This is a genomic window from Streptomyces sp. NPDC048516 (genome assembly GCF_043199875.1).
Taxonomy (GTDB): Bacteria; Actinomycetota; Actinomycetes; order Streptomycetales; family Streptomycetaceae; genus Streptomyces.
The window spans coordinates 115,344-570,367 of the sequence record NZ_JBICWS010000002.1; the positions used below are offsets into that span (position 1 = coordinate 115,344).

The 455,024-nt window shown below is 71.4% G+C and carries 400 protein-coding genes, 2 tRNA genes, 5 pseudogenes and 1 riboswitch (2 of these 408 cut by a window edge); of the genes and pseudogenes, 242 read left to right on the top strand and 165 right to left on the bottom strand.

The features are described 5' to 3' along the window. The 6 genes from ACGFR7_RS04380 to ACGFR7_RS04405 all read left to right on the top strand — a co-directional run. Positions 1–299: the final stretch of a bifunctional methylenetetrahydrofolate dehydrogenase/methenyltetrahydrofolate cyclohydrolase gene (locus ACGFR7_RS04380; RefSeq protein WP_393312816.1), read on the top strand. Its footprint begins 556 nt before the window's first position; only the last 299 of its 855 coding nucleotides appear in the window; its start codon lies off the left edge, out of view; the stop codon is at positions 297–299. A gap of 87 nt (positions 300–386) precedes the next feature. After that, positions 387–833: a DUF3017 domain-containing protein gene (locus ACGFR7_RS04385; RefSeq protein ID WP_393312818.1), complete on the top strand. Its 447-nt coding sequence runs from the start codon at positions 387–389 to the stop codon at positions 831–833. 472 nt (positions 834–1,305) lie between these two features. Then, on the top strand, positions 1,306–2,154 hold the full coding sequence (locus ACGFR7_RS04390) for a peptidoglycan-binding protein (protein WP_393312820.1): 849 nt from the start codon (positions 1,306–1,308) through the stop codon (positions 2,152–2,154). A 29-nt stretch (positions 2,155–2,183) separates the two neighbouring features. Further along, positions 2,184–3,158: a helix-turn-helix domain-containing protein gene (locus ACGFR7_RS04395; RefSeq protein ID WP_393314153.1), complete on the top strand. Its 975-nt coding sequence runs from the start codon at positions 2,184–2,186 to the stop codon at positions 3,156–3,158. 240 nt (positions 3,159–3,398) lie between these two features. Continuing rightward, positions 3,399–4,571 (top strand): helix-turn-helix domain-containing protein, encoded by a 1,173-nt coding sequence (locus ACGFR7_RS04400; protein WP_393312822.1) that lies wholly within the window; start codon positions 3,399–3,401, stop codon positions 4,569–4,571. A 577-nt stretch (positions 4,572–5,148) separates the two neighbouring features. Next, a complete protein-coding gene (locus ACGFR7_RS04405; protein WP_393312824.1) occupies positions 5,149–6,141 on the top strand; it encodes a malate dehydrogenase in 993 nt (330 codons plus the stop codon). A gap of 122 nt (positions 6,142–6,263) precedes the next feature. Here the strand turns inward: ACGFR7_RS04405 and ACGFR7_RS04410 are convergent, their stop codons facing one another. After that, positions 6,264–6,617, bottom strand: coding sequence for a hypothetical protein (locus ACGFR7_RS04410; RefSeq protein WP_393312826.1), 354 nt, complete (start codon positions 6,615–6,617; stop codon positions 6,264–6,266). A gap of 216 nt (positions 6,618–6,833) precedes the next feature. On the opposite strand from ACGFR7_RS04410, the pseudogene ACGFR7_RS04415 reads away from it, so the two are divergent. The 5 genes and pseudogenes from ACGFR7_RS04415 to ACGFR7_RS04435 all read left to right on the top strand — a co-directional run. Beyond that, positions 6,834–7,511, top strand: a pseudogene (locus ACGFR7_RS04415) (Scr1 family TA system antitoxin-like transcriptional regulator); the annotation flags it as partial. 88 nt (positions 7,512–7,599) lie between these two features. Continuing rightward, positions 7,600–7,875, top strand: a complete 276-nt coding sequence (locus ACGFR7_RS04420) for a DUF397 domain-containing protein (protein ID WP_393312828.1) — start codon at positions 7,600–7,602, stop codon at positions 7,873–7,875. 147 nt (positions 7,876–8,022) lie between these two features. Beyond that, positions 8,023–9,879: a hypothetical protein gene (locus ACGFR7_RS04425; RefSeq protein WP_393312830.1), complete on the top strand. Its 1,857-nt coding sequence runs from the start codon at positions 8,023–8,025 to the stop codon at positions 9,877–9,879. Then, positions 9,866–10,240, top strand: a complete 375-nt coding sequence (locus ACGFR7_RS04430) for a hypothetical protein (RefSeq protein WP_393312832.1) — start codon at positions 9,866–9,868, stop codon at positions 10,238–10,240. The genes ACGFR7_RS04425 and ACGFR7_RS04430 overlap by 14 nt, the downstream gene beginning before the upstream one ends. Positions 10,241–10,242: 2 nt before the next feature. Then, the gene (locus ACGFR7_RS04435) at positions 10,243–11,319 is read left to right on the top strand and encodes a hypothetical protein (protein ID WP_393312834.1); all 1,077 of its coding nucleotides are present in this window, start codon (positions 10,243–10,245) and stop codon (positions 11,317–11,319) included. A gap of 27 nt (positions 11,320–11,346) precedes the next feature. On the opposite strand, the gene ACGFR7_RS04440 is transcribed toward ACGFR7_RS04435, so the two are convergent. The 3 genes from ACGFR7_RS04440 to ACGFR7_RS04450 form a co-directional block, all read right to left on the bottom strand. Next, positions 11,347–11,556 (bottom strand): DUF5988 family protein, encoded by a 210-nt coding sequence (locus ACGFR7_RS04440; RefSeq protein WP_167538033.1) that lies wholly within the window; start codon positions 11,554–11,556, stop codon positions 11,347–11,349. 85 nt (positions 11,557–11,641) lie between these two features. After that, entirely contained in the window at positions 11,642–12,196 is a 555-nt protein-coding gene (locus tag ACGFR7_RS04445; protein WP_393314156.1) for a Uma2 family endonuclease, read from the bottom strand. A gap of 173 nt (positions 12,197–12,369) precedes the next feature. Continuing rightward, complete coding sequence (locus ACGFR7_RS04450) at positions 12,370–13,188, bottom strand: hypothetical protein (protein WP_393312836.1); 819 nt, start codon at positions 13,186–13,188, stop codon at positions 12,370–12,372. A 215-nt stretch (positions 13,189–13,403) separates the two neighbouring features. On the opposite strand from ACGFR7_RS04450, the gene ACGFR7_RS04455 reads away from it, so the two are divergent. The 8 genes from ACGFR7_RS04455 to ACGFR7_RS04490 all read left to right on the top strand — a co-directional run bounded on the left by ACGFR7_RS04455 (position 13,404) and on the right by ACGFR7_RS04490 (position 21,897). Then, the gene (locus ACGFR7_RS04455) at positions 13,404–14,912 is read left to right on the top strand and encodes an aldehyde dehydrogenase family protein (protein WP_393312838.1); all 1,509 of its coding nucleotides are present in this window, start codon (positions 13,404–13,406) and stop codon (positions 14,910–14,912) included. A 58-nt stretch (positions 14,913–14,970) separates the two neighbouring features. Next, positions 14,971–16,512: a GMC family oxidoreductase gene (locus ACGFR7_RS04460; protein ID WP_393312840.1), complete on the top strand. Its 1,542-nt coding sequence runs from the start codon at positions 14,971–14,973 to the stop codon at positions 16,510–16,512. Further along, a complete protein-coding gene (locus ACGFR7_RS04465) occupies positions 16,512–17,636 on the top strand; it encodes a glycine betaine/L-proline ABC transporter ATP-binding protein (RefSeq protein ID WP_393312842.1) in 1,125 nt (374 codons plus the stop codon). Before ACGFR7_RS04460 ends, ACGFR7_RS04465 begins: the two co-directional genes overlap by 1 nt. Next, entirely contained in the window at positions 17,636–17,806 is a 171-nt protein-coding gene (locus tag ACGFR7_RS04470) for a hypothetical protein (RefSeq protein ID WP_176956415.1), read from the top strand. The genes ACGFR7_RS04465 and ACGFR7_RS04470 overlap by 1 nt, the downstream gene beginning before the upstream one ends. Continuing rightward, entirely contained in the window at positions 17,803–19,800 is a 1,998-nt protein-coding gene (locus tag ACGFR7_RS04475) for an ABC transporter permease (protein ID WP_393312844.1), read from the top strand. The genes ACGFR7_RS04470 and ACGFR7_RS04475 overlap by 4 nt, the downstream gene beginning before the upstream one ends. A gap of 2 nt (positions 19,801–19,802) precedes the next feature. After that, a complete protein-coding gene (locus ACGFR7_RS04480; protein WP_393312846.1) occupies positions 19,803–20,795 on the top strand; it encodes an ABC transporter substrate-binding protein in 993 nt (330 codons plus the stop codon). Between the two features lie 261 nt (positions 20,796–21,056). Continuing rightward, on the top strand, positions 21,057–21,278 hold the full coding sequence (locus ACGFR7_RS04485; protein ID WP_393312848.1) for a hypothetical protein: 222 nt from the start codon (positions 21,057–21,059) through the stop codon (positions 21,276–21,278). 241 nt (positions 21,279–21,519) lie between these two features. Further along, on the top strand, positions 21,520–21,897 hold the full coding sequence (locus ACGFR7_RS04490; RefSeq protein WP_393312850.1) for a VOC family protein: 378 nt from the start codon (positions 21,520–21,522) through the stop codon (positions 21,895–21,897). A gap of 31 nt (positions 21,898–21,928) precedes the next feature. Here ACGFR7_RS04490 and ACGFR7_RS04495 read toward each other — a convergent pair whose 3' ends face one another. Further along, positions 21,929–22,582 carry a TetR/AcrR family transcriptional regulator gene (locus ACGFR7_RS04495; protein ID WP_393312852.1) on the bottom strand — a complete coding sequence of 218 codons (654 nt, stop codon included), beginning with the start codon at positions 22,580–22,582 and terminating at the stop codon, positions 21,929–21,931. Between the two features lie 225 nt (positions 22,583–22,807). Here ACGFR7_RS04495 and ACGFR7_RS04500 point away from each other — a divergent pair, with 225 nt between their 5' ends. Further along, a complete protein-coding gene (locus ACGFR7_RS04500) occupies positions 22,808–23,542 on the top strand; it encodes an SRPBCC family protein (protein ID WP_393312854.1) in 735 nt (244 codons plus the stop codon). 122 nt (positions 23,543–23,664) lie between these two features. Here ACGFR7_RS04500 and ACGFR7_RS04505 read toward each other — a convergent pair whose 3' ends face one another. Further along, a complete protein-coding gene (locus ACGFR7_RS04505; RefSeq protein WP_393312856.1) occupies positions 23,665–24,912 on the bottom strand; it encodes an MFS transporter in 1,248 nt (415 codons plus the stop codon). A gap of 544 nt (positions 24,913–25,456) precedes the next feature. Between ACGFR7_RS04505 and ACGFR7_RS04510 the strand changes: the two genes are divergently transcribed. Continuing rightward, positions 25,457–26,617 carry a trypsin-like serine peptidase gene (locus tag ACGFR7_RS04510; RefSeq protein WP_393312858.1) on the top strand — a complete coding sequence of 387 codons (1,161 nt, stop codon included), beginning with the start codon at positions 25,457–25,459 and terminating at the stop codon, positions 26,615–26,617. 316 nt (positions 26,618–26,933) lie between these two features. Here the strand turns inward: ACGFR7_RS04510 and ACGFR7_RS04515 are convergent, their stop codons facing one another. Beyond that, entirely contained in the window at positions 26,934–28,391 is a 1,458-nt protein-coding gene (locus tag ACGFR7_RS04515; RefSeq protein ID WP_393312860.1) for a PLP-dependent aminotransferase family protein, read from the bottom strand. Between the two features lie 46 nt (positions 28,392–28,437). Between ACGFR7_RS04515 and ACGFR7_RS04520 the strand changes: the two genes are divergently transcribed. Beyond that, the gene (locus tag ACGFR7_RS04520) at positions 28,438–29,016 is read left to right on the top strand and encodes a carboxymuconolactone decarboxylase family protein (protein WP_393312862.1); all 579 of its coding nucleotides are present in this window, start codon (positions 28,438–28,440) and stop codon (positions 29,014–29,016) included. A 34-nt stretch (positions 29,017–29,050) separates the two neighbouring features. Here ACGFR7_RS04520 and ACGFR7_RS04525 read toward each other — a convergent pair whose 3' ends face one another. After that, positions 29,051–29,782 carry an isocitrate lyase/phosphoenolpyruvate mutase family protein gene (locus tag ACGFR7_RS04525; protein WP_393314159.1) on the bottom strand — a complete coding sequence of 244 codons (732 nt, stop codon included), beginning with the start codon at positions 29,780–29,782 and terminating at the stop codon, positions 29,051–29,053. 62 nt (positions 29,783–29,844) lie between these two features. Further along, positions 29,845–30,387: a carboxymuconolactone decarboxylase family protein gene (locus tag ACGFR7_RS04530; RefSeq protein ID WP_393312864.1), complete on the bottom strand. Its 543-nt coding sequence runs from the start codon at positions 30,385–30,387 to the stop codon at positions 29,845–29,847. 47 nt (positions 30,388–30,434) lie between these two features. Here ACGFR7_RS04530 and ACGFR7_RS04535 point away from each other — a divergent pair, with 47 nt between their 5' ends. Then, positions 30,435–31,916, top strand: coding sequence for a PLP-dependent aminotransferase family protein (locus tag ACGFR7_RS04535; RefSeq protein WP_393312866.1), 1,482 nt, complete (start codon positions 30,435–30,437; stop codon positions 31,914–31,916). A 215-nt stretch (positions 31,917–32,131) separates the two neighbouring features. Here ACGFR7_RS04535 and ACGFR7_RS04540 read toward each other — a convergent pair whose 3' ends face one another. Further along, positions 32,132–32,677, bottom strand: a complete 546-nt coding sequence (locus tag ACGFR7_RS04540; protein ID WP_393312868.1) for a GNAT family N-acetyltransferase — start codon at positions 32,675–32,677, stop codon at positions 32,132–32,134. 426 nt (positions 32,678–33,103) lie between these two features. On the opposite strand from ACGFR7_RS04540, the gene ACGFR7_RS04545 reads away from it, so the two are divergent. The 3 genes from ACGFR7_RS04545 (at position 33,104) to ACGFR7_RS04555 (ending at position 40,580) form a co-directional block, all read left to right on the top strand. Continuing rightward, a complete protein-coding gene (locus ACGFR7_RS04545) occupies positions 33,104–38,695 on the top strand; it encodes an Ig-like domain repeat protein (RefSeq protein ID WP_393312870.1) in 5,592 nt (1,863 codons plus the stop codon). A 260-nt stretch (positions 38,696–38,955) separates the two neighbouring features. Then, on the top strand, positions 38,956–39,375 hold the full coding sequence (locus ACGFR7_RS04550; RefSeq protein ID WP_393312872.1) for a hypothetical protein: 420 nt from the start codon (positions 38,956–38,958) through the stop codon (positions 39,373–39,375). A 14-nt stretch (positions 39,376–39,389) separates the two neighbouring features. Beyond that, positions 39,390–40,580 (top strand): glutathionylspermidine synthase family protein, encoded by a 1,191-nt coding sequence (locus ACGFR7_RS04555; protein WP_393312874.1) that lies wholly within the window; start codon positions 39,390–39,392, stop codon positions 40,578–40,580. Positions 40,581–40,623: 43 nt separating this feature from the next. Here the strand turns inward: ACGFR7_RS04555 and ACGFR7_RS04560 are convergent, their stop codons facing one another. Next, the gene (locus ACGFR7_RS04560; RefSeq protein WP_393312876.1) at positions 40,624–41,478 is read right to left on the bottom strand and encodes an FAD-dependent oxidoreductase; all 855 of its coding nucleotides are present in this window, start codon (positions 41,476–41,478) and stop codon (positions 40,624–40,626) included. A 114-nt stretch (positions 41,479–41,592) separates the two neighbouring features. Beyond that, on the bottom strand, positions 41,593–42,798 hold the full coding sequence (gene rocD, locus ACGFR7_RS04565; RefSeq protein WP_393312878.1) for an ornithine--oxo-acid transaminase: 1,206 nt from the start codon (positions 42,796–42,798) through the stop codon (positions 41,593–41,595). Positions 42,799–42,927: 129 nt separating this feature from the next. Continuing rightward, positions 42,928–43,019: riboswitch (ZMP/ZTP riboswitch) on the top strand. Between the two features lie 41 nt (positions 43,020–43,060). Here rocD and glyA point away from each other — a divergent pair. Continuing rightward, positions 43,061–44,338, top strand: a complete 1,278-nt coding sequence (gene glyA / locus ACGFR7_RS04570; protein ID WP_393312880.1) for a serine hydroxymethyltransferase — start codon at positions 43,061–43,063, stop codon at positions 44,336–44,338. A 58-nt stretch (positions 44,339–44,396) separates the two neighbouring features. Here glyA and ACGFR7_RS04575 read toward each other — a convergent pair whose 3' ends face one another. Beyond that, positions 44,397–45,809, bottom strand: a complete 1,413-nt coding sequence (locus tag ACGFR7_RS04575; protein WP_393312882.1) for a cytochrome P450 — start codon at positions 45,807–45,809, stop codon at positions 44,397–44,399. 258 nt (positions 45,810–46,067) lie between these two features. Between ACGFR7_RS04575 and trpS the strand changes: the two genes are divergently transcribed. From trpS to ACGFR7_RS04590, 3 genes are all read left to right on the top strand, one after another. Further along, positions 46,068–47,078 (top strand): tryptophan--tRNA ligase, encoded by a 1,011-nt coding sequence (trpS, locus tag ACGFR7_RS04580; protein ID WP_393314162.1) that lies wholly within the window; start codon positions 46,068–46,070, stop codon positions 47,076–47,078. Positions 47,079–47,282: 204 nt separating this feature from the next. Further along, a complete protein-coding gene (locus ACGFR7_RS04585; protein WP_393312884.1) occupies positions 47,283–47,867 on the top strand; it encodes a 2'-5' RNA ligase family protein in 585 nt (194 codons plus the stop codon). 304 nt (positions 47,868–48,171) lie between these two features. Beyond that, the gene (locus ACGFR7_RS04590; RefSeq protein ID WP_393312886.1) at positions 48,172–49,179 is read left to right on the top strand and encodes a YihY/virulence factor BrkB family protein; all 1,008 of its coding nucleotides are present in this window, start codon (positions 48,172–48,174) and stop codon (positions 49,177–49,179) included. Positions 49,180–49,402: 223 nt separating this feature from the next. Here the strand turns inward: ACGFR7_RS04590 and ACGFR7_RS04595 are convergent, their stop codons facing one another. Continuing rightward, on the bottom strand, positions 49,403–50,935 hold the full coding sequence (locus ACGFR7_RS04595) for a D-alanyl-D-alanine carboxypeptidase family protein (protein ID WP_393312888.1): 1,533 nt from the start codon (positions 50,933–50,935) through the stop codon (positions 49,403–49,405). 10 nt (positions 50,936–50,945) lie between these two features. On the opposite strand from ACGFR7_RS04595, the gene ACGFR7_RS04600 reads away from it, so the two are divergent. The 8 genes from ACGFR7_RS04600 to ACGFR7_RS04635 all read left to right on the top strand — a co-directional run bounded on the left by ACGFR7_RS04600 (position 50,946) and on the right by ACGFR7_RS04635 (position 59,451). After that, positions 50,946–51,236 (top strand): SCO4848 family membrane protein, encoded by a 291-nt coding sequence (locus tag ACGFR7_RS04600; RefSeq protein WP_393312890.1) that lies wholly within the window; start codon positions 50,946–50,948, stop codon positions 51,234–51,236. Between the two features lie 22 nt (positions 51,237–51,258). Beyond that, positions 51,259–52,578, top strand: coding sequence for a metallophosphoesterase (locus ACGFR7_RS04605; RefSeq protein ID WP_393312892.1), 1,320 nt, complete (start codon positions 51,259–51,261; stop codon positions 52,576–52,578). Positions 52,579–52,775: 197 nt separating this feature from the next. Beyond that, positions 52,776–53,093 (top strand): hypothetical protein, encoded by a 318-nt coding sequence (locus tag ACGFR7_RS04610; RefSeq protein WP_393312894.1) that lies wholly within the window; start codon positions 52,776–52,778, stop codon positions 53,091–53,093. 44 nt (positions 53,094–53,137) lie between these two features. Then, positions 53,138–54,628, top strand: a complete 1,491-nt coding sequence (locus tag ACGFR7_RS04615; RefSeq protein WP_393312896.1) for a hypothetical protein — start codon at positions 53,138–53,140, stop codon at positions 54,626–54,628. A gap of 116 nt (positions 54,629–54,744) precedes the next feature. Then, positions 54,745–55,944 carry a S8 family serine peptidase gene (locus ACGFR7_RS04620; protein ID WP_393312898.1) on the top strand — a complete coding sequence of 400 codons (1,200 nt, stop codon included), beginning with the start codon at positions 54,745–54,747 and terminating at the stop codon, positions 55,942–55,944. A gap of 340 nt (positions 55,945–56,284) precedes the next feature. After that, positions 56,285–57,475: a S8 family serine peptidase gene (locus tag ACGFR7_RS04625; protein WP_393312900.1), complete on the top strand. Its 1,191-nt coding sequence runs from the start codon at positions 56,285–56,287 to the stop codon at positions 57,473–57,475. Positions 57,476–57,915: 440 nt separating this feature from the next. Continuing rightward, the gene (locus ACGFR7_RS04630; protein WP_393312902.1) at positions 57,916–58,422 is read left to right on the top strand and encodes an FBP domain-containing protein; all 507 of its coding nucleotides are present in this window, start codon (positions 57,916–57,918) and stop codon (positions 58,420–58,422) included. 177 nt (positions 58,423–58,599) lie between these two features. Beyond that, a complete protein-coding gene (locus tag ACGFR7_RS04635; protein WP_393312904.1) occupies positions 58,600–59,451 on the top strand; it encodes a hypothetical protein in 852 nt (283 codons plus the stop codon). 48 nt (positions 59,452–59,499) lie between these two features. On the opposite strand, the gene ACGFR7_RS04640 is transcribed toward ACGFR7_RS04635, so the two are convergent. The 5 genes from ACGFR7_RS04640 to ACGFR7_RS04660 all read right to left on the bottom strand — a co-directional run bounded on the left by ACGFR7_RS04640 (position 59,500) and on the right by ACGFR7_RS04660 (position 63,671). Beyond that, positions 59,500–60,273: a succinate dehydrogenase iron-sulfur subunit gene (locus ACGFR7_RS04640; protein WP_129294548.1), complete on the bottom strand. Its 774-nt coding sequence runs from the start codon at positions 60,271–60,273 to the stop codon at positions 59,500–59,502. Further along, on the bottom strand, positions 60,273–62,027 hold the full coding sequence (gene sdhA / locus ACGFR7_RS04645) for a succinate dehydrogenase flavoprotein subunit (protein ID WP_393312907.1): 1,755 nt from the start codon (positions 62,025–62,027) through the stop codon (positions 60,273–60,275). Before sdhA ends, ACGFR7_RS04640 begins: the two co-directional genes overlap by 1 nt. A 20-nt stretch (positions 62,028–62,047) precedes the next feature. After that, positions 62,048–62,533 carry a succinate dehydrogenase hydrophobic membrane anchor subunit gene (locus ACGFR7_RS04650; protein WP_393312909.1) on the bottom strand — a complete coding sequence of 162 codons (486 nt, stop codon included), beginning with the start codon at positions 62,531–62,533 and terminating at the stop codon, positions 62,048–62,050. Between the two features lie 6 nt (positions 62,534–62,539). Continuing rightward, the gene (gene sdhC / locus ACGFR7_RS04655) at positions 62,540–62,920 is read right to left on the bottom strand and encodes a succinate dehydrogenase, cytochrome b556 subunit (protein WP_030066793.1); all 381 of its coding nucleotides are present in this window, start codon (positions 62,918–62,920) and stop codon (positions 62,540–62,542) included. 202 nt (positions 62,921–63,122) lie between these two features. Beyond that, the gene (locus ACGFR7_RS04660; RefSeq protein WP_393312911.1) at positions 63,123–63,671 is read right to left on the bottom strand and encodes a 2-oxo-4-hydroxy-4-carboxy-5-ureidoimidazoline decarboxylase; all 549 of its coding nucleotides are present in this window, start codon (positions 63,669–63,671) and stop codon (positions 63,123–63,125) included. 379 nt (positions 63,672–64,050) lie between these two features. On the opposite strand from ACGFR7_RS04660, the gene ACGFR7_RS04665 reads away from it, so the two are divergent. The 3 genes from ACGFR7_RS04665 (at position 64,051) to ACGFR7_RS04675 (ending at position 68,394) form a co-directional block, all read left to right on the top strand. Continuing rightward, complete coding sequence (locus ACGFR7_RS04665; protein ID WP_393312913.1) at positions 64,051–65,763, top strand: glycoside hydrolase family 20 protein; 1,713 nt, start codon at positions 64,051–64,053, stop codon at positions 65,761–65,763. A gap of 751 nt (positions 65,764–66,514) precedes the next feature. After that, positions 66,515–67,342 carry an RNA polymerase sigma factor gene (locus ACGFR7_RS04670; RefSeq protein ID WP_359010017.1) on the top strand — a complete coding sequence of 276 codons (828 nt, stop codon included), beginning with the start codon at positions 66,515–66,517 and terminating at the stop codon, positions 67,340–67,342. Next, entirely contained in the window at positions 67,342–68,394 is a 1,053-nt protein-coding gene (locus ACGFR7_RS04675) for a hypothetical protein (protein ID WP_393312915.1), read from the top strand. Before ACGFR7_RS04670 ends, ACGFR7_RS04675 begins: the two co-directional genes overlap by 1 nt. 261 nt (positions 68,395–68,655) lie before the next feature. On the opposite strand, the gene ACGFR7_RS04680 is transcribed toward ACGFR7_RS04675, so the two are convergent. Then, positions 68,656–69,531 carry a L,D-transpeptidase family protein gene (locus ACGFR7_RS04680; RefSeq protein WP_359010013.1) on the bottom strand — a complete coding sequence of 292 codons (876 nt, stop codon included), beginning with the start codon at positions 69,529–69,531 and terminating at the stop codon, positions 68,656–68,658. A 134-nt stretch (positions 69,532–69,665) separates the two neighbouring features. On the opposite strand from ACGFR7_RS04680, the gene ACGFR7_RS04685 reads away from it, so the two are divergent. The 3 genes from ACGFR7_RS04685 to ACGFR7_RS04695 are packed head-to-tail and all read left to right on the top strand — an operon-like array spanning position 69,666 to position 72,620. Then, a complete protein-coding gene (locus tag ACGFR7_RS04685) occupies positions 69,666–71,264 on the top strand; it encodes a methylmalonyl-CoA mutase (protein WP_393312917.1) in 1,599 nt (532 codons plus the stop codon). A gap of 34 nt (positions 71,265–71,298) precedes the next feature. Further along, positions 71,299–72,393 (top strand): hypothetical protein, encoded by a 1,095-nt coding sequence (locus ACGFR7_RS04690; RefSeq protein ID WP_393312919.1) that lies wholly within the window; start codon positions 71,299–71,301, stop codon positions 72,391–72,393. 14 nt (positions 72,394–72,407) lie between these two features. Beyond that, positions 72,408–72,620 carry a hypothetical protein gene (locus ACGFR7_RS04695; protein WP_030981280.1) on the top strand — a complete coding sequence of 71 codons (213 nt, stop codon included), beginning with the start codon at positions 72,408–72,410 and terminating at the stop codon, positions 72,618–72,620. 26 nt (positions 72,621–72,646) lie between these two features. On the opposite strand, the gene ACGFR7_RS04700 is transcribed toward ACGFR7_RS04695, so the two are convergent. Beyond that, the gene (locus ACGFR7_RS04700; RefSeq protein ID WP_393312921.1) at positions 72,647–73,348 is read right to left on the bottom strand and encodes a FadR/GntR family transcriptional regulator; all 702 of its coding nucleotides are present in this window, start codon (positions 73,346–73,348) and stop codon (positions 72,647–72,649) included. A 132-nt stretch (positions 73,349–73,480) separates the two neighbouring features. Here ACGFR7_RS04700 and ACGFR7_RS04705 point away from each other — a divergent pair, with 132 nt between their 5' ends. Together ACGFR7_RS04705 and ACGFR7_RS04710 are read left to right on the top strand one after the other, a co-directional pair. Further along, on the top strand, positions 73,481–73,999 hold the full coding sequence (locus ACGFR7_RS04705; RefSeq protein ID WP_393312923.1) for a gluconokinase: 519 nt from the start codon (positions 73,481–73,483) through the stop codon (positions 73,997–73,999). 186 nt (positions 74,000–74,185) lie between these two features. Then, on the top strand, positions 74,186–75,634 hold the full coding sequence (locus tag ACGFR7_RS04710; RefSeq protein WP_393312926.1) for a gluconate:H+ symporter: 1,449 nt from the start codon (positions 74,186–74,188) through the stop codon (positions 75,632–75,634). Positions 75,635–75,681: 47 nt separating this feature from the next. On the opposite strand, the gene ACGFR7_RS04715 is transcribed toward ACGFR7_RS04710, so the two are convergent. Continuing rightward, complete coding sequence (locus tag ACGFR7_RS04715; RefSeq protein WP_393312929.1) at positions 75,682–76,671, bottom strand: DMT family transporter; 990 nt, start codon at positions 76,669–76,671, stop codon at positions 75,682–75,684. A gap of 70 nt (positions 76,672–76,741) precedes the next feature. Between ACGFR7_RS04715 and ACGFR7_RS04720 the strand changes: the two genes are divergently transcribed. Continuing rightward, positions 76,742–77,341: a TetR/AcrR family transcriptional regulator gene (locus tag ACGFR7_RS04720; RefSeq protein WP_393312932.1), complete on the top strand. Its 600-nt coding sequence runs from the start codon at positions 76,742–76,744 to the stop codon at positions 77,339–77,341. A gap of 34 nt (positions 77,342–77,375) precedes the next feature. Here the strand turns inward: ACGFR7_RS04720 and ACGFR7_RS04725 are convergent, their stop codons facing one another. After that, the gene (locus ACGFR7_RS04725) at positions 77,376–78,950 is read right to left on the bottom strand and encodes an FAD-dependent monooxygenase (RefSeq protein ID WP_393312935.1); all 1,575 of its coding nucleotides are present in this window, start codon (positions 78,948–78,950) and stop codon (positions 77,376–77,378) included. Positions 78,951–78,987: 37 nt separating this feature from the next. Between ACGFR7_RS04725 and ACGFR7_RS04730 the strand changes: the two genes are divergently transcribed. Then, entirely contained in the window at positions 78,988–79,683 is a 696-nt protein-coding gene (locus ACGFR7_RS04730) for a TetR/AcrR family transcriptional regulator C-terminal domain-containing protein (protein WP_393312938.1), read from the top strand. Between the two features lie 51 nt (positions 79,684–79,734). Here ACGFR7_RS04730 and ACGFR7_RS04735 read toward each other — a convergent pair whose 3' ends face one another. Genes ACGFR7_RS04735 through ACGFR7_RS04745 form a run of 3 tightly spaced genes read right to left on the bottom strand, consistent with a single transcriptional unit; the run spans position 79,735 to position 83,245 of the window. Further along, entirely contained in the window at positions 79,735–80,916 is a 1,182-nt protein-coding gene (locus ACGFR7_RS04735) for an acyltransferase family protein (RefSeq protein WP_393312941.1), read from the bottom strand. Next, positions 80,913–82,268: a polysialyltransferase family glycosyltransferase gene (locus ACGFR7_RS04740; RefSeq protein ID WP_393312944.1), complete on the bottom strand. Its 1,356-nt coding sequence runs from the start codon at positions 82,266–82,268 to the stop codon at positions 80,913–80,915. The genes ACGFR7_RS04735 and ACGFR7_RS04740 overlap by 4 nt, the downstream gene beginning before the upstream one ends. Beyond that, a complete protein-coding gene (locus ACGFR7_RS04745) occupies positions 82,268–83,245 on the bottom strand; it encodes a glycosyltransferase family 2 protein (RefSeq protein WP_393312947.1) in 978 nt (325 codons plus the stop codon). Before ACGFR7_RS04745 ends, ACGFR7_RS04740 begins: the two co-directional genes overlap by 1 nt. 187 nt (positions 83,246–83,432) lie before the next feature. Between ACGFR7_RS04745 and ACGFR7_RS04750 the strand changes: the two genes are divergently transcribed. The 5 genes from ACGFR7_RS04750 to ACGFR7_RS04770 all read left to right on the top strand — a co-directional run bounded on the left by ACGFR7_RS04750 (position 83,433) and on the right by ACGFR7_RS04770 (position 89,742). Continuing rightward, positions 83,433–84,767 carry a DUF6716 putative glycosyltransferase gene (locus tag ACGFR7_RS04750; RefSeq protein WP_393312949.1) on the top strand — a complete coding sequence of 445 codons (1,335 nt, stop codon included), beginning with the start codon at positions 83,433–83,435 and terminating at the stop codon, positions 84,765–84,767. 56 nt (positions 84,768–84,823) lie between these two features. Further along, positions 84,824–86,047 (top strand): cytidylyltransferase domain-containing protein, encoded by a 1,224-nt coding sequence (locus ACGFR7_RS04755; RefSeq protein WP_393312952.1) that lies wholly within the window; start codon positions 84,824–84,826, stop codon positions 86,045–86,047. Positions 86,048–86,149: 102 nt separating this feature from the next. Continuing rightward, a complete protein-coding gene (locus tag ACGFR7_RS04760; protein ID WP_393312955.1) occupies positions 86,150–87,079 on the top strand; it encodes an N-acetylneuraminate synthase family protein in 930 nt (309 codons plus the stop codon). A gap of 30 nt (positions 87,080–87,109) precedes the next feature. Next, positions 87,110–88,321: a hypothetical protein gene (locus ACGFR7_RS04765; protein ID WP_393312958.1), complete on the top strand. Its 1,212-nt coding sequence runs from the start codon at positions 87,110–87,112 to the stop codon at positions 88,319–88,321. Positions 88,322–88,470: 149 nt separating this feature from the next. Then, positions 88,471–89,742 carry an amidohydrolase gene (locus ACGFR7_RS04770; protein ID WP_393312961.1) on the top strand — a complete coding sequence of 424 codons (1,272 nt, stop codon included), beginning with the start codon at positions 88,471–88,473 and terminating at the stop codon, positions 89,740–89,742. Positions 89,743–89,763: 21 nt separating this feature from the next. Here ACGFR7_RS04770 and ACGFR7_RS04775 read toward each other — a convergent pair whose 3' ends face one another. Both ACGFR7_RS04775 and ACGFR7_RS04780 read right to left on the bottom strand, forming a co-directional pair. Then, a complete protein-coding gene (locus ACGFR7_RS04775; RefSeq protein WP_393312964.1) occupies positions 89,764–90,306 on the bottom strand; it encodes an NUDIX domain-containing protein in 543 nt (180 codons plus the stop codon). 1 nt (position 90,307) lies between these two features. After that, positions 90,308–91,180, bottom strand: a pseudogene (locus ACGFR7_RS04780) (tetratricopeptide repeat protein); the annotation flags it as partial. Between ACGFR7_RS04780 and ACGFR7_RS04785 the strand changes: the two are divergent. From ACGFR7_RS04785 to ACGFR7_RS04820, 8 genes and pseudogenes are all read left to right on the top strand, one after another. Beyond that, positions 91,181–91,681: pseudogene (locus tag ACGFR7_RS04785) on the top strand (aminoglycoside phosphotransferase family protein); the annotation flags it as partial. Then, positions 91,681–92,382 carry a class I SAM-dependent methyltransferase gene (locus ACGFR7_RS04790; RefSeq protein ID WP_393312967.1) on the top strand — a complete coding sequence of 234 codons (702 nt, stop codon included), beginning with the start codon at positions 91,681–91,683 and terminating at the stop codon, positions 92,380–92,382. The pseudogene ACGFR7_RS04785 and the gene ACGFR7_RS04790, both read left to right, overlap by 1 nt. A 26-nt stretch (positions 92,383–92,408) precedes the next feature. Continuing rightward, the gene (locus ACGFR7_RS04795) at positions 92,409–93,038 is read left to right on the top strand and encodes a hypothetical protein (protein ID WP_393314165.1); all 630 of its coding nucleotides are present in this window, start codon (positions 92,409–92,411) and stop codon (positions 93,036–93,038) included. A 197-nt stretch (positions 93,039–93,235) separates the two neighbouring features. Continuing rightward, positions 93,236–94,267 carry a BMP family protein gene (locus ACGFR7_RS04800; protein ID WP_393312970.1) on the top strand — a complete coding sequence of 344 codons (1,032 nt, stop codon included), beginning with the start codon at positions 93,236–93,238 and terminating at the stop codon, positions 94,265–94,267. A 160-nt stretch (positions 94,268–94,427) separates the two neighbouring features. Beyond that, entirely contained in the window at positions 94,428–96,119 is a 1,692-nt protein-coding gene (locus ACGFR7_RS04805) for an ABC transporter ATP-binding protein (RefSeq protein ID WP_393314168.1), read from the top strand. Continuing rightward, on the top strand, positions 96,116–97,282 hold the full coding sequence (locus ACGFR7_RS04810) for an ABC transporter permease (protein ID WP_393312973.1): 1,167 nt from the start codon (positions 96,116–96,118) through the stop codon (positions 97,280–97,282). Before ACGFR7_RS04805 ends, ACGFR7_RS04810 begins: the two co-directional genes overlap by 4 nt. Beyond that, complete coding sequence (locus tag ACGFR7_RS04815; protein ID WP_393312976.1) at positions 97,279–98,559, top strand: ABC transporter permease; 1,281 nt, start codon at positions 97,279–97,281, stop codon at positions 98,557–98,559. Before ACGFR7_RS04810 ends, ACGFR7_RS04815 begins: the two co-directional genes overlap by 4 nt. Beyond that, complete coding sequence (locus ACGFR7_RS04820) at positions 98,556–98,975, top strand: cytidine deaminase (RefSeq protein ID WP_393312979.1); 420 nt, start codon at positions 98,556–98,558, stop codon at positions 98,973–98,975. Before ACGFR7_RS04815 ends, ACGFR7_RS04820 begins: the two co-directional genes overlap by 4 nt. A gap of 326 nt (positions 98,976–99,301) precedes the next feature. Here the strand turns inward: ACGFR7_RS04820 and ACGFR7_RS04825 are convergent, their stop codons facing one another. Further along, positions 99,302–100,483: a 4-hydroxybenzoate 3-monooxygenase gene (locus ACGFR7_RS04825; protein WP_393312982.1), complete on the bottom strand. Its 1,182-nt coding sequence runs from the start codon at positions 100,481–100,483 to the stop codon at positions 99,302–99,304. A 258-nt stretch (positions 100,484–100,741) separates the two neighbouring features. On the opposite strand from ACGFR7_RS04825, the gene ACGFR7_RS04830 reads away from it, so the two are divergent. Then, the gene (locus ACGFR7_RS04830) at positions 100,742–101,293 is read left to right on the top strand and encodes a TetR/AcrR family transcriptional regulator (RefSeq protein ID WP_393312985.1); all 552 of its coding nucleotides are present in this window, start codon (positions 100,742–100,744) and stop codon (positions 101,291–101,293) included. A gap of 55 nt (positions 101,294–101,348) precedes the next feature. On the opposite strand, the gene ACGFR7_RS04835 is transcribed toward ACGFR7_RS04830, so the two are convergent. From ACGFR7_RS04835 to ACGFR7_RS04845, 3 genes are all read right to left on the bottom strand, one after another. Continuing rightward, positions 101,349–101,783: a hypothetical protein gene (locus ACGFR7_RS04835; RefSeq protein ID WP_393312988.1), complete on the bottom strand. Its 435-nt coding sequence runs from the start codon at positions 101,781–101,783 to the stop codon at positions 101,349–101,351. 137 nt (positions 101,784–101,920) lie between these two features. After that, entirely contained in the window at positions 101,921–102,967 is a 1,047-nt protein-coding gene (locus tag ACGFR7_RS04840) for a cytochrome P450 (protein ID WP_393312992.1), read from the bottom strand. Between the two features lie 77 nt (positions 102,968–103,044). After that, positions 103,045–103,257, bottom strand: coding sequence for a tryptorubin family RiPP precursor (locus ACGFR7_RS04845; protein ID WP_393312995.1), 213 nt, complete (start codon positions 103,255–103,257; stop codon positions 103,045–103,047). A 470-nt stretch (positions 103,258–103,727) separates the two neighbouring features. Between ACGFR7_RS04845 and ACGFR7_RS04850 the strand changes: the two genes are divergently transcribed. Then, entirely contained in the window at positions 103,728–105,005 is a 1,278-nt protein-coding gene (locus tag ACGFR7_RS04850) for a thymidine phosphorylase (protein ID WP_393312998.1), read from the top strand. A 203-nt stretch (positions 105,006–105,208) separates the two neighbouring features. Here ACGFR7_RS04850 and ACGFR7_RS04855 read toward each other — a convergent pair whose 3' ends face one another. Continuing rightward, positions 105,209–105,775, bottom strand: coding sequence for a TetR/AcrR family transcriptional regulator (locus tag ACGFR7_RS04855; protein ID WP_393313001.1), 567 nt, complete (start codon positions 105,773–105,775; stop codon positions 105,209–105,211). Positions 105,776–105,951: 176 nt separating this feature from the next. Then, the gene (locus tag ACGFR7_RS04860) at positions 105,952–107,271 is read right to left on the bottom strand and encodes an MFS transporter (protein ID WP_393313004.1); all 1,320 of its coding nucleotides are present in this window, start codon (positions 107,269–107,271) and stop codon (positions 105,952–105,954) included. A gap of 62 nt (positions 107,272–107,333) precedes the next feature. Here ACGFR7_RS04860 and ACGFR7_RS04865 point away from each other — a divergent pair, with 62 nt between their 5' ends. Beyond that, complete coding sequence (locus ACGFR7_RS04865; RefSeq protein WP_393313007.1) at positions 107,334–108,350, top strand: LysR substrate-binding domain-containing protein; 1,017 nt, start codon at positions 107,334–107,336, stop codon at positions 108,348–108,350. A 214-nt stretch (positions 108,351–108,564) separates the two neighbouring features. On the opposite strand, the gene ACGFR7_RS04870 is transcribed toward ACGFR7_RS04865, so the two are convergent. From ACGFR7_RS04870 to ACGFR7_RS04880, 3 genes are all read right to left on the bottom strand, one after another. Beyond that, on the bottom strand, positions 108,565–108,849 hold the full coding sequence (locus ACGFR7_RS04870; protein ID WP_393313010.1) for a hypothetical protein: 285 nt from the start codon (positions 108,847–108,849) through the stop codon (positions 108,565–108,567). Then, positions 108,840–109,046, bottom strand: coding sequence for a hypothetical protein (locus ACGFR7_RS04875; protein ID WP_393313013.1), 207 nt, complete (start codon positions 109,044–109,046; stop codon positions 108,840–108,842). Before ACGFR7_RS04875 ends, ACGFR7_RS04870 begins: the two co-directional genes overlap by 10 nt. 271 nt (positions 109,047–109,317) lie before the next feature. After that, entirely contained in the window at positions 109,318–110,136 is an 819-nt protein-coding gene (locus tag ACGFR7_RS04880; protein ID WP_393313016.1) for an alpha/beta hydrolase, read from the bottom strand. A gap of 103 nt (positions 110,137–110,239) precedes the next feature. Between ACGFR7_RS04880 and ACGFR7_RS04885 the strand changes: the two genes are divergently transcribed. Continuing rightward, on the top strand, positions 110,240–111,400 hold the full coding sequence (locus ACGFR7_RS04885; protein ID WP_393313019.1) for an adenosine deaminase: 1,161 nt from the start codon (positions 110,240–110,242) through the stop codon (positions 111,398–111,400). A 142-nt stretch (positions 111,401–111,542) separates the two neighbouring features. Next, positions 111,543–111,821, top strand: a complete 279-nt coding sequence (locus ACGFR7_RS04890; RefSeq protein ID WP_393313022.1) for a hypothetical protein — start codon at positions 111,543–111,545, stop codon at positions 111,819–111,821. A 270-nt stretch (positions 111,822–112,091) separates the two neighbouring features. Here ACGFR7_RS04890 and ACGFR7_RS04895 read toward each other — a convergent pair whose 3' ends face one another. The 5 genes from ACGFR7_RS04895 to afsQ1 all read right to left on the bottom strand — a co-directional run bounded on the left by ACGFR7_RS04895 (position 112,092) and on the right by afsQ1 (position 116,318). Continuing rightward, positions 112,092–112,301, bottom strand: coding sequence for a PspC domain-containing protein (locus ACGFR7_RS04895; RefSeq protein ID WP_030087060.1), 210 nt, complete (start codon positions 112,299–112,301; stop codon positions 112,092–112,094). A gap of 45 nt (positions 112,302–112,346) precedes the next feature. Next, a complete protein-coding gene (locus ACGFR7_RS04900; protein ID WP_393313025.1) occupies positions 112,347–112,901 on the bottom strand; it encodes a VanZ family protein in 555 nt (184 codons plus the stop codon). Positions 112,902–113,164: 263 nt separating this feature from the next. Next, positions 113,165–113,815, bottom strand: coding sequence for a hypothetical protein (locus tag ACGFR7_RS04905; RefSeq protein WP_393313027.1), 651 nt, complete (start codon positions 113,813–113,815; stop codon positions 113,165–113,167). Further along, on the bottom strand, positions 113,812–115,743 hold the full coding sequence (locus ACGFR7_RS04910) for an ATP-binding protein (protein WP_393313030.1): 1,932 nt from the start codon (positions 115,741–115,743) through the stop codon (positions 113,812–113,814). The genes ACGFR7_RS04905 and ACGFR7_RS04910 overlap by 4 nt, the downstream gene beginning before the upstream one ends. After that, positions 115,641–116,318, bottom strand: a complete 678-nt coding sequence (afsQ1, locus tag ACGFR7_RS04915) for a two-component system response regulator AfsQ1 (RefSeq protein ID WP_026169550.1) — start codon at positions 116,316–116,318, stop codon at positions 115,641–115,643. The genes ACGFR7_RS04910 and afsQ1 overlap by 103 nt, the downstream gene beginning before the upstream one ends. Positions 116,319–116,552: 234 nt before the next feature. Between afsQ1 and ACGFR7_RS04920 the strand changes: the two genes are divergently transcribed. Next, positions 116,553–117,356: a SigE family RNA polymerase sigma factor gene (locus ACGFR7_RS04920; RefSeq protein WP_393313033.1), complete on the top strand. Its 804-nt coding sequence runs from the start codon at positions 116,553–116,555 to the stop codon at positions 117,354–117,356. Between the two features lie 319 nt (positions 117,357–117,675). On the opposite strand, the gene ACGFR7_RS04925 is transcribed toward ACGFR7_RS04920, so the two are convergent. Further along, positions 117,676–118,266: an ATP-binding protein gene (locus ACGFR7_RS04925; protein WP_393314171.1), complete on the bottom strand. Its 591-nt coding sequence runs from the start codon at positions 118,264–118,266 to the stop codon at positions 117,676–117,678. A 276-nt stretch (positions 118,267–118,542) separates the two neighbouring features. Between ACGFR7_RS04925 and ACGFR7_RS04930 the strand changes: the two genes are divergently transcribed. Continuing rightward, the gene (locus ACGFR7_RS04930) at positions 118,543–118,944 is read left to right on the top strand and encodes a hypothetical protein (RefSeq protein WP_393313036.1); all 402 of its coding nucleotides are present in this window, start codon (positions 118,543–118,545) and stop codon (positions 118,942–118,944) included. Positions 118,945–119,054: 110 nt separating this feature from the next. On the opposite strand, the gene ACGFR7_RS04935 is transcribed toward ACGFR7_RS04930, so the two are convergent. The 5 genes from ACGFR7_RS04935 to deoC all read right to left on the bottom strand — a co-directional run bounded on the left by ACGFR7_RS04935 (position 119,055) and on the right by deoC (position 124,129). Continuing rightward, positions 119,055–119,756, bottom strand: a complete 702-nt coding sequence (locus ACGFR7_RS04935) for a hypothetical protein (RefSeq protein ID WP_393313038.1) — start codon at positions 119,754–119,756, stop codon at positions 119,055–119,057. Between the two features lie 26 nt (positions 119,757–119,782). Further along, positions 119,783–120,553 (bottom strand): hypothetical protein, encoded by a 771-nt coding sequence (locus ACGFR7_RS04940; RefSeq protein ID WP_393313041.1) that lies wholly within the window; start codon positions 120,551–120,553, stop codon positions 119,783–119,785. A gap of 228 nt (positions 120,554–120,781) precedes the next feature. Beyond that, positions 120,782–121,648, bottom strand: coding sequence for an aldehyde dehydrogenase family protein (locus tag ACGFR7_RS04945; protein WP_393313044.1), 867 nt, complete (start codon positions 121,646–121,648; stop codon positions 120,782–120,784). Next, complete coding sequence (locus ACGFR7_RS04950) at positions 121,648–123,099, bottom strand: aldehyde dehydrogenase family protein (protein WP_393313047.1); 1,452 nt, start codon at positions 123,097–123,099, stop codon at positions 121,648–121,650. Before ACGFR7_RS04950 ends, ACGFR7_RS04945 begins: the two co-directional genes overlap by 1 nt. A 7-nt stretch (positions 123,100–123,106) precedes the next feature. Beyond that, entirely contained in the window at positions 123,107–124,129 is a 1,023-nt protein-coding gene (gene deoC, locus ACGFR7_RS04955) for a deoxyribose-phosphate aldolase (protein ID WP_393314173.1), read from the bottom strand. Positions 124,130–124,377: 248 nt separating this feature from the next. On the opposite strand from deoC, the gene ACGFR7_RS04960 reads away from it, so the two are divergent. Beyond that, positions 124,378–125,013, top strand: coding sequence for a PH domain-containing protein (locus ACGFR7_RS04960; RefSeq protein ID WP_393313050.1), 636 nt, complete (start codon positions 124,378–124,380; stop codon positions 125,011–125,013). A gap of 126 nt (positions 125,014–125,139) precedes the next feature. Here the strand turns inward: ACGFR7_RS04960 and ACGFR7_RS04965 are convergent, their stop codons facing one another. From ACGFR7_RS04965 to ACGFR7_RS04975, 3 genes are all read right to left on the bottom strand, one after another. Continuing rightward, positions 125,140–126,834, bottom strand: coding sequence for a phospho-sugar mutase (locus ACGFR7_RS04965; protein ID WP_393313053.1), 1,695 nt, complete (start codon positions 126,832–126,834; stop codon positions 125,140–125,142). 301 nt (positions 126,835–127,135) lie between these two features. Next, positions 127,136–127,957 (bottom strand): purine-nucleoside phosphorylase, encoded by an 822-nt coding sequence (locus tag ACGFR7_RS04970; protein WP_393313056.1) that lies wholly within the window; start codon positions 127,955–127,957, stop codon positions 127,136–127,138. Between the two features lie 203 nt (positions 127,958–128,160). Next, positions 128,161–128,598 (bottom strand): gamma-glutamylcyclotransferase, encoded by a 438-nt coding sequence (locus ACGFR7_RS04975; protein ID WP_393313059.1) that lies wholly within the window; start codon positions 128,596–128,598, stop codon positions 128,161–128,163. A 108-nt stretch (positions 128,599–128,706) separates the two neighbouring features. On the opposite strand from ACGFR7_RS04975, the gene ACGFR7_RS04980 reads away from it, so the two are divergent. Together ACGFR7_RS04980 and ACGFR7_RS04985 are read left to right on the top strand one after the other, a co-directional pair. Next, positions 128,707–130,152, top strand: a complete 1,446-nt coding sequence (locus tag ACGFR7_RS04980) for an NAD(P)H-quinone dehydrogenase (protein ID WP_393313062.1) — start codon at positions 128,707–128,709, stop codon at positions 130,150–130,152. Between the two features lie 348 nt (positions 130,153–130,500). Further along, on the top strand, positions 130,501–131,487 hold the full coding sequence (locus ACGFR7_RS04985) for a DeoR/GlpR family DNA-binding transcription regulator (RefSeq protein ID WP_350253420.1): 987 nt from the start codon (positions 130,501–130,503) through the stop codon (positions 131,485–131,487). 63 nt (positions 131,488–131,550) lie between these two features. On the opposite strand, the gene ACGFR7_RS04990 is transcribed toward ACGFR7_RS04985, so the two are convergent. The 3 genes from ACGFR7_RS04990 to ACGFR7_RS05000 form a co-directional block, all read right to left on the bottom strand. Beyond that, positions 131,551–132,111, bottom strand: a complete 561-nt coding sequence (locus tag ACGFR7_RS04990; protein ID WP_393314176.1) for a TetR/AcrR family transcriptional regulator — start codon at positions 132,109–132,111, stop codon at positions 131,551–131,553. Positions 132,112–132,414: 303 nt separating this feature from the next. Continuing rightward, positions 132,415–132,846, bottom strand: a complete 432-nt coding sequence (locus ACGFR7_RS04995) for an inositol monophosphatase family protein (RefSeq protein WP_393313065.1) — start codon at positions 132,844–132,846, stop codon at positions 132,415–132,417. 42 nt (positions 132,847–132,888) lie between these two features. Next, on the bottom strand, positions 132,889–134,154 hold the full coding sequence (locus tag ACGFR7_RS05000) for a hypothetical protein (RefSeq protein WP_393314179.1): 1,266 nt from the start codon (positions 134,152–134,154) through the stop codon (positions 132,889–132,891). Between the two features lie 545 nt (positions 134,155–134,699). Here ACGFR7_RS05000 and ACGFR7_RS05005 point away from each other — a divergent pair. Further along, on the top strand, positions 134,700–135,884 hold the full coding sequence (locus tag ACGFR7_RS05005) for an alpha/beta hydrolase (protein WP_393313068.1): 1,185 nt from the start codon (positions 134,700–134,702) through the stop codon (positions 135,882–135,884). 73 nt (positions 135,885–135,957) lie between these two features. On the opposite strand, the gene ACGFR7_RS05010 is transcribed toward ACGFR7_RS05005, so the two are convergent. Beyond that, a complete protein-coding gene (locus tag ACGFR7_RS05010; RefSeq protein ID WP_393313071.1) occupies positions 135,958–137,727 on the bottom strand; it encodes an acetyl/propionyl/methylcrotonyl-CoA carboxylase subunit alpha in 1,770 nt (589 codons plus the stop codon). A gap of 467 nt (positions 137,728–138,194) precedes the next feature. On the opposite strand from ACGFR7_RS05010, the gene ACGFR7_RS05015 reads away from it, so the two are divergent. Next, positions 138,195–138,752, top strand: a complete 558-nt coding sequence (locus ACGFR7_RS05015; RefSeq protein WP_393313074.1) for a hypothetical protein — start codon at positions 138,195–138,197, stop codon at positions 138,750–138,752. Between the two features lie 713 nt (positions 138,753–139,465). Here the strand turns inward: ACGFR7_RS05015 and ACGFR7_RS05020 are convergent. Next, positions 139,466–139,684, bottom strand: coding sequence for a hypothetical protein (locus ACGFR7_RS05020; protein ID WP_393313077.1), 219 nt, complete (start codon positions 139,682–139,684; stop codon positions 139,466–139,468). Between the two features lie 10 nt (positions 139,685–139,694). On the opposite strand from ACGFR7_RS05020, the gene ACGFR7_RS05025 reads away from it, so the two are divergent. Further along, positions 139,695–140,501, top strand: coding sequence for a hypothetical protein (locus ACGFR7_RS05025; protein ID WP_393314182.1), 807 nt, complete (start codon positions 139,695–139,697; stop codon positions 140,499–140,501). A gap of 100 nt (positions 140,502–140,601) precedes the next feature. Here the strand turns inward: ACGFR7_RS05025 and ACGFR7_RS05030 are convergent, their stop codons facing one another. The 6 genes from ACGFR7_RS05030 to ACGFR7_RS05055 all read right to left on the bottom strand — a co-directional run bounded on the left by ACGFR7_RS05030 (position 140,602) and on the right by ACGFR7_RS05055 (position 145,762). Further along, positions 140,602–141,168 carry a DJ-1/PfpI family protein gene (locus tag ACGFR7_RS05030; RefSeq protein ID WP_393313080.1) on the bottom strand — a complete coding sequence of 189 codons (567 nt, stop codon included), beginning with the start codon at positions 141,166–141,168 and terminating at the stop codon, positions 140,602–140,604. Between the two features lie 212 nt (positions 141,169–141,380). Beyond that, positions 141,381–141,995, bottom strand: coding sequence for a nucleoside triphosphate pyrophosphatase (locus ACGFR7_RS05035; RefSeq protein WP_393313082.1), 615 nt, complete (start codon positions 141,993–141,995; stop codon positions 141,381–141,383). 44 nt (positions 141,996–142,039) lie between these two features. Continuing rightward, positions 142,040–143,524, bottom strand: a complete 1,485-nt coding sequence (locus tag ACGFR7_RS05040; RefSeq protein ID WP_393313085.1) for a peptidoglycan D,D-transpeptidase FtsI family protein — start codon at positions 143,522–143,524, stop codon at positions 142,040–142,042. A gap of 139 nt (positions 143,525–143,663) precedes the next feature. Beyond that, positions 143,664–143,792: a morphogenic membrane protein MmpB gene (gene mmpB / locus ACGFR7_RS05045; protein WP_393313088.1), complete on the bottom strand. Its 129-nt coding sequence runs from the start codon at positions 143,790–143,792 to the stop codon at positions 143,664–143,666. Between the two features lie 130 nt (positions 143,793–143,922). Continuing rightward, positions 143,923–144,135, bottom strand: a complete 213-nt coding sequence (locus ACGFR7_RS05050; RefSeq protein ID WP_393313091.1) for an acyl-CoA carboxylase epsilon subunit — start codon at positions 144,133–144,135, stop codon at positions 143,923–143,925. Positions 144,136–144,172: 37 nt separating this feature from the next. Next, on the bottom strand, positions 144,173–145,762 hold the full coding sequence (locus tag ACGFR7_RS05055) for an acyl-CoA carboxylase subunit beta (protein WP_393313093.1): 1,590 nt from the start codon (positions 145,760–145,762) through the stop codon (positions 144,173–144,175). Between the two features lie 132 nt (positions 145,763–145,894). On the opposite strand from ACGFR7_RS05055, the gene ACGFR7_RS05060 reads away from it, so the two are divergent. The 5 genes from ACGFR7_RS05060 to hutH all read left to right on the top strand — a co-directional run bounded on the left by ACGFR7_RS05060 (position 145,895) and on the right by hutH (position 152,536). Continuing rightward, a complete protein-coding gene (locus ACGFR7_RS05060; protein ID WP_393313096.1) occupies positions 145,895–146,797 on the top strand; it encodes a biotin--[acetyl-CoA-carboxylase] ligase in 903 nt (300 codons plus the stop codon). A gap of 441 nt (positions 146,798–147,238) precedes the next feature. Further along, a complete protein-coding gene (locus ACGFR7_RS05065) occupies positions 147,239–148,444 on the top strand; it encodes an adenylate/guanylate cyclase domain-containing protein (protein ID WP_393313099.1) in 1,206 nt (401 codons plus the stop codon). A 262-nt stretch (positions 148,445–148,706) separates the two neighbouring features. Next, positions 148,707–149,528, top strand: coding sequence for an enoyl-CoA hydratase/isomerase family protein (locus ACGFR7_RS05070; RefSeq protein WP_393313101.1), 822 nt, complete (start codon positions 148,707–148,709; stop codon positions 149,526–149,528). A gap of 193 nt (positions 149,529–149,721) precedes the next feature. After that, on the top strand, positions 149,722–150,885 hold the full coding sequence (locus ACGFR7_RS05075; RefSeq protein ID WP_393314185.1) for a diguanylate cyclase domain-containing protein: 1,164 nt from the start codon (positions 149,722–149,724) through the stop codon (positions 150,883–150,885). A 106-nt stretch (positions 150,886–150,991) separates the two neighbouring features. After that, positions 150,992–152,536, top strand: a complete 1,545-nt coding sequence (hutH, locus tag ACGFR7_RS05080; protein ID WP_393313104.1) for a histidine ammonia-lyase — start codon at positions 150,992–150,994, stop codon at positions 152,534–152,536. A gap of 198 nt (positions 152,537–152,734) precedes the next feature. Here the strand turns inward: hutH and ACGFR7_RS05085 are convergent, their stop codons facing one another. Continuing rightward, positions 152,735–153,163, bottom strand: coding sequence for a hypothetical protein (locus ACGFR7_RS05085; RefSeq protein WP_393313106.1), 429 nt, complete (start codon positions 153,161–153,163; stop codon positions 152,735–152,737). Between the two features lie 109 nt (positions 153,164–153,272). Between ACGFR7_RS05085 and ACGFR7_RS05090 the strand changes: the two genes are divergently transcribed. The 3 genes from ACGFR7_RS05090 (at position 153,273) to ACGFR7_RS05100 (ending at position 157,232) form a co-directional block, all read left to right on the top strand. Then, positions 153,273–153,611: a hypothetical protein gene (locus ACGFR7_RS05090; protein ID WP_393313109.1), complete on the top strand. Its 339-nt coding sequence runs from the start codon at positions 153,273–153,275 to the stop codon at positions 153,609–153,611. 482 nt (positions 153,612–154,093) lie between these two features. After that, entirely contained in the window at positions 154,094–155,365 is a 1,272-nt protein-coding gene (locus tag ACGFR7_RS05095) for an Ig-like domain-containing protein (RefSeq protein ID WP_393313112.1), read from the top strand. A gap of 583 nt (positions 155,366–155,948) precedes the next feature. Further along, entirely contained in the window at positions 155,949–157,232 is a 1,284-nt protein-coding gene (locus ACGFR7_RS05100) for a DUF2786 domain-containing protein (RefSeq protein ID WP_393314188.1), read from the top strand. A gap of 135 nt (positions 157,233–157,367) precedes the next feature. Here the strand turns inward: ACGFR7_RS05100 and ACGFR7_RS05105 are convergent, their stop codons facing one another. Both ACGFR7_RS05105 and ACGFR7_RS05110 read right to left on the bottom strand, forming a co-directional pair. Next, positions 157,368–158,009 (bottom strand): response regulator, encoded by a 642-nt coding sequence (locus ACGFR7_RS05105; RefSeq protein ID WP_393313115.1) that lies wholly within the window; start codon positions 158,007–158,009, stop codon positions 157,368–157,370. After that, a complete protein-coding gene (locus ACGFR7_RS05110; protein WP_393313118.1) occupies positions 157,996–159,435 on the bottom strand; it encodes a sensor histidine kinase in 1,440 nt (479 codons plus the stop codon). The genes ACGFR7_RS05105 and ACGFR7_RS05110 overlap by 14 nt, the downstream gene beginning before the upstream one ends. A 120-nt stretch (positions 159,436–159,555) precedes the next feature. Here ACGFR7_RS05110 and ACGFR7_RS05115 point away from each other — a divergent pair, with 120 nt between their 5' ends. Both ACGFR7_RS05115 and ACGFR7_RS05120 read left to right on the top strand, forming a co-directional pair. Further along, positions 159,556–160,431: a hypothetical protein gene (locus ACGFR7_RS05115; RefSeq protein ID WP_393313121.1), complete on the top strand. Its 876-nt coding sequence runs from the start codon at positions 159,556–159,558 to the stop codon at positions 160,429–160,431. Between the two features lie 433 nt (positions 160,432–160,864). Next, positions 160,865–162,868: a sulfatase gene (locus ACGFR7_RS05120; RefSeq protein WP_393313124.1), complete on the top strand. Its 2,004-nt coding sequence runs from the start codon at positions 160,865–160,867 to the stop codon at positions 162,866–162,868. Between the two features lie 26 nt (positions 162,869–162,894). Here the strand turns inward: ACGFR7_RS05120 and ACGFR7_RS05125 are convergent, their stop codons facing one another. The 11 genes from ACGFR7_RS05125 to ACGFR7_RS05175 form a co-directional block, all read right to left on the bottom strand. Beyond that, on the bottom strand, positions 162,895–163,797 hold the full coding sequence (locus ACGFR7_RS05125) for a phosphorothioated DNA-binding restriction endonuclease (RefSeq protein WP_393313127.1): 903 nt from the start codon (positions 163,795–163,797) through the stop codon (positions 162,895–162,897). Between the two features lie 65 nt (positions 163,798–163,862). Continuing rightward, the gene (locus ACGFR7_RS05130) at positions 163,863–164,918 is read right to left on the bottom strand and encodes an alpha/beta fold hydrolase (protein WP_393313130.1); all 1,056 of its coding nucleotides are present in this window, start codon (positions 164,916–164,918) and stop codon (positions 163,863–163,865) included. A 423-nt stretch (positions 164,919–165,341) separates the two neighbouring features. After that, positions 165,342–166,007 carry a nitroreductase gene (locus tag ACGFR7_RS05135; RefSeq protein WP_393313133.1) on the bottom strand — a complete coding sequence of 222 codons (666 nt, stop codon included), beginning with the start codon at positions 166,005–166,007 and terminating at the stop codon, positions 165,342–165,344. A gap of 154 nt (positions 166,008–166,161) precedes the next feature. Further along, positions 166,162–166,602: a winged helix-turn-helix domain-containing protein gene (locus ACGFR7_RS05140; protein WP_393313136.1), complete on the bottom strand. Its 441-nt coding sequence runs from the start codon at positions 166,600–166,602 to the stop codon at positions 166,162–166,164. A gap of 3 nt (positions 166,603–166,605) precedes the next feature. Beyond that, positions 166,606–167,442: a hypothetical protein gene (locus ACGFR7_RS05145; RefSeq protein WP_393313139.1), complete on the bottom strand. Its 837-nt coding sequence runs from the start codon at positions 167,440–167,442 to the stop codon at positions 166,606–166,608. A 138-nt stretch (positions 167,443–167,580) separates the two neighbouring features. Continuing rightward, positions 167,581–168,792 carry a macrolide-inactivating glycosyltransferase gene (mgt, locus tag ACGFR7_RS05150; protein WP_393313142.1) on the bottom strand — a complete coding sequence of 404 codons (1,212 nt, stop codon included), beginning with the start codon at positions 168,790–168,792 and terminating at the stop codon, positions 167,581–167,583. Positions 168,793–169,046: 254 nt separating this feature from the next. After that, positions 169,047–169,250 carry a hypothetical protein gene (locus tag ACGFR7_RS05155; protein WP_393313145.1) on the bottom strand — a complete coding sequence of 68 codons (204 nt, stop codon included), beginning with the start codon at positions 169,248–169,250 and terminating at the stop codon, positions 169,047–169,049. 58 nt (positions 169,251–169,308) lie between these two features. Beyond that, positions 169,309–169,677, bottom strand: a complete 369-nt coding sequence (locus tag ACGFR7_RS05160; protein ID WP_393313148.1) for a DUF6247 family protein — start codon at positions 169,675–169,677, stop codon at positions 169,309–169,311. Positions 169,678–169,795: 118 nt separating this feature from the next. Beyond that, the gene (gene msrA / locus ACGFR7_RS05165) at positions 169,796–170,512 is read right to left on the bottom strand and encodes a peptide-methionine (S)-S-oxide reductase MsrA (RefSeq protein ID WP_393313151.1); all 717 of its coding nucleotides are present in this window, start codon (positions 170,510–170,512) and stop codon (positions 169,796–169,798) included. A gap of 344 nt (positions 170,513–170,856) precedes the next feature. Next, on the bottom strand, positions 170,857–171,711 hold the full coding sequence (locus ACGFR7_RS05170; RefSeq protein ID WP_393313154.1) for a YwqG family protein: 855 nt from the start codon (positions 171,709–171,711) through the stop codon (positions 170,857–170,859). 181 nt (positions 171,712–171,892) lie between these two features. Beyond that, positions 171,893–173,053: a hypothetical protein gene (locus ACGFR7_RS05175; RefSeq protein ID WP_393313157.1), complete on the bottom strand. Its 1,161-nt coding sequence runs from the start codon at positions 173,051–173,053 to the stop codon at positions 171,893–171,895. A 360-nt stretch (positions 173,054–173,413) separates the two neighbouring features. Here ACGFR7_RS05175 and ACGFR7_RS05180 point away from each other — a divergent pair, with 360 nt between their 5' ends. Further along, a complete protein-coding gene (locus tag ACGFR7_RS05180; protein ID WP_393313160.1) occupies positions 173,414–174,574 on the top strand; it encodes a cystathionine gamma-synthase in 1,161 nt (386 codons plus the stop codon). A gap of 43 nt (positions 174,575–174,617) precedes the next feature. Here ACGFR7_RS05180 and ACGFR7_RS05185 read toward each other — a convergent pair whose 3' ends face one another. From ACGFR7_RS05185 to ACGFR7_RS05195, 3 genes are all read right to left on the bottom strand, one after another. Continuing rightward, the gene (locus ACGFR7_RS05185) at positions 174,618–174,872 is read right to left on the bottom strand and encodes a hypothetical protein (protein ID WP_393313162.1); all 255 of its coding nucleotides are present in this window, start codon (positions 174,870–174,872) and stop codon (positions 174,618–174,620) included. Then, positions 174,869–175,333: a sigma factor-like helix-turn-helix DNA-binding protein gene (locus ACGFR7_RS05190; RefSeq protein ID WP_393313165.1), complete on the bottom strand. Its 465-nt coding sequence runs from the start codon at positions 175,331–175,333 to the stop codon at positions 174,869–174,871. Before ACGFR7_RS05190 ends, ACGFR7_RS05185 begins: the two co-directional genes overlap by 4 nt. Before the next feature lie 350 nt (positions 175,334–175,683). Next, on the bottom strand, positions 175,684–176,184 hold the full coding sequence (locus ACGFR7_RS05195) for a MarR family winged helix-turn-helix transcriptional regulator (protein WP_393313168.1): 501 nt from the start codon (positions 176,182–176,184) through the stop codon (positions 175,684–175,686). Between the two features lie 207 nt (positions 176,185–176,391). Here ACGFR7_RS05195 and ilvA point away from each other — a divergent pair, with 207 nt between their 5' ends. From ilvA to ACGFR7_RS05210, 3 genes are all read left to right on the top strand, one after another. Beyond that, positions 176,392–177,684 (top strand): threonine ammonia-lyase, encoded by a 1,293-nt coding sequence (gene ilvA, locus ACGFR7_RS05200; protein WP_393313170.1) that lies wholly within the window; start codon positions 176,392–176,394, stop codon positions 177,682–177,684. A gap of 432 nt (positions 177,685–178,116) precedes the next feature. Then, on the top strand, positions 178,117–179,247 hold the full coding sequence (locus ACGFR7_RS05205) for an ATP-binding cassette domain-containing protein (protein ID WP_393313172.1): 1,131 nt from the start codon (positions 178,117–178,119) through the stop codon (positions 179,245–179,247). Continuing rightward, entirely contained in the window at positions 179,244–180,122 is an 879-nt protein-coding gene (locus tag ACGFR7_RS05210) for an ABC transporter permease (RefSeq protein WP_393313175.1), read from the top strand. The genes ACGFR7_RS05205 and ACGFR7_RS05210 overlap by 4 nt, the downstream gene beginning before the upstream one ends. A 200-nt stretch (positions 180,123–180,322) precedes the next feature. On the opposite strand, the gene greA is transcribed toward ACGFR7_RS05210, so the two are convergent. After that, a complete protein-coding gene (gene greA / locus ACGFR7_RS05215) occupies positions 180,323–180,820 on the bottom strand; it encodes a transcription elongation factor GreA (RefSeq protein WP_159470667.1) in 498 nt (165 codons plus the stop codon). Positions 180,821–181,108: 288 nt separating this feature from the next. After that, positions 181,109–181,519, bottom strand: a complete 411-nt coding sequence (locus ACGFR7_RS05220) for a DUF4307 domain-containing protein (RefSeq protein WP_393313178.1) — start codon at positions 181,517–181,519, stop codon at positions 181,109–181,111. A gap of 130 nt (positions 181,520–181,649) precedes the next feature. Between ACGFR7_RS05220 and mca the strand changes: the two genes are divergently transcribed. Next, on the top strand, positions 181,650–182,522 hold the full coding sequence (gene mca / locus ACGFR7_RS05225) for a mycothiol conjugate amidase Mca (RefSeq protein WP_393313181.1): 873 nt from the start codon (positions 181,650–181,652) through the stop codon (positions 182,520–182,522). Positions 182,523–182,526: 4 nt separating this feature from the next. Then, a complete protein-coding gene (locus ACGFR7_RS05230; RefSeq protein WP_393313184.1) occupies positions 182,527–182,778 on the top strand; it encodes a hypothetical protein in 252 nt (83 codons plus the stop codon). Positions 182,779–183,088: 310 nt separating this feature from the next. Here the strand turns inward: ACGFR7_RS05230 and ACGFR7_RS05235 are convergent, their stop codons facing one another. Continuing rightward, entirely contained in the window at positions 183,089–186,364 is a 3,276-nt protein-coding gene (locus tag ACGFR7_RS05235; RefSeq protein WP_393313187.1) for a tetratricopeptide repeat protein, read from the bottom strand. 197 nt (positions 186,365–186,561) lie between these two features. Here ACGFR7_RS05235 and ACGFR7_RS05240 point away from each other — a divergent pair, with 197 nt between their 5' ends. The 4 genes from ACGFR7_RS05240 to ACGFR7_RS05255 all read left to right on the top strand — a co-directional run bounded on the left by ACGFR7_RS05240 (position 186,562) and on the right by ACGFR7_RS05255 (position 191,785). Beyond that, the gene (locus tag ACGFR7_RS05240) at positions 186,562–188,604 is read left to right on the top strand and encodes a thioredoxin domain-containing protein (protein WP_393313190.1); all 2,043 of its coding nucleotides are present in this window, start codon (positions 186,562–186,564) and stop codon (positions 188,602–188,604) included. Between the two features lie 85 nt (positions 188,605–188,689). Further along, on the top strand, positions 188,690–189,697 hold the full coding sequence (locus ACGFR7_RS05245; RefSeq protein ID WP_393313193.1) for a zinc-binding dehydrogenase: 1,008 nt from the start codon (positions 188,690–188,692) through the stop codon (positions 189,695–189,697). A gap of 119 nt (positions 189,698–189,816) precedes the next feature. After that, entirely contained in the window at positions 189,817–191,178 is a 1,362-nt protein-coding gene (locus ACGFR7_RS05250) for an amidase (RefSeq protein WP_393313196.1), read from the top strand. A 76-nt stretch (positions 191,179–191,254) separates the two neighbouring features. Then, positions 191,255–191,785 (top strand): MerR family transcriptional regulator, encoded by a 531-nt coding sequence (locus ACGFR7_RS05255; protein WP_393313199.1) that lies wholly within the window; start codon positions 191,255–191,257, stop codon positions 191,783–191,785. Here the strand turns inward: ACGFR7_RS05255 and ACGFR7_RS05260 are convergent. After that, complete coding sequence (locus tag ACGFR7_RS05260; RefSeq protein WP_393313202.1) at positions 191,775–192,407, bottom strand: TetR/AcrR family transcriptional regulator; 633 nt, start codon at positions 192,405–192,407, stop codon at positions 191,775–191,777. The two genes, ACGFR7_RS05255 and ACGFR7_RS05260, sit on opposite strands and share 11 nt — an antisense overlap. A gap of 269 nt (positions 192,408–192,676) precedes the next feature. Further along, positions 192,677–193,393, bottom strand: coding sequence for a hemolysin III family protein (locus ACGFR7_RS05265; protein ID WP_393313204.1), 717 nt, complete (start codon positions 193,391–193,393; stop codon positions 192,677–192,679). 238 nt (positions 193,394–193,631) lie between these two features. Between ACGFR7_RS05265 and ACGFR7_RS05270 the strand changes: the two genes are divergently transcribed. Beyond that, the gene (locus ACGFR7_RS05270) at positions 193,632–195,476 is read left to right on the top strand and encodes a phosphoenolpyruvate carboxykinase (GTP) (protein WP_393313207.1); all 1,845 of its coding nucleotides are present in this window, start codon (positions 193,632–193,634) and stop codon (positions 195,474–195,476) included. A 198-nt stretch (positions 195,477–195,674) separates the two neighbouring features. Here the strand turns inward: ACGFR7_RS05270 and ACGFR7_RS05275 are convergent, their stop codons facing one another. The 3 genes from ACGFR7_RS05275 to ACGFR7_RS05285 form a co-directional block, all read right to left on the bottom strand. Beyond that, the gene (locus ACGFR7_RS05275; RefSeq protein ID WP_393313210.1) at positions 195,675–196,130 is read right to left on the bottom strand and encodes a hypothetical protein; all 456 of its coding nucleotides are present in this window, start codon (positions 196,128–196,130) and stop codon (positions 195,675–195,677) included. 95 nt (positions 196,131–196,225) lie between these two features. Further along, complete coding sequence (locus tag ACGFR7_RS05280; protein WP_393313213.1) at positions 196,226–197,437, bottom strand: pyridoxal phosphate-dependent aminotransferase; 1,212 nt, start codon at positions 197,435–197,437, stop codon at positions 196,226–196,228. A 178-nt stretch (positions 197,438–197,615) separates the two neighbouring features. Further along, positions 197,616–198,059 carry a MarR family winged helix-turn-helix transcriptional regulator gene (locus ACGFR7_RS05285; protein ID WP_393314191.1) on the bottom strand — a complete coding sequence of 148 codons (444 nt, stop codon included), beginning with the start codon at positions 198,057–198,059 and terminating at the stop codon, positions 197,616–197,618. A gap of 106 nt (positions 198,060–198,165) precedes the next feature. On the opposite strand from ACGFR7_RS05285, the gene ACGFR7_RS05290 reads away from it, so the two are divergent. Beyond that, positions 198,166–198,573 carry a nuclear transport factor 2 family protein gene (locus tag ACGFR7_RS05290; protein WP_393313216.1) on the top strand — a complete coding sequence of 136 codons (408 nt, stop codon included), beginning with the start codon at positions 198,166–198,168 and terminating at the stop codon, positions 198,571–198,573. A 217-nt stretch (positions 198,574–198,790) separates the two neighbouring features. Further along, entirely contained in the window at positions 198,791–200,236 is a 1,446-nt protein-coding gene (locus tag ACGFR7_RS05295) for a glyceraldehyde-3-phosphate dehydrogenase (RefSeq protein WP_393313219.1), read from the top strand. 163 nt (positions 200,237–200,399) lie between these two features. Here ACGFR7_RS05295 and ACGFR7_RS05300 read toward each other — a convergent pair whose 3' ends face one another. Together ACGFR7_RS05300 and ACGFR7_RS05305 are read right to left on the bottom strand one after the other, a co-directional pair. Then, the gene (locus ACGFR7_RS05300) at positions 200,400–202,034 is read right to left on the bottom strand and encodes an amidohydrolase family protein (protein WP_393313222.1); all 1,635 of its coding nucleotides are present in this window, start codon (positions 202,032–202,034) and stop codon (positions 200,400–200,402) included. Positions 202,035–202,152: 118 nt separating this feature from the next. Beyond that, positions 202,153–203,442, bottom strand: a complete 1,290-nt coding sequence (locus ACGFR7_RS05305) for an amino acid deaminase (RefSeq protein WP_393313225.1) — start codon at positions 203,440–203,442, stop codon at positions 202,153–202,155. Between the two features lie 406 nt (positions 203,443–203,848). Here ACGFR7_RS05305 and ACGFR7_RS05310 point away from each other — a divergent pair, with 406 nt between their 5' ends. The 4 genes from ACGFR7_RS05310 (at position 203,849) to ACGFR7_RS05325 (ending at position 207,974) form a co-directional block, all read left to right on the top strand. Then, a complete protein-coding gene (locus ACGFR7_RS05310; RefSeq protein WP_393314193.1) occupies positions 203,849–204,970 on the top strand; it encodes a sugar kinase in 1,122 nt (373 codons plus the stop codon). Between the two features lie 76 nt (positions 204,971–205,046). Further along, positions 205,047–205,799, top strand: coding sequence for an IclR family transcriptional regulator (locus tag ACGFR7_RS05315; RefSeq protein WP_393313228.1), 753 nt, complete (start codon positions 205,047–205,049; stop codon positions 205,797–205,799). 109 nt (positions 205,800–205,908) lie between these two features. Further along, entirely contained in the window at positions 205,909–206,319 is a 411-nt protein-coding gene (locus ACGFR7_RS05320) for a RidA family protein (RefSeq protein WP_129294426.1), read from the top strand. Between the two features lie 179 nt (positions 206,320–206,498). After that, the gene (locus ACGFR7_RS05325) at positions 206,499–207,974 is read left to right on the top strand and encodes a GntP family permease (protein WP_393313231.1); all 1,476 of its coding nucleotides are present in this window, start codon (positions 206,499–206,501) and stop codon (positions 207,972–207,974) included. 66 nt (positions 207,975–208,040) lie between these two features. Here ACGFR7_RS05325 and ACGFR7_RS05330 read toward each other — a convergent pair whose 3' ends face one another. Beyond that, positions 208,041–208,529: an ATP-binding protein gene (locus ACGFR7_RS05330; RefSeq protein WP_393313234.1), complete on the bottom strand. Its 489-nt coding sequence runs from the start codon at positions 208,527–208,529 to the stop codon at positions 208,041–208,043. Between the two features lie 273 nt (positions 208,530–208,802). On the opposite strand from ACGFR7_RS05330, the gene ACGFR7_RS05335 reads away from it, so the two are divergent. From ACGFR7_RS05335 to ACGFR7_RS05345, 3 genes are all read left to right on the top strand, one after another. Further along, on the top strand, positions 208,803–209,654 hold the full coding sequence (locus tag ACGFR7_RS05335) for a helix-turn-helix domain-containing protein (RefSeq protein ID WP_393313237.1): 852 nt from the start codon (positions 208,803–208,805) through the stop codon (positions 209,652–209,654). A 10-nt stretch (positions 209,655–209,664) separates the two neighbouring features. After that, positions 209,665–209,856: a hypothetical protein gene (locus ACGFR7_RS05340; RefSeq protein WP_393313240.1), complete on the top strand. Its 192-nt coding sequence runs from the start codon at positions 209,665–209,667 to the stop codon at positions 209,854–209,856. Positions 209,857–210,200: 344 nt separating this feature from the next. Continuing rightward, complete coding sequence (locus ACGFR7_RS05345) at positions 210,201–210,482, top strand: peptidylprolyl isomerase (RefSeq protein WP_393313243.1); 282 nt, start codon at positions 210,201–210,203, stop codon at positions 210,480–210,482. A 94-nt stretch (positions 210,483–210,576) separates the two neighbouring features. On the opposite strand, the gene ACGFR7_RS05350 is transcribed toward ACGFR7_RS05345, so the two are convergent. Continuing rightward, complete coding sequence (locus ACGFR7_RS05350) at positions 210,577–211,926, bottom strand: M14 family metallopeptidase (RefSeq protein ID WP_393313246.1); 1,350 nt, start codon at positions 211,924–211,926, stop codon at positions 210,577–210,579. Between the two features lie 247 nt (positions 211,927–212,173). Between ACGFR7_RS05350 and ACGFR7_RS05355 the strand changes: the two genes are divergently transcribed. The 15 genes from ACGFR7_RS05355 (at position 212,174) to ACGFR7_RS05425 (ending at position 226,788) form a co-directional block, all read left to right on the top strand. Then, positions 212,174–213,073, top strand: a complete 900-nt coding sequence (locus tag ACGFR7_RS05355; protein WP_393313249.1) for a serine protease — start codon at positions 212,174–212,176, stop codon at positions 213,071–213,073. A gap of 422 nt (positions 213,074–213,495) precedes the next feature. After that, positions 213,496–215,094: a hypothetical protein gene (locus ACGFR7_RS05360; protein ID WP_393313252.1), complete on the top strand. Its 1,599-nt coding sequence runs from the start codon at positions 213,496–213,498 to the stop codon at positions 215,092–215,094. A gap of 190 nt (positions 215,095–215,284) precedes the next feature. Further along, entirely contained in the window at positions 215,285–216,007 is a 723-nt protein-coding gene (gene cpaB, locus ACGFR7_RS05365; protein WP_393313255.1) for a Flp pilus assembly protein CpaB, read from the top strand. A 13-nt stretch (positions 216,008–216,020) separates the two neighbouring features. Then, positions 216,021–217,484, top strand: coding sequence for a CpaE family protein (locus ACGFR7_RS05370; RefSeq protein WP_393313258.1), 1,464 nt, complete (start codon positions 216,021–216,023; stop codon positions 217,482–217,484). A 3-nt stretch (positions 217,485–217,487) separates the two neighbouring features. Beyond that, entirely contained in the window at positions 217,488–217,871 is a 384-nt protein-coding gene (locus ACGFR7_RS05375; protein ID WP_393313261.1) for a TadE/TadG family type IV pilus assembly protein, read from the top strand. Continuing rightward, positions 217,868–218,419, top strand: coding sequence for a TadE/TadG family type IV pilus assembly protein (locus ACGFR7_RS05380; protein WP_393313264.1), 552 nt, complete (start codon positions 217,868–217,870; stop codon positions 218,417–218,419). Before ACGFR7_RS05375 ends, ACGFR7_RS05380 begins: the two co-directional genes overlap by 4 nt. Then, the gene (locus ACGFR7_RS05385; protein WP_393313267.1) at positions 218,416–219,756 is read left to right on the top strand and encodes a CpaF family protein; all 1,341 of its coding nucleotides are present in this window, start codon (positions 218,416–218,418) and stop codon (positions 219,754–219,756) included. Before ACGFR7_RS05380 ends, ACGFR7_RS05385 begins: the two co-directional genes overlap by 4 nt. Beyond that, positions 219,753–220,700 (top strand): type II secretion system F family protein, encoded by a 948-nt coding sequence (locus tag ACGFR7_RS05390; protein WP_393313270.1) that lies wholly within the window; start codon positions 219,753–219,755, stop codon positions 220,698–220,700. The genes ACGFR7_RS05385 and ACGFR7_RS05390 overlap by 4 nt, the downstream gene beginning before the upstream one ends. Before the next feature lie 60 nt (positions 220,701–220,760). Further along, positions 220,761–221,654, top strand: a complete 894-nt coding sequence (locus ACGFR7_RS05395) for a DUF5936 domain-containing protein (RefSeq protein ID WP_393313273.1) — start codon at positions 220,761–220,763, stop codon at positions 221,652–221,654. A gap of 636 nt (positions 221,655–222,290) precedes the next feature. Further along, positions 222,291–222,455, top strand: a complete 165-nt coding sequence (locus ACGFR7_RS05400) for a membrane protein (RefSeq protein ID WP_018089307.1) — start codon at positions 222,291–222,293, stop codon at positions 222,453–222,455. A 23-nt stretch (positions 222,456–222,478) separates the two neighbouring features. Further along, positions 222,479–223,267: a pilus assembly protein TadG-related protein gene (locus tag ACGFR7_RS05405; RefSeq protein ID WP_393313277.1), complete on the top strand. Its 789-nt coding sequence runs from the start codon at positions 222,479–222,481 to the stop codon at positions 223,265–223,267. A gap of 85 nt (positions 223,268–223,352) precedes the next feature. Then, positions 223,353–223,937: a hypothetical protein gene (locus tag ACGFR7_RS05410; RefSeq protein ID WP_393313280.1), complete on the top strand. Its 585-nt coding sequence runs from the start codon at positions 223,353–223,355 to the stop codon at positions 223,935–223,937. 70 nt (positions 223,938–224,007) lie between these two features. Then, positions 224,008–224,640, top strand: coding sequence for an OmpA family protein (locus ACGFR7_RS05415; RefSeq protein ID WP_393314196.1), 633 nt, complete (start codon positions 224,008–224,010; stop codon positions 224,638–224,640). A gap of 100 nt (positions 224,641–224,740) precedes the next feature. Next, complete coding sequence (locus ACGFR7_RS05420; protein WP_393313283.1) at positions 224,741–225,322, top strand: TetR/AcrR family transcriptional regulator; 582 nt, start codon at positions 224,741–224,743, stop codon at positions 225,320–225,322. Between the two features lie 266 nt (positions 225,323–225,588). Beyond that, positions 225,589–226,788, top strand: coding sequence for a Cmx/CmrA family chloramphenicol efflux MFS transporter (locus ACGFR7_RS05425; RefSeq protein ID WP_393313286.1), 1,200 nt, complete (start codon positions 225,589–225,591; stop codon positions 226,786–226,788). Between the two features lie 37 nt (positions 226,789–226,825). On the opposite strand, the gene ACGFR7_RS05430 is transcribed toward ACGFR7_RS05425, so the two are convergent. After that, entirely contained in the window at positions 226,826–227,191 is a 366-nt protein-coding gene (locus ACGFR7_RS05430; protein ID WP_393313289.1) for a DUF192 domain-containing protein, read from the bottom strand. An 80-nt stretch (positions 227,192–227,271) separates the two neighbouring features. On the opposite strand from ACGFR7_RS05430, the gene ACGFR7_RS05435 reads away from it, so the two are divergent. Next, complete coding sequence (locus ACGFR7_RS05435; protein WP_393313292.1) at positions 227,272–228,009, top strand: prepilin peptidase; 738 nt, start codon at positions 227,272–227,274, stop codon at positions 228,007–228,009. Between the two features lie 401 nt (positions 228,010–228,410). Here ACGFR7_RS05435 and mgrA read toward each other — a convergent pair whose 3' ends face one another. Continuing rightward, positions 228,411–229,442, bottom strand: coding sequence for an L-glyceraldehyde 3-phosphate reductase (gene mgrA / locus ACGFR7_RS05440; RefSeq protein ID WP_393313295.1), 1,032 nt, complete (start codon positions 229,440–229,442; stop codon positions 228,411–228,413). A 140-nt stretch (positions 229,443–229,582) separates the two neighbouring features. On the opposite strand from mgrA, the gene ACGFR7_RS05445 reads away from it, so the two are divergent. From ACGFR7_RS05445 to ACGFR7_RS05460, 4 genes are all read left to right on the top strand, one after another. Then, on the top strand, positions 229,583–230,362 hold the full coding sequence (locus ACGFR7_RS05445) for an isoprenyl transferase (protein ID WP_393314199.1): 780 nt from the start codon (positions 229,583–229,585) through the stop codon (positions 230,360–230,362). Between the two features lie 574 nt (positions 230,363–230,936). Further along, positions 230,937–232,259, top strand: a complete 1,323-nt coding sequence (locus tag ACGFR7_RS05450) for a PhoH family protein (RefSeq protein WP_393313298.1) — start codon at positions 230,937–230,939, stop codon at positions 232,257–232,259. A gap of 406 nt (positions 232,260–232,665) precedes the next feature. After that, a complete protein-coding gene (locus ACGFR7_RS05455; protein ID WP_393313301.1) occupies positions 232,666–233,367 on the top strand; it encodes a transglycosylase SLT domain-containing protein in 702 nt (233 codons plus the stop codon). Between the two features lie 126 nt (positions 233,368–233,493). Continuing rightward, on the top strand, positions 233,494–235,062 hold the full coding sequence (locus ACGFR7_RS05460) for an AI-2E family transporter (protein WP_393313304.1): 1,569 nt from the start codon (positions 233,494–233,496) through the stop codon (positions 235,060–235,062). A gap of 183 nt (positions 235,063–235,245) precedes the next feature. Here ACGFR7_RS05460 and ACGFR7_RS05465 read toward each other — a convergent pair whose 3' ends face one another. Both ACGFR7_RS05465 and ACGFR7_RS05470 read right to left on the bottom strand, forming a co-directional pair. Then, positions 235,246–235,779 carry an alkyl hydroperoxide reductase gene (locus ACGFR7_RS05465; protein ID WP_088799700.1) on the bottom strand — a complete coding sequence of 178 codons (534 nt, stop codon included), beginning with the start codon at positions 235,777–235,779 and terminating at the stop codon, positions 235,246–235,248. Positions 235,780–235,811: 32 nt separating this feature from the next. Continuing rightward, complete coding sequence (locus ACGFR7_RS05470; protein ID WP_006603399.1) at positions 235,812–236,366, bottom strand: peroxiredoxin; 555 nt, start codon at positions 236,364–236,366, stop codon at positions 235,812–235,814. Between the two features lie 132 nt (positions 236,367–236,498). Here ACGFR7_RS05470 and ACGFR7_RS05475 point away from each other — a divergent pair, with 132 nt between their 5' ends. Then, complete coding sequence (locus ACGFR7_RS05475) at positions 236,499–237,470, top strand: LysR substrate-binding domain-containing protein (protein ID WP_393313308.1); 972 nt, start codon at positions 236,499–236,501, stop codon at positions 237,468–237,470. Here ACGFR7_RS05475 and ACGFR7_RS05480 read toward each other — a convergent pair. From ACGFR7_RS05480 to ACGFR7_RS05505, 6 genes are all read right to left on the bottom strand, one after another. Then, on the bottom strand, positions 237,467–237,637 hold the full coding sequence (locus ACGFR7_RS05480; RefSeq protein WP_393313311.1) for a hypothetical protein: 171 nt from the start codon (positions 237,635–237,637) through the stop codon (positions 237,467–237,469). The genes ACGFR7_RS05475 and ACGFR7_RS05480 overlap by 4 nt on opposite strands. A gap of 10 nt (positions 237,638–237,647) precedes the next feature. Continuing rightward, complete coding sequence (locus ACGFR7_RS05485) at positions 237,648–240,116, bottom strand: FtsX-like permease family protein (protein ID WP_393313314.1); 2,469 nt, start codon at positions 240,114–240,116, stop codon at positions 237,648–237,650. Then, positions 240,113–240,829 (bottom strand): ABC transporter ATP-binding protein, encoded by a 717-nt coding sequence (locus tag ACGFR7_RS05490; protein ID WP_393313316.1) that lies wholly within the window; start codon positions 240,827–240,829, stop codon positions 240,113–240,115. The genes ACGFR7_RS05485 and ACGFR7_RS05490 overlap by 4 nt, the downstream gene beginning before the upstream one ends. After that, complete coding sequence (locus ACGFR7_RS05495) at positions 240,826–241,350, bottom strand: PadR family transcriptional regulator (protein ID WP_393313319.1); 525 nt, start codon at positions 241,348–241,350, stop codon at positions 240,826–240,828. The genes ACGFR7_RS05490 and ACGFR7_RS05495 overlap by 4 nt, the downstream gene beginning before the upstream one ends. A 142-nt stretch (positions 241,351–241,492) precedes the next feature. Beyond that, positions 241,493–241,822: a hypothetical protein gene (locus ACGFR7_RS05500; RefSeq protein WP_393313322.1), complete on the bottom strand. Its 330-nt coding sequence runs from the start codon at positions 241,820–241,822 to the stop codon at positions 241,493–241,495. A gap of 73 nt (positions 241,823–241,895) precedes the next feature. Next, a complete protein-coding gene (locus tag ACGFR7_RS05505) occupies positions 241,896–242,867 on the bottom strand; it encodes an SPFH domain-containing protein (RefSeq protein WP_393313325.1) in 972 nt (323 codons plus the stop codon). A 309-nt stretch (positions 242,868–243,176) separates the two neighbouring features. On the opposite strand from ACGFR7_RS05505, the gene ACGFR7_RS05510 reads away from it, so the two are divergent. Next, a complete protein-coding gene (locus ACGFR7_RS05510) occupies positions 243,177–245,450 on the top strand; it encodes a transglycosylase domain-containing protein (RefSeq protein WP_393313328.1) in 2,274 nt (757 codons plus the stop codon). A gap of 78 nt (positions 245,451–245,528) precedes the next feature. Here the strand turns inward: ACGFR7_RS05510 and ACGFR7_RS05515 are convergent, their stop codons facing one another. From ACGFR7_RS05515 to ACGFR7_RS05535, 5 genes are all read right to left on the bottom strand, one after another. Beyond that, a complete protein-coding gene (locus ACGFR7_RS05515) occupies positions 245,529–246,992 on the bottom strand; it encodes a catalase (RefSeq protein ID WP_393313331.1) in 1,464 nt (487 codons plus the stop codon). 183 nt (positions 246,993–247,175) lie between these two features. Then, positions 247,176–249,773: a SpoIIE family protein phosphatase gene (locus ACGFR7_RS05520; RefSeq protein WP_393313334.1), complete on the bottom strand. Its 2,598-nt coding sequence runs from the start codon at positions 249,771–249,773 to the stop codon at positions 247,176–247,178. 90 nt (positions 249,774–249,863) lie between these two features. Then, a complete protein-coding gene (locus tag ACGFR7_RS05525; protein WP_393313337.1) occupies positions 249,864–250,547 on the bottom strand; it encodes a class I SAM-dependent DNA methyltransferase in 684 nt (227 codons plus the stop codon). A 211-nt stretch (positions 250,548–250,758) separates the two neighbouring features. Further along, positions 250,759–251,502, bottom strand: a complete 744-nt coding sequence (locus ACGFR7_RS05530; RefSeq protein ID WP_393313339.1) for a DUF402 domain-containing protein — start codon at positions 251,500–251,502, stop codon at positions 250,759–250,761. 222 nt (positions 251,503–251,724) lie between these two features. Then, a complete protein-coding gene (locus tag ACGFR7_RS05535; RefSeq protein WP_393313342.1) occupies positions 251,725–253,137 on the bottom strand; it encodes a class II fumarate hydratase in 1,413 nt (470 codons plus the stop codon). A 177-nt stretch (positions 253,138–253,314) separates the two neighbouring features. Here ACGFR7_RS05535 and ACGFR7_RS05540 point away from each other — a divergent pair, with 177 nt between their 5' ends. The 5 genes from ACGFR7_RS05540 (at position 253,315) to ACGFR7_RS05560 (ending at position 257,406) form a co-directional block, all read left to right on the top strand. After that, complete coding sequence (locus ACGFR7_RS05540) at positions 253,315–253,788, top strand: nuclear transport factor 2 family protein (protein ID WP_393313345.1); 474 nt, start codon at positions 253,315–253,317, stop codon at positions 253,786–253,788. A 243-nt stretch (positions 253,789–254,031) separates the two neighbouring features. Next, entirely contained in the window at positions 254,032–254,529 is a 498-nt protein-coding gene (locus tag ACGFR7_RS05545; protein WP_393314202.1) for a hypothetical protein, read from the top strand. 818 nt (positions 254,530–255,347) lie between these two features. Continuing rightward, positions 255,348–256,094, top strand: coding sequence for a hypothetical protein (locus ACGFR7_RS05550; RefSeq protein ID WP_393313347.1), 747 nt, complete (start codon positions 255,348–255,350; stop codon positions 256,092–256,094). Next, on the top strand, positions 256,091–256,771 hold the full coding sequence (locus tag ACGFR7_RS05555) for a DUF4166 domain-containing protein (protein WP_393313350.1): 681 nt from the start codon (positions 256,091–256,093) through the stop codon (positions 256,769–256,771). Before ACGFR7_RS05550 ends, ACGFR7_RS05555 begins: the two co-directional genes overlap by 4 nt. Beyond that, positions 256,768–257,406: a TetR/AcrR family transcriptional regulator gene (locus ACGFR7_RS05560; protein WP_393313352.1), complete on the top strand. Its 639-nt coding sequence runs from the start codon at positions 256,768–256,770 to the stop codon at positions 257,404–257,406. Before ACGFR7_RS05555 ends, ACGFR7_RS05560 begins: the two co-directional genes overlap by 4 nt. Positions 257,407–257,758: 352 nt before the next feature. On the opposite strand, the gene ACGFR7_RS05565 is transcribed toward ACGFR7_RS05560, so the two are convergent. Next, entirely contained in the window at positions 257,759–259,432 is a 1,674-nt protein-coding gene (locus tag ACGFR7_RS05565) for a fumarate hydratase (protein WP_393313354.1), read from the bottom strand. A 167-nt stretch (positions 259,433–259,599) separates the two neighbouring features. On the opposite strand from ACGFR7_RS05565, the gene ACGFR7_RS05570 reads away from it, so the two are divergent. Continuing rightward, entirely contained in the window at positions 259,600–260,475 is an 876-nt protein-coding gene (locus ACGFR7_RS05570) for a DUF1707 domain-containing protein (protein WP_393313356.1), read from the top strand. A 351-nt stretch (positions 260,476–260,826) separates the two neighbouring features. Further along, a complete protein-coding gene (locus tag ACGFR7_RS05575) occupies positions 260,827–261,186 on the top strand; it encodes a WhiB family transcriptional regulator (protein ID WP_088799725.1) in 360 nt (119 codons plus the stop codon). A 133-nt stretch (positions 261,187–261,319) separates the two neighbouring features. Here the strand turns inward: ACGFR7_RS05575 and glpX are convergent, their stop codons facing one another. Then, a complete protein-coding gene (glpX, locus tag ACGFR7_RS05580) occupies positions 261,320–262,351 on the bottom strand; it encodes a class II fructose-bisphosphatase (RefSeq protein ID WP_340487027.1) in 1,032 nt (343 codons plus the stop codon). Between the two features lie 235 nt (positions 262,352–262,586). Here glpX and ACGFR7_RS05585 point away from each other — a divergent pair, with 235 nt between their 5' ends. Next, entirely contained in the window at positions 262,587–263,123 is a 537-nt protein-coding gene (locus ACGFR7_RS05585; protein WP_393314205.1) for a DUF4245 domain-containing protein, read from the top strand. A 148-nt stretch (positions 263,124–263,271) separates the two neighbouring features. Here ACGFR7_RS05585 and ACGFR7_RS05590 read toward each other — a convergent pair whose 3' ends face one another. The 4 genes from ACGFR7_RS05590 to ACGFR7_RS05605 all read right to left on the bottom strand — a co-directional run bounded on the left by ACGFR7_RS05590 (position 263,272) and on the right by ACGFR7_RS05605 (position 267,377). Then, positions 263,272–263,865, bottom strand: a complete 594-nt coding sequence (locus ACGFR7_RS05590; RefSeq protein WP_393313360.1) for a malonic semialdehyde reductase — start codon at positions 263,863–263,865, stop codon at positions 263,272–263,274. A gap of 241 nt (positions 263,866–264,106) precedes the next feature. Next, on the bottom strand, positions 264,107–264,439 hold the full coding sequence (locus tag ACGFR7_RS05595) for an exodeoxyribonuclease VII small subunit (RefSeq protein WP_393313362.1): 333 nt from the start codon (positions 264,437–264,439) through the stop codon (positions 264,107–264,109). Positions 264,440–264,468: 29 nt separating this feature from the next. Then, positions 264,469–265,704, bottom strand: a complete 1,236-nt coding sequence (gene xseA, locus ACGFR7_RS05600; RefSeq protein WP_393313365.1) for an exodeoxyribonuclease VII large subunit — start codon at positions 265,702–265,704, stop codon at positions 264,469–264,471. A 143-nt stretch (positions 265,705–265,847) separates the two neighbouring features. Next, positions 265,848–267,377 carry an APC family permease gene (locus tag ACGFR7_RS05605; protein ID WP_393313368.1) on the bottom strand — a complete coding sequence of 510 codons (1,530 nt, stop codon included), beginning with the start codon at positions 267,375–267,377 and terminating at the stop codon, positions 265,848–265,850. 82 nt (positions 267,378–267,459) lie between these two features. Here ACGFR7_RS05605 and ACGFR7_RS05610 point away from each other — a divergent pair, with 82 nt between their 5' ends. After that, the gene (locus ACGFR7_RS05610) at positions 267,460–268,491 is read left to right on the top strand and encodes a 4-hydroxy-3-methylbut-2-enyl diphosphate reductase (RefSeq protein ID WP_393313371.1); all 1,032 of its coding nucleotides are present in this window, start codon (positions 267,460–267,462) and stop codon (positions 268,489–268,491) included. Positions 268,492–268,566: 75 nt separating this feature from the next. Beyond that, a complete protein-coding gene (gene ppgK / locus ACGFR7_RS05615) occupies positions 268,567–269,460 on the top strand; it encodes a polyphosphate--glucose phosphotransferase (RefSeq protein ID WP_393313374.1) in 894 nt (297 codons plus the stop codon). Positions 269,461–269,473: 13 nt separating this feature from the next. Here ppgK and ACGFR7_RS05620 read toward each other — a convergent pair. Then, positions 269,474–270,040, bottom strand: a pseudogene (locus ACGFR7_RS05620) (DUF6542 domain-containing protein); the annotation flags it as partial. Positions 270,041–270,390: 350 nt separating this feature from the next. Between ACGFR7_RS05620 and ychF the strand changes: the two are divergent. Continuing rightward, on the top strand, positions 270,391–271,479 hold the full coding sequence (gene ychF, locus ACGFR7_RS05625; protein WP_393313377.1) for a redox-regulated ATPase YchF: 1,089 nt from the start codon (positions 270,391–270,393) through the stop codon (positions 271,477–271,479). A gap of 108 nt (positions 271,480–271,587) precedes the next feature. On the opposite strand, the gene ACGFR7_RS05630 is transcribed toward ychF, so the two are convergent. Beyond that, positions 271,588–271,872, bottom strand: coding sequence for a tyrosine-type recombinase/integrase (locus ACGFR7_RS05630; protein ID WP_393313380.1), 285 nt, complete (start codon positions 271,870–271,872; stop codon positions 271,588–271,590). A gap of 247 nt (positions 271,873–272,119) precedes the next feature. Between ACGFR7_RS05630 and ACGFR7_RS05635 the strand changes: the two genes are divergently transcribed. The 24 genes from ACGFR7_RS05635 to ACGFR7_RS05750 all read left to right on the top strand — a co-directional run bounded on the left by ACGFR7_RS05635 (position 272,120) and on the right by ACGFR7_RS05750 (position 305,604). Then, entirely contained in the window at positions 272,120–272,329 is a 210-nt protein-coding gene (locus ACGFR7_RS05635) for an MbtH family protein (RefSeq protein ID WP_393313383.1), read from the top strand. Next, entirely contained in the window at positions 272,326–275,991 is a 3,666-nt protein-coding gene (locus ACGFR7_RS05640) for an amino acid adenylation domain-containing protein (RefSeq protein WP_393313386.1), read from the top strand. The genes ACGFR7_RS05635 and ACGFR7_RS05640 overlap by 4 nt, the downstream gene beginning before the upstream one ends. After that, positions 275,988–277,646 (top strand): OPT/YSL family transporter, encoded by a 1,659-nt coding sequence (locus tag ACGFR7_RS05645; RefSeq protein WP_393313389.1) that lies wholly within the window; start codon positions 275,988–275,990, stop codon positions 277,644–277,646. The genes ACGFR7_RS05640 and ACGFR7_RS05645 overlap by 4 nt, the downstream gene beginning before the upstream one ends. A 67-nt stretch (positions 277,647–277,713) precedes the next feature. After that, positions 277,714–280,986 carry an amino acid adenylation domain-containing protein gene (locus ACGFR7_RS05650; protein WP_393313392.1) on the top strand — a complete coding sequence of 1,091 codons (3,273 nt, stop codon included), beginning with the start codon at positions 277,714–277,716 and terminating at the stop codon, positions 280,984–280,986. A 101-nt stretch (positions 280,987–281,087) separates the two neighbouring features. Further along, positions 281,088–283,778, top strand: coding sequence for an aconitate hydratase AcnA (acnA, locus tag ACGFR7_RS05655; protein ID WP_393313395.1), 2,691 nt, complete (start codon positions 281,088–281,090; stop codon positions 283,776–283,778). Between the two features lie 106 nt (positions 283,779–283,884). After that, positions 283,885–285,090 carry an iron-containing alcohol dehydrogenase gene (locus ACGFR7_RS05660; protein ID WP_393313397.1) on the top strand — a complete coding sequence of 402 codons (1,206 nt, stop codon included), beginning with the start codon at positions 283,885–283,887 and terminating at the stop codon, positions 285,088–285,090. Beyond that, complete coding sequence (gene hepD, locus ACGFR7_RS05665) at positions 285,081–286,412, top strand: 2-hydroxyethylphosphonate dioxygenase (RefSeq protein WP_393313400.1); 1,332 nt, start codon at positions 285,081–285,083, stop codon at positions 286,410–286,412. The genes ACGFR7_RS05660 and hepD overlap by 10 nt, the downstream gene beginning before the upstream one ends. 10 nt (positions 286,413–286,422) lie before the next feature. Beyond that, positions 286,423–287,433, top strand: coding sequence for a C-terminal binding protein (locus ACGFR7_RS05670; protein ID WP_393313403.1), 1,011 nt, complete (start codon positions 286,423–286,425; stop codon positions 287,431–287,433). A gap of 43 nt (positions 287,434–287,476) precedes the next feature. After that, positions 287,477–288,418, top strand: a complete 942-nt coding sequence (aepX, locus tag ACGFR7_RS05675) for a phosphoenolpyruvate mutase (protein WP_393313405.1) — start codon at positions 287,477–287,479, stop codon at positions 288,416–288,418. Further along, positions 288,415–289,620, top strand: a complete 1,206-nt coding sequence (gene aepY / locus ACGFR7_RS05680; RefSeq protein ID WP_393313408.1) for a phosphonopyruvate decarboxylase — start codon at positions 288,415–288,417, stop codon at positions 289,618–289,620. Before aepX ends, aepY begins: the two co-directional genes overlap by 4 nt. After that, positions 289,617–290,174 (top strand): adenylyltransferase/cytidyltransferase family protein, encoded by a 558-nt coding sequence (locus ACGFR7_RS05685; RefSeq protein WP_393313410.1) that lies wholly within the window; start codon positions 289,617–289,619, stop codon positions 290,172–290,174. Before aepY ends, ACGFR7_RS05685 begins: the two co-directional genes overlap by 4 nt. Further along, positions 290,155–291,489, top strand: coding sequence for a CMP-5'-phosphonoformate--3-phosphoglycerate phosphonoformyl transferase (locus tag ACGFR7_RS05690; protein ID WP_393313413.1), 1,335 nt, complete (start codon positions 290,155–290,157; stop codon positions 291,487–291,489). Before ACGFR7_RS05685 ends, ACGFR7_RS05690 begins: the two co-directional genes overlap by 20 nt. Continuing rightward, the gene (locus ACGFR7_RS05695) at positions 291,486–292,673 is read left to right on the top strand and encodes a hypothetical protein (protein ID WP_393313416.1); all 1,188 of its coding nucleotides are present in this window, start codon (positions 291,486–291,488) and stop codon (positions 292,671–292,673) included. Before ACGFR7_RS05690 ends, ACGFR7_RS05695 begins: the two co-directional genes overlap by 4 nt. Positions 292,674–292,747: 74 nt before the next feature. Continuing rightward, on the top strand, positions 292,748–293,635 hold the full coding sequence (gene bcpA, locus ACGFR7_RS05700) for a carboxyvinyl-carboxyphosphonate phosphorylmutase (protein WP_311624217.1): 888 nt from the start codon (positions 292,748–292,750) through the stop codon (positions 293,633–293,635). Positions 293,636–293,707: 72 nt separating this feature from the next. Further along, on the top strand, positions 293,708–295,108 hold the full coding sequence (locus tag ACGFR7_RS05705) for an aldehyde dehydrogenase family protein (RefSeq protein ID WP_393313418.1): 1,401 nt from the start codon (positions 293,708–293,710) through the stop codon (positions 295,106–295,108). A gap of 50 nt (positions 295,109–295,158) precedes the next feature. Next, positions 295,159–296,811 carry a PhpK family radical SAM P-methyltransferase gene (locus ACGFR7_RS05710; RefSeq protein WP_393313421.1) on the top strand — a complete coding sequence of 551 codons (1,653 nt, stop codon included), beginning with the start codon at positions 295,159–295,161 and terminating at the stop codon, positions 296,809–296,811. Further along, positions 296,808–298,130 carry a pyruvate carboxyltransferase gene (locus ACGFR7_RS05715; protein ID WP_393313424.1) on the top strand — a complete coding sequence of 441 codons (1,323 nt, stop codon included), beginning with the start codon at positions 296,808–296,810 and terminating at the stop codon, positions 298,128–298,130. Before ACGFR7_RS05710 ends, ACGFR7_RS05715 begins: the two co-directional genes overlap by 4 nt. 33 nt (positions 298,131–298,163) lie before the next feature. Next, positions 298,164–300,068, top strand: coding sequence for an AMP-binding protein (locus ACGFR7_RS05720; protein WP_393313427.1), 1,905 nt, complete (start codon positions 298,164–298,166; stop codon positions 300,066–300,068). Between the two features lie 82 nt (positions 300,069–300,150). Continuing rightward, positions 300,151–300,702 (top strand): phosphinothricin N-acetyltransferase, encoded by a 552-nt coding sequence (pat, locus tag ACGFR7_RS05725; protein WP_393313430.1) that lies wholly within the window; start codon positions 300,151–300,153, stop codon positions 300,700–300,702. A gap of 11 nt (positions 300,703–300,713) precedes the next feature. Continuing rightward, positions 300,714–301,613 carry an alpha/beta hydrolase gene (locus ACGFR7_RS05730; protein ID WP_393313433.1) on the top strand — a complete coding sequence of 300 codons (900 nt, stop codon included), beginning with the start codon at positions 300,714–300,716 and terminating at the stop codon, positions 301,611–301,613. After that, positions 301,610–302,371: a thioesterase II family protein gene (locus ACGFR7_RS05735; RefSeq protein WP_393313436.1), complete on the top strand. Its 762-nt coding sequence runs from the start codon at positions 301,610–301,612 to the stop codon at positions 302,369–302,371. Before ACGFR7_RS05730 ends, ACGFR7_RS05735 begins: the two co-directional genes overlap by 4 nt. Next, a complete protein-coding gene (locus ACGFR7_RS05740; RefSeq protein WP_393313439.1) occupies positions 302,368–303,147 on the top strand; it encodes a thioesterase II family protein in 780 nt (259 codons plus the stop codon). The genes ACGFR7_RS05735 and ACGFR7_RS05740 overlap by 4 nt, the downstream gene beginning before the upstream one ends. After that, complete coding sequence (locus ACGFR7_RS05745; RefSeq protein WP_393313442.1) at positions 303,144–304,487, top strand: MHS family MFS transporter; 1,344 nt, start codon at positions 303,144–303,146, stop codon at positions 304,485–304,487. Before ACGFR7_RS05740 ends, ACGFR7_RS05745 begins: the two co-directional genes overlap by 4 nt. A gap of 199 nt (positions 304,488–304,686) precedes the next feature. Continuing rightward, positions 304,687–305,604, top strand: a complete 918-nt coding sequence (locus ACGFR7_RS05750) for a LuxR C-terminal-related transcriptional regulator (protein WP_393313445.1) — start codon at positions 304,687–304,689, stop codon at positions 305,602–305,604. Here ACGFR7_RS05750 and ACGFR7_RS05755 read toward each other — a convergent pair. Beyond that, on the bottom strand, positions 305,581–306,819 hold the full coding sequence (locus tag ACGFR7_RS05755; protein WP_393313448.1) for an MFS transporter: 1,239 nt from the start codon (positions 306,817–306,819) through the stop codon (positions 305,581–305,583). The two genes, ACGFR7_RS05750 and ACGFR7_RS05755, sit on opposite strands and share 24 nt — an antisense overlap. Positions 306,820–306,837: 18 nt before the next feature. On the opposite strand from ACGFR7_RS05755, the gene ACGFR7_RS05760 reads away from it, so the two are divergent. After that, positions 306,838–307,449, top strand: a complete 612-nt coding sequence (locus ACGFR7_RS05760; protein ID WP_393313451.1) for a helix-turn-helix domain-containing protein — start codon at positions 306,838–306,840, stop codon at positions 307,447–307,449. A gap of 112 nt (positions 307,450–307,561) precedes the next feature. Here the strand turns inward: ACGFR7_RS05760 and ACGFR7_RS05765 are convergent, their stop codons facing one another. Then, positions 307,562–308,296 (bottom strand): carbonic anhydrase, encoded by a 735-nt coding sequence (locus tag ACGFR7_RS05765; protein WP_393313454.1) that lies wholly within the window; start codon positions 308,294–308,296, stop codon positions 307,562–307,564. A 325-nt stretch (positions 308,297–308,621) separates the two neighbouring features. On the opposite strand from ACGFR7_RS05765, the gene ACGFR7_RS05770 reads away from it, so the two are divergent. After that, a complete protein-coding gene (locus ACGFR7_RS05770) occupies positions 308,622–309,689 on the top strand; it encodes a class I SAM-dependent methyltransferase (protein ID WP_393313457.1) in 1,068 nt (355 codons plus the stop codon). Between the two features lie 102 nt (positions 309,690–309,791). Here ACGFR7_RS05770 and ACGFR7_RS05775 read toward each other — a convergent pair whose 3' ends face one another. Further along, on the bottom strand, positions 309,792–310,541 hold the full coding sequence (locus tag ACGFR7_RS05775) for a PIG-L deacetylase family protein (RefSeq protein ID WP_393313460.1): 750 nt from the start codon (positions 310,539–310,541) through the stop codon (positions 309,792–309,794). A 357-nt stretch (positions 310,542–310,898) separates the two neighbouring features. Here ACGFR7_RS05775 and ACGFR7_RS05780 point away from each other — a divergent pair, with 357 nt between their 5' ends. From ACGFR7_RS05780 to ACGFR7_RS05805, 6 genes are all read left to right on the top strand, one after another. Next, positions 310,899–311,651 carry a GntR family transcriptional regulator gene (locus ACGFR7_RS05780; RefSeq protein ID WP_328384806.1) on the top strand — a complete coding sequence of 251 codons (753 nt, stop codon included), beginning with the start codon at positions 310,899–310,901 and terminating at the stop codon, positions 311,649–311,651. A gap of 400 nt (positions 311,652–312,051) precedes the next feature. Continuing rightward, complete coding sequence (locus ACGFR7_RS05785) at positions 312,052–313,806, top strand: APC family permease (RefSeq protein ID WP_393313463.1); 1,755 nt, start codon at positions 312,052–312,054, stop codon at positions 313,804–313,806. 250 nt (positions 313,807–314,056) lie between these two features. Then, positions 314,057–314,236, top strand: coding sequence for an SPOR domain-containing protein (locus ACGFR7_RS05790; protein WP_350253627.1), 180 nt, complete (start codon positions 314,057–314,059; stop codon positions 314,234–314,236). 51 nt (positions 314,237–314,287) lie between these two features. After that, positions 314,288–314,710 (top strand): (deoxy)nucleoside triphosphate pyrophosphohydrolase, encoded by a 423-nt coding sequence (locus tag ACGFR7_RS05795; protein WP_311624234.1) that lies wholly within the window; start codon positions 314,288–314,290, stop codon positions 314,708–314,710. 393 nt (positions 314,711–315,103) lie between these two features. Next, entirely contained in the window at positions 315,104–315,565 is a 462-nt protein-coding gene (locus tag ACGFR7_RS05800) for an ATP-binding protein (RefSeq protein ID WP_392373978.1), read from the top strand. 170 nt (positions 315,566–315,735) lie between these two features. Then, complete coding sequence (locus tag ACGFR7_RS05805) at positions 315,736–318,405, top strand: SpoIIE family protein phosphatase (RefSeq protein ID WP_393314209.1); 2,670 nt, start codon at positions 315,736–315,738, stop codon at positions 318,403–318,405. A 166-nt stretch (positions 318,406–318,571) separates the two neighbouring features. On the opposite strand, the gene ACGFR7_RS05810 is transcribed toward ACGFR7_RS05805, so the two are convergent. The 4 genes from ACGFR7_RS05810 to ACGFR7_RS05825 form a co-directional block, all read right to left on the bottom strand. Beyond that, positions 318,572–319,372, bottom strand: a complete 801-nt coding sequence (locus ACGFR7_RS05810) for a succinate dehydrogenase/fumarate reductase iron-sulfur subunit (protein WP_393313468.1) — start codon at positions 319,370–319,372, stop codon at positions 318,572–318,574. Continuing rightward, positions 319,369–321,336, bottom strand: a complete 1,968-nt coding sequence (locus ACGFR7_RS05815; protein WP_393313471.1) for a fumarate reductase/succinate dehydrogenase flavoprotein subunit — start codon at positions 321,334–321,336, stop codon at positions 319,369–319,371. Before ACGFR7_RS05815 ends, ACGFR7_RS05810 begins: the two co-directional genes overlap by 4 nt. Before the next feature lie 35 nt (positions 321,337–321,371). Then, positions 321,372–322,199, bottom strand: a complete 828-nt coding sequence (locus ACGFR7_RS05820; protein ID WP_393313473.1) for a hypothetical protein — start codon at positions 322,197–322,199, stop codon at positions 321,372–321,374. Between the two features lie 106 nt (positions 322,200–322,305). Continuing rightward, positions 322,306–322,605: a hypothetical protein gene (locus tag ACGFR7_RS05825; protein ID WP_393313476.1), complete on the bottom strand. Its 300-nt coding sequence runs from the start codon at positions 322,603–322,605 to the stop codon at positions 322,306–322,308. Between the two features lie 405 nt (positions 322,606–323,010). On the opposite strand from ACGFR7_RS05825, the gene ACGFR7_RS05830 reads away from it, so the two are divergent. The 8 genes from ACGFR7_RS05830 to ACGFR7_RS05865 all read left to right on the top strand — a co-directional run bounded on the left by ACGFR7_RS05830 (position 323,011) and on the right by ACGFR7_RS05865 (position 333,985). After that, positions 323,011–325,422, top strand: a complete 2,412-nt coding sequence (locus tag ACGFR7_RS05830) for an ABC transporter family substrate-binding protein (RefSeq protein WP_393313479.1) — start codon at positions 323,011–323,013, stop codon at positions 325,420–325,422. Positions 325,423–325,609: 187 nt separating this feature from the next. Next, positions 325,610–327,481 (top strand): translational GTPase TypA, encoded by a 1,872-nt coding sequence (gene typA / locus ACGFR7_RS05835; protein ID WP_393313482.1) that lies wholly within the window; start codon positions 325,610–325,612, stop codon positions 327,479–327,481. 186 nt (positions 327,482–327,667) lie between these two features. Then, positions 327,668–328,000: an antibiotic biosynthesis monooxygenase family protein gene (locus ACGFR7_RS05840; RefSeq protein WP_393313485.1), complete on the top strand. Its 333-nt coding sequence runs from the start codon at positions 327,668–327,670 to the stop codon at positions 327,998–328,000. Between the two features lie 329 nt (positions 328,001–328,329). Next, the gene (locus tag ACGFR7_RS05845; RefSeq protein ID WP_393313488.1) at positions 328,330–329,949 is read left to right on the top strand and encodes an ABC transporter substrate-binding protein; all 1,620 of its coding nucleotides are present in this window, start codon (positions 328,330–328,332) and stop codon (positions 329,947–329,949) included. Between the two features lie 27 nt (positions 329,950–329,976). Then, positions 329,977–330,900, top strand: coding sequence for an ABC transporter permease (locus ACGFR7_RS05850; protein WP_393313491.1), 924 nt, complete (start codon positions 329,977–329,979; stop codon positions 330,898–330,900). Then, a complete protein-coding gene (locus ACGFR7_RS05855) occupies positions 330,893–331,882 on the top strand; it encodes an ABC transporter permease (protein ID WP_392373578.1) in 990 nt (329 codons plus the stop codon). The genes ACGFR7_RS05850 and ACGFR7_RS05855 overlap by 8 nt, the downstream gene beginning before the upstream one ends. Positions 331,883–331,893: 11 nt before the next feature. Next, the gene (locus ACGFR7_RS05860; RefSeq protein ID WP_393313494.1) at positions 331,894–332,934 is read left to right on the top strand and encodes an ABC transporter ATP-binding protein; all 1,041 of its coding nucleotides are present in this window, start codon (positions 331,894–331,896) and stop codon (positions 332,932–332,934) included. Further along, positions 332,921–333,985, top strand: a complete 1,065-nt coding sequence (locus ACGFR7_RS05865) for an ABC transporter ATP-binding protein (protein ID WP_393313497.1) — start codon at positions 332,921–332,923, stop codon at positions 333,983–333,985. Before ACGFR7_RS05860 ends, ACGFR7_RS05865 begins: the two co-directional genes overlap by 14 nt. 64 nt (positions 333,986–334,049) lie before the next feature. On the opposite strand, the gene ACGFR7_RS05870 is transcribed toward ACGFR7_RS05865, so the two are convergent. The 5 genes from ACGFR7_RS05870 to ACGFR7_RS05890 form a co-directional block, all read right to left on the bottom strand. After that, a complete protein-coding gene (locus ACGFR7_RS05870) occupies positions 334,050–335,189 on the bottom strand; it encodes an ABC transporter ATP-binding protein (protein ID WP_393313500.1) in 1,140 nt (379 codons plus the stop codon). A 12-nt stretch (positions 335,190–335,201) separates the two neighbouring features. Next, positions 335,202–336,263, bottom strand: a complete 1,062-nt coding sequence (locus ACGFR7_RS05875) for an ABC transporter ATP-binding protein (RefSeq protein ID WP_393313503.1) — start codon at positions 336,261–336,263, stop codon at positions 335,202–335,204. An 11-nt stretch (positions 336,264–336,274) separates the two neighbouring features. Continuing rightward, positions 336,275–337,246 (bottom strand): ABC transporter permease, encoded by a 972-nt coding sequence (locus ACGFR7_RS05880; protein ID WP_393313506.1) that lies wholly within the window; start codon positions 337,244–337,246, stop codon positions 336,275–336,277. 124 nt (positions 337,247–337,370) lie between these two features. Then, complete coding sequence (locus ACGFR7_RS05885; RefSeq protein ID WP_393313509.1) at positions 337,371–339,170, bottom strand: ABC transporter substrate-binding protein; 1,800 nt, start codon at positions 339,168–339,170, stop codon at positions 337,371–337,373. Between the two features lie 105 nt (positions 339,171–339,275). Then, positions 339,276–340,310: an ABC transporter permease gene (locus tag ACGFR7_RS05890; protein WP_393313512.1), complete on the bottom strand. Its 1,035-nt coding sequence runs from the start codon at positions 340,308–340,310 to the stop codon at positions 339,276–339,278. Positions 340,311–340,792: 482 nt separating this feature from the next. On the opposite strand from ACGFR7_RS05890, the gene ACGFR7_RS05895 reads away from it, so the two are divergent. After that, entirely contained in the window at positions 340,793–341,917 is a 1,125-nt protein-coding gene (locus tag ACGFR7_RS05895) for a hypothetical protein (RefSeq protein ID WP_393313515.1), read from the top strand. An 82-nt stretch (positions 341,918–341,999) separates the two neighbouring features. Here ACGFR7_RS05895 and ACGFR7_RS05900 read toward each other — a convergent pair whose 3' ends face one another. Next, entirely contained in the window at positions 342,000–344,189 is a 2,190-nt protein-coding gene (locus tag ACGFR7_RS05900; protein WP_393313518.1) for a prolyl oligopeptidase family serine peptidase, read from the bottom strand. Positions 344,190–344,425: 236 nt separating this feature from the next. Here ACGFR7_RS05900 and ACGFR7_RS05905 point away from each other — a divergent pair, with 236 nt between their 5' ends. The 9 genes from ACGFR7_RS05905 (at position 344,426) to ACGFR7_RS05945 (ending at position 354,140) form a co-directional block, all read left to right on the top strand. Then, positions 344,426–344,620, top strand: coding sequence for a hypothetical protein (locus ACGFR7_RS05905; protein ID WP_328384777.1), 195 nt, complete (start codon positions 344,426–344,428; stop codon positions 344,618–344,620). 111 nt (positions 344,621–344,731) lie between these two features. Then, the gene (gene mshB, locus ACGFR7_RS05910) at positions 344,732–345,718 is read left to right on the top strand and encodes an N-acetyl-1-D-myo-inositol-2-amino-2-deoxy-alpha-D-glucopyranoside deacetylase (protein ID WP_393313521.1); all 987 of its coding nucleotides are present in this window, start codon (positions 344,732–344,734) and stop codon (positions 345,716–345,718) included. After that, positions 345,715–346,308, top strand: a complete 594-nt coding sequence (locus tag ACGFR7_RS05915; protein ID WP_393313524.1) for a DUF6113 family protein — start codon at positions 345,715–345,717, stop codon at positions 346,306–346,308. Before mshB ends, ACGFR7_RS05915 begins: the two co-directional genes overlap by 4 nt. Before the next feature lie 215 nt (positions 346,309–346,523). After that, positions 346,524–348,719 (top strand): hypothetical protein, encoded by a 2,196-nt coding sequence (locus ACGFR7_RS05920; protein WP_393313527.1) that lies wholly within the window; start codon positions 346,524–346,526, stop codon positions 348,717–348,719. A 209-nt stretch (positions 348,720–348,928) separates the two neighbouring features. After that, the gene (locus ACGFR7_RS05925; protein ID WP_393313529.1) at positions 348,929–349,900 is read left to right on the top strand and encodes an ABC transporter ATP-binding protein; all 972 of its coding nucleotides are present in this window, start codon (positions 348,929–348,931) and stop codon (positions 349,898–349,900) included. Next, the gene (locus ACGFR7_RS05930; RefSeq protein WP_393313532.1) at positions 349,897–350,634 is read left to right on the top strand and encodes an ABC transporter permease; all 738 of its coding nucleotides are present in this window, start codon (positions 349,897–349,899) and stop codon (positions 350,632–350,634) included. The genes ACGFR7_RS05925 and ACGFR7_RS05930 overlap by 4 nt, the downstream gene beginning before the upstream one ends. Positions 350,635–350,644: 10 nt before the next feature. Next, on the top strand, positions 350,645–351,889 hold the full coding sequence (locus ACGFR7_RS05935) for a sensor histidine kinase (RefSeq protein ID WP_393313535.1): 1,245 nt from the start codon (positions 350,645–350,647) through the stop codon (positions 351,887–351,889). A gap of 295 nt (positions 351,890–352,184) precedes the next feature. After that, a complete protein-coding gene (locus tag ACGFR7_RS05940; RefSeq protein WP_393313538.1) occupies positions 352,185–352,790 on the top strand; it encodes a response regulator in 606 nt (201 codons plus the stop codon). A gap of 222 nt (positions 352,791–353,012) precedes the next feature. Further along, positions 353,013–354,140, top strand: a complete 1,128-nt coding sequence (locus tag ACGFR7_RS05945; RefSeq protein WP_393313541.1) for a PP2C family protein-serine/threonine phosphatase — start codon at positions 353,013–353,015, stop codon at positions 354,138–354,140. Here ACGFR7_RS05945 and ACGFR7_RS05950 read toward each other — a convergent pair. Beyond that, positions 354,107–355,009, bottom strand: coding sequence for a tetratricopeptide repeat protein (locus ACGFR7_RS05950; protein WP_393313544.1), 903 nt, complete (start codon positions 355,007–355,009; stop codon positions 354,107–354,109). The two genes, ACGFR7_RS05945 and ACGFR7_RS05950, sit on opposite strands and share 34 nt — an antisense overlap. Positions 355,010–355,026: 17 nt before the next feature. Then, positions 355,027–356,172, bottom strand: coding sequence for a GNAT family N-acetyltransferase (locus tag ACGFR7_RS05955; protein ID WP_393313547.1), 1,146 nt, complete (start codon positions 356,170–356,172; stop codon positions 355,027–355,029). A 140-nt stretch (positions 356,173–356,312) separates the two neighbouring features. Here ACGFR7_RS05955 and fdxA point away from each other — a divergent pair, with 140 nt between their 5' ends. Both fdxA and dapC read left to right on the top strand, forming a co-directional pair. Continuing rightward, positions 356,313–356,633: a ferredoxin gene (gene fdxA / locus ACGFR7_RS05960; RefSeq protein WP_030020287.1), complete on the top strand. Its 321-nt coding sequence runs from the start codon at positions 356,313–356,315 to the stop codon at positions 356,631–356,633. Between the two features lie 183 nt (positions 356,634–356,816). Then, a complete protein-coding gene (gene dapC, locus ACGFR7_RS05965) occupies positions 356,817–357,950 on the top strand; it encodes a succinyldiaminopimelate transaminase (RefSeq protein WP_393313550.1) in 1,134 nt (377 codons plus the stop codon). A 78-nt stretch (positions 357,951–358,028) separates the two neighbouring features. On the opposite strand, the gene ACGFR7_RS05970 is transcribed toward dapC, so the two are convergent. Together ACGFR7_RS05970 and ACGFR7_RS05975 are read right to left on the bottom strand one after the other, a co-directional pair. Further along, positions 358,029–358,487: an ATP-binding protein gene (locus ACGFR7_RS05970; RefSeq protein WP_393313553.1), complete on the bottom strand. Its 459-nt coding sequence runs from the start codon at positions 358,485–358,487 to the stop codon at positions 358,029–358,031. A 301-nt stretch (positions 358,488–358,788) separates the two neighbouring features. Further along, positions 358,789–359,715, bottom strand: coding sequence for a heavy metal transporter (locus tag ACGFR7_RS05975; protein WP_393313556.1), 927 nt, complete (start codon positions 359,713–359,715; stop codon positions 358,789–358,791). A gap of 40 nt (positions 359,716–359,755) precedes the next feature. On the opposite strand from ACGFR7_RS05975, the gene dapE reads away from it, so the two are divergent. Together dapE and ACGFR7_RS05985 are read left to right on the top strand one after the other, a co-directional pair. Continuing rightward, complete coding sequence (gene dapE / locus ACGFR7_RS05980) at positions 359,756–360,847, top strand: succinyl-diaminopimelate desuccinylase (protein WP_393313559.1); 1,092 nt, start codon at positions 359,756–359,758, stop codon at positions 360,845–360,847. Between the two features lie 137 nt (positions 360,848–360,984). Continuing rightward, the gene (locus tag ACGFR7_RS05985) at positions 360,985–361,734 is read left to right on the top strand and encodes a TIGR00730 family Rossman fold protein (protein WP_393313562.1); all 750 of its coding nucleotides are present in this window, start codon (positions 360,985–360,987) and stop codon (positions 361,732–361,734) included. Positions 361,735–361,769: 35 nt separating this feature from the next. Here the strand turns inward: ACGFR7_RS05985 and folP are convergent, their stop codons facing one another. Next, positions 361,770–362,669: a dihydropteroate synthase gene (folP, locus tag ACGFR7_RS05990; protein ID WP_393313565.1), complete on the bottom strand. Its 900-nt coding sequence runs from the start codon at positions 362,667–362,669 to the stop codon at positions 361,770–361,772. Between the two features lie 92 nt (positions 362,670–362,761). Here folP and ACGFR7_RS05995 point away from each other — a divergent pair, with 92 nt between their 5' ends. Then, a complete protein-coding gene (locus ACGFR7_RS05995; RefSeq protein WP_393313568.1) occupies positions 362,762–363,199 on the top strand; it encodes a DivIVA domain-containing protein in 438 nt (145 codons plus the stop codon). Continuing rightward, complete coding sequence (locus ACGFR7_RS06000; protein ID WP_393313570.1) at positions 363,196–363,801, top strand: DNA-3-methyladenine glycosylase I; 606 nt, start codon at positions 363,196–363,198, stop codon at positions 363,799–363,801. Before ACGFR7_RS05995 ends, ACGFR7_RS06000 begins: the two co-directional genes overlap by 4 nt. A gap of 112 nt (positions 363,802–363,913) precedes the next feature. Here the strand turns inward: ACGFR7_RS06000 and ACGFR7_RS06005 are convergent, their stop codons facing one another. Continuing rightward, positions 363,914–364,714 carry an enoyl-CoA hydratase/isomerase family protein gene (locus tag ACGFR7_RS06005; protein WP_393313573.1) on the bottom strand — a complete coding sequence of 267 codons (801 nt, stop codon included), beginning with the start codon at positions 364,712–364,714 and terminating at the stop codon, positions 363,914–363,916. A gap of 333 nt (positions 364,715–365,047) precedes the next feature. Between ACGFR7_RS06005 and ACGFR7_RS06010 the strand changes: the two genes are divergently transcribed. Beyond that, complete coding sequence (locus ACGFR7_RS06010) at positions 365,048–365,215, top strand: DUF3117 domain-containing protein (protein ID WP_006603288.1); 168 nt, start codon at positions 365,048–365,050, stop codon at positions 365,213–365,215. A 202-nt stretch (positions 365,216–365,417) separates the two neighbouring features. Here the strand turns inward: ACGFR7_RS06010 and ACGFR7_RS06015 are convergent, their stop codons facing one another. Then, entirely contained in the window at positions 365,418–366,014 is a 597-nt protein-coding gene (locus ACGFR7_RS06015) for an O-methyltransferase (RefSeq protein WP_393314212.1), read from the bottom strand. A gap of 372 nt (positions 366,015–366,386) precedes the next feature. Here ACGFR7_RS06015 and sigE point away from each other — a divergent pair, with 372 nt between their 5' ends. From sigE to ACGFR7_RS06040, 5 genes are all read left to right on the top strand, one after another. Next, positions 366,387–367,079 carry an RNA polymerase sigma factor SigE gene (gene sigE, locus ACGFR7_RS06020; RefSeq protein ID WP_311624277.1) on the top strand — a complete coding sequence of 231 codons (693 nt, stop codon included), beginning with the start codon at positions 366,387–366,389 and terminating at the stop codon, positions 367,077–367,079. After that, the gene (locus ACGFR7_RS06025) at positions 367,076–368,116 is read left to right on the top strand and encodes a zf-HC2 domain-containing protein (RefSeq protein ID WP_393313577.1); all 1,041 of its coding nucleotides are present in this window, start codon (positions 367,076–367,078) and stop codon (positions 368,114–368,116) included. The genes sigE and ACGFR7_RS06025 overlap by 4 nt, the downstream gene beginning before the upstream one ends. Positions 368,117–369,199: 1,083 nt before the next feature. Then, positions 369,200–370,990, top strand: coding sequence for a trypsin-like peptidase domain-containing protein (locus tag ACGFR7_RS06030; protein WP_393314215.1), 1,791 nt, complete (start codon positions 369,200–369,202; stop codon positions 370,988–370,990). A gap of 116 nt (positions 370,991–371,106) precedes the next feature. Further along, on the top strand, positions 371,107–371,592 hold the full coding sequence (locus ACGFR7_RS06035) for a sec-independent translocase (RefSeq protein ID WP_393313580.1): 486 nt from the start codon (positions 371,107–371,109) through the stop codon (positions 371,590–371,592). 119 nt (positions 371,593–371,711) lie between these two features. Further along, complete coding sequence (locus tag ACGFR7_RS06040; protein WP_393313583.1) at positions 371,712–372,374, top strand: hypothetical protein; 663 nt, start codon at positions 371,712–371,714, stop codon at positions 372,372–372,374. A gap of 180 nt (positions 372,375–372,554) precedes the next feature. On the opposite strand, the gene ACGFR7_RS06045 is transcribed toward ACGFR7_RS06040, so the two are convergent. The 3 genes from ACGFR7_RS06045 to ACGFR7_RS06055 are packed head-to-tail and all read right to left on the bottom strand — an operon-like array spanning position 372,555 to position 375,636. Beyond that, positions 372,555–373,715: an Mrp/NBP35 family ATP-binding protein gene (locus ACGFR7_RS06045; protein WP_393313586.1), complete on the bottom strand. Its 1,161-nt coding sequence runs from the start codon at positions 373,713–373,715 to the stop codon at positions 372,555–372,557. Between the two features lie 42 nt (positions 373,716–373,757). Further along, a complete protein-coding gene (locus ACGFR7_RS06050; RefSeq protein ID WP_393313589.1) occupies positions 373,758–374,339 on the bottom strand; it encodes a DUF1003 domain-containing protein in 582 nt (193 codons plus the stop codon). Next, positions 374,329–375,636 (bottom strand): magnesium transporter MgtE N-terminal domain-containing protein, encoded by a 1,308-nt coding sequence (locus ACGFR7_RS06055; protein ID WP_393313592.1) that lies wholly within the window; start codon positions 375,634–375,636, stop codon positions 374,329–374,331. The genes ACGFR7_RS06050 and ACGFR7_RS06055 overlap by 11 nt, the downstream gene beginning before the upstream one ends. Before the next feature lie 197 nt (positions 375,637–375,833). Between ACGFR7_RS06055 and ACGFR7_RS06060 the strand changes: the two genes are divergently transcribed. Next, positions 375,834–376,613 (top strand): hypothetical protein, encoded by a 780-nt coding sequence (locus tag ACGFR7_RS06060; RefSeq protein WP_393313595.1) that lies wholly within the window; start codon positions 375,834–375,836, stop codon positions 376,611–376,613. A 41-nt stretch (positions 376,614–376,654) separates the two neighbouring features. Here ACGFR7_RS06060 and ACGFR7_RS06065 read toward each other — a convergent pair whose 3' ends face one another. Both ACGFR7_RS06065 and ACGFR7_RS06070 read right to left on the bottom strand, forming a co-directional pair. Beyond that, the gene (locus ACGFR7_RS06065) at positions 376,655–377,194 is read right to left on the bottom strand and encodes a hypothetical protein (protein ID WP_393313598.1); all 540 of its coding nucleotides are present in this window, start codon (positions 377,192–377,194) and stop codon (positions 376,655–376,657) included. A 197-nt stretch (positions 377,195–377,391) separates the two neighbouring features. Continuing rightward, positions 377,392–378,519 (bottom strand): magnesium and cobalt transport protein CorA, encoded by a 1,128-nt coding sequence (locus ACGFR7_RS06070; RefSeq protein WP_393313601.1) that lies wholly within the window; start codon positions 378,517–378,519, stop codon positions 377,392–377,394. 525 nt (positions 378,520–379,044) lie between these two features. On the opposite strand from ACGFR7_RS06070, the gene ACGFR7_RS06075 reads away from it, so the two are divergent. Next, on the top strand, positions 379,045–379,629 hold the full coding sequence (locus ACGFR7_RS06075) for a suppressor of fused domain protein (protein ID WP_088799787.1): 585 nt from the start codon (positions 379,045–379,047) through the stop codon (positions 379,627–379,629). Between the two features lie 114 nt (positions 379,630–379,743). Here ACGFR7_RS06075 and ACGFR7_RS06080 read toward each other — a convergent pair. Beyond that, a pseudogene (locus ACGFR7_RS06080) lies at positions 379,744–381,007 on the bottom strand (MFS transporter). Between the two features lie 251 nt (positions 381,008–381,258). Between ACGFR7_RS06080 and ACGFR7_RS06085 the strand changes: the two are divergent. From ACGFR7_RS06085 to ACGFR7_RS06095, 3 genes are all read left to right on the top strand, one after another. After that, positions 381,259–381,897 (top strand): DUF6758 family protein, encoded by a 639-nt coding sequence (locus ACGFR7_RS06085; RefSeq protein ID WP_393313604.1) that lies wholly within the window; start codon positions 381,259–381,261, stop codon positions 381,895–381,897. A gap of 263 nt (positions 381,898–382,160) precedes the next feature. Beyond that, positions 382,161–383,015: a PHP domain-containing protein gene (locus ACGFR7_RS06090; RefSeq protein WP_393313607.1), complete on the top strand. Its 855-nt coding sequence runs from the start codon at positions 382,161–382,163 to the stop codon at positions 383,013–383,015. 210 nt (positions 383,016–383,225) lie between these two features. After that, entirely contained in the window at positions 383,226–383,831 is a 606-nt protein-coding gene (locus ACGFR7_RS06095) for a MarC family protein (RefSeq protein ID WP_129294305.1), read from the top strand. Positions 383,832–383,987: 156 nt separating this feature from the next. Here ACGFR7_RS06095 and ACGFR7_RS06100 read toward each other — a convergent pair whose 3' ends face one another. After that, positions 383,988–384,140 carry a hypothetical protein gene (locus ACGFR7_RS06100; protein WP_393313610.1) on the bottom strand — a complete coding sequence of 51 codons (153 nt, stop codon included), beginning with the start codon at positions 384,138–384,140 and terminating at the stop codon, positions 383,988–383,990. Positions 384,141–384,343: 203 nt separating this feature from the next. Between ACGFR7_RS06100 and ACGFR7_RS06105 the strand changes: the two genes are divergently transcribed. Next, positions 384,344–385,270, top strand: coding sequence for an NYN domain-containing protein (locus ACGFR7_RS06105; RefSeq protein ID WP_393313613.1), 927 nt, complete (start codon positions 384,344–384,346; stop codon positions 385,268–385,270). An 87-nt stretch (positions 385,271–385,357) separates the two neighbouring features. On the opposite strand, the gene ACGFR7_RS06110 is transcribed toward ACGFR7_RS06105, so the two are convergent. The 3 genes from ACGFR7_RS06110 to ACGFR7_RS06120 form a co-directional block, all read right to left on the bottom strand. Continuing rightward, on the bottom strand, positions 385,358–385,837 hold the full coding sequence (locus tag ACGFR7_RS06110) for an SRPBCC domain-containing protein (protein WP_393313616.1): 480 nt from the start codon (positions 385,835–385,837) through the stop codon (positions 385,358–385,360). Positions 385,838–385,985: 148 nt separating this feature from the next. After that, on the bottom strand, positions 385,986–386,852 hold the full coding sequence (locus tag ACGFR7_RS06115; RefSeq protein WP_393313619.1) for an alpha/beta fold hydrolase: 867 nt from the start codon (positions 386,850–386,852) through the stop codon (positions 385,986–385,988). Positions 386,853–386,971: 119 nt separating this feature from the next. After that, complete coding sequence (locus tag ACGFR7_RS06120) at positions 386,972–389,155, bottom strand: DEAD/DEAH box helicase (protein WP_393313622.1); 2,184 nt, start codon at positions 389,153–389,155, stop codon at positions 386,972–386,974. A 564-nt stretch (positions 389,156–389,719) separates the two neighbouring features. Between ACGFR7_RS06120 and ACGFR7_RS06125 the strand changes: the two genes are divergently transcribed. After that, complete coding sequence (locus ACGFR7_RS06125; RefSeq protein ID WP_129294300.1) at positions 389,720–390,457, top strand: ferritin-like fold-containing protein; 738 nt, start codon at positions 389,720–389,722, stop codon at positions 390,455–390,457. Between the two features lie 24 nt (positions 390,458–390,481). Here the strand turns inward: ACGFR7_RS06125 and ACGFR7_RS06130 are convergent, their stop codons facing one another. From ACGFR7_RS06130 to ACGFR7_RS06145, 4 genes are all read right to left on the bottom strand, one after another. Continuing rightward, the gene (locus ACGFR7_RS06130; RefSeq protein ID WP_393313625.1) at positions 390,482–390,772 is read right to left on the bottom strand and encodes a hypothetical protein; all 291 of its coding nucleotides are present in this window, start codon (positions 390,770–390,772) and stop codon (positions 390,482–390,484) included. Positions 390,773–391,164: 392 nt separating this feature from the next. After that, a complete protein-coding gene (locus ACGFR7_RS06135; RefSeq protein ID WP_129294298.1) occupies positions 391,165–391,392 on the bottom strand; it encodes a DUF3107 domain-containing protein in 228 nt (75 codons plus the stop codon). Positions 391,393–391,531: 139 nt separating this feature from the next. Continuing rightward, entirely contained in the window at positions 391,532–392,173 is a 642-nt protein-coding gene (locus ACGFR7_RS06140) for a TetR/AcrR family transcriptional regulator (RefSeq protein ID WP_393313628.1), read from the bottom strand. Positions 392,174–392,321: 148 nt separating this feature from the next. Beyond that, complete coding sequence (locus tag ACGFR7_RS06145) at positions 392,322–392,540, bottom strand: hypothetical protein (RefSeq protein WP_393313631.1); 219 nt, start codon at positions 392,538–392,540, stop codon at positions 392,322–392,324. A 170-nt stretch (positions 392,541–392,710) separates the two neighbouring features. Here ACGFR7_RS06145 and ACGFR7_RS06150 point away from each other — a divergent pair, with 170 nt between their 5' ends. The 7 genes from ACGFR7_RS06150 (at position 392,711) to moeZ (ending at position 401,802) form a co-directional block, all read left to right on the top strand. Then, a complete protein-coding gene (locus tag ACGFR7_RS06150) occupies positions 392,711–393,745 on the top strand; it encodes an alpha/beta fold hydrolase (protein WP_393313634.1) in 1,035 nt (344 codons plus the stop codon). 161 nt (positions 393,746–393,906) lie between these two features. Continuing rightward, positions 393,907–395,202, top strand: a complete 1,296-nt coding sequence (locus ACGFR7_RS06155; RefSeq protein WP_393314218.1) for a DUF3152 domain-containing protein — start codon at positions 393,907–393,909, stop codon at positions 395,200–395,202. Between the two features lie 432 nt (positions 395,203–395,634). Next, positions 395,635–397,683: a DUF3492 domain-containing protein gene (locus ACGFR7_RS06160; protein WP_393313637.1), complete on the top strand. Its 2,049-nt coding sequence runs from the start codon at positions 395,635–395,637 to the stop codon at positions 397,681–397,683. Beyond that, on the top strand, positions 397,683–397,949 hold the full coding sequence (locus ACGFR7_RS06165; RefSeq protein WP_393314221.1) for a hypothetical protein: 267 nt from the start codon (positions 397,683–397,685) through the stop codon (positions 397,947–397,949). Before ACGFR7_RS06160 ends, ACGFR7_RS06165 begins: the two co-directional genes overlap by 1 nt. Next, positions 397,946–399,181, top strand: a complete 1,236-nt coding sequence (locus tag ACGFR7_RS06170; protein ID WP_393313640.1) for a hypothetical protein — start codon at positions 397,946–397,948, stop codon at positions 399,179–399,181. The genes ACGFR7_RS06165 and ACGFR7_RS06170 overlap by 4 nt, the downstream gene beginning before the upstream one ends. 283 nt (positions 399,182–399,464) lie before the next feature. Beyond that, positions 399,465–400,421, top strand: a complete 957-nt coding sequence (locus ACGFR7_RS06175; protein ID WP_328384736.1) for an NAD-dependent epimerase/dehydratase family protein — start codon at positions 399,465–399,467, stop codon at positions 400,419–400,421. Between the two features lie 202 nt (positions 400,422–400,623). Beyond that, a complete protein-coding gene (gene moeZ, locus ACGFR7_RS06180; protein ID WP_393313643.1) occupies positions 400,624–401,802 on the top strand; it encodes an adenylyltransferase/sulfurtransferase MoeZ in 1,179 nt (392 codons plus the stop codon). A 145-nt stretch (positions 401,803–401,947) separates the two neighbouring features. On the opposite strand, the gene ACGFR7_RS06185 is transcribed toward moeZ, so the two are convergent. Beyond that, entirely contained in the window at positions 401,948–405,022 is a 3,075-nt protein-coding gene (locus ACGFR7_RS06185) for a lysylphosphatidylglycerol synthase domain-containing protein (protein WP_393313646.1), read from the bottom strand. 186 nt (positions 405,023–405,208) lie between these two features. Here ACGFR7_RS06185 and ACGFR7_RS06190 point away from each other — a divergent pair, with 186 nt between their 5' ends. The 5 genes from ACGFR7_RS06190 to nudC all read left to right on the top strand — a co-directional run bounded on the left by ACGFR7_RS06190 (position 405,209) and on the right by nudC (position 415,988). Beyond that, positions 405,209–405,691, top strand: coding sequence for an MGMT family protein (locus ACGFR7_RS06190; protein WP_393313649.1), 483 nt, complete (start codon positions 405,209–405,211; stop codon positions 405,689–405,691). A gap of 247 nt (positions 405,692–405,938) precedes the next feature. Continuing rightward, positions 405,939–409,547 (top strand): ATP-dependent helicase, encoded by a 3,609-nt coding sequence (locus ACGFR7_RS06195; RefSeq protein WP_393314224.1) that lies wholly within the window; start codon positions 405,939–405,941, stop codon positions 409,545–409,547. Between the two features lie 281 nt (positions 409,548–409,828). Continuing rightward, entirely contained in the window at positions 409,829–413,569 is a 3,741-nt protein-coding gene (locus ACGFR7_RS06200) for a UvrD-helicase domain-containing protein (RefSeq protein WP_393313652.1), read from the top strand. Between the two features lie 10 nt (positions 413,570–413,579). After that, a complete protein-coding gene (locus tag ACGFR7_RS06205; RefSeq protein WP_393313655.1) occupies positions 413,580–414,980 on the top strand; it encodes a dipeptidase in 1,401 nt (466 codons plus the stop codon). Positions 414,981–415,052: 72 nt separating this feature from the next. After that, a complete protein-coding gene (gene nudC, locus ACGFR7_RS06210) occupies positions 415,053–415,988 on the top strand; it encodes an NAD(+) diphosphatase (RefSeq protein ID WP_336051200.1) in 936 nt (311 codons plus the stop codon). 267 nt (positions 415,989–416,255) lie between these two features. Here nudC and ACGFR7_RS06215 read toward each other — a convergent pair whose 3' ends face one another. Continuing rightward, positions 416,256–416,498, bottom strand: coding sequence for a mycoredoxin (locus ACGFR7_RS06215; RefSeq protein WP_088799819.1), 243 nt, complete (start codon positions 416,496–416,498; stop codon positions 416,256–416,258). A 408-nt stretch (positions 416,499–416,906) separates the two neighbouring features. Here ACGFR7_RS06215 and ACGFR7_RS06220 point away from each other — a divergent pair, with 408 nt between their 5' ends. The 5 genes from ACGFR7_RS06220 (at position 416,907) to ACGFR7_RS06240 (ending at position 420,757) form a co-directional block, all read left to right on the top strand. Further along, positions 416,907–419,207, top strand: coding sequence for an ATP-dependent DNA helicase UvrD2 (locus ACGFR7_RS06220; protein WP_393313659.1), 2,301 nt, complete (start codon positions 416,907–416,909; stop codon positions 419,205–419,207). Between the two features lie 145 nt (positions 419,208–419,352). Continuing rightward, positions 419,353–419,676, top strand: a complete 324-nt coding sequence (locus ACGFR7_RS06225; protein WP_393313662.1) for a hypothetical protein — start codon at positions 419,353–419,355, stop codon at positions 419,674–419,676. A 118-nt stretch (positions 419,677–419,794) separates the two neighbouring features. Next, positions 419,795–420,148: a WhiB family transcriptional regulator gene (locus tag ACGFR7_RS06230; protein WP_026169602.1), complete on the top strand. Its 354-nt coding sequence runs from the start codon at positions 419,795–419,797 to the stop codon at positions 420,146–420,148. Further along, positions 420,145–420,462: a hypothetical protein gene (locus ACGFR7_RS06235; protein ID WP_393313665.1), complete on the top strand. Its 318-nt coding sequence runs from the start codon at positions 420,145–420,147 to the stop codon at positions 420,460–420,462. The genes ACGFR7_RS06230 and ACGFR7_RS06235 overlap by 4 nt, the downstream gene beginning before the upstream one ends. Before the next feature lie 97 nt (positions 420,463–420,559). Next, positions 420,560–420,757: a hypothetical protein gene (locus tag ACGFR7_RS06240; protein ID WP_393313668.1), complete on the top strand. Its 198-nt coding sequence runs from the start codon at positions 420,560–420,562 to the stop codon at positions 420,755–420,757. 128 nt (positions 420,758–420,885) lie between these two features. On the opposite strand, the gene ACGFR7_RS06245 is transcribed toward ACGFR7_RS06240, so the two are convergent. Both ACGFR7_RS06245 and ACGFR7_RS06250 read right to left on the bottom strand, forming a co-directional pair. Continuing rightward, positions 420,886–422,325 (bottom strand): ABC1 kinase family protein, encoded by a 1,440-nt coding sequence (locus ACGFR7_RS06245; RefSeq protein WP_393313670.1) that lies wholly within the window; start codon positions 422,323–422,325, stop codon positions 420,886–420,888. Between the two features lie 56 nt (positions 422,326–422,381). Next, a complete protein-coding gene (locus ACGFR7_RS06250) occupies positions 422,382–423,509 on the bottom strand; it encodes a ThiF family adenylyltransferase (protein WP_393313673.1) in 1,128 nt (375 codons plus the stop codon). Between the two features lie 178 nt (positions 423,510–423,687). Between ACGFR7_RS06250 and ACGFR7_RS06255 the strand changes: the two genes are divergently transcribed. From ACGFR7_RS06255 to ACGFR7_RS06270, 4 genes are all read left to right on the top strand, one after another. Beyond that, positions 423,688–424,311 carry a M48 family metallopeptidase gene (locus ACGFR7_RS06255; RefSeq protein ID WP_393313676.1) on the top strand — a complete coding sequence of 208 codons (624 nt, stop codon included), beginning with the start codon at positions 423,688–423,690 and terminating at the stop codon, positions 424,309–424,311. Positions 424,312–424,421: 110 nt separating this feature from the next. Further along, a complete protein-coding gene (locus tag ACGFR7_RS06260) occupies positions 424,422–426,098 on the top strand; it encodes a TerD family protein (RefSeq protein ID WP_393313679.1) in 1,677 nt (558 codons plus the stop codon). Between the two features lie 15 nt (positions 426,099–426,113). Next, positions 426,114–426,797, top strand: coding sequence for an AIM24 family protein (locus ACGFR7_RS06265; protein ID WP_393313682.1), 684 nt, complete (start codon positions 426,114–426,116; stop codon positions 426,795–426,797). A 20-nt stretch (positions 426,798–426,817) separates the two neighbouring features. Then, positions 426,818–427,576: an AIM24 family protein gene (locus ACGFR7_RS06270; protein ID WP_393313684.1), complete on the top strand. Its 759-nt coding sequence runs from the start codon at positions 426,818–426,820 to the stop codon at positions 427,574–427,576. 174 nt (positions 427,577–427,750) lie between these two features. On the opposite strand, the gene ACGFR7_RS06275 is transcribed toward ACGFR7_RS06270, so the two are convergent. Beyond that, complete coding sequence (locus ACGFR7_RS06275) at positions 427,751–428,281, bottom strand: NUDIX hydrolase (RefSeq protein ID WP_393313686.1); 531 nt, start codon at positions 428,279–428,281, stop codon at positions 427,751–427,753. Beyond that, positions 428,278–429,756, bottom strand: a complete 1,479-nt coding sequence (locus tag ACGFR7_RS06280; RefSeq protein ID WP_393313687.1) for a zinc-dependent metalloprotease — start codon at positions 429,754–429,756, stop codon at positions 428,278–428,280. Before ACGFR7_RS06280 ends, ACGFR7_RS06275 begins: the two co-directional genes overlap by 4 nt. Positions 429,757–429,948: 192 nt before the next feature. Here ACGFR7_RS06280 and ACGFR7_RS06285 point away from each other — a divergent pair, with 192 nt between their 5' ends. The 4 genes from ACGFR7_RS06285 to ACGFR7_RS06300 all read left to right on the top strand — a co-directional run bounded on the left by ACGFR7_RS06285 (position 429,949) and on the right by ACGFR7_RS06300 (position 433,485). Then, positions 429,949–431,100 (top strand): SDR family oxidoreductase, encoded by a 1,152-nt coding sequence (locus tag ACGFR7_RS06285; RefSeq protein WP_393313688.1) that lies wholly within the window; start codon positions 429,949–429,951, stop codon positions 431,098–431,100. A 117-nt stretch (positions 431,101–431,217) separates the two neighbouring features. Continuing rightward, positions 431,218–431,697 carry a molybdenum cofactor biosynthesis protein MoaE gene (locus ACGFR7_RS06290; protein WP_393313691.1) on the top strand — a complete coding sequence of 160 codons (480 nt, stop codon included), beginning with the start codon at positions 431,218–431,220 and terminating at the stop codon, positions 431,695–431,697. Positions 431,698–432,063: 366 nt separating this feature from the next. After that, complete coding sequence (locus ACGFR7_RS06295; protein WP_393313694.1) at positions 432,064–432,246, top strand: hypothetical protein; 183 nt, start codon at positions 432,064–432,066, stop codon at positions 432,244–432,246. 141 nt (positions 432,247–432,387) lie between these two features. Next, the gene (locus ACGFR7_RS06300) at positions 432,388–433,485 is read left to right on the top strand and encodes a PDZ domain-containing protein (RefSeq protein WP_393313697.1); all 1,098 of its coding nucleotides are present in this window, start codon (positions 432,388–432,390) and stop codon (positions 433,483–433,485) included. A 116-nt stretch (positions 433,486–433,601) separates the two neighbouring features. Here the strand turns inward: ACGFR7_RS06300 and ACGFR7_RS06305 are convergent, their stop codons facing one another. Next, a complete protein-coding gene (locus ACGFR7_RS06305; RefSeq protein ID WP_393313700.1) occupies positions 433,602–434,156 on the bottom strand; it encodes a PPA1309 family protein in 555 nt (184 codons plus the stop codon). Positions 434,157–434,370: 214 nt separating this feature from the next. Between ACGFR7_RS06305 and ACGFR7_RS06310 the strand changes: the two genes are divergently transcribed. The 4 genes from ACGFR7_RS06310 to ACGFR7_RS06325 all read left to right on the top strand — a co-directional run bounded on the left by ACGFR7_RS06310 (position 434,371) and on the right by ACGFR7_RS06325 (position 439,642). Then, a complete protein-coding gene (locus tag ACGFR7_RS06310; protein WP_393313703.1) occupies positions 434,371–437,187 on the top strand; it encodes a UPF0182 family protein in 2,817 nt (938 codons plus the stop codon). Between the two features lie 108 nt (positions 437,188–437,295). Then, a tRNA-Met gene (locus ACGFR7_RS06315) sits at positions 437,296–437,369 on the top strand. A 231-nt stretch (positions 437,370–437,600) separates the two neighbouring features. Then, positions 437,601–439,451, top strand: a complete 1,851-nt coding sequence (locus ACGFR7_RS06320; protein WP_393313705.1) for a sel1 repeat family protein — start codon at positions 437,601–437,603, stop codon at positions 439,449–439,451. A gap of 117 nt (positions 439,452–439,568) precedes the next feature. Further along, positions 439,569–439,642 (top strand) — tRNA-Met (locus ACGFR7_RS06325). Positions 439,643–439,713: 71 nt separating this feature from the next. On the opposite strand, the gene ACGFR7_RS06330 is transcribed toward ACGFR7_RS06325, so the two are convergent. The 4 genes from ACGFR7_RS06330 to ACGFR7_RS06345 form a co-directional block, all read right to left on the bottom strand. Further along, a complete protein-coding gene (locus tag ACGFR7_RS06330) occupies positions 439,714–440,847 on the bottom strand; it encodes an ABC transporter substrate-binding protein (protein WP_393313708.1) in 1,134 nt (377 codons plus the stop codon). Positions 440,848–440,914: 67 nt separating this feature from the next. Continuing rightward, positions 440,915–441,811: an ABC transporter permease gene (locus ACGFR7_RS06335; RefSeq protein WP_393313711.1), complete on the bottom strand. Its 897-nt coding sequence runs from the start codon at positions 441,809–441,811 to the stop codon at positions 440,915–440,917. Continuing rightward, the gene (locus ACGFR7_RS06340) at positions 441,808–442,662 is read right to left on the bottom strand and encodes an ABC transporter ATP-binding protein (protein ID WP_393313714.1); all 855 of its coding nucleotides are present in this window, start codon (positions 442,660–442,662) and stop codon (positions 441,808–441,810) included. Before ACGFR7_RS06340 ends, ACGFR7_RS06335 begins: the two co-directional genes overlap by 4 nt. A 329-nt stretch (positions 442,663–442,991) precedes the next feature. Next, positions 442,992–443,411, bottom strand: a complete 420-nt coding sequence (locus ACGFR7_RS06345) for a Fur family transcriptional regulator (protein ID WP_088799853.1) — start codon at positions 443,409–443,411, stop codon at positions 442,992–442,994. A gap of 139 nt (positions 443,412–443,550) precedes the next feature. Here ACGFR7_RS06345 and ACGFR7_RS06350 point away from each other — a divergent pair, with 139 nt between their 5' ends. Further along, entirely contained in the window at positions 443,551–445,038 is a 1,488-nt protein-coding gene (locus ACGFR7_RS06350) for a catalase (protein WP_393313717.1), read from the top strand. A 170-nt stretch (positions 445,039–445,208) separates the two neighbouring features. Here the strand turns inward: ACGFR7_RS06350 and ACGFR7_RS06355 are convergent, their stop codons facing one another. Continuing rightward, positions 445,209–445,610: a CBS domain-containing protein gene (locus tag ACGFR7_RS06355; RefSeq protein ID WP_350256978.1), complete on the bottom strand. Its 402-nt coding sequence runs from the start codon at positions 445,608–445,610 to the stop codon at positions 445,209–445,211. A gap of 151 nt (positions 445,611–445,761) precedes the next feature. After that, positions 445,762–446,565 (bottom strand): histidinol-phosphatase, encoded by an 804-nt coding sequence (gene hisN / locus ACGFR7_RS06360; RefSeq protein ID WP_393313720.1) that lies wholly within the window; start codon positions 446,563–446,565, stop codon positions 445,762–445,764. A 175-nt stretch (positions 446,566–446,740) separates the two neighbouring features. On the opposite strand from hisN, the gene ACGFR7_RS06365 reads away from it, so the two are divergent. Then, positions 446,741–447,475, top strand: a complete 735-nt coding sequence (locus ACGFR7_RS06365; RefSeq protein WP_393313723.1) for a TetR/AcrR family transcriptional regulator — start codon at positions 446,741–446,743, stop codon at positions 447,473–447,475. A 192-nt stretch (positions 447,476–447,667) separates the two neighbouring features. Here the strand turns inward: ACGFR7_RS06365 and ACGFR7_RS06370 are convergent, their stop codons facing one another. From ACGFR7_RS06370 to ACGFR7_RS06385, 4 genes are all read right to left on the bottom strand, one after another. Further along, complete coding sequence (locus tag ACGFR7_RS06370; RefSeq protein ID WP_393313726.1) at positions 447,668–447,991, bottom strand: DMT family transporter; 324 nt, start codon at positions 447,989–447,991, stop codon at positions 447,668–447,670. Between the two features lie 166 nt (positions 447,992–448,157). After that, positions 448,158–449,165, bottom strand: coding sequence for a ribosome small subunit-dependent GTPase A (gene rsgA, locus ACGFR7_RS06375; RefSeq protein WP_350253805.1), 1,008 nt, complete (start codon positions 449,163–449,165; stop codon positions 448,158–448,160). Positions 449,166–449,178: 13 nt separating this feature from the next. Then, positions 449,179–450,543 carry a 3-phosphoshikimate 1-carboxyvinyltransferase gene (gene aroA / locus ACGFR7_RS06380; RefSeq protein WP_393313729.1) on the bottom strand — a complete coding sequence of 455 codons (1,365 nt, stop codon included), beginning with the start codon at positions 450,541–450,543 and terminating at the stop codon, positions 449,179–449,181. Between the two features lie 204 nt (positions 450,544–450,747). Beyond that, positions 450,748–451,461, bottom strand: coding sequence for a M50 family metallopeptidase (locus tag ACGFR7_RS06385; RefSeq protein WP_393313732.1), 714 nt, complete (start codon positions 451,459–451,461; stop codon positions 450,748–450,750). 35 nt (positions 451,462–451,496) lie between these two features. Between ACGFR7_RS06385 and ACGFR7_RS06390 the strand changes: the two genes are divergently transcribed. The 5 genes from ACGFR7_RS06390 to ACGFR7_RS06410 all read left to right on the top strand — a co-directional run. After that, complete coding sequence (locus ACGFR7_RS06390) at positions 451,497–452,330, top strand: SOS response-associated peptidase (RefSeq protein ID WP_393313735.1); 834 nt, start codon at positions 451,497–451,499, stop codon at positions 452,328–452,330. A 168-nt stretch (positions 452,331–452,498) separates the two neighbouring features. Beyond that, entirely contained in the window at positions 452,499–453,146 is a 648-nt protein-coding gene (locus ACGFR7_RS06395) for an alpha/beta family hydrolase (protein WP_393313737.1), read from the top strand. 394 nt (positions 453,147–453,540) lie between these two features. Continuing rightward, positions 453,541–454,236, top strand: a complete 696-nt coding sequence (locus ACGFR7_RS06400) for a sigma-70 family RNA polymerase sigma factor (protein ID WP_393314228.1) — start codon at positions 453,541–453,543, stop codon at positions 454,234–454,236. Beyond that, a complete protein-coding gene (rsrA, locus tag ACGFR7_RS06405) occupies positions 454,233–454,634 on the top strand; it encodes a mycothiol system anti-sigma-R factor (protein ID WP_393313740.1) in 402 nt (133 codons plus the stop codon). Before ACGFR7_RS06400 ends, rsrA begins: the two co-directional genes overlap by 4 nt. A 185-nt stretch (positions 454,635–454,819) precedes the next feature. After that, positions 454,820–455,024 carry the 5' end (the start) of an HD-GYP domain-containing protein gene (locus ACGFR7_RS06410; RefSeq protein WP_393313743.1) on the top strand. Its footprint extends 1,367 nt past the window's final position, so 205 of the gene's 1,572 nt are visible here — the first part of the coding sequence; it begins with the start codon at positions 454,820–454,822; its stop codon lies beyond the right edge, outside the window.

A 455,024-nucleotide genomic window follows, 5' to 3' on the forward strand; every position in this document is an offset into this window, starting at 1 on the left:
CGGTGACCCAGTGCCACACCGGCACCCGTGATCTGTCCGCGCACCTCAAGCAGGCCGACATCATCGTCGCCGCGGCCGGTGTGCCGCACATCATCAAGCCCGAGGACATCAAGCCCGGTGCGGCCGTCCTGGACGTCGGCGTCAGCCGCGACGAGGCCGGCAAGATCGTCGGCGATGTGCACCCGGGCGTCGCCGAGGTGGCCGGCTGGGTCGCCCCCAACCCCGGCGGCGTCGGCCCGATGACCCGCGCCCAGCTGCTGGTCAACGTCGTCGAGGCCGCCGAGCGCGCGGCCGGCTGACCCACACGATCTGAGACCCTGTCCCTGAGACATCTGAGACGCTGTCCCTGGGACAGACGGATCCGGACACCGAAGGGACTGCCAGTCATGGGTGCCGAAGCGCATGCGGACGGGGCCAGTGAGCCACAGCGCTCCTCTGAGCCACAGCGCTCCTCGCGCCGCTTTCCGACGCTGACCCGCGACACCGCCCGGCCGGAAGGCGGCGGGCGGGCCGCCTCGGGCGGCTTCCCCGCGCCCGCCCGGCAGTGGCCGCTGCTCAGCGTCATGGGCGGTGTCGCGCTCGGGCTGCTGCTCGTGGCGCTCGACGCCTTCCGTATCGGGTCGATCGTGATCGGGCTCTCCCTGCTGGCCGGCGCGGTGCTGCGGTGGGCGCTGCCGTCGGTGGGGATGCTGGCCGTGCGCTCCCGCTTCACCGATATGGCGACGTACGGGGGGCTCGGCTTCGTGATCGTGATGCTGGCGCTGATGGTGCAGCCCAAGCCGTGGATCCACATCCCGTTCCTGGACGACATCGTTCACTTCACCGTGCGGTAGGGATCTCCCTGGCCGTACCGGTAGCCGTACCGGCCGGCTCGACGCGATGACGGCGGCCCGTCCTCTCCTCCGGGAGAAGGCGGGCCGCCGCTGTGCTGTGCGGAGGCGGGTGCCGTACGAGGCCGTGCGCGGTCGTGCGGGGGCGTACGAGGGGGCAGGGGCGCACGGACAACGGCGGAGGCGTCGCGGGACGGGCCGTGCGGCCCCGGGGAGTGCCACCTGCCGTGCTTCCGCCCGCCGGTGTGCGGCGCACGGTGGCTGCCGCCTGCGGACGCCGTGGGATGTCCCGGCTGTGACCTGCGGGGACGTCGTCGGAGTGGATGCTGCGGTGGGACGTTGCAGGAGGCGGCGGGGCGGTCCGGACAGCGCGTGGAAAGAGGGAAAAGCGGGAACGGAGCTGGTGCCGGCGTCATCATCGGCGGCGCAGGGGGCTCATGGCCTCGGGGGAGAACGAACGCGTATGGGGTGGAACATGTCGCGTTGGAAAGGGCTGCCCGAATCGCTGGATCACCGGGTGCGGTATCTGATCGTCCAGTTACGGAGACTCAAGGACCACAGCGGGCTGAGTCTGGCCGCGCTCGGCGCCAGGACCTCGTACAGCAAGTCGTCCTGGGAGCGCTATCTCAACGGCAAGAAGCTGCCGCCGCGCGATGCGGTGGAGGCGCTGGCGCGTATCTGCGAGGCCGATGCCACCCGGCTGCTGGCACTGCACGAGGTAGCCGCCCAGGCCTGGCACGCACAGCGGCCGCAGCCGGTGCCGCAGCCGGAGCGGGAGCCGGTGCCGGCGGATCAGCAGTCGACGGATCCGCGGTCGGTCGCCGTGCCCGCCGTGCCCGCCGTGCCCGCCGCGGCCGCCGCGGCCCCGGCCGGTCGCCAAGTGCTGCTCCGGCCGCTGGTGCTGGGGGCCCTGACCGTGCTCGTCATGGCCGGTGCGGTGCTGCTGGTCGGCCGCCTCTGGGAGGACGCCTCAGGTATAGGCAGTAGCGGGGAGAACGCCGTGCCGGTCGTCAGCGGGCCCGGTGCCGCACCGACGTTCACCCACCGGCCGGGGGAGGTCTTCGCCTGCTCCGTGCAGCGCCGCGCAGGCGCCCTGTACGCCGGGCACAGCCGCACCGACACGGCCATTCTGGCCCGCGGCGCGACGGGCTGGGACGTCGTCGAGGCGCAGTGTCTGCTGCACCGCCAGGGCTACGACCCGGGCATGGTGGACGGCATCGTCGGCGGGAAGACCCTGCGTGCCGTCAAGCGTCTGCAGGCCCGGTCCGGGCTGCCCACGGACGGGATCGTGGGGCCCGACACCTGGAAGGCGCTGCGCCGGTGAGCGGGCCCGGCAGCGCACCGGGGGACAGTGTGGAGAGCTCCCGACTAGCAGTGCGTATGCGGGAGTTGAGGGAGCGTACGGGGCTCACGCTGGCCGGTCTCGCCGAGCGGACGCCCTACAGCAAGTCGTCCTGGGAGCGCTATCTCAACGCGAAGAAGCTGCCGCCGCGGGGTGCCGTCGAGGCGCTGTGCCTGCTGGCGGGGGAGCCGCCCGGAGGCCTTCTGGCGCTGTGGGAACTGGCGGACGCGGCCTGGAGCGGACGCGGTCGGCCGGACGGGTCCGGGAGCGGGCTGGACGGGTCCGGGAGCGGGCCGGACGGGTCCGGGAGCAGGCTGGATGGGTCCGGGAGCGGGAGCACCGGGAGCAAGACGCGGCGCCGGGGGACGGTGCCGGGCTGCGACGCGGCGCCGGACCCGGGCGGGGCGCAGCGGCGGGGCCCGGGGCCGGGCCCGGGCTCGGGCCCGGGAAGTGCTGCGGCCGGTGCGCCGTCACCACGGTTGCCGCAGCGCGTCGTGGCCGTTGTGGCCGGTGCGGGTGTCGGTCTGGCGGTGATCGGGGTGGCCGTCGGGGCAGGGGTGCTGACCTTCGGCGTGGGTGAGCGGGGTGTGGGGAGCGGCCCGGGGAAAGGCGCCGCGCCCGTGCCCTCCGAGGTGATCGGGTGCCGGGCGGGGGCGTGCGACGGCAAGGATCCGGAGTCGATGTACTGCGAGCTCCCTGACCTGGTGGTGACGCCCGTGGAGCGCACTGCCGCCCGCGGGGAGCATGTGCAGATCCGCTACGGCGAGGCCTGCGGCGCGGCCTGGGGCCGGCTCCGCAACGGCCGGGTCGGGGACCGTCTGGAGGTGTCGGTGCCGGGGGCGCGGCCGCGGTCGGTACGGGTGGTGGACCGGTTCGACGCCGAGGGATATCTCGTCACGCCGATGGCGGTGGCCCGCGGACCCGAGGGCATCCGTCTGTGTCTCTATCCGGCGGGCGGCGGGGCAGGGGAGTGCTTCGCACCGTAGGCCCCTGAGGGGGTTGCGCGGGCTGTTCTTGTCAGTAAACGTGCGGAACTCGTGCAGAGTCCGGTCGAAATGCGACACTGCGGGGGCCACGGGGTGTACGGGTGGGTGACCTGTGCCCGGACGCTTCCGTGCGCCCGTGCACGTGAACCGCCCTCCTGACCGGGGGCATCCGTGCGGGGAGCAAGGAGGGCGGGCCGGGGGAGCCGCTGTCGCACGTAAGCGGGGGGATAGGGGGAGGCAATGCCTCGCTGGAAGGCGCTTCCGGAAGAACTCGATCCGCAGGTAGGGGAGTTCACCGGTCAGCTGCGCAGGCTCGTGGACCGCAGCGGGCTGAGTGTGGCCGCCGTCGCGGACCGTACGGGCTACAGCAAGACGTCCTGGGAGCGGTATCTCAACGGGCGGCTGCTACCGCCGCTGCGCGCGGTGGTCGCGCTCGCCGAGGTGACCGGCGCGCAACCGGCGCATCTCACCACGCTGTGGGAGCTGGCCGAACGGGCCTGGAGCCGGGCCGAGATGCGGCAGGACGTCACCATGGAAGCGATCAGCGTGGCCCAGGCGCGCGCCGCCCTGGGGGAGTTCGGCACGGAGCCGGCCCAGGCCACGCCGACGACGAAGTCCGCAAAGGCCACCAAGTCCGCAAAGGCGGCGAAGGAAGCCAAGGCGGCGAAGGAAGCCGGCGCGGCACAGGCCAAGGGCGCGAAGCCGTCGCAGGCTCCGGGGCCGCTGACGGAGCCGCTGACGGTGCAGTGGCCGCAACAGCCGCGCCTGGACCTCCCGTCGAGTGCCGACTTTCCCGCCGAGCAGATGGCGGCGGCAGCGGACCACTCCCCGGCGCCGGCCGCCGCATCTGCCGCGCCCGCAGGCCGGCGCGCCCGCCGCGGCCGGACAGCCGTGTTCGTCGCCGGCGTGGTCGGCGCGCTGCTGGTGGCCGGCGCCGCCGTACTCCTGCTGAAACCGGCCGGCGAACCGGCCACGAAGCCGGCGGCGGCCCCCGCGCCCGCGCCGAGCGCAAAGCCGGACCTGCCGGCCGGAGTGCACTGCACCGGCGAGGGGTGCGTGGGCAAGGACCCGGAGAAAATGGGCTGCGGCGGGACGCATGCGACCACTTCGTCCCGCGGTCTGGCGGGGCGCTCGGTGATCGAGGTCCGTTACAGCTCGGTCTGCCATACCGCCTGGGCGCGGATCAGCCGTGCGGCCAAGGGTGACCAGGCCACCATCAGTGCGGGCGGCCACAGCGCCACGGCGCAGGCCGAGCGGGGCGGCGACGCCTACACCCCGATGGTCGCGGTGTCCGGGGACCCGGCGAAGGTCGCGGCCTGCCAGACGACCATGGCGGGTGCCAAGAGCTGCGCCCGTCCGGTTTCGGCCACGCCCCCCGGGCAGGCCACCGGGGCCACCCGGGCGGTCCGCTAGGCAACCGCCGGGTAACCGCTGGGCGGTACGCCGGCGATACCCGCTGGGAAGCGGGCGCCGGCAGGCAAGACGCCGGCCCGCCCGGCCCGCTTTCCCGCCCCTCTCCCTGCCCGGGATCACCTCCCCGGAAGCTGTCCGAAATTCAGGGGGCATGCCCTCCGGGATCTCGGGCAGACGACGGTTACCCCCCCCACGGGTGTGGCACAACCTGGCGGCCGCCCGCACTCCCCCCTCCTTGAGCGGGCGGCCGCCGCCCCCTTCCTGCGGGACCGGCGCGGAGCACTCCCCGCGCCGGGTGAGCGAGCCCTAGGGGCAGACGTACGGATAGCTGTACGGGCAGCCATGCGGCAGCCGTACGGGCAGCCGTACCGCAGCCATGCGGCAGCCGTACGGGCGTCCCGGAAGCACCCGGTGAGGTGTTCCACACCGGCCCGTCGCTTGCGCCGGGCGGGGGTCCGATAGCCTGACGGCCGGGTCTCTCGATACCAAGAGACCCGGATAGCTGGGCAGGGACACCCACCGCCACCCATGGTGGACCAGGGGCTTGCCCCCGGAAAACACCGCGCAGGAGATCGCCATGACCCGCACTCCCGTCAATGTGACCGTGACCGGCGCCGCCGGCCAGATCGGTTACGCACTCCTCTTCCGCATCGCTTCCGGTCATCTGCTCGGCGCGGACGTGCCGGTCAAGCTGCGCCTCCTGGAGATCCCCCAGGGTCTGAAGGCCGCCGAGGGCACCGCCATGGAGCTGGACGACTGCGCCTTCCCGCTGCTGCAGGGCATCGACATCTCGGACGACCCGAACGTGGCCTTCGACGGCGCGAACGTCGCCCTGCTCGTCGGCGCCCGCCCCCGCACCAAGGGCATGGAGCGCGGTGACCTCCTGGAGGCCAACGGCGGCATCTTCAAGCCGCAGGGCAAGGCCATCAACGACCACGCCGCGGACGACATCAAGGTCCTGGTCGTCGGCAACCCCGCCAACACCAACGCCCTGATCGCCCAGGCCGCCGCGCCGGACGTACCGCGCGAGCGCTTCACCGCGATGACCCGCCTGGACCACAACCGCGCGCTGTCGCAGCTCTCGAAGAAGACCGGCACCCCGGTGTCCGAGATCCAGAAGCTGACGATCTGGGGCAACCACTCCGCCACCCAGTACCCCGACATCTTCCACGCCACGGTCGCCGGCAAGAACGCCGCCGAGACCGTCAACGACGAGAAGTGGCTGGCCGAGGACTTCATCCCGACCGTCGCCAAGCGCGGTGCGGCGATCATCGAGGCCCGTGGCGCGTCCTCCGCCGCCTCCGCCGCCAACGCCGCCATCGACCACGTCCACACCTGGGTCAACGGCACCGCCGCCGGCGACTGGACCTCGATGGGTATCCCCTCGGACGGCTCCTACGGCGTCCCGGAGGGCCTGATCTCCTCCTTCCCCGTCACCACCAAGGACGGCAAGTACGAGATCGTCCAGGGCCTGGAGATCAACGACTTCTCCCGCGAGCGCATCGACGCGTCCGTGCAGGAGCTGGTGGAAGAGCGCGAGGCCGTCCGCGGTCTCGGCCTCCTCGGCTGACCCACGCCGCGGCCGCCCCGACGCGGGCGGCACCGCAGCACCGACGAGCCCGCACGGTCTACAACGGCCGTGCGGGCTCGGTCGTTCGGGCCCGGCGCGCAGTCGGTCCGCCCGGCGGCCCGTCACCCCCGGCGTAAGTCCGCCTCGTGCGTGCCGTCCGTCACCGGCAGGCGCGCGCCCCGGCTGTCGGCGACCCGCAGCACATTGCCGAAGGCCTGCGTCGTCGCCCGCAGCGCCAGCCGCAGCGCATGCTCCCCGGCCGTGCCGTCGTCCAGTACGGCCACCGCGCCCTTGAGGACCACGGCACCGTCGCACAACTGCTCCGCCTCGATCTCATCGGCCAGCCGCGACAGTACGCCTCCGGTCCCGTTTGCCCCGTCCGCCGACAAGAAGCAGGGCTTCCCGCCTTCGCCCTCCCACGGCAGCAGGCGCAGCCCCGGCAGGTTCGCGAGGACGGCATCCCGGTCGTAACTCATGCTCAATGACTCCCAGAGGTTGGTTGCGCGAGAAGGCGGCACGGTCGGCCGAACGACCCATTACGTTGGGTGTGTTCAGCGTTGCGCCCCGTAGTGCGGGTCGCAACGCCGGACGCGTGACACTCACCTTCTGGCACCAAGGGGGATGCGGTGAGCCGACGGCGACGCAATGCGGAGAGTGGACCGGCAGCCACCAATGCCGCCGTGTTCGGGGAAGTGCTGCGGCACTTCCGGGCGGCGGCAGATCTCACGCAGGAGGAGTTGGCGAACAAGATTCCGTGCGACCGCTCGCAGGTGGCCCGTGTGGAGGCGGGCACGCGCGTACCGCAGGAGTCCTTCGCCAAGCAGTGCGACGAACTGCTGCAGACGGGGGGAGTGCTGCTGCGGCTATGGGGGCGGATCGACTGGTACCCGGAGGTGCAGCATCCGGACTGGTTCGAGCGGCGGGCGGAGATGGATGCGGAGACGCTGGCTCTGCGGGAGTATCAAGAACGAGTCATTCCGGGCCTGTTGCAGGCGCCGGGCTACGCGCACGCGCTGTTCTCTCAGGTCGCGAGCGGCCCCGTGGTGGAGGAGCGCGTCCGGGCTCGACTGAGCCGCCAGCCACGCTTCCTGGCCGACGATGGCCCGCTGTACGTCGCAGTCCTGGACGAGAGCTGTCTGCGCAATGCGGTGGGGAGCCCGGAAGTCATGCGTGACCAGTGCGCGCACCTGCTGAGTGTCGGTCAGCACTCCAACATCCGCGTCCAGGTGGCACCAGCGGGCCGCTTCGGGCTCGTTCGCCCCAGGGGCTCTATGTCGCTGATCGAACTGCCCAATGGGCGGTGGGTGTACTCGGAGTCGCTGGACCGTGGCTACTTCAACAACGATCCGGCAGTCTACCTACGCCACAGCCAGACCTATGATGCGCTCAGGGCGGATGCTCTCTCAGCCCCCGAATCCGCCGCTCTGATCGGCGACTTCATGGAAGGGTACGGGGACCATGGACAAGCACCAGCTCAGTACGCCGATATGGACCAAGAGCAGCTACAGCGACAACAACGGCGGCAACTGCGTCGAAGTGGCGCTCACCTGGATGAAGAGCAGCTACAGCGACCGCGACGGCGGCAACTGCATCGAAGTAGCCCCCGGTACCCCCGACGCCGTCCCGGTTCGTGACAGCAAGGACCCCGACGGCCCCGTGCTGGTCTTCCCGAGGGGCGGCTGGTCGTCCTTCGTCGCGGCCCTCAAGGACGGGGAGTTCCCCGCGGTCGCCTGACCCATCGGCGACCTTGGGTTATCGCGCTGACACGGAGTGCTCCGTTCCCCTATGCTGCGGCTTCTGTACCGCCGCGGACGGGACCGGCAGCCTGCTGCCCAACCGGGCCGCGGCGATGGCTCGTTGATGTGGTGATGGGGGAAGCCGATGACTCGGTCAGATGTGCCTGCGCAGCCCGGTGAACCGGGCGATCCCGGCGGACCGCAGCGGTTGCGGAAGGCGGAAGGCGGCGCACCCCCGGCGCAGCTTCCCCCGACCCCGCCGGGCGCCAGCGAGGCCACCCGGTTGCTGTGCGCCGGTACGTACATGGACGACGCCTTCCGTGACGCGGTCATCGACGAGCTGTACGTCCACGAGGAGCGGTTCGCCGCGCCCTCCCTGGGCATCGACGCCGCCCGGGTCCTCGCCCATGCGCTGCGCGCCAGACGGCTCCAACTGGGCTGGGCGGCGGCGATTTTGCTGGTGTGGATCGTGGCCCTCCCGCTGACCTCCGGTCTTGCGGCGCTCTACCTCATCCCCGTCGTCCTCATGGCGCTGGGCCGCGTGGTCCGCCGGGCGCCGGTCCCGCAGTGGGCGGCCCGCTTCTTCTCCTTCGTCCTGCGCTGGTACGGCCGGCTGACGCTTGCTTTCCTCTTCCTCTCGCTGCTGGTGACGGGGTTCGGTGCCGGGATCGGCATCATCGGCGCGGGGTGGCCGTTCTCGGAGTTGCTTCCGGACGGGCTGAACTCCCTGACGAGTGACGGTCCGGGCGCAGCCGGGTCGCTCTACGACTCCGGCCTCGGCGGTGCGTACGGCAGCGCGTACGGCGGTGCCGGCTCACTGGGCGGCATCCTGTTCGCGGTGTGGGCCGCGGTGCTGCTGCCGCTGGCCGTGGCCGTGCTGGTCGCGCTGCAGCGCGGGCAGTTCGCCCGGGTGCTGGCGGGCGAGCTGTCCCGGGAGCGCTTTCCGGACGTCATGTCCGACCCCGCCGAACGGGCCGAGGGCCACCGCTTCCAGCGGCTGCGGGACCGGGTGCGGATCGAGCAGCACGGGCCGCTGGTGATGTACCGGGCCGCCGACCCGTTCTGCGGCGCCGGCTACCCGTACAAGACCTGGTCGCTGTCGGTGGAGCTGAACCCCCGGGCGGACCGGGAAGCCGAACCGCTGGACAACAGCGCCATCCTGGCCCGGATCGTGCCGCTGGTGGCGGCGCTGCGGGTGCCGTCCCCGCACGGTTCGCCCCAGGTGGCGGCCGCGGTACGCGACCGGCTGCGCGCGCTGGAGATCGACGAGTGCGTGTTCCTGCCGGCCGAGGGGCTGCCGGCCCGTGCGGCGGCGCCGTACACACCGGACGGGTTCGAGCAGCACCGCGCGCGGGCGGTGGAGGAGGGCGGCGAGACCCGCAGGCACTTCCTGCGCATCCGGGTCGGCGGCTGGAACGAGGGCGTCGTCACCACGCTGTTCGTCCGGGTGCACACCCAGGGCGGGATGCTGATGCTGGAGGTCGCGCCGCATGTGCTGTGGCCGCTGCGGCAGCTCTTCCAGGACGCCGACCGGATCGCCCACCAGTACCGTCACCATCACCACTTCGGCAAGGCGGTGTGGGCGCTTACCCGCACGCCCAGCTCCGCCGGACACGCCCTCGCCACGCTGCTGCGCGGACTGCTGTCGGTCTGGCGGCTGGCCGTCGGGGGGCACGGTGCGGCGCTGCCCGAGGGCCCCGGCGCCTCGGTGCGCGAGCTGGGCTCCTTCGGGGAGTCCTCGCTGTTCCAGGACATGGATGTGGCCCGGTATCTGAAGACCATTCAGCAGCGGGTGGCGGCCGGGGTGACCACGGCACTGCGTGAGGCCGGCTATCAGACCGACGAGTTCGAGCAGCGGATCGTGCATGTCGCCGAGGGCGGCGTCTACGTCGAGTCCGCACAGGGCGCCGTCGGCATCGGCGACCACAACACCATTACCCACCACTCCACCACCCGGCGCGGCGCCGAGACGAAGGGAAGTGCCCAGCGTGGCAACGGCTGACGAGCGCGGCAACGGCATCCACATCGGCAGCGTCCGGGGTGCCTTCGCCATCGGCGACCACAACACGGTGACCCATCACGAAGGCGCGGCCGTGCCCGCGGGGGACCCGGCGCAGGAGGAGTTGCTGCGCGCCGTCCGCGCACTGCGCGACGATCTGTCCCGGGCGGTGGAGAGCCCGCAGATCACGGCCCTGAGCGGGGAACTCGCCGAAACCGAAACGGAGATCGCGGACACCGGCGCGGCGGGCCCCGGCCGGCTGGCCCGGCTGCGTACGGCGCTTGCGGACGCCGGGGCCGTGGTGGGGCTGCTGGCCTCCGGTACCGCGGTGAGCCAGGCGGTCGCGGCCCTGGTGGGAGGCTGACGATGAAGCGCGGCGGGCAGGCCCGCTGGAACGACGAGACCCAGAGATGGGAGACCGGCACCCCGGCTCCCGCGCCCTACACGGGCCCGATGCCGCCCCGGCCCGCCTTCACACCGTCGGCGGGCGGGACGCCGGCGGGCGCCGTCCCCTCTCCTGCCACCGAACCGCCCTCCGCCCCCACCTCGGACACTGACGCGGTCTCCGCTTCCACATCTGACACCGGCACCGGCTACACCCCCACCCCGGACACCGGCGGGCCCGCCGCTCCCGACTGGCTCACTTCGCCCGGCTCGGGCGCGGCACCCGGCTCGGGCGCGGCCCCCGGCTCGCTCCATGCCCCTGAACCGCTCTTCGCCCCCGACTCGCTCTACGCCCCTGCGCCGGTCGGCGAGCCCGCCCCCGGTTTCCGGCACCGCACGGCTCTGGTCGCCGGTGCGGCGGTGGCCGTGATCGCGGCGGCCGCCGGTGGCGGCTATCTGCTCTGGGGCCACACCGGCGACGACCCGGCCACCGCCCGCCCGGCGGCCCGCACCAAGGCCTCCGCCTCGGACCACGCGGCCTCCGCCCCGCCCTCCGGTGAATCCTCCGGCGCCACGGACGGCACCAAGACCCCCACCCCCCTCTCCACCGAGCTTCCCGACGGCTACCGCCTCGTCCACGACGAGAAGGGCTTCACCCTGGCCGTACCCGAGACCTGGAAGCGCAGCGAACGCCGGACCGGGGTGTTCTACACCGCCCCGGACGACCGCGAGCTGTTGCAGATCTTCGAGGTCAGCGAACCGGACACCACCCCGTACGAGGCGTTGGAGACGGCGTCGCGGGGGCTGTCCGGCAACCCGGGCTACAAGGAAATAAGCCTCGAACCACTGGGGTACCCGGGGCCCGGCGCCGACGCCACCCAACTGGTCTACGCCTATGACAGCGAGCGTCTGGGGGAGCGGGTCAAGGTCGTCGACTGTGCCTTCACCGCCGCCGACGGCCGCCAGTTCGCCGTACTCGTCCTGGGCCCCGAGGCCGACTGGCCGGACCAGGAGTGGACGCAGCAGAACATCCTGCGGAGCTTCGTTCCCGGCGGCTGAGCGTTGCGCGCCCGCGGCCCAGGGGAGCTACCCGGGCAGCTCCGTCCGCTCCCACCACTCGTAGACGGGCAGGGCGCCCTCGGCGGTGTGCTGCTGCCTGCTGGTGGCCCGGAAGTGTTCATAGCCGTTCCGGAACGGGATCTTCAGCTCGGCCCCGGGAGGATCGACCGGCACGATCCGCTCGGGGAGCTCTTCGGGGCCGCCTTCGAGCACCGCTTTCGCCGCTGTGTCAGCCATGCCTGCATTGTCGTCCGGGCCGCCGTCCGCGGCCCTTCCGGTTCGGCAGCACGGGTGACGGCACCGCCGGGACTCTCTGCCGGGGTCAGTCGCGGGGGAACTCTTCGGTGGACAGGGAGAAGTCGGGGAGCGTGTCGGTCAGATGGATCGGCTCCCCGTACTTGAGGGTGAGGTCGTGCAGGTACTCGTCGCCTCGCGGGTGGGTGAAGACGCGGCAGCAGCCGAGGTAGGGGTCGGCGATCACATACACGGGGATCCCGGCGGCAGCGTAGACCCTCCTCTTCGGGCCGTAATCATTTGCCGCCGTGCCCTTGGAGATGACTTCGGCGACGAACTCGACGTCCTGGTAGCGCCAGCGGCCCAGCTCGTTCTTCTCCGCACCGTCGGCGAACTTGGCGACATCCGGGGCGAAGCCGTTCAACTGGCCGGGAAAATCGATCCGGACGTCCGAGGTGACCGGGGCGTCCATCCCGAACCGGTCCTCCAGCGCCCGCACGATCCTGCGGATGGTCTGCCAATGGACATCCCGCTGCGGCGCCATGAACACGTCCCCCTCGACGATCTCGACCTTGTAGCCCTCGGGGATGTGCATCTGCTCCAGGCGCTCGAACAGATCGTCCAGCTCGCCGCTCTCGGCCATCTCGGTCCTGTCGGTCAGTTCGATGGTCACCGTGCCGCTCCTCCCCGCTGCCGCGCGGGCGCGGGGAGCCGCACGGTTCAACGATACGTATGTACGAACGGTCACGTACCGCACGCGTCACGGACCGTAGGCGCGGGAGGAACGGGGGAACGGGTCACGTGGAGCCACGTGGGTCACGCGCCCTGCGAGTCCTTCAGCCGGTTCTCCAGTACGGAGATGTCGGCCGTGTCGCCGGGCGCGGGGGTCTTGGTGGAGACGGGGGTGTCGTAGTTGCTGAGCAGGATGGTGCCGGAGCGGTGGTCGAGCTCGGCGGTGAGTTTGCGGGGGTAGTGCTTGCCGTCGATGGCCACGTAGAGGGTCTGCACGGCGCCCTTGGCCTTCTTGATGACGGGCAGGACGCGGGTGCCCTCCTCGGTGGTCGGCCGGCCCTTGGTGAGGGAGACCGCGGGCGCGTGTGAGGGGGTGCCGCCGCGGCCGGACGAGGGCTTTTCGGGGGTCGAGGCCGATTTCTGGAATGCCTTGAGGTCGCAGGCGGCGGACAGGTTCCGCAGGAACGAATTCTTCGTCGTGCCGTGCAGGAATGTGTTCTCGTACTTCGCCGCGGCTTCCTCGCCCGATTTGCCGGGCAGCTGGCCTTTCCAGAAGGCCGCGTCCGGCTTCATCCAGACCTGGTTTCCGCGCTTGATGAGTTCGACGCTGCCGAACTCGCCCTTACTGATGGCGCCGGTGCAGTTACCGGCGCGGTCGAGGGTGAGGTCGAGTTTGGTGGGATCAGCACTGGTCTGTGTGCGCAACCGCAGGGATTGCGCGCCGACCAGTTGCTGGAGGGCGTCATCGGCGATCTGCTGGGCCGATTTGTTCGCGAGATCGCCTTCGCCGCCGTCCGAGGTGTCCGCCGCCGCAGCGGCCGTGGTGCAGGTGATCCCGGCAATCAGGGTCACGCCGCAGGTCAGCGCCGCGGTGACAGAGGCGGCACGCCGTCTGCTGGTCATCTCGGTACCTCCGGTCCCGAGGGGACAAGTCCGCCAGGTACATACGGCTATTCAGGGTACGTTCCGGGACATTCCGCCGCACATTCAGTGAGTCGAGTCACTTTCCATGAATGTTTGGGCATAGATGCGCGGCTTCAGGGGAGGGGTCCTCGTTGCTGGTGACGCCAGTGGTTGCACCAGTGGGAACAAGAACGGTAACTGGAAGGCAGAACGACGTGTCGTCAATCGAGACCATTCACGTAGACGGAGTGTGGCTTCCGGCCGCAGCCGGCGAAACGCGGGAGGTCCTCGACCCCGCCGACGCGACGACGCTCCAGCTGGTGTCCGAGGGAGGCGCCGAGGACGCCGACGCGGCGGTCGCGGCCGCCCGCCGGGCCTTCGACGGTGGCACGGGCGCCTGGCCCCGCACGGCCGTCGCCGAACGTTCCGCGCTGCTGCGCCGGGTCGCCGACCTGCTGCAGCGCGACCGTGAGGAGATCGCCCTCATCGAGAGCCGGGACACCGGCAAGACGCTGGAAGAGGGCCGGGTCGACGTCGACGACGTCACCAACGCCTTCCGCTACTTCGCCGACCTGGTGATGAACGAGAGCGGCGGCCGGGTCGTGGACGCCGGATCGCCCGATGTGCACAGCATCGTCGTGCACGAGCCGGTCGGTGTCTGCGCGCTCATCACGCCATGGAACTACCCCCTGCTGCAGGCAAGCTGGAAGATCGCGCCGGCCCTCGCGGCCGGCAACACTTTTGTGATCAAGCCCAGCGAGGTCACCCCGCTGTCGACCGTGCACCTGATCAAGCTGCTGGTCGAGGCCGGGCTGCCGGCCGGGGTCGCCAACCTCGTCACCGGCGCGGGCCTGCCGGTCGGCCAGCGGCTGGCCGAGCACCCGGACGTCGACCTGTTCTCCTTCACCGGTGGCCTGGTCAGCGGCACGAAGGCGGGCGCGGCCGCGGTCTCCGGCGCCAAGAAGATCGCGCTGGAGCTGGGCGGCAAGAACCCCAACGTGGTGTTCGCCGACGCCTGCGCCACCGACGAGGGCTTCGACACCGCCGTCGACCAGGCGCTGAACGCCGCCTTCATCCACAGCGGCCAGGTCTGCTCGGCCGGTGCCCGGCTGATCATCGAGGAGTCGGTGCGCGACCGCTTCGTCGCCGAGCTCGCCCGCCGCGCCGAGAAGATCAAGCTCGGCCGGGGCACCGAGGACGGCGTCGAGTGCGGCCCGGTCGTCTCCCAGCAGCAGCTCGACAAGGTCGAGGCGTACGTCGCCTCCGCGCTCGCCGAGGGTGCCCAGCTGCGCTGCGGCGGCGCCCGGCCCGAGCCGTCCGACGTCCGCCCGGCCACCGGCTACTTCTACGCGCCGACCGTGCTCGACGGCTGCCACCGCGAGATGAAGGTGATCCGCGAGGAGACCTTCGGGCCGATCCTGACGGTCGAGACCTTCACCACCGAGGACGAGGCCGTGGCGCTCGCCAACGACACCGAGTACGGCCTGGCCGGCGCGGTGTTCTCCGGCGACACCGCGCGCGCCCGCCGGGTCGCCGCGCGACTGCGGCACGGCACGATCTGGATCAACGACTACCACCCCTACCTCCCGCAGGCGGAGTGGGGCGGCTTCGGCAAGTCCGGCATAGGCAGGGAATTGGGCCCCGCAGGTCTGGACGAGTACCGCGAGAGCAAGCACATTTACGAAAACCTCCGGCCGGAGCCGGTGCGCTGGTTCGCGGGCTGACACCCCGCCCGTCACAGCACCACCCGCACCACGCACGTTGTAAGAAGGAGCACCCCCAATGCCTGTGTATGACTATGTCGTTGTCGGAGGCGGAACCGCCGGTTCCGTCATCGCCTCCCGCCTCACCGAGGACCCGGACGTCACCGTCGCCGTCATCGAGGGCGGTCCGACCGACATCGACCGCGAGGACGTCCTGACGCTGCGCAAGTGGCTCGGCCTGCTCGGTGGCGACCTGGACTACGAGTACACGACCACCGAGCAGCCGCGCGGCAACTCGCACATCCTGCACAGCCGCGCCAAGGTCCTCGGCGGGTGCTCCTCGCACAACACGCTGATCTCCTTCAAGCCGCTGCCGTCCGACTGGGACGAGTGGGAGGCCGCGGGCGCGGCCGGCTGGAACGCCGAGCAGATGGACCCCTACTTCGGCAAGCTGCGCAACAACATCGTGCGGGTGGCCAAGAAGGACCAGAACGAGATCGCCAGCGACTGGATCGAGGCCACCAAGACGGCCCTCGGTGTCCCCGAGGTCGTCGGCTTCAACGACCGGCCCTTCGAGGAGGGCGTCGGCTTCTTCGACCTCTCCTACCACCCGGAGAACAACAAGCGCTCCTCCGCGTCCGTCGCCTACCTCCACCCGCACATCGAGGCCGGCGACCGCCCGAACCTCACGCTGATGCTGGAGACCTGGGCGCACAAGCTGGAGCTGGACGGCACCACCGCCAAGGGCGTCCACGTCCGCACCAAGGACGGCGAGGAGGTCTACGTCGAGGCCGCCCGCGAGGTGCTGGTGTGCGCCGGGGCCGTCGACACCCCGCGGCTGCTGATGCACTCCGGCATCGGGCCGCGCAAGGACCTGGAAGCGCTGGGTCTGCCCTGCGTGCTCGACCTGCCGGGCGTCGGCGAGAACCTGATCGACCACCCCGAGTCGGTGATCGTCTGGGAGACGAACGGACCGATCCCGGGCAACTCCGCGATGGACTCCGACGCGGGTCTGTTCGTCAAGCGGGACCCGGAGCACAAGGGCCCCGACCTGATGTTCCACTTCTACCAAATCCCGTTCACCGACAACCCCGAGCGGCTGGGCTACGAGCGCCCCGAGCACGGCGTGTCGATGACGCCGAACATCCCCAAGTCCCGCTCCCGCGGCCGGCTCTACCTCACCTCCGCCGACCCCGAGGTCAAGCCCGCCCTGGACTTCAAGTACTTCGAGGACGAGGGCGACTACGACGGCCGGACCCTCGTCGACGGCATCAAGCTGGCCCGCAAGGTCGCCCAGGCCGAGCCGTTCAAGAAGTGGCTCAAGCGCGAGGTCTTCCCCGGCCCCGAGGTCACCGACGATGCGGAGATCAGCGAGCTGGTGCGCAAGGCGGCCCACACCGTCTACCACCCGGCCGGCACCTGCAAGATGGGCGCCGCCGACGACCGGCTGGCCGTGGTCGACCCCGAGTTGAAGATCCGCGGGCTGGCCGGCATCCGTATCGCCGACGCCTCCGTCTTCCCGACCATGCCTGCCGTCAACCCGATGCTGGGCGTGCTCATGGTGGGGGAGAAGTGCGCCGAACTGCTTCAGAAGACTCCGACCCAAGGAGGTGATGCGTGATGGCTACCGCCGCCGGCGCATCCGAGATACCCAACGCCCGCACGTCCGAGTCCGCCTCCGACGCGGACGGCCGCGAGGTCGTCTTCTCCGTCCGTCACCTCTGGAAGGTCTTCGGCCCCAAAGCCGAGCGCATACCCGAGGACGCCTCGGTCGCCAAGCTGAACGTCCAGGAGCTGCGGGACCGGACCGGCTGCGTGGCCGCCGTCCGCGACGTCTCCTTCGACGTCCACAAGGGCGAGGTCTTCGTCGTCATGGGCCTGTCCGGCTCCGGCAAGTCCACCCTCGTGCGGTGTCTGACCCGGCTGATCGAGCCGACCAGCGGTGACCTGGAGATGGACGGCGAGGACGTCCGCGCCATGGACCGCACCGCGCTGCGCGAGCTGCGCCGCCGCCGCGCCGCCATGGTCTTCCAGCACTTCGGCCTGCTGCCGCACCGCACCGTCGTCGACAACGTCGCCTACGGCCTGGAGATCCAGGGCATGGGCAAGGCGGAGCGCCGCGAGAAGGCCAACGAGATGGTCGACAAGGTCGGCCTGGCCGGGATGGAGAAGCGCCGCCCCGGCCAGCTCTCCGGCGGCCAGCAGCAGCGCGTCGGCCTGGCCCGCGCGCTCGCCGTCGACCCCGAGGTCCTGCTCTTCGACGAGCCGTTCAGCGCGCTCGACCCGCTCATCCGCCGCGACATGCAGGAAGAGGTCATCCGCCTGCACCGCGAGGAGGGCCGGACGATGGTCTTCATCACCCACGACCTGAGCGAGGCGCTGCGCCTGGGCGACCGGATCGCCCTGATGCGTGACGGCGAGATCGTCCAGCTCGGCACCCCCGAGGAGATCGTCGGCTCCCCGGCCGACGACTACGTCCGCGACTTCGTCCGCGACGTCCCGCGCGAGCAGGTGCTCACGGTGCGCCGCGCGATGCGCCCGGCCAAGGACGGCGAGGCCGACCAGGGCCCGGCGCTGGCCCCCGACACCCTGATCTCCGACGCCATCGAGGCCGTCGCCCGCTCCGGCGGCGCCGCCCGCGTCGTTGACGACGGACGCTGTCTGGGCATCGTCGACCACGCCTGCCTGCTGAACGTGGTCGCACGCCTCGACGAGGGCCCCCGGCACGATGAGGTGGCCGCCTGATGTACGCCGCCACCACCCACCGCGGCGCCGTGCGCGCCGTCGGTTCCAGAGCTCCCGCGGCCACGCCGCGGGCCCGGCTGCGCGCCACCCTGCTGCGCCACTGGCGTGAGGCCCAGCGCTGCGCCGCCCTGAACATGCCCACCGGCACCGTGAAGCGGGGGCGAGCATGAGCCTCTTCTCCACGCCTCCCATGGCGGCGAAACCGCTGAGCGACGCCGTACGGCCCGGCCCCCTGCGGGCCGTACTGCAGCTCCGCGCCCTGAGCAAGCTCCTGCTGCTCGTGCTCGCCGCGGCCGTCCTCGTCCCGCTGCTGCAGGCCAAGTACGGTGCCGCCTGGCCGTCGTCGCTGACCGTCGATGTCTCCGGCCCGCTCGGCAAGACCAGCGACTGGATCATCGACAACCGCGACAGCCACTGGCTGTTCGTCTACTTCCTCGGTCACCTCAGCAACGCCGTGGTGATCTCGGTACGCGGTGTCTACCTGCTGCTGCTCGCCCTCGGCTGGACCGGCGTCACGGCCGGTGTCACGCTGCTCGCCTGGCGGGTGGCCGGCCTGCGGATCGCCGCCACCGCCCTGATCTCCTTCCTGGTCAGCGGCCTGCTCGGCATGTGGGTCCCCACCATGCAGACGTTCGCGCTGATGGTCGTGGCGGTCGTCGTCTCGGTCGCGGTCGGCGCCCTGCTGGGCCTGGCGGCCGGCCTCTCCGAACGCCTGTTCAGGATCCTCCGCCCGGTCCTGGACACGATGCAGGTGCTGCCTGCCTTCGCCTACCTCCTCCCCGTCGTGCTGGTCTTCGGCATCGGCGTCCCCGCCGCGCTGCTGGCCACCGTCATCTACGCGGCTCCGCCGATGGCCCGGCTGACCGCGCTCGGCCTGCGCGGCGCCGACCCCGGCGTCCTGGAGGCGGTCTCCTCGCTCGGCGCCACCGGACGGCAGCGGCTGCTGACCGCCCGCCTGCCGCTGGCCCGTAAGGAACTCCTCCTCGGCGTCAACCAGACGATCATGATGGCGCTGGGCATGGTCGTGATCGCCTCGATGATCGGCGCCGCCGGTCTCGGTGACCGCGTCTACCAGGCGCTCGCCTCGGTCGACGTCGGCGCCGCGCTCTCCGCCGCCATCCCGATCGTGCTGCTGGCCATCGTCATGGACCGCACCACGGCGGCGGCCGGTGAACGCCTCGGCGCCGACACCGCGGCCACCGGCCCGCAGTGGCTGCGCGGCTGGCAGGCCTGGACGGGCGTCGCGGCGGTCACCGCCGTCCTCGCCGTCGTCGGCCGGCTGTCCGGCTCCCTGGTCTGGCCGGACGCCTGGGCCGTTGATCTGGCCCGCCCCGTCAACGACTTCAAGGAGTGGATGGTCGACCACCTCTACTCCGGTGTCCCCCTCGTCGGCGGCACCGCCGACTGGGCCGCGCACTTCACCGACTGGGTCCTCAACCCGCTGCGGGACGGCCTGACCGCGCTGCCCTGGTACGGCACGCTGCTCATCGTCGCCGCGCTGGCCTGGGTCATCGGCACCTGGCGCACCGCCCTGACCGCCGTCCTCGCGATGGCCGCCATCGGCGTGCTGGGCGTCTGGAAGCCGTCGATGAACACCCTCTCCCAGGTCATCGCCGCCCTGGCGGTCACCTTGGTGCTGGGCTTCGGCATCGGCGTCCTGGCGGCGGGCAGCAAGCGCTTCGAAGCGATCCTGCGCCCGGTCCTGGACGTCATGCAGACCATGCCGCAGTTCGTGTACCTGATCCCGGTCGTCGCGCTCTTCGCCGTGGGCCGCGCCCCGGCCGCCGCCGCTGCCGTCGTCTACGCCCTGCCGGCCGTCATCCGCATCACCACCCAGGGCCTGCGCCAGGTGGACCCCGCCGCCATGGAGTCCGCCCGCTCGCTGGGCGCCACCCGCTGGCAGATGCTCCGCCAGGTCCAGCTGCCCCTGGCCCGGCCCTCGCTGCTGCTGGCCGTCAACCAGGGCGTGGTCATGGTCCTCGCCGTCGTCATCATCGGCGGCCTGGTCGGCGGCGGTGCCCTCGGCTACGACGTCGTCACCGGCCTCGCCACCGGAGACCTGGGCCTCGGCCTGGTCGCGGGTGTGGCCATCGTGTGCCTGGGCCTGATGCTCGACCGGGTCACCCAGCCCACGGAACGCCGCACGACGGGGAAGGGAGCCTGACCATGTCCCGTAAGCGCACCATGATCATCGGGGCGGCCGCGCTGGCCGGCACGGCGGTCCTCTCCGTCTCCTTGTCCTCCTGCGGCAAGGCCGACATGACCAAGCAGACCTCGCCGTTCGCGGCGGCCAAGGGCTCCAAGTCGGTCACCCTCTCGGTGCAGACCTGGGTCGGCGCCCAGTCCAATGTCGCGGTCGCCAAGTACCTGCTCGAACACAAGATGGGCTACCACGTCGACACCGTCCAGGTGGACGAGATCCCCGCCTGGGACGCCCTCAGCCAGGGCCGGGTCGACGCGATCCTGGAGGACTGGGGCCACCCCGACCAGGAGAAGCGGTACGTCAAGGACAAGAAGACGATCACCGCGGGCGGCGGCAACGGCGTCACCGGCCACATCGGCTGGTTCGTCCCCAAGTACTGGGCCGACAAGCACCCCGAGGTCACCAACTGGAAGAACCTCAACAAGTTCGCCAAGCAGCTCCGCACGTCGGAGAGCGGCAACAAGGGCCAGCTGATGGACGGTTCGCCGTCCTATGTCACCAACGACAAGGCGCTGGTGAAGAACCTCAAGCTGAACTACGAGGTCGTCTTCGCGGGCTCCGAGGCGGCGCAGATCACCCAGATCCAGCAGTTCGCCAAGGAGAAGAAGCCCTTCCTGACGTACTGGTACGAGCCGCAGTGGCTCTTCAACCAGGTGCCGATGGAAGAGGTCAAGCTGCCCAAGTACACCGACGCCTGCGCGGCCAAGGGCGCCAAGGACCCCAAGTCCATCGACTGCGCCTATCCGACCACCCCGCTGCAGAAGTTCTTCAACACGGAGTTCGCCAAGAAGGGCGGCAGTGCCGCGGCGTTCCTGAAGAACTTCAAGTGGACCAAGGACGACCAGAACGAGGTCTCCGAGTCGATCGCCTCGGGCGGTCTGTCCGCCGACGAGGCGGCCAAGCGCTGGGTGGAGAAGCACCCGGACGTCTGGAAGAAGTGGCTGCCCAAGAAGTAGCCGCCACAAGGGAACAGCGGGATCTCGCGGGCAGTCGCACAGGATGTGCGACTGCCCGCGAGGGCGTTTCGGGCCGGTCCTCCCCAATGTTTCTGCGGGGTGCCGAAGGGCCCTTGCGTTCAGGTGCCGCGGGGTCTTGGCCCCGTTCGGGTGCGCGGGGGCCTTACCCCCTACCCGTTCGGGTGGCGAGCGGCGAACCGCCGCACGGCGCGGTGGCAGGCGCAGAAGGCTGGGCAGCCGCCACCGACGAAAGGCCCCGCCATGCCGCTGCCGCCGACCTGCCCCACGCCCGCCTGTGACGACGTGCTGTGGAAGGACACCACGCACACCGACACCGACTGGGACAACTGGCGCTGGTGGTGCTGCCGTTGCGACAAACAGTGGTACCCGACAGCGGAACAGCTCCAGGAGTACCGCTACGGAGCAGCCGGCAGACCACACCCCTCCGCATACCGGGACCCCAGACCGGCGGCGCGGCAGTAGGAGGCACGCCCGTCGAGACCGGTGGTCAGGACCGGCGGCTCAAGGCCGGCGGGCCGCGCCGGGCCGGGACCGGGGAAGCAGGACCGGCGGACCAGGACCGGCGGACCAGGACCAGCGACCGAGGACCAGAGCTGGGACCAGGACCAATGACCGTTCCCGGCTCCCTGGCCCGGGCTATAGGTTCCTCATACAACCACCCGGCGGCGCTCCGTGCATGCCGGGCGTCCCCAGAGGAGCTTCCATGCGCGTCACCGCCTTCGACCATCTCGTTCTCAACGTCGCCGACGTCGAGCGCTCGCTCGCCTTCTACTGCGGCCCGCTCGGCCTGGAGCCGGTCCGCGTCGACGCCTGGCGCGCGGGCGAGGTGTCCTTTCCCTCCGTGCGCGTGAGCCCGACGACCATCATCGACCTCGTCCAGGGGCCTCGCGAGGGCTCCAACGTCGACCACCTCTGCCTGGTCGTCGAGCCCGTCGACTGGCAGGAGGTCATCGACTCGGGCGAGTTCACGGTGGTCGACGGCCCCGGGCCGCGCTTCGGTGCCCGTGGTGAGGGCCAGTCCCTGTACGTCAGCGACCCGGACGGCAACACCGTCGAGCTGCGCTGGTATGCGCACGACTAGGGGGTCTTCTGGTGCCGCGCCGCGTGCGGCCTCAGGACCGCGGTGCCAGCAGGTCGTCGAGTTCGGCCGCGAACAGCAGGGCGGGGTCGAGGCCCATGCCGGTGAAGTGGCCGGCGAGTTCCAGTGACAGGACACCGTGCAGGCGGGTCCAGAAGGTCAGGAACCGGTGGAGGGCTTCGGGCGGGGCGGGGTGGTCGGCGGCCCAGTCCCGGTGGTCCTGCAGATAGGCGCCGAAGGGTGTCGTGGCGCTCTCCGGCGTGAGCGCCGCGCACGCGTCGACCAGGATCGTCATGATCTCGGAGGAGATGGCGGTGGTGTCCTCGGGCGCGTGGTAGCCGGGGATGGGGGTGCCGTAGACGAGGAAGTACCGCTGCGGGTCCGCCAGGGCCCAGTCGCGCAGGGCGTGTGCCAGCCCGGCCAGATCGGCACCGTCGGCGGAGGCCGTGCGGAGGGTTTCGGCGAGGCTTCGGTACGCCTCCCGGACGAGTTCGGTGATCAGGTCGTCGCGGCTGGCGAAGTAGCGGTAGAGCGCCGGTCCGCTCATGCCCATCTGCTTGGCGATCGCGTTGAGGGAGAGCGCGGACGCCCCCGCCGTGGCGATCTGCTCCCGGGCGCGTTCCGTGATCTCCGCCCGCACCTGGGCCCGGTAGCGCTCCCGCGGGGTGTTCGCGCCCGTCGTCGCCATGGCCTGTCACCGTCCCCATTCATTCAGCTACACCTTCAACGCTTGGTTAGAAGCTATCACGCAACGTATTGACCTGCTGCTCCGCGTCGCGTTATAAGTATTAACGAAGGTGTGCGGCTGTAGCTCTGATGGGCGGACGGACGGGCGGACGGGCGGACGGGCGGTGCGACCGTGCGATCTGCTCGATAGGCAGCGCTCACACCCCGACCGACAGAGGAGAACTCCATGTCCGGCATCCGCAGTACCGGGGTCCGCAGCACTGGCTTCCGCAGTACCGGCCGCAGCACCGGCCGCCGCGGCACAGGTTTCCGCGCCGCCCTGTTCGCCGTCCCGCTCACCCTCACCCTCGGCCTCCTCGGCACCGCCGCCGTACCCGCGGGGGCGGCCGGCCCCCACCCCTCCCGCACCACTCACCCCTCCCACCCGTCCCACCCCGGCACGTCCCTCACCTGCCGGGAGAAGGGCGTCGACCCCGGCGCCCTCGTCCGCCACCGGACCGAGGCAGTGATCCACGCCCCGCTGCGCACCGTCTGGAAGCTGCAGACCGACGTGGAGCGCTGGCCGGCCTGGCAGGCCCCCGTCGAGACCGTGGAACGCCTCGACCACGGCCCGTTGCGCAAGGGTTCGGCGTTCCGGTGGACGACCCCGGTACCCCCCAACCCCTCAACTCCCGCTACCGGTCTTGAGGTCACCTCGACCGTCCAGCAGGTCAAGCGCCACTCGTGCCTCCGCTGGACCGGCCCAGCGATCGGCGAAGGGCTGCGCATCGAGGGTGTCCACGTATGGAACTTCACCGCGGTCAAGGGCGGTGTCCGCGTGAGCACCGAGGAGACCCACACCGGCGCCCAGGTCGAAGCGGACGTTCCCACCGCGACCAAGATCCTGCGCGAGGGCCTGGAAGCATGGCTGCGCAACCTGAAGTCCGCCGCCGAGGCCCGTGCCCACCATCGGTCGAACTGACCCATCAGCCGGGACTTTGTCGGCCACCGGCCCGCACTGAATCACGAAGCGGCCCGCGCCCGCCGAGGGTCAGCCGGCGAGGCAGCCGGACCGAGCGTCGTGGCCCGGCGCGGCGCCGCGGGTCATGCCTGCTCCCCGACGGGCTCCCGAGGGGCGGCCTGCGGCGCGGGTGCGCGGCGGGGCAGCAGGAGGGGAGTGGCCAGGAGGAGCGCGCCGGCGAGGATGATGGCGGTGCGGGTGCCGGTGAGGCCGGCGAGCAGTCCCCAGCACGCCGTCATGGCCGCGGTGGTGGTGCTGCTCGTGATGGACCACGCCGACAGGGTCCGGGTCACGCGGTCGGTGGCGGTGTGGGCGAGCCGGTAGGTGGCGAACACCGGGGTGAAGATCCCCATGCACAGGATCAGGCCGAACTCGATCACGACGATGAGAGCGAGTCCCCAGGGGCCGGGACCGATGAACCCCAGCCCCAGGGACCAGCACGCCCGCAGGGTGCCGGCGGTGAGCAGCACCCGGTGCTGTCCGAACCTCGTGACCAAGGGCCGGGCGAGCCGCGAGCCGACGAGACCACCGATGCACGCCACACCGAAGGCCAGGCCGTACTGCCACGGCGTAAAGCGCAGGTCGTGCAGGAGGAGCACGGTCAGCAGCGGCATGGTCGCCATGATCAGCGCGTTCACCAGGCCGGTGTTGAAGAACAGCGGTCGCAGGTGGGAGTGGCCCAGGATGTAGCGCCAGCCCTCAACGACGTCGGCCAGGGTGAAGCGTTGCGCGGGGCGGTCCGGCGGCCGCGCTTCCCCGCCGCCGATCGCCCTGATCCCCAGTGCGGAGAGCAGGAAGCTGACCGCGTTCGCGACCACTGTCGTCAACGGCCCGAACACCCCGATGGCGACACCCCCCAGGGGCGGACCGAGTGCGGTCGCCGTCCAGGTCGTGGTCTCGAACCGGCCGTTGGCCACCAACAGGTCCTCGGGCCTCACCAGGGCCTTGAGGTAGGCGCCGCTCGCGGCGGTGAACACAATGTTGGCAGCCGCGACGATCACCGATACGACGACGAGCTGGGCGAAGGTCAGTCCGCCGAGCGCGTACGCGGCGGGCACGGTCAGCAACGCCGTGAACCGGAGCAGGTCCATGCCCACCATGACCGGCCGCTTACGACGGAACTCCACCCACGGCCCCAGGGGCATCGCGATCAGCGCCCCCGCCGCCAGGCCCGCCGCGGACAGCACGGATACCTGCGCCGTACCGCTGTGCAGCACCAGGACGGCGATGAGCGGGAACGCATCGAGCGAGAGCCAGGTACCGGCGGCGCTGGCGGCGTACGCGGCCCACAGCCATCCGAACTCCCGGCCCAGCGACTGCCGGTGTCTCATCCCTGGCTCCGTCCCACGCCCGATTCCCCCGCTCCGTCCCACGCCCGATTCCCCCGCTCTGTCCCGCACCCGTTTCCCCGCTCTGTCCCGCACCCGTTTCCCCGCTCCGTCCCGCCCGATTCCCTGGCTCATCCTGTCTGTCCCGCTCGTCCCGCTCGTCCCGCTCGTCCCGCTCGTCCCGCACCACCGGCTACCGGCCGGGGCGGCCACACCGTCAGGAGCAAGCCGCCATCAAACAGCATGCGGAGCCGGCCCGCGTCCTGACCGGACGCGTTCGAGGGCCGGGTCGCCGTGCAGCGCGACGCGACCAGCAACTCCGCGTCGTCCGGCCTGAACCGGTGGAGCGCGAGCCGGCCGGTCCGGGCACCCGGGGCCGACGAGGGTGGCATCGCGACCGTCCCGTCCCGTCGTCCGCCGGGGCACCGGGACCTGGCTGCCCGGCCGTTCTGGCGCCACGGCATAGTAGAGCGCAGCCCGATGAGGGACATGACAATTACGGCGCGCTGCTCGCCCGGCGCCGCCGCTTATCAGGGGGACTTGCTCCATGCCATCCATCCGCCGCTCCACCGCCGCGGCCGCGGCACTGGTCGCGCTGCTCACGGGCACCGTCACCGCCTGCGGCCCCAGTGACGACAAGGCCGCCGCTTCGGGTGCCGCCGACCAGAAGGGTCAGGGCGGTGCAGGGATCCAGATCCCCAAGGACATGCCGACCAGCCTGGACGACCTGAAGAAGTGGAAGGACGGCGGCTGGCAGAACTGGGACAAGTGGGCCCGTAAGGCCTCGGATTTCGCCAACCCGGTCATCAAGGACCACTGGAAGACGGACCGGCTGGCCAAGGCGAAGAACTCGCCCGAGATCGGGGTGAAGGCCACCGGCACGGGCAGCGAGTTCGACGCCACGGACCCCGAGCCGCGGACGGTCACCGCCGAGCAGGTCGCCCGCCCGTACCACCAGCACATGGCACCGGTCGGGAAGATCTTCTTCGACAGCCCGAAGGGCCCGATGGTCTGCTCCGGCACGATCGTCGAGGACCCCGCGCACCCCGGCAAGTCCAACCTGGTGTGGACCGCGGGCCACTGCGTGCACTCGGGCAAGCAGGGCGGCTGGATGCGCAACATCGTCTTCGTGCCGTCCTACAACGACAACGGCGCGGCGATGAACCAGGTCAACGGCGCCCCCTCCCAGCAGGTCACCCCCTACGGCCGGTTCTGGGCCGACTGGATCACCACGTCCGGTGAGTGGATCAACATGGGCAGCCAGCACTCCGGCAACGGCGGCTCCGCCTACGACTTCGCCGTGCTGCACGTGAAGCCGGAGAACGGCGGCGGCAAGTCGCTCCAGGAGACCGTGGGGGCCGCCGCCCGGGTCGCGTTCGACACCCCCTCCGCCGACCGCATCGCCTCGCTGGACGCCTTCGGCTATCCGGCAGCGCCGCCGTTCGACGGCGCGCGCATGATGAACTGCCCGGGGCGCCCCGGCCGCCTCGTCATGCAGGAGGGCACGCCCGCCATGAACCGCATCGGCTGCAACATGACCGGCGGCACCTCCGGCGGTGGCTGGTTCGTCAACCAGGGCGGCAAGCTGACGCTGGTGTCCAACACCTCGATCAGCTCCAGCACCCACACCTGGCTGGCCGGCCCGCACCTCGGCCCGGAGGCGGAGCGGGTCTTCAACGACATCAGCCGGAAGTTCGCGAACCGGTAGTCCGCGAGGAAGCCGACCCGGCCTCCGCCCCCGCCCCCCGGCTCGAAGGCGAGTCGGGGGGCGGGGGGCTTTCCGGCGCGACTCGGTCCTTCCCCTGGGCTGGGCGAACGACGGAACTCGCCCCGAAGCTGCCGCGCGCTCAGCAGTCGAACACCGACCCGGAGCGCACGCGCCTCCTGCGGAGCTGCCTCGAAGACCTGGAACGGGTCATCCCTGAGATCACCTGCTCCGCAGGAATCCGGTACCACCAGCGCTTGCGCCGGCCTGCCCTGCTCGTCTCGGCGACCCTCCCCGGCGCCGGCTGAGACAGCTACGGCTACTCAGCCCTCGGCGACAAGGCCAGGCGCAGTGCCTCCAGGGCGCCGGTGAAGGCGCTGTCGCTGGGCGTCGCATAGCCGATGACCAGGCCGTGACGGGGCGGCATGGTGGCGGCGGGGTGGCGGTAGCCGGAGAGGCCGTCGAGGGCCAGGCCCTGACGCCGGGCGGCGCGCAGGGCCGTGTGTTCGTCCGACTCGGTCGCGTCGCCGGGGAGTTGGAGGACGGCGTGCAGGCCGGCGGAGATTCCGGTGACGGTGAGGTGCGGGGCGTGGGTGGTCACCGCGTCGATCAGCCGGTCGCGGCGTCCGCGGTAGCGCTGGCGCATCCGGCGGATGTGCCGCTCGTAGGCGCCGTGGGTGAGGAATTCCGCGAGGGTGAGCTGGTCGGTGACGCCCGCCCAGGCCTCGCGCTCGCCCTTGGCCTCCAGTACGGCGTCGACGAGACGGTCGGGGAGCACCATCCAGCCCAGGCGCACCGCGGGGGACAGGCTCTTGCTGACCGAGCCGATGTGGAGGACGCGCTCCGGGTCGAGGCCCTGGAGGGCGCCGACGGGCTTGCGGTCGTAGCGGAATTCGCCGTCGTAGTCGTCCTCCAGGATGAACCCGCCGGTGGCGCGCGCCCAGTTGATGGCGGCCGCCCGGCGGTCGGGGTGGAGCGGTACGCCGGTGGGGAACTGGTGGGCGGGGGTGAGGAGGGCCGCGCCCATGCCCTCGAACCGTGCCAACTGCGCGGTGTCCGCGCCGTGTCCGTCGAGGTCGAGGGGGTGGGCGCGGAGGCCGGCGGTGGTCAGCAGATGGCGGTGGAAGGGGAGGCCGTAGGACTCGACGGCGAGGGGGCCGGGGAGGACCGCGGGCAGGAGCAGGCGCAGGGCGTGGGCGAAGCCGGAGCAGATGACGATGTGTTCGGGGTCGGTGCGTACCCCGCGGGTGCGGGCCAGGTAGTCGGCGAGCGCACGGCGCAGTTCGGGGCGGCCACGGGGGTCGCCGGGGCCGAAGGCGTCGTGCGGGGCGGCGGTCAGTGCGCGGCGGGCGGCGGCGAGCCAGGCGGTGCGCGGGAAGGACGCGGCGTCCGGCTGTCCCTGGAGGAGGTTGTGCGCGGGCCGGCCGGCCGCGGCGCGGTGGGCCGGGGCGCGGGCGGGCGTCGGCGGCTCCGCCTTCCCCCGGACTCCGTCCGCGAGATGCCCCCGGGCGACGCGGGTGCCGGAGCCCTGGCGGGCGCTCAGCCAGCCTTCCGCCACCAGTTCGGCGTAGGCGTCGGCGACGGTGTTACGGGTGATGCCGAGGTCGGCGGCGAGCGAGCGGTAGGGCGGCAGGCGGGTGCCGGGGGCCAGGCGGCCGGACCGTACGGCGTCCCGCAGCGCCCGGATGAGGACGGCGCGGCGGCTGCCGGGTCCGGTCAGCTCCAGGTGCAGATCGGCGCCCAGACTCTCGGCGGAATTGACCCATGATTCCGGCATGGAAATGCACCCTACAGCCGGTCGCCTGCCCTTCTAGATTCAAGGCATGACGAATACAGCGCAGACCAGCGAAGCGGGCACGGGGAACTCGGCGGGCACGGGGAACTCGGCGGGCACGGGGACCTCGGCGGGCACGGGGGGCCCGGCGGGCACGGGGGACCCGGCGGAGGCGATCCGCACTCCCCGGGTCAACTTCGCCCAGGCCGCCCCGAAGGCCTTCAAGGCACTGATCGGTTTCGACGCCGCGGCGCGTGAGGGCCTGGACCCCACCCTGGTCGAACTGGTCCAGATCCGCTCCTCGCAGCTCAACAAGTGTGCGTACTGCCTCCATATGCACACCTCCGACGCCCGCAAGGCCGGCGAGAGCGAGGAGCGGCTGCACATGGTCGCGGTCTGGGAGGAGGCGGCGCACTTCTTCACCGCGAAGGAGCGGGCGGCGCTGGCCCTCACCGAGGCCGTGACGCTGGTCGCCCAGGGAGGCGTGCCGGACGCGGTCTATGAGCGTGCCGCCCGCCACTTCGAGGAGGCGGAGCTGGCCCGGCTGCTGGCGCTGATCTTCACGATCAATACGTGGAACCGGATCGCCCTCAGCACGGGGAAGGTGCCGGGGACGGACGAGCGGTAGCGGTAGCGGTAGCGGCATGGCGGGCCCCGCCGCGTCAGCCCTCTGCCGCCAGTTCCTCCCGCAGCCGCTCCGCCATCCGGGCCACCGCTGCCATCGCCCGGCGCTGGAAGCCGGGGCCGAAGGTGACCCGGGCCGCGCCGAGGGCGCCGAGTTCGCGCGGGGTGGGACCGTCCGGCGTCACCACGGCATTGACGGGGAGGCCGATACTGGCGGCCAGCGTGGCCAGCTCCGTGGGCGGGGCGAGGAACGGATAGACGCAGTCGGCGCCCGCGGCCGCATACATCCGGCCGCGCCGGACCGCCTCCTCGGTGCCCTGGACGCCGTGCAGATAGGTGTCGATCCGGGCGTTGAGCACCAGCGCCTCGCCGGCCTCGGCCCGTATCAGGGCCAGCCGGTCCGCCTGTTCCTTCGGGTCCCGCAGGGCGCCGGTGGCAGGGTCGGTGTCCTCCAGGTTGCAGCCCACCGCCCCGGCATCCATGAGGCGGCCCACCAACTCCTTTGCGGACAGCCCGTATCCGGCCTCCACATCGACCGAGACCGGGATGTCCACGGACCGTACGATCCGGGCGACGGCCGCGAACATCTCGTCGGCCGGGGTCCGGCCGTCCTCGTATCCGAGGGAGGCCGCGATGCCGGCACTGGGGGTGGCGAGCGCCGGGAAGCCGGCGTCCGCGAACACCCTTGCGCTGTCGGCATCCCAGGGGCCGGGGAGGACCAGCGGCAGCCGGGGCCCGTGGTGCAGCGCGCGCAGCGCGGTGGCTGTCACGGGGCGGTCCGCGGCGGGGCGGTCCGCGGCCGGGCGGTCTGTCACGGGGCGGTTGGTGGCGGTCATGCCTGGCCCGGGGGCATGCGGGTGGACACGCCGAAGCGGTTCCAGGCGTTGATGGTGGTGATCAGCGCGATCAGGTGGGCCAGTTCGGCCCGGCCGAAGTGGCCGGCGGCGCGGTCGTAGACGGCGTCGGGAACGAAGCCCTCGGTGAGCAGGGTGATGGCTTCGGTGAGGGCGAGGGCGGCCTGCTCCTTGGGGGAGTAGAAGTCGGCGGTCTCCTCCCAGGCGTTGAGGAGGTAGATCCGCTGCTCGGTCTCGCCGGCCGCACGGGCGTCCTTGACGTGCATGTCCAGGCAGAACGCGCAGTGATTGAGCTGCGAGGCACGGATCTTCACCAGCTCGACCAGCGCCGGGTCGAGGTCCTTCTTCGCCGCCACCTCCAGCGTGATCATGGCCTTGTAGACGTCCGGCGCGAGCTTCGTCCAGGGCAGGCGGGGGCCGTGCCGGTGTTCCGGCTGCGCCACCCCAGCTGTGTGTGCGGCCTGAGCTGCCGAAGTGGTCGGTGGGGGCGGTGCTGCCTGCTGAGCTGTCAGTGTCGTCATGTTTACGACGCTACGACGGCAATGGCATAGCTGTATGGTCCATTCCCATGGAGAATTCATGGGCCACTTTCGGGCGGGATCTGCACCTGGACCTCACCGGTCCCGGCGGTCTGCGGGCCGCGCTGCTGCGGGCGCTGCGGGACGCGGTACGGTCCGGGCGACTGGCTCCCGGCACCCGGCTGCCCTCCTCCCGCTCGCTCGCCGCCGACCTCGGCATCGCCCGTAACACCGTCGCCGACGCCTACGCCGAACTGGTCGCCGAGGGCTGGCTCAGCGCCCGTCAGGGCTCCGGCACCCGCGTCGCCGAGAGGGTCCTGCCGCGGGCCACGCCGCCCGCCGCCCGGCGCTCCCCCGGCCCCGGCCCCGGCCCCGGCCCCGGCCCCGGCCCCCGCCCGGCCGACCGCGCCGACCGGCCGCGCTTCGTCCTCACCGCGGGCACCCCCGACGTCTCCGCCTTTCCCCGCACCGCCTGGCTGGCCGCCGCCCGCCGTGCGCTGACCACCGCCCCCAGCGAGGCCTTCGGCTACAACACCCCCTACGGCCGCCCCGAGCTGCGTACCGTCCTCGCCGACTACCTCGCCCGCGCCCGTGGCGTACGTGCCGACCCCGACCGCATCGTCATCTGTGCCGGTTTCATTCAGGGGCTGGCCCTGCTCAGCCGTGTCCTGGGCACCGGGCGGCTGGCCGTCGAGTCGTACGGCCTCGACTTCCACCGCGCCGTCATCACCCGCGCGGGCCTGCGCACCGTTGCGCTCCCCGTGGATGAACGCGGCGCCCGCACCGACGAGCTGGCCGCCCTCGACGACGTACGCGCGGCCCTCCTCACCCCCGCCCACCAGTTCCCCACCGGCGTACCGCTCCACCCCGACCGCCGGGCGGCCGCCATCAACTGGGCGCGCGCCACCGGCGGGTTCATCCTGGAGGACGACTACGACGGCGAATTCCGCTACGACCGCAAGCCCGTCGGCGCCCTCCAGGGCCTCGACCCCGATCACGTCGTCTACCTGGGCACCGTGAGCAAGAGCCTCGCCCCCGCGCTACGGCTCGCCTGGATGGTGCTGCCGGAACGCCTGGTCGATCCGGTGCTCGCCCTCAAGGGCACCGGCGAATGGCAGTCCGGGGCGCTGGACCAGCTCACTCTCGCCGAGTTCCTGTCCTCCGGCGCCTACGACCGCCATCTTCGCGGTATGCGGCTGCGCTACCGGCGCCGCCGCGATCAACTGGTGGCCGCCCTGGCCGACCACGCATCCCAGGTCCGTGTCTCCGGTATCGCCGCCGGCCTGCACGCCGTACTGGAACTCCCGCCCGGCACCGAACAGGCCACCCTCCGGGCCGCCCGCCGGCAGGGTCTCGCCCTGGACGGCCTGAGCCGCTTCCACGACCCGACCGCCCCACCGGCCTCCCGCGACGCACTGGTAGTGGCTTACGGCACCCCGCCCGACCACTCCTTCGCGGGAGCCGTGGACGCCTTGCTCAGGGCGCTGCCATCGGGGGAGCAGGAGCCGGGGGAGCAGGAACCGGGGGAGTAGCGGCCGGGGGGGGCAGGAGGCGAGAGGCGCGGAGAGGGCGCACGGGACACGGATACGAGAGGCAGACGCGGGATACGGGACACCCGGATACGGGACCCCCGGGGTACGGGACCCCCGGGGTACGGGACCCCCGGGGTACGGGACCCCCGGGGTACGGGACCCCCGGGGTACGGGACCCCCGGGGTACGGGACCCCCGGGGTACGGGACCCCCGGATCACACCTCCCGTACGAACGACACCCGGTCGAGCCCCGGCCCGTCGTAATCCTCGTGCACCGGTACACCGCGGTCGTCGAACCGGTCGCCCGGCTCCAGCCGGAAGCCCATACGGGTGTGGTACGCGATGGAGTCGCGGTTGTCGGGGCTGGTGATGCAGCGGACCTGGCTGCGGCCCGCCGTGCGGGCCGTGGCGAAGAAACGGTCGTAGAGGGCGCGGCCGATGCCGTCCCTCCGGCCCTGCGGGCATACCCCCACGAAGTGGATGTAGGCGGTTCTGGGGTCCGTCTGGGAGAGGAACCCGATCAGAAAGGCGTGCAGGGTCCCGTCCGGGCGCTCGACCAGGAAGCTGGTGTCGGCGAAGTGCTGCAGAAAGAGGCGCGGTACGAGCAACTGACGCTGCAGTGCGCCCGCCTCACCCCCCAGGCCACCCCACCACTCGGCCAGGGCCACCTGGAGCCGTGGGTGGTCCGCGGAGGTGGGACGGCGCAGCGTCAGCCCGCCGGGCAGCTGCCCCGGCACCAGGGCAGGTTCAGGCTCAGTCATGGTCACGTCCTCAGGTCGACGGCACGCCGTCATCGGCAACTGCGCTGTTGTGCAACAGCGTTGCAGGTGGTGCGGCACCGGCTCGCGGCGAGGTCCTGCGCCGATCGCGCGTCACCGGTACCGACGCCCGTCACCTCAGCGCCCCGCAGCGCGCGCCGCGAGGCGCCGTGCGAGCCGCTGCGCGCTGGGCCATTCAGGGCAAATGCGCGGGACGGCTATGGCGCGTCGTCATGATTCGCGCGCCTACTGGTGCTATCGACCGGCGGGTTGCCGGCCTGACGGAGCACACCGGTACCCAGATGCGAATCGCCGCCGGGAGTAAAGACCGGTCCTGCGCCCCAGGTTGATGCCCACTTCCCGCAGAGCGACATGCGCTACGGGGAGCTGAACGGCCCGCCATCATCACACCTTCCGGAGGGCCATTCCATGGCACCCACCTTCACCTTGGCATCCGCATCACCAAATCCAGCAGTCTTCGGGCAGCCGGTCACCCTGACCGCCACTGTCATCCCGCTAGGGCTCGGCACACCCACCGGCACGGTCACCTTCGTCGTCACCGGCGGGCCCACCGTGACGGGCACACTCGTGGGTGGCACCGCGACCGTCACGGTCAACGGGATCAGCGTCGGCTTCCATACCGTCACCGCGACTTACAACGGCAGCGCGCAGTTCTCGCCGTCCAGCGGCTTGGCCTCCGTAACGGTGGGCAAGGCGTCGACGACCACGACCGTCACCTCGTCCCCCGACCCGTCGACCTTCGGGCAGCCGGTGTCCATCACCGCCACCGTCGCGCCGGTCGCGCCAGGGGCGGGCACCCCGACCGGCACGGTCACCTTCGTCATCGGCGGTGGCGGGGGCGGCACCCTGACGGGCACGCTCTCGGGCGGCACCGCGACCGTCACCACCAGCAGTCTCAGCGTCGGCACACATGCCATCACCGCGACCTACAACGGCAATGCCCAATTCAATGCGTCCGCCGGTACCGACACACAAACGGTGCAGGCGACCCTGCTGCCGACGACCACCACGGTCACTTCGTCCCCCGATCCGTCGGTCTTCGGGCAGGCCGTGACCTTCACGGCGACCGTTGCCCCCGTCCCGCCCGGTTCGGGTACCCCGACCGGCACGGTGACCTTCGTGATCTCCGGCGGCCCCACGCTGACGGCACCGCTCTCGGGCGGCACGGCGAGCGTCACCACCAGCGGCCTCAGCGTCGGCTCCCATACGGTCACGGCGACCTACAGCGGCAGCGGCACCTTCGCCGGGTCGAGCGGCACGGACACCCAGACCGTCACCAAGGCCTCCACGACGACCACGGTGACCTCGGCCCCCGACCCGTCGGCAGTCGGCCAGCCGGTGACGTTCACGGCGACGGTGGCCCCGGTCTCGCCGGGCGCTGGCACTCCGACCGGCACGGTCACCTTCGTCATCAGTGGCGGCCCGACGCTGACCGGCACCCTCTCCGGGGGCACGGCGAGCGTCACCACCAGCGCCCTGTCCCCCGGTACGCACACGGTCACCGCGACCTACAGCGGCGACGGCAACTTCAACGCCTCCAGCGGCACGGACACGCAGACGGTCGGGCAGGCGGCGACCACCACCACGGTCACCTCCTCGCCGGACCCGTCGGTCGTCGGGCAGCCGGTGACGTTCACGGCGACGGTGGCCCCGGTGGCGCCGGGTGCGGGTACGCCGACGGGCACGGTCACCTTCGTCATCAGTGGCGGTCCGACGCTGACCGGCACCCTCTCCGGGGGCACGGCGAGCGTCACCACCAGCGCCCTGTCCGCCGGTACGCACACGGTCACGGCGACGTACAGCGGTGACGCCAACTTCACGGGTTCGGTCGGAACGGACACCCAGACCGTCCATCAGGCGGCGACCACCACCACGGTCACCTCCTCGCCGGACCCGTCGGTCGTCGGGCAGCCGGTGACCTTCACGGCGACGGTGGCCCCGGTGGCGCCGGGTGCGGGTACACCGACGGGCACGGTCACCTTCGTCATCAGTGGCGGTCCGACGCTGACCGGCACCCTCTCCGGGGGCACGGCGAGCGTCACCACCAGCGCCTTGTCGGCCGGTACGCACACGGTCACGGCGACGTACGGCGGTGACGCCAACTTCACCGGCTCCAGCGGTACGGACACCCAGACCGTCAACCAGGCGTCCACGGTCACCACGGTCACCTCCTTCCCCGACCCCTCCGTGACGGGGCAGACGGTCAACTTCACCGCCTTCGTCGGGCCGGTGTTCCCCGGCGGCGGGGTGCCGACCGGGACGGTCACGTTCCTCATCACCAACGGGGTCACGACGGTGACTCTCAGCGGCACCCTCGACGGCGCCGGCGTCGCCACCGTCAGCACCAACGGACTGGTCACGGCAGGCGTTTACACCGTCACCGCGACCTACAGCGGCGACGCGAACTACACCGGCTCCAGCGACACCGACACCCAGACCGTCAACCAGGCGGCGACCACCACCACGGTCACCTCCTCGCCCGATCCGTCGCTCGTCGGGCAGCCGGTGACCTTCACGGCGACGGTGGCCCCGGTCGCGCCGGGTGCGGGAACGCCGACCGGCACGGTCACCTTCGTCATCAGCGGTGGCCCGACCCTGACCGGCACCCTCTCCGGAGGCACGGCGAGCGTCACCACCAGCGCCCTGAGCGCCGGCAGCCACACGGTCACCGCGACCTACAGCGGCGACGCCGACTTCGCCGGTTCGGTCGGTACGGATACCCAGACCGTCAACCAGGCGGCGACGACCACCACGGTGACCTCGTCGCCGGACCCGTCGGTCTTCGGTGAGCCGGTGACCTTTACGGCGACGGTGGCTCCGGTGGCGCCGGGTGCGGGTACGCCGACGGGCACGGTCACCTTCGTCATCAGTGGCGGCCCGACGCTGACCGGCACGTTGTCCGGGGGCACGGCGAGCGTCACCACGAGTGCGCTGAGCGTGGGCTCACACACGGTCACGGCGACGTACAGCGGCGACGCCAACTTCACCACGTCCAGCGGTACGGACACCCAGACGGTCAATCAGGCGGCGACGACGACCACGGTGACGTCCTCCCCCGATCCGTCCGTGGTCGGTGAGCCGGTGACGTTCACGGCGACGGTGGCTCCGGTGGCGCCCGGTGCGGGTACGCCGACGGGCACGGTGACGTTCGTGGTGACGGACGGCGTGACCACGGTGACGCTGACCGGCACGCTGAGCGGCGGTACGACCAGCGTGGCCACAAGTGGGCTGGTGACCGCGGGCGTTTATGCGGTCACGGCGACGTACAGCGGTGACGCCGGCTTCACGGGCTCGGTCGGTACGGACACCCAGACGGTCGGTCAGGCCTCGACGACCACCACGGTGACGTCCTCCCCCGATCCGTCCGTGGTCGGTGAGCCGGTGACGTTCACGGCGACGGTGGCTCCGGTGGCGCCCGGTGCGGGTACGCCGACGGGCACGGTGGTGTTCGTCATCAGCGGTGGCCCGACCCTGACCGGCACCCTCTCCGGGGGCACGGCGAGCGTCACCACGAGCGCCTTGAGCGTGGGGACGCATACGGTCACGGCGACGTACAGCGGTGACGGCAACTTCTCCTCCTCCAGCGGCACCGACACGCAGACGGTCGGCCAGGCGGCGACGACCACTACGGTCACGTCCTCGCCGGACCCGTCGGTCGTGGGTGAGTCGGTGACCTTTACGGCGGCGGTGGCTCCGGTGGCGCCGGGTGCGGGTACGCCGACGGGCACGGTGGTGTTCGTCGTGACGGACGGGGTCACGACGGTGACGCTGACCGGCACGCTCAGCGGTGGCACCACCAGCGTGACCACCAATGGCCTGGTGACGGCGGGCGTTTACGCGGTCACGGCGACCTACAGCGGTGACGCCGGCTTCACGGGGTCGGTCGGCACGGACACGCAGACGGTCGGTCAGGCGGCGACGACCACTACGGTCACGTCCTCGCCCGACCCGTCGGTCGTGGGTGAGTCGGTGACCTTTACGGCGACGGTGGCTCCGGTGGCGCCCGGTGCGGGTACGCCGACCGGCACGGTGACCTTCGTGGCCACCGACGGGGTCACCACGGTGACGCTGACCGGCACGCTCAGCGGTGGCACCACCAGCGTGACCACCAATGGCCTGGTGACGGCAGGCGTTTACACGGTCACGGCGACCTACAGCGGTGACGCCAACTTCACCGGCTCCAGCGGCACGGACACGCAGACGGTCGGCCAGGCGGCGACGACGACCACGGTTACGTCCTCGCCCGACCCGTCCGTGGTCGGTGAGTCGGTGACCTTTACGGCGACGGTGGCTCCGGTGGCGCCGGGTGCGGGTACGCCGACGGGCACGGTGGTGTTCGTCGTGACGGACGGGGTCACCACGGTGACGCTGACCGGCACGCTCAGCGGTGGCACCACCAGCGTCAGCACCAGCGGCCTGGTGACCGCGGGCGTCTACACGGTCACGGCGACCTACAGCGGTGACGCCAACTTCTCCTCCTCCAGCGGCACCGACACCCAGACAGTGACCCAGGCATCGACCACCACCACGGTGACCTCGGCTCCGGACCCGTCCGTGGTCGGTGAGTCGGTGACCTTTACGGCGACGGTTGCTCCGGTCGCGCCGGGCGCGGGTACGCCGACGGGCACGGTGACCTTCGTGGCCACCGACGGGGTCACCACGGTGACGCTGACCGGCACGCTCAGCGGTGGCACCACCAGCGTGACCACCAATGGCCTGGTGACGGCGGGCGTTTACTCCGTCACGGCGACCTACAGCGGTGACGCCAACTTCAACGGCTCGGTCGGTACGGACACCCAGACGGTGACCCAGGCGGCGACGACCACCTCGGTCTCGTCGTCGCCCGACCCGTCCGTGGTGGGTGAACCGGTGACCTTTACGGCCACCGTGGCTCCGGTGGCGCCGGGTGCGGGTACGCCGACGGGCACGGTGGTGTTCGTCGCGACGAACGGGGTCACCACGGTCACGCTGACCGGGACCCTCAGTGGCGGTACCACCAGCGTGACCACCAGCGGCCTGGTGACCGCGGGCGCGTACACGGTCACGGCGACCTACAGCGGTGACGCCAACTTCACCGGCTCCAGCGGCACGGACACGCAGACGGTCGGCCAGGCGGCGACGACGACCACGGTCACGTCCTCGCCCGACCCGTCCGTGGTCGGTGAGTCGGTGACGTTCACGGCGACGGTGGCGCCGGTCGCACCGGGTGCGGGTATGCCCACGGGCACGGTCACCTTCGCCATCACCGGCGGTCCGACGCTGACCGGCACCCTCTCCGGGGGGACGGCCAGCGTCACGACCAGCGCGCTGAACGCGGGTACGTTCCCCGTCACCGCGACGTACAACGGTGACGCCAACTTCGCGGCGTCGAGCGGCACCGACACGCAGACGGTCGCTCAGGCGGCGACGACCACCACGGTCACGTCCTCGCCCGACCCGTCGGTCTTCGGGCAGACGGTGACCTTCACCGCCACGGTGGCGCCGGTCCCGCCCGGCGCCGGCACGGTGACCGGCTCGGTCGTCTTCGTCATTGACGGTGGCGGGGGCGGCACACTGACCGGCACCGTCTCCGGCGGCGTCGCCACCGTCACCACCAGCACGCTTGACGCGGGTGTCCACAACGTCACCGCGACCTACAGCGGCGACGTCAACTTCACCGGCTCCAGCGGCACGGACACCCAGACCGTCAGCCAGGCCTCCACGACCATCACGGCCACCTCGTTCCCCGACCCCTCCAACTCCGGCGACACGGTCGCGATCCTCGCGTTCGTCTCGGCGGTGGCGCCGGGCAGCGGCGTCCCGACCGGAACGGTCAACTTCACCGTCACCGACGGTGTGACCACCATCAACCTCAACGGCACGCTCGACGGCTCCGGTGTCGCCGCGGTCAGCACCCCGCTGACCACCGGCGTCTACATCATCACGGCGGTCTACGCCGGTGACACCAACTTCACCGGCTCCAGCGACACCGACACCCAGACCGTCCTCGCGGGCCCCTGACCCCCCGTCCCCTACCGCACCACCATCCACAAACCGCACCACCATCCACAGTGCCGGGCCGTCCTCCCCGAGGGCGGCCCGACGCCCGTCTTGCGTGTCCGCCGCCGCACCGGCCTCCCGCCTTGCGGCGGTCCCAAGGGGGACGTCTACGCTGGCTCCGCTCCAACGGATGTTCCAGAAATCCAGATGTTCCGGAGCTTCAGAGTCCCAGAGACTCAGATGTTCCAGATGTTCCAGATGCTCACGGGGGAAGGCAGAACATGGCAGAGAAAGCACGTCGGCGGCTGCGGTCGAGCACGGTGATACTGGGCGGGATGGGGGCCCTGGCGGCCGCACTGACGTCCTGCGGCTCCGAGCCCGACAAGCGCTGTGTGGACCGCAACAGCTACGACACCCTCAAGGGCTACCGCATCGTCGACTCCAAGAACTGCGCGGCAGGCGGCAGTTCGTCCTCCGGAAGCAGTGGCACCGGAAGCACCGCAAGCGGCGGATACGGCACGAAGGGCCGAGGCGGCACCGGGGCCAAGACGCCCGTCGACGGCCAGTGGTACTACGACCCGAACAACGCCGGCGGCAAGTACGCCGACGAGGGAACCTTCAGCAAGACCACGGCCGTCAACCGGGGCGGCTTCGGCTGCTCCGGATCGGGCGGCGGCCGGCACGGCTCCTTCGGCGGCTGAGCGGACCGAACGGCATGGAACGCCACACCATCGAACCCCGCCCCGGCTGGCAGCAGACCGTTGAGGCGCAGGGCCTGATCTACCCCCTGACCCGCTACCCGGACGACTCGCTGCGCCCGTACTGGGACGAGAGCGCCTACTACTCCTTCACCCTCCCCGAGGTCGAGGCCCTGGAGGAGGTCGTCGAGGAACTGCACGGCATGTGCCTGGCCGCGGCCGCGCACCTCGTCGAGCACGACCGCCTCGCCGACCTCGGCATCGAGGACCCGCGGCTGGCTCGCCTGGTCGCCGAGTCCTGGCGCCGGCGCGAGGAACTTCCCTCCCTCTACGGGCGGTTCGATCTGCACTACGACGGCAGCGGCCCGGCCAAGATGCTGGAGTACAACGCCGATACGCCGACCTCACTGGTCGAGGCGGCCGGCCCGCAGTGGTTCTGGATGGAGGAACGCTTCCCCGGCGCCGACCAGTGGAATTCGCTGCACGAGCGGCTGGTGGCGGCCTGGAAGCGGCAGGCCCAGCTGCTGCCGCCCGGCGCGCCGCTGCACTTCGCGCACTCGGCGGACGATGAGCTCGGCGAGGACCTGATGACCGTCGCCTACCTGGAGGAGACGGCGCAGCAGGCGGGCCTGGAGACGGTCACCATTTCGATGGAGGACATCGGCTGGGACCGGCTCTCCGGCCGCTTCGTCGACCAGCGGCTGCGCTTCATGCGGGCCTGCTTCAAGCTCTACCCGTGGGAGTGGCTGGCCACCGACGACTTCGGCCCGTTCGTCCTGGACACCCTCGACAACGGCGGCGGAACGGGCTCCACGCTCTGGATCGAGCCCGCCTGGAAGATGCTGCTCTCCAACAAGGCGCTGCTGGCAATCCTGTGGGAGCTGTACTCGGGGCATCCGAACCTGCTGCCCGCCTACCTCGACGGGCCGCGCGAGCTGGCGCACACCCGCGGCTACGTCGCCAAGCCGCTGCTCGGCCGGGAGGGCGCCGGTGTCACCCTGCACGAGCCGGGCGCCGAGCCGGTACTGCGGGGGCCCGACGACCCCTGCTGCTACCAGGAGTTGGCTCCGCTGCCGGACTTCGACGGCAATCGGGTCGTCCTCGGCGCCTGGGTCGTCGAGGACGAGTCGGCGGGCCTCGGCATCCGGGAGTCGGCGGGGCCGGTCACCGATGAATACGCCCGCTTTCTGCCGCATGTGATCCGCTGAGGCGGCGGCCCGGCGCGCGGCGGGGACGCCGGTCGGGCCGCCGCTATGCGTCGCGGTCATGGCCGCGGTACTGCTGTGCGGCGGCGGCCATCCTGCGCTTGAGCGGGGGCGAATGGTTGACCACCCGCATCCCGGTACGCATCCCGGCCGGCACCGCTCGGCCGATGACCGGCTTGTGGACCGGATCGCTTCCCCGCATCTGCGCCAGGGATTTCCTGACCGCCTCGAAGCCGTAGTCGATCATCTGCGTCTCGTAGTCGCGGACAGCCGCCATCAGCGGCACCTCGCGGTCCCGGGCCGAGACCAGCTTGGCGCACAGCAGCTCGGCATCGCGCAGCGCGGTGTTCGCTCCCACCCCGCGGCCCGGCGTCATGGTGTGGATGGCATCGCCGATCAGGGTGACGTTGCTGGTGGCCCGCCGCTCGATGGGGACCGAGGTGCGGATGTTGAGGGGGAAGCAGGTGGACGGGTCGGCCAGCTCGGACAGTTTGCGCAGCCGGGCGTCCCAGGTGCGGGTGAGCTCGACCGTGAGGTCGTGCAACTGCCGGCCGTTCATCCCAAGGACGCCGGCGGGCAGGTTCCGTGCCGCGCCGCCGAACCCCAGCATGATGTAGTCGCGGGTGTTGTCGAACTGCAGGCCGGGCCAGGTGTCGAGCAGTGCGGCGTCACTCGCGCCGATGCCCTGGCGGGGCCGGCCCCGCTCGTCCCACGGGAACTGCATGACGTGGCCGAGGGCGGTCAAGCGCCCGCCCCGGCTCTTGGTCAGCCGGCGTACATCGGTAAGGAATGCGGTGAATTCCACGGCCGGCAGGTGCAGTTCCCCGGGTGTCCATGCCCGTCCGGCAAGCATGCGGCGGGCTTCGTGGATGAGATCGTCGGCCGAGCTGAGCTGAACCACTCCGCCCGGGAACTCCACGAACGTGCCCGGCTCGTCGCCCCGGCCTCACTTCTGGCCTGAGGGCTGTCCCGTGGGAGGACGGCACACGGCGGCAGCGCGCGTCCGGCCCCGGTCTCATCCCGCCAGCACCCCCCGCAGCTGTTCCAGCCCCCAGTCCAGGTCCTCCTTGCTGATCACCAGCGGCGGGGCGAGCCGGATGGTGGCGCCATGGGTGTCCTTGACCAGCACCCCGCGCGCCAGCAGCCGTTCGGAGATCTCCCGTCCGGTGCCGCGTGACGGGTTGATGTCCACTCCGGCCCACAGTCCGCGGCCGCGCACCGCGTCCACCGCGCCGCCGCCCACCAGCAGTCCCAGCTCGCTGTGCAGATGCTCGCCGAGCTCCACGGCCTGCTGCTGGAACTCACCGGTCCGCAACATCGCCAGCACCTCCAGCGCCACCGCGCAGGCGAGCGGGTTCCCGCCGAACGTCGAGCCGTGCTCGCCGGGCGCGAAGACGCCCAGCACCTCGCGGGAGGAGACCACCGCCGAGACCGGCACCACCCCGCCGCCCAGCGCCTTGCCCAGCACATACATGTCGGGCACCACGCCCTCGTGCTCACAGGCGAAGGTCCGGCCGGTGCGGCCCAGCCCCGACTGGATCTCATCGGCGATGAACAGCACGTTCCGGCTGCGGGTGAGCTCCCGTACGCCGGCCAGATAGCCCGGCGGCGGGACCAGCACCCCCGCCTCGCCCTGGATCGGCTCCAGCAGCACCGCGACCGTGTGGTCGTCGAGGGCGGCCTCCATCGCGGTCAGGTCGCCGTACGGGACGATCTCGAAGCCGGGGGTGTACGGGCCGAAGCCTGCGCGGGCCTCTGGGTCGGTGGAGAAGGAGACGATGGTGGTCGTCCGGCCGTGGAAGTTGTGGTCCGCGACGATGATCTTCGCCTGGCCGTCCGGGACGCCCTTGACCTGGTAGCCCCACTTACGGGCCGTCTTCACCGCGGTCTCGACCGCCTCGGCGCCGGTGTTCATCGGGAGCACCAGCTCCATCCCGCACAGCGCGGCCAGCTGCGTACAGAAGTCGCCGAACCGGTCGTGATGGAAGGCGCGCGAGGTGAGGGTGACCCGTTCCAGCTGGGCCTTGGCCGCGTCGAGCAGCCGGCGGTTGCCGTGCCCGAAGTTCAGCGCGGAGTACCCGGCGAGCATGTCCAGGTAGCGCCGGCCCGTCACGTCCGTCACCCAGGCACCCTGGGCGGTGGCCACGACGACGGGCAGCGGATGGTAGTTGTGCGCGCTGTGGGCCTCGGCGGCGGCGATGCTGCGTTCCGTGGACGTCACCGGTGACTCCGTTCGGTAGACCGTGCGGGGCGCGGGCACTGCCGCGCCCCTCTCCATTGTCGCGCCGGCCAGGAGCGACGGGCCTGCGAAGATCCGCCGGACAGGGGCCGGGGGTGTCCTAGACTCTGCGGTGCGCACCGCGACTGGCGTACGGGGAAACAACCTCGAGGAAGCGGTGTGCGGCCACCACCACGAGGTGCCGCCCCGCCTGGGCACCCCGGGACCACGACCGGATCACCGATCGACCGCCCCGGAGGACGCCATGTCCCAGTCCCTTCCCCTTTCGCATCCCGCGCTGAGCGCCGCCGACCCCGAACTCGCCGCGCTGGTGGGCGCCGAGGAGCAGCTCCAGTCCGACACCCTGCGGCTGATCCCCAGCGAGAACTACGTCTCCGCCGCCGTCCTGGAAGCCACCGGCACCGTCCTGCAGAACAAGTACAGCGAGGGGTACGCGGGCCGTCGCTACTACGAAGGCCAGCAGAACATCGACCGCGTCGAGACGCTGGCCGTGGAGCGCGCCAAGGCCGTCTTCGGCGTGGAGCACGCCAACGTCCAGCCGTACTCAGGCTCGCCCGCCAACCTCGCCGCCTACCTCGCCTTCGCCGAGCCCGGCGACACCGTGCTGGGCATGGCGCTGCCGATGGGCGGTCACCTCACGCACGGCTGGGGAGTGTCGGCCACCGGCACCTGGTTCCGCGGCGTCCGGTACGGCGTACGCGCCGACACCGCGCTCATCGACTTCGACGAGGTGCGCGAGCTCGCCCGCAAGGAACGCCCGAAGATCATCTTCTGTGGCGGCACCGCCGTCCCGCGCACCATCGACTTCGCCGCGTTCGGGGAGATCGCCCGGGAGGTCGGCGCCGTCCTCGTCGCCGATATCGCCCATATCGCCGGTCTGATCGCGGGCGGCGCCCACCCCTCGCCCGTCCCGCACGCGGACGTCATCTCCACCACCACCCACAAGACCCTGCGCGGCCCGCGCGGCGCCATGCTGATGTCCCGGGCGAGCCACGCCAAGGCGGTCGACAAGGCCGTCTTCCCCGGTCTGCAGGGCGGTCCGCACAACCACACCACCGCCGCCATCGCGGTCGCCCTGCGCGAGGCGGCCGCCCCGTCCTTCCGTGACTACGCCCATGCCGTCGTCGCCAACGCCAAGGCGCTCGCCGAGGCGCTGCTGGCCCGTGGCTACGACCTGGTCTCCGGTGGCACCGACAACCACCTGGTGCTGATCGACCTCACGTCGAAGGACGTGCCGGGCAAGGTCGCCGCGAAGGCGCTGGACCGGGCCGGCATCGTCGTCAACTACAACACCGTCCCCTTCGACCCCCGCAAGCCCTTCGACCCCTCCGGCATCCGCCTCGGCACCCCGTCCCTCACCTCCCGCGGGCTGGGCACGGACCGGATGCCGCTGGTCGCCGAGTGGATCGACCGCAGCGTCCAGGCCGCGGCGAAGGGCGACGAGGAGGCGCTGGCGGTGATCCGTACGGAGGTCGCGGAACTCATGGCGGCCTACCCGGCGCCGGGGCTCGCGACGGCCTGAGGCCCGGGGTGCGGCGGCTCACCCGCTGAGCACCGGCGGCCTCACCGGCTGCCCGTGATCAGCCGGTGAGCCGGACCGGCAGGACGTGGGTGCTGTTGCCGATGAAGCTCGGGTGCGGCGGCAGCTCCGCGTCCGGGACGGCGAGGTCCAGCGCCGGATACCGGGTGAACAGCGCCTCCAGGGCGACGGTCGCCTCCAGCCGGGCCAGCGGCGCGCCCAGACAGTAGTGCGGTCCGTGGCCGAAGGAGAGGTGCCGGGCGGCGGGCCGCCGGGTGACGTCGAACCGGTCCGCGTCGAGGCCGTAGGCGTCCGGGTCCTGGCCGGCCGCGGAGTAGGAGGCCAGCATCGGTGTCCCGCGGGGGACGACCGTGCCGCCGATCTCCAGGTCCCGGACCGGGTAACGGAACGGGAAGTGGGCGACCGGGCTGTCGTAGCGCAGCGTCTCCTCGACCACGTCGTCCCAGGTGGCCCGCCCGTTGCGCACCAGCTCCAGCTGCCCGCGGCCGGTGCACAGGGCCCGCACCGCGTTGGTGATCAGGTTGAGCGTGGTCTCGTGCCCGGCAATGATCATCAGTAGCAGGGTGCCGACCAGTTCCCGGCCGCTCAGCCGGTCGCCGTCCTCCTCCTGGGCGGCGAGCAGCGCGCTGGTCAGATCGTCGCCCGGGTCCGCCCTCCGGGCCTCGGCGACCTCGGCGAGGACGGCGATGATCTCGCGGTGGGCGGCCTGTGCCTCGCCGGCCGTGCCGGTCGTGCTCACGATCAGGTTCGACAGCTCGTGCAGCCGGTCGCGCAACGCGACGTCCACGCCCAGCAGTTCACAGATCACGCTCATCGGCAGGGGGTAGGCGAAGTGCCGGCGCAGATCCACCGTGCCGTCGGCCGCGGCGGCCCCCGGCAGCGCGTCCAGCAGCCCGGCCGTCAGCTCCACCACCCGGGGCCGCAGCGCCGCCACCCGCCGCGCGGTGAACGCCTTGGTCACCAGGCCGCGCAGCCGCCGGTGTTCGGCCCCGTCGGCCGTGGTCATCCCGTCGACCGTGGCGAAGGTGGCCAGCGGCCAGCCGGGCGGCACGGTGCCGTCGTGCAGGGCGGCGAAATGGCAGGCGTTCTTGGCGACTTCGGGGTGGGCAAGGACCTCGCGCAGCACCTCGTGACGGGTGACGGCGACCGCGGGCACCTCCCCGGGCAGCAGGACGGGGACCACCGCACCGGCCGCCCGCAGCAGCGCATCGGCCGCGGCCCGGCCGGCGCCGCCGGGGGCCAGCGGATGCGGCGCCGCGTCGGTGCGCGGGGGAGGGGCGGCGCCGGCCGGTGGCACGGGAGGGCGGGTGTCGGCCGGTGGTGCGGGACGGCGGGTGTCGGCCGGTGGCACGGGAGGGCGGGTGTCGGCCGGTGGCACGGGAGGGCGGGTGTCGGCCGGTGGCACGGGAAGGGGGGCGTCGGCCGGTGGTGCGGGACGGCGGGCGTCGGTCATCGGCGGTCCTCGCAGATCGGGTCAGAGATCCGGGGGAGCACGTAGCGCGGAGCCCTGGCGCGGAGCCTGGCACGGAGCCCCGAGCCACGATGCCAGCTCCCGGCCCCCGCGAACAGGCCGCCTCTGCCCCCGGCGACGGCCCGCACCACGTTCCGCCACCTTGCGCCGGTCCCCCCTTGCGGACCTGAGACAATCGATGGCATGGCTCTCGATCGCCCGACCGTCGCTCACGACCACCCTCAGGGGAATGGCTCCGCCATGCAGAGTTCTCCGCGTGTGCTCTCCGGTATCCAGCCCACCGCCGGCTCCTTCCACCTCGGCAACTACCTCGGTGCGGTGCGCCAGTGGGTGGCGCTGCAGGAGTCCCACGACGCCTTCTACATGGTGGTCGACCTGCATGCGATCACCGTCCCCCAGGACCCGGCCGAGCTGCGCCGCAACACCCGGATCGCCGCCGCCCAGCTGCTGGCCGCCGGCCTCGACCCGGAGCGCTGCACGCTCTTCATCCAGAGCCATGTGCCCGAACACGCCCAGCTCGGCTGGGTGATGAACTGCCTCACCGGCTTCGGCGAGGCGTCGCGGATGACGCAGTTCAAGGACAAGGCCGCCAAGCAGGGCGCCGACCGCACCTCCGTCGGCCTGTTCACATACCCGATCCTGCAGATCGCCGACATCCTGCTCTACCAGGCCCACCAGGTCCCGGTAGGCGAGGACCAGCGCCAGCACATCGAGCTGACCCGCGACCTCGCCGAGCGCTTCAACGGCCGCTACGGCGAGACGTTCACGATCCCGGCGCCGTACATCCTCAAGGAGACGGCCAAGATCTACGACCTCCAGGACCCGTCGGCCAAGATGAGCAAGTCGGCCGCCAGCGCCAAGGGCCTGATCAACCTCCTCGACGAGCCGAAGGCCTCCGCGAAGAAGGTCAAGAGCGCGGTCACCGACACCGACACCGTGATCCGCTACGACGCGGAGAACAAGCCCGGTGTCTCCAATCTCCTCACCATCTACTCCACCCTCACCGGCACCACGATCCCGGAGCTGGAGCAGAAGTACGAGGGCAAGATGTACGGCGCGCTCAAGACCGATCTCGCCGAGGTGATGGTCGAATTCGTCACACCGTTCCGGGACCGTACGCAGGAATATCTGGACGACCCCGAGACGCTGGACTCGATCCTGGCCAAGGGTGCGGAGAAGGCTCGCGCGGTGGCCGCCGAGACCCTCGCCACCACCTATGACCGGCTCGGATTGCTGCCGGCCAAGCACTGACGGCACGGTCCGCGCACGGCCGGGAGCGTCCGTACGGCGGGCCGCAACCGGCCGCGCGGACCGCACAGGACCCGGGCCTCCCACCCGTGGGGGCTCCTGTGCCTGCGCACAAGACGGCTGAGGACGCTCCCCGCGAAGGGCGCGCACCCGGCACACTAAGAGGGTGCGCGAGCGCGCCGCACATACGTCAGGAGGGAGAACGCAGTGGGGACCGTAACGCTGGGCGTTTCGATCGCGGTCCCGGAGCCGTACGGCAGCTTCCTCCAGAGGAAGCGCGCGGGCTTCGGGGACCTGGCCGCACCCGGCATCCCCACGCACATCACCCTCCTCCCGCCGACGGAGGTCAGCGCCGACGCGCTGCCCGGCATCGAACGCCACCTCGCGGAGGTCGCGGCCGGCTGCCGCCCCTTCCCGCTGCGCCTGGAAGGCACCGGGACCTTCCGGCCGCTCTCCCCGGTCGTCTACGTAAAGGTCACCGAGGGCGTGACGGGCTGCACCGCCCTCCAGGCCCGGATCCGTGCCGCTTCCGGCCCCTGCGCACGCGAGCTGCAGTTCCCGTACCACCCGCATGTGACCGTCGCCCACGGCATCGACGAAGAAGCCATGGACCGCGCCCAGGCCGGGCTCAGGGACTTCTGCGCGACGTGGACGATCGGTGGCTTCGCGCTGTACGAGCAGGGTCCGGACGCGGTGTGGCGGCTGGAGCGGGAGTACCCCTTCGGCCCCCAGACGGCCGCCGTCCCGCGCCAGGCCGCCGACCTCTCCCGGCCGCCGGCGGCTTCCTGCTGACACCGCGGCCGTGCCCCGCTGGAAGGGTCGTCCCTGCCGTCCCTGCCGTCCCTGCCGTCCCTGCCGTCCCTGCCGTCCCTGCCGTCCCTGCCGTCCGGTCGCCCGTGGTGTCTGCCGCGGCGCCGTTCCTGCTCCCGTACGGGGCTTCCCGCTGCCCGGACCCGGAGGTCAGGGCGCGTCTTTCCGATCGGCCCGGGCGGTCGCCTGACATCCTGCACGGACCGGCGGGCACAAGGGCACAAGGGCACGAGGGCAACGAACGCCCGGGACGCCCGGGACGCCGGCACCGCACGAGGGGAACGCCATGGACTGGTTGAGCAAGCTGCCGGTGATCGGACCGGCCGTCACCTGGCTGATGACCACCCACCTCTGGCGTGCCTATGAGCGGATGCTCCGGGTGCACTGGACCAGGCTCGCCGCCGCGATCACCTTCACCAGCTTCGTCGCGCTCTTCCCGCTGCTCACCGTCACCGCCGCGATCGGCGCCGCACTGCTCAGTGACGACCGGCTGCACAAGCTGGAGGACAAGATCGCCGAGCAGCTGCCCGGGATCTCGGGACAGCTCGACATCGCCGCACTCGTCGACAACGCCACCACCATCGGCCTGGTCGCCGGTGCCGCGCTGCTGCTCACCGGCATCGGCTGGGTCGAGTCGCTGCGCGACTGCCTGCGGGCCGTCTGGGAGAAGGACAACGAGAAGACCAACTTCTTCCTCAGCAAGCTCCGCGACGGCGTCCTGCTGCTCGGGGTCGGCGGCGTCGCCGTGCTCTCCCTCGCCTGCTCGACCTTCGCGTCCGCCGCGGTGGGCAAGGTGGCCCATGCGATCGGCTTGCCGGAGGGCGGCATCGGCAGCGTCCTGCTCTCGATCGCCGGCTTCGTCATCGCCGTCCTCGCGGACTTCCTGCTGCTGGCCTACATACTGACCAGGCTCCCCGGCGTCCATCCGCCGCGCCGCGCCGTAGTGGTCGCCGGCCTCCTCGGCGCGATCGGCTTCGAACTGCTGAAGCTGCTGCTCAGCGGCTATCTCCAGGGCGTCGCCTCCCGGAGCATGTACGGCGCCTTCGGCACCCCGGTCGCGCTGCTGCTGTGGATCAACTTCACCGCGAAGCTGCTGGTGTACTGCGCTTCTTGGACGGCCACGGAGGGAGAGCGGCAGGCGGAGGACGAAGACCTCACGACGCCGGACGGGCCGGACGGACCGGGCGGACCGGACGGACCGGATGGGCCGGAGCGGCGGGAGGCGCCGGACGGGCCGCCGGGCCCGGGGGAGCGGGAGCGACCGGAGGGGCAGGAGCGCCCCCGGGCGGCCTGACGACCATCCGTCCTTCCCCCCGGCGGGTCACTCGGGCCCCGTGGGTCAATCGGCCCCCGTGGGTCAATCGGACCTCCGCAGGTCACGCGCCCCCGCAGGTCACGCGCACCGGCGCGGGGCACTCGCACCGGCGCAGCTCACGCGCACCACACCGGTGCAGCTCACGCGCACCACACCGGTGCAGCTCACTTGCACCCGCCCAGCTCACTTGCACCCGCCCAGGTCACTTACGGGACCGGCGGCCCCGCAGCAGCTCCGGCAGCGGCCGGCGCCGGTGCACGGCGAACGCCACGATGCCCAGCAGCGCCAGCACACCGCTGCCGATGCCCACCGCGGTCCATGCCGCGTCCATTCCGCCGGTGCCGTTCAGCGCCGCCTGCGTGCTCTCGTGCGCGCCCTTGCCCTTGCCCTTGGCGCTCACGGCGCCGGTGCCGTCGTCCTCGCTCCTGGGGCCGACGAGCCGGCCGACCGGGTCCACCTTGTCGGCCGCCGCAAAGCCCCAGTCGAACAGCTTGGCGGCCTCCTTGTAGGCCTCGTTGTGCTCCTTCTTCTCCGGGTTCATGACCGTGACGAGGAGCTTGCGGTCGCCGCGCTGGGCGACGCCGGTGAAGGTCGACCCCGCGTTGGTGGTGGAACCGTTCTTCACCCCCGCGATCCCGGGGTACGGCTTGATGTCGTAATCGCCGCTGAGCAGGCGGTTGGTGTTCTGGATGCCGAACGTCGCCCGCTTGCCGCCCTTGCCCTCCTCACCGGGGAACTGCGCACTGGCCGTCGAGCAGTACTCGCGGAAGTCGGCGTTCCGCAGCCCCTCCCGGGCGAACAGGCTCAGGTCGTACGCGCTGGAGACCTGGCCCGGCGCGTCATAGCCGTCCGGGGTCACCACATGCGTGTCGTTGGCGTTCAGTTCCTTCGCCCGCTGCTGCATCTGCGTGACGGTGGCCTTCGTCCCGCCGTTCATCGCGGAGAGCGTGTGCACCGCGTCGTTGCCGGACCGCAGGAAGACACCCAGCCACAGGTCGTGGACCGTGTAGCTCAGGTTCTCCTTTATCCCCACCAGGCTGCTGCCGGCTCCCATCCCCGCCAGGTCGGCGGGCTTGACCGTGTGCTTCTCGTTCTTGGGGAACTTCGGCAGCACCGTGTCGGCGAACAGCATCTTCAGCGTGCTGGCGGGAGCGAGCCGCCAGTGCGGGTTCTTGGCGGCCAGCACCTTGCCGGACTCGGCGTCGGAGACGATCCACGAGCGGGCCGTCAGCGTGTCCGGGCCCGGCAGCTTCGGCGCGCCGGGCTTCAGCGCCACCTGGACGCCGGGAGTGCCCAGCCGGCCCCCGCCGATCTGCGACATCGTCGACGGCGGCGCGGGAGTCTTGGGATCGGCGTGTGCGGTGCCGGCCAGCAGCGGGGAAGCCAGCAGCCCGGAGGCGGCGAGCGCGGCGGCGGTGCGCAGGGGGAAGCCGTTGCGCGCCGCGCGACCGGCATCGCCGGTCACGGCCGGGGCAGCCGCTGTGGTCGCACCAGCCGATGCGGTCGGGCCGGCTGACGCGGTCAGGGCAGCTGTCGTGGCCGGGGCAGCCGATGCGGACGGGGCGGTCGGATCGGTGGAAGCCATGGAAGGTGTGGAGGCCATGGAATCCGTGGAAGCCGTGGAGGCACAGAAGGTCGTCGGCACGTCGGTGAACGTACCCGCCTTTGCCCGGGGCGCCGACAGCACCCCACGGAAGAGTGCCCCTGCCGACCGCCGGATGGAGCCGCTGCCCATACTGGGATGTATGAAGCTCTCTCGCCCCGTGTCCTGGTTCCTGCTCGCCTTCGGGGTGTGGAGCTGGTTCATCTGGATCACTTTCGTCAAAAACCTCTGGAAGGACGGGAGCGGTCTCGCTTTCGACGCCGCGGGTGACCCGACGGCCTACTTCTGGGTCCATCTGCTGCTCGCGGTGGCTTCCTTTCTCTTGGGGACGGCGATCGGTGTGATCGGGTTCCGCGGCGTACGGGCCCTGCGCCGCGAGGCCGCACAGGGCACGTCCGATCAGCCCTCCGCCCCCTCCCCGTCCGCCTCCTGACCCACGGGCACGGGCAGCCGCCGTGATCTTCGCCCTGATCGTGGTCCCGGTCCTCGGACTGTTCTTCGGCGTGCACCGCTACTTGTGGTGCCGGCTCGTCCGCGACACCACCACACCGCACAGCAGGCTCCGCCGAGCGGGCACCACCGCCGCCTTCGCCCTCCCCCTGACCGCCCTCGCCGCCCTGCTGGCCGGCCGCGTGGGCGCCCCCTTCCTCCTGCAGCAGGCACTGGCCTGGCCCGGCTTCCTCTGGCTGGCCCTGGTGCTCTATCTCACACTCGCCCTGCTGGTGGGCGAGGCGGTCCGGGCAGCGGGACTCCGGGTACTCCGCGATGACGAGCCGGGCGGGGGGACGGCGCCGGGCGGGAGATCGCCGGACGCGGGGGCTCCGCTGGGCACCGGGACGCCGTCGGACGCGGGGACGCCGTCGGATGTCTCCCCGTCCCCCTCCCCGTCCCCCTCCTCGGCGCCCACTCTCCTGCCGCCCGGCACCCCCGCCCTGCCGCCGCTCGCCGTGCCGCCCCGCCGGCTCTTCCTCGCCCGGGCGGTCGCCGCCGGTGCCACCCTCGCCGCCACGGCCGCCGTCGGCTACGGCACCGTGACCACCCTCCGCGGCCCGGCCGTGAAGCGCGTCACCATCCCCCTGGCCAAACTGCCCCGCGCCGCCCACGGATTCCGGATCGCCGTCGTCAGCGACATCCACCTGGGCCCGATCCTCGGCCGCGCCCACACCCGGCGGGTCGTCGAGACCATCAACCGCACCGACCCCGACCTGGTGGCCATCGTCGGCGACCTGGTCGACGGCAGCGTCGCGGACCTCGCCCCGGCCGCAGAACCGCTACGCGAACTCCAGGCCCGTCATGGCGCCTTCTTCGTCACCGGAAATCACGAGTATTACTCGGGAGCGTCCCAATGGGTCGACCATGTACGTGAGTTGGGGGTGCATCCCCTTGAAAACGCGCGTAGGGAATTTCCTTGGTTCGATCTCGCAGGCGTCAACGACATCGCGGGCCAGGCCGAACATGCGGGCCCGGACTACGACTTGGCGCTGAGCGGACGGGATCCCTCCCGCGCCGTCGTCCTGATGGCCCACCAGCCGGTCACCATCCACGACACCGTGCGGTTCGGCGTGGACCTCCAGCTCTCCGGCCACACCCACGGCGGCCAGATGTGGCCCTTCACCTACGTCGCCGCCGCCACCAACCCCACCGTCGCCGGCCTGGAGCGCTACGGCGACACCCAGCTCTACGTCAGCCGCGGCGCGGGCGCCTGGGGGCCACCGGTCCGCGTGGGGGCACCACCGGATGTCACGGTCGTCGAACTCGCCTCGCTGCGGGCGTGACTGGCCCCCGGAAGGGTTGCGCTACGCAGGTAACAACCCATCGACAAACTGCGGTCGCATCGCGCACTAAATCGTACACATTCCGACATTCGATCTTGCGGCGAAGGTGGTCAACTCCCTAGTCTTGTCATTCTTTACGCTGCCCATACCGCAGGCTTCGCCGGCCTGTGAGATGGGCCAACGGGGGAGTGAAACCAGTGGGTGAGCAGTTCAGGGTCGACCTCGACGAGCTCGACAGCGTCGTGCGCAAGCTCAAGCAGCTTCGCGGCGACATGGACGAACCCAGCCAGAAGATGAAGTACAGCACGGCCATCCCGAAGTCGGCGTTCGGCTCCAGCTTCAACGAGGCCGAAGAGATTGCTGCCTCGCACGACAAGATGCAGCAGTACATGACCCAGGTGATCACTGCGCTCCACAAACTCATCACGGAGTTCGGGGACAAGACCGAGCGCAGCCGGGGCGCGTACGAGGACCAGGAGCAGGAGACCAAGGCGTCCATGCGGCAAGGCAGCTGAGTCCACAGTAAAACGAACGCCAGACTGACGATCAGGGGGAGGCCATGTCAGACACGCCCACGACTTCCGGCAACGAAGCGTACGAGAAGACGATCAAGGAAAAGAACCGAAAAGAACAGATCAAAGAAGAGTTCGGTTCGCACAAGGTTATTCCGAAGTCCAAATCCGACTTCCATCACCACGGACTCGACGCACTCCGGGCGATGGTCAAGAATTCTCACCCGGGCGCTATTGAGACCGCGGGTGATCACTGGCGCGCGTCGGCTGACCTCCTTGCAGGTGAAGACGGGCGCGGCGGAATTCGTAAGGCGTTCATGGACGCGGTCGATCACGCCTCGGCGCACTGGCATGGCGCCGCGGCGGATGCCTTCCGACGAGAATCGCAAAAGGTTCTGTCCAGGATCGACCGCACCTATGGCCATGCGCGGAACGTTGAGACTTCCCTCATCGGAAGCCGCGAGTCCGGGGCGAAGGGCAGTATTTCGCACAGCCTGCGTGAAGCCAAGACGGCCATGTCGAAGATCGAGGATGCCGGAGACGTCGAGGGATTCTTCGACACCAATGGCAAAGACGGCGATGACGCTCAGTTCCATAAGGACATGGCCAACCCGAAGATGGACGCCAAGATGGCGCTTGAGCTCAACCGGGACAGTCTCTCCCTGAGCAAAGAGCGTCAGGTCGAAGCGGTCATCGTCATGGAAGAGCTGGCGAACAATTACCGGGGTAACCAACCGAACTTTGAGGGTGGCGGCCCCCCGCCCGGATCTGGCCATGACTGGCCTACCGAGCCGAAAGCGCCTGCGCACCCGGCGCCCGTCAACATGCCGACTCCGGGTGGCCCACGCGTCAAACCGTCCAAAATCTCCCCGCACGCGCCGAACGGCCCGAGCGCGCCGTTCGATCCAGGCAAGGGGCACATCAACCCGTCGTCTCCTCCCGTGCGGACGGGCTTGGAGGGCCTGGACAACGGCACCTTGACGCCGGCCAATCCGGTTACTCCCGTCGGCCCTTCCGGCGGCGGTGGTGGGCACAGCGGCGTTGGGGGTGGCGGCGGTTCGACCGGCATGCCCGGCGGAATGATGCCCGTTATGCCTGGCAAGGGGGGCGGATCCGTGGGCCCCGGCGGCAGTGGCCGTAGCGGGGCCATCGGCGGCCGATCCGGAGCGGGCCGTGCAGGTATGCCCGGCGGAACCGGATCCGGAGCGGGGCGTTCGGGCATGCCCGGCGGCGGAATGGGCGGGGGCGCCGGCCGCGGCGGCGGTGCTGCTGCCGGGCGCGGCGGTGCGCAGGCCCGTACCCGTGGCGGCATGGCCGGAAAGCCGGGTGCGCCCACGGGGGGCACCAAGCAGGGCGGTTCCGGGCTGCACCGCAGCCGTGGGGGCACGAAGGCCGGCCAGGGCATGGCAGGCGCCCCTGGAGCCAAGGGGAACGGCAAGGAGAAGGAGCGCAGTACCAAGCAGCGCCCCGATTACCTGATCGAGGACGAAGAGACGTGGACTCCGCAACGTAATGTGGCGCCGCGAGTCATCGAGTAGGGCGGCGGACGCCGACGACGCCGTCGGCGTGAGGGGGTGCTCCGTGCGTCCTCGTAACGGAGCACCTCGTCAGGCGGTCAACATCCGCCCAGAACGGAAGCAATGAGGAGCAAGGCATGAGGGTCACACGAACTCTGCGCGCGACCATCGGTGCTGCGCTGACCGGAGCGCTGTTTCTGGCCACGGGCGGCTCGGCGGTAGCGGACCAAAACAGGGACGCTCAGTGGCCGTTGACCGCCTTCGGCGCCCAGGACATCTGGAAGAAGGCCACTGGCAAGGGTGTCACTGTGGCCGTCATCGAGAAGGCGTTCCGTACCACCCATCAGGACCTGACGGGCCAGTTCCTCCCGGGCAAGGACTTTCCCAACCCGACGAACGAAGATCACGTCGGTGGGTATCTGAAGCCGGGCGAAGACCTTCGCGACCACGGTACCTCCATGGCCGGTCTCATCGCCGGGCATGGGCATGGCCCAAGTGGCTCTGCAGGCGTGAAGGGGCTGTCACCCGGGGCGAAGATCTTGCCCTTGACGTCGGTGGGGACGGTTCCGACGGCGATTCGCTATGCGGTGGATCACGGAGCCGACGTCATCAACATGTCATTCGGGTCCAACTCGACGACGCCGGACATGTGTGAATCCATCCATTACGCGGTGGAAAAGGGTGTCGTGGTGGTGGCGGGTGTCGGCAATGATGGGTCGACGGAGAAGCACTTGCCGTCCGCCTGCCCCGGTGCGATCGGCGTCGGCGCGGTCGATGAGTACGGGGAAGTCTGGGAGAGGAGTAACTACAACTCCGCTGTCGATCTGCTTGCGCCCGGCGTGGACGTTCGGGTCCTCGGCGGAAAGAGTGATTCGCAGTACGGCACGACCGATGGTACTTCCGTTGCCACCGCCTACGTCTCCGCCGCAGTAGCCCTGCTCCGCGAAAAATACCCTGACCTCACTCCGGGGCAAATCGCCAACCGCCTTGTGAAGACGGCCAGTCTGACCCCTTCCGTGAAGAAGAAGCACCTCAAGCTTCCTGATGATCATTATGGGTATGGCTACATCGTTCCCGAGGCAGCCCTGAACGAGAACATCCCCGCAGGCCCCGCGCAGGGACCCCTGCCCATGCCGAAGGGAAAGGCGTCCAAGACGCCTGTCGCCGCCGGCGTGAAAAATGAGGCGAACCCGAACCCGAACCCGCCCATGGGCAAGGGAGAAAAGCTCCTGATCTTCAGCGGCATCGGTCTCGGTGTCCTGGTCGTCATCGGCGCCGTCGTCGCCATTGTGGTGTCCCGTCGACGCAAGAGCGCGGGCGTTCAGAGCTGGGGCTGAGGCGGCCGACGCAGCCATATGGTTCACCGCGCCGGGTCATCGGACGTGGATCAATTGGAGTACTCCGGCAACGCCCTTGAGTGCTGTGTCAAGGAGCTCAACGGGACCTGGGCGGCTGGGCAGCGCTGGCTCCTGTCCGTGCCGATCTGACCGGCAGGGACAGGCTCGACGCAGCGCGTGGCGGGCCCGTATTTCCGGGAACGCCGGAAAACGGGCCCGAACAGGCCAAGAAGATGATCGACGCCTCGGCGTGGGCGTAAAGGCCGACAAGCAACTGGGACGACACCGCGGACGGCCTGCCTGACGGCGACCGGCCGAAGGGCCCTCGAAGGAGCCAAGCATGAGGGGCACCCGAACACTGCGTGCGACGGTGGGTGCCGCGCTGTCCGGCGCGCTGCTCATCGCCGCGGGCGGTACCGCCTCCGCAGACCAAACGCGCAAGGATCTGTGGCCGTTGGAGGCGTTCGGGGCCGAGCAGCTGTGGAAGGAGGCCACCGGCAAGGGCGTCACGGTGGCCGTGCTCGACGGGGGCTTTCGAAAATCCCATCAAGACCTGAAGGGACAGTTCCTTCCCGAGCCGTATTTCGGGAAGGCGACTCAGGCGGAGGGGGCCAAACACCTCGAGCCGGGTGAGCACGTTCTCGACCACGGTACCGGCATGGCGGCGATCATCGCGGGTCACGGCCATGGTCCGGAGGGCTCTGCAGGTGTCAAGGGGCTGGCGCCTGAGGCCAAGATCCTTCCGGTGCCGGAGTACAAGAATTCCGGGATGGCCACGCGCTGGGCCGTAGACCACGGTGCTGACGTCATCAATATGTCCTACAGCGAGGGTCGTTCGGCGGACACCTGCGAATCCATCCACTACGCAATGTCAAAGGGCGCCGTGGTGGTGGCCGGTATGGGTAACGACGCTGTGTCCGAGAAGAGCTATCCGGTGGGCTGCCCAGGTGTGATCGGTGTCGGTGCGGTCGACCAATACGGCAAGTCGGCCGAGTTCAACAACTACAACTCCGACATGGACTTGCTCGCGCCCGGTGTGAAGATCCCCGCCGCGACGGGCAGGAGCGACTCGAGCTACCACACTGAGAACGGCAACTCGGGCTCCACTGCCTATGTCTCCGGCGCGGCCGCCCTCCTCAAGGAGAAGTACCCCGACCTCACTCCCGGCCAGATCGCCAACCGGCTGGTGAAGACGGCCGGCCTGCCGGAGGACCAGAAGGGCCTCAAGCTCCCGGACGCGCACTACGGCTACGGCTTCATCCAGCCCGGCCCAGCCCTGCGGAAGGACATCCCCGAGGGCCCCAAGGAGGGCCCGCTGCCGATGCCCAAGGGCAAGGCGTCCTCGCAGCTGGACGCCGGTACGCCGGACGCCGACGCGCCGATGGGCGGCAAGGCGGCGCTGAATCAGGCCCTGCTCTACGGCGGCATCGGTCTCGGTGTTCTGGTGGCAGTCGGGGCAGTCGGGGCCGTCATCGCCATCGTCGTGGCGACCCGTCGCCGCAGGAGCGCCGGCGGCCAGAGCTGGGGCTGAGGCGCCTGCCGGAGCCGCGGGGTGCGCCACATCGAGCCGCGGGACAAAGCGGTTTCACCTCCTTCGCCCTGACGATTTCCCCTGTGGCCGCTCCGTGCGTGAATGCGGCCCTGGTGCCGCGTGGTGCAAATGGCCACGTCTGCTTTGGAACCGGCCGATGAATGCCGGGATGTGCCGCCGGGACGCCGGGACGCCGGGACGCCGGGACGCCGGGACGCCGGGACGACGGGCAAACCGAGGCCTACATCGAACCGGCCCTGTTGAAAAGGAGGGCGGTGCGTGGCTTGCGGGCGTGGCGGTTCTTCCGGTCGTCGCTGCCGGTCGCCGCTGCCGGTCGTCGCTGCCAGGCGTCGATGCCGGTCGGTGCCGCTGCGGTCCCGTCCCCCTGCGGAGATAAATAGGGCGACGGTCCTCGGGGCACGCTGTTAGTTTCCCCAGTTATGGACCCCGTAGGTGAAAAAGAAATACGTGCCTCCTTCGTCAACTGCTCGAAGGGTGAGGCGAGCAGGATCCATCTGCCGGTGGGGCTGGCCGGGCTTCCCTGGGGGGACCTGGACTTCTTGGGATGGCGCGATCCGGGGGCGCCGGACCGGAGTTATCTGGTGGCGCCGCGGGGCGACGGGATCATCGGGGTGACGCTGCGGGTGCCGCAGGGTGTGCGGCGCAGCTTTACGAAGACCACGGTGTGTTCGGTCTGTGTGACCGGGCATCCGGGGTCCGGTGTCAGTCTGCTGGCCGCGCGCCGGGCCGGTCCCCTGGGGCGGCAGGGCAATACCGTCGGGACGTATCTGTGCGCCGACCTTGCCTGTTCCCTCTACGTCCGGGGACGCAAGCGGTCCCGGCTCGCAGGGCGGCATGAGGAGACGCTGCCGCTGGAGGAGCGGGTTGCCCGTACGGTGCGGAACCTGGACGCCTTCCTGGACAAGGTTCTTGAAGGCGAGCGGTAGAAACACAGCGCAAGTCCGCACGTAGGTAGCCGAGTTGGACCGACCGCGGGCCGGTGCCGGAAGCCCTCCGGCGGCCGCCCGGATGCTACCCGTGGGTTTCGGTTGCGGCAATGCACCCGTCGGACAGATCCTCGTGTCCACGCCGTGAGGGCGGCGGCGCAGAGGCAGGGGGGCGATGTGCTGCGAGTGCACTTCACCGCGCAGGATCTGGTGCGTACGCGAGTGGCTGACGGGGCCGACCCGCTCTGGGAGACGGTGCTGAGCCTGCACAGCCTGCGGGAGGACCGGACCGATCCGGCGCTGGCGGCCTGGCGGCAGCACGCCGTGCGGCACGGGCCGGGGCCGCTGCGGACGCTGTTCGCGCTGGTCCCGCCCTACGGGTACTTCCCGGACTTCCTCACGCCGGCCGCGTCCCAGTACGGGATCGAGTCCGGTCTGGAGGCCGTGATGAGCACTCCGCGGCAGCGGCTGCGGACCGAGCTGACCCGGCTGTCGGGGCATCGGGCGCTGCCGGGATGGGCGCGCGGCATAGGGGAGGGGGAGCCGGCCGCACTGCGGCAGCTCGCGCGCAGCCTGCGGACGTACCACCATCTGGCGGTGGCGCCGGCCTGGCCGCGGATCGCCGAACGGGTGGGCGCGGACCGGGAGTTGCGCAAACAGGTGCTGGCGCGGTCCGGGGCGGAGGCGATGCTGCGGACGTTCGGGGCGCCGATGCGCTGGCGGCCGCCGGTGCTGGAGGTCGGCTATCCGGTGGAGCGGGAGTTGCAGCTGCGGGGACGGGGCCTGGTCTTCGTCCCCTCGTACTTCTGCTGTGACCACCCGCTGGCGCTGGTGGACGAGGCGCTGCCGCCGGTGCTCGTCTACCCGGCACCACCACCCGCACCCGCGGCCGCACCGGCACCGGCGCGGGAGACGGCGGGCGGGCAGGCCGAAGGGCCCCGCCTCCGGGGATACGGAGGCGAGGCCCTTCGGGACGTACCGGCTCTGTTCGGCGGCCGGGCCGGAACCCGGATTGCCGCCGGGCGCTGAACGGGTGTCTCCCCCTGGGAGAGCCCCGAGACGCGCGCCCGTGGTCCGTCAGAAGCGGCGGGTGATCAGCGCGCGCTTGACTTCCTGGATGGCCTTGGTGACCTCGATACCGCGCGGGCAGGCGTCCGTGCAGTTGAAGGTCGTCCGGCAGCGCCAGACGCCGTCCTTGTCGTTGAGGATTTCGAGCCGCTGCTCGCCACCCTCGTCGCGCGAGTCGAAGATGAAGCGGTGCGCGTTGACGATCGCCGCCGGGCCGAAGTACTGGCCGTCGTTCCAGAACACCGGGCAGGAGCTGGTGCAGGCGGCGCAGAGGATGCACTTCGTCGTGTCGTCGAAGCGCTCGCGGTCCTCGGCGGACTGGCGCCGCTCACGGGTCGGCTCGTTGCCGGTCGTGATGAGGAAGGGCATCACGTCCCGGTACGCCTGGAAGAAGGGCTCCATGTCGACGACAAGGTCCTTCATCACCGTGAGGCCCTTGATGGCCTCGACCGTGATCGGCTTCTCCGGGTTGATGTCCTTGATCAGCGTCTTGCACGCGAGGCGGTTGCGGCCGTTGATGCGCATGGCGTCCGAGCCGCAGATGCCGTGGGCGCAGGAGCGGCGGAAGGTCAGCGTCCCGTCCAGCTCCCACTTGATCTTGTGGAGGGCGTCCAGGACGCGCTCCTTGGGGTCGATCTCCAGCTGGAAGTCCTCCCAGCTGGCGTCCTCCGAGACCTCCGGGTTGAACCGGCGGATCCGGAAGGTGACCGTGATCAGATGCGAAGCGCCGTCCTCGGCCGCGTCCAGTGCCGCGGAGTGCTTGTCGAGAGTCGGGGTGCTCATCAGTACTTACGCTCCATCGGCTGGTAGCGGGTCTGCACGACCGGCTTGTAGTCGAGGCGGATCGACTCTGCGCCGTCTGCGCCCACCTCGCGGTACGCCATGGTGTGCCGCATGAAGTTGACGTCGTCGCGGTTGGGGAAGTCCTCGCGGTAGTGACCGCCGCGGGACTCCTTGCGGGCCAGCGCGGACACGGCCATGACCTCGGCCAGGTCGAGCAGGTTGCCCAGCTCGATGGCCTCCAGCAGGTCGGTGTTGAACCGCTTGCCCTTGTCCTGGACGGACACGTTCAGGTAGCGCTCGCGCAGCTCGCCGATCTTCTCGACCGCGGTCTTGATCGTCTGCTCGGTGCGGAACACCATCACATTGGCGTCCATGCACTCCTGCAGCTCCTTGCGGATCTCGGTGACCCGCTCGGTGCCCTTGGAGTCGCGCAGCCGCTCGACCTGGTCGATGACCTGCCGCGCCGGGTCCTCGGGCAGCTCGACGAAGTCGGCCGTGGCCGAGTACTCCGCCGCGGCGATGCCCGCCCGGCGTCCGAAGACGTTGATGTCCAGGAGCGAGTTGGTGCCCAGGCGGTTGGCGCCGTGCACGGAGACACAGGCCACCTCGCCGGCCGCGTACAGGCCCGGCACGACGGTGGTGTTGTCCGCCAGGACCTCACCCTCGACGTTGGTCGGGATGCCGCCCATGGCGTAGTGCGCGGTCGGCTGGATCGGGATCGGGTCCGTGTAGGGCTCGATACCGAGGTAGGTCCGCGCGAACTCGGTGATGTCCGGGAGCTTGGCGTCCAGCTGCTCCGGCGGCAGGTGGGTCAGGTCCAGGTAGACGTGGTCGCCGTCGGGGCCGCAGCCGCGGCCCTCGCGGATCTCCGTGTAGATGGAGCGCGAGACGACGTCACGCGAGGCGAGGTCCTTCATGACGGGCGCGTACTTCTCCATGAAGCGCTCGCCGTCCTTGTTGCGGAGGATGCCGCCCTCACCACGGGCGCCCTCCGTCAGCAGGATGCCCATGCGCCAGATGCCCGTCGGGTGGAACTGGAAGAACTCCATGTCCTCCAGCGGCAGCCCGCGGCGGTAGGCCGCGGCCTGGCCGTCACCGGTCAGGGTGTGGGCGTTGGAGGTCACCTTGAAGAACTTGCCGGTGCCGCCGGACGCGAAGATGATCGACTTCGCCTGGAAGATGTGGATCTCGCCGGTGGCCAGCTCGTACGCCACGACGCCCGCGGACTTCTTGACGCCGTCGACGTCCTGGAGCAGCAGGTCGAGCACGTAGAACTCGTTGAAGAACTCCACGCCCTCCTTGACGCAGTTCTGGTACAGCGTCTGGAGGATCATGTGGCCGGTGCGGTCCGAGGCGTAGCAGGACCGGCGGACCGGGGCCTCACCGTGGTTACGGGAGTGACCGCCGAAGCGGCGCTGGTCGATCGTGCCGTCCGGCGTGCGGTTGAACGGCAGGCCCATCTTCTCCAGGTCGAGGACCGAGTCGATGGCCTCCTTCGCGAGGATCTCGGCGGCGTCCTGGTCGACCAGGTAGTCGCCGCCCTTGATCGTGTCGAAGGTGTGCCACTCCCAGTTGTCTTCCTCGACGTTTGCGAGGGCGGCAGCCATACCGCCCTGGGCGGCGCCGGTGTGGGAGCGGGTCGGGTAGAGCTTCGTCAGGACCGCGGTGCGGCTGCGCTTGGTCGACTCGATGGCCGCGCGCATGCCCGCGCCACCGGCGCCGACGATGACGGTGTCGTACTTGTGGATCTGCATGGTTCCAGTCAGCCCCGGCTTCAGGAGATGTTCGGGTCGAAGGTGAAGATCACCAGCGTGCCCAGAAGGACGGTGAAGACCGTCGCGGTGTACAGCAGCATCTTCAGCCAGAAGCGGGTGTTGTCCCGCTGCGAGTAGTCGTTGATGACCGTACGCAGGCCGTTGGCGCCGTGCAGCATGGCCAGCCACAGCATCAGCAGGTCCCAGACCTGCCAGAACGGCGAGGCCCAGCGGCCGGCCACGAACGCGAAGCCGATCTTGGAGACGCCGCCGTCGAGGACCAGCTGGATCAGCAGGTGACCCAGGACCAGGACGACCAGCACGATGCCGGACAGCCGCATGAAGAGCCAGGCCTGCATCTCGAAGTTGCCGCGGGAAGCACTCCCGGTCTTCTTCGTGCGCTTGCGCGGCGCCTCGATGACCGGAGCCGGGTGGTCCACGTCATAGAGCGAGGCGCCGTCGGTCGCGCCCGCCGTGGCCTCTGCGGAGGTGGTTTCAGCAGACATCTCGCGTCAGCTCCCGAACAGCGTGCGCAGGGTGTGCTGCAGCACGGGGTAGAAGGCACCGGCCATCAGTACGACCCAGACGCCGACGACTGTCCACAGCATCTGCTTCTGGTACTTCGGGCCCTTCGACCAGAAGTCCACGGCGATGACCCGCAGGCCGTTGAGCGCGTGGAAGAGGATGGCGGCCACCAGGCCGTACTCCATCACGTTGACGATCGGCGTCTTGTATGTCGCAACGACGTTGTCGTACGCCTCGGGGGAGACGCGTACGAGAGCGGTGTCGAGGACGTGTACGAACAGGAAGAAGAAGATGAGGACGCCAGTGACTCGGTGAGCCACCCAGGACCACATGCCTTCCCGGCCGCGGTACAGCGTTCCAGCCGGCACGGAAAAACCCTCCGGGAGCGGGGATTGGGGCCTGCCGGCTTCTGTGTCGGTCGGCCCGGCCGGGTACGGTCCACCGGCCCTGGCCATCGTAGCGACGTGCTGTCGGTTCCTTGCGCCGGGGTCGTCAGGTGTGATCAAACAGGCACCAACGGGCTATCACGCAGGCACGAACCGGAATTTCCCGGGCAAACGCCGCGATCCGTTACGGCTCGGAGCTCATCAGCCGGATCAGCCGGCCGCGGGCCAGCCGGCGCAGCTCGTCCGCGGCGACCGCCCGCTCCTCGTCCGGCTCATTGCCCAGCCTGGTGCGGATGCCGGACAGGACCTGGTCGAGCAGTTCCTCGTCGCGGTAGCCGTCCAGGCAGATGACGAAGACATGACGGAAGCGCCGCTCGTACTCGGCGTGGGCGGCGCGCAGCGCGGTGTGGGCGGCTAGGGTGCCGGGCCCGCGGGCGCCGACGAGCGGCTGCGGGGAAAGGGACTCCTCGGCAAGCGCCTCGTCCAGTTCCCCCGCCGTGAGGTCGTAACAGGCCTCGTCGGAGGCGGCGAGCAGCGACTCCGGATCCGGGTACGGGCGGTGCGCGGCCACCCGCTCGGCCCAGCGGCGGCTGCCGCAGCAGCTCAGGAGCGCGGCCAGGGTGTCGTCCCGGCTGAGGGCGTTGAAGCGGCCGAGCCCGACGTCCTCACGACGGGGGCGGGGCAGGGCGGAGCCCGGGGCCCGTGACGATATGCCGCACCACGGGGGCTGCACAGGACGCAGCGTCGTCGGCCGGGCGGCCGGGGTGTCACCGGACAGCGTGGGCTCCTCGGACGGATGCGAATGGATCTCTTCGACGGGTGCGGGACGGACGACTGACGGAAGCTGGGGGAAGCGGACCGAAGCCGGGACGCGAAGCGTCGGCGGATGTGACGGTGGTGCGTGTGAACACGACACTCCGGCGGTATCCGGTGGCTCCGGGAGGGCCCCGTGAAGGGGGTGACGACTGGAACCGCCACGCTAACGACGCTTGTCGTTCGCTGTCCGAAGGATGCGCGAATTTCACCCGGATGAGAGAGCTTTCGCGCGTTCGTTGGACGACCGGCTCCACGCACCTGGCAATGCCTTCGCCCCGAAAAGTGAGGATTGCACGATGTCGAACCCGATGCGGCCGCCACGCGCCCCGCGGCCCTCGGCCTTGCCGCGCCCCCTGACGAGGCCCCGGGCGTGGACGGGCCCGGCGGCCCGGCCCGCGCTGTCGGCCGCGGCCCTCACCGGTGCGCTGCTGCTCGCCGGCTGCTCCGGCACCGCCGAGACCGAGCCGCCCGGGAGCACCAGCGCCAAGGTGAACCCCTCGCCCTCCGCCACCCCGACCTGGGCGCCGCTGACCGGAAAACCGCAGGTCATCCCCGCAGTCCGCGAATTCCACCAGGCCGACGGGCGGGGCTGGCGCCCGTCCAAGGGCGCCCGTGTGGTGGTACCGGCCGGCGAGAAGAGCAATGTCGCCGACGAGGCCCAGCGGATGGCCAACGACCTCGGCCTCGGCATCGTCTACGGCGACCAGTCCGTACGGCCCGGCGACATCGAGGTGAAGCTGACGGGCAAGAACAGCGACAACAACGTGCCCGTCAAGAGCGCTGCCGACGAGGCCTATACCCTCAAGGCCGCCGGGACCAAGCTCACTCTCACGGCCCCCACCGACGCCGGAATCTTCTACGGCACCCGCACCGTCAAGCAGGCCGTACGCGCCGCCGGCGGACTTCCCGAGGGCACCATCGAGGACCGGCCCGACCGACCGCAGCGCGGAATGTCGCTGGACAACGCCCGCAAGCCGTTCTCCCAGAACTGGATCGAGGCCCGGCTGCGGGAGATCGCCGACCTCAAGCTCAACCAGTTCCAGCTGCACTTCTCCGACGACCAGGGCTTCCGCATCCAGAGCGACACCCATCCCGAGATCGTCTCCGCCGACCATCTCACCAAGGCCCAGGTCCGCCAGATCATCGCGCTCGCGCGCACCCTGCACATCTCCGTGGTCCCGGAGCTGGACTCGCCCGGTCACCTGGGCGCCGTGCTGGACCACTATCCCGCCCTGCAGCTGCGCAACGTCCAGGGCCGGGTGATCCCCGGGGCGATCGACATCTCCAACCCCAAGTCCGCCCCGCTGATCGACTCGCTGCTGAAGGAGATGAGCGAGCTCTTCACCAACCCCGAGGGCGCCCCGGCGTACTGGCATCTGGGCGGCGACGAGTACCAGGCGCTGATGTCGTCCTCTCCCGCCACCAAGTACCCGCAGCTCGCGCGGGCCGCGCGGCAGAAGTACGGGTCCCGCGGCACCATCGAGGACCTGACGACCGGCTGGCTCAATGACCGGCAGAAGACCGTGGAGGCCAAGGGCAAGAACCGCATCGAGGCCTGGAACGACGGATTCTTCGCGGGCGGCGTCGTGAGCGCGCCCAAGAGCCGGATGGTCGATTACTGGACCGGCACGGAGGCCGGCAAGCGCGACCCCGCGGAGTATTTCCACGAGGGCCGCAACGTCATGAACTTCAACGACGCGTTCCTGTACTACGTGCTCGGCGAGCCCAACCAGTTCACCTATCCGACCGGCCAGCGGATCTACCAGAGCTGGACGCCGATGGTCCTGCGCGGCACCCGGCCGGTGGCGGTGCCCGCGAGCATGACGGGCCCGGACCGCATTCCCGGGGCGCGCTTCGCGATCTGGTGCGACCGGGCCCAGGCGCAGACGGTGGAGCAGGTGGCGGCCGGGATCCGGCTGCCGCTGGCGGCACTGGCGCAGAAGACCTGGGACCCGCGGACGCCGGCCCTGTCCTGGGCGGACTTCAAGGCGCTGGCGGGCCGGGTGTGAGAGACCGGATGCGAGAGACCGGATCGAGAAAACACCCGGTAAGAAACGGGTGAGAGAAAGCGAGGACGGCCGGGGCCGCCACCCCCCACAGGAGAGGCCCCGGCCGTCGTTCGCGAAGAGCCTGTGACGGCCCTCTATCCGGTACAGCGCCAGACGGCGCGAAAGCGTCACACGGGGTACGGGGAGGGGTACGGCTAGTGGTCCGGCTATGGGCCGGCAGGGGGCCGGGCGCGGGGCCGGCGGTGGTCTGGACGCCGGGCCGGACAGGCCCGTAACGTGCGGTTCCGCGCCGGTCGCGCACGGTTCCGAGTCGTCGGGCGTGGCTGGAAAAGGACGGCCTGCCGGGAGTCCCGAGGGCTTCGTCCCAGGAGCTCTCAGGAGTGCCCGGGGGGTTCTCCGGGGCCCCGGCCCGGGAACTTTCGAGGGGTTTGCGCGCGCAGGTCGCCGGAGCGCTGGACGCTCGCTGTCCCGCTCCACCTGACTCCGTCGTAGGGTCCGGCGGACCCGTCCCGGGTTCGGATCGTTCGCCTGTACGGGATACGGTCTGCGGGTACATCCGGGTTACCGACGGTTTCCGGCCTGCTGCGGCCGGTGGCGCGCGGTGGCCCGCCCCGGCTCCGGCACCGCACGGACGGGCGCCGCCCGCTCGAACGACGCCGGAACGGGGAAGCAAGGCCGGTGGTACGGCGAGCGAAGCAGCAATGCAGCAAGGACCGGGCGGCGGACATTCCGCGTGCGACAGGATGGACCCGTGCGAGGGGACGACATTCAGCCGGACGACCGTCGGCTGACGGTGGCCGTGCAGGCGGCACAGGGCGGTGACGAGGCGGCGTTCCGTACCGTCTACCGCGCCGTACATCCTCGGTTGTTGGGATATGTACGGACCTTGGTGAGCGAACCGGACGTGGAGGACGTCACGTCCGAGGCCTGGCTCCAGATCACCCGTGACCTCTCCCGCTTCAGCGGCGACGCCGACCGGTTCCGCGGCTGGGCCGCCCGTATCGCCCGCAACCGCGCCCTCGACCACATCAGGATGCGCGGCCGGCGCCCGGCGATCGGCGGCGACGAGAGTGAGCTGGCGGACACCCCCGGGGCGTCCGACACCGAGGGCGAGGCGTTCGAAGCCCTGGGCACCGGCCGCGCCATGCGGCTGATAGCCGGGCTGCCGCAGGACCAGGCCGAGGCGGTGGTGCTCCGGGTGGTGGTCGGGCTCGATGCCAAGAACGCCGCGCAGGTGCTCGGCAAACGGCCCGGAGCAGTGCGCACCGCCGCACACCGCGGACTGCGGCGGCTCGCCGAGCTGATCGGCGACGAGCCGGACCGGAGCCGGGACGGACGTCAGGACGGACGCCGGGACGGCCCTCGGGACGGACGCCAGGGCAGTGGCCGCGGTGGTGGGGAAGACGGCGCCGACCAGGGGGAAGGAGCCCCCTCGCGGCCACCCGCACCGGGCCCGCCCGGAGGTGGCGGGACAATGAACGGAGTGCCCGTACAGGGCAGAAGACGCCGCGACGGCGTGGCGGAATCGTACGTACCGGGTGTGACGGAAACGGCCGCACGAACGCAGAAGGACATGTGATGGCCGACGACCGGTACAACTGGCTCGACAAGGACACCGCGGAGCAGTTGCTGCGCGGTGAACCGGTCAGTGCCCGGCACGGCGACGGTGCACGTGAACTCGAACAGTTCCTGGAGGCCGCCGCCGCGGTCGCCGCCAGGGCACCCGAAACCGCACAGCTGCCCGGTGAGGACGCGGCCGTCGAGGCATTCCGCCAGGCCGCCCGCCGCGGTTCCGGCGCCCGCCACCGCACCGCCGCCGACCCCTTCCCGGACGGCGTGCGCACCGCCCACACCGCAGACGTCACCGAACGCACCCGGCTCGGCCGCCCCTTCCGGCGCGGCTTCGCCGTCGCCCTCGCGGCCTGCGCCATCGGCGGCGTCGCCGTCGCGGCCGGTACCGGCGTCCTGCCCAGCCCCTTCCGGGGCGGCGACCCGGCACCCGCCTCCAGCGTCTCCGCCGCCGAAACCCCCCGGCCGTTCCGCACCGGCGAACCCGGCGCCCAGACCGACGGCACCACGGCGCAGACCCCCGACGCCACTCCCGGCCGGCCGGACACCCGGCCCTCCGGAACCCCCACGCCCGGGGCCAGCCCCGGCGCCGGCACAAGACCCGGCGGCACCCCGAGCGGCGGCACGGGACGCGACCACGGCAAGCCCGGTGGCAAAGCGACCGATCCCGGCCGCGGGAGCACGAAGAACCTCCTGCTCGCCCTCTGCAAGAACTACGAGTCCGGCAAGCGCGGCACCATGGACCGCGACACGCTGCGGCGCCTCGAAAGCAAGGCCGGCGGACCGGACAAGGTGCACGCCTTCTGCCGCGCCTACCTGGCGCGGTACCAGACCGGCGGCGGCTCGGGCGGTGACGACGGGCTCGTCGGCGGCATCGGCGGCGACACCGGCGGATCCGACGGATCCGGCCAGAGCAGCGGCGGGAAGGGCGGCGACGAGGACGACGAAGGCCACCCGGCCCGGCCCTCCGCCGGCACGTCCAGCCCGGCCCCCGGCCCCTCGGCAACCGACCCGGACCCCACAGATGCCACGCCCGGCGGAACCGCGGACGACCCGGTGTGACGTTTTTTGAACCCGTGACGCAGTAATGAGTGAGCCGACTGGTCATCGGCTGCGCGAAGAGCCGGGGTTCCCCCCGTACCTACGGCTCAGCGCATCTGGCGCGGGCGGGGCACGTTCCCCCGGCCCTGCCCGCGCCCCCTTCTTTGCGACCCTCTTTGCGCCTAAGCCGGCGCCGCTCTCGCGGAGGTGGCCGAGCCGGGTGGGGGTTGCTCAATTTTCGCGTCCGTCAAAGACGTGGGTGGGGCCGTGGCGTGTGTGCGGCTAGTGGAAGACCACCACCTTGGTGCCCTTCTTCGCTGTGTGGAAGAGGGCGGCGATCTTGGTCCTGTCGCGGACGTTGACGCAGCCGTGTGAGGCGCCGCGGTAGCCGCGGGCGGCGAAGTCCGCGGAGTAGTGGACGGCCTGGCCGCCGCTGAAGAACATCGCGTACGGCATGGCCGTGTGGAAGAGCGTCGAGACGTGATGGCGGCTCTTGAAGGTGAGCGCGAAGACGCCCTCGCGGGTGGGGGTGTACTGCGAGCCGAAGCGGACATCCATCGCCGAGACGACCCGGCCGTCGACCATCCAGGTGAGCGTGTTGCTCCGCTTGCTGATGCAGATCACCCGGCCCGTCATACAGCGCGGGTCGGGGGTGCCGACCGGCCTGGTGGTGGGTGGGTAGAGCTCGGTGTGCGACGGCGTGCGGGTGTGGGACCGCAGCGCCCTCCAGGCCGTGGGCTGCACGCTGCCCGTACGGGGCAGGCCCTGCCGCCGCTGGAAGGCGCGGACCGAGGTCGCGGTCACCACGGCGTAGTAGCCCGTCGGGGAGTGGTCGAAGAGCCCCAGCTGGGCCAGCCGCGCCTGGAGTTCGCGGACCTGCGCGCCGCGCGAGCCGGTTGCCATGAGCGGCCGGCCGGCCGGTGTCGCGTGGTGGACGGTGCGGTGGGGGCGCGGCGGGGTGGTGCGCCGGTCCGGCGCGGGAGGTGCGTGATGGCCGAGCGGCGGGGGAGCGGGGGAGGTGGGGGCGTAGCGAGCGCCCGCGCTTCGGGGCGCACCGGCCCCGGTGACCGTCACCGGGCGGCAGCCCATCGCCAGCGCCGCCACCACCAGCACCGCGGCCACCGCAGGCGCCGTACGTCTTCCACTGCTCCGCTGCATACGCAACCCCCGGATCTCGGCGGCCCGACCGGCCCTCGGTGACTCTTCCCAGCGCTGCGGGACGGCGAACCTGCGGGCATGCTGTGAGCACGGCGTATCCCCGATGCCGGTCACCCAGCGGGAGGCGTACACCCATGGCGCACGAGTCGGGCAGTGAGCGGTACAACGAGAGCGGCCTGCCGATCGAGCCGGTGTACGGGCCCGGGGCGCTGGACGGCTGGGACCCGGAGCGCAGCCTCGGCGCGCCCGGCAGCTACCCCTTCACCCGCGGGGTGTATCCGTCGATGTACACCGGACGGCCCTGGACGATGCGGCAGTACGCCGGCTTCGGCACCGCGCGTGAGTCCAACGCCCGCTACCGGCAGCTGATCGCGCACGGCACCACGGGCCTGTCGGTCGCCTTCGACCTGCCGACGCAGATGGGCCACGACTCCGACACCCCGATCGCCTCGGGCGAGGTGGGCAAGGTCGGGGTGGCCATCGACTCCGTCGAGGACATGCGGGTGCTGTTCGGCGGCATCCCGCTGGACAAGGTGTCGACGTCGATGACGATCAACGCGCCCGCCGCCCTGCTGCTGCTCCTGTACCAACTGGTGGCGGAGGAGGAAGGGGTGACGGCGGACCGGCTGAACGGGACCGTGCAGAACGATGTCCTCAAGGAGTACATCGCCCGGGGGACCTATATCTTCCCGCCGCAGCCGTCGCTGCGGCTGACCGCGGACATCTTCCAGTACTGCCGGGCCGAGATCCCCCGGTGGAACTCCATCTCCATCTCCGGCTACCACATGGCCGAGGCGGGTGCCTCGCCCGCGCAGGAGATCGCCTTCACCCTCGCCAACGGCATCGCCTATGTGCGGACCGCCGTGGCCGCCGGGATGGACGTCGACGACTTCGCGCCGCGGCTCTCCTTCTTCTTCGTCGCCCGTACGACGCTGCTGGAGGAGGTCGCCAAGTTCCGGGCCGCGCGCAGGATCTGGGCCCGGGTGATGCGGGAGGAGTTCGGCGCGAAGAACCCCAGGTCGCTGATGCTGCGGTTCCACACCCAGACGGCGGGGGTTCAGCTCACCGCCCAGCAGCCGGAGGTGAACCTCGCACGGGTCACCCTCCAGGGACTCGCCGCCGTGCTCGGCGGCACCCAGTCGCTGCACACCAATTCCTTCGACGAGGCCATCGCCCTGCCCACCGACAAGTCCGCCCGCCTCGCGCTGCGCACCCAGCAGGTGCTCGCCTACGAGACCGATGTGACCGCCACCGTCGACCCGTTCGCCGGTTCCTACGCGGTCGAGTCGATGACGGACGACGTCGAGGAAGCGGCCGTGGCCCTGATGCAGCGGGTCGAGGACATGGGCGGTGCGGTGGCCGCCATCGAGCGGGGCTTCCAGAAGGAGGAGATCGAGCGCAACGCCTACCGCCTGGCGCAGGAGACGGACGCCGGCGAGCGGGTCGTGGTCGGCGTCAACCGTTTCCAGCTGGACGAGGAGGAACCGTACGAGCCGCTGCGCGTCGACCCGGCGATCGAGGCCCGGCAGGTCGAACGGCTGGCCCTGCTCCGCGATCGCCGCAGCGCCCGCGCCGTGACCGCGGCCCTCGACGACCTCCGAAAGGCCGCCGAGGGCACGGACAACGTCCTCCCTCCGATGCGCGAGGCCCTGCGGGCGAGAACGACGCTGGGCGAGGTGTGCGAGGCGCTGCGAGAGGTGTGGGGGACTTATGTGCCGACGGATGCGTTCTGAGGGGCAATTGAGAAGCAGTTGAGGGGGGAGACGGGTGAGCGTGGGTACGGGCTATGGCTTCTGTGTCGTCGGGGAACTGAATCCGGGGGCGCTGACCGCGGCGCTCGCCGGGTGCCTGGGGGTACAGGCGGCGGACGTCGAGGTGGCGGGCGAGGAGTACGACCCGAGGACCCGGCACTGGGACGCGGCGGTCAGCTGCGGCTGTGCCGCGGCCGCCGGCGATGTGTCCTGGGTGCTGGATGTCTACGCGACGGAGCGGGTCGTGGCACCGCCCGGCAGCCGGGACCTCGCACGGGGACTGGCGGCGGCGCTGGGCCGGGTGGTGGTGTACGAGGCGCAGCCGTACCAGTCCGGTGCCTGCTGGGTTGCGGTACCGGACGGGCGGACCGTGCGCGGGCGGTTGTACGACCCGGGGGATGTGGCGGGCCGCGAAGGCTTCGTGATGGATGCGGTCGAGTCGCCACTGCCCGCCTTCCCCGGCGCCCGCACCGATTTCGTCTACGAGGCGCTGTCCTTCGGGCAGGGCCGGGACTTCGGCCAGGCGCTGCGCGCCATCGCGTCCGCGCTGCGGTCGAGGTGTCCCGAGGGGCGGCTCGAACTCCGCGGTTCGCTGGCCGGTGACGCGTATGACCGGTACAGCGATATCGACCTCTTGTGGACCGTTCCCGGTGAGCGGTTCGCGGCGGCCGTGGCGGGGGCCGGGGAGGCGCTGGCGGGGGCGCTCCCGCTGCTCACGGCACGCAGCGACCCCGAGTTCCATGACGCTGCGGACCGGCGACTGTTGACGTACTTCTTCCGCGATCTTCCCCTCTTCCGGAGGCTGGATCTGGACGTACGGGCCGCGACACCGGCGGTGGGACCGGTCCCGACGGGCGGCGGGTGGCCGTTGGCGGTCAGTGCGCTGGCCAATGCGGTGGGGGCCGTGAAGGCGGTGCGCCGGGGGCGGGATGCGGAGACGGTCCGGGGGCTGGTGGAGCGCGGAGGTGCGCGGGTCGGGGTGACGGAGCGGGCCTCGGGGAGGTGGGCGGACGACATCGCCCGGCTGGTGGACGCGGCCGAGCGGGCGGACCCGGGGGCGGGGGAGCTGGCCGGGCGGGTGCGGGAGCTTGTGACCGGCCAGCTGGGGTGAGTCACACTGTGGGCATGTCGTCACCCCGCCGCGCGTGCCCCGTCTGCACCCGAGAGATCGCCGTTGTCGGCGGGCGCTTCGCCCGCCATGACCCGCCCGGGCGGCGGACGGTGCTGGAGCTGATTTCCTGCCCGGGGTCGCGCCGGATCGCGCCGATGATGGCGCCCGCGGAGAAGCTGTTCGATCCGGAAGAGCCGCCGATTCCCGGGCAGCAGCCGCTGTTCTGACCGGTGAGCCGGCCGCTCGGGGTCAACTAAGGGGCCAGTACGTCCAGTTCGGCCATCGCGCCCGTGGTGATCTCACGGGTCAGGGCCTCCGCCCGTGCCGCGTCGCCGGTGCGTACCGCCTCGGCGACCTGGACATGGAGGGTGACCGCGGCCGGGTCGGGGTCGGTGAACATCACATGGTGCTGGGTGCGGCCGGTCAGGACGGCGGCGACCACATCGCCGAGCCGGGCGAACATCTCGTTGCCGGAGGCGGTCAGGACGACCCGGTGGAAGGCCGTGTCGTGGACGAGGTAGGCGTCGAGCTGCTGGCCGCGTGAGGTGGCGACCATGCCCATGGCCTGTTCGGTGAGTTCGGCACACTGCGCGGGGGTGGCGTGCCGGGCGGCGAGGCCCGCCGCGACCGGCTCGATCGCCGAGCGCAGCACGGTCAGCGAGCGCAACTGCCGGGGGCGGTCGCGGCCGGCCAGCCGCCAGCCGATCACCCGCGGGTCGTAGACGTTCCACTCCTCGGTGGGCCGGACGGTCACCCCCACCCGGCGCCGGGAGGCGACCAGCTGCATGGATTCCAGTACCCGGATCGCCTCACGGATGACCGTGCGGGAGACGTCGAAGCGCTGCTCCAGCTCGTCCGTGCGCAGGACCGTGCCGGGAGGGTAGTCGCCCGCGGTGATCGCGGGCCCCAGGGACTCCAGTACACGGGCGTGCAGTCCCTTCCCCTCGTTTTCCATGGGGCAAGCCTACGTTCCCGCACTCCGGCCAATTAAGTATGACGTTTGCGTCACAGGCTCTTGAATACGTCGTACCTAATGGGGTTCAGTGGGCGCCGCACGAGGTCGATGAAGACAGCGAGGTACCACGGGATGAGCACCCCCGACGTGATCGTCGTGATGGGCGTGGCCGGCACCGGCAAGACCACCATCGGCCCGCTGGTGGCCGCCCGACTGGGCGTCCCGTATGCCGAGGGTGACGACTTCCATCCGCCGGCCAACATCGCCAAGATGTCGGCCGGCATCCCGCTGGACGACGCCGACCGCGGCCCGTGGCTGGACGCCATCGGCGCCTGGGCCCATGAGCGGGCCGGGCACGGCGGCGTGGTCAGCAGCTCCGCGCTCAAGCGCGCCTACCGCGACCGGCTGCGTGCCGCCGCCCCCGGGATCGTTTTTCTGCACCTCACCGGGGACCGCGCGCTGATCGAGGAGCGGATGGCCGGGCGCCAGGGCCACTTCATGCCGGCCGCGCTGCTGGACTCCCAGTTCGCCACGCTCGAACCCCTCGGGCGCGACGAGACCGGCGTCGCCGTGGACGTGTCCGGCAGTCCGGAGCAGATCGCCGGACGGGCGGTGGCCGCACTGCGTGCGATGACCGCGCCGGCCGGATAGGTCCGACGGCCTTACGGCCCCACCGTCCTCGCAGCTTCACCGGCCGCCCAGCCCCACCGGCCGGAGACCCGCGCCGGGCCGACAGCCCCCGCACCCCCCGCACCCCCAACGCCCCCGCACCCCGCCCTCCCCACAACACCCGTACCGCAGCACCCCCTTCCCCTCCGTCCAACCAAGGGAATCGCCGTGACACATCTCAGCGTCGAGATGCTCGCAGCGGATGCGGCCGAGCCGATCACCTCGGCCGGTCACGCACAGCTGGGCATCGCCGTCCTGGCCGGCATAGCCGTCATCGTCCTGCTCATCACCAAGTTCAAGCTGCACGCCTTTCTGTCGCTGATCATCGGTTCGCTGGTGCTCGGCGCGGTGGCCGGTGCGCCCCTCGACAAGGCGATCACCAGCTTCTCGACGGGGCTGGGCACGACGGTCGCGGGCACGGGAGTGCTGATCGCGCTCGGTGCCGTCCTCGGGCGGTTGCTCGCCGATTCGGGCGGCGCGGACCAGATCGTCGACACGATCCTGGCGAAATCCGGAGGGGGCAGGGCCGCAGGCCCTTCCGGCGAAGGGCGGTGGCGGGCGACGGGCCGGCGGGCGATGCCCTGGGCGATGGTGCTGATCGCCGGGATCGTGGGGCTGCCGATCTTCTTCGAGGTCGGCATCGTGCTGCTGATCCCGGTGGTGCTGCTGGTCGCCAAGCGCGGCAACTTCTCGCTGATGCGGATCGGCATCCCCGCGCTGGCCGGACTGTCCGTCATGCACGGGCTGATACCGCCGCACCCCGGCCCGCTCGCCGCGATCGACGCCGTCAAGGCGAACCTCGGGGTCACCCTCGCGCTCGGTGTGGTCGTCGCGATCCCGACCGCGATCATCGCCGGTCCGGTCTTCTCCCGTTACGCGGCCCGCTGGGTGGACGTCCGCCCGCCGGAGAAGATGGTGCCCGAGCGCGCCTCCGACGACCTGCAAAAGCGGCCCGGGTTCGGGATCACCGTGGCCACCGTGCTGCTGCCGGTGGTGATGATGCTGACCAAGGCGCTGGTGGACATCGTCGTCGATGATCCGGAGCACACCGTCCAGAGGGTCTTCGACGTCGTCGGATCCCCGCTGATCGCGCTGCTCACCGCCGTCCTCGTGGCGATGTTCACGCTGGGCCGGGCGGCCGGGTTCACCCGCGGCCGGATCGCCACCACCGTCGAGAAGTCGCTCGGCCCGATCGCCGGGGTGGTGCTGATCGTGGGCGCGGGCGGCGGCTTCAAGCAGACGCTGGTGGACGCCGGCGTCGGCCAGATGATCCTGGACGTCTCCCAGGGCTGGAACATCTCCGCGCTGCTGCTGGCCTGGCTGGTCGCGGTCGCCATCCGGCTGGCGACCGGCTCCGCGACGGTGGCCACGATCTCCGCCGCCGGGCTGGTCGGTCCGCTCGCCGCGGACATGAGCACCACCCATGCCGCGCTGCTGGTGCTGGCCATCGGGTGCGGGTCGCTGTTCTTCAGCCACGTCAACGACGCCGGATTCTGGCTGGTCAAGGAGTACTTCGGGATGAGCGTCGGCCAGACGCTGAAGACCTGGTCGGTGATGGAGACGCTGATCTCGGTCGTGGGGATCGGGTGCGTCCTGCTGCTCTCCCTGGTCCTCTAGCCGCTCCGGTACGTCGGACCACTGTCCCCTGTTTCCTTCCGGACGGATCACCGTCCCGGGCGCCCCACCCCCCTCAGGCGCCCGTCCCCGGCACGAGGCCGTACGAGCGGATCACCGCTGGTACGGCCTCGTGCGCGTGCGGGCGGATTCCCGGCGGGGCCCGTGGCCGGGCGCCCCGCGCCGCGGCGCACGAGGACGACCGCCGCGAGGCCGACCGCCAGTCCGGCGGCGGTCCGCGGGCCGAACGGTTCGCCGAACATGGCCGCTCCCCACAGTGCCGTGACCGGCGCCATCAGGAACATCAGGGTGTTCACCTCGGTGACGCCCCGGCGCCGGAGGATCAGCCAGTACAGCCCGTACCCGCCGAAGGTGGACAGCGCCACCAGCCAGCAGACCGCGGCCCAGAACGAGAGCGACGCGGGCGGCCGCAGGGACCCGGTGCCGGCGGCGAGGGCGGTGAAGAGGACGGCGCTGGTGGCGCAGTGCACCGTCATCGACACCGACGGTGCGACCCGGGTACCCGGGCGGCCTTCCAGGAAGGTGGCCGCCACCAGCGAGGACATCCCGAGGAACGGGACGAGGTAGGCCCACCGGGGCACGTCCGCGCCGGCCGACGCGTCGGCGGTGGTGACCAGGACGACGCCGGCCAGGCCCAGGCACAGCCCGAGCCACTGCCGGCGGGAGACGTGTTGGCGCAGCAACGGCCCCGCGAGCGCCCCGGCAACCAGGGGCTGGGTGCCGTCGACCAGGGCCGTGGTGCCGCTGGAGACCCCGAGCTGGATCGCGTAATAGACGGTGAGGAGATAGCCGCTCTGCGAGAGTGCGCCGACGGCGGTCTGCCGGGCCAGGTCCCGTGCCGTCAGGCCCCGCCACGAGGCGCGGGCGGCGGTGGCGGCCACGAGGAGGAGGACGGCGGCGAGCGGCAGGAACCGCCACATCAGGAGCGTGGCCGCGGGCGCGCTGCCGGCGCCGAGCTTGGCCCCGATGAAGCCGGAGCTCCAGCAGAGGACGAAGGCGGCCGAGAGCAGGAAGTGCATGCCGTGACCCTTCAGTAGACCGATCTGTATACCTCTCTCCTTTCACTATACAGATCGGTATACTTTTGCCATGGGTACTTCGCAGCCACCACGACGGATCACCATGACGCCTGCCGCGCGTCGCGCCCTGACGGCCGCCGAGCGGCTGTTCTACGAGCGCGGCATCCATGCCGTCGGGGTGGATCTGATCGCGGCCGAGGCCGGGGTGACGAAGAAGACCCTCTACGACCGGTTCGGCTCCAAGGAGCAGATCGTCGTGGAGTACCTGGCGGACCGTGACGAGCGCTGGCGGGTCTTTCTGGCGCCCTATCTCGATGCCGCGGGACCGTCGCCCGCGGCGGGGGTGCTGGCCGTCTTCGACGCCTCGCGGGACTGGTCGGCCGAGCGCGGTGCCAAGGGGTGCAGCATGGTCAACGCCCATGCCGAGATCAGCGATCCGTCCCACCCCGCGTACACGATCATCACCGCACAGAAGCAGTGGATGCTCGCGCTGTTCACCGAGCTGGCCGGGGGCGCGGCGCCCGGCCGGGCGGAGCGGCTGGGCCGGGCGCTGATGCTCCTGCACGAAGGGGCCCTGGTCGTCCACGGCCTGGACGTCTTCCCGGACGCGATCGGCCGGGCCCGCGACGAGGCGGAGGCGCTGCTCGCCGCTGCGGGGGCGGGGTCGTGACCCGCCGGCCGGCCCCCGCACCGGCCGGTGGCGATCAGCGGGCCGCCGACACCGTGCCCGCGCCGAGGTGGGTCACCAGGGCCTCGGTCACCCGCGCCGTCGCGTCCTGGGGCGGGGCGGCGAGGGCGAGGTAGCCGTCGGGGCGGATGAGGAGGACGGCGGGGTCCGGGCCGTAGGCGTCGCGGATGTGGCCGTCGGTGTCGGTCAGGTCGGGGGCCGGGCCGCCGACGCGGACGAGGCGCAGCAGGGCCGGATCGGCGGGCAGCGCACCCTCGTCGACGCCGGTGCCGCCCAGGTCGAGCAGGGTGAAGTGCGGGCCGCGGAAGGCGTCGAAGAGCCGGGTGGGCGTGCCGTCGGCCGTGGTGCACGGGGCGTCGGGGGCTCGGTCGCCCGCGGCGGGGGTGCCCTCGGCGAGGTCCGTGCGCAGCTCCCGCGTGAGCGGGCTGCCGGGGTAGCCGATGCCGAGCTGGTGGAGGTCCCGGCCGCGCCGCAGCGTACCGGAACGGTGCAGCCGGGTGCTGGTGTCGAGGATGCTCTCGGCGATCGGGCGGCGCTCGGTCTCGTAGGTGTCGAGGAGGCTGTCATGGGCGCCGTGCCTCAGCACCTGGCCGAGCTTCCAGCCGAGGTTGTAGGCGTCCTGGACGCTGGTGTTCAGGCCCTGGCCGCCGGCCGGGGAGTGGATGTGCGCGGCATCGCCGGCCAGGAAGACCCGGCCGGTGCGGTAGCGCTCGACCAGGCCCGCCCGGGGGCGGAAGAGGGAGGACCACAGGACCTCGCCGATCTGCGAGGCGTCGAGGTGGGTGCGCGCCGCGAGCCCGGCACGGATCGTCTCGGGTGAGGGGTCCGGTGTGCCGTCGAAGGCCCCCGCGATCATGGTCTGGAAGTAGTCGGTGCCGGCCAGCGGGAGAAGGCCCGCGAACCCGCCGGCCGGCGACTCCCAGCGGTGCCAGTGGTCGCGGTCCAGGCCGTCCACCCGGACGTCCGCGAGCAGCACGGCCACCGGTTCCAGCTCCGGACCGCTCATCTTGAGGCCCAGCGCCCGGCGTACGGTGCTGCGCCCGCCGTCGGTGGCGACCAGATAGGCCCCGTGCACGGTGCGCTCCGCCCCGCCGGCGTGCCGCAGACGGGCCGTCACACCGGCGGAGTCCTGGTCGAATGCGGTGAGTTCGGTGCGGAAGAGCACCGCACCGCCGAGCTCTTGCAGCCGCTCGTACAGGAGCTCCAGGTTGCGGAACTGCGGCAGCATCAGGCCGTTGGAGTACGGCACGGCGGGTGTCGGGTCGACCCGCTCGATCATCTGGGTGGTGTCGACGATCGCGCCGTTCTCCCAGCGGGCGGTCTTCGGGTAGAGGCCGCCGGCCGCGAAGGCCGCGTCCAGCACCCCGAGGTCGTCGTAGACCTCCTGGGTGCGCGGCTGCACGCCGGTGCCGCGGGCGCCGGGCGAGAGGCGGTCCTGCCGCTCGACGAGCAGGGTGCGCACGCCGCGGCGGGTGAGGTCGATGGCCAGGGCGAGGCCGGTCGGGCCCGCGCCGGCGATCAGTACGTCGACCGTCGTGCCGTCGTGGGGCAGGGCGGCGCCAAAGGTTTCCTTAACGTTGTTAAGTGCCATGTTCCGAGGATGGATTTAACGGTGTTAAGTTGTCAACATGGTTTCGCGCATCGACCGGAAACGGGTCGTGGACACCGCACTGCGGCTGCTGAACGAGGTCGGCCTCGACGGGCTCACCCTGCGGGGCATCGCCAAGGAGCTGAACGTCCAGGCTCCCGCGCTGTACTGGCACTTCAAGAACAAGCAGGAACTGCTGGACGAGATGGCCACCGAGATGTTCCGGCGGATGTTCGGGAGCGTGGAGGGCGGCGGGTCCGGCGGGTCCGGCGGATCCGGCGCGGGCCCGCAGGGCGGCACCTGGCAGGAAATGCTTCTCGACGGCTGCCGGACGACGCGCCACGCACTGCTCGGCTACCGCGACGGCGGCAAGGTCTTCAGCGGTACGCGGATGACCGACGACAGCGCCGCCGGGCCGCTCAACTCCTTGATGTCCTGCTTCACGGAGGCGGGCTTCACCCTGAAAGAGGCGGCGCGGGCCTGGTGGACCGCCTACAACTACACCGTGGGCCAGGTGATCGAGGAGCAGTCGGTCCATCCGGTGCCCGGCCGGCGGGAAGCCCGTGACCCGGTCTACGACCAGGGTGACCGCGAGCGGCGGCTCGGACCGGACTATCCGCTCGCGGCGCTGGCCGGCGAGGAGATGTTCGGCGATCTGGAGCAGGGCTTCGAGGACGGGCTGCGGATCATCGTCGCGGGCGTCGAGGCCACTCTGGGGCCGGACGCGGCGGGCTGATCCCGCCGCGCGACGGTCGCCCGCGGTGCCGCGGAGGCCGGCCGCCCGGACTCAGCGCCGCGGGGCGATCGACCGCTTCAGAACAGGCGTCAGCGGACGCTCGACGAAGCGGTGCAGCACCCACGCGAGCAGCAGCATCAGCGCGACGGTCAGCGGCAGCGTCGCGTACGAGGGCAGCCCGATGCCGTGGTGCAGCGCCCGCACCACGACCCAGCCCAGATGCTCGTGCACGAGATAGAACGGGTAGGTCAGCGCGCCGGCCACGGTCAGCCAGCGCCAGTTCGCCCACCGCAGCTTGCCCAGCGCGACCGCCGCGACCAGGGCGAACCCGAGGGTGACCACGGCGATGACGGCCGCCGTCGAACGGTAGGAGAACGCGGTGGCCGACGGCGCGTGCCACAGCCCGGCGACCGCGTAATGCTGGCCGATCAGCCAGCTGACCAGCACGATCGCCCAGGCGATCGGATCGCGCGCGCCATAGCGGTGCAGCAGGTACAGGCCCATCCCGCCGATGAAGAACGGGGCGTACTCGGGCATGAGGACGGTGTCGAGGAAGGGCTCGTGCGCGGCCTGGGCGAGCGCGGCCGCCAGGGTCCAGCCCGCGCAGAAGAGCACCACCCGGCCGCGGGTGGCACCGGGCAGCACGACGCACAGCGCGAAGAGGGCGTAGAAGCGCATCTCCGCCCAGAGGGTCCAGCACACCCCGAGCACCCGGTCCACGCCCAACGGCTGCTGCAGCATGGTCAGATTGGTCAGCACCTCGCTGGGCGGCAGTGCCTTGTAGGCGACCCAGGGGAGCGCGAAGACCGCGGTGACCAGCAAGATCGCGGCCCAGTACGCCGGATAGAGGCGGGAGACGCGGGAGGCGATGAACGCGCGCAGCGTCCGGCCCCAGCCGCTGAGGCAGATGACGAAGCCGCTGATCACGAAGAAGATCTGGACGCCCAGACAGCCGTAGGCGAACAGGGGGGCCAGGGTGGGGAACTGATGGGCGGGCGAACCGCCCCAGGCCTGCGCTATCTCGCCGTTGCGGCCCCCGAAGTGGTACGCGGCGACCATCAGCGCGGCGAGCAGCCGCAGCCCGTCCAGGGCGCGCAGCCGCGACGGTCCTTTCCCGGCCGCACGGGCCGGGGGAACCTCCGCGCTGCGCCCCCGTATGGGGGCCTGCGGGGCGGTGGTGACGAGATCCGGCGCGCCCGACGGCGCGCCGGTCGTCAGCTGGGGGGCGCTCATCCGAACGCGGCCCGCTTCTTCAGCCGCCGCTGCACCGCACGCGCCCGGCGCGCGACCTTGCGGACGGTGGCGTTGCGCGGCAGGAACGACAGCTGGGAGGGGATCGCGCCGGGCAGCGCCAGCGCGGTCAGCCGGCGGCGCTTGAAGTAGCGCCAGGTGAGCGGGTCGAGGTGCGCGGCGAGGTAGCGCTCGGCGGCCGGCCGCAGCTGCGGATAGATCTGGTGCTGCATCGCATAGCCGACCGCGGTGACCAGGCCCTCGATGCTCTCGGCGGTGGCGAAGGCGCGCGGGCGCTCGCTGCGGTCGCCCAGGTCGGGCACCAGCGCGTCCACGATCGTGACCGGGACACGGTTGCTGTTCTGGTACGGGGTGAGCCGTTCCAGCAGCAGGCCGGTGCCGGTGCGCGCGGTCGGCAGGCCGAAGAACGCGGAGGCCGTCAGCAGCGCGGTGGAGAAGCAGCCGACGACCAGCGCGGGCCGCATCCGCTGGTAGAGCACTTCGGCCAGCACCGGGGTGTCCAGCACGGTCAGCGCGATGTCCAGTTTCTCGGCCTCCCGCTCCAGCAGTCGCGACCAGCGGGCCGGCGCGGACGGGTGCGGCTTGAAGACGATCTCGCGGTGGCCGCGCTCGGCGGCGCCGCGCACCATCCGCACATGCAGCTCCTCTTCCTCCTCGGGAGTGAGGATGCCCAGCGCGGAGAGGTACTGGCCGAGCAGCAGCGCGGCACCCTCCGGGGCCGCCACCTCGCCACTGGCGTCACAGAGTTCGGCCAGCACCTTGGTGAAGGCGTCGGCCGGCACGGTCTGCGCCGTGACGTCGAACTCGGTGAGCAGCAGCGGTGTCAGGCCCGGCACCAGGTCCAGGTGCAGCAGCCGGTTGATCCGGGTGCCGATCAGCGGGTCGAGCTTGTTGCGGGTGGGCCCGTAGCTCATCAGGCCGTCGGCGTAGACATCGATCGGCGCGTCCGGGAACAGCTGGGCGATCGCCTGTGCCGGGTTGACCTGGATGGACTCCACGATCAGCTCGATGTGGTCGTCGCCCAGGCCCCACAGCAGCCGCAGATGCCGCTCCCACAGCGGGACGTCGTCCGCGCGCGGCGACCAGCCGCCGGGGTGGAACGGGCTGATCGTCTCGTTCCACGACAGCACCCGGCCGAAGCGGCCGCGCAGCCGCTCGAAACCGGGCATGGTGTCCAGCGACGCGCTGGTCTCCGGGGTCGTGGCGTTGTTGCAGAGCAACAGCAGACGGCGGTCGGCCGGGGCGAAGCAGTCGGCGTCCAGCGCGGCGGCGAGCGTCGCCGCACCGTAGAGCGTGGAGGCCAGGAAGATCTGGGTACGCGGTCGGGTGGACATCAGGCGGCGACCTCCGCCGGGACAGGGCGACGGCGCAGTCGCCGCAGCCGGGACGCGCGCTGCACATCCATCGAATCCAGTGCTTCCTTCAATACGTCCTGCGGCATGCGTTTCATGGCCGCGGCGCTCATGGCGCGCAATTTACGGGCGACCTGCGGTTCGAAACGTTCGATCGAACCGAGATGGTGGGAAATGATCGCGCAATAGGTGCGCACCGCCTTCGGCAGCAGAAGATCCGCATCGTGGTCCTGCGCCGTTTCCTCGATCACCTGATCGAAGGCGCGAATGAAGTCCAATTGCCGCACATCCCCGATCTGGGTGAGTGAGGACGCCACTCCGCGCCGGTAGAAAACGCCGAGCAGCCCGACCACCGCCATGGACTTCGCCTCGCGGTGCAGCCGCCAGATCCACGGGCGGTCCTCCGCGGTGCGCAGCCCGTCCCGGAAATGCAGTACCCCCTCGTCCAGCAGCCGGCGGTGGTACATCCCGGCCCAGGCGAAGGCGTAGTCGACGGAGGTGGAGCGGTCGGCGGGCAGGATCACCTCGCGCGGGTCCATCACCACCCCGCGCCGGCCGTGCGGGACACGGTGGACGCTGCGGGCGCGGGCGGTGCACTGGACGTGGTCGGTACGGACGAAGTCACATCCCAACTCCTCCATGGTGGCGAGGAGGCGAGGGTAGTAGCCGGGCGCGAGCCAGTCGTCACCGTCCAGGAAGGTGACGTACTCGCCGCGGGCCTCGTCCAGGCCGGTGTTCCGGGCGGTGGCCAGGCCGCCGTTCTGTGCGTGCCGCAGCACTCTGGCGCCCGGCAGCTCGCGCTCGGCGCGCGCAAGAATCTCCGGGGTCTCGTCGCGGGAACAGTCGTCGACGAGCAGGAATTCAAAATCTTCGCGGGCGTTGGCCGCCAGGCTTTTCAGGGTGTCGGGCGCGTATGTCTGCACGTTGTAGAACGGCACGATGACGGAGAGCTTAACCACCCGGGTGACGTTAGGTGCGCGGGCGGCATTCGTCTTTACCGGGTGCGGGCCTCAAGGTGAACGAAGAATGGCGGGATGGTTAACCAGGTCGGCAATCGGGCTGGTTAGCCATTCGTCGACCCGCTGTTAACCCTTTGTTGCGACCCAGTTGGCCCGCCAAACGGAATGGCTTCCTAGCGTCTTCGACGTGCCATCACGTACCCACTCTTCGCCGCGGGTCGCCGTACTCGCCGACTCGGATACCCGATGGAAATGGGGCGCTTTGACAGCGTACCGAATCCAATCGGACATCCGGCTCGACGGCTACCTTCTCCGCGGCCGCGCCACTCCCACGGTCCGACAGCTCGACGAGGTCGGTGCCCGTGCGGACGCGCTGCGCGAAATCAGGGGCGTCGACTTCGTCCGGTCCGTCGACCGTACGCGCTACGACGTCGTCGTGCTGGCCTGTGTCGGCGGTGCGGTGCAGGCGATGCTGCACGGCCTCGCCCGCGCCTGGCGAGGAGCGCAGACCCGCCCCGTCGTCGTCACCGGCTATGTCGGTGTGGTCTACGAGAAGCTTGCCGACGGGCTGCTGCTGCGGCACGGCGCGGATGTCGTCCTCGCCAACTCCCGGCACGACGCGGACCGGTTCCGCGAGGTCTACCGCGGTGTCGGCGCGGACGACGGCGGCGTCGTCGAATGCGCCCTGCCGTTCCTCGGCGGCGACCGCTACCGCCGCGACGGCGACACCGGCGGGCAGCACCCCTATACCGTCGTGTTCGCCGCCCAGCCCTCCGTCCCGGAGAGCCGCGCGGACCGGACCTACCTGCTGCGCCGGGCCGCGGAGCACGCCCGCAAGCACCCGGACCGCGAGGTGCTGATCAAGCTCCGCAGCAAGCCCGGCGAGCACACCACCCACATCGAGGAACTGCCCTACCAGAAGCTCGCCGCCAAGGCGCCCGGCAAACTGCCCGCCAACTGCCGCCTGGTGTACGGCAACATGGGCGAGGTCCTGGACCGCACCGACCTGATGGTGACGGTCAGCTCGACCGCCGCCCTGGAGTCGCTGCACCGCGGGATCCCCACCGCCGTCCTCACCGACCTCGGCATCCGCGAGGTCCTGGGCAACCACCACTTCCTCGGCTCCGGCTGCCTCGCCTCCTGGGACGAGCTGGACGCCGGGCACCGCCCGGAGCCCGACGCGGACTGGCTCGCCCGGCAGGGCGTCGCCGCCGACGGGGACTACGAGCAGGCCTTCGACGCCGCCCGCGCCCGGGTCACCGCGCTGCGCACCGCCGACCGGCTGCCGCCGATCGCCCCGTACTACACACCGCGCACCGCCCCCGGCTACCTCCCCGGCATCCTCGCCCGGCACGGCCTGGACGCGCACGGCGAGCCGGTCGCCGGCTACACGGACGCCCCCGAGGAGGCCGGCGGACTGCGCCGGGTCGCCCGCGAGACGGTCCGCGAGGCCGCCCGCGGCGCCTACCGCCACGGCGTCCAGCGCGTCGCCCCCGCCATCCGCCGCTGGGGGCAGTTGTGACGCTCCCGCCGCCCGCCCGCCCCCGGAGCCCGCACGGCCCCCGGAAGGAGCCCGAAATGCCGCCGAACCCGCCAAGCAGCCCGCCGAACGTGGTGGCCGTCATCCCCGCCCGCGGCGGTTCCAAGGGCGTGCCCGCCAAGAACCTCGCCGCCGTCGGGGGAGTGCCCCTGGTCGCCCGCGCGGTCCGCGAGTGCCGCGCCGCCCGCCTGGTCACCGATGTCGTGGTCTCCACCGACGACGCCGGGATAGCGGCCGCGGCCCGCGGCGCCGGAGCGGTCGTCGTGCAGCGCCCCGGCGACATCGCGGGCGACACCGCCACCAGCGAGGCCGCCGTGCTGCACGCCATGGACGCCTACGAGGCCGAGCACGGCGCCCGGGTCGACACGGTGCTGCTGGTCCAGTGCACCAGCCCCTTCATCGTCCGCGAGGACATCGACTCGGTGGCCGCCGCGGTCGTCGAGGGCGGCGCCGACAGCGCGCTGACCGTGGCACCGTTCCACGGCTTCGTCTGGCGCGACGCCGAACCCGCGGTGGGCGGCGCGACGGCCACCGACGGCGGCCACGGCGTCAACCACGACAAGTCCTTCCGGCCGCGCCGCCAGGACCGCCCCCAGGACCTGCTGGAGACCGGCGCCGCCTACGCCATGGAAGCGGCCGGCTTCCGCGCCGGCGGCCACCGCTTCTTCGGCCGCACCGAGCTCGTGCGCACCGACCCCGCCCGGGTACTGGAGATCGACGACCCGCACGACCTGGCCCGCGCCCGCGCCCTCGCCCCGCTGCTGGACGCCCCCCGTCCCGGGTCCCTGCCGACCCGCGACGACATCGACGCCGTCGTCCTCGACTTCGACGGCACCCAGACCGACGACCGGGTGCTGATCGACGCCGACGGACGGGAGATCGTCGCGGTGCACCGCGGCGACGGCCTCGGCATCGCCGCCCTGCGCAAGGCCGAGCTGAAGCTGCTGATCCTGTCCACGGAGACCAACCCGGTCGTCGCCGCACGGGCCCGCAAGCTGCAGGTGCCCGTCCTGCACGGCATCGACCGCAAGGACCTCGCCCTCAAGCAGTGGTGCGAGGAAGCGGGCATCGCGCCCGAGCGCGTGCTCTACGTCGGCAACGACGTCAACGACCTGCCGTGCTTCGACCTCGTCGGCTGGCCCGTGGCGGTCGCCGGGGCGCACGACGTGGTGCGCGGCGCGGCCCGCGCGGTCACCGCGACGCCCGGAGGCAGCGGCGCGATCCGCGAGATCGCCGCCTGGCTGCTGGGCCCGTCCCTGTAACCCACCAAGACCCCCTGACACCCCCTGCACACACCCCCCGATCAACCCGCTCACCCCTGTTCGACCCGCACACCCCCTGATCAACACGAAGGAATCCTCCCCATGAGCAGCAACTCCCGCCTCCGCACCCTCGGCTCCCGCGAGGCCGGCCCCGGCCGCCCCGTCTACGTCACCGGCGAGATCGGCATCAACCACAACGGCGACCTGGAGAACGCCTTCGCGCTGATCGACGCCGCCGCCGACGCCGGCTGCGACGCCGTCAAGTTCCAGAAGCGGACCCCGGAGATCTGCACCCCGCGCGACCAGTGGGACATCGAGCGCGACACCCCCTGGGGCCGGATGACCTACATCGACTACCGCCACCGCGTGGAGTTCGACGAGGACGGCTACCGCGCCATCGACGAGTACTGCAAGAAGCGCGGCATCGCCTGGTTCGCCTCCCCGTGGGACGTCGAGTCCGTCGCCTTCCTGGAGAAGTTCGACGTGCCCTGCTACAAGGTCGCCTCCGCCTCGCTCACCGACGACGACCTGCTGCGCGCCATGCGCGCCACCGGCCGCACCGTCATCCTCTCGACGGGCATGTCCACCCCCAAGCAGATCCGGCACGCCGTCGAGGTCCTGGGCAGCGAGAACATCCTGCTCTGCCACGCCACCAGCACCTACCCGGCCAAGGCCGAGGAGCTGAACCTGCGCATGATCAACACTCTGCAGGACGAGTACCCCAACGTCCCGATCGGCTACAGCGGCCACGAGACCGGTCTGCAGACCACCCTCGCCGCGGTCGCCCTCGGCGCCACCTTCGTCGAGCGCCACATCACCCTCGACCGCGCGATGTGGGGCTCCGACCAGGCCGCCTCCGTCGAGCCCGGCGGCCTGTCCCGCCTGGTCCGTGACATCCGCACCATCGAGGAGTCCCTGGGCGACGGCGTCAAGAAGGTCTACGAGAGCGAGCTCGGCCCGATGAAGAAGCTGCGCCGCGTCCCCGGCGTGGTGGCCGAGGCCGAGGCCGGCGCCGAGCCGGCGGCGGTCTGACGGCCACCGGGCGAACCGACGGGAGCGATGGTGAGCTCACCTGAAGGGACCCGCGCCGGGTCCGTCACACCTGGCGCCGAGGTCCCGCCCCAGGAGACGACGGGTTCTCCCGCCCGTCGTCTCCTGGGGGTGCCCCGGCAGCGCCACCGGCCCGCACGTACCGGCGCCGGACCGGACGCCGCCGCCCGGGACGCCGGCACCCTCGCCTTCGTCGAGAGCCCGGTGCAGCTGCTGAACACCCTGGAATGGGCGTACACGGCACAGGCCACCGCGCTCACCGTCGTCGTGCTCTCCCCGCAGGACCCGATGACCCGCGGACAGCTGCGCCGGATGGCCGAACTCGCCCGCGACGAAGGCCATACGGTGCGCTGGGAAGAGGCCCGCGGCGGCCCGACCGCGCCGATGCGCACCATCGGAGGGCTCACCCCGCTGCTGCGCCGCGCCCGCCGTATCGTCATCGGCGACCCGTTCTCCCGCTACGTCCAACTGCTGCTCACCCTCACCAGGGCACGCGATCTGGTCGTGGTCGACGACGGCACCGCCACCATGGAGTTCATCTCCCAACTCGCCCGCGGCGAACGGCTGGTGCGCTGGCACCGCAACGGCAGCGGGCGCGGGGCGCGGGACCTGGCCTTCGCGCCGTTCTCGGCCACCGCCAGGCGCCGGCTCACCCCGGCGCCCGAGGGCGGCCGGCGCACCGTCGGCCTGTTCAGCTCGATGCCCGTCGAGGCGCCGCCGGGAGTCGAGGTCACCACCAACGAGTTCGCCTGGACCCGCGGCCGCTTCGGCCCGCCCCGGCTCACCCGCGCCGCCGACATCGTCGGCACCTCGCTGGTGGAGACCGGGGTCGTCGACGACGGCCGCTACCTGGCCGCCGTCGCCGCCCTGGCCCGAACGCACGGCGCCACCCGCTACTTCGCCCACCGCAAGGAGAGCGCCGACAAGCTACGCCGGCTGGTGGCGGAAACGGGGTTGGAGATCGTCCGTCCCGACCTGCCGCTGGAACTGATCGCCCGGCGCGGACCCATCGGACGGCTGATCGTCAGCTTCCCCTCCACCGTCGTGCACACCCTGCCGCTCGCCCTGCTGGGCACCGAGGTCAAGGTCGCGGTCTGCGACATCGACCCGGAGTGGCTGACGGCCCACGCCTCACCGCGCGCCCAGGGCTTTCTCGACGGGGTCACCGGCACCGCCCGCGACGTGCAGCGACTGCCGTACACCCGGCGGGTGGCCACCGGCTGAGGGACGGCGCCGCCGCGCGGGAAGCCCTACTGCATACCCTTCGCATAAACCGTCCATGCGCCGAGCGGCCTAGATTTTCTTCCCCTAACGGGCTGAACTTTTGTTGATCGAGGGACAGTTGCCCCGGTGCGGGCCGTACCGTTGCACGGGTGAACCACTCGATCTCCCGCGATGCCGGCACCGCCCGTACTCCCGCCGGGGACCAGCTCCCCGGCGCGCTCCCCGACGCGCTGCGCGCCGAACTCGGCCTCTTCCGGCGCGACTTGCACATGCACCCCGAGCTCGGCAACCAGGAGTTCCGGACCACCGCGGCGCTCAAGGAACGGCTGGAGCGGGCCGGTCTGCGGCCCCGCGTACTGGCCACCGGCACCGGCCTGATCTGTGACATCGGCACACCGGCCGCGACGTCCTGCGGACGGGCGCTCGCCGCCGACCCCGCCCGCCCCCTGCTGGCCCTGCGCGCGGACATCGACGCCCTGCCGATCCCGGACACCAAGACCGTCGACTACGCCTCGACGGTCCCCGGCCGCGCCCACGCCTGCGGCCACGACGTCCACACCACCGTCGTCCTCGGCGCCGGCCTGGTCCTCGCCGAACTCGCCCGCGCCGGCGCCCTGCCGCGCCCGGTCCGCCTGATCTTCCAGCCCGCCGAGGAGGTACTGCCCGGCGGCGCCCCCGACGCGATCGAGTCCGGCGTACTGGAGGGCGTCGGCCGGATCCTCGCCGTCCACTGCGACCCGCGCGTCGACGCCGGCCGGATCGGGCTGCGGGTGGGTGCGATCACCTCCGCCTGCGACCGCCTGGAGGTCGGCCTCGACGGCCCCGGCGGCCACACCGCCCGCCCGCACCTGACCACCGACATGGTCACCGCCGCCTCCCGGGTCGCCCTCGACGTCCCCGCGCTGCTCTCCCGCCGGGTCGACGCCCGCGCCGGACTCGCGGTCACCTGGGGCCGTCTGGCCTCCGGCCACGCCTGCAATGTGATCCCGCAGCACGCCGAGCTCTCCGGCACCGTCCGCTGCCTCGACCTCGAAGCCTGGCGGCAGGCCCCGGACCTGGTCCATGCCGCGATCGACGAGGTCGCCACCCTGCACGGCGCGAAGTCGCAGATCACCTACGTCCGCGGGGTCCCGCCGGTGGTCAACGAGCCGGTCACCGTCCAGCTCCTGCACTCCGCGATGGCCGCCCGCCGCGGCGAGGGCGCCATCGAGGACACCGAGCAGTCCCTCGGCGGCGAGGACTTCTCCTGGTACCTCGAACACGTCCCCGGCGCCATGGCCCGCCTCGGCGTCCACCCACCCGCCGACACCACCCGCCGCGACCTGCACCGCGGCGACTTCGACGTCGACGAACAGGCGATCAAGGTGGGCGTCGAACTCTTCACGGCTTGCGCGCTTCTTGACGGGGATCTGGCGGACTGAGCCCGGAGCGCGCGAGGAGTCTCAGGAGCGCTGTGCCCAGCCGTCCAGCGAGACCTCCGGCCCGCCGGCGAGGTAGCTGTGAAAGGCACTGGCGGTGGTGCCGACAAATGCGTCGGGGATGACGTCAGTGCTGACCCATTGCACCCGGGCGTGCTTCTCGGGCTCGCGGTTTTCGGGCTCGCCGCTCCACTCGTCGGCGACGAAGACGACGGTGAGAAAGCCGTTGGGGGCCTCGACGCCCCAGGCTCCGTGGATGACGTGAGCGACGCGAAGGGCCTCGGGCTTCACGACGAGGCCGGTCTCTTCGTACAGCTCGCGCACGGCCGTATCGGTGATCGGCTCACCGGGTTCGCTCTTGCCGACGGGGAGGTCCCACATCCCCTGGGCGAACTTGGCCTGCTCGCTGCGCTGCAGGAGCACGACCCGATGCGACGCCTTGTCGTGGACGATGACGGCCGCGACCAGGAGCGTCATCGATTCGAGTGCGGGCTTGAGTGCTCGGGGGCTGGGGTCGGTCTTGGGCTGAGCCACGAGGGTCCCTTCGTCGGCCAGGTTGGTCGGCATGCTAGATGAGCGTTTCGCTGACGCGGCGGGCGAGTTCGGCGGCGCCGGGGACTTTGCGCCGCTGGTAGACCGCGAGGGTGGGTCTGATGGCGGAGACTGCCTTGCGGGTGCGGTCCGAGGCCATGCCCGTCATGAGCTGCAACGCCCGGGTCCAGGCAGCAATGGCTTCGTCGGCACGGGCCTGGGCGGCGAGGCTGTCGCCGAGATCGGCGTGGGTCAGGGCGTGAACACGCTTGTACTTCACGGGGTCCCAGCGGGTGAGGGCGTCGCGATGCTGCTGCTCGGTGCCGACGTGGTCGGCGAGGTCGGTCAGAGTTCGGGCGGTATGGCTGGCCACGGTGCCGGCGGCGGGTCCGCTGACGAGGGAGAAGCTGGGCTGTGGGCCGTCTTCGCGGATCAGGGCGTCCTCGGCAGCGAGGAGGGCACGGGCGGCCGAGGCGTTCTCGCCGGTGGCGGCGTACGCGCGGGCGTGGGTGATGTGGAGCAGAGCTTCGGTTCGTCCGTCCACGTGGCCGCGCCCTCGTGACAACGCGTTCTCGACGAGATCGACGCAGTGGTGGGGCTGCTTGAGGCTGAGGGCCTGATGAGCGAGGGCCCGCATCATCCAGGCGGCGTGCCCGCGCGGGTCCGCTTCACAGGCGAGCTGGTAACCGACGTGGTAGTAGCGCTGGGCTGCACCTTCATGGCCGAGGTCGTGGTGCTTCCAGCCGGCGAGGTAGGCGAGTTCGGCGACCGCGCCGAAGGCAGCCCGCCGTAGGGTCTCGGACGGGAAACGTGCCCGCAGCATGGGGGCCGCGGTGTCCGCGAGGTATGCGGTGACGGTGGTCAGGCCGTGGCCACCGCCCAGGCGCTCGTCGGCCGCGCTGAACGAGGCCACCTCGATCAGCTCCGTAAGGCCGACCGCTGGCAGGACACGGACGACATCGGGCAGGCCCTCGGACGAGTCGCCGCGGCAGCAGGCTCCCGGGCTCAGGGGGCGATGCTGGAGCCGTTCGGTTGGGTGCACTCCGAGTTCCACCCCACCAGCCTCCACATCGGCCACAAGGGCTGGCGGTTGCTCGACTTCGCCCGTGCCTTCACCGGGCCAGGTCTGCTCGACCTCGCCAGCTGGCACGGCACCCTCGACGCCCCCGACCCGGTACGTCTGCGCGTTTACCTGGAGCAGTACGTCGTCGAGGGCGGAGTCGCGGACGCACTCGACGCGCGAGGCGGCCTCGCGGCGGAGGCATGGGCGCTGGGCTGGCATCGCATGTGGGCCGTCGAATGGTTCATGGCGCAGGCGATCCGCTGGGTCGATGACCCCGCCACCGACCCCGGCTACATCAAGGTCGTACGCCGCCACCTCGCCGACGTTCTCCGGCTCCTGGAGGTCTGATGCTCGCCCAAGCTTCGCCCTGGCACCTCCACGCCCTTCAGCGCACCTCGGCCGAACCGGCCGGAGCCCTGGCCGTGCCGGCCCGCATGGAGTGGGGCACCCGCCCCGGCGAAGGTCCCGATGCCGACCTGCTCGGAGCTGACCTGCGGGGTCGCCACGTACTGGAACTCGGCTGCGGCCCCGGCCACAACGTCGCTCATGTGGCGGTCCACCGCGGTGCAACCGTCACGGGCGTCGACCTCGTAGGGCTGCAGATCCGCCGGGCACGTTGCCATTACGGTCGGCTGGCCGGCGCCAGGTTCGTTGCCGGCCATGCCCTTCACCATCTCCAGGCCACCGCCGAGAAGTACAACGCGATCTACTCGGTCTTCGGTGCCATCGGCCTCGTCGCCCCCGAGCTCCTGCTCCCTGCACTCGCCGGCCGGTTGGCCCCCCGCGGCACCCTGGCGTTTTCCGTCCCCCATCCGTGCCGCGCTGGCCACCGCCCCTCGGCGGACGACCGCCCCCGCCAGGACTTCGTCACCCTGCCCGATCGCACCCGACTCCCCATCGCTCGCTGGGAGTTCGACGCCGAGCGTTGGGGTCTTCACCTGGCTCGTGCGGGCCTGGAAATCACCTCCAGCCAGGAACTGCGTGACGCCCACCCCGGCCACCGGCCGACCGCTCTGCTGATCACCGCCCGCAGGGTCAAAGCCGCATGATCCTGCCGCCTTCCACGGAGGAATCGATGCACACCCCCTACTTCTTATTGGACATCGACGGAGTCCTCATCCCCTTCCCTGCGAAGGATGGAGGCACCCCGCCGACCCATGTCCGCCACGACGTCGTCCCGACGGGCCGCACCCCCGATGACCCCGTCACCATTTGGCTCGACCCCACTCACGGACCTCTCCTCATGCAGGTGGCCCGCCGCGACCTGGTCATCCCGGTGTGGTGCACCAGCTGGCGCCAGGACGCGGCCACCATGATCGGTCCGCTGCTCGGGATCCCGGCCTTCCCGTACGTCGACCTGCCACGCCCCCGGATCACCACCAGCCACCCCCACGGCTACTTGTGGAAACGGGACCGTGTGGCGGTCTGGGCAAAGGCGACTCCCGTCGCGTGGATCGACGACGACTTCACCCACCTCGATCACGAGTGGGCCGCGCGGCGGACCGCGGCCGGTCTGCCGACCCTTCTGATTCAGCCTGATCCCCACGTCGGGCTGTTGCCGGAACACGTAGCGCGGACGCTGGAGTGGGCCTCGGGCTTGCCTTCCGGTGAGTCGGTGGGGGCGCGTCCGCAGGGCGTGGGGAAGCCTGCCGGTGCGCATGGTTTGGCGCAGCGCTCAAGATCGACCTCATATAACGGTCAATGACCGAAAAGCGTGCATATCACCCCGTTCCGGCCGCGAGCCGGGACGGGCTTCGCATATCGGCCGGCATGTTTCGCCGAGGGGCCCTACGCCTCGAATCGATAACGTCCGCGCAGTGGAGGGTTTTGCGCCAGGTCTACGCGCGTTAATCTCCGACAAGCCAGCGCCAAAGGGGGCGCTTAGAGCGAAGGGAAGGCCCCGTGCGTCGGGTCATCAGGATTGCCGCCGCGGCGACCGCCACCACCTGTCTCGCGTTCACCGCCACCGCGTGCGGACAGAGCTTCGCCGAGGCCAATCGCGCCAAGCACGCGGGCGTCGGACTGGCCTTCGACATCGGCGGCCGGGACGACCACTCGTTCAACGAGGCGGCCGCCCGCGGTACCGAGAACGCCCGCAAGAAGCTGGGCGTCAAGGTCAAGATGCTCACCGCCAAGAACGGCGAGACCGAGGCGGACCGCGAGCAGCGGCTGTCGTCCTTCGCCGAGGCCGGTTACAACCCGGTCATCGGCGTCGGCTTCGCCTACAGCCAGTCCGTGCAGAACGTCGCCAAGGACTTCCCCGACACCAGCTTCGGTGTCGTGGACGCCGTGCCGCAGGGCAAGAACGTCGATGCCATGGTCTTCGCCGAGCACGAGGGCTCCTACCTGGCCGGTGTCGCCGCGGCGCTGAAGAGCAAGACCCACAAGGTGGGCTTCATCGGTGGCGTGAACAACGCGCTGATCCAGAAGTTCCAGGCCGGCTTCGAGCAGGGCGTACGCGACACCGACCCGAAGGCCAAGGTCGTCTCGCAGTACCTCTACCCGAACAACGACAAGGGTTTCAACGACCCGGCCGCCGCCAAGGCCAAGGCCGCGGGCATGACCGACAGCGGGATCGACGTGATCTACACGGCGGCCGGACAGTCGGGCGCCGGCTCGATCGAGGAGATCAGCAAGCACAAGGGCGTCTGGGCGATCGGTGTGGACTCCGACCAGTACCAGCAGCCCGGTCTGGCGAAGTACAAGAGCCACATCCTGACCTCGGTCGTGAAGAACGTCGACGTGGCGGTGTTCGACCTGATCAAGAGCTACGAGGACCACAAGCCGCTGACCGGCATTCACGCCTACGACCTCAAGCACCAGGGCGTCTCGCTCGCCACCTCGGGCGGCTTCATCAAGGACATCCAGCCGCAGATCGACGCGGCCCGGAAGAAGATCATCGAGGGCAAGGTGAAGGTCAAGGAGACGCCGTAGTCGGACGCCGCAGCCAGGCGTCGTAGCCAGGGACGACGATCCACCCCAGGGCGCCGCAGCGCCGGCCCCGGGGAAGGTCCCCGCGTCCCCCGGTGACCTTCCGGTCCCGCCTTCTTGTTCTTCGTCCTTTCCGCACCGTCATCCCCGAGGGGAGTGCGCCATCAACGCAGCATCCACGAGCAGTGGCCGGGCCGTCCCGGACGCCCCCGCTGTAGAACTCCGCGGAATCACCAAAAGGTTCCCCGGCGTCGTGGCCAACCACGACATCCACCTCACCGTGCGCCGCGGCACCGTCCACGCCCTCTGCGGCGAGAACGGTGCCGGCAAGTCCACCCTGATGAAGATCCTCTACGGCATGCAGAAGCCGGACGAGGGCACCATCGAGCTGGACGGCGAGCAGGTCACCCTGCACACCCCGGGCGACGCCATCGCCCGCGGCATCGGCATGGTCCACCAGCACTTCATGCTGGCCGACAACCTCACCGTCCTGGAGAACACCGTCCTCGGCGCGGAGAAGCTGCACGGCATCGGCGCCGGCGCCCGCGCGAAGATCGCGGAGCTCTCCGACGCCTACGGGCTCCACATCCGGCCGGACGTGCTGGTCGAGGACCTGGGTGTCGCCGACCGCCAGCGGGTGGAGATCCTCAAGGTCCTCTACCGCGGCGCCCGCACCCTCATCCTCGACGAGCCGACCGCCGTCCTGGTCCCGCAGGAGGTCGACGCGCTCTTCGACAACCTGCGCGAGCTCAAGTCCGAGGGCCTGACCGTCATCTTCATCTCGCACAAGCTGGGCGAGGTGCTGTCGGTCGCCGACGACATCACCGTCATACGCCGCGGGACGACCGTGGCGTCGGTCGAGCCGTCCGCGACCACGCCCAAGCAGCTCGCCGAGCTGATGGTCGGCAGCGAACTGCCGTCGCCGGAGACCCGCGAGTCGACCGTCACGGACGAGGAGATGCTGCGCGTACGCGATCTCCACCTCTCCGCGACCGACTCCGACGGGGTGGTCCGCACCGTTCTGGACGGCATCTCCTTCACCATCCACAAGGGCGAGGTGCTGGGCGTCGCCGGTGTCGAGGGCAACGGCCAGGCCGAGCTCGTCGAGGCCGTCATGGGGACCCGCAGCCCCGACCACGGCACCGTCACCCTCGACGGCGCGGACCTCTCCGGGTCCTCCACCCGCGCCCGGCGTGAGGGCGGCGTCGGCTACATCCCCGAGGACCGCCACCGCCACGGCCTGCTGCTGGAAGCCCCGCTGTGGGAGAACCGCATCCTGGGCCACGTCACCGAGCGGCCCAACAGCAAGGGCAAGCTGCTCGACCTGGCCGGCGCCCGCAAGGACACCGCGCGCATCGTCGCCGAGTACGACGTGCGCACCCCCGGCATCGAGGTCACCGCGTCCTCGCTCTCCGGCGGCAACCAGCAGAAGCTGATCGTCGGCCGCGAGATGAGCCACCGGCCCAAGCTCCTGATCGCCGCCCACCCCACCCGCGGGGTCGACGTCGGCGCGCAGGCGCAGATCTGGGAACAGATCCGCGAGGCGCGGCGCGAGGGCCTGGCGGTGCTGCTGATCTCTGCCGACCTGGACGAGCTGATCGGGCTCTCCGACACCCTGCGGGTGATGTACCGGGGCCGGCTGGTCGCGGACGCGGACCCCGCCGTCATCACCCCGGAGGAGTTGGGCTCCGCCATGACCGGTGCCGCCAGCGGCCACCTCACCGCGTCGGAGGACGGCGCGTCGGAGGACGGCGCGACGGAAGACCGCGCCACGGAAGACCGCGCGTCGCAAGACACTGCGTCGCACGACGGTGCGCCGAACGGCGCCGGCGAGCAGGACGGTGAGCAGAAGTGAGCACCTCCACCACGCACCCTGCCAAGAGCCCCGCCGCGGACGCCATCGCCAAGAGCGCCACCCGCGACAAGGTGATCCTCGCGATCGCCGCGCCCGTCCTGGCCATCGTCGCCGCGATAGTGATCTCGTCCCTGGTCTTCCTCGCGTCCGGCGAGAACCCCTTCCGGGCCTACGGGATCATGGCCGACTACGGCCACTACAGCGACAGCCAGGTCTGGATCATCAACAAGGCGGTGCCGTACTACCTTTCGGCGCTGGCGGTGGCCATCGGCTTCCGGATGAACCTCTTCAACATCGGCGTCGACGGCCAGTACCGCCTGGCGGCCTTCGCGGCCGCCGCGGTGGGCGGGGCCATCGCGCTGCCCGGCGCGATCCAGATCATCCTGCTCATCGTCATCGCGATGCTGGTGGGCGCCATCTGGTCGGGCATCGCCGGTCTGCTGAAGACCACCCGCGGCGTCAGCGAAGTGATCACCACGATCATGCTGAACGCCATCGCCGCCTCGATCATCGGCTACTTCCTGCAGGACGGCCGCCTCGCCATCAAGGACGGCAACCTCCTGCACACCAAGTTCCTCCCGGAATCCAGCCACTTCTTCTCCTTCCCGACCCACCCCAAGCCGGTCTACGGCTTCGTGGTGATCGCGGTGCTGGCCGGCGCGCTGTACTGGTTCGGGATCAACCGCACCCGCTTCGGCTTCGACCTGCGCGCCGTGGGCGCCTCCGAGTCGGCCGCCGAGGCCAGCGGTGTCAGTGTCAAGCGGATGGTCGTCAGCAGCATGCTGCTGTCGGGTGCCGCGGCCGGTCTGGTCGGCATGCCCACCCTGCTCGGCGAGTCCTTCCAGTACGGCACGGACTTCCCGGCCGGCATCGGCTTCACCGGTATCGCCATCGCCCTGCTCGGCCGCAACCACCCGGTCGGGATGGCCTTCGGTGCCCTACTGTGGGCGTTCCTCGACCGCACCGGCTCCCGCCTGGAGTTCGAGGGCTACGCGCAGGAGATCGTCGGCGTCATCCAGGGCGTCATCGTGCTCTGCGTCGTCATCGCCTACGAGATCGTGCGCCGCTACGGGCTGCGCCTGCAACAGCGCAAGGTCGGCGAGGAGCTGGCCGCCCTGTCCACCGCCGACAAGTCGGACAACAAGCCGGAGGTGTCGGCGTGAGTACGGACCTCAAGACCGCGACGAAGCTCGCGGTCCCCCAGAAGAGCGGGCGGCGCAAGCTGACCTACCCCTGGATCCTGCTGATCATCGCCGGCGCGCTGGTCGCGGTCTCCGTCCTGCGGGCCGTCACCGGCACCGCGGACCTCACCTCCACCGGCCAGTTCGGCGCCGCGCTGAGCGCCGCCGTGCCGATCGGCCTGGCGGGCCTGGGCGGCCTGTGGTCCGAGCGGGCCGGCGTGGTCAACATCGGCCTCGAAGGCATGATGATGCTCGGCTCGTTCGCGGCCGGCTGGGTCGGCTGGGAGCACGGCCCCTGGGCCGCGGCGCTGGCCGGCATCGTCGGCGGCGCGCTCGGCGGCCTCATCCACGCCGTCGCCACGGTCACCTTCGGCGTCGACCACATCGTCTCCGGTGTCGCGGTCAACATCCTGGCGCTCGGCGCCACCCAGTACCTGGCCACCCTCTGGTTCGGCCAGGAGGGCAGCGCGGCCATGCTCGCCGGCGGCAACGACAAGCAGTCCCCGCCGATGCCCGACATGCCGAGCTTCACCGTCCCCGGCCTGTCGGACGCGCTGAACTCGCTGGAAGCACACCACTGGTTCCTGGTCTCCGACCTTGCCGGCATCCTCGGCGCGGCGGTCACCAACGTCTCGTGGCTGACGCTGCTGACGATCGCGCTGTTCATCGGCACCTTCTTCGTGCTGTGGCGCTCGTCCTTCGGCCTGCGGCTGCGCTCCTGCGGCGAGGCCCCGGTCTCGGCCGAGTCCCTGGGCGTCAACGTCTACTCGTACAAGTACGCGGCGGTGCTGGTCTCCGGCGCGCTGGCGGGCCTCGGCGGTGCCTTCCTCTCCATCGGGGTGCACTTCTACCAGGACGGTCAGACCGGTGGCCGCGGCTACATCGGTCTCGCCACGATGATCTTCGGCAACTGGCGTCCCGGCGGCGTCGCGATGGGCGCAGGCCTGTTCGGCTTCATGGACGCCATGCAGCTGCGCAGCGGCGGCCCCACCGTCCACGCCCTGCTGCTGGGCCTGGCAGCCCTGCTCGCGGTGATCGCGCTGCTCAAGCTGCGCGCCGCCAAGCGCACCCAGGCCGCGCTGTCGGCGGTGGCCGCGGCCGTCCTCATAGGCTGGTACTTCCTGGCCGACACCGTTCCGCTCGAACTGGTCGAGGCGAGCCCGTACATCGCCACCCTGCTCGTCCTCGCCCTCTCCGCCCAGCGACTGCGGCCACCGAAGGCGAACGGCAGGCCCTACCGCCGAGGACAAGGCACATGACACCACCGGTGCCGGTCGACTGGACCGCACTGCGCGCGCAGGCCCGGGACGCCATGTCCCGGGCCTACGCCCCGTACTCCCGCTATCCCGTCGGCGCGGCCGCCCTCGTCGACGACGGCCGCACGATCGCCGCCTGCAACGTCGAGAACGCCTCCTACGGCCTCGCCCTGTGCGCCGAATGCGGCCTGGTCTCGGAGCTGTTCGCGGGCCGCCCCGACAGCGCCGGCCCCGCACCCCGGCTGACCGCCTTCACCTGCGTCGACGGCACCGGTGCCCTCCTCGTCCCGTGCGGCCGCTGCCGCCAACTCCTGTGGGAACACGGCGGCCCCGACCTCCTGGTCGACACGGCGGCCGGCATCCGCCCCCTGTCGGAGCTGCTGCCGGACGCGTTCGGGCCAGGGCATCTGGCGGGCTGACGAGTCCCCGGTGCGCCCACGACCGGTCGTCGGGCAGCCGCCACGATCGGTCGTCGAGCGACCGCCACGCTCAGTCGTCGAGCAGCCGCCACGCCGTGAGGGCGATCCTGGCCCGCAACAGTCCGGTGGGCTCGGTGAGGTCGACGCCCAGGGTCTTTCCGATCTGTCGAGCCGCCGGGCGACACTGCTGTGGTGCAGGTGGAGAAGGCCGGCGGCCCGGCGCAGGGAGCCGGCGGCGCCGATGCCCGCGCAGTGCTGGTGGGAGAAGCTGCAGGCCTCGGCTGCGAGGATCTGCTGCCTCCGCTTACTCGGTCAGCGGGTGGGGCTCAGTTCAGGCCCGTGAGGAACTCGCCGAAGAGCCGGTTGGCGGTCTCGGAGTCGTAGAGGCGTTCGAACTCGGCGCGCGCGAGGCGGCGTCGGAACTCACCGTGGTAGGAGACGTCTCCCGCGTCGTGCATGAGGTCGGTGAACCATGCGGCGTACGCCTGGTAGTTCCACACGTGCTTCAGGCAGGTGGCTGAGTACGCCGCCAGCGGGCCCGTGTCCTGCTCCTTGACCTGCTTCAGGACGGCCGTGGCGAACACGTCGGCGTCGTGCAGGGCCAGGTTCATGCCCTTGGCGCTCATGGGCGGCACGATGTGCGCGGCGTCTCCGAGTAGATACAGGCGGCCATAGCTCATCGGGTCGTGGACCACGCTGCGCAGCGGCACCAGTGTCTTGCTGGTGACGGGGCCCTTCATGGTGACCGGTTCGCCGAAGCGTGCCTCGATCTCCTCCCAGATCCGGTCGTCCGTCCACTCCTCGACGGCAGTGTCCAGCGGGCACTGGAGGTAGAAGCGGCTGGCCTGCGGGCCACGGGCGAACTGGCCGGCGAATCCCCGGTCGTGGATCGCCATCATGGACTGGTGGTTGGCGGGGGCGTCGGCCAGCACGGTCAGCCAGGCGTACCCGTACTCGTGGGCGTGGCGGGTGAGGACGTGGTCCGGGATGCTCGCCCGGCTGACGCCGTGGTCCCCGTCGCAGCCGGCGATGAAGTCGCAGGTGATGGTCCGCGTCACACCCGTGCTGTCGCGGTAGCGCACGCGCGGCCGGGGGCCGGTAATGTCCTGCAGTTCCACGTCTTCGGCTTCGAAGCGAAGGTCGCCGCCGTCGCTGACGAAGACGTCGATGAGGTTGCGCACGAGGACCTGCTGGGGACAGAAACGTCCGTCGACGTGGTCGTCGGTCACGTACCTGAAGGGCCGCGCCTCGCCGTCGAGGCTGAAGTGCAGCACCGGCGCGAAGGGTGCGCCGTCGAGGACCCGGTCCTCCAGGCCCCACCCGCGGAACATGCGCGCGGCCCTGGGGTCGATGACGCCCGCCCGCTGACGCTGCTCGACGTACTCGCGGCTCTGCCGCTCCAGCACCACGCAGTCGATCCCGCTGCGCAGGAGGAAGTTGCCGAGAGCGAGCCCGGCAACACCCGAGCCCACGATGACGACAGTGGTGTTCTCGTCCGTTACGGACATGGTTGAAGCTCCTTCGTGCCCTTTACCGGCCTTCGGGAGGGCCGTTGCGTCGCACCGGCGCCCTGGGGGCCTGCGGTGCGACGGGTGGGCGCCTTCACCTGGGAGGGGTGTGCTCATGGGCCCGTGCTGTACACGGTGACCGCCGGACGCTGGACCTCCCCGGCCTTTGGTACCCCGGGGAGGGATCCCATACTCTTAAGCGAAGTACTCACTACGCATCATACGTAGTGCCCACTACGTTTGCAAAGGGGTCGGGTTATGCGCCGCGATGGAGCCGCCAACAGGGAGAAGGTCCTGCTGGCCGCCGAGCATGTGTTCGCCGAGAAGGGGGCCGCCGCGTCCACCGACGAGGTCGCGCAGCGGGCGGGGGTCAGCATCGCCACCGTCTTCCGGAATTTCGCCACCAAGCAGGACCTCGTCGAGGCCACGGCGTGCCGCTACCTGGAGAAACTGACCGCCGAGGCGCTGAAGCTCACCGACAGCCAGGACCCCGGCAAAGCCTTCGCCTCCTTGATGAGGACCCTCGCGGCGGCCGGGCCGGTGAAGATGACCCTGCTCGATCTGCTGCCCCCGCACGACGACGGCCAAGGCCTGTCACGGCCGGTCACCGAGGCGGCCGACGCATTCCGTGCAGCCCTGGACGACGCACTCCACCGCGCCCAGGCCGCAGGTGCCGCGCGCCCCGAGGTCACGGGCGAGGACGTCTCCCTCCTCCTGCGAGCCCTCGCCTACGCCACGGACCTCAGTCAAGGCGAGGCCCTCGACCGTGCCGTGGGCATCGTCCTCGACGGCTTCGGCGTACCACGCTGAGTGTGCGGCTCTGCCCTGTTGAAGCCATGGCGCAGTGACAAGGAGCGCCCTGCGGTCAGAGGGGTGTTCGTTCGATGGGCGTGCCGCGCGGTCCGGGGACCCCGTTGGTGTTGAGTTTGGCGAAGCCGGCGTGCGCGGCCTCGACGGCTTCGGGGTACGCCTCGCGGTTGGCGTGCTCGGCGAGCGCCCGGTAGATGCTGGCCACCGAGGGGCTGTGTCCCTTGCGCTTGCCGGTGGGGATGATCAGGTCGGGCTGGATCCCCTCGACGGACTCGCCGCCCGCGCGGCGCCGGAGCACGGTGTGGAGCATGTCGTCGGTGATGACGGGCGGCCGGCCGCCGTGCTTGCCCTTGCGGGCCGCCGTGTCGAGCCCTTCGGGCGTGGACTCACGGATGTATTCCCGCTCGGTCTCCGCCGTCGCCGCGACCCCGGTCAGGGGGCTGACTGCGCGCTGGCCACCACCCGGGGGCTCAACGGATGAGAGCGTCAACCACGTAGCGATGCACCGACGGACACTGACGCGCAGGTCCCTTCGCGATCACCGAGCTCGCCTGGCCTGGCGCGAACCGCTCCGCCGCGCAGTACCTGTGCGGACACACCGCGGATAGGCGCCAGGTTCCAGGACCGTCACGGTCGAGTCATCTGCACTTCGGACACTTCGAGCAATCCGTCGAGTTCGACCTTCCCCCTGGTCTGGTCCGGACTCACCACCAGGCCGTCCCTGCGCACGAGGTCCAGGAGCCGTTCGGCCAGGGGCAGGACCATATGCCGGCCCCAGCAGCGTTCGTTCACGTGGCCGAAGGGGAGGTATCCGGGGTGGGCGTCTCCGTCCAGTTCGTCCCAGCGGTCGGGATGAAACGCGTCGGGCTCGTCCCAGAGCTTGGGGTCGCGGTGGCTCAGCAGCGGAAGCAGCAGGACATCGTCTTTCGGGCCGATCCGTGCGTCCACGTCCGAGAATTCCGGAGAAGCCACTCGCAATATGTTCCATGAAGGGGGAAGCAGCCGGAGTGCCTCGAGGATGATGTTCCGATTCGATATGTCATCGCTGAACGGAGCCCCGAGCCACAGGGCGTTGGTGACCAGCGCGGATACGGTGAAGCACACCGGCGCTGCCACCCGCCGGTACAGATACATGGCATAGCGCCGGTCACCGTAGGTCTTGGAATCGAGGACGAGAGCGGCAAGTTTTGACAACGGCACGCCCTGCCCGGGTCTGCCCAACAAAGCGGCTCCTGAGGCGACGGCCGACCAGGTCAGTTTCGGTGTCAACTCCAGCCGGCGGTCGACCAGAACCCGGAATCGCAGTCGTTCGTTTCCGAAAACGAGATTCCGCAGGTAAACATGCGCCACATGCGGCCACCGGCCGGTCAGGTCGACCGCGTCTTCGAGGGGGCGTTGCAGCGCGTTTCGCACGTCCGAGCCCACGGCTTGCATAAAGGTGGACGCATCGGTACGGGCGACGGGCCGCCCCTGGACGGGCTTGAAGGTGGGTCTCTCCTCCGCGTTGGCCGGCCTGCTGCGGAGCAAGCTGTCCATCAGATCGGCGCCGGATATACCGATCGTGTCGGGCTCCAGACGGAAAAGTGACGCACCACGATAGCGACTTAACAGTTCGTCGATTCTCGGCGCGAACTGGATGACCCGACCGCTCCCGCTGACGCGGTGCATTGGCATGGGGGGACTCCGTGGGTAGGTAGCTCGCGCCGGCCAGAATTCCTGGCCGGCGCGAGCTCGGCAGGGAAACTACCTCATTAAATCCAGTCGTACCAGGCGTATGCCTTGAGGCTCTTTTCCGGGCGGAACTTCTTGACGATGCGAACGAGTTTCATGAGCACCTCCATCTGCGTGGTGAACGAGAACTTATTCGACGGCAGAAGGCATGGAGACCGGATGTAATTCCCGGAATTCATTTCAGCTGCCATGGAAAGTGAAGACCTATCGGGCGAATGTGTCAAGTGACTCATATCACTCCATGAATTGACCTATTCACGTTTCGGGCGTGCATGTATTTGGATCTCGGCAAATCACCCTCAATTTGTCCATCAGTGCTCAATGCGGGCGTCGGAGGGGGAGAGGTCGTGTTGAATGGGCTGGTTTAGTCATGTATGCGCGGCATGGGCGAGCCCCGCAGGGACCCCGTCGAAGGCGTCAGGCACCCGCTCTCCGTGTCGACCGGTACGGCGAGGCCGAGGCGGGCATGGTGCCGTCGTGTCAGTCATTCAGGCGCTTTGTGATGCTGGGGCCATCGGCCGCGGCGGGAACCCGGCCCTGCCCGGCCACGCTCTCCGGACGGGTGCTGAAGGGCTGTGAGGTTCTCGCTCTGCGCCCGGCTTCACGTGCCGCGCCCCCTTTCCAGGGGTGGCCGCCGGCCGACCCTGGCCACCCCGGTGTCTATGCGTGTAGAACGGACCTAACCGTTTGAAAGGAACCCTCCATGGACGTCATCTCCGTCATCCGCGCCAAGCGCGACCGTGGTGAGCTGACCCCCGATCAGATCGACTGGGTCATCGACGCCTACACCCGCGGCGAGGTCGCCCACGAGCAGATGTCGTCCCTGGCGATGGCCATCTTCCTCAACGGGATGAACCGCACGGAGATCGCCCGCTGGACGGCCGCGATGATCGCCTCCGGCGAGCGCATGGACTTCTCCTCACTGCCCCGCCCCACCGCCGACAAGCACTCCACCGGCGGTGTCGGCGACAAGATCACGCTGCCGCTCGCCCCGCTCGTCGCCGCCTGCGGAGCGGTCGTCCCGCAGCTCTCCGGCCGGGGCCTCGGCCACACCGGCGGCACCCTCGACAAGCTCGAAGCGATCCCCGGCTGGCGCGCGGCGCTCTCCAACGCCGAGATGCTGGACGTCCTGCGTGACGTCGGCTCCGTCATCTGTGCCGCCGGCGACGGTCTGGCCCCTGCCGACAAGAAGCTCTACGCGCTCCGCGATGTCACCGGCACCGTCGAGTCCATCCCCCTGATCGCCTCCTCCATCATGTCCAAGAAGATCGCCGAGGGCACCGGTTCCCTCGTCCTGGACGTCAAGGTCGGCTCAGGCGCCTTCATGAAGGACCTCGACAACGCCCGCGAACTGGCTTCCACGATGGTCGAGTTGGGTACCGATCACGGGGTGAAGACGGTCGCCCTGCTCACCGACATGGCCACCCCGCTCGGCCTGACCGCCGGCAACGCCCTCGAAGTCCGCGAGTCCGTCGAGGTACTGGCCGGCGGCGGCCCCCAGGACGTCGTCGAGCTGACCCTCGCGCTCGCCCGCGAAATGCTCGACGCGGCCGGGCTCAAGGACGCCGACCCGGCCAAGGCGCTCGCCGACGGCTCCGCCATGGACCACTGGCGCCGCATGATCAGCGCCCAGGGCGGCGACCCCGACGCGGCCCTCCCCGTGGCCCGCGAACAGCATGTCGTCACCGCCGCCTCCTCCGGCACCCTCACCACCCTCGATGCCTACGCCGTCGGCCTCGCCGCCTGGCGCCTGGGCGCCGGCCGCGCCCGCAAGGAGGACCCGGTCCAGGCAGGTGCGGGCATCGAACTGCACGCCAAGCCGGGCGACACGATCACCGCCGGCCAGCCCCTGCTGACCCTGCACACCGACACCCCGGAGAAGTTCCCCTACGCCCTGGAGGCCCTGGACGGCGGTGTGCTCGTCGGCCCCGAGGACGCGGCCTTCGCCGCCACTCCGGTGGTGCGGGAACGTATCGCCTGAGGCGGCCGGGGCGCCCCGGTGAGTCCTGCGGCGCCGGGCGCCCCGTCACTCCGCCGGGCCCTCGTGCACGGTATGCCGCACAGAGCGCTGCGGGCGCTGCGCGACTCCGGCAGGTGCCTCACCCGCGGCGAACGCTCCGACGGCACCGCCCGCCGCGGGCGAGGCGCAGGTGCGATGCCGAGGCGCGGATGTGGTGCCGGGGGTCAGGCGTGCTGCGCCCCGCGTGCCAGCAGGAGCAGGGCGTCGACGAGTTCTTCGGCCGGCGCACCGGTGGCCAGGCTGCGCAGCTGCAGCCCGAAGACCAGCGCGACGGTGGTGCTCGCCAGCCGCTCGGCGTCGGGTACGCCGAGACCGGTGAGGATCCGGGCGGCCAGCTGGTCGTATGCGGCGAAGCACTCCGCGGCCGCGGTGCGCAACCGCTCGTCGCGGCCGGCCTGGACATAGAGCTCGAAGGGTGCGATGTACCTGCTGTCGGTCCGCGCGCACCCGGCGACCTGACCGACGGTGGCGGAGGCCCGAACGATGTCCATCTGGTCGGTCTGGCACTGGTCGGCGAGCTCGGTGAAGCGCCGCGTCTCCTCCGCGACGAAGTACAGCAGGCTCTCCCGCAGCATCTCGTGCTGGGTCGTGAAGTGGTAGGTGACCGAGCCGAGGGAGACCTTGGCCTCCTTGGCGATCCGCCGGTTGGTGACCCCGGCGATGCCGTCCTCACCGATGATGCGCAGGACGGCGTCGATGATGCTCTGCCGGGTTCCGGGGGCCTTGGACATGACGGTCATTGTGTCACCGGTGGGGCGGTGGTGGGGCAGTGGTGGCGACGGCCCCCCAGGAGGAGGCGCCGGCCGGTTCCCCGCCGGCTGAGGGAGAAGGACGAGCTGAGGGAGAGGGACGAAGGGCCCGCCCCACCAGGACAGGTGGTGGGACGGGCCCTTCGGTCTGCGGGGTGTTACGCGGCCTTCTCCAGGTGGAGGAGGCGGCGTTCGGCCACGGCCTTGCGGGTGGCGTAGAGGGTGATCGAGGCGGCGCCGACCATCGCGGCCAAGCCCAGGAGGACGGTGCCCTCCCAGCCGACGGCGTGGAAGGCGGCGGCACCGAGGGCGCCGCCCAGGCTGCTGCCGACGTAGTACGCGCACTGGTACAGCGCCGACGCCTGGGCGCGCGCCGTCTTGGCGGTGCGGCTGACCGAGGACGAGGCGACCGCATGGCCCGCGAAGAAGCCCGCGGTGATCAGGACCAGGCCCGCCAGCACCGCGTAGACGGAGTCGGAAAGGGAGAGCAGCAGACCCGTGGAGGTGGTGCCGACGGCCAGGTAGAGGGCGCCGCGGCGGCCCGTGCGGGCGACCAGCTTGCCGGCCGCGGCCGAGGAGACCGTACCGACCAGGTAGATCACGAAGATCGAGCCGACGATGCCCTGCGGGAGGTTGAACGGCTCGGAGACCAGGCGGTAGCCGATGACCGTGTAGACCGCGCCGAAGACCGTCATGAACAGCCCGCCGATGGCGTAGAGGCGGCGCAGCAGCGGATCGGCCAGGTGGCCGCCGAGCGTACGGGCCAGCGCCCGCGGGCCCACCGAACGGGGCGCGAAATGCCGGGCCTTGGGGACCAGCAGCCGGAACGTCACCGCACACACCACGGCCAGCACACCCACCGCGGCCAGCGCCGCCCGCCAGCCCCATGCCTGGGCGACCCAGCCGGTCACGATCCGGCCGGACATCCCGCCGATGCTGTTGCCCGCCACGAACAGTCCGATGGCCGCCACCAGCGCCTTGGCGCGTACCTCCTCCGCCAGGAAGGCCATCGCCGACGCCGGCAGTCCGGCCAGCGCCACACCCTGGATGCCGCGCAGCGCGATCAGCGCACCGAGCGACGGGGCGAACGGCACCAGCATGGCGATCAGCGCGGCGACGGAGAGGGACACCGTCATGAGCGTGCGCCGGCCGAATCGCTCGGAGACCGCGCTCAGCGGGATCACTCCGAGCGCCAGGCCGAAGGTGGCCGCGGACACGGTCCAGCTCGCCTGGTCCGGGCTGACCCCGAGGTCGGTGGAGATCGCGGGCAGCAGCGCCTGCGTGGAGTAGAGGAGGGCGAAGGTCGCCACTCCGGCGGCGAAGAGGGCAAAGCTCATCCGGCGGTAGCCGGGGCCGCCCGGCCGCAGCTTGTCCGACTCGGGGTCGGGGGCGGCGGCGGAAGGAGAAGTGCCAGTGGACGACGAGGGAGAGGCGGCCGCACGGTCGGTGACGGACGCCCCGGTATCAGCGGAGGGCATGCTTCGAAGGTAGGCCGCCGCGTTTCATGCGTCCAATGCATAGAAACGCCATAATCGATGCTGTGACACATGATCCCAGCTCGCAAGGGCCGCTGTTGCAAGGTCGCAACAGAAAAGATGTTGCCGGAGCACCGTGGACCGGTGCGGATGCGGGGGAGGCCGCCGAGCTCGGGGGCGATTCCTGGGCAGTGGTCCTCGCCCCGCGGCTCGCCCAGTTCACCGCCGTCGCCCGGCACGAACACGTCACCCGTGCCGCGCTGGAGCTCGGCATGCCGCAGCCGACGCTCAGCCGCGCTCTCGTCCGCCTGGAGGACGACCTCGGCGTCGCTCTCTTCGCACGCCATGGCCGCACCCTCTCCCTCACACCGGCCGGCCGGGCCTTTCTCGCCTCCACCGAGCGCGCGTTGACGGATCTGGAGCGGGCCACGGAGTCCGTACGGGCCGATGTCGACCCCGCCGCCGGGAAGGTGGCCTTCGGCTTCCTGCACACCCTCGGCTCGGAGACCGTGCCCGGCCTGATCCGCAGCTTCCGTGCCGACCATCCGCGCGTCCGCTTCCAACTCGTCCAGAACTACGGCGAGGCCATGATCGAGCGGATGCGCGCCGGCGACCTCGATCTGTGCCTGACCTCGCCGGTCCCGGACTACCCGGACCTGGTCGCCCGCCGGCTCGACGAGCAGAAGCTGCGCCTGGTCGTCCCGGACGATCATGCGCTGGCCGGCCGGAAGCGGGTCCGGCTCGCCGAGACCTCCGGCGAGCTGTTCGTCACCCTCGAACCCGGCTACGGGCTGCGCCGGATCACCGACGCGCTGTGTGCCGAGGCGGGCTTCACCCCGCGGATCGCGTTCGAGGGGGAGGAGGCCGAGACGCTGCGCGGACTGGTCGCGGCAGGCCTCGGCGTGGCGCTGCTGCCGCCGCCCGCCGTACCGCGCCCCGGAGTCGCCGAGCTGACGGTGACGGCCCCGCGCGCGGTCCGCGAGATCGGCGTCGCCTGGCTGGACGGGCATCCCGACACCCCGCCGGTCGCCGCATTCAAGAAGTTCCTGCTGAGCCGGCGGGGGAAGCTGTTGCCGAGGTGAGGGGCGCGCAGGGAAGCGGCACGGGTGCGCCCCCTCCTGCCGACCTCGCAGACCCGGCTCCGGTGTCTGCACACGATGTCTGCCCGTGACGTCCCGCCCGCGACGTCTGCCCCTGACGTCTGCCCGCGACGTCTGCCCCTGACGTCTGCCCCTGACGTCCGCACCTGACGTCCGCACCTGAGGTCCGCCCGCGCCCCGATCCGTCGTTGGGATGTCAGGCCGGTGCCGGGGGGCCGCTGAAACCGATCGCCACGGAGACGTACTGCGTGCCGTAACGCTTGCGCAGAAGGCTGCCGATACTGGGCTGCGGACCATGGTGGGGCGCCGGCCCGCTGGTCACCCCGGCCGCGCAAGTGTGGGCGATCCCGTCCCAATAGACCACCCGCAGACCGGTCCGGCGCTGGTGGTCGCTGATGGCGTCCGCCCCTACCGTGGCGTCGCCCGCGAAGGTGCCCCGCCCGGCGACGCTGTGTTCATGGAAGTCCACGATCAGACGCATCCGTGCCAGGACGCCGTCGTCTTGGCCGGCCCCGGCGAGCGCTCCCCGATGCCGACGATCGTTGCCGCGGCGGCAAGCTTCCCGGCCAGCTCATCGAGCGTGGCATCGGACAGCAGGTCGACGCCGGGGTGCTGCGGACCGGACAACCCCATGGGCGAAGGGAGGGTGCCGAGAGGGGCGGTGGTGTCGCTTTCCATGCCCCCAGGCTTCTACCTGAAGTTTGGTTGAGGTGAAGGAGGCCGGCCCGGCAAAGGTCAGCGGCCGCCGTCGCGGGCCGCCTCAGTGCCAAGAGAGCGACGGGGAGCCACGGTTCCCGAGGAGGGCACCGGCCGCCCAGGTGCCCTCTGGCTCGGCTTGAAGCCAGGAGAACACCCGCATATCGCTCCATATTGCCCCGAGGTGTCTCGGAGTCGCGGCACCGAGACACCTGGGCGTCTCGGTGTCTCAGCGTCTCGGCGTCTCGGTGCCTCAGTGCCGTAGCGACGCTCCGAAGCCCGCGGCCAGTGGCATGCGCAGGCCCAGCGGGGGTGGTGCGGCCAGGGCGTCCTTCACGGGGCGGGCGTAGTCCCGGGCGAAGAGTGAGCCGAGCATGAAGTCGGCCGCCAGGGAGAGGACTTCGGCGCGGTGCTGGTGCAGGGAGTGGCCGTCGGAGTGCACCTCGAAACGGCAGGTGTCGCGGTTGACCTTCTTGGCGCGCTCGGCGTAGCGGTAGGACAGATCGGGGTCGGTGCGTTCGTCGTTGGTGCCGTGGACCAGCAGGACCTGGCGGCCGATGAGCTGCTTCACGGGATCGGGCCGCTCGTCGCTCTGGCCGGGGTCGGGCAGCCAAGGGGCCAGCGCCATCACGGAGTTGACGGCCGGGTGGCCCGCGGCGTGCAGGGCGGCGCGGGCGCCCATGCCCGTGCCGACGAGGCAGACCGGGACGTCGCCGTAGCGGCGGACCACCTCGTCCAGGGCCCAGGTGGCATCCCGTGCCGGGTGGGCGTCGGCTCCGTTCCAGCCGCTGCAGCGGTAGCGCACGACATGGGCCGTCAGACCCTCGGGTCGCCCTGCCTTCGCCAGCCGGGCAGCCAGGGGACGCACCGCCAGCGCCGGCACCGGCGACGGACGCCGCACCCCGGTCGGTCCGCCTCCGGGCAGTAAAAGAGCGACCCCGCTCACCTCCCGGCCGGTGCCCCGACCGCCGCCACCCCGCCACCGGAACGCCTCGCGCGCCCCTTCCTTGCCGGCCGTTCCCAGCGGTTTTCCCAGCCGGGCCTCGCGCACCGGCAGTGCTTGCTGAGCCATGTGCAGAACGATGGCAGAAGGTGGCGCGCCCGCCACCCCGTGGACGGGTCACTGTTACGTATCGTTCGATGAGATCTACGCGCGTAGGGGCTAGAGTGCCGAGATGACGAGCGAGACCACCACACTCCCGACCAGTGAACAGATCCTCCGCGCCCCCAAGGTGCTGCTCCACGACCATCTCGACGGCGGGCTCCGGCCGGCCACGATCGTCGACCTGGCCCGTGAGTCCGGCTACGAGGGTCTGCCCGAGACCGACCCGGAGAAGCTCGGGGTCTGGTTCCGTGAGGCCGCCGACTCCGGCTCGCTCGAGCGCTACCTGGAGACCTTCGCGCACACCTGCGCCGTCATGCAGACCCGTGACGCACTGGCCCGGGTGGCCGCCGAGTGCGCCGAGGACCTTGCCGCGGACGGTGTGGTCTATGCCGAGGTCAGGTACGCGCCCGAGCAGCACCTCGAACAGGGGCTGACCCTCGAAGAGGTCGTCGAGGCGGTCAACGAGGGCTTCCGCGAGGGCGAGCGGCGGGCCCGCGAGAAGGGCCACCGCATCCGCGTCGGCGCCCTGCTCACCGCGATGCGGCACGCCGCCCGCGCCCTGGAGATCGCCGAACTCGCCAACCGCTACCGGGACACCGGCGTCGTCGGCTTCGACATCGCGGGCGCGGAGGCCGGCTACCCGCCCACCCGCCACCTCGACGCGTTCGAGTACCTCAAGCGGGAGAACAACCACTTCACCATCCACGCCGGCGAGGCCTTCGGCCTGCCGTCCATCTGGCAGGCCCTGCAGTGGTGCGGCGCCGACCGCCTCGGCCACGGTGTCCGGATCATCGACGACATCGAGGTCGCCGACGACGGCTCGGTCAAGCTCGGCCGGCTCGCCTCGTACGTACGGGACAAGCGCATCCCGCTGGAGATGTGCCCGAGCTCCAACCTGCAGACCGGGGCCGCCCCCTCCTATGCGGAGCACCCCATCGGCCTGCTGCGCCGACTGCAGTTCCGGCTGACGGTCAACACCGACAACCGGCTGATGAGCGGCACGAACATGTCCCGGGAATTCGAGCACCTGGTCAAGACCTTCCGATACACGCTCGATGACATGCAGTGGTTTACAGTCAATGCGATGAAATCAGCGTTCATTCCTTTCGATGAACGTCTGGGCATGATCAATGACGTCATCAAGCCCGGGTACGCGGAATTGCGAGCCGAATGGCTGTTCCGTCCGCAGGAGTCAACTGCCCCTGTGAACAGTGCTTCTGGCTCTGCGTGAGTAGGTAGCGCGAGCTTATAGCGCAACGGCCGGTGGAATGTCCACCGGCCGTTTTTCCTTCCCTCGTGGCTGTTTGCGGCGCCGGTTGCCGCATCACTAGGTTGATTGGCCGGTCAAGCCCCCATCACGAGGACGTAATTCGATGAAGCAGGGAACCATCAAGACTCTCGGTACCGTCGCGCTCGGTGCCGCCTTCGCCGTCACCGCCGCGGGCGTCGCCGGCGCCGCCCCGGCGATCGGCACCTCCGACACGACCGGGGTGCTGAAGAGCCTGCCGGTGAAGGACGCCGCCAAGACCGTCTCCGGTCTCACCAAGGCCAAGCCGGCCGGCAAGAACGTCAAGAACGTCAAGACCAAGATGAACTCCCAGGGCAACAAGCTGCTGGGCGGCCTGCAGCCCGGCAGCCTCCTCGGCGGCTGACGCCGGACGCGGCCCGGCCCCTGGGGGGCGGGTGCCGCGCCGTGCCCCGGCCGTACGCCCTGTGCGTACGGCCGGGGCACCGTCATGTGCGGCCGGGGCACGTGATGTGCGGCCGGGGCACGTGATGTGCTGCCGGGACGCGTGATGTGCTGCCGGGGCACCGTGGATGTGCGGCTGGGGCACCTTGTATGTGCGGCCGGGGGACCCGGCCGCGGGGCGGCGCACCGGATCAGCGGTGCACGCCGGGCGGCCGCGGGCCGGACGGGCGCGTCACCAGGCGGCGGCGCCGGTGGCCTTCTCCTCCGAGGGCAGGAGTATCCACAGCGCGAGGTAGAGCAGGAACTGCGGGCCGGGAAGCAGACACGACACCACGAAGAGCACGCGCATCGTTGTCGGGGTCGTACCGAAGCGACGGGCCAGGCCCGCGCACACTCCGGCGATCATTCGGTTGTTGCGGGGGCGGACCAGTGCGGCGGCCATGAGGACGACTCCTTTTCGACTCTGCGGGGCGTTTGCCCCGATGTCTCAAAGGTAGGTCCGGCCGCCGGAGAGAGCATCAGCCTTCGGGGCCGGTCCGACCCTGGGGATCGTCGGGGTTGCGTCCCCGAGATGCCCGTAGCGGCGCCGCAGCCGGCAGCGCGCCCCGGGGACGACCGCCAGGTGCACCACGGCCACCCCGAGGGTGCCCAGCAGCACCGAGTCGATGTCCGGGACCCGGCCGGGCACCCCTGACTGCAGCAGCTCGATGGCCAGCGCGATCATCGCTCCGGCGAAGGCGGTACGGGTCAGGGACACCAGTGGCGAAACGTTCAGGCGGCCCGCGGAGAGGGGCAGCAGCACCCCCAGGGGCGCCAGCAGCAGCACCGAGCCGCCCAGATGCTGGACGACGTCCCACGACCAGCCGTGCGCCAGCTCGGTCCGGATCGTCGCCAGTGGTTCGAGATTCGCGGCCGGCACCCACGGCACCGTACGGGAACGCAGTGTCAGCCAGGCGACGGTCGACAAATGCGCCACGAGGAGGAGAAGTCCGGTGACGCGCATACGGGGAGCGGCGGTGGTGCCGGGGCCATGAGGCTGCACACAGGCCAGGACGCCGGGAGTGGTGGCTGCGGTTCCGCCCAGTTGCGCCCGGCTTGAGCCGCCCCGTCGGCCGTGTCAGCGGCGTCAGCCCGTCGTGGCGCCCCGTCTTTTCCCTCTTCTCTCCCGGCGAGAGGGCGCTTTACTCCCGGCGGCGGGTCACCCTCTCCCGGCGACCGGTCACCCCTCTGCCGGCGCCGGGGCATCCCTCTTCCGGCAGAGGTCATCCCTCTCCCGGAGCCGGGCCGCCGTTCCTCCCGCAGCGGTCATCCCTCTTCCGACAGGGGGTCGCCCCACCCGGCGTTCTCCGCGATGTCCGGATTGGCCAGCACGTCCGCGGAGCAGTCGTAACGGTGCGCCGTATCGTCGCCCGGCCCGCCCAGCACGGCTGCATGGGTGCGGCCCAGCGCCGGGCTCGCGCCGTAGGTGCACACCAGCTGCGCCAGCGCGAACGACGGCAGATCGTCCGGCCGCAGGCTCAGCCGCAGCGCATCCGCGGGGTCGCCCTCGCGCGGCCCCGTGACCTTGACGTCCCGGGGCAGTGCGCTGCTGAAACCGGCCTTCTCCTCGTCCGCCGACGGCTCGCGCTGCAGCTCGTGGAGCAGTGCCCGGGCGGTCGGCAGCCGCGGGTCGTCGGCCTTGGACGGAGGCACCGCACGCTCGACCTGCGCCAGCGCCGAGCCGCACACCAGATACACGATCGCCCGCGAGCCCGGACCCGCTTCCGTGCCCGCGTCCGTGCCCGCCGACGCCGAGGCCGAGTGTGCCGGGCTCGCCGGGGCCTTGCAGCTCACCCGTGAGGGCGCGCCGCCCGCGTCGACCGGTACGGACGTGCCCCGGATCCCGCAGCCCGCGACCGCGAGCGCGAGTGCCACCACGGCGGCGGTGCGCCGTCCGGTCCGCCTGCCCGGCCTCATCGCCCGTCCTCCGTGCCCTCGTCGTCGGCCGTGTCGTCGTTCCGCCGGTCGTCGTCCGCCAGAGGGGAGGCGTCCATCGGCAGTCGCAGGGTGAAGACCGCGCCGCCCTCGGGGAGGTTGGCCGCGGTGATCTCTCCGCCGTGGATATGCGCGTTCTCCAGCGCGATCGAGAGGCCCAGACCGCTGCCCTCCGACCGCGGCCGGGAGGCGCTCGCCTTGTAGAAGCGGTCGAAGACGTGCGGGAGGACTTCCTCCGGGATGCCGGGCCCGTGATCCCGGACACGGATCACCAGCTTCCCGCTCCCGGGCCGCCCCTCGCCCGACGCCTTTGCGGACCGCTCCGGCCCGCCGCCCTCTCCACCGGCCGCCCGCCCGCCGGCCGCATCCTCGGCCGCACCGCCTGAACCGCCTGAACCGCCTGGACCGCCCGCACCGCCGGAACCGCCCGCACCGCCGCCGGCGGAGACGGCCGTGCTGCCCGTCCGGCCCCCGCCGTCGCTCGCCGGGCCTTCCGTGCTGACCGAGACCCGCACCGGCGAACCACCGTGCTTGAGGGCGTTGCCGATCAGATTCGCCAGGATCACATCGAGCCGCCGCGGGTCCAGCCGGGCCACGATGCCGCGGTCCGCGTCCAGTTCGACCGCGTCCAGCCAGGCCCGGGCGTCGATACAGGCGGTCACCTGGTCCGCGACATCGACGTCGTCCAGCACGAGACGGGCCGTGCCCGCGTCGAAGCGGGTGACCTCCATCAGGTTCTCCACGAGGTCGTTGAGCCGCCGGGTCTCGCTGACCACCAGCTGCACGGCGGGCGCGATCATCGGGTCGAGGGAGTCGGCCTCCTCCTCCAGCACCTCGCTGACGGCGGTGATCGCGGTCAGCGGGGTCCGCAGCTCGTGTGACATATCGGCGACGAACCGCCGGGACGCCGCCTCGCGCCCGCTCAGCTCCTCGACCCGGTGCTCCAGACGCTCCGCCGTACGGTTGAACGTCCGGGAGAGGTCGGCGAGTTCATCCGTGCCGGTCACCCGCAGCCGGGTGTCCAGCCGCCCCTCGCCGAGCTGCCGCGCGGCATGCCCCAGCCGCTGTACGGGGCGCAGCACCGTCGTCGCCGCGGCCTGCGCCAGCAGCGCCGAGCCGACCAGCGCGAGCGCCGTGGCGATACCCAGCGACCAGGCCAGTGAGGTGAGGTCCTGCCGCTCGGCGGCCAGGGACTTCATCATGTAGCCGGTGGGCCCGCCGCCGATCACCTTCGCCCCGGCGACGAGGTAGGGCGTGTCCTCGACCTGCTTGCGCTGCCAGTAGAGATGGTGCGCGTACCGGTTGGACTCATCGACCGGACGCACCTCGTTGACCGCGTGGCGCAGCTGTACGGGCACGTTCTTGAGCGTCAGCAGGTCCTTGGCCGTGGTGGCCGCGCAGTCCTTGCCCTCGCGGTCCACGCCTATCAGCAGCACCGTGTAGTTCTGCGGCCCTGCCGCCATCTGCCGGGCGGCATCCTGCAGTTCGGCGCAGCGCGGATGGAGCGGCAGCGACCGCGTGTTGTCCTCCAGCGCCTTGCGGAAGTCCTTGAGGACGGCGTTTTGCGTGCGGTCCAGAACGGTGTTGCGGTTGAGCCAGTACGCGATGCCCGAGGCGGAGACCGCGGCGGTCAACGCCACCAGCGCAAAGACCACGACCAGCCGCAGCCGCAGGCTGGTCCAGCGCAGCAGCCCCGAGGGACGGCCGAGCATCCGCAGCACCCGCCGGCCGGCCGCGGGCGCACCGGCGCCGCCGGCCCCGTCGCCCGCACCGTCCTGCGTCGTCGCACCGCCCGTCGAACGCTTGCTCACTGCGGCGAGTCCAGCCGGTAGCCGACGCCGCGGACCGTACGGATCAGGGTCGGGGAGGACGGTACGTCTTCCACCTTCGCGCGCAGCCGCTGTACACACGCGTCCACCAGGCGCGAGTCGCCCAGGTAGTCGTGCTCCCACACCAGCCGCAACAACTGCTGCCGGGACAGCGCCTGGCCGGGCCGGCGGCTCAGCTCCAGCAGCAACCGCAGCTCGGTCGGCGTCAGTTGCAGGTCCTCGCCGTTCTTGGTCACCGTCATCGCCGACCGGTCGATCACCAGCGAGCCGAACGTCGCGGAGTCACTGGACTCGCGCTCGCCACGGCGCAGTACGGCCCGGATCCGGGCGTCCAGCACCCTTCCCTGCACCGGTTTGACGACATAGTCGTCGGCGCCGGACTCCAGGCCCACCACGACATCGATATCGTCGTTACGCGCGGTGAGCAGGATGATGGGCAGCTGGTCCGTACGCCTGATCCGCCGGCACACCTCGAAACCGTCGATGCCCGGCAGCATCACATCCAGCACGATCAGGTCCGGGCGCTGCTCGCGCAGCAGCTTCAGGCCGTCCTCGCCCGTCGCCGCGGTCACCACACGGTGACCCTGGCGCGACAGCGAGAGTTCGAGGGCCGTGCGGATGGCGTCGTCGTCCTCGATCAGCAACAGGAAAGGCACGTCAGCCATTCTGGCCCATGGGACGCCTGGAGATCGACCAGTGGCGCTCTCGTACACAAGGCCCGCACCCGTGCGGCGTCCGCGACGCGCCGCACCAGCCCCTGTGACAGGCCTGTGACAGTCGGCGGACAACGCGATGAAACTGGGTTGGCAGTCTTTGGGGCATCGGGAGAGATCAACACCCGAACAGCACGAACGAACCGAACGAGCTGGCTCTACGACGGGGGGCGCGAGATGAACACACTGCACGGCACCACTACCAGCGCAGTTATCACGCGGCTCCATGACGTCGTCAGGACCGGCGAGAAGTCCGGTGCCGGACGGGTGTGCACCCGCAGCATCGGGCGCCAGCGGCCGCCGTACATGGTGGCCATCGACGCCACGACGGTCACGCCGGTCGCGGCCGACGGGGAAAACCGGGGGCACGGGGGTAATGCCGCCCACGGGGGAAACAACGGGGGAACGGAGTACAGGGAGGACACGGGGGAACGGCGCTCCGCGTCGGAGACGGCAGAGGCCGAAGCGGCCTTCACCGCCTACGTCCAGGAGCGCCGCGCCTCCCTGTACGCCACCGCCTACCACCTGACCGGCGACCGCTACGAGGCCGAGGACCTGCTGCAGAGTGCGCTGTTCTCGACCTACCGGGCGTGGGACCGGATCAGCGACAAGGCGGCGCTCGGCGGCTATCTGCGCCGCACCATGACGAACCTGCACATCAGCGCCTGGCGCCGGCGCAAGCTCAACGAGTACCCGACCGAGGAGCTGCCGGAGACGGCGGCCGACGTGGACGCGATGCGCGGCACCGAGCTGCGCGCCGTGCTGTGGCAGGCGCTGGCCCGGCTGCCCGAGACGCAGCGCACGATGCTGGTGCTGCGCTACTACGAGGGCCGTACGGACCCGGAGATCGCGGACATTCTCGACATCAGTGTCGGCACGGTGAAGTCGAGCATCTGGCGCGCCCTGCGCCGGCTGCGCGAGGACGAGGTCCTCAGCTTCGGCCGTGACCAGGAAGAGTCCTTCGGCGAGCTGGTGGCCTGAGGGCCGGGGGAGCCCGAGGGGGATCGGGGGAACCGGGGGAATGCCCGAGGGGGCAAAGGGGATACGGGGGAAACCGGCAGGGACGGAGTAGATCCGAACAAGCCGGTCGTATCAGGGGAATGCAGGGGATACGGGGGAAAGTACGGGGGCACGGGGAAAGAGGGAGCGGGTTCGGGTGGCCGGGGGGTCTGCCCGAGCCCGCTTCTTCGCGTGTGCGGGCCGGCCCCCGGTGAGGCCCCGCCCCCGGTGAGGCCCCGCCCCCGGTGAGGCCCCGCCCCCGTTGCGGGCCCGGCAGCGACCGGCAGCGACCGGCCTTGCGCTACGCGTCCACCACGTCCGCCGACCGCGCCGCCGATATGCGGGCCAGGGCCTCCGGCTTGGCGCAGGGGTGCGCGCCCAGCGCGGTGTGCCGGGCGACGACGGACCGCTCGTTGCGCAGCAGGCGCAGTCCCCGGCGGACGAGGTAGGGGGCCGACTTGCGGCCCTCGCGCAGATCCCGCGCCAGCCGGCGGCGGAAGGTGGTGCCGGGGCGGCCGCGCAGGCACAGCGCGTCGGCCAGCAGCCCCGCCGCACGGCAGTCCGCGATGACATCGGCGGCGAAGATGCCCTCCGCGATGAACAGCGGGGCGCCGCCGAGGTCGAGCCCCGACACGCCGACCCGGGCGCTGGTCGCGATGTCGTAGACCGGAACGTCGGTGCGCCCCGAACGGCACAGCGCGTCGATGGCCGCGACCGCGGCGGGGGCGTCCCAGGACAGCGGCGCGTCCCAGTCGGCGCCGCCGCCGTCGGGCAGCTGCGGCAGCGTCGGGTCCGTCCCCTCCTTGTAGAAGTCGTCGAGACGGAGGACGGGCAGTCCGCTGCGCGCGGCCAGGGAGGTCTTGCCGGAGCCCGAGGGGCCGGTCAGCAAAATGACCCGGGCGCGGGTGCCTCCCTGCTCATGGGGGCCTTCCCGCTCGGGCGGAGCCGAGCGCGGGGGAGGGGCCGAGAGCGCGAGGGAGGGCGGCGGCTGGGTGCGGGAGTGGGAGCTCACGGGCACCCATTGTCGCGTATGGGGCCGTGTGGGGTACCCCTGGCGCGCGAGGTGGATCGGCTCCCCGGCCTCAACTACTCTACGGAGTCAATCGATTACCAGGCCACTCTCGCTCGCGCAGCGCTTCGACCCCTCCGAATCCCCAGGCAGGTGCCCATGCCCTCCCATGCACGTCTCAAGTCCAGCCGTATTCCGCGCACTCTGCTGCGGGCGGGGCTGGTGATCTCCGCGGCCGGTGCCGCGATCGCGGCGGGTGGTGCGGCCACGGCGTCCGCCGCGCCCGCGGCCGCGGAACGCCCCTCAGACACCGGTGCCGCCGCCTCGGCGCTGACCGGCGCACTGCTGAACTCCGCGGCCGGCGGCCTCGGCACGGTCAAGAACCTTCAGGTGAACCCGCTGGCCAAGACCCCCGTGGACCCACTGGCCAACGCCGTCAGCACCCAGATCGCCGACTTCAAGCCGGTGAGCACGACGTTGCTGACCGGCGCCCTCTCGAACGGCGGCGCGCTCAGGGACCTGCCGCTGGTGGGGACGTTGACGAGGGTGCTGCCGGGCTGAGGGGCGGTGCGGGCGGCGGGTGCTGCCGGTTGCGCCCGCCGCCCGTGCCGGTTGCGTCCGCCGCCGAGATGGTTGCGCCGCCGCCGGGCCGGTTGCGCCCGCCGCGGTGCTCAGCGCCCGTGGAAGGCCGTGACCATCGCCTGCATGTCCTCCTGGAACGCACAGCACAGCGCCAGCCACGAGCCGTCGACGAAGACCAGGTCGAAGCGGCCGCGGGGGAACGTCGTGCGCGGCCTGGGCCGCAGCTCCGCGATGTTCGAGAGCTGTACCTGGGCGGCGACTTCCAGCTCGGGCTCGCGCTCCCGCCACCCGGTGGCCTGGTCCGTCAGCACGAACAGCCGCCGGTCGGTGAGCGCCTGATGCCGGGGCGAGCCACCCGCGTTGGTGACCTGGACGAGGAACCGGCCGGCCATGCTGGTCCAGCTGCCCTCCATGGGCTTGCCGTACATCATCCGCTCGGTGGCGTCGTCGAGGGCGTCCTCGATGTTCTCCTGGGCCTCGTTCAGGCTCTCCGCGATAGTGCCTGCCGCGCGCGTCAGCCGGTGGTTGACCAGCCCGTTGTCGAGCAGCCGGCCGCCGGCCGGACGGCTGGGGGCGGCCGCCCCGCCGGAGGGCTGCGTCGCCTTGTCGAGGACAGTGCTCAGCGCCCCGAGGAGCCCCTTCGCGCGCGGCGCCGACCGCTTCCGTGGGGCGCGCAGGTGGGCGGGGAGGAACGGGAGGTCCGGGTACATCTGGTACTCCCGGGCCTCCCACAGCATCTCGCCGGGGTGCAGGAACCGGCGGCAGGGCGTTGCATGGTCCATCTTCGGCACGCGGTCAGCTTCCTTGGAACATGTGATCAGACGCCCTGGTGGAAGGCGGCGACAACGCCCTCCATATTCTCGCGGTGCAGACTGCCCAGAGCGATCCACGAACCGTCGACGAAGGTGACATCGAACCGCCCCTTGGTGACGGCCCTCGAACGCGCGGTGACCCGGGCGATGTTCGTACGGGGCACCGTCACCCCGAGATCACACTTCGGGGTGCCGTCCAGCCAGCTCTTGTTGCGGTTCACGAGCACGATCAGCCGGCGGTCGGTCAGCGCCTGAAATCTGGGCTCGTCGCCCGCGTTCGTCAGATCGACCAGAAAACGCCCGGCCATGCTCGACCAGCCGCCCTCCATGGGTTTGCCGTACAGCATGTGCTCGACGGCGTCGGCCACGGCGTCCTCGATCGTCTCCTGAACTTCGAACACCGCCTCGCTGAGATCGCGGTCCGGCCGCCTCCCGCCGTTGCCGCCGAAGTCTCCGGCGGCATACGTGGCGACGGTTTCGCCCTCTCCGCCGACGGGCCGCGGCGCGCTGTTGTCGGCGGACCCGCTGACGGCCCGCGTCACGGGATTGTTCGCCAGTCGGTTGTTGACCGCCGGGCCCAGCGGCTTCGTCACCTTGCCCAGAGCCTTCCCCAGCGCGCCCCGCACCCGCTGTTCGAGAGGGGACGAAGTGCGCGGGGTGCGCAGCCCGGCAGGGACGAAGGGCAGCGCCGCATTGTGGCAGTAGTCCGAGGCGATGATCAGCCTTTCCCCCGGCTGGAGGAAAGGGGGGAAACAGTCGCGGTAAAACGGCTTCATCCGGTGCCGCTCCTCTCGTGGGGGTGGGGGCTCGGCCGAACGGGGCGTCGGGATCGCGGGGTTGCCGGGCGACGGCCGGGCGGGCTGTTGTCAGCGTGCAGCACGTCAATAGTAGTTAAAGATGGGGACAGCAGTGTGGGGCCCCGCCCAAGAGCGGGGCCCCACAAGGACCTTGGTGACAGTGCGCCGTAAGGCCGCCGGAACAGGCCCGGGGCAGCCGTCGTCAGGCTAAACGCCCATCGGGTGCCACACCGTCTTCGTCTCCAGGAAGCTCAGCAGACGGCCGGTGCCGGGGTCGGCGGTCCAGTTCACCGTCCCCGGGCGGAGCACCCGCTTGAGGTTGTCGGCCGCGGCCTTCTCCAGCTCCGTCGCCAGCTCCGCGCCGGCGCCCGCGAGATCGAGGGCGTTGACGTCCTGGTGGGCGGCGAGCGGAGCGCCCAGCTCCGCCGTACGGCCCGAGAGGATGTTGACCACACCGCCCGGGAGATCGGACGTGGCGAGCACCTCGGCCAGCGAGAGGGCGGGCAGCGGGGCGTCCTCGGCGGCCGCCACGACCACCGTGTTGCCGGTGACGATCGCCGGGGCGATCACCGAGACCAGGCCGAGGAACGAGGAGTCCTGGGGGGCCAGGACCGCGACCACACCGGTCGGCTCCGGGGAGGAGAGGTTGAAGTACGGCCCGGCCACCGGGTTGGCGCCGCCGGCGATCTGGGCGACCTTGTCGGACCAGCCCGCGTACCAGACCCAGCGGTCGATGGCCGCGTCGATCTGGGCCGTGGCCTTCGCCTTCGACAGGCCCTCGGCGGCGGCCACCTCGGCGGTGAACTGGTCGCGGCGGCCCTCCAGCATCTCGGCGACGCGGTAGAGGATCTGCCCGCGGTTGTAGGCCGTGGCGCCCGACCAGCCGCCGAACGCCTTACGGGCGGCGGTCACCGCGTCCCGGGCGTCCTTGCGGGAGGCCAGCGGCGCGTTGGCGAGCCATGTGCCCTTGGAGTCGGTCACCTCGTACACCCGCCCGCTCTCGGACCGGGGGAACTTGCCCCCGACGTACAGCTTGTAGGTCTTGAGCACACTCAAGCGGTCAACAGTGTTCATCAGCGCGCGCCCTCCGGGCTCGACGGGGCGAGGTACGCCTCCAGACCGTGCCGGCCGCCCTCGCGGCCGTAGCCCGACTCCTTGTAGCCGCCGAAGGGCGAGGCCGGGTCGAACTTGTTGAACGTGTTGGACCAGACGATGCCCGCACGCAGCTTGTTCGCCATCCACAGCATCCGCGAGCCCTTCTCCGTCCAGATGCCGGCGGAGAGCCCGTACGGAGTGTTGTTGGCCTTCTCCACGGCCTCCGCGGGGGTGCGGAAGGTCAGCACGGACAGCACCGGGCCGAAGATCTCCTCGCGGGCGATGCGGTGCGCCTGGGTGACGCCCGTGAACAGCGTCGGGGCGAACCAGTAGCCGGAGGCGGGGAGTTCGCAGGACGGCGACCAGCGCTCGGCGCCCTCGGCCTCGCCCGCGTCGGCCAGCGCGGTGATCCGGGCCAGCTGCTCGGCGGAGTTGATGGCGCCGATGTCGGTGTTCTTGTCGAGCGGGTCGCCCACGCGCAGGGTCCGCATCCGGCGCTTGAGGGCGTCCAGCAGCTCGTCGGCCACCGACTCCTGGACCAGCAGGCGCGAGCCCGCGCAGCAGACGTGGCCCTGGTTGAAGAAGATGCCGTTGACGATGCCCTCGACGGCCTGGTCGAGCGGCGCGTCGTCGAAGACGATGTTCGCCGCCTTGCCGCCCAGTTCGAGGGTGACCTTCTTGTCGGTGCCGGCGACCGTACGGGCGATGGCCTTGCCGACCTCGGTGGAGCCGGTGAAGGCGACCTTGTCGATGCCGGGGTGCCCGACCAGCGAGGCGCCCGTGGAGCCGTCGCCGGTGAGGATGTTGACGACGCCCTTGGGCAGGCCCGCCTGGCGGCAGATGTCCGCGAAGAACAGAGCGGACAGCGGGGTCGTCTCGGCGGGCTTGAGGACCACGGTGTTGCCGGTCGCCAGCGCCGGGGCGATCTTCCACGCGAGCATGAGGAGGGGGAAGTTCCAGGGGATGACCTGGCCGGCGACGCCCAGGGGCCGCGGGTTGGCGCCGTACCCCGCGTGGTCGAGCTTGTCGGCCCAGCCCGCGTAGTAGAAGAAGTGCGCGGCGACCAGCGGCAGGTCGGCGTCCCGGGACTCGCGGATCGGCTTGCCGTTGTCCAGGGACTCCAGCACGGCCAGCTCGCGCGAGCGCTCCTGGATGATCCGGGCGATCCGGAAGAGGTACTTGGCCCGCTCGGCGCCGGGCAGCGCGGACCACTTCTCGAAGGCCTTGCGGGCGGCCTTCACGGCGCGGTCGACGTCCTCGGCGCTCGCCTGGGCGACCTCGGAGAGGACTTCCTCGGACGACGGGGAGACGGTCTTGAAGACCTTGCCGTCGGAGGCCGGGGCGAACTCGCCGTCGATGAACAGGCCGTAGGACGGCGCGATGTCGACGACCGCGCGGGACTCGGGTGCGGGTGCGTAATCGAAGGTCATGGGAGCCTCAGTCCACCGTGACGTAGTCGGGGCCGGAGTAGCGGCCGGTGCTGAGCTTCTGGCGCTGCATCAGCAGGTCGTTGAGGAGGCTGGAGGCGCCGAAGCGGAACCAGTCGGCGGTCAGCCAGGGCTCGCCGAGGGTTTCGTTGACCATGACCAGGTACTTGATCGCGTCCTTGGTCGTACGGATACCGCCGGCCGGCTTCACCCCGACCTGGACGCCGGTCGTGGCGTGGAAGTCGCGGACCGCCTCCAGCATGAGGAGGGTGCCCGGCGGGGTGGCGTTGACGGCGACCTTGCCGGTGGAGGTCTTGATGAAGTCGGCGCCCGCGAGCATCGCCAGCCAGGAGATCCGGCGGACGTTGTCGTACGTCTGGAGCTCGCCGGTCTCGAAGATGACCTTGAGGTGCGCTGCCGTCCCTCCCCCGGTCTCCGACTGGGAGGTGCCCCCAGGCCGGGCGCAGGCCTCCTTGACGGCCTTGATCTCCTCGAAGACGTCCATGTAGCGGCCGGAGAGGAAGGCGCCCCGGTCGATCACCATGTCGATCTCGTCGGCGCCGGCCGCGACCGCGTCACGGGTGTCGGCGAGCTTGACCGGCAGCGCGGCGCGGCCGGCCGGGAAGGCAGTGGCGACGGACGCGACGTGGACACCGGAGTCGCCGAGCGCTTCCTTGGCCGTGGCGACCATGTCCGGGTAGACGCAGATCGCCGCGACGCGGGGGGCGGTGCGGTCCGTGGGGTCCGGGTGGACGCCCTTGGCGCACAGCGCCCGGACCTTGCCCGGGGTGTCCGCGCCTTCGAGGGTCGTCAGGTCGATCATCGAGATGGCGAGGTCGATGGCGTACGCCTTCGCCGTCGTCTTGATCGAGCGGGTGCCGAGGGTGGCGGCGCGGGCTTCGAGGCCGACCGCGTCGACGCCGGGGAGGCCGTGGAGGAAGCGGCGCAGCGCACCGTCGTCGGCGGTCACGTCCGCCATTGACGCCAGACGCCCCGCGGCTTCCTTGCCGTATGCGGGAACAGTGATGGGCATGGTCACGAGGTGAGCATATCTACGCGCGTAGCGCCATGTCATCCCCTTCGGCTGTCCGAATCCGGCCGGACGGGGCCGGCGGAGAGCGGGGCCGGCGGGCCCCGCACGCCCGAAGTCACCGGCCCCACATGCCCGTCCACCGGCGCCGGACACGACCGTACCCGGGACCCAAGGAGCTCCCCGCCCCGCGCGCGAATGATGCCGTAACGCAATGTCCGGCATCCGGACGGTCAGGCAGAATCAGCGGCATGACGAGCCAGGACCGGTCCACCCCTCCCCAGCAGCAGTACGCGGAGCGCAGCTACCGCTCGCCCGCGGCCCTCGCGGGCGGCGTACTGCTCCTTCTGCTCGGCGGCTGGCTCGGCGGCGACGCGCTGCTGCGGGGCGCCGTGCACACCAAGCTGATGGCGGTCTTCGCGCTGCTCCTCGGCGTGCCGCTGGTGGTCGCCTACACCCTGCGGCCGCTGGTGCGGGCGGGCGATGACCGGCTGATGGTGCGCAATCCGTTCCGTACGGTCACGCTGCCGTGGGGCGCGGTGGAGACGCTGCGCGCGGCGTTCTCGACCGAGGCGGTCAGCAGCTCCGGCACGACGTACCAGCTGTGGGCGATCCCGGTCTCGCTGCGGCAGCGGAAGAAGGCGGGCCGGCAGGCGCGGCGGGGCGCCACGCCCGGGCCCCGGTTCGGAGCGCAGGCCGATGCCGGCGACGGTGGCCCGGTGCCCCTCGCGATGGCCGACCAGGCCCTCGCGGAGCTCCGTGAGGTCCAAGAGCGCGCCGAGGGCCGTGAGAGTGCCCAGGGCGAGCCGGTGGTGCGCTGGGCGTACGCGATCATCGCGCCGGTCGTGGTGGGCGCGGCCGGGCTGGCCGTGATGGTGGCGCTGTAAGGGCGGCGCGCCGTCACCCCGCCCCTCAGCAACGCCTGAGAAAACCCCGGAAGGGCTCCGGAAGGCTTCCGGAAACCTGGAAGCCCCTGGAAGCCGGAAGCCCCCGGAAGCCTCCCGGAAAACCCCTCAGATTCCGGCCGCCGCCGCCATGTCCCGCTTGAGGGACGCCAGCGCCGCGGCGGCCTTCGTCCGGGCCTCGGGCAGCGCCTCGGGCGAGGCCACCGGGACCACGACCTCCAGGTAGCACTTGAGCTTGGGCTCGGTGCCGCTCGGACGGACCACCACGCGGGCGGCCTCGATACCGGCCTCCGGCGAGCCGGACAGGTAGTAGCGCAGACCGTCGGTCGGCGGCAGCGTCTTCGTACCCCGGTTGAGGTCGTCGGCCCGGGTCACGGCAAGGCCCGCGAGCGTGGCAGGCGGCTGCTCGCGCAGCGTGCCCATGGCACCGGCGATCAGCGACAGGTCCTCGACGCGGACCGAGAGCTGGTCGGTGGCGTGCAGCCCGAATTCCAGCGCCAGGTCGTCGAGCAGGTCGGTGAGGGTGCGCCCGGCCTGCTTGAGCTCCGCGGCCAGCTCGGTGATCAGCAGCGCGGCGGTGATGCCGTCCTTGTCGCGCACACCCTCGGGGTCGACGCAGTAGCCGAGCGCTTCCTCGAAGGCGTACCGCAGGCCGTCCACCCGCGCCAGCCACTTGAAGCCGGTCAGCGTCTCCTCGTACGGGAGCGACGAGGCGGCCGCGATACGGGACATCAGCTGGGAGGAGACGATGGTCGTCGCGAAGGTGCCGGACGCGCGCTTGCTCACCAGATGGGCGGCGAGCAGCGCGCCGACCTCGTCGCCGCGCAGCATCCGCCAGCCGTCCGGCGCGGCGGGGTCGGGGACGGCGACGGCGCAGCGGTCCGCGTCGGGGTCGTTGGCGATCACGATGTCGGCGTCCGCGGCCCGGTCGCGGGCGGTGGCGAACGCGAGGTCCATCGCGCCCGGCTCCTCCGGGTTGGGGAAGGCGACCGTCGGGAAGTCCGGGTCCGGCTCGGCCTGTTCCGTGACGACCACCGGGGCCGGGAACCCGGCCCGGGCGAAGGCGGCGACGAGGGTGTCCCGGCCGACGCCGTGCATCGGGGTGTAGACGACCTTGGTGTCCCGGGGGGAGCCGGGCGTCAGCACCGCGTCCGTACGCGCCAGATAGGCGTTCAGGACCGCCTCGTCGAGGGTTTCCCAGCCGGCCTCGGGCCGCGGTACGCCGGTCAGCGGGCCGACCGCGGCGATCCGGTCGGCGATCTCGCCGTCCGCGGGCGGCACGATCTGTGAACCGTCGCCCAGGTAGACCTTGTAGCCGTTGTCGCGCGGCGGGTTGTGGCTGGCGGTGACCTCGACGCCCGCGACCGCACCCAGGTGCCTTATCGCGAAGGCCAGGACCGGGGTGGGCAGCGGGCGCGGCAGCACCGCGGCGCGCAGGCCCGCGCCGACCATCACGGCCGCCGTGTCGCGGGCGAAGTCGGCGCTCTTGTGGCGGGCGTCGTAGCCGATGACGACCAGCCCGGCGCCGTCGCCCTGCGCCTTGAGGTACGCGGCGAGACCGGCCGCAGCGCGGATGACCACGGAGCGGTTCATCCGCATCGGACCCGCGCCCAGCTCCCCGCGCAGCCCGGCGGTGCCGAACTGGAGGGTGCCGGCGAACCGCGCGGCCAGCTCGGCCGCGATCCGGTCGTCGCCGGCGGCGGCCTCGATGAGCTTGGACAGCTCCTCGCGGGTCTCCGGGTCGGGGTCCTCGGCCAGCCATGCCTGGGCCCGGTTGATCAGCTCCGCGGGATCGGTAGCCACGTGATGCTCCTGACGGTGAATGCGGGTGGGGGCGCGCTGGGGGCAGCTGCCGGGGGAGACCCCGCCCGGCTCGTCACGCATACCCGCCCAGCGCATGGGGGGAGCCGCAGAACCGGCCAATGCCGCTGGATGGCAGCGTGCGGGGGACGGCGGCGCCGCACGGCGGGGCGGGCCGGCCGGCGCGGTCCGGGCGGTGCGGTGCGGCGGGGACGGCGGCGGGGGCGGCCCGGCGGGTGTCGCGCACCCGCCGCGGCCGTCGCCCGTCATCGCCCTGGGGCCGGCGCCGGAGCGCCGGGGCGCCTCAGAGCTTGCCGAGCACCTGGGCGAGCAGGCTGCCCATCCGGGTCGCGGAGTCGCGGCCGGCCTGCAGCACTTCTTCGTGGTTGAGCGGTTCGCCCGTCATACCGGCGGCGAGGTTCGTCACCAGCGACAGCCCGAGCACCTCGGCGCCGGCCTCCCGCGCCGCGATGGCTTCCAGGACCGTGGACATGCCGACCAGGTCGGCGCCCAGCGTCCGGATCATCTTGATCTCGGCCGGGGTCTCGTAGTGCGGGCCGGGGAACTGGGCGTAGACGCCCTCCTCCAGGCTCGGGTCGACCTCCTTGCACAGCGCGCGCAGCCGCGGCGAGTACAGGTCCGTCAGGTCGACGAAGTTCGCGCCGGCGATCGGGGAGGTGGCGGTCAGGTTGAGGTGGTCGCTGATGAGGACAGGCTGGCCGGGGCGCATGCCTTCGCGCAGACCGCCGCACCCGTTGGTGAGCACGATGGTCTTGCAGCCGGCCGCGGCGGCGGTACGGACGCCGTGCGCGACCGCGGCGACGCCACGGCCCTCGTAGTAGTGCGTACGGCCCAGGAAGACCAGCGCCCGCTTGTCGCCGATCCGGTACGAGCGGATCGTGCCGCCGTGTCCGGCGACGGCCGGCGGCGGGAAGCCGGGCAGCTCGGTGACGGGGAATTCGTGCTCGGGCGCGCCCAGGGCCTCGGCGGCCGGCGCCCAGCCGGAGCCCATCACCAGGGCGACGTCATGGGTCTCGGCGCCGGTCAGCTGGCGCAGACGGGCGGCGGCGTCGGCGGCGGCGCCCTGCGGGTCGCGCGCGATGTCCGGGGTAACAGATGCGTTCACGCGGACGAGGGTAGCCGGTAATCCCCTACGCGCGTAGATGTCTCTGCTCACGGTACCGGGATCGTTGTCTTGTGGCTTTTGCCAAAGGTGTCGTCCCGGGCGCGTCGCGGCACCCGTACGGCGGTGTGCCCGGGGTACGCCCGGCGCGCGCCCTGTGGTGCGCCCTGTGGTGCGCCCGGCGGTGCGCCCGCTCCGGCCGCCCGTCAGCAGGGCCGCTTGCGCAGCTCCATCACATAGTCGTGCGGTGCGCCCGCCGACTCCGCGGCGTCCGCGATCTCGCCCAGATAGCGGGCGGACGGCAGACCGCCCTCGTAGCCGTTGAGGGCGTAGATCCACGCCGTCTCGTCGCCGTCGAGGGTGTGCACCCGCACCCGCATCCGGCGGTAGATGTCCATGCCCACGCCCTCCCAGCGGTCCATGGACTCCTCGTCCATGGGCGCGATGTCGTAGAGCGCGACGAAGAGCTGGGAGGCGGGGGATTCGACGACCGTCGCCAGCGCGCCCTCCCAGCCCATCTGCTCGCCGCCGAAGGTCAGCCGCCAGCCGTCCAGCCAGCCGGTGCCGCGCAGCGGCGAGTGCGGTGCGCGGCGGGACATCAGCCGCGCGTCGAGGTTGCCGGCGTACGCGGCGTAGAGCGACATGGTTCCGAGGGTACGGGAGGTTGACCGTCGGGCTCGTGGTACCGGAGGTTCGCACGTGAAGGGCACAGCCTGCCCCCGGGGGAGAGCGGCGTACGGGTGTGCGGGACAATGGAGTACGTGACTCGGATCGTGATCATCGGTGGCGGACCCGGCGGATACGAAGCGGCCCTGGTGGCCGCCTCTCTCGGCGCGGAGGTGACCGTCGTCGACTGCGACGGTCTGGGCGGGGCGTCGGTGCTGACCGACTGCGTGCCGTCGAAGACTCTTATCGCCACGGCCGAGGTGATGACCACCTTCGATTCGTCGTACGAAGAGCTCGGCATCATCGTCGAGGACGACACCCCGTACCAGGACCGGCCCGCCCGGGTCGTCGGCGTCGACCTCGGCAAGGTCAACCGACGGGTCAAGCGCCTCGCGCTCGCCCAGTCGCACGACATCACCGCGTCCGTGACCCGGGCCGGCGGCCGGGTCATGCGCGGTCGCGGCCGGCTGGAGCCGGGCCAGGCGCCGGACGGCTCCCGCAAGGTGACGGTCACCGCCGCCGACGGCACGACCGAGGGTCTGATCGCGGACGCGGTGCTGATCGCCACCGGCGCGCACCCCCGCGAGATCCCCGACGCGCTCCCCGACGGCGAGCGGATCCTGAACTGGACGCAGGTCTACGACCTCGACGAGCTGCCCGAAGAGCTGATCGTGGTCGGCTCCGGTGTCACCGGTGCCGAGTTCGCCGGCGCCTACCAGGCGCTCGGCTCCCGCGTCACCCTCGTCTCCTCCCGTGACCGTGTGCTGCCGGGCGAGGACCCGGACGCGGCCGCCGTCCTGGAGGACGTCTTCCGCCGCCGCGGCATGAACGTCATGTCGCGCTCCCGGGCCCAGTCCGCCAAACGGGTCGGCGACCGCGTCGAGGTCACCCTGGCCGACGGCCGCACGATCTCCGGTACGCACTGCCTGATGGCGGTCGGCTCCATCCCCAACACCGAGGGCATCGGCCTGGAAGCGGCCGGCGTCAAGCTCAAGGAGTCCGGCCACGTCTGGACCGACAAGGTCTCCCGCACCACCGCCCCTGGTGTGTACGCGGCCGGTGACTGCACCGGCATCTTCGCGCTGGCGTCGGTCGCCGCGATGCAGGGCCGGATCGCGATGTACCACTTCCTCGGCGACGCGGTCACGCCGCTGAACCTCAAGACCGTCTCCGCGAACGTCTTCACCGACCCGGAGATCGCCACCGTCGGCTACTCCCAGGCCGACGTCGACAGCGGCAGGATCGACGCCCGGGTCGTGAAGCTCCCGCTGCTGCGCAACCCGCGCGCCAAGATGCAGGGCATCCGCGACGGTTTCGTGAAGCTGTTCTGCCGCCCCGGGACCGGCATCGTCGTCGGCGGCGTGGTCGTCTCCCCGCGCGCCAGTGAGCTGATCCACCCCATCTCGATCGCGGTCGACAACAATCTGACCGTCGAGCAGATCGCCAACACGTTCACGGTCTACCCCTCGCTGTCCGGTTCGATCGCCGAGGTCGCCCGCCAGCTGCACATCCGCAAGACGGCCGGCGAGTAGACCGGCAACGAGTAGACGGGCAGCGAGCAGACGGGCGGGGAGCAGACCGGCAACGGGACGACTGCCGGACGACGGCGGTCGGGCGATTGAAACCTTTGTGCCACTGCTGAGCACTGCGGATGAAACGTCCCTGCGTCGGCCGGGGACCGGTCCGGCCCGCCGGACCGTCGCCGCGGGGGCCCGGCACGGCGGCTGACCAGGCGCCAAGCGGGCCCCGCCGCGCGGCCGTTCGACATCCGCACGACATATGCACACCGCATACCACGTCACGCTCCGCGGTGCGCAGAACTTCCGTTAATTGGTGCAACCTGCTGAAAACAGACGGTCGTTGGCGTTACTGTCAGTTTCGTGTTCGCTGCAGAACGTCGCCAATTGATCCTTGAAATGGTGCGCGCCAATGGAGCCGTATCGCTCCGGGAGCTCGCCCGCGTCGTCCAGACCTCCGAAGTAACCGTACGGCGGGACGTGCGGGCGCTGGAGGCAGAAGGGCTGCTCGACCGCCGCCACGGCGGTGCGGTCCTGCCGGGAGGCTTTACTCGCGAATCCGGATTCCCACAGAAATCCCATCTAGCGACCGCGGAGAAGACGGCCATTGCCGATCTCGCGGCCGGCTTCGTCGAAGAGGGCGAGGCCATCGTCGTCGGCGCCGGAACGACCACCCAGGAGCTGGCCCGCCGGCTCGCCCGGGTCCCCGGTCTGACCGTCGTCACCAATTCCCTGCTGGTCGCCCAGGCGTTGGCCCATGCCAACCGCGTCGAGGTCGTGATGACCGGCGGCACCCTGCGCGGCTCCAACTATGCGCTGGTCGGCAGCGGTGCCGAGCAGTCCCTCCAGGGCCTGCGGGTGTCCCGCGCCTTCCTGTCGGGCAGTGGCCTGACCGCCGAGCGCGGCCTGTCCACCTCCAACATGCTCTCCGCCAGCGTCGACCGGGCGCTGGTGCAGGCGGCGGGGGAGGTGGTGGTGCTCGCCGACCACACCAAGCTCGGGTCCGACACGATGTTCCAGACCGTGCCGACGGATGTGATCACGCGACTCGTCACGGACGAGCCGCCGGGCCACGACGACCGCGCCGCCACGGAGCTGCAGGCGCTGGCCGACCAGGGCGTGCAGATCGCCGTCGCCGGCGGCCCGGCCGCGGGCCGCGGTCCGGGGCAGCCCGGGATGGAGGGGGGTGCCGGGGACCGGAGAGGCCCCCGGCGGGACGTCCCGCTGCCCGGCCAGCGGCGCAGCCATGCGCCGGGCGGCGGGGGCGGCGGACCACAGCTCCGCTCGGCCACACCCCTGTCCGAGGCCTCGGGCGGCCGGGTCGCCGACCTGGCTCCGAGACGGCGCTGACCCCAGGAGCCGGAGGCGCGCCTCCCGGGCGCGCCGCCCCGGCTCGGGGCCGTCTTCACACCCCTACGGCTTCCGCTCGCCGCCCTTCAGCCCGCTCAGGGTGAGGGTCAGCAGCCGGTCGGCGAGCTGTGGGTCGTCCGGGGATTCCTCCACGGCCAGTGCGATGCCGTTGGTCAGCTGCATCAGATCGCTGATGCTCACATCGGGGCGCACCGCCCCGGCCCGCTGGGCACGGGTCAGCAGCGCGTCACCGGCCTCCCGCATCGGCACGCTGCACCGCGCCATCCCCGAACTGTCGTCCGCCGATGCCGTCATCAGCGCACGCGACAGCCCGCGGTAGATACTGGCGTGAGTGATGATCGCGCGCAGCCATTCGACCAGCGCGGCACACGGCTGCGGCGCGTCCGCGAGCTCTCTGGCGTGCGCCAGCAGGGCGTCCACCTCGCCCTGGAAGACCGCGCCCATCAGCGCGGTCCGGTTGGGGAAGTGGCGGTAGAGGGTGCCGATGCCGACGCCGGCCCGGCGCGCGATGTCCTCCAGCGAGGTGTCCGTGCCGTGCTCGGTGAAGGCCGTACGGGCCTCGGTCAGCAGCCGCTCGTAGTTGCGGCGCGCATCGGCCCGCATGGGGCGCACGTCCGGCGTCCGCGCCGCTCCGTCCACCACCGGACCCCGCGCCGACTGCCGCTGCCCTGCCGTCTCGGTCCCCATCGCCGTCCTCCCTCGACCGGGCCGGTCGCGGCCCGGTGGGTCCAGGATGCCATTGCGCGCCAGGGGGGCAGCCCATGGAGCCGGTCTGCTGCTCCGTGCGGCCACGCGATCCGGGCCCGTGGGGCACCGGAAGGCCGGTGCGCCCACCGCCGTCTCCTTTGCACCCGGCCGCTGAGCGCCGTGGCGGCGAAGGCCCGGCGCCTTCGCGGACCGCCGTCTTCACCCCTTCCCGGCGGGCCGGGATTCCCACAGCCCGAGGACCGCACGGGCCAGCGCTGTACGCCCCGCAACGAGGACCGGGGAATCGAACGCGAACTCCCGGCCGTCCGCACCCAGAACCGCCCCGCCCCGTTCCCGGACGAGTGCGGTGCCGGCAGCGACGTCCCACGGCTTGGGGCGCACGCAGACACAGGCGTCCAGCCAGCCCTCCGCCACGCCCACAAGATCCAGGCTCATGGCGCCCTGCATCCTGATCCGGTACGCGGTGCTCTGCAGCATGCCGATGCGCCGGGGATCGGCGGAACCCGTACCGGTGAGGCCGATGACCGCTTCGCCCACGGTGCGGGCCATCGGCGAGGAGGGCGTCAGCCGGCCCTCCCGCCCCGTGCGCCACCGGCCGAGGGCCGGCGCATCGATGACTCCAGGCGTCATTTGACGCTCACTTGGCCACTCGGGCCCCGTGTCACCGCTATGTCAGTCCTCCAGTCTCCTGACGCGGTCGCGCAGGGCCGACAGGACGAGACGGCCGTAGCGGCTGGTGAAAGCGATGGCCGTGACGAGGGTGGCTGCACCCAGGGCGGCCAGCAGGTGTCCGGGGTCGTGGTCGTCGAGTACCTGGAGCACGCTCAGGGCCGTGCCCAGGGGGAGGCCGAGGATGGTCAGGACACCGAGGGCGCCGGCGATCTGCTGGCTGTCCTGTGTCTGGACCAGGCGGGCGTAGTCGGCCGCCTCGGAGAGGATTTCCGCGAAGCGGGTCGGCAGGCGGTACTGCGCCTGGTAGGCCAGAAGCAGTTCGTTTGCCGGGCCGTGGGCGGTCAGATGTTGCCGCCAGTACGTGCTGCGGAAGCCGGCGATGTGCCGTTCCAGGGCCGCGACTCGGGAACCGAGCTTCGGGCCGTCGAAGACCCCGGAAAGCGAATCGGTGAGTTCGTCGATGTGGTCGCGCTGAACCGTGCCGAGCAGCAGCGCGTCGAGGTAGATCGTGCGGTGGTGCAAGGCCGCGAAGTCGTAGAAGTCGCCGTCGCCCCGGTCGGGGCGGTGCCCGAGGAACGCCGCGCCGTGGCGGAGCACGAGAGCGCTCCAGTCGGCGGATATCCGCACGGTGTGCTCCATCTGGGACGGCAGGTTTTCCGGCGCTGCGGGGTAGTCGGTGCCGGTGGACCGGGATGCCAGCTGCCACAGCCAGCCGTCGGCCGTCCGGGGGAGCCGTCCGCCATGCCGTAGGGCGGCCGTGTGCTCCGCTCCTGGGGTGAGGAACGCGATGGTGTACGGACGCGCGATGGCAAAGGGCGACTCGGCGGTCCTGGGTTCCGCCGCGCCGGTGAGAAGGGCGGCCGGGTCCAGGGGGCCGTCGAGTGGATCGGCGTCCGCCGTGTGGCGGTGTCCGATGGCCCGCAGGGTCTCCAGAAGCGCAGGGCCTTCCACGGTGAGGTGCAGGACCGCCAGCGCGTGCCGGCGCTGCCGGTCGGTCACGGTGCGCATCACTTCCATGCCGTGCAGATGCAGCGCGCCGTGGGAGATGTCCGCGAAGCGGTGCCAGCGGCAGGGGCGCCCCGGTGTTCCGTACAGGACGCGAGCGGCTGCCGGCGTGAAGTACGTCTGCCGGGTGAGAGTGTCGGTGCGGCGGCTGCCGAGCTCGAACGGTATCGGTCCCTCGGCCCACGAGGGCAGGGCAGGGAGCTGGACCGGGAGGATGACGGTGATCGCCTGGCGGACGCCCGTCTGGGAGCTGAGTTCCATGGTCACGGGCTTGGTGTCTCCTCCTGCCTGCGCCCTTCGGCGCCGGCGATCTGCTGGGGCCCTGGGAACGCTTCGCCGTCCCCACGCGAGGACGCCCCACGGCGCCGCCCCGTTCCCGCCGTCCCCTCGCCCGGTTCAGTGACAGTGCGGCCTACTGCCGACTCAGCAGCCGTGGCTCCCCGCTCGCCGCGTCAGGCCGGTGACCCTACGACGTGCATGCTCATCCATGCCCCTGGGTGCGCCGGACATTCGGCCCCACGGCCGAGCCGGCGCGGTGGACATCTCGGGGCGGTCCTCCTGGCCGGTGACCCGCCGCACAGGCGCGTCCGGCCCGCTGGGTGGACGCGGAGAAAAGGCCTGATGAAGCCCCGGCGACCCCCGGCGGTCGCGCGGCCGAACACCCTGCCGGGGTCGCAACGTCCCGCCGTGAGTGGTCATCAAACCAGGCGCAACGAGGTCTTCCGGGGTTTTCCGGAGGCTCTGGAATACGCCGTGACGGGCCGCCGGGGAAGCGGAGCGCGGCGCGGAACACCTGGGGAAGAGTCATGGGACTGACCAGCCGATCGCTGTTCTATGCCGTGGCCGCGGTCGCCGTGGTCTGTGTGGGGCTCACGCTCTGGCTGTGGCCGCGGTTCGCCGGCCGCGGGCCGCGGGCGCTGCTGGGGCGGCTGGGGGTGATCGCCGCGACGCAACTGGCCGTCGTGGCGGCGCTCGGGCTCGCCGTGAACGCCAACTTCCAGTTCTACGGCTCCTGGCACGAACTGCTCGGGCTGTACGACGATGCGCCCGCCGCCGTCGGCAAATGGGGCGACGCGGGGACGGCCGGGCCCGCCGGCGATCCGTCGAAGGGCCTGGTGCAGGCCTCGGGGGCGGACGGGCTGGACAAGGTGCACGGTCTGCCGAAGGGGGAACCGTCCCTGGTGGGCAAGGTCGAGTCCGTGCGGATCGTCGGAAAGCGGACCCGGGCCGTGGACCCGGCGTACGTCTACCTGCCGCCGCAGTACTTCCAGCCCCAGTACGCCCGCCAGCGGTTCCCCGTCGTCGTCGCGCTCAGCGGCTATCCGGGGGGCACCTTCCTGCTGGGCCAGCACCTGCGGCTGCCGCAGACCGCCGGCCGGCTGATCCGGGAAGGCCGGATGCAGCCGACCGTCATCGTGATGCTGCGGCCCACCATCGCGCCGCCGCGCGACACCCAGTGCGTCGATGTGCCGGGCGGCCCGCAGGCCGAGACCTTCTTCGCCCGCGATGTGCCGGACGCGCTCAAGTCCCGCTACCGCGTCGGCCACGACCCCGGCGGCTGGGGCGTCATGGGCTACTCCTCGGGCGGCAGCTGCGCCCTCCAGCTCGCCATGCGGCACGACCGTACCTACACCTCGGCGGCCGCCCTCTCGCCCGACTACAAGGTCAGCAACGACCCCACGACCGGCAACCTCTTCGGCGAGGGCCAAGGCCGGGTCCGCAACCGCCAGGAGCACGACCTGATGTGGCGGCTGCGGCATCTGCCCGCTCCCCGGGTGGACGTCCTGGTGGGCACGAGCCGCACCGGCGAGAAGAACTACCCGGCGGCCCGGGCCTTCCTCGCCGCGGTCCGGCCCCCGATGAAGGCGGACTCGATCGTCCTCGCCCACGGCAGCCACAACTTCGCCACCTGGCGGCGTGAACTGCCCGCCGCGCTGGAGTGGATGAGCCGGTCGCTGAGCTTCCCGGAGGACGTGGTGGGCAACTCGTAGCCGGGCAAAACGGACGCGAGGGGCCCCCGGCCGGTGCCGGGGACCCCTCGCGCGGTGACGGGATGCCGTCGCGTCAGTCCTTGATCTCGCAGATCACGGCGCCGGACGTGAGGGCGGCGCCGACCTCGGCGGTCAGGCCCTTGATGGTGCCGGCGCGGTGCGCGTTGAGCGGCTGCTCCATCTTCATGGCCTCCAGGACGACGACCAGCTCGCCCTCGGCGACCTGCTGGCCCTCCTCGACGGCCACCTTGACGATGGTGCCCTGCATCGGGGAGGCGAGCGCGTCGCCGGAGGCGGCGGAGCCGGACTTCTTGGCGGCCTTGCGCTTGGGCTTGGCACCGCCGGCGACCGCGGCCCGGGCCAGCGGCATGCCCAGCGAGGACGGCAGCGAGACCTCCAGGCGCTTGCCGCCGACCTCGACGACGACCGTCTCGCGGGAGTCGGTCTCGGCCTCGTCCGCGCCCGGTGCGGCGAACGGGGGAATCTCGTTGGCGAACTCGGTCTCGATCCAGCGGGTGTGGACCGTGAACGGCTCCTTGGATCCGGTGAGTTCGGGTGCGAACGCCGGGTCCGTGACGACTGTGCGGTGGAAGGGGATGGCGGTGGCCATGCCCTCGACGGTGAACTCCGCCAGCGCACGGGAGGCGCGCTGCAGGGCCTGCTCACGGCTGGCGCCGGTGACGATCAGCTTGGCGAGGAGGGAGTCCCAGGCCGGACCGATGACGGAACCGGACTCCACGCCCGCGTCCAGGCGCACGCCCGGACCGGCCGGGGCGGCGAAGGTGGTGACCGTGCCGGGGGCCGGGAGGAAGTTGCGGCCCGGGTCCTCGCCGTTGATACGGAACTCGAACGAATGGCCGCGGACGGCCGGGTCGTCGTAGCCGAGCTCCTCGCCGTCGGCGATCCGGAACATCTCGCGGACCAGGTCGAGGCCGGTGACCTCTTCGGTGACCGGGTGCTCGACCTGGAGGCGGGTGTTGACCTCCAGGAAGGAGATGGTGCCGTCCTGGCCGACGAGGAATTCACAGGTGCCTGCGCCCTCGTAGCCGGCCTCCTTGAGGATGGCCTTGGAGGCGCGGTACAGCTCGGCGTTCTGCTCCTTGGTCAGGAACGGGGCCGGGGCCTCCTCCACCAGCTTCTGGTGGCGGCGCTGCAGCGAGCAGTCACGGGTCGAGACCACGACGACGTTGCCGTGCTTGTCGGCCAGGCACTGGGTCTCGACGTGCCGCGGGCGATCGAGGTACCGCTCGACGAAGCACTCGCCGCGGCCGAACGCGGCGACCGCCTCGCGCACCGCGGAGTCGTACAGCTCGGGGACCTCTTCGAGGGTGCGGGCGACCTTCAGACCACGGCCGCCGCCACCGAAGGCCGCCTTGATCGCGATCGGCAGGCCGTGCTCCTTGGCGAAGGCCACGACCTCATCCGAACCGGAGACCGGGTCGGGGGTGCCGGCGACCAGCGGGGCACCGGCCCGCTGGGCGATATGCCGGGCTGCGACCTTGTCACCGAGGTCGCGGATGGCCTGCGGGGGCGGCCCGATCCACGTCAGCCCCGCGTCCAGGACGGCCTGCGCGAACTCGGCGTTCTCCGACAGGAAGCCGTATCCCGGGTGGATGGCGTCCGCACCCGAATCGGCGGCGGCAGCCAGGACCTTGGCGATGTCCAGGTAACTGGTGGCAGGAGTGTCACCGCCCAAGGCGTACGCCTCGTCTGCCGCGCGTACGTGCAGTGCGTCCCGGTCGGGGTCGGCGTAGACGGCCACGCTTCCGATCCCCGCGTCCCGGCATGCACGGGCAACGCGAACAGCGATTTCGCCACGGTTGGCGATGAGCACCTTGCGCACGATGGGTCCTTCCTTGGCGCTTCGCCGTAACAAATGGATGCGGCGATTTTAGGGACTGGCGACACCGCGTGCCGACCCGTTCCCTGGGGTGAGCTTGCCCACACGGAGTGTGCTCGGGGCGCCAGTGAGGAACCTAAGTCCCCTGGTATCCCAGGGTAGGCCCGGATTCCTGGGCTTCGCGTCGCGCCCCGGTGTGGCTTAGGTCTCGCGCTTCGGGCATCCAGCGGATCGTCAATTCTTTGTGGAGTCCCTACGAATGGGCGAAGGAAACTTTGCGGGCGGCTCGGTCCGTCGGCGTGCCGTCACCCATCCGGTCGCCGTCGTCCGCGCCCGCCCGCGCACAACCCTTGCCCAGCTTTTACCTTCCGCACAGCTCTTCCCCAGGAGGGGGGACCCCCCTGTAGCGTGCGCGATGTCCTGTACCCCGCGGTAACAGGGGCGTCAGCGGCAGCAGTGGCATCAGTGGCATGAGGCGTCCGCGGGCGCGTCGGCTCGGCACATGGCGGAAGTGGGTGGACGTGGTGGTGGCACGACGGCCGGTGGCCTTGGCCGCGGCGGTGGTACTGGTCCTGGAAGCGTTCGGGATCGTGCTGCTCAACTGGATTCTGAGCATCGTCGTGGACAGGCAGCAGATGTCCCTGGCCGGGCTGCAGCCCCGCGCGATGTCCGCCGGCTCGTGGATCGGGGGCATCGTCTTCGGCCTCTACCTGCTGTTCTGCGCCGCCGTTCTGCTCCGCACCGCGATCCGCGACCGCGCCCCCGGCGGCTTCACCCGTATCGCCCTCATCAGCTGCGCGGTGGTGCACGGCGTGCTGGGCGCCTTCGCCGTCGGCCTGGTCGGCTGGGCGGCCTTCCTCGCGATGACGATGGTGCTGGCGCTGCTGGTCCTGACCCTGGTGGCGTACGGGGAGGGGCGTCCGGGTGAGGGGCGCGGGGCTCCGGAGAACGGCACGAACTCCCCGAATGCCCCGAACACTCCGAACTCCCCGAATGGAGCATCGCCCGCGGCTCCCTCGTCCGCCTGACCGCCCCGGGCGCCACCTGCCGAGCAGGCCCGAACTCCGGCCGCAGCGGGCCGGATCGAGGCCGTCCGGAGCCCCGCGACACGCCCGGGTAGGCTCACGCGCGGTGTCGTCGGTCGGGGGATGGTGCGCATGTATGCGCCAGTTGCGGGTGGAGCGGGCCGGGCGAGAGCCGGGTACGGGAGCCTGATCGGTCCGTACGTGGTGCTCCGCCCTCTGGATGACGAGCGGTCCGGGGTGCCCGTACCGGTGCAGCGGTTCATCGGGCGGAGCGCGGACGGGGACCGTACGGTGCTGATCGGCGTCCCGCTGCCGGAGACCGACCCCGGGCGGTTCCTCGCCGAGGCGGAGGCCTCGCGCTATCTGCTCGGGCCGTGGGCAGCGCCGGCCGCCGAACTCGCCGCGCCCGGTGACGCGCCCTGGCACGCCCGCCCCTACCTCCCCGCGATTCCGCTGCCCACCGCGCTCGCCCTGTACGGCGGGCCGCTGCCCGAGCGGACCGTACGGGCGCTCGGCGCTGCCCTGGTGGAGACCCTGATCGTCTGGTCTTCGCCGCCACCGGCCGCGGCCCGTTCGGCAACGGGCAGCCGGCGGGCCTCCTCTACCGGGTGCGCTACAGCGAGCCGGACCTCACCGGCCTGCCCGCCGCCCTGGTCCCGGTCCTGTCCCGCTGCCTGGCCAAGGACGCCGCGGAGCGTCCGACGACCGCCGAGCTGTCATCTCAACTGCACGACGGCCAGGGGGAGTTCGCCGACCGGCTGCCGGACGCGGTGCTCGCCGAGATCGGGCGGCGGGCGAGCGAGGTGTGGCAGGTGGTCCCGCAGCGGCTGCCCGCGCCGCCCGGCCCGCCGGCGACCGTGCCGCCCGCCGACACCCCCGTCCGCCGCCTGTCCCGCCGGGGGCTGCTGATGGCCGTCGGCCGGCCCCCGCGTCATCGACTTCGGTATCGCCCGCCCCGAGCACGGCCTCACCCTCACCTCCACCGGCCAGGTCCCGGTCACCCCCGGCTACGGAGCCCCCGAACAGGTCCTGGGCCGGCGGGTGGCCTCCTCTGCCGATGTCTTCTCCCCGGGCGCGGTCCTGGTGTACGCGGCCAGCGGGCATCGCGCCTACGACGCCTCCCACATCGCCGCCCTCCACTACAAGGTCGTCCACGACGAACCCGACCTGGACGGCGTCCCGGAATCCCTGCGGCACCTCATCGCCCCCTGTCTCGCCAAGGACCCGGCCGCCCGGCCCGCCCCCGCCGAGATCGCCGCCGCCTTCGCACCGCCGCGCGGCGCCGAACGGGCCTGGCGGCGCGGCCGGGTGGCCGAGGCGATCAAGGAGCGGGAGCGTGGCATCCATGAGCTGACCGCGCCGACCCTGCCCGACGGCGGATCCGGTCGTCCGGTGACCCGGCGCAGGCTGCTGACGGGTCTGGCGGCGGGCGGAGCGGTGCTGGCCGCGGGCGGCGGCGCCGCGGCGCTCTGGTCGCCCGGTGAGCCGCGGCAACCGGCCGCGAAGCGTGATCTCTTCGCCTTTCCGCCCGCCGCCAAGACCCCGGCGGCGCATGTGCTCGACGCGGACAACGGTGACTACCTCAGCGGCGGTGAGGTGATCTGGTACAAGGTGTTCGCCGCGGATCTGTCGACCGGTGTCCCCGTCCTGACGTACAAGCTCCCCGCGGCCGAGCGTTCCTGGCTGGTGGCGGACGGCAACCGGGTGTTCATCCTCCACGGCACGTCGCTCTACGCGCTGCCGGTGCCCTGAGTGCCAGGGTGCGCCGGGGCCCGGTTGCGCCGGGTACGGGGGCGGGGCCGCGGTCCGGCCGGGGCCGGTGCCCGGACGGACCGCATGGAGGGCGGGCCGCTCAGCCCTTCACCGGCGCATGCTCCCGCAGCACCTCCATGAACGCCCGCATCCACTCCGGCTGGTCGTTCCACGCCCGCGCCGAGACGACCTTGCCGTCGACGACCGCCGGGCCGTCGACGAAGATCCCGCCGCCCATCGCCACATCCGGCGCGCAGGCGGGGTAGGCGGCGGTCCGGCGGCCCTTGAGGACGCCGAGGGGGGCCAGGGTGGTGGCCGCGTGACAGATGTGGGCGACGGGCTTGTCCTCGTCGAAGAAGTGGGTGACCACCCGGCGGTAGTCGGAGTCGTTGCGCAGGTACTCCGGCGCCCGGCCGCCCGGGAGCACCAGCGCGGCGTACTCCCGCGGGTCGACCTCGGACAGGGCGAGGTCTGACGGCCAGGAGTGGCCCTCGCGCTCGACGTAGGTGTCGAAGCCCTCGACGAAGTCGTGCACCACGAACCGCAGCTTCTTCCGCGACGGGGCCGCGACCTTCGTCTCGTACCCCTCCTCCAGCATCCGCTGGTAGGGGTAGAAGAACTCCAGGTCCTCGGTGGCGTCACCGGCGATGATCAGGATCTTGGGCATGGTGCGGACTCCTCACAGGACAGGGGCCGTTTCGGATCCATCGGTTCCCCGCCCGGCGCCATCGAATGCGTCGCCTGCCCACATGCCCGTCCCGCCCGCCCACACTCCCGGCCCGTCGGCCCGTCGGCCCGTCGGCCCGGACGCGCCCGCTCCGCCCGCCGGCTGTGCGACCTACCCGCGCGCCGGCCCGCCCCGGAGCCGAGGAGCGCCGCTCAGGTCCACAGATCCGTGATCGCCACGTCCAGGCCGGCCAGCAGGCGGCGCAGCAGCGGCAGGGAGAGGCCGATGACATTGCCGGGGTCGCCGTCGATGCCGTCGATGAACGGGGCGGAGCGGCCGTCGAGGGTGAAGGCGCCCGCGACGAACAGCGGCTCGCCGCTCTCGACGTAGGCGGCGATCTCGGCGTCGGTGGGCTCGCCGAAGCGGACCGTGGTCGAGGCGGTGGCGGAGACCTGACGGCCGTCCGCCGCCGTGTCGATGACGCAGTGCCCGGTCTGCAGGATGCCGGAGCGGCCGCGCATGGACTTCCAGCGGGCGGTGGCGTCCTCGGCATCGGCGGGCTTGCCGAGCGCCCGCCCGTCCAGCTCCAGGACCGAGTCGCAGCCGACGACCAGCGCGCCGGCGGCCTCCGGGCGGGCCGCGACGGCGGTGGCCTTGGCCTCGGCCAGGACGCGGGCCAGCTCACCGGGCGTGGCGGCGGTGAGCGCATCCTCGTCGACGCCGCTGACGATGACCTCGGGCGCCAGCCCGGCCTGGTGCAGCAGGGCCAGCCGGGCGGGGGACTGGGAGGCGAGGACGAGACGGCGGGGGCGGGGCTCTTCGGTCATGTCCGCCATCGTACGGAGCCGCGGGCGCCGCCGGGGCGCCCGGACTACTTGTTCAGCACCGCCTCCATCACGGACTTCGCGATCGGCCCGCCCAGCTTGCCGCCGGCGATCTCCGACCGGGGAATGTCCATGTCCTTGGGGTCGACGAAGACGGCGACCGCGACCGGGGAGGAGCCGTCGCTCTGCTTGGCGTAGGAGACGAACCAGGCGTAGGGGCGCTCGTCGTTGACGTTCGCGCCGTGCTGGGCGGTGCCGGTCTTGCCGCCGACCGTCACGCCGTCGATCTTGGCCTTCGAGGCGGTGCCCTCGTTGACCGTGTACTCCATCATCTGCTGCACCTTCTTCGCGGTGTCGGCGGAGACGGCCTGGGACTTCAGCTTCGGCTTGATCTTCTCGATCGTCGACAGGTCGGGGCCGCGCAGCTCGTCGACGAGGTGCGGCATCATCACCTTGCCGTCATTGGCGAGCCCGGCGGCCACCATCGCCATCTGCATCGGGGTGCTGGTGAGGCTGCCCTGGCCCATACCGGTCAGCGCGGTCTGCGGCTTGTCGAGCTTGTCCGGGTAGAGGCTCTTGCTGGCCAGCAGGTCCCCGAGCTCCTTGTCGTAGACGTCGGAGTTGAAGCCGAACTTCTCCGCGGTCTCGCGCATCTTGTCCTTGCCGACCTTCAGCGCGGTGTCGAGGAAGACGTTGTTGCACGACCACTGCATGCCCGTCTTCAGCGAGGCCTTGTCGCAGGGCGCGCCCAGGACATCGTTGCCGATCTTCGTCGTGCTCTGCGGGAGCTGGTACGGCGCGGGCGCGTTCGACGGGGCGTCGATGTCCGACACCACGCCGTTCTCCAGGGCCGCCGCCGCGGTGAGGATCTTGAAGGTGGAGCCGGGCGCGTAGGTCTCGCGCAGCGCCCGGTTGCTCAGCGGCTTGGTCTTGTCGGTGTCCATCGCCTTGAACTTCCGGCTCTCGGCGTTGGAGATGCCGGCGAACACCGACGGGTCGTAGGAGGGAGTGGAGGCGAGCGCGAGGACCCGGCCGTCGCGCGGGTCGAGGGCGACCACCGCCCCCTTGGCGTTGAGGTCGGTCAGCCCCTTGTACGCGGCCTTCTGTGCCTTGGGGTCGATGGTGGTGACGACATCGCCGCCGCGCGGCTTCTTGCCGGTCAGGATGTCCTGGGCGCGGTTGAAGGCGAGCCGGTCGTCCTTGCCGCTGAGCACCTTGTTGTAGATGCCCTCCAGGAAGGTCGTGCCCTGCGCCTGCGAGGCGAACCCGGTGACCGGCGCGTACATCGGGCCGTCCTTGTACGTCCGCTTGTACTTGAAGTCACCGGAGGTCGCCACCGAGCCGGTGACCGGCTTGCCGCCGACGATGATGTTGCCGCGCGGGTAGGAGAACGCCTCGATCTTGACGCGCCGGTTGTGGGGATCGTTGGCGAGTTCGTCGCCCTGGACGAACTGGACCCATGTCGCGCGGCCCAGCAGGGCCAGCACCAGCACCCCGCAGAAGACGGCTATATGCCTCAGCGGCCTGTTCATCGCTCTCCCACTCCCGGCCGGACGCCGCCGCCCCGCGGCCGGCCGCCCGAATTGAACTGTCGAGAGAGAAAGAGGCCATTTCAGTGGTGATGGTTGCGAGCGGGAACTGTGAGGGTTACCTCCCCGCGGACGGGAACGGCTACCTCCCCGAGAGCAGGACCATCAGCACCACCGCGACCACGGCCAGCACGATGCCCATCCTGCGGAGCTTGGCCTGCACGTCACGCAGCTCCTCAGGCGGCTCATCGGGCGGATCTGACCACAGCATGTACCGATCCTGGGCCCCGATGTGCCCGTGGCGCCTGAGTACGCGTACTCAGGCGCCACGGGTGTGAGGGACTAGTCAATGCACCATGCACCGACCTGACGCGGCCGGTTATCGCACACCGGTCAGCCGGTCAGTGCGGCCAGTAGCTCGTCCGCCAGGCCCGGGGGCCCGGGTGCGGCATCCGCGCCCGCGCCGGAACCGTGGACGCGGGGTCGGACCACTCGGTGCCGCGATCGGAGCCCTCGGGCGCGGCGGAAGCGGCAGCCGCCGCGCGGACCTGCACCACCGCCAGTGCGGCGGCCAGCTCCTCGGGTGTGGGATTGCCCCGTACGACCCTGATCATCGAAACGGCCCTCCTTCGCTGGTTCTGCTTGTGCCGGTCAGAGCGGAATGTTGCCGTGCTTCTTCGGCGGCAGCGCCTCGCGCTTGTTGCGCAGCGTGCGCAGCCCGCGGACGATGTGCCGGCGCGTCTCTGACGGCATGATCACCGCGTCGATGTAGCCGCGCTCGGCCGCGACGTACGGGTTGAGCAGGGCGTCCTCGTACTCCTGGATCAGCTCCTGGCGCCGCTCGTCCTGCGCGCCCTGGTCCTCGATCGAGGCCAGCGTGCGGCGGTGCAGGATGTTGACCGCACCCTGGGCGCCCATGACGGCGATCTGCGCGGTCGGCCAGGCCAGGTTGAGGTCCGCGCCCAGGTGCTTGGAGCCCATGACGTCATACGCGCCACCGAACGCCTTACGCGTGATGACCGTGATCAGCGGGACCGTCGCCTCCGCGTACGCGTAGATCAGCTTGGCGCCGCGCCGGATGATCCCGTCCCACTCCTGGTCGGTGCCGGGCAGGAAGCCGGGCACGTCCACGAAGGTGATCACCGGGACGTTGAACGCGTCGCAGGTCCGCACGAACCGCGCGGCCTTCTCCGAGGCCTTGATGTCCAGGATGCCCGCGAACTGCATCGGCTGGTTGGCGACCACGCCGACCGCATGGCCCTCGACCCGCCCGAAGCCGGTCAGGATGTTCGGCGCGAACAGCGCCTGGGTCTCCAGGAACTCGTTGTCGTCCAGGACATGCTCGATCGCGACATGCATGTCGTACGGCTGATTGGCCGAATCCGGGATCAGGACGTCCAGCTCGCGGTCGGTGTCCGAGGTCTCCAGGTCCGCCTCCTCCGGGAAGGCCGGCGCCTCGGAGAGGTTGTTGGACGGCAGGTAGGACAGCAGGCCCTTGACGTACTCGATGGCGTCCTTCTCGTCACCCGCCATGTGGTGCGCCACGCCGGAGGTGGTGTTGTGCGTGCGGGCGCCGCCCAGCTCCTCGAAGCCGACGTCCTCACCGGTCACCGTCTTGATGACGTCCGGACCGGTGATGAACATGTGTGAGGTCTGGTCCACCATGACCGTGAAGTCGGTGATGGCGGGGGAGTAGACGGCGCCGCCCGCACACGGTCCGACGATCAGGCTGATCTGCGGGATCACACCGGAGGCATGGGTGTTGCGGCGGAAAATCTCGCCGTACATGCCCAGCGAGGCCACGCCTTCCTGGATGCGCGCGCCGCCGGAGTCGTTGATGCCGATGACCGGGCAGCCGGTCTTGAGCGCGAAGTCCATCACCTTGACGATCTTCTCGCCGAAGACCTCGCCCAGCGCCCCGCCGAAGACCGTGAAGTCCTGGGAGAAGACGGCCACCGGGCGGCCGTCGACCGTGCCGTAGCCGGACACCACTCCGTCGCCGTAGGGGCGGGTCTGATCCAGCCCGAAATTGGTCGACCGGTGCCGCGCGAACTCGTCCAGCTCGACGAACGAGCCCTCGTCCAGCAGCAGATCGATGCGCTCACGCGCCGTCAACTTCCCCTTCGCGTGCTGCTTTTCCACCGCACGGGCGGAACCGGCATGCGTGGCCTCTTCGACCCGCCGCTGCAGGTCCGCCAGTTTGCCCGCGGTGGTGTGGATGTTTGCTTCCGGCTCGGACATCGGGATGCGGCTCCTGCTCGTCCTGGACTGGTGCTCGTACTGAGGGTGGTACGGGATTTGGCTACCGATCCGTAGCGTATCGGCGGGACTGCTCAGCGGCACTGCGTCGTTGACCACACCTAGGCTGGTCCCATGACGTCTCAACCACCGGAAAACCGGGACAAAGATGCCGGTCGCTGGAGCGATCTGGGCCGCCCTCCGCTGAATGCCACGGCGCTGCGCCGCGCCCTGGTACGGCCCGACTCGCTCTGGACCGCGCTGGACGTCGTCTCCGCCACCGGCTCCACCAACACCGACCTGGCGGCCCGCGCGGCACAAGGGGAGGCAGAGGGCGCCATCCTCATCGCCGAGGAACAGTCGGCCGGCCGCGGCCGCCTCGACCGCACCTGGTCGGCGCCCCCGCGCTCGGGCCTCTTCCTCTCCGTCTACCTCATCCCCCGGGTCCCCGTGGCGCGCTGGGGCTGGCTCCCGCTGCTCACCGGAGTCGCCACCGCCGCCGCCCTCTCCCGGACGGCCGGCGTCGACACGGCCCTCAAATGGCCCAACGACCTGCTGGTAACTTCCGAGGACTCCGACGCCCTGCGCCCCGGAGGAACCCTCACGGAACGCAAGGTGGGCGGCATCCTCGCCGAACGCGCCGGCCCCGGCGTCGTCATCGGCATCGGCCTCAACGTCTCCCTCACCGCCGCCGAACTCCCGGTGCCCGCCGCGGGCTCACTGGCCCTGGCAGGCGCCGGCACCACCGACCGCGACCCGCTGCTGCGCGCCGTACTCCGCTCCCTGGAGCACTGGTACACCCAGTGGCAGTCCGCCGACGGCGACCCCGCCGCCAGCGGCCTCCACGAGGCCTACGCCACAGGCTGCGCCACCCTCGGCCGCTCCGTACGCGCCGAGCTCCCCGGCGACACCGACATCACCGGCGAGGCCGTGGCCATCGACGCCGACGGCCGCCTGGTACTGGCCACCGCGAACGGCGTACAGCAGCCGGTGGGCGCCGGTGACATCGTCCATCTGCGCCCGGCAACGGAGGCGTAGCGGACGGGAGGGCGGGGCGGCCGCCGGCCTCCGCCTCCGTGACGGCCACCGGGGCGGCCGCCGTTGTCGGGGATGTCCGGTGCCCCGCCCGCGGGACCGGAGCGAACGCCGGGCCGATTCATGCCACGTACCCGGGCCGCCCGCCGTGGGGGCACCTCCCGGCCGAAGGCTGGGGGAGGGGTACCGGGCGTCCCCTCCGGCCCCCACCCACGGCGGGCATGCGCAACGGCGGCCCCCACCACCCGCTGAACAGCACTGAAGCACACCGAACCACACCCTTCGCCGCGCCGACCCACCCCCACCACTTCCTTGTCCATAGCCAACATGTGAGAGTGAGCCAGAGCACACCTGCCGTATCGTTGAGGCGGTCCGCCAGGGAGCGGACCACCGGCGAGCAGTGATCGGAAGGGCAGTGCGCAGGGATCGGACAGGGAGCGGCCGGTGACCGCCGACGACTCGGGCGCCACCCCGCGCGACATGGACACCGAGGACGACGCCGTGCGCGACGTCCCCGTCGACGATCCCGCACGCGGCTGGGGCGACACCGTCACCGGCAGGGGCGAGACCACCGCCAACGGTGACGAGAACAACATCGCCGTCCGCCTCGAACATCTCATCCTCGGCGCCGACCGCCGCTACACACCGTTCCAGGCGGCCCGCGCCGCCGGCGTCTCCATGGACCTCGCGGCCCGCTTCTGGCGGGCCATGGGTTTCGCCGACATCGGCCAGGTCAAGGCCCTCACCGAGGCCGATGTGCTGGCCCTGCGCCGGCTCGCCGGCCTCGTCGAGGCCGGCCTGCTGAGCGAGGCCATGGCCGTACAGGTCGCCCGCTCCACGGGCCAGACCACCGCCCGTCTCGCCGACTGGCAGATCGACTCCTTCCTGGAGGGCCTGACCGAGCCGCAGGACTCCGGCCTGACCCGGACGGAGATCACCTACCCGCTGGTCGAGCTGCTGCTCCCCGAGCTGGAGGAGTTCCTGGTCTACGTCTGGCGCCGCCAGCTCGCCGCCGCCACCGGCCGCGTCGTCCGGGCCCAGGACGACGCGGAGATGGTCGACCGCCGGCTCGCCGTCGGCTTCGCCGACCTGGTCGGTTTCACCCGTCTGACCCGCCGCCTGGAGGAAGAGGAGCTGGGCGAGCTGGTGGAGGCGTTCGAGACGACCTGCTCCGACCTGGTGGCCGCGCACGGCGGGCGGCTCATCAAGACCCTCGGCGACGAGGTCCTTTTCTCCGCCGACGACGCGGGTATCGCCGCCGAGATCGGGCTGCGGCTGATCGAGACGATGACCAATGACGAGACGATGCCGGAGCTGCGGGTCGGCATCGCCTTCGGCACGGTCACGACCCGGATGGGCGATGTCTTCGGGACGACGGTCAACCTCGCCAGCCGCCTCACCTCGATAGCGCCGAAGGACACCGTGCTGGTGGACGAGGCGTTCGCCGAGGAATTGGGCCGTATCGGTGACGCGCCGGTCTCCGAGGCCGACGCCGCGGCCGCGGAGAAGGCGGCCGCGGAGGGCACCGGCGCCCCTCCGCCGTCGTACCGCTTCGCCCTCCAGCCGATGTGGCAGCGCCCGGTGCGAGGCCTGGGCGTGGTCGAGCCCTGGCTGCTGAGCCGCCGTACCGGTCAGGGCACCGGCGACTGATCCTCAGGCCCGGGCCCGGGCCCGGACCTGGTCCCGCGGACCTGCCGCCTCGCCCGGGGGCTGCGGATGCCGCCTCGCCTGCGGATTGCGGACCGCCGCCTCGCCTGCGGACTGCGGACCGCCGCCCGCGCCCGAGCCGTCGCCCCACGCCCCACGCTGCCGTCCGGTCCCAGCCGTCCCGTCCCTGCCGTCCCTGTCCCCCCGGCCGCCCGCCTGGCATGATCCCCACGTCAGGTCAACGCCCGTTAACAGGGAGGGTTGCATGGAACGGCAGGGGCAACGGCAACAATTCGGCGCGGACGGCTGGGTGGCCGTCGAGCGCCACGGCCACCACGGCCACGTGGCGGAGCTGATCATGGACCGCCCGAAGGCCATGAACGCCGTCTCGACGGCCATGGCCGACAGTCTGGCGCAGGCCTGCGCCGAGCTGGCCGCGGACCGCTCGGTACGGGCGGTGGTCCTCAGCTCCACCCACGAGCGGGCGTTCTGCGTGGGCGCGGACCTCAAGGAGCGCAACTCCTTCACGGACGCGGACCTGATGCGCCAGCGTCCGCACACCCGCGCCGCGTACACCGGCGTACTGGAACTGCCGATGCCCACTATCGCGGCGGTGCACGGTTTTGCGCTCGGCGGCGGCTTCGAGCTGGCGCTCGCCTGCGATCTGATCGTCGCGGACGGTACGGCGGAGGTGGGGCTGCCGGAGGTGTCGGTGGGCGTCATCCCCGGGGGCGGGGGCACCCAGCTGCTGCCGCGCCGGGTGGGCGCGGCGCGGGCCGCCGAGCTGGTCTTCACCGCGCGGCGGGTGCGGGCGGCCGAGGCCGCGGAGCTGGGCCTGGTCGACCGGCTGGTGGCGGACGGGCAGGACCGGGCCGGGGCGCTGGAGCTGGCGTCCACGATCGCCCGTCACTCGCCCGTCGGGCTGCGTGCCGCCAAACGCGCCATGCGCCTCGGGCACGGGCTGGACCTGCGGGCCGGCCTGGAACTGGAGGACGGCGCCTGGCGCAGTGTGGCCTTCTCCGGGGACCGGGCGGAGGGCGTGGCGGCCTTCAACGAGAAGCGTGAACCGGAGTGGCCCGGGGAGTGACCGGGGAGCGCCCCTTAGCACCGATAGCGACGCGAATAACGCCTAGGTGTCAATCACCTACGGAAAGGGGCGAAAGGGGTTAAACATTCCTACGCTGTAATAACGGAGCGTGCTCACGGTGACGGAATGCGAGGATCCGGTGACGGGCGAGGGCGATGCGAGGCTGCGGGCCGTGGTGGAGCTGGCGCAGGCGATGGCGGCCGCGCATACACCGCGCGACTCGGCGCACGCAGCGGCGCAGGGAGTGCGCCAGGCCCTGGGGGGATCCTTCGCGGCGATCTCGAAGTGGGAGCGCGAGCTGGGCAAGCTGCGGGTGTTGGTCAACGTCGGCGAACTCGCCGCCGACGAGGAGGAGTTCCCGGACGACGAGAGCTACCCCGTCCACGAATTCCCCGAGATCGTCGGCTTCCTGCACGAGCAGTGGGCGGGCGGCGGCGAGCCCAGCGCCTGGGTGGAGACCGCCGAGGAGCCGCACGACGGTCCGGTGTCCGCGGCCGCGGCACAGTGGCGGGGCGGGGACGGAGGCGGGGGCAGAGGCGAGGCCGGGGGTGGGGGCGGCGGCGCCAACCCGCAGCGGGTGGCCGCACTGCGCCGCCGCGGCCGGGGCTGCTGCGTGGTCGCGCCGATCGTGCTGCACGGCAGGGCGTGGGGCGAGTTGTATGTCGCGCGGCGGACGGGCGAGCCGGTCTTCGGCCGGCCGGACGCCGACTTCGCGAGTGTGCTCGCCGCGGTGACGGCCGCCGGGATCTCCCAGACCGAGCGGCTGGCGGAGGTCCGCAGGCTGGCCTTCACGGACTCACTGACCGGCCTCGCCAACCGTCGTGCCGTCGATATGCGGCTGGACGAGGCGCTGGAGCTGCACCGCAGGGACGAGGTGGTGGTCAGCCTGGTGGTGTGTGACCTCAACGGGCTGAAGCGGGTGAACGACTCGCGCGGCCATGCGGTCGGGGACCGCCTGCTGGAGCGCTTCGGCTCGGTGCTGTCCCTGTGCGGGGCGATGCTGCCGGGCATGCTGGCCGCCCGGCTCGGCGGCGATGAGTTCTGTCTGCTCGCGGTGGGCCCGCCGGCCGACGAGGTGGTCAAGGTGGCCGGTGAACTGTGCGACCGGGCGGGGGAGTTGGATCTCGGTGAAGGGGTGGCGGTCGGAGTCGCCTCGACCGGCGATCCGATCGGGCAGGTGCGCAGCGCCCGCCGGCTCTTCCGGCTCGCGGACGCCGCACAGTACAAGGCCAAGGCGGCACGGTCGGGTGAGCCGGTGGTCGCCGGGCGGCACGGCGGCAAGGACGACCCCGTCGTCCGGCTCGCGGACGCTCCGGACCGGCGGTCGGGGCCGGAGCGCCGCCGCTTCCGGAGGTGAGTGCCACTTCCTTGCGCAGACCCGGGTTCCTTGCCTACGCCCCGTAAGGGGTGATCCCAAAACCCGGTGGTGACATCCGGCGATTCAGTCTCTAGGGTGCCTGAATATGGATATGCACACTGTGGTGCTGGGAACGTCCGGCACGACCGCACAGGACGTCATCGCGGTGGCCCGCGGCGCGGCCCGGATCGAGCTGTCCGAGGAGGCCCTTGCGGCCGTCGCCACCTCCCGCGCCTTCATCGACGAACTCGCCGCCAAGCCCGACCCCGTCTACGGCGTCTCCACGGGCTTCGGGGCCCTCGCCGTACGGCACATCAGCCCCGAGCTGCGCGTGCAGCTCCAGCGGAACATCGTGCGCTCGCACGCGGCCGGCATGGGCCCGCGGGTCGAGCGTGAGGTCGTCCGCGCGCTGATGTTCCTGCGGCTGAAGACGCTCGCCTCCGGGCGCACCGGCGTCCGCCCGCTCGTCGTCGAGACCATGGCCGCCATACTCAACGCCGGCATCACGCCCGTCGTGCACGAATACGGCTCGCTCGGCTGCTCCGGCGACCTGGCGCCGCTGTCGCACTGTGCGCTGACGCTGATGGGCGAGGGTGATGCGGAGGGCCCCGACGGCGCCGTCCGGCCGGCCGGCGAGCTGCTGGCCGCGCACGGCATCGAGCCCGTCGAACTGCGCGAGAAGGAGGGCCTGGCCCTCCTCAACGGCACCGACGGCATGCTCGGCATGCTCGTGATGGCCTGCGCCGATCTCGCCCGGCTGTTCACCTCGGCGGACATCACCGCCGCCCTCTCCCTGGAGGCGCTGCTCGGCACGGACAAGGTCCTCGCGCCCGAGCTGCACGCCATCCGCCCGCACCCCGGGCAGGCCGCCTCGGCGGGCAACATGTCCAAGGTGCTGGCCGGCTCGGGCTTCACCGGCCACCACCAGGACGACGCCCCGCGCGTCCAGGACGCCTACTCCATCCGCTGCGCCCCGCAGGTCGCCGGCGCCGGCCGGGACACCCTTGACCACGCCCGCCTGGTCGCCGACCGCGAGCTCGCCGCGGCCGTGGACAACCCGGTGGTGCTGCCGGACGGACGGGTCGAGTCCAACGGCAACTTCCACGGCGCCCCGGTCGCCTACGTCCTGGACTTCCTGGCCATCGCCGCCGCCGACCTCGGCTCGATCGCCGAGCGCCGCACGGACCGGCTGCTGGACAAGAACCGCTCGCACGGACTGCCCGCCTTCCTGGCCGGGGACCCGGGCGTCGACTCCGGGCTGATGATCGCCCAGTACACCCAGGCCGCCCTGGTCAGCGAGCTGAAGCGACTGGCCGCGCCCGCCTCGGTGGACTCCATCCCGTCCTCCGCCATGCAGGAGGACCATGTCTCGATGGGCTGGTCGGCGGCGCGCAAGCTGCGTACCGCGGTCGACAACCTGACCCGGATCGTCGCCGTCGAGCTCTACGCGGCGACCCGTGCCATCGAGATGCGCGAGGGGCTGACGCCTGCCCCCGCCACCCGCGCCGTGCTCGACGCGGTGCGCGCGGCAGGCATCCAGGGGCCGGGCGAGGACCGTTTCCTGGCGCCGGATCTGGAAGGCGCCTATGCGTTCGTGCGGGCCGGGAAGCTGGTGGCCGCGGTGGAGTCGGTCACGGGCGAGTTGGCGTAACGACGGGGGCGGGGTGCCCGCTGTCCTTGGGCGTCATCCTGGGGGCGCCGCCCCTGAGGGGTGTCTGCCCCCGGGCCTCCGCCCCCCGGGACTCCGCCCCCGGGGTCTCCGCCCCTGAGGGGTGTCGCCCCGGTCTGTCGTCCCTAGGGGATCCCCCCGGGTCTCCGCCCCCAGGGGTTCTCCCCGGACCTCCGTGGATCAGGCGGCGTCGTCGCGGGTGCGGCGGACGGAGTAGCTGACCAGCCCGGCCCCGAGCGCGAGACAGGCGGCGCCACCGATCACGTACGGCGTGGTGTCGGGGCTGCCGGTGTCGGCGAGGAGGTGCGGCCGGCTGCCGGCGGAGCCGCTGTCGGCACCGGAGACCGTTTCTGTGCCCGTGTCCGTGTCCGTGCCGGTGCCCGTGCCGCTGTGGTGCGGGCTGGTCGTCGTGTAACCACTCCCGGGGCCCGCTGTACCGCCGCTCAGCCGGTCGGCCAGGCCGGGACCGGCCGCGGCGGATGCCGCCCGTAGACCGGTATCTGTCGCTCCGTCATGCCCCGCGCTGGCATTGGCGGAGGGGACGAACCACAGGGCGAACAGTACCGATCCCGCGGCTGCGGCGGTCAGCAGTGGACGTCGTGCGGTCACGGAAGCGATCCCCCTTGTGGGTTCGGCGAATTGGCCGTTGACCTCAGATGTTAGTGACCGCCGCGGGTCGCGGGGAAGTCAGGACCCGTCCATGCCTAACCTCCGTGCTATGAGCAATGGTGAGACATCACGTTTTGTGCGCCTTCATGTGGAACTGATCATGGAGGTCGCCGACGCCCCGCAGCTGACCGGCGCGGCCCTCGATCGCATCAGCGGCGACCCGTCGCTGCCCGACGAGGAGCGCAGACAGTCCCTGGAGACGGTCAAGGAGGATCCGGCGGAGGCGCTGGCCCACCTGATCGACCCGTTCGACCTCGTCGCCTCGGTGCCGGGTACCGAACTGGCCCAGGCCTCGTGGAGCAGTGAGGAGCTGACCGACTACGACCCGGACGCCGAGTGGAACGCGGCGGAGTGGGATCTGGCGGACGACGCGGACGGGGACGGCTGACCGCCCCACCTCGCCCGCCGCCCGAAACACCAGGGCCCCCGTACGGCTGTGCGCCGTACGGGGGCCCATGACATGGCCGATGCGGAGGGTGTGGCCGATGCGGTCGATGCGGCCGGCGTGACTGTCGGCAGTCCGGCAGTCCGGCAGTCCGGCAGTCCGGCAGGCCGGTGGTCCGACAGGTCGGTGGTCCGGCAGGCCGGTGGTCCGGCGGGCCGGTAGGTCGGCGGTCTGGCAGGTCAGTGGTCCGGCAGGTCCAGCAGGTCCGGCAGGTCCGGCAGGTCCGACTTCGGACCGTGTGTGCCCTGTGACCGATGTAAGCGCATTAGTGGCCTTCCCCACACTTCATGGAGGCATGGAACGGGCGAAACGGAAAAGGCGTTTATATGGCGTCGGCAGGAATGCCTGCGTCCGGATATGCCTGCGTTCAGTTGGCAGCTCGCTCGGGGAATGATGCGAAATCGGTAGTTACGGAGATGCGTGTGATGACGGACAGCCAGCGCCGGAAGGGGCTCATAGCCAGCGCCACGCTGCTCGGGGGCGTACTCACGCTTGCGGCGTGTGGCGGCAGCACAGCAGCTGACCAAGGCGACGGCGGTGCTGACGGCACCCGGCACGAGAACACCCAGCAGGTGGACGAGGCGGCCGCGAAGGACGCCTCGCAAGCCAAGATCAAAATACTGCCGGAGGACGGCGCGACCGGTGCGGGCGTCAACAATGACGCCAAGGTCACGGTCAGTGCCGGAAAGCTTACCGACGTCAAGCTGACCTCGGCCGAGTCCAAGCAGAAGGTCGACGGAACCCTCTCTGCCGACCGCACCTCCTGGAAGCCGAACAAACCGCTGGACCGCTCGACGAAGTACAAGGTCACCGCGCATGCGGAGGACTCCCACGGGCGCACCGCGGTGGAGAACTCCAGTTTCACCACCGTCACCCCGGAGAACAGCTTCGTCGGGAACTTCACGCCGGAGAACGGCTCGACCGTCGGCGTCGGTATGCCGGTGTCGATCAACTTCGACAAGCCGGTCAAGAACAAGGCGGCCGTCCAGTCCGCGATCAAGGTTGCGTCGAGCAGCAACCAGCAGATCGTCGGCCACTGGTTCGGTGACAAGCGGCTGGACTTCCGCCCCCAGGATTACTGGAAGGCGCACTCCAAGGTCACCCTGAAGCTCGGCCTCGACGGTGTCGAGGCGTCGCCGGGCGTCAAGGGCATCCAGAAAAAGACGGTCAGCTTCAACGTCGGTCACTCGCAGGTCAGCACCCTCGACTCCGCGGAGCACATGATGTACGTGGTGCGGGACGGCGAGCTCATCCAGACCCTCCCGGTCTCGGCCGGCAGCGACGACCATGCGACCTACAACGGCCAGATGGTCATCTCCGAGAGGTTCGAGCAGACCCGGATGGACGGCTCGACCGTCGGCTTCAAGAAGAAGGACGGCAAGGGCGAGTACGACATCCCCGATGTGCCGCACGCGCAGCGCCTGTCGGACTCCGGCACCTTCATCCACGGCAACTACTGGGGCAAGGGCGTCTTCGGCAAGGCCAACACCAGCCACGGCTGCATCGGCCTGGAGGACGCCAAGGGTGCCAAGGACCCGAACACGGCCGGCGCCTGGTTCTTCAACAACTCGCAGATCGGCGATGTGGTGGATGTCGTCAACTCGCCTGACCAGACCGTCAAGCCGGACAACGGCCTGAACGGCTGGAACATGGACTGGTCGCAGTGGGTGACCGGTAGCGCGGTGCCGGTGCAGTAGCGCGGTGCCGGTGCAGTGATGGCCGCGGGGTCCGTGCGGTGGTCCGCACGACCCCGGAGCACTTGTGACTGTACGTGACCGTGTGTGACAGTCGGTCAGTGCCGGTCAGTGCCGGTCAGTGCCGGTCAGTGCCGGTCAGTGCCGGTCAGTGCCGGTCAGTGCCGGTCAGTGCCGGTCAGTGCCGGTCAGCGCCGGTCAGCGCCGGTCAGCGCCGGACAGCGCCGGCCACTGCCGGACAGCTGGACAGCTTGGCTGTCTGGACAGCCGGTGGTGACTGCCGCCATGAAATGACCGACGCCCGGTGGCGCCCCGATCAGGGGACCACCGGGCGTCGTGGCTGTGCAGGCCCCGCCGCCCACCACCACCGCCGCGGGCCCAAACCACCGGGACGCGGGCCCCACGGAGCCCTCCGTACAGTGAGCGGGTGAGCAAGCGGGCGAGTGAGCACGGAAGCAAGGGGCGCGGAAGCAAGGGGCGCGGGACCGAGGGGCGCGGGACCGAGGGACGCGGAAGCAAGGCGCGCGGGGGCGAGAGGCGCGGCGGGTCGTCGCCGGCGGACGCGGCCGGTGAACTGGTCGGGCAGGTGCTCGGCGGCGTCCGGTACGCGCCGGACGGTGCACAGGCCGAGGACGCCATCGAGGCGGGCGCCTCGATGCTGGCCGCGGCCGAGGCCGGCTGGGAGGCGGTGAGCGCGGCGGTGGTCGCGGCCGCCGTGGCGGGCGTGCGGCAGTGCTGGGCGGGCGGCTGGCAGCCCGCCGACCTGGAGCGGATCGTCCGGCGTGACGCGCCCGACGCCTCCCTGGTGGCCGTGGTCGTCGACGCCGTCGCGGCCGACGCGGCCCGGCCGCCGGCCGCACGGTCCGCCCGGGACACCCGCTGGGCCGAGCAGCTGCGGCAGCTCGGTGCCGAGGTCTGGTGGGCCTCCGATGCCGGCTACCTCGACGCACTGGCCAAGCGCCGCCGTGCCTCCCGCTTCGAGACCGCGTACGACGTACTGGCGGCACTACGCGCGCTCGCCCGGCTGCCCCGTATCACCCCGCTGCCGGCCCCGCCGCGGACCGGCCGGGGAAACGGCCCCGCCGGCGCGGCCGCCGCACGTGCCCTCGGACGGATCCGCGGGCTCCTCGCGAAGGCCGAGGCGACCGACTACGCCGAGGAGGCGGAGGCGCTGTCCGCCAAGGCCCAGGAGCTGATGGCCCGGCACAGCATCGACGAGGCGCTGCTCGACAGCACCGCCCCGCCGAGTGGGCGGACCGGCGGCCCCTCCGCGGTCCGTATCGGCATCGAGGGCCCGTACGAACAGGCCAAGGCACTGCTGCTCGACGCGGTGGCGGCCGCCAACCGCTGCCAGGCCGTCTGGGCCGCCGACGTCGGCTTCTCCACCCTCGTCGGCTTCGCGCCCGACCTGGAGGCGGCCGAGATGCTCTACACCTCGCTGCTGCTGCAGGCCACCGTCGCGATGCACCGCGCGGGCGACGACCACCATCGCGCTCTCAAGCAGCAGGAGCAGGACCGAGCTCTCAGGGAACGGGGCGGAGCCACCCTCGCCCGCGGCCGCTCCCGCCGCACCCGGGACTTCCGCCAGACCTTCCTCGTCGCCTACGCCGCCCGCATCCGCGACCGGCTCGGGGCGGCCACCGCCGCTGCCACGGCCGCCGCCACCGCCGAGTCCGCCGAAGCGGCCCCCGGCCTCCTCCCGGTCCTCGCCGCCCGCGAACTCGCCGTGGCACAGACCACCGGCGCCCTCTTCCCCGACACCGCCCCCGTCCGCCTCCGCGGCGTACGCGACGCGGACGGCTGGCACCAGGGCAGAGCGGCAGCGGACCGGGCACGACTGGGCGAGGGAGATGGGGCGGGTGACGGGTGAGCCCGCGGCGCGGGTGAGGGCGGCGGCGGGCGCTGCTCCGCCTCGTCGCACGGCGAGGTCCCGCGCGCCCGTTGTGGAGGTGAGCCGCGCACCTGTACGGGCGACCGGCGCGCGGACGGCGCGGCCACCGTCCCGCTAGGACAGCAATCCGCGTTCCAGAGCCGTGATCACGGCCGCCGTGCGGTCCGACACCTCCAGCTTCTTGAACGCACGCAGGAGATGGGTCTTCACCGTGGCCTCACCGATGAACAGCTCCCGGCCGATGTCGGCATTGGTCAGTCCCTGGCTGACCAGCCGCAGGACCTCGCACTCCCGGGCGGACAGCGGCGTCGGTTCCACCGCCCGCGCCCGGAACAGCTTGGTGGCCAGCGACGGGGTCAGCACGGTCCCCCCGCGCGCCGCACTGTGGACGGCCTCGATCAGCTCGGTCCGGGAACTGCCCTTGAGGAGGTAGCCGGCCGCGCCCGCCTCCACGGCCCGCAGGATGTCGGAGTCGTCCTCGTAGGTGGTGACGATGACCACCTTGCTGTGCGGCGCCTGCCGCAGGATGTGCCCCGTGGCGGCGACCCCGTCCATCCCGCCCATTCGCAGATCGAGCAGCACGACGTCCGGCAACAGCCGGGTCGCCAGCGTCACGGCTTCCTCGCCGGAGCCCGCCTGCCCCACCACATCGATGCCCGGATCGGACTCCAGGATCGCGCACAGGCCCTCGCGTACGACGGGGTGATCGTCAGCGAGCAGCACCCGCACCGCGACCGTGTCCTCAACGCTCATCATCCGCCGCCTTCCTCCGATGCCCCGCCGCCCTGTCCACGGCCTCGTCCACGGCCTCGTTCACGGCCCCGTCCTGGGCCTCGTCCTGGGCCTCGTCCACGGTCCCGTTCACGGTTCCCTCCAAGGGCAGCGTCACCTCGACGCTGGTGCCCACCCCCGGTTCGCTCACCACGCTCAGCACCCCACCGGTCTGTGCCACCCGTGCCGCCATGCCCCGCAGCCCGAAGCCCCCGCCGTCCCCCTGGCCCTGGCCCTGCCCCGCCGCACCGTGCTGCTGCTTCCTCCCGGCCGCTCCCGCTCCGGCTGCCGCTCCCGCCCGCGCTGCCACCGCCACTCCCGCCCCGGCATCGAACCCCTTGCCGTCATCGGCGACGCGGAGCACGACCTGCCCCGCGCCGTACCGGAGCACCAGCTCCACGGAGCGGGCATCGGCGTGCTTACGCACATTCGCCCCGGCCTCCTGCGCGGCACGCAGCAGTACGACATTGACCGCCATCGGCAGCGGCCGCTCGTCGCCCTCGACGGCGAACCGCACCAGCAGCCCGCTCTCCGCGGTCAGCCCGTCCGCCTGCCGCCGCAGCGCCTGCGCCAAGGAGCTCTCCTGCAGGGACGCGGGCGTCCGGTCGGCCACGAAAGCGCGCGCCTCGACCAGGCTCTCCTTGGCCACCCGCCCGACCAGCGCGAGGTGCTTCCGGGCGATGGCGGGGGCGCCCTCCACCTCCGAATCCGCGGCCTGCACCAGGCTGATGATGCTGGTCAGGCTCTGCGCGAGGGTGTCGTGGATCTCCCGTGCCAGCCGCTCGCGTTCGGCGAAGACACCGGCCTGGTGCGACAGGCGGGCCACCTGCTCGCGGTTCTGCCGCAGCTCTTCGATCAGTTCGGCGTGCTCCTTGTTCTGCCGTACGACCCGCTTGATCCACAGCCCGAGGAGTACCGACAGGGCGATCCCGAGCAGCGACGCCAGCAGCATGAACAGCACGGTCGGGCCCGCGGCGCCGCCGCGCAGCCACAGCATCGTCACGGGGATGAGATTGCCGAGAACGCCGGTGACCAGCGCCGGCCTGGTTGCCAGACTCATCATCAGCATCGGGATGAGGGCGAACAGCGCGAACGAGCTCATCAGATCGACGGCAGTGGCGATGCCGAACAGCACGAAGAGCCCGACGGGGAAGACGATGTTCCGCCGGTCGCTCGCATGGCGCAGCATCAACGGCCGCCCGATCCCCGCATACCAGGGCACGATCAGCGTCAGCGCGGCGATGGCGACCGCCCGACCGCCCTGCGGGACCCCGGAGGCCCCGGAACCCGCGGAGGCCCCGGAGGCGAACAGCAGCCCCGTGGTGACCAGATAGCAGATCACGAAGTAGCTGTCCCACAGCCCGAACCAACGCACCCGCGCCTCGGGCGCGCGCCGCGCCTCAGCCGTCACCGTGTCCCCCTGGATACCACTGCGTCCCCCTGAATATGAGCGCCCCGCACCTGGGACGGGGCGCGGCCGCGCGCCCAGTCCTATCACCCTCCTCGCCGGTGCCGAGCTGTCCACCGACCGGTGGACAGCCGAATCCACCGGTCGGTCGTCCCCCATCAACCGCCCTTGCCCATAACGTCGTTGCTGCCCCTCGCGGACCTCGAAGAGACCCGGGACCAGGCCTCGGACAACGGCCCGGGTAAGGCCTCGGACAACGGCCCGGACAAGGCCTCGGACAACGGCCCGGGTAAGGCCTCGGACAACGGGCCCGGACAAGGCCTCGGAGAGAACCCGGGAAAAGAGAATCCACAGACCGTCGGGAATTCCTGCAAGGGGAGTTCACCGAAACGCAGTGCACCCGCTGCGCAAGAGAATGCGCAGCACCGCAGAAAGGCCCGGATTTCCATGGACCACCTGAGTCAGTTCGCCACCGCACTCATCGCCAGTGCCACCATCCTCACCATCATCCTGGCGACCGACCTGGGACGCCGTCGGGTCACCAATATGCGCATGCTGCGCTCCGTGATAGCGGTCGCCATCATCATCGCGCTGTTTGTGCACTCCCTTCCGACGTCCGGGAACGCGCCGTCATTTCAGCTCATAGGCTGTGGCGTGGGAGTGATCTGCGGCCTGATCGCCGGCGTGCTTCTGCCTGCGCACCGCGGCGGTGACGGCCAGATCTACACCACCGGCGGATTCGGTTACGCCCTGGTCTGGATCGTCCTTTCCACCGCACGCGTCCTTTTCGCCTACGGTGCCGAGCACTGGTTCGCCGAAGGTCTGGTCCGCTTCAGCATCGAAAACCAGCTCAGCGGCCCCGACGTCTACGCCAATGCCTTTGTCTTCATGTCACTTGCCATGGTGGTCACCCGGACCGCGGTCCTCGTGACAAAGCGCCGCCGCCTCCGTCGAGCTGCCGCCGACCCGGCAGCCGTGGAGCAGCCGGCTGCGGTCTGACGGCTCACCGTCCACCGTCCACCGTCGGCCGGCGCCACCGGCCGATGCCACAGACCGGCGCCACCGGCCGACGACTGCCGTCGGCCAGCCGGCCGCATGGCGCCGCCGGGGGGAGGGGAGGGGCCGGGCCGACCGGGGGGACGGCCCGGCCCTGGCACGCTCCTCCCGCCGCCGTTCGCCGCGCTCTTCCCGCCGCCGTTCGCCGCGCTCTTCCCGCGGCCGTTCGCCGCATCCTTCCCGCCGCTCCTCCCGCCTCCTCTCGCCTCCTTCCGCCTCCTCCCGCGTCCTTCCGCCTCGTCCCGAGTCCTCCTGTGTTCTACGGTCGGCCGATTGAACGCACGCCTCCGGTTGGCCGTACAGATAGCGACGGCGCCGACCTCCCGAGTCCGGTCCGCCGCGCCACCACCGGGCCTCGCACGGAAGGACCTTCGGGTTGTCGCACTTCACGCGCTCTGACCAGCCGCCGCAGGAGAAGCAGGCACCCCCGACGGGGGACTTGCCCCAGAACGACCCGAAAGGCCCCCCGGGGCGCGCGCTAGATGCCGTGGCCGCGCCGGATGCCGTGGTCGCGCGGGATGCCGTGGCGGCGCCGGGTGCCGTGGCCGCGCCGGACACCGCGCCCACGGCAGCGGAAGAGGAGGCCGCCCCGGAACAGAAGGCCGCCCCGGAACAGAAGGCCGCCCCGGAACAGAAGCCTGCCCTGGATGAGCCCACCGACCGCGAAGAAGCCGCCCCGCCTGAGGGCACGGCCGGCGCCGCCCTCCCCGACCGCGGCTGGCGCGACCGCCACCCGGTCGTGGCGCGGGCAGCGGCGTGGACCACCACCGCCCTGGCCGCCACGCTGGTGCTCGTCACCCTCCTGCTGCCGAACGACCCCAACCGCCTCACACCCGCCGAATTCGTCCGTATACCGGTGGAGGGGATAGCCGGCGCCGCCCTGCTGCTCCTCCTGCCGCAGAAGGCGCGGCGGCCGGCCGCGGTGCTCGCCGGAGTCGTGCTCGGTCTGCTGACCCTCCTGGACCTCCTCGACATCGGCTTCGTCGAGGTGCTGGGCCGAGGGTTCAACGTGGTGTTCGACTGGGTCCTGCTCGGCGACGGCGCCTCCTTCCTCCAGGACTCCATAGGCCGGACGGGCACGATCGGAGTCGAGATCGCGGCCGTACTCCTCGTCCTGGCCCTGCTCGTTCTCCCCGCACTGGCGGTCGTCCGGCTCAGCAACCTCATGGCCCGGCACGCCACCAGGGCGGCCGGCACCACCCTCGTCCTCGGTACCGCCTGGGTCCTCTCCGCGGCCCTCGGCCTGCAGATCGCCGGTGCGCCGCTCGCCTCCCGCAGCACCTCCGACCTCGTCCAGGCCCGTATGGACGGAGTGAGCGCGACCCTGAAGGACGAGCGGGCATTCGCCAAGGAAGCCGCGAGCGACCCTTACCACCACACACCGGGAAACCGGCTGCTGACCGCGCTGCGCGGCAAGGACGTCATCTTCACCTTCATAGAGAGCTACGGACGCAGCGCGGTCCAGGACAGGCTGATGGCCCCGGGCGTGGACGCCACGCTCGCAAAGGGGACCGAACGGCTGCGCGCGGCCGGCTACTCGGCCCGCAGCGGCTGGCTCACCTCGGCGACGTACGGCGGCAGCAGCTGGCTGGGCCACTCCACCTTCCTGTCCGGCCTGTGGATCGACAACCAGCAGCGCTACCGCACCGTCACCGCGGGCGATCACCTGACCCTCACCAGCGCCTTCAAGCGCACCGGAGCCTGGCGCACCGTCGGCATCATGCCCGGCGTCACCAAGAGCTGGCCGGAGGGCAAGTTCTACGGCCTCGACCACATCTACGACTCCCGGGAACTCGGCTACAAGGGACCCAAGTTCAGCTGGTCGACCATGCCCGACCAGTACAGCCTCGCCGCCTTCGAGCGCCTGGAGCACGGCAAACCGCACGACAAGCCCCTGATGTCCGAGATCATCCTGACCTCCAGCCACAACCCCTGGGCGCCCCTTCCCAAGACGATCGGCTGGGACAAGGTCGGCGACGGATCCGTCTACAACGGCATCGAGAAGGCCGGCAAGCGCCCCGTGGACGTGTGGCAGCAGACCGACAAGGTGCGCACCGAGTACGGCAAGTCCATCCAGTACTCCCTGAACAGCCTCATCTCGTACGTCGAGAAGTACGGCAACAAGAACACCGTGCTCGTCTTCCTCGGCGACCACCAGCCGGTCGCCAAGGTCTCCGGCGACCACGCCAGCAGGGACGTCCCGGTCGCGATCGTCGCCCACGACCCCGACGTCCTGAAGCGCATCTCCGACTGGCACTGGACGCCCAGCCTCAACCCCGGCCACAAGGCCCCGGTCTGGCGGATGGACACCTTCCGCGACCGCTTCCTGAAGGCCTACGGCTCACATCCCGGCCCCGCCACACCCCCGGCCGCCCACTGACCGCTGATGCCTGCCGCCAAATGCCCTCACATTCGCTCCGGCACCCGGGGCTCACCACGGAACACCTGCGCGGTATGCCAGGTGATGTAGGCGGGGGCGACCCGCGCGCTGCCCCGCTGCGGCCCGACGACGTCCTGTCCGGAGAGGCCGAGCACGTGCTCGCGCGCCGCCCGGCTGTGCCCGATGAACTCCTGGGAGACCGTGATCCGCCGGCCGGAATCCAGGCCCAGCACCCCTCTGTCGAACAGCTTGTGGTGCAGTGAGCACAGGCACAGACAGTTGGCGAGTTCATCGGGCCCGCGGAAGGCCCACCACTGGACGTGGGCGGCCTCCAGCCCGACCGGCACCCGGCCGATCGAACCGTCGAAGCCGCAGAAGGCGCACCGGTATTCGTAGGCGATGAGCACGCGCCTGCGCAGCTCGGCAGCCCGCCGACGCCCCGGAACCGTCCCGGCGGCGACCCGTATCCCCTCCGCCGCCTCCAGGTCGAGCCCGACAGCCGCGGCGATGTCCGGGTGGGCCGACGGCGGGAAGTGCCGGTCCAGCAGCAGCTGGGCCAACTGTCCGAGCAGCGCCGGATCATCCGAGAGCGCCCCGCGCAGCCCGGTCGCCAGCTGCCCCCGCGCCCCGCTCTCCCGCAGCGCCCGCACCCCTGCCCCCGGACTGCCGTCCCCGCTGTCGGTACGCACCTCCCACACCCCGTCACTGACGAGATGGTGGAACGGATAGGAGGGCGACGTCCGGTGCGTGGGGCCGTAATCCCGCAGCAGCTCGCTCAGATCGTGCTCGATCTCGGAGTAGCGCATCGGCTGCTGCGGCAACCGCTGAAACCGCCCCAACGCATAGAGCATCAGCAGCGGTTTGTGCGGCGCCCGCGCTCCGTTCTGCGCCCACTGCCGCAGCTTCCCCACCCGCTCCACCCAGTCCATGACAGGACTCTAGGCCGAGGCCCCGCGGCGACTGACGCCAGCTGCGGCCCGATGTGAGATGCCCTCTAGGACGAAGGCGTACCGCCCGGCCGACGACGAGCCTTCTCCACAACCTCGCGCACAGCATCGGTGACGAGCTGCGGCCGGTTGTTCTGGATATTGTGGTCGCTCCGTGTCTTGGTGATGTGCTGCGCACCGGGAAACTGCTGCGCGAGGTCTCGCTGCGAGGCACGTTGGGCCCGCCAGAAGACCTGCGGGAAATCCGCCGGAGCATGAGCCGGCAGCCGGGCACGAAACGCGTCGGGGTCGAATTCATCCCCGGTCAGCACGACCACCGGGATCTTCGGCACCGGCGGGGCGGCGCGCACCTGACCGAAGACGACCGCAGGATTCTGCCTTTCCACATCTTTCCACTGGGCGATGCGCTTCTTGTCGTCGTTACGGATCAGTGCCAGAAAGGTGCCGAACTGCTGCGGCGTGAGCCGTGATTGCAGGAATTCCGACTCGGCGTCCACGAGAACGAGACCGGACACCTCGTGCGGGTACTCGCCGGCATAGATCCTGACGATCGGCCCGCCCGCCGACCATCCCGCGAGTACATAGGGGCCGGGTACCTTCGCTGCCTTCAGCAGTGCGTGCAGGTCCGCGGCATCACCGCGTGCTGTGGTGGGCTGCGCGACCGTCGACGAGGTGGTGAACTTCCCGTTCTCCCGCACCGTTCCCGGCCGATCGTAGGAACAGACCCGGGTGAACCGCCCCACCGCGGGATATACGGCGGAGCTGCTGGGCTTTCTGTCGCCGCCCGGTCCCGTCGTCACATATCTCCAGGTATCCGCGGCCGCGACGAGCCCCGGTACGAGCACGACGGTCGGAGACCCGTTGCCATGGCACTCCAGATACATCATGCGGCCATGCCCGATATCGACCATCCGCGCAAAGGACGTGGTGGTCTTGGCGCCGGTGTCCTCCCGGAGAGCGGTGCTCTCCGGGAGAGCGGCGTTCGTGGTGGAAATACTGCAAGCCGCGAGGAGCAGCACAGGCCCGGCCAGAACGCCGGCCGACCCGAGAAATCTCCTCCGCATGCAGCGATCGCCCCGCCGGACCATGCCAGACAGACCCATCTCACTCCGTCGTGATGTTGTGCCAGTGCCATTCCCCAGGGAATCCCGGACAAGAAACCGGCGATACTCCACCTCGTGCTCAGGTGCAAGGGCTCAACCTCAGGCGCAAGCGCTCAATCTCAGGCGCTCAACGTGCAGTTCGAAAAAAACCGGGAAGGACCAGGAGGACCAGGAGGACCAGGAGGACCAGGAAGGAAAGAGCACCATCAGCGCGGAATGGCACCTCAGCTGAGGAATGGCACCGTCAGCTGAGGAATAGCGCCATTGGGCAACGTATGCGAAATGCCGGGCGCCGACAACGACACACTGCCCGGCGAGTCTTCCGCGCCCCTGCACCGGGGAGCCCTGCCCGTGGGCCTGGAAGCCACCCGAACACCTAGCCATCACCACGCCTGGGAAGCGAGGCGCCCCCGAAATCTCCTGCTAGTCATCCAGGAATGTGAGGGTCTCGGTGAGCGGCGCTCGGCCGATGCGGGCGTATCTCGCGGCGGTGTCCGCGAAGCCGATCGCCATGCCGCAGAACAAGATGAGTTCTTCTGGCGGTGACACGACCTCTGCGACGGTCCTGCGGTAGACCGACCAGGCCATCTGCGGACAGCTGTGCAGCCCTTCGGCGCGGAGCAGCAACATGATGGTCTGCAGGTACATGCCGGTGTCGGCCCACTGCGCTCTTCCCATCGCGCGGTCGATGTAGCAGAACAGGGCCACGGGCGCGCCGAAGCAGTCCCAGTTGGCGGCAACGGCCCTGTCTCGTGCCTGCTTGTCCTCCCTCGGGATGCCAAGCGCGGCGTAGCGCTGCTCGGCCGCGGAGATTCTGCGCTCGCGGTAGGGGGACTTCAGCTGGGGCGGATACATCTCGTACTCACGCTCGTCCCCGATGGCGCCCGCCGCCACGCGCGCGGCCGTGCGTCTCTTGAGCTCGGCCAACGAGGCGCCGCTCAGCACATAGGTGTGCCACGGCTGGAGGTTTGCTCCGGACGGTGATCTGGATGCGGCGGAAAGCACCCGCTCAAGCACCTCCCTCGGCACGGGTTCGCCAGTGAATCCGCGCACCGCCCGCCGGCTCGTGACAGCCTCGTAGACGTCCAAGAAGCACCCACCTCCTGCCTGCCTCCTGTACTGGCCTCTCGCCTCCGGTACAGGAACTCCGGTCTTCGTCTTCGGTCGCCCGCCCCGACCTTCGTTCGGGCCCCGTACTGCGTTGACGGTTGGCGACCGGAAGAGGTGACGGCGACCGCTGGATTCAGAGGGGGGAGGCGTTCGCGTCGGACGATCCGGGTGCGGGGCGGGGAGCCTCCAGCTGGAGGACGAGTGCACGCAGGGCGCGGAGTTCGGCGTCCAGCGCCTGCGCGCCTTCGCGGGTGAGGACAATCCACGTTCGGGGGCGCCGACCGGCGTAACCCTTCTCCACGGTGATCAGACCCGACTCCTCCAGCACCTTCAGGTGCCGCGAGAGGTTTCCGTCGGTGACGGCAAGCTGCTTCTTCAGGAAGCTGAACTCGACTCGGTCGGCTTCCCGGGCGATGGCGAGAACGCCGAGTCGCACCCGCTGGTGGACGGTGTCGTCCAGTGACCGGGTCGGATGAAGCCCTTCCTCCTCCTGCTGCTCCTGCTCCTCTTCCAGCTCTTTTTGTCGTTCCTGTTCTTGTTCTTCGCACGCAGCGGGCGAGTCCTCCACGCTCATGAGTCAGCCGTGCCCCGTATCGGCGACGCCGGCCGCGGCTCGACGACGGGCCAGCGCCCACTCGGCCAGCCCGGCGAGGAGCAGGATGGCAGCGAGCAGGCACGCCTTGGCCTGCGGTCCGTCGGTCCAGCCGAGGTTGGCGGGCTCGTCGGGATGCTGCCAGGGGAGCCATCCACTGCCCCAGGAGGCACCGAGGTAGCCGGTGAGCAGCACGGCATGAGCGATGCCGGCGGCTGCGGCGATCCAGCTGCGTTCGGCCACCCCGAGGGCGAGAAGCCCGATGCCGACCAGGTACCACGGGGAGGCGTAGCTGTTCTCCAGCAGCACGGCCCCCCACGGCTGGTACCTGCTGAACAGCAGGGCCACCAGGGCAGTCATGATCGCTGCGGTGGCCATGGCGGTCGTGCGGATCCACACGCCGCGGCGGGGGACGATACCCCGGGCCTCGCCACGCAGGCGGTACCAGCGGGCGAAGACGAACCATGCCAGGGGGAGGAGCGCGAACCACACGCCCCAGGCGGCGAAGCGCAGCACAGCGCCGTCGAACTCGCCCCTCAAACAGGGGGTTCCCGGCTCATGGACGACGCACAGGCCGGTCAACTCGGCGTAGGCGAAGGCCGGGTAGGACGCGATGCTGCGGCCGTGAGCTCCGAAATTGAAGGCGTACCTGGCAATCGGAGCGGCCGTCAGCGCAACCAGGCCGAAACCGAGAAGGGATACCCACGCGCCCTTCATCTGCGCGCGGGCCCTGGTCCGCAGGCCTTCCGTAGCCGCTATCAAGCCGACCGCATCCGCCTTCGGCGCGGCCCCCGCACTGCTCAATGACGGTGTTCCCACCATGTCCCCCATGCCCCCTTGTGGTTGCGCTTCGGCAACCCCGGTCAGCGGACCGCCGGTCCTGGCCGCCCGCCACTGCACTCACTTTGCAACGCAAAGTACATGGCGGTCAAGAGTAAGCGACTGCGCCATCCGGCGCCCTCACCCCACAGGCAGTTCGGCCTCGATGAGGTCGGCCGCACGTCCGGTGCCGCCTTCGGTAGCCATCTCCCGCTGGATGGAAGCGAGGCGCCGCTTTACCTCCGCGTCGTCGACGAGTGAGAGCACTGCCGCACGGAGGGTGGCGGCGTCGGCCTCGTCCATCGGTACGTGGCGGGCCACGCCGAGCTCTTGGAGCATGTCCGCGTTGCCGAACTGGTCGACGGCCTGCGGGACGGCGACCATGGGTGTGGCAGTGGCCAGCCCCTCCTGGCTGCCACCCGCCCCGGCGTGCGTGATGAAGGCGTCCGCCTTCTTCAGGATCGCCAACTGCGGAACCCATCGGTGCACTTCGACGTTCCCCGGGATCTCCCCGAGCTCATCGGCGCTGACGTGCTTGCCCACCTGGAGCACGACATGCCAGCCCGGCAGATCGCCGAACGCCTTGACGCACTCGCCGTAGAAATCGGGCTGCTTGGTGAAGGACGAGCCGAGCGAGACCAGCAGCACGCGCTCGACGTCCGCGGGCCGCTCCCAGTCCCCCTGCGCGGCGCGGTCGCCCTGGCAGGCGCCGACGAACGAGTGAACCTTCTCGTCGACCCGGCCGGCGTTCGGCTGCAGCGCCTTCGGGATGAGCACGATCGAGCGGCCGGGACGGCCGACGAACGGGTCGGGGTGCTGGGTGATCCCGTTCTCGGCAAGCCAGTTGGTGAACTTCTCGTAGTACGCCCTGCCCCGCTCGGTCGCCTTGGGCTCCGCCCACATCGGCTCGGCGACCTCCTCCTCGTACCCCTCCCACGCGACCAGGTTCGGCGAGAGGGAGATCGCGGGCACGCCCCAGCGGTGAGCGAGAACGCGTGCCGGGTACGAGGTGATGTCGTGCAACACGAGGTCCGGCTCATCGCCTTGATACGCCGTGATGAGCTGCGGCAGCGCCTGGATCGCGTCGTTCAGGAACGGCTCGACGTTGTCGAGGAGCGTGGTCCCCCAGGCCGACGGGTCGTCGTCGGGCGAGGGCAGCGTAGTGCGGTAGAGGACAGGCTCGGCGCCGGTCTCGGCAACCTTCTCCTCGAAAAGGGGCGGGATCGCATACGTGACACGGTGCCCACGGGCAACGAGCTCGCGGATCACCTCGAGGCTCGGGTTCACATGCCCATGCGCGGCAATGGAGAACATGGCGATATGCGCACGTCTGCGTGACTTCGGGTTCGTCATGGGCCCCACCCTAGGCGAGACGAAACGTCTCGTCCAGCGTGTTTACCGGCAATCACATCCACGCAACCGCTGTAGGCGATCACGCGGCGGGGATCGGTGTACGTCCCCCCTGGAACGCCGGGAGCGCCCCTGCCTGGGGTGACGAGACCGAGCCGGTCCCCGCCCGGAGCTACGCCTACCGGGCAGCTCATGCCCGTCCCTACGGGGCCCGTGTGCCAAGTAGCCCCCTCGCGCAAGGTGCTCAGTGGTGACGGTTACAGCGTGTCGAACGGTGGCATGATGCGGACGATCATGATCAGCGGGGCACGCGGTGCCGCGAGGAAGTAGAACCAGCCGCCGGCGGCGTCCATGCGGCGCAGGCCTCCCGGTCGGGGGCCGTTGCCGAAATCGCTGACGTCGATGCCCGTCCTGGCAAGGTCTACGAGCTGGCCGGCCAGACGTTCCACTTCCGCCACCACGTGACCTGGGATGCCGCCGCCACGTGGTCGTGGTCGTACTCCCAGCGCCAGTCAGCGCTCACCGGGCCGGGAGGCCGATGGCGGCATGGGCTTCGTCCAGGATCCAGCCGATCTCGGAGGCGGCCTGCCGTGCCTGAGCCGCGTCGCCCGATTCGGCGGCGTTCTCCCACCGGCGGAGGTCCGCTGCCGCATCGGGCTGACGCTGGATGTGGACATAGGCGGCCCACCGGGCGATGAACCGCTGGAGCGGTGCCAGGTCGGAGCCCTGCCGGGACTGGTCGGCCGCTTGGTCCAACTCCCGTGTGAAGGCCGGAAGCGCTGCGGGCGCGATCTGACTGATCGCCTGCCGCAGTGCGGCAACCGTGGCAGGGCGCTGGGGAGTGAGTGGCTGCCCAGCGGCGGAGGTGGTCGTGGCTGCTGCTCCCATGGGCGTGATTCTGATCCCGAGCGCCAGCGTATCCGGCACAAGTGCTCAGCCTCCGCTCGAACGAGTGAGGGAGAGGCCGAGTGGCTACCCGCGCCCGGACCGGCTTGGCGGGAGCCTTCTACTGCTCCGTGACTTCCGGGGCGGGCGCGACCCCCGTCGGGCACGACCGCCCCCAGTTCGTCTCCGACGGGGCACTCAGCTTGACCCCCGTCCCGCCGATGCCGCAGTACCCCGCCGGGTTCTTGTCCAGGTACTGCTGGTGGTACCCCTCTGCCGGATAGAACGGTCGGGAGGCGTCGGCGGGGAGGATTTCGGTGGTGATGTCGGCGTGGCCGGAGTTGTGGAGGACGGTGCGGTAGGCGTCGCGGGAGGCTTCGGCGGCCTGTTGCTGGGCGGGGGAGTGGGTGTAGATGGCGGAGCGGTACTGGGTGCCGACGTCGTTGCCCTGGCGGAAGCCCTGGGTGGGGTCGTGGGACTCCCAGAAGAGCTTCAGCAGGGTGCCGTACGAGATGATCTTGGGGTCGAAGACGACGCGTACGGCCTCGGTATGGCCGGTGTGGCCGCTGCAGACCTCTTCGTAGGTGGGGTTCGGGGTGTGGCCGCCCTGGTAGCCGACGAGGGTGGTCCAGACGCCCTCGGTCTGCCAGAACTTCCGCTCGGCGCCCCAGAAGCAGCCCAGGCCGAAGTCGGCGATCTCCAGGCCGTCCGGGTACGGGCCGAGCAGCGGGTTGCCCAGGACCGTGTGCCGGTCGGGGACGGTGAAGGCCCGCTCAGGGCGCCCTTCGAGCGCTTCGTCCGGCGTGGGGAGATGGGTCTTGAAGCGGGAGAAGAGCATGGGATCAGGCTCCTGGGCTGGGCTGGGAAGCTGCAGACGGCGTTGTGGTTGAGAACGCCTGGGGGGCGAGAGGTATTCCGGCTCGGGAGGGGAGGGGAGGGGAGGGGAGGGTGAGAGTTGGGGAGGGGGCTGGGGGGCGAGTCTCGTGAGGGCGGGGAGGGCGGGGCGGGGAGCGCGATCCGGAGGCGGGACTTTCCTTTCCGGTGTGAGCTGGGAGAGGAGCCTTCCGTTTGCAGGCGAATTGAAGGGTGCCGCTGCCATTTGTTCTTGATTTGGCAGGCTTGCCTTTTGTGTGGTCTGGCGGCGTTCTTCCGCACGAGCTCCGTTACCCGGCAGCCGTTTTGTCAGCCGCACTGCCAAGTGAACATCGCGCGGTCGAAGCGGCGTTCGGCCAGGTCCCCGGGGCGTATGAGCCAGTAGAGGGCGCCACAGTCGCCCCACATCATGTCGGCGTCGTTGTCCGTGTCGAACTGGGCGAGCAGGACCCAACGGAGCGCCTCCTCCTCGATGCGGGGGTCGTCCCACGGCGGGTTGCCCAGGGCGCCATGGGCGACCTCGGATTCCACCGCGTCCTGTACGGGGTTCGCGTGGCCGCCGAGGCGGTGTTCGGTTCCCCCGGAGTGGTCGTACAGGGCCTCCTGGAAGTCTTCGCCCCACAGCGGGTGGTCGTCCGGCAGCGAGTCGAACTCCCGGTGGACCAGGGGGTGCCAGGTGTACGGGGCGGTCGCCTCCGCGCGTGCCGTCAAAGGCACCTCGGGGTAGGGCCGGAGTCCTACGGGCGTGGCGTGTGCGGCGGTGGGGACGTCCGCCGGCACGTACAGCACGCGTGCGCCCGCCCAGGTGTCGGGTTCATCGGGTGCGACCAAGGCGTCGCCGTCGTCGAGCTGACCGTCGAAGTAGAAGAAGGCCAGCGTGCCGTCCGCCGGTATGGCGATGTCGAGGGCGCCCGAGGGGAGCAGGGCGCAGTCGAGCGAAGCGATGAAGGCGAGCGGGCCGTGGCCCTCCCAGACGGGCCATTCCGCGCCCTCGGGCAGCTCCGGGACGCCGCCGAGCCGGCCGACGACCGGGGCGGTCCCGGGATCCGTGGCCTTCTCCAGGCGCAGGCCCGGCCGCAGCAGGCCGATCCACCGCTCGGCGATCTCGGCGGACAGGTGCGTGTGAGCGAGCGTGTGCAGCGGGTCAACGGTGCTCTGTGTCATGTGTTGATGATGCACGGGGCCACTGACAGTCGGCCGTGGGCGCGTTGAGCCTGCGGGCCGGAGTCAGGCTTCGGAGACGTTGGGTGTCGTTGGGCGTCATCGGGAGTCGTTGCGAGTCGTTCGGCGATGGCGTCCGGGGCCGCCCTCGGCGTCGGGCCGTCCCCTGCGCGCCGCCCGCGCTCTACTGCCCCGCGGGCGGATAGCCCGCCGCGTTGCCGCCCAGTTGTTCCCAGCCCGCGATGGCCAGGGCGCGGTAGGCGGCGTATTCGGCGGCGGGGCTGCGGCCGTACGACCACGGGACGGCGCCTACATGGCCGTCGACCAGGCGGAGCTGTTCCATGGCCTCGGCGTAGCGCTCGGCGCGGACCAGGAACCAGACCAGCAGGTGGCGGACGTGTGGTGCCATGGGGTGGTCGGCGGGGGCCTCGCGGAGGGCGAAGTGGGCGCCCTCGATGGCGCGTTCGACGACCGCGCTCCGGTAGAGGCTGCGGACCAGGTTGGCCTCGGGCAGGTGCTCGTAGACCGCGAAGAGGGGGAGAGCCGGGAGGAGGGTCTTGGCGGGGGCGGCGGCGGCCGCGCGCTCGGCGAAGGCTTCGGCCTCCTTGCGGGAGCCGTGCCACTTCTCGGACCAGTAGGGGAGCGCGGCGAGGTGTGCGCCCATGTGCTGCGGGGCGCGCTGGGCGACCTTCGTCCACAGCTCTTCGTAGTCGGCGGGGCGGTCGCCCAGGCCGCGGGCGGCGGCTAGCTCGGTGATGTACGGGATCGGGCTGCCGGGCGCCAGCAGGGCCGCCTCCCGGCAGACCGTACGGGCCTCTTCGAGGATCATGCGGAAGTCCTGCGAGCCGGGGTCGCGCAGGGCCTGGACCACCAGGAACTGGGCGTGCGTCTGGGCGCCGCCCGGGTCCTTGGGGGCCTCCGAGCGCCAGGTGCGCAGCCAGATCCCGCCGGTCCGCCCGCCGTCGCCGTACCCCGGAGCCGTACCGTGCCGCTGCTGCTCCGTCGCTTCCTCCGCGGCCAGCTCGAACGCGGCGGCGCCGGCCAGCGTCTGCACCCGCTGCCAGCGCCGCTCCCAGTCGTCGCCGGTGGCCTTCAGCAGCGCGGCCGCCGGACGCCAGTCGTGTGTCCGGCGCATCTCCTCCAGCGCATCGGCCAGTGCCTGGTCGGGGCCGGGCAGTCGGACGTCGAGCTCGTCCAGCGGTACGAAGCCGTAGCCGGCCATCGGGTCGGAGGCCACCACCAGGCCCTGCCGGGTGTGCTGCAAGGCCCGCCGACGCCGCATCCAGGGCAGGAAGACGAAACCACCGAGCGCGAGCGCGGCGAAGAGAACGAGCAGAGCGTCCATGTGGGGTGTCCTGTACCTGTACGGCTGTCGGTAGCGATGTCGGGAGCGGTACCCGGGGTGCAGGCCGTGGGCCGTAGTGGTCACGGCTGCCGGTGTAACGCTAACGGTGCGGGGCGGTGCGGGGACCAAAGTGGCGGGAGTGGCCGAGCGGAGCGGTAAGGGCGGCCGGGATGGCGGGGAGTGGTCGAATGGTGACGCATAGTGGGCGCGGTGGACGCGGTGGGGGTGGGGTGGTGGGGGCCGGTGAGGGGTTCCGCGGCCCGCAGCTCTTCGGTACTTCGTTCTTCGTATGTATCCACTATCCAGGCAACCAGAAAGTTCCGAAAAGTAAGGTCGCGAGGCCGACTACCCTCGGTTGGCATGAGCGATCAGCGCGAACCACGCCACCAGCATTTTGAAACCGTTGCCATCCACGCAGGTCAGGAGCCCGACGAGGCCACCGGCGCGGTGGTACCGCCCATCTACCAGGTATCCACGTACAAGCAAGACGGAGTGGGCGGGCTCCGCGGCGGCTACGAGTACAGCCGCAGCGCCAATCCGACCCGTACCGCTCTGGAGGAGAACCTCGCGGCTCTCGACGGCGGCCGCCGCGGCCTCGCCTTCGCCTCCGGCCTCGCCGCCGAGGACTGCCTGCTGCGCACCCTGCTGAGCCCCGGCGACCACGTCGTTATCCCCAATGACGCCTATGGCGGTACGTTCCGTCTCATCTCGAAGGTCGTCGAGCGCTGGGGTGTGGAATGGTCGGTGGCCGACACCTCCGACCCGAAGGCCGTACGCGATGCGCTGCGGCCCCGTACGAAGGCGATCTGGGTCGAGACGCCCAGTAACCCGCTGCTCGGCATCAGTGACATTGCGGCGCTGGCCGGGGTCGCCCACGACGCCGGGGTCAAGCTGGTCGTCGACAACACCTTCGCCAGCCCCTACCTCCAGCAGCCGCTCGCCCTCGGCGCCGACGTCGTGGTCTACTCCACGACCAAGTACATGGGCGGGCACTCGGATGTGGTCGGCGGCGCCCTGGTTGTCAACGACGACGCCCTCGGCGAGGAACTGGCCTACCACCAGAACGCGATGGGCGCGGTCGCCGGACCGTTCGACGCCTGGCTCGTGATGCGGGGCATCAAGACGCTCGCCGTCCGCATGGACCGGCACAGCGCCAATGCGGCACGCATCGCGGACCTGCTGGCCTCGCACAAGAAGGTGACCCGCGTCTACTACCCGGGGCTGGCCGAGCACCCGGGCCACGAGGTCGCCGCCAAGCAGATGCGGTCCTTCGGCGGCATGGTGTCGTTCCAGGTCGCGGGCGGTGAGCAGGCGGCGGTGGAGGTCTGCAACCGTGCCAAGCTGTTCACCCTCGGCGAGTCGCTGGGCGGGGTCGAGTCGCTGATCGAGCACCCGGGACTGATGACGCACGCCTCGACGGCCGGGTCGCTGCTGGAGGTCCCCAACGACCTCGTGCGGCTCTCGGTCGGCATCGAGTCGGTCGACGACCTGCTGGCCGATCTCATGCAGGCGCTCGGCTGACGCAGGCTCTGGGCTGACGCAGCGGTCGCTCACCGCCGGTCGCTCACCACCCCTCCGCGGGCGGGGTGGTGCCGGCCGGCGGGGGCAGCCAGGGGTGATCGACGGCCACGGCCGCCCAGGCGAGCGCCGCCAGCGCGAGCAGCGCGCACAGCCAGCCGAGGCGGCGCAGCAGCCTGCGGTGGGCGAGCAGGCGGCGGCCTCGGGCGGCGGCCCGGTCGGAGAGATCGGGCGGGACGAGCGGATGCGGCCCGGCCAGCATCCGCCGTACCTCGGTCTCCTTGCGGTCGGGGAGGCTCATGCCGGGGAAGGCTCCGGCCCGGTGCGGCGGCTGCGCATCTCCGCGATCGCGCGCAGGCACAGGGCGTGCACCCGCTCGGCGGGCAGTCCGAGTTGGGCCGCGGTCTGCTCCTCGGCCACGCCCTCGTACAGCCGCAGGACGAGGACCAGGCGCTCCTGCGGGGGCAGCCGGTCCAGCAGTCCGCCGCGCGGCCGGCGGTGCCGCCAGGCGGTGTGCGCGAAGCGGGCGGCCATCTCCCGGCGGGTGCGCTCGTACGGATCGTCGCCGCGCAGCCGGTCCCAGACGGCGTACGTCCGCGAAAGCGCGCAGGTCAGCAACTCCTCGGCGGCCGGGGCGGGGCGGGAAGCGGGCTCGCCGGTCAGCAGCGTGGCGACATGCAGGAGGCGGCCCGCCGCGCCCGCCACGAACAACTCGAACTCCCGGGCTCGGCGGCGCTCCTGCGCCGGCCGTTGCTCTCGCACCGCGCCTCCCGGATGACGGACACCCGACCCACGGGGATCGACAACCCCTGGGGGCACCCAGCCCCTTGGGCTCCTATGGCACGGCAGTGCGGCCACCGGGTCAAGAGGCGTGACGGGGTGCGGCCGTCCGCGGGGAGGCAGGCGGCCAGGCGGCCAGGCGCGCGAGCGGACAGGCGGTCAGGCGGACAGGCGGACAGGCAGGCGGTCGGGCGGTCAGCGGTCCAGCGCGTCCGCCAGGTCTTCACGTCACGGCTTCACGCCGGGTCTTCACGCCGGGTCTTCACGCCACGGCTTCACGCCACGGCTTCACGCCAGGACATCACGGCAGGGCGTCACGCCAGGACACCACGTCAGGACGTCGGACCCACCGGAGCCAAGGACGCGGTGATGTCGGAGAGGGAGGCGTTGAAGCGCGTCAGGAGCGTGGTGAACGCCGTGCGCTCCTCCTCGGTCCACTGCTCCGTCACCAGCGCCATCAGCGCGCGGCGGGACATGCGGACCTCCTCCAGGCGGGCGCGGCCGCGCTCGGAGAGCTGGAGCACCACGGCCCGGCCGTCCTCCGGATGGGTGGCACGGCTGACCAGTCCGGAGTCGACCAGCGGGGCGACCTGCCGGGTGACCGTCGAGGAGTCGATGCCCATACCGGCGGCCAGGGCCTTCACGCCCATCGGGCCCTCCTGGTCGAGGCGGTTGAGCAGCAGGTAGGCGGCGCGGTCCATGGAATTGCGCGCCTGCCCGACGCCGCCGAGCCGGCTCTGTTCTGCGCGGCGGGCGAAGACGGCCACTTGGTGCTGCAGCGCGTCGAGGAGAGCGGGGTCGGTGTGGGTCGTCATGTCCGAAGAGGTGGGCATGGCCGGGAGCTCGCTTCGATGGAAGTGCGTATGGATGGGAGGACAGCGTACGCGGACCCGGCGTGAGGCGTCCTTGGGCTGTCCATTCCGATAACGCCCCGCAACCCCGGGCGGCCGTACGGGGCCGCGCCGCGCGGTCCCGCCACGCGTTTGATCGCCATTCGGGCAGAAAACGCTCCACGGAGGGCGAACTGCAAGACTGGCGATATGGCTGACCACACGCCGCGTACGCCGCACGGAACCTCCGCCTCCGCGCACGGAACCTCCGCCTCCGCGCGCCTTGCCGAGAACCCGGTCGCCGCGCTGACCGTCGATGACGTACGTGAGGCGCACAAGATGCTCTCGGGGGTCTCCCGGGCCACCGCGATGGAGGGCAGCCGCTACCTGTCCGGGCTGGTCGGCGCGCCCGTCCACCTCAAGTGCGAGAACCTTCAGCGCACCGGCTCCTTCAAAATCCGTGGCGCCTACGTACGGATCGCGGGGCTCTCGGACCAGGAGCGGGCGGCCGGTGTGGTGGCCGCCAGCGCCGGCAACCACGCACAGGGCGTGGCGCTCGCGGCGTCGCTGCTGGGGGTGCGGTCGACGGTGTTCATGCCGGTCGGCGCCCCGTTGCCGAAGGTGGCCGCCACCCGCGAATACGGCGCCGAGGTACGGCTGCACGGCCAGGTCGTGGACGAGACGCTGGCCGCCGCCCAGGAGTACGCGCGCGAGACCGGCGCGGTCTTCATCCACCCCTTCGACCACCCGGACATCATCGCCGGCCAGGGCACCGTCGGCCTGGAGATCCTGGAACAGTGCCCCGAGGTGCGGACCATCGTCGTCGGGGTCGGCGGCGGCGGCCTCGCCGCGGGGGTCGCGCTCGCGGTCAAGGCGCTGCGGCCCGATGTGAAGGTCGTCGGGGTGCAGGCGGCGGGGGCGGCCTGCTATCCGCCGTCGCTGGCGGCCGGGCGCCCGGTGGCGATCGAGGGTCTTTCGACGATGGCGGACGGCATCAAGGTGGGGCGGCCCGGCGAGGTGACGTTCGGGATGGTCGAGAAGCTGGTGGACGAGGTCCGTACGGTCACCGAGGGCCAGCTCTCCAGCGCGCTGCTGCTGTGCCTGGAGCGGGCGAAGCTGGTGGTGGAACCTGCCGGGGCGAGTCCGGTGGCGGCGCTGCTGGCCGATCCGGAGTCCTTCCAGGGGCCGGTGGTCGCGGTGCTGTCCGGCGGCAATGTCGACCCGCTGCTGCTGCAGCGCATCCTGCGGCACGGTATGGCGGCCGGCGGGCGCTACCTCTCGCTGCGGCTGCGGCTGACGGACCGGCCGGGGGCACTGGCGACACTGCTCGGGGTGCTGTCCCAGGCCGACGCGAATGTGCTCGACGTCGGCCATGTGCGGACGGATCCCCGGCTCGGGCTGACCGAGGTCGAGGTGGAGCTGCATCTGGAGACGCAGGGGCCGGCGCACTGTGACGAGCTGCGCACGGCGCTGCACGAGGCGGGGTACGTCATCGCGGAGTAGTGGCGGCACGGGCTCGCATCGGCACTACGGACTCGCATCGGCAGTACGGCCTCGCAGCGGCACTACGGACTCGTATCGGCAGTACGGGCTCGCGCATCGGTAATACGGGCTTGCGGAGCGCCGGTGCGCGCAGATGCCGCACGAGGTAGCGGGATACCGCAAAAGGGATCGCCGTAAAGGGATAGGGCGCGGGGGGCCTGCGGGTATAACGTGGCGCACCCCCACACGCGCTGACGAACGCCCGTTCCCCCCTCCGTTCGTGCGCGGAAAATCGAAATTCGTATCGCGATGTATCGCGTTTGGATGTAGCGTCGCGGTTACGGGGTGCCAGGCAGGCGTGGCGTTCCGTTGCGGGCAAATGCCGTAGAGCGGGCATAGGCCGCCAATCGTAATATTCGACCTGGAACTGACCCAAGCCATGGGAGAGCCCATATGCCAGGCGCCATTTACGCCGAAGGTCTGGTGAAGACGTTCGGCGACGTGCGGGCACTGGACGGCGTCGATCTCGACGTCCCCGAAGGAACCGTCCTCGGAATGCTCGGCCCCAACGGTGCCGGCAAGACCACCGCCGTACGTGTCCTGACGACCCTGCTCCGGCCCGACCGCGGCAAGGCGGTGGTCGCCGGCATCGACGTCCTCGCGCAGCCCGACGAGGTGCGTCGCTCGATAGGCCTGTCCGGTCAATTCGCCGCCGTGGACGAGTACTTGACCGGCCGGGAGAACCTGACAATGGTCGGGCAGCTCTACCAGATGAGCGGACGTGACGCCAAGCGCCGGGCCGCTGAACTGCTGGAGCGCTTCCATCTCGGTGACGCCGCCGACCGCACCGCCAAGACCTACTCGGGCGGTATGCGCCGCCGGCTCGACCTGGCTGCCGCGCTGGTCGTCAGCCCGCCCGTGATGTTCATGGACGAGCCGACCACCGGCCTGGACCCCCGTAACCGACAGGCGCTGTGGGACGTCATCCAGGAACTGGTCGCGGGGGGCACGACCCTGCTGCTCACCACGCAGTATCTGGAGGAGGCCGACCGCCTCGCCCACGACATCTGCGTCGTCGACCACGGCAAGGTCATCGCCCGCGGTACCTCCGACCAGCTCAAGGCGCGTACCGGCGGCGAGCGGGTCGAGGTCGTGGTGCACGCCCCCGAGCACCTCACCGTTGCCGACGAGGTCCTGCGCGGCTTCGGCAAGGGCGAGGGCACCGTCGAACCGCACACCCGCAAGCTCACCATCCCCGTGACGGGCGGCGCCAAGCTGCTCGCCGAGGTCATCCGCGAACTGGATATGCGCGGGGTGGAGATCGATGACATCGGGCTGCGCCGTCCGACCCTCGACGATGTGTTCATCTCGCTGACCGGGCACGCCGCGGAGGCGGCGGAGGAGAACGGCGCGGGCGACAAGGGCTCCGTGGGGCGGCAGAAGAGGGGCGGCAAGGACGGCAAGGACGCCGGGGCGACCGGTCCTGGCGGGGCGGGACCGGCGGCCCGGGCGGCCGATGCGGACGCGGGCGTGCCGACGGATGCGGCCGCGGGCGTACCGACCGACAAGGAGGGCGTGAAGTGAGCACGGTGACCGAAGCGGCCGGCGACGCCCGTATCCCTACCCCGCAGTCGCACGGCGGCTTCAGCCGGTCGGTACGCGACTCCCTGGTCGTCGCCAAGCGCAATCTGATCCGGATGATCCGGATCCCCGAAGTAGTGATCTTCGGCCTCATTCAGCCGATCATGTTCGTGGTGCTGTTCACCTACGTCTTCGGCGGTTCCATCAACGTCCCCGGCGCCCCGCCGGGCGACGCCCAGGCCTACCACGAGTTCCTGATGGCCGGGATCTTTGCGCAGACCGTCACCTTCGCCACGGCGGGTGCCGGCGCGGGGATCGCCGATGACATGCACAAGGGCCTGATCGACCGGTTCCGGTCGCTGCCGATGTCCCGTGGTGCGGTGCTCACCGGCCGTACCCTCGCCGACCTCGTGCAGACCGCGCTGACGCTGGTGGTCCTGGCGGTCGTCGCGCTGCTGATCGACTGGCGTTCTCACGAGAACATCGCCGAGGTGCTGGCCGGCTTCGCGCTGCTGCTCCTGCTGGGCTACGCCTTCTCCTGGATCGGCGCGCTCATCGGGCTGACGGTGCGGACGCCCGAGGCGGCCACCTCGGGCGGGCTGATCTGGCTCTTCCCGCTGACCTTCATCTCGAATGCGTTCGTGCCGGTCGACGGCATGCCGGCGTTCCTGCAGCATGTCGCGGAGTGGAACCCGTTCAGCGCGACGGTGGCCGGCGCCCGCCAGCTGTTCGGCAACACCATCGACAAGGCGCCCACGTCGGTGACCGGGGCCTGGCCGATGGACCACCCGGTGCTGGCCTCGGTGATCTGGTCCGTCCTGATCATCGCGGTCTTCCGGACGCTGGCCGTCCGCAAATACCGGTCGGCCACGGCCTGAGGCCACGGCCTGAGGCCACGGCCTGAGGGCCACGGCCGAGCGGCCATCGCACGAGCGGCCACGGGCCGAGCGGCAACCGCCCGAGCGGCTGCGGCCTGAGGGGTATGGCCCGAGCGGCCTGGTGCCGTAGACATGACGAAGCGGCCCGGAGCATCCATCGTGCTCCGGGCCGCTTCACCGTCCGAGCGGTGTCTCGGGAGTCAGCCGGTGTACGGCTTCGCGTCGAGGATCTTCACGGTCGCCTTCTTGCCGTTGGGGAGCTCGTACTCCGCCTCGGCGCCGACCTTCTTGCCGTTCACGCCGGTGCCCAGCGGCGACTGGGGGGAGTAGGTCTCGATGTCCGAGCTCGCGTACTCCCGGGAGGCCAGAAGGAACGACAGCGTGTCGTCGGGGTCCCCGTCGAACGCGATGGTGACGACCATGCCGGGGGCGACGACGCCGGTGGCGGCAGGCGCTTCGCCGACCTTGGCGGTCTGCAGCAGCTGGGTGAGCTGGCGGACACGCAGTTCCTGCTTGCCCTGCTCTTCCTTGGCCGCGTGGTACCCGGCGTTCTCCTTCAGGTCACCTTCCTCGCGGGCCGCCGCGATCTTCTCGGTGATCTCGGCGCGTGCGGGACCAGACAGGTGCTCCAGCTCTGCCTTGAGCTGGTCATACGCCTCCTGGGTAAGCCAGGTGACGTTTTCGCTGGTCTGGGTCACAGGTGCTCCTCGTCGGTACTGGGGATAAATCAAACGCCCTACCAGGAAGGTTTGCGCCTTCACGGGTGGGCGAAACCACGAGCCTAACAATTCCGGCACAAAACGGGGAAGAGGAAATTCACAGCGGCCGCACAGGAACGCATCGTCGCTGCTCAGAGGCGGTGACGACACGCCCCGCGAGGGAGCGGCGCAGCGGGGCGGGGGATGCGGGCGTGGTGCGGGGCGTGCGGGGCGTGCGGGGGTGATCCGGAGCCGTGCGCCGGCGCGGCCGGGCGCCTGCCGTGCGGGTCAGCCGTTGCCCGAGGCCCTGCAGCCGACCAGTACGGCATTGGTGGCCCGCTTCGTCGTCCGCACCGTGACCTCGGTGTCCACCTGGGCCGAGCGCTGGTCGACGGTGACATCCTTGCGGCCGACCTCGGAGCCGTCCTCGGACTGTGAGCGGAGCGTGCACACACCCTTGTCCTCCGTGTCCTTGACGACCTCGAGATGCACCTTGACGGCGTGATCGGAGACCGCGTCCCAGGTGATCACGCGGGCGCTGAGGTCCTGCCCCGAGATGTACGAGATGCCGGACCAGCCGATCACGCCCAGCAGGGCGGCGCCGAGCACCGCGCCAATGATCTTGAGCTTACGGTCCGCACGCGCATCCGCGGAGCGGCCGTAGCGTCCGTCGGGGAGCCCTTCGCGCACCGCGGTCATGATCCATCCTCCTGGTCGGGGGACCTGAGCCACGAACCCCCGGGGGGTCCCTGCCCCAGGGAATACAGCGCCCCCTCGCTTCGGTCACTATAGGAGGCATCTTCTCCGGCCCTTTACTGAGGATCGAGTCTTGACTGAGCAGCTGCGATTGATGGCGGTCCACGCCCACCCCGACGACGAGTCGAGCAAGGGTGCGGCCACGATGGCCAAGTACGTGTCCGAGGGGGTGGACGTGCTGGTCGCCACCTGCACAGGCGGTGAGCGAGGTTCCATCCTCAACCCCAAACTCCAGGGAGACCCGTACGTCGAGGAGCACATCCACGAGGTACGGAAGAAGGAAATGGACGAGGCCCGGGAAATCCTGGGCGTCAAGCAGGAGTGGCTCGGCTTTGTCGACTCCGGGTTGCCCGAGGGCGACCCGCTGCCGCCGCTGCCCGACGGCTGCTTCGCGCTGCAGGACGTCGACGAGGCGGCCGGGCGACTGGTCAAGCTGATCCGGGAATTCAAGCCGCAGGTCATCACGACCTACGACGAGAACGGCGGCTATCCGCACCCGGACCACATCATGACCCACAAGATCACGATGGTGGCGTTCGAGGCGGCCGGCGACGCGGAGAAGTACCCGGACGCCGGCGAGCCCTGGCAGCCCCAGAAGCTCTACTACAACCAGGGCTTCAACAAGCCGCGCACCATCGCGCTGCACGAGGCGCTGCTGGAGCGCGGCATGGATTCGCCCTACGGCGAGTGGCTGGAGCGCTGGAAGCAGTTCGAGCGGCGGGAGCGCACGCTGACCACATACGTCCCGTGCGCCGACTTCTTCGAGATCCGTGACAAGGCGCTGATCGCCCACGCCACCCAGATCGACCCCGACGGCGGTTGGTTCCGGGTGCCGATGGACATCCAGCGCGAGGTCTGGCCGACGGAGGAGTACGAGCTCGCGAAGTCGCGGGTGGACACTTCCCTCCCCGAGGACGACCTCTTCGCGGGCATCCGCAACAATTGAGTCCATGATGAGCGCGACCAGCACCCTCGCCCTGACGCACTTCGTCACCCTTGCCGACAGCTTCGACAAGGACAAAGTGACCCCCGGCGTCCTCGGCTTCATCGTCTTCGCGGTCATCGGCGGCGCCGTGTGGCTGCTGATGAAGTCCATGAACAAGCAGATGAAGAAGGTGGACTTCGAGGAGCAGCCGGAGGACGGTGAGGCGGGCAGCACCGCCTCCGCCGCCACGCCGGCAACCGAGCCGAAGACCAGCTGAGTCAGCTGAGCCCAGCTGAGGACCGGCCGAAGGCGGGTCGGCCGGTGCGTGAAGACCGGGTGGCGGTCGAGGGCCGGCCGATGGACACGGCCGGCTGACCGGCCCGGCGGCTCGTCGGCCCGAGCGGCCGGCGAGCCGGGCCGATCCGCCACCGGACGCCGCCCGAGCGCCGCCGGCGCACGGGCGGGGCGGTGAGTTCCGCCGCGCCTCCTGCGGCGCGGCGTCGCTACCGCTGAGCCCGGCCGGCGGTGGGCGCCGTCGCCGGTGGCGTCGCTGCCGACGGGCCCCGCCGTACCCGCGTGCGGGGGCCTCACTCCGCCGGGGTCGGGGCGACCGGCACCCCCATGACCTCGCGCGCATGACGGTTGGGCACCATGCCGAGCCGCCATGCCTGCCACCCCGTCTCCGGCTCCACCCCGCGGTCCAGCAGCAGCACGAACGCCTCCGCGCAGTCCTCCAGCTTGGAGTCGCGGGCCGCATGCTTCTCGCGGATCAGCTGCGCCAGCTCCTCCTGGGCGACGGCCGCGCCCACCACGCTGCCACCCGGCGAGGCGAGCGGCAGCAGCGTGCAGCGCAGGAACCGTGCCCAGTCCTCGCCGCGCCGGTCGCCGTAGCCCGCGAAGAGGCCCGCCGCCTCGTCGGCCAGCTCCAGCGCCTGCGCAGCCCGGCCGTTGCCGGCGTCGATGATCAGCAGCTCCAGGCAGGACCACGCCTCCCCGTGCGGCACCCCTATCCGCTGGAAGTCCTTACGGGCGTCCTGCAGCAGCTGCCGGGCGAAGCCGCTGTTGCGCAGCGAGCCGGTCTGCTCCGCCCGCAGATCGCGGGTGACCCGCCCGGAGTGATGCCGGGCGCAGGCCAGGCCGTAGCCGTCCTGCATCCGGCTGAACATCGTCCGCGACCGTTCCAGCTGCCGCAGCGCCGCGTCGTGCTCGCCGCGCTCCTCCAGCGCCTGGCCCAGGTAGTACATCGTCCAGGCCTCACCACGCGCGTCCTCGTGCTGGTGGTGCAGCGGAAGAGCCTGCCGGAGCTGGTCCACCGCGGGGCCCGGCTCGCCGTCCACCAGCCGGGCGCGCGCCAGCTGCGTCATCGCCCAGGCCTCGCCGCGCTCGTCGTGCGTACGGCCGTAGAGCCCCATCGCCGCCTGTAGCGCACTCTCCGCCGCCGGTACATCGCCCCTGCGCAGGTGCACCTGGCCGAGCTGGAAATGGGCCCATGCCTGGCCGTGGATGCTCTCGCTCTCCTCGTGCAGCTCCAGTGCCTCCCGCAGCATGGCAAGGGCGTCGGCGAGCTGGGCACGGTCCCGCTCCACCGCCGCCAGGGCGTGCAGCGTCCAGGCCCGGTCGCCGTGCATATCCGCGCCGGACTGCAGCTGAAGCGCCTCACGGAGCTTGGCCGCGGCCTCCACGAGGTTGCCCTGCTGCTGAAGCGTGATGCCCAGATCGCGCAGCGCACGGGCGGCGCCGGCCGGATGCTGCGCCTCGAAGTACAGATCGACCACCGACGACAGCGTGGTCCGTGCCTTGTCCAGCTCGCCGAGCTGCCGGGCCGCCACGCCCGTACGCCACTGCACCGAGCGGACCAGCAGCCCCTGCCCGACGGCCCGGGTCAGCTCGCTCAGCTCGCCGAGACGGTAGAGATCCCCGCGCAGCAGGCAGTAGTCGGCCAGCGCGCCCAGCAGATGCGAGACCGCCGCCTGATCCACGCCCTGGTCGGCGTGGCGCAGCGCGGCCGTGATGAAGCTGGTCTCGTCGTCCAGCCACTGCAGGGCCGCGTCCAGGGAGGTGAAGCCGTGCGAGCCGAAGCGGTCGGCGCGGGTGGACGTCCGGCCGTCGACCAGCCGGATGACCGAGTCGGCCAGCTCCGCATAGCCGCGGATCAGCCGTTCCTGGGCCGCGCCGCGCTCGCCCGGCTCCTCCTCGTCCATCAGCCGGTCGTGCGCGAAGCGGTGCACCAGGGCGTGCAGGCGGTAGCGCCGGCCCCGCACATGCTCGATCAGCCCGGCCCGGGCCAGCGTCGTCAGTTCCCGCTCCGCCTCCGCCTGCTCGACGCCGAGCAGCGCCGCCGAGGCCGCCGCCCCCAGGCTCGCCCGGCCCACCAGTGCCAGCCGGCGCAGCAGCCGCCGCGCGGTCTCCGACTGGTCGGTGTAGCGCAGCCACAGCGCACGCTCCACGGGCGATTTCGGGCCGTAGGCCGCCAGGTCCGTGGCCAGTGCGGTGGCGGTGCGCGAGTCCAGCGCGGAGCCCGCCACCCGCAGCGCCAGGGGCAGGCCCGCGCACAGTTCGGAAATCTGGCCGAGGGCCTGGGCGTCGTAGGGGACCGTCTCGTCCGGGACGTCGTCGCCGGCCACGGCGGAGGCGCGCAGCAGCTCTTCGGTGCCCGAGGCGTCCAGTGCTCCCACCGGCAGATGGTGCACCCAGGCCTCCATGTCCTCGGGCAGCTCCAGAGCCGCACGGCAGGTGACCAGCACCAGGCTGTCGGACCGCTCCGGCACCAGGGTGCGCACCTGCTCGGGATCCGCGGCGTCGTCCAGCAGCACCGTCACCGGAAGGCCCGTCAGGTGCTGGTGGTAGAGATCGGTGAGCCGCTTGACGTGCTGCTCCTGGGACGGACGCTCGCGGAACAGCAGTTGCTCGCGGGGTGCGCCCAGCCGGTTGAGCAGATGCAGCAGCGCGTCCCGGGTCGGTAGCGGCACCTCACCAGGGGTGTCGCTGCGCAGGTCCACCACACAGGCACCGCGGAACTGATCGCGCAGCTGATGTGCGGCCCGCACCGCCAGCGCCGTACGCCCCGAGCCCGGCTCGCCGTGGAGTATCACCACCGTCGGCTTGGTCTCCGTGCTCGCGCGGGCCGCGTGCACCCACTGCGCGATCTGCGCCAGCTCCGCCCGCCGCCCCGCGAACGGGCCGTCCGGCTGCGGAAGTTGGGAGAAGGAGTGCTCCAGCAGGGACCGCTGCCGGGCCGCGGCACTGCGGTCCGCGCCGCGCAGCTGCGGTCCGCGGCCGCTCTTCGAGGCGTCGGGCTTGGCGGTCGAACCGCCACGGGCGGCCGCCGTCAGCATCCGCTGCTGGTCCAGGAACGGCCGGATGCCCCGCACCTCCAGCGCCGTCAGCCACTGCAGCCGCAGCTGCTCGGCTCCGCCGGGCTGGCCGCGCCGGCCCGCCTCCCGGTGCGCCGCCGGCAGATGGGCGGCGGTCAGTTTCAAGACCGTCGCCGTCGCACCCGCCACTACGACGGACGCCGCCACGGCCAGCGCCGGTCCGGGCCCTGTGCCGTACGCGAGGTCCGTGCTGAGAGCCGCCAGCGCCGCCACGCCCGTCGCCACCGCAGGGGTTCCCCACTCCCTGCGCGACAGCCGCTGGGCGGTGGGCCGGCCGGTGGCCGATTCGTCCAGCGCCCGCACATAGGCGGCGTACTCCTCGGCGGCGCTGCCCGCCAGGTCGTCCAGCGCGGCCCGCGCCCGGCTGAGCAGTGCGGGGCCGTCGAGCCGTCCGCCCGAGCGCCGTACCTCCTCCTCGACCGCTCTGGTCAACAGCGCTTCCGCTTCCACCCGGTGGCCGTCGCGCAGCACAGCCAGTGAGCCCGGCATGCCTTCCCCCTCCAGCAGTTCCAGTTCCGGCAGTTCCGGCAGCTCCCGCAGTTCCAGTAGCTCCCGCAGTCCCGGCAGTGTCCGGCGGTGATCGTTGCCGTACGCACAGTGTTCCGCGTCCGCGTGAATTCCGGCAGGCCTGTGGATAACTCCCTCCGCTCCCGGCTCCCCGTGCCTTATTGGGAGAGGATGGCCCCATGCCGAACCGCCTGGCTCAAGAGACTTCCCCCTATCTGCTCCAGCACGCCGACAACCCGGTCGACTGGTGGCCGTGGTCGGCCGACGCGTTCGAGGAAGCACGGCGGCGCGGCGTGCCGGTACTGCTCAGCGTCGGCTACAGCTCGTGCCACTGGTGCCATGTCATGGCCCACGAAAGTTTTGAGGACCCGGCCACCGCCGCCCTGCTCAACGAGCACTTCGTGGCCGTCAAGGTGGACCGCGAGGAGCGCCCCGACGTCGACGCCGTCTACATGGAGGCCGTGCAGGCCGCCACCGGCCAGGGCGGCTGGCCCATGACCGTCTTCCTCACCCCGGACGCCGAGCCCTTCTACTTCGGTACGTACTTCCCGCCCGAGCCCCGCCATGGCATGCCGTCCTTCGGGCAGATCCTGGAGGGGGTACGCAGCGCCTGGACCGACCGGCGCGGTGAGGTCGGCGAGGTCGCCGGCCGGATCGTCGCCGACCTGGCCGGCCGGTCCCTGACCGAGTCGCTGCCCGCGGACCGGCGGCCCCCGCGCCCCGAGGAGCTGCACGGCGCCCTGATGGGCCTGACCCGCGAATTCGACGCGGTGAACGGCGGGTTCGGCGGCGCGCCCAAGTTCCCGCCGTCCATGGTGCTGGAATTCCTGCTCCGCCACCACGCCCGCACCGGCTCCGCAGGAGCCCTGGAAATGGTGCAGGCGACCTGTGCGGCGATGGCCCGCGGCGGCATTTACGACCAGCTCGGCGGCGGTTTCGCGCGCTATGCGGTGGACGCCACCTGGACCGTGCCGCACTTCGAGAAGATGCTCTACGACAACGCCCTGCTGTGCCGGACCTACGCCCACCTGTGGCGGTCCACCGGCTCGGACGTGGCGCGTCGCATCGCCGTCGAGACCGCCGACTTCATGGTCCGTGAACTCCGCACCGACCAGGGCGGTTTCGCCTCCGCGCTGGACGCGGACAGCGACGACGGCTCGGGCACCGGCAGGCATGTCGAGGGCGCCTACTACGTCTGGACGCCCGAGCAGCTGCGCGCCGTACTGGGCGAGGAGGACGCGGAGTTCGCCGTCGACCGGTTCGGCGTCACCGAGGAAGGCACCTTCGAGGAGGGCGCCTCGGTCCTCCAGCTCCCGGATGCCGAAGGCCCGGTGGATGCCGGCCGGATGGCCTCGGTCAAGCAGCGGCTGCTCGCGGCGCGCGAGGAGCGGCCGCGCCCCGGCCGGGACGACAAGGTCGTCGCCTCCTGGAACGGGCTGGCCATCGCCGCGCTCGCCGAGACCGGCGCCTACTTCGACCGGCCGGACCTGATCCAGGCCGCCACCGACGCCGCCGACCTGCTGGTACGCGTCCACATGGACTGGCAGGCCAGGCTGCACCGCACCTCCCGCGACGGCGCGCCCGGCGCCAACTCCGGTGTCCTGGAGGACTACGCCGATGTCGCGGAGGGCTTCCTCACCCTGGCCTCCGTCACCGGGGAGGGCGTCTGGGTGGAGTTCGCGGGCTTCTTCCTGGACACCGTGCTGCTCCAGTTCACCACCGAGGACGGCGCGCTCTACGACACCGCGGCCGACGCCGAGGCCCTGATCCGCCGCCCCCAGGACCCGACCGACAACGCCACGCCCTCCGGGTGGACCGCGGCGGCCGGCGCCCTGCTGTCGTACGCGGCGCTGACCGGCAGCGACCTGCACCGGAATGCCGCGGAACGGGCCCTGGGCATCGTGACCGCGCTCGGCGGCCGGGCCCCGCGCTTCATCGGCTGGGGGCTGGCCGTCGCCGAGGCCGCGCTGGACGGTCCGCGCGAGGTCGCCGTCGTCGGCCCGCAGGGCGATCCCGCCACCCTCGCGCTGCATCGCGCCGCACTGCTCGGCACCGCCCCGGGGGCGGCCGTCGCGCTGGGCGAACCCGGGGTGGACGAGGTAGCGCTCCTCCAGGACCGCCCCTTGGTCGACGGCAAACCGGCCGCCTACGTCTGCCGCCGCTTCACCTGCGAGCGGCCGACGACGGATCCGGAGGAGCTGGCGGAACGGCTCGGCGGGTAGCGGTCCGGCCGGCACCCCGGCCGGAAGTCCTAGGACCAGCGACCGGTTTGACCTTGACGTGCGCGTCAAGTTCTAGCCTCACAGCATGACACCTCGCACACACCGTGAAATCCGCCTGGCCGCCCGTCCGCAGGGGCCCGTCACCGATGATCTCTTCGAAATCGTGGAGGTGCCGGTTCCGGAACCCGGACCCGGCCAGGTGCTGGTCCGCAACACCGTGATGGGCGTCGCCGCTGTGATGCGCACGCTGATGGACGAGACCAGCGTGGTGCCGATGCCCTCCTACAAGATCGGCGAACCGCTGTACGGGTCCGCCGTCGGCGAGGTGGTCGCCGCCCCGGGGACCGACCTCAAGCCCGGCGACCTGGTGGAACACCACTTCGGCTGGCGGGAATACGCCGTGGTGGACGCCGACCAGGTGCAGCGGCTCGATCCCGGTCTGCTGCCCGACCCGGCCGCCTGCCTCTCCCAGGGCCCCACCGCGTGGATGGGCATCGTGCGCGGTGCCGAAGTACGCCCCGGCGACACCGTCTTCGTCACCGGTGCGGCGGGCGGGGTGGGCTCCCTGGCGGGCCAGATCGCCCGGCTGCGCGGCGCGGCCCGGATCATCGGCAGTACCGGATCGCAGGAGAAGGCGGACCGGCTGATCAAGGAATTCGGCTATGACGCGGTGGTGATCCGCGGTGCGGGCCCCATCGCGGAGCAACTGCGCAAGGCCGCCCCGGAAGGTATCGACGCGGTCTTCGACAACGTCGGCGGCGAACAGCTGCAGGCCGCCCTCGCCCTCGCCAACCGGGGGGCCCGGATCGCCATCGTCGGGGCGCTCTCCAGCCAGCTCGGCGGGGAGGGCAATCCCTCCACCGTCGAGATCGACACCCTCTCGCTGCTCTCCCGCAGCATCACCCTGCGCGGCGTCGCCCTGTACGACCACCTGGACCTGATCCCGGAGTGGAACCAGCGGTTCGGCGAGGGGCTGCGCGACGGCACCCTCACCTTCCCGCACGCCCGGCTGCGGGGGCTCGAACAGGCGCCGCGGGCGCTGCGCGAGCTGACCGAGGGGCGGCATCTGGGCGCGGTGATCGTGGAGTTGTGAGGCAGCGACGCCAGGCCGCCGTGAGCTCGCGGCACCCCGTCAGGAGGCCGCAGCACCTGGCTGTCGTGCGGCGAGGCGATTGCCCCGCCGTTGTCGGTGCCCGGTTGTAGCCTGCACGCGTGACCACCTTGCTCGGGCAGCGATCCCTTGTCCAGGAGGCCGCGGCGCTACGGGACGGCACGGACGATCCCGTCGACGCGGCGAACCGTTCGTGTGACCGTATCGACGCCGTCGATCCGCAGGTGCGGGCCTTTGTGCCCGAGGCCGGGCGGCGTACGCGGCTCCTGGCGGCGGCGCGCCGGAGGGCGGCGGCCGGTCCCGGCGCGGCCGACGGCCGGCCGGTCCTGTACGGCGTTCCCGTAGGCGTCAAGGACATCGTGCACGCCGACGGACTGCCCACCCGCGCGGGCTCGGAGCTGCCGCCGGAGGTGCTCGCCGGCCCGCAGGCCACGGTCGTCGGACGGCTGTGCGCCGCCGGTGCGCTGATCGCGGGCAAGACTGTCACCGCGGAGTTCGCGGTGACCGCCCCGGGGCCGACCCGTAATCCGCACAACCCGGCCCATACGCCCGGCGGTTCGAGCAGCGGTTCCGCGGCCGCGGTCGCCGCCGGGATGGTGCCGCTGGCCATCGGAACGCAGACCGTCGGTTCGATGATCCGGCCCGCCGCCTACTGCGGAGTGGCCGGCTTCAAGCCGAGCTACGGGCGCATACCGGTCGACGGGGTGATCCCCAACGCCGCGAGTTTTGACACCCTCGGGTGCTACGCCACGGATGTGGCCGGTGTCGCGCTGGCGGCGTCGGTGCTGGTCGATGACTGGCGGCCGCAGGACCGTGCGGGCCGGACCGAGCTCCCGGTGCTGGGCGTGCCGGCCGGCCCCTACCTGGAGCGCGCCGACGACGAGGCGCTGCGGGCCTTCGCGGAGCAGTGCGGGCTGCTGCGCGCCGCCGGGTACGTCGTCCGCGAGGTGCCGGTGATGGACGACTTCGAGCAGATCGTGGACCAGCTGTTCACGATGAACCGCTACGAGGTCGCCCGGGCCCACGCCGACTGGTTCGCGCGCTTCGGCGACCGCTACCGGCCACAGACCACCTCGGCGATCCGGCAGGGACACGCCGTCGGGGAGGCCGCCTATGAAGCCGCCCGGGAACGGCGCACGGCCTTTTGCGCCCGGCTCGCGGCGGACCGCGCCGAGGCGGGCGTCGATCTGTGGGCCGCCCCGTCGGCCACCGGCCCCGCGCCCGCCGGCCTCACCACCACGGGCAGCTCGATCATGTGCCTGCCCTGGAGCAACGCCGGGCTGCCGTCCGTCAGCGTGCCCGCCGGCCGCGCCGCGGGCGGGCTCCCGCTCGGGCTCCAACTCGTCGGTGGTTTCGGCGCGGACGAAGACCTGCTCCACGGGGCGGCAGGAATCGAGCGCGTACTGAACGCCGCGGGCCCGCGGCACGAGAACGTCAGGCCGGGCCCGGCGCAGAGGGGCTGAGCACGCCGGAGCGGGGCTGGAAACGCCGGAGGGACGGACGCGCCGGAGGGCTGAACGCGCCGGAGAGGGAGGGGAGATGCGTATCGGGGACGCCGCGGTGGCCGCCGGTATGACGCCGCGGGCGCTGCGCTACTACGAGCAGCAGGGGCTGGTCACGGCCCGGAGGACACCGTCAGGCCACCGGGTGTACGACGCGGAGGACATCCGCCGCCTGAGGGCCGTGCGCGCACTGCGGGACGCGGGGCTGACGGTGGGTGATGTGCGGGCGTTCGCGCATCTGCTGCACACGATGCCGGCCGACGGCGTACCGGATCTCATTCCCCGGGACCCGGGCTCCGGCCGCTGTCCGGCCATGGAAGCGGTGGCCCGGCGCCGGCTCGCCGACCTGGACGCCCGTATAGAGCGGCTGTCGCAATTACGGGCACGACTCGCGGCACGCCTGGGCGAACCGGTTGGCGGGGCGCCGGAGCCGGGGGAGCGGGGGAAGCAGCCCGGGCCGGGGAAGCCGGCCGGGCCGGGCGCCACGGTCCGGGCCGGGGCGGACAGCGGTCCGATCTTCCGGCTGGATGCCGCGCCGTCTCCGGGCGCCGCCGCCCTCAGAGCGTGAGCCCCCGCTCCAATACCTCCAAGGCACGGTGGACCGACGCCGCGGGATCCGTGGTCCGGCCGCTCTCGCCCCAGTGCAGCAGCGCCTCCTGGAGCGCGGCCAGGATCACGGCGCTGATCACCCGCAGCTCCAGGTCGTCGGCCGGGCGTCCGGAGCGCTCCGCCAGCACGGCGGTGAGCATTGCGGCGTCCCGTGCGGTGTGCTCCGCCGTACGGCCCCGGACAGCGGGCACCTCATGGATCAGCCGGACGCGCTGGACGAGTTCGCCACGCTCTTGTGCGGACATCGTGCGCAGTGTCTCGACGCTGACCTGCCGCACCGACTCGATCACCGGCTCGTCCGCGGGCCGGGCCCGGATCCCGTTCTCCAGTACGGCGTCGTACTCGTCCGTGAGCACGATGTCTTCCTTGGCGGGGAAGTAGCGGAAGACCGTGCTCGGGGAGACGTCCGCGGCCGCGGCGATCTGGTCGACGGGGGTCGCGTCGTACCCCTGTTCCTCGAAGAGCCGGTAGGCGGCCCGCCGGATCGCCTGCCGGGTCTGGATCTTCTTCCGCTCCCGCCGCCCGGGCTGCGGTGTCCCGGTCGGCGTGGTGGCAGAGCTGCGTACGGCCATGCGCAGCATTGTCAGGCATCAGGCCTTCCGGGGGCCACGGCCGCAAGCCCGCGTGGAGCAACCGCTGAGCAATCACCGGGCAAGACTTTGGGCAAGCCCCGGGCAAGCCCCGTGCAAGCCCGGGCAAGCACTGGGCAAGGCCGAGCAACCGCTGAGCAACCGCTGAGCGACCGGGCGCACCCGGTGTCAGTGGGGCATGTCACGCTGTGGGTATGCAGGATTACGCTCGGGACGCACGGGGGCGAGGTGGCCGCCCGGGGCCGCGGGGCGCCGCCGCCTCAGGCGTGCGAATAGGCCACCAGGGAGATGCCGACGTAGTGCACGACGAACGCCGCCAGGGTGAAGGAGTGGAAGACCTCGTGGAAGCCGAACCACCTAGGTGAGGGGTTGGGGCGCTTGATCCCGTAGATCACGCCGCCCGCGCTGTAGAGCAGCCCGCCGACGATGACCAGTACCAGCACGGCGACGCCACCGGTGCGCAGGAAATCGGGCAGGAAGAAGACGGCGGCCCAGCCCATGGCGATGTAGCAGGGGGTGTAGAGCCAGCGTGGAGCGCCGACCCAGAAGACCCGGAAGGCGATCCCGGCCAGTGCGGCCCCCCAGACCGCCCAGAGCAGCGTCTGGCCGCGGGAGCCGGGCATGAGCAGCATCGTCAGTGGCGTATAGGTGCCCGCGATGATCAGGAAGATATTGGCGTGGTCGAGCCGGCGCAGCACGCCGTCGGCCCGCGGTCCCCAATTGCCCCGGTGGTAAAGGGCGCTGACCCCGAAGAGCAGGCAGGCGGTCATGGTGTAGATGGCGCAGGCCAGGCGGCCGCGGGGGCTGTCGGCGAGGGCGGTCAGTATGACCCCGGCGAGGAGGGCGGCGGGAAACATTCCGGCGTGCAGCCAGCCGCGCAGTTTGGGTTTGAGGGGCGCGGCCGCGGCGGCGACCGCCGCGATCGTGGGCGGCGCGGAGGAGGGCTGGCTCTCGGCGGCGTCGGGCGCGGAAGTCATGGCGCAATGCTACCTACGCGACCGTAAGTTACCGATTCGTGGCGGAGTGGTGACGGTCACCAAAGTGCCCTCTGGACAGAACTCCCTCGGGGTCGGATGATCAAATGAGTGCGGTCGGCACCGGATGAGCGGTCACGAAGCATCCGGGTCGCGGCCCCCAAGGGGCAGGCAAACAAAAGAAGCGGATTTCCCGGCAAAACGGGCATAAATCCGTCCACACCCTCATCTAGGAGCGATCGTGGCGCGCGACAACGCGGCTCCCTCTGCCCATCCGACCCGTCACCAGGACCTCATCTCCTGGGTCGACGAGATCGCAGCGCTCACCCAGCCCGACCGGGTCGTCTGGTGTGACGGCTCGGAGGCGGAGTACGAGCGTCTGTGCGAGGAGCTCGTCGACAAGGGCACGTTCAAGAAGCTCGACCCGATCAAGCGCCCCAACTCGTACTACGCCGCCTCCGACCCGTCGGACGTGGCGCGCGTCGAGGACCGCACCTTCATCTGCTCCGAGAAGGAGGCGGACGCCGGCCCGACCAACCACTGGAAGGCCCCCGCCGAGATGCGGGCCCTCTTTACCGGGGGAGACAGCGGCTCCGGCGGTGAGCAGGGCATCTTCCGCGGCTCGATGAAGGGCCGGACGATGTACGTCGTCCCGTTCTGCATGGGCCCGCTCGGCTCGCCGCTCTCCGCGATCGGTGTGGAGATCACCGACTCCGCCTACGTCGCGGTCTCGATGCGCACCATGACGCGCATGGGGCAGCCGGTGCTCGACGAGCTCGGCGAGGACGGCTTCTTCGTCAAGGCCGTGCACACCCTCGGCGCCCCGCTGGCCGAGGGCGAGGCCGACGTGCCGTGGCCGTGCAACTCCACCAAGTACATCTCGCACTTCCCCGAGGACCGCGAGATCTGGTCCTACGGCTCGGGCTACGGCGGCAACGCCCTGCTCGGCAAGAAGTGCTACGCGCTGCGGATCGCCTCCGTCATGGCGCGTGACGAGGGCTGGCTCGCCGAGCACATGCTGATCCTCAAGCTCACCCCGCCGCAGGGCGAGTCCAAGTACGTTGCGGCCGCCTTCCCGTCCGCCTGCGGCAAGACCAACCTCGCGATGCTGGAGCCCACGATCTCCGGCTGGACCGTCGAGACCATCGGTGACGACATCGCCTGGATGCGCTTCGGTGAGGACGGCCGCCTCTACGCCATCAACCCCGAGGCCGGATTCTTCGGTGTCGCGCCCGGCACCGGCGAGCACACCAATGCCAACGCCATGAAGACGATGTGGGGCAACTCCGTCTTCACCAACGTCGCGCTCACCGACGACGGCGACGTCTGGTGGGAGGGCATGACGGAGGAGAAGCCCGCCCACCTGACCGACTGGAAGGGCAACGACTGGACCCCGGAGTCCGAGACTCCGGCGGCCCACCCCAACGCCCGCTTCACCGTCCCGGCCGGCCAGTGCCCGATCATCGCGCCCGAGTGGGAAGACCCCAAGGGCGTGCCGATCTCGGCGATCCTCTTCGGCGGCCGCCGCGCCAGCGCCGTACCGCTGGTGACCGAGTCGCTGACCTGGCAGCACGGCGTCTTCCTCGGTGCCAACGTCGCCAGTGAGAAGACCGCGGCGGCCGAGGGCAAGGTCGGCGAGCTGCGCCGCGACCCGTTCGCCATGCTGCCGTTCTGCGGTTACAACATGGGCGATTACATGGGCCATTGGGTCAAGGTCGGTGCCGACAAGGACCAGTCCAAGCTGCCGAAGATCTACTACGTCAACTGGTTCCGCAAGGACGACAAGGGCCGCTTCGTCTGGCCCGGCTTCGGCGAGAACGGCCGGGTGCTCAAGTGGATCGTCGAGCGCCTGGACGGCAAGGCCGACGGCGTGGAGACCCCCATCGGCGTGCTGCCCACGAAGGACGCGCTGGACACCGACGGCCTCGACCTCGACGACGCCGACCTCGACTTCCTGCTCACCGTCGACAAGGACGTGTGGCGCGAGGAGGCGGCGCTGATTCCCGAGCACCTCAACACCTTCGGTGACCACACGCCGAAGGAGCTGTGGGACGAGTACCGCGCACTGGTCCAGCGGCTCGGCTAGTCGCCGCACCGCCGTCGCGCCACTTCGCCCGGCCGGGGCCCCGTACATCGCGTACGGGGCCCCGGCCCGTTGGGCGTCCGAAAAGGCTGCCCGGAGGGGCCGGTGGAGTGATGCGGGGGGCCGGGGCCGGCGGCAGGGAGCCGGCGGCGGCCGAAGAGGCGCCGGCCCGTCCGTCCCGCCCACGGCTCAGGCTGTGGCTCAGGCCGTGGCGAGATCCCGGTCGTGACGCGGTGCGGCGTGTGCCTCCATCCGCTCCGCCGCCAGGGCCATCGCCGCGGCGTCACCCCGGGAGGTGGCGACCGCCAGGGCGTTCCCGGCGAGGGTGTGGGCGCGCTGCCGCAGGGCCTCGGTCCGGGACGGGCTGCCGCCGTCGGAGGGTTCGGCGCGCAACGGGTAGTGGCCGCCGCTCAGCCGCGCGACCTGCTCGGCGATGCGCTCGGCGGCGGCGGCGAGCGCATCGCCGTCCGGTGTGGCCCCGTCGGCTGCGCCGCCGTCCGGCCGCGTCGCCAGGGCGTGCAGTTCGTCGGTGACGGTGAGCAGCGCGGTCAGCTGTCCGGCGAGCCGGATGTCCAGTTCCTCCTCGCGGGAGCGGTGCGGGACCTCCGGGGCGGCGGCCATGGTGTGGACCGACTTGGTGCGGATCGGTTCGTACATGGGACGGCCTCCTGAAAAGCGTCTAGGAGGTCATCCTAGCTTAGACGATGTCTAAAGTTGAGATCCGTATTGATCCGTGGAGGAGTCGTTCGGGCTCAGCACTGTCCGTAACCGTCGAGGAAGGAGCCGATCCGGGTGACGGCGTCCGTCAGATCGTCCTTGCTGGGCAGCGTGACCAGGCGGAAGTGATCCGGCTCCGGCCAGTTGAAGCCGGTGCCGTGCACGATCATGATCTTCTCGGCGCGCAGCAGGTCGAGCACCATCCGCCGGTCGTCCTTGACCTTGTAGACCTTGGGATCCAGCCGGGGGAAGGCGTACAGCGCGCCCTTCGGCTTGACGCAGCTGACGCCGGGGATCTGCGTCAGCAGCTCGTACGCCGTGTCGCGCTGCTCCAGCAGCCGGCCGCCGGGCAGCACCAGTTCGTTGATCGACTGGCGGCCGCCGAGTGCCGTGGCGACCGCGTGCTGGGCCGGCATATTGGCGCACAGCCGCATGTTGGCGAGGATCGTCAGCCCCTCGATGTACGAGGCGGCGTGCGCCTTCGGGCCGCAGACCGCCATCCAGCCGCTGCGGTAGCCCGCCACCCGGTACGACTTGGACAGCCCGTTGAAGGTCAGGGTCAGCAGGTCGGGGGCGAGCGAGGCGAAGGGGGTGTGGGTGACGCCGTCGTAGAGGATCTTGTCGTAGATCTCGTCGGCGCAGACGATCAGGTTGTGCCGACGGGCGATCTCCGCGATGCCTCGCAGCAGCTCGTCGTCGTACACCGCGCCCGTGGGGTTGTTGGGGTTGATGACGACGATGGCCTTGGTGCGGTCGGTGACCTTGCGCTCGATGTCGGCGAGGTCCGGCATCCAGTCGGCCTGCTCGTCACAGCGGTAGTGCACGGCCGTACCGCCGGACAGGGACACGGACGCCGTCCACAGCGGGTAGTCCGGGGCCGGGACCAGCACCTCGTCGCCGTCGTCCAGCAGCGCCTGCATCGACATCTGGATGAGCTCGGAGACGCCGTTGCCGAGGTAGATGTCGTCGACCGAGAGCTCGACGCCCTTGGTCTGGTAGTGCTGCATCACCGCGCGACGGGCGGAGAGCAGGCCCTTCGCGTCGCCGTAGCCGTGTGCCGTACCGACCGAGCGGAGGATGTCCTCCAGGATCTCGGGCGGGCACTCGAAGCCGAACGCCGCCGGGTTGCCGGTGTTGAGCTTGAGGATGCGGTGACCCGCCGCCTCCAGCCGCATGGCCTCCTCGAGCACCGGGCCACGGATTTCGTAGCAGACGTTGGCGAGCTTCGTTGACTGGATCACCTGCATGTCCGCCACCTTACGGCTGCGTATCGACCCCTGCCCGGTGTTCTTCCCCACGTTGGCCAGCGGATGGTGTGGGGTGCGTCACGCAAAGTGACGTCCTGTGGGCGGTGGGGCGGGCGGCCGGGACTGGCGGGATGGCCGGTCCGGGCGCCTGCCCCCTGCCTCGAGCGCCCGCCCTCCGTCAGGTGAAGGGGCCTTCGGCCGTGAAGCGGCGCAGGTGGTGAGCGAAGGTCTCGGCCTCGCCGGGCGGCCATGAGGACAGGCTCGTCATGATGTGGGCGGCCAGGCGTCCGCGCAGCTCTGCCACTGCCAACTGGCCCCGCTCGGTGAGGACGAGCAGCTGTGCGCGCCGGTCGGTGGGGTCCGCCTCGCGGCGGACGAGGCCGGCGGCCTCCAGGCGGGAGGCGCGGCGGGTGACGCCGGAGCGGTCGACTCCGGCGTCGGGCGCCAGGTCGGCGGCGCTGCGGGGGCCGGTCCGGGCCAGCGCGCTGAGGACCGGGTACGTCAATTCGTCCACCGCCTCACCCATGCCCTCGGTGAGCTGCTTGTGCAGCTGTGCGCGAGTGGTGCGCCTGAGCAGGAGGCCCAGCGCGTCGGCGATCTCATGCCCTACTTCGTTCTCGATGTTCTCCACGCCCCAAAGAATAGCGTGCGTGACGCACGCATTTGCTGCTACAGTCCAGGAAGTGCGTGCGCAACGCACGCATCTCTCCTCCTTTGAAGGAACTCCCATGACTCTCACCGGCATCGAGGCCGCCCTGAACGACCTGCTCTTCAACGACGAGATCACCCTGCAGGAGGCCGCCGACCGCCACTTCGCCCCGGAGTACCGCCAGCGCACGGACGGGCAGTGGGCCGACCGCGCCGAGTTCCTTGAGCACATCACCCACGTGCGCACCCTCGTCGCCGGCGGCCATGTCGAGGTGCACGAAGAGCTGTACGAAGAGCTGTACGGCGGCGGCGGCAAGTACGCCGACCGGCACACCGCGCACATCACGAAGAAGGACGGCTCGACCGTGAGCATGGAGGTCTATGTGTTCGCCGACCTCACGCCCGACGGCCGGTTCGGCCGCATCGAGGAGACCACCCTGATGCTTCGGGGCTCCGACGCCGATCGCGGCATCGGCAGTGCCCGCTAGGGGGGCGCCCCGGGGTGCGGTGCGCGACCGTTGGCCCGCCCGCACTCCTGACTGTTGGGTCTGTCGGGCCCATCGGGTCCATCGGGCCCATCGGGCCTGGTGGGGCGGGTGTGGCGGCTGGGGGTGAGTGCGCCATCCCCCTTGAGCGACACCGTTTGAATGATGAAAAGAGCGGGGCGGTAGCATATGAGCACCGCCTAGCTCGAAAGATAAGCCTGTGACTGTCAATGACGACTCGTTCACCAACTGGAAAAACCGCGAAGAGATCGCGGAGTCGATGATCCCGATCATCGGGAAGCTGCACCGGGAACGGGACGTCACGGTCCTGCTCCACAGCCGCTCCTTGGTGAACAAGTCGGTGGTCAGCATCCTCAAGACCCACCGGTTCGCCCGGCAGATCGCCGGTGTGGAACTCTCGGTCACCGAGACGCTGCCGTTCCTGCAGGCACTCACCTCGCTCGACCTCGGCCCGTCCCAGATCGACATCGCCCTGCTCGCCGAGGCGTACCGCACTGACGACCGCGGTCTGTCGGTGGAGGAGTTCACCGCCGAGGCCGTCGCCGGCGCCACCGGTACCGACAAGATCGAGCGCCGCGAGCCGCGCGATGTCGTCCTCTACGGCTTCGGCCGCATCGGCCGCCTCGTCGCCCGCCTGCTGATCGAGAAGACCGGTTCCGGCAACGGACTGCGGCTGCGCGCCATCGTCGTCCGCCAGGGCGGCGAGCAGGACATCGTCAAGCGTGCCTCGCTGCTGCGCCGCGACTCCATCCACGGGCAGTTCCAGGGCACGATCACCGTTGACGAGGCGAACAGCACGATCATCGCCAACGGCAACGAGATCAAGGTGATCTACGCCAACGACCCCTCGGAGGTCGACTACACGGCGTACGGCATCAAGAGCGCCATCCTCATCGACAACACCGGCAAGTGGCGTGACCGCGAGGGTCTGTCGAAGCACCTGCGCCCCGGCATCGACAAGGTCGTCCTGACCGCGCCGGGCAAGGGCGACGTCCCCAACATCGTGCACGGCGTCAACCACGACACGATCAAGCCGGACGAGCAGATCCTGTCCTGCGCGTCCTGCACCACCAACGCGATCGTGCCGCCGCTGAAGGCGATGGCGGACGAGTACGGCGTGCTGCGCGGCCATGTGGAGACCGTTCACTCGTTCACCAACGACCAGAACCTGCTGGACAATTACCACAAGGCCGACCGTCGCGGCCGCTCGGCGCCGCTCAACATGGTGATCACCGAGACCGGCGCCGCCTCCGCCGTCGCCAAGGCACTGCCCGAGCTCACGGCCCCGATCACCGGCAGCTCGATCCGGGTCCCGGTGCCGGACGTCTCGATCGCGATCCTCAGCCTCCGGCTCGGCCGTGAGACCAGCCGCGAGGAGGTCCTTGACTACCTCCGCGACGTGTCGCTCACCTCGCCGCTCAAGCGCCAGATCGACTTCACCACGGCGCCCGACGCGGTGTCGAGCGACTTCATGGGTTCGCGTCACGCCTCGATCGTCGATGCCGGCGCCACCAAGGTCGACGGCGACAACGCGATCCTCTACCTCTGGTACGACAACGAGTTCGGCTACTCCTGCCAGGTCATCCGCGTCGTCCAGCACGTCTCCGGGGTGGAGTACCCGACCTACCCGGCTCCGGCGGTCTGATCCGGGGACTGCTCGGTCCAGAGGACTGCTCGGTCCCGGGGGCTGCTCGGTCCGCTGGTCCCCGTCCGCTGGTCCCTGTCTGCTGGCCGCCGGCCCTTCCACCGCTCATGGGCGGCGGGAGGGCCAGTCGGCGTGGGAAGGGCCCGGCGACGCGGGGCCGGTCCTATCCCCGGTCCGTCTCCGTGCGCCGTACCGACCGTCCCGCCAGGACATCCGTCCGCCGGCCGTCCTCGATCACGAACCGGCCGTCGATGAGCACATGCGGGATGCCGGTGGGCAGGGTGCGCGGGGCGTCGAAGGTGGAGCCGGCGGCGACCGTTTCGGGGTCGAAGAGGACGAGGTCGGCGCGGTAGCCCTCACGGACGAGGCCGCGGTCGGGGAGCCGCAGGCGGGCGGCCGGGCGGCCGGTCAGATGGGCGACGCACTCCTCCAGGGAGAGCACACCCAGCTCGCGGACGTACCTGCCGAGGTACTGAGGAAAGGTCCCGTACGCGCGCGGATGCGGCTTGAGGCCCTGGAGGATGCCGTCGCTGCCGCCGGTGTGCACCCGGTGGCGCATGATCTGGCGGACGTTCTCCTCGTGGCCGACGTGCTGCAGGATCGTCGAGCCCAGGCGGTCATCGGTCAGCAGACGCCGGGCGGCCACCCACGGCTCCTCGCCGCGCTCGGCCGCGCTGCGGGCGACGGTCTTGCCGACGTAGCCGGTCAGAGCGGGGTTCGCGACACCGGAGATCTCGATGGTGTCCCAGTCGATGGGCACCCCGTGGCAGCCGTCCGCCCCGTCGATCTCCATGGCCCGGCGGATCCGCTCTGCCGTCACCTCATCGCGGAGGCGGGCGAGGATCGCCTCGGGACCGCCCTCGCTCGCCCAGCTCGGCAGCATCGCGACCAGGGTCGTACAGCCGGGGGTGTAGGGGTAGGTGTCGAGGGTGAGGTCCGCGCCCGCGTCCAGCGCCCTGTCCAGGAGTGAGAGCAGTTGGGGCGCGCGACCCTCGTTGACGCCGAAGTTCATGGTGGCGTGCGCCAGATGCAGCGCGCAGCCGGCCTCGCGGGTGAGCGCCACCATCTCCTCGTACGCCTGGAGGGCGCCGGCCCCGTAGGAGCGGTGATGCGGGCAGTAGTAGCCGTTGTAGCGGGCCACCACCCGGCACAGTTCGGTGAGTTCCGCGTCGGAGGCGTACATGCCGGGGGTGTAGGTCAGACCGGAGGACAGGCCCACCGCGCCCTGCTCCAGGCCCTCGGCGACCAGCTGTTTCATCCGCGTCAGCTCGCGGGCGGTGGCGGGGCGGTCGTCCCAGCCGAGGGCGAGCATGCGGACGGTGCCCTGCGGGATGAGGTAGGCGGCGTTGACGGCGATGCCGTGGCCGTCGAAGCCGTGGTCGAGACGGTCGAGGTAGCCGCCGACCGTACGCCAGGAGAAGTCGACGGAGGTGTCCCCGGGGCCACCGCCGTTCCAGCCGGTGATCTGGGTGCGGACCTGGGCGAGGGTCCGGTCGTCGACCGGCGCGTACGACAGGCCGTCCTGGCCGATGACTTCGAGGGTGACGCCCTGGGCGGCCTTCGCCTCGTGCGCCGGGTCACGCAGCAGCGCGAGGTCGCTGTGCGCATGCATGTCGATGAAACCGGGGGAGAGGGCGAGGCCGTGGCCGTCCACCACGCGGGCGGCGTCCGGGCGCCGGCCGCCGTCCGACTCGCGGTGGATCGCGGCGATCCGGCCGCCGGCGAGGGCGACGTCGGCGCGGTAGGACGGACCGCCGGCCCCGTCGAGGACGCGTACGTCGCGGAGCACGGTGTCCATGGCTGGGACTGCCTTTCTCGGTGCCTTCGTTTATGGCCCCTAAGCGCAACCAAGGGTTTCCAAGGCTGCCTAAGGGCAACCAAGGGTTTCCAAGGCTCCCAAGGACTCCCAAGGGCTCCTAGAAGAAGGTGCGGATGAAATCGGTGACCGTGCCGTCCTGCTCGACCAGCGGGATCAGCTGCCACTTGTCGAAGGACGTACAGGGGTGCGACAGGCCGAGCCCGACCCAGTCGCCGACCTCCAGGTCGCCGGCCCGCTCGGTGCGGACCCAGGCGTGCTGGTCGGACAGTCCGGTGACGGTGACGCCGTCCGCCGGGCGCCAAGTGCCGTCCCGGCCGGACCGTACGACCTGGGCCCGCGGCAGATGCAGGTCGTACGCCGCATCGCGCTTGCCCGCGTTGAGGAACGCCTGCTCGGGTGTGGGGCGGGAGACGACCTGCGCCCAGAGGCGGAAGGCGGGCTGCAGGGTGCCCTCCTCCGGGACGCGGTTGAAGGGGGTGACCTCGCGGTAGTGACCGTCGTCGTGCGAGACGTACGCGCCCGAGCGCAGCAGCTTGAGAGGCGGGGCGGTCAGTGCGGGGATCTCGGCGAAGACCTCGGCCACCGCATCGAACCAGGCGCTGCCGCCCGCGCTGATGACGATCTGGTCGAGGTCGGCGAACCGGCCCGCCCGGTCGAACTCCACGGCCAGTGCGACCAGTCGGCGCAGCCAGGCGGTCACCCGCTCGGGGGTGGCGTCGGGCACCTCGCCCTCGTAGCCGGCCACGCCGACCAGGCGGAGGGTGTCCACGCCCGCGATGGCGTCGGCGAGTTCGAGGCATTCGGTCTCGGTCCGCACGCCGGTCCGCGCGCCCTCGCCGGCGCCGAGCTCGACGACGACATCCACGGGTCGGGTGGCGCCGGCCTCGCGCAGCGCGGTGTCCATCAGCTCGATGCCGCGCAGTGAGTCGACGTAACACACGAAGCGGAAACCGGGGTCGGCGGCGAGCTCACCGGCGAGCCAGCGCAGCGCGGCCGCGTCCACGAGCTCGTTGGCCAGGAAGATCTGCTGGATGCCGTAGTGGCGGTAGACGCGGACCTGGTGGGGGACGGCGGCGGTGATGCCCCAGGCGCCGTGCTCCAGCTGGCGGGCGAAGAGCTGCGGTGCCATGCAGGTCTTGCCGTGCGGGGCGAAGGCCAGACCGTGCCGGGCGGCGTAGGTCTCCATCAGGGCCAGGTTGTGGGCGACCGACTCGGCGGAGAGGGCGAGGACGGGGGTGGTGAACCCATCGCGGAAGAGGTTGCGGCGTTCGGCGGCCAGCCGGCCGACGGTCCGGCCCTCGGCGTCCGGGGGCAGCGCCTTGAAGCGGTGATCGACCCGCTCGTCCGCGAGTCCCTTGAGTCCCTGCGCGAGCCGTTCACCGGCCATGGGGCCTCCTCGAAAGTCCTCGTTGCACTGTCTGCAACAGTCATTGCGCATATCGCTGACCGCTGTCTAACATCCGAGCCATCGCCCGGTCAACGGTGGTAAGCGGGGTGGGAAGCGGCGGGGAACGGGCGGGCGTACGGCCGGTACGTCGTGCGGCACACGGCTGGAACCTCCCGTGCGGCACACGGCTGGAACTCCGTGCGGCACCCGGTCCGGGAGGCACCACAGCGAAGGAGCGAAACCGATCGTGACCAGGCCCTCGAACGCCGGCGGCGCCCCCTTTCCGGGAGGCGCCCCCTTTCCGGGAGGCGCCCCCTTTCCGGGAGGCGCCCCCTTCCCGGGAGGCGCCCCCCTCCCGGGCGGCACCCCCGGCCCGGACGTCGACGTCGTCTGCCTCGGCGAGTCCATGGTCACCTTCCTGCCGCGGCTGCCCGGCCGGCTCGCCGACGTACCGTCCTTCGACCGCGCGATCGGCGGCGCCGAGTCCAACGTCGCCTGCACCCTTGCCCGCACCGGCCACACCGCACGCTGGATCTCCCGGGTCGGCACCGACGGCTTCGGCGACCACCTCCTGGCCGCCGTCGCCGACTGCGGCGTCGATGTCACCCACGTCCGACGCGACCCACTGCGCCCCACCGGCATCTACTTCCGCACCGCGGAAGACCGCGCAACCGACACCCACGAGGTCGCCTACTACCGTGCCGGTTCCGCCGCCTCCGCCATGACGGCCGCGCACCTGGACCAGGACGCCATCCGCTCCGGCCGGATCCTGCACCTGTCCGGCATCACGGCGGCGCTGTCCGAGGACTGCCTCGGCCTGATGCGTGAGCTGACCGCCCGCCGCCCGGGGCGGCCGCTGCTCTCCTTCGACGTCAACTACCGGCCGGGGCTGTGGCGTGAGCGGTCACAGGCACGGGCGCTGCTCGAACTGGCGCGGGGCGCCGACCTGGTTTTCGTAGGCGAGGACGAGGCCCGGGACGCATGGGGCCTGCACGGGTCACGGGCCATCAGCGAGGCGCTGCCGGAACCGGACCTCCTGGTCGTCAAGCAGGGCAAGCGCGGGGCCACCGTCTTCCACCGCCGGCGGACCACCGGGACGGGCGGGCGCCGCGACGAGGCCACCGGTACCGAGACCGTCGTGGGGCGCGACGAAGCCACCGCCACCGGTACCGAGACCGTCGTGGGCCGCGACGAAGCCACCGCCACCCGCACCGAGACCGCCACCTTCGTCCCGTCCCTGAACGTCGACCTCGTGGCGGCCACCGGCGCCGGCGACGCCTTCGCCGCCGGATTCCTCTCCGCCACCCTCCGCGCCCTCCCCGTCCGCACCCGCATCCGTCACGGACACCTGTGGGCCGCCGCCGCCCTCACCGTCCCCGGCGACCTGGCGACCCCGCCCGGCCGCGCGCACGCCGACCGGCTGGCGGACCTCGACGACGAGGCCTGGGGGAGACTGCACCTCGGCCCCGGCTGGACCGAAGCCGGCGCTTGCGGCCACAGGGCCGACGAGGAGGTACGGACACCGTGAACGAGCGACGCGAGACAGCCGCCGACGAGAGGCACGCCCCCGGCAACGGCAGGGACGGGCGAAACGAGGCACGCGCATGAGCCAGACCGTCGACCGCGCACTGAGCATCCTGCCGCTGCTCGCCGAGGGCCCCGCGGACCTCGGGCAGGTCGCCGACCGACTCGGTGTCCACAAGTCCACGGCCCTCCGGCTACTGCGCACCCTCCACGAACACGGCCTCGTCTACCGCCAGTCCGACCAGCGCTACCGCCTCGGCGCCCGGCTCTTCGCCCTCGCCCAGCAGGCCGTCGAAAACCTCGACGTACGCGAGATCGCCCACCCCCACCTCGTCGAACTCAACGAGAAATGCGGGCACACCGTCCACCTCGCGGTCCATGAGGAGAACGAGGTCCTGTACATCGACAAGGTGGAGAGCCGCTATCCGGTCCGGATGTACTCCCGGATCGGCAAACCCGTCGCGATCACCGTCGCCGCGGTCGCCAAGCTGCTCCTCGCCGACCTGCCCGAACCCGAGCGCCGCGCCCTCGCGGAAAAGCTCGACTACCCCCTCTACACGCCCCGTTCGACTCCCCACGCCACGGCCTTCCTGGCCGAACTGGCCAAGGTCCGTGAACAGGGCTGGGCCACCGACCTCGGTGGCCACGAGGAGTCCATCAACTGCGTCGCGGCGCCCATCCGCGGTGCGGACGGGCGCCTGGTCGCCGCCATGTCGGTCTCCGCACCGAATGTCGTCGTCACTGCCGAAGAACTCCTCACACTGCTCCCGCTGGTACGCCGCACTGCCGACGCCATCAGCCGGGAGTACTCCGGAACCGCCATTCCCCAGTAACCATCCACCGGCCCGGCCGGTAATTCCGGCCCCGTAACGACCGGCTCACCACCGGTCCTGTAACCACCGCCCCCGTAACCACCGCCCCCGCACAGAAAGCCTGAACACCATGACCGAGAAGACCGCGCTCACCCCGGCCACCCACACCACCCCGCCCGCGAAGTTCTCCCACGGCGTCAAGAAGGGCAACATCCTTCAGGTCGCGGGCCAGGTCGGCTTCCTCCCCGCCGTCGAGGGCCAGGCCCCCACCCCCGCCGGCCCCACCCTGCGTGAGCAGACCCTGCAGACCCTCGCCAACGTCCAGGCCATCCTCGAAGAGGGCGGCGCAAGCTGGGACGACGCGATGATGATCCGCGTCTACCTCACCGACGTGGACCACTTCGCCGAGATGAACGAGATCTACAACGCCTACTTCGAGGAGCAGGGCCTCAAGGAAGCCCCCGCGGCCCGCACCACCGTCTACGTCGGACTGCCCAAGGGCCTGCTCATCGAGATCGACGCCCTCGCGGTCCTGAGCTGAGGCACCGAACCCCTTGCCCCGCCTGCCGTTAGCACTACCGCACGTGCACCGTTCGCCGCACGGCACGGTGCCCCGTACCGACGGGGCGCCGTGCCGCGGTCCCCCCTGCCTGGAGATGCCTTCCAGGGGACACCCCGGACCTCCCGGGAACCGCCCCTGCCTGACAACGGAGTCACCCCATGTTCCTCGCCGCCACGCCCGCCACCCCGCCACCAACACCCCACACCGGTGGACTGATCGCCCTCATACCGGGCACCGCGGGGCTTCTGACGGTCGCCGCCCTGGGCATCGCCCTGCTCCTCGTCCTGATCATCAAGGTCCGTCTGCAGCCGTTCGTCGCGCTGCTGACGGTCTCCATCGCGGTGGGCCTGGCCGCCGGACTCTCCGTCACCGAACTCTTCGGCACGGTCCAGAAATCCGACGCCGTCTCGATGATCGAGACCGGCATGGGCGGCATCCTCGGGCACGTCGCCATCATCATCGGCCTGGGAACCATGCTCGGCGCGATCCTCGAAGTCTCCGGCGGCGCCGAGGTGCTGAGCTCCCGGCTGCTGCGCCTCTTCGGAGAGGGGCGCGAACCGCTCGCCATGGGCCTGACCGGCCTGATCTTCGGCATCCCGGTCTTCTTCGACGTCGGCATCTTCGTCCTCGCGCCGATCGTCTACGCGGCGGCGAAGCGGAGTGGCAAGTCGATCCTGCTCTACTGCATGCCGCTGCTGGCAGGGCTGTCCATGACCCACGCCTTCCTGCCGCCCCACCCCGGCCCGGTCGCCGCCGCCGGCCTCTTCAAGGTCGACCTCGGCTGGATCATCCTCATGGGCATCCTCTGCGGCATCCCGGCAGTGCTCGCCGCCTGGGGCTACGCGGCCTGGATCGGCAAGCGGCTCTTCGTGCCCGTCCCCCAGGACATGGTCGAGGCGGCGGACGAAGCCAAGGCCGCGGTCACCGCGGAGAAGGCCGCGGCCGGCGTCAGGCCCGACGAGGCACCGGTCCCCCTGGCCACCGTCCTCACCATCATCGGCACCCCGCTGCTCCTCATCCTCCTGGCGACCTTCTCCTCCATCGCCCTGGCCCCCTCGACCGGCCGCTCGGTGATCGAGTTCTTCGGCCACCCCTTCGTCGCCCTGACCCTCGCCCTGCTGATGTCGTACTACTTGCTGGGCGTCCGCCGCGGCTGGTCCCGCAAGTCCCTGGAGACGGTCTCCACCGCCTCGCTCAAGCCGGTCGGCAACATCATCCTGGTCGTCGGCGCCGGCGGCATTTTCGGCGCCGTCCTCAAGGGCAGCGGTGTGGCCACCGCCCTCTCCGACACCTTCCACAACGTCGGCCTCCCGGTCATCGTCCTCGCCTACCTCCTCTCCCTCGTCCTGCGCGTCGCCCAGGGCTCGGCCACGGTCGCCATCGTCACCACGGCCGGCATCGTCGTCCCCCTCGTCGAGGGCCAGGGCATGTCCCAGGCCCACCTCGCGCTGATCATCATGGCCATCTCGGCGGGCTCGATCTTCGCTTCACATGTGAACGACGGGGGATTCTGGATGGTCAGCAAGTACTTCGGGATCACGGAGCGCGACACCCTCAAGTCCTGGACGGTGCTGGAGTCAGTGCTCTCGGTCGCGGGGTTCGCGGTGGCGGCGCTGGTGAGCCTGGTGGTGTAGGCGCCAGTCGCTCGTCCCGTCTCCGTACGCCTGTGGGGCGTCCGACACCGGGCGCCCCACCGGCGTTTACGTCACCTCCCCGTACGCCCGGGCCCCTTCGCGCGGCAGCACGGCCCACAATCGCGTCCCGTCGCCGGGCTCCGATGACTCCCCGAATCCCCACTCGCCGTCACAGGCGTGCATCACACAAGCCAGCAGCAGGAGCACGGACCGCCGCCTGCCATCGCAGGCCGCTGCGAGACGGCGATGGGTGTGGCGCGGGTGCCCGTCGTAGAGGCTGATGCGCAGGGCGTCGCCGCGATAGCGCAGCGACAGATAGACGCTGTCGGACGGTGTGAACAGGCAGGCACAAGCGGCGAGTTCACCGATCACCTGAACCGCGGCGGCGGTCACGTCCTGCAGCCCGTGCGCCTCCAGGATCGTACGGGCGGCCGAGCGGGCCACGGCCGGACTGGCGAGCACGGCGGGAAGGGTGAGGCTGTAGGCCACGGTTTCCGGGACGCGAGGTGTACGCGTCTCGACGGTATGCGGACAGACGGTCACGGCTGCGGGCATGGCAGCAACTCCCTGTTGCAGAGGTCTGGTTGAAGGCGCGGCAGTCAGTGGCCTGTCTCCCTGACGCGACCGTCCCCTCCCAGGGCAGGAGAATGCGGGCAGGCTCGCGCGATGCGCTTCCGACTGCGTGGAGCGTAAGCGGTGTGTTACTGAATGTAGGGAGGGTGGGGCACGGTGTCCACCTCGTTGAGGGGTATTTACCCCTAGGTGTGATGGACTGGCGTGGCAGCGCAGAGGCAGACTGACCCCGATCACCGCGCGAGAAGGGGCCGCATGCCGACCAGGACGACACCGACGGTGCGCCAGCAGCGACTTGGAGCAGAGCTGCGCAAGATGCGACTCGCTGCCGGAGCCACCACCGAATACGCAGCCGGGCTGCTGGGCATCGACCGGACGCGGATCTCCAACATGGAGGGCGGCCTCAGGCCGGTCTCCCCTGAGCGTGTGCGCACGCTGGCCTGCAACTACGCCTGCCCGGAGGAGCCGTACGTCGAGGCCCTGGTCGACATGGCTGCGAACCGGGAGCGCGGCTGGTGGGAGCGGTATCGGGGCACACTCGCCGCCGGGATGCTGGACATTGCGGAGCTCGAATGGCATGCCACTCGCATCAGCACGACGCAAACGGTCCACATTCCGGGGCTGTTCCAGACCGAGGACTACGCCCGAGCCGTCTTCACCGCGGTCTTGCCACCGCCGACACGACTTGAAGTCGAACTGCGCGTCGCGCACCGTGTGGAGCGCCAGCAGGTCTTCGAGCGGCCTGAGCCACCCACCTATGTGGCCTACGTACACGAAGCGGCGCTGCGTATGAGGTTCGGCGGAGCCGGCGTCATGCGTCACCAGCTCCAGCACCTGTGCCACGCGTCGGAACGTGACGGCGTCGACGTGCGGGTCCTCTCGGTGGATGTGGGCACTTTCCCTGGAGCTGGACATGCTCTCCTGTACGCCGAAGGCATCGTTCCGCAGCTCGACACCGTGCAGCTGGACTCTGCCCACGGCCCGGAATTCACGCACGCCGAAGCCCAGCTCGCGAAGTACCGCGCCCACCTGGACTGGATGGACAATGCGTCTCTGTCGGCCCCGGCTTCGCGTGACTTCATCCGCAACGTCGCGCGCTCACTCTAGGAAGGTCACCATGCGAGACATCAACTGGGAAGAGCCCTACTGCGGCGAAGGCAACAACTGCTTCCGCGTAGGGACCGACGACCAGGGCCACTCCTACATCGCCGTAGCAGGCGCCGAGGACGCCTACGTCACCGACACCCGCGAAGCGCTCCGCACGCTCATCCGCGAGATAAAGGCTGGCAAGGCCGATCACCTGCTCTGAGGGCTGTCCCGGGTTTCCCGTTGGTTCGTCCCCTCGGTGGCCGCGGCCCGGGTGCGGCGGCGGCTCAGCAAGGTGCGGGGGCCGTCGCGGGGGAAGACGCGGGCCCGGCGCGGAAGGTTCGCCGGACCGCACGTTTCCTGCGGGGGCCGCGATCAGCCGGTGCCCTGCGCAGGTGATCGCCTGTGGGATTCTGAGGTGGCGCTTGCCCGACCTACGGAGGCGGCACGTGTACCTGCGGTGGGCCGGGCCGGTGGTCGCTGCCACCGGCAGCTCCTGCCATCGGCAGGTCCTGCCAGGTACGCGATCGTGGATGGCGTTGATGAGGACTCGAAAGGACGTAGAACATGGCTAGGGCTACTGCACGTCACATCTTGGTCAACACCGAGGCAGAGGCGTTGAATCTGAAGGAGCAGATCGCCGCCGGAGCGGACTTCGCCGAGCTCGCCAAGAAGCACTCCTCGTGCCCCTCGTCCCGTGACGGGGGCAACCTCGGGTCGTTCGGTCCCGGACAGATGGTCCCGGAATTCGACCAGGTCGTGTTCTCGGCGCCGGTCGGAGTGGTCCAGGGACCGGTGAAGACCCAGTTCGGCATGCACCTCCTGGAAGTCATCAGCCGCGAGGACTGACGCAGTGTGCCGTGGGGCCGCGTCGTTGAGGACGTGACGAGGGGGCACCCGGGCCCGAACCGTGCCGGGTGCCCCTTGTCGGCGGTCGTGCGGCTCAGCTCCCCTTGCAGTATTGGTTCTCCTTCCCGATCGCCCGGTAGGGGCAGTCGGCTATCTCCAGGAGCCGTAGCACCGCCTCGCGGTTGCGGGAGGTTTCCTTCGGGATGACGGTGTCGCGGGGGTAGAAGCCGCCGGAGCCGAAGGAGGAGGGGTACATCTCGAAGGTGTAGGCGAACACCTTCTGGTCGCCCCACAGCCAGTCGTCGATCGCGCCGTCGGTGATGTACAGGTCGCTGGACTGCTCGGGGGTGTAGCCGTTGGTGGCGGCCATGTCCTTGCCGATGGTGGCGAAGGTGTCGTGGTCGTCCTGGGTCATGCCGGGGCCGGTGTCGTCGTCGGTGAAACCGAAGGGCCACAGGACCAGTTCGCTGTAGGTGTGGAAGTCGATGGCGGCCTTGATCTGCTGCTTGCCGCCGACGATCCGGCTGTGCACGAATTTCGAGATGACCTGGACCTCGGGGGCGGAGGCGGGGGACGTGCCGCGGTAGGTCTCGGAGGAGGGGCTGGACGAAGAGCCGCCGCAGCAGCCCCACTTGAAGTCCCAGTTGCGGTTGAGGTCGGTGCCGATGTTGCGGGAACCGGCATTGGGCTGGCGGTTTTTGCGCCAGCTGCGGAACGAGCCGGAGGCGATGTCGTAGGCGCCGCCGTCCGGATTGAGGTCCGGGACGATCCAGATCTCGCGGGAGTCGAGCATCTTGGTGATGCGGGGGTCGGTCCCGTACTTCGAGGTGAACTCGTTCAGGAGGTAGAGGGCCATCTCGACGGTGAGGTGTTCCCTGGCGTGCTGGTGGGCGGTGAAGAGGACTTCGGGCTCCGCCTCGTCCTCGGCGACGTTCTTGCTGAGCTTGAGGGCGAGGAGGGCGCGCCCCTCGTGGGAGGTGCCGATGACCTGCTTGCTCAGGAGGGCCGGGTACTTGGCGACGAGGGCATCGATCTCCTTCGTGGCCTCGTCGTAGGTGTGGTACTTCGTGTAGCCGGTGGGGAAGTCCTTGACCCGGGTGCCGGAGGGCGCGGGCTTGGTGGCGGGAGGGTCGGGCAACCTGCGGAGCGCGTAGCCGAGGTGGCGGACCGCGCGGGCCTGGGCGCGGTCCGCCGTGATGACGACCTTCCCGGCGTGGACCTCGTCGAGGGTGACGCCGGTCGCGGTGAGGGCGGTGCGCCGGGCGGGGGTGGCGGGGCCGGTGACCTCGTACTGATGGGGGAGTTCGGGGCGTGCCGCGGTGCCGGCGGCGGGCCCGTCCACGGGGGCGGCCTGGGCCTGGGCGGCGGCGATCGGGGCGGCGAGTGCGAGGGAGAGGAGCGCGGCGAGGACGGTGGTCCGTCCGCCGCGGAGACGTGGTCGCATGCGGTCTCCTGTGGGGTGTGAGCGAAGCGACGGCGTCAGTGTTGGTGCGTTGGCATGGTCGGGTCAAGGCGTCGTACGGCCAGATGCGGAGCCGCCGGGCAGGGCGTTCCGTAACGGATGGTCCCGGCAACTTCCCATCGTTTCCGCTCAATTGATTGCCACCCAGGGCCGTGGCGCCAACAATGCGCACGACAAAGCCGAACGCGCCTGAGGGCGCTTCGGTGACATAAGCGGAGAGGACCCCCACATGAACAGACCTCTCGTCGGCACCCTGGCCACGGCCGTGCTGGGAGCCGCAGCCCTGGCGGGCACCGTCGGAACGGCCCACGCGGCGCCGCAGCACGGGGCGCAGCACCTCACGCAGCACGGGGCGCAGCACCTCACGCAGCACAAGACCAAGGCGGTGGACTTCGCCGGCACCGTCGCGCTGAGCAACTGCTCGGGCTCGGTCGTCCGGATGCCCGCCTCTCAGCCGAACGACCCGGCCCTGGTGATGTCCAACGGCCACTGTCTGGAAAGCGGTATGCCCGGTGCCGGCGAGGTCATCGTCGACCAGCCGTCCAGCCGCAGCTTCACCCTGCTCGACAAGTCGGCCGGCCGGGCGGGCACGATCAGGGCCACCAAGATCGCCTACGCCACCATGACCGACACCGATGTCTCGCTCTACCAGACCTCGTCGACGTACGCGCAGATCGAGCAGAAGTACGGGATCAAGCCGCTGGAGCTGGCCACGGAACACCCGGCCAAGGGCGCGGCGATCAGCGTCGTTTCCGGCTACTGGAAGAAGATCTACTCCTGCAACATCGACGGGTTCGTGCCCACCCTCAAGGAGGGTGACTGGACCTGGAAGGACTCGGTCCGCTACACCCCGCAGTGCAAGACGATCGGTGGCACGTCCGGGTCGCCGGTGATTGACACCGCCACCGGCAAGGTCGCGGCCATCAACAACACGGGCAACGAGGACGGCGAGAAGTGCACCGTCAACAACCCGTGCGAGGTTGACGAGAACGGCAATGTCACGGTGCACCAGGGCATCAACTACGCCGAGGAGACATACGGGATACCGAAGTGCTTCGGCGCCGGCAACAAGCTGGACCTGAGCGCGGCCGGCTGTGCGCTGCCCAAGCCGGCGGCCGTCCGTAGGTGACATGACGCGAAGCGCGATGCCAGGTCCCGTGCACAGGGTGCGCGGGACCTGGCGGTGTATTGAGGACGAGGAAGAGAGGTGAGGAGGAGGGGTGAGGAGGAGGGGTGAGGAGGAGGGACGGGAAAGACGGGGCGGGAATGAGGGTGGATGCGCGTCTGGAGGGCGCCGATGCCTCCCGTCCTACGGGTCCGGACCCTTCGCCCTGTCAAGAGATCTGGCGGAAGCAGGCGTTCCCAGGAGGGACGCTCGGCCGGTATCCGCCATTTCACTCCGGGGTGATGGCCATGACGAGTAGCCCAGAACGTGTTCTCTGGGACGTATCTCTGTGGATAAAGTGCTGAGCGTATGGCGCCTCTGGCGCAGAGCTGTGCCGATCCGCGGTCCCGGGGCCCCCGGCGGCCGTTAAGGAGTGGGGGAGCGACGTGCCGACCGCGATTGCAGTCACCAGCCCGGACCTCGCGCTGCCGCCGACCGACCGGCAGACCCCGGCCGCCGTCGTCCTCCAGGCCCCTCATCTCCAGCCGCTGGACGACGCCCTGACGGAGACCAGTGCCGTCCTGGAACACCACGGCCACCTCATCGTGCTGTACTCCTCGGCCTGCCCGCCGGAGCACATCCGCCGGATGCACACCCTGCGCGCCGTCCTGGAGAGCGACCGGATCGCCCTCGTGCCGCTGCCCCTGCCGCCGCTGGGCGTGGCCTTACTGGCCCGTCAGCTAAGGCAGTTGTCGCTGTGCGACTTCAGCCCCGGCGTGCTGGCCAGCGCCGCACGGCTGCTGACCCACTACCTTCACACCGGCGCGCTGCTGGGCAGCGTCAGCGGCCTGGACCGGATCGAGGTCGATCTGCGGTCCCATATGAAGTCCTGGCTGCCCGGCGCGCACTTCGCGGTGCTGGCGCATCCCGAGCCGCAGCTGCATCACGTGGACCGGCACAGTAGCGAGGCCGGGCTGCCCGCCCCCGGGTTCGCCACCCAGCTCACGGTGGCCCGTGGCCAGCTCACCTCCGAGTGGGTGACCGGAACACTCGCCCCCGCCTGGCGCGTGCAGGGGGTGTGCGAGGCCCGGCTGCCCGCCGAGTCCGCCCGGTGGTGGGGAACCCAGAAGCTGATCGAATTCGCGGCGGCCATACCGGACGTGGCGGTCCTGCGACAGCTGGTGGCCTCCGTACGGCGCGAGGAGTGCGGCTGGTGTGGCCTGGAACTCCTCGGCGACCACTGTGCGTTCTGTGCGGCGCCGCTGGCACGGGCACGGGCGGCGGGGGGTGGCGGCTCGGGCCAGGGGCCGGCGGCCATAGGCGGCCCCGAACACCGGCCGGGAGGGGGGCCGGCGGCCGCTGCGCAGGCTCTGGCGGCGGCTTCCTCGGAGGCTTCGGCTTCAGCCAAGGCTGCGGATTCCGCCTCGGCGACGGCTCCCGCCTCCGCTCCCGCCTCCGCTCCCGCCTCCGCTCCCGCCTCCGCTCCCGCCTCCGCTCCCGCCTCCGCTCCCGCCTCCGCTCCCGCCTCCGCTCCCGCTCCGCCGGCGGCTTCGGGGGGTGCGTCCTCTGCCGCTCCCCCGGAGCCGGCGGCCGGTCGTCCTCTCCCGCCCTGGGGCTCGCGCGGCCTCTCGCCGGTGACACCTCCCGGTGTGGCGGGTGTGCTCGGTGTGCCGGGCGCGGCGGGTGTACGAAGTAGCGGCCGGCCCGGAGAGCCGGGGCAGGGGCAGTGGGACGTCCGCGGGCCGGATCCCGCGGTGGGCGGCCCGGACACGTCAGGGAACCCGTACGGGTCCGGGCGCCCGGTGCCGGGCAACCCCTACGCGTCCGACGGCCCCCGTGCCCCCGGCCACCGGGACCTGCCCGGTCACCCCGATTTCACCGGCCACTGGGTGCAGCATGACCCGCAGCACCCCGGTCACCCGCACCACCCCGGTCACCCGCAGCATCACGCTCACCCGGAGCATCCCGGCTACCCGGACCAGTCCGGCCGGCCGGAGACCCCGGGTACCCCGGGTACCCCGCGGACGGTGGCCCGAGTGCGCTGAGCCACCGGGCCGTCCGCGCCCCGCCGTCACCGGGCCGCCCTCGCCCTGCCGTCTGCTGCCGCCCCGTCAGCCCCTCGGCCGGCCCGGTCAGCCGCCCGCCCCTGTCCGTCCCGCCCCTGTCCGTCCGTCCCCTCCCCGTCCGTCCCTTCCCCGTCCGTCCCCTCCCCGTCCCGATCGAGGTCCCTCCCCCATGAACTCACGCCAGCGCCGCGGAGTGATCCTGCTGCTCCTGTCGGTTCTCTGTGCGGTCGGCGCGTTCGTCGGCGTACTGTCGGTGATCAAGAACGTCGAGTCCAAGGTCGGTCCCGAAAAGACGGCGTACCGGCTGAAGACGGATGTCGCGGCCTATAAAGCGCTGGATCCTGGGCAGTTCGAGAAGGTGAAGATGCCCGAGCGGTGGCTGCCGCCCACCGCCGTGACCGACCTGGACAAGGTCAGCGGCAGGATCGCGGTGACACCGCTGAAGAAGGGGTCGCTGCTGCAGGACGACATGATCGTCGAGCGGCCCGCGCTGAAGGCCGGACAGCAGGAGATCGCCATCATGATCGACGCGGCCACCGGGGTGGCCGGAAAGATCAACCCCGGTGCCCGGGTGAACATCTACGCCACCTTCGAGGGCAAGCGCCCCGAGGACAAGCCGGTCTCCAAGGTCATCGTCTCCGGCGCCCAGGTGATCGACGTCGGCAAGCTGACGCCGCTGGAGGCCAAGGACCCGGGCGACACCAGCACCACCACAGGGCGGCAGGCAGGTGACGCCGTCCCGATCACCTTCGCGCTGAACACCCAGGACGCCCAACGGGTCGCGTACGCCGAGTCCTTCGCCTCGCACGTCCGGCTCGCCCTGATCGCCCCCGGCAGCGAGGCCACCGTCCCGCCGGGCCAGCGCACTTACACCCTCGACGGCGACAAGTGACCCGGAGGCTCAGGTGACCATCCGTATCCTCCCGGCAATCGGCGACCCGGACGCCGCACGAGCGGTGTCCTCGCTGCTCAACCAGCTGCCGGACGCCGAGCCCGCACCCGCCGTCGCCGACTCCGCCGCGCTGCTCAACGCGCTGGCCGGCGCCGCCGCCCAGGGGGCCGGCGGGACGTTCGCCGGCGCTCCGTCCGAGGCCGGTCCGCCGTCCGGAGTCGAAGCGCTCCCCGAGGTCGTGCTCGTCCACGAGCGGATCGGGCCGACGCCGGCGCTGGAGCTGATCCGCGAGGTGGCGCTGCGCTTCCCCGCCGTCGGCGTCGTACTGATCACCACGGATGCCGGGCCCGCGCTGTTCTCCGCGGCGATGGACGCCGGTGCCCGCGGCATCGTGGGATTCCCGCTCGGCTATGACGAGTTGGCGGCCCGGGTGCAGTCCGCCGCCCAGTGGTCGGCGGGCGTGCGGGTTCACCTGGGGGGCAGCCAGGAGGCGGCCCCCGGGCCGGCCGGCACCCTGGTGACCGTGACCGGCGCCAAGGGCGGGGTCGGCACCACCGTCACCGCCGTGCAGCTGGCGCTGGCCGCACGGGCCGCGGGCCGTAGCGTCGCGCTGGTGGACCTGGATCTGCAGTCCGGCGATGTGGCCTCCTACCTGGACGTCCAGTTCCGCCGTTCGATCGTTGATCTCGCGGGCATCGCGGACATCTCCGTACGGGTGCTCCAGGACGCGGTGCACGACCACCACACGGGGCTGGGGCTGCTGCTGGCGCCCGAGGAGGGGGAGCGCGGCGAGGAGGTCGACGACCGGGCGGCCCGCCAGATCATCGGCGCGCTGCGCTCCCGCTACGAAGTGGTGCTGGTCGACTGCGGCTCCCAGATGCAGTCCGCGAACGCCGCGGCCGTCGAACTCGCCGATGCGGCCCTGCTGGTGACCACGCCGGACGTGGTGGCCGTACGGGCCGCCAAGCGGCAGGTGCGGCTGTGGGACCGGCTGCAGATCCGTCAGGCGGAGGACACCACGACCGTGGTCAACCGCCTCACCCGTAACACCGAGATCCAGCCGCCGCTGGTCGCCAAGGCCACCGGCACCCAGGTCGCCAGGACCCATGTGCCGGCCGCCTTCAAGGAGCTCCAGCCCTGTGTCGACGCGGGCCGGATGCAGGACCTCGACGGGCGGTCGACGGTCCGGCAGGCGCTGTGGGCGCTGGCGGGCGAGCTCGGCCTGGTCGAGTCACCGGCCGTGCGGCGGGAAGGCCGGGGCAGCCACCGGGCGCGCCCGACGCTGACGGGGCGCAGGCGCAAGGCCATAACGCCGGGGGCGGCTCCCGGTTCCGGGACAGGTCAGGGTCCGGCACCGGGGCCGGCCTCCGGGTCGGGGTCGGGGTCCGGTATCCGCTTCGGCGCACGGCGGGGCTCCGCGGCGGCGGCCGGCGGCTCGGGTCCGTTCGATCCGGCCGGTCCCTACGAGGAGGGCTGAGCGGTGCGGCGCCCACTGGGCGGCAACGACCGGGGGCAGGTCGCCGTGGAGTTCATGGGAATGCTCCCGCTGATCCTGCTGGTTCTCGCACTGCTGTGGCAGCTGGTGCTGGTCGGCTACGCGTTCTCGCTCGCCGCCCACGCCGCTGACCGGGGCGCGCGGGCCGGTACGGCAACGGAAGGCGGCGGCACCGGCGCGTGCCATGCCGCCGCCGAGGAGGACCTGCCCGGTTCCTGGCGGGGCGGTGCCCGCATCTCCTGCGCCCCCGAAGCGGGCGTGTGGAAGGCGACGGTCCATATCGAGGTCCCGGTGCTCTTCCCCGGCACGGGCAGCTTCCCGTGGCCGGTGCAGGGCTCCGCCGGCGCGGCGAAGGAGGACCCCCGATGAGCGCCGTACGTCCGCCCGACCGGCTCCGGCAGCCCGACCGGCTCCGGCAGCCCGTCCCCCTCCCGCTGCCCGCCCGGCTCCGGATCCGGCTTGCTGCCCGGCTCCGTGGCCACGGCCGCGACCGGGGCACGGTGTCCATCGAATTCCTCGGCTTCCTGCCGATCCTGCTGGTCGTCGGGCTGGCCGTGGTCCAGCTCGGGCTGGCGGCTTTCGCCGTCCAGCAGGCCGGTACGGGAGCGCGCGCCGCGGCCCGTACCGCCTCGATGGACGAGACCGACCACCCACCCGACCCGCAGGCCGCCGGCCGGGCCGCGATGACCGGCTGGGTCGCCCGCGACGCGCGGGTCTCGGTGGACGGCGGCGGGGGCGACGCGGTCAGCGCGACCGTGCGCGTCACCATCCCCTCGCTGCTGCCCGGCGTCCACGACTTCGGCACCGCCTCCCGCAGCGCCACCATGCCCCGCCCGCAGAAACCCGGCGCCCTGGGACTCGGACCCGCCGTGGAGACGTACGAAGTGGGCACATACGAAGGAGCACCCCCGCGATGAGCCTCAAAGCCCGGATCGTCGCACCCGAGCCGGCTGGTGAGGCGCGCCAGGACAGCAATTTGGTCGCCGTCTACCGCGCCAAACTGCTCGAAGAGATCGATCTCGCCGAGATGTCCTCGCTGGCCGCGGCCGAGCGCCGTGGGCGGCTGGAACGCGTGCTGGGCCACATCATCAGCCGTGAGGGCCCGGTGCTCTCCACCGCCGAACGCGCCCAGCTCATCCGCCGGGTGGTGGACGAGGCGCTGGGCCTCGGGGTGCTGGAGCCGCTGCTCGAAGACGCTTCGATCACCGAGATCATGGTCAACGGCCCCGACCAGGTGTACGTCGAGCGGGCCGGCCGGGTCGAGCTGCTGCCCGTCCGCTTCGCCTCGCACGAGCAGCTGATGCAGACCATCGAGCGGATCGTCTCCACCGTCAACCGGCGGGTCGACGAGTCGAATCCGATGGTCGACGCCCGGCTGCCGTCCGGCGAACGCGTCAACGTCATCATCCCGCCGCTCGCCCTGAACGGCGCCACCCTCACCATCCGCCGCTTCCCGCGCGCCTACACGCTCGCCGAACTCATCGGCATGGGCACGCTCGACGAGCAGATGCTGATGCTGCTGGCGGGGCTGGTGAGGGCCAAGTTCAACGTGGTGGTCTCCGGTGCCACCGGCGCGGGCAAGACCACGCTTCTCAATGCGCTCTCCGGACTGATCCCGGACGGGGAGCGGATCATCACCGTCGAGGACGCCGCCGAACTCCAGCTCCAGCAGAGCCACGTCATCCGGCTGGAGTCCCGGCCGCCCAATGTCGAGGGCAAGGGCCGGATCACCATCCGCGACCTCGTCCGCAACTCCCTGCGCATGCGCCCCGACCGCATCATCGTCGGCGAGGTGCGCGGCGGCGAGACCCTCGACATGCTCCAGGCGATGTCCACCGGCCACGACGGTTCGCTCGCCACCGTCCACGCCAACAGCGCCGAGGACGCCCTGATGCGGCTGCAGACCCTGGCCTCCATGTCGGACGTCAAGATCCCCTTCGAGGCGCTGCGGGACCAGATCAACAGCGCCGTCGACTGCATCGTCCAGCTCACCCGGCACGCCGACGGCTCCCGCCGGATCAGCGAAATCGCCCTCCTCGACTCGCGCGGCCACGAGGACTACCGCATCGCGACGGTCTGCCGCTTCGACGCCGAGCCGATGGGCGCGGACCGCATCGTGCACGGGCGGTTTTGCTACTTCCCCCTGCCGCGGCGGGTCGCCGAACGCCTCTTCATGGCGAGCGAGCCCACCCCGCCCGCCTTCGGCGTCGCCACCGATGACGCTCAACTCGCCACCCGGAAGGCCCTCTCATGACCGGCGGGAACCCCCTTGCCCTGCTCGCCCTCGGGGCCGCCCTGCTGTGCGGGGTGCTCGCGATCGCCGGCGTACGGACCTATGCCGCCGGGCACGCCCAGCGGCAGGCCGTCGTCGACCGCCTCGACGACGAGCGCAGGCTGCCGGCCGACGGACGCCGGCGCCGCTTCCCGTCCGTCGACCGCGCCCTGCGCGGCACCCGCTTCGGCCGTCGCCTCGAACTGCGGCTGGCCGCCACCGGCCTGGATGTCACCCCCGGCGAATTCTTCGTCTACATGCTCGGCGCGGTGCTCGCGCTGTGGCTGGTCGCGCAGGCCACCCTCGCCCCGTTCTTCGGCCCGATCGCCGCGCTGGTCGCCGTCTGGGCGGCGTTCGCGTTCCTGGGCTGGCAGCGGCAGAAGCGCATCGAGAAGTTCATCAACCAGCTGCCCGAGCTCTCCCGGATCCTCGCCAACGCCACCCAGGCCGGACTGGCGTTGCGGACGGCGCTGGGCATGGCGGCCGAGGAGCTGGAGGCCCCGGCCGGTGAGGAGCTGGCCAAGGTCTCCGACAAGCTCTCCGTCGGCCACTCCATCGACGAGGCGCTGGGCGAGCTGGCCGAACGCCTCCCCTCCCGCGAACTCGTCGTCCTGGTGACCACCTTGGTGCTCTCCAACCGCGCCGGCGGCACCGTCGTCGGCTCGCTGCGCAACCTCACCACGACCCTGGAGGAGCGCAAGGAGACCCGCCGCGAGGTCCGCACCCAGCTCTCCCAGGTCGTCGTCACCGCCTACGTCGTCCCGCTGCTCGGCATCGGCACCCTGCTGCTGATGAACCGGATCGCGCCGGGCGCCATCGACCGGATGACCTCCTCCTTCCTCGGCCAGCTCGCGGTCGTGGTGGCCTTCGTCCTCTACGGGCTCGGGTTCTTCTTCATCCGCCGGCTGTCCAAGATCGACGTCTAGACACCGAACCGAACCGTCCCCGGCATCGACACCGGCATCGGTATCCCCAGAGGAACAGGAATGGGAATCGGAATTCTGCTGGCCGCGGCCTTCGCCCTCTCGGTCGCCGGCATCTGCTGCGGTATCGCGCTCTACCGCCGAGAGGCCCGGCTGCCGCCCGACCTGGCGCTGTCCCTGGAGGTCGGCGCGACCCGCACCACGGTGGTCGGTTCGGCCGTGGACCGCACCGGCATGCGCTACGCGCCGCTGGTGCTCCGGCTGATGGGCGACAAGCGCACCGCCCGGGTCCGCCGGCGGATCGACCTGGCCGGCAATCCCGGCGGGCTGACCGTCGACCGGTACGCCGCCCGGCGCGCCGTCTACGGGGCCCTCGGCTTCTTCGGCGCGCTGGTGATGTTCCTGCGCGGTCAGCCGCTGCTCGGCGTCCTGATGGTGCTCTTCGGTCTCTTCTGGACCGAGGTCGGCATCTGGGCCGCGATCCGCCAGCGCAGGGACACCATCGAACGCACCCTTCCGGACTTTCTGGACGTGCTGGCGGTCGTGGTCAGCGCGGGATTGAGCTTCCGTCAGGCGCTGGACCGGGTCGCGGAGAAGTACGAGGGTCCATGGGCCGATGAACTCCGGATCACGCTGCGGCAGATGGACATGGGCGTCAGCCGCCGGGCGGCCTTCGAGGAGCTACGCAAACGCAACGACTCCGAACAGGTCGCCCAGTTCGTCACCGCCCTCCAGCAGGGCGAGGAACTGGGCTCGCCGATCGTCGAGACGCTGATCCAGATCGCCAACGACATGCGCCGCACCGACGCCCAGAACGCCCGGCGCCGTGCCGCCCGCGCGGTCCCCAAGGCCACCATGGTCGTTACCACTTTTATGGTGCCGGCCACGATGATCCTGCTCATCGCCGGGTTCTTCCTGGGCTCGGGGACCAGCTTCGGCTCGCTGATGGGGGAGTGAATCGTGCCACAGCTCCCGCCGCCGGCCCCGCCCGAAGCCACCTGGCGCCGCCGGTCCGGCCCGGCACGCCCACGCAGGCTCACCTCTGTGCGGCTCCTTCCGCCCTTCGCGCCGTCTCCTTCGCCGGCATCTTCCATGACGGCCATGACGTCGGCTAGCCCTTGCGGATGCACATCTTGGGGTGGGGGACGCCGGGCGGGCCGACGTGTCGGCCGCTGGGCGGACCGCCGCACCGCCCGCAGTCGGCTGCAGCGGCCCGCATCCGGCCGGATGGGGGTGCTTCACCGTCCGCTTCTCGTCAACTCCTTCGCACGAGCAACGAGTTGTGTCACAGTGGGTGGGCGGACGGTTTCATTCGCGCTACGGCGCGGAGAGGTCGCCCGGTCCACATGGGCAGGGGAGCGGGGCATGGTGCCGGAGGGGGAGCGGGGGTGGGTGAGGTGCGACTGAGTGGCCGAAATGCGCCGTTGTGCCCGTCATCTGTGATCCCGAATGAGGATTGGGCACGGATTCCCTGTTCCGGGCACGCTGTTCCGGCGTACTTTTCTCGTGTCGTGAGCGCGGTCGACCGCGCCGGCACCACGGGGACTGACCAGCCGGACCAGAGCGGTACGGCCGCCCATGGAGGGGAAGACGATGGCGAAGCGTATTTTGGGGAACGACCGGGGACAGACCTCGATCGAGTACCTCGGCATCATCGCGGTGGTCGTGGCGATCGTCCTGGTCCTGTCGACCACGGACTTCGGCAGCCAGATCGCGAACGCGATCGCCAACAAGATCTCCGACGTCGTCGGCATTTAGGCCCCGTCGCTGCCGCCGCGGTCGTGCCGGCCACCGTCCCGCGCCGCCGGCGCGACGCCGGGCAGGCCTTTCCGCTCTACATCGTTGCGGTCGCGGGCCTGCTCTTTCTCGCGCTCGCTTTCTTCGCCGTAGGGCAGGCCGCGGCCACCCGCAACGGTGCCCAGACCGCCGCTGACGCGGCCGCGCTCGCCGCCGGCCAGAAGTACCGCGATCTGCTGACCAAGAGCTTCCTCGACGGCCTCCGCGACGGGAGCTACGAAAGCGACCGGGCCGCGTGGAAAGACCTGCTGAACGGGCGCGGCGTCCTGTCCGACGAGGCCTGCGAGCGCGCGAGCTGGTTCGCCGGGCGCAACGGCGCCTACCTCTCCGGCGCCCGCTCCGGGACCGGTCCCGGAGCGGGCGGCTGCATCCCGGACTCCTGGCCCACCTCGTTCGCCGTCGCGGTCAAGACCCGCAACCCCGTGGGCAATTCGGTCATCCCGATGACCAAAGGTGCTCATGGGGAGGCCGAGGCGAAGTCCGTCGTCGAGCCCCGCTGCACCCTCGATCCCGCCACGGACGGCACGGGGGGTACGGGCGCCACCGGAGGTACGGGCGGGCCCGGCGGCAAGAGCGACGAGGGGGACAAGGGCGGCAAGGAGGGCAAGGGCGGCAAGGAGGGCAAGGGCGGCAAGGACGGCAAGGGCAAGGACGCCGCCAAGGCCGCGCCCCTCCACATCACCTGCGACGGAAAGCGCTGGACGCTCGACCCCGACGACCTCCGGCAGCTGCCCGACGCCTCCGACCTCTTCTCCGTACGCCTCGCCCATTGACCGCCCACCCGTACCCGATGCGCACCCCGACCCGCACCCCGGCACCTCCGAGACGACCAGACGACGATCAAAGGAATCGCATCCCATGAGCATTCGGCGCACCACGAAGGCCGCCAGAGGAGCGGTCGCCATGGCGAGTGCTGTCGGCCTGGCTCTCGTCGTGGCCGGCTGTGGTGGTGGCGACGGCGGTACGAAGGGGACGGACGGCGACAAGCCCCCGGCCCGCAGCACCGCCCCCAAGGGCAGCGACCCCGGCAGCCCGGCGGCCGACTCCGACAAGGTGATCGGTGAGATGAAGGGGCCGGACGGCGTGGTGGTCACGCTGCACTCCGTCGTCCGTGACTCCGGCGGCTTCGTCACCGTCAACGGAACGGTGTCCAATCACGGCAACCGTGCCTTCAACGCGATCGACTGGCGTTCCAACGAGACCGAGCTGCGGTCCCGTTCCTCGATCTCCGGAGCCACCCTCGTCGACAAGGCGGGCAAGAAGCGGTATTTGGTGCTGCGGGACACCAGTGGCGAATGCCTGTGCACGACCGGCCTCAGCGGGCTGATGCCGGGGGGCAGCCGCCCGATCTTCGCGCAGTTCCCTGCGCCGCCGGCCAAGGTGACCCAGGTCGACTTCCAATTGCCGACCATGCCCCCCGCCAGCGTGCAGATCACGGACTGAGCGGGCACCCATGACCGCGACCCCGATGCCCGCGACCGAGAGGCCCGCGACCTCGATGACCGCGACCGAGATGTCCGCGGCCGAGATGCCCCGAGGGCGCCGCGCGCGCCGAGCGCCCCGTACGGCCGTCACCGCCGCCGTCGCCCTGCTGCTGACCGCGGCGCTGACGGTCCCGGCCGCCCACGCCGATCCGCCGGGCCTGACCGAGGACTCCAGCCCCCCGGTCCACATCGACCCCAATGACCCCGATCTGCGCATGGTCCAGGGCGCCAAGCTCGCCCCGTCCAAGGTCCTCAACATCAAGTCCATCGTCGAGACCGACGACGGCGCCGAGCGCCGCCAGGACACCAACGACAATGTGACCTTCTCGCTGCAGGCGGAGGTCCTGTTCGACAAGGACAGCGCCAAGCTGTCGTCGGACGCGCTGTCGCGCATCGGCACCATCGCGGCGGAGATCAAGAAGCAGAACGCCACCCGTCTGCGGGTCTTCGGCTTCACCGACAATCTCGGCTCGGCGAGTCACGGCCTGGTCCTGTCCAAGCAGCGGGCCAACGCCGTCCAGCAGGAGCTGGCCAAGGACCTCGGCTCGTCCGTCAGCTTCCAGATCCGCGGCTACGGCGAGCAGTACCCGATCGCCGACAACGCCACCGAGGCAGGCCGTAAGAAGAACCGCCGGGTCGAGGTCAGCTTCCCGCGCGCCTAGGGCGACAGACCCTGGTGAAATGGCCGGCGGCGCGGAGGCAAGGCAGACGCGGGCGGCCAGTATTGGACCAGTCGATACAATACCTGCTAGCGTCACCGGTATGGCGCGACCCAGGAAGTTCGACGAGGAGCGGGCGCTGCATGCCGCGATGGAGGCGTTCTGGGCCTTCGGATATGAAGCGACCTCCACCCAGGACCTGTGTGAGGCCACGGGTCTGGGGCGCAGCAGCATCTACAACACGTTCAAGAGCAAGCACGACCTCTTTGAACGAGCGCTGGCCCGCTATATGGACCACAAGAACCGCGAGTTGTTCGCGCTCATGGAGGGCGAACTTCCTGCACTGCAGAAGGTCCGCGCACTGCTGTGGCGGGTGCTCGGCGAGGAGTTCGCCGAGGGTGCGGACGGCCGCGGCTGTCTGGTCGTCAATACCTGTGTCGAGGTGTCGGCCCATGACCCGTCGGTCGCCACTTCGCTGGAGCGGGACTACGGCCTGCGGCTGGAAGCCCTCCGTGCCGTGATCGAGTCCGGTCAGCGCGACGGTGACATCGCGGCGGAAAAAGATGCCCGCACCCTTGCTCACCTGGTGATCGCCACGATCGGCGGGCTGCGTGTCTCGGCGCGGTCCGGCGTGGAACGCGCCGCCCTGGAAGGTGTGGTGGAGGCGACGCTGAGCGCGTTCTGATCCGCGCATCCGAAGGTCCGCACCCGAATCTGCGCACCCGAACCCGCATGCCCTGGTCCGGGCGCCCTGGTCCGCACGTTCTGCTTCATATGTCCTGACTTGCGTCCTGACTTATACGTCCTGATCCGCACCCCTGACGTCTCCTGGGGGCGACTTCGGAGCCCGGCCGCATCACGGGCACATTTTGAACCGATCGTTCCAAAAAATCCGAACCGCCACTCGAACCTTCCTCACCCTCCTCCCCTCACATAACGGAGCGCTCCGCCATGCCACTTGCTGTCTACCTCCTCGGCCTGGGTATCTTCGCCCAGGGCACCTCCGAATTCATGCTCTCCGGGCTCCTCCCCGACATCGCCGCCGACCTCGGCGTCTCCATCCCCGACGCCGGTCTGCTGGTCTCCGCCTTCGCCCTCGGCATGTTCCTCGGCGCACCCGTGCTCGCCGTGGCCACGCTGCGGGTGCCCCGCCGCACCGCGCTGATCGCCTTTCAACTCGTCTTCGTCGCCGGGCACGTGGCCGGTGCGCTCGCACCGGCATACGGCCTGCTGTTCGCGACCCGCGTGGTGAGCGCCCTCGCCTACGCCGGTTTCTGGTCGGTAGCCGCGGCGACGGCGGTGAGCCTGGTGCCGCCGGGTGCCAAGGGGAAGGTGCTGTCGGTGGTTGCCATGGGGCTCACCCTTGCCACCGTTGTGGGCGTGCCGGCCGGTACGGTCCTCAGCCAGCACGCGGGCTGGCGCGCGGCGTTCTGGGGCGTGGCCGCTCTGACCGTGCTCAGTGCACTCTCGCTCCGGGCCGTGCTGCCCGCGGGGCACGGCCCCGGCGGTGAAACCCTGACCGTACGGCGCGAGACGAGGGGCCTGGCCCGGCCGGCCCTGTGGGTGTCCTACCTCGTCACCGCACTGACCTTCGGCGCGGGGGTCGTCACCTTCAGCTACCTCGCCCCGCTGCTGACGGAGGTGAGCGGGCTTCCCGCGAAGTGGGTGCCCGCGGTTCTCGCCCTCTACGGGGTCGGCGGACTGTTGGGACTCTCGGTCGGCGGACGGATCGCCGACGCGATGCCGCTACGGACACTGGGCACCGGCGTGGGAGCGCTGACCGTCGTCTCCGCGGCGCTCGCGCTCACGGCGGGGAGTCTCGGCACCACCATCGCCCTGGTCTTCGTCCTCGGGTTCACCGCATTCGTCGTCAACCCTGTCCTGCAGTCACGGGTGTTCCGCCTCGCCCCCGATGCGCCGACGATGGCAGGCGCGGTGAACACCTCCGCCTTCAACGTCGGCATCACGCTCACCCCGATGCTGGGCGGCCTCACCATCGACGCGGGCCTCGGCTTCACCTCGGTGGCCTGGGTCGGCGCCGGCACCGGAGTGCTGGCCCTCGCCGCCACGGCGTGGGCCGCCGTACTGCAACGGCACACGGAGCGCCCCGGCGCACCCGCCGTCGACTGCCCGGCGTACGCGGCCGGATAGCCGGCGCCCGGGCTCGGCCGGACGCCGGACCGGTCCGTCAGCGGACGGGACCGGTACCGATCCTGAGGTCGAGCCGGAGGCCGGGGCGCAGGCCCCAGCGCGCCATCGTGCCGGCCTCCGCCTCCAGGACGTGCCGGGCGCGGAGCCGGGGGAGTCCCAGCCGGCCCGGACCCATGGTCCGTACGGCCAGCACGGTGAAGTCCCGGCTCAGATAGGCGACATCGATCGCAAACCGCATCCGGAAGGTGTGCACACTGCTCGCCGGGGTCAGCAGCAGTGCCCCTTCGACGCCGTCGCGGCCCAACAGCCCGCGGGTGCGGGCACGCCAGGACGCCGCGATCTCCACCGGAATGACGGCCTCCGCGCCGTGCAGGACCCCCGGGCCGTTCTCCCCACGCACCATGCACAGCGTTCTATCAGCTCCCGCATGCCGGATCCGCCATCCGCCCCCGGACGCGAAGCCGGACACCCTAAGGTCGGCACGTGCCAGTGATGCTGATCGTTCTCGCCGCCGCCTACGGGGCCGCGGCCGGGGTGCTCCTGCCACGGCCCGCCCACCGGATGGCCGTTGAGCCCGAGGAGGAGTGGTGCGCGGTCTGTCCCCGCGGGCATGCGATCACGGGGGTGGCGCGGGGCTGGCTGGGGCGGGGGCACTGCCCGGACTGCGGGGCGTACGGACCGGGGGCGCTGCCGATGGCGGTGGCCACCGCACTGGCCTGTGCGGCCCTGGCGGGGGCCGCCGGACCGCGGCCGGAACTCGTCGCCTGGCTGGCGATGACGCCGGTCGCGGTGCTGCTGGTGGCCGTCGACTGGCGCATCCGGCGCCTCCCGGACGCGCTGACGCTGTCGCTCGCCGTGATGGCGGCGGTGCTGCTGGGGCTCGGCGGCTGGTTCACCGATGAGGGCGCGGCGTGGCGGCGGGCCCTGCTGGGCGGACTCGTCCTGGGCGCGTGCTACCTCCTGCTCTATGTCGTCAACCCGCAGGGCATCGGGCTGGGCGACGTCAAGCTGGCGGTCGGGCTGGGGATCGCCCTCGGGTGGTACGGCTGGCGCACCCTTGTCTACGGCGGGGCGGCCGGCGTGCTGCTCGGTGCGCTCTACGGCGCGGGGCTGCTGATCGTCCGGCGCGGTGCACGGGGAGCGGCCATGCCCCTGGGGCCCTTCATGATCCTCGGGGCGTTCGGTGTGCTGCTCCTGGGTGCCGCCGCGGCGGCGGGCTGACGGGGCCGCACCCCGCAACCGCAACCCGCACCCGCACCCGAACAGAGAAAGGGGACGGATCCCGCCCGCGGGACCGCCCCCTTCTCTGCTTCACGCGCCCACGCGCCCACGCGCCCGCCTGCCCCCGGCCCCGCCGGAGAACGGGCCACGCCGCCGCGCGCGCCGGTGCACGAAGCATCCCTCCCGCGGGGTTATGGTGGAAACCCCCCCTCGGGCCGGTCCGTATCCCCCCACGGACCGGCCCGCTTTTTGTTCCGTGCGCCGGGCAGGTCCCTGGACGGGCGACGCACTCGCCGTGGAGACCGCCGGGCACCCGCCCGGGCGACAGCCCCCCGCGGGCATTCGGCCTGCTACTGCCGGACCGGTGCTACTGCCCGACCGGTGCGACCGCCGGACCGGCGCTACCGCCGCGCCCAGATGTTCACGCCGTCCGTCGTCTCGGCGAACTCGTCGATCTCGGCCAGCTCGGCATCCGTGATCGCGGGGGCGTCGAGGGCGGCGATATTGGCCTCCAGCTGGGCGACGCTGCTGGCGCCGATCAGGGCGGAGGTCATCCGGTCGTCGCGCAGCACCCAGCGCAGCGCGAGCTGGGCCAGCGACTGGCCGCGCCGGGCGGCGATGTCGTTGAGGCCGCGGAGGCGGCGGACGACCTCGTCGGACAGCAGGCCCGGGTCCAGGGACTTGCCCAGGGAGGCCCGCGAGCCTTCGGGGATCCCGTGCAGGTACTTGTCCGTGAGCATGCCCTGCGCAAGTGGCGCAAAAGAGATGCAGCCCATGCCCTCGGCTTCGAGGGTGTCCAGCAGCAGATCGTCCTCGGTCCAGCGGTTGATCATCGAGTAAGAGGGCTGGTGGATCAGCGCGCGGACGCCCATTTCCCGGAGGATTCCGGCCGCTTCACGGGTCTGCTCGGCGTTGTAGGAGGAAACCCCGACATACAGGGCCTTGCCCTGCTGGACGGCGGACGCCAGCGCGCCCATCGTCTCCTCCAGCGGGGTGTCCGGATCGAAGCGGTGCGAGTAGAAGATATCGACGTAATCGACGCCCATCCGCTTCAGTGAGGCATCCAGCGACGAGAGGAGATATTTCCGCGAACCCCATTCACCGTAGGGGCCCGGGTGCATCAGATATCCGGCCTTCGTCGACAGAATCATCTCGTCGCGGTAGCCACGGAAGTCCTGCGCGAAGATCTTCCCGAAGTTCAGCTCGGCGGACCCGGGTGGCGGACCGTAGTTGTTGGCCAGATCGAAGTGGGTCACGCCCAGGTCGAAGGCGCGGCGCAGGATGTCCCGCTGGGAGCTCAGGGTGCGGTCATCCCCGAAGTTGTGCCACAGTCCAAGGGAGATAGCGGGGAGTTTGAGTCCGCTGCGACCCGTTCTCCGGTACTTCATCGAGTCGTAGCGGGAATCCGCGGCGCGGTAGTCGGTGCCAGTCATGCTCATCTCCCTATCACGTACCTGTGACCTACCTGATTGGGCTGTCGAGACAGCCGAGAAGTAAAGTTGCCCACTTGAGGCGACGGGGCGACCGCCATTGGCACGGAGGGGCTGGACCACACATGCTGCGATCTTCCGGGATGCGCATCCCTTATCCGCCTGCACTGCGCAATCTGGTCTACCGGCTGTACGCGCGCAGGGTGGAGGGTCGCCTGGATCACACCCAGGTGCCCAAGCACATCGGCGTCATCCTGGACGGCAACCGGCGCTGGGCGCGGGCCGACGGGCGGACGACCGAGCAGGGCCACCAGGCCGGCGCGGCCAAGATCAGTGAGCTGCTGGGCTGGTGCGAGGAGACCGACGTCGAGGTGGTCACGCTCTGGCTGCTGTCGACGGACAACCTCGACCGGCCCGAGGAGGAGCTGAAGCCGCTGCTCGGCATCATCGAGAACACCGTCCGCGATCTGGCTTCCGACGGCCGCTGGCGGGTGCACCACGTCGGCAACCGCGATCTGCTGCCGACCGCCACGCAGCAGGTGCTCAAGGAGTCCGAGCAGGCCACCCGCGACAACACCGGCGTGCTGGTGAATGTGGCGATCGGCTACGGCGGCCGCCAGGAGATCGCCGACGCGGTGCGCTCCTTGCTGCTGGACCACGCCGAACGCGGCACCTCCTTCGAGCAGCTCGCCGAGATCGTCGACATCGACCTGATCTCCGAGCACCTCTACACCCGCGGCCAGCCCGACCCGGACCTGGTGATCCGTACGAGCGGCGAGCAGCGGCTGTCGGGCTTCATGCTGTGGCAGAGCGCCCATTCGGAGTACTACTTCTGCGAAGTTTTCTGGCCGGCGTTCCGGAAGGTCGACTTCCTGCGTGCCCTGCGCGACTACGCCGCCCGGCACCGGCGCTACGGCTTCTAGACGGCGCTCGGGAGCACTCCACCACTCTCCGCCGCATTCGGCCAGGCGGGTTACTCACGCCCCGTAAGCCCGATTCACCCCTGAAGTCCTTGATGCCCCTTCCGTTGCGGGGCATCACCAGCCCCGTCAGCTTCATGTGCCGCTGACGGGGCCTCTTCTGACACACCTTCCCCTCGGGTACCACCTTGGCGCCGCCGCCGCTCGGCGAGCAGGCGTTACCCAAGGTTCATCGACCGTGCGTCATATGCCGTGGCATGGCTACGCAGGTTCGAGGGAATATCCCTTCCAGGTCGGCGTCCGGAACAAGCCATCGGGCGCCGCATCTCAGCGGACGGCATGGGGTCGTCCGCCCGGGAGGCCCTTTGCACATCACGGAGGTCCGTGCGTACGTCACGGTCGACGCGGAGGGCCGGTGCTCGGCCCGCGCATTGTGGTCCGAGCCCGGTCCGGTCACCAGATGGCCGGGGGTCCCGGAGACGCTGCCCAGCGACAGCTGGTCAGGCGGCGCCCCCGGGAGTACACCGCCCCGCGACGCCGTCGCACCCCAACCTCATCCGAGGGGGTTCGTCCACCCGTGGTGAACATCAAGCAGCGCCGTGAGCACGACCGGCGCACTTATGTCCTCGACACCAGTGTGCTGCTGGCGGATCCAGGAGCCATGGCCCGCTTCGACGAGCACGAGGTCGTGCTGCCGGTCGTGGTGGTCACGGAACTGGAGGCCAAACGGCACCACCCCGAGCTCGGCTACTTCGCACGGCAGGCGCTGCGCCTGCTGGACGAGTACCGGGTGCAGTTCGGGCGGCTGGACTCGCCCATCCCCATCGGGGATCTCGGCGGGTCGCTCCGGGTCGAGCTGAACCACTCCGATCCCGGAATACTGCCCGCGGGCTTCCGGCTCGGCGACAACGACTCGCGGATCCTCGCCGTGGCGCGCAATCTGCAGGCCGAGGGGTACGACGTCACGGTCGTCTCCAAGGATCTGCCGCTGCGCATCAAGGCGTCCTCGGTCGGGCTGCTGGCCGAGGAGTACCGCGCCGAGCTGGCGATCACCGATTCCGGCTGGACGGGGATGGCCGAGCTGACCGTCTCCGCCGAGCAGATCGACGATCTCTTCGCCGCCGAGACCACTCATGTACCGGAGGTCTCCGAACTTCCGGTACATACCGGACTTGTGCTGCAGTCCGACCGCGGCAAGGCGCTCGGCCGGGTCACCGCGGAGGGCGCGGTCCGGCTGGTGCGGGGCGACCGGGAGGCGTTCGGGATCCACGGCCGCAGCGCCGAGCAGCGCATCGCGCTGGATCTGCTGCTCGACCCGGAGGTCGGCATCGTCTCGATGGGCGGCCGGGCCGGTACGGGCAAGTCGGCGCTGGCGCTGTGCGCGGGCCTGGAGGCCGTATTGGAGCGCCGGCAGCACCGCAAGGTGATGGTGTTCCGCCCGCTGTACGCCGTCGGCGGACAGGAACTGGGCTACCTGCCGGGCAGCGAGGCGGAGAAGATGAGCCCCTGGGCTCAGGCCGTCTTCGACACGTTGTCCGCAGTGACCAGCAAGGACGTCATCGAAGAGGTGGTGGGGCGCGGCATGTTGGAGGTGCTGCCGCTGACCCATATCCGGGGGCGTTCGCTGCATGACGCATTCGTCATCGTGGACGAGGCCCAGTCGCTGGAGCGGAACGTCCTTTTGACGGTTCTGTCCCGTATCGGCGCCAACTCCCGGGTGGTGCTGACGCATGATGTCGCCCAGCGCGACAACCTCCGGGTCGGGCGGTACGACGGTGTGGTCGCCGTCGTCGAGAAGCTGAAGGGGCATCCCCTGTTCGCCCACGTCACGCTGAACCGCTCGGAGCGTTCGCCGATCGCGGCACTGGTGACCGAATTGCTGGAGGACGGCCGGATCTGACCGGTTGTGAACACGGCGCCGCCCGGCAAAGCGAAGGAGCTTAGCCGGGCGGCGCAGTGCTGCGAGTGGATATCCGAAAATCGTTTGCCGTAAACGAGGTGTGAGCTTTCACACCCAGCGGGGAATTGCCTCCCGGCCTCCCGGTCGGGCAGAGTCTGGGTCCTGTCAGGCCCCGCATACGGCATCAAGCACCCCCAGCGGTGTGTAGAACCAACGAACTTCATAGCGATGCGCCGTATGCCGCCCGAGCACCACGCGGACCCCGAGGGGGACGTACCGGGCCAGTGCCTCCCGTGACCAGTCGGACCCGCCCGCTCAACAGGGTCCGGAACAAGGGGAGGTCAGCGTCAGGGGCACGATTGCGCCCGCGAGGTCACCTATGCGGGCGATGCTGGAAGGAAATCGTGTGAGCCGGATCTCGGTCCGGGGATTCGCCGTGGCATCCGCCACCGCGGTCACCACCGTCGGCGCCGTGGTCGGCGTCGCTGCAGGCAACGAGCCCGCCTCGGTCGGCAACACCGAGGCCACCGCTGCCGACGCGACGATCGCCGACATTCCCGCGGGCGCACAGGCCCAGGTGCAGACGGCTTCCCTGACGCAGCAGGCGGACGACCAGTCCACCCAGGCCGACACGGCAGCGCTGAAGTCCGCTCAGGAGTCGGCCCGCAAGGCCGCCGCTGAGACCGCCAAGAGCAAGAAGGACGCGGCGGAGGAGGCGAAGGCCAAGAAGGAAGCCGACGCACGCAAGGAGAAGCTGGCCGCGTCCCGCTCCTCCGCGCGCGGCGACCTGGGCGACCTCCTCGGCAAGGGCTCGTACTCCATCGCCGACACGCAGTCCATCGCGCGGCAGATGATGGCCGGCGACCAGTTCCAGTGCTTCAGCCACATCGTGGACCACGAGTCCGGCTGGAACTACAAGGCCACCAACGCCGGCTCGGGCGCCTACGGCCTCGTCCAGGCGCTGCCCGGCTCCAAGATGTCCTCTGCGGGCTCCGACTGGCAGACCAACCCGGCCACCCAGATCAAGTGGGGGCTGAACTACATGAACGACCGCTACGGCAGCCCCTGTGGTGCCTGGTCGTTCTGGCAGGCCAACAGCTGGTACTAGGCCCGCCGGCAGTACCACGCACTTCCGAAACCCCCGAACGCGGCAGCGTCGGGGGTTTCGTGCGTCCGGCGCAGGTAACGTCGTGCCCGTCAGGTTGTGGTGCGTGGGAGGGGAAGAGGAAGGCACATGTCCAGATTGCCTCAGTGGGTCGGTGGCCTCGGCGCCGGTCTGACCCGGCTCTCGCAGCGGATGGAGGATCAGCACCGCCGTGCGGAAGCCGCGGTGGGGGCTCCCCCCGGCGGGAGTTTCCCGGACTCCTCGGTGGAGGCCGACGACTCGGAAGAGCTGAGGCGCGCCGGTCATGCGGATGCCCCCGCGGCCGGCGGTCCGGCGGACGGGACTGCTGCGGACGGCGGTCCGGCGGACGGCGGTGCGTCGCGCGCCGGTGCGCCGGCCACGCTCACGGTCCCCCGTACCCAGCTGCCGGAAGCGACGGACGGGGTGCCGCACCCCGCGACGGAGCTCGCCGCGCCGTCCCCCGGCGCCGTCCCGCCGGAGAACGTCCCCCCGCCGCCGTCGTACGCCCCGGCCGTCGCGGCCCGCCCCGATCCGGTCGACGCGGTGCCGTGGGGCGTACGGGTCGCCGCCGAGGCGGGCTGGCGGCTGCTGGTGCTGGCGGCCACGCTGTGGGTCCTCGCACGCGTCATCACCACCATCGAACTGGTGGTGCTCGCCTTCATCGCGGCGACGCTGATCACCGCGCTGCTGCAGCCCAGCGTGGGCTGGCTGCGCCGGCGCGGGCTGCCGCGCGGACCGGCCACCGCGCTGACCTTCATCGGCGGGTTCGTCATCATGGGCCTGGTCGGCTGGTTTGTGGTCTGGCAGGTCCAGGACAACATCGATTCGGTCTCCAGCCGTATCCAGGAGGGCATCACCGAGCTCAAGGGCTGGCTGCTGAAGAGCCCGTTCCATGTGACCGAGTCTCAGATCACCCAGATCGCCAAGAATCTGCAGGACGCGGTCGGCGCCAACACCGAGGCCATCACCTCGGCCGGCCTGGAGGGCGTCACCGTCGTCCTCGAAGTGCTCACCGGCATCCTGCTGGCGATGTTCACCACGCTCTTCCTGCTCTACGACGGCCGGCGGATCTGGAACTGGGTGCTCAAGCTGGTCCCGAGCGCGGCCCGCGAGGGAGTGGCGGGCGCCGGGCCGCGGGCCTGGCGGACGCTGACCGCCTATGTGCGCGGCACGGTGGTCGTCGCCCTGATCGATGCCATCTTCATCGGTATCGGCCTCTACTTCCTCAATGTGCCGCTGGCCGTGCCGCTCGCCGTCTTCATCTTCCTGTTCGCCTTCATTCCGCTGGTCGGCGCGGTGGTCTCGGGTGCGCTGGCGTGTGTCATCGCGCTGGTCGCCAATGGGGTGTTCACGGCGCTGATGGTGCTGGCGGTCGTGCTGGCCGTCCAGCAGATCGAGGGGCACGTCCTGCAGCCGTTCATCCTGGGCCGGGCGGTCCGGGTCCATCCGCTCGCGGTGATCCTGTCGGTCGCCGCGGGCGGGCTGATCGCGGGCATCGGCGGTGCGGTGGTCGCGGTGCCGCTGGTGGCGGTCACCAACACGGTGGTCGGCTACCTGCGTTCGTACTCCAGGGAGCAGGCGGTACGGATGTCGGTGGCCCCGCGCGGCGCCACCGCGATCTCGGTGGCGCCGACCCCGCCCCCGGTGCGGGCCAGGCCCGAGGAACCCGGGGCGTAGGGCGCGTCTTTTGGATCACCCGGACCGGATCACCCGGACCGGTCCGCCTGGACCGGTCCACCCGGACCGGCCGGGCGATCCGGAAGAAGCTTCCCGGACAGTGCCGGGCACCGGACGCAAAGAACCCCGCAGACGCCAGGTCTGCGGGGTTCTGTGTGCGGGTGTCCCGCGCTGTGCCGGGGATTACTCGGCGAGCGCGGCCTCGGCGTCGAGGGTGGCGCCGACGGCCTGCAGGACGGACGCGATCTTGACGGCCTCCTGGATCGTCTCGCGGTCCACACCGGCCTTACGGAGCACCTGCTCGTGCGAGTCCAGGCACATTCCGCAGCCGTTGATGGCCGAGACGGCCAGCGACCACAGCTCGAAGTCGACCTTGTCCACGCCCGGGTTGCCGATGACGTTCATCCGCAGACCGGCGCGCAGGGTGCCGTACTCCGGGTCCGAGAGCAGGTGCCGGGTCCGGTAGAAGACGTTGTTCATCGCCATGATGGCGGCGGCCGACTTCGCGGCGCTGTAGGCCTCGGCGGAGAGGTTGGCCTTCGCCTCCGGCTCCAGCTCGCGCAGCACCTTCGGCGAGCGCGAAGCGATCGCGCAGGCCAGCACGGTGCCCCACAGCTGCTGCTGCGGGAGGTCGCTGTTGCCGATGACCGAGCCGAGGTTCAGCTTGAGGTCCTTGGCGTAGTCCGGTACGGCGGACTTCAGTTCGTCGAGAGCCATGTCAGATCAGCCTCCAGTTCGCTAGCGGAGTGTCACTCGCCCGAGAGCAGCGCGACCGGGTCGAGGGTGTCCTCGCCCTTGGACCAGTTGCAGGGGCACAGCTCGTCCGTCTGCAGGGCGTCGAGGACCCGCAGGACCTCCTTGGGGTTACGGCCGACGGAACCGGCGGTCACCATGGTGAACTGGATCTCGTTGTTCTGGTCCACGATGAAGACGGCGCGCTGCGCGAAGCCGTCCTCGCCCTCGATGCCCAGGTCGCGCATGAGCTCGTGCTTGGAGTCGGCGAGCATCGGGAAGGGCAGGTCGGTCAGGTCCGGGTGGTCCTTGCGCCAGGCGTGGTGCACGAACTCGGAGTCGCCGGAGAAGCCGAGGACCTGGGCGTCACGGTCGGCGAACTCGTCGTTCAGCTTGCCGAAGGCGGCGATCTCGGTCGGGCACACGAAGGTGAAGTCCTTGGGCCACGCAAAGACGATCTTCCACTTGCCCTCGTAGGTCTTGTGGTTGATCTGCTCGAACTCCTGGCCCTTTTCCAGCGAAACGCAGGCGGTCAGGTCGAACTCGGGGAACTTGTCACCGACAGTGAGCACGTACTCTCCTTGTTGCGCAGAAAGTCCCTTTTGGGGCCTTTCCTTGAGGCTTGGACGGGTTACACACTGCCACAGCAAGCATTGATCAGGGAAATAGCTAGACTGGTTGATGTTGATCGGAGGTGGTTATCAGTGGCTTCACCGGCGAGTCAGGGCGGCAGACCCCGCCAGCCCAGCCTGGCCCAGCTGCGCGCGTTCGTGGCGGTGGCCGAGCATCTGCATTTCCGCGAGGCGGCGGCCGAGATCGGTATGAGCCAGCCCGCGCTGTCCGGGTCGGTCTCCGCACTGGAAGAGACCCTGGGAGTGCAGCTGCTGGAGCGTACGACGCGCAAGGTGCTGCTGTCGCCCGCGGGGGAGCGGGTGGCCGCGCGGGCCAGGACGGTACTGGAGGCCGTCGGCGATCTGATGGAGGAGGCGGAGGCGGCCCGCGCGCCGTTCACGGGCGTGCTGCGGCTCGGCGTCATCCCGACCGTCGCCCCGTATCTGCTGCCGGCCGTCCTGCGGCTGGTCCATGAGGCCTACCCCGACCTGGACCTCCAGGTGCACGAGGAGCAGACCGCCTCGCTCCTGGACGGCCTGGCCCACGGGCGCCTCGACCTGCTCCTGCTCGCGGTGCCGCTCGGCGTCCCCCAGATCACCGAACTCCCGCTCTTCGACGAGGACTTCGTCCTGGTCGCACCCAAGGACCACTGGCTCGGCGGCCGCGGCGACATCCCGCGCCAGGCCCTCCAGGAGCTGGACCTGCTGCTGCTCGACGAGGGGCACTGCCTGAGGGACCAGGCCCTGGACATCTGCCGGGAGGCCGGCCGGGACGAGAACACCCCCGTGACGACCAGCGCGGCGGGCCTGTCCACCCTGGTGCAACTGGTGGCCGGCGGGCTCGGCGTGACCCTGCTGCCCCGCACCGCGCTACGGGTCGAGACCGGCCGCAACGACCAGCTCACCACCGGCTACTTCGCCGACCCGGCCCCCTCGCGGACGATCGCACTCGCCATGCGCACGGGCGCCGCCCGCCAGGGCGAGTTCGAGGAGTTCGCGGCGGCGCTGCGGGGGGCGCTGCGCGGGCTGCCGGTGCGGATGGCCGGGGGTGAGGGTCAGGCTTAGTCCCGACCGGCCCTGGGCAGCGCCTCGGCGTCGAGCCTCACTTCGGCACCGAGCAAGGCGGGGTGGGTGACTTGCTCGCCGGGGGCGTGGGCGCGGTGGCTGCCGTAGCCGTTCTCGCCCGGGTCGGTTCGGACCTGCATGCGGCTGTGCTTGCGATCGATGATCACGGTGCCGCGCTCACTCCGTCCGCAGCCCGTCGGGCCGCATCATCCGCCACAGCGGCGGCAGGCTCAGCAGCGTGACGAAGAAGATCATGCCGCCGCCGGCCGCGGCGATGCCCGCGACCACCGGCCAGTCGACCGTCACCGTGCTGTCGATCACCGTCAGCAGCAGCGTCCCCAGCGCCAGCCCGCAGCCCAGCGCCAGGCCCAGTCCGAGCAGTACGGGGAGGGCGGTCTGCCACAGCACCGACCAGCCCAGGGTGGCGCGGCGGGTGCCGTACGCATCGAGGGTGGACAGCAGCCGGCGGCGCTCGTGGAGCTGTTCGACGGTGGAGATGACCAGGCCCGAGCCGATCAGCAGCAGGGTGACGACGGCACCGGCGAACAGGCCCTTGCGGACGCTGTTGAACTGCGCGTCGTGCGGGTTGTCGACGGCGGAGGACTCGTTCATCGCCGGGTTGATGCGGGCCACGGTGTTGCGGATGTACTCCACGGCGTCCGGGGTGCCGCGGTCGAAGTCGACCTTGAACTCCGCGGTGGGCTGGTCGAGCCGGCCGGTGTCGAGTGCGGACGGGGTGGCCAGCAGGTCGTACGAGAAGTGGTCGGGGGCGCGTACGCGGTCGAGGAGCCGGACCGTGCGGGCCGCCGCCGGGATCGTCCAGGGGCGCGGGGGCTGCGGGCTTTGGCCGGCGTACGGGGGGCCGAGGTTGATCGTCGCCCCGGGCGCGAGGGCGGCGTCCCGGCCCGTGGCATCGGTGAGGAACACCTCGCCGTCGCGGCAGGAGCCCAGGCGGGCCAGTTTGTGCAGCTCGGCGCAGCTGCCGACGGCGAGCGTCGAGAGCGGTGCACCGGACACCGGACGCCGGCCTGCCGGCAGCCGGCCGATGTTCGCGTCGATCGTGCCGCGGACCGCCGTCACCCCGGGCGTGGCGCGCAGCGCGCCGAGTGCCCGCTGCGTCTGCGGCCATCCGTGGGCGTCGGCCCACAGGCCGATCCGCGGAAGCTTGCCGGACTCCGCGTACGCCTCGGCGTAGCCGGCCTGCATACCGGTCATGAGCATATGGATCGCGATGGCGCCGGCCACCGCGACGGTGATGCCGCTGACCGCGCGGGTGGCCGAGCCGCTGCTCAGCTGCAGGCGGCGGACCGCGAGTTGCCAGGCGACCGGGCCGCCGTGCAGCCGGCCGACCACCGCGTCCACCAGCCAGGGCAGCAGGACGGTGACGCCGAGCAGCAGCAGTATCGAGCCGGTCGCGAGCTGGAAGGCGTTGAGCGGGGTGTCGCGCCACGGCTGCGCCCGGGCCAGCGGCACCAGCAGCGCGATGCCCACGGCAGGCAGCGCCACCCGCCACCACAACCGGCGGCGCAGCACGGGGCGGTTGCGGACGATGCCCAGCGGCTCGATGGTGATGCCGCGCTGGGCGAACAGCGTCACCACGACCGCCGCCGTCGGCACGAGTACGGCGATCAGCGCGGCGGCGAGCGGGGCGGGCGTCACGTCCGAGGGGAAGACGTTGACGCCCCACAGCGTGATCACCGAAGCGCTCTGCCGGCCGGCCAGGAACAGCGCGCCGCCTCCCGCCAGCCCCAGCAGCGAACCGAACAGCGCCTCACCGGAGGCGATCCGGCGGGTCGTGGGGACATCGGCGCCGACCAGCCGGAGCGCGGCCAGCCGGCGCTCGCGCCGCTCATTGCCGAACCGTATGGACGTGCCGAGGAAGGCGAGCACCGGCATCATCAGCGTCACACCCGTCATGACCACGAGAACCACGGCGGGCGCCCGCATCGGTGGCGCGTCCCAGTTCTTGCCGAAGCGGTCGATGCGGTAACCGCCGGGCGTGGCGAGCGTGGCGCTCTGCGCGACGTAGGTGAGCTCTTGCGGGCCGAGCAGACCCTCGTCGCCGATCACCCCGGCCACGTCGTAGTGCAGCCGGTCGCGCAGCAGCGCCCCTTCGGGGGAGTCCAGCAGGTCCTTGAGCGCCGGGGAGACCAGCATCCGTCCGGGGCCGGGGAGACGGCCGATGCCGGGCGGTACGGGCGGATGCGCGCCGTCCGGGCGCACCAGGCGCCCGCGGACCGGCGCACCACGGAAAGTGGTGTCGGCGGAGGCGCAGAGCAGGGTGCGGTCGGAGCGCGGCGGGTTGTGTTCCTGGCCCAGGTTCTCGCGGGCCTTCTCCCGGCCGTGCCAGGCGTCCATCAAGGGCGGTACGGACGAGCACAGCAGCAGGACGGCCACGCCCAGTCCTACACCGAGCGCGGTCAGCGCCGTACGGGTCCAGCCCTCGCGGCCGCCGCCGGCCGCGAACCGCATCCCCATCGCGAGGTCACGGGCCCAGGCCGCGGGGCCGGTGCGGGGGGCGGCGGACGGGCCCCGGGGGGCGGACGGTCCGGGGGTGCGGTCGTCACCCCGGCCGCTGCCGCTGCCGCTGCTGCCGCCGCTGTCGCCGGCGCCGCCGCTGCCGGTGGACGAGCGCAGCAGGCTCATACCAAGCCCGCCAGCATGTCCTTCACTTTGCCGTCCCGGACCACGATCTCCCGGTCGGAGTAGGCGGCGACCCGGGCCTCGTGGGTGACCAGGACGACCGCGGCGTGGGTCTCCCGGGCGGCGTTGGTCAGCAGGGTCAGGACGCGTTCGCCGTTGAGCGAGTCCAGGGCGCCGGTGGGCTCGTCCGCGAAGATGACCCGCGGGCGGGTGGCGAGGGCGCGGGCGACCGCGATCCGCTGGCCCTGGCCGCCGGATATCTCGCCGGGCCGCCGGCCGTGCACCTTCTCGACCTCCAGCCGCTCCAGCCACTCGCGGGCCTGCCGTTCGGCCTCCTTGCGCTTGGTGCCGTTCAGCCGCAGGGGCAGCGCGACGTTCTCCAGCACGGTCAACTCCGGTACCAGCTGGCCGAATTGGAAGACGAAACCGAAGTCGGTACGACGCAGGGCGCTGCGCCGGGCGTCGCTGAGCGCGTTCAGGGTGTGCGGGCCGTAGCGGACGGTGCCGGAGTCCGGGCCGATGATCCCGGCGAGGCAGTGCAGCAGGGTCGATTTGCCGGAGCCCGAGGGGCCCATGACGGCGACGACCTCACCCGGGTGGATGGAGAACTCCGCACCGTCCAGCGCCCGTGTCGCCCCGTAGGTCTTGTACAGCCCCTCCGCGGCGAGCAGGGGGCGCCTCCCGGCGGAGCTGGGGGAGGATCCCTCCGGTGTCATGCACGGACCGCTTCCGCCAGCTTGTCGAGCCGGGCGGCGGTCAGCTCCAGCCAGCGCAGATCGGCTTCGAGGTGGAACAGCGCGTGATCGCAGATCAGCTGGTCGGCGAGGTCGCCGGTGCGCTTGCGCTCGGTCAGTTGGCGCATCAGCCGCAGATGCTCGGCGCGCTGGGAGTCCAGCAGTTCGGCGGCGTTGCGGCCGGTCATCAGGGCCAGGACGACCTTGGTGTAGAGCGTCGAATGGAGGTACGGCTCGGGCTTCTCCGGACGGGCCAGCCACTGGGCGACGTCGGTGACCCCGGCGTCCGTGATCGCATACCGCTTGCGCTCCGGGCCCGCGCCGGCCTCCACGGCGTCCACCTCGACCAGGCCGTTCTTCAACAGCCGGGACATCGTGGAGTAGACCTGCCCGTAGTGCAGCGGGCGGTCCTGGCCGAAGTGTTCGTCGAAGGCCCGCTTGAGGTCGTAGCCATGGCGGGGGCCGGACTCCAGGAGGCCCAGCAGCGTATGACCGATTGACATGACGACCACCTTACTGGGGGCTCTATCGCTGGTGTATACGCGGGCGGTATAGCGAGCGGGGAGCCCACGCCGGCTCCCACGCCTGCTCCCACGCCGGCTCCCACGCCGGTGACGAGGTGAGGTGACGTGGGAGCGGGGAGGCTCAGCCTCCGTCCGGCCCGGGGCTCCGGGGCGGCCCGCCGGCCGGTGGCCCCCCGGGTGGCCGCTCTCCGGCAGGCGGCTTCTTGGGCGGCCGCCCCCGCCGAGGGATCGACCCCGCGTCCCGGGGCAGCCGGCCCGCGTCGGACAGCGCCTTGCGCAGCAGGAACTCGATCTGCGCGTTGGCGCTGCGGAGTTCGTCGTCGGCCCAGCGCGCCAGGGCGTCATGGATCAGCGGGTCCAGCCGCAGCAGCACCTGCTTGCGCCGCTGCGGCCGTCGCGCCGGGGTCCGCCCGCCGCCGGCGCCGGACCCCTCCGGGGCGTCGTCACTCATGCCGAAGCCTCGCTTCGCCCGGCCTCGCATTCGCCCGGCGCGCGCCTTCCCGTGGTTCGCTCGCTGCGCTCGCTCACTGGTAGAGGGAGCCCGTGTTCAGGACCGGCTGGGCGGCCCGGTCGCCGCACAGCACCACCATCAGATTGCTGACCATGGCCGCCTTCCGCTCCTCGTCCAGCTCGACGATGCCCTGCTCGCTGATCCGGTCCAGCGCCTGCTCGACCATGCCGACCGCACCTTCGACGATCTGCTGGCGGGCCGCGACCACCGCGCCGGCCTGCTGCCGCTGGAGCATCGCCGAGGCGATCTCGGGGGCGTAGGCGAGGTGGCTGAAGCGGGACTCGATGATCCGTACGCCGGCGGCCTGGACCCGTGCGGTCAGCTCCAGGGCAAGCTTCTCGGTGATCTCCTCGGCGTTGCCGCGCAGCGACAGGGCGTCCTCGTCGTGTGCGTCATAGGGGTACTCGATGGCGATGTGCCGGACGGCCGCCTCGGTCTGGGTGGCGACGAACTCCAGGAAGTCGTCGACCTCGAAGAGCGCCTGGGCGGTGTCCTCGACCTGCCAGACCACGATCGAGGCCAGCTCGATCGGGTTGCCGTAGGCGTCGTTGACCTTGAGGACCGCGGTCTCGTGGTTGCGCACCCGGGTGGAGATCTTCTGCGCGGTGGTGAGCGGGTTGACCCAGCGCAGGCCGTCCGTGCGGATGGTGCCGACGTACCGTCCGAAGAGCTGGATCACCCGGGCCTCGCCGGGGGCGACCATCTTCACCCCGGTCATGCAGAAGAACGAGCCGAGCAGCAGCGCCACGCCGACGATGATCACCGGCGCTCCCACCGCCTTGTCGCCGCCGTCGCTGAGGATCCCGCCGACGACGATCATGGCGATGCCCAGCGCCACCCCGAGCACGCTCAGCAGCAGGGCGAGGCCGCCCGGAATGCTGTGCGCCGGGGTCTCGCGGACCTGCGGGCGGGGCATCTCGGGCGCGTCGACGGCGAGGTCTTCGCCGGGCCCTGCGGAGGGGCCGGCGGGTGTCTGATCGGACATGGAATCCCCGTTTCTCCCCATTGCGGCGGGTGATGTCCGCCGCAACGGATGATGTCACCGATCTATCAAAGTGATAGCACTTTAATACCGCGGTCCGGGGGCTGTCCAGTGGTCGTGCGAGGATCCTTCGGCGGCAACATCCCAGGTGAGGCCCGGGCGACGCACAAAACCCACCCCTTGGTTCCGTCGCGCCGGGTGCTGTTTGTCACGTCGGGAAAAGCCTTGATCGATGAGTATTTGTTGACAGATGCGGTGTTAGCTTCAACAGCTGAGTTAGCTGGGGGCGGAACGACTGGAGTTGCTGAAGCGATGGGCCGAGCGGACGCGAGACGGGCGCGACAGGAAAGCGCCCGCCGGGCCAGAACGAAGGGCAAGAAGTCCGGCATACGCCGCTTCTTCACCTGGAAGAAGCTCCTCGGAGCCTTCCTCGGGGTGTGCCTGCTGGGCATCCTCGGCTTCATCGGCCTGTATCTGTACGTGGACATACCCAAGGGCAACAACGAAGCCAAGCTGCAGAGCAACGTCTACAAGTACGCCAACGGCAAGGTCATGGCGCGTACGGGTCTGCGCAACCGGGAGAACGTCCCGCTCAGCCGGATACCCAAGGACGTGCAGCGCACCTTCGTCGCCGCGGAGAACAAGAACTTCTTCCACGACTCCGGTGTCGACCTGATGGGCACCCTGCGCGGCATCTTCAACACGGTGATGGGCCGCGGCAAGCAGGGTGGTTCGACGATCACCCAGCAGTACGTCAAGAACTACTACCTGAGCCAGGAGCAGACGGTTTCCCGCAAGCTCCAGGAGATCGTCATCTCGCTCAAGGTGGACAACAAGTTCGGCAAGGACGACATCCTCGCCGGCTACATCAACACCAGCTACTACGGCCGCGGCGCCTACGGCATCCAGGCCGCCGCGCAGGCCTACTACGGCGTGGACGTCGACAAGCTCACCGTGTCGCAGGGCGCCTACCTGGCCTCGCTGCTCCAGGCCCCGAACCAGTACGACTGGACCCTGGCGACCGACGCCGGCAAGAAGCGCGTCCAGGAGCGCTGGGCCTACACCCTCGACAACATGGTCGAGATGAAGTGGCTCTCCGCGGAGGACCGCCGCAAGCAGAGGTTCCAGCGGCCGAAGGACCCCAAGCCGCTGAGCGGCGTGAGCGGCCAGACCAACTACCTCGTCGAGCAGGCCAAGCAGGAGCTCTTCGCCCAGGGTGTCGACGAGAAGCAGTTCGCGGCCGGCGGCTGGACGGTCACCCTCGGCATCGACAAGAACAAGCAGAAGGCGCTGGAGGCGTCCGTCAAGCGCAAGCTGCTCGCCGACCTCGACCCCAAGAAGCGCAAGGTCGACGCGGACGCCCAGCTCGGTGCCACCTCGGTGGATCCCCACACGGGGCACATCGTGGCGATGTACGGCGGCGAGGGCCCGCCCAAGCACTACCGGAACAACGCCACCCGCACCGACTACCAGGCCGCCTCCACCTTCAAGCCGCTGATCCTGGCCTCCGCGATGGAGAACAACGCAGTGACCCAGGACGGCGTCCCGATCACTCCGAACACCATCTACGACGGCCGTAACCGCCGTCCGGTCGTCGGCGGCAAGATCCCCTTCGCGCCGCCCAACGAGGACGAGCAGCCGTACGGGAAGATCAGCGTCCAGACGGCTACCAACAACTCCGTCAACGCGGTCTTCGCGCAGATGGGCGCGGACGCCGGCCTGGACGCCGTCAAGAAGACCGCGGTCAGCCTCGGCATGGACGACACGATGGACGTCAAGCCCGCCATGACCCTGGGCACCATGGGCGCCAGCCCGCTCCAGATGGCCGGCGCCTACGCCACCTTGGACAACCACGGCAAAAAGGTCACCCCGACCATGGTCACCAAGGCCACGCACAGCGTCAACGGCATCGAGACGAAGGTCCCGCTGAAGGACCCGATCGGCGACCAGGTGCTCAGCCCCAAGACCGCCGACACCGTCACCTCCGTACTGACGGGTGTGGTCAACGACGGCACCGCCTCGGAGGCCGTGAAGAACACCGCCTACAAGGCGGCCGGCAAGACCGGCACCTCCGATGACGACAAGTCGGCGTGGTTCGTGGGCTACACGCCCAAGCTGGTCACCGCCGTCGGCATGTTCGGCGAGTCGCCCAACGGCGGCCGGCAGGTCACCCTCAAGAACGCGGGCGGCGACGGCCGGGTCAACGGCGGCGGCTACCCGGCCCGGGTGTGGGCGGACTACACCGAGGCGGCGCTGAACGGCAACACCGGCGCGGACTTCGAGCTGGACACCGACATGGGTGCCGCGATCCCCCCGACCCCCACCCCGACGCCGAGCCACAAGCCGTCGTCCAGCCCGAGCCCGTCCAAGACGCCGAGCGGGCCGCCCTCGCCGACCCCGTCGAAGCCGAGCGGGCCGCCCTCGCCGACCCACAGCGGGCGGCCGAGCCCGCCCGTCCCGTCCGGCTCCGGCTCGCCGGACGGCGGGGCGGCCGGCGGCGGCGCCGGCGGTGACGGCAACCCGACCGGTGGTACCGGGAACGAGACCGGCGGGAACAAGGCCGACAGCCTGCCCGGCTTTGACTGACGCCGACCCGCGCGCACCACACCGCGGCCCCCGCCTCACCGGGCGGGGGCCGTGCTGTTGTGACGGAGCGGTGGCGCCTCAGCCGCCGTTCACCTTGTGGGCGATCCGGTCGCCCACGTTCTTGTCGATGTTGCGCCAGTACTGCAGCGCGCGGTCCAGCACCGGGCGGCTGACGCCGTTCAGCAGATGGCCGGAGACATTGCCGACGAGCCGGTCGCGGGCCGCGTCGTCGAGGACCTGGCGGACCATGGTGCCCGGCTGGCCGAAGTCGTCGTCGTCACGGCGCAGCGTGTAGGCCTCGCGGACCATCTCGCCGCTGGTCTCCCAGCCCGCGGGCTCCCCGTAGCGCAGGGTGTCCGCCGCCGGGCCGCCGTAGCTGTTCGGGGCGTAGGGCCGGGCCGTACGGGCCGGGTCGTACCGCATCGGGCCGTCCTTCGCGTACGAGTGGACGGGGACATGCGGCCGGTTGGGCGGCAGCTGCAGGTAGTTCGGGCCGATGCGGTACCGGTGGGTGTCCGGGTAGGAGAACAGCCGGCCCAGCAGCATCTTGTCCGGCGACGGGCCGACGCCCGGCACCATGTTGGACGGTTCGAACGCCGCCTGCTCGATGTGGATGAAGTAGTCCTCGGGGTTCTTGTTGAGCGTCATCCGCCCGACCTCGATCAGCGGGTAGTCGCCGTGCGGCCACACCTTGGTCAGATCGAACGGGTTGAACCGGTAGTCCGGGGCGTCCGCGAACGGCATGACCTGCACATACAGCGTCCACGACGGTGCGTTGCCGCCGTCGACGGCCTCGAACAGATCACGGCGGTGGTAGTCGGCGTCCTCGCCGGCGATCCGGTCCGCGTCCTCCTGGGTGAGGTAGTCGATGCCCTGGTCGGTCTTGAAGTGGTACTTGATCCAGAACTTCTCGCCGCCGGCGTTGACCCACATGTAGGTGTGCGAGCCGTAGCCGTTCATGTGGCGGTAGGTCTTGGGAATGCCGCGGTCGCCCATCAGCCAGGTGACCTGGTGGGCGGACTCCGGCGACAGCGTCCAGAAGTCCCACTGCATGTCGTTGTCGCGCATCCCGTTGTCCGGGCGGCGCTTCTGCGAGCGGATGAAGTCCTGGAACTTGATCGTGTCCCGGACGAAGAAGACCGGGGTGTTGTTCCCCACCAGGTCGTAGTTGCCGTCCTCGGTGTAGAACTTCAGCGCGAAGCCGCGGGGGTCGCGCCAGGTGTCGGGGGAGCCCTGCTCGCCCGCGACGGTCGAGAAGCGGGCCAGCATGTCGGTGGTCTTGCCCGGCTGGAAGAGATCCGCCTTGGTGAACTGGCTGACGTCGTTGGTGACCTGGAAGAAGCCGTAGGCGCCGGCGCCCTTGGCGTGTACCACCCGCTCGGGGACCCGTTCGCGGTTGAACTGGGCCATCTTCTCGATGACGTAGTGGTCCTGGAGCAGGATGGGGCCGTCCGGGCTCACAGTGAGTGAGTGTTCGTCGCTCTCCACCGGAATGCCGGCGTTGTTCGTCGTGCGCGGGACATTGTGCGCGGTGCTGGACATGGAGGAATGCCTCCTGTTTCGACGACTGGGAGTAGGGGTCGGTCAGTCCCGAATTGGGCGAGTCAGTCCCTTACATCCACCCAAGCAGTCAACTACCCCGACGGCACGTCGGCAAGAGTTGGACCCCGTCCGATCTCAGACGGGGTCCAACATATGGGACGGGCGGGCGGAGCCCGCGCGGCGTCAGCGGCGCAGCGCCCCCGGCGGCATCGACAGCTCGAACCAGACGACCTTTCCCATGCTCAGACGGGTCGCGCCCCAGCGCCGTGCCATCCGGTTGACGAGGTAGAGGCCGCGCCCGCCCTCGTCCGACGGCCGGGCCTGACGCAGCCGCGGAAGCTGCGGAACGTCGTCACCCACCTCGCAGCGCAGTACGTCCGTTCGCAGCAACCGCAGGGTGATCGGCCGCTCCGCATACCGCACGGCATTCGTCACCACCTCGCTGACCAGCAGCTCCAGCTGGTCGGTCAGCTCCTCCAGACCCCAGCGCGCCAGCGCCCGCCGGGCCAGCCTGCGGGCCTGCCCGGCCGTCTGCGCCTTCGGGTCCAGATACCAGTACGCGACATCGCTCGGCGCGATCCCGTCGAACCGGGCCGCCAGCAGCGCGATGTCGTCATCGCGGTCACCGGGGCCCAGAATGTCCAGCACCTCGTCGCACATCGGCTCCAGCGGCGGCGGGTTGGGACCCGTCAGCCGGGCCGTCTCCGCCAGCCGCTCCCGCAGCTGCTCGATACCGGTCCATACGTCCCGGATGCGCGACTCGACCAGGCCGTCGGTATAGAGGACCAGCGTGGCACCCGCGGGGGCGTCCAGCTCCACCGCCTCGAAATCCACCCCGCCGACGCCGATCGGGGCGCCCGACGGCACCCGCAGCACCTCGGCACGCCCGCCGCGGTGCAGCATCACCGGCGGCGGATGCCCGGCATTCGCGATGGTGATCCGGTGCGCCACCGGGTCGTACACCGCGTACATGCAGGTCGCCATCCGGTCCGTGCCCAGCCGCTGTGCCTGCTCGTCGAGATGGTGCAGCACCTCCTGCGGCGGCAGGTCCAGCCCGGCCAGCGTCTGTGCGGTCGTGCGCAGCTGCCCCATGATCGCGGCCGAGGTCATCGAGTGGCCCATGACGTCGCCGACCACCAGCGCCACCCGGCTGCCCGGCAGCGGGATCGCGTCGTACCAGTCGCCGCCCACCCGGGCGGTCTCGGCGGCCGGCAGGTAGCGGCTGGCCAGCCGGACCCCGGTCGGCTGCGGCAGCGAGTCCGGCAGCATGGTGCGCTGCAGCGCGTCGGCGATGTACGCCTCACGGCCGTAGAGCACCGCCTTGTCCACGCCCAGCGCGGTGTGCGTCGCCAACTGCGCGGCCACCAGCAGATCGTCCGGCTCGAACGCCGGGCGGTCGGGGCGGCGCAGGAACACCGCGGCACCGATCACCCGGCGGCGGCCGCGCAGCGGCGCCAGGATCACCCGGTGGCCGCCGGGCAGCCGCGGATCCGGACCCAGCAGCTCCGGCAGCGCCGTCCGCGCCGCCTGCGCCTCGCCGAACAGCGGCCGTACGCCCCGCAGTACCTCGGCCAGCGGACCGCCGGGCTCCACCTCGGCCAGCTCCGCCGCGGTGCCGCCCATCGCCGGGCCCAGATCGGGCTGCGCGGGCAGCACCGGCAGCCGGCCGCCGTTGGTGTCCGGCTCCTCCGGGATCCGGTCGGTACGGCGCAGCCGCAGCACCACCGGGCCGGTCGGACGCTCGTCGCCCACCGGCAGCGGATCGCGCAGATAGACGAGGATGGCGTCGGCGAACGTCGGCACCGTCGCCCGGCACAGCCCGAGCACGATCTCGTCGAGGTCGATACCGCGGGCGATCCGCCGCGTCGCCGCCCCGATGAAGCGCAGCCGGTCGCCGCCGGCCTGCCGGGCCGCGGCCACCTCACTGCTCTCGCCCGGATGCGCCGAGCGAACCGGGGGAGCGGCCGGCGGCTCCTGCGGCGGGTCGGCCTGACCGGGCACCGGGGCCGCGGTGGGCTCGCCGGCCGCCGGATGCGAGGCCTCGCCGTGGGCGCCCGGGCCGGCGGACCGTCCGCCGTGCGGCGCCGGCGACTGCCCCGGCACCGTCCCGCCAGACCCGCCGCCGCGCGGGCGCCCGCCGCCGGCCGGGCCGCCGCCCTCCCGGGGCCGCCCGATACCCTCGCCGTCGTGCCGCGGGCGCGGTCCGTGGTGCGGCTCCCCGCCCGGCTCCGGCGCCTCGGCGCGGCCGACGGCACCCTGCGCCACCCGCCGCCCGGCACGGGCGGTCTCCCGCCCCGCGTCCGCTGCCCCGCCCGACCGTCCTCCCGCAGGCATGGCCACCTCCCCGTACGTGTCGCCGTATGCCTCCCCGTACGGGAGCGAGACGTCCCGTGCGGCGGCATGACCGCCGCTGTGAGCGGCGCTGTGATCACTGGTGCGCCCGCCGGTGTGGCCCGCGGCAGCGCCGTCCGCGTCCGCCGACGGGTCCCGCCGCGCCGCGCCGTGGTTCACGGGCGGCTCGCCGCCGTGGGGGCCGGCCGGCGGACCGGCCGAGGCCGTGACGGCGACACCGGCGAGGCCTATGTCGTCACCGCCGCGTACCGCGAACCCGGCGCCGGGCGACGGGGCGAACCCCGCCGCGGTGGGCTGCTGCAGGGCGCTGCGCGGGTCGGGGACCGCGCCGAACGACGCGGTCCGGGCCGGCCCCTGAGCAGGGGACGCCGAGGGCGCGGCGGTCGAGGCCGACCGCCGCGATTCGTGGGAGGTGGGGTGCTCCGTCACGCGTGGGATTCCATCCGTCCGGGGCTGTGCGCCGAACGCGCCGCGTTGCGAGCGCGCCGCCCGTACGGGACGCGCCCAACGCGCTGCGTGTCAGGCGCGTCGCAGGTGCAGAAAGAGCTGGATCTCGGGTGGTACGTCCGTGCTCGACGGGGCGTATGCGTAGGCATCCTCCCCGACGACGTCGAAACCCGCGTCGTGCACGACCCGGCGCAGGTCGTCCCGCAGGTAACCCGATACCCGGACCGAGTTGCCCAGGAACGGAATGGTGAAGTCGTCCACATCCGCCTCGACCATGGACAGGGCGAGCAGCCCCTCGGGACGTAGCAGATCATGGAGCATGCCCAGTGCGTAAGGGATTTCCGCACGGGGCAGCATCAGAAGGGAAAAATAAGCGGCGATACCGTCGAAGGAGCCGGCGCCGTCGAGCCGGCCGCCGCGCAGATCGGCGATGTCCAGCCGGTGGAAGTCGGCGTCCGGGACGTTCTCCCGGGCCAGTGCGACCATCGAGGGGGAGAGATCGATTCCCACGACGCGGTGTCCGGCGTCCGAGAGCTGACGGGCGGTCGGCAGACCCGTACCGCATCCGAGATCCAGGATGCGTGAGCCTGCGGGGAGGGTGTCGGCCAGCCAGGTGCCCGAGGCGAGCTGGCCCTCCTTGTGCGGGAAGGCGTCGTCATACCGGTCGCCGATGGCGTCGAACGCCTCGGCCTGGCCGGCCCGGTCCAGTGCTAACCGGTTGAGCCCCTCGTATCCGTCGTAGTGAGTTGCACTCACGACCTCGCCCCTCCTGCGACCGCAGTCAAGTTCGTTTTCCTGTTCTGGAGTTGCGCCTGTGCAGTCTTGCGGAGGACGATCCTACGTTTGAAGACCCGGGGCGCAGCAAGGGGGCTCGGCCCCGCTCCTCGCCCCGCAGGAAACAGCATTGCCCATAGGCGCAGCTTCCCACGGCTCGCCCCCTTCACTCGTGTGGTTTCACTTCGCTCCCTCACGACCGCAAACGATCCGGTGCGCGGTCCCAGTTCTCCGGGAGCCGGGGAACGTCCCAGGCCGGATCGGGCCGCCAGTCCTCCCAGCCGTCCGCGTACGGCTCGCGCCAGGCCGTGATCTGTGCGATCGCGGCCCGGCCCGCCGATCTGACCTCGGCGGCCTGTGCGTCGGTCATCAGCCCGTCCCGCTGCGCCTGCGCGAACTCGTCCTCGTCCCGCCACTCCCAGTGCCGGTCCGGGTAGACACAGATGTCGAGAAAGTGGTCCTCTGAGTCAATGCCACCCGCCCAACGGCGGCGCGGCTCCTCCAGATTGACGTACCAGTTCTTGAACTGCCAGCCGCGTTCCCAGAACAGCCACACCGACCACGGGTCGCCGGGCCGGGCCAGCTTCAGCACGCCGGTGCCGAACCACTGGTCGTGGCTGGTCCGGCGCGGTTTGGTGTAACGGGTGGACAGCGGTTCGCGGTGCACCGGTGTGCCGTCGGCGAGCACCGGCTTGATGCAGGGCGTGCCCGGTGCCATCCACACCGCGAGCAGTTCGTCGGTGTCCTGGACAACGGTCATCGGACGACAGATGTGGAAACGTCCGGCGTCGGCATTGTCGCGGTAGCGCCAGAGGATGTGGTCTCCTGGCGCCCAGTGTGACGCTCCCGCCGCACCGCCCGCCGCCCGCATCGCCCCGGCCGTCCCGCGTCCGCCGGGCGTCTCGCCTTCCGTCGTGTCCACCATGTCCGCTGTCATGCGCAGATCTTAGTTGCGCGGCATGACGCGCGCCGTGCCATGAGAAGCACCGGGCGTTACGGGCATGATAAGGGGGGCCGTTGCCCGAACCCGCGCCGCAACAGGAGCGCCGGCGCGGGCGGTTTACCGGGCGAAGCGGCGTCGGCGCGCGCGACGACGGGCGGGCGGGCTCAGGTGAGGGCCGGGCTCAGGTCCGGGCGGGGCTCAGGTCCGGGGCGGGGCTCAGGGCCGCGTCATCCGCAGCACGTCCAGCGCCTCGTCCAACTGTTCCTCGCTCAGCAGCCCCCGCTCGACATAGCCGCCCTCCAGGACCACTTCGCGAATGGTCTTCCGCTCGGCGAGCGACCTCTTGGCGACCTTCGCGGCCTCCTCGTACCCGAGGTACTTGTTGAGCGGAGTGACGACCGACGGCGACGACTCGGCGTACTCCCGGGCGCGTTCCGCGTTCGCGGTGATCCCGTCGACCGTACGGTCCGCCAGCAGCCGGGAGACATTGGCCAGCAGCCGCACCGACTCCAGCACGTTCTTCCCGATCACCGGCAGCATCACATTCAGCTCGAAGTTGCCGGCCGCCCCGGCCGCCGCCACCGTCGCGTCATTGCCGGTGACCTGCGCCGCAACCATCAGCACCGCTTCCGGGATCACCGGGTTGACCTTCCCCGGCATGATCGACGAGCCCGGCTGCAGATCCGGCAGCGCGATCTCCGCGAGCCCGGTGCGCGGCCCGGACGCCATCCACCGCAGATCGTTGGCGATCTTCGTCAGCCCGACCCCGATCGTCCGCAGCTGTCCACTCACCTCGACGATCCCGTCGCGCGCCCCCTGCGCCTCGAAGTGATCGCGCGCCTCGGTCAGCGGTAGCCCCGTCGCCCGCGCCACTTCGGCAATGACCGCGGCCGGGAACCCGGGCGGGGTGTTGATCCCGGTCCCCACCGCCGTACCACCCAGCGGCAGTTCCGCCAGCCGCGGCAGCGATGCCCGCAGCCGCTCGACGCCGTAGCGCACCTGGGCGGCATAGCCGCCGAACTCCTGCCCCAGTGTCACCGGCGTCGCATCCATCAGATGCGTCCGCCCCGACTTCACGACCTCGGCGAACTCCTCCGCCTTGCGCTCCAGCGCCTCCGCCAGATGCTCCAGTGCCGGAATCAGATCGTTGAGGACCGCCGACGTCGCCGCGATATGAATCGAGGACGGAAAGACGTCATTGGACGACTGACTGGCATTGACATGGTCGTTCGGATGGACCTCCCGGCCCAGCCGCTCACCCGCCAGCGTCGCGATGACCTCGTTGGTGTTCATGTTCGACGACGTCCCGGACCCGGTCTGGAACACGTCAACGGGGAAGTGGTCGTCCCACTGCCCCTCCGCGACGGCCGCGGCGGCCTCCTGCACGGCCTCCGCGATGTCCTTGTCCAGCACCCCCAGCTCGCCGTTCACCTTGGCCGCCGCGCCCTTGATCCGGGCCAGCGCCTCGATGTGCGCCCGCTCAAGGCGCTGCCCCGAGACCGGAAAGTTCTCCACCGCACGCTGCGTCTGCGCCCGCCATTTCGCATACGCGGGCACCTGCACCTCGCCCATGGAGTCGTGCTCGGTCCGAAAGCCGCCGGAGTCGCCGAATGCGCTGTTGTCACTCATACCTATGTCAGTGCCCGGGAACGGCAATCTGTTCCCGGGCACGGCCGCAAGTCACCTGGCTGCGGGGCGCGCACCCCTCAGTCCCGTCATGAAGACGGCCCGGGCGGCGGGCGTCAGCACCGCCCGCCGCCCGCAAAGCAGTGGTGGCGGCGCGTGGAGCGCTGCTACGAAGTGGGTATGGAGACCGAAGCCCTTGACCCCATGGAATGCCTGCTCACGGAGCGGGCCTGCGAGCGTCTGATCGTCGACTTCGTCCGCCGGCTCGATCTCGGGGACCCGGGATCGGTGGCGGACCTGTTCACCCCTGACGGGGTCTGGGAGTGGCCGCATGGCGACCGCCGGGTGCAGGGGCGCGACGCGCTCCGCAGCTACTTCGGCTCCCGGCCCGAGGACCGGCTGTCGCGCCGTATGTGCACCAACATCCTGGTCACCGCCACCTCTTCGACGACGGCCACCGCCACCACCTACTTCGCCACCTACCGGGTCGACGGCTACCAGGAGGGCATGGTGCCGCCCCGGCCCCCGGCCCAAGTGGGGCACTACGAGGACACCTTCCGCAAGGTCGACGGCGGCTGGCTCCTCGCCACCCGGACCACGTTCCTGCCCTTCGCCGGTCCGACGCAACGGCTCGGCGCCACCGGCGGGTCGTGAGGGCACGGCCCGAATGATCGGCCCAAACCACCCCCGAACGGTTTATGTCGGTCCGCGGCCGGGACGCCCGGGTTTGCGAATTACGCAAAATTACGCGAAATTCATCCGGTTCCATTGAGTCGGCCACATTGAGAAAACCCTTTTCCGAGTAAACTCATTGCGTGCGTATAGTCGCGCTGGTAGCGTCTTTTGCGTAAAGATCAACACGCTTCAGAGCGTTATTGGGGGAATGACTTCGTGAGCATGCGAAGCAAGGGGATCTCGACCGCGATCGCCTTCGCCATGGCCGGCGCGATGTGCGGTATGAGCGCACACGGTGCAAGTGCAGCTTCGGGGGAAGGTGAAGGGGGCGCAACCGTCGCGCGATCGGCAGCGAGAGCGCAAGTCCACGCTGCTGGAGCCGATGAAATCTGCGCCGTTCTGGGGATTGGCAGCGGCGCGGCAGGCCTTACCAAGGCTCTGGCCAAGGGGGCTTCGTGGGTAGGCATCGGCGCCAGTGTGGGGTGCTATGCGTACACGAAGGCGAAGCAGGCCACGCCTGCGCAAAAGCGAGCCGCCATGATCAAGTCGTACAAGAACTACCAGGCGAAGAGTGATCTCGGGAAGCTCGAGGCGCTTGGCTATTCCTGCCGGAAGGAAGGTGGCGGCGGCGGTGGCGGCACTGACTTCGCCGCTTTCACGGGGTACCGGGATATCAAAATGAAGGGCGTTACCTACAAGTGCGGCAACATCCGGGACTGACCGGTCGCCGCGGACCGGGCCATGGAGAGCGGTGCGTGCTCTCCATGGCTCTCGCCGTAGTGAGTTTGCTGTGGTTCACGCGGGACCTGTCCCCATGGGCGACCGTCATGTGCGGAGCCGGCGCAGTCGGGGGAGCGCTGGGCGTGCTCTATTTCGGGTGGCGCTGCATTCGCTCACGCAGGGGCTCGCGGTAATTCCGCTCTGACCGCTGCTGTGTATTCCGATAGCCCCCATCCCGTTCGCGAGAAAACGAATCCCGCGAAGCTCCTTCCGGAGAGGTCCGGTACACATTCTTCCGGCACCCCTGTAGGCCGCCGGCACGGGTCCCGCCCTGCCGGCGGCCTTTCGGGTGTCTGCGCAACGCGACGACTGAGTGCGGTGTACGACGCGGCGGCCGGCTGAAGAACGCCACCCGATGAACGCCACCCGATGAACGCCACCCGATGAACGCCACCCGATGAACGCCACCTGATGAACCTCACCTGACCCGCCCCGGAACCCGGCGCCCACGAACGCGACGACCTCACCCTGGCCACGCTCAACAGTGCGGATGGTGCAGGAGCGCAGCCGCGGGAAGCTGGTCGTGGTGCGGGATGCGTCGGTGCGACGCGTGGCCCCGAGAGGCGTGCCGGCCGGTTCAACCTCCGCTCCGGACGCCGGCCTTGAGTGTCTGCGGCCTTGAGCACCTGACTGCCGCGAGTACCTGACGGCCTTGAGTACCTGTCTGCCTTGAGCGCCTGACGTTGTTGTTGAGCGACTGCTCAAAACCCTCTACGCTGCGTTTTGAGCAGTCGCTCAAACACGTGGGGGGATGTCGCATGGGGTTGTACGTGGAGGCGCGCATCCGCGCCGGGCTCGACGTGGTGTGGGACCGCAGTCAGCTGCCGGACCGGCACCAACGCTGGGACCTGAGGTTCAGCGAGATCGACTACCTGCCGTGCGCGCCGGGGGAGCCGCAACGCTTCCGCTACGCCACCCGCGTCCTGCCGTTGCTCACCGTCGACGGCACCGGCATCTCGGCCGGTGAGCGCAACCGGCCTGACGGCACCCGGACTTCAGCCCTCCGCTTCGCCTCGGCGCATCCGTTGTCGCTCATCGAGGAAGGCAGCGGCTACTGGCGGTACGTCCCGGACGGCGAGGAGCTGCGGTTCCTGACCGGATACGACTACCGGCCGCGCTGGGGGCGCTTCGGCCGCGTCGTCGACCGTCTCCTCTTCCGGCCCCTCATGGGCTGGGCCACCGCCTGGTCCTTCGACCGGCTGCGGCTGTGGTGCGAGCGCGGGATCACCCCCGAGCGGTCGCTGCGCCACGCCCTCGCGGAGCTGTTCGTCCGGATAGCCGCCGTCGCCGCCACCGCGGCCCTGGCTCCCGCGGCCCCCGTCGCCACGGTCGCCGTACTCGCCGCGACCGTGCCCGCCGTGGCGGCCGCCGCGCTGCTGCTGCCGCCCCTGCCCACCACCCCCGCGGCCCGCCGCTGTCTGCGCCGCCCGCCGGAGCGGGCCGCCGCACGCGGCCGGAGTGCCGCCGCCCCGAGCGCCCTCCTCGCTACCCTGGAGCAGCCATGACCTCGATATTCCAGCGCGCCCTGGGCGCCGACTTCGACCGGCTCCACCCGCAGATCCGGCGGCGCTTCTCCGTCGGGCTGGACAGCGGTGAGGCGTGCGTCGGGCGGGGCACGATGGACCGGATCTGGCACGGCCGCAGCTTCGTCCGGCCGTTCCTGGCGCTCGGCGGCAGCCGCAACATCCTCGTCCCGCAGACCGGCCGGGACATCCCCTTCGTCATCGAGAACGTCCCCTACCCGGACTCCTTCGGCCGCGAGACCGTCACCTTCGTGAGGACCTTCGCCTTCCCGCGCCGCCCCCGCCGCTTCGACGCCACCATGGTCTTCAGCCCCGAGCGCGGCTGCGTCGTCGACTACCTGGGCACGCACCAGCACCTCGCCACCGACCTGCACTTCACGGTCGACGAGACCGGCGCCCTGGTCATCCGCTCCGGAGAGCACCGCTTCCGGGAGGGGCCGGTCGACGTCCGGGTGCCGGACCTGATCGGGGGCGACGCGGTGGTGCGCGAGTCGTACGACGAGTCGGCCGGGCGCTTCCGTATCCAGGTACGGGTCGGCAACCGCCGGTTCGGCCCGCTCTTCGGCTACGAGGGGTCCTTCACCGCCGAGTTCGTGAACGCCGACGAGCGCGGTGTCCGCGACGGGCTGCGGCCGGTGCGCGAGGAGGTCCGGGCATGAGCGCCGACACCCGTACGAAACTGCTCGCCGGCGCGCTGCGGACGCTCACCGAGCAGGGCATCACCAAGACCTCGGCCCGCACCATCGCCGCCGCCGCCGGAGTCAACCAGGCCTTGGTCTTCTACCACTTCGGCAGCGTCGACGAACTCCTCGCCGCCGCCTGCCGCTACGGCGCCGAGCAGCGCGTCGAGCGCTACCGCGAACGCTTCGCCCGGGTCGGCAGCCTCGCCGAACTCCTGGAACTGGGACGGGAACTGCACGCAGAGGAACGCGCCGCGGGCCATGTCGCCGTCCTCGGCCAACTCCTGGCCGGCGCCCAGACCCAGCCCCGCCTCGCCCCCGCGACCGCCGCCGGACTCGCCTCGTGGATCGAGGAGATCGAAGCGGTGCTGGCCCGGGTACTGGCCGGGACCCCGATCGCCGCCTTCGTGGACGTCGCCGGCCTCTCCCGCGCGCTCGCCGCGGGCTTCGTCGGCCTGGAACTGTACGAGGGCGTGGACCCGGCCGGGGCCCTGGCGGCCCTGGACGCCCTGGAGCAACTGTCCGGCCTGGTCGGCGTACTGGAGGACCTGGGCCCGGTCGCCCAGCGGGCGGTGCGCGCCCACCTCCGCCGCAGCGCGGCCCGGCGGGGGTAGGCAGGCCCTCTTCGCGGCGCCGCGGGCCGAGTGGACGGCCGAGGGATTCCCGCCGCTGCAACGGGAGCCCGTCCGTCTGCCACGGGGGTGCGGACGGATGGGGTGGACGGACGGGGCGGACGGATGGGGCCAGCGGGGCGGCGGGCCGATTCAGGTCAGGACCGCGGCACCCCCGTGGGAGTCAGGTACCGGTACCTACTTCCCGTCGCCGCCCTGCGGGGCAGGCTCGCGCGGAGCCTCCGGCGGCATTCCTCGTGCGCCGTTGGCCTGAGGGTGGGACCCGGCGCAGCCCCGGGAGCCGGCAAAAGAGCCCCCGGCGAAAGGCCGGGGGCTCTCCGGGTTCTGCGGTGCGTCAGCTTCCCGAGCGCACCGGGATGCTCGTGAACGTAGGCGCCGGTGCCGGGTCCTGGAAGAAGTCGTTGCCCTTGTCGTCGACGACGATGAAGGCCGGGAAGTCCTCGACCTCGATCTTCCAGACCGCCTCCATGCCCAGCTCCTCGTACTCCAGGACCTCGACCTTCTTGATGCAGTCCTGGGCCAGGCGCGCGGCCGGGCCGCCGATGGAGCCGAGGTAGAAGCCGCCGTGCGTGCCGCAGGCCTCGGTGACCTGCTGGGAGCGGTTGCCCTTGGCCAGCATGACCTTGGAGCCGCCGGCTGCCTGGAACTGCTCGACGTAGGCGTCCATCCGGCCGGCCGTGGTCGGGCCGAAGGAGCCGGAGGCGTAGCCCTCGGGGGTCTTGGCCGGGCCCGCGTAGTAGACCGGGTGGTCCTTGAGGTACTGCGGCATCTCCTCGCCGGCGTCCAGCCGCTCCTTGATCTTCGCGTGGGCGATGTCGCGGGCGACGACCAGGGTGCCGGTCAGGGAGAGACGGGTCTTGACCGGGTGCTTGGTCAGCTCGGCCAGGACGTCGTCCATGGGGCGGTTGAGGTCGATGGCGACCGCGTCGAGGTCGGGGCCGGCGCCCTCGGTCAGCTCCTCGTCGGTGGTCTCCGGGAGGAAGCGGGCCGGGTCGGTCTCCAGCTGCTCCAGGAAGACGCCCTCGGCGGTGATCTTCGCGACGGCCTGGCGGTCCGCGGAGCAGGAGACGGCGATGGCGACCGGGCAGGACGCGCCGTGGCGGGGCAGGCGGACGACGCGGACGTCGTGGCAGAAGTACTTGCCGCCGAACTGCGCGCCGATGCCGATCTTCTGCGTCAGCTCGAAGACCTTCTCCTCCAGCTCCTTGTCGCGGAAGCCGTGGCCGGTGGGCGAGCCCTCGGCAGGCAGCTCGTCGAGGTAGTGCGCGGAGGCGTACTTGGCGGTCTTCATCGCGTACTCGGCGCTGGTGCCGCCGACGACGATCGCCAGGTGGTACGGCGGGCAGGCGGCCGTGCCGAGCGAACGGATCTTCTGCTCCAGGAACTTCATCATGGAGGCCTCGTTGAGGACCGCCTTGGTCTCCTGGAAGAGGAAGGACTTGTTGGCGCTGCCGCCGCCCTTGGCCATGAAGAGGAACTTGTAGGCGCCGCCGTCGGTCGCGTACAGCTCGATCTGGGCCGGCAGGTTGGAGCCGGTGTTCTTCTCGTCCCACATCGTCAGCGGGGCCATCTGCGAGTAGCGCAGGTTCAGCTGGGTGTAGGCGTCGTAGATGCCGCGGGAGAGGGCCGCCTCGTCGCCGCCCTCGGTCAGGACCTGCTGGCCGCGCTTGCCCATCACGATCGCGGTGCCGGTGTCCTGGCACATGGGCAGGACGCCCGCGGCGGCGATGTTGGCGTTCTTCAGCAGGTCGAGCGCGACGAAGCGGTCGTTGCCGCTGGCCTCGGGGTCGTCCAGGATCTTGCGGAGCTGGGCGAGGTGGGCCGGACGCAGATAGTGCGAAATGTCGTGCATCGCCTCGGCGGCCAGCTTGCGCAGCGCCTCCGGCTCGACCTTGAGGAACGTCCGTCCGTCGGCCTCGAAGGTGCTCACGCCCTCCGCGGTGACGAGGCGGTACGGGGTGGTGTCCTCACCTACGGGGAGAAGGTCGGTGTAGGCGAATTCCGGCATCGAAGGTCATTCCTTACTCGGAGAGGTCCGGCTGGCATCTACGGCAGCGCCTCCACAGCGTAGAACCCCGGGGCGCGGACGCCGCTGTGAGGTCAGGCTCAGTTGGCGCGAGAGCCGTCCCTGCCGATCCCTAGTCGCGATCTATCGCGTTTCGGTACGCTGAGCCCGTGGACGCAGACAACGGGGGACGACCGGGCCCCGAGAACCCGCCCGGACCGCTTCAGAAGCAGGACGAACGGCAGGAGCGGCAGCCGGTGAACATGACCAAGCCGCCGTCCGCGCCGTCCGCGCCGCCGGCGGTGGCCGAGGGGGACATCCGGGCGTCCGACGCGGACCGCGACCGGGTCGCCGAGATCCTTCGCGAGGCACTGGCCGAGGGCCGGCTGGACCCGGAGGAGCACGCCGACCGGATCGACACGGTCTACCGCGCCAAGACCATGGGCGAACTGGAGCCCGTCGTACGGGATCTGCCCGCGGCGGGCGCCGGACGCGGGCAGGCGGGCCCGGACGCGTACGTCTACGGCCCGCGCGCCCCGGTCCCGGACCAGAACCTCGTCGCGATCTTCAGTGCCTCCGTCCGCAAGGGCCGGTGGCAGGCCCCCGCGCGGATCAACGCCTTCGCGCTCTTCGGCAGCGTCGAGATCGACCTCACCGAGGCGGTCTTCCCGCAGCAGCAGGTCCAGATCAACGTCACGGCCGTCTTCGGCAGCGTGGAGATCCGGGTCCCGGAGAACATCACCCTGCGCAGCAGCGGCTCCGGCATTCTCGGCAACTTCGAGATCGAGACCCATGACGCCGAGGACGTCAACGCCCCGCAGGTCCTGGTCAACGGCTATGCCGTGCTGGGCAGCGTGGAGGCCAAGCCCAAGCGCGGCGCCTGGATCCGCGACCTGCGCGACCGGCTGCGCGAGGGGCACCGGGAGCTGCGCCACGAACTGCGTGAGGAGCGCCGTGAGTGGTATCACCAACTGCGCCACGACCGCCACGAGTGGCAGGAAAGGATGCACTCCGCACGGCGCGAGCGCCGGGACCGGTTCCGGTAAGGGCTCGGGGCGGCGCGGGAGGGCGCGGAGGGCCGCGGGACCGCGGGCAGGAGCAGGGGGCCGGGCGGCGGGTGTCCGGGGGCGGGGCCACGCGCCTGTGGGGACGCGTAGGGCGATCGGCCACCGCCCGGGCGCGGGTGACCCGTCGGAGGCGGCTCGGAGGCGGCCTGGACGCGGCGCCACCCGCGATTGTCTCGTTGTCGCACGATCGCCACGGTGTGCATAAGCGTGCGTACAGCGGGTAGGGCTGGTGCATCGTCTCTCGTACGGCTGCGGGGTGCGGAAATCGGCCGTGCGCAGCGAGACGGGCAAGGGTGATTCTCGCGCCGAAGCCGTCGTCAGGAGTAGACCGTGCTGCTACCGCATCAGCCCCTGCAGGATGCCGCTGTCGTTCCGTCCCAGCAAGTGCCTGATCGCGACGAGGCCGGCCCCTGGCATTCGGAGGCGGTGTGCCGCCGGGACGAAGCCGGGCTGTTCTTCGCCCCGTCCAAGGAGCCGACCGCCGCGCGGCTGGCCAGAGAAGAGGCCGCGAAGCGGGTCTGCGCCCGCTGCCCCGTGATGGTCGAATGCCGGGAGCATGCGCTGCTCCAGCCCGAGCCGTACGGCGTCTGGGGCGGTCTGACCGCGGCCGAGCGCCGGGTCGTGCTCACCCGTCGGCGGCGCCGTGAGGCCGAGCTCCAGCGAGCCGCCCATATGCCCGCGGCGGGCTAGACGGCCGCGCGAGGCTTCGGCCCGAGGACGCACCCCAGGGCGCATGGGCCACTTCGCCCCCGCCGGAGACTCTCCGGCGGGGGCGAAGTGTGTGGACGGGCGGGCCGGCTGCACGGGCCGGCCGCACCAGCCGCTAGCTGGGGCGCTCGAAGTCCACCGAGCTGTACGCACGCAGCTTGGACAGCCGGTGCTGGGAATCGATCTGGCGGATGGTGCCGGACTTGGAGCGCATCACCAGGGACTGGGTGTAGGCGTTCTCGGCGCGGTAGCGCACGCCGCGCAGCAGTTCGCCGTCGGTGATGCCGGTGGCGACGAAGAAGACGTTGTCGCCGCGGACCAGGTCGCCGATCTCCAGGACCTTGTCCAGGTCGTGACCGGCGTCCAGCGCCCGCTGCCGCTCCTCGTCGTCCTTGGGCCACAGCTTGCCCTGGAAGGCGCCGCCCAGACACTTCAGCGCACAGGCCGCGATGATGCCCTCGGGCGTACCGCCGATGCCCAGCAGCAGGTCCACGCCGGTGCCCTCACGGGCCGCCATGATCGCGCCGGCGACATCGCCGTCGGCGATGAACTTGATCCGGGCCCCGGCCTCCCGGACCTCCTTGACCAGGCCCTCGTGGCGGGGCCGGTCCAGGATGACCACGGTGACGTCCTCGACCGCGGACTTCTTCGCCTTCGCGATCCGCTTGATGTTCACGGCCACCGGCGCCGTGATGTCGACGAAGTCCGCCGCCTCCGGGCCCGTGGCGAGCTTGTCCATGTAGAAGACCGCGGACGGGTCGAACATCGAGCCGCGCTCGGCCACCGCCATCACGGACACGGCGTTCGCCATGCCCTTGGCGGTCAGCGTCGTCCCGTCCACCGGGTCCACGGCCACGTCGCACTCCGCGCCGGTGCCGTCTCCCACGCGCTCGCCGTTGTAGAGCATCGGGGCGTTGTCCTTCTCGCCCTCCCCGATGACCACGACGCCGTTCATGGAGACGGTGTGGATCAGGGCGCGCATGGCCTTCACCGCCGCGCCGTCCGCGCCGTTCTTGTCACCTCGCCCCACCCAGCGGCCCGATGCCATGGCACCGGCCTCGGTGACCCGGACGAGTTCCAGGGCGAGGTTGCGGTCCGGCGCCTCGGGGCTGACCTCGAGTTGGGACGGGAGATGATGCTCGCTCATCGAGCGCACCTTTCTGAACGGCGACGGCCGTGAAGGAATGAGGGTGGCTGTGCGGGGGTGCGGGGGTTTCCCCGGAGGTTCACAGTATCTCCAGGCCGCCAAAATGAGCAGAGGGCCCTACGCATGAGCAGCGGCGGGGGAGCTGGTCACCTGGGTGTTTGCACGGGTGACGGGCTTTGCCGGGGGGCCTGTCAGGGCCGCGGCGGGGATGGGGGACCATAGGGGCGTGGCAGGTATGCGAGGCAGGCAAACGGTGCGGGACATGGTCCTGTCACTGGCGGTGATCGGCATCCTCGTCGGGGCGATCTATCTCTTCATCCCGCACGACGAGAGCGCGGACGCGGCGCGGAACGCGGTCAAGAAGGTCGACTACCGCGTCGAACTGATCACGGCCCGGCGGGCGGCGCCCTACCCGGTCGCCGCGCCCGAGGGGCTGCCCAAGACCTGGCGTGCCACCTCCGTCTCGTACAAGGCGAACGAGGACGGCAAGGGCGGTGCCTGGCATCTGGGCATGCTCGACCCGGAGCAGGAGTACGCGGCCGTCGAGCAGAGCGACGCCATGCCGCGGAAGTTCATACAGGAGGTCACGCTCGGCGCGACCAAGGCCGAGGGCAAGCAGGCCGTCGGCAGCAAGAAGTGGGACCGCTACAAGGGCGACAAGTACAACGCGCTGGTCCGTGAGGAGCGCGGGGTGACCACGGTCGTCACCGGCACCGCGCCCTACGGGCGGCTCGCCGACCTGGCCGCCGCGCTGGTGGCGAAGAAGAGCTGAGAAGAAGAGCTGAGACGAAGAGCTGAGCGGCGCGGACGCCGAGCAGGAGAGCGATGAGGCCGCCGCACCCGGGAGGGAGGGGTGCGGCGGCCTCGTGCGTGGGGCGGACCGGGGCCGTCCTGCGCGGACGGCGATCCTCGGCGCCCGCTCAGACGGTGGCGACGGCCTCGTCGAAGGTCAGTCGCGGGCCGCGCGGGAAGAACGCGTCGGTGCCCGGCTTGCCGATGTTGATGATGAGGAACGACTTCTGCTTGCCGTCGCCGAAGAACTCCTTGTCGACGCCGGTGAAGTCGAAGCCGGTCATGGGGCCTGCGGCAAGGCCGGCGGCCCGGATGCCGACGATGAAGTAACCGGCCTGGAGGGTGGCGTTCTGGGTCCCGGCGACCTCGCGGCGCGCGGCCTCGGAGAAGAAGGAGTCCTTGATGCCGGGGGCGTGCGGGAAGAGCTGCGGCAGCTTCTCGTGGAAGTCCAGGTCCACGGAGAGGATCGCGGTCAGCGGGGCGCTGAGGGTCTTCGCGCCGTTGGCGCCCATGGCGTGGTTCACCAGGCGCTCGCGGGCCTCCTGGGAGCGGACCAGGGTTATCCGCAGCGGCGACTGGTTGAAAGCGGTCGGGCCGAACTTCACCAGGTCGTAGATGGCCTGGACCTGCTCGTCCGTCACCGGCTCGTCCGTGAACGTGTTGGCGGTCTGGGCCTCCCGGAACAGGAGGTCCTGAGCGGCGGCGTCAAGGGCGAGAGACATAAAGGCACCTCGGTGAGTGAGCTGGGGTTCAGGTTCAGGTTCTGTGGCTTCTGCGGCACTGCAGACAATAGTGATCATGCACGCACTGCAGGGGGCGTACGGCAAACCACTGTAATGCAGATAGATTAAGTTTCAACTAAAGCGGGACTGTGAGTCGGTTCACAGGGGTTTGCCTTGTCCTTGTGGGCTTCGAGGCGGGGCAGAGGGGGCGGCCGGGGCCTGCCCCCAGAGCGTTCCGCCGCTACGCGCGCTCCGCCTCGGGCCCGTCCGGCGACTGGGCCAGCGCCGCGTCCAGCCGCGCCCGCGCGCCGTCCAGCCAGCGTCGGCAGACCTTCGCCAGTGCCTCGCCGCGCTCCCACAGCGCAAGCGACTCCTCCAGGGTCGTGCCGCCCGCCTCCAGGCTGCGGACGACCTCGATCAGCTCGTCCCGCGCCTGCTCGTAACCGAGTGTGGAGTCCACCGACTCCACCGACTCCACCGACTCCACCGACTCCACCGATTCCGCCGGGGCCGCGGTGCCGGCCGCCGCACCCTGCTCCGCGTCCGCCGCGCCATCCGTCTTCGCCTTCGCCATGTCTCCCACCCTAAGAGTCTGCCTTTGCACTATTCGGGGGGTGTGACCGCGCCCGGGACGCCGTCCACCCGCACCCTGAACTCGCCCTCGGCCACCCGGGCCCGCAACGCCTCGTCCGCGCCGACCTCGTCCGGTGAGCGGACCGCCGCGCCGTCCGGTTTCTGGAGCACCGCATAGCCGCGCTCCAGCGTCGCCTTGGGGGAGAGTGCGACCACTCGGGCCAGGGTGTGCGTCAGCTCCGAGTCGGCGCGGTCCAGCAGATGCCCCAGGGTCCGCCGGCCGCGCTCCAGCAGCGCCGTGACCTGCTCCTCGCGGTCCTCGACCATCCGCTGCGGCCGCTGTATGCACGGCCGCTGCAGCGCCGAGGCGAGCCCCCGCTCCTCCCGCTGCAGAATGCCGTCGACGGCGCGCAGCGCCCGCTCCCGCAGCTGCTGGACCCGGGCCAGCTCCTCGCCGACGTCCGGCACCACCTTCTTCGCCGCGTCCGTCGGCGTCGAGGCACGCAGATCGGCGACCAGGTCCAGCAGCGGGGTGTCCGGCTCATGGCCGATCGCCGAGACGACGGGCGTCACGGCCGCGCTCACGGCCCGGACGAGCTGTTCGTCGGAGAACGGCAGCAGATCCTCCACGCTGCCGCCGCCCCGCGCGACGATGATCACGTCCACCTCGGGCAGCGCGTCCAGTTCCTGGACCGCCGCGACCACCTGCGGGACCGCATGCACCCCCTGCACCGGCACATTGCGCACCGCGAAACGGACGGCCGGCCAGCGGTGCCGGGCGTTCTCCAGGACGTCCCGCTCGGCGGCGCTCGCCCGGCCGCAGACCAGCCCGATCAGCTGCGGCAGGAACGGCAGCGGCTTCTTGCGGTCCGCGGCGAACAGCCCCTCTGCCGCCAGCGACTTCTTCAACTGCTCCAGCCGGGCGAGGAGTTCACCGACCCCGACCGGCTTGATCTCGGCGGCCCGCAGGGACAGCTGGCCGCGCGGGGCGTACCACTCGGGCTTGGCGTGCACCACCACCCGGGCGCCCTCGCTCACCACGTCGGCAACCTTGTCGAAGACCTGGCGGTAGCACGTCACGCTCACCGAGATGTCGTACGAGGGGTCGCGCAGCGTCAGAAAGACCACTCCCGCGCCGGGGCGCCGCGAGAGCTGGGTGATCTGCCCCTCGACCCACACCGCGCCGAGCCGGTCGATCCAACCGCCGATGAGCCGGGACACCTCGCCGACCGGGATCGGCGTTTCCGGGGACGTAGAAACTGCCATACGAGCGAGACTAGCGGCGGGCACTGACAGTGGCGGCGCGCTCGCGCGGTACGTGATCCGGCGGGCCGACCCCGCCTGCCCGTAAGGCCACCGTGCCCAGCGGGCATCCCCGCATCCCCGCATCCCCGCCTCGCCCCGACCCCTCACCCCCGCACCCCGCCCCCGCGCACCCACCCCCGGTACTGCATCGCCAGCACCACCAGTCCCACCACCAGCCAGCCCCCACCCACGGCCTGCGCGGCGGCCGAGGCCTCGACGATCACCGCGACCACCACCGCCAGCCCCAGCAACGGCACCACCAGATGCCGCAGCACGCTCGGTGTCCCGTCCGCCCGGCGGATCCAGAACCAGCCGGTCACCGACGCGTGCAGCAGCCCGAACGCGGTCAGCGCCCCCACGTTCACGACCGAGGACAGCTGGTCGAGCCCGTCGTCCCTGCGGGCCGCCCACACCGCCGCCACCAGCGACACCAGCGCCGCGCCCAGCAGCGCCCTGCGCGGTACCCCGCTGCCCGCGTCCACCTTCGAGATCGCCCCGGGCAGCCGCCGGTCCCGGGCCATCGCGAACAGCAGCCGGCCGGCCGCCGCCTGCCCCGCCAGTGCCGCGAACGCCGCGCCGATGGCCTTGCTCACCGCCACCAGGTCGTGCAGCCAGCGGCCCACCGACGCGTCGACCGTGGCGTAGAAGGCGCCGCCCTGCTCGCCCGGCCGGGCCGCCAGCTCCGTCGCGCTCATCGGCATCAGCAGCGCCGCCAGATACGTCTGCGCCGCGAACAGCACACCGGCCACCGCGAGACAGGCCAGCACCGCCCGCGCCACCCACTCCGGCCCGCCGGCCACCCACTCCGGCCCGCCGGCTCCCCGGGCGCCCGCTGTCCCCGCAGGCCCCTGGCCCCCGGCCGCCCCCGCAGACCCCCGCCCCCCGGCCTCCTCCGCGAACGACGCGATCGCGTCGAACCCCAGATACGACAACACCGCCACCGACACCGCGGCCAGCACCGCGCGCACCGAGAACCCGCCCTCGCCGGTCAGCGGCTCGGCCCAGCCCCGCGCAGCCCCGTGCGCGACCAGTTCGGCGACCGCCGACACCACGAACACCGCGAGCACCGCGATCTCCATCGCCAGCACCGCGAAGCCCACCCGGGCCGCCGTCCGCACGCCCCACAGATTCAGCAGCGTGGTCACGGCCACCGCCAGCGCCGTCCACACCCACTGGTGCACGGACGGCACCAGCGCATGCAGCGCGATCCCGGAGAACAGATACGCCACCGCCGGAATCAGCAGATAGTCCAGCATCGCCATCCATCCGGCGACGAACCCCGCACCCTCGCCCAGACCCACCCGGGCGTACGTATAGACCGAGCCGGCCTGCGGGGCGACCCGCACCATCTGGGCGTACGAGTAGGCGGTGAACGCCATCGCGACCGTCGCGACGAGGTAGACGGCGGTGACCGCACCGTGCGAGGTGGCCTGCAGCGTGCCGAAGATCCCGACCGGCGCCATCGGGGCGATGAACAGCAGACCGTAGACGACCAGATCCCGGAATGTCAGCGTCCGCCGCAGCGCACCGGGGACACCGGAGCCCCCGCCCGCGCCGGCCGTGGTGTCCGCGCCGCCGCCGGGCTCCCCGCCGCCCGCCCCCGCCCCGCCCGTGCCGCCACTGGTGCCCGGCATCCTGCCTCCTCGCTCCGTGCCGTCCCAGTCTCCGACAACGGCGCGATCTTCCGGGGCGGGCCACGCCTTTACGATGGGACGCATGACTTCCTCGCCCAGCCCGACGCCCGCCACCACCCCGGGCGAAGACGCTTCGCGCCGCAGCGACCGGCGCAAGGTCCTGCTCGCCGCCCCCCGTGGCTACTGTGCGGGCGTGGACCGCGCCGTGATCGCTGTCGAGAAGGCCCTTGAGCAGTACGGCGCCCCCGTTTACGTACGCCACGAGATCGTCCACAACAAGTACGTCGTGAAGACCCTGGAGAAGAAGGGCGCCATCTTCGTCGACGAGACGGAGGAGGTGCCCGAGGGCAACATCGTCATCTTCTCCGCGCACGGCGTGGCGCCCGCCGTCCACGACGAGGCCAAGCGCGGCAAGCTCGCCACCATCGACGCCACCTGCCCGCTGGTCACCAAGGTCCACAAGGAAGCCGTCCGCTACGCCAAGGAGGACTACGACATCCTCCTGATCGGCCACGAGGGCCACGAAGAGGTCATCGGCACCAGCGGTGAGGCGCCCGAGCACATCACGCTGGTCGACGGCCCCGAGGACGTCGGCAACGTCGAGGTCCGCGACCCGGACAAGGTCGTCTGGCTCTCCCAGACCACCCTCTCGGTCGACGAGACCATGGAGACGGTGGACGCCCTCAAGGGCCGCTACCCCAACCTCCTCTCGCCGCCCAGCGACGACATCTGCTACGCCACCCAGAACCGCCAGATCGCGGTGAAGCAGATGGGCGCCCAGGCCGACCTCGTCATCGTCGTCGGCTCCAAGAACTCCTCGAACTCCGTGCGCCTGGTCGAGGTGGCGCTGGGCGCGGGCGCCCGCGCCGCCCATCTGGTCGACTACGCCGAGGAGATCGACGAGGCCTGGCTGGAGGGCGTCGGCACGGTCGGTGTCACCTCCGGCGCCTCGGTCCCCGACGTGCTCGTCCACGGCGTCCTGGACTGGCTCGCCCAGCGCGGCTACGAGGACGTGGAGACCCTCACGGCCGCCGAGGAGTCCATCCACTTCTCGCTGCCCAAGGAGCTCCGCCGGGACCTGCGCGCCGAGGCCAAGGCGGCAACCGAGGACTGAGCCCGCCGCGTTCGCCGGGCCACCGGTCGCGGCATCCCGGGGGCGGGCCGCCGCGCCGACGCCTAGCCTTTTCCCATGAAGGTCTTCGGTGTGGACATCGGTGGATCGGGCATCAAGGGTGCCCCGGTGGATCTGGAGCGCGGTGAGCTCGCGGAGGAGCGCCACAAGGTGCTGACCCCGCATCCGGCCACCCCGGACGCGGTCGCGGCCGGCGTCAAAGAGGTCGTGGACCACTTCGGGTGGTCGGGGCCGGTCGGCGCGACCTTCCCCGGTGTGGTCACCGACGGGACGACCCGTACCGCCGCCAATGTCGACAAGGGCTGGATCGGACTCGACGCGGCCGCGCTGCTGACCACGCGGCTCGGCGGCGAGGCCGGCGGCAGCCCCGTCACCGTGCTCAACGACGCCGACGCGGCCGGCCTGGCCGAACTGCGCTTCGGCGCGGGCCGCGGCCGGACCGGCACGGTCATCGTGCTCACCCTCGGCACGGGCATCGGCAGCGCCGTCTTCACCGACGGCCGCCTGGTGCCCAACTCCGAGCTCGGCCACCTGGAGCTGCACGGCCACGACGCCGAGAAGCGGGCCTCCACCAAGGCCAAGGAGGACGAGGAGCTGAGCTGGCAGCACTGGGCGCACCGGGTCCAGAAGTACCTCGCCCATGTGGAGATGCTTTTCTCACCCGAGCTGTTCGTGATCGGCGGCGGGGTGAGCCGCAAGGCGGAGAAGTTCCTGCCGCTGATCGAGGGCGTCAGCGCGGAGATCGTGCCGGCTCAGCTTCAGAACAATGCGGGGATTGTGGGTGCCGCGATGGCTGCGTACGCCGCTCGGGCTGGCGAGCCACCTGCCGCGGACGGTTCCCCGGCCGCGGCCGCTCCCTCTCGGGCGCCCGCCCCGTCGGCCGGTCCTGCGGACCGCGCGGTGCGCTCTGCGGTCGACTCGCCGGTCGGCTGGCCCGACGCCGGGCAATGATCAGCACCCGTCGGACGATCGCGAGCAGCGCGCTGATCAGCGTGCCGGTGTAGAGCCAGCCGGCGTTCAGCGCGAGGACGGTGAAGACGCCCATCAGCAGCCCGTCGAACCCGCCCGCGCCGCGCTGCAGCGGCAGCGCACCGAGCGTGAACGCGATCGGCAGCGTGACCGGCGCAATGACCAGGTCGAACGGCCTGACCCAGAGCGCCGCGCCGACCCCGACCAGTACATAGAAGACGCCGTACGGGGCCGGTGCGCCGCCGAGCAGCAGCCGGTCCAGGAAGGCGAAGGCCAGCAGCACCAGCGTCGCCAGCAGCCAGCAGCCGAGCCCGGTGAGCTTGGCCGCCGGCATCCGGCGCCGCAGGGCGGGCGGCGGGGACGGCAGCGGGCGCTGCGGGCGCGCCCGGTAGACGGTCGCGGACTCCACGCCCTCCGGTGGGGCAGGGGCACGTCCCGGGGCCGCGGCCCCGGGCACCCGGGCGGGCGCGCGGAGGGGGCCGGCCGGTGCGGGACCGCGTCCCGCGGTCCGCACGACCGCGGGCGCGGACGCCGGTACGGCCGCGAACCCGGAGGCCCGCATCGCGGTGAGGAAGTCGTCGTCGGGGTCGGGGGCCACGGCCTCCGCGGGGCGCGGGAGCCTGGCGTCCTGGCCCGCGGGCGGACGTGCGGACCGCGGCGGGCTGTGCTGGGGGGTGCGCGCTTCGTGTTGCTCCACTCGTCAACGGTAGGCCGCTAAGTGGGATTAACCGGCTACGGGACACGCGCATTGGGCCGAGCCCGTTGCGGATTCCTCCCGCGTCCGGAGCCGGACGGGGGCGCGGCCGGTCCCGGTGGCGGCGGCTCGGCCCCGGCTGCCCCGTAGACTGGTGGATCGGCCCTCCCGGGGCCGTGCCCACCCCACCACCTCTCGCTCGGAAGTCGAGTCGCCACGTGTCGCTCACGATCGGAATCGTCGGCCTGCCGAATGTCGGCAAGTCGACCATGTTCAATGCCCTGACCAAGAACGACGTGCTGGCGGCCAACTACCCGTTCGCCACCATCGAGCCGAACGTCGGCGTCGTCGGCGTCCCCGACACCCGCCTCGCCAAGCTCGCCGAGATCTTCTCCTCGCAGAAGATCCTCCCCGCCACCGTCGACTTCGTCGACATCGCGGGCATCGTCCGCGGCGCCTCCGAGGGCGAGGGCCTGGGCAACAAGTTCCTCGCGAACATCCGCGAGTCCGATGCGATCTGCCAGGTCATCCGCGCCTTCAAGGACGAGAACGTCGTCCACGTCGACGGCAAGGTCTCGCCCAAGAACGACATCGAGACCATCAACACCGAGCTGATCCTCGCCGACCTCCAGACCATCGAGAAGGTGCTGCCGCGTCTCCAGAAGGAGTCGCGCATCAAGAAGGACGTGGCCCCGAAGGTCAAGGCCGTCGAGGAGGCCAAGGCGATCCTGGAGAAGGGCGACACGCTCTTCTCCGCCGGAATCGTCCAGGGCTCCGGCAACGAAGAGCTCCTGCACGACCTCCACCTCCTCACCACCAAGCCCTTCCTCTACGTCTTCAACGTCGACGAGGACGAGCTGACCGACGAGGACTTCAAGAACGAGCAGCGCGCCCTGGTCGCCCCCGCCGAGGCCATCTTCCTGAACGCCAAGCTGGAGGCCGACCTCGCCGAGCTGGACGAGGACGAGGCCCTGGAACTCCTCCAGTCCGTCGGCCAGGAAGAGCCGGGCCTGGCCACCCTCGCCCACGTCGGCTTCAACACCCTCGGCCTGCAGACCTATCTGACGGCCGGCCCCAAGGAAACCCGCGCCTGGACCATCAAGAAGGGCGCCACCGCCCCCGAGGCCGCCGGAGTCATCCACACCGACTTCCAGAAGGGCTTCATCAAGGCCGAGATCATCTCCTTCGCCGACCTCGTCGAAACCGGCTCGGTCGCGGACGCCCGCGCCGCGGGCAAGGCCCGCATGGAGGGCAAGGAGTATGTGATGCAGGACGGGGATGTGGTGGAGTTCCGGTTCAACGTCTGAGGCGCACGGCGAATGGCCGTCTGACCTGCGGCGGAGCGGGTTGGGCGGCCTTTGCTGTCCGTGCGGGGTCCGCAGCGTGCTGGACGAGTCCGGCGGGCGGGGGAGCGGCTAGGCCCCTTCGTCGACCGCCGTCTCGCCGTCCGCAGGGCGGTCCGCGTACGCCTTGTCGACGGCGGCCCGGGTCCGCTCCTCGGAGTCGGGCCACAGGTGGGTGCAGACGTTCAGCGTCATGGCCGCGTGGGTGTGGCCGAGACGCTCGGAGACCGTCTTCACGGACTCGCCGTGCTTGATCAGCAGGCTGGCGTAGTGGTGCCGGAGGGCGTGGGGTCCGGTTCCCCCCGGGGCCTGGTCGCGGCGGATCGACGACGGGCACCGCCTTGTCCACCTGGTCACGGGCAGGGAGTCCGTGATTCTCGCGGCTCGCTGTCATCGCTGGATACCGGGTCGTCAGTGCCGGGGCGCCGCGCGCGATGGAGGCGTGGCGGTCGAGGCAAGTCCACTTGTGGCCATGTCCGCTGGCGGAAGTCCGCGTCGGGTGAAAGCCGCGGACCGGTGGACGATGATCAGAACTGGTCTGCTGGTTCCTGCGAACAGTTGTGAACTGTGCGGGCAGGTGACAAAACGGTGGAGGGGGAGAGGGATGCTCGACTGTGAATCGACACGCTTCCTGGTGGTCAGCAACGAAGAGGGTCAATTCTCCCTGTGGCCCGAGGACCGAGAGCCACCGGCCGGCTGGCGGCCCCACGGCACCGGCGGGACGCGTGCCGAATGCCTGGATCATATCCGTGCGCACTGGCACGACATGCGGCCCCTGTCCCTGCGGCAGGACCCGTCGGAGGGCGCCGCGTGACGCTCCCCGGCACGGCCGACACCGTTACCGCACAGATCGCCGCCATCTGGGCCGAGCTCCTCGACCGCCCGGAGATCGCACCCGATGACAACGTCTTCCGGCTCGGGGCGAGTTCGGTCATGGCGGTCCGGGCCGCCGCTCGCATCCGTGAGGCGCTGAACACCCCGCTGCCGCTGCGGGACGTGTTCGAGTCACCGTCCGCTGCGGCGCTCGCCGAGCGGGTTCGGGCCGCACCCTCCGCCCCTCCGACGCCCACCCCGCCGGGGGCCGCAACCGCGGACGGCGAAGAGGCGCACGAGGATCCGGCGACCGCCCCCCTGGCCTTCCAGCAGGAGCCCATGTGGCTGTTCGACCAGCTTCAGCCGGGCAGCGCCACGTACCACATCCACTTCGCGGCGCGCTTCGAGGGGCCGCTGGACCTCGGCGTCCTCGACCAGTGCGTACGTGATCTCATCGAACGCCACACGGTCCTGCGCACCGTCTTCCCCACCGTCGGGGGCCGGCCCGTCCAGCGGGTTCTGGAGCACTTGCGGGTACCGGTGGAGGTATCCGACCTGCGGGAACTTCCCGAGCCCGAACGGCAGGCCCAGGCTGCCCGGATCGCGACCCGGGACGCGCGCGCCCCCTTCGACCTTGCGGCCGGACCGCTGCTTCGCCTCCGCGTCCTGCACCTCACCGAGACGTGTCACCGTCTGCTGGTGACTCTGCCGCACCTCATCACCGATGCCTGGTCCGACGACATTCTGGTGCGGGAACTCAACCACCTGTACCGCGCGCGTTCCCGGGGGACGGCCCCCGCTTTACCGCCGCTCCCGGTCACCTACCAGGACTGGGCGCGGCGTCAGCGCTCGGAGTCGGCCCGGACCGAGGCCGAGCAGCTCGACCGGTGGCGCCGGTACCTCGAGGGCGTGCCCACCGTGCTGGAACTTCCCGCCGACCGGCCGCGGCCGGCGGTCCAGCGTCACCGGGGCCGCAGGCTCACTTTCGACATACCGGAGTCCGTCGCCCGACGGCTCGAACTGCTCGCCGGGGCCGAGGGGACGACCCTCTACACCGTGCTTCTCGCCGGATTCGGCGCGCTGCTGCACCGGCTGACGGGGCAGCAGGACTTTCTTGTCGGCTCGCCTGTGGCGAACCGGACCCGCACCGACACCGAGGGCCTGGTCGGTCTCTTCGTCAACACGGTGGCGGTGCGTTGCACCCTGACCGGGAGGCCCTCCTTCTTGGAACTGGTCAGGCGGACGCGCACCTCGGCCGCGGAATGCTTCGCACTCCAGGAACTCCCCTTCCACCGCCTGGTGGAGCACCTCGCGCCGGTGCGCAGCCCCGCCTACACACCGCTCGTGCAGGTGATGCTCGCGCTGCAGAACACGCCCGACCGTGACGGCGGCAACGTCGACCGAGGACCGTTTCTGCGAGAGGACGATGCTGCCGACACCGGCACCGCGATGTTCGACCTCACGCTCTTCCTCACCCGGTCCGGCTCCGGCCTCCGGGGGGAATGGGAGTACGACAGCGACCTCTTCGACGAGGACCGCATCGGCGATCTCGGACATCAGATCGTCACTCTCCTCGACGCGGCCCTCGACCGCCCTGACCTGCCCGTCGCCACCCTGCCGCTCCAGGACCCCCAGGAGCGAGACCGCGTGGTCCATGCCTGGAACGACACGATCGCGATCGACCTGCCCGGTGGCCCGGACGCGGACACGCTGCCCGCGCTCGTCGACGCCCAGGCCCGGCGTACGCCCGACGCCGTGGCCGTGCGGACCGACGACGGCACAGAGGTGACGTACGGACAGTTAGTGCGAGCCGGTGACCGGTTGGCGAGGTCGCTGCTCGACCGTGGGCTCGCCCCGGAGGACGTGGTGGCCGTTGCCTGCGAGCGCTCCGTGGAAATGGTCGTGGCGCTGCTGGGGGTGCTCAAGGCGGGCGGCGCGTACCTGCCCGTCGACCCCGAAGACCCCTCCGAGCGCACCCGGTACGTGCTGCACGACAGCGGCACCCCGTTCGTACTGACCCTGGCCAGGCATGCCCAGGGGCTGCCCGACATGCCCGGGACGAGCGTCGTCCCTCTCGATGACCTCCAGCTGTTCGACGGTGCGGAGGACGACACGCCGCCCCTGCCCACCCTGCCCACCCTGGCCCCCGGCCACCTCGCCTACCTCATCTACACCTCGGGTTCCACCGGCCGGCCGAAGGGCGTCCTGAACGAGCACGGGGCGGTGTGCAACCGGATCCGCTGGGGCATGGCGGCGTTCCCGCTCGGCCTGGGCGGCACGGTGCTGCAGAAGACGCCGATCCACTTCGACATCTCCGTGTGGGAGATCTTCTGGACGCTTTCCTCCGGCGCGACGCTCGTGCTCGCCCGGCCCGGCGGCCACCGCGACCCCGCCTACCTGGCACGTCTGCTCGCCGACGAGGGCGTCACGGACGTGCACTTCGTACCGTCCATGCTCGCGGTGTTCCTTGACGGCGGTCCGCTCCTCGACGGGCTGCGGCTGCGCCGGGTGTTCTGCAGCGGCGAGGCGCTTCCCGCGGCACTGCGCGACCAGCTCTTCGCCCGGCTGCCCCAAGTGGAACTGCACAACCTGTACGGCCCGACCGAAGCGGCCATCGAGGTGACGCACTGGTGCTGCAGCCCCGGCGAATCCGCTGTGCCGATCGGTCGCCCCATCGCCAACGCCCGGTGCTATGTCCTCGATGCCGAACTCCAGCCGGTGCCCCCGGGGGTGCCCGGCGAGCTGTGGCTCGGCGGCCTGCCGGTCGCCCGCGGATACCACGGCCGGCCCGATCTGACCGGGGAGCGCTTCCTGCCGGACCCCTACGGCCCGGCGGGATCACGGATGTACCGCTCCGGCGACCTGGCCCGCCGGCGCCGCGATGGCGTCCTCGAATACCTGGGGCGCGAGGACGGCCAGGTGAAGCTGCACGGCCAGCGCATCGAACTGAGCGAGATCGAGGCGGCCCTGACCGGTCCCGCCGGGGAGGCCGACGTGGTGGTCGACGTCCGGGGAACGGACGCACTCGGCAAGCGGCTCGTCGCCTACGTGCGGCCCGCCCGGCCCGAGCGGGCCGCGGAGCTGGTCGACGAGATCCGCGCGCTGGCCACCGCCCGGCTTCCCGCCTACATGCGGCCGAGCACCTACGTCATTCTGGAACGAATGCCGTTGACGGCGAGCGGTAAGACGGACCGCAAGGCGCTGCCCGACCCGGGGCCGGGCGAGGGGAGCACCACCCGTACCGGCACCCCGCCCCGCACCCCCGTGGAACGCGAACTGGCCCTGGTCTGGTCGGAGGTACTGGGTGCCGAGGGCATCGTTGTCGAGGACAACTTCTTCGAGATCGGCGGCCACTCGCTCCTGGCGGCCCGTATGACCAGCCGTGCGGGCGTGGCGCTCGGCTTGGACCTGTCGGTCGGCCTGGCTTTCGAACATCCCACGCTGGGGGAGTTCGCGCTCGCGGCCGTGGCCGCCCGAGCGGCCGTGGACAGTGCGGAGACGCAGCGGCTGCTGGCAGAGCTGGAGGCCCTGGCCGAGGCGGAGGAGGAGACCGGCACCGGCGCGGATGGCCCCGTTGCCACCGGCACGGTCGGCGATACCGATGCGCCCGGTGCCGCCGATGCGGACGGCGATGCCGGGAACGGCCTGCGAGGTATTCGGTGAAAGACGGTCAGGCCGGAGCCTGCCGCGGCTTCGAGGGCGACGCGCCCCGTACAGCTGCCCAGGCCACCCCCGAGCGGGAATCCGCCCGCACCGACTGGTGGGCGGTGACGGGCGGCATTCTGATCGGCGCCCTGCTGTGTGTGTTCAACATCCTCGTCATCTTCAAGACGGGGGTGGCCTTCGGCGGGTCGGCCCTGGTCGTGGTGGTGGGGGCGGTCTGGCTGCGGCTGCGGCGGCGGCTGGCCTGGCACAGCCTGTTCGTTGTCTTCTCCATCGCCTCCAGCGGATACCTCTCGGCCGCTGCCATCGGCTCCGGGATCGCTGCCAACCACCTCAGGGACGGGTCGGTGCCTCCGTGGGCGGCCCTCGCCGCCGTCGTCCTGCTCTCCAACGCCGTGGGACTGGTGCTCGGCCTCCTCACCGCCCGTATGCTCAAGCGGGAGGAACTGCCGTTCCCCACGCTTCGGCCCGCCATCGTGCTGATGGAGGGCTTCAGCCGCGCGCGGGATGTCTCGGCCCGCCCGCTGGTGTGGTCGGCGCTGGCCTCGGCCGCCGTCGCGCTGGCCGTCTCCCTGACGACGGCCGACGGGTCCGTGCACCTGCCCGGTACACCCGGATTCGTCGGGCTCGCCCTGTCGCCCATGCTGCTCGGCGTCGGTGCGCTCGCCGGCAGCCGCTCCGCGGTGTGGATGCTCGTCGGCGGCGTGTGCTCCGCCATCGTCTGGAGCCGGACCGACCCGGCGGACAGCTACACCGAGCACCTGTCGACCGGCCCCATCCTGGCCATCGGTATCGGTGTCATCACCGGATACTCGGTCGCCACCCTGGTCAGGTCGCTGCGGGTGATGAGGCGCGGCGCCGCCCCCCGTGTCGGCGGCGAGCGCCGTGCGGGTGCGGCCCTGTGCGGGCTGCTCCTGGTCGGCGCCGCAGCCCTGTGCTGGTACTACGGGGCGGGCCGCGGCCTGGGCGTCGCGCTGCTCCTGTCGGCCATGACGCTGCTGTTCGCGCTGTTCTTCGTCCGGGTCGGCGCCGAGACCGGCATCGCCCCGCTGTCCCCGGCCATCTTCCTCGGCATCATCCTGCTGCGCTTGGCGGGGCTGCCGGTGGGCGACGCGATCGTGCTCAGTACGGCCGTCTCCGGCGCCGCCATGGCCGCGCTGTACTACACGTACGCGGTCCGTGTGTCCGACACCGCGGTGGCCGCGCGGCCCGCGCCGCGCACGACGCTGTCCACCCAGGCCCTCGGTGGCTGGCTGGGCGCGATCGTCGGCCTGTTCCTGATGGCCGTGCTGCTGCGCTCCGGCCTGGTAGGACAGCCGGAGTTCCCCGCTCCGCTGGCCCGCGCCTTCGACTTCGTCGCGACTGCCTACACCCTGGGCTCCTCCCAAGCGCACCAGGTCGGACCGTCGCTCGCCGCCGCCGTGCCGGCCGGCTTCCTGCTCACCTTCGCTCCGGTCTCGCCCTCCGCCCTGGGGCTGGGCATGTTGCTGCCGCCCGCGACGGTCCTGACGATGTCCCTGGGCGGCGGCGCGGCCTGGCTGATCACACGCAAGGCGCCCCACCTGAAGGAATGGGTGGGCACGGTGGCCTCCGGCCTGGTCATCGGAGAGGGCGTTGTCTCGGCCGTGATCGTCGCAGCCCGGGCCATCGGCTAGCCGGGCACCGTGAACCCGCCGCCGGACACGGCTTCGGCGTCGTCCCACAGAGAGGGAAGGCACAGCAGTGGAAGACCTCCAGAGCAGGATCGCCGCGCTGCCGCCCAAGCAGCGAGCGCTGTTCGAGAGCCGTCTGCGGGCGGCCGGTCAGGGGCGGGACACCGGGATCACGCGCAGGCCCGACGACGGCAGGCCGGTGCCGCTGTCCTTCGCCCAGCACCGGCTGTGGTTCCTCGACCAACTGGAGCCGGGCCGCGCCGTCTACAACGTTTCCGCCTCGCTCAGGCTGCGCCGCCCTGTGTCCACCGAGACGGTCCGCACCGCCCTGGGCGAGCTGACCCGGCGGCACGAGACGCTACGCACCACCTTCCCGGCCGACGGGGGTGAGCCCCGGCAGTGCATCGCCGCGAACCTCGCCCCGCCGCTGACCGAAATCAACCTGCGCGGCATGCCGGAGAGCGCCCGGGCGGCAGCCGCGCTGCGGCTGTGCGGGCAGGACAAGCAACAGCCCTTCGACCTGGCGTCCGGCCCCCTGCTGCGCTGCCTGCTGCTACGGCTGCGCGACGACGAGGCGCTGCTGTTCCTGACCTTCCATCACACCGTCTTCGACGGCTGGTCGATCGGCCTGCTGCGGCGTGACCTGAACGCCCTGCTGCGCACCGCCGAGTCGGGCGAGGAGGCCCTGCTGCCCCCGTTGCCGGTGCAGTACGCCGACTTCGCCGACTGGCAGCGCCGCCGGCTGGACGACCAGCGCCTCGCCGAACTGCTCGACTACTGGCAGGACCGGATGCGCGGCGCGCCCCCGGCCATCAATCTGCCCTTCGACCATCCCCGGCCCGCCGAAGCGACCTACGAGGGGGCCCGCCGGCGATTCGCCCTGTCCGCCGAGCTGACCGGGGCCGTGCGCGAGCTGGCCGCACGCTGCGGTGCCACTCCCTTCATGGCCCTGCTCGCGCTGTTCGCCACCCTGTTGCACCGGTGGAGCGGAGAGCGCGACATGGTCATCGGCACCCCGGTGGCCAACCGTGCCCACCCCGAGTTGGAGAACCTGATCGGCTTCTTCGCCAACACCCTGGCGATGCGCGTCCAGGTGGAGCCCGGCACTACCTTCGAGGACGTGCTGGCCCAGGTCCGGCAGACCACGGTGGAGGCGCTGGCCAGGCAGGATCTGCCGTTCGAACGGTTGGTGGAGCAGGTGAGGACGCAGCGCAGCCTCACCCACAATCCGCTGTTCCAGGTCGCGTTCGTCATGGAGGACGGCCGGGACGCCAGCGAGCTGGACAACCTGTTGCCCGGGCACGCCCGCGACACCCACACCCCGGACTCCGCCAAGTTCGACCTGACCCTGGTGCTCACCGACCGCGAGCACACCTTCACCGGTTACTTCGAGTACAGCTACGCCCTCTTCGACCCGGTGACCATCGACCGCCTCACCGAGCGGCTGGAACTGCTTGCGCGGGCGGTCACCACCGACCCTGACCGCGACCTGGCCGCCCTGCCCGTCCTCACCCGGGACGAGACCGATCACCTGCGGCAGATCAACGCCCCGGTCCCGGACGACCCCCGGCACCACCGGACCTTGCACCAGGTGCTCGAAGAGGCCGCGCGGCGCCACCCGGCCCACACCGCGGTGGAGGCACCGGACCGCCACCTCACCTACCTCGAGCTGGACACGGCGGCCAACCGGCTCGCCCACCACCTGGTCGCTCTCGGCGTCGGCCCCGAACAGCCGGTCGGTGTGGCCCTGGACGGCACAGCGGACGCCGTGGTGGCCACTTTCGGCGTCCTCAAGGCCGGTGCCGCGCTGCTGCCGCTCGACCCTGAGTACCCCCCGGCGCGGCTTGCCGACATCACGGGCAGCAGCGGCGTGCGGCTCCTGCTCACCCAGCGGGCCCTGGCCGACCGCTTCGCCTTCGCCGATGACGTCACCCCGCTGCTCCTGGACGACGACGCGACTCGCGCCGCGATCGCAGCCAGGCCGGAGCGACGGCCGGAGGTGTCCATCCCGCTGGACCGGCTCGCCTACCTCATCTTCACCTCGGGTTCCACCGGCTTGCCCAAGGGCGTCATGGTGCCGCACCGCGGCATCGGCAGCCTGACCCGCAGCGCCGAGCAGTTCGCACAGACCCCGGACAGCCGCGTCCTGCGCTTCGCCTCACCGAGCTTCGACGTCTCCCTCCTCGAACTGTTGATGACGTTCGACGCCGGAGCCACCCTGGTCGTCGAGCCGAGGGCCACGCTCGTACCCGGTGACGACCTGGCCCAGCTGATCAGGGACCGCGCGATCACGACCGTCCTGCTGTCGCCATCGGCACTCTCCACGCTCACCGGCAGCGAACTGCCCGGCCTGCGCACCGTGGTGATGGCGGGGGAGGCCGCGACCCTCGAACTCGCCCAGCAGTGGTGCGCCGGCCGGGAGGTCTTCAACGGGTACGGGCCCACCGAGGCGACCGTCCTCGCCACCGTTGCGCGCTGTACCCCGGACCGGGTACCGCCGCTCGGCCGCCCGGTCGCCGGCTACACGGTCCACGTCCTGGACGACTCACGGCGCCCCGTCCCCTTCGGGCGGCAAGGAGAGCTGTACCTCGGCGGCGTAGGTCTCGCCCGCGGCTACCTCGGCCGGCCCGAGGCCACCGCACTGAGCTTCCTCCCCGACCCGGTCGGCTCCCAACCCGGCGCCCGCCTCTACCGGACGGGTGACCTGGTGCGCTGGGGCGCCGACGGCGAGCTGGAATTCCTGGGCCGCGCCGACCACCAGGTGAAGCTGCGCGGTTTCCGGATCGAGCTGGGAGAGATCGAGAGCCGGCTGGAGGACCACCCGGGGGTGCGCGCCGCCGTCGCCCAGGTCCGCGGCGAAGGCACCGGACGGCGCCTGGCCGGCTACGCCGTACCCGCGCCCGGCCAGGCCCGGCCGACCTCGGCGGACCTGCGTCAGTGGCTCAAGGACCGGCTGCCCGGATACATGATCCCGGAGCTGTTCGTCCTGCTCGACGCCCTGCCCACCGGCCCCAACGGCAAGCTCGACCGCGACGCCCTGCCCGACCCGCTCCAGTGGTCCGCCGACAGCGCGGGGGAGGACAGGCCGGCTCTGGGCCCGGTGGAGGCGCAGGTCGCCGAGGTCTGGCGGGAGGTCCTCGGCATCACCCTGCCCGGCGGCGCCGACAATTTCTTCGAAGTGGGCGGAAACTCCCTGTCCGCGACGCGGGTGATGGCCCGGCTCAACCAGATTTTCGGCACCCGGCTGCCGGTGCGCACCCTGTTCGTGGAATCCACCGTGTCCGGACTTGCCAAAAGTGTCACCGCAAACGGCGGTCCGCTGAACTTCCGTAGCCGGACATGACCACAAGTGGAACGCCAAGAACTCTGGCGTTCGCTGCTTGAGGCGCCTGATGATTGGTGTGGCGCGAAAATAGTTCACTGCCATATGCGGAGGAGAGCTGCGTGAGCCATCGGTCCCGGCAGGTGAAACACCCCGACAGTTTCGATGCCCGCGCTCGCCTGACCGTCGCGGGGGACACCTTTGAAATCTTCCGGCTGCAGAATGCGGTACCGGGAGCGGACTCTCTTCCGTACAGCATCCGCATTCTGCTGGAAAACCTGCTGCGGCACGAGGACGGCGTTCGCGTACGGGCCGACCACGTCACCGCGCTCGCCGGCTGGGACCCGGCACAGCCCGGGCCCGAGGTCCTCTTCCACCCCGCCCGGGTGGTCATGCAGGACTACAGCGGCGTGCCGTGCCTGGTCGATATGGCCGCCATGCGGGAGGCGGCCGTACGCCTCGGTGGCCAGGCCTCGGCCATCAGCCCCCGTGTCCCGGTGGACCTCGTCGTGGACCACTCGGTCATGGCCGATGCCTTCGGCACGCCCGACGCCTACGCCCGCAACGCCGCGCTCGACCACGCCCGCAACCGGGAGCGCTACGAGCTGCTGCGCTGGGCCGAGTCCACCTTCGAACGGCTGAAGGTCGTCCCGCCGAACACCGGCATCATCCATCAGGTCAACCTCGAACGGCTGGCCGGCGTGGTGATCGCCGACGACGGCACGGGCACCGCCGCCCTCTACCCGGACACGGTGGTCGGTACGGACTCGCACACCCCCATGGTCAACGGCCTGGGCGTGCTCGGCTGGGGCGTCGGCGGCATCGAGGCGGTGGCGGCGATGCTCGGACAGCCGCTGTCGCTGCGCACGCCCCGGGTCATCGCCTGCGAGCTGAGCGGCCGCCCCCTGGGCGGGGTGACGGCCACCGACATCGTCCTGACCCTCACCGAACGGCTGCGCGCGCACGGTGTGGTGGGCTCGTTCATCGAGTTCCACGGCCCCGGTCTGGCCGCGCTGAGTGCCGCCGACCGGGCCACCATCGCCAACATGTGCCCGGAGTACGGCGCGACCTCGGCGTTGTTCCCCATCGACGAGGAGGTCCTGCGCTACCTGCGCGCCACCGGGCGTTCGCCGGCCCATGTGGACCGGGTGCGTGCTTACGCCGAGGAACAGGGGCTGTGGTACGACCCTGCGGACGTGGCCGGCTTCCGGTACACCGAGCGGATCGCTTTCGACCTGGCCTCGGTCGTCCCGTCGATCGCCGGGCCCCGGCGCCCCCAGGACCGGGTGCCGCTGGCCGACGCGCGCGCAGCCTTCGCCGCTGCCCTGCCCGACCTCAACGGGGGCAAACCGCAGCGGGCCGAGGTCACCGCTCCCGACGGCAGCCGCCACACCCTCGCCGACGGCGCCGTGGTGCTGGCCGCCATCACCTCGTGCACGAACACCTCCAATCCCGCCCTGATGATCGCGGCCGGCCTGCTCGCCAAGAAGGCCGTCGAACGTGGTCTGCAGCCACGCCCCTGGGTCAAGAGCACCCTTGCCCCGGGGTCGGCCGCCGTGATGGAGTACCTGGCTCACGCCGGCCTGGACACCTACCTCGCCAAGCTCGGCTTCAACCTGGTGGCGTACGGCTGTACCTCCTGCATCGGCAACTCCGGACCGCTCCCGGACGGTGTGGGCGCCGCCGTGCGGGAATCCGGCCTGGCCTCGGTGGCGGTGCTGTCCGGCAACCGCAACTTCGAGGGCCGGATCAACCCCGATGTGCGCATGAACTACCTGGCCTCACCGCCGCTGGTGGTGGCTTACGCCCTGGCCGGGACGATGGACATCGACCTCACCCACGACCCGATCGGGGCCGCGCCCGACGGCAGCCCGGTCCGGCTGGCCGACATCTGGCCGGACGGCCGGGAGGTGGCCGACGTGGCCCGGACGGCCGTCAGCCCCGACGTGTACACCGCCATGTACGAATCCCTCGTGGCCGGCGACGACCGTTGGCGCGCCCTCCCGGCGCAGCCCAGGGAGTTGTACCCGTGGTCGGAGGAGTCCGCCTACGTCGCGCCGCCGCCGTACTTCGACGGCACCGCGGCCGAGCCGCCGGCGCTCGACGACATCGCCGGCGCCCGGGTGCTGGCCTACCTCGGGGACTCGGTCACGACCGACCACATCTCACCCGCCGGCAGCATCCCGGAAGAATCGCCGGCCGGCGCCTACCTGCGTGGCCTCGGCGTACGGCCCGAGGAGTTCAACTCCTACGGCGCCCGGCGCTGCAACCACGAGGTGCTGTTGCGCGGCTTGTTCTCGAACGCCCGGCTGCGCAACCGCCTGGTGCCCGACACGGTGGGCGGCTACACGAGGGACCACCTCAGCGGTGGCACCACCGGCATGTACGAGGCGGCACGCGCATACCGGCAGGCGGGCGTCCCGCTTGTCATCCTGGCCGGACGGGAGTACGGCACCGGGTCCTCCCGGGACTGGGCGGCCAAGGGCCCGGCGCTGATCGGGGTCCGTGCGGTGATCGCGGAGTCCTTCGAAAGAATCCACCGGTCGAACCTTGTCGGAATGGGGATTCTTCCGCTGGAATTTCCGCCCGGCGAGAGCGCGCGGACACTTGGCCTCACCGGGTCCGAGGAGTTCGACATCGTCGGCGTCAAGAGATTCGCTGAATCCGTGCCACATACCGTCCAGGTTTCCGCGGGAACGGTTTCCTTCGACGCTGTCGTCCGGGTCGATACTCCCATGGAAGCGGAATTCATCAGACACGGTGGAATCCTGCCGTACACCCTGCGCAGTGTGCTCGGACTGAACGGCAGTTGACCGGTCCTGCCCTCCTGGACATTCCCCGTTCGTGATTCGCTGTGCGTTTCTCGTATGCCTCCATGTGTTTCCTGTCCGTATTGCACGTCGCAGAAAGGAGGGTGCTGTGATTTCCCTTGACGGGGCGGCTGCCGACTGGCTGACGGTGTCCGAAGGGGTGGGCGCCGCGGATGCCCTCGCCGACGTCATCCGGCGCGTGCTCGGCCCGCGCCACCGCGCGCCACGGGTGGCGCAGGTGGTGGGCCCCGGCTTCGCCGGACGAGCCTGGTCGGCCCGGGTGACCCGGGCGCTGCGGCCCCTCGGCCCGACGCTGCTGGTACACGAAGGGCCGACCACCCCGGCCGGCGTCGCCGCGCTCGCGCGCCGGCTGTCCGCGGCCGGGGCGGACGCGGTGGTGGCCGTGGGCGGCGGCACCGTCATGGACGCGGCGAAGGCGGCGGCGGCTCTGGCCCGCACCGGCCCCACCGACGTCGAGCGTGTACGGCGGGTTTGCGCGACCGGCACCGTCCCCCCGGATCTCGATGCCCCGTTCCAGGTCATCGCCGTCCCCACCACGGCCGGGACCGGTGCCGAGGCCACTCCGTTCGCCACCCTGTGGGACCTGGACACCCGCCGGAAGCTGTCCCTCACCGGGCCCGGAGTGCGCCCCCGCGCTGCCGTGCTCGACCCCGGCCTGCTGGCCGGACTCGGCCGCCGCGACCTCGCCACGGGCATCCTGGACGCCCTCTGCCAGGGCGCGGAGGCAGCCTGGTCGATCCGTTCCACCGAGGGCTCCATGCGCTGGGGCGTCTCGGCCGTCCGCAGGGCGGCCCAGGTCCTCGACCGCGTCGAGGACGGCACCCTGGACGGCGCGGCACGGCTCACGCTCCAGGAGGCCGCCCACCACTCCGGGCGGGCCATCGCCCTCGCCCAGACCTCCTCCTGCCACGCCCTGTCCTACCCCCTGACGCTCCGTCTGGGGCTGCCCCACGGCCACGCCTGCGGAGTGACCCTGGGCCGGCTGCTCCGCTACAACCGCGCGGTGTCCCCGGGCGACTGCGCCGACCCACGCGGCCCCGGCCATGTGCACCGTGTGCTCGACACACTCACCGCTCCGCTCGGCGGCTCGCCGGACCGGGCCGCCGCCCGCCTGGAGCGCTTCATCGCCGCGTGCGGACTGACCCGGTACGACGACCTCGCCGTGGACCACCGTGCCGTGGCCACGGACGCCGTGTCGTACCCGCGCTGCCACGACAACCCCCGCCGGCTGGACCAAGAGTCCCTCAGCCGGCTCCTGGGCGAACGATCGGAAACGGAGGAGATGTGCGGATAGACCCGTTCAAGCTCGCTCACTGGATGAATGCCCGCAAGTACACGCTCGCCCAGACCGCCGACCGCGCCGGGCTCCCGCACGACGACCTGCGCCGTCTGCTCTCCGACGAGGACCGCGGTCTCGACCCGGCGCAGGCGAGCGCCCTGGCCGCAGCCCTGAGCCTGGAACCCGCCCAGCTCGCCGGAGACGCACAGCGCAACCTCACCGTGGTGCACAAGTCCGCGGACGAGATGCTTGCCTCCCGCCGCCCCATCCAGCGTGACGGCATCCACTTCTACAACTACTACACGCTGGCCGCCCCCGAGGGCCGGGTCGCCCCCGTCGTCCTCGATATCCTCTGCCCGCCCGACCGGCTGCCCGCGCTCAACAACGGCCATCTCGAACCGGCCATCACCGTCAATCTGGGCCCCGGTGACATCAATGGCCGGTGGGGCGAGGAGATCACTCCGCAGACCTGGCGGGTGCTGCACGCCAACCAGGGAACCGACCACTGGATCGTGGGCGACTCCTACGTCGAGCCGTCGTACTGCCCGCACAGCTACTCGCTCGCCGGCGATGCGCCCGCCCGGATCGTCTCCTACACCGCCCGGTCGAACGTGGCTCCCCTCATGGCAGAGGCGAACAGCTGGTCTCCCGGGGCGTTCGAGGAGGCGCTGAAGGCCCTGTCCGGCAAGGTGACCGCCGGCCCGGTCCTGGACCTCTTCCTCGCTCGCCGCGTCCACACCCGCACCTCCGCCGCCGCGGTGGCCGGACTCGAACCGCTCGAACTGGAAGAGGCGGTGCGGGCTCCCCTTTCCGAGCACGGCATCGACGTCATGCGGCGGCTCGGTCGCGCCCTCGGATTCGACTACCGGGTCCTGCTGCCCGCCGACGATCAGCACGACGGCGTCGGCAAGACCTGGACCACGATCGACGACTCCCGTCGCTCGGCGCGTGCCTGGGGCACCTATCAGGCGGCCTCCATGGCTTCCGCCTCCCATCTCCCCGACCTGACCGGAACCTTCCTGCGGGTCGACGGCGAGGGCAACGGCGCCGATCTGATCGACCACGCCGAGAACCACTACTTCGTGGCCGACGGGCGGCTCACCCTTGAATGGGACGGCCCCGACGGCCCCGCCTCGGTGGAACTGGGGCCCGACGGCTCAGCCTGGACGGCCCCGTTCGTCCGGCACCGCTGGCACGGCATCGGCACGGTCCTGAAGTTCGGCTCCGGTGCTCACCTCGGCTACCAGGACTGGCTGGAGCTGACCAACACCTACGAACCCACGGTCACCCTGCGCCGCGGCCGGCGCGACGTGGCCGGCTGGGGCTACGACAACTAGGAGGAGACCCGTGCGCGTCGTCTACACCGACCCCGCCTGGGCTCTGGACGCCGATGGCCGTCCCGACCCCGCCCTGGCCGCTGTCGAACGTTCCGTGCTCGGCCCGGACATCGACATCGAACTCGGCTGCTTCGAAGACTCCTTCGTCACCTCCGGCGACCGCTTCCTCCAGCACGTGCGCGGCGCGGACGCCCTCGTCATCTACCGCTGCCAGGTCACCCCGGAACTCCTCGACGCCGTCTCACCCGGATGCAAGGTCATCGCCCGTAGCGGTGTGGGCGTGGACAACCTCAACGCTCCCCTGCTCGCCGACAGCCAGATCATCGGCTTCAACGTCCCCGACTACTGCGGCGACGAAGTGAGCACGCACACCCTCGCCCTGCTGCTCGCCCTGGAACGCGGAGTCAGCGTTCAGGACCGGCTCGTCCGCGCCGACCGGTGGGGGATCCACCGGGGCGGCATCCCGCGCCGCACCTGCGCGCGCACCGTCGGCATCGTCGGCTTCGGCCGCATCGGTCGTGCCACCACCCGCAAACTCCAGCCCTTCTACCGCCAGGTGCTCGCCGTCGACCCGTACGTCCATGCCGACGTCATGGCCGGCCACGGTGTGACGCCGGTCGACACACTGGAGGAACTGCTCGAACGGTGTGACGCGGTCGTCCTGCACACCGCGCTCACCGAGGAGACCCGCAACCTCATCAGCGGATCCGTCCTGGAACGGGCAAAACCGGGTGCCTTCCTCGTCAATACCGCCCGTGGCGCCCTCGTCGACCCGGGGTGCGTGCTGCGCGCCCTGGAGAGCGAACAGCTCGGCGGCTTCGCCTCGGACGTCTTCTCCCCCGAGGACCCCAACCAATCACCGGTGGCCCGCAAGCTCCTGGAACGCGACGACGTCATCGTCAGTTCCCACCGCGCGTTCCTTTCCGCCGAGTCGGAGGAGAGCCTGCGCCGCCGCGTGGCCGAGGGGGTTCGCTCGGTGCTCCGGGACGGCAGTCCGCCCGCCGAGGGCCGCGTGGCATGACCCCAACCAACACAGCACCGCACGTCCCCCATTGGAGGCACTCATGAACGCGACGGAGCAGGCATCGAGCAGCGACCTGGGCTCCACACGATCCGCCGGCGGCCGGCTCAGGCACCTGCTGCACACCCCAGGCGCCTGCCAGCTGATGGGTGTGCACGACGGACTGAGCGCCCGGATTGCCGTCGCCGAGGGGTTCGAGGCGCTGTGGGCGTCCGGCCTGTGCATGTCCACGGCGCGTGGTGTCCGGGACAGCGATGAGGCGTCCTGGACGGAACTGCTCACGCTCGTCGGCACCATGACCGACGCCGTCCCCGGCGTGCCCGTCCTCGTCGACGGCGACACCGGCTATGGCAACTTCAACACCGCCCGCCGGTTCGCCGGCCGCGCGGAGCGGGTCGGCGCGGCCGGGGTGTGCTTCGAGGACAAGGTCTTCCCGAAGATGAACTCCTTCTTCGGCGACGGCCACGAGCTGGCCCCGGTCGCTGAGTTCTGCGGAAAGATCCGGGCCTCCAAGGACGCCCAGCGTGACCCTGACTTCGTCGTGGTGGCGCGGACCGAGGCGCTGATCTCCAACCTGCCGATGGAAGAGGCGCTGGACCGGGCCGCGGCCTATGCCGAGGCCGGTGCCGACGCCCTGTTCATCCACTCCCGGATGAGCACCCCGCAGCAGATCGCCACCTTCATGGAGCGCTGGGAGGGCAGTACTCCCGTCCTGATCGCGCCCACCACCTACCACACGCCGTCCGTCGACGACTTCGCTGCGCTCGGCATCGCCGGCTGCATCTGGGCCAACCACAGTATGCGGGCCGCGTTCGCCGCGATGCGCGACGTGTGCCAGCGGATCCGCACCGACCGCGGCATCTTCGGCGTCGAGGAGCAGGTGGCGCCCCTGAAGGAGATCTTCGGCCTCTTCGACTACGAGGGCCTGGAGAAGGACGAGAGCTGCTACACACAGGACCCCGATCTGGCCGCGGTGCAGGGATGATCAGTGCGTCCGACATGCTGGCGGGGCTCACCGGCCTCGGCGTCACCACTGTCGCCGGAGTGCCCTGCTCCTACCTGACACCGTTGATCAACCGGGTCATCAGCGACCGCGCGACGCGGTACCTGACGGTCACGCAGGAGGGCGAGGCCGCCGCCGTCGCCGCCGGCTCCTGGCTCGGCGGCGGGCTGGGGTGCGCCATCACGCAGAACTCCGGCTTGGGCAATATGACCAACCCGCTCACCTCCCTGTTGCACCCCGCTCGGATTCCGGCGGTCGTGATCACCACCTGGCGGGGACGTCCTGGTGAGAAGGACGAGCCCCAGCACCACCTGATGGGCCGTGTCACCGGAGATCTGCTCGGTCTGTGCGACATGGAGTGGTCCCTGCTTCCCGACACCCCCAACGCCCTGCGCGACGAGTTCGACGTGTGCCGTGCGGCGCTGGCACGCCGCGAACTGCCGTACGGCTTCCTGCTCCCGCAGGGGGTCATCGCTGACGAGCCGCTGGACGAGGAGGCACCCCGCTCCCGGGCCGGACGGCTGGTACAGCACGCACGAACCGGGGTGTCCGACACCCCACCCACCCGGATCGCGGCCCTGGAACGGCTGCTGGCCGAACTGCCCCCGGCCGCTGCGGTGGTGTCCACCACCGGCAAGACCAGCCGGGAGCTGTACACCCTCGACGACCGGGATCAGCACTTCTACATGGTCGGGGCGATGGGCTCGGCGGCCACCGTCGGTCTCGGCGTCGCTCTGCACACGCCCAGGCCGGTGGTGGTCGTCGACGGCGACGGCTCGGCGTTGATGCGACTGGGAAGCCTGGCGACCGTCGCGGCCCATGCCCCCGGCAATCTGGTCCACCTCATCCTCGACAACGGAGTCCACGACTCCACCGGGGGCCAGCGGACCCTGTCCTCCGCCGTCGACCTGCCCGCGGTGGCTGCCGCCTGCGGCTACCGGGCGGTCCATGCCTGCGGCTCCCTCGACGACCTGACCGCCGCACTCGTCGGTGCCCTCACCACGGACGGACCCACCCTCATCCACCTGCCGATCAGACCCGGGTCGCTGGCCGCGCTGGGCCGGCCGAAGGTCCAGCCGCACGAAGTGGCCCGCCGCTTCCGTGAGTTCGCCACCGAGCCATGGCCCGCCCCCGCGGTCGGCTCCGGCACCCCGGCCGCGGCCGGAAGGGCGGGTGACCGATGAGCGCGCCGATCGCCGGGACGGGCGTCATCCACGGGCGCTTCCAGCCCCTGCACCTGGGCCACCTGGAGTACCTGCTGGCCGGCGCCGAACGATGCCACACCCTGATCGTCGGCATCACCAATCCCGATCCATGGAGCACCGCCGACGAGGCCACCGACCCCGAGCGTGGCCTTCCCGAGTCCAACCCGTGCACCTTCTACGAGCGTTACCTCATGGTCGAGGGCGCGCTCACCGAGGCCGGGATCGCCCGCGAGCGCCTGCGCATCGTCCCGTTCCCGCACAGCTTCCCGGAGCGGCTGGCGCACTACGCGCCCGCGGATGCCCGGTACCTGGTCACCGTCTACGACGACTGGGGTGACGCGAAACTCGACCGGTTCCACGCCCTCGGGCTACGCACCGAGGTCATGTGGCGCCGTACGGAGCAGGACAAGCCGATCAGCGGCGGCCGGGTCCGCCGGTCGATCGCCGCCGGAGAGCCCTGGGAGCACCTGGTGCCGCCCGCCGTCGCGAAGGTCGTGAAGGAGTGTGGAATCGATGAGCGCATCCGGGGCTGACGCCCGCCCCGCCGAGCCGGGCGCCGCACCGTCCCGGGGGCGGCTGTTCATCACCGTCCTGTGCGGCGGGGCCGACCGGCCGGTGGCCGAACTCGGCGGCCTGACCCCTTTCGAGGCGGCGGCCACCCCCCACCTGGACATCCTTGCCCGGCGCGGCAGTTCCGCCGTGCTGGAGGTGATCGCTCCCGGCATTCCCCCGGAGTCCGATTCGGGTGCCATGGCCCTGCTCGGCTACGACCCGGTCACCCACTACACCGGACGTGGCCCGCTGGAAGGCCTCGGCATGGACTTCTGGCAGCCGGACGGCTACTCGGTGGCCTTCCGGGTCAACTTCGCCAGCTGGGACCCGGCTACCGGACGACTCGACCGGCGCACCTCCCGCGACCTCGAGGAAGACGACCAGACCGCCCTGGTCGAGGAGATCACCGCACAGGTGACGCTCGGCGACGACGTCGCCTTCCGCCTCACCGGCTTCGGCCGGCACCGCGGGATCCTCGCCTTGACCAGCGACACGGTTCCGCTGTCCGGTCAGGTCACCAACACCGACCCGGGCTTCGTCAGCCGGGGCCCGTTCGGCGTCCCCGTGAACACCCCCGCTGCGACCCCGGCCACCTGCACGCCCTTCGGCGAGGGCCCGGACGCCGCGGCCACGGCACGGCTTGTCAACCGGTTCGTCCGCGCCAGCGCCGAGGTGATGCAGCGCAGCGCGGTCAACGAGCGCCGCAGGGCCGCCGGCCGGCGCCCCGCCAACCTGCTGCTGGTGCGGGACGCGGGTGACACCCTGCCCAAGCTGCCCGGCTTCACCGAACGCACCGGGCTGTCGCTGTCCATGTACGGTCAGGTGCCCGCCGAGCGTGGCCTGGCCCGGCTCATCGGGGCACGCTTCACCCGCTCCCGGCCTGCCCGCGGCCAGAGCGAGCCCGACTACTACCGGCAGTTGTTGCCCCAACTGCTCGCCGACCCCGCGGACATGGTGTTCGTCCACCTCAAGGGCCCGGATGAGCCCGGCCACGACGGTCGGCCCCATGACAAGGTCCGGGCCATCGAGGAGATCGACGCGCACTTCGTCGGTCCGCTGGCCGACGCGCTCACCCCGGCCGACACGCTGGTCGTCACCTGCGACCACGCGACCCCCTGCGAACTGGGCATCCACAGCCCCGACCCGGTGCCGGCGGTCGCCGTCGGCCCAGGGGTGGCCGCCGACCGGGTGGCCGGGTTCGGCGAGAAGGCCGCACTCGGCGGCACGCTCGGCGCGGACCGTGCCAGCGACCTCCTGGCCGCCCTGCTGCACGCGCCGGACGGAGAGCGCGGATGACGATCACCGCCGTCAGGCTTCGCGGCATCCTCGACTCCCGGGCCCGCGTCACCCTGGAGGCCGAGGTCACCCTCGCCTCCGGCCACACCGGCACCGGTTCCGCCCCCCGGGCGATCGCCCCTGGCCGGCTGGAGCGGCGACGCGGTCCTGAGCCGGCACTCGGCCCGATCACCGCTCCGGCCGTGTCCGCGGCGCTCACCGACGGCACCGTCCAGGGACAACAGCAGTGCGACACACGGCTCGTCGGCCTGCACGAGGCGGGCGAGGCCGGCTCGGACCTCACCCTGGCGGTGTCCCTGGCACACGCCCGGGCCGACGCGGCAGCCCGGGGCATCCCGCTCCACACCCACCTCGGGCAGCTGTACGGGGGCCTCACCGCGCCGGGGCTGCCCCGGCTGATGGTCAACGTGTTCTCCGGCGGCATCCACCGCACCGGGCCACCGCGCGGGTTCCAGCAGGTGATGGTGCTGCCCGCCACTGGTCGGCTCCACACCGACATCGAGGTGGCCGACCGGGTGTTCACCGCCGCCCACCGGAGCGTCGAGCGCCGCTTCGGGCCCGTGACGCTCTCCGCCTCCAGCGGGCTGATGGTCCCGCTGGACAGCGCCGAACAACTCGACCTGCTGCAGGCTGCGGTGACCGAAACCGGCCACACCGAGGTGTGCACGCTCGGTGTCGACGTGGCAGCCGAACACCTGCTCACCGAGCCCGGACGCTATCGGTTCGGCGACCGGGTCCTCACCGCCCCGGACTTCGCCGACCACCTGGCCGGCCTGGCACACCGCTTCCGGATGAGCTTCCTGGAGGACCCCTTCGACGCGGCGGACGATGTCGGCTGGGCCCGGCTGCGCGGGGCTCTCCCGGCCACCACCAGCGTCGTGGGCGACGACCTGTTCGCCACCGACGCGACCCGGATCGAGCCGGGGAAGGCGGACGGCATCCTGCTCAAGCTCAGCCAGGCCGGCACCGTCACCGCCACGCTCGCCGCCGCCGCGGCGGCCCGCCGCGCCGGGATGCTGCTCTCCGTCTCTCACCGCTCGGGCGAGACCGAGGACACCGCGATGTGCGACCTCGCCGTTGCGGTCGGCGCGGAGCTCATCAAGGTGGGCGGTCCGCGCCGCGGCGACCGCCTGGCCAAGTACAACCAGCTTCTCCGGCTCGACGAGTCCGTGGCGGCCCCGTGATCCGCCCCTGACTCCCATGAACCGCTGGTGCGGCCCCGCGCCGGCTCCGACACAGCACACCGAGGAGAGAACAGATGGCCGTGACCAAGGCACGTACGTTCCGCGAGCTGATGAACGCCCCCGAGATCCTCGTCGTCCCCAGTGCGTACGACGCTCTGAGCGCCAAGGTCATCCAGCAGGCCGGCTTCCCCGCGGTACACATGACCGGCTCGGGCACGTCAGCCAGCATGCTCGGCCTCCCCGACCTGGGCTTCACCAGTGTCTCGGAGCAGGCCACCAACGCCAAGAACATCGTGCTCGCCGTGGACGTGCCGGTGATCATGGACGCCGACGCCGGCTACGGCAACGCCATGTCGGTGTGGCGGGCCACCCGGGAGTTCGAGCGGGTCGGCATCGTCGGCTACCACCTGGAGGACCAGGTGAACCCCAAGCGCTGCGGCCACCTCGAAGGCAAGCGGCTGATCTCGACCGAGGAGATGACCGGCAAGATCGAGGCGGCCGTCGAGGCCCGCGAGGACGAGGACTTCACGATCATCGCGCGCACCGATGCCCGCGAGTCGTTCGGCCTGGACGAGGCCATCCGCCGCTCCCGCGAGTACGTGGCGGCCGGCGCCGACTGCATCTTCCTGGAGGCCATGCTCGACGTCGAGGAGATGAAGCGGGTACGTGACGAGATCGACGCCCCTCTGCTGGCCAACATGGTCGAGGGAGGCAAGACGCCCTGGCTGACCACCAAGGAACTGGAGTCGATCGGCTACAACCTGGCGATCTACCCGCTGTCCGGCTGGATGGCCGCCGCCTCGGTGCTGCGCAAGCTGTTCACCGAGCTGAGGGAGGCCGGCACCACCCAGAAGTTCTGGGACGACATGGGCTTGAAGATGTCCTTCGCCGAACTCTTCGAGGTCTTCGAGTACTCGAAGATCTCCGAGCTTGAGGCTCGCTTCGTCCGCGACCAGGACTGACCCCGGGCCTTACTGGCAACTCCCCCGAAGTCCTCAGCAATTCCTTCGATCCCACGCGGCACGGGAGACACCATGTTCGTCGATGGAGCACTGCAGCCTGCCCGCCACCACCTCACTGTGTACGACCGCTGGACGGGCGAGTCCATCGGATCCGTGCCGCGGGACGGTGCGGCGGAGGCGTCGGCCGCCGTGTCCGCGCTGGCCGCGGCGCGCTGTGCCATGACTCCGCAGCAGCGCTCGGCCGTCCTGGGCCGCGCGGCCGCCCTGCTGGAGTCCCGGGCGGAGGAGTTCTCGGCACTCATCACGGCCGAGTCGGGGGTGTGCCGTAAGGAGACGCTGCGCGAAGTGTCCCGCGCGGCAGGGAATCTCAAGGTGGCCGCCGCGGAGGCGGAACGCATCCGCGGCGAGTCCATCCCCCTGCCCGATGGCACCCGGCTGGCCGTCACGCTGCCCGAGCCGGTGGGTGTCGTCCTCGGCATCACGCCCTTCAACCGGCCCCTCAACCAAGTCGTGGTGAAGGCGGCGCCTGCCCTGGCCGCCGGGTGTCCGCTGCTGCTCAAACCATCGGAGAAGACCCCGCTGACGGCACTGGCCTTCGCCGATCTGCTGATCGAAGCCGGCTGCGCCAAGGACATGCTCGGCGTGGTCACCGGAGACCCCGGCGAACTGGGACCGCTCCTCGCGTCCCACCCGGACGTCGCCATGGTGACCTTCACCGGCAGTGTCGCCACCGGTCACTCGGTGGCCGCACTGGCGGCAGGTAAGCGGCAGCTGCTCGAACTGGGCGGCAACGACCCGCTGTTCGTCCTCCCCGACGCCGACCTGCCGCACGCGGCACGGCTGGCCGCCGGCGGCGCCTGCGCCACCGCCGGCCAGTCCTGCCGCGGCATCAAGCGGCTCTTCGTCTGGGAGGAGGTCGCCGACGAGTTCACCGACCTGCTGAGCACTGAGGTCGCCGGCAAACAGGCCGGCGACCCGCGACGGAACGACACCGACCTCGGCCCCCTGATCAGCGAGGAGGCGGCGCTCGTGGTGGAACGCCGGATCGCCGACGCGGTCCGGGACGGCGCTCGTCTGGTCACGGGCGGCGAACGGGACGGCGCGCTGGTGCGCCCCGCCGTGCTCGACCGGGTACCGGCCGACACGGAACTGGTGCGCGAGGAGACCTTCGGCCCGGTGGCGCCGGTGATCCGGGTCCGCGGTGCCGACGAGGCGGTCCGGCTGTCCAACTCGACGGCGTACGGCCTCCAGGCGGGCGTGGTCACCCGGGACAGCGCCCAATTCTGGGACATCGCCGCCCGTCTGCGGGTCGGCGCCGTGAACCTCGGCGAGGGCCCCCACTTCGACTCGCCGCACATCCCCTTCGGCGGTGTCAAGGCCAGTGGCATCGGCCGGGAGGGCATCCGGTACGCGATCGCCGAGATGACCGTGACCAAGACGGTGACCCTCCCCGGCCCCTACGGAACCAACTGATTTCCCCCTGCCGGCGGCTGATTCAGCTGGTTCCGCGAAAGGAGAAGACGGTGAAGCACTGCATAGTCGTGGGTTACCACGAGACCGACATGTCCGGCGAGGAGCTGCAACTTGCCCTGGAGCACGGGGGAGACGACCTGCCCGCGCCCATCCGCAGCATGCTCCGCACCAAGATCACATTTGGCGGCAGCCACTATTCGTACATGGACGCCCTCAGCCTGGTGCGCAACGAGGGCCCGGGAACGGACCACGCGTACACCGTCTCCGAGCTGCCGAGTCTGGGCACCCTGTACCTCGTCAACTACCTGGAGGAGCACGGCCATCCGGCCGACTTCGTCAACAGCTTCAGCTTCGAGCAGGACCAGCTGGTCAAACTGCTCGCCGACAACCCCGCATCGGTCGCGATCACCACGACCTTCTACATGATGCCCGCCCCGGTGATCGAGATCATCCGCTTCATCCGGCGGCACAACGCGAACGTCCCGATCATCGTCGGCGGCCCGCTCGTCGACAACCAGTGCCGGGCGGGCCGTGGCGACAAGCTCAACCGGTTCTTCGACCGGGTCGGAGCCGACTACTACGTCTGGGAGTCCCAGGGCGAGGCCGCTCTGGGAGACGTGGTCGGCGCCATCGTCAACGGTGACGCCCCCACGGAGGTGCCCAACGTCTTCCTGCGCTCAGCCGCCACCGGCGAATGGCGGCTGACGCGCAAGCGCCCCGAGGTCAACGACCTCAACGCCTTCTCGGTGCGCTGGAACCGCTTCGACCCCACCGTCCTCGGGCCGACGCTGTCCACCCGCACCGCCCGCAGCTGCGCCTTCAGCTGCGCCTTCTGCGACTACCCGGAACGGGCAGGCGCCCTCACCCTGGCCGACCTGTCCACGGTCGAGCGCGAACTGGAGGAACTGGCCGACCTGGGGGTCAAGCGCGTCGCCTTCATCGACGACACCTTCAACGTGCCGATGCGCCGGTTCAAGGACCTGTGCCGGATGCTGGTGCGCCGCGACTTCGGGATCGAGTGGTTCTCGTACTTCCGCTGCGGCCACGCCCGCGACCCCGACGTCTATGACCTGATGTACGACTCCGGCTGCCGGGGCGTGTTGCTCGGCATCGAGTCGGGCGATGACCAAGTGCTGCTCAACATGGACAAGCGGGCCACCACGGCGCACTACCAGAACGGCATTGAACAGCTCAAGGCCCGGGGCATCTTCACTCACGCTTCGTTCGTCGTCGGTTTCCCAGGGGAAAGCCCCCAGACCGTGCGGAACACCATCGACTTCATCAACTCCGCGGGTCCGGACACCTTCGCGGTCAACCACTGGTACTACATGCAGTCCACGCCCATCCACGTCCGGGCGCCCCAGTTCGACCTCACCGGCAACGGCCACACCTGGTCGCACCGCACCATGAACTCTCATCAGGCTCTCGAAGCCGCCGACGAGATATTTGACTCGGTGGTCAACGCCGCCTGGATGCCCGTGAACGGACTCGACTTCTGGGGCGTCCCCTACCTCCTGGGCAAGGGCATGAACCACGCCGAGATCGTCCGGTTCCTCGACCTCGCCAAACCGCTCACCGTGGCCAACGTCTCCCGCGGCAGCGCGGCGGAGGCCGCCACCGCGGAGCGCCGGTTCCGCGACTTCGTCACCGGCCTGGACCTGGCACCCGCCCGCTACCGCACCGCAGGGAGTGAGTTTCGATGACCGTCCAGAATCCTCAGGAACCCGAGTACTTCCCGGAGGTCTTCCCTCAAGACGCCTTCCCCCAGTACGCCTGGGACGAGGGCATGCGGCCGATCACTCTGCCGCACGAGGTGTGGCTGTCGGAGACCACCCACCGGGACGGCCAGCAAGGGGGGCTGCCCCTGTCGCTGGACACCAGCCGCCGCATCTACGACATCCTCTGCGAGATCACGGACGACTCCACGGCGATCCGCCACGCCGAGTTCTTCCCCTACCGCGACTCCGACCGCAACGCCCTGATCTACGCCCTGGAAAGGCACCGGGACGGCGCTCCGATCGAGCCCACCACCTGGATCCGGGCCCGCCGGGAGGACGTCGAGCTGATCAAGCGGATCGGCGTCACCGAGACCGGTCTGCTCAGCTCCTCCTCGGACTACCACACCTTCCACAAGTTCGGCTCGGGCGGCCGGACCCAGGCCGCGTCGATGTACCTGGACGCGGTGACCATGGCGCTCGACCACGGCATCCGGCCCCGCGTCCACCTGGAGGACACGACCCGCTCCTCTGCCGACTTCGTCCGCGCCCTGGTCGAAGAGGTACTGAAGGTCGCCGAACGCTACCCGGACGAACTCCAGCCCCGCTTCCGGGTCTGCGACACCCTCGGCATCGGCCTGCCCTACGACGACGTGAGCCTGCCCCGCAGCATCCCGCGCTGGATCCGGCTGCTGCGCGGCTTCGGCCTCTCCCCGTCCCAGATCGAGCTGCACCCTCACAACGACACCTGGCTGGTCGTCGCCAACTGCCTGGCGGCCATCCGCGAGGGCTGCGGCGTGATCAGCGGGACGACGCTGGGCACGGGTGAACGCACCGGCAATGCGCCGCTGGAGGCCGTCATGGTGCACCTGCTCGGGATGGGCTACTGGTCCGGGGCCCGGGTCAACCTGCCCGCGGTCAACAAGCTCGTGGAGCTGTACGAGGGCATCGGATCCGGCCCGTCGCAGAAGTACCCCTTCTTCGGCCGCGACGCCTACGTCACCCGGGCCGGCATCCACGCCGACGGCCTGAACAAGTTCTGGTGGATGTACGCACCGTTCAACGCCCCGCTGCTCACCGGCCGGGAGCTGGACGTCGCCCTCACCAAGGACTCCGGCCAGGCGGGGCTGCTGTTCGTGCTGAAAAAGCGGCTCGGGCTGCAACTGGAGAAGGGTGACCCGCGGGTCGCGGAGGTTCTGGCCTGGATGGGCCGGCAGTGGGACGCCGGCCGGGTCTCGGCCGTCGAGTGGGACGAGTTGGAGCCGGTGGTCGAGAAGGTGTTCGCCACCGAGGAAGGAGTGGGCTGACATGAAGGGACCGGCGCGAGGAGGCAACCCCTCATGACCGTCGCCACATCAGGTAAGGCGTCGGGCAGCACCGGCGGCCCGCCGTCCTGCCCCGTCGTCGCGGAGTTCGAGCACCAGGTGCGGACCGGCCCGGAGCGGCCCGCCGTCGTCCTGCCCGGCGAGACGGTCGACTACCGGGAGCTGGGCGCGCGCGCCGACGCCGTCGGCCGCGCACTCATCGACCGCCGGGGCGAGGGGGCCGAGCCGGTCCCCCTGATGGTGCTGGACCCGGCCTGGATGCTCGCCGCCTGCCTGGGCGTGCTCAAGGCGGGCAAGTTCTACGTTCCGCTCAATCCGCACCACCCGGCGGCCCGCAACCGCGAGCTGTTGAACCGGCTGGGCGCCGCCCTGGTCGTCACCGACGCCCCCGGCGTCCCGGAGCCGCTTACCGACGCCACCGTGCTCCGCATCGCCGACCTCGACGTGCGGCCCGGCACGCCCGGTCCGCCGCATGCCGCCACCGGCCCGGACGAGTGGGCGTACGCGCTGTACACCTCGGGCTCGACCGGCTTGCCCAAGGGCATCCTGCAGCAACGGGCCGACATGCGACAGAACGTCGAGCGGCACGCGGCGCTCGGCATCGGACCGCACGACCGGGTCACCCTGATCAATGCCGACGGCTTCGTCGCCGCGGTGTCCAACCCGTATATGGCGCTCCTCAACGGCGCGGCCCTGGTGCCGTACTCCTTCCAGGGCGACGGCGTGCACGATCTGGTCGAGCGCCTGGACGAGGCGGGGGTCACCGTCTATTACTCCTTCCCCTCCTTCCTCAGGCAGGCGGCAACGGTGGCCGAGGGACGCACGGCGAGCAGCGTCCGCCTGGCCTACCTCGGCGGGGAGAGCGTGCACCACAGCGACGTCCTTGCCGCCCGGCGGCTGTTCCCGGCCGCCACCATCGCGGTCGGGCTGAACTCCACGGAGACCGGCCTCACCCGGCTCCACCTGATTCCCCCGGACGCCGCCGTGCCCGACCCCGTGCCCGTCGGCGGGCCGGTGCCCGGCGTCGAGGTCCGCGTGGAGACCGCGTCGGGCCGGCCGGCGGGCAGGGGCGAGGCCGGGGGGATCGTCGTGTGCAGTCCGTACCTGCACGGAGCCGAGTGGACGGCCGAGGGCCCCCGGCCCCTTGCCGAGCCCGTGCCGGGGGCCGGCCCGGGTGGTGGACCGGCCCGCCAGGAGTTCCGCACCGGCGACCGCGGCCGGCTGGACGAAGCCGGCCTGTTGGTCCACCTCGGCCGCGCCGACGGCATGGTCAAGGTGCGTGGCTACCGAATCGAGATCATCGAGGTCGAGTCCGCCGTCTCTGCGGTGACCGGCGTGGCCGAGGTGGCGGTCGTCCCCTACCAGGCGGCCGACGCGGAGACCGAACTCGCCGCGTATGTGGTCGCGAAGGACCCTGACCTCACCGAGGCAGGTCTCCGGCGCGCCCTGGCCGCGACCCTGCCGGCCCATCTGGTGCCTGCCGCCGTCCTGGTGGTGCCCCGGATGCCACGAACCCGCAACGGCAAGATCGACCGCAAGGCGCTACCCGACCCGGCGACCGCGTCCTCCTCCGGCACGACCGCCGCACAGACGCCTGCCGCCCGGCCGCCTGCCGCCCCGGCGACCGCCGCTTCAGCGGTTTTCGCCCCACCGGCCGCCGGTGCCGGCGAGGGCTCCGACGACCGCCGGGCGCAGGTACTCGCCCAGGTGGCCGGTATCTGGAGCGACGTCCTCGGGGCCGGGCCCGTGATGCCGGGAGACGACTTCTTCTCCCTCGGCGGCACGTCGATCTCGGCACTGCGGGTCGTCTCCCGCATCCGTAAGGAGTTCGGCGTCCCGCTCAAGCTCGCTGTCATTTTCGAGACGCCCTCTGTGGAAGCGGTGGCCGAATCCGTACTGCGCGGACTCGACGACGCGTAAAACGATCGACGACGTACACGAGTCCGGACACGGGGCGAGGGGCCCGGTTCCGGCGCCGAGGAAGACCGAAGGAAGACCACACGTGAGCCCAGAACGACGCCCGGCCGACATCCGCCTCGCCACCGAGGCGGACATGCCGGCGGTCTGCACCATCGTCAACCACTACATCGAGACAAGCACGGTCAATTTCCGTACCGAGCCGCAGGCTCCGCAGGAGTGGACGGACGACCTCGTCCGTCTCCGGGAGCGCTACCCATGGCTCGTCGCCGAGGTGGACGGCGAGGTCACCGGCATCGCCTACGCGGGCCCCTGGAAGGCACGCAGCGCCTACGACTGGACGGCCGAGTCGACCGTGTACGTCTCCCCCCGCCACCAGCGGACGGGACTGGGCTCCACGCTCTACACCCACCTGCTGAAGTCGCTGGAGGCGCAGGGCTTCAAGAGCGTGGTCGCTGTCATCGGGCTGCCCAACGACCCGAGCGTGCGCATGCACGAGGCGCTCGGATATGCCCCCCGCGGCATGCTGCGGGCAGCCGGCTTCAAACACGGGAACTGGCATGACGTGGGTTTTTGGCAGCTGGACTTCACGCTGCCGGTGCCGCCCCGCCCGGTCCTGCCCGTCACCGAGATCTGAACGGAGTGCGCGTGGCATCGCCCGAGTTGGAGCTGGTACGGGAACTCATCGAACTCAACTGGCATACCCGCAATGGTGAGGTGGAACCGCGGCGGATCGCGTACGACCGTGCCCAGGAGGCCTTCGGCGACCTCGGCGTCCCCCCGGGCGAAGTCGTCACCGTGGGCCATTGCACCGCGGAGTGGGTACGGCCCGCACGGCGGGACGGCAGGACCCTGCTGTACCTGCACGGCGGGTCGTACGCGCTGGGCTCACCGCAGTCGCACCGGCATCTCTCCAGTGCCCTCGGCGAAGCCGCAGGAGCCGCGGTGCTCGCCCTGCACTACCGCAGACCGCCCGAGTCACCCTTCCCGGCAGCGCTCGAGGACGCCGTGGCCGCCTACCGCATGCTGCTGGAACAGGGCTGCCCGCCGGGCCGGATCACGCTTGCCGGCGACTCGGCCGGCGCCGGGCTCGCCGTCGCGGCCCTGCAGGCCCTGCGGGACGCCGGGACCCCACTGCCGGCCGCCGCGGTGTGCATCTCACCCTGGGCCGACCTGGCCTGCGAGGGGGCGTCGCACACCACCCGCAAGGCGCGGGAGATCCTGCTGGATACCGAGGACCTGCGTCGCATGGCGGAGCGCTATCTGGCCGGCACCGACCCCCGGCACCCGCTCGCCTCACCCGCCCACGGCGACCTGACCGGTCTGCCGCCCCTCCTCATCCAGGTCGGTTCCGAGGAGGTCCTCCATGACGACGCGCGGGCGCTGGAGCGGGCGGCGCTGAAGGCCGGCGTACCCGTCACCTTCGAGGAGTGGCCGGAGATGTTCCACGTCTGGCACTGGTACCACCCGGTGCTGCCCGAGGGGCGCCGGGCCATCGAGGCGGCCGGGGCCTTTCTGCGCACGGCCACGGGGGAGGTCCTGAAGTGACCGACTGGATCCAGAGCGTCTCCGCGCCCGGCGCCGTGGCCCGGGTGGTGTGCCTGTCCCGGGCGGGCGGCAGTGCACGCGACTTCGACCGGTGGCGCGAACCCATCGGTGATGACGTGGAGTTGGCTGCGGTCCAACTGCCGGGACGGCTCGACCGCTTCCACGAGCCACCGCTGAGCGATCTGCACGAGATCGCCGAAGAGGTGGCCACCGCCCTCACCACCCTGCCTGCCCGCCCGTACGTGCTCTTCGGTGACTGCATGGGCGCGCTGCTCGCGTTCGAGACAGCCTGCGCCCTGCGCCGCCGGGGCGCCGCCCCGCCCGACTGCCTGGTCGTCGCCTCCTACCCGGCACCCGACCGGCTGCGCACCGAGCGCCCCTACGGCGACGGCAGCGCCGATGACCTGCGGCAGCGGTTGCGCGAGGTCGGTGGCGTCCCGCCCGCCGTGCTCGACGAGGACGAGTTGTTCGAGCTCATGCTGCCCATGCTGCGCGCGGACTTCGCCGCGTTCGAGGGCTACCGCCACCGGCTGACCGAACCCCTCTCCGTGGACATCCATGCGCTGGTCGGCGCCGACGACCCTTATGTGACGGTCACGGACCTGCACGGCTGGCGGCGCCATACGACCGGGGAGTTCAGCGCGCGGGCGCTGCCCGGCGGGCACTTCTTCCTGCACGAGAGCGATGACGCGGTCTCCCGCGTCCGCTCCCTGGCGCTGGCCGGCGCGAGGGCGGCACACCCGGGGAGGCCCGAGTGACGGGAGAGCAGCGGCCGGCTGACCCGGCCCAGTGGCTGCGGGCCCATCGCAGTGTCCCCGGTCCTCGGGTCCGGCTGCTGTGCTTTCCGCACGCTGGTGCCGGGCCCGGCGTCTACCGGCCGTGGGCCGAGGACATGCCGTCGTACGCCGAACTGTGGGCTGCCCGCTACCCCGGACGCGAAGACCGGCTGGCGCATCCCTTCGCCGCCAGCCTGGGCGAACTGGCCGACGACCTCGCGGCGGCGGTCGCCGCAGGTCTCAGCCGGGACGTCCCCCTGGCGCTCTTCGGCCACAGCATGGGCGCGGTCATCGCGCACGAGGTCGCCGTACGGCTGGAGAACAGCCACGATTTCCGGCCGGCTCTGCTGGCCGTCTCCGCCCGGGAGGGCCCGCTCCAGGTCGAGCACGCCGGACTGCACCTGCTCGACGACGACGCCCTGATCGCCCGTACCCGGGGCATGGGCATCCAGCCGAACGCCGACGCCTACGCCGACCCGGAGCTGCGAGAGCTTTTGCTGCCCGTGCTCCGCGACGACTGCCGTCTGCTGGAGACCCACCCGGCTTCCCCCGTCACACAGGTGCGGGCACCCGTGCTCGCCTTCGCCGGGCGGTCGGATCCGGCGAGCCCGGCGGCCCTGATGAGTTCCTGGGCCGAGGCCACCAGTGGCGAATTCCGCCTGCTGGAGATGCCGGGGGATCACTTCTACCCGTTCTCGCACACCAAGGACCTGCTGTCCGAGCTGATACCCGCTCTGTCCCGGGAGGCCTGTACATGACTGTGAGGGAGAGCGGCCGGACGACCGTTCCGCGGTCCCGGTCCCTTCGCCAGCTGGTGTGCGGCGGCATAGGCCACACCGTCGAGTCGCATGACTGGTACGTCTATACCTTCCTCGCCGTCTACTTCTCGGACGACATCTTCCCCAAGTCGTCCGGTGACCCCTTGGTGCCGCTGCTCAACACCTTCGCCGTCTTCGCGCTGGCCTTCGCCGCCCGCCCGGTCGGCGCCACGGTGATGGGCTGGTACGCCGACCGCTTCGGCCGCCGCAGCGCCCTGATCGTGACCATCCTGCTCATGGGCCTCGGCAGCCTGATGATCGGGCTCACCCCGAGTTACGCGACGGCGGGGCCCCTCGCCCCGGTGATGCTGATAGCGGCCCGCCTGGTCCAGGGCTTCTCGCTCGGCGGCGAATACGGCGCCGCGACCACCTTCCTCGTCGAGTCCGCGGCTCCCGGTCGCCGGGCGCTGTTCAGCAGTTTCCAGTACGTGGCGTCGTCGGTCGGCCACATCTTGGCGGGACTGTCCACGCTGGCCGCCTCCCAGATTTCCGGGGACGGTATGGACCGTTGGGGATGGCGGCTGCCGTTCGTCTGGGGGGCGGTGATCTGCCTGGCCGGGCTCGTCATCCGGAGCACGGCAGAGGAGACCTTGCCCACCGGGACGGAAGGTGGCCGAAAGAAGACCCGCACGGGCGCGTTCGCGGCGCTGCGCTCCCACCCGAGACAGACGCTGCTGGTTGTTGGCCTCACCATCGGCGGCAATGTCGCCTTTTACACGTGGACCACCTACTTGCCCACCTACGCCACGGTGAGCACGGGCGCGGACAAGGACGGCGCCGTACTGGCGGGCACCGTCTCGCTCATTTTCTTCGGCTTGATCCAGCCACTCGGCGGTCTGCTCTGCGAACGGATCGGCGGGCGGGTCATGATGATCGGCTTCGGCGTCGCCGCCGCCGTGCTGACGGTGCCCCTCCTGACGGCGATGTCCGGATGGTTCTGGTCGGTGCTGGCCGTGCAATGTGCCGGGATGCTCGTCCTCACCGCGTACACGTCGGTCTCCGGCGCGATCAACGCCGAACTGTTTCCGCAGGAGCTGAGGGGGCGCGGCATTGGACTTCCGTACGCGGCGTCGGTGGCGTTGTTCGGCGGCACCGCGCCCTACGTGGGCACATGGCTCACATCCATGGGGCTCAATGACTTCTTCCCCTGGTACGTGGCGGTGCTGTGCCTGGTGACGGCCCTGACGGCGATCGGACTGCCGCGGTCCGTGCCCGATACGCGTGACGGACCGGCATCGCCGGCGCAGTCTTTGTCTCCGGACTTCGAGCGGCATGCCTGATTTTCCGCCTGTGTAGGTGAAAGTGGCATTGCGTCTGAGGTTCGCCGGAGGGGTCTGGATTCCTCCAGGGCAATTTCAAGACATACCCTGTTCACGGGTCGGATGATCTTGCCTCGACGGGCTGACTCTCTACACTGAAGATTTACATCTGAGTTTGTGCGTCAAGGGTGCCGCACGTGGAGTTTACGGGGAGGCGGCATTGACTTTTCATCAGATGGCGGCGCGTGAGATCCCGTACGCGGTATGGGAATCCGATGGACCGGATGGGGGGAAAGGCTCGCTGACGGTCCCGGCCCCACCGGCCCCCGATGCCGAAGACCCGCAGGCAGGGGACGCCGAGGGCGCCGTGACGCGGCTGCTGAGTGCCCACCGCAAAGTGGTGGCGGATCAAAGCCGGCTGCTGGAAGCCCTGGAGTCCGCGCTCGGCGAGCTGGTGCGCAGCTCCCTGACGCGCACCGACTGCTCGTCGCTCGAAGCGGAACAATGCGCGGCGGGCTGTTTCGCGATGGATCCCCTGGTGGCCGCCAAAGGCGAGGTGCTGCTCTGTCTGGATCCGGCCGATCTTGAGCAGGAGCGATTCTCCTATCTGCTCGAATGCGTTCATGGAGCCTTCCTCCGGGGGGTGGCCGTACGGTGCATCTGCGCGGAGTCGATGGTCAACCTGCCGGGTGGCCGGTCGTACATCCAGGAGCTCCAGGCGGCGGGGGCGGAGATCCGGGTGGCCCCCCTGTTGCCGTTCCGGCTCATGCTCGTGGACCGGATGTTCGCCTATATCAGTGTCGTCGACCGTCACGGCGAGAATTCGACACTGGAGATCAAGAGTCCGGAAACCTGCCAGTTCGTGCACCGGGTATTCGACTACTGCTGGGTGACGAGAACGTCGTCGAAAGCGTGCGAGACGGTCGATGCTATTGATGTGTCCGACCGCGAGGTCATCATTCTGCGCTTGTTGGCCAATGGCATGAAGGATGTGGCCATGGCGCGTTCTCTCGGGATTTCCACGCGGACCCTCCGGCGGGTGATAACGGATCTCATGGGCAAGCTCGGGGTCAGTAGCAGGTTTCAACTGGGAGCGCGCGCTACCGAATGCAGGCTACTGTGGTCGGTCCTTTCCTGAGTTCGTGGTGGACGTCAGTACGGCACCGGCCGCAACGCACCCGGCCAGCCCGAAGAACGCGAGGGGATAGCTGCTCAGTTCGGCGGCGAGCACCGCTCCCAGGGCGGGTGCCACCGCGAGGGCGGCCGTGGCGGGAGCCGTGGCGAAGGCGTTGAGCGTGGCGTACCGCTGCACTCCCCAGATGTCGCTGACCGCCGTGGCCTGCAGCAGGGTGTACATGCCGCGTACTGCCCCGGCGGCCATGGCCGCCACGCAGAGCAGCGGCGTCGGCCCGGGGAGAGCCGCGAGGAGCGCTATGGCGAGGGCCCCGGCCGTCAGCAGGACGGTCATCCGGCGCTGCATGCTGGTGCGGCGGGTCAGGGTCGGATAGCCGAGCCGTCCGACGATCTGCCCCGTCCCGCAGAGGGAGAGGGCGATGGCCGCGGTGCCGGTGCTGAGACCTCTGTCGACCAGGAACGGGACGAGGTTGAGGGTGGTGGCGTAGAGACCGAGGGCGGCGAGGGCCAGCGTCGTGGACAGGAGGACGAACTCCCTGCTGAGCACCACCGGACGTACCTCGGCGAACGACGAGCTGGGGTGCGTGGCTCCTGCTCCGGGCCATGGCACGCGCAGACAGAGCAGGTGCAGTGGTGTGTTCGCCGCCAGCAGGACCGCCGCGAGCAGGAGGTACGTGGTGCGCCAGTCCAAGTGGGCCAGGAGAGCCGCTGTGAGCGGCGCGAAGAGAACGCTGGCGAGACCGCCTGCCAGGGACAGGAGCGTGAGGGGACGCAACCGACGGGAGCCGTACCACCGGGTGAGTGCCGCGAAGGCCGGCGGGTAGAGTGCCGCGGCCTGGGCGACGCCGACGAGTGCCCACGCCGCGGCGAACCACACCAGCCCCGGGGCGGTGGCCACCGCTGTCAGCGCTACGCAGCCGAGAACTGATCCCGCACTCATCACCCTGCGCGGGCCGTACCGGTCCAGTAGCCGGCCCACCGGAATGCCGGCCACCGCACTGGTGATCAGCCCGAGGGAGAAGGCGCACATGGTTGCGGTCACCGGCCAGCCCGTGGCACGGGTGATGCTGGGCAAGCTCACCGGGAACGCGTAGTAGAGCGTGCCCCAGCTGACGATCTCCGTGACGGACAGTGCGAGCAGAACTCGGCGTAACTCCGGTTCCTCCGACGGTGTGGCCCGGAGAAGTTTCCCCCTCCTGTTCTCTATAGAGAAAATCACATCGCTATAGTACTTACTATGATCGCCTTGGCAACACTGGGCAGCCGGATTCAGGAACTCCGGCTGGCTCAGTCCCTGACCCTGCAGGACCTCGCGGACCGCGCGGGGGTGAGCGTGAGCATGCTCTCCTCCGTGGAGCGCGGCCGGAAGGCGCCCACGGTCACGGTGGTGGGACGCATCGCGGAGGGGCTCGGCGTCACCGCGGCCCATCTCCTCGCGGAACCCGAACACCTCAGCGTGCGGCGCGCGGCTGATCAGGAAGTCGTCGAAGAACCCGGGGGCTGGAGCCGGACGATCCTGACGCCGGTCGTGGCGGGCGTGAACTTCGAGTGGATCCGCTCGGTTCTTCCGCCGCACTGCGACGCCGGCGAGTACCCCGCCTACGCCACCGGGTCCCATGAGTACGTCTTCGTGGAGTCCGGCACCCTGCGGCTGACCGCCGGGGAGACCACCGTCCACCTGGAGGCGGGGGACTCCGCCTACTTCGCCGCGGACGCGGTGCACGCGTACGCGAACCCGGGCCGGACGGCGTGCACCTATTACGTCGCGGCGCTGATTATGCGCCCGCGCTCTCGCGGCACCGCTCCGCGCACTCCCCGCAGTCCCGACAGTCCCGCCGCGCTTGACTGAACCGCACCGATAACGGCTGGGGGCTTCGCCGGCACCGGTGGGGTGGATTTGGGCTCTTCGCCGTGACCGGGAAACCGGCGCGGTGTGCCGGAGCCGGAAGACCGCGCCGCGGTCAGGACGGCGCCCCGGCCAGGACTTCCACCTTGCCGCTGTCGAGTGAGTAGTAGGCGCCCACCACGGCGAGGCTGCCCTTGGCCACGAGCGGGGCCAGGTCCTGGTTGGAGCGCAGGCTGGCCGCGGTCAGCTTGACCTGGGCGCGGGCCATGGTGTCGACGGGGTCGTCGCCGCCCTCGCGGACCGTCTGCTCGTACGCCGGCCGCAGGGCCCTGGCGATCGCCTGCAGGTTGCCGGGCAGGGGCTTGCCGTCGCGGAAGGACTTGTAGGACGCCTCGACGGCGCCGCAGCGCTGGTGTCCGAGGACCACGATGAGGGGGGTGTCGCTCGTGAGGGGACCGTACTCCACGGAGCCGGTGACGACCGGGTCGACGGCCTCCCCGCCGGTGCGCATCACGTAGAGGTCGCCCAGGCCGGTGTCGAAGAGGAGCTCGGGCGGGACCCGGGAGTCGATGCACGAGAGGACGGAGCCGAACGGCTTCTGCTTCTCGGCCACGAACTGGCGCCGGTTCGGGTCGCGGTCGGGATGCTGAAGGTCTCCGCTCACCCAGCGCTCATTGCCGTCCAGCAGTCTTTGGAATGCCGCTTCGGGCGTGGCCGGCCGTGCCGGCGACGGAGCGCCGGCCGCCAAGGGAGCGGCGCTGGTCGTGGCGCACCCCGCCAGCGCGACGGTCGCGGCCGCGACTCCGCCGGCGAGCAGTGCTCTGCGATCCGGTTGTCCCACTCCGCCCATGGGTCGTTCCCCTCAGTCCTCAGACGCGTCCGTACGTGTTGACCAGGGGCGATCGTCCAGCACGAGGGCGGCGCCCGACGGCAGGCGCAAGCGGGCGCGGGCCACTTTGCCACCGACGGCCCACAGGAAGGGGCCGGGATGGTGGCTCGATGTCCTGGCGCCGTGTGGGCTTCCCGGCCTCCGCGTAGCATCGAAAAGGGGGTAAATGGATCGCAAAGTGGAGAAGTGGGGCGGTGTGGCCGATGGTGGCACGGTGCGCCCGCGTCGCGCCGTTCCGCCCGCGCGGGGCCTCGCACCGTACTCCGGGTGCCGGGAGGAGGCGGCGATGACTGAGCGGACCTTGGATGCGGTGCGCCAGGAGGAGTTCGCGGGCAGGATGATCCAGGTGCTGAACGACTCGTGTCTGGGGCACCTTTGCAGCCTCGGCCACCGTGCGGGCCTGTTCGACGTGATGTCCGGTCTGCCGCCGGCGACCAGTGCGCAGATCGCCGAGGCGGCCGGGCTGGACGAGCGCTATGTGCGGGAGTGGCTGGGCGGGATGACTGTCGGGGGCGTGGTCGAGTACGCGCCCGAGGACGGGTGCTACCGGCTGCCGCCCGAGCACGCCGCCGTGCTGTCCCGGGCCGCGGGGCCGGACAACATGGCCGCCTTCATGCAGTACTTGGCGATGATGGGTGACGTGGAGGACGAGGTCCTTGCGGCGTTCCGGGCCGGTGGCGGGGTGCCGTACTCCTCGTATCCGCACTTCCAGGACGTGCAGGCCGAGGAGACGGCGCGGGTGTACGACGCCGCGCTGACCGACACGATCGTGCCGCTGGTGCCGGGGCTCACGGACCAACTTCGCTCCGGGATCGACGTCTTGGACATCGGCACCGGGCAGGGGCACGCCGTCAATCTGCTGGCGCGCGCCTTCCCCGCAAGCCGGTTCGTGGGGATGGACATCTCCGCCGCGGGCATCGCCACGGCACGGGCGGAGGCCGCACGGTGGGAGCTGGGCAACGCCCGCTTCGAGGTGGCCGATACGGCCGAACTCACCGGCTCCTACGACCTGATCACGGCCTTCGACGTGATCCATGACCTGGCGCGTCCCGCCCGCACACTGGCCGCCGTCGCGAACGGCCTGCGGGACGACGGGATCTTCCTGATGGGCGACATCGCGGCCTCCAGTGAGCTGTCGGAGAACGTCGGCCATCCACTGGGGCCCACCCTCTACGCCCTGTCGGTCTTCTACTGCATGACCGTCTCCCTCGCGGAGGGCGGCGCGGGGCTGGGCACGGTCTGGGGGCGGCAGGCCGCGCTGCGGATGCTGGCGGAGGCGGGGTTCGGCGAGGTCGGGACCCGGGAGGTGCCGGGCGACATCCTGAACATCTACTACGTGGCGCGGAAGGGGTGACAAGCGGAAGGGGCGAGTAGCTGCCCGGGGTGTCAGGGGTATCCCGGGGTGGCCGGGGGCGCCAGGTGCCGGGGGTGCCCTTGGCGGGCGCTCGGCGGGCGGTCAGCGGGGGAAGAGCTGGAAGAGCGTGGCGGGGCGGCCCCGGTAGCGTTCGCCGCCGGTGCGCAGCATCTGCTCGATGAAGGTGCGGGCGTACGCGTGCGGATCCTGTCCGGCGCCACGCAGGCCCTTGATGTACGCGCCGTGTGCCGCCAGCGAGTCGACCGCGCGGTCGATGCCGGGGCCCACCTCCGCGGCGTGCGTGGGGTGCGAAGAGCCCGCCACGGCCACCCAGCGGACGCCGTTCCAGGGCGCCAGTCCCTTCGCGCCGGCGAGTTCGGGGAAGATCCAGCGGTTGCCGGCGTCGCCCGCGGCGTCGAGGACGGCGCGGCCGACGACCCGGTGGTCCGGACTGTTCCAGTGGCCGCCGCCCCAGGTGTCGTGGTGGTTGAGGGTGAGCAGCAGCTCGGGGCGGTGGCGCCGGATGGCCGCGGACAGATCGCGGCGCAGCGCCCGGCCGGGCTCGATGATGCCGTCGTGGTGGTGGTCGAGGAATTCGACGGTGTGGACGCCGACCAGTGCGGCGCCGGCCCGCTGCTCGGTCTCGCGGACCGTGGCGGCCTCCCCGGGCGCGAGTCCGTCGATGCCGGCCTCGCCGCGGGTGACCAGGAGGTAGCTGACCTCGCGCCCGGCGGCGGTCCATTCGGCGATGGCGGCCGCGGCGCCGTATTCGAGGTCGTCGGGGTGCGCGACGACGGCGAGCGCCCGCTGCCAGTCCTTGGGCATGGGGGAGAGCTGGGTTTCGGCGGGCATGGAGTCCCTTTCTTCGCGTCCTGATACCGCGTCCCGCGTTCCGTCGCCGGGTGCTGTGCCCTCTTCCGTCCGCTCCGTCTGCTGCGTCTGCTCCGTCTGCCGTGTCTGCTGTCTGCCGCCTGCGGCCCGACCGTGCTTTCTTTTCGATCGTGACACGCATGGGCGGCGGCCACCGGGTGGAAAGGAAGGGTGGGGTGGCGCGGGGTGGGGGTACGAGAGCCCACGGTGCCCGGCCTCGGTCGTTTACACGGGCTGAGCTGGGTTTCATCACATCAGGTGAATATCTGGCCCAAGCTTGCGATCGGCAACGCGCGGTTGCCACGCTGTTGCTCACCGTCAAGCTGTTGGGAGGGGCACGTGCCTTTCGGTGAGCAGCCCGCATACCTCCGCGTCGCCGGCGACCTGCGCCAGAAGATCGTCGACGGGGTGCTGCCGCCGCACACCCGCCTTCCCTCCCAGGCGCGCATCCGCGAGGAGTACGGCGTCTCGGACACCGTCGCCCTGGAGGCGCGCAAGGTCCTGATGGCCGAGGGGCTGGTCGAGGGCCGCTCGGGGTCGGGCACCTACGTACGCGAACAGCCCGTCCCGCGCCGTATCGCCCGCGTCGGCTTCCACTCGGCGGGCGGCTGTACGCCGTTCCGGCAGGAGCAGACGGACGAGCGGGTGCGGGGCACCTGGGAGTCCCACAGCGAGCAGGAGCCGGCCGGTGCGGCGATCGCCGCCCGGCTGCGCATCCCGCAGGACGCCAAGGTGATGCGGACGCGCTATGTCTTCCGGGCGGAGGGGGAGCCGTCGATGCTCTCGACCTCCTGGGAGCCCCTGGAGGTGACCGGGCGGACGCCCGTGATGCTGCCGGAGGAGGGGCCGCTGGCGGGGCGCGGGGTGGTCGAGCGGATGGCGGCCATCGATGTGGTGGTGGACAACGTCGTCGAGGAGGTCGGGGCGCGGCCCGCGCTGGCGGAGGAGGCCATGACGCTGGGCGGGGTTCCCGGCCACGGCGTGCTGGTCGTGTCGCGTACGTACTTCGCGGGCGGCAGGCCGGTCGAGACGGCCGATGTCGTCACCCTCGCGGACCGGTACCGGGTCACGTATCACCTGCCGGTGAAGTAGCCGCGGACCGCTGCTGCTGCCGCGGACCGCGGCCTCTCCGGTTCCCGCTCCGGCTTCCTCTCTGGTTCCCGCTCCGGCTTCCGCACCGCTCCGGCTCCCGCTGTCGCCCCTGCCGCCGCTCCCGCATCCCAGTGCGTGTGTGCCTGCGCCAACCCGCTGCGCCGGCACCTGCGCGAGGCGCCTCCCGAGTCCCCATACGCATGCGCAAGACGCCCCAAACCCACCTGTGCGCGTGCGCGAGACGCCCTGATCTCGGTCCCGGTTCTCTGCTGGGCGTCCGGTTTGTGGCTATTCGTACGCAAAATATGGCTGAAACCCTGTGTTGGATAAGTCACAGACCCTCAACTCGACGCCTTTTTCGGGCTGCTGTGGGAAGCCGACGCTCCGATTCGCTCTTACGATGGCGAAGTTTGTGCACGGCACGGGGGAAGACCAGGAGACCAAGCACGTGAGCACGACGAAGACCCCGAGCGCGGAGCAGGGCTCGCACTCGAATTACCGTCGGTCCCTCGGGACCATCGCCCTGACCGCCACGGGTCTCGGGTCCATCATCGGCTCCGGCTGGCTCTTCGGAGCCGAACGCGCCGCCGCCATTGCGGGCCCGGCCGCGATTCTCGCCTGGGTCATCGGGGCGCTCGTCGCCCTCACGATCGCGCTCACCTACACCGAGCTCGGCTCGATGTTCCCGAAGGCCGGCGGCATGGTCCGCTACGGCCAGTACTCGCACGGCTCGCTCGCCGGGTACCTCGCGGCCTGGGCGAACTGGATCGCGATCGTCTCGGTCATCCCGGGTGAGGCCACCGCCTCCGTCCAGTACATGAGTTCCTGGGACTTCGGCTGGGCGCATGCGCTCTACGACGGCAAGGAGCTGACCGGCACCGGCGTCGGGCTCGCCAGCATCCTGCTGATCTTCTACTTCTTCCTCAACTGGTTCGCGATCTCGCTGTTCGCGAAGACCAACACCGCGATCACGGTCTTCAAGGTCGTCGTCCCGGTGCTGACCGCGAGCGCGCTGATGGCGGCGCACTTCGACACCGGCAACATCACCCACCACGGTGGCTTCACGCCCAACGGCTGGAGCTCGGTCTTCACCGCCGTCGCCGTGTCCGGCATAGTCTGGGCCTACAACGGCTTCCAGTCCCCGCTGAACATGGCCGGTGAGGCCCGCAACCCCGGCAAGTCGCTGCCGAAGGCCGTGGTGTGGTCGATCGTCATCGCGCTGGTCATCTATGTCGCACTGCAGGTCGCGTTCCTGATGGCGGTGCCCGGCGACAAGCTGACCGCCGGCGGTGGCTGGGCCTCTCTCGGCTTCAACTCGCCGCTCGCCGACCTCGCGGTGGCCTGGGGCCTGAACTGGCTGGCGCTGCTGCTGTACGCGGACGCCTTTGTCTCGCCGTCCGGCACGGGCATGATCTACGCGGCCACCACCTCGCGCATGATCCACGGTGTGCAGGAGAACGGTCATCTGCCCGGCATCTTCGGCAAGGTGGACAAGAAGACCGGTGTGCCGCGTCCGGCGCTGCTGCTCAACCTCGCGATCGCCTTCCTGTTCCTCGCGGTCTTCCGCGGCTGGGGCTCGCTCGCCGAGATCGTTTCGGTCGCCACGGTCATCTCGTACATCACCGGGCCGGTCGCCGTGATGTCGCTGCGCCGGCTGTCGCCGGACCTGGCGCGCCCGGTCAAGCTGCGGGCGATGCCGGTCATCGCGCCGATCGCGATGGTCTTCGGTTCGCTGGTCCTGTACTGGGGCCGCTGGCCGCTGACCGGCAAGGTCATCCTGATCATGGCCGTCGGTCTGCCGGTCTGGGCCTGGTACGAGATCGGCAAGCCGCTGACCCAGGGCCGCAAGCCGTGGGCCGAGCTGCGACCGCACCTCAAGGCCGGCGCCTGGATGGTGGCGTATCTGCTGGTCATGGCCGCTGCCTCGTACCTGGGCGGCAAGGACTTCGGCGGCAAGGGCTATCTGCCGGAGGGCTGGGACATCCTCCTGGTCGCCGTGATCGGTCTCGCCTTCTACTACTGGGGCGTGCGCAGCTCCTGGCGTAACCCGACGCTGCTCCAGGCCGAGGCCGAGGCCGCGGCTGAGGCCGCGGCCCAGGCGGCGGACGAGGACGAGGCCGCGGCCGAAGGGGCCAAGGCGCCCGTCGGCGCCTGAGAGGGCACCCCAAACCGCCCCCGCACCACTTCGTACACATCGCCCGGGACTCCTCGGGACCACCGGCCACTCGCAGGCCTCTTCCGGTACGCCCGGAGGCCTGCGGGTGGCCGGTTCGGTACCTCTTTGTGTAAATCCATATGCGGTGAGTAAAGGTCGGGCGTAGGCTCGGGCATATGCGGATTGCGATTTCGGCATCAGCAGACCAGGGGCGTGCGACGGCGCGCTACGCGGCGGACGGAGGGGCGCAATGACCGAGGGCGGAGCGGTGCTCCCCTGGCTCGTCATCCGCCAGGACGAAGGCGGCAACCGCTATCGCGTGGGCCGCTATGCCACCCGAGCGGAGGCGGAGCGGGTGGCCGACCGGCTCGGACCGCGCGGCCACCAGCAGCTTTACGTGGTCGAGAAGGCCGACCGGGCGACGACCTGAGAGGCGGCGAGCGGGAAGCGGGACGAGGGCGGGGGACGTAGGCTGCCGCGCATGACGACCGTGCGCGTAGTGGTGGGCGGAGCGGTGTGCGAGCGCGGGCGGCTGCTGGCCGCACGGCGCAGTGCACCGCCCGCCCTGGCCGGCCGCTGGGAGCTGCCCGGCGGCAAGGTGGAGGACGACGAGACACCCGAGCAGGCGCTGGAGCGAGAGCTGCGCGAGGAGCTGGGTGTCGAGGCGGCGGCCCAGGAGCGGATTCCGGGGGAGTGGGTGCTGCGGCCCGGCTATGTCCTGCAGGTGTGGACGGCCCGGCTGCTGTCAGGCGCGCCGCGGCCCCTGCAGGATCACGACGAGCTGCGCTGGCTGCTGCCCGGCGAGGAGTCCCAGGTCGACTGGCTGGACCAGGACCGCCCCGCGGTGGCCGAGGCGATGCGCCGGCTGGCGGGGACGGCCGGGGTGCCGGGCGTACGGCCGTAGTCGCCGTCCCACGGCGTGCACGCCCTGCGGGCCCCGTACGCGGCCCGTGCGTGCGGTCGCCGGTCAACCGGCGACCGCGCGCCGCCGTACCCCTGCCCGTACGGGCGCCCTCGGCGCGCTGGTCCGCCCGCCTGGGTCCGCCCGTCCGCACGTCTGCCTGCGCCACCCGCCCGTCTGCCTGCGCCACCCGCCCGCCTGCATTGCCGGTCCGCCCGCACTGCCCGTCCGCCCGCGCTGCCCGCCCCTCTGCACTGCCCCATCCCAGCACGCCGATATGTTTCATTTGTGCCACAGTGCGCCGCTGCAGGCGGTACTGCGGGATAGATAGCGGGTATGTCCTGATTGACCCCTTCGATGCAGGCAAGGCGACGGGGATTGCCATCGGGCTGGGATGTGATCGGCGTGAGCGACAGCGCAGCGGCAGGGGTCCCGGAGCCGGACTCCGGGCACGTCCGCAGGCGCGGCAGGGCCTCCGGTGCACCCAGTGCCGAATGGAGCTTTCCGGCCGACCCCGGGGCGGTGCGCACGGCCCGCACGGCGGTGCGGCAGGTGCTGGACGACTGGGGGCTGAACGGCGCCGCCGACATGGCCGTACTACTCGTGAGCGAGCTCGTCACCAACTCCCTGCGTCACGCCAGCGGGCCGATCGGAGTCCGTATGGTGCTCCTCAACACCGACGGGCTGCTCGTCGAGGTCTCCGATCCGCTGCCCGACCCGCCGCAGGAGCGCGACGCCGCTCCCGACGACGAGGGAGGCCGTGGATTGCAGCTGGTCGCATGCAGTTCGCGGCGCTGGGGGACCCGTCGCGGAAAGAGTGGCAAGACAGTGTGGTTCGAGCTGTCGGTGGCTGGTTAGGAGACAGGTGGGTCCTGATCGTTGCCAATTCATCGACATTCTGTGGGTGGGCTGCGATCGAGACTGTGCTGTGATCGTGAAGACCGTGTTCCGGATAGCCGGGGTACTGGATACTCAGGCGGGTCCGGTCCGGGCACGATGAGCTGGAGGGGACGGGGCTCGTGAGCGAGATGTCATCTGGCGGGGAAGAACCCGCGCAGGCCGATGGTCAGGGCGGTGCGGACGGCTCCGGTGATCCAAGTGGCCACCCGCACGAGCCGGCGGGCCCGCCCGTGTGGCAGAGCAGCCGGCCCGGATCGATCTATGACTACATTCGCGTGGCCTCCTTCTCGCTCGGTCCCGACGGGCGGATCGACCAGTGGAGCGAGCGGGCGGAGCACATGCTCGGCATACCCGCGCGGTACGCGCTCGGCAAGGACCCCGTCGAGGCCTTCGTCCCCCGCGAGTTGCGGGCGACCGGGCGCCGCAAGGTGTCCGAGATACTCGACGGCCGGGAGTGGACCGGCCTGGTGCCCTACCGCCGGGCAGAGGGCGCGGACGCCGACGGGCTCGCCGAGATCTATGTGATGCCCTCGCGCGACGAGAACGGTGAGCGGGCCGCGGTCTGCCTCGTCGTCGATGTCCGCGCGCTGCGCGGCATCGAGACCGACCTCGCCGCTTCGCAGGCCGTTTTCGGTCAATCTCCCATGGGTTTCACCCTGTTCGGCACGGACCTGCGGCTGCTGCGGGTCAACGAACGTTTCGCCACGGTCTTCGGCGGTCCGGCGAGCAAGTACCGCGGCTGCGGTCCGCACGACTTCCTGCCGCGCTCCGAGGCCGAGCGGATGACCGTCGCGCTGCGCCGCGTCCTGGACACCGGCGAGCCGGTCACCGAGATGCAGCTGGTCGGGATGGCGCCCGGCGAGGAGGACCGCCGCCGCTGGTCGGTGTCGCTCTACCGGCTGCACGGCGCCAGCGGCCGCCCGATCGGCGTCGCGGCGCTGGCCGCCGATGTGACGGGCCGTCGGCGGGCCGAGCGCGAGGCCGCCAACGCCCGCCGCAACCTCGCCCTGCTCAACGAAGCCGGCGCCCGGATAGGCAACTCCCTCGATCTGGAGACCACCGCCCGCACCCTCCTGGACGTCGCCGTACCGCAGTTCTGCGATCTGGCCTCGGTGGACCTCTACCAGGGCCTGCTGGCGGGCGACGAGGCCCCGCCCGGCATGACCGACGGCAGCGCGGAGCTGCGCCGGGTCGCCTTCGCCAGCGCCGTGTCGGACGCCCCGCTCGCCACCGCCCCCGGTGTGCCCGGCGACGCACCGGGCCCGGTCGCGGTCGGCGCCGTCCACCGCTACCCCTTCAACTCCCCCTGCGCGGGCGCGCTGCGGACCGCCCACGCACAGATCATCCCGGGCCGGGAGAGTGACGACGGGCCGGAGCTGGGCGCGGTGGTGCACTCCACCCTCGCCGTCCCGATGGTCGCGAGGGACACCGTCGTCGGACTGGTGCAGTTCTCCCGCACGAAGGGCAGCGAGCCCTTCGGGGAGCGCGACACCGCGCTCGCCGTCGAGCTGGCCGCGCGCGCCGCGGTCTGTATCGACAACGCCCGCCTCTACCGCCGGGAGCACGAGCGCGCCCTGATATTGCAGCGCAGCCTGCTGCCGCCCGGCGACCCCGAGGCCGCCGGTCTGGACATCGCCTGCCGCTATCTGCCCGGCACCACCGCCACCGAGGTCGGCGGCGACTGGTTCGATGTCATCGAGCTCCCGGGCCACCGCACGGCGCTGGTCGTCGGTGATGTCATGGGACGCGGGCTGCGCGCAGCCGTGGCGATGGGGGAACTGCGCACCGCCGTACGGACCTTGGCGCTGCTGGACCTGGAGCCCGCCGAGGTGCTGTCGGCGCTCGACGAGATCGCCCGCGGGCTCGGCGGCGACGGCGACGGCAGGTCGTCGACCGCACGCTCCGCCCGCAGCCGGTCCGGGTCCGGCGAGGGCACGGGGGAGCAGCGGCGCTCCGCCGGTACCGCCGATCTCTCCGAGGTCTACCTCGCCACCTGCGTCTACGCCGTCTACGACCCGGTCACCCGGCGCGCCACGTTCGCCAACGCCGGGCATCTGCCGCCGGCGGTGGTCGAGGACGGCGAGGACGCCCTGCTGCTCGACGTGCCGCCGGGGATGCCGCTGGGAGTGGGCGGCGAACCGTTCGAGGAGATCGAGGTCGAGCTGCCCGACGGGGCGCTGCTGGCGCTCTACACCGACGGTCTGGTGGAGTCCCGCCACCATCCGCTGGAGGAGGGGCTGCAGGCGTTCCGCACGGCCCTCTCGCACGCCGACCGTCCGCTGGAGGACGCCTGCGACCAGGTCCTGAGCGCCATGGACACCTCGCACGGCGAGGACGACATCGCACTGCTGATGGCGCGGGTGTACGGGCTGCCCAAGGACGCGGTGGGCGACTGGAGCCTGGCGCCGGAGGCCCGTTCGGTGGCCCGCGCCCGTGAACTCGCCCGTGACCAGCTGACGGACTGGGGTCTGCAGGAGCTGGTCGACACCACGGAGCTGCTGGTCAGCGAGCTGGTGACCAATGCGCTACGGCACGGCCACGGCGAGATCCGGCTCCGGCTGCTGCTGGACCGCACCCTGGTCTGCGAGGTCTGGGACGCCGATCTCGCCCAGCCGCGCCGCCGCCGGGCCCGGGACACCGACGAGGGCGGCCGCGGACTGCAGCTGGTCGGCCTGCTGAGCCAGGGCTGGGGCAGCCGCCGTACCCCGCGCGGCAAGACCGTGTGGTTCGAGCTCGCGCTGCCGGACGGGGAGTCGGCGGCGGTGGACCCGGCCGAGGCGCTGCTGAGTCTGTTCTGAGGGCCTGGGGAACTGAGGACCTGGGGAACTGGGGAACCGAGGACCTGACCTGGGGAACTGAGGACCTGGGGAACTGGGGAACCGAGGACCTGACCTGAGGAACTGAGGAGCCAAGGACGCGGGAGGGCCCGGGGCGTGGACCCCGGGCCCCGCCCCGCCCCTCCGGTCATTCGCCACGACGCCGGATCTTGTTCCCGAGCCACACCAGCGGGTCGTACTTGCGGTCCGCGGCGCGCTCCTTCAGCGGGATCAACGCATTGTCGGTGATCTTGATGTGTTCGGGGCAGACCTCGGTGCAGCACTTGGTGATGTTGCAGTAGCCCAGCCCGTGCTCGTCCTGCGCGGTGCGCTTGCGGTCGAGACCGGCCTCCGTGGCCGCGTCCAGCGGGTGCATGTCGAGCTCGGCGATCCGCATCAGGAAGCGCGGACCCGCGAAGGCCTCCTTGTTCTCCTCGTGGTCCCGGACGACATGGCAGGTGTCCTGGCACAGGAAGCACTCGATGCACTTCCGGAACTCCTGCGACCGGCCCACGTCCTCCTGCTGCATCCGGTACTCACCGGGGCCCAGCTCCGGGGGCGGTACGAACGCCGGGATCTCGCGGGCCTTGGTGTAGTTGAAGGACACATCGGTGACCAGATCGCGGATGACCGGGAAGGCCCGCAGGGGCGTGATGGTGATGGTCTCCGTACGGTCGAAGACCGACATCCGGGTCATGCACAGCAGCCGCGGCCGCCCGTTGATCTCCGCGCTGCACGAACCGCACTTGCCGGCCTTGCAGTTCCAGCGCACGGCGAGATCGGGTGCCTGGGTCGCCTGCAGGCGGTGGACGATGTCCAGCACCACCTCGCCGTCGTGCACCTCGACCTTGAAGTCCTCCAGGTCACCGGAGTCCGTGTCGCCCCGCCACACCCGGAAGTGCGCCTGGTAGACGCCGGACTGCTGCTGCTCTTCCTGCGACACGCTCACCGGCTCAGCTCCTCGTCGGTCAGATACTTCGCCAGCTCGTCCTTCTCGAACAGTTCCAGCAGGTCGCGGCGGATCGGCGGGGTCTCGCGGCGGGAGAGGCGGATCTGGCCCAGCGCCGCCTCGGCGGCCCGCGCGTCGCCCTGCGGGTCGGCGAGTTCACAGACCAGGTTGATGTTGCGCCAGGTGCGGTCCATCGCCGGATGGTCGTCGCGGGTGTGCCCGCCACGGCTCTCCTCGCGTTCCAGCGCCGCCCGCGCCACGCACTCGCTGACCAGCAGCATGTTCCGCAGATCGAGGGACAGATGCCAGCCGGGGTTGTACTGCCGGTGCCCCTCGACGCCGGCCCGCCGGGCCCGCACCCGCAGATCGGCCAGCCGTTTCAGGGCCTCGAACATCTCGCCTTCCTTGCGGATGATGCCGACCAGGTCGTTCATCGACTGCTGGAGCTCTTGGTGCAAGGTGTACGGATTTTCCGCCGGGCCGGGTTCGCGGCCGGCGTCCGTCTCGACGAGCTCGGCGCTGAAGGGGCGCAGCGCCTCCGCCTCCGCCGCGTCGATCTGCAGCGGGTCGACGGCCGGGCGTTCGGCCAGCGACCGGGCGTACTCGGCCGCGTGCAGCCCGGCCCGCCGGCCGAAGACCAGCAGGTCGGACAGCGAGTTGCCGCCGAGCCTGTTGGAGCCGTGCATCCCGCCGGCCACCTCACCGGCCGCGAACAGGCCCGGTACGCCGGTCGCCGCCGCGGTGTCCGGGTCCACGTCCACCCCGCCCATCACGTAGTGGCAGGTCGGGCCGACCTCCATCGGCTCGGCGGTGATGTCCACGTCCGCCAGCTCCTTGAACTGGTGGTGCATCGACGGCAGCCGGCGTTTGATCACCTCGGCCGGCATCCGGGTGGAGACATCCAGATAGACGCCGCCGTGCGGGGAGCCGCGGCCCGCCTTGACCTCGGAGTTGATGGCGCGGGCGACCTCGTCGCGGGGCAGCAGTTCGGGCGGGCGGCGGTTGTGGTCCGGATCCTCGTACCAGCGGTCGCCCTCCTCCTCGGTCTGGGCGTACTTGTCCTTGAAGACGTCCGGGATGTAGTCGAACATGAAGCGCTTGCCCTCGCTGTTGCGCAGCACCCCGCCGTCCCCGCGGACCGACTCGGTCACGAGGATGCCCTTGACCGACGGCGGCCAGACCATGCCGGTGGGGTGGAACTGCACGAACTCCATGTTGATCAGCGGCGCCCCGGCCAGCAGCGCCAGCGCGTGCCCGTCGCCGGTGTACTCCCAGGAGTTCGAGGTCACCTTGAAGGACTTGCCGATCCCGCCGGTGGCCAGCACCACCGCCGGGGCCTCCAGCACGAAGAAGCGGCCGGACTCCCGCTCGTAGCAGAAGGCGCCGGAGACCTTGCCGGACCCCGCGGCGGAGCCGCTGAACGACTCCGTGAGCACCCGGGTGACCGTGCACTCCTGGAAGACCTTCAGCCGGGCGTCGTACGCGCCGAACTCCTTCTCGTCCTCCTGCTGCAGCGAAACGATCTTCTGCTGGAGGGTGCGGATCAGCTCCAGGCCCGTACGGTCGCCGACGTGCGCGAGGCGCGGGTACTCGTGGCCGCCGAAGTTGCGCTGGGAGATCCGGCCGTCCGCGGTGCGGTCGAAGAGCGCGCCCCAGGTCTCCAGCTCCCACACCCGGTCCGGGGCCTCACGCGCGTGCAGCTCGGCCATCCGCCACTGGTTGAGGAACTTCCCGCCGCGCATGGTGTCGCGGAAGTGGACCTGCCAGTTGTCGTGCTCGTTGGCATTGCCCATGCTGGCGGCGATGCCGCCCTCGGCCATCACCGTATGCGCCTTGCCGAACAGGGACTTGCAGATCACGGCCGTCCGCATGCCGGCCTCGCGGGCCTCGATGGCGGCACGCAGCCCGGCGCCGCCGGCGCCCACCACGACCACGTCCCATGCCTGCCGGTCCACATGCGCCATCAGAGGGCACACCTTTCCTTAGGAGATGCTGTCGTCTAGAAGAAACGCGGGTCCGTGATGGCCCCGCTGGCCAGCAGGAAGACATAGAAGTCGGCGACGGCCACGCTGATCAGGGAGGACCACGCGAGCAGCATGTGCCGCTCGTTGAGCTTGCCGACCCAGCCCCACAGCCGGTAGCGCACCGGGTGCTTGGAGAAGTGCCGCAGCCGGCCGCCGATGATGTGCCGGCAGGAGTGACAGGAGAGGGTGTACGCCCAGATCAGCACGATGTTGGCGAGGAAGACCAGGGTGCCCAGGCCCATGTGGCCCCAGGCGTAGTTCTCGTCGCGGAAGGTGAGCGCCGTGTCGTAGGTCAGCACGCCCGCGACCAGCACCGCGAAGTAGAAGAAGTAGCGGTGGATGTTCTGCAGGATCAGCGGGAAGCGGGTCTCACCGGTGTACTTCTTGTGCGGCTCGGCGACCGCGCAGGCCGGCGGCGAGGCCCAGAAGCCGCGGTAGTAGGCCTTGCGGTAGTAGTAGCAGGTCAGCCGGAAGCCCAGCGGGAAGATCAGGATCAGCAGCGCGGGGGACAGGCCCCACCAGCTGCCGAAGAGCTCCCAGTTGGGGCCGCCGCGCATGGTGGCGCAGTTCTCCGCCAGGCAGGGCGAGTAGAACGGCGAGACATAGGGCGCGTGGTAGTAGTCGGCGTTCGCGAACGCCCGCCAGGTCGAGTAGACGATGAACGCGAACAGTCCGGCGGCGGTGCCGGCCGGCGCCAGCCACCAGCGGTCGGTGCGCAGATGACGGGCGGGGATGGCGGCGCGCGAGGCGGTGTGCACACCGTTCGCGGGCGCTGGTGGGGAGGGTTCGGTGCCAGTGGCCAACGTCGGTCTCCGTGAAGGGTGCTCCGTCGGGGCGGGGGCGGCGAAGGCACCGCCGGGGCGGGGCGGGACGGGATGAGGGGCGGTGAGCGGGACTCGTGCTACGTCGTCAGGGCGCGTGGCCGTTCCGGGAGCCGAGCCCCTCGTCCTCGGCATCGGTCCACAACGCGGAGTTGTACGGGGCGTCGGGGATCGTCACCATCTCCTCGACGACGGCGCTCGGACGGCGGGGCGGGCCGGCCGCCACGCTCTGCTTGAGCAAGGTCAGGCTTTCGCGCAGGTGGTCCGTGTCGCTGCGGAGCCGGCGGATGTCCAGACAGGCGTCGAGCTGCGCCTCCAGCCGCCCCACCGAACGGGCCAGACCGTCCAGGTTGCGTTCAACCGCCGTCAATTCGTCCTGAAGGGACATAGCGTGCCCTCACTTTTGAAGGTGTGGTGGGCGATCTCATGCGCCCGAGAGTGTCGCGCGTCACAGTAGGCGTTGGGAAGGGGGCGAGCGTGATTACGACTCGAACCGGTGCGTTCCGGCAACCATGCGCCTCGGCGTAGGTCGAACGTGGATACGACAACCGCCGGTACGCGGGGGTGTTCCGGGCTCCCGGGTGCGCCGATTCCGGCCGCTGAGGGGCCCGGTGTTGGGCCGGGCGGGTGGGCTTGGGGCCCCGGCCGACGTGTCGGGCGGACACGGCGCGCGCGCTCGCTTTCAGTAGGGGGGCCATAGATGTGATGAGCCCCAAAGTCGGCCGAACGTGGTGCGCCGGTCAGGCCCCAGGCGGCGCACGGCGCGGCGCGGGCGAGCCCGGAGGTAACCGTCATGACCGACCACGACCACCCCTCAGGCCGCCGCGCGGCGTGCCGCAGGCGCCGGTGTGCCGCGCTCGTCGCGGCCGGGGTGCTGCTCCCGCTGCCGGCCCTGACCGGATGCAGTGACGAGGCCCGGGACACGTCCGTCGCCACATCCCAGGACATCGCCCCCGCGCCCCGCGGCGAACTGAAGAAGGGCGGCACCCTGCGCTGGGCCGTCGACGCGATGCCCGGCACGCTGAACGCCTTCCAGGCCGACGCCAACGCGGCCACCACGCGGATCACCGGCGCGGTGCTGCCCAGCATGTTCACCATCGACGCGAACGGCAGGCCGCAGCGCAACGCCGACTACCTGGACGCCGCGGACATCAGCGCCCGCGACCCCAAGCAGGTCGTCACTTACAAGATCAACCCCAAGGCGCGGTGGAGCGACGGCAGGCCGGTCACCGCCGCCGACTTCATCGCCCAGTGGACCGCGCTGCGCGGCAAGGACAACGCGTTCTGGACCGCCCGCAATGCCGGCTACGACCGCATCGGCAAGGTCGAACAGGGCGCGGACTCCCACGAGGTCAAGGTCACCTTCGCCCGCCCCTACGCCGACTGGGAGTCGCTGTTCACCCCGCTCTACCCCAAGAGCGTGATGGGCAGCGCCGACGCCTTCAACGACGGCGCCCGCGAGCAACTGAGTGTCAGCGCCGGGCCGTTCCTCTTCCAGAAGCGGGACGCCAAGGAGGGGCGCGTCGTCCTCGTACGCAACCCGAAGTGGTGGGGCGATCCCGCCATGCTCAAGAGGATCGTCCTGCAGTCGCTGCCCGGCGACAAGCGGGCCGCGGCGCTCGCGGACGGGAGCATCGACGTCGCCGCGGTCGACCAGGCCGCCGCGAAGCGGGTCGCCTCCGCCCGGCGCGCCGCCTCCGCGGGCCCCCACGAGCGCGGCGACGGCAACGCGGGCCCGCAGGACGAGGGGAAGCGGGCCGGGGCCCGCTCGGACGCCAAGGCCGCCGCCGCGAAGAACCTCGTACTGCGCGGCTACACCATCCGCAGGGCCCTGGAGCCCGCCTACACCCAGCTCGCCCTCAACGGCAGCAGCGGGCCGCTGGCCGACGACCGGGTGCGCCGCGCGGTGGCCCGCGCCCTCGACCGCCAGGAGCTCGCGGACACCGTCCTCAAGCCGCTCGACCTGCCGTCCAGGCCGCTCGGCAGCCATCTGCTGATGGCCGAGCAGCACGGCTACCAGGATCACAGCGATGCGCTCGGCGGCCAGGACACCGGGGCGGCCAAGGCGCTGCTCGCGGAGGCCGGCTGGAAGAGCGACGACACCGACCGCCAGCAGGCAGGCGAGAAGGCGGGCGCACCGGCGCCCGGTGCGGGCCGCGCCGCCGACGAGGACGGCTACGACACCTCGGACGACCGCTACGGGGACGAGCGGGCCGGCGACCGGCCCGACGGCGGGGACGACGGGGATGCCGACGACCGCAACCCGGCCCGCTCCGGCCACGGCCATGCCGCCCCGCCCGCCAACGGCGGCCGGCGGGACGGCATGCGGCCCGCCGCCGCCGAGGCCCCACTGTCCTTCACCGGCGCGGTCGGCTCCGAGGTCCAGCAGGCAGCCCTGCTGCGGCAGAGCGCCTCGTTCTACAAGGAGGCGGCAGCCAACGAGAAGGACCAAGCGGACGGTGACACCGGGTCCGCGGCGTACGCCAGGTACAAGCAGTACAAGAAGCGCGCGGCACAGACGCTCGGCGCGGCCGAGCTGATCGAGACCGGGCAGGCCCCGAATCTGCCGGGGTCCGGCGGCCACCCGGGCGCCCTGCGCGCGGCCGCCGAGCGGCCCGCCGACGCGGCCTTCGCACCGCGGCCGGCCGGCCACAAGGGGGCCAAGATCGCCGCCGTCAAGAAGAACGGCAGGCCCCTCACCCTGCGCTTCGTGCTCCCCGACGGGGCCGGCTCCGCACAGCTGCGCACCGTCGGACGGCAGATCGCCGAAATGCTCGGCAAGATCGGCGTACAGACCTCCCTCCAGCGGGTCTCCGACGCCAGCTACTTCCAGGACCACATCGCCTCCGGCGACTACGACCTGGCGCTGTACTCCTGGCCCGGCACCGCCTACCCGGCGACCGACGCCCGGCCGATCTACGCCAAGCCGCAGCCCGCGCCCGACGGCTCGCTGACCGTCGAGCAGAACTACACCCGGGTCGGCACCGACCACATCGACCAGCTCTTCGACCAGGCCGCCTCCGAGCTGGACGAGAACGCCGCGCACACGCTGGTCGAGCAGGCCGACGCCAGGATCTGGGCGGCCGCCGGATCGATTCCGCTCTACCAGCGGCCCGAGTTGGTGGCCACGAAGAAGACGCTTGCCAACGTCGGCGCCTTCGGCTTCGCCACGCCCCGCTTCCAGGACATCGGTTACCAGATGTAGCAGGGCAGCCACCCTGGCGAATAAAAGGTAAGAAACCGCAGGTCAGACGGCGTAGGTACGGGCTGCGGCGGCCAATGCCGCCGCAGCCCCGTACGATGGGGTGAGGCCGTGGCTTGGTTATGCCCGGCAGGCGCGCGTACCGGATGGACGTGCCGCCACCCACGATTCCGGGAGAAGCGCCGCCAGTATGCCCACGCGCCACGACATTCGTAACGTAGCCATCGTCGCCCACGTCGACCACGGGAAGACGACCCTCGTCGACGCCATGCTCAAGCAGGCCGGCGCGTTCGCCGAGCACGCCGCCGAGAAGCTCGACGACCGGATGATGGACTCCAACGACCTGGAGCGTGAGAAGGGCATCACGATCCTCGCCAAGAACACGGCGGTGAAGTATCACCCCAAGGACGGCGGGGACCCGATCACGATCAACATCATCGACACCCCCGGCCACGCCGACTTCGGTGGCGAGGTCGAGCGCGGTCTGTCGATGGTCGACGCGGTCGTCCTGCTGGTCGACGCTTCCGAGGGTCCGCTCCCGCAGACCCGCTTCGTGCTCCGCAAGGCCCTTTCGGCCCGGATGCCGGTCATCCTGTGCATCAACAAGACCGACCGCCCCGACTCCCGGATCGACGAGGTCGTCAACGAGACCTACGACCTCTTCCTGGACCTGGACGCGGACGAGGACCAGATCGAGTTCCCGATCGTCTACGCCTGCGCCCGTGACGGCGTCGCCTCGCTGACCAAGCCGGAGGACGGCACCGTCCCGGCCGACAGCGAGAACCTCCAGCCGTTCTTCACCACGCTGCTGGAGCACGCCCCGGCGCCGGAGTACGACGCCGACGCCCCGCTCCAGGCCCACGTCACCAACCTCGACGCGGACAACTTCCTCGGCCGTATCGCGCTGCTCCGTGTCGAGCAGGGCGAGCTGAAGAAGGGCCAGACCGTCGCGTGGATCAAGCGTGACGGCACCATGTCCAACGTCCGCATCACCGAGCTGATGATGACCGAGGCGCTCACCCGCAAGCCCGCCGAGAAGGCCGGCCCCGGTGACATCTGCGCCGTCGCCGGTATCCCGGACATCATGATCGGCGAGACGCTGGCCGACCCGGAGAACCCGGTCGCGCTGCCGCTGATCACGGTCGACGAGCCGGCCATCTCGATGACCATCGGTACGAACACCTCGCCGCTGGTCGGCAAGGGCGGCAAGGGCCACAAGGTCACCGCCCGCCAGGTCAAGGACCGCCTGGACAAGGAGCTGATCGGTAACGTCTCGCTCCGTGTCCTGGACACCGAGCGTCCCGACGCCTGGGAGGTCCAGGGCCGTGGCGAGCTGGCGCTGGCGATCCTCGTCGAGACCATGCGCCGGGAGGGCTTCGAGCTCACCGTCGGCAAGCCCGAGGTCGTCACCAAGCAGGTCGACGGCAAGCTGCACGAGCCGATCGAGCGCCTGACGATCGACTCCCCCGAGGAGCACCTGGGCGCGATCACGCAGCTGATGGCGACCCGTAAGGGCCGTATGGAGACCATGACCAACCACGGTTCCGGCTGGATCCGTATGGAGTGGATCGTGCCGTCGCGTGGCCTGATCGGCTTCCGTACGGAGTTCCTGACCCAGACCCGCGGTACGGGCATCGCGCACTCCCTCTTCGAGGGCCACGAGCCGTGGTTCGGCGAGCTGCGCACCCGCCACAACGGTTCGCTGGTCGCGGACCGCGCCGGTTCGGTCACGCCGTTCGCGATGATCAACCTCCAGGAGCGCGGCGTGATCTTCACGGAGCCGGGCACCGAGGTGTACGAGGGCATGATCATCGGTGAGAACTCGCGCTCCGACGACATGGACGTGAACATCACCAAGGAGAAGAAGCTCACCAACATGCGTGCGGCTTCGGCGGACACCACCGAGAACGTCGTCCCGCCGCGCAAGCTCTCCCTGGAGCAGTCGCTGGAGTTCTGCCGCGACGACGAGTGCATCGAGGTCACCCCGGAGACGGTCCGTATCCGCAAGGTCGTCCTGGACCAGAAGGAGCGCGGCCGCACCGCGTCGCGCGCCAAGCGGTAACACCGACGGTGGTCCGGGCCGGGACACCGGCCCGGGGAAACGGGGCGCCCCTCCGCGTGAGGGGCGCCCCGTTTCCGTATCCGGGCAGGGCGGGGGCGGCTCGCGCGGGGGGTGGCGGCAGGGGCTCCGCGGCTGCGGCATCCCGGCCACGGCCGCGTTGTCAGTGGTCGGGGGCAGACTGTCGGTATGGCAGCTACAACGAGGATCGAGACCGGGCGCGAGATCGCCACGCTCATCAATGTGTTCACCGTCCTGCCCGAGCGGCAGGCGGAGCTGGTGGCGGTGCTCAGCCGGGCCACCGAGGAGACGATGAAGGACCGGCCGGGGTTCATCTCGGCGAACATCCACGCGAGCGCGGACGGCGAACGGGTCGTCAATTACGCGCAGTGGGAAAGCGAGGAGCACTTCCGGACGATGCTGGCCGACCCGACCGCGCAGGAGCACATGACCCAGGCCGCGGCGCTGGCGGAGGGGTTCGATCCGCGACTGTTCGCGGTGGAGTCCGTGCATCACATATAGGGACTGCCGGGGAGAGGACCGGGGTGCGCCCCGGACCTCTCCCGGAGCCTTCCCCGGGCCTTCGCGGGGCTTTCGCGGGGCTCTCCCCGGGGCTCCTCGGGCTTCTCCGGGCTCCCGGGTCCTCCGGGCTCCCTGGCTTCACCGGGCTCTCCCCCCGGGCTCCTCCGGGCTTTCCCGGGTCTCTTCCGGGGGCTCCTCCGCTCCGCCCCCGCTCGGGCATCCGAGGGTTTTCTCCGGTCTTCGGAGCAGTGGCGGTCGCCGCCGAAGTGCGGTACGTCCCCCTTTGCGCTCTGATGTGGCTAGGCATGATCCGGACCTGAGGAGGCGTCATGCGGAGAGCCACGCGCGCGAAGTGGGGCGGCTGCGCCGTCGTCGTCGCCCTCGTGGCCACGGCCTGCGGGGGCGGGGCCGGCGCAGGCCGCTCCGGAGTGGTCAGCTCGTCCTGGGGCGATCCGCAGAATCCGCTGGAGCCGGCGAACACCAATGAGGTCCAGGGCGGCAAGGTTCTGGAGATGCTGTTCCGGGGGCTCAAGCGCTACAACCCGAAGACCGGCGCGGCGGAGAATGTGATTGCCGACCGCATCGAGACGAAGGATTCGCGGAATTTCACGGTGACGCTGAAGAAGGGCTGGACCTTCAGTAACGGGGAAAAGGTCACGGCCCGGTCCTTCGTGGATGCCTGGAATTATGGTGCGCTGCTGAGCAACAGGCAGAAGAACGCGGCGTTCTTCTCCTACATCGACGGCTTTGCGCAGGTGCATCCGGACAGCGGGCGTCCGCGGGCCAGGACCATGTCGGGGCTGGTGGTGAAGGACGACCACACCTTCACCGTCAAACTCAACCAGAAATTCTCCGGCTGGCCCGACACGCTGGGTTACGCGGCCTTCATGCCGCTTCCGCGGGCGTTCTTCCGCCATCATGACGCCTGGCTCGGGAATCCTGTCGGGAACGGCCCGTATCTCGTGGACTCCTATGACAAGGGGTCCGTGCTGCGGATGCGGAAATGGGGGAAGTACCCGGGTGACGATCCGGCGCGGAACGGCGGAATCGACCTGCGGGTCTACACGGACAACAACACCGCCTACACCGATCTGCAGGCGGGCAATCTCGACCTGGTCGACGATGTGCCCGCCGCGCAGCTGGGGCATGTGAAGACGGACCTCGGGGGCCGCTACATCAACCAGCCGGCCGGGATCATCCAGACCCTGGCCTTCCCCATGTACGACAAGCGGTGGAACCACCCGGGCGCGGAGAAGATGCGGCGCGGTCTGTCCATGGCGATCGACCGGGACCAGATCACCCGGGAGATCTTCCAGCGGACCCGCACCCCCGCCACCGACTGGACCTCGCCGGTGCTGGGGGCGAAGGGCGGGTACAAGGCGGGGCTGTGCGGCGACGCCTGTGTGTTCCACCCGGCCAGGGCAAAGCAGCTGATCAAGGAGGGGGGCGGCATTCCCGGCGGGACGATGACCCTTTCGTACAACGCCGATACGGGCTCCCACAAGGACTGGGTCGACGCCCTCTGCAACAGCGTCAACAAGTCGCTGGGGGACGACAATGCCTGCGTCGGCAACCCGGTCGGGACCTTCGCCGACTTCCGGAACAAGATCACGGCCAGGCGGATGACCGGACCGTTCCGGGCCGGCTGGCAGATGGACTATCCGCTGATCCAGAACTTCCTGCAGCCGCTGTATTACACCGACGCCTCCTCCAACGACGGCAAGTTCAGCAACCGCGCCTTCGACAAGCTGGTGAACGAGGCGAACGCGGCGACGGAGACCGGCCGGGCCGTCGCGACGTTCCAGGACTCGGAGAAGATCCTCGCCCAGCAGATGCCGGCCATTCCGCTCTGGTACCAGAACGGCAGCGCCGGCTATTCCGACCGGATCAGCAACGTGGCACTGAACCCTTTCAGTGTGCCCGTCTACAACGAGATCAAGGTCAACTGACTGCGGTGTGAGGGAGGTTGACGCTTCATGGGACGCTATGTGATCCGGCGGCTGCTCCAGATGATCCCGGTGTTCATCGGCAGCACATTCCTGATCTTCTTCATGGTCTACGCACTGGGCGACCCCGTGGCCGCGATGTTCGGCGACCGGGCCCCCGACCCCGCCACCGCCGCACAGATCCGCCGCGACCTCTACCTCGACGAGCCGCTGTGGAAGCAGTATCTGCACTACATGGACCAGATCTTCCAGGGGAATTTCGGCACCGCGTTCAACGGCCAGTCGGTCACCGAGCTGATGGCTTCCTCCTTTCCCGTCACCCTGCGGCTGACGGTCATCGCCATCGTGATCGAAATGGTGGCGGGCATCGTGCTGGGGGTGTTCAGCGGGCTGCGCCGCGGCCGGGACATCGACACCACGGTCCTCGTCCTCACCCTCGTCGTGGTGTCCATTCCGACATTCGTCAGCGGCTATCTGCTGCAGTTCCTGTTCGGGGTGCAGTGGGGCTGGGCCGCGCCGTCCGTCGCCCCCGAAGCGCCACTGAACGAACTCCTGCTGCCGGGGCTGGTGCTGGCCCTGGTCTCGCTCGCCTACGTCACCCGGCTGACGCGGACCTCGATCGCGGAGAACGCCCGCGCCGACTACGTCCGTACGGCCCTCGCCAAGGGCCTGCCCCGCCACCGGGTCATCACCCGCCATCTGCTGCGCAATTCGCTGATCCCGGTGGTCACCTTCATCGGTACGGATATCGGCGCCCTGATGGGCGGCGCGATCGTCACCGAGCGCATCTTCAACATCCATGGCGTCGGCTTCCAGCTCTACCAGGGAGTCCTGCGGCAGAACTCGCCGACGGTCGTGGGCTTCGTGACGATCCTGGTGCTGGTCTTCCTCCTGGCGAACCTCCTCGTCGACCTGTTGTACGCCGTCCTCGACCCGAGGATCCGCTATGCCTGAGCCCTACGTCCCCAAGGAAGCCATCGGCCACGGCGACGGCGGCTCCGCCGCGCTGGCCATCGGCGAGGCGGAGTCGCTGGAGCGGCGGCCCGGTGCGGCCCCGCCGGGCGCCGGACCGCCCGGCAAGGAGCCCGGCAAGCCCCGCAGCCTGTGGAGCGACGCCTGGCACGATCTGTACCGCAACCCCGTCTTCGTGGTCTCCGCGCTGGTCATCGTGTTCCTGGTGATCATCGCGATCTGGCCGCAGCTGATCGCCACCGGCAACCCGTACCGCGCGGACCTCGCCAAGGCACAGCAGGGCTCCCAGCCCGGCCACCCCTTCGGCTTCGACACCCAGGGCCGTGACGTCTACACCCGGGTGGTCTACGGGGCCCGCGCCTCCATCACCGTCGGCGTCTGCGCCACGACCGGCGCGGCGCTGCTCGGCAGCCTGCTGGGCGGGCTGGCCGGCTTCTTCGGCGGCTGGGGGGACAACCTGCTCTCCCGGCTCGCCGACATCTTCTTCGGCATCCCGGTGATCCTCGGCGGTCTGGTCTTCCTCTCGGTCGTCACCAGCAGCACGGTCTGGCCGGTGGTCGGCTTCATCGTGCTGCTCGGCTGGCCGCAGGTCTCCCGAATCGCCCGCGGCTCCGTCGTCACCGCCAAGCAGAACGACTACGTCCAGGCCGCGCGGGCGCTGGGCGCCGGCAACGGGCGGATGCTGCTGCGGCACATCGCACCCAACGCCGTCGCACCGGTCATCGTCGTCGCCACCATCGCGCTCGGCACGTACATCGCGCTGGAGGCGACGCTCTCCTACCTCGGCGCGGGCCTGAAACCGCCCACCGTCTCCTGGGGCATCGACATCTCCACGGCCTCCACCTACATCCGCAGCGCGCCGCACATGCTGCTGTGGCCCGCGGGCGCACTGAGCATCACGGTGCTGGCGTTCATCATGCTCGGCGACGCGGTGCGCGACGCCCTCGACCCCAAGCTGCGCTGAGGAGCCGGAAGATGACGCACGAGGACGCGGGCAGCAGGCCCGCGGGCGGCGGCACGGCGCTCGCGGAGGCGGCCCTGCTCGACGTGCGCGATCTGCGGGTCGAGTTCCGTACCCGCGACGGCGTGGCGAAGGCCGTCAACGGCGTCAGCTACCGGGTGGCGCCGGGGCAGACGCTGGCGGTGCTCGGGGAGTCAGGATCCGGCAAGTCCGTCACCGCCCAGGCCGTGATGGGCATCCTCGACTCGCCGCCGGGGTTCGTCACCGGCGGCGAGATCATCTTCCAGGGGCGCGATCTGCTCACCCTGCGCAAGGAGGAGCGGCGGAAGGTCCGCGGCGCCAAGATGGCGATGATCTTCCAGGATTCGCTGTCCGCACTGAACCCGGTCCTCACCGTCGGGGCGCAGCTCGGGGAGATGTTCGAGGTCCACGAGGGGATGTCCCGTAAGAACGCCCGCCACAGGGCCGTGGAGCTGATGGAACGGGTCGGCATCCCGGCGGCCCGGCAGCGGGTGGGCGACTATCCGCACCAGTTCTCCGGCGGGATGCGCCAGCGCATCATGATCGCGATGGCGCTGTCCCTCGGCCCCGACCTGATCATCGCCGACGAGCCGACCACGGCGCTGGACGTCACCGTCCAGGCGCAGGTGATGGACCTGCTGGCGGAGCTGCAGCGCGAGCTCACCATGGGGCTGATCCTGATCACCCATGACCTCGGGGTGGTCGCGGACGTCGCCGACACCATCGCGGTGATGTACGCGGGCCGGATCGTCGAGACCGCCCCCGTCCACCAGCTCTACCGGGCGCCCGCGCACCCGTACACCCGCGGTCTGCTGGAATCCATCCCACGGCTGGACCAGAAGGGGCAGCGGCTGTACGCGATCAAGGGCCTGCCGCCCAATCTGACCGCCATCCCGCCGGGCTGCCCCTTCCACCCGCGCTGCCCGCTGGCCCAGGACGTCTGCCGCACCGACCCTCCGCCGCTCTACGAGGCCGGGCCCGGCCGGGCCAGCGCCTGCCACTTCTGGAAGGAGACGCTCGATGGGGCCCGGTGAAGGTGCCACCCCGGCGGCCGGTACGACGGCACCGCTGCTGGAGATCCGCGACCTGGTCAAACACTTCCCGCTCACCCGGGGCGTGCTCTTCCATAAACAGGTCGGCGCGGTACGGGCCGTCGACGGTGTCTCCTTCGACCTCCACCAGGGCGAAACGCTCGGCATCGTCGGCGAATCGGGCTGCGGCAAGTCCACGGTCGCCAAGCTGCTGGTCGGCCTGGAGCGGCCGACGGCAGGTCAGATCCGGTACCGCGGGGAGGACATCAGCACCCTCTCCGGGCGGGCCCTGCGGGCCGTACGCCGCAATATCCAGATGGTGTTCCAGGACCCCTACACCTCCCTGAACCCCCGGATGACCGTCGGCGACATCATCGGCGAGCCGTACGAGATCCACCCCGAGGTGGCCCCCAAGGGAGACCGCCGCAGAAGGGTCAGGGAACTCCTGGACGTGGTCGGGCTCAACCCCGAGTACATCAACCGCTATCCGCACCAGTTCTCCGGCGGCCAGCGCCAGCGCATCGGTATCGCCCGCGGCCTCGCGCTGCGCCCGGAGATCATCGTCGCCGACGAACCGGTCTCCGCGCTGGACGTCTCCGTCCAGGCCCAAGTGGTCAACCTACTGGAGCAGTTGCAGGACGAGTTCGACCTGTCGTACGTCTTCATCGCCCACGACCTGTCCGTCGTACGGCACATCTCCGACCGGGTCGCGGTGATGTACCTGGGCCGGCTCGCCGAGACCGGTACCGGCGAGCAGATCTACGAGCACCCCACCCACCCGTACACCCAGGCCCTGCTGTCCGCCGTTCCCGTCCCCGACCCGGACGCCCGCAGCCACCGCGAGCGCATCCTGCTGGCGGGCGATGTCCCCTCGCCCGCCGCCCCGCCCTCCGGCTGCCGCTTCCGCACGCGGTGCTGGAAGGCCCGGCAGCTGTGCGCGGACGTGGTGCCGGCGCTGGAAGTGCCCCGGGAATTCCGGGAGACGAAGGGGCCGGCCGGGCACGCCTCGGCATGTCACTTCGCCGAGGAGCGGCAGGTGGTGGCGAGCGAGTGAGTGGGACGAGCCGGAGCCCGCCTCCCGTGGGGGAAGCGGGCTCCGGTTCGTGCGGCTGCCGTCCCTAGTCGGTCGTGCCGGCCTCGTCGGCCGGCTCGGCGTCCTCCATCGCCGCCAGCGCCGGGTCGAGGATGATGTCCTCGTCGCGGGCCGCGGTCGTCGGCTCCTCGGGGAAGTGGCAGGCCGTGAGGTGGCCGGCCTTGTTCCCGGTGATCTGGACGAGCGGCGGCTCCTCGGTCGCGCACTTGTCCTGTGCCTTCCAGCACCGCGTACGGAACCGGCAGCCCGAGGGCGGGTTGACGGGGGAGGGGACGTCACCGGCGAGGCGGATGCGCTCGCGGTCCTCCTCCTCGTCCTCCACCAGCTTGGCCTCGGGCACCGCCGAGAGCAGGGCGTGGGTGTACGGGTGGCGCGGCCGGTTGTAGATCTCGTCGCGGTCGCCCACCTCGACGATCTTGCCGAGGTACATCACCGCGACCCGCTCGCTGAAGTGCCGCACGATCGCCAGGTCGTGGGCGATGAACAGGAACGCGATGCCCAGCTCGCGCTGCAGCTTCTGGAGCAGGTTGACGACCTGCGCCTGGATCGAGACATCGAGCGCGGAGACCGGCTCATCGGCGACGATCAGCTTCGGCTCCAGGGCGAGCGCCCTGGCCACGCCGATGCGCTGCCGCTGTCCGCCGGAGAATTCGTGCGGGAAGCGGTTGTAGTGCTCCGGGTTGAGACCCACGGTCTCCAGGAGCTCACGGATCCGCTTCTCCCGGCCGCCGGGCGGGTTGATCCCGTTGATCTCCATCGGGCCGCCGATGATGGTGCCCACCGTCTGCCGCGGGTTGAGCGAGGCATACGGGTCCTGGAAGATCATCTGGATCTCGGACCGGATCGGTGCCAGTTCCTTGCGGCCGGCGTGGGTGATGTCCTGGCCCGCGTAAGTGATCTTTCCGGAGGTCGGCTCCATCAGCCGGGTGAGCAGCCGTCCGGTGGTGGACTTGCCGCAGCCCGACTCACCGACCAGACCGAAGCTCTCGCCGGCGTGCACGGTCAGGTCGAGCCCGTCGACCGCCTGGACCGCACCGACCTTCCGCTTGAACGGGAATCCGCCGTAGATCGGGAAGTGCTTGGTAAGGCCCTCGGCGGTGAGCAGCGGCTCGCCCTGGACGGGCGCGGCGTCGCGAGGCGCCGGGAGGGTGACGTTGTCTGCCATGGTGGTCGCTCCCTAGCCCAGCCGGGGCTTGATCTGCTCGGTGAAGAAGGTCTGCTTCTGCTCGGCGCTCAGGTGGCACGCGGCGGCGCGCCCCAGCTCCAGCAGCGGCCGCTCCTCGGTGCAGCGCGCACCGCCGACCTCGCCGGTGAAGCCGCAGCGCGGGTTGAAGGCGCAGCCGGACGGCGGGTTGAGCAGGCTCGGCGGTGACCCGGGGATCGGGTGCAGCGCCTCGCTGACGTCGGAGGAGAGCCGCGGCATGGAGCTCAGCAGGCCCCAGGTGTACGGGTGCCGGGGCTGGGTGAGGATTTCCTTGACGGAGCCCCGCTCCACCGCCCGGCCCGCGTACATCACCAGCAGGTCGTCCGCGGTGTTGGCGACCACGCCGAGGTCGTGGGTGATCAGGATGATCGCGGAGCCGAACTCCTGCTGCAGGTCCTTGAGGAGGTCGAGGATCTGCGCCTGGACGGTGACGTCCAGGGCGGTGGTCGGCTCGTCGGCGATCAGCAGCTCGGGGTTGCAGACCAGCGCCATGGCGATCATGGCGCGCTGGCGCATACCGCCGGAGAACTGGTGCGGATAGTCGTCCACCCGCAGCGTGGGCTGCGGGATGCCGACCTTGGTCAGCATCTCGATGGCGCGCTGCCGGCCCTCGCGCTTACTGACACCGGTGTGCTTGATGTACGGCTCGGCGATCTGCCGGCCGACCGTGTAGTACGGCGACAGGGCGGTCAGCGCGTCCTGGAAGATCATGGCCATCTTGTTGCCGCGGAGCTTTTCCAGGGCCTTCTCCCGGGCTCCGGTCAACTCCTGGCCGTCCAGGACGATTTCGCCGCCGATCTCGGTGGCCTTCGGGTCGTGCAGGCCCAGAACGGCGAGGTTGGTGACGGACTTGCCGGAACCCGACTCTCCGACGATGCCGAGCGTCTGGCCGCGTTCCAGGTCGAAGGAGAGGCCGTCGACCGCCTTGACGATGCCGTCCTCGGTGGAGAACCGCACCTGCAGGTCGCGGACGGACAGGAAGGGGTCCGATCCGGTCGGGACCGGCGTGCCCTCGGTCTTGGTGAGTGTGGTCACTTCAGGCTCTCCTAGGACAGGCGCACGCGCGGGTCGATGAGGGCGTACGTCGCATCCACGATGATGTTGAACACCAGGATCAGGGCGGCGCTGAAGATCAGCACGCCCAGGATCATGGGCAGGTCGAGGGTGGTGACGGAGTTGATCGCCAGGCGGCCCAGGCCCGCCAGCGAGAAGGTGTACTCGGTGATCATGGCGCCGCCGAACAGCGAGCTGAGGTCGATGCCCAGGATCGTGACGATCGGGATCAGCGAACCCCGCCAGGCATAGCGCAGGAAGACATAACGCGCCGGCATGCCCTTGGCCTTGGCCGTACGGACGTGCTCCTCCTGGAGCTGTTCGATCATCGTTGAGCGCGCCATACGGGTGTACTGGGCGGTGAAGATCGTCGACATCACCAGCCACGGCAGCAGCAGACCCATGAACCAGCCGGCCGGGTTGCTGGTGAAGTCCACGTACTTGGGCGAGCCCATGAGGCCGCTGTAGACGAAGATGCCGAGGACGATCGGGCCCAGGATGTAGATCTGTACCGAACTGAGCACCATGGACGCGCCGGTGACGGTCTTGTCCAGCAGCGAGCCCTTCTTCCAGGCGGCCAGTAGACCGGCGCCCAGGCCGATGACCAGGAAGGCGATTGCGCCGCCGATGGCCAGCGACGCCGTGGTCGGCAGCCGGTCCATCATCGTCGCCCAGACGTCCTGGTGGGTGGCGAAGGAGTAGCCGAAGCAGGGAGCGCTGCAGTGCCCGACGCTGTAGTCGCGCCCCGCGAAGATGCCGACGAGGAAGTCCCAGTACTGCGTCGTCAGGGGCTTGTCGAGACCGAGGTTGTGGTGGATCAGGGCGACGTTGTCGGTCGTGCAGTTCTTGCCGCACGCCATCATCGCCGGGTCACCCGTGGAGAAGAAGATGAAGAAGGTGAAGGCGCTCAGCAGGAGAAGGATGATGACCGCGCCGAGGATCCGGCGGAATAGGAAGGGAAGCATGGCAGTTCGCTGCTCTCAGGACGGCGGCGGCAGTGGGGAGTGAGGGTGGCGGGGAAGGCCCCGGAGAGCGCGCGCTCCGCCGTGCCGCGCGCTCTCCGGACCGCCTTCCGGTGCTTGCTGCTGCTTACTTCTTGAGGTACAGCGTGTTCAGGTCCAGGTAGTTGGTGTCGCTGTTGTAGCGGGTACCACCGACGTTGGAGCCGTACAGCTGGAGCACCTTGGTGTAGAAGACCGGAGCGGCCGGGTTGATCTTCTCCACGATGTAGTGGTGCAGCTTCTGCCACTCCGCGGTCTGCTTCGTGAGGTCCGTGATCTTCTCGATCCGGTCGATCTCGGAGCTGACGTGCTTGTCACGGATGTGGGAGTAGTTGGCCGCGCCGTCCTGGATCTGCCGCGGGTCGTACGACGGCGGAATGACGGTGGAGGCGTCCGCCCAGTCCTGGCCCCAGCCGGTCATGTAGATGTCGAAGCCGTTGTCGACCTTGCCCATCTGCTGGTACCAGGAGGAGGAGTCGACCTCCTTCTTCTGGACGTTGAAGCCGGCCTTGTTCAGCGCGTCCTCGACGACCGCGGCTTCCTTCTGGCGGATCTCGGTGTTGGAGTAGGCGTAGACGAGCTTCATGCCCGTCTTGCCGGCCTCCTTGAGGAGCTTCTTGGCCTTCTCCGGCTCACCGTTGGGGTGCTTGAGCTTCCCGTACGGGTCGTAGCCCTTCTCGTAGCCCGCCACGGTCGGGGCGAGCAGACCGCCGGCCACCTCACCACCGTAGCTGCCGCCGTTGATGCGGACGATCTGGGCGCTCGGCATGGCGTAGGTGATCGCATCGCGGATCTTCTTGTCCTTGATGCGGTCCATGTTCATGTTCATCTGCCAGACGTAGGGCTGGTAGCCCTGCACCGTCCGCTTGCTGGCGCTGGGGTTGTCCAGCACCTGCTTGGTCTGCGTCGGCTCCACCGCGTTGCTGAAGCTGATCGCGTTCTTGGCCTCGCCCTGATCGGCCATCAGCCGCTTGGTGGAGTCCGAGAACTGGTGGTTGAAGGTGATGTCGTAGCCGTCGACGTACTGGTGGCGCGCCGGGTCCGTCTTCGGGTCCCAGTGGGTGTTGCGCACCAGCTTCGCCGACTTGCCCTCCTTGAAGGAGGCGAACTTGTACGGGCCGGAGGAAACCGGCTTGACGTCGTAGTTCTCCTTGGTGTCCTTCGCGCTGTCCGGGACGGCGCTGTAGCCCGCGATGGCGAGCGCGTAGGGCACCTGCGACTGCGGCTTCTGGAAGTGGAAGATGACGGTCTTGGCGTCCGGGGTGTCCAGGACGCTCTTGGGCAGGTGGTCGCCCTTGTACGGACCGTCCGGCAGTGCCTTGCGGTACGTGGTCCCCTCACCCGACAGCCACGTCTGGAGGTAGGACGGCCCGTCGGTGATGAACTTCGCGTACATCCGCTCGATGGTGTGGCGGATGTCCTTCGAGGTGATCGGCTGGCCGTCCTCGAACTTGACGCCGTCCTTGAGCGTGTACTTCCAGGTCTTGCCGCCGTCCGACATCTGGCCCGCGTCGGTGGCGAGGTCGCCGACCACCGTCTTGTTGCCCTTGTCGTCCTGCTTGTACGTGGTCAGACCACGGAAGATCAGCTTGGACAGGTCGCCGAGGTCGCTGACGTACATCTGCGCCGGGTCCAGGTGATTGAAGCTGTCACGCTGGTAGACACGGATGGTGCCTCCCTTGCGGGACCCCTTGACCTCGGCGGCCGGGCCGGTGGAGTCGGAGGCCTTGCCCAGCGGCACCGCCTTGGCCTGCGCCGCGGCGTCCTTGTCCGTCTGCGAGTCGTCCTTGCCGGTACCGCCGCCGCCGCTGCAGCCGGTGAGCGCGAGGGAGGCGGCCGCCAGGGCCACGACCGTCGCGCGTGCTCTGCGCGTAGAAAGTGCGTTCATGAGGTTCCAAGCACCTGCCTGTCGGTTGTTGTCCAGATGTGCTGCCTGACGCATCCGGGTACGAGCCCGGCGCGGGGGTGGCAGCCGCCCCCCTCACATGGACGATCAGCGCCCGGACTTGGGGTCGAAGGCGTCCCGGACCGAGTCCCCGAGCAGGTTGAAACACAGCACGAAGATCACCATTGCGGCGCCGGGGAAGAGCAGGAAGGTCGGGTCGTTCTCGTAGACCATGCCGGCCGTGTGGAACAGCCGCCCCCAGTCCGGGGTCGGCTCCATGATGCCGACGCCCAGATAGGACAGGCCGGCCTCCGCCGTGACGAACAGCGGGAGCATGTAGGTGGCCTGCACCAGGATGGGCGTGACCACATTGGGGAGCAGTTCCTTGCGGATGATCCGCCAGGGGGAGGCGCCGGTGATCTTCGCGGCCTCGACGAATTCCCGCTCGCGCAGCGACAGCACCTGGCCGCGCAGCAGCCGGGCCAGACCCATCCAGCCCAGCGCCCACTGCACCAGGATCAGCGCGACGACGCGCACATAGGTGGGGGTCTCGTCGCCCGGCGGGATGAAGAACGCGACGACCACGGGCATGAAGGCCACGAAGGTCAGCTGGCTGGGGAAGGCGAGCAGGAAGTCGATGACCCGGCCGAGCCAGTAGTCGGTCTTGCCGCCCAGATAGCCGGCCGTGACGCCCAGGAGGGTGCCGGTGATCACCACGAGGATGGTCACCGCCACCGAGATGCCCAAGGACATCCGCATGCCGTAGAGCAGGTTGGTGAACAGGTCACGGCCCAGCGCGGGCTCGATGCCGAACCAGAAGTCGCCGGAGATCCCGCCGTTGGCACCCATCGGATAGCCGAACCCGTCGAAGAGGCTCGGGTCTTCGTTGCCGTAGAAGGTGTAGGGGTTCTTGCCGTACACCGAGGCGATCACCGGAGCGAGCGCGGAGACGACGAAGAAGGCCAGCACGATGACGGCACAGACGACACCGGTGCGGTCCCGCTTGAAGCGTCTCCACATCAGTTGTCCGGGCGAACGGCCGACGAGCTCACCGCCCTTGCCCGTCTTTCCCTTCTTCAGACCTTCGGGCCCAAGTCCTGGTGTGTCGGACGTGGTAGCCGCGGTCTGGGATGGACTAGTCATCGCGAAGTGCCCCCGCGCCGAGTTCTCTTGGAACATGAAGCGGCACCGAATGCACCGCTGGATGAGCGGACTTTCGCAAGTGATTTGTGGCGGAGTCAAGGGGGTCGGGTGTGCTCGTGAACAGGTCGTCTACTTCTTGAGCGAACGTTGCGCAAGTTGACGCCACGGCGTGCTTGACAGGTGGGCGTGATATACGGCATGGGGGACATATCGGTACGAACGTCTTTAACATGAAGGCAACTTCACTGTCGCAACACCGATATACGGACGCGCCATGATGAACAACGTACGGCCGTGCGGGTGCCGTAGACCGGCCGGAGCGCCAGACGGCGTTCCGGCCGGTTGCTGTTTTGTGCACATTTCGTCCACCGCTGACTGCGGCTCTGTTGTCCCTGCGCCGGGTCTGGAGTAGACCTGCGGTAGGCGCCCTCCACGGGGCCGCCCAGGACCACCCAGTACATCGACACGGACGGGGGCTGGCCGTGTCCACAACGCGGGACGGCGTTCTCACCCGCGGCGCACGCGGCATCGGTGCGCTGGTATGCCTGCTGCTCGCGCTGCTCACCGCGGGCTGGATCATCCGGGACCTGACGATCGCCCAGCACGGCGCGGACGTGTGGTGGACCTGGCTGGGCGAGGCGCGCCGGCCGCGGGAATTCACCGCCTGGGCGACCTCGGCGCTCGACCCGCTGCTGACGCTCGGCGCGCTCGTCGTCGCGGTCGCCACGGTGCGCAGCGCCGTCCAGTCGTCCGTGGCCGCGGGTGCACTGCTCTCCCTGGCGGCCGCGACCGTAGTGCTGCGCCTCCCGCTGGTGTGGATGCTGGGGGCCGGCTGGCTCCAGGGGCTGGAGGGCGGACTCACGGCGCGGGCGCGGCTGACCGCGATCACCCAGCTCGCCCTGGCGGTCGTGCTGATCGTGGTGGTCGTGGCGGGCCGGCGACGGGACGGCCGGGCGGACCGGTATGCGCGGCACGCCGCGCGCGGGCTGCCTCTGGTGGCGTCCTCGGCCTATGGAGTGGTCCACGCGGTGCCGTCCGGAGCGGGCCCCGAGCGGCCCGGCCGGCCGTACCGGGGAGCGGCCGTGACGGCCGGTGTGCTCCTGGGCGCCGCCGGCCTCGCCGTGGCCGGCTGGGAGATCCACTGGCAGCAGCGGCTCGACGGGGACGTCTACCGCAAGGGGCTGCTCGGGGATGCGTCCGTCTTCCGCGCCCTGCTGCAGCCCCCGGTGCACTGGCAGGCGGCGGCCCTCGCGCTGCTGGCCCTGGGGGCCGCGGCCGCCGTACTGCGCCGCGCGCCCTGGGCCCGTCCCGCGGCGATGACGGCCGCGGCCCTGCTGCTGGTGCACGGAGCCGTGGCGCTCGCCTTCGCCGTACGCACCGGGGAGTTCGGCCGCCTCGGCGCGCTGCCGGCCTGGGCCCGGCTGGAGATGGGCACCGCGGCCTTCGTGGCGGCCGCCGGGCTGGCCGCGCTGATCGCGGCGGCCCGCCCCGGCACACCGGATGTCTCCCACCTCACGGACGGTGTGCTGGCGTACGGCTCCGCCCCGGGCGAGGCGCGGCCCCCGCACGCCCCGCCCCCGCCGTCCAGACTGCCGCCCGGTTGGTGAGACGCCTCGTCCGGGGAGATGCCCTCCGGTGAGGCGCCTTCCGTGCGCGTGACGTCCTCGGGGGCCGTGAGGCGCTACGCCCTCAGGGCGTCATCCCCAACGACCGCTTGAGGAAGTCCACCTGGAGCAGCAGCAGGTTTTCGGCCACCTGCTCCTGCGAGGCCATGTGCGTCACGCCGGACAGCGGCAGCACCTCGTGCCGGCGGCCCGCCGCCAGCAGCGCCGAGGAGAGCCGCAGTGCGTGCGCCACCACGACGTTGTCGTCCGCGAGGCCGTGCACGATCAGCATCGGGCGGTGCGGCTCCTGCGCCCCGGACAGCCCCTCGTCCGTGATCAGCGAGTTCGCGGCGTAGACGGCCGGGTCCTCGTCCGGGTGGCCGAGATACCGCTCCTGGTAATGGGTGTCGTACAGACGCAGATCGGTCACCGGCGCACCGACCACCGCCGCATGGAAGACATCGGGGCGGCGCAGCGCCGCGAGCCCCGCGAGATAGCCGCCGAAGGACCAGCCGCGGATCGCCACCCGCTCCATGTCCAGGGGAAAGGATCCGGCCAGTGCCTGGAGGGCATGGACCTGGTCGTCGAGGGCGACCTCCGCGACATTGCGGCACATCGCCTTCTCCCACGCGGGGGAGCGGCCCGGGGTGCCCCGGCCGTCCGCAACGATCACCGCGAACCCCTGGTCGGCGAACCACTGGGAGGTCAGATGGGCGTGGTGCGCGGCCACCACCCGCTGGCCGTGCGGACCGCCGTAGGGGTCCATCAGCACCGGCAGCGGACCGTCGTCCTCCTGATATCCGGTGGGCAGCAGCACCGCGCACGGAATCCGGCGTTCCCCCGCCAGGACGAGACGGGGGCGGGCGGTCAGCACCGGCTCCTCGGCGCACGAGCCGATGGACGCGAGGACCTTCTCGCCGCCGTCCGGATCCAGCCGCACCACGTCCACCTGGGCGCCGGGCCGCTCCAGCGACGCCTGCGACAGCACGGTCACCGCGCCACCGCGCACCGCGGAGGACACCGTCGGATACGCGCGCTCGCCGACCCGCTCCCAGCCGCCCTGGTCACCGCTGCCGCGGAACCAGGCGCGGTAGACGCCGATGTCGTGCATGTCGGTGCCGCTCGCGGAGAACAGGACATCGTCCTCGCCGATGTCGAGAACGGCCCGGACGTGCAGCGGCGCGCCGGTCAACGGGCGGGCGCCGACGAACAGTTTGCGCGCGCCGCCCTCGTCCGAGATCCGCACCAGCCGTCCGTCCGGCGTCCAGGCCGGCGCCCCGGGGAACGGCTCGACCCACGCCTCGTCCTCCTCCTCGTGCACCGTCCTGGTCGTACCGGTCGCGGTGTCGACGGCCAGATAACGCTGGTCGCGCTGGTTGCGGGCCTGGACGAGCAGCAGCGGCGGCCCGGCCGCCGACCAGTGGACGCGCGCAAGGTAGGGGTAGCGCTCGGTGTCCCAGCCGATGTCCGTGCGCGAGCCGTCCAGGCCGAACAGCGTCAGCGTGACCCCGGCGTTGCGGGTGCCCGCCGCCGGGTACGCGACCCGTACGGGCTCCTGGTCCGGATGGGCGGGGTCGGCGATCCACCAGCGCTGCACCGGCGCCTCGTCGACCCGCGCCGCCAGCACCGCAGCACTGTCCGGAGACCACCAAAAGCCCCGGTAGCGGCCCATCTCCTCGGCCGCGATGAACTCCGCGAGCCCCCAGGTCACCTCCGGCCCGTCGGGCTCGGCCAGCACCCGGTCCGCCGGTCCGGCGCCCGCGGGAGTGCCGCCGTCCCCGTCCGAGGTCGTGGCGCCGTCCACCGCGACCACCCGCAGCCGGCCGTCCGCCACGAAGGCCACCTGCCGGCCGTCCGGAGAGGGGCGGGGATCCACGACCGGTCCCTGGACGGGGAGTTCACGGGTGGTGCCGGCCCGCAGTTCGCAGACGAACAGCCGGCCGGAGAGGGTGAACGCCGCCAACTCCACGGCGGCGTCCGTCGCATAGCCGACGATGCCCGCCGAGCTCTCCCGGCTGCGCTCGCGGCGGGCCCGCTCCTGTGGTGGAAGGTCCTCCTGCGCCCCGGCCAGCAGGGCCTGCGGATCGGCGGCCGGGATCTCCCGTCCGGTTTCCAGATCGAGCACCCACAACTGCTGGCTGCGGTCGGTGCCCGAACGGGAACGGAGGAAGACGGCACGCGCGCCGTCGGGGGAGAGGGCGTAGCCGCGCGGTGCGCCCAGGGTGAAGCGCTGCGTACGGGCGTATTGCCGCGGGAACGAAGGCTGTCCGGTCATGGCCCGAGCCTAAGGGGGACGGGGACCGGCTCACCGTGGTCGCGCTCGTGAAGATCGTGTGCGCCCCCGTTCTGCTTCCGTGCTCCGACTTATGCGCTAGGCCGGAAAGTTATGATCTCTTGGGTGTCGTGGGTACGGGGTAAAGAGCCCATGGCATACCCGGTGCGCGGGTTCGTGGAGACGGCCCGTGTGCCAGCAACTCTGTCCGGACCCCGAGTACTTGGAGGTGAGCCGCCGTGGCACTCTCGATTTCGGCGGTGGTGCTGCTGGCGATCATCGTCTTCTTGCTTGTCAAGAAGTCCGGACTGAAGGCCCCGCATGCCTTTGTGTGCATGCTGCTGGGCTTCTATCTGGCCAGCTCGTCCATCGCGCCGACGATCAAGCAGCTGACGACGAACGTCGCAGGCATGCTCGGGAACATCAAGTTCTGACCGGCCCTCGCCCGGCCCCCTCCGTCGCATGCCCGCCCTCCGGCCGGGCGTGCGGGGGGGCGGCCGGGATCGCCCGTGGGAGGCGGGGCGGGCGGCTCGTAGGCTGTCGGTATGAGTCCTCAGCCCGCCCCGTCCCGGTCGGTCCCCTCCGGGGGAAGCCCTTCGAGCCCGGCTTTTTCCCGCCGGCTGCTGCTGGTGCATGCGCACCCCGACGACGAGTCGATCGTCAACGGCGTGACCATGGCCAAGTACGCGGCCGAAGGCGCGCTGGTCACCCTGGTGACCTGCACGCTCGGCGAGGAGGGCGAGGTCATCCCGCCCGAGCTCGCGCACCTCGCGCCGGACCGTGACGACACCCTCGGTCCGTACCGCGCCGGCGAGCTGGCCGCCGCGATGGAGGCCCTGGGCGTCACGGACCACCGCTTCCTCGGCGGCCCTGGCCGCTACCGGGACTCCGGGATGATGGGCGCGGTGCAAAACGAGCGGCCGGACGCCTTCTGGCAGGCCCCGCTCGACGAGGCGGCCGCCGATCTGGTGGCCGTGATCCGTGAGGTCAGGCCGCAGGTCCTGGTCGCCTATGACCCGGATGGCGGGTACGGCCACCCCGATCACATCCAGGCTCACCGAGTCGCGATGCGCGGCGCCGAGCTGGCCGCGCAGGCGGATTTCCGGCCCGAGCTGGGCGGTGCGCATGCGATCGGCAAGATCTACTGGAACTGCACCCCCCGGTCCGTGGTCGAGGCGGGCTTCGCGCGGCTGCACACGGCCGGTCACCGCTTCCCCGGAGTCGCCACCGTCGATGACGTGCCGGGCGTGGTGCCGGATTCCGAGGTCACGGCGGCCCTCCACGGCGATCCTGCGCAGATCGCCGCCAAGACCGCGGCGATGCGGGCGCACTACACCCAGATCGCGGTCGACGGGCCGTTCTTCGCGCTCTCCAACGACTTGGGCCAGCCGCTGTTCGGCTCGGAACACTATCGGCTGGTGCACGGCGTCCCGGGCGCCCCGGTCGGCGCACACGAGGGCGATCTTTTCGCGGGTGTGAGCGAAACGGTGGGTATGGGGGAGAGTGTCCGGATCGAGGAGGCGGCGGAATGAGTACGGCGAAGGGCGGCGGGGGCGGCGCGGAAGGAAACGGCCGGGCGGCTGCCGGTAAGGGCGGCGCGGCTTCCGGCGGGGGCGGCTCGTCCTCCGGCGGCAAGGGTGGCGCGGCCTCCGGCAAGGGGCAGCGGGCGAGGGCCGGCTCGGCCACTGCGCCCGGTGCGCGGTCCGGTGCCCCCGTGGTGCCGTCGGCCGGTGCCGCGCTGACCGCGCCGCTGACGCCGGGACGGGTGGGGATGTATGTGCTTCTTCTGGTCGCGGGCGTGGTGGTCGCCTTCGCCGGAACGCTGGTGCAAGCGGCCTGGTTCCCCGGTGGGTTGGTGCTGGCGCTGGCCGGCGTGGGCGGGCTCTTCTACGGCGGCGTCCGGGCGACCGGCACCTCCGCGGGCGTGCTGGTGCCCGGAGGGGCCTGGCTGGTGACGGTGTTCCTGCTGCTCGGCAACGTCCGGCCGGAAGGCGACTTTCTTTTCGGCGCGGGGGTCGGTTCGTACATCTTCCTGCTGGGCGGCATCCTGGTCGCTGTGATCTGTGCCACCGCCGCGCAGATGCGCACGACGGGCGCCCGGTACGGGCGAGTTGGCGGATGACGTGGCCCATACCGGGACGGATGCCGCGCGGGTCGGGGTGAACGGACCGGGTACCGGGGGTTCGCCCGTGGCGGCGGTGTTCGTACGCTCCCCGGGTGCCCGCCCGCGGCGGACAGTATGGTGGTGCGCGCCGTCGCGCCGCCCTGGGGGCACCCCCCGGCCTGTGGCCGGGGATCATCTCTGACGAGCGGCGGAGCCAACCGGGAGAACCTGCTTTGAGTCGTGAATCTGACAGTTCGTCCTCCGGCCCTCAGGGCCGTGGCGGAGCCGCGTACCCCTCCGGGACGCCGCCGTACGGCTCGCCCAGGGGAGATGCCGACGAGGCGCCGGCGCCCGGTGCCGCGGCGCAGCCGGAGGAGCCCAAAACCGAGACCACGCTGACGACGCGGATCAAGATCAACATTCCGGGGTCGCGCCCCATCCCGCCGGTCGTCGTGCGCAAGCCCGTCGGTGAGGAGTCCGGCATGAACGGATCGGGTGCATCCGGCGGTCCCGCCGGTTCCCGCGGTACGCCCCGCCCTGCCCGCGGCAGCGAGCGGAACGCGGAACGTACGGCGAACACCCCCCGGCCCCAGGCCCCGGCGGACGAGGCCCCCGCGGGCGGCCAGGCCGAGAAGACCAGCGACTGGTTCGCGCCGCGCAAGTCGCAGGCCGGACCCGGCGGGCAATCCTCCACCGGCTCCCATGCCGTGCCGCCCGCCCCGGGCGGTGCGACGCCGCCGCGTGCCCCGTCCGGCGCCAAGCCGCCGCAGCGTCCCGACCTTCCGTACTTCTCCGACAGCCCGGCCCCGCAGGACGGCGCGTCGCCGTTCGACGGCGGTGCCAGGACCGGCGGCGGTGCGCGCCAGGACGGCGGCTCGCCGTTCGAGAGCGGCCCGCGCGGCGGGGGGTCGCCGTTCGACGAGGGCCCGCGCGGCGGGGGTTCGCCGTTCGACGGTGCAGCCTCCGGCGGCGGTACGCCGTTCGACGCCCCCGCCGGGCCCGCCCGTGACCACACCCCGTTCGACGCCCCGGCGGGCGGACCGAACGGCCCGAACGGTCCGACGAGCGGGCCGGCGCGCGGCAGCTCCGCGCTCAACCTCCCGCCCGGGTTCAGCGATCCCGGCGCCGGCAGTGCGCCCCGGATCGACGACACCGCGGAGCTCACCCCGCAGCCGCCGGCGCCGCTGGCGGGGCCGGGCAGCGGCCTCGGTGCGCCCGGCGGTGTCACGGGCGGACTGCCCGGCGGGCCGAAGGGCACGGCGCCCGGCGGTCCTCAGGGCAAGGGCGGCGCGACGGGCCCCCGGAGTGGCGGCCGCGACCGGGTGTCCGGCGACACGCTGGTCAGCGGCATCCCGAAGGTGCCCGGGGCCGACGGGCCGCCGTCGCCGCCGTCGCCGTTCGCGGCAGCGCCGGCCGACGACGGTGACCGGGCCGCGCCGAAACCGCGGCCCAAGATCCCCGAGCCGATCAACCCGCCCAAGACGGGCCGCAACAAGCTCGTTCTCGCGGGTGTGGCCCTGGTGGTCCTGGCCGGTGTCGCCTACGGCGCCGGGCTGCTGCTCGACCACGCCGATGTGCCCAACGGCACCACCGCGCTGGGCGTGGACATCGGCGGCACCACCAAGGAAGAGGCCGTCAAGAAGCTGGAGACGGCGCTCAAGGGCCGCCGCGCCACACCGCTCAAGCTCACCGTGGACGGCAAGGCCGCGACCCTCGAACCCGACAAGGCCGGCCTGGACATCGACCCGCAGGCGACGGTCCGCAAGGCGGCCGGCCGGGACTACAACCCGGTCTCCGTCATCGGCTCGCTGTTCGGCGGTACCCGCCCGGCCGAGCCGGCGGTGGTCGTCGACGACGAGAAGCTGCAGATCGCGCTGGAGAACGCGGCGGGACAGGCGGGCGCGGCCAAGGACGGCGGGATCACCTTCGAGAACGGCAAGGCGGTACCGCACTACGGCGTGCCCCACAAGGCGATCGATGTGAACGCCTCCAAGAAGAAGGTCACCGACGCCTACCGCACCCGCGCCACGACCGGCAGCGACGCACCCGTGGTGCTGGCCGCCAGCACGCAGCGGCCGCAGGTCGACAAGGCCGCGGTGAACAAGGCGATGCAGCAGTTCGCCGAGCCCGCGATGTCCGGCCTGGTGACGGTCCGTACGGATGCGGCGCACACGGTCTCCTTCAGCCCGCAGAAGTCCATCCCGAAGTTCCTGTCGTTCAAGATCGTGGACGGCGGTCTGGTGCCGTACTACGACCGTCCGGCGCTCAAGGAGCTCTACGGCGACACCTTCAACGGCGTCACGGTGACCAAGGGCGACGGCTCCAAGCACCCGGTCAGCGTCGAGGAGGTGGCGAGCGCGGTCGGCAAGGCGCTGCTCGGCACCACCCCGGCCGAGCGGGTCCAGACCATCGCCACGAACGGCAACTGAGCATCGTCACGAGCGGTGACCGACCGCCGCCACGAGCGGCCAACTGACCGCCGAGCGGCGCGAAACCGCAGGTAAGAGGCCCCCGCAGGGCGTCTTCCCCGGAGCACCCGGAGAAGACCCCTAGGGGGCCTCACCCATGACAGATGTCATGCCACAGTGCATACAGCCGACACTGCCGCGCGCGGGCCGGATCCCGGAAGCTGAAGCACATGACGACCACAGCGACCACCACACCCACCACCGCGCAGGGGGCGGACCGGGCACCCGTGGTCAGCTTCCGGCAGGTCAGCAAGAGTTACGGCGCGGTGCGCGCGGTGGCCGACCTGGATCTGGAGCTGTCCCCGGGAGAGACCGTCGCGCTCCTCGGCCCGAACGGCGCGGGCAAGTCCTCGACCCTCGACCTGCTCCTCGGCCTGCGCAACGCCGACTCCGGCAGTGTGACCCTTTTCGGCACGACTCCGCAGCGCGCCATCAAGCAGGGCAAGGTCGGCGCGATGCTGCAGAGCGGCGGCCTGATGGACGGCGTCAAGGTCAGGGAACTGGTCGAACTCGCCCGCGATCTGCACCCGCGCGGCTACCCGCTCGACCGCATCCTGGCCACCGCCGGTATCACCGACATCGCCGACCGCCGGGTCGACAAGCTCTCCGGCGGCCAGGCACAGCGGGTGCGCTTCGCTCTCGCGACGGCCGGTGCCAATGACCTGATCGTGCTGGACGAGCCGACCACCGGTATGGACGTCTCCGCCCGGCAGGCCTTCTGGGGCGCGATGCGCCGGCAGGCCGAACAGGGCCGTACGGTCCTCTTCGCGACGCACTACCTCGAAGAGGCCGACGAGATCGCCGACCGGGTGATCGTGCTGCACCGCGGCCGGATACTGGCCGACGGTACCGCCGCCGAGATCAAGGCCAGGGCGGGCGCCCGCCGGATCAGCTTCGAGCTCGACGAGCCGGTCGACCGCGAGGCGCTGCACGGCCTGCCGTCCCTGGCCGCCCTGGAGGTCTCCGGACGCATGGTCCGCATCCGGTCCCACGACGCCGATGCCACCGTTCACGCCCTCTACGGCCTCGGCCTCTACCCGCACCACCTCGAAGTCTCCGGCCTCGGCCTGGAGCAGGCCTTCATCGCCCTGACCACCGCTTCCGACACGACCCCTGCCACCGCCGAGGAGGCGGCCCGATGACCACCCTGATCAAGCTGGAGATCATCCGCGCCCTGCGCAACAAGAAGTTCCTCTTCTTCTCGGTGATCTATCCGCCGGCGCTGTACCTGATCATCGCCGGCGGGGCGGACAGCAAGCCGATCCCCGGGATGAAGCTGGACGTGGGGCTCTATTTCATGGTGTCCATGGCCACACTCGGTGCCATGACCGCCGTGCTGCTGGGCAACAGCGAGCGCATCGCCAAGGAGCGGGAGAACGGCTGGGTGCGGCAGCTGAGGCTGACGGCCCTGCCCGGGCGCGGTTATGTCGCCGCCAAGATGGCCTCCGCCGCGACCGTCAGCCTGCCGTCGATCCTGCTGGTCATGATCGTCGCCGCGGCGGTCAAGGGCGTACGGCTCGAAGCCTGGCAGTGGATCTCCATCGCCGCCGGCACCTGGCTCGGCGGCTTCGTCTTCGCCGCCCTGGGTATCGCCATCGGCTATCTGGCCACCGGGGACGCAGTCCGGCCGATCGCCATGCTGTTCTACTTCGGCCTGGCCTTCCTCGGCGGCCTGTGGATGCCGCTGACGATCCTGCCGCAGTGGGTGCAGAACATCGCAGAATGGCTGCCGACGCATGCGTACACCGCGCTCGGCACCGCGGTGGAGGTCGGTGAGGCACCGCATGTGAAGGACATGGCCATACTGGCCGGGTATCTGCTGGTCTTCGCGGGTGGCGCGGCCTGGCTCTACCGCAAGGACACTCGGAAGGCGTGAGGCACGGGAAATGGCGAGCGAGCCCTGGGCCGGCGGCCCCGTAAGGATCGGGCAGGAGCCCCGCAACCGCCGCCAGGCGGTAGCCAAGACGATGTGGATCGGCGTCTGGCTGCTGTATCTGGCCGGGCCGGTGGCGCAGCTGCTGCAGGCCGGGATCCCCACCGCCGAGCGGATCTGGGGCGGCCTGGGGCTCACCCTCTTCGTGCTCTCCTACGTGCTGCTGGTCTTCCGGCACATGTGGCGGAAGATGACCAGCCTGCTGCGGTACGGCGCGCCGGCCCTGATGCTGGCGCTGGCCACCGCACTCTCGTGGACGCTGGGCTTCTCCTGGCTGGTGCTGTTCATCTTCACCAGCGTGGCCTGTGCGGTGGTGCTGCCCTGGCGGGAGTCCCGCTGGGCCATCCCCCTGGTGACCGTGGTGCTGCTCGCCGTCGGGGCGCGCTATCCCGAGATCCGCGGCTACTACCTCTTCGCCTACGGCCTGCCCTCGGTGGGCGTCGGCTTCATGATGGTCGGGGTGCAGCATCTGATCCACACGACCGCGGAGCTGCGCGCCGCCCGCCAGGAGGTCGCCCGCCTCGCCGCCAACGACGAGCGGCTGCGCCTCGCCCGCGATCTGCACGACCTCCTCGGCCACTCCCTCTCGCTGATCACGCTCAAGAGCGAGCTGGCCGGACGGATGCTGCCGGACCGGCCGTCCGACGCCGCCCGGCAGATCGCCGACATCGAGCAGGTCAGCAGACAGGCGCTGGTCGATGTGCGGGAGGCCGTCACCGGCTACCGCCGACCGCGGCTCGCCGTCGAACTCGCCGGGGCGCGGACCGCGCTGCGTACGGCAGGGGTGCGGGTCACCGCCGACCCCGCGCTGGAGGGCGAATACCGCGGGCTCGCGACCGATGCGGAGAGCGCGCTGGCCTGGGCGCTGCGGGAGGCCGTGACCAATGTCGTACGGCACAGCGGCGCCCGCCACTGCGAGCTGCTGCTCGCCGAGGAGTGGGAGGCCGACGAGCGCCGCCGTCTGTGTCTGACGGTGATCGACGACGGCGCCGGCCCGCCCCGTACCCAGCACGACGGCAATGGCCTCAGCGGCCTGCGCGAACGCCTCGCCCTTGCCGAAGGCCTCCTGGAAACCGGCCCTGCCCCGCACGGCCGCGGCTTCGCCCTCCGGGCCTCCGTACCCCTGGGCACAGCCCCGGGGAGTGCCGCGCCCCCCGCCCCGGAGATATCCCCCGAGCCCGTCATAGACCCGGCGTAGCCGTGCGGACCGGTGCAGGCGTGCGGCCCGGTGCAGGCGCGGAGCCTGCTCGGCGGGCACGGCGGCACGGCGGCACGGCGGCGCGGAGGCCGGAGGCCGGACGCCGGACGCGCGGGCCCACGGGCAAGCGGGCCCACGGGCAAGCGGGCCCACGGACGCGCACGGGCCCACGGACGCGCACCTGCCCACGGGGCCCACGGACGCACGGGCCCACGGACGTGCAGGCTCAGGGGACGCCGGCCCATGATCCACAGGCCCACCCCGCCCACCCCCCATACGGCTTAAGGTGACCCGCATGATCAGACTGCTGCTGGCGGAGGACCAGTCGATGGTCCGGGAGGCGCTGGCCGCGCTGCTGTCGCTGGAGAGTGACCTGGAGGTCGTGGCACAGGCGGCGCGCGGGGACGAGGTGCTTCCGGCGGCGCGCGCCCACGCCGTGGACGTCGCGCTCCTGGACATCGAGATGCCCGGCATCAGCGGACTGGACGCCGCGGCCGCGTTGCGAGACGAGCTGCCCGGCGTGAAGGTCGTCATCCTCACCACCTTCGGCCGCCCCGGCTATCTGCGCCGTGCGATGGAATGCGGCGCCGATGCCTTTCTGGTCAAGGACGCCCCGGCGGCCCGGCTCGCCGAGGCGGTTCGGCGCGTACTGCGCGGCGAGCGCGTCATCGACCCGGTGCTGGCCGCGGCCGCGCTCGCCGACGGCGCCAGCCCGCTGACCGCGCGCGAGCGGGAGGTGCTGCGGACCGCCGCCGACGGCTCCACCAACGCCGAGATCGCCGACGCCCTGCACCTGTCCCAGGGCACGGTCCGCAACTACCTCTCCACGGCCATCCAGAAGACCGGCGCCCGCAACCGCGCGGAGGCGGTCGCGACGGCCCGCGACAAGGGCTGGCTGTAGAACCGGTCCCGGGCCCTGGAGCAGGCCCCGGCCCCCAGCCCCAGACCCCGAACCAGCCCCCGGCCCCAGCCCCAGACCCCGAACCAGCCCCCGGCCCCGGCCCCCGGATCAGCCCTTGGCCCGGACCCCGTCCCCGGCCCCAGGCCCCGCCCCGCCCCGGGACCCGCCGGGGACCTTGGTCCCTGTGCGGTGCCGGGCGGAGTCCCGCACTCTTGAAGTGTTATGCCTGCCGACCGGCAGACGGAGAGCAACCGCCTTGCTCCCGCGCTGCTCATCCTTGCGATCTTCGTCGTCGCGATCCTCGACGCCACGACCAGCCCTGAGCTGCATATCTCGGCCTTCTTGGGCATCGCCCCGCTCTACGCCGCGCTGCGCTGCTCGTTCCGGGTCACACTCCTGGTGGCCGCCGTCTTCGTGGTGTGCCTGACCTTGGTCGATCTCTTCACGGTGCCCGACTGGGCTCCGGCCAGCCGGGTCGTGAGCATCTTCGGTGTGGTCCTGGTGGCCGTCTTCGCCCTGGTGCTGTGCCGCACCCGCCTGCAGCGTGAGGCGCTGCACGCCCGTACGCGCCTGGTGGCCGACACGGTGCAGCGGGCGATGCTGCGCGAGCTGCCGCTCAGCGCGGGCGCGGTCGAGGCGTACGGCTTCTATGTCTCCGCCCAGGAGGGGGCCCGGGTCGGCGGCGACATCTACGAGGCCATCGAGACCCCGCACGGGCTGCGGCTGATGATCGGAGATGTGCAGGGCAAGGGCATGCCGGCGATCGGGGCGGGCCTGGAGGTGCTGGCGTCGTTCCGGGAGGCCGCCCAGCACGTGGACTCGCTGGAGGAGGTGGCCGAGCGCATGGAGCAGGCACTGGCCCGCTACAACACCCGCTCGGTCGAGCAGGGCGCCGACGAGCGCTTCGTCACGGCGCTGCTGATGGAGGTGCGCGACCCGGTCGGCCTGCCGCAGGGCCGGGTGCTGTCCTGCGGCCACATCCCGTACTACCTGGTGCGCGACGGCAAGGTCTACGAACGCCGGGAGGGCGAGGGCGGGCTGCCCCTCGGCCTGGGCGCGCTCAGCGGCGAGCCCCGCCGCAGCGTCCGGGTCCACCCCGAGCCCGACGACTGGCTGGTGCTGTGTACGGACGGGGTGACCGAGGCGCGTGGCAGGGACGGCGCGTTCTACCCGCTGGCCGAACGGCTGGCCGGGTGGACGGACCTGGAGCCCGCCGAGCTGGCCCGTACCCTCCGCGCCGACCTGGAGAGCTTCACCGACGGCGAGCTCAAGGACGACGCGACCGCGCTGGTCGTCCGCCGCAGCCCCGCCGCCACTCAGTTGAGCATGGCGCGCGCCGCGGCGGCCTGACGCCGTATCGCCTTCGCACCGGCCGGGTCGACGGCCTCCACCACCAGGGCGTACTCCTCCAGCTCGGCCGCCCCGGCAAGGAACTCGCCGCGCTGGACGAGCAGTTGGGCGCGCTCCAGGCGCAGCCGCGCCGGATGGCTCGGCAGCAGCAGCGACAGCTCCAGTGCCCACAGCTGCACCGCGCTGTGTTCCGGGCGCGCCTGCGCCCAGGCCCGGATGTTGTTGAGCACCCGCAGCACGATCTCCAGCGGATCGGCGGGCGTCATCATCCGCGCGCTCGGCGGCTCACCGGTCGCGCCGGCGACCAGCAGCCCCGCGTCCTCCTCGGTGAGCAGCCGCCCGCCCGCGAACGGATCGGCCAGCACGTGCGCGCCGGCCGGATCGCCGAAGCCGACGACGAAGTGCCCCGGCAGGGCCACCCCGTAGACGGGCGCGCCGGCCCGCCGCGCCACCTCCATCCACACCACCGACAGCAGGATCGGCAGGCCCCGGTGCCGCCGCAGCACCTCGTGCAGCAGCGAGGACTCCAGCCGCCGGTAGTCGGCGGGTGAGCCGCCGAAGCCGCAGCGGGTGCCGAGCAGCTCGGCGAGGTTGCGGGCCCAGGCGCCGGGGCCGCCGGCCGGGGAGTACGGGAGGAGCCCGGCCAGCCGGTCCAGCTCGATCTGGGCCGCGTCGAAACCCGCCTCGTCCAGCGCGGGGTCGGCCTCGGCGCCGATCAGCAGACACAGCACCGCCAGATCGGGCCGCTCGGCGCGCGCGGCGTCGGCGAACTGCCGCCGCCGTGCGGCGCGGCCGCCGTCCGGTTCGTGCTCCGGCTCGTGCTCCGGTTCCGGCTCTGGCTCCGGCTCGGGTCCGGGTTCTTGGGGCATGGCGGAGGGCTCCCCGTTCAGTGCCGGCCGCCGCCCGGCAGGGCACGCCGGTAGTGGTAGCCGTGGTGGTCGGTGAAGCCGAGCCGGTCGTAGAACGCGAGCGCCCCCGTGTTGTCCGCCTCGACCTGCAGATACGCGGCCGAGGCGCCCTCCGTGAGGGCCTGCTCGGCGAGCGCCGCCATCACCCGGGTGGCCAGCCCCCGGCGCCGTGCCGCCGGTGCCACCTCGAGCGCCGCGAAACCCGCCCAGCGCCCGTCGACGACCAGCCGCCCGATCGCCGCCGTCCCGCCCTCCGCGTGGTGCACCGTCGCGAACCACACGGAGGGCCCGCCGGTCAGCACCTTCAGGGCGTACGGTGCGGCCTCGCCGGCCGGGCCGCCCTCACCGGTCCGGTTGTACAGCGCCAGCCAGTCCGCGTCCGGTTCCCGGGACAGGACGACGCGGGCGGGGGCACCCCCGGGGGAGCCAGGGGAGGTGTCCGCGCTGCCCGTGGCGCCCGCGCTGCCCGCGCTGCCCGTGTCGAAGTCGAGGTCGGCGAGCGGTGCCAGCGCCGCGATCCGGACCCGGGTGTGCCGCTCAGCGGCCCAGCCGCGCTCCGCCAGCGCCGCGGCCAGCTCCTCGTCGGTGCCGGCCCGCCCGGTGGCGACCGTGATCACCGCCGGCAGCCCGCGCTCGTCATACCACCGGCCGATCCGCTCCAGCGCCGTGTCCAAGGGCACGCCCGGGCCGCCGAGCGGCAGGACGGAGTTGGCACGGTGGGTGAACCCCCCGGAGGCCCGCAGCGTCCACTCCCCGAGCTGTGCCGTCTCCGCGGCGGGCCAGCCGCGGGCGGCGATCCGCTGGAGCTCCAGGGCGGTGGCCGACGGGCCCCTGCGCCGGGCGGGTGCCGCGGAGGGGCCCGAAGATCCTTGCGGCCCTGCGGCCGGTCGGCGGGCGGGCACGACCTTGGCCGCCACCAGCGAGGACTCCTCGATCCTGACGCATTCCCCGTTGCGTCGTGTGATGCTCAGCACACCTTCATCCCAGGATGTGAGAACCCCGACCGCGTCCGTGAACGCCGGTTCCCCCGCTCCGCCCCCGGTCAAGCGCCGGACGGATACCCTTTTGCCCACGTCAGCATGGGTGATGCGGACTTCCGCGTGGCCGCCGGCCAGGAATTCCATCGCTCAAACCGCCCCTCTTGTTCGTCTCGCGCCCGGGAACGGAGATACTAGATGGCGGGCATCGACGACGCCGCGCTCCCGCGCGCCCAGCGGCGGTACTGCCAATCGGTCCGCCGGCCCTACCGAGGAGGAACGACAGCGTGACCTACGTCATCGCGCAGCCTTGTGTCGACGTCAAGGACAAGGCGTGCATCGAGGAGTGCCCGGTCGACTGCATCTACGAGGGCAAGCGGTCCTTGTACATCCACCCGGACGAATGCGTCGACTGTGGTGCCTGTGAGCCGGTCTGCCCGGTCGAGGCGATCTTCTACGAGGACGACACCCCGGAGGAGTGGAAGGACTACTACAAGGCGAATGTGGAGTTCTTCGACGAGCTCGGCTCGCCCGGTGGCGCCAGCAAGCTCGGCCTGATCGAGCGCGACCACTCCTTCATCGCGGCCCTTCCGCCGCAGAACCAGTAACGACGCGAGGCCCAAGGGGGAGCAGCCCGCCCGCTCCCTCTCGCCTCCGATGTCGTCGGGGGCACCTCCCGGTGTGAGCCGGGAGAGGTCGCACGGCGCCACCCGGTCCCGTACGGCCAGCCCGCCGTACGGGACCGGCGCCGTTGTGCGCCGGGTTCCGGCACCACTGAGAAAGAGAGCACCGTGGGCGCAGCACCGTCCTCCCAGCCCGTCTCCCACCGCGCGTCGCTCCGCGACCGTCTTCCGGACTTTCCCTGGGACCGGCTGGAACCGTACAAGGCCACCGCCGCCGCACACGCCGACGGCATCGTCGACCTGTCCGTCGGCACCCCGGTCGACCCGGTCCCCGCGCTGGTCCAGGAGGCACTGACCGCGGCGGCCGACAGCCCCGGCTATCCGACGGTGTGGGGGACGGCCGCGCTGCGTGACGCGCTCACCGGCTGGGCGGCCGGCCGCCTCGGCGCCCGGGGGCTGGAGCACACCAACGTGCTGCCGGTCGTCGGATCCAAGGAGCTGGTGGCCTGGCTGCCGACGCAGCTGGGCCTGGGCGCCGGGGACAAGGTCGCCCACCCGCGCCTGGCCTACCCGACGTACGAGGTCGGCGCCCGTCTGGCCGGCGCCGAGCCGGTGGTCTACGACGAGCCCTGGGAGCTGGACCCCAGCGGTCTGAAGCTGCTCTGGCTGAACTCGCCGTCCAACCCGACCGGCCGGGTGCTCGGCGCCGACGAACTGCGCCGCGCCGTCGCCTGGGCGCGCGAGCACGGGGTGCTGGTCGTCAGCGACGAGTGCTACCTGGAGCTGGGCTGGGAGGCCGACCCGGTCTCCGTGCTGCACCCGGACATCTGCGGCGGCTCCCACGACGGCCTCGTCGCCGTCCACTCCCTCTCCAAGCGCTCCAACCTCGCCGGCTACCGCTCCGCCTTCCTCGTCGGCGACGCCGCGGTCCTCGGCGACCTGCTGCAGATCCGCAAGCACGGCGGCATGATGATCGCGGCGCCGGTGCAGGCGGCCACCGTCGCGGCGCTGGGCGACACCGCCCATGTCGCCGAGCAGCGCGAGCGCTACGCCCGCCGCCGTGCCGCACTGCGCGGTGCCTTCGAGGCCGCGGGCTTCCGCATCGAGCACAGCGAGGCCTCGCTCTACCTCTGGGCGACCCGCGACGAGTCCTGCTGGGACACCGTCGGCGACCTCGCCAAGCGCGGCATCCTCGTCGCACCCGGTGACTTCTACGGCGCGGCGGGGGAGCGGTTCGTACGGATCGCCTTCACCGCCACCGACGAGCGGGTGGCCGCCGCGGTGCGCCGGCTGGCGGAGTGAGCCGCGTCTGACCACGCGCAGGGGCCCGGGGAGAGCGAACTCCCCGGGCCCCTGCGCGTCCGCGGGCGGACGGACCGGTCAGCGGCCGCCGAGCGGAAGGCCGCCGAGCAGGCCCTGAGCCGGCGCGAGCAGGCCCTTGGACGAGCCCACCAGGCCCTTGGCCACCTCGAGCGGCAGGGAGTTGGTCGAGACGCCGTGCTCGGCGATCGGGCGGACCGCGCCCTCCGCCTTGTCGGCGGCACCCTGGGTGAGCGGCATGGCCTTCTTCACGACCGGACCGGCGGTCTCCACGAGCGCCGGGGCGAGCTTCGTCGCCGCCTTGTTGCCGGCCTCGTTCACCAGGCCGACGCCGTGGCGCGCGGTGTGGTCCAGGGTGCGGCTGGTGTTCTGGGAGTCCAGGGGCGCCGTCAGCCCGCCGAGTGTCTTGGCGGGCAGATCCGCGGCGCTCGCGGAGCCGGCCGCAGCGACCACGGGAGCGGCACCCGCTGCAACGAGCAGGGCGGCTCGGGCGATCCGACGCGTAACGGGGAGGGACATGGTGCTCCTTTTACGGAGAAGGACTCGTACTTCTGACAGATGTGCCATATCCGCCTGGCGGACGCACTGACTACCGCGTCAGAACCCCGAAGGTTGCGGTGAACTCCGGTAAAGAGTTGGTAACGCGTCACATAATCGGGCCTGGATAAAGAAGGGCAATATGGGCATGGCCCGATGGGCAGCGGAAACGTCACAGCCCTTTGCGTGCAAGGGAATTGGCCGAGTGCGCGGAAGCGGTGGGCCAACTCCCCTGCGGCTCAAGCGAATTGCTGTCCGTACCCCTCCCGGGGGATCCGGCGAACTATTGCTCGGTGATGATACGAACGTCGCGCGCGGCCGCCGCGGAATCGGCCGGCTTCTGCTGCCAGCCCTTCCCCGAATCGGCCGCGGTCCACGTCCGGCCGGCGTAAGAGATCTGTTCGATATGCAGCTCGGCGGAGTGCGCCATCGCCCACGTCGCCAGCTCCCAGCCGCGCCGCGGGGTATCGCCCACGGCCACCTCGCCGGCCGCCCGCACCGGTATCGTCACCCCGCGCCCGTCGCCCGCGGTGCGGCCGCCGGCGCCCGTCCGCGGCAGCACCTGGGGGCCGAACTCCCGCAGCAGCTTCTCCCGCACCTTCGTCGCGCCGCCCGCCCGGCTGTCCACCGGACGGCTCTCGGTGCAGGTCATCGCACCCTCGTCGCGGCCCGTGAGCGCCCCGGTCAACTGCGCGGCGTTCGCCTCGTGTTTGGCGTAGGCCTGCGGATAGCCGCTGTGCTGCACCTTCTGTGCGGCGACGGTCAGTGGCAGCCGGGAGTAGCCGGGCACGTTCGCCAGATGCCGGTAGAACTCCCCGGCCGAGTAGACCGGATCCATGATCTTCTGCACGGTGCCCCAGTCCTGCGACGGCCGCTGCTGGAAGAGCCCGACCGAATCCCGGTCACCGAAGTCGATATTGCGCAGCCCCGACTCCTGCATCGCGGTCGCCAGCGCGATGGTCACCGCCCGCTCCGGCAGCCCGCGCGAGGAGGCCACGGCCGCGATCGTCGCGGCGTTCGCGGCCTGCTCGGGGGACAGCTCGTAGGCCTCGGCGTCCCCCGCGCCGCGCACCGTGCAGCGCGGTGCCCCCGGGCCACCGGTGATGTACTGCACCGCGAGATAGCCGGCCAGCCCGATCAGCACGGCGACGGCCGCGGCGATACGCCACGGGCGGGTGCGACGGACGGAGGCTGAGGGCTGCGCGGACACGCGCCTACCGTACTGGAGTGCTGCGGATAGGGTCGGATCCATGGAGCGCCGCAGAGACCACCCCGCCCTCGACCTGTCGCTCGACGCCGCCGCGCTCACCGCGCAGCTCGTCGACTTCCCTTCCGAGAGCGGCAACGAGAAGGACCTCGCCGACGCCGTCGAGCACGCCCTGCGCGATCTCGGGCACCTGACCGTCGACCGGTACGGCAACAACGTCGTGGCCCGTACCCACCTGGGCCGCGAGGAGCGGGTGGTGCTCGCCGGGCACCTCGACACCGTGCCGATCGCCGGCAACGTCCCCTCCCGGCTGGACGAGGACGGCGTCCTGTGGGGCTGCGGCACCTGCGACATGAAGTCCGGCGTCGCCGTCCAGCTGCGGATGGCCGCCACGGTCCCGGTGCCCAACCGCGACCTGACCTTCGTCTTCTACGACCAGGAAGAGGTCGCCGCGCACCTCAACGGGCTCGGTCATGTCGCCGACGCCCACCCCGACTGGCTCGCCGGTGACTTCGCCGTCCTCCTGGAGCCCTCCGACGGCCAGGTGGAGGGCGGCTGCCAGGGCACCCTGCGCGTCCTGCTGCGCACCACAGGTGAGCGCGCGCACTCCGCCCGCAGCTGGATGGGCGGCAACGCGATCCACGCCGCCGCCCCGATCCTGGCGAAGCTCGCCGCCTACGAGCCGCGCCGCCCGGTCATCGACGGTCTCGAATACCGCGAAGGCCTCAACGCCGTACGCATCGAGGGCGGCGTAGCCAACAACGTCATCCCGGACGCCTGTACGGTCACCGTGAACTTCCGTTATGCGCCGGACCGCACCCCCGACGAGGCGCTGGCCCACGTCCGCGAGGTCTTCGCGGACTGCCCGGTGGACGAGTTCGTCGTCGACGACCACTCCCCGGGCGCGCTGCCCGGGCTGTCCCACCCGGCGGCCAGGGCCTTCATGGAGTCCGTCGGCGGCAGTGCGATGCCCAAGTTCGGCTGGACCGATGTCTCGCGCTTCAGTGCTCTGGGCGTCCCGGCCGTCAACTACGGCCCCGGCTACTCGCTGCTGGCGCACAAGAAGGACGAACGGGTCGAAGTCGACCGCATCCTCCACTGCGAGGAGCGGCTGCGCGACTGGCTGACGGCCTGACCGCCTGACCGTCTGACCGCCCGGCGCCGGCCAGGGAGCCGGCCCGACCGCACGCCTGCGCACCGAATTCCCCTGCGCTTGAGGTCCGCGGATCTACGCTGAAACGGCAAACGATCTGCCAGCGGAGGGAGCACGACATGGCCAGTCCCGAGGGAGCACCGGTCCCCGAGGAGCAGCGGCTGGGTCCCGTACTGCGCCGCCAGGACCAGGTGCGGACCGGCACCACGGACCAGCGTCTGCTGGACTCCGAAGGCCCCTCCGAGTGGGTGCACACCGACCCCTGGCGCGTGATGCGCATCCAGTCGGAGTTCGTCGAGGGCTTCGGCGCGCTGGCCGAGCTGGGCCCGGCCGTCAGCGTCTTCGGCTCCGCCCGTACCCCGCGTGACTCCAAGGAGTACGACGCCGGAGTGCGGATCGGCCGGGCGCTGGTCGACGCCGGTTTCGCGGTGATCACCGGCGGCGGCCCCGGTGCCATGGAGGCCGCCAACAAGGGCGCCAACCAGGCCGGTGGCACCTCCGTCGGGCTGGGCATCGAGCTGCCCTTCGAGCAGGGCATGAACGCGTACGTGAACCTCGGCGTCGACTTCCGCTACTTCTTCGTCCGCAAGACGTGTTTCGTGAAGTACGCCCGCGGGTTCGTGGTGCTCCCCGGCGGGCTCGGCACCCTCGACGAGCTCTTCGAAGCACTCACCCTCGTCCAGACCCGTAAGGTCACCCGCTTCCCGATCGTGCTGTTCGGCACGGCCTACTGGAGCGGACTGGTCGACTGGCTGCGCGACACCCTCATCGCCGAGGGCAAGGCGTCGATGCACGACCTGGAGCTCTTCCACCTCAGCGACGACGTGGACGAGGCGATCGCGCTGGTGACCAAGGAGGTCGGAATCTAGGGCGTGTCCGCGAAGCCCCGCCCGGCCCGGATTCCTCAGGCCAGTCCCCGGCGGGCGACCGCCGGGGGCCGGTGGCCGGCGATCGAGGCCACCATGTCCAGCACCTGCCGGGTCTCGGCGACCTCGTGGACCCGGTAGACCCGGGCGCCCAGCCAGGCCGAGACGGCGGTGGTCGCGAGGGTGCCGAGCACCCGCTCCTTGACCGGCCGGTCAAGCGTCTCGCCGACGAAGTCCTTGTTGGACAGCGAGACCAGCACCGGGAAGGGCGTATCCCCTGCTTGAGCGAAGCCGAGCTCCCGGGGGACGGCCCGCGCCATCTCGTCCAGCCGGCGGGTCGCCTCCAGGCTGTGCCGGGTGTTCTTCCCGAAGTCGTGCCCCGGATCGATCATGATCGCGTCGCCCCGGACGCCCAGCTGCACGGCCCGCTCCGCGAGGCCGAGCGTCACCCGCAGGATGTCTTCCATCACGTCGTCGTAGGTCACCCGGTGCGGGCGGGTACGGGGCTGTGCGCCGCCCGCGTGCGTGCACACCAGGCCCGCGTCGTAGCGCGCCGCGACCTCGGCGAGCCGGGGATCGACCCCGCCCCAGGCGTCGTTGAGCAGATCCGCGCCGGCCTCGCACACCGCCTCGCCGACCTCGTGGCGCCAGGTGTCGACGCTGATCACCACATCGGGGAAGCGCTTGCGGACCTCGGCCACGAACCCGACCGTGCGGCGGGCCTCTTCCTCGGCGCTGACCTCTTCGCCGGGGCCGGCCTTGACGCCGCCGATGTCGATGATCGCGGCACCCTCGGCCACCGCCTGTTCCACGCGGGCCAGCGCGGGTTCGTCACGGAATGTGGCGCCCTGGTCGTAGAACGAGTCCGGCGTCCGGTTGACGATCGCCATGATCACCGACTCGTGCGCCCCGAACTCGCGATTCCCCAGCCGCAGCATTCCCGCACTCCCTCTCCGTGGTCCGGGAGCGACCCTAACTGTCACACCCGCATGGCACGATCAGTGCAGGCACATAGTCCGGGGAGTTGGTCGTGTTCTGGTTCTTGCTGATCGCGATGGTCGTGGTGGTGGCAGCCGTCACCCTCGTGGTCGTCGGCGGCGCCGACGGCGGTGGGCTGCGGGATTCCGAGCCGGACCGGCTGTACGACCCGCTGCCGGAGGACCGCCCGGTGGCGCGCGCCGACGTGGAAACCGTGCGCTTTCCGGTGACCGTCCGTGGATACCGGATGAACGAGGTCGACGACGTCCTGGACCGCCTGGGCGCCGAACTGGCCGAGCGTGACGCCCGGATCGCCGAGCTGGAGGCGGCGCTGGCCGGTGTGCACGCCTCCGCCATGGGCGGCCCGGGGCTGATACAGGACGGCCCGCCCCTGCTCGGGCCGATGGAGGAGAAGCGGCTCGCCCCGGAGAAGGACCGGCAGCCGCCCCAAGACCCCGGGGTGACACCGGAAGGCGGCGACCGGGCATGAGCGGCGTGGTGACCGAACCGGACGGCATCCCGCGCTGCCCGTGGGGGATGGAGTCGGCACAGATGGCCGACTACCGCGCCTACCACGACACCGAATGGGGCCTGCCGGTCCACGGCGACGACGCCCTCTTCGAGCGGATGAGCCTGGAGGCGTTCCAGTCCGGGCTCTCCTGGATCACGATCCTGCGCCGCCGCCCCGGCTTCCGCGCCGCGTTCGCCGGCTTCCGGATCGCCGAGGTGGCGCGGTTCACGGACGCGGACGCCGAGCGGCTGCTCGCCGACCCGGGCATCATCCGCAACCGCGCCAAGATCGCCGCGACGATCAACAACGCCAAGCGCGCCGCCGAGCTGGCCGCGGGCGAGCTCGACGCGCTGATCTGGTCCTACGCCCCCGACCGGGCCGGCCGGCCGGTGCCGCGGACCGTGCGCGATCTGCAGCCGGTGACCCCGGAGTCGACGGCGCTCGCCAAGGACCTCAAGAAGCGCGGCTTCCGCTTCGTCGGCCCGACCACCGCCTACGCGATGATGCAGGCGTGCGGCCTGGTCAACGACCATCTGGCGGACTGCCATGTCCGCCGGACCGTGGAAGCGGCGGCCGGCTGACCCGGCCCGGACGACACCGGCCGCCGGTCGCGGGTCGGGGCGCCGTGCCGGGTCGGGGCGCCGTGCCGGGTCGGCTGCGCCGGGTCGCCGACACCCGGTGGCCGAGGCCGGGTCAGCGTCCCAGGAAGACCGGCTTCTCCTTCTTCACGAACGCCTCGACCGCGATCGCGTGGTCCTCCGAAGCCCCCGCCCGGCCCTGCAGCTCGTCCTCCTTGCCGAGGGTTTCGGCGAGCGAGTGCCCCGCCCCGTAGGCCAGCGACTCCTTGATCGCGGCATAGGCGGCGGTCGGGCCCTCGGCCAGCCGGCGGGCGACGGCCGCGGCCGTCGCGGCCAGCTCGTCGGCCGGCACCACCTTGTTGGCGATGCCCAGGTCGTACGCCTCCTGGGCGCTGACGTTGCGCGGGAAGAGCAGCAGATCGGCGGCCCGGCCATGGCCGATCAGCCGCGGCAGCGTCCAGGACACCCCGGAGTCGGCGGTCAGCGCGACGCCCGCGAAGGAGGTGTTGAAGGACGCGGTGTCGGCGACCACGCGGTAGTCGGCGGCCATGGCGAAGCCCGCACCGGCGCCCGCGGCGACCCCGTTGACGCCCGCGACCACGGGCTTGGGCATCTCGGTCAGCGCCGTCACGATGGGGTTGTAGTGCTCACGCACGGTGTTCATGGTGCCGCCGGAGCCGGTGGCCCGGTCCTCGGCCAGCAGCCCGATGTGCTCCTTGAGGTCCTGCCCGACGCAGAAGGCGCGCCCGGTGGCGGTCAGCAGAACGGCGCGTACGGCCGGATCGGCGGCGGCCTCCTTCAGGGTGTCCCGCAGCAGGACCTTCGCCTCGATGTTCAGCGCGTTCATCGCGTCGGGGCGGTTGAGAGTGATCGTCGCGAGTCCGTCGGTCACGTCGTAGAGCACGGTGTCGGCCATAGTGGGAGTCCCCTCCGTCGCGGCTCGGACTGCTCGTCAGCGGCAGCCAGCGCTCAGGATGCCGGAGATCATCGGGCCTCGGCATGTGACGTACATCAAAGATTACGGGCGCGTCGGAGGTCGGCGGGCGGAGAAGTATTGCAGCCACCTCCCCGAATTGAGGGGGTTTGAGAGAGCGGGTTGCCGAAGGGATGCGGCCCGATGTTGGTCATCGGGTCGTTCGATGCGGGATAATGGCCTGGAAGCAATCTGTTCGATGCCGGTGACACGTGCCTATTCGGGCCGTCGGCTGAGATGAGCTTGATTGAGCTGGTTTCAGGAAGGGGAACGAGCATGGCGGCCATGAAGCCGCGGACGGGCGACGGCCCGCTCGAGGTGACCAAGGAGGGGCGGGGCATCGTCATGCGCGTTCCGCTCGAAGGCGGCGGGCGGCTCGTCGTCGAGCTGACCCCCGACGAAGCCAAGGCCCTGGGTGAGGCCCTGGACAAGGTCACCGTCTGACAAGGGCGGCGCAACCGGCGGTTTCCCGGGGCTGACCCCGGTATCCCCAGCCGAATTACCCCGGCCCCGGCAGGTGGCACGCGTCAAGGCGCGCCATGTGCCGGGGCCGTTTGCATGTCCTGGCGCCCGGGCCGGGTCCGGGTCGGGGGCAGGCCTGTGACCTGCGGCCGGTGGCTTGCGCCGCCGGGGAGACCGGGACCGGTCAGCCGCGCCTGACCGCGCAGAGCAGGCCGTCGCCGACCGGCAGCAGGGCCGGCACCAGCGTGGTGCTCTCCCTGATGGCCCGCAGCAGCTCCCGCAGCCGCAGCACCTCGGCGGGCTGCAGCGACGAGTCGACCGTACGGCCGTCAGCGAAGACGCCCTCGAAGCAGACCAGGCCGCCGGGGCGCAGCAGGCGCAACGATTCAGCGAGGTATTCCAGGCACTCCATGAGATCGCCGTCGCAGAACACGAGGTCGTAGCCGCCGTCCGCGAGACGGGGCAGCACGTCCAGGGCACGGCCCGGAATGAAGCGGGCGCGGTTCCCTGCGAAGCCGGCCGCACGGAACGCCTGCTTGGCGAAGGTCTGCCGCTCCGGTTCGAGATCCACGGTGGTCAGCACCCCGTCGGGCCGCATGCCGTGCAGGAGATAGATGCCCGACACGCCCGTGCCGGTGCCGATCTCGGCGACCGCCTTGGCGTCGACGGCGGCCGCGAGCAGGCGGAGGGCGGCGCCGGTGCCGCTCGACACCGTACGGATGCCGGCTTCGCGTGCGCAGTCGCGGGACCACCGCAGGGCGGTCTCGGCGCTGTCGTCGATGGTCCCGGCGCCGTACGCCTCGGCGAAAGCCAAGCTCGTCTGCCGGTTGCCGGTAATGGCCCTCTCCTGTCCCCGTAGTTGACGCAACCGTGACTGTATCCGCTGCGTCCGGGAACCCGCAGATGGGACCGGACGTTAAGGACGGGAAGGGGATGACGGGGGGATGCACCGGTGAAGACCGCGCGAGACACGAATCATGAACAGAAGCAGGACCAAATGCAGGTCAAAACTGCTTATCCGGAGCTAACGGGCGAGGTGGATATGGTAGGGGCTCTACTGGACACCACCAGAGCCACCAGGGGAGGTGCGGCTGCGGCGGGTGACCGAGGGGTGCTGAGGCGCTTGAAAAGGTCGTTCGCCGAGCCGAAATCCGTGACAGACACTGCTGACCGTTCCCGCCCCCATGGCCCGAAGGCCAAGGGAGGGGCCCCCGTCGCCGACTCCGCAACCACCGCGACCTTTGCCGCAGACGCGGATGCGCAGGCGTGGACTCCGCCCAGCTGGGAGGAGATCGTCAGCACCCACAGTGCGCGGGTCTACCGCCTCGCCTACCGCCTCACCGGCAATCAACACGACGCCGAGGATCTCACCCAGGAGGTGTTCGTCCGCGTCTTCCGCTCGCTGTCGACGTACACCCCCGGCACCTTCGAGGGCTGGCTGCACCGGATCACCACCAACCTCTTCCTGGACATGGTCCGCCGCCGTCAGCGCATCCGCTTCGACGCGCTCGGTGACGATGCCGCCGAGCGGCTTCCCAGTCGAGAGCCCTCGCCGCAGCAGGTCTTCAACGACACCCACTTCGACGCCGATGTGCAGCAGGCGCTGGACACCCTCGCGCCCGAGTTCCGGGCCGCCGTCGTCCTGTGCGACATCGAGGGCCTGTCGTACGAGGAGATCGCCGCCACGCTCGGTGTCAAGCTCGGTACGGTCCGCAGCCGGATTCACCGTGGCCGCTCCCACCTGCGCAAGGCCCTCAAGCACCGCGCCCCGGCCACCCGTGCCGAAGAGCGTGAGCAGCGGCGGTCGTTGGCCGTGGTGCCCACGGGGGAGGTCGGAATCGCGTGAGCGCCAGTGGCGGTCCGTCCCCCGCCGAGCAGCATCTCGGCGACCGCCTCGCGGCCCTGGTCGACGGCGAGTTGGGGCATGACGCACGCGAGCGGGTGCTCGCGCATCTTGCGACATGCGGACGGTGCAAGGCAGAAGCCGACGCTCAGCGTCGGCTGAAGAGCGTATTCGCCGAAACGGCACCCCCCGGTCCTTCCGAGGGGCTGCTGGCGCGACTGCAGCAACTGCCCGGTGGCGACCCGGACGGTCCCGGCAGCCGGCTCGGCAACGGCAGCCGGCTCGGCAACGGCAGCTTCGGACGCGGCGAGTTCGGACGCGGCGGATCCGGGCGTGGCGAGTTCGCCCGACGTGGTGAGTTCGCCCGACGTGGTGAGTTCATCCGCGGCGATGACGCATTCCGCTATCTGCCCTCCGGCAGTCACTCCGGCCATCCCATGGCGGCGATTCCCCTGCCGCCCCGTGGGCGCGGCTTCCGGGTGCAGGAGAGCTACCGGACCGCGCAGCGGCGCCGGTTCGCCTTCGCGGCGGCCGGTGCGGTCTCCCTCGCGGCCTTCGCGCTGGGCGGTGCCCTCCCGCTGGAGGCGGCGGTCGATCTGCCCGGCGGACGCGTCGACGGCGGCGGCACGGCCGTCACCCCGCTCAGCGTCAGCCCGGCGGCCGACTCCGGTTCGCTCCTTCGCGGTGCGGAATTTCCCGCCAAGAATTCCCGGTCCGGCGCCTGGCAGCCGTCCGGCGGCCCGACCATGGCCCCGGCCCCCGGCGCCATGACCCTGTACAGCCCCACCGCGGCACCCCCCTCCCCGCAGTCCCCGGCGCCGGCGCCCGTCCAGGCCGGCCGGTTCGGCCTCTCGCCCCTGATAGCCGCGACGGGTCCGGCCTCGGCGTCCTACCTCGCGCCCCTGGTGTCCGGCACCGGAACCGCCCCTGTGCGGAAGAACCCGCCCGCGCTCCCACCCCTGGAGCCCATGCGCCCGCTCACCGGTTCCGCGGTCGCGGCAGCCCCCTCCGTCTCTGGCTCAACCCCCGCCCAGCGCTGACCGTCTCCTGCGCAGTCCCGCGGGGAACTGGTTGAATTCCTGTGGGCGGCGCACCCCTGACCGGGCGCGTACCGCGAGGTGGTGGTGGCCCGCGCAGGTCCGTGGGCGAAATCTGGGGAGAGCATGGACGACGGTAAGGCCGCCGGGCCGAAGCTGAAGTGGTGGAGCCGCCCGGGAGACGCCCCGCGCACCGAACCGTCCGCCGAGGCCGGTCGGCAGGCGATGCCGCCCGCCGACGGCACGGCAAAGGGCGCTGCGGACGGAGCCGGGGACGGCACGGTGGCCGCAGCGTCCGACGCGTCCGGCACCCCCGGGGTACAGGGGGCACAGGACTGGATCGTGCGGCCGCCGGAGCCGCGCAAGGGCTCCGGGGCGGGCATATCGCCGGAGTCTCCTTCCGGGAGTGGCGGGAGTGCCGGGAGTGGCGGCAGTTCCGAAGTGGGCGTCACGGCCGATGAGTTGGCGGTGCCACGCGGAACGACGGCCGCGGACCGGACGCGCGAGGAGGAGGCCGGGGCTGCGGGCGCCGGGACGAGCGGTGCGCGACCGGCCCCGTCGACCATGACCCTCGGCCGGGTGACCGGTGCCGCGCGGGACGAGGCGCTGCCCCCGGCAGGCGAGGCCCCGAAGGAGGCCGCCACGACCACGGCGGCAGCCCACGCTCCCGCGTCCGGGTCCCCTGCGTCCGGGACTCCCGCAACAGGGACCCCCGCAACAGGGACTCCCACATCAGCAACTCCCGCGTCCGCGACCCCCGCATCCGGGACCCCGAGCGCCACACCGCCGCGGCAGCAGCCGTTGCACGCCGAGGACCCGTACGGCACCCCTCCGTACGGTGGTCCCGGGCCGTGGGCGCCCGCACCGCCCGTACAGCGGCCGGTGGCCACCCCCGCGCACGGCACCGTCCTCCCGCCGGCCGCCGGGCCGCTGCCCCCGTACGGTGCCCCGGCCGCCCCGCAGACCGCGATGCCGGGAACGGGCTACCCGGTCCCACCGCAGGCACCGCAGGCACCGCAGGCACCGCAGCCCGTCGCCCCGCCCGCACCGCTGCCCGCCGCACCGCTGCCCGCCGCCCCGCCCGCCGTGCCGACGGGTGCGCCGGGGCCGAGAGGCGAGGGCCCGACGCCGCTCGCGCACAGCGGGGAGCAGCCGGCCCGGACGGCCGATACCGCGTACCCCGGGCCGGCCGCCGAGCCGCGCGCCTCCCACCCGGGGCTCCAGAAGTCCGGCCCGCCGCAGCCCGCTTCCGCTCCGCAGCCCGCTTCCGCTCCGGAGGCCGTCACCCGCACCGACGGACCGAAGACCGAAGCAGCGCAGCCCGGCCCCGCACAGCCCGGCCCCGCGCAGCCCGGCCCCGGCCGGCTCGACGCACCGCAGCCCGACGCACCGCGGACCACTGCCCCGCATGCCACTGCCCCGCCGCATGCCACCGGCCCGCAGACCACTCCCCAGGACGCCGTGCCCGGACCGGCCGCCGGACCCGAGAGCTCGGCGCAGGACGGCCCGGTCAGCCCGGACGGCGCCTTCGTTCCCCACCCCGGCGACGGCGGCCCCCGCCCGGCAGCCGCCCCCGCCGCGCCGTACGCGTCTCAGCCGCAGCCCTACCCCGGCCTGCCCGGCGACCACGGACCGGCCCCCGCCCAGGGACAGCACCCGGCCCCGCAGGGACAGCCCCCCGCCCCCCACGGCGCCTGGCAGCACTACGACCCCTGGAGCGCGCCGCTGCAGAGCGGCCCCCTCGCCCCGTCGCCGCACGACCGGCGCCGCCGGCGCGGTCCGCTGGTCGCCGGCGCGGTCGCCCTCGCACTGCTCGCGGGCGGGATCGGCGGCGGCATCGGCGCCTATGTCGAGCGCTACGGCGGGATCAACGACATCAGGCTGCCGCAGTCCGCCGGTGACGAGGGGGGCCGCAGGTCAGACAGCGTCGCCGGCATCGCGCAGACCGCGCTGCCCGGAGTCGTCACGATCCATGTGCGGGGCAGCGCCGAACAGGGCACCGGCACCGGCTTCGTCCTCGACCGCCAGGGCCACATCCTCACCAACAACCATGTCGTCCAGCCGGCCGGCAGCGGTGGCGAGATCTCGGTGACCTTCAGCGGCGGCCAGACGGCCAAGGCCAAGGTCGTCGGCCAGGACGGCGGCTATGACCTCGCCGTCGTCCAGGTGGAGGGCGTCACGGGACTGCGTCCGCTCACCCTCGGCAACTCCGACTCCGTTCGGGTCGGCGACCCGGTGGTGGCGATCGGCGCACCCTTCGACCTCGCCAACACCGTCACCTCGGGGATCATCAGCGCCAAGCAGCGCCCGATCACCGCGGGCGGCGAGAAGGGTGACGGCAGCGACGTCTCGTACGTGGACGCACTGCAGACCGATGCGCCCATCAACCCCGGTAACTCCGGCGGCCCGCTGGTGGACGCCAAGGCGCGGGTGATCGGCATCAACAGCGCCATCCGGGCGGCCGACAGCGGCGGCGGCGCGGTCGGCGGCGCCCAGGGCGGCAGCATAGGGCTGGGCTTCGCCATACCGATCAACCAGGCCAAGCGGGTGGCCGAGGAGCTGATCAACACCGGCCGGGCGACCCATCCGGTGATCGGCGTGACCCTGGAGATGGAGTACGCCGGCGACGGGGCGCGGGTCGGCGAGCGCAGCAAGAGCGGCAAGCCGCCGGTCATCCCGGACGGCCCCGGCGCCAAGGCCGGGATCAAGGCCGGCGATGTGATCACCAAGGTGGACGGTGCCCCGGTGCACAGCGGCGAGGAGCTGATCGTCAAGATCCGCAGCCACCGGCCCGGCGACACGCTGGCGCTCACCCTCCAGAGGGGCGGCAAGGAACGGTCCGTCCGGCTCAGTCTGGGTTCCTCCAGCACGGGCTGATCGTTTGCATGGTGTTGGGGCGGGCGACTCCCGCCCGACGTACGGGGCCAGGTACCGTGATAGGCGGCCTGGCCCATAGGCCGACGAAGGCCGCGGATTACCCAAGGAGCTGCTAGGTGTTCTTCGATATAGGACCCCTCGAGCTGGTGGCGCTCGTGATCCTCGCGGTGCTCGTCTTCGGTCCGGACAAGCTGCCCAAGGTCATCCAGGACGTCATGGGCTTCATCCGCAAGGTGCGGGCGTTCTCCGACAGCGCCAAGGAAGACATCCGCAGCGAGCTCGGGCCGGACTTCAAGGACTTCGAGTTCGAAGACCTCAAGCCCAAGAACTTCGTGCGCAAGCATGTCCTGGACAAGGACGAGTACGGCCTCAAGGACCTTCAGGAGATCCGTAACGGCTTCGACCTGAAGAAGGAGATGGCCGAGGTCACCGACGCCGTCCACGGCCACGACGGCGCCTCTTCCGCCACGCCCTCGAACGGGGCAGGTCCCAGCCTGTCCAAGGAGTCCCCGGCCGCCTCCGCCGGCCGCCCTGACCTGGTGAAGAAGGCCGGAAGCCCTCAGCCGGACGAGCGTCCGCCGTTCGACGCCGACGCCACCTGACACACACCGGTATGACCGGCTGTGTTGACGCCTATGGCTATGCTCCGGGTGTCCGGGGTTCGGTCGCCTGAGGGGGGCGGGCCGCCCACGACGCAGGGCAACAAGGAGGCTCCGCGCAGATGGAGACGACGAGTCGGACAGCGGCACAAGGGGTGTCCGCGGAGGCCGGCCGGAAGGTCGACGGCTATCTGCTGGCCGCGTTCCCGTGGTACGGCCTCGACGAGGCGTTCACCGGTCCGCGCTGGCTGATGCAGGTCGGCGCAGCCGCGGACGGCACCGTCGAGCACGGCGCCACCGGGCATGGCGAGGAGCCCACCATCAAGGTGGAACCGCCGCAGGACGAGCGGTTCGCGGTCGTGGTGACGGTCGCCAGCCGCCCCGTACGGCGCAGCGCCGACGGCACCGGCGTACTGGAGGCGACCTCGGTCTCGACCGCCGCCTGGCTCGCCGGCTCGGGCCTGCTCGCACAGACCTGGCCGACCCAGATGGACCGGACGCTGCGCCAGGACTGGCTGGACCAGCAGACGATGCTCGCCTGGGAGCTGGCCGACGACCTCGGCGGCGGGAGCTGGAGCGAGCTGATGCTGCCGGTGGACGGCGTGCCGACGTCCTTCGCCTACCGCGAGTCCGAGTACGGCTGGGTCCTGGCCGGCTCGGCGGGCGAGGGGACAGAGGGGCCCGAGGGGCACGAGGGTGTCCACATCGGTGCCTACGGGCGGGGGATGAGCGCGTACGGGCTGGGCTTCTCGGTGATCAAGGATCTGACCGAGTACGAGGGCTGACGCGTATCGCGTATGCGGTCCGCCGCGTATGAGGGCCGGACGGCACGCGGGAAGGGCCGCACGGCAACGCCATGGAGAGCTGAACGGCAGCGCAGGAAGAGAGCCGAACGGCAACGCAAAGGGGCGGGCCCGCACGGGCCCGCCCCTTGCGTGTCATCCGGCCTCGCGGCGGATGCGCTCTCAGAACTTGTTGCGCGGGGTGATGCCCAGCGACATGCCCTGCAGGCCGCGCTGGCGGCCGCCCAGCTTGCCCGCGATCGTGCGGATCGCCGAGCCGGCCGGGGAGTCGGGGTCGGTCAGCACGACCGGCTTGCCCTCGTCGCCGCCCTCGCGCAGCCGGACGTCGATCGGGATCGCGCCGAGCACCGGCACCTGCGTACCGGTCGTCTTCGTCAGGCCCTCGGCGACCCGCTCGCCGCCGCCGGTACCGAAGACGTCGACCATCTCGTCGCAGTGCGGGCAGGGCAGCCCGGACATGTTCTCGACCACGCCGACGATCTTCTGGTGGGTCTGCACGGCGATCGAACCGGCCCGCTCGGCGACCTCGGCCGCGGCCTGCTGCGGGGTGGTGACGACCAGGATCTCGGCGTTCGGCACGAGCTGGGCCACCGAGATGGCGATATCGCCGGTGCCGGGCGGCAGGTCCAGCAGCAGCACGTCCAGGTCGCCCCAGTACACATCGGACAGGAACTGCTGGAGCGCGCGGTGCAGCATCGGGCCGCGCCAGACCACCGGGGCGTTGCCCGGGGTGAACATGCCGATCGAGATGACCTTCACGCCGTTCGCCGACGGCGGCATGATCATGTTCTCGACCTGGGTGGGCTTGCCGTCGGCGCCCAGCATGCGGGGCACGGAGTGGCCGTAGATGTCGGCGTCCACGACACCGACCTTCAGGCCGTCGGCCGCCATCGCCGCGGCGAGGTTGACGGTCACCGACGACTTGCCGACGCCGCCCTTGCCGGAGGCGACGGCGTAGACCCGGGTCAGCGAGCCGGGCTGGGCGAACGGCACCTCGCGCTCGGCGGTGCCCCCGCGCAGCGAGGTCGCCAGCTCCTTGCGCTGCTCGTCGCTCATCACGTCCAGCTCGACGGCGACGGAGGTGACGCCCTCGACCCGCTCGACGGCCTCCCGCACATTGCTGGTGATCGTCTCGCGCATCGGACAGCCGGAGACGGTGAGGTAGACCACGACCGCCACCGCGCCGTCCGCCGCGATGTCCACCGATTTGACCATCCCCAGTTCGGTGATGGGGCGGTGGATCTCGGGGTCGTTCACGGTCGCGAGCGCTTCGCGGACCGCGTCCTCGCTCGGAGCGGTGCCTGGGGGGATGTCGTTGGCCATGTCCCGATGGTACGGCGCGTGAGGGTGCCTCCGGAAAGCCCGTCAGCGGTCGCGTTCATCACTCTCCGCGCCGGCCGGCTGCCGCAGCTCCAGATCCCGCAGCATGTCCTGGAGCTCGGAGCGGATCCAGTCGCGGGTGGCGACCTCGCCCAGGCCGAGCCGCAGGGCCGCGATCTCCCTGGTCAGATACTCGGTATCGGCGATGGACCGCTCGTTCTGCTTGCGGTCCTGCTCGTGGGTGACCCGGTCGCGGTCGTCCTGGCGGTTCTGCGCCAGCAGGATCAGCGGCGCGGCGTACGACGCCTGGAGGGACAGCGCCAGCGTCAGGAAGATGAACGGGTACTGATCGAACCTCAGTCCGCTGGGCGCCGTGGTGTTCCACAGGACCCACAGGATGATGGTGACGGTCATCCAGACGATGAAGCGGCCGGTCCCCAGGAAGCGCGCGATCTTCTCCGAAAGCCGCCCGAACGCCTCCGGGTCGTACTCCGGCAGGAACGTACGGCGCGGCGCGCGCGGCTGGTCGAGGCGCACCCGCGGCCGGTCCGCGGCGCCCCGGCGCATCGCCGAGGCTCCGTTCGCCCGCGACCGCTGACCGGCGCCCTCCCGCTCCTCACCGGCCATGCGCACTCTCCCCCAGGGGGCGGTCGCCGTTCAGGCCGGCCGTGGCCGGGCCGTGCAGCCCGTCCTCCCGCCAGTCGTCCGGCAGCAGATGGTCCAGTACGTCGTCGACGGTGACCGCACCCAGCAGTGCCCCGCTCTCGTCCACGACCGGGGCGGCGACCATGTTGTACGCGGCCAGATAGCTGGTCACCTCCGGCAGCGGGGTGTCCGGCGGCAGGGCCGGCAGATCGGTGTCGGCGATCGAGCTGACCAGGGTGAACGGCGGGTCGCGCAGCAGCCGTTGGAAGTGCACCAGGCCCAGGTACTTGCCGGTGGGCGTCTCGTCCGGCGGCCGGCAGACATAGACCTGGGCGGCCAGCGCGGGCGAGAGGTCCGGATCGCGCACCCGCGCCAGCGCGTCCGCGACCGTCGCGTCCGGGCGCAGCACGATCGGCTCGGTGGTCATCAGCCCGCCGGCGGTCCGCTCCTCGTACGACATCAGCCGCCGCACATCGGCGGCCTCCTCCGGCCGCATCAGCGCCAGCAGCCGTTCCTTCTCCTCCTCCGGCAGCTCGGAGAGCAGATCGGCGGCGTCGTCCGGGTCCATCGCCTCCAGGACGTCGGCGGCCCGCTCGTCCTTCAGCTTGCCGATGATCTCGACCTGGTCGTCCTCCGGCAGCTCCTCCAGGACATCCGCCAGCCGGTCGTCGTCGAGCGCCGCGGCGACCTCGGCGCGCCGCTTGGCGGAGAGGTGGTGCAGGACGCCGGCGAGGTCGGCGGGCCGCAGCTGTTCGAAGGTGGCGAGCAGGCTCTCCGCGCCCTGCCCGTGCTCCTCCAGCGAGAAGCCGGTCACCGCCGACCACTCCACGGTCAGGACCTCCCCCTTGCGCCGCAGCGCTCCGCCCTTGCCCTTCCGTACGAAGACCTTGTCGATCTCCCAGTCGCGGCGGGCCGGCAGCTGGGTGAGGCCGATGTCGAGGACGGTGACCTCCTCGTCGGTCTCCACCAGGCGCACCCGCCGGTCGAGCAGTTCGCCGAGTACCAGCGTCTCGGACGCCCGCTGCTCGAAGCGCCGCATATTGACCACGCCGGTGATGATGATCTGGCCGGACTCCACCCCGGTCACCCGCGTCATGGGCACGAAGATCCGGCGCCTGCTGATCACCTCGACGACCACCCCGAGCACCCGCGGGGGGCGGTCCCCGACCCGGAGCAGCGCGACGAGGTCCCGCAGCCGGCCGACCTGGTCGCCGTTGGGGTCGTAGACGGCGATGCCGGCGAGATGGGAGACGAAGACCCGGGGAGTCACCACTGCCATGCAGAGTGCCGCCCTTTCTCCCGTTCAGCCCCGAAATAAGGCATCAATGCGGGTTCAGGCTAACGCGCCCCGGCCCGCGCCGCCCCGGTGAAGGAGGCCGTAGGGTGACCGCCACGCACCCCGCCGAAGACCGTGCGCGGCCCAGGTACGCTGCCGTACTGCTGTCGAGGTCACCCGCATCAGGAGGCACAGCCGACGTGAGCGCAATTCCCCCGGGCGCCGGCCCCCGCCCCCTGGCCGCAACCCGTCGTACGGCACGGGCCGCGCTCGTGGGGGCGGCCTGCGCGGTACTGGCCGTGGCGGTGACGGGCTGCGGCGGGGAAGACCCGGACGCCGGCACCAACGGCGTGGGGAAGCTGCCCGCCGCGAAGATCGAATCCAAGGCGCGGGCCGCGGCCCAGCGGGCGGACACCGTGCACCTCTCCGGCAATGTCGTCAGCCAGGGCCGCACCTACAAGCTCGACATGCGGCTGGCGAAGGACGGCGCGAAGGGGGAGCTGACCACGAAGGCGGCCGCCTTCCAGCTGCTGCGGGTCGGCGACGCGCTCTACCTGAAGGCGAACGCGGCCTTCTGGGCCGGCGAGAAGAGCGGTGGCCCGGGCAAGCCCAACCAGGCGGCGGGCAAGCTCGAGGGCAAATACGTGAAGGTTCCCGCCAGCGACCCGGTCTACCAGCGCTTCAGCGGCTTCACCGACAAGGACACACTGCTCGCCGGCCTCCTCGGACTGCACGGCAAGCTGACGACCGACAACCGCAGCGACATCGACGGGGTCCGCACCGTCCGGGTGGCCGCCGGCGCGGGCTCCGGCGGCACCCTGGACGTCTCCCTGGAGGGCACGCCCTACCCGCTGCGGCTCCAGCGCGCCGGCGGCGCCGGGGTGGTCCGGCTGGCCGACTGGGGCCGGAGCGTGGACCTCAAGGCCCCGCCGAAGGGCCAGGTCGTGGACTACGGCTCCAAGATCTCCGGCAAGGGCTGAGAAAGGGCCGGGCCGGGGCCGCGGCCCTCACCACCCGGGCGTCAGCCCTTGCGCCCCCGCCGCAGCAGCTTCGGCAGCGCCGCGGGCGCGGGACGCCGGGTGATCGCGGGGGTCGCGAGCGGCGGCGCGGCGTGTGAGTCCGCCGGCATCTGCCCGGGGCGCTGATCCGCCGCCCCGGTCGGCACCAGCCGCAGCACCCGGCACTCGCGGGCCCAGCGCTCCGTGAGGGTGTCGGCATCCGGCGCGTTGAGGCGCTTGCCCTTCAGCTCGTCGACGGCGGACTGCCAGGCCTCACTCCTGGGCGCCGGCTCGACGACGGTGGCCTGCCAGGTGATCAGCCGGCCGCCCTTGTCCTTGCTGCGTACGGTGACCGTCGCCGTACCGCCGTCGGTGAGCCCGAGGTCGTCCAGCGGCTGTTCGCCGTCCCCGCCCCCGACGAGGCAGGCGGCCTGGTCGTGCCACAGATGCCACAGCGCCCGGGCCGGGCCGGCGTTCCCCCGCACCCAGATGAGGCCGGACTTCTTCGTGGCCTCTTCGATGAGCGCCCGATCCTGCAGGGCCTGCGACACGGTCTCCGTCATACGGCCCAGCCTAATGGCCCCGGCCGCGGCGGTCCGGGGCCGCCCGGACGATGGGACGCGGCGGCCCGGGACGCGGCGGCCCGGGACGTGGTGGTCCCGGCGGCCGCGGACCCGGGTGCCGCCGGGCCGATGCCGCGTGGCCCGATGCCGCGGGGCCGTGGTCACAGCAGCCACCCCGACCACTGTGGCCACAGCGGTCAGAGCCACCCGTTGCGCTTGAACCCGCGGTGGATGCCGAAGCAGATGGCGACCGTCACCAGCATCATCGCCGGATAGCCGAACTTCCAGTGCAGCTCGGGCATGTAGTCGAAGTTCATGCCGTAGATCCCGGCGATCATCGTGGGGACCGCGAAGATCGCCGCCCACGCCGTGATCTTGCGCATGTCCTCGTTCTGCGCGACGGCCGCCTGCGCGAGGTTGGCCTGCAGGATGGAGTTGAGCAGATCGTCGAAGGACAGCACCTGCTCGTTGACCCGCGCCAGGTGGTCGGCGACATCCCGGAAGTACTTCTGGATGTCGGAGTCGACCAGCCGCATCGGACGCTCGCTCAGCAGCTGCATCGGCCGCAGCAGCGGCGACACCGCACGCTTGAACTCCAGTACCTCGCGCTTGAGTTGGTAGATCCGCCCGGCGTCGCCGCCCTTGGGGGAACCCTTGCCGCCGTTGCCCTTGCCGTTGGTGCCCGAGCTGAAGACGTCGATCTCCACCTCGTCGATGTCGTCCTGGACCGCGCCGGCCACCGCCATATAGCCGTCGACGACCTGGTCGGCGATGGCGTGCAGCACCGCGGACGGCCCCTTGGCCAGCAGCTCCGGGTCGTCCTGCAGCCGGTGCCGCAGCGCACGCAGCGAGCCCTGGCCACCGTGCCGCACGGTGACGATGAAGTCCCGGCCGGTGAAGCACATCACCTCGCCGGTCTCCACCACCTCACTGGTGGCGGTCAGCTCGGTGTGCTCCACGTAGTGGACCGTCTTGAAGACGGTGAACAGGGTCTCGTCGTAGCGCTCCAGCTTCGGCCGCTGGTGGGCGTGCACGGCATCCTCGACGGCGAGCGGGTGCAGCCCGAACTCCTGGGCGATACCGGCGAATTCGGCTTCGGTGGGCTCATGCAGCCCGATCCAGGCGAAGCCCCCCTCGGAGCGGACCGAGGCCATCGCCTCGGCCGGGGTGACGTGCTCGCTCACCCGGCGGCCCTCGCGGTACACGCCGCAGTCGACGATGGCGCTGTTGCTGCAGACCGGGGCGGACTTCTCGTAGTGGTACGGGGTGCTGTCGCGCCGCCGGGACGGGCGGACGGCGGCGCGCAGGTCACGGATCATCGACATGGCAGGCTCCTTCACGGGCCGGCCGTCAGTGGCGAGCGCGGGGCGCAACGCTGCCCGGAACGTGGACGTACGAGGCGTCATCGGCTGTACGTCCGCAAAGCGGGCGGCGCTCGTGCGAGGGCACTGACGGCAGTTCGCAGAAAACACGGAACAAAGAGTCGAAGGCGCTCTTCCGTCATCTACATCCGGCGCAAAGGTGCTTCCCTGGTTTCGCCGCTGAGCGGCGGGGTACGGAAGCTCTCGGATCAGGAGATTCGCTGCGCGAAGGGGATGACAGGAGAACTATCGGTACTGCACGGTCGACTCGGATCCACCGCAGCCCCACCTCCTCCGGCCGGTCCCCGTTGGGGGACGACGTCATTCCCTGAGCAGACGGCAAGGCTATCAGCCGCCTGCAGTGTTACGGCGCCGCTTTGCCCGTTCCATACGAAGAACGGAGACGCTGCGCCGGGTCCCGGACGGAGCCCGGGGGGAAGCCCGTGGAGCGGTGACGGCCGGGCACAGGCTCCCGCCTATGCTCACGGCATGTCTGACGTTCTTGAGCTGGTCGAAGCCCGGTTGCGGACGACCCTGGGCGAGCCGGACGCGCGCGCCGCCGTCACGTTCCTCGGCACCGACCGTATCGAGGTCCTCCGCTTCGTGGACAACGGGGTGGTGCGATACGCCACGCTCGGGATGTCCGCGCAGCCCATGGCCGATCCCACCGCCGTGCTGGCCGATCCACTGCGCGGTCCGCGAGCCGAACTCCTGCTGTCGGTACGCGCCGGCCGCGTGGAGAGCGACAAGGTGCTCAGGCCGCTCGCCGTGCTCGCCGCCTCGCCGCAGGTCGAGGGGGTGGTCGTGGCTCCCGGGGCCTCGCTGGACGTGGGGGAGCCGCTGTGGCCGGGGGCGGCCTTCACCTCTGTTCTGGTCGCCTCGCCCGGGGGCCTCGTCGAAGACCTGGCACTCGATGAGCCGAGGGAGCCGGTCCGCTTCCTGCCGCTGTTGCCGATGACGCCCAACGAGGCCGCCTGGAAGCGGGTGCACGGCGCCGAGGCCCTGGAGAAGCGCTGGCTGGAGCACGGCACGGATCTGCGCGACCCGCTGCGGACGGGCGTACCGCTCGACTGAGCCGCGCGCGGCGGTACGACGGCGCACGCCCCGTCCACCCTCCGAAGAGGGCGGACGGGGCGTCAGTTTCCGTACGCGGGCGGGCCGCGGGGTGTGCGCGGTGTCCCGTCCGCCTCAGTCGGCGAAGGCCGCGACCGCGTCCGGTCCGGTGTGCCGCGGCGCCGGCGCCGCTGCCTCGGTGGTCAGCGCGCGGCGCCGGACGGCGACGATGCCGGCGCCGGTCACCGCGGCGCCGGCCGCGACCACGAAGGGGAGGTGGATATCGGTCCACTCCTCGATCTTGGGCGCCAGGAACGGTGCGGCCGCCGCCGCGAACCACCGGACGAAGTTGTAGCCGGCGCTCGCCACGGGGCGCGGCGCGTCCGAGACGCCCAGGGCCAGCTCCGTGAAGACGGTGTTGTTCAGGCCGATGAAGGCGCCGGAGAGGACCGTGCAGGCGATGGCGGTGGTGTGGTCGCCGTAGCCCAGCACGACCAGGTCGGCCGCGAGCAGCAGCAGCGAGCCGCCCAGGACCTTGAGCGAGCCGAAGCGGTGCTGCAGCCGGGGCGCCACGATCACCGAGAACACCGCGAGCAGCACTCCCCAGGCGAAGAAGACCCCCCCCGGACTTGTACGGCGACATGTTCAGCACGAACGGGGTGAAGGCCAGCACCGTGAAGAACGCGTAGTTGTAGAAGAACGCGGCCACGGCGGTGGAGGCCAGGCCCCCGTGGCCGAGTGCCTTGAGCGGGTCGAGGAGCGAGGTCTTGGCCGCCGGCTTCGGCTGCTCCTTGAGGAAGGCCGTGATGGCGAGGAAGCCGATGGCCATCAGGGCGGCGGTGCCGAAGAACGGGTAGCGCCACTTCATATCGCCGAGGAGCGCGCCGAGCAGCGGACCGCAGGCCATGCCGAGGCCGAGCGCGGACTCGTAGAGCAGGATCGCCGCCGCGGATCCCCCGGCCGCCGCGCCCACGATGACCGCCAGCGACGTCGAGACGAACAGGGCGTTGCCCAGGCCCCAGCCGGCCCGGAAGCCGACGAGCTCGCCGACCGACCCCGACATACCGGAGAGCGCGGCGAAGACCACCACCAGCGCCAGACCGGCCAGCAGCGTCCTGCGGCCGCCGATGCGGCTGGAGACGAAGCCGGTGACGAGCATCGCGACGGCGGTGATCAGGAAGTAGGAGGTGAAGAGGAGGGAGACCTGGCTGTTGGTGGCGTGCAGGCCCCGGGCGATCGAGGGAAGGATCGGGTCGACGAGGCCGATGCCCATGAAGGCCACGACCGAGGCGCCCGCCGTGGCCCAGACGGCCTTCGGCTGGCGGAGGAGGGACGTGCCGCCCTCGTCGAACGGATCGTCCGCGCCGCTGCCGTGGCCGCCGCCCTTCGTGCCGCTCATGCTGCGGATCTCCTTCCCGTTGCCGGTTGCGTACCCCTGATCCCCGCGGCCCCGCCGGACCGCCGAGATCGTTGACGTTTACACACAATAAGTTAGGTACGCTAAAGAGTGCAAGTGGCAACTACTTTCCCGGCCGGGCGGGGCGCGCGGCCGGGAAACGGTCAAATGCGCGCCGGCGCACGTGATTCGGGGCACACCGGTGGGGTGATCGTCCTTGACGCGGCGGCGGGCCTGGAGGACCGTGGAGGGCTATGAGGGGCGAACCCAGTTGCCCGAAGTGCGGAGGCCGGGTGCGGGCGCCCGGTCTCTTCTCCGACACCTGGCAGTGCGCGCTGCACGGCACCGTGCACCCACTCCAGCCCGTCGTCCCGCCGAGCGTCGAAGCGCTCGGCGTTGTCGTGCACCGCGCGCAGGTGCCCGTGTGGATGCCCTGGCCGCTGCCGGTCGGCTGGCTGTTCACCGGCGTGGCCTGTGCCGGTGACGACCGCAGCGGCGGCCGCGCGACCGCGGTGGCGTGCACGGGTCCCGGACCGCTCGGCGGCCCCGGCGAACTGCTGCTGATCGCCGAGGAGCTCGGCGTCGGCCTCGGCGCGCGGTACGCCGGTATCGACGGTCCCGACCCCGGCCCCCATATGTGCGTGGACAAGCCGCCGCACGCCAAGGTGCTCGCCGCCGGCCGCCCGACTGCCCTGTGGCACGTCGACGGTGCGCCTGCGGACCGTGCGGTCTTCGCGGGCGAGGCGCGCGGGCTGTGGCTCTGGGCCATCGCCTGGCCCGAGCAGTCGGGGCTGCTGCTGTACGACGAGCTGGTGCTGACCGACCTGCGCGAGGCGGGCGCCGAGGTGGACCTGCTGCCGTGCGGGGCCATCTCGCCGCGGATTCTGGGCTGAGGGGCGGTCGCCGGGGACGGGGATGCGGTCGCCGGAGGCACCGCCGCCGGAGATGCGGCCGGCTGCGGCACGGCCGCCGGAGAGGCGGGCGCCAAAGACGTGGACGCCGAGGTGGCCTCCCTCACCGTCCGACGGGCCTTGGGCGCTACCGGCCGCCCGGTATCCTTCTGGGGTCCCCTACGGTGTACCGTCACCCGGCCTCCTGCCGGGCCCCGTCCCGTATCTGTCCCGAATCCGTCCCGCAGCAGTCTGGAGTCCGCGTCGTGCGCATCGATCTGCACACCCACTCCACGGCGTCCGACGGTACGGACACCCCCGCGGAGCTGGTGCGCGGCGCCGCGGCCGCGGGGCTGGACGTCGTCGCGCTGACCGACCACGACACCGTCGGCGGGCACGACGGGGCGCGGGCCGCGCTGCCCGCGGGGCTGACGCTGGTCACCGGCGCCGAACTCTCCTGCCGGCTCGACGGGGTGAGCCTCCATATGCTCGCCTACCTCTTCGACCCCGAGGAGCCGGAGTTCGCCCGTGAGCGCGAGCTGGTGCGGGACGACCGGGTGCCGCGGGCCCGGGGAATGGTCGCCAAGCTGCGGGAGCTCGGTGTGCCGGTCACCTGGGAGCAGGTCGCCCGGATCGCCGGCGACGGCGCTGTGGGACGGCCGCACATCGCCACCGCCCTCGTCGACCTGGGCGTGGTCGGCTCCGTCTCGGATGCCTTCACCTCCGAGTGGCTGGCCAACGACGGGCGGGCGTACGTGGCCAAGCACGAGCTCGACCCGTTCGACGCGATCCGGCTGGTCAAGGCCGCCGGCGGGGTCACCGTCTTCGCGCATCCGCTGGCCGTCAAGCGCGGCTCCTGCGTACCGGAGAGCGCGATCGCCCACCTTGCCGCGGCCGGTCTCGACGGCATCGAGGTCGACCACATGGACCACGACGAGCCGACCCGCGCACGGCTGCGCGGCCTGGCCGCCGACCTCGGCCTGCTGACCACCGGTTCCAGCGACTACCACGGCAGCCGCAAGACCTGCCGGCTCGGCGAATACACCACCGACCCCGAGATCTACGGCGAGATCGTGCGCCGCGCGACCGGCGCCTTCCCCGTTCCCGGCACGGGCGGCTGACCCCGCCGCGGCCCGGCGGCCGCCGCGCACGCCCCGCCCGGGCCGCCACCGGCACCTGACCGGTGGGTGCGGATGCGGATTCCGCCCTGTGCCCGCCGTGGCCCGTGCCCGTCCCTCACCCCTCTTCCTTTCCCTGGCCGCCTTACGGATCCGCGCCCGCGCGCCGCCCGTGAGCGCCCGTCCCGTACCACCTCTCGCAAGGCCTTCACCGTGTTCGACATCGCTGTCTTCAGTACGCTCTTCGTCACCCTCTTCGTGATCATGGATCCGCCTGGTATCACCCCCATCTTCCTGGGCCTGACCTCCGGCCGGCCCGCCAAGGTGCAGCGCCGGATGGCCTGGCAGGCGGCCACCGTCGCGTTCTGCGTCATCGCCGTCTTCGGCCTCTTCGGCCGGCAGATCCTGGGGCGGCTGCACATCTCGACGCCCGCGCTGATGATCGCGGGCGGGCTGCTGCTCCTGCTGGTCGCGCTGGATCTGCTGACCGGGAAGTCGGAGGAGCCGACCCAGACCAAGGACGTCAATGTGGCGCTGGTGCCGCTGGGCATGCCGCTGCTGGCCGGGCCGGGCGCGATCGTCTCGGTGATCCTCGCGGTGCAGCACGCACACGGCTTCGCCGCCCAGCTCTCCGTCTGGACGGCGATCGCGGCGATCCATGTGGTGCTCTATTTGGTGATGCGGTTCTCGCTGGTGATCATCCGGGTGATCAAGGACGGCGGGGTGGTCCTGGTGACGCGGCTGGCGGGCATGATGCTCTCCGCCCTGGCGGTGCAGCAGATCATCAACGGTGTGCTGCAGGTGATCCAGGGGGCCTGAGGCCCTTCCCGGGCCCCGGGAGCCGGCCGCGGACACCGCAGCGCCCCCGTACGACGTACGGAGATCTCCGTACGTCGTACGGGGGCGCTCGTGCGGTGCGGCCGTGCGCGGGCTCGGCCGGCGGGGTGCTCGCGCCGTCGGGCGGCGGAGCGGGTGTCAGCGGGCGGCGGTGCCGGCCGGGCGGATGTAGATGCGCTGGCCCGTTGCGGCGGCCTGCTGCACGATCCGGTTGACGGAGGCGGCGTCCACGACGGTGCTGTCCACGGCGGCGCCGTCGACATCGTCCAGGCGCATGATCTCGAAGCGCATACGGCTTCTCCCTTCGTCTGATCCTCCTGCGGAGAACTCTTGGGTATACGAGCTGCCCGGCGTCGCTGCCGGGCGCTCCGTCCCTGTACAACGACCTGCCCAGTGCAATCATTCCCTACGCTAAAGAAAAATTTCGACGGCCTAAGTACGAAGGGGTAGCGCGGTTGTGCCCGCGGAGTGGCCGCCCGGAGAATGGGGCCGGTATGAACGATGTCCAGCCCACGGGCCACACCGACCTCACCGCGCTCGCCGCCGGGATCGAGCGCACCAACGAGCTGCTCACCCGGGTGCTCGCGGAGGTCTCCACCACCCCGTCCACCCATGCGGCCTTCGTGGACGCGGGCTATGTCTACGCCGCGGCGGGACGGCTGGTCACCGGCACGGAGGACCGCAAGGCGTTCGATCTCGACGCCGAAGGGATCATCGAGGCCTTTATCGACAAGGCCCGGATGATCTTCCCGGACAGCCGGCTGCTGCGCGTCTACTGGTACGACGGCGCCCGGCGCCGGATCCACACCCAGGAGCAGCAGCGGATCGCCGAGCTGCCCGACGTGAAGGTCAGGCTCGGCAACCTCAACGCCAACAACCAGCAGAAGGGCGTCGACTCCTTGATCCGCTCCGACCTGGAGTCGCTGGCCCGGCACCGCGCGATCAGCGACGCGCTGCTCATCGGCGGCGACGAGGACCTGGTCTCCGCGGTCGAGGCGGCGCAGGGCTATGGCGCACGGGTGCATCTGTGGGGCATCGAAGCCCCGGGCGGCCGCAATCAGGCCGAGCCGCTGCTGTGGGAGGTCGACAGCGCGCGCACCTTCGACCTGGAGTTCTGCAAGCCGTACGTCACCCGGCGGATCGGCGTCGAGTACAGCGACCAGGCGACGGGCGAGGGGCCCGCGCCCAGCCGTGAGGAGGTCCGCTTCGTCGGCGCGCAGGTCGCCGCGCAGTGGCTCGCGGAGCGCGGCCGCGAGTGGGTGGCCGGGCTGCTGCCGGGCCACCCGTATCTGCCCGGCGCCGTCGACCAGGAACTCCTGACCGCCGCGGAGGCGCTGCTGCGGCACTCCCTGCGCAGCCACGCCGATCTGCGGCGGGTCCTGCGCGACGGCTTCTGGGACCACGTCCAGGGGCAGTACTAGGCCCGCACCAGGCTCGTAACCGGCGCCGGTAGCGGGTGCTGTCGGCGCACCCCCGCTGCGTCGCGGCCCGCAGGCCGCTCCGGCCGCTCAGGCCCGCGCCAGCAGCTCGGTGAGGCGGTCGAAGAAGCCCGCCCAGCCCGCCTCCGCCTGGCGGTACTGCTCGGAGGTGAGGTTGCCGCCGAGCTGGCGGAAGGCCATCTCCGTACGGTCACCGAGATCGGTCAGGGTGACCCGGACGATCTCACCCTCGGAGCTCGGTGCGGACGTGTCCTTGAGGGTGAACTCCAGCCGTTCCGGGGCGGCCACCTCGCGGTAGACCCCGGAGAACGGCAGCTCGCCGCCGTCCGGGGTGCGCATGACCAGCGTCCAGACCCCGCCCGGCCGGGCGTCCATCGTCACCCGCTCGACCGGCACCGCCAGCTCCCCGCCGAACCAGTACGCAAAGTGCTCGGGCGTCGTCCACGCCTCGAAGACCAGTTCACGGCGGGCGTCGAAGGTCCGGGTGAGCGCGATGCCGTGGGGATCGTCCTCGCTGCCGGCCGGGGGAGTCGACGGATTCTCGGTCATGGTCGGGCCCTTCGTGCGAAGCGGTGCCGGCCGGGCGCCGGTGGGGGCCCGCCTTCCTCGATGCTCGCCGAACCACCCCGTGCTGTCCTGGCGACGCCGTCCGCTCGGCCCACACGGGCGGCGGCGCTACCCGACGGCCGCGCGGTGCTCAGCCCACACCGCTCCAGAACCCGGCGAGTGCTTCGGCCGTCTTCTGCGGCCGTTCGGCGTTGGGGGAGTGCTCGGCGCCCTCGATGACGGTGCGCCGGGCGGACAGCCGCTCGGCCATCGCGTCCATCGACGGCACCGGCCAGGCATAGTCGACGGCGCCGGAGACGACATGCGTGGCAAGTCCCGTACGGGCCAGCTCCGCCACCCGGTCGGGCTCCGCCAGCATCTGACGGCCGGTCGCGATCAGCTGCTCGGGAACGGTGTTCAGCCAACGGCGGTACAAGAACGCGCCGATCTCCGGCGGCGTCGACACGTCCGCCGCCTCCGGGGGGTCCAGCTCGCGCATCGCCCGCCAGACGCTCTCCATGTCGAGCGTCCCCAGCGCCTCGATCAGCAACCGCACCCGGGCCTGCTGGGACGCCTCGATGGCGGCGGGCCCGGAGCTGAGCGCGGTCAGCGAGCGGAACGGGGCCGCGTCGAGGAGCACGGCGGCCCGGGTGACCAACCCGCCCAGCGAATGCCCCAGCAGATGCACAGGACCGCCGTCCGGCTCCCGCAGGGCTCGTGCCTGGGCCAGCACATCGAGCGCCAACTCCCTTTGTGCGTAGGCCCTTTCGTCACGGGGGCCGGGGGATTCGTGCTGCCCGCGCCCGTCCACGGCGACCGCCCGGAATCCGGCCGCGGCGAGCGGAGCCAGCAGGGCGATGAAGTCCTCCTTGCTGCCGGTGAATCCGGGCACCAGCAGGGCGGTCCCGATCGGCGCGGCATCGGGCCGGGCGTCCTGCACGGCGAAGTCGCCGCGCTCGGTGTCGAGTCGGTACGCACGGGCGCACGGGGGCAGTGTGAGGGTGGGCGGCCTGCTCATGGGGTGAGGTTATCCGGGCCGGGCGGCAAAACCGGGCCGGGGACGCCGACGACCCGGCGCCCGCACAGTGCGGGCGCCGGGTCGTCGTGCCGGGATCCCGGCGTCAGCCGGGGGGAGGCTCAGCTCTCGGGCGTGGCCTCGGCGGCGGGCGCCTTGGCGCGGGTGCGGCGGCGCACCGGCTTGGCCTCGGCGGCCTCCGTCGCCTCCGCGGCCGGCTTGGCCGCGGCCTTGCGGGTCCGCTTCGGCTTGGCCGGGGCGTCCTCGGCGGCGGGCGCGTCGTCCGCCACGGCCTTGGTGGTGGCCGCGGCCTTCCGCGTCCGCTTGGGCTTGGCCGGTGCGGCCTCGGCGGCCTCGGCGGTGTCGGCGGTGCTCTCGGCGGCCGGCTTGGCCGCGGCCTTGCGGGTCCGCTTGGGCTTGGCCGGCGCCTCCACGGCGGCCTCGGCCGGGTCCGCCACGACCTCGGCGGCCTTGGGGGCTGCCTTGCGGGTCCGCTTCGGCTTGGCGGGAGCCTCCACCGCGGCGTCCGCGGTGTCCGTGACGGTCTCCGTCACCGCGGCCGGTGCCGTCGCCGCGGCCGCCTTGGCGGTGCTGCGGGTCCGGCGGCGCGGCTTGGCCGGCGCCTCGGCGGGCTCGGCCACGGCCTCGGAGTCGGCGATGACCGCCGCGCCCTTCGCCGCCGCGAGCGCGCTCGCGGCGGTCTCCACGGTCTGGAAGCTCCCGGTGTCCTCCGGACGGACGGGGCGGGTCCGGCGGCGGCGCGGCTTGGCGGGCTCGGCCGGAGCCTCGGTCGCCACGGCGGCAGCCCGGGTCACCTCGGGGGCGGTCTCCGCCACCTTGGGGGCAGCCTGGGTCACCTTGGCGGGGGCGCCCCCGGCCTCGGCGGCCGGGGCCGGGACGGTCGCCGCGCCCGAGGTCTGGCTGCCGCGGGTCCGGCGACGCCGGCGCGGCTGACGCGGCCCGGAGGTCTCCGCACCTTCGGTGCCCTCGGCGACGGCAGGGGACGCGGTCGCCTGCGCTTCGGCGGCGGCCGCCTCGTCCAGCGCCGTACCGCCACGGGTACGGCGGCGCTGCCGCGGCGTGCGGGTGCGCTGGGGGCGCTCCTCCTCGACGACGGCGCCCTTACGGGGGCCGCGGCCACGGCCGCCGGTCTCGCCCAGGTCCTCGACCTCTTCCGCGGCCAGCCCGGCGCGGGTGCGCTCGTTGCGCGGCAGCACGCCCTTGGTACCCGCGGGGATGTTCAGCTGCTCGTACAGATGCGGCGAGGTGGAGTAGGTCTCCTCCGGCTCGTCGAACGCCAGGTCCAGCGCCTTGTTGATCAGCTTCCAGCGCGGGATGTCGTCCCAGTCGACGAGGGTGACCGCGGTGCCCTTGGCGCCCGCCCGGCCCGTACGGCCGATGCGGTGCAGGTAGGTCTTCTCCTCCTCGGGCGACTGGTAGTTGATGACGTGCGTCACACCCTCGACGTCGATACCGCGGGCGGCGACGTCGGTGCAGACCAGGACATCGACCTTGCCGTTGCGGAAGGCGCGCAGCGCCTGCTCGCGGGCGCCCTGGCCGAGGTCGCCGTGCACCGCGCCGGAGGCGAAGCCACGGCGCGCGAGCTGGTCGGCGATATCGGCGGCGGTCCGCTTCGTACGGCAGAACACCATCGCCAGGCCACGGCCCTCGGCCTGCAGGATGCGGGCGACCATCTCCGGCTTGTCCATGGAGTGGGCCCGGAAGACGTGCTGGGCGGTGTTGCGGACGGTCTGGCCCTCGTCGTCCGGCGCGGTGGCGCGGATGTGCGTGGGCTGCGACATGTAACGGCGGGCCAGGGAGATGACCTGGCCGGGCATGGTCGCGGAGAACAGCATCGTCTGGCGCTTGACCGGCAGCAGCTGGATGATCTTCTCGACGTCGGGCAGGAAGCCCAGGTCGAGCATTTCGTCGGCCTCGTCCAGCACCAGGCTCTTGACCTGGGAGAGGTTGAGCTTGCGCTGACCGGCGAGGTCGAGCAGCCGGCCGGGCGTGCCGACGACGACGTCGACGCCCTTCTTCAGCGCCTCGACCTGCGGCTCGTAGGCCCGGCCGCCGTAGATCGCCAGGACGCGGACGTTGCGCACCTTGCCGGCGGTGAGCAGGTCGTTGGTGACCTGCTGGCACAGCTCACGGGTGGGCACGACCACCAGGGCCTGCGGCGCCTCGGTCAGCTGCTCGGGCTTGGCGCGGCCGGCCTCGACGTCGGCGGGGACCGTGACGCGCTCCAGGAGCGGCAGGCCGAAGCCCAGGGTCTTGCCCGTGCCGGTCTTGGCCTGGCCGATCACGTCGTTGCCGGAGAGGGCGACGGGGAGCGTCAGCTCCTGGATGGGAAAGGGAGAGATGATGCCGACGGCTTCCAGGGCCTCGGCCGTCTCGGGGAAAATCCCGAGGTCTCGAAATGTAGACAGAATCTTGCCTCTTCTGTGAGACGCGGCGTGAGGCGGCGAAGGGGGTCGTACCGCACCTTCGTACGAGTTCGTACGGGGCCGGCCTGATGATGCGGCCGGTGGGGCGGGACCACTGCCAACGCTCAGGCACTCCTGCCGCGAGCGGTGTCCCTCTTGCCGTGCGTATGGCTGCTACGCGCCGCGTCAGAGGGCGGTCGGTTTGGAGCCGATCGGGCCACCGACCGGGCATCCGCTTCGTGGAACGACCCACCGATACTCGGCAGGTCCAAATACCACTGTACCCCGGATATGGCGCGCCCATCCGAAGGCTTGTATGAGTGAGGAATACATCACGGCCCGACGAGGTACCGGGACACCGGCTCCGACCGCCGTTCGTACGGGCGAACCGGAGTGGCTGACCAGGGACTTCCCCGGACGGCCGAGCGGGCTATTGTGCCGGTCATGGGAACGCCTGACAACGCCGCCGCTGACGCGCGCACACACACCGGGATCGCCGCCCAGGACTGGGCGCAGGCATCCGCCGAGCCCCAGTACCGGGCCGCCGTGATCGATCTGCTCGGCGCGCTCGCCTATGGCGAGCTGTCCGCCTTCGAGCGCCTGGCGGAGGACGCCAAGCTCGCGCCGACGATGGACGACAAGGCCGAGCTGGCCAAGATGGCCTCGGCCGAGTTCCACCACTTCGAGCGGCTGCGGGAGCGGCTTGCACAGATCGAGGCGGAGCCGAACGAGGCGATGGAGCCGTTCGCCGCCGCGCTGGACGAGTTCCACCGCCAGACCGCGCCGTCGGACTGGCTGGAGGGCCTGGTCAAGGCCTACGTCGGCGACTCGATCGCCAGTGACTTCTACCGCGAGGTCGCGGCCCGGCTGGACTCCGACACCCGTGATCTGGTGCTGGCCGTACTCGACGACACCGGGCACGCCACGTTCGCCGTGGAGAAGGTCCGCGCGGCCATCGAGGCCGAGCCGCGGGTCGGCGGCCGTCTCGCGCTGTGGGCACGCCGTCTGATGGGCGAGGCGCTTTCGCAGGCGCAGCGGGTCGTCGCGGACCGCGACGCGCTCTCCACGATGCTGGTGGGCGGGGTGGCCGACGGCTTCGACCTGGCCGAGGTGGGCCGGATGTTCTCGCGGATCACCGAGGCGCACACCAAGCGGATGGCGGCGCTGGGCCTCGCGGCCTGACCCGCGAGGGGCGCGCCGGGCGGTTCAGGCCGTCCGGTGCCCCTTCAAGGGGGTGGCCGGCCGTCGAAAGCGCCGGCGCGGCGGGCGCGCCACGACCGACAGCAGGGCCGCACCCACGGCGACCGCCGCCACCATCACCTGGACGGGGTGGCCGGGGCCGAGGATCGAACGGGTCAGCAGTGCGCCGAGCAGCGCCGCGACCGGGCCGGTCGCCAGGGTGAGGGTGCGTGCGGGGAAACGGTCGGGCAGCCATCGCGTGGCGGACAGGGCGGTGGCGAAGCCGATGAGCACGGCGCCGAGCGCTTCCCAGATCATGCTGTTCCCTCCCGTGTGACGGTGCCGATCAGCTGAACAAATCGGTCACAGGCGGTCGTACCCAGGGGGCACCCGCAGCAACCCTCCCGGCGGCGGTCCCGTGCCTGATCAGCCCAGCCGGACCGACTCGAACGGCCTGATCTGCGGAAAAGCGGCGGACAGGGGCCGGGGACGGGCGGACAGGGCCGGCGACGGGCGGGGGACAAGCGCGGGGAACCGGGGCGATCCGGCGAGAACCCGGCGATCCGGTGAGATCCGGGCGATCCGGTGAGATCCGGGGAGACGCGACGGGCCGACGCGTAGAAGGCGGCAGGAAAAGGGCGGCGGCCCGGAGCGAGATCTCCGGGCCGCCGCCCTTGTCACCTGCGGGCGCCGCAGCCGGCGCCCCCTGCTCAGAGCGCGCCGAAGCCGACCTTGCGGGCGGTGGGCTCGCCGATCTCCACATAGGCCAGCCGGTCCGCCGGGACCAGGACCTTGCGACCGTGGTCGTCCACCAGGCTCAGCAGCTGTGACTTGCCGCCCAGCGCGTCGGACACCGCGCTCTCGACCTCTTCGGCAGACTGCCCGCTCTCCAGAACGATCTCGCGGGGTGCGTGCTGCACGCCGATCTTGACCTCCACGGCTTTTGTCCCTCCGACGGTCCGGGGATCCCCAGCGTCAGCTGGGGGAGGATGCGCGGTCATCGCGCCGTACGCAGCACACATTAGCCCGGTCCGGGGATGCGCAGGACGCCCTGGACCACGCCTGCAGCGAACACGGTCAGTGCGTGTCGCTGCCGTGCAGCGGGAAGCCGGCGATGCCCTTCCACGCGAGGGAGGTCAGCAGCTGCACCGCGGTGTCCCGCGGCACCTTGCTCTCCGAGGACAGCCAGTACCGTGCCACCACCTGGGAGACGCCGCCCAGGCCCACGGCGAGCAGCATCGACTCGTCCCGCGACAGGCCGGTGTCCTCGGCGATCACCGCGCTTATGGCCTCGGCGCACTCCAGCGACACCTTGTCCACGCGCTCGCGGACCGCCGGCTCATTGGTGAGGTCCGACTCGAACACCAGTCGGAAGGCGCCGCCCGGGTCCTCCACGTACGCGAAGTAGGCGTCCATGGTGGCGGCGACCCGCTGCTTGTTGTCGGTCGTCGACGCCAGCGCCGCGCGCACCGACTGCAGCAGGGCCTCGCAGTGCTGGTCCAGCAGGGCGAGGTAGAGATCCAGCTTGCCCGGGAAGTGCTGGTAGAGCACGGGCTTGCTGACGCCCGCCCGCTCGGCGATGTCGTCCATCGCGGCCGCGTGGTAGCCCTGCGCGACGAAGACCTCCTGGGCGGCGCCCAGAAGCTGATTGCGCCGGGCCCGTCGTGGCAGGCGTGTGCCCCGCGGGCGCGCCGCCTCGGTCTGCTCGATGGCGCTCACGCTGCCTCCCAGAAGTTGTTCCGTGCGCGGTCCGTGCAAGGTGGTGCACCGCGCCCGCCATCGTACTTTTGGGTAACCCGGCTGTGCGCGGTCGAGGCCGAGAATTTCTGACCGGCGCCCCTCTCGGAAGCCGACAAAACGTCCCAGGTCATCGGTATTCGTCTTCGTTGAGCTCCACGACACGGGCCTGTTCGGCGAGATCTGCCTCGTTCGCCTCGTCCGGATCGTGGGCGGTCACCGGCTCGTCCCGCCGCGGTGCGAGATCGGCGTACTGCTCGGCGGTGTCCGCTTCGGGGGCTTCGACGTCGATATCGGTGGCGTCGCTCTCGTCCGCGAAGGTCTCCGGGTCTGTCGGGTCGACGCGCATGGTGGCTCCCTTTTCCGCGTGCTCGATCGTCGGCTGGTGCCTGGCATGAAAGCAGGGGCCGGGGCGGCTGCCCTCGCCTACGAGCGTAGGAGAGTGGCCGCGGCAGCGCGATGCGGTGTGTGACCGCGGACACACGATCGAGGGTGTGATCGTCTCGTAACATCGTCCCCATGTCTTCGACCGAGTCGCCGGACACCGCGACCGCCGCTCTCCCGGTGCCACCGGCCGGCCCGGGCCGGCACGGCGGGGCGGAGACGGTGCGCACCGTGACCCTGCCGAGCCTGACGCTGACCGTACGGGCACCCGCCGGGCGGCCCGCGCGCGGGGACGACGGAGCGGAGGAGGCCGCGGGCGACGGCGCCGCGGGGGAGCGCGAGCCCGCGCTCTACCTCCACGGTCTCGGCGGCTCCTCACAGAACTGGTCGGACCTGATGCCGCTGCTCGCCGACCGGGTGGACGGCGAGGCGATCGACCTGCCCGGCTTCGGCCACTCACCGCCGCCCCGCGACGGCAACTACTCCGTCTCGGCGCAGGCCCGCGCGGTCATCCGGTACCTCGACGCGGCCGGGCGCGGCCCCGTCCACCTCATCGGCAACTCCATGGGCGGTGCCGCGTCGACCCGGGTGGCGTCGGTGCGGCCCGACCTCGTCCGCACCCTGACGCTGATCTCCCCGGCGCTGCCCGAAGTGCCGCCGCAGCTGACCGCGGTGCCCACGGCGCTGCTCGCCGTCCCCGGTATCGCCGGGCTCTTCGGCCGGCTCACCCATGACTGGACGCCCGAGCGCCGCACCCGCGAGGTGCTGGCGCTCTGTTACGGCGACCCCGGCCGGGTCAGCCCGGAAGGGTTCAACGCCGCGGCCGAGGAATATGCGCGACGGCTGGAACTCCCGTATTTCTGGGAGGTCATGCAGCGCTCGACCCGCGGTCTGGTGAACGCCTACACGCTGGGCGGACAGCATAATTTGTGGCGTCAGGCAGAGAGAGTTCTCGCCCCCACCCTTCTCGTCTACGGTGGACGCGACCGCCTGGTCTCCTACCGGATGGCACGGCGGGCGGCCGCGGCGTTCCGCGGTTCGCGACTGCTGACGCTGCCGGAGGCGGGGCATGTGGCGATGATGGAATACCCGGAGACAGTGGCGCGGGCCGTCCGCGAACTGCTCGACAGTGAAGTGACCGACGTGACCGCTGATGCGGGCAGGAGCTGACACGCCCCGTGGGACGCCATAGCCGCCGAGGCCGGCCGGAGACCGCTGCGGAAAGCCCGGAGACGGCAGGTCCGCCCGGCAATACCCCCTCGGGAGACGGTTCGCCCGGCTCCGGTTCGGGCTCCGGACGCCGCAGACGCGAGCCGTTCGACGGCGATGCGGTGCGCGGCGGGCACCCCGAACAGCGTGAGCCGGGCGGTGGCTGGGGCGCGTTCCCCGGGGCGCCGTCGTCCCCGGTGGCCTCCGGTCGGGGCGCGCCGAGGATTCCCCGGCCGCGCGCGGAGATGCCCGGCGCCCCGCTGGTCGCCCCGCCGGGCACCGGCCCGGGGCCGCGGCGCGACTACGTGGACGCCTTCGACGCCAGGTCCTTCCCGGGTGGCCGGGGCGGCGCTGACGACCCGGACGACGATGTGTTCCGGGCCGGTGCGCCCCGGACGGCGGGACCGGCGGCAGGACCGCACGGGGCCGGCGGGGACGGCGTGCCCCCGGGCGGCCGCTTCACGGGGCGGTCGGCGGCCTTCGGCCGCGACGAGGCCGACGTGCCGGACCCGCGGACCGCGTCCGGCGCGGACGGCGGCGAGCCGGGCGACCCGGCGGACCGGGACCCGGCCGAAGGATGCGCGGGGGAGGAGTCGCGGCACGGCAGCAAGAAGGGCGGCATGGGCCGGACGTTCACCGGTGCGGCGGCCGCGGCGGTGACCACCGTCCTCGCCGTCGTCATCGCGGGCCAGGTCGCCGAACAGCACAAGGAAGGCGGCGACCCGCAGACGCGTAGCGGCAACGACCGTACCGACGGGGTCGGCGACGAAGCCTCCAGGTCGCGTTCGAGGCCCACCCAGGACGCCAAGCCGGCCAGTTATGACGAGCAGATGGCACAGGTCTTCCCGCTGGACGCGCGTCTGGCGGGCAGCGGCCGGTTCAGGCCGACCGGCGGCGACGCCAAGGCGCCAGGACGCGGGAAGGTGCTGCGCTACCGCGTCGATATCGAGGAGGGGCTGCCGCTGGACGGCAAGCTCTTCGCCGAGGCGGTGCACAAGACCCTCAACGATGAGCGCAGTTGGGCGCACGGCGGGCAGCGGACCTTCCAGCGGGTGGGATCCGGTCACGCCGATTTCGTGATCACGCTGGCGAGCCCGGGGACCACGGCGGCGTGGTGCGCCAAGTCCGGTCTCGACACCGGCGAGGGCAATGTCTCGTGTGACTCGGCGGCGACCGAGCGGGTGATGATCAACGCCTACCGCTGGGCACAGGGCGCCAAGACCTACGGCCAGGACAAGATGTTCGCCTACCGCCAGATGCTGATCAATCACGAGGTCGGCCACCGCCTCGGGCACAACCACGAGGTCTGCTCCCGGCAGGGCGCCCTGGCCCCGGTGATGATGCAGCAGACGAAGTTCCTGACGACGGACGGGGCGACCTGCCGGCCCAACTCCTGGCCGTTCCCCACCCAGAAGTGAGCGGGCGGCGCAACGGCGGGCACTACGGGCGGTGGCCCGTGACGCTCACATAGCGCGTCGAAACGCCCTTTGGGGCGGAAAGTTACGTGCGTTCACCCCTTCCGGTGGGGGGGGGGGGGGCCCCCCCCCGCCCCCCCCCCGCCCGGGCCCGGGGGGGGGGCCCCCGGGGGGGGGGGGGGGGCCGGCCCCCCCGGCCGGGGGGGGGGGGGGGGGGGGGGGGGGGCCCGCCGGGGGCGCGCCCCCCCCCCCCCCCCGCCCCCCCGGGGGGGGGGGGGCGCGCCCGCCCCCCCCCCCCCGGGCGGGGGCCCGCCCCCCCCCCCCCCCCCCCCCCCCCACCGGCCCTTTGCATAGCTTCTTCCCGCAGGTGGCGGCCGTGCCGTCGGCACGCCAGGGACGTCGAGATGGCTGATATGGGAGGACGGGGGTGAACCCGTGCGCATTGGACTGCTCACCGAAAGTGGTTACCCGTATGCGTCCGGTGAGTCGCATGTGTGGTGCGACCGGCTCGTGCGCGGGCTCACCGGCCATGACTTCGAGGTCTACGCCCTGAGCGCCGAGCCCCGCCGGGACGCGCCGTCACGGCCCGAACTGCCGCGCCACGTACGGCTGGTACGCAGTGCGACCCTGGGGGACGGCTTTCCCGCCGGACGCCGCCGGGCCGGCGAGCCGCGCAGGGGCCGCACCCCCGGACGGCGCGAACGCCGCCGCTTCGCCGAGTGCTTCGGCGATCTCGTGGCGGCCTTTGCCACGGCGCCTCCAGGGGGCGAGCCGGCCACCCCGGTGGTCCATGCCCGGGCCGCCGCCCACGGGGGAGCGCCGGCCGGGTATCCGCCCGCCGTGCCCGGCGGTACCCCCGATGACGTGGTGACCAGCAAGGCGGACCGTTTCGCCAGCGGTCTCTACGGGCTCGCCGAACTCGCCCGCGAGCACCGGGGACTGCCCGCGCTGCTGCATTCCGAGGACGCCGTACGCCTCCTGGAAGCCGCCTGTCACGGGCCCCGTGCGCTGCCCGCGGCGCCCGGCGCACAGGTCAACGATCTGCTGGCCGTCACCGCCGGGCTCGCCCTGGCGCTGCGGCCGCTGTCGCTGGACTGGTACGGCGACCGGCACACTTCCGGGCTCGGCGGTGTGGACCTGTGCCATGCCACTTCCGGCGGCGCGGCCGCCCTCCCCGGACTGCTGGCCAAGCACTTCTTCGCCACCCCGCTCCTGGTCACCGAGTACGGCGTACGGCTGCGCGAGCACTATCTCGCGCGCGCCGCCGCACCACTGAGTGCGCCGGTGCGCGCACTGCTCGCCGCCTTCCAGGGCGCGCTGGCCGCCGAGACCTATGCGCAGGCCGCGCTGATCACCCCCGGCAACACCCACGCCCGGCGCTGGCAGGAGCGCTGCGGCGCCGACCGCTCCCGGCTGCGCACGGTCTACCCGGGCATGGACGCCACCCCCTTCGCCGCGGTCGCGGACGCCGCGGCGGACGACTCCAAGACGCTGGTGTGGGTCGGCACCATCGAGCCCGACAAGGACCTCATCGGGCTGCTGCACGCCTTCGCCGAGATCCGCAAGGCCGAACCGGAGGCCACCTTGCGGATCGTCGGCGGCGCCGGCCGCGACCCGCAGGCGCCCGGATATCTCGTGCAGTGCCGGGCGCTGGCCGCCCAGCTCTTCCCCGACGAGGCGGCCGACACCCGCAGCGTCGGTGAGAACCCGGTCAGCTTCGAGGAGATCGGCAGCCCCGAGGTGCCGGACCTGGCGGGCGCCTACGCCTCCGGCGCCGTGGTGGTGCTCTCCAGCGTCATCGAGGGCTTTCCGCGCTCCCTGGTGGAGGCGATGTTCTGCGGCCGCGCCACGGTGTCGACCGACGCCGGTGCGGTCTGCGAGGTCATCGGGGGCACCGGCCTGGTGGTGCCGCCCCGAAATCCCCGCGCCCTCGCGGAGGCCTGTACCGCGCTGCTCGGTGACCCGGACCGCAGGGCCAGGCTCGGCGCGGCGGCCCGGGCACGGGCGCTGGAGCTGTTCACCGTCGAGCAGAATGTCGCGGCATTTCGTGGCATCTACCTGGAGTTGATCTCCCATGCCCCGGCCCGCCCGGCCGCCTGCCGTGCGCGGGACGCCCAGGGCGTTCCGCAGCCCTTCGCCCGTCCCGCCGAGTCCCATGTCCCCGGCCGCTGGGCGGCGACCGGTGCCGCCACCCGCGCCGCCGTGCCCGCTGCCCGGGACGCCGTGTCAGCCGCCCCGGCCGCCGTTCCCGCCGGCCGTACGCCGAGCTGGGCCGTCCCCGCGCAGGAGCGGACCGCCGCGCTGCCGGTGCCGGCCGGTTCAGGCGCGGAAGGCGGGGGAGTGGCGGAGGGCCGAGGAGCGGCGGAGGGCGGGGGAGCGACCGGCGTCCGAGGGGTGGGACGGCCGGTGAGATGGGGAGCGGCCGGCGATCAGACGGGCGTGACCGGAGCGAAGGAGAGAGCGAAGGAGAGAGGGCAGTGGTGATGGTGACGGCTGTGCTGGACGTGATGTGTGCGGTGGGCCTGGTGGGCGTGGCACTGGTGACGGGCATGACGGATGTGGCGCACGGCGGGAGCCGGCCCGGGCTCGGGCACCGGCTCCGGCGCGAGGGCCGTCCCGGCCGCCCGGTGTACGCCGCTCACACCGCCCCCGGCTGCCGCGGCCGCCGCACCCGGCGGCGCGTGCCGCACCTCGGCCCCGGCCGGGACGGCTGTGCGGCGGCGGCCCGGGGGAGAGGAGACGGGCGGTGACCACACCCGACACCGGCGCCACCCGCGCCGCTCCGGCCATGGCGGACGGGGACGCCGCCCGTACCCCGCCGCCGGCCAAGGAGGCCTCAGCCCGCCCCGCGCGGCGCGGCCCCGCCGACCCCGTACGCTCTCTGATGCACCGCCACCAGGAGCTGTGCGCACACGCCGTCGATGCGCTGGAGATCGCCGCCGGCCTGGAGGCGCACGGCGTCACCGACCGGACGGCCGCCCGTTTCCGGCACCGCGACGTCTTCTCGCTGGCCGAAGAGCTCTACGCCCGGGTGCCCCGCGCCGACGCGCCGGACGCCGGGCCTGACGGGCAGCCCCGCCCGCCCGCCCCCGTCCCCGCGCGGGGCTCGCGCGGCGTGCGCGTGCTGCTGCAGCTGCTGCCCGGCGCCGTCTGCGTCGCGGCGGTCGCCGCCCTCGCCTCGGCCGGTACGGCGACTCCCGCCGTACGCACCTGCGTCGGCGCGGCGGGCGGTGCGCTGGTCGCCCTCGCCGTCCGGCTGGCCGTCCGGTCCGGGCCGCTGCGACTGCGCCACCGGGGTGCAGGATCGTGGACCGCCGGCCTGTGGGTCTGCTGGACGGCCGGATACGCGGTCTACGGCGACTGGCTGCTCGGACAGCTGCTGGCCGGCGGCCCCGACCTGCCCGGCTCCCCGCCCCGGGCCGCCGTCGCCACCGCCGTGGCCCTGGCCTTCGCCCTCGCCCCCGCGTCCGGCTGCGCCCGCTGGTTCGCGGCGCGCGGGCGGCGTGGTCTGGCCGCCAGCCGCGGCCTCGAAGAGCTCGCCGCCCGTGTCCGGCCGTTGCTGCTCGCCGCCACCGTGCTCTTCCTGGGCGCGCTGGTGGCCCTGCTCCTCGGCGCGGACGCGGCCTTCGGGAGCGACGGCACGACGGCCCTGGCCGCGGCGGCCGCACTGGGGGTGCTGCTCTTCCTCGCCCGGCTGCTGGCCGTGCACGGCTTCCCCCGCGCGGCCGCGACGGGTCTGGCCTCGGCAGCCGCCGTGGAAGCCCTCGCCCTGTCCCTGGTGCTCATCGCCCGGCTCCCCGGCCTGCCCCCGCTCGACGTGCCGGTCGCAGCGCTCACCACCGCCGTGGGACCGGCCGCCGTCCCCGCCGTGGCCTGCACGGTCGCCGCCGCCGGGCTCCTCTTCCACGGCCTGCGGGCGCTCACCGGCGCCTGCGCGCACTGGCCGGCCCCCTCCGGCCCGGCGGAGGCGCACCGGCCGTGACCCTCCGTACGTACACCGGCCCGCGGCTCCCCGGCCCCCGGCTCCCCGCCCCCGGACTCCCCGTTCCCCCACACGGGCACCCCCACCACGCACCACCCCCGGAGCGGCACCCCGAAACGGCCGCTTCGACCCCTGACCCGCGGACCTCACCCCCCACCCGGCCCCCGCCTCCGGGGCGGAGGCCGACTCCGCGGAAGCCGACGCACTTCCCTCGATCCGCTTTAGGAGCACGACATATGAACGTCCAGCCGACCACACGCCACGCGGACCGGGGGGTCGCACGATGAGGGTGCTGCTCATCGGCGCCAACGGCTACCTGGGCCGTTATGTCGCCGACCGCCTGCTCGCCGACCCCGCCGTCCAGCTCACCGCCCTCGGGCGGGGCGACGACGCCGACGTCCGCTTCGACCTGGCCACCGGCAGCCCCGGTGCGCTCACCCGTTTCCTCGACGCGGTCCACCCCGGTGTCGTCGTCAACTGCGCGGGGGCCACCCGTGGCGGGGCCCGCGAGCTGACCCGGCACAACACCGTCGCGGTCGCCACCATCTGTGAATCGCTGCGCCGCAGCAGCTGTGGCGCCCGGCTCGTCCACCTGGGCTGCGCGTCCGAGTACGGGCCTTCGCAGCCCGGCTCCTCCACCGCCGAGGACGCGGTGCCGCGCCCCGGGGGGCCGTACGGCGTCAGCAAACTCGCCGCCACCGAACTGGTACTGGGCTCCGGCCTCGACGCCGTCGTGCTGCGGATCTTCTCGCCGGTCGGCCCCGGCACCCCGGCCGGCTCACCGCTGGGCCGGCTCGCCGAGGCGATGCGCCGCGCCATGCAGTCCGGCGACAACGAGCTCAAGCTCGGCGGGCTCGGCGTACAGCGGGACTTCGTCGATGTCCGCGATGTCGCGCGGGCGGTGCACGCCGCCTCGCTGTCCGCCGCGCAGGGCGTCGTCAACATCGGGACCGGCCGGGCCGTACGGCTGCGCGAGGCCGCGTCCGTGCTCGCCCGGGTCGCCGGGTTCGGCGGCGCGCTGCACGAGATCGACTCCCCGCCGGCCCGGCTGGTCATCCCCGGCCCGTCCCCCGAGCACCCGGTCGGCTCGCCGCCCGCCACCTACCCCTACCCGGACGGTTGCGGCACTTGGCAGCAGGCGGATGTCCGCACCGCCCGCGACCGGCTCGGCTGGCGTCCGCGGATCGGGCTGGAGGAGTCTCTGGCCGACATCTGGATGGAGGCCGCCTGCCGTATCTGACCGGCCGCCGGGGCGGCGGCCGTTCCTCCCGGAGACGCCTGGGCGTCACTGCCCGGTTACTGGGACGGATTCGTCTCGCGCATCGGAACAGGTGTCTCGGAATGAAGAAGGGCGTGGCAGTGTTGCGGGGAGAGCAAGCTCCCCCACTCTCGGCTCCGCTCGGGCGGGGGGAACCCCATCTAGACCGACCAACGGAGTTCCCGTGTCGCTGCCACCCCTGGTCGAGCCCGCTTCCGAGCTCACCGTCGATGAGGTCCGCAGGTACTCCCGCCACCTGATCATCCCCGATGTCGGGATGGACGGGCAGAAGCGGCTGAAGAACGCCAAGGTGCTGTGTGTCGGCGCCGGTGGCCTGGGCTCGCCCGCGCTGATGTATCTGGCCGCGGCCGGCGTGGGCACGCTCGGCATCGTGGAGTTCGACGAGGTCGACGAGTCGAACCTGCAGCGCCAGATCATCCACAGCCAGGCGGACATCGGCCGCTCCAAGGCGGAGTCCGCGAAGGACACCGTCCTGGGCATCAACCCGTACGTCACGGTCAACCTGCACCAAGAGCGCCTTGACTCCACCAACGTCATGGATCTCTTCGCCCAGTACGACCTGATCGTGGACGGCACCGACAACTTCGCCACCCGCTACCTGGTCAACGACGCCTGCGTGCTGCTGAACAAGCCGTACGTCTGGGGCTCGATCTACCGCTTCGACGGCCAGGCGTCGGTGTTCTGGAGCGAGCACGGCCCCTGCTACCGCTGCCTGTACCCGGAGCCCCCGCCGCCGGGCATGGTGCCCTCCTGCGCCGAGGGCGGCGTCCTCGGCGTGCTGTGCGCCTCCATCGGCTCGATCCAGGTCAACGAGGCCATCAAGCTGCTCGCCGGCATCGGCGACCCGCTCGTCGGCCGGCTGATGATCTACGACGCCCTGGAGATGACCTACCGCCAGGTCAAGGTCCGCAAGGACCCCGACTGCGCCATCTGCGGTGAGAACCCGACCGTCACCGAGCTCATCGACTACGAGGCCTTCTGCGGCGTCGTGTCCGAGGAGGCCCAGGAGGCGGCGGCCGGCTCGACGATCACTCCCAAGCAGCTCAAGGAGTGGATCGACGGCGACGAGAAGATCGAGATCATCGACGTCCGCGAGCCGAACGAGTTCGAGATCGTCTCGATCCCCGGCGCCAAGCTGATCCCCAAGAACGAGTTCCTGATGGGCACCGCCCTCCAGGACCTGCCGCAGGACCGGAAGATCGTTCTGCACTGCAAGACGGGTGTCCGCTCCGCCGAGGTCCTGGCCGTACTGAAGTCCGCGGGCTTCGCCGACGCCGTGCACGTCGGCGGCGGCGTCATCGGCTGGGTCAACACCGTCGAGCCGGAGAAGCCGGTCTACTAGACCCACCGGCTGCACCGGGGCCTGCACCGAGGCCCGTGAGTCCAGCGCAAAGGCGCCGGTCCGTACCGCACGGACCGGCGCCTTTGCGTGGTGCGCCGCGCGTGCACAGCCGGGGATTCCCGGCCGGCACGGCGGCGGCTTCCGCTCAGATCTCGCCCTTGTGGGTGAGGTAGTTGAAGGCCACCCAGCCCGGCAGCACCGGCAGCCAGAAGACCATCAGGCGGAACAGCAGCACCGCAGGGAACGACGTATCGGCGGCGAGTCCGGAGACCGTCAGCGCACCGATCAGCGCGCCCTCGACGGCGCCCACACCGCCCGGCGTCGGCGCGGCCGAGCCCAGCGCGTTACCGGCCAGGAAGGCCACCGCGATGCTCGCGTAGCTGATCGTGTCGCCGCCGCCGAACGCCCGGATCGAGGCGTCCAGGCACATCACGTTCGCCGCCGTCAGAAGCAGCATCCCGCCGATGCCGGTGACCAGCTTCCCGGGCCGCTGCAGGATGTCCAGCATCCGCGGGACCACCCCCGCGAACAGCGACCGCACCCGGGTCGAGACGAACTTCCGCAGCGCCGGCACCGCCGTGACGATCAGGACCAGTACGGCCACGGTCAGCAGTCCGGCGATGACCGTACGGGACGGCGAGATCGTCGGGGTCTGCTCCTGGGTGCCGGTCAGGTAGCCGAAGACCAGCAGAAGCAGTACGTGGCTGCCCAGACCGAACAGCTGGGACGCGCCGACGCTCGCCACAGCCAGCCCGGGCCGGACCCCGGCGCGCTGCAGGAAGCGGGTGTTGAGCGCCACTCCGCCGATCGCGGCGGGCGCCACCAGCTTCACGAAGTTGCCCGCGATCTGCGCGATCACCGTCCGGACGAACGACACCCGCTCGGTGACGAACCCCAGCAGGCTCATCGCCGCCGCGATATACGTCAGCCCGGAGAAGAGCATCGCGACCAGCACCCACTCCCAGCGGGCCTTGTTGACCATGTCGCCGAGGTTGAAGTTGGTGAGCTGGGACAGCAGGAGGTACACGGCGAAGGCGCCGGCGATCCAGGTGATCAGGATGCGCGGGCTGAGCCGTTCCAGCTTCGCGGGTTCGATCACCGCCGTCGGACGGATCAGCAGCACCTGCCGGCGGATCTGGGCGAGCAGGTCCTCCTCGCGGGCCTCCTCCGAGGCGTCGTCCAGGGCCCGCTTCTCGGCGGTCTTCTCCGCATGCCGCTCGGCCCGCATCGTCTTGCGGTCCTTGGGGCCCTCCGCCTCTCGTGCCTCCCGGGCCTCCTTGGCGGCCTGCGACGCCTCCAGCACCGCCTCGCGCTCCCGCTTGGCGCGCTCGCGGGCGAGCTGACGCAGCGTCGCGCGGGTGGTGCGGCTCAGCGCGATCGGCTGCAGCAGCGGCAGGCTGTCGGCGACCGCGTCCGGGCCCAGCACCTCGACGGCCGCGGCCACCGCGCGCTCGGCACCGACCCGCAGACCGCAGGTGGCCAGCAACTGGGCGATGTCCATCCGCAGCACGAGATCACCGGCCGCGATCTCGCCGCCGCGCAGCTCGGTCAGGACGATGGTGCCGGAACGATCCATCAGCAGCGCGTCCCCGACCAGCCGCCGGTGCGCGATCCGCCGGGACTGCAGCGCCTCGACCTGCCGCCACGCGCTGTGCATCAGCGCGTCGGTGATCTCCTCGTCGGCCAGCGAGTCGAAGGTGCGGCCGCCGATGTGCTCGTAGACCAGCATCACCGCGTCCGGGCCGAGCTCGGAGGTGGCGATCAGCTTGGGGGCGTGGGCGCCGGCCGCGATGGCCGCATACGCCAGCAGCGCCTCCTGCTCCAGCGCCTGGCGCAGCGACTGCAGACTGCGGCGCTGGTTGATGCCGCGCAGCGAGAGCCGGCGCCACACGCGGTAGAAGAAGCCGTGCGCCTGCTGCTCGCGGTCGACGACGGTGACATCGATCGGCGGCCCGTCCTCCAGCGTGACGAGGTAGCGGCGGCCGCGGTCGGGGTGGTCGGAGTGGTCGGTGGTGCCGGCGTCCTCCGCACGCAGCGCGGAGACCGGGTGGAAGCCGACCCGGCGCAGTCCCGCGAGGAGGTTCTGGCCGGTGGGCCGGACATTGGGGGAGCCGACCGCGTAGAGGGTGCCGTAGGCGACGGTCCAGCCGATCAGCACGGTCGTGATGATCGCGAACGGCGTGGTGTACCGCCCGACCAGCACCGCGAACGCGTCCAGCAGCAGCACGCACCACATCGCGACCCGCCAGCGCGGCCGCCGGGACATGCCCACCGCCGTCATATAGGCGATCACCGGTGCCAGGTAGCTGTGCACCGGAGCGGAGAGCGAACCGTTCTCCAGAGGCTGGGTCAGCGCGTCCCGGATGGAGACCGGCGCGGCATCGGCCACCCACAGATCGGCGGCCAGCGACACCCCGTGGGCGAGGACGGCGGCCAGCACCCCGTCCGCGATGCGCAGCCCGTCGCGCTTGATCAGCCGCTCCACGGCGAACGCCACCGGCACGATCAGCACCGCGACGCTGGAGGTCAGCCCCGCCAGGTTGATCAGCAGCGGGGGCGCCGCCTTCGCGCCGGTGCCGATGTCCCGCGCCAGGCCCTGGGTGGTGCCGTGGGCGAAGGTGGCGAGCCCCAGGACGAGGGCGATCCCGGCGATGCCGAGCAGGAGGCGCAGCAGGTCGGCGGGGCGGTGCACCCGGGCGGGCAGCAGCGGTTCGTCGCCGGAGACCCGGTCGACGTGGAACTCGCCGTACTCGTCGGAGCTCAGGTCGGAACGGTGCGAGCCCGTGTGGGGCTTGTCCGCAGCCGTGGGGGGAGCCGTGCGGGGCTTGACCCGGGGCGTGCCGGGCTCCGGCTCCTCGCGCTGCTCGCGCGCGGCCTGTCCGTCCTGTCCCTGCTCGGACTCCTCGCCGTTCCGCTCCTTGCTGTTCCGCTCCTCCTCGTGCCGCTCGGTTGGCTCGGGCTCCTTGGGCTCTTCCGGCCTCTCGGCCCCGGGTCGTTCGGCCTTCTCGATCGTGCTCGCCTTTTCGGTAGCGGAAGCCGTGCCCGGCCTCCGTTGGTGCGTCCCCTGTGGCGCCGCCTGCTGCCGTTCCGGCCGCTCGGTCGGTGCGGCCGGTCCGGGCGCGGTGCCTGCGGCGTCGACGGCCAGTGCCTCAGGGGTGCCCGCCTCCCGTGGAGGCGCCGCACCCTGCTGCTCGGCTGTCTCTTCTTGATCTCGTATCACCAGTCACCGTCCGGAAGATGGTGGCACGGCCCACCGGTGGAGGGGGGCATCAGGGTGCATTTCGGGGGTGCGGGAAGCGGAACGCCCTCCCGCTACCGGGGCAGTCGCGCCTTGCCGCCGACCTCCCGAAGGCGCCGGACCGTGTGTCCGATCCCATTGTCGGTGCCGTGGGGCAGGATGGACCGAATGAGTGGGACCGGAGATGAAGCGGCGGGTGAATTCCCCGCAAACCCGGAAGATCCGGAGTACCCGGAGTACGCGGAACGGGTCCTGGCGGTTGCCGAGCTGATCCCGGCGGGCCGGGTGATGACGTACGGCGACGTCGCGGAGTGGCTCAAGGACGAGGAACAGCCCGAAGGGCTTTCGGCGGAGGACGGTGGCGGGCGACGGGCGGGCGGTCCGCGGCAGGTGGGGCGGGTGATGGCGCTCTACGGCGCCGCCGTGCCCTGGTGGCGGGTGGTGCGCGCGGACGGCCGGCTGCTGCCCGGCAGCGAACTGCGCGCGCTGGGGCACTACCGCGACGAGGGCACGCCCTTGCGTACGGCCCCGCACGCCGCCGAGGACCACATACCGCGGCTCGACATGCGGCGGGCCCGCTGGGACGGGGGCCAGGACGGAGACGCGGACGGCGGCGCGGAGGGTGTTGCGGACGGCGGCGCGGCTCCCTAGCGCCGGCCGCATCGCGCGACGGGCCGTGGCAGGCACTGCGGCCCGGGCGCGGCCTGGCGTAGCGTCGGGCACTGCCGTCACGACGACGGCTCCGCCGCGCGCCGCGCAGCCGGACCACCCCTGACCGGCGGCCCGCGGCGCCGCGCACCACGCACGCACCACGACCAGCACCTCCTCAGGACCGGCGATCCACGTGAGTTCCTCCTTCTCGGCCTTCCCGGCCATCCCGCCGGCGCAGCCCCACCGGGTGGCGCCGCGGGGTGCCGCAGGCACGTACCGGCTGGTGCGCACCCCGCCGGGGCGGGTGGCTCCTCCTGCGTTGGACGCAGACCAGCGCGCCGTGGTTGACCACCGGCACGGGCCGCTGCTGGTGCTGGCCGGACCGGGCACCGGAAAGACCACGACACTGGTGGAGTCGGTGGCCCGCCGGGTGCGGGCCGGCGGCGACCCCGAGCGGATCCTCGTCCTGACCTTCAGCCGCAAGGCCGCCGTCGAACTCCGCGACCGGCTCGCGGCCCGGCTGACGGATCTGGAGAGCCCGCCCGGCGGCCCGCCCGCCACGGGCGGTGGACCACGGGCGGGCATCCCGCAGGCGACGACCTTCCACTCCTTCTGCTACGCCCTGGTCCGCGCCCACCAGGACGCCGACCTCTTCGCCGACCCGATGCGGCTGCTGTCCGGACCCGAGCAGGATCTCGTGGTCCGCGAGCTCCTGGCCGGACAGGCGGAACTGGCCGGCGCCGGCCGTGCCCCGGTGAACTGGCCGGATGAGCTGCGGGCCTGCCTGACCACCCGCGGCTTCGCCGACGAGGTCCGTGCGGTGCTCGCCCGCAGCCGCGAACTGGGCCTGGGGCCGGACGCCCTCGGCGCCTTCGCCCGGCGCACCGGCCGCCCCGACTGGAGCGCCGCGGCCGGCTTCCTCGCCGAATACCTCGACGTCCTGGATGCCCAGGGCGTACTGGACTACGCCGAGCTGGTGCACCGCGCGGTGCTGCTCGCCGAACGCACCGATGTCGCGGCGCACCTGGCCGCCTCCTATGACGCGGTCTACGTCGACGAGTACCAGGACACCGACGTCGCCCAGGTACGGCTGCTGCGCGCCCTCGCCGGCAACCACGGAGCAACGGGGGCGCCGGGCTCCCCGGGACGCACCCTCGTCGCCTTCGGCGACCCCGACCAGTCGATTTACGCCTTCCGGGGCGCCGACGTCAACGGCATCCTCGACTTCCCCGAGACCTTCCGCCGCGGGGACGGTACCCCCGCCCCGGTGGCCGTGCTCGGCACCTCCCGGCGCTCCGGCGCGGCCCTGCTCACGGCCACCCGGCTGCTGACCCGCCGGATGCCGCTCACCCGCCTCCCGGCCCGGACGGTACGGGCCCACCGCGAGCCGGTGCCCGTACGGGACGGCGGCCGCGTCGAGGTGTACACGTACCCGACACCCGGCAGCGAACTCGACAACATCGCCGACATCCTGCGCCGCGCCCACCTGGAAGACGGCGTGCCCTGGCGCGAGATGGCCGTCCTCGTACGCGCCGGGGGGCGCTCGCTCCCCGCGGTACGCCGTGCGCTCACCTCGGCCGGGGTACCCCTCGACATCGACGGCGACGATCTGCCGCTGCGCCACGAACCCGCGGTCGCCCCCCTGCTGACGGCACTACGGGCGGCGGCACGGGCTGCGCTGGGGCAGGATCCGCCGAAGGCCGGGTCGGGCGGGGCCGGGTCGGGCGGGGCCGGGACGGAGGGGGACCGCCCGGGCGGGGTCGGCCCGGGCGGTCCTGGCGAGGCCGGGTCTGCCGCGGGCGCCCTCGGCGGGGCCGCTTCCGGAGACGTCCCCTCCGGTACGGCCGCCCCCGATGACGCTGCCGATGACGCCCCGCCCGCCGCGGCCGTCCCCGGAGAGACCACCCGCCCCGCCCTCGACGCCGAAACAGCCCTCGACCTGCTGACCTCTCCCCTGGGCGGCATGGACTCCGCCGATCTGCGACGGCTGGGCCGCGCTCTGCGCGAGGAGGAACGGGCCGCCGGACAGGCACTGCCGCGGCCCTCCGACGAGCTGATCGCCCAGGCGCTCGCCGAACCGCAGCGCCTGGTGGCGCACGACCCCGCCTACGCCCGCGGTGCCCAGCGGCTCGGGCTGCTGCTGCGCAAGGCCCGCGAACTGCTGGCCGGCGGCGGCACCGCCGAACAGGCGCTGTGGGAGCTGTGGGACGGCACCCCCTGGCCGCAGCGCCTGGAGCGGGCCGCCCACCGCGGCGGTGCCGCCGGGCGCAACGCCGACCGGGATCTGGACGCCGTCGTCGCCCTCTTCGAGAGGGCCGCCCGCGCCGAGGAGCGCACCGGCGGCCGCGGCGCGCTCAACTTCCTGGAAGAACTCGACGCCCAGGACATCGCCGCCGACACCCTCACCCGGCGCGCGGTGCGCCCCGACGCCGTACGGCTGATGACCGCACACCGTGCCAAGGGCCTGGAGTGGCGGCTCGTCGTCGTCGCCGGCGTCCAGGAAGGCCTCTGGCCCGACCTGCGCCGCCGCGGTTCGCTCCTGGAAGCCGACCGGATCGGCCGCGACGGCCTGGCCGAACCGCTCACCCCGGGCGCGCTGCTCGCCGAGGAACGACGGCTGTTCTACGTCGCCGCCACCCGCGCCCGCGAACGCCTGGTCGTCACCGCGGTGAAGGCCGCTGCCGACGACGGCGACCAGCCCTCCCGTTTCCTGACCGAGCTGGGCGTCACCCCCCAGGACGTCACCGGCCGCCCGCGCCGCCCCCTTTCGGTGGCCGCGCTCGTCGCCGAACTGCGCGCCACCACCGTCGACCCGGACGCCACCCCCGCGCTGCGCGAGGCCGCCGCCCAGCGGCTCGCGAAACTGGCCGCCCTGCACGACGACGATCACCACCCCCTGGTGCCGGCCGCCCACCCGGACAACTGGTGGGGCCTGTACGAACCCACCCACAGCACCGTCCCGCTGCGCGACCGCGACCGTCCGGTGGTCCTCTCCGGCAGCGCCCTCGACCAGCTCGCCCACACCTGCTCCCTCCAGTGGTTCCTGGGCCGCGAGGTCAAGGCGGACACCCCCGCCACCGCCGCCCAGGGCTTCGGCAACGTGGTGCATGCGCTCGCCGACGAGGTCGCCTCCGGCCGCACCCCCGCCGATCTGTCCGTCCTGATGGAGCGCCTGGACTCCGTATGGGACTCCCTCGCTTTCGACGCCCCCTGGAAGTCACGCCAGGAAAAGGAGTCCGCCCGGGCCGCCCTGGAGCGCTTCCTGCGCTGGCACGTCATGGAACGCGAGACCCGTGGACGGGACACCGCCGCCACCGAGCACGGCTTCGACCTCACCCTCCGGGCCGGCGCCTACGAGGTCCGCATCCGCGGCAGCATGGACCACGTCTCCCGGGACGCGCAGGGCCGGGCGTATGTCGTCGACTTCAAGACCGGCAAGCAGAAGCCGACCGGCCCCGAGGTCGCCCGCCACCCGCAGCTCGCCGTCTACCAGCTCGCGGTGCGCGAGGGCGCGGTCGACGATGCCTTCGACGGCCGCACGCCGCAGCTGGGCGGCGCGGAACTGGTGCACCTGCGGCTGGGCGCGGCCCAGAAGGAAGGCGGCGACGCGCTGCCCGCCGTACAGGCGCAGCAGCCGCTGGAGGCGGGCGCTTCCTCGGCGGACGAAGGGGCCTCGGCGGACGAGGGGGCCCTCCCGGCGGAGGCCGGGGGTGAGTGGGTCGGCGAACTGCTCGCCACCGCGGCGGGCCGCGTACTGGAGGAGCGGTTCACCCCGACCACCGGCACGCACTGCACCCACTGCACGTTCCGGGCGTCGTGCAGCGCACAGCCGGAGGGGCGGCACGTCGTCGAGTGAGTCCGGGCCCGTCCCTCCCGTGGCGGGGAGAGGTGAAGGCCGGCGGGGGTGCACCTGAACGATCACGTGCACCCCCAACCGTGTGCACCCCCAAGAAGGTGCTTCCACCCACTCACGGGAGGGGCCGCGTCGCAGGACGAAGTCCGCAGGAGCGGCACCGCACCCGACAACCCACGCCCGCCGCAGGCGAGACAAAGGGAACCCCCCGGCGGGACGGCCGACAACGTGGGACGACAGCCCAGCGCGGCCGATTGTCAGTGGCGCCCGTTACGGTTTGCGCTGTGTCAGCCCGCCTCACCGACCCCGAGCAGCTCAAGCAGCTCCTCGGCATCCCGTTCACGCCGGAGCAGACGGAGTGCATCACCGCCCCGCCCGCCCCGCAGGTCATCGTGGCCGGAGCCGGCTCGGGCAAGACCACGGTGATGGCCGCGCGCGTGGTGTGGCTGGTCGGCACCGGCCAGGTCGCCCCCGACCAGGTCCTCGGGCTGACGTTCACGAACAAGGCGGCCGGCGAGCTCGCCGAACGCGTCAGGACCGCGCTCCTCGCCGCCGGTGTCACCGACCCCGACGCGCTCCCGGCCGATGCCGGCGCCACCGCCACCGGCCGGCCCGGCGAGCAGCCCGACGGGCAGCCCGACGGGCAGCCCACCGGAGAGCCGCGGATCTCCACCTACCACGCCTTCGCCGGCCAGCTCCTCAAGGACCACGGCCTGCGCATCGGCCTGGAGCCCAGCGCCCGGCTCCTCGCCGACGCCACCCGCTTCCAGCTCGCCGCCCGCACGCTCCGTGCCGCCCCCGGCCCCTACCCCGCCCTCACCACCTCCCTGCCCTCCCTCGTGGAGGACCTGCTCGCCCTGGACGCCGAGCTCGCCGAACACCTCGTGGACCCCGCCGCGCTCCGCACGTACGACACCGAGCTCCTGGCCGCCCTCGACGGCGTGAAACTCACCAACGCCGACCTGCGCAAGGCCCCCGAAACCGCCCGCGGCCGCCTGGAACTGCTCGACCTCGTCACCGCCTACCGGGCCGAGAAGCGCCGCCGCGACCTCCTCGACTTCGGCGACCAGATCGCCCACTGCGCGACCCTCGCCACCACCCGCCCCGAAGTCGGCCGGATCCTGCGCGACGAATTCCGCGTCGTCCTGCTCGACGAGTACCAGGACACCTCCGTCGCCCAGCGACTGCTGCTGTCCGGCCTCTTCGGTGCAGGGGCCGGCTCCGGGGCCGACACCGGCCCCGGCGCCGGTACCCCCACCGGGCATGCCGTCACCGCCGTCGGCGACCCCTGCCAGGCCATCTACGGCTGGCGCGGCGCCTCCGTGGCCAACCTCGACGACTTCCCCGTCCACTTCCCCTTCCAGGACGGCACCCCCGCCCGCCGGTACGCCCTCAGCGAGAACCGCCGCAGCGGCGGCCGCCTCCTCGACCTCGCCAACGGCCTCGCCGCACCACTGCGCGGTATGCACGCGGGCGTCGAAGCGCTGCGCCCCGCCCCCGGCGCCGAGCGCGACGGCACCGTCCGCTGCGCCCTGCTGCCCACCCACGCCGAAGAGCTCACCTGGCTCGCCGACTCCCTCGCCCACCTCGTCCGCACCGGCACCCCGCCCGGCGAGATCGCCGTGCTGTGCCGCACCGCCGGTGATTTCGCCCGCATCCAGGGCGAACTGGTCGCCCGGGACCTCCCCGTGGAGGTCGTCGGCCTCTCCGGACTGCTGCACCTGCCCGAGATCGCCGACCTCGTCGCCGTCTGCGAAGTGCTCCAGGACCCCACGGCCAACGCCGCCCTGGTCCGCCTGCTGATCGGCCCGCGCTGGCGGATCGGCCCCCGCGACCTGGCGCTCCTGGGCCGCCGTGCCCGCACCCTCGTCCACCGCACCGCCCCGTCCGACGACCCCGGCCAGCGCCTCGCCGAGGCCGTCGAAGGCGTCGACCCGGCCGAGACCATCTCGCTCGCCGACGCCCTCGACACCTTCCTGGAGGCCGAAGGACCCGACGACGGGCTCCCCTTCTCTCCCGAGGCCCGGGTGCGCTTCGCCTACCTGGCCACCGAACTGCGCGACCTGCGCCGTTCCCTCGGCGACCCCCTCATGGACGTGCTCCACCGGGTGCTCGCCGCCACCGGCCTGGAAGTCGAGCTGTCCGCTTCACCGCACGCCCTCGCCGCCCGCCGCCGTGAAACCCTCGGCGCCTTCCTCGACATCGCGGCCGGATTCGCGGCCAAACAGGGCGGCGAATCCCTCGACGGCGACGCCACCCTGCTCGCCTTCCTCGGCTTTCTGCGCACCGCCGTCCAGCACGAAAAGGGCCTGGACAGCTCCCTCCCCGGCGGCGAGAACACCATCAAGGTCCTCACCGCCCACAAGTCCAAGGGCCTGGAATGGGACGTGGTCGCCGTACCCGGCCTGGTCGCCAAGCAGTTCCCCAGCGAACAGGCCCGTGAGTCCTGGACCAGCCGGTCCAAGGTCCTCCCGCACGCCCTGCGCGGCGACGCCGCCACCCTCCCCGACGTCGGGGAATGGGCCGCCCGCGGCCTGAAATCCTTCAAGGAGGCGATGAAGCAGCACCAGGAGACCGAGGAACTGCGCCTCGGCTACGTCACCTTCACCCGCCCCCGCTCCCTGCTGCTCGGCTCCGGTCACTGGTGGGGCCCCCAGCAGAAGCGGCCGCGCGGTCCCTCCGCCTTCCTGGAGGCGCTGCGCGAGCACTGCGAGGCGGGACACGGCGAGATCGAACACTGGGCCGCGGCCCCCGAGGACGGCGAGGAGAACCCCGCCCTCGCCGAGTCCGCCACGGAACAGGCCTGGCCGCTGCCCCTCGACCCCACCGCCACGGCCCGCCGCCGTGCCGCCGCGGCCACGGTCCGCGCCCACCTGGAGCGCCGTACGGGGGAAGGGCCCGCCGCCTTTGCCGCCGCCCCGCCGTCCCTGTCCACCCACGACCCCGACTGGCCGCCGCCACCTGCCGATGACGACTGGGACGCCGATCCGTTCGACGTGCCGGACGCCGATCCGTTCGACGTGCCGGAGGCCGACCCGTTCGACGAGGCCGGCTACGGGCCGTCGGATGACGCTCCGCCCTACGACGTGCCCGGCCCGCACCCCTTCGGCGACGACGCACCGCCCTCCGCCCGCCCGGGCGCCGCCCCCGCCGACGTTGCCCCGCCGCACGACACCGCCGAGACCGGCCCGGCCCCGCTCCGTGCCCACATCGGTGCCCAGCGCTCCACCGAGCCCGACCTCACGGCGCCCACCGGCCCCGGCACCGCCCACCCCGGCGACACCGCGCCGCACACCCTCCTCCCCGAGGAGCGGCGCACCGTCGGATCCTGGGACCGCGATCTGGACGCCCTCGCCGCCGAGCTGCGCCGCTCCCGCGCCACCGTCCGCGACGTCCCGCTGCCCTCCGCACTCAGCGCCACCCAGCTGCTCCGCCTCGCCGCCGACCCTGACGGCTTCGCCCGCGAACTCGCCCGCCCCATGCCGCGCCCGCCGCGGCCCGGCGCCCGCCGGGGCACCCGCTTCCATGCCTGGGTCGAATCCCGCTTCGAAGAGCTGACGCTGCCCCTGCTCGGCCCCGACGAGCTGCCCGGCGCCGAAGCGGGCGAGGAAGCCGCAATCATCGACGAACACGACCTCGAAGCCCTCAAGGAAGCCTTCGCCCGCACCCCCTACGCCCACCGCACCCCCTTCCGCGTCGAAGCCCCCTTCCAGCTCACCCTCGCGGGGCGGGTCATCCGCGGCCGGATCGACGCCGTCTACAAGGAGTCCGGCCCCGACGGCGACCGCTTCGAGATCGTCGACTGGAAAACCGGCCGCGCCCACAGCGCCGACCCCCTCCAGCTGGCCGTCTACCGCCTCGCCTGGGCCGAGCGGTACGGCCTGGAGCCGTCCGCCGTCGGCGCCGCCTTCCTCTACGTCCGCAGCGGCGAGGTGGTCCGGCCCGCCCGGCTGCCGGGCCGCGCCGGACTCGAACGCATCCTGCTCGGCGAGACCGCCGACCGGCCTCCCCCACAAGGCCGATAGGCTCGGGCGTATGAGCACAACCCCGGACAGCGCCGTCCGCGCGTACATCACCCTGCACCGCGAAGCGTTCCTCGCGGACCTCGCCGACTGGCTGCGCATCCCCTCCGTGTCCGCCGACCCCGAGCGCGCCGGCGATGTGCGCCGCAGCGCCGAATGGCTCGCCGCGAAGCTCTCCGGCACCGGCTTTCCCACCACCGAGATCTGGGAGACCGACGGCCTGCCCGCGGTCTTCGCCGAGTGGCCCTCGGGGGACCCGTCCGCGCCGACCGTGCTCGTCTACGGCCACCACGACGTACAGCCCGCCGCCCGCGAGGACGGCTGGCACACCGACCCCTTCGCGCCCCAGACCATCGACGGCAAGCTCTACGCTCGCGGCGCCGCCGACGACAAGGGCCAGGTCTTCTTCCACACCCTGGGCGTGCGCGCGCACCTCGCCGCGACCGGCCGCACCGCCCCCGCCGTCAATCTCAAGCTGCTCGTCGAGGGCGAGGAGGAGTCCGGCTCACCGAACTTCCCGGCCCTGATCGAGAAGCACGCCGACCGCCTCGGCTGCGACGCGGTGATCGTCTCCGACACCGGCATGTGGTCAAGGGACACCCCCACGGTGTGCACCGGCATGCGTGGCCTGACGGACTGCCAGATCGACCTCTACGGCCCCGACCAGGACCTTCACTCCGGCTCGTTCGGCGGCGCCGTCCCCAATCCCGCCACCGAGGCCGCCCGGCTGGCCGCCGCGCTGCACGACGCCGACCGCCGGGTCGCCGTCCCCGGCTTCTACGACGGCGTGATCGAGCTCACCGACCGCGAGCGGGAGCTCTTCGCCGAGCTGCCCTTCGACGAGGAGGAGTGGCTGCGCACCGCGCACTCCCACGCCCCTCTCGGCGAGGCCGGCAGCACCACCCTGGAACGCATCTGGGCCCGCCCCACCGCCGAGGTCAACGGCATCGGCGGCGGCTACCAGGGCCCCGGTGGCAAGACGATCGTGCCGTCCACCGCACAGCTCAAGCTGTCGTTCCGGCTGGTCGCGGGCCAGAGCGCGGCCGCCGTGCAGCAATCCGTACGCGACTGGGTCGCCGCACGCCTCCCCGCCGGCATCCGCCACGAGATCACCTTCTGGGGCGCCACCCGCCCCTGCCTCACCCCGCTCGACCACCCCGCCCTCCAGTCCCTCGTCCGCGCCATGGGCCGGGCCTTCGAAGACAAGATCCGCTTCACCCGCGAGGGCGGCTCCGGGCCGGCGGCCGACCTCCAGGACGTCCTCGGCGTCCCGGTGCTCTTCCTCGGCATCTCCGTGCCGTCCGACGGCTGGCACGCACCGAACGAAAAGGTCGAGCTCGACCTGCTGATGAAGGGCGTCGAGACCGCCGCCCTCCTGTGGGACGACCTGGCAAAGACCTGGCGCCCGGCCTGACCGCGCACCCCCGCACCGCTCCGCGCCCGTACGCAGCAATCACCCACGCCACAGGGGGAGTTGGAAACAGTAGTGACCACCTGGACCGATCACACCGCCGGCCGGCCGCTCACCTTCAGCGCGCCGAGCGGAATTGACCGCTCCGCCCATCACCGGCTCGACGAGGCATGGCTGGCGGCGGCCTGGAGCCACCCGACGACGCGCGTCTTCGTGGTGTCCGGCGGACAGGCGCTGATCGACGACACCCCTGACGGCCGCACCGAGCTGATCATGACGCCGTCCTTCGAGGCGCCGCTGACCGAGGCCCACCGCTACTACCTCGGCACCGACGACGAGGGCGTCAGCTACTTCGCCCTCCAGAAGGACTCGCTGCCCGGCCGCATGGACCAGTCCGCGCGCCCGGCGGGCCTGCGCGAGGCCGGCCTGCTGCTGTCGCCCCGCGACGCGGGCCTCCTGGTGCACGCCGTCGCCCTCGAGAACTGGCAGCGCCTGCACCGCTTCTGCTCACGCTGCGGCGAGCGCACCGTCATCGCCGCGGCGGGCCACATCCGCCGCTGCCCGGCGTGCGGCGCCGAGCACTACCCGCGCACCGACCCGGCCGTGATCATGCTCGTCACCGACGAGGAGGACCGCGCCCTCCTGGGCCGGCAGGTCCACTGGCCCGAGGGCCGCTTCTCCACCCTCGCCGGCTTCGTCGAGCCGGGTGAGTCCATCGAGCAGTCCGTGGCCCGCGAGGTCTTCGAGGAGGCCGGCGTCGTCGTCGGCGATGTCGAATACATCGCCAGCCAGCCCTGGCCCTTCCCCTCCAGCCTGATGCTGGGCTTCATGGCGCGCGCCACGTCGTCCGAGATCCAGGTCGACGGTGAGGAGATCGAAGAGGCCCGCTGGTTCTCCCGCGAGGACCTGCGCGCCGCCTTCGACTCCGGCGAGGTCCTTCCGCCCTACGGCATCTCCATCGCCGCCCGCCTCATCGAGCTCTGGTACGGCAAGCCCCTGCCCAAGCCGTGAACACCGGACGGTGAGGGCCGGGGGAGCAGCCGCACGGCGGTGCGCACCCCGGGTGCCGTCGGGGCAGCAGACGGTAGGGCGGCACGCAGGCGGCACTGAGCGGACAGCAGGCCGTCGGCAGCACGACAGCGCCCAGCACGACAGCGCCCAGCAGGCAGCAGGCCGCCGGCCGGTCCCACAGGGGGGATCCGGCCGACGGCCTGCCGCGTGCACACGGGGCGCAGCCGTCAGGCCGTCAAGTCATCCGGCCGTCAAGTCATCCGGCCGTCAGGCCCCGACCTTCTCCTTGACCTGTGCCAGGGACGGGTTGGTCAGCGTCGAGCCGTCGGGGAACCGCACGGTCGGCACCGTCTGGTTGCCGCCGTTCGCCTTCTCCACGAACGCCGCGGACTCCGGGTCGTGCTCGATGTTGATCTCGGTGTACGCGATGCCCTCGCGGTCCATCTGGCCCTTCAGCCGACGGCAGTATCCGCACCAGGTCGTGCTGTACATCGTCACAGTGCCCGCCATGCGTCCCGCGCTCCTTCGTTAAGTCGTGATCCGAAACCGCCCGACGCCATACCCGGCACTCGACGCGGCCAAGGACCACAACGTACGACGTGCCCGGGGCATTCCCGGGGGGCCACCCCCGCCCCCACCCCCGCCCCTCCCCACCCCCTCTCACCTCCCCGCGAGGCCGCCCCCCCCGCCGGGCCGGCGCCCGGGCCCCCACCGCACCTCAGCCCTCCGTCTCCCACCGCGCTACCGCAACCGCACTACCGTCCTGCCGCTGCCGCTGCCGCTGCCGCTGCCGCTGCCGCTGCCGCTGCCGCTGCCGCTGCCGCTGCCGCCGCTCTCCGCTTGCCGCTTGCCGCTTGCCGCGAGAAAAGCAAAGCACCGTCCGCGGTCGCGTGCCGGCCGCTGTCCACAGGGGGCGTGATGCGTACGACCGGGTGCGGCGGCTGTGGACGGGCTTCCCGGGCGGCCGCGCGGACCTGGCAGCATGGCGGGGTGACAGCAGCAACGGACTCCTCTCTTTTCCCGCAGGTGCCGGACTCGGCCGACGGGGTGCTGGACGGGCTCGACCCCGAGCAGCGCGAGGTCGCCACGGCTCTGCACGGTCCCGTCTGCGTCCTGGCCGGCGCCGGCACGGGCAAGACCCGCGCGATCACCCACCGGATCGCCTACGGGGTACGGGCCGGGATCCTGCAGCCCGCGAGTGTGCTCGCGGTCACCTTCACGGCCCGTGCGGCGGGCGAGATGCGCGGCCGGCTGCGGCAGCTCGGCGCGGGCGGGGTCCAGGCCAGGACGTTCCACTCCGCTGCCCTGCGCCAGCTTCAGTTCTTCTGGCCGAAGGCCGTCGGCGGTGAGGTCCCGCGGCTGCTGGAGCGCAAGATCCAGCTCGTCGCCGAGGCCGCCGCCCGCTGCGGCATCCGGCTGGACCGCAATGAGCTGCGCGATGTCACGGCCGAGATCGAATGGTCCAAGGTCACCCAGACCGTGCCGGCCGACTACCCGGCCGCCGTCGTCAAGGCCGGCCGCGAGGCCCCCCGTGACCCGGCCGAGGTCGGGCAGATCTACCGCACCTACGAACAGCTCAAGCGCGAGCGCGGCAGCATCGACTTCGAGGATGTGCTGTTGCTCACGGTCGGTGTGCTGCAGGACCGGCACGACATCGCCGAGCAGGTCCGGGCCCAGTACCAGCACTTCGTCGTCGACGAGTACCAGGACGTCAGCCCGCTCCAGCAGCGACTGCTGGAGCTGTGGCTGGGGGACCGCGACACCCTCTGTGTGGTCGGCGACGCCGGCCAGACGATCTACAGCTTCACCGGCGCCACCCCGGACCACCTCCTCAACTTCCGCACCCGCCATCCGAACGCGACGGTCGTCAAGCTCGTCCGCGACTACCGCTCCAGCCCCCAGGTCGTGCGCCTCGCCAACGGTCTGCTTTCCCAGGCCAAGGGGCGCGCCGCCGAGCAGCGCCTGGAGCTGGTCTCGCAGCGCGAGGCCGGGCCCGAGCCCGTGTACACGGAGTACGCCGACGAGCCCGCCGAGGCCGAGGGCACCGCCCGCCGGATCCGTGACCTGATCGCCGCCGGTGTGCCCGCCGGGGAGATCGCCGTGCTCTTCCGTATCAACGCCCAGTCCGAGGTCTACGAGCAGGCGCTGGCAGATGCGGGAGTGCCGTATCAGCTGCGGGGCGCCGAGCGGTTCTTCGAACGGCCCGAGGTGCGTGAGGCCGGCGTCAAGCTGCGCGGCGCCGCCCGCTTCGGTGCCAACGACGCGCTGCTCGACGACGCCATGGACCTGCCGTCCGAGGTGCGGGCGGTGCTCAGCGACATGGGCTGGACGAGCAGGCCGCCGGCCGGCTCCGGGGCGGTACGGGACCGCTGGGAGTCCCTGGCGGCGCTGGTCCGGCTGGCCGAGGACTTCGCCAAGGCCCGGCCCGCGGCCACCCTCGCGGACCTCGTCGCCGAGCTGGACGAGCGGGCCAACGTCCAGCACGCCCCGACGGTCGAAGGGGTGACCCTGGCGTCCCTGCACGCCGCCAAGGGCCTGGAGTGGGACGCCGTCTTCCTGGTCGGCCTCACCGAGGGCATGCTGCCGATCACCTACGCCAAGACGGACGAGCAGATCGAGGAGGAGCGCCGGCTGCTCTATGTCGGCGTCACCCGCGCCCGGGTGCATCTGGGCCTGTCCTGGTCGCTGGCGCGCTCTCCGGGCGGCCGGGCCTCCCGCCGCGCCAGCCGCTTCCTGAGCGGCCTGCGGCCCGGGTCCGGGGCGGCGGCCGGCCGCCGGACGCCGGGTGCGCTCTCCGGGGGCGTCGAGCGCGGCGACGGGGTGGCGGCGGTGGCGCGGCGCCCCCGGCACCGCAGCCCGGCCCGCTGCCGGGTCTGCAACAGGACCCTCACCGACGCGGGCGAGATGAAGCTGATGCGGTGTGAGGACTGCCCCTCGGAGCTCGACGAGGCGCTGTACGAGCGGCTGTGCGCGTGGCGGGCCGAGCAGGCGGCGCGCTCCCGGCAGCCCGCCTACTGCGTCTTCACCGACAAGACCCTGATGGCGATCGCGGAGGCCGTTCCGGGAACCGAAGCGGAGCTTGCGGTCATCTCAGGAGTGGGGCGGCGGAAGTTCGACCGCTACGGCAGTGACGTGCTGGCAATCTGTGCCGGCGAGGAGCTCGTGGGGGCCTCGGAGGACGGGGCCCGGGACGCCGCGGAAAACTCGTCGGAAAAATAGTTTGCGCGCGCGGAGCGCATCCCCATAGCCTTCACAAGCAACGGAGACAACGGTTTCTTTCCGAGATCCGATGGATCCGTGCTGTACTTGAACACCCTGGAACGGGATTCCCGGTCCACCGAGACGCCGAGAGGAGGCGAGCCCAGTGATCAGCATTATCGAGACCAACAAAATGACCGATCTCTCGGTCGTCGCCGCCTGCCCGCTCGGCTCCTCGCTCCTTGGTACCGGTATGTCCGGCTTCGGCCGTCCGTCCGGTATGGGGGTCGCGCGCCCCGAGGCCCTCGCTGTGCTGACGCGCGGCGAGCGTAGCGAGCGACCGACCGAGGCACCTGCGGTAGCAGCGGCGGCATCGGCGAATGCCTTTGTCTTCGCGGCGGCCAATGGTGCCGGATCCCGGAAGCAGTACCAGACGCAGCATGAAACGTGGGCCTACCGCGGCCACGAACCCTGGAGAGATCCAGCCTGATCGGCACGATCAGGTCGGCACCTTCCAGGGCCGCGGAACCCACACCGGGATCCGCGGCCCTTTTGTTTGCCCACGCGCCCGCCACCAGCCGGGCCGAACAGACGAGGAACACACCACCGTGCAACTGCAGACGCACACCCCGTCCGTAGCCACCGACCTGATCCCTCCGCCCGACCCTCAGGAGAACTCCTTGCTTCCCCTCACCGAGCTCGACGACGAGATCGACCGCCTCGGCGCAGCCGTTCCGTGCCGCACCTACGACCCCGAGGTCTTCTTCGCCGAGTCCCCGGCCGACGTCGAGTACGCCAAGACGCTGTGTCAGACCTGCCCGGTCCGTGAGGCCTGCCTCGCCGGTGCCAAGGACCGCCGTGAGCCGTGGGGCGTCTGGGGCGGCGAGCTCTTCGTCCAGGGCGTCGTCGTGCCGCGGAAGCGTCCGCGTGGCCGTCCGCGCAAGAACCCGGTCGCGGCATGAACACCATTGGCACAGGAACGATCGACCGTCCCCTCACCCGGGACCCCCAGAAGCAGGACCTCACGATGAACCCTTCTCTCACCGACACCCCCGCCCTTGTGAACACCGACGCGACCGAGTCGCGGCAGAACAGGAACCTCGCAATGCAACTCATCCCAGAAGCCCTGGCGCGTGCGCATATGCACCAACGCCTCCGGGAGGCCGAATCGGAACGCAGGGCTCATCGGCTCGCGGCCGCGCGGCGTATGCAGCGGCGCGCCGAGCGCGCGTCGCTCCGTGCCCGCCGGGCGCTGGCAATGGCCGTGATGCAGTAAGGCGCTGATGCCGCCACCCATGGGGTCCGTCCGACAGGGCGGGCCCCGCGGTGCGTTGTATCCCGTTTCGCGGGGCCGGCGGGGATATCGTCGGCTGGTGGACCAGAAGACGCATGAACGCCCGGAGTTGGCCGACGGGAACACGGTGTGCGCCGGCTGCGGCGCGGTCGCCGAGGGTGCCGGTCCGACCTGGACCTGCTCCGTCGAGAACGGTGAGCGCCGCTACTTCTGTGACAACTGTGCGCGGGAGAACATCCGGGCCATCGAAGGGCGCCTGGATTCCAGCTGGTGGTGAGGCCGGTCGCCGCCTGGGCCGGTCGCCCCCGGGCCGGCGACCTCCTGGGCGGGCTGACCCCGGGCCGTCCCGTCCGCTCCGGTCGGCGGAGCGGACGGGACGGGCCTGAGCGGCGTGCCGGGCCCGGCTCAGACCCTGGTCTCCTCGACGGACTCCTTCCCGAGGTCCGCACCGGTCTCGTCGTCCCCGAGGGGGCCGATACCGGCGACGTCCGGGCCGGCCGGTTCCTCCTCGGGCACAAAACCGGGCAGCCACGCCTCCAGCTCGTCGCGCAGCCGTACCGTCGCCCCCAGCTGGCACAGCACCCCGATCGTGCTCAAGGTCACCCGGTGGATCAGGAGGTACGCGGGGGGCAGATTGAGCTGTTTGCCCAACTGGTGGGCGGGGGAGCGCGGATCGCCGATCCGGGTGGCCTGATGGCGCATCCAGCCCCGGGTGAAGGTGAACTCGTCCACCAGGGCGGGTTCGATGATCGGCAGGAGGTAGTCCAGCACCGCGTCCGGGTCCAGCTCGATGGACTCCTTGACGAAGCCCTCCTCGCACAGCAGCTGGTAGACGGCGTCCGCCTCGCCCTCCAGCGTCATCCGCAGCGAGGTCCCGATCGTCGGCGGCAGCCCCTCGGGCAGCCGGTCGACGGTGCCGAAGTCCAGCACCCCCAGCCGCCACTCCTCGGCCGGGCCGTCCGGGAAGTCCCCGGCCAGCAGCCGGAAGTTGCCCGGGTGCGGGTCGGCATGCAGCAGGCCCGTACGGGCGGGGCCGGAGAAGAGGAAGCGGGCCAGCAGCTGACCGGCCCGGTCCCGCTGCTCGTCGGTGCCGTCCGCGATCACCTCCGACAGCGGCACCCCGTCCATCCACTCCGTCACCAGCACCTCGTCGCACTGGTGCACCACGGCCGGCACCACCACATCCGGGTCGTCGGCGAACTCCTCGGCATGCGCCTGCTGGGCCGCTGCCTCCAGGGAGTAGTCCAGCTCCTCGGACACCCGGTCGCGCAGCTCGGTGATCAGCGGCTTGATGTCCATGCCCGGGATCAGCGGGCCCAGCAGCCGGGCGAACCGGCTCAGCTGTGACAGGTCCGACAGCAGTGCCTGGCCGGCACCCGGATACTGCACCTTGACGGCCACCTCCCGGCCGTCGTGCCACACCGCACGGTGGACCTGCCCGATCGAGGCCGCCGCGGCCGGCTTGTCCTCGAACTCCTCGAACAGCTCCCGCCAGTCCTCGCCGAGGCGTTCCGCCAGTACGGAGTGCACCGTGCTGGTCGGCATCGGCGGCGCCGCCTCCTGAAGCTTCGTCAGGGCGGCGCGGTAGGGGCCGGCGATCTCCTCGGGCAGCGCCGATTCGAAGACGGACAGCGCCTGCCCGAACTTCATCGCCCCGCCCTTCAGCTCGCCGAGCACCTTGAAGAGCTGTTCCGCGGTGCGCTGTTGCAGCTCCCGGCCGACGATTTCGGCGGATCGGCCGCCGATCCGCTTGCCGAGGCCCCAGGTGGCACGGCCGGCGAACCCCAGTGGCAGCGCGGCCAGCTTGGCGGTGCGGGTGACCGCCTTGCGGGGAAGATCAGACATGTGCCCCTCCAACTCACACTGTCCCCCAACCGGGGTTACTCCGTCATTGTGGCGTGTCACGGCCGAGGATCCGAGGCGCCCGCCGCACCGGGCGAACCGGCAGCGCCGCAGCCGCACTCCGGATGCGGCTCGATCCGCACCGTCCGCACGGTGGCACACGGAGCGGCCAGCTCCATCCGCGCCCCTGTGCACGGCGGCAGTTCACCGTCGAGGAACGTCAGTGCCTGGACGGCGGCGACCCCCGCGACCGCGGTTGCCAGCGCGGCATCGCAGGCCGGCACCGCGGGGGAACCACGTCCCGACCGCCACTGCGCCAGCAGCCGCGGCCAGGCCGGCTCCGCGTCCGTACGGCGTAGTTCATCGCAGCGGGCACAGGCCGAACCTCCGGGCAGTACCAAGGGACCCACCACACCCGTGCCCTCGATCACCCCCGCGTAAAGATGCGGGATGCCGGCGGTGAGCAGTGGTTCGCAGAGCACGGGGTCGGGGGCGTACGCGCCGAGCCCGTCGCGCGGGGCGAGCACCACCAGGGACAGCCCGGGTTCGCCGGATTCGCTGACCGGGCCCCTCGGCCGCGGGGTACGGCCCCAGGGGGAGCAGCGTCTGACCAGCCGTCGCGCGGCGGCGTCGCGCCGCTCACCGGTCTGCTCGGCAGGCAGCCCGCCGGGCAGCACGTCCCACGGCTGGACCGTGCCGCCGTCGAACACCTCCACCCGGCCGGTCCCCGAGGCCGAGAGCAGCGCCGCGATCGCGGCGCCGACCCGCCCCGCCCCCTTGACCTTGATCCGGACCGCCCGGCGCGCCCCCATCCTGTCCAGGGCGCCCGCGGGCTCCGGGTGCCGTACCGACAGGGACGCCAGGTCGGGCCGCAGCTGTTCGAAGGCGGCCCGGTCCGCACGAACCGCCTCGGCCGGCGGGCCGCCGGCGGTGGGCGCTTCCAGCAGCCCGGCCGCGCCGAGCCGGTCCACCACACCCCGTACGTGCTCGGGCGGGAGGTCCAGTAAAGCGGCCTCCTCGATCAGTTGCTGCAGGGTGCGGGTGCCGTCGATCAGCGAGAGGAAGCTCCCGGTCGCCGTATCGACCGGGCCGACCACCAGCGCATGCGCCGGCGCCACACCGAATCGCACCGTCTCCCTGTCCCGCCAGCCGCGCCGCAGCGCGGGCTTGAGCATCGGATGCCGCATCTCCGCCCCCGTCCTTCGTCGTCCGGCTCCCAGCATGCGCCGTGCCGCGGATTCCTGCGGAAGTTATCCACAGGCAGGGGGTGCCGGTCGTACAAGCGGTGCACGCCATGGAGTGGTTCGGTGGCGAACCGTCCGCGAGGCGGGACTTCCCGCACTGCCAGCGGGTAACGTCGGGCACGTGCCCGCCGACCCTTCCCACGGCCCAGGGGAAACACCCCTGCGCCGCGCCGCTGACACATCGCGCGGGGCTCCTTCGAGCCCCCAGGCCCGCGGGTCGGGCACCAGCGCCGTCGAGGTGCGCCGCAGCTCGCGGCGGCGCAGAACGGTCTCGGCGTACCGCGAGGGAAACCGCACGGTGGTCCTGATTCCGGCCCGTATGTCCGAGGCCGAGGAGCGGCGTTGGGTCACCGTCATGCTCGACAAGCTCGCCGCCCAGGAAAGCAAGCGGATGCTGGGCGACGGCGAGCTGGCCCGGCGTGCCGAGCGGCTGTCCGGCCAGTATCTGGACGGCCGCGCCAGCCCCGCGTCGGTGCGCTGGGTGACCAACCAGAACACCCGCTGGGGATCGTGCACCCCCGCGGAGGGCAGCATCCGCCTGTCGCACCGCCTCCAGGGCATGCCGGAGTACGTCGTCGACTACGTCCTGCTGCACGAACTCGCCCATCTGCTCGTCCCCGGCCACGGCCCCCGGTTCTGGCGGCTGCTGGAGGCCTACCCCCGTACGGAGCGGGCCCGCGGCTACCTCGAAGGGGTGGTCGCGGCCGACCGGCTGCCCCATCTGCCCGCCGCCCGGGACGATTGACGCGGCGCCGGAACATCCGCCGCGCCCCGGCATCGCCTGCTGTCGGCGCCAGCGGTTAGCCTGGCCGCGCAGAAGGAACTGACAGCGGGAGCGGGGGACGGACGTTACGTATGACCAGGGAATTCCAGCGGGGCCACAAGGCCAAGATCGGTGATCTGACGGCGGGAACGGATCTGTACGTCGGCGTGCAGATCGCCGGACCGGGCCTGACCTTCGACATCAGCTGCTTCGGGCTGGACGCCGACGAGCGGCTGTCCGACGACCGGTACTTCGTCTTCTTCAACCAGCCCAAGTCGCCCGAGGAGTCGGTCCAGCTGCTCGGGGCGCAGGCCGGTGACAGCGAGTCGTTCCGGGTCACCCTCGACAAGATCCCGCCGCACATCCGGAAGCTCTCCTTCACCGCCGCGCTCGACGGTGCGGGCCAGGTCTCGCAGATCGGCCCCGGATACCTCCGGATCGTGGCCGGCGGCGAGGAGGTCGCCCGCTACTCCTTCAACGGCAGTGAGTTCAGCACCGAACGCGCCGTCATGCTCGGCGACTTCTACCTCAAGGACGTCTGGCGGTTCGCCGCGGTCGGCCAGGGCTTCGACGGCGGCCTCGAGGCGCTGCTGAAGAACTTCGGCGGCGAGGTCGCCGAAGAGGCCGAGGCGCCGGCGCCGCCCACCACGGCACAGGGCGCGCCCGGCTTCGCGCCGCCGCCCGGTGCGGCGGCCCCCGCGCCGTCCTTCGGGGCGCCCGCCGCCCCCGCCCCGCAGCAGCCCGCGCCCGACTTCGGCCCGCCCCAGGGCGCGCCACAAGCGCCCCCGGCCGCGCACCCGCCCACCGCTCCGCAGGTGCACAACGCGCCCACCGTCGCCGCGCCGCTGGCCCCGCCCGGCCAGCAGCCGCCGGCCCCGCCCGGCCAGTCGGTCCCCGGCCAGGACCCGTACGGCCGGCAGCAGACCGTGCCCGGCGGATTCCCCGGACAGCAGGCCCCGCAGGCGCCGCCCTACGGCCAGCCCGCCCCGCCCCCCGGCGGATACGGCCCCCCGCCGGGGCAGCCCGCCCCTTACGGCCAGCCGGGACAGCAGCCTCCGGGCGCCCCGTACGGCGGCGGTCAGGCCCCGGCGGTGCCCCAGGCCGGCGGCCCCGGCCTCGGTGTCGTGCTGGACAAGTACAAGGAAGCCCCCACCGGCCAGCGCTGGACCCCGCAGAACAGCAAGCTGATCCGCGTCGACCTCGGGGTCGACGGCCAGCCGGTGCTCGCCCGCCAGGGCAGCATGGTGCTCTACCAGGGCAAGGTCGACTTCAGCTACAAGGGCGCCGGCTTCCGCGGCCGGATCGTCGGCAACGCCACCGGCCAGGAAATGCAGCTGATGCGCTGCACCGGCCAGGGGCAGGTCTTCTTCGCCGAGAACAGCGCCCACGTCCACCCCATCGAGCTGCAGGGCGACGCCATCTGTGTGTCCGCCGACAGCGTCCTCGCCTTCGACGAGTCGCTGCAGCACGAGGTCCGCAGGATCGAGGGCCACGGCATCCCCGGCGGTGCCCTGTTCACCATGCAGTTCCAGGGGACCGGCACCCTCGTGGTCAAGACCCAGGGCACCCCGGTCGTGCTGCCGGTCACCCCGACCACCTTCGCCGACGCCAACGCCATCGTGGCCTGGTCCGCGGCCTCGCAGGTGATCATCTCCAGCCAGGTGAGCCTGCGCCGGCACGCCTTCCCCGGTCACTCCGGCGAGACCGTGAACCTCCAGTTCCGCGGCGCGCCCGGCAACTTCATCGTCGTCCAGCCCTACGAGGTCTGAGGGAGCCCGTAAGTCATGAATCAGCAGCAGCTGTCGGGCTACGCCCCGACCCCGCCCGCCGCCCGTATGGAGAACCACGGCAGCGCCATGGTGAAGATCGCCATGCAGAGCGGCCAGGATGTCTTCGCGCGCACCGGCTCGATGGTCGCCTACGAAGGCTTCGTCCAGTACGAGCCGAACCCGCCCGCCGTCCGCCAGATGGCCTCCCAGTGGCTCACCGGCGAAGGCGCACCCCTGATGAAGTGCTCCGGAGACGGTCTGCTCTACCTCGCCGACTACGGCGCCGACGTGGTCTGCATCCACCTCGACGGCGACTCGCTCTCCGTCAACGGCACCAACCTCCTCGCCTTCGACGCGCAGCTCCAGTGGGGCGTGCAGCGCGTCAAGGGCATGGCGAAGTTCGCCGGCCAGGGCCTCTTCAACGTCGGGATCTCCGGCACCGGCTGGGTCGCCCTGACCTCCCGGGGCACGCCCATCGTCGTCGACTGCGGCCGCGGCGAGGACGAGACCTATGTGGACCCGGACGCCCTGGTCGCCTGGTCGACGCACCTGAAGATGAAGGGCAAGCGCAGCTTCAAGGCGTCCTCGATGATCGGACGCGGCAGCGGCGAGGCCTACCAACTGGGCTTCTCCGGCCAGGGGTTCGTCGTCGTCCAGCCCAGCGAGGACAGCACCGACCGGCTCCGGGCCCGGGGCTGAGGGGGAGGACCGAACACGCCATGCAGAGTCCGCTTTTCGCCTTCACCGAGGCACAGACCCAAGACCGCTACGTCCTGCAGAACAGTCAGCTGCTGCGCGTCGCACTCCAGGGCCACGAAGACCTCCTCGCCCGTAAGGGCGCCATGGTCGCCTACCAGGGGCTGCTCGAATTCGACGGCAACTACACGACGCCCGGCCAGCAGCGCGCCCGCGCGCACTCCGGCGAGGGCCTGGACCTGATGCGCGTCTCCGGGCAGGGCACGGTCTACCTGGCCAACCTCGCCCAGTACGTCCATGTCGTCGACGTCGACCACGACGGCCTGACCGTCGACAGCAGTTACGTCCTGGCGCTGGACTCCGGCCTCCACTGGGAGGTCGTCTCCGTCGACAGCCAGTACGGCATCTCAGGCACCGGCAAGTACCAGCTCAACATCTCCGGGCGGGGCAAGGTGGTCCTGATGACCTCGGGCGAGCCGCTGATGCTGCAGGTCACGCCCGACAAGTACGTCAACGCCGACGCCGACGCGGTGGTGGCCTGGTCGGCTTCACTGCGGGTCCAGATGCAGGCGCAGACGCACTCTTCCGGGGTGATGCGCCGGCGCGGCAACACGGGCGAGGGCTGGGAACTCAGCTTCCTCGGCCAGGGCTACGCACTGGTGCAGCCCAGCGAGCTGCTGCCGCCGCAGAACGCCGTCGTCGGGTCCGGTGTGGCCGCCCAGTTCGGTATGGGCCAGCAGGGCGCGCGGGGCATGAACCAGGGCAACATCTTCACCAACTGAGCGCCTGCGAGGCGCCGTTGGCGCATGCGTTGCGGTGCCCGCCCCGGGGAGGGCGGGCACCGAAGCGCGTGTGCGACCGGGCGCTGCCGTCGGAGGCCAGGCCTGCGCCGTCCGGCGGGCAGGGCGCTGCCGTCCGGCTAGAGAGCGCGGGGGCCCTCTAGAGACGGGCGCCCTCTAGAGAAGCGCCCGGGTGCGCTCGACCAGCCGCACCACCGACGTGTCGGCGACGCCGGGCACCTCGTCGTAGGCGAACCACCGCAGATCCAGTGACTCGTCGCTGATCGCCGCCACCGCGTCCGCCGGAGCCAACGCCGCGTACTGGACGTCCAGATGCACCGCGCACGGCGTGTGATGGCGATCCAGCCGCACCGGGCCGCCGGGCAGCAGCGTCAGCCCCTGCGCGATCCCCGACTCCTCGCGCGCCTCCCGCAGCGCCGCCCCGGCCAGCGAGGCGTCCTCCGGCTCGCAGTGGCCGCCCATCTGCAGCCACATCTCCAGCTTGCGGTGCAGGGTGAGCAGCACCCGGCCGCCGGCCGGGTCGATCACCAGCGCGCTGGCCGTGAGGTGCCCGTCCTTGCAGGGCTTCCACATGCCGCCTTGATGGGCGGCGAGATGGTCCAGATACGCCAGCCGCAGCTGTTCCTGTCCTGGCGACGGCGCGGGCCACTCCTTGAGCACCCGCGCCGCATCCTCACGCAGACTCACCTGCCGCCGTCACCCTTGCTCTCGCCGGGCGCCTCGTCCGGGCCGCCGTCCTCCCGCGCGGGCTTGCCCGGGGCCGGCTTGTCCAGACCGGGCTTGCCGCCGCTCGCGGCCTCGCCGAGCATCTTGTCGAGCTCGGAGAAGTCCGGCTGCTCGTGGTGGACGAATCCGTCCGGGTCGTCCAGGTCCGCCGCCGTCGGCAGCATGTCCGGGTGCTCCCACAGGCCGTCGCGGCCCTCCAGGCCCCGCGCGTCCGTCAGCGACGCCCACAGCCGCGAGGCGTCCCGCAGCCGCCGCGGACGCAGCTGCAGACCGATCAGCGTCGAGAACGTCTGCTCGGCAGGGCCACCGCTGGCCCGGCGCCGCCGCAGCGTCTCACGGAGCTTGTCAGCCGACGGCAGATGCGGCTTGGCGGCGGCGTGCACCACCGCGTCCACCCAGCCCTCGACGAGGGCCAGCGCGGTCTCCAGCCGGGCCAGTGCCGCCTTCTGCTCCGGGGTGTCCTCGGGCTGGAACATGCCCTGCTGAAGGGCGTTCTGCAGCTCCTCGGGATGCTGCGGGTCGATCTGGCCGACCACGTCCTCCAACTTGGTGGTGTCGACCTTGATGCCGCGCGCATAGCCTTCCACGGCACCGAACAGATGCGAGCGCAGCCACGGCACGTGCGCGAAGAGCCGCTGGTGGGCGGCCTCACGCAGGGCCAGATACAGCCGCACTTCCTCTTCCGGCACGCCCAGGCCCTCACCGAACCTCGCGATGTTGCCCGGCAGCAGCGCGGCCTTGCCGGCCGGCCCCAGCGGAAGCCCGATGTCCGTCGAACCGACGACCTCGCCGGCCAGCACGCCCAGCGCCTGGCCGATCTGGGTGCCGAACATCGCGCCGCCCATGGAGCGCATCATCCCGAGCAGCGGGCCCGCCATGGCCTGCATCTCCCCGGGCAGGACATCGCCCATGGCCGCTCCGACGCGCTCGGCGAGCGGATTGACCAGGTCCTTCCACACCGGGAGGGTCTCCTCGACCCACTCCGCGCGGCTCCAGGCCACCACGGAGCCGGAGCCCGACGGCAGCGACGTCACACCGTCCAGCCACAGGTCGGCGAGGCGTACGGCCTCCTCGACCGCGCTGCGCTCGCCCGGCGACAGGCTCGCGTCCTTGCTGCCGTCCTCGGCGCCCTGCGCGACGGTCTGCCGCGCAATGTCCTTGGCCATGTCCCAGTTCACCGGGCCGCCCTCGTAGGAGAGCATCTGTCCGAGCTTCTGGAAGGCGGCTCCCAGGTCGCCAGGGTTCATCTCGCCGCCGGGGCCGCCCATGCCGCCGAAGAGCGCCGCGAACGGATTGTCCGCGCCACCGCTCCCGCCGCCGAACCCGAAGGGGTCCGCGGGGCCCTGGCTACCTCCCTGGCCGCCCTTCTTCTTGCCGTTGTCGCCGTCCTCCGGCTCCTCCGGCGGAAGGCCGAATCCAAATGGGGTGTCACTCACGGGTTTCCTCGGCTCGTAGGGCCGCCGACCAGGTGGCCGACGGCGGCTGCCCGACATCACCTCCAGCGTAGACACCCGGACCGCTTCGGGGCTCGGTGCTTCGCTGTCCCGGTGGCTGGGGCAGGATGGACGCCACCTGGTGCGCACGCATGACCACACGTCCGCACTGAAGACAACCGCTGGAGACGCCCGGTGAGTTCCCCAGATCCGACCGTTCGCGCAGCGCGAAACGCTGCGGCCCAGACCGAGAAGGCAGGCAATGGCGCAGGTGGGGCCACGGACCGGCCGCTACGCCGGCCCGTGGTGGCCGTCACCGGAGCCGCCTCCGGAGTCGGTGCGCTGCTCACCCGCGCCCTGGTCGCCTCCGACGAGGTCAAGGAGGTGGTGGCCATCGACGAGCGGCGCGGCGACGTCGCCGAGGCGCACTGGCACGTCCTGGACGTCCGGGACCCGGCCATCGCCGACAAGCTGCGCGGCGCCGATGTCGTCGTCCACCTGGCGCTCGACCTCGACCTGGAGACCGACGACGCGGCGCGCACCGCGTACAACGTGCGCGGCACCCAGACCGTGCTCACCGCCGCCGCGGCCGCCGGCGTCCACCGGGTGGTGCTGTGCACCTCCGCCATGGTGTACGGGGCGCTGCCCGACAATGACGTTCCCCTGGCCGAGGACGCCGAGCTGCGGGCCACCGCGGACGCCACCGGTGTCGGCGACCTCCTGGAGATCGAGCACCTGGCGCACCGTGCGCCCCGCGCGCACCCCGGTCTGAACGTCACCGTGCTGCGTCCCACCGTCCTGGTGGGCGGCACGGACACCGCGCTGACCCGTTACTTCGAATCGCCCCGCCTCCTGGTCGTCGCCGGGTCCCGTCCCGCCTGGCAGTTCTGCCATGTCGAGGACCTGGTCAGCGCCCTGGAGTTCGCCGCGCTGGAGAAGGTCGACGGTGAGCTGGCGGTGGGCTGCGACGGCTGGCTGGAGCAGGAGGAGGTCGAAGAGCTCTCCGGCATCCGGCGCATGGAGCTGCCGTCCTCCGTGGCCCTGGGCGCCGCCGCCCGCCTGCACCGCATCGGCCTGACGCCGTCCCCCGCGGGAGACCTGGCGTACACGATGCATCCATGGGTGGTCAGCGGCAGCAGGCTGCACGATGCGGGCTGGCGCCCCCGCTGGACGAACGAGGAGGTGCTCGCCGAGCTCCTGGAGGAGGTCGCCGGACGGCACACCGTCGCGGGCCGCAGGCTCGGCCGCAAGGACGCCACCGCCGCGGGCGCCGCCGGTGCCACCGTCGCCCTCCTGGGCACCGCCGCCCTGGTGCGCCGTGCCCGTAAGGCCCGCCGCCGCTTCTGAGCAACCGGGCCCGCCGGGCCGGAGAAGTCTCCAGCTGGAGACTTCTCCATACGGCGCCCGGGACGACCGGTGGAACCGGCAATACCCCACCGTGCCCGCGTACGGCACGATGGGGGTATGTCTGGCACGCCCTCCCCTTCGTCCCCCGGCCGCGATCACCCCGGTGAGCAGGCCGCGCCGGACCCCATCAGGCTCCTGGAGGTCCGCGAGCGCGCGCTGTCCGTGGACGAGGTGTTCGCGGCCGTGGGGGACTCGGCGGCCGGCGGTACGGCCCTGTTCGTCGGCACGGTCCGCTCGCACGACAACGGTGCCGACGTCGAGGGCCTGGGCTACTCCGCGCACCCGACGGCCGAGGCGGAGATGCGCCGGATCGCCGAGAAGGTGATCGCCGACTTCCCGGTGCGGGCGCTGGCCGCCGTCCACCGTGTGGGTGATCTGGGCATCGGTGATCTGGCCGTAGTGGTCGCGGTGTCCTGCCCGCACCGCGGCGAGGCGTTCGAGGCCTGCCGCAGGATGATCGACGACCTCAAGCACGAGGTGCCGATCTGGAAACACCAGACATTCTCCGACGGAACCGAGGAATGGGTCGGCGCGTAGCGCCGACTTCTGGGGGTGGAGGTCGGGTGACGGGAGGGCGGGTCGGCGCGTAGCGCTGTCTTCTGGGGGTGGAGGTCGGGTGACGGGAGGGCGGGTCGGCGCGTAGCGCCGACTTCCGGTCGGGCCGGCACGCTCCGGGAGCGGGTTCCGGGCCGGTGCGTAAGGACGCTTTCCCGGGGCAGGCGACATGGCAGACGCGCAGGCAGTGGCCCTGTGGCCACGGGGTGATGGCCTCCGAACACGAGGCCGAACCGGTGCCTTGTGTTCCGGTTGCGTAACCCGCCCCCTGGCGTGAGCGTTGACCCAGCAGATGGTTAATCTGCTTATTCGTCGATCGCGGTCGTACAAGGGGTTGGGAGGTCGCTGATGGGTGCGCTCCTCTGGTTGCTGATTCCGGTCGGTGCCGGGCTGATTGCCGCGGTGTGGAGCAGCTGGGCCCTACGGAACCGCAAGGCCGGGGATGTCGCGGAACTCGCGGGCTACGCCCGGTTCCGTGACGCGATGGAAAAGGAGCACTCCGTTCCCGATCCCGCCTCGGACCCCGTCTGACGTTCCCACGCCGGGCGCGCCAAAACCGAGCGCCACTTCGTGTGATGTCCCTCGCGTACGGGCGGGCCCACGGCCGGGTGTTCGACCTCGTACGGACGGCCCCGCGGGCCGGTTGTCATACCCGTCCCGTACTGTCGTTCCATGCCACGCCGCACCGCGACGCTGCTCGCCTCGACCCTGATGCTGATCGCGCTGCTCTGCGCCGGGGTACTGATCCCCGTGCCCTACTCCGAGATGTCACCGGGGCCGACGGTCAACACCCTTGGTGATCACGACGGCGAGCCGGTGCTGCAGATCTCCGGCCGCAAGACGTACCCGACGACCGGTCATCTCAACATGACCACGGTCCGCGTCACCGGCCCCGACTACCGCATGAACCTCTTCGAGGCGGTGTACGGCTGGCTCGACCACGACAACGCCGTGGTGCCGCACAAGACGCTCTACCCCGAGGGACAGACGGCCGAGCAGGCCGACCAGGAGAACGCCGAGGAGTTCAGCCAGTCCCAGGAGAGCGCCAAGGCCTCCGCCCTCAACCAGCTGCACATCCCGGTCGGTACCCAGACCGTGGTGGGTTCCGTCGTCAAGGACAAGCCCGCCGACGGGCGGCTGCACGCGGGCGATGTGATCAAGGCGGTGGACGGCACGCAGGTCAAGCGGGCCGACGACGTCGCCAAGCTCGTCACCCGGCACAAGCCGGGCGAGAAGGTGGTCTTCACGATCATCCCCGCCAAGGACGCCGCAGCGGCGGAGAAGCAGGGCAAGAAGCCCGCGAGCGGAGCTAAGCAGATCACGGTCGACACGCAGAAGGCGGACGACGGCCGCGCCATCGTGGGCATCCAGGCCGACGTGGATCACCGCTTCCCGTTCCCCATCGACGTCAAGCTGGCCGACGTCGGCGGTCCGAGCGCCGGGCTGATGTTCGCGCTCGGCATCGTCGACAAGCTCACGCCCGGGGACCTGACCGGCGGCAAGTTCGTGGCCGGTACGGGCACCATCGACGACAAGGGCAAGGTCGGCCCGATCGGTGGCATCTCGATGAAGACGGTCGGTGCGCGCGACAAGGGCGCCCGGTACTTCCTGACGCCCAAGGAGAACTGCGCCGCCGCGGCCAAGGACACCCCGAAGAGGCTCACCCTGGTCAAGGTCGGCACCATAGGCGACGCCGTCAAGGCGCTGGAGAAGATCCGCAAGGGCGACACCGCGGGCCTGCCGAGCTGCAGCCCCGCGGGCCACGCCTAGGGAGCGTCTTCCCGGTCAGGCCGGACCGGAAAGACACCCCCAGGTCCTGAAGACCGGGCCGGTGCCCGGGCCCGACGGGCAGGTCAGGCCCGGGCCGCCGGTCCCGCAGGCCGCCGTCAGCCCTCGAACGTCGCCGCCAGTGCTTCCGCGAGGCCCGGCACCAGCGCCGAGCCGGTGAGCACCTCGGACGTGGAGTCCTTCTCGCGCAGCCGCAGCGCCGACTCGCGCCGGCCGTCGCGCAGCACCGCCACCGTCATCCGGACCTCCTGGCGGTCCGGGTGCTTGGCGACCCACTTCGCGAGCTGCGCCTCGTCCATGCCCGCGGGCTCGGAGTCCTCGGCGGACGGCGGCAGCATCAGCCGCTCCACGGTCAGCGCGCAGCCGGTGACGGCGTCGGGCCAGGCAATGGTGGCCAGGAATTCGTCCAGCGGGACGCCCGCCGGGATCTCGTCCTGCTCCACGGGGGTCAGGGACGTGGTGGTGGAGTCGTCGATGCCGAGCTGGGCGGCGAGCGAGGGCTCCTGCGCACGCAGCTTGGCGGTGTCGACGAGGGCGAACAGTCGGGCGGGCTGATCCCAGCCGAGCCCGGCGCTGTACTCGTCGATCTCGAGCACCGCGCGGGTCAGGGGGTCGGCGGCGAGGGGGGTGCCGTCAACGGGGAGGTTGGTCATGCTCAACATCGTGCCTTGTGTACCCCGGAAAGCGGGAACTGAGTAAAGCCTTCGTAAGTTGCATCGGTGGGTCCTACTATCGCCGGGCCTGCTCCACACGACAGCGAACTTCGAGGTGCGCACCTTGGCTTTCCAGATGCCGGACCGCGGCGGAGGCCCGACAGGGCCACGGATCAGAGTCGGCCGACCATCGCGGCGGATCCGGACCCTGCTCATGACATTGGGTGTGCTGGCCGTATTGGCCATGCTTTTCGTGATGTTTGCGGGGTTCTGGACCGATTGGCTCTGGTACCGCTCGGTCAAGTACTCCTCGGTCTTCACCACCACCCTGTGGACCAAGATCGGCCTGTTCTTCGCCTTCGGCGTCCTGATGGCCGTGGCCGTCGGGGTCAACGTCTGGCTCGCGTACCGGCTGCGGCCGCCGCTGAGCGCGATGTCCGTGGAGCAGCAGAGCCTGGACCGCTACCGGATGGGCATCGCGCCCTTCAAGAAGTGGGCGCTGATCGCGGTCACCGCGGTGATCGGCCTCATCGCCGGTGCCTCCGCCTCCGGTGAGTGGCGGACCTGGCTGCAGTGGGTCAACGCCGTGCCCTTCGGCAAGACGGACCCGCAGTTCGGCAAGGACATCGCGTTCTACACGTTCGATCTGCCCTGGTACCGCTTCCTGTTGAGCTTCGGATTCGCCTGCGCGGTGCTGTGCCTGGTCGCCGCGGCACTGACCCACTACCTCTACGGCGGCCTGCGGCTGACCAGCCCCGGCTCGCGGGCGACCGCGGCGGCCACCGGTCACCTGTCGGTGCTGCTGGGTATTTTCGTCTCGCTCAAGGCGATCGCGTACTGGCTCGACCGGTACGGCCTGGCGGTCAAGTCCAGCGGCCTGAAGTCGGCCGACAACTGGACGGGCCTGCGGTATGTCGACGCCAACGCCTACCTCCCGGCGAAGACGATCCTGTTCTTCATCGCGGCGATCTGCGCGGTGCTCTTCTTCGCCACCCTCTGGCGGCGGACATGGCAGCTGCCGGTGATCGGCTTCGGTCTGATGGTGCTCTCGGCGGTCCTGATCGGCGGGCTGTACCCGGCGATCGTGCAGAAGTTCCAGGTCCAGCCGAACGAGCAGGCCAAGGAAGCGCCGTACATCAAGCAGAACATCAAGGCGACCCGGGACGCGTACGACATCCAGGACTCCCAGGTCACGCCGTACAAGGGTGACTACAAGCCCGCCGACAAGGCGGACAGCCAGCGGCTGCGCGACGACGCCGACACCACTGCCGGCATGCGCCTGCTCGACCCGAACGTGGTCTCGCCGGCCTTCCAGCAACAGCAGCAGGTGCGCGGGTACTACCAGTTCCCCTCCACCCTCGACGTCGACCGCTACAAGGACAAGGACGGTGCCGAGCAGGACACCGTCATCGGTCTGCGCGAGCTGAACATCGCCGGTATCCCCGAGCGCAACTGGATCAACGACCACTTCAAGTACACCCATGGCTACGGCGCGGTCGCCGCCAAGGGGACCGAGGCCGCCGAAGGCGGCGGCCCCAAGTACACCGAGTCGGACCTGCCGGCCAAGGGGCAGCTCGGCTCGTACCAGCAGCGGGTGTACTACGGCGAGAAGACCTCGCAGTACTCCATCGTCGGCGGTCCGCAGAAGGAACTGGACTACTCCGACGACAGCGGCGAGAAGAGCTACAGCTACCGGGGCAACAGCGGCGTCAGCCTCTCCAACCCGGTCAACCGCGCCGCCTACGCGGCGGCGTTCGGGGAGCCGCAGATCCTCTACTCCGGAGCGATCGGCAAGGGCTCTCGGATCCTGTACAACCGCACGCCCAAGGAGCGCGTCGAAGCCGTCGCCCCCTGGCTGACCATCGACGGCGACGCCTACCCGGCGGTCATCAACCACCGGCTCAAGTGGATCGTCGACGCCTACACCACCAGCAACGGCTACCCGTACGCCTCGCGCACCACGCTCGGGGACAGCACGGCCGATTCGCTCACCGACGGCCAGCGGGCGGTGGTGGCCCAGCAGAACCAGGTCAACTACATCCGCAACTCCGTCAAGGCGACGGTGGATGCGTACGACGGTTCGGTGAAGCTCTACCAGTGGGACGAGAAGGACCCGGTCCTCAAGACCTGGATGAAGTCGTTCCCCGGCACGGTCGAGAAGAAGAGCGCCATCAGCCCGGCGCTCAAGGAGCACCTGCGCTACCCGCAGGACCTCTTCAAGGTGCAGCGCCAGCTGCTGACCACCTACCACGTCACGGACCCGGGCACCTTCTACACCGGCTCCGAGCGCTGGCAGATCCCGAACGACCCGACGACCAAGTCGGGCAACGCGGTACCGCCGTACTACCTGAGCATGAAGATGCCGGGCCAGAAGGAACGGGCGTTCTCGCTGACGACGAGCTTCACGCCCAACAAGCGCGACAACCTCGGTGCCTTCATGGCCGTCGACGCCAATGCGACCAGCGGCGACTACGGCAGGATCAGACTGCTGAAACTGCCCTCCCAGACGCCGGTGCCCGGCCCGCAGCTGGTGCAGTCGAAGTTCAACTCCGATCCGAACATCGCCAATGAGCTCAATATCCTCAAGAAGCTCGGCGACTCGGAGATCGAGTACGGCAATCTGCTGACCGTGCCACTGGACGGTGGACTGCTCTATGTCGAACCGGTGTATCTGCGCGGCGCCAACACCAACTACCCACTCCTGAAGAAGGTGTTGGTCAGTTACGGCGACAACAAGCCCGTCCTGGAGGACTCCCTCAAGGACGCGCTGGACGTGGTCTTCGGCAAGAAGGCGCCCAGTACGGGTTCACAGAACCCGCCGGGCGGCGGCGACACCGGAACCGGAACGCAGCCTCCGTCCGGCCAGACGGTGCAGCAGGCTCTGGGCGACGCGCAGAAGGCCTACGAGGAGGGCGAGAGGGCGCGCGCCTCGGGCGACTGGGCCGGTTACGGCGAGGCCCAGAAGAAGCTCAAGGCGGCGCTGGACCGGGCGGCGAAGGCGTCCCAGAAGGGCGGCAAGCCGGCCGGCTGAGCCCGCCGTGTGCCCCCTGGCCCCGTGGCCGCCGGTTCGCGCCGGCGGCCACGGGGCCGCGGTGGTCCGGGCTGACCCGCTGCCGTGATACGTTGAGGTCAACAACGGCGCGGGGTGGAGCAGCTCGGTAGCTCGCTGGGCTCATAACCCAGAGGTCGCAGGTTCAAATCCTGTCCCCGCTACTGAAGACGAAGGCCCGGATCCTCAGGGATCCGGGCCTTCGTCATGTCTTCATGCCGTCAGCCCGTCATGTCTTCGGGTTCGTTACCGGTCAAAGCCGGGTCGCGCGGGCGATGTGGGGAAGGTGTGTGCTTGAGTTTGCCAAGTCGTCGTGTCGGGAAGTCGACAAACCGCTGAAGTGACCTCACTGGCTGCGGTATACCAGGTGTACGCGGGTTACAGGTGATGCGACGATGGGACTTATGGGGGACAAGGCAAGGTTGTTGGAGACGGACCGGTTTGTGCATGCGCCCGACGACGGGCGCGAATCCGATTTGCCGATCGACGCGATGGAGGCCGCGGAGGCCGCCGAAGCGTCCGATGCCGTGACCGAGTCCGGCCACCGCCGGGCCGCCGAGGCGGGCGACACCGCCGCCATGAGCGCGCTCGGCGCGATGCTGCTGCGCCGCGGTGACCTCGACGGCGCCGAGCCGCATCTGCGTTCCGCGGCCGCCGCCGGCGACCGCGCCGCGGCCAACAACCTCGGCGTGCTGCTGCACCAGCGGGGCTACGGGGACGAGGCGGCGGGCTGGTGGCGGATCGCGGCCGTCGCGGGCTCCGCCGCCGCGGCGCACGCCCTCGGGCGTCACTACCGCGAGCGCGGCGACGAGCCGGCCGCCGAGTACTGGCTGCGCCAGTCCGCCGAGTCCGGGCACTGCCTGGGCGCGTACGCCCTGGCCGACCTGCTGGAGCACCGTGGCGACATCGGCGCCGAGCGCTGGTTCCGTACGGCCGCCGAGCGCGGCCACCGTGAGGCCGCGTACCGCCTGGCCCGGCTCATCGAGGACGGCCGCGACACGGACCGGCGTGCGGTCCCCGCGTACGGCGAGCTGAACCGGCAGGAGGAGGCCGAGCAGTGGTACCGCCAGGCCGCCGCGCGGGGGCACCGGCGGGCCGCGCTGCAGCTCGGTGCGCTGCTGGAGGACCGCGGTGACGTCCAGGAGGCGGGCCGCTGGTACCTGTCCGCCGCCAAGGACGGCGAGGCGCGCGCGGCCTGCGCGCTGGGCTTCCTGCTGCGTGACGCGGGGGACGAGGAGAGCGCCGCCGAGTGGTGGCGGCGGGCGGCCCAGGACGGCGATGGCAACGCTGCCAATGCGCTGGGAGCGCTGCACGCCGACCGCGGCGAACTGCAGACCGCCGAGCGCTGGTACCGCGTCGCGCTGGACGCCGGGGACGTCAACGGCGCCTACAACATCGGGCTGCTCTGCGCCGAGCAGGGCCGGGAGGGGCGCGGCGAGCAGTGGTACCGCCGGGCCGCCTACGCCGGGCACCGCGAGGCCGCCAACGCGCTGGCCATCCTGCTGCTGCAGCGCGGTGACGCCGCGGGAGCCGAGCCGTGGTTCTCCAAGGCGGCCGAGGCGGGCAGCGTCGATGCCGCGTTCAACCTCGGCATCCTCTTCGCCGGGCGCGGTGCGGAGCGTACGGCGCACACCTGGTACGAGCGCGCGGCCGCGGCCGGGCACACCGAGGCCGCCCTCCAGGTCGCCATCGTGCAGCTGCGGGACGGCGCGCTGCAGGACGCGGAGCGCAATCTGCGCTGTGCGGCCGGTGGCGGCAGCTCCGAGGCGGCCTTCCGGCTCGCGGACCTGCTCGACCACCGGGCGGCCGCCGCGGGCGAGGGGCTGGCGGACAGCGAGCGCACGGCGGACGACGAGAGCGTGCAGTGGTACGAGCGAGCCGCCCGCCAGGGGCATCGTCGCGCCCAGGTCCGGGTCGGCATGTTCGCCGCGGCCCGCGGGGATGCCGTGGAGGCCGCCGACTGGTACCGCACGGCGGCCGAGGCCGGCAGCCGCAACGGCGCCTTCAACCTCGGGCTGCTGCTGGCCCGCGAGGGCAGCCTTCCCGAGGCCGCCCTGTGGTGGCAGCGCGCCGCCGAGACCGGTCACGGCCGGGCGGCGCTGCGGCTGGCGCTGCTCTCCGCCCGGCGCGGTGCGCTCGCGGAGGCGCAGAGCTGGTGTGCGCGCGCCGTCGAGCTGGGGCCGCCGGAGGTGGCGGAGCGTGCGGCGCGGCTGCGGACGGCGCTCCAGGAAGAGCTCAGCGCGTAGCGGGCGCCCCACGGGTGTCCGGGAGGTCCGGGGCCGGTCCGCAGGGCCGGGCCCCGGGCCCCGCGGAAGGAATTTGCGCTGGTCGTCGGCCTGGGGTTAGAGTAAGGCCAACAACGACGCGGGGTGGAGCAGCTCGGTAGCTCGCTGGGCTCATAACCCAGAGGTCGCAGGTTCAAATCCTGTCCCCGCTACTGAAGACGAAGGCCCGGATTCCTGAGGATCCGGGCCTTCGTCGTGCTTGCTGTCGTGGTTGCCGTCGTGCTTACTCCGGTATCCGGTGGCCGACCGCTTCCGCGTAGAGACTGCGGTCGACGAGCCGGTTCTCCGGCAGCGGGGCACCCCTGATGACGCCGGCCTCGCGGTAGGCCTTCTGGAGCCGGTCCGCGGTGCCCTTTCTGATCTCCCAGTCCATCCGGAGCGACGGCACCGAGGCCAGGATCTTCGCGTCGACGTCGAGCAGGCGGGCCAGCCCGGCGACGAAGGCCTGGTCGGCCTTGTAGTCGCCGGCGAAGTACGTGTTGACCGTGCGGAGGTAGGCGCGCAGGAAGGCGATCCCGGCGTCCGGGTCCCGCTGGAGCAGATTCGGGCCGTACAGGGCGCCGCCGAGCGGTTCGCCCTGCGGCTGGCCGCCGAGGAACGCGTACCTCTTGTCGCCCTCGACGCGCCGCCAGACGGGGTCGAGCAGCCAGGCGGAGTCCACCCCGCCGCCGGTCAGGGCGGTCAGTACGTCGGAGGAGCCGAGCTGCTGGAAGGCGACGGAGTCCAGGCCGGCGCCGTGTCCGGCGAAGGACCTGGCCATCGGGTACATGATCACGGAGCCCTTCCCGATCATGGTGCCCATCCTCGATCCTGCGAGGGAGGCCGAGGAAGCGCTCTCGCCGCTCTTCAGACGCACCCACAGGCCGCTCCTGGACTTCGGGGCGGGGGAGAAGTTGCCGGCCACCCAGCGGATGTCGAAGCCGCCGTTGACGCCGTTGACGACGGCTGCCTCGGGAGCTGCCCACAGGGCGTCCAGCTCGCCCCTGGCCAGCAGGGGCAGGGCCTCCGGGGTGGGCAGGACCTCCAGCCGGACGTCCAGGCCCTCCTTGGTGAACTCGCCCTTGGCCAGGGCCAGGCGCAGCGGGGCCACGTACTCGGCGCTGAGGGTGCCGGTGGCGACGGTGAGCGTGCGGCGCCGGGCGAGGGGGCGCGGGGCCGGGGCACCCTTGGCGCAGCGTGCCGGGGCGCGGTCCGGGGCGAGGTCGGCGGGGTCGGTCCAGGAGGCCGGGCCGCAGCCCCGTACGGGCCTGACGGTGCGGGGGCCGCGTACGGAGGCGCTGTCCTTGTGGGCGGCGCAGCCCGCGCCGAGGGCGAGCGCGGCGAGGAGCACGGCGACGGTGGGAGTGCGGGTGCGCATGAGACCTCCGTGCGGGCGGCGTCCGGGGGACGGGCGGTGCGGTCGGTCAGCTGGGCGGTGCGGTCGGTCAGCTGTGGGGGCGGCCCCGGTCGCGGGGTGCCCACGGGGCCAGTAGGCGTCCGGCCAGCCGCACCAGCTCGGAGAAGAGCACGCCGAGGACGGCCACGCAGACGATGCCGACGCACATCACGTCGTTCTGGAACAGGGCACGGGAATCGAAGATCAGATGGCCGAGGCCGTCGGTGGCGGCGATCTGTTCCGAGGCGACGATGACGAGGACGGCCACTCCCGCGGCGATCCGGGCGCCCACCAGGACGGCGGGCAGCGAGGCGGGCAGCAGGACGTGCCAAAACATCTGCCACGGGCTCGCGCCGAAGACTCGCCCGGCGTCGCGGTGCCCGGCGGGGACGGCCAGCACCGCCGCCATGGTGGAGATCCAGACGAAGAAGAAGACGGTCGCGGCGACGAGGGCGATCTGCGGGCCCTCGCCGAGCCCGAACATGTTGAGGAAGACCGGCAGCAGGGCGAGCTTGGGCACGACGTACAGGGCGTCCAGGAGGGGTTCGAGGGCGGCCCGTACGAGGGGCAGCGAGCCCATCAGCAGGCCCAGGACGTAACCGGCGACGGTGCCGGCGGCGTAGCCGGCCAGGACGCGCCGGAGGGTGGCCCACACGTCCGGCCACAGGGCGCCGGCCAGGGCGCGGTCCCAGCCGTCGGCCAGGATCGTGGACGGCGCGGGGTAGATGCGGTCGTCGATCCAGGACCGGTCGGCGGCCAGTTGCCACAGCGCGACGAGCAGGAGCGGGACGGCGACGGCGAGTGCGATCTCCAGGGTGCGCCGGCGGCGGCGGGTGCGCCGGGGGCGCAGTTCCCGGGGGCCGGGGCGGCGGACGAGCAGACGCCCGTCGGGGGCGGGCCGGCCGTCCTCGGCGCCGGGGCCGGGGTCGGGGAGGGCCGCGGTCATGAGGGGACGGCTCCCCCCGCGGCCGGGTGCGCCGCGGTGGTCCGGTCGACCTCGCCGCGCAGCAGCTGCCACAACTCGGCCTTCAGGGCGGTGAATTCGGGGGTGTCCCGGACTTCTCCGGCGCGTGGCCGGCCGAACGGCGGGCGGCGTTCGGCGATGATCCGGCCGGGCCGGGCGGACATCACCAGGACCCGGTCGCCGAGTACCAGGGCTTCGTCGAGGCTGTGGGTGATGAAGAGGGTGGTGGTGCGGGTGGTCTGGGTGAGGTCGAGCAGCTCGTCCTGGAGGAGGGTGCGCAGCTGGGCGTCGAGGGCCGCGAACGGCTCGTCCATCAGCAGGATCTCGGGCTCCACGGCGAGTGCGCGGGCGATGGCGACGCGCTGGCGCATCCCGCCGGAGAGCGCGGCCGGGTAGGCGCAGGCGAAGTCGGCGAGTCCCATCCGGGCGAGCCAGGAGCGGGCCCGTGCGTCGGCCTCCTTACGGGGCACGCGCTGGATGTCGAGGCCGAAGCGGACATTGGCCAGCACGGTCTTCCAGTCGTAGATGCCGTAGTCCTGGAAGATCATCGCGGCCGGGCGGTCGGCGCTCGCCCGGATCTCCAGCTCGCCCCCGGTGGGGCGCAGCAGCCCGGCGGCGATGCGCAGCAGGGTCGACTTCCCGCAGCCGGACGGGCCGACGACGCAGACGAATTCACCCGCCGCGATGTCGGCATCGACGGGGCCGAGGGCGGCCAGCGCCTTGCTGCCGCGGCCGAACGAGCGGGCCAGGGCGCGGGCGCGCAGGGCCGGTGGCCTGGTGGACGGGCCGGCGGGCGGGCGGTGCGCTGCGGAGGGCGGGTGCGGCTCTCCCACGGGGTGCTCCTTGCGGAGTGCGGACAGGGTGCCGCCGTCGTGCGGGGCCCGGGTCCGGGCGGGCCCGGTGGCCGGAAAGCGCGGCGCGCCGACGATATGACGGCCCGTCAGATTTGGGCAAGGGGTGTGCGGGCAGGGTTGCGGGTGAGCTGATGCGCGGGATGGACCGGGGTACGGGACGGGCTGGTGGGGGTGCGGTGACGGGAGTGCGGTCGGCGGGCGGGCCGGGCACGCGAAGGAGCCCGCGGCCGGGTGGGCGCGGGCTCGACGGTGCGTATGGCGTGACGCGGTGCGCAGGCGGCCGGGGCGGGGGTCGGCGCGCCCCGGCGTCAGGACGGTGCGCTGCAGGTGGGGCAGATGCCCCGGTAGGTCACGGTGACCTCGGAGACCTGGAAGCCGTAGCGCTCCGGCTCGGGCAGGGCGGAGAGCGGGTCGCCCTGGACGTGGACGTCGCGGATCGTGCCGCACCGCGAGCAGATCAGGTGCTGGTGGTCGTGGTGGGCGTTGGGGTCGTAGCGCTTGGCCCGGCCGTCCGTGCTCACCTCGATCACCTCACCGAGCGAGACCAGCTCGCCCAGGGTGTTGTAGACCGTGGCGCGGGAGATCTCGGGGAGCCGGTCGGATGCCAGTGCATGCACCTCGTCGGCGGTGTAGTGAACGTGGTCCCCGTCGAGGACCTCGGCGACGACGCGTCGCTGCGCGGTCAGCCGCCAGCCGCGTCCTCGGAGCCGTTCCAGCAGGTCACTCATGCCAATCACCTATCAGTCAGATAAAGCCAAGGGTAGCAGCGACAGGTCCATCACCGGATCGAGTACGGCTTTCGGGTTCTTCTTGACTTAGACATTGTCCAATGTAGGATCGTGTTCGGCGCAAGCCAAGGGCAGGTGTATGAAGACTTTCCAGGAGGCGCACGTGTCGGTAGAGAGCACCACCGGACCGCTGACCACGGAGTCCGGGGCTCCGGTCGGGGACAACCAGAACAGCGAGACGGCCGGCATCGGCGGTCCCGGCCTCATCCAGGACCAGCTCCTGATCGAAAAGCTCGCGCACTTCAACCGCGAGCGCATCCCGGAGCGCATCGTGCACGCCCGTGGCGCCGCCGCGTACGGCACGTTCACGGTGACCGCGGATGTGACCAAGTACACCCGCGCCAACTTCCTCTCCGAGGTCGGCAAGCAGACGGAGACCTTCCTGCGCTTCTCCACCGTCGCGGGCAACCTCGGCTCGGCCGACGCGGTGCGTGACCCGCGCGGTTTCGCGCTGAAGTTCTACACCGAAGAGGGCAACTACGACCTCGTCGGCAACAACACCCCGGTGTTCTTCATCAAGGACGCCATCAAGTTCCCCGACTTCATCCACACCCAGAAGCGCGACCCGTACACCGGCTCGCAGGAGGCGGACAACGTCTGGGACTTCTGGGGTCTGTCGCCGGAGTCCACCCATCAGGTCACCTGGCTGTTCGGAGACCGCGGCATCCCCGCCTCCTACCGCCACATGAACGGCTACGGCTCGCACACCTTCCAGTGGAACAACGCCGCCGGTGAGGTGTTCTGGGTCAAGTACCACTTCAAGACCGACCAGGGCATCAAGAACCTCACGACCGCCGAAGCCGCCGAGACCTCCGGCCTCGACCCCGACAGCCACCAGCGCGATCTGCGCCAGTCCATCGAGCGGGGTGACTTCCCGAGCTGGACCGTCCAGGTGCAGATCATGCCCGAGGCCGAGGCGGCCGACTACCGCTTCAACCCGTTCGACCTGACCAAGGTCTGGCCGCACGAGGACTACCCGCCGATCGAGATCGGCAAGCTGGAGCTCAACCGCAACCCGCAGAACATCTTCGCCGAGGTCGAGCAGTCGATCTTCTCCCCGCACCACTTCGTGCCGGGTATCGGCCCGTCCCCCGACAAGATGCTCCAGGGCCGGCTCTTCGCCTACGGCGACGCCCACCGCTACCGCGTCGGCATCAACGCCGACCACCTCCCGGTGAACCGCCCGCACGCCACCGAGGGGCGCACCCACGGCCGGGACGGCGCGCTCTACGACGGACGGCACGCGGGCGCGAAGAACTACGAGCCCAACAGCTTCGGCGGCCCGAGCGAGACCGGCCGCCCCCTGTGGCAGCCGGCCACCGTGACCGGCCCCACCGGCGAGCAGGCCGCGCCCTCGCACGCCGAGGACAACGACTTCGGCCAGGCCGGCACCCTCTACCGCCTGATGTCGGAGGACGAGAAGGAGCGCCTGATCGACAACCTGGCGGGCTTCATCTCCCAGGTCTCCCGCGACGACATCGCCCAGCGGGCGATCGAGAACTTCCGTAAGGCGGACGCGGACTACGGCAAGCGGCTGGAGGCCGCGGTCCAGGCCCTGCGCGGCTGAGCACGGACCTCTATTGCGGCTGAGCCTCCCCCGACGCCGGGAGGTGCCACCGGCCGCTCTCGCGGAGGTGGTTGATCGCCGTGGGGGTTGCTCAATTGCCGCTTGCCGTACCAACCGAAGAGGCCGGATGCCATGGGGCTCCGGCCTCTTCGTGCGTCCGGCCCCCGTGCTCAGGCCGGTACGGCGTCGGCCCGTTCCGTGGTGGCCGACCAGCAGCGGATGATGTCGCGTACGGACACCACGCCGACCGGTTCATGGTCGTTGAGCACGATCAGATGGCGGAAGCCGCCGCGCACCATGGCGTCCGCGGCGTCGTCGAGGGTCCAGTGCGGAGCGGCGAAGACCACGTCCGAGGTGGTGTGGGTCTGGGCGGTCTCCCGGTCGGGGTTCTCGCCCGCGCCGAGGGAGTTGAGGATGTCGCGCTCGGTGAGGATGCCGATTCCGCTGTTGTCGTTGTCGAGGACCACGGCCGCGCCGATGCGGCGGGCCGCCATCAGCTGTGCCGCCTGTCGGAGGGTGTGAGCGGGCCCGATGGTGAGGACCACCGTGCTCATGGCGTCTTTGACGTGCATGGGCATGGAGTGGAGCCACCTCCTTGGTGAATGTGCCTTGCGAAGGGATTCACAAGTTCACAAAGTGGGGGATTCTCATGTTCACATGCCTGTGCCGATGCAACAAGGGGCAATTGCGGGACGGGTGTCCGAATGCCCGCCCCGCCGCAGGTCAGCGCGGGGAGTCGCCGAGATAACCCAGCAGATCCTCGTGCAGCAGGCCGTTGGAGGCCGCCGCGTTGCCGCTGTGCGGGCCCGGCTTGCCGTCCAGGCCGGTGAACTGCCCGCCGGCCTCCTTCACGACCACCGCGCACGCCGCCATGTCCCACAGCGAGAGCTCCGGCTCCGCGCAGATGTCCACCGACCCCTCGGCGATCATCATGTACGGCCAGAAGTCCCCGTAGCCGCGGGTGCGCCAGCAGTCCCGGCTCAGATCGAGGAAACCGGGCAGCTTGCCGCGCTCCTCCCAGCCGGTCAGTGACGAGTAGGCGAACGAGGCGTCCTGGATGCGGCCGACCTGCGAGACCCGCAGCCGGGTCGCGGAGGTCAGGCTGCGCCCGGTGAAGGCCCCCAGACCGTCGGCGGCCCACCAGCGGCGGTTGAGCGCCGGGGCGGAGACGATGCCGACCACCGGGCGGTCGCCGCCCTCCCCGCGCTCCATCAGCGCGATCAGCGTCGCCCAGACCGGCACCCCGCGGACGTAGTTCTTCGTGCCGTCGATCGGGTCGATGATCCAGCGCCGCGGCCCGGCGCCCTCGCTGCCGAACTCCTCGCCGAGCACCGCGTCCCGTGGCCGGGCCCGCTGGAGCTGGCCGCGGATGAGCTCCTCGGCCGCCTTGTCCGCCTCGCTCACCGGTGTCATGTCCGGTTTGGTCTCGACCTTGAGGTCGAGGGCCTTGAAGCGCTCCATGGTGGCGGCGTCCGCGGCGTCCGCGAGAACATGGCCGAGGCGAAGATCATCGTGATAGTCGGGCATGGGCGAACAGTATCGATTGGTCTGCGCAGGAGCCACACGGCCAGGCGCCGCCGGGCGTGTGACAGCCCCGGGACCGCCGGCGCGTGTGTGCCGCGACGACCCTTGACAGCATCTGGCGCCGCGTCAATTCTGTGCGCACACCGGCCGCCTGGGCCGGCGGCCGGGGAGGCGACGGATGCCCGCAGCGCGTGAATCCCTGCTCGATGCCGCCTACACGGCACTGACCCAACGCGCCTGGACGGCCGTCCGGATGGTCGATGTCGCGGCCGCCGCCGGCGTCTCCCGCCAGACGCTCTACAACGAGTTCGGCAGCAAGGAGGGGCTGGCCCGCGCCCTGGTCCGCCGGGAGACCGAGAACTACCTCGCCGGGGTCGCCCGGGCGCTGTCCCGGGGCGCCTCGGCCGCCGGGGCGCGGGGCGACGCGGTCGGCCGGGTGGTGGCCGCGGCCGCCTGGACGCTCCGGACCGCCCGGGCGAACCCCCTGGTCAGGGCCGTACTGACCGGCTGCTGGAGCGACCGGTTGCCGACCCCTTCGAGGGCGCGGGACGACCCGGCGCCGGTACGGGCCGACCGGCCCGGCCTCCCCGTACAGCGCGCCGCGGCGCCCGTCGAGGGGCCGCTGCCGGGGCCCGCGGAGCTCGTCGGCCGCTTCTGCGACCAGGCGGTCGCGGCGCTGGAGCCCGACTGGCCGGCGGAGGAACTGCCCGCGCTGGGCACCGCTTGCGAGACCGCGGCGCGGCTGACCCTGGCCTGTGTCGTCGCCCCGCCGGCCTCCGGCGCGGCGCAGGTCCCCGGACGCGTGCCGGCTCAGCGCTCGCGCCGGGAGCTGGAGGCGGAGGCGGTGTCCCGGCTCGTACGGGGTGCCTTCGCCCGGACGGCGGCCGGTGCGCCGTCGGCACACCATGGGTGACGGGCCGTCACGACTGTGCCGCCGCCCGGCCGGGAGTGGCGGGGTGCTACGACCGCGTGGTGGACGGGCCGCAGGCGTGCCACCGGTGACGGGCACCCTGCCCCGGGGTCCTGGCGCCGGCCGCCGTGCACACCGGCGCTCCCGCTTCGGTCGCCGTGCACACCGGCGCTCCCGCTTCGGCGCGCCGCTGGTTCAGCGCGCCGAACCCGACAGCTGCAGCCCGACCACGCCGACGATGACCAGGGTGATGGAGACGATCTTGAGAGTGGAGACCAGGTCGCCGAGGAAGACCATGCCGTAGATCGCCGTCCCGGCCGCGCCGATGCCCGTCCACACCGCATACGCCGGGCCGACGTCGAGCTTGCGCAGCGCCAGCGTCAGCAGACCGAAGCTGCCGAGGGCGAAGGCCGCGAAGGCGATGGTCGGGAAGAGGCGGGTGAAGCCGTGCGAGAGCTTGAGGCAGACGGCGAAACCGGTCTCCAGGATCCCCGCCACCACGACCAGCAGCCACGCCATGTCCCATTGCCTCCGTCAGCCAGAGCCTGTCCCGCATGAGCGACGGCGGGGCGTCAGAATCACTCGTTCGGGCCCCGTCCGGGCGATCAGGGCCTCCTTGAGCATTACGCCGACCTTGGTGTGATTATGCCTTTACCTCCGGCGGGCGGCGGCAAACGTCAAAGGATCAGTCGCCCTCGCGTCGTTCGCGGGTGGCCAGAAGGCGGCGCAGGGAGTAGAGACGGGCCGGATCGGCGTGCCCGTCGGTGACCCACGCGTCCAGCGCGCAGTCCGGTTCGTCGTGGCTGCAGGCGCGCGGGCAGCCCGCGGTGCCGGGCTCCAGATCCGGGAAGGCGTGGATGACCCGGGAGGGGTCCACGTGATGCAGTCCGAAGGACCGTACGCCCGGGGTGTCGATGACCCAGCCCGAGTCGCCGGGCAGCGGGAGGGCCAGCGCCGAGGTGGTGGTGTGCCGCCCGCGGCCGGTGACCGCGTTGACGTGGCCGATGGCCCGGCGGCGCTCCGGGACCAGGGAGTTGACCAAGGTGGTCTTGCCCACCCCGGAGTGCCCGACGAACGCCGTCATCCGGCCGGTCAGCGCGGCCCGCACCCGCTCGGCGGCGCTGCCGTCGGCGAGTTCGTCGCGGTTGGTGACGAGGTAGGGGACGCCGAGCGCGCCGTAGGACTCCAACAGGGTGTCCGCGGAGGCCAGATCGGACTTGGTCAGCACCAGCAGGGGGTCGAGGCCCGCGTCGTAGGCGGCGACCAGGCAGCGGTCGATGAGCCGGGGGCGCGGCTCGGGGTCGGCCAGCGCGGTGACGATCGCGAGCTGGTCGGCATTGGCGACCACGACCCGCTCGAACGGGTCGTCATCGTCGGCCGTACGGCGCAGCGTCGAGGACCGCGACTCGACCCGGACGATCCGGGCGAGGGTGTCCTTGGCGCCGGTCAGGTCCCCGACGACGGCGACCCGGTCGCCGACCACGGCGCTCTTGCGGCCCAGTTCGCGGGCCTTCATCGCGGTGACCGTACGGCCGTCGACCAGGCAGGTCAGCCGGCCGCGGTCGACGGTCAGCACCAGGCCCTCGCCGGCGTCCTCGTGCTTGGGGCGGATGTTGGTCCGGGGGCGGTTGCCCTTGGGGTTGGGGCGGACGCGGATGTCGTCCTCGTCGGGGTTCTTTCCGTAGCGGCGCATGGTGGCGGAACCCTCACGCTCTCCGGGCGGGGACGCCCGCCGGGCCGAGCATGTCCGTCCACATCGCGGGGAAGTCGGGCAGCGTCTTGGCGGTGGTGGCGACGTTCTCCACCTCCACGCCGTCGACCGCCAGGCCGATGACCGCGGCTGCGGTGGCCAGCCGGTGGTCCTCGTAGGTGTGGAAGATCCCGCCGTGCAGGGGGCGCGGCCGGATGTGCAGCCCGTCCGCGGTCTCGGTGACATCGCCGCCGAGTTCGTTGAGCTCCTTGGTGAGCGCGGCGAGCCGGTCGGTCTCGTGGAGCCGCAGATGCGCCACACCGCGCAGCGTGGAGGGGGAGTCGGCCAGGGCGGCGACCGCGGCGATGCCCGGGGTGAGCTCGCCGACCTCGCTCAGGTCCACGTCGATGCCGTGGATCCGGCCGCTGCCGGCGAAGGTCAGCCCCTGCTCGGTCAGCTCGCAGGAACCGCCCATGGTGGTGAAGATCTCGCGCAGCGCGTCGCCGGGCTGGGTGGTGTGCTCGGGCCAGTCGGGGATGGTCACCCGGCCGCCGGTGACCAGCGCCGCGGCCAGGAACGGCTGCGCGTTGGACAGGTCCGGCTCGACGACCAGATCGCGGCCGAGCAGCGCGCCGGGGGTGACCCGCCAGACGTTCGGCTCGCCGCCCGCCTCCGGGGTGTCCACCTGCGCGCCGACGCTGCGCAGCATGTCGACGGTCATCCGGATGTGCGGCATGGAGGGCAGCGCCGCGCCCACGTGCCGGACCTCGACGCCCTGGTTGAAGCGCGGCGCGGACAGCAGCAGGGCGCTGACGAACTGGGAGGACGAGGAGGCGTCGATCTCTACCGCGCCACCGTCCAGGCCGCCGCTGCCGAAGACCGTCATGGGCAGCGCGCCGCGGTTGTCGTCGTCGATCCGGGCGCCCAGGGCGCGCAGCGCGTCGATCACGCCGCCGAGCGGGCGCTCGTAGGAGCGGGGGTCGCCGTCGAAGCGGATCGGGCCGTCGGCGAGCGCGGCGACCGGGGGGAGGAAGCGCATGACCGTGCCGGCGTTGCCGACGTCGACGGTGGCCGGGCCGTGCAGACCCGCCGGGATGATCCGCCAGGCCTCACCGCCGCCGGGGTGCGCGGCGGCGCCGGCGGAGCTGGAGGAGGCGGTCTCCTCGATGCCGACGCCCAGGGTGCGCAGCGCCTCGGCCATCAGGAGCGTGTCCCGGGAGCGCAGCGGCCGGCGCAGCCAGCCGGGCTCGGAGGAGAGGGCGGCCAGGACCAGGCCGCGGTTGGTGACCGATTTGGAGCCGGGCACGGTGACGGTGGCATCGACGGCCCCGGCGGCGAGCGGGGCGGGCCAGAGGGCGGGGTGTGCGGGGCTCTCGGTCATGCCCCTTACTTTAATGGCTGGGCAAGGGTGCCGATCTTGATCAAAAGTGGCGCAACCCCGCCGAAACGTGGCAGTGATAGTGCGCTCGCGTGCCGGGAGCGGAACAACGGCGTCCAGCTCCGGCGTGGCGGCGGACGGCCCCGGCATGGCGGCACACCCAGGGCGCGCGGTACGGGGTCCGCCCGGCGCCCGGGGCGGCGGGCCTCAGAGGCCGAGCAGCCAGCGCCCGCCGCCCGTCAAGGAGCACAGCGTCACCACGTGGAAGAGGCCGAGCCAGACGGCGGCCGGGACATGGGTCAGGCGCGCCAGCTGGTCCGGATCGGAGTCGACCGCGCCCCCGCGGCGCCGCTTGCCCATCAGCTCGAACGGCGGCCGCACCCCGCCCAGCAGCAGGAACCACACCACCGCATAGGCGAACGCCGCCTGCACATCCGCCGTCGTCAGCCAGGAGACCAGCACGAACGCGGCGCCGGTCAGTACGACGGTGAGCACGCCGTACGCGTTACGGATCATGATGAGCATCGCCAGCAGCAGCGCCGTCGCGCCCCACAGCAGCGCCGTGATGTGGCCCGCGGCGAGCAGCGCGGCGCCGGCCAGACCCAGCAGGGACGGTGCGATGTAGCCGGCCGCCGCGGTCAGCACCATGCCCAGACCGGTCGGCTTGCCGCGCGAAACGGTCAGGCCCGAGGTGTCCGAGTGCAGCCGGATGCCGTCCAGGCGGCGGCCGGTGAGCAGGGCGATCAGTCCGTGGCCGCCCTCGTGGGCGATGGTGACGGCGTTCCGCGACAGCCGCCAGGCGGTGTGCGGGACGACGGCGCCCAGGGCGAGCACCGCCGTGATGATCACCAGCCAGAGCGACGGGGCGGGCTGGGTCCCGAAGACCCGGCTCCATATGTCGGTGAGGTGGTCGGTGTCCATGTCTCCCCTTCGTGTGGCATGGCAGTGTGGCATGCATGTGCGGTAGGTATGCAGCGAGTCGTCGCCCCGAGGAGCTGGTGGGGACTTTCGGCGTTCAGCAGTGGGAGCCGGCAAAGACCCTGGCGCCCAGTTGGAATGTGGCGCCGACGGACCGGGTGCATGCGGTGCTCGAACGTCCCCTCAAGGGCGCGGCGGCCGGCGCCGCCCAGCCGGACGGCCCGGTGCGCCAGTTGCGGACGCTGAAGTGGGGCCTGGTCCCGTCGTGGTCGAAGTCACCCGAGGCCGCCGCGAAGATGATCAATGCGCGGGCCGAGACGGTCCACGAGAAGCCGTCCTTCCGGCAGGCCTTCGCGACCCGGCGGTGCCTGCTCCCCGGGGACGGTTACTTCGAGTGGGTCACCGACGCCGCGGAACGGGAGCTGGAGGAGCAGGGCAGGAAGAAGCGGCCCCGTAAGCAGCCGTACTTCGTGACGCCCGCGGACGGGTCCGTGATGGCGATGGCCGGGCTCTACGAGTTCTGGCGGGACCGGACGCTGCCCGGCGACCACCCGCTGGCCTGGTGGGTGACCTGCACGGTCGTCACCACGGAGGCCGAGACCACCCCGCTGGCGGGGGCCGCCGGCGACGAGGGGCCGCAGTCGCTGGCCGAGATCCACCCCCGGATGCCGCTGGTGCTGACACCGGACCGCTGGGACGCCTGGCTCGACCCGTCCCGCACCGACCCCGACGAGATACGCGCGCTGCTGACGCCGCCGCCGGCCGGGATGATGCGCGCCCATCCCGTCCCGACCGGGGTCAGCAATGTCCGCAACAACGGACCCGAGCTGGTCGCCGAGCTCGACGGTCCGGAGGTGGGCACGCTGTTCTGAGGCGTGTCCGAGCTCTGAGGCCCGTCGAGTTCTCAGGCGGGTCCGAGCCGTGGCGGGCGCTGGTGCCGGGGCGGCCCGCCCGTGGGTCCGTGGTGCCGCGTGCATGTCTGTGGTGCCGCGCGGGTGTCCGCGCTGCCCGTCCGGCCGCGGCACGGGCAGGATGGGCATATGAGCACTGGCGCGATGGAGACCGAGACGGTCGGCACACCGGCGGGCGACGCCCGGATCACCTGGCACCGCGACGCCACACCGGCACGGGCCGTGGTGGCCGTGAGCCATGGCGCGGGCGGCGGCATCGAGGCACGGGACCTGAGGGCCCTGGCGGCCGCGCTGCCGGCCCGCGGGTACACCGTGGCGCTGGTCGAGCAGCCGTGGCGGGTGGCGGGCAAGAAGCTGGCGCCCGCGCCGAAGACCCTGGATTCCGGATGGACCGCACTGTGGCCGGCGCTGGAGAAGCCGGGGCTGCCGGTGGTCGCCGGCGGCCGTAGTGCCGGTGCCCGGGTGGCCTGCCGTACGGCGCGGGACCTGGGTGCGCAGGCCGTACTGGCGCTCAGCTTCCCGCTGCATCCGCCGGGCCGGCCGGAGAAGTCCCGGATGGACGAGCTGACCGGCGCCGGGGTGCCGACGCTGGTCGTCCAGGGCGGCCGGGATCCGTTCGGACGGCCTGAGGAGTTCCCGCCGGGGACGGAGATCACCGAGGTGGCGCACGCCGACCACGGCTTCGCGGTGCCGAAGAAGGCGGGCGTCGGCGAGGCGGAGTCGATGGCCGTGATCACGGACGCGGTGACGGCCTGGCTGGACGGGATGTTCGGCTGACGGCGCACGTCCCTCGTGCGCTTCCCCTGGTGCGCTTCCCGTTGTGCGCTCGTTCTCGCGGCCCCCTCCTTGCCGGAGTGGCAAGCGGGTTTGCCGGTTCCGCCCGCAGCCGCCCGCAGCCGCCGGCCGGTCCTTTTGGGCGCCGCTTCCGGGAATGCCGCGCCGCATGCGGCTGTTGTGCCAGGCGTAGTACTCGAGTACGTCCGGTGAAGCACGAGGAAGAGGAGTCCGCCGCATGGGAATCGCTTGCCCGGCCCGCCCGGCCGCCGACCTGCCGGGGTCGCAGATGCAGGTGACGCAGCCCGCCCTGGCTGGAGCGGCGGCCGCACCGGATCGTCGTCTATTCTCCGAATCGGGTGGGTCCGCATCCGGATCCAGGACGGTGTTGGAGGAGGTGGGTCCGGTCACCGGTACCGACGCAGGGACCGACGGCACGGCTGAGAACAAGGCTCAGGAGAGCGCCGCCGAGCGCAATGCGCGCTTCGAGCGGGACGCGCTGACGTTCCTGGACCAGATGTACTCCGCCGCGCTCCGCATGACGCGCAATCCGGCCGACGCGGAGGACCTGGTGCAGGAGACATACGCCAAGGCGTATGCGTCCTTCCACCAGTTCCGGGAGGGCACCAACCTCAAGGCCTGGCTGTACCGCATCCTCACGAACACCTTCATCAACTCCTACCGCAAGAAGCAGCGCGAGCCCCAGCGCAGCGCCGCCGAGGAGATCGAGGACTGGCAGCTGGCCCGCGCCGAGTCGCATATGTCGACGGGACTGCGCTCCGCGGAGTCACAGGCGCTCGACCACCTCCCCGACTCCGATGTGAAGGCCGCGCTCCAGGCGATCCCCGAGGAATTCCGTATCGCGGTCTACCTGGCGGATGTCGAGGGCTTTGCGTACAAGGAGATCGCGGACATCATGGGGACACCCATCGGCACGGTGATGTCCCGACTGCACCGAGGCCGGCGCCAACTGCGCGGCATGCTGGAGGATTACGCCCGTGAGCGCGGGCTGGTCCCGGCGGGGGCAGCGACCGCGGACCCGCAGGCCGCGCGCACGACGGAGTCGCACGACCGGAAAGGCTCGGGATCATGAGCTGCGGAGAGCCGCACGAGAAGGACTGCTCAGAGGTCCTTGACCACCTCTACGAGTATCTCGACCGGGAGATGCCCGAAGGGGAGTGCGCAGATTTCCAGGTGCATCTCGACGAATGCTCGCCGTGCCTGGAGAAGTACGGCCTGGAGCAGGCGGTCAAGAAGCTCGTCAAGCGCTGCTGCGGCCATGACGACGTCCCCAGCGACCTGCGCTCCAAGGTGATGGGGCGGATCGACCTCATCCGGGCCGGCGAGACCGTGCCCGAGGTGAGCGTGCTCGAACAGGCCAAGAAGGAACAGGCACAGCGCGAGCAGGCGGCGGCCTCCGAGGAGGGGACCGGTCCGGCCGGGGCGACCGGTTCCCACGATGCACGGAGCCGGACCGCGCGGGCCGAGTAACGCGGCACGTCACCCTAAGGGGTGAGGGGCGGGCCGATTCGTCCCGCCCGATCCGCTGATGCACCTTCCTTGGGGCCCCAGCCCCTCTATTCTCACCGGACCCCAACGCACTGCGGAGGCAGGGCGAGGGGTCCCTCTGCTCCCCAAGAGCGCGGGGGAGCGGTGGGCTCGGTGAGGAGGGCGCGATGCGGGGACTTCCGGCGGCCGCGCGAGGGTATATCGGCTGCGCCGCGCTGGCCGCGGCGCTGTGTGCCGCCCCGGCGCCACGGCTCGGCGCCGGCGCCCCCTGGAGCAGCACGCTGGCCCTGGCGACCCTGTACGCACTGTGCGAACAGTTGCCCCGCTGCCCGGTGGTGGGCGGCCGGATACCGTACGGCGCGGGTTTCGCAG

Coding starts and splice junctions, on each gene's coding strand:
- ACGFR7_RS04385 (WP_393312818.1), top strand. CDS start 387: ATGGGTGCCGAAGCGCATGCGGACGGGGCCAGTGAGCCACAGCGCTCC.
- ACGFR7_RS04390 (WP_393312820.1), top strand. CDS start 1,306: ATGTCGCGTTGGAAAGGGCTGCCCGAATCGCTGGATCACCGGGTGCGG.
- ACGFR7_RS04400 (WP_393312822.1), top strand. CDS start 3,399: ATGCCTCGCTGGAAGGCGCTTCCGGAAGAACTCGATCCGCAGGTAGGG.
- ACGFR7_RS04405 (WP_393312824.1), top strand. CDS start 5,149: ATGACCCGCACTCCCGTCAATGTGACCGTGACCGGCGCCGCCGGCCAG.
- ACGFR7_RS04410 (WP_393312826.1), bottom strand. CDS start 6,617: ATGAGTTACGACCGGGATGCCGTCCTCGCGAACCTGCCGGGGCTGCGC.
- ACGFR7_RS04420 (WP_393312828.1), top strand. CDS start 7,600: ATGGACAAGCACCAGCTCAGTACGCCGATATGGACCAAGAGCAGCTAC.
- ACGFR7_RS04425 (WP_393312830.1), top strand. CDS start 8,023: ATGACTCGGTCAGATGTGCCTGCGCAGCCCGGTGAACCGGGCGATCCC.
- ACGFR7_RS04435 (WP_393312834.1), top strand. CDS start 10,243: ATGAAGCGCGGCGGGCAGGCCCGCTGGAACGACGAGACCCAGAGATGG.
- ACGFR7_RS04440 (WP_167538033.1), bottom strand. CDS start 11,556: ATGGCTGACACAGCGGCGAAAGCGGTGCTCGAAGGCGGCCCCGAAGAG.
- ACGFR7_RS04445 (WP_393314156.1), bottom strand. CDS start 12,196: ATGGCCGAGAGCGGCGAGCTGGACGATCTGTTCGAGCGCCTGGAGCAG.
- ACGFR7_RS04450 (WP_393312836.1), bottom strand. CDS start 13,188: ATGACCAGCAGACGGCGTGCCGCCTCTGTCACCGCGGCGCTGACCTGC.
- ACGFR7_RS04460 (WP_393312840.1), top strand. CDS start 14,971: ATGCCTGTGTATGACTATGTCGTTGTCGGAGGCGGAACCGCCGGTTCC.
- ACGFR7_RS04465 (WP_393312842.1), top strand. CDS start 16,512: ATGGCTACCGCCGCCGGCGCATCCGAGATACCCAACGCCCGCACGTCC.
- ACGFR7_RS04470 (WP_176956415.1), top strand. CDS start 17,636: ATGTACGCCGCCACCACCCACCGCGGCGCCGTGCGCGCCGTCGGTTCC.
- ACGFR7_RS04475 (WP_393312844.1), top strand. CDS start 17,803: ATGAGCCTCTTCTCCACGCCTCCCATGGCGGCGAAACCGCTGAGCGAC.
- ACGFR7_RS04480 (WP_393312846.1), top strand. CDS start 19,803: ATGTCCCGTAAGCGCACCATGATCATCGGGGCGGCCGCGCTGGCCGGC.
- ACGFR7_RS04485 (WP_393312848.1), top strand. CDS start 21,057: ATGCCGCTGCCGCCGACCTGCCCCACGCCCGCCTGTGACGACGTGCTG.
- ACGFR7_RS04490 (WP_393312850.1), top strand. CDS start 21,520: ATGCGCGTCACCGCCTTCGACCATCTCGTTCTCAACGTCGCCGACGTC.
- ACGFR7_RS04495 (WP_393312852.1), bottom strand. CDS start 22,582: ATGGCGACGACGGGCGCGAACACCCCGCGGGAGCGCTACCGGGCCCAG.
- ACGFR7_RS04500 (WP_393312854.1), top strand. CDS start 22,808: ATGTCCGGCATCCGCAGTACCGGGGTCCGCAGCACTGGCTTCCGCAGT.
- ACGFR7_RS04505 (WP_393312856.1), bottom strand. CDS start 24,912: ATGAGACACCGGCAGTCGCTGGGCCGGGAGTTCGGATGGCTGTGGGCC.
- ACGFR7_RS04510 (WP_393312858.1), top strand. CDS start 25,457: ATGCCATCCATCCGCCGCTCCACCGCCGCGGCCGCGGCACTGGTCGCG.
- ACGFR7_RS04515 (WP_393312860.1), bottom strand. CDS start 28,391: ATGCCGGAATCATGGGTCAATTCCGCCGAGAGTCTGGGCGCCGATCTG.
- ACGFR7_RS04520 (WP_393312862.1), top strand. CDS start 28,438: ATGACGAATACAGCGCAGACCAGCGAAGCGGGCACGGGGAACTCGGCG.
- ACGFR7_RS04530 (WP_393312864.1), bottom strand. CDS start 30,387: ATGACGACACTGACAGCTCAGCAGGCAGCACCGCCCCCACCGACCACT.
- ACGFR7_RS04535 (WP_393312866.1), top strand. CDS start 30,435: ATGGAGAATTCATGGGCCACTTTCGGGCGGGATCTGCACCTGGACCTC.
- ACGFR7_RS04540 (WP_393312868.1), bottom strand. CDS start 32,677: ATGACTGAGCCTGAACCTGCCCTGGTGCCGGGGCAGCTGCCCGGCGGG.
- ACGFR7_RS04545 (WP_393312870.1), top strand. CDS start 33,104: ATGGCACCCACCTTCACCTTGGCATCCGCATCACCAAATCCAGCAGTC.
- ACGFR7_RS04550 (WP_393312872.1), top strand. CDS start 38,956: ATGGCAGAGAAAGCACGTCGGCGGCTGCGGTCGAGCACGGTGATACTG.
- ACGFR7_RS04555 (WP_393312874.1), top strand. CDS start 39,390: ATGGAACGCCACACCATCGAACCCCGCCCCGGCTGGCAGCAGACCGTT.
- glyA (WP_393312880.1), top strand. CDS start 43,061: ATGTCCCAGTCCCTTCCCCTTTCGCATCCCGCGCTGAGCGCCGCCGAC.
- ACGFR7_RS04575 (WP_393312882.1), bottom strand. CDS start 45,809: ATGACCGACGCCCGCCGTCCCGCACCACCGGCCGACGCCCCCCTTCCC.
- trpS (WP_393314162.1), top strand. CDS start 46,068: ATGCAGAGTTCTCCGCGTGTGCTCTCCGGTATCCAGCCCACCGCCGGC.
- ACGFR7_RS04590 (WP_393312886.1), top strand. CDS start 48,172: ATGGACTGGTTGAGCAAGCTGCCGGTGATCGGACCGGCCGTCACCTGG.
- ACGFR7_RS04595 (WP_393312888.1), bottom strand. CDS start 50,935: ATGGGCAGCGGCTCCATCCGGCGGTCGGCAGGGGCACTCTTCCGTGGG.
- ACGFR7_RS04600 (WP_393312890.1), top strand. CDS start 50,946: ATGAAGCTCTCTCGCCCCGTGTCCTGGTTCCTGCTCGCCTTCGGGGTG.
- ACGFR7_RS04615 (WP_393312896.1), top strand. CDS start 53,138: ATGTCAGACACGCCCACGACTTCCGGCAACGAAGCGTACGAGAAGACG.
- ACGFR7_RS04620 (WP_393312898.1), top strand. CDS start 54,745: ATGAGGGTCACACGAACTCTGCGCGCGACCATCGGTGCTGCGCTGACC.
- ACGFR7_RS04625 (WP_393312900.1), top strand. CDS start 56,285: ATGAGGGGCACCCGAACACTGCGTGCGACGGTGGGTGCCGCGCTGTCC.
- ACGFR7_RS04630 (WP_393312902.1), top strand. CDS start 57,916: ATGGACCCCGTAGGTGAAAAAGAAATACGTGCCTCCTTCGTCAACTGC.
- ACGFR7_RS04640 (WP_129294548.1), bottom strand. CDS start 60,273: ATGAGCACCCCGACTCTCGACAAGCACTCCGCGGCACTGGACGCGGCC.
- sdhA (WP_393312907.1), bottom strand. CDS start 62,027: ATGCAGATCCACAAGTACGACACCGTCATCGTCGGCGCCGGTGGCGCG.
- ACGFR7_RS04650 (WP_393312909.1), bottom strand. CDS start 62,533: ATGTCTGCTGAAACCACCTCCGCAGAGGCCACGGCGGGCGCGACCGAC.
- ACGFR7_RS04665 (WP_393312913.1), top strand. CDS start 64,051: ATGTCGAACCCGATGCGGCCGCCACGCGCCCCGCGGCCCTCGGCCTTG.
- ACGFR7_RS04675 (WP_393312915.1), top strand. CDS start 67,342: ATGGCCGACGACCGGTACAACTGGCTCGACAAGGACACCGCGGAGCAG.
- ACGFR7_RS04680 (WP_359010013.1), bottom strand. CDS start 69,531: ATGCAGCGGAGCAGTGGAAGACGTACGGCGCCTGCGGTGGCCGCGGTG.
- ACGFR7_RS04685 (WP_393312917.1), top strand. CDS start 69,666: ATGGCGCACGAGTCGGGCAGTGAGCGGTACAACGAGAGCGGCCTGCCG.
- ACGFR7_RS04695 (WP_030981280.1), top strand. CDS start 72,408: ATGTCGTCACCCCGCCGCGCGTGCCCCGTCTGCACCCGAGAGATCGCC.
- ACGFR7_RS04700 (WP_393312921.1), bottom strand. CDS start 73,348: ATGGAAAACGAGGGGAAGGGACTGCACGCCCGTGTACTGGAGTCCCTG.
- ACGFR7_RS04705 (WP_393312923.1), top strand. CDS start 73,481: ATGAGCACCCCCGACGTGATCGTCGTGATGGGCGTGGCCGGCACCGGC.
- ACGFR7_RS04715 (WP_393312929.1), bottom strand. CDS start 76,671: ATGCACTTCCTGCTCTCGGCCGCCTTCGTCCTCTGCTGGAGCTCCGGC.
- ACGFR7_RS04720 (WP_393312932.1), top strand. CDS start 76,742: ATGGGTACTTCGCAGCCACCACGACGGATCACCATGACGCCTGCCGCG.
- ACGFR7_RS04725 (WP_393312935.1), bottom strand. CDS start 78,950: ATGGCACTTAACAACGTTAAGGAAACCTTTGGCGCCGCCCTGCCCCAC.
- ACGFR7_RS04730 (WP_393312938.1), top strand. CDS start 78,988: ATGGTTTCGCGCATCGACCGGAAACGGGTCGTGGACACCGCACTGCGG.
- ACGFR7_RS04735 (WP_393312941.1), bottom strand. CDS start 80,916: ATGAGCGCCCCCCAGCTGACGACCGGCGCGCCGTCGGGCGCGCCGGAT.
- ACGFR7_RS04740 (WP_393312944.1), bottom strand. CDS start 82,268: ATGTCCACCCGACCGCGTACCCAGATCTTCCTGGCCTCCACGCTCTAC.
- ACGFR7_RS04755 (WP_393312952.1), top strand. CDS start 84,824: ATGCCGCCGAACCCGCCAAGCAGCCCGCCGAACGTGGTGGCCGTCATC.
- ACGFR7_RS04760 (WP_393312955.1), top strand. CDS start 86,150: ATGAGCAGCAACTCCCGCCTCCGCACCCTCGGCTCCCGCGAGGCCGGC.
- ACGFR7_RS04775 (WP_393312964.1), bottom strand. CDS start 90,306: ATGCCGACCAACCTGGCCGACGAAGGGACCCTCGTGGCTCAGCCCAAG.
- ACGFR7_RS04790 (WP_393312967.1), top strand. CDS start 91,681: ATGCTCGCCCAAGCTTCGCCCTGGCACCTCCACGCCCTTCAGCGCACC.
- ACGFR7_RS04795 (WP_393314165.1), top strand. CDS start 92,409: ATGCACACCCCCTACTTCTTATTGGACATCGACGGAGTCCTCATCCCC.
- ACGFR7_RS04820 (WP_393312979.1), top strand. CDS start 98,556: ATGACACCACCGGTGCCGGTCGACTGGACCGCACTGCGCGCGCAGGCC.
- ACGFR7_RS04825 (WP_393312982.1), bottom strand. CDS start 100,483: ATGTCCGTAACGGACGAGAACACCACTGTCGTCATCGTGGGCTCGGGT.
- ACGFR7_RS04830 (WP_393312985.1), top strand. CDS start 100,742: ATGCGCCGCGATGGAGCCGCCAACAGGGAGAAGGTCCTGCTGGCCGCC.
- ACGFR7_RS04840 (WP_393312992.1), bottom strand. CDS start 102,967: ATGCCAATGCACCGCGTCAGCGGGAGCGGTCGGGTCATCCAGTTCGCG.
- ACGFR7_RS04845 (WP_393312995.1), bottom strand. CDS start 103,257: ATGAGTCACTTGACACATTCGCCCGATAGGTCTTCACTTTCCATGGCA.
- ACGFR7_RS04850 (WP_393312998.1), top strand. CDS start 103,728: ATGGACGTCATCTCCGTCATCCGCGCCAAGCGCGACCGTGGTGAGCTG.
- ACGFR7_RS04855 (WP_393313001.1), bottom strand. CDS start 105,775: ATGTCCAAGGCCCCCGGAACCCGGCAGAGCATCATCGACGCCGTCCTG.
- ACGFR7_RS04860 (WP_393313004.1), bottom strand. CDS start 107,271: ATGCCCTCCGCTGATACCGGGGCGTCCGTCACCGACCGTGCGGCCGCC.
- ACGFR7_RS04870 (WP_393313010.1), bottom strand. CDS start 108,849: ATGCGTCTGATCGTGGACTTCCATGAACACAGCGTCGCCGGGCGGGGC.
- ACGFR7_RS04875 (WP_393313013.1), bottom strand. CDS start 109,046: ATGGAAAGCGACACCACCGCCCCTCTCGGCACCCTCCCTTCGCCCATG.
- ACGFR7_RS04880 (WP_393313016.1), bottom strand. CDS start 110,136: ATGGCTCAGCAAGCACTGCCGGTGCGCGAGGCCCGGCTGGGAAAACCG.
- ACGFR7_RS04885 (WP_393313019.1), top strand. CDS start 110,240: ATGACGAGCGAGACCACCACACTCCCGACCAGTGAACAGATCCTCCGC.
- ACGFR7_RS04890 (WP_393313022.1), top strand. CDS start 111,543: ATGAAGCAGGGAACCATCAAGACTCTCGGTACCGTCGCGCTCGGTGCC.
- ACGFR7_RS04895 (WP_030087060.1), bottom strand. CDS start 112,301: ATGGCCGCCGCACTGGTCCGCCCCCGCAACAACCGAATGATCGCCGGA.
- ACGFR7_RS04905 (WP_393313027.1), bottom strand. CDS start 113,815: ATGAGGCCGGGCAGGCGGACCGGACGGCGCACCGCCGCCGTGGTGGCA.
- ACGFR7_RS04920 (WP_393313033.1), top strand. CDS start 116,553: ATGAACACACTGCACGGCACCACTACCAGCGCAGTTATCACGCGGCTC.
- ACGFR7_RS04930 (WP_393313036.1), top strand. CDS start 118,543: ATGCCCTCCCATGCACGTCTCAAGTCCAGCCGTATTCCGCGCACTCTG.
- ACGFR7_RS04940 (WP_393313041.1), bottom strand. CDS start 120,553: ATGAAGCCGTTTTACCGCGACTGTTTCCCCCCTTTCCTCCAGCCGGGG.
- ACGFR7_RS04945 (WP_393313044.1), bottom strand. CDS start 121,648: ATGAACACTGTTGACCGCTTGAGTGTGCTCAAGACCTACAAGCTGTAC.
- ACGFR7_RS04950 (WP_393313047.1), bottom strand. CDS start 123,099: ATGACCTTCGATTACGCACCCGCACCCGAGTCCCGCGCGGTCGTCGAC.
- deoC (WP_393314173.1), bottom strand. CDS start 124,129: ATGCCCATCACTGTTCCCGCATACGGCAAGGAAGCCGCGGGGCGTCTG.
- ACGFR7_RS04960 (WP_393313050.1), top strand. CDS start 124,378: ATGACGAGCCAGGACCGGTCCACCCCTCCCCAGCAGCAGTACGCGGAG.
- ACGFR7_RS04975 (WP_393313059.1), bottom strand. CDS start 128,598: ATGTCGCTCTACGCCGCGTACGCCGGCAACCTCGACGCGCGGCTGATG.
- ACGFR7_RS04980 (WP_393313062.1), top strand. CDS start 128,707: ATGGAGTACGTGACTCGGATCGTGATCATCGGTGGCGGACCCGGCGGA.
- ACGFR7_RS04990 (WP_393314176.1), bottom strand. CDS start 132,111: ATGCGGGCCGATGCGCGCCGCAACTACGAGCGGCTGCTGACCGAGGCC.
- ACGFR7_RS04995 (WP_393313065.1), bottom strand. CDS start 132,846: ATGACGCCTGGAGTCATCGATGCGCCGGCCCTCGGCCGGTGGCGCACG.
- ACGFR7_RS05000 (WP_393314179.1), bottom strand. CDS start 134,154: ATGGAACTCAGCTCCCAGACGGGCGTCCGCCAGGCGATCACCGTCATC.
- ACGFR7_RS05005 (WP_393313068.1), top strand. CDS start 134,700: ATGGGACTGACCAGCCGATCGCTGTTCTATGCCGTGGCCGCGGTCGCC.
- ACGFR7_RS05015 (WP_393313074.1), top strand. CDS start 138,195: ATGAGGCGTCCGCGGGCGCGTCGGCTCGGCACATGGCGGAAGTGGGTG.
- ACGFR7_RS05020 (WP_393313077.1), bottom strand. CDS start 139,684: ATGACGCGGGGGCCGGCCGACGGCCATCAGCAGCCCCCGGCGGGACAG.
- ACGFR7_RS05030 (WP_393313080.1), bottom strand. CDS start 141,168: ATGCCCAAGATCCTGATCATCGCCGGTGACGCCACCGAGGACCTGGAG.
- ACGFR7_RS05035 (WP_393313082.1), bottom strand. CDS start 141,995: ATGACCGAAGAGCCCCGCCCCCGCCGTCTCGTCCTCGCCTCCCAGTCC.
- ACGFR7_RS05040 (WP_393313085.1), bottom strand. CDS start 143,524: ATGAACAGGCCGCTGAGGCATATAGCCGTCTTCTGCGGGGTGCTGGTG.
- mmpB (WP_393313088.1), bottom strand. CDS start 143,792: ATGCTGTGGTCAGATCCGCCCGATGAGCCGCCTGAGGAGCTGCGTGAC.
- ACGFR7_RS05050 (WP_393313091.1), bottom strand. CDS start 144,135: ATGATCAGGGTCGTACGGGGCAATCCCACACCCGAGGAGCTGGCCGCC.
- ACGFR7_RS05055 (WP_393313093.1), bottom strand. CDS start 145,762: ATGTCCGAGCCGGAAGCAAACATCCACACCACCGCGGGCAAACTGGCG.
- ACGFR7_RS05060 (WP_393313096.1), top strand. CDS start 145,895: ATGACGTCTCAACCACCGGAAAACCGGGACAAAGATGCCGGTCGCTGG.
- ACGFR7_RS05070 (WP_393313101.1), top strand. CDS start 148,707: ATGGAACGGCAGGGGCAACGGCAACAATTCGGCGCGGACGGCTGGGTG.
- ACGFR7_RS05075 (WP_393314185.1), top strand. CDS start 149,722: ATGGCGGCCGCGCATACACCGCGCGACTCGGCGCACGCAGCGGCGCAG.
- hutH (WP_393313104.1), top strand. CDS start 150,992: ATGGATATGCACACTGTGGTGCTGGGAACGTCCGGCACGACCGCACAG.
- ACGFR7_RS05090 (WP_393313109.1), top strand. CDS start 153,273: ATGAGCAATGGTGAGACATCACGTTTTGTGCGCCTTCATGTGGAACTG.
- ACGFR7_RS05095 (WP_393313112.1), top strand. CDS start 154,094: ATGACGGACAGCCAGCGCCGGAAGGGGCTCATAGCCAGCGCCACGCTG.
- ACGFR7_RS05105 (WP_393313115.1), bottom strand. CDS start 158,009: ATGATGAGCGTTGAGGACACGGTCGCGGTGCGGGTGCTGCTCGCTGAC.
- ACGFR7_RS05125 (WP_393313127.1), bottom strand. CDS start 163,797: ATGGACTGGGTGGAGCGGGTGGGGAAGCTGCGGCAGTGGGCGCAGAAC.
- ACGFR7_RS05130 (WP_393313130.1), bottom strand. CDS start 164,918: ATGGGTCTGTCTGGCATGGTCCGGCGGGGCGATCGCTGCATGCGGAGG.
- ACGFR7_RS05140 (WP_393313136.1), bottom strand. CDS start 166,602: ATGAGCGTGGAGGACTCGCCCGCTGCGTGCGAAGAACAAGAACAGGAA.
- ACGFR7_RS05145 (WP_393313139.1), bottom strand. CDS start 167,442: ATGGTGGGAACACCGTCATTGAGCAGTGCGGGGGCCGCGCCGAAGGCG.
- mgt (WP_393313142.1), bottom strand. CDS start 168,792: ATGACGAACCCGAAGTCACGCAGACGTGCGCATATCGCCATGTTCTCC.
- ACGFR7_RS05160 (WP_393313148.1), bottom strand. CDS start 169,677: ATGGGAGCAGCAGCCACGACCACCTCCGCCGCTGGGCAGCCACTCACT.
- msrA (WP_393313151.1), bottom strand. CDS start 170,512: ATGCTCTTCTCCCGCTTCAAGACCCATCTCCCCACGCCGGACGAAGCG.
- ACGFR7_RS05170 (WP_393313154.1), bottom strand. CDS start 171,711: ATGACACAGAGCACCGTTGACCCGCTGCACACGCTCGCTCACACGCAC.
- ACGFR7_RS05175 (WP_393313157.1), bottom strand. CDS start 173,053: ATGGACGCTCTGCTCGTTCTCTTCGCCGCGCTCGCGCTCGGTGGTTTC.
- ACGFR7_RS05180 (WP_393313160.1), top strand. CDS start 173,414: ATGAGCGATCAGCGCGAACCACGCCACCAGCATTTTGAAACCGTTGCC.
- ACGFR7_RS05185 (WP_393313162.1), bottom strand. CDS start 174,872: ATGAGCCTCCCCGACCGCAAGGAGACCGAGGTACGGCGGATGCTGGCC.
- ACGFR7_RS05195 (WP_393313168.1), bottom strand. CDS start 176,184: ATGCCCACCTCTTCGGACATGACGACCCACACCGACCCCGCTCTCCTC.
- ilvA (WP_393313170.1), top strand. CDS start 176,392: ATGGCTGACCACACGCCGCGTACGCCGCACGGAACCTCCGCCTCCGCG.
- ACGFR7_RS05205 (WP_393313172.1), top strand. CDS start 178,117: ATGCCAGGCGCCATTTACGCCGAAGGTCTGGTGAAGACGTTCGGCGAC.
- ACGFR7_RS05220 (WP_393313178.1), bottom strand. CDS start 181,519: ATGACCGCGGTGCGCGAAGGGCTCCCCGACGGACGCTACGGCCGCTCC.
- ACGFR7_RS05230 (WP_393313184.1), top strand. CDS start 182,527: ATGATGAGCGCGACCAGCACCCTCGCCCTGACGCACTTCGTCACCCTT.
- ACGFR7_RS05235 (WP_393313187.1), bottom strand. CDS start 186,364: ATGCCGGGCTCACTGGCTGTGCTGCGCGACGGCCACCGGGTGGAAGCG.
- ACGFR7_RS05240 (WP_393313190.1), top strand. CDS start 186,562: ATGCCGAACCGCCTGGCTCAAGAGACTTCCCCCTATCTGCTCCAGCAC.
- ACGFR7_RS05245 (WP_393313193.1), top strand. CDS start 188,690: ATGACACCTCGCACACACCGTGAAATCCGCCTGGCCGCCCGTCCGCAG.
- ACGFR7_RS05255 (WP_393313199.1), top strand. CDS start 191,255: ATGCGTATCGGGGACGCCGCGGTGGCCGCCGGTATGACGCCGCGGGCG.
- ACGFR7_RS05260 (WP_393313202.1), bottom strand. CDS start 192,407: ATGCTGCGCATGGCCGTACGCAGCTCTGCCACCACGCCGACCGGGACA.
- ACGFR7_RS05265 (WP_393313204.1), bottom strand. CDS start 193,393: ATGACTTCCGCGCCCGACGCCGCCGAGAGCCAGCCCTCCTCCGCGCCG.
- ACGFR7_RS05275 (WP_393313210.1), bottom strand. CDS start 196,130: ATGTACGAACCGATCCGCACCAAGTCGGTCCACACCATGGCCGCCGCC.
- ACGFR7_RS05280 (WP_393313213.1), bottom strand. CDS start 197,437: ATGCAGGTGATCCAGTCAACGAAGCTCGCCAACGTCTGCTACGAAATC.
- ACGFR7_RS05290 (WP_393313216.1), top strand. CDS start 198,166: ATGACTCTCACCGGCATCGAGGCCGCCCTGAACGACCTGCTCTTCAAC.
- ACGFR7_RS05300 (WP_393313222.1), bottom strand. CDS start 202,034: ATGGACACCGTGCTCCGCGACGTACGCGTCCTCGACGGGGCCGGCGGT.
- ACGFR7_RS05305 (WP_393313225.1), bottom strand. CDS start 203,442: ATGGCCGGTGAACGGCTCGCGCAGGGACTCAAGGGACTCGCGGACGAG.
- ACGFR7_RS05310 (WP_393314193.1), top strand. CDS start 203,849: ATGGTCACCTTCCTGCCGCGGCTGCCCGGCCGGCTCGCCGACGTACCG.
- ACGFR7_RS05315 (WP_393313228.1), top strand. CDS start 205,047: ATGAGCCAGACCGTCGACCGCGCACTGAGCATCCTGCCGCTGCTCGCC.
- ACGFR7_RS05320 (WP_129294426.1), top strand. CDS start 205,909: ATGACCGAGAAGACCGCGCTCACCCCGGCCACCCACACCACCCCGCCC.
- ACGFR7_RS05325 (WP_393313231.1), top strand. CDS start 206,499: ATGTTCCTCGCCGCCACGCCCGCCACCCCGCCACCAACACCCCACACC.
- ACGFR7_RS05330 (WP_393313234.1), bottom strand. CDS start 208,529: ATGCCCGCAGCCGTGACCGTCTGTCCGCATACCGTCGAGACGCGTACA.
- ACGFR7_RS05335 (WP_393313237.1), top strand. CDS start 208,803: ATGCCGACCAGGACGACACCGACGGTGCGCCAGCAGCGACTTGGAGCA.
- ACGFR7_RS05340 (WP_393313240.1), top strand. CDS start 209,665: ATGCGAGACATCAACTGGGAAGAGCCCTACTGCGGCGAAGGCAACAAC.
- ACGFR7_RS05345 (WP_393313243.1), top strand. CDS start 210,201: ATGGCTAGGGCTACTGCACGTCACATCTTGGTCAACACCGAGGCAGAG.
- ACGFR7_RS05350 (WP_393313246.1), bottom strand. CDS start 211,926: ATGCGACCACGTCTCCGCGGCGGACGGACCACCGTCCTCGCCGCGCTC.
- ACGFR7_RS05355 (WP_393313249.1), top strand. CDS start 212,174: ATGAACAGACCTCTCGTCGGCACCCTGGCCACGGCCGTGCTGGGAGCC.
- cpaB (WP_393313255.1), top strand. CDS start 215,285: ATGAACTCACGCCAGCGCCGCGGAGTGATCCTGCTGCTCCTGTCGGTT.
- ACGFR7_RS05380 (WP_393313264.1), top strand. CDS start 217,868: ATGAGCGCCGTACGTCCGCCCGACCGGCTCCGGCAGCCCGACCGGCTC.
- ACGFR7_RS05385 (WP_393313267.1), top strand. CDS start 218,416: ATGAGCCTCAAAGCCCGGATCGTCGCACCCGAGCCGGCTGGTGAGGCG.
- ACGFR7_RS05390 (WP_393313270.1), top strand. CDS start 219,753: ATGACCGGCGGGAACCCCCTTGCCCTGCTCGCCCTCGGGGCCGCCCTG.
- ACGFR7_RS05395 (WP_393313273.1), top strand. CDS start 220,761: ATGGGAATCGGAATTCTGCTGGCCGCGGCCTTCGCCCTCTCGGTCGCC.
- ACGFR7_RS05400 (WP_018089307.1), top strand. CDS start 222,291: ATGGCGAAGCGTATTTTGGGGAACGACCGGGGACAGACCTCGATCGAG.
- ACGFR7_RS05410 (WP_393313280.1), top strand. CDS start 223,353: ATGAGCATTCGGCGCACCACGAAGGCCGCCAGAGGAGCGGTCGCCATG.
- ACGFR7_RS05415 (WP_393314196.1), top strand. CDS start 224,008: ATGTCCGCGGCCGAGATGCCCCGAGGGCGCCGCGCGCGCCGAGCGCCC.
- ACGFR7_RS05420 (WP_393313283.1), top strand. CDS start 224,741: ATGGCGCGACCCAGGAAGTTCGACGAGGAGCGGGCGCTGCATGCCGCG.
- ACGFR7_RS05425 (WP_393313286.1), top strand. CDS start 225,589: ATGCCACTTGCTGTCTACCTCCTCGGCCTGGGTATCTTCGCCCAGGGC.
- ACGFR7_RS05430 (WP_393313289.1), bottom strand. CDS start 227,191: ATGGTGCGTGGGGAGAACGGCCCGGGGGTCCTGCACGGCGCGGAGGCC.
- mgrA (WP_393313295.1), bottom strand. CDS start 229,442: ATGACTGGCACCGACTACCGCGCCGCGGATTCCCGCTACGACTCGATG.
- ACGFR7_RS05445 (WP_393314199.1), top strand. CDS start 229,583: ATGCGCATCCCTTATCCGCCTGCACTGCGCAATCTGGTCTACCGGCTG.
- ACGFR7_RS05460 (WP_393313304.1), top strand. CDS start 233,494: ATGTCCAGATTGCCTCAGTGGGTCGGTGGCCTCGGCGCCGGTCTGACC.
- ACGFR7_RS05465 (WP_088799700.1), bottom strand. CDS start 235,779: ATGGCTCTCGACGAACTGAAGTCCGCCGTACCGGACTACGCCAAGGAC.
- ACGFR7_RS05485 (WP_393313314.1), bottom strand. CDS start 240,116: ATGAGCCTGCTGCGCTCGTCCACCGGCAGCGGCGGCGCCGGCGACAGC.
- ACGFR7_RS05490 (WP_393313316.1), bottom strand. CDS start 240,829: ATGACACCGGAGGGATCCTCCCCCAGCTCCGCCGGGAGGCGCCCCCTG.
- ACGFR7_RS05495 (WP_393313319.1), bottom strand. CDS start 241,350: ATGTCAATCGGTCATACGCTGCTGGGCCTCCTGGAGTCCGGCCCCCGC.
- ACGFR7_RS05500 (WP_393313322.1), bottom strand. CDS start 241,822: ATGAGTGACGACGCCCCGGAGGGGTCCGGCGCCGGCGGCGGGCGGACC.
- ACGFR7_RS05505 (WP_393313325.1), bottom strand. CDS start 242,867: ATGTCCGATCAGACACCCGCCGGCCCCTCCGCAGGGCCCGGCGAAGAC.
- ACGFR7_RS05510 (WP_393313328.1), top strand. CDS start 243,177: ATGGGCCGAGCGGACGCGAGACGGGCGCGACAGGAAAGCGCCCGCCGG.
- ACGFR7_RS05515 (WP_393313331.1), bottom strand. CDS start 246,992: ATGTCCAGCACCGCGCACAATGTCCCGCGCACGACGAACAACGCCGGC.
- ACGFR7_RS05530 (WP_393313339.1), bottom strand. CDS start 251,502: ATGACAGCGGACATGGTGGACACGACGGAAGGCGAGACGCCCGGCGGA.
- ACGFR7_RS05535 (WP_393313342.1), bottom strand. CDS start 253,137: ATGAGTGACAACAGCGCATTCGGCGACTCCGGCGGCTTTCGGACCGAG.
- ACGFR7_RS05540 (WP_393313345.1), top strand. CDS start 253,315: ATGGAGACCGAAGCCCTTGACCCCATGGAATGCCTGCTCACGGAGCGG.
- ACGFR7_RS05545 (WP_393314202.1), top strand. CDS start 254,032: ATGCGAAGCAAGGGGATCTCGACCGCGATCGCCTTCGCCATGGCCGGC.
- ACGFR7_RS05550 (WP_393313347.1), top strand. CDS start 255,348: ATGGGGTTGTACGTGGAGGCGCGCATCCGCGCCGGGCTCGACGTGGTG.
- ACGFR7_RS05555 (WP_393313350.1), top strand. CDS start 256,091: ATGACCTCGATATTCCAGCGCGCCCTGGGCGCCGACTTCGACCGGCTC.
- ACGFR7_RS05560 (WP_393313352.1), top strand. CDS start 256,768: ATGAGCGCCGACACCCGTACGAAACTGCTCGCCGGCGCGCTGCGGACG.
- ACGFR7_RS05565 (WP_393313354.1), bottom strand. CDS start 259,432: ATGCCGGAATTCGCCTACACCGACCTTCTCCCCGTAGGTGAGGACACC.
- glpX (WP_340487027.1), bottom strand. CDS start 262,351: ATGAGCGAGCATCATCTCCCGTCCCAACTCGAGGTCAGCCCCGAGGCG.
- ACGFR7_RS05585 (WP_393314205.1), top strand. CDS start 262,587: ATGCGAGGCAGGCAAACGGTGCGGGACATGGTCCTGTCACTGGCGGTG.
- ACGFR7_RS05590 (WP_393313360.1), bottom strand. CDS start 263,865: ATGTCTCTCGCCCTTGACGCCGCCGCTCAGGACCTCCTGTTCCGGGAG.
- ACGFR7_RS05595 (WP_393313362.1), bottom strand. CDS start 264,439: ATGGCGAAGGCGAAGACGGATGGCGCGGCGGACGCGGAGCAGGGTGCG.
- xseA (WP_393313365.1), bottom strand. CDS start 265,704: ATGGCAGTTTCTACGTCCCCGGAAACGCCGATCCCGGTCGGCGAGGTG.
- ACGFR7_RS05605 (WP_393313368.1), bottom strand. CDS start 267,377: ATGCCGGGCACCAGTGGCGGCACGGGCGGGGCGGGGGCGGGCGGCGGG.
- ACGFR7_RS05610 (WP_393313371.1), top strand. CDS start 267,460: ATGACTTCCTCGCCCAGCCCGACGCCCGCCACCACCCCGGGCGAAGAC.
- ppgK (WP_393313374.1), top strand. CDS start 268,567: ATGAAGGTCTTCGGTGTGGACATCGGTGGATCGGGCATCAAGGGTGCC.
- ACGFR7_RS05635 (WP_393313383.1), top strand. CDS start 272,120: ATGCTCGACTGTGAATCGACACGCTTCCTGGTGGTCAGCAACGAAGAG.
- aepX (WP_393313405.1), top strand. CDS start 287,477: ATGAACGCGACGGAGCAGGCATCGAGCAGCGACCTGGGCTCCACACGA.
- aepY (WP_393313408.1), top strand. CDS start 288,415: ATGATCAGTGCGTCCGACATGCTGGCGGGGCTCACCGGCCTCGGCGTC.
- ACGFR7_RS05685 (WP_393313410.1), top strand. CDS start 289,617: ATGAGCGCGCCGATCGCCGGGACGGGCGTCATCCACGGGCGCTTCCAG.
- ACGFR7_RS05690 (WP_393313413.1), top strand. CDS start 290,155: ATGAGCGCATCCGGGGCTGACGCCCGCCCCGCCGAGCCGGGCGCCGCA.
- ACGFR7_RS05695 (WP_393313416.1), top strand. CDS start 291,486: ATGACGATCACCGCCGTCAGGCTTCGCGGCATCCTCGACTCCCGGGCC.
- bcpA (WP_311624217.1), top strand. CDS start 292,748: ATGGCCGTGACCAAGGCACGTACGTTCCGCGAGCTGATGAACGCCCCC.
- ACGFR7_RS05705 (WP_393313418.1), top strand. CDS start 293,708: ATGTTCGTCGATGGAGCACTGCAGCCTGCCCGCCACCACCTCACTGTG.
- ACGFR7_RS05715 (WP_393313424.1), top strand. CDS start 296,808: ATGACCGTCCAGAATCCTCAGGAACCCGAGTACTTCCCGGAGGTCTTC.
- ACGFR7_RS05720 (WP_393313427.1), top strand. CDS start 298,164: ATGACCGTCGCCACATCAGGTAAGGCGTCGGGCAGCACCGGCGGCCCG.
- ACGFR7_RS05745 (WP_393313442.1), top strand. CDS start 303,144: ATGACTGTGAGGGAGAGCGGCCGGACGACCGTTCCGCGGTCCCGGTCC.
- ACGFR7_RS05760 (WP_393313451.1), top strand. CDS start 306,838: ATGATCGCCTTGGCAACACTGGGCAGCCGGATTCAGGAACTCCGGCTG.
- ACGFR7_RS05765 (WP_393313454.1), bottom strand. CDS start 308,296: ATGGGCGGAGTGGGACAACCGGATCGCAGAGCACTGCTCGCCGGCGGA.
- ACGFR7_RS05770 (WP_393313457.1), top strand. CDS start 308,622: ATGACTGAGCGGACCTTGGATGCGGTGCGCCAGGAGGAGTTCGCGGGC.
- ACGFR7_RS05775 (WP_393313460.1), bottom strand. CDS start 310,541: ATGCCCGCCGAAACCCAGCTCTCCCCCATGCCCAAGGACTGGCAGCGG.
- ACGFR7_RS05785 (WP_393313463.1), top strand. CDS start 312,052: ATGGCGAAGTTTGTGCACGGCACGGGGGAAGACCAGGAGACCAAGCAC.
- ACGFR7_RS05790 (WP_350253627.1), top strand. CDS start 314,057: ATGACCGAGGGCGGAGCGGTGCTCCCCTGGCTCGTCATCCGCCAGGAC.
- ACGFR7_RS05795 (WP_311624234.1), top strand. CDS start 314,288: ATGACGACCGTGCGCGTAGTGGTGGGCGGAGCGGTGTGCGAGCGCGGG.
- ACGFR7_RS05805 (WP_393314209.1), top strand. CDS start 315,736: ATGTCATCTGGCGGGGAAGAACCCGCGCAGGCCGATGGTCAGGGCGGT.
- ACGFR7_RS05815 (WP_393313471.1), bottom strand. CDS start 321,336: ATGGCGCATGTGGACCGGCAGGCATGGGACGTGGTCGTGGTGGGCGCC.
- ACGFR7_RS05825 (WP_393313476.1), bottom strand. CDS start 322,605: ATGTCCCTTCAGGACGAATTGACGGCGGTTGAACGCAACCTGGACGGT.
- ACGFR7_RS05830 (WP_393313479.1), top strand. CDS start 323,011: ATGACCGACCACGACCACCCCTCAGGCCGCCGCGCGGCGTGCCGCAGG.
- typA (WP_393313482.1), top strand. CDS start 325,610: ATGCCCACGCGCCACGACATTCGTAACGTAGCCATCGTCGCCCACGTC.
- ACGFR7_RS05840 (WP_393313485.1), top strand. CDS start 327,668: ATGGCAGCTACAACGAGGATCGAGACCGGGCGCGAGATCGCCACGCTC.
- ACGFR7_RS05845 (WP_393313488.1), top strand. CDS start 328,330: ATGCGGAGAGCCACGCGCGCGAAGTGGGGCGGCTGCGCCGTCGTCGTC.
- ACGFR7_RS05850 (WP_393313491.1), top strand. CDS start 329,977: ATGGGACGCTATGTGATCCGGCGGCTGCTCCAGATGATCCCGGTGTTC.
- ACGFR7_RS05855 (WP_392373578.1), top strand. CDS start 330,893: ATGCCTGAGCCCTACGTCCCCAAGGAAGCCATCGGCCACGGCGACGGC.
- ACGFR7_RS05860 (WP_393313494.1), top strand. CDS start 331,894: ATGACGCACGAGGACGCGGGCAGCAGGCCCGCGGGCGGCGGCACGGCG.
- ACGFR7_RS05865 (WP_393313497.1), top strand. CDS start 332,921: ATGGGGCCCGGTGAAGGTGCCACCCCGGCGGCCGGTACGACGGCACCG.
- ACGFR7_RS05870 (WP_393313500.1), bottom strand. CDS start 335,189: ATGGCAGACAACGTCACCCTCCCGGCGCCTCGCGACGCCGCGCCCGTC.
- ACGFR7_RS05880 (WP_393313506.1), bottom strand. CDS start 337,246: ATGCTTCCCTTCCTATTCCGCCGGATCCTCGGCGCGGTCATCATCCTT.
- ACGFR7_RS05885 (WP_393313509.1), bottom strand. CDS start 339,170: ATGAACGCACTTTCTACGCGCAGAGCACGCGCGACGGTCGTGGCCCTG.
- ACGFR7_RS05890 (WP_393313512.1), bottom strand. CDS start 340,310: ATGACTAGTCCATCCCAGACCGCGGCTACCACGTCCGACACACCAGGA.
- ACGFR7_RS05900 (WP_393313518.1), bottom strand. CDS start 344,189: ATGACCGGACAGCCTTCGTTCCCGCGGCAATACGCCCGTACGCAGCGC.
- mshB (WP_393313521.1), top strand. CDS start 344,732: ATGAGTCCTCAGCCCGCCCCGTCCCGGTCGGTCCCCTCCGGGGGAAGC.
- ACGFR7_RS05915 (WP_393313524.1), top strand. CDS start 345,715: ATGAGTACGGCGAAGGGCGGCGGGGGCGGCGCGGAAGGAAACGGCCGG.
- ACGFR7_RS05925 (WP_393313529.1), top strand. CDS start 348,929: ATGACGACCACAGCGACCACCACACCCACCACCGCGCAGGGGGCGGAC.
- ACGFR7_RS05930 (WP_393313532.1), top strand. CDS start 349,897: ATGACCACCCTGATCAAGCTGGAGATCATCCGCGCCCTGCGCAACAAG.
- ACGFR7_RS05935 (WP_393313535.1), top strand. CDS start 350,645: ATGGCGAGCGAGCCCTGGGCCGGCGGCCCCGTAAGGATCGGGCAGGAG.
- ACGFR7_RS05940 (WP_393313538.1), top strand. CDS start 352,185: ATGATCAGACTGCTGCTGGCGGAGGACCAGTCGATGGTCCGGGAGGCG.
- ACGFR7_RS05945 (WP_393313541.1), top strand. CDS start 353,013: ATGCCTGCCGACCGGCAGACGGAGAGCAACCGCCTTGCTCCCGCGCTG.
- ACGFR7_RS05950 (WP_393313544.1), bottom strand. CDS start 355,009: ATGCCCCAAGAACCCGGACCCGAGCCGGAGCCAGAGCCGGAACCGGAG.
- ACGFR7_RS05955 (WP_393313547.1), bottom strand. CDS start 356,172: ATGGAATTCCTGGCCGGCGGCCACGCGGAAGTCCGCATCACCCATGCT.
- ACGFR7_RS05970 (WP_393313553.1), bottom strand. CDS start 358,487: ATGTCCCTCCCCGTTACGCGTCGGATCGCCCGAGCCGCCCTGCTCGTT.
- dapE (WP_393313559.1), top strand. CDS start 359,756: ATGGAGCGCCGCAGAGACCACCCCGCCCTCGACCTGTCGCTCGACGCC.
- ACGFR7_RS05985 (WP_393313562.1), top strand. CDS start 360,985: ATGGCCAGTCCCGAGGGAGCACCGGTCCCCGAGGAGCAGCGGCTGGGT.
- folP (WP_393313565.1), bottom strand. CDS start 362,669: ATGCTGCGGCTGGGGAATCGCGAGTTCGGGGCGCACGAGTCGGTGATC.
- ACGFR7_RS06000 (WP_393313570.1), top strand. CDS start 363,196: ATGAGCGGCGTGGTGACCGAACCGGACGGCATCCCGCGCTGCCCGTGG.
- ACGFR7_RS06005 (WP_393313573.1), bottom strand. CDS start 364,714: ATGGCCGACACCGTGCTCTACGACGTGACCGACGGACTCGCGACGATC.
- ACGFR7_RS06010 (WP_006603288.1), top strand. CDS start 365,048: ATGGCGGCCATGAAGCCGCGGACGGGCGACGGCCCGCTCGAGGTGACC.
- ACGFR7_RS06040 (WP_393313583.1), top strand. CDS start 371,712: ATGGAGACGACGAGTCGGACAGCGGCACAAGGGGTGTCCGCGGAGGCC.
- ACGFR7_RS06045 (WP_393313586.1), bottom strand. CDS start 373,715: ATGGCCAACGACATCCCCCCAGGCACCGCTCCGAGCGAGGACGCGGTC.
- ACGFR7_RS06050 (WP_393313589.1), bottom strand. CDS start 374,339: ATGGCCGGTGAGGAGCGGGAGGGCGCCGGTCAGCGGTCGCGGGCGAAC.
- ACGFR7_RS06055 (WP_393313592.1), bottom strand. CDS start 375,636: ATGGCAGTGGTGACTCCCCGGGTCTTCGTCTCCCATCTCGCCGGCATC.
- ACGFR7_RS06065 (WP_393313598.1), bottom strand. CDS start 377,194: ATGACGGAGACCGTGTCGCAGGCCCTGCAGGATCGGGCGCTCATCGAA.
- ACGFR7_RS06070 (WP_393313601.1), bottom strand. CDS start 378,519: ATGTCGATGATCCGTGACCTGCGCGCCGCCGTCCGCCCGTCCCGGCGG.
- ACGFR7_RS06075 (WP_088799787.1), top strand. CDS start 379,045: ATGTCTGACGTTCTTGAGCTGGTCGAAGCCCGGTTGCGGACGACCCTG.
- ACGFR7_RS06085 (WP_393313604.1), top strand. CDS start 381,259: ATGAGGGGCGAACCCAGTTGCCCGAAGTGCGGAGGCCGGGTGCGGGCG.
- ACGFR7_RS06100 (WP_393313610.1), bottom strand. CDS start 384,140: ATGCGCTTCGAGATCATGCGCCTGGACGATGTCGACGGCGCCGCCGTG.
- ACGFR7_RS06105 (WP_393313613.1), top strand. CDS start 384,344: ATGAACGATGTCCAGCCCACGGGCCACACCGACCTCACCGCGCTCGCC.
- ACGFR7_RS06110 (WP_393313616.1), bottom strand. CDS start 385,837: ATGACCGAGAATCCGTCGACTCCCCCGGCCGGCAGCGAGGACGATCCC.
- ACGFR7_RS06115 (WP_393313619.1), bottom strand. CDS start 386,852: ATGAGCAGGCCGCCCACCCTCACACTGCCCCCGTGCGCCCGTGCGTAC.
- ACGFR7_RS06125 (WP_129294300.1), top strand. CDS start 389,720: ATGGGAACGCCTGACAACGCCGCCGCTGACGCGCGCACACACACCGGG.
- ACGFR7_RS06130 (WP_393313625.1), bottom strand. CDS start 390,772: ATGATCTGGGAAGCGCTCGGCGCCGTGCTCATCGGCTTCGCCACCGCC.
- ACGFR7_RS06145 (WP_393313631.1), bottom strand. CDS start 392,540: ATGCGCGTCGACCCGACAGACCCGGAGACCTTCGCGGACGAGAGCGAC.
- ACGFR7_RS06150 (WP_393313634.1), top strand. CDS start 392,711: ATGTCTTCGACCGAGTCGCCGGACACCGCGACCGCCGCTCTCCCGGTG.
- ACGFR7_RS06165 (WP_393314221.1), top strand. CDS start 397,683: ATGGTGACGGCTGTGCTGGACGTGATGTGTGCGGTGGGCCTGGTGGGC.
- ACGFR7_RS06175 (WP_328384736.1), top strand. CDS start 399,465: ATGAGGGTGCTGCTCATCGGCGCCAACGGCTACCTGGGCCGTTATGTC.
- ACGFR7_RS06190 (WP_393313649.1), top strand. CDS start 405,209: ATGAGTGGGACCGGAGATGAAGCGGCGGGTGAATTCCCCGCAAACCCG.
- ACGFR7_RS06205 (WP_393313655.1), top strand. CDS start 413,580: ATGAGCACAACCCCGGACAGCGCCGTCCGCGCGTACATCACCCTGCAC.
- ACGFR7_RS06215 (WP_088799819.1), bottom strand. CDS start 416,498: ATGGCGGGCACTGTGACGATGTACAGCACGACCTGGTGCGGATACTGC.
- ACGFR7_RS06220 (WP_393313659.1), top strand. CDS start 416,907: ATGCGTACGACCGGGTGCGGCGGCTGTGGACGGGCTTCCCGGGCGGCC.
- ACGFR7_RS06235 (WP_393313665.1), top strand. CDS start 420,145: ATGAACACCATTGGCACAGGAACGATCGACCGTCCCCTCACCCGGGAC.
- ACGFR7_RS06245 (WP_393313670.1), bottom strand. CDS start 422,325: ATGTCTGATCTTCCCCGCAAGGCGGTCACCCGCACCGCCAAGCTGGCC.
- ACGFR7_RS06250 (WP_393313673.1), bottom strand. CDS start 423,509: ATGCGGCATCCGATGCTCAAGCCCGCGCTGCGGCGCGGCTGGCGGGAC.
- ACGFR7_RS06260 (WP_393313679.1), top strand. CDS start 424,422: ATGACCAGGGAATTCCAGCGGGGCCACAAGGCCAAGATCGGTGATCTG.
- ACGFR7_RS06265 (WP_393313682.1), top strand. CDS start 426,114: ATGAATCAGCAGCAGCTGTCGGGCTACGCCCCGACCCCGCCCGCCGCC.
- ACGFR7_RS06270 (WP_393313684.1), top strand. CDS start 426,818: ATGCAGAGTCCGCTTTTCGCCTTCACCGAGGCACAGACCCAAGACCGC.
- ACGFR7_RS06290 (WP_393313691.1), top strand. CDS start 431,218: ATGTCTGGCACGCCCTCCCCTTCGTCCCCCGGCCGCGATCACCCCGGT.
- ACGFR7_RS06295 (WP_393313694.1), top strand. CDS start 432,064: ATGGGTGCGCTCCTCTGGTTGCTGATTCCGGTCGGTGCCGGGCTGATT.
- ACGFR7_RS06300 (WP_393313697.1), top strand. CDS start 432,388: ATGCCACGCCGCACCGCGACGCTGCTCGCCTCGACCCTGATGCTGATC.
- ACGFR7_RS06305 (WP_393313700.1), bottom strand. CDS start 434,156: ATGACCAACCTCCCCGTTGACGGCACCCCCCTCGCCGCCGACCCCCTG.
- ACGFR7_RS06310 (WP_393313703.1), top strand. CDS start 434,371: ATGACATTGGGTGTGCTGGCCGTATTGGCCATGCTTTTCGTGATGTTT.
- ACGFR7_RS06320 (WP_393313705.1), top strand. CDS start 437,601: ATGGGACTTATGGGGGACAAGGCAAGGTTGTTGGAGACGGACCGGTTT.
- ACGFR7_RS06330 (WP_393313708.1), bottom strand. CDS start 440,847: ATGCGCACCCGCACTCCCACCGTCGCCGTGCTCCTCGCCGCGCTCGCC.
- ACGFR7_RS06335 (WP_393313711.1), bottom strand. CDS start 441,811: ATGACCGCGGCCCTCCCCGACCCCGGCCCCGGCGCCGAGGACGGCCGG.
- ACGFR7_RS06345 (WP_088799853.1), bottom strand. CDS start 443,411: ATGAGTGACCTGCTGGAACGGCTCCGAGGACGCGGCTGGCGGCTGACC.
- ACGFR7_RS06350 (WP_393313717.1), top strand. CDS start 443,551: ATGAAGACTTTCCAGGAGGCGCACGTGTCGGTAGAGAGCACCACCGGA.
- ACGFR7_RS06355 (WP_350256978.1), bottom strand. CDS start 445,610: ATGCACGTCAAAGACGCCATGAGCACGGTGGTCCTCACCATCGGGCCC.
- hisN (WP_393313720.1), bottom strand. CDS start 446,565: ATGCCCGACTATCACGATGATCTTCGCCTCGGCCATGTTCTCGCGGAC.
- ACGFR7_RS06365 (WP_393313723.1), top strand. CDS start 446,741: ATGCCCGCAGCGCGTGAATCCCTGCTCGATGCCGCCTACACGGCACTG.
- ACGFR7_RS06370 (WP_393313726.1), bottom strand. CDS start 447,991: ATGGCGTGGCTGCTGGTCGTGGTGGCGGGGATCCTGGAGACCGGTTTC.
- rsgA (WP_350253805.1), bottom strand. CDS start 449,165: ATGCGCCGCTACGGAAAGAACCCCGACGAGGACGACATCCGCGTCCGC.
- aroA (WP_393313729.1), bottom strand. CDS start 450,543: ATGACCGAGAGCCCCGCACACCCCGCCCTCTGGCCCGCCCCGCTCGCC.
- ACGFR7_RS06385 (WP_393313732.1), bottom strand. CDS start 451,461: ATGGACACCGACCACCTCACCGACATATGGAGCCGGGTCTTCGGGACC.
- ACGFR7_RS06390 (WP_393313735.1), top strand. CDS start 451,497: ATGTGCGGTAGGTATGCAGCGAGTCGTCGCCCCGAGGAGCTGGTGGGG.
- ACGFR7_RS06395 (WP_393313737.1), top strand. CDS start 452,499: ATGAGCACTGGCGCGATGGAGACCGAGACGGTCGGCACACCGGCGGGC.
- rsrA (WP_393313740.1), top strand. CDS start 454,233: ATGAGCTGCGGAGAGCCGCACGAGAAGGACTGCTCAGAGGTCCTTGAC.